Raw genomic sequence first — 390,453 nt, 5'->3', positions numbered from 1 at the left:
CTGGGATTGAACCAGTGACCCCTACCGTGTCAAGGTAGTGCTCTCCCGCTGAGCTAATCGCGCCTGGTGTGGCGGTCCTGCAGCAGACCCCGAAGGGCCCGACGTGCGCGATACTGGGATTGAACCAGTGACCCCTACCGTGTCAAGGTAGTGCTCTCCCGCTGAGCTAATCGCGCCTGGTGTGGCGGTCCTGCAGCAGACCCCGAAGGATCCGACGTGCGCGATACTGGGATTGAACCAGTGACCCCTACCGTGTCAAGGTAGTGCTCTCCCGCTGAGCTAATCGCGCGGGGAGGTCCCCCGGTCGAACCGGGTGATCCTCTTGGAGGTGGAGACGGGATTTGAACCCGTGTACACGGCTTTGCAGGCCGTTGCCTCGCCTCTCGGCCACTCCACCAGGCAACACTCGAAGAACGATCTTACACTGTTCTCCATCGAGCGGACGACGAGATTCGAACTCGCGACCCTCACCTTGGCAAGGTGATGCTCTACCAACTGAGCCACGTCCGCCTGTCTCCCGGGATCTTCACCGCTTTTCTTCGGCTGCGCTCCCTGGCGACGTGTTGAACTCTAGCGGATTCCCGGGCCAGCTAAAAATCCGTTCCCGCAGCGTGCCGAGGGGGTGGCCCCGGAGTGCCGTCCCGTCAGCGGTTCCGCGGGCCCACCGGGCCCCCACCAGCGGCGTCTTCGGATGATCATCCGCGGGCCGTCCCGCGCACACCCGCCCGACGCCCGGATACCGCCCGGCCACCGCTCTGGGACCGGTGCCCGCGCGCCCCCGCACGCCACCGCCGACCCCCCTTCGCGCCCCCGACCTACACTTCAGGCACCGCAGCCCAGCCCCACCCCGTGCAGGAGAACCGTGTCCGGCCACCCCGACCCCCTCAGCCCGCTCGCCCGCTTCGGCGGCCGCGTCGCCACCGGGCTGCGCGACGTCACCTCGGACCCGGCCGCACTCGACTCCGCCGGCTTCTGGGCCGTCGCCCACGACTTCGAGGGCCGGCTCACCTGCGCCCGCTTCGACGACGTCCGCCCCGCCCCGGCCGCCCCCTCCGGCGCCGGCTGGCTCGGACCGTCCCCCGACAGCTGGCGCAGCTCCCTGGACCACGCCGCCTACACCGCCGGGGTCCGGCGGATCCGCGAACACATCGCGGCCGGCGAGGTCTACCAGGCCAACCTCTGCCGCGTCCTCAGCGCACCGCTGCCCGATCCGGCCCGCGCCGACGTCGACGCCCTCACCGGTCTGCTCGCCCACGGCAACCCCGCGCCCTACGCCGGCACCATCCGCCTGCCCGAGCACGGCGTCGAGATCGCCACCGCCTCGCCCGAGCTCTACCTGCGCCGCGACGGCCGCACCGTCTCCTCCGGCCCGATCAAGGGCACCGGCCGCACCGAGGCCGACCTGCTGGAGAAGGACTACGCGGAGAACGTGATGATCGTCGACCTGGTCCGCAACGACCTCGGCCGGGTCTGCGAGACCGGGACGGTCACCGTGCCCGACCTCTGCGCCGTCGAGAAGCACCCCGGCCTGGTCCACCTCGTCTCCACTGTCCAGGGCACCCTGCGCGCCGGGGCCGGCTGGCCCGAGCTGCTGGACGCGACCTTCCCGCCCGGTTCGGTCACCGGCGCCCCCAAGTCCAGCGCCCTGCGGATCATCGACGCCCTGGAGACGGCCCCGCGCGGCCCCTACTGCGGCGCCATCGGCTGGGTCGACGCCGACCGCGGCGAGGGCGAACTCGCCGTCGGCATCCGCAGCTTCTGGATCGACCGGACGGCGCCCGGCGCACCCGTGCTGCGCTTCGGCACCGGTGCCGGCATCACCTGGGGCTCGGACCCCGAAGGCGAATGGGCGGAAACCGAACTGAAGGCCGCCCGCCTGGTCGCGATAGCGTCGGGCACCGAGACCGACTGACGGCCGGTACCGGCGCGCGGACGGCCCGGCCGGCCACCCGCACCACCGCCTCGCGGCCGGCCACCCGACGGCCCGGCCCCGGGCCGGGCCCCCGGCCACCCGCACCCTCCCACCGTCCGACCGCCCCGCCCCAACGCCCAGAGGAGCAGCCCTCGATGCAGCACCCGACCAAGAGCTGGGTCAACGGCACACTCGTCGACTCCGCCGACGCCGCGCTCTCCGTCCTCGACCACGGACTCACCACCGGCGACGGCGTCTTCGAGACCCTGAAGGCCGTCGACGGCCGGGCCTTCGCCGTCACCCGCCACCTCGACCGGCTCACCCGCTCCGCCCGCGGCCTCGGCCTGCCCGACCCCGACCACGACCTGGTCCGCGAGGCCTGCGCACAGGTCCTCGCCGCCAACCCCATGGCGCTCGGCCGACTGCGCCTCACCTACACCGGCGGCACCGCCCCGCTCGGCTCCGAGCGTGGCGACGGTGCCCCCACCCTGGTCGCCTCCATCGGCTCCGTGGCCCGCCGGCCCGACACCACCGCCGTCGCCACCGTCCCGTGGCGCCGCAACGAGCACAGCGCCGTCGCCGGCCTCAAGACCACCTCGTACGCCGAGAACGTGGTCGCTCTCGCCGCCGCGCACCGCGTCGGCGCCTCCGAGGCCCTGCTCGCCAACACCGCCGGACAGCTCTGCGAGGGCACCGGCTCCAACGTCTTCGTCGTCCTCGGCGGCCGCCTGCTCACCCCCACCCTCGCCTCCGGCTGCCTGGCCGGCATCACCCGCCGACTGGTCGTCGACTGGTGCGACGCGGAGGAGACCGACCTGCCACTGGACATGCTCCGGGAGGCCGACGAGATCTTCCTGACCTCCACCCTGCGCGACGTCCAGGCCGTCACCCGCGTCGACGACCGCGAACTGCCCGGCCCCGGCCCGGTCACCGCCAAGGCGATGGCCGTCTTCGCCGAGCGCAGCGGCGACGACCTGGACCCGTGACCCCTCCGGCCGGGAGCGCCGGTGGCCGAACCCCACCGGCGCACCGGCCGCACCGGTGCACCGGCGCGGTAGAACGCCCGCACGGAGGGGAAGGGACCTCGACATGACCACCACGCTGCGGCCCGAGGGCCCGGAGACACCCACCACCGCCGGCGGCCGCACCAGACGCTGGCAGATTCGCGCCAACGGCCGGCCGGTCGGCGCCCTGCGTACCACCAGCGTCCCGCGTGGCAGTCAACTCTGGGGAGAGATCGCCGAGTTGGAGGTCCACGAGGGGCGCGGCCGGGGCCGCGGGACGATCGGCGCGCTCGCCGCCGAGGAGGTGCTGCGCGGCTGGGGCTGCTCCCGCGTGGACGTGGACATCTCCGAATCGGCGCAGGCCGCCCGCGGTCTCGCCGCCACCCTCGGCTACACCGAGCGGATGCGGAACATGGCCAAGCGCCTCACCGCCCCGCCCGAGCTGCCCACCGGCGTGGCCGCGCGCCGGATCGGCCCGGAGGACTTCCCCGGCTGGCTCGCCGAGGCGAAGCAGGGCTACCTGCGGGACCTCTGCGCCTCGGGCCTGAGCGAGCAGCAGGCCCGCGCCAAGTCCGACGCCGACCACGTGCACCTGCTGCCGCAGGGCGCGGACACCCCCGGCGTCGCCCTGCGCCGGCTCTTCGGGGACGGGCCGGACCCGCTGGGCGCCCTCTGGCTGGCCCTGCGGGTCCGGGACCTGCCCGACGGCTCCCCGCTCGCCTGGGTGATGGTCGTCGAGGTGGCCGAGGCCCACCGCGGCCACGGCCACGGCCGCACCCTGATGCTGCTCGCCGAGCGCGAGTGCCTGGCCGCCGGGGTGCGCGACCTCGGCCTGAACGTCTTCACCGGCAACGAGGTCGCGATCCGGCTCTACGACTCGCTCGGCTACCGCATCACCAACCGGGTCTACGGCAAGCCGCTGATCTGAAACGCCTGCCGGCGCCGCGTCAGGACGCCTTCGCGGCCTCGATCAGCGCGGTGATCCGCTCCCGCAGCCCCTCCTGGCTCTGCCCGCCGTCCAGCCGCTGCCCGGCGATCACGTACGTCGGGGTGCCCGTGACCCCGATCGCCTTGCCCTCCGCCTGGTCGGCGTCCACGATCAGTGTGTGCCGGCCGTCGACCAGCGCGGTGTCGACCTCCTCGGCGTCCACGCCGACCTCGCGGGCCACCTCCAGCAGCACCGCCTCACCACGCGCCTCCAGGTCCTCGACCCGGGCAAGCAGCGCCTCGACGTACGGCCACCCGAGGCCCTGCGCGAACGCCTCCTCGGCGGCCTGCGCCGCGGCGTACGCGTGCTTGTGCTTCTCCAGCGGGAAGTGCCGCAGCTCGACCGGGAGCGCGTCGCCGTACTGGGCGCGCAGCGCCCGGACGTCGTCGAGTGCCGTGCGGCAGTCCGGGCACTGGAGCTCGCACCAGAACTCGACGCGGGGGAGGGAACCTTCGATCATGCCCCCAGTGTTCCACTAGTGGGCGCCGCCCCGTCCCGGTGGTGCGCCCGGCCGACGGCCGCAGCCACGGGAGGTCCGATGACCAGAGTGAGCACGAGCACCGGGCGCGGTACGCCGCGGCCCGCCGGGCCGTCCGGGGACCGGCCGTGCTGACGGCGGCGGTCGCCTTCGCGCTCACCGCGGCCGGAGTGGCCGTGGCCGGTCTGCGCGCGTACCGACGGCGGTACCGCTCCGCGGTCCTGTGGTTCGCCGCCGCGCTGCTCCCGGCGGGGCTCTACCTGTCCGGCCTGTTCCCGGTCGCGCGGACGATCGGCGACGAGCTGGCCGACTGGGCGACCGACCTGGTCTTCAGCCCCCGGATCTGGACGGGCCTCGCCCTGCTCGCGGTCTCGGCCGGGCTGCTGGTCACCACCCGCCTGGTGGGCCGGCGCCGGGCCGTGGGCGCGGCCGAGTCCGGCCCGGCCGCGGCGGGGGCGGCCCCGGTCAGGCCCGCCGTGGCCGGCTCGCGGACGGCAACGGCCGGCCCGACGAACGCCGGAGCCACCCCACCCGGGGCGACGGTCCCGAAGGCGGCGGCCCCGAAGAGGGGCAAGGGGGGCAAGCGGGACGACGGCCTCGGCGACGAGTTCGACGACATCGAGGAGATCCTCCGCCGCCGCGGTATCTGACCCGGGGCGGCCCGGAGGCGGACCCGCGGCGGACCGAGGACGGGGCGAAGGCGGGGCCGAGCGGAGAAGCGCCGGCCGCCTTTCAGGCGGAGGGCACGGCCTCCGCCGAACGCTGCCGCGCCCGGTAGGCGGCCACGTGCAGCCGGTTGCCGCAGGTCCGGCTGTCGCAGTAGCGCCGGGAGCGGTTGCGGGAGAGGTCCACGAAGACCCGCGCGCAGTCGGGCGCCTCGCACCGGCGCAGCCGGTCCCGCTCCCCGGCGGTCAGGATGAAGGCCAGCGCCATGCCCAGCTCCGCCGCGAGGTGGTCGTGCAGAGCGGCGTGCGGGGCGAAGTAGTGGATGTGCCACCCGTGGTGGTCGTGGTTGGTCAGGCGCGGCGTGGTGCCGGCGTCCGCGACCAGGGCGTTGATCAGCTCCGAGGCCTCCTCGGTGCCCTCGGTGACGAACACCTCCCGGAGCCGGGTGCGCAGCCGGTGCACGTTGCGCAGGTCGTCCTCGGTCAGCGAGTCGACCTCGCTGATCTCCTGGCGGACCACGAAGGCGTCGAGTGCGGCCACGTCGGGCAGCAGCTCGGTGCCGCACACCTCGGGTGCGGTGTTGAGCAGCTCGACGAGGATGCTCAGCGCGCACTCGGTGTCGTGGGTGATCAGCACGTGGGGGCTCCTCGCCCGGAGGGGGCCGTCGGCACCCCGCGTCTACGGTCAACCTCAGACCTTACCGGGCCCCGTCGCGCACGGCGGTCGCTTCGCTCGAAGGGTTGTACGGGTGTCCGGCGCCGGAAGGCCGCGACGCCCGGCGCCGGAAGGCCGCGACGCCCGGGAAGACGACGGCGCCCGGCAGCGAGGCCGGCCACCCGTGCGGGTGGCCGGCTCCGATGCCGGGCGCCTGCGGTGCTGGGGCCCGCTCCGGTGGGAGCGGGCCGTTCACCGGCCCCGAGACCGCGTCGTGCGCGGCTGAGTCTTGCTGCCGTGCCCCCGAGTAGGACGGCTGCGGTGACGGCAGGGGGTACGGCCCCGCCGACTGCGGGGTGCGACCACCTCCCGGACGGGGTCAGCTTTCGGCGAGGATGTGGGACAGCTCCCGGTCGAGGTCGAAGTGACGGTGTTCGGTGCCGGGCGGCACGGCGGCGTCCGTCCGCTTGAGGAAAGACTCAAGCGCGCGGGCCGGGGCCTCCAGCAGGGCTTCTCCTTCCGGAGAGCTCAGCGCGATGCAGACCACCCCTTGCCCGTGGCTGCGCGAGGGCCACACCCGGACGTCGCCGGTACCCGTGGGTCGGTGCAGCCCCTCCGCAAGGAGATCTCGGGCGAACACCCACTCCACGGTCTCGTCGGCGCCGGTGTGGAACGTCGCGTGCACGGCATAGGGGTCGGCGGTGTCGTAGCGCAGGCCCGCGGGGACGGGCAGTGAGGACTCGCTGGACACGATGAGGCGCAGGTGCAGCTCGCAGCTGACCGTGGTGTTCATAAGCGCCATGGCCTTTCGCTCAGTGTGCGCTCGGGGAATCGCACGTCGGCGAACGGACCATCCCACCTCCACGACCGATGTAAACCCCTCTGTCCGGATTCGGGGCCGAGTCGTACCCCTTACGGCGCATTGCGGATTCGGCACGGAGTGCCCGGCGCCGCATTACCGGGCCACTTCTCGGTTAGTTTCCTGGCATGACTGTGCGAAGCGACAAGGCGCGCGGGAACGCGGGCGGGAACACGAGAACGGGTGATGCGGTCGTGCCGGACGAGTCGGGGGCCAGGCCGGGCAGCGGGAACGGCGGCGAGGCCGCCGGTGAGGAACGGGCCGACGAGGGGACGGCGGACGGCGGGCGGGGGCTCGGCTCGCGGGCACCGCACTTCATCCGCCGCTCCCGGCCCCTGCACCTGAGCTGGCAGGTGGCGGTCTTCCTGGTCGGCCTGGCGGTGGTCGGGGCCGGCGTGGTCATGCTGCCGCTGCCGGGGCCCGGCTGGGTGGTCATCTTCCTGGGCATGGGCATCTGGGCCACCGAGTTCGTCTGGGCCCAGCTGGCCCTGCGCTGGACCCGCCGCAAGGTGGCCGAGGCGGCCCAGAAGGCGCTGGACCCGAAGGTGCGGCGCCGCAACATCATCCTCACCGTGATCGGCCTGGCGGTGATCGCCGGGATCGGTGCCTGGTACCTGTCGAGGTACGGGCTGGTCATGCCGTGGAAGATCGGCAACTGACCCGTCCGGCCGCAACCGGTGGCGGGCCGTCCGCGGGAGGGCGGCGGAGGGCGGGCCGGCGGGGGGCTGGTGCCCGGAGCGGGGGGCCGGATCGGGGGGTGTTCGGACCACCCCACCGGATGCGGTAATGTTTTCCCTGCACCCGGGCGATTAGCTCAGCGGGAGAGCACTTCGTTCACACCGAAGGGGTCACTGGTTCGATCCCAGTATCGCCCACCGGAATGCATTGTGATATGTGAGGCCCAGCCGATTGTCGGCTGGGCCTCACATGTATTTCCGCAATGTGCTGAACGGCCGTCCGGAAGTTCCCGGGAATCGACTGAGGAACAGTCACCTTCCGCGCGGGGTGCGAGTTCTGCGGGTGCGCCAGGCGGCGCCGACCGGTCCGAGTTGTACGACACCCCCCGAACGGTGCTACTGTTCTTCTCGTTGCCCGGGCGATTAGCTCAGCGGGAGAGCACTTCGTTCACACCGAAGGGGTCACTGGTTCGATCCCAGTATCGCCCACCGGACAGCACGCAGGCCCTGATCGGAAGACCGGTCAGGGCCTGTGGCGTTCCCGGGCCGACGGCTACGCCGCGACCTCGCAGCTGTGCTCCGGCGAGAGCCGCCGCCCGCAGCCGCACCGGGCCGGCCGCAGCGGCCAGGAGACGTCCACCCGCTCCGGAGTCCCCGAGCGGTCGAACCAGTTCTGCAGCCCCCGCGCCTGCGCCGCGTGCCAGATCGCCTGCCGCAGGTGCAGCTCCGCCACCGACAGCCCGCCCAGCGCCGCCGGGTAGCGCGAACCGATCGCCCGCACCAGCTCCAGCGAGGCCGTGGCGTCCGCCGCGGCGTCGTGCGCCCCGGCCAGCTCCACCCCGTAGTGCGCGCAGAGGTCCGTCAGGGTACGCCGGCCCTTCCGGTAGCGGTCCACGTGCTTGTCCAGCACCCGCGGGTCGAGTATCAGCAGCTCCTGCGGGCCCAGCGCCTCCGCCAACGACACCGCCCGGTGCCGGCGCAGCTCCCGGTCAAGCAGCGTCAGGTCGTACGGCGCGTTCATCACCACCACCGGCCGCCCGGCCCGGGCCTGCTCGGCCAGCGCACGGGCCAGCTCCGAAACCACCGTCCGGGCCGGGCGGCCGTCCGTGCGCACCCGCTCGTCGGAGATGCCGTGGATCGCGCGGGCGCCGTCCGGTATCGGCACGCCCGGATCGGCCAGCCAGGTCGCGGTCCGCGCGGGTGCGCCCGGGGTGAGCTGGACCACCAGGGCGGCGGAGACGATCCGGTCGGTCTCGACGTCCACGCCGGTGGTCTCGGTGTCGAAGGAGGCAAGTGGGCCGGTGTACCAGTGCTGCTGCATGACTGCCCCTCAGGTCCTGCTTTCCCCGAGGGTGATACCGCTCCTGACGTCCGCTCAACCGTTTGGGTCGGGACCGGCCGGGAACCCTGCGGTCAGGTGTCCTGTTCGAATCCGGGCGGGCCCGGGGGCCGGGGGAGGCAACGGGGCGATGGTGCTGACACAGCCGCAGCCCGAGGAGGCGGCGGAGGTCCTGCGGGGCAACCTGGCGGTGACGGCCTGCATGGAGACCCTGCAGGTCGGCTACCTGCACGCGGTCGCGGCCGCGGCCGGCTGCTCGCTCTCCCAGCCGTTCCCGGACAACGGCATCGACTGGCAGGTCAGCCACGGCTCCCGGGCGCACGAGGTGGACGACGAGGTCACCGTCAAGATCCAGCTCAAGGCCACCCAGCAGATCGCCCCCCGGCCGCGCGGCGCCCGCTTCAGCTTCACCCTGGACAACGACCACCTGCGCAAGCTGGCCAGGGAGCGGGTCGCGGTGCCGCGGATCCTGGTCGTGATGCTGCTGCCCAGCCGGGTCGACCACTGGCTGGAGGCCCGGCCCGACGCACTGGAGCTGCGGCACTGCTGCTACTGGGTCAACCTGGCCGGCCACCCGGTCACCGGGCAGCGCCGGACCAACGTCCGGGTGCCCACCGCGCAGGTCTTCGACGACCGCGCACTGTGCGACATCATGGCGCGGGTCGGCGCGGGCGGCAGCCCGTGACGGCGCCGCCCCCGGCGGGAGGAACAGGACCATGACGCTGCCATCAGGACCTCACGACGGCACCCGGCCCCTGCCCGACCCGGCCGCCGTCGACCCGGCGGTGCTCGCCACCCTCCTCGCCCGGCACGGCTGGATCCGCCGCGGCGGCCCGACCGCCCGCTACGGGCGGTGGACGCCCCCGGACGACGCCGGATCCGGCACCAGCCTGCTCGTCCCGGCCGACGACGGCTTCGACGACGCGGTCGAACTGCTCGCCGACGCCGTCACCGCCCTGTCGCACTCGCGCAGCCCCTCCGCCCGCGCCATCCTGCTCGCCCTCACCGTCCCCGGCGACGAGCTGCAGTGGCGGCGCGAGCTTCCCGGCCCGGCCGGCACCGCGCCCTGGGAGGACGCCGAGCGGCTCCGCCGCTCCGCCCGGGGGATGCTCGCGGCCGGCGCCAAGGCCGGCCGGACCAGGGCCGCCTACTTCGGCGCCCGGCTGGACGCCTGGGCCGGCGACTTCCTGGAGCGCGTCCTGGTGGTCGAGCGCGGCCCGGCCGCCCAGAGCGGCGCCGGGCTCACCGCCCACACCCCGGCCCCCGAGGGCCGGGCGGCGGTCACCACCCTGGTCCGCGCCCTGGAGGCGCTGCGCGACGCGGTGGACTACCGGCGGGTCAGCGGCGGACCGGAGGCCTTCGAGAACGCCGTCCAGGCCGGGGTCAGCCGCGAGCTGGTGGAGTCCGTCGCCGAGCTGGTGCGCGGTGCGACGGCGGCGCAGCTCTCGGTCGCCTGGTCCGCCGCCGTCGGCACCCCCGGCGGCTTCGGCGACCGGCGGATCGTGCTGGAGTTCTCCCCGGGGGACCTCCCGGCGCTGGCGGAGGCCGCGGCGCTGCTGGAGCGGATCGAGCCGGCCGTCGCCGTCACCGTGGTCGGTGTGGTGGTCCGGCTCAAGCGCGCCGATCCCGCCGGGCCCGGCACCGTGCGGCTGCGGGTGCTCGGCGGCGCCGAGGTCAGCGAGGTGAAGGTGCGGCTCGCCGACCCGGCCTACCGGCTGGCCGCCGAGGCCCACCTGGCCGGCACGCCGGTGCGGGTCAGCGGCAGGCTGGAGCGGCGCGGGGGCTTTCGCCGGCTCACGCACCCCCGCGGCCTGGAGCCGTGCGGCGTGGAGGACGGGGAGCACGAGCGGCTGCTGAAGAGCCTTGGCGAGGGGCCCGAGCCGATCTAGGCCCTGTCCGGGGCGTGAGGCCGAAGGACCTGGGCGTGAGGCCGAACGGATCTAGGTGACGGCGGGGCCACCGGTCTCGGTACCATCGGTCAGACGCAGCGCTGTGCTGCGTCCTCTGAATCCAGCACGTCAGGAGAGACCGGTGACGGACGTCCGGGTAATCATCAACCGCGAACCCGATCGGGAAGAGCGCGTGGTGACCACGGGCACGACGGCCGCCGAGCTCTTCGCCGACGACCGCTCGATCATCGCCGCCCGCGTCGGTGGCCAGCTCAAGGACCTCGCGTACGTCGTTCAGGACGGCGAAGAGGTCGAGCCGGTCGCGATCGGCAGCAAGGACGGCCTGGACATCCTGCGCCACTCCACCGCGCACGTCATGGCGCAGGCCGTGCAGCAGCTCTTCCCGGAGGCCAAGCTCGGCATCGGCCCGCCGGTCAAGGACGGCTTCTACTACGACTTCGACGTCGAGAAGCCGTTCCACCCCGATGACCTCAAGGCCATCGAGAAGAAGATGCAGGAGATCATCAAGCGCGGGCAGAAGTTCTCCCGCCGCGTGGTCACCGACGAGTCCGCCCGCGAGGAGCTGGCCGCCGAGCCGTTCAAGCTGGAGCTGATCGGCCTCAAGGGCTCCGCCGCCACCGCCGGCGAGGGCGCGGACGTCGAGGTCGGCGCCGGCGAGCTGACCATCTACGACAACCTGGACGCCAAGAGCGGCGAGCAGTGCTGGGGCGACCTCTGCCGTGGCCCGCACCTGCCCTCCACCCGGCACATCCCGGCGTTCAAGCTGATGCGCAACGCGGCCGCCTACTGGCGCGGCAGCGAGAAGAACCCCATGCTGCAGCGCATCTACGGCACCGCCTGGCCGAGCAAGGACGAGCTCAAGGCGCACCTCGACTTCCTCGTCGAGGCCGAGAAGCGCGACCACCGCAAGCTCGGCAACGAGCTCGACCTCTTCTCCATCCCGGAGGAGATCGGCTCCGGCCTCGCCGTCTTCCACCCCAAGGGCGGCATCATCCGCCGCGCCATGGAGGACTACTCGCGCCGCCGGCACGAGGAGGAGGGCTACGAGTTCGTCTACACCCCGCACGCCACCAAGGGGAAGCTCTTCGAGAAGAGCGGCCACCTGGACTGGTACGCGGACGGTATGTACCCGCCCATGCAGCTCGACGAGGGCGTGGACTACTACCTGAAGCCCATGAACTGCCCGATGCACAACCTGATCTTCGACGCGCGGGGCCGCTCGTACCGTGAACTGCCGCTGCGCTTCTTCGAGTTCGGGACGGTGTACCGCTACGAGAAGTCCGGCGTGGTGCACGGCCTGACCCGGGCCCGCGGCTTCACCCAGGACGACGCGCACATCTACTGCACCCGCGAGCAGATGGCGGACGAGCTCGACTCGACGCTGACCTTCGTGCTCAACCTGCTGCGCGACTACGGTCTGACCGACTTCTACCTGGAGCTCTCCACCAAGGATCCGGTCAAGTACGTCGGCAGCGACGACACCTGGGAGGAGGCCACCGCGGTCCTCGCCGCCGTGGCCGAGAAGCAGGGCCTGCCGCTGGTCCCGGACCCGGGCGGCGCGGCCTTCTACGGTCCCAAGATCTCGGTGCAGGCGAAGGACGCCATCGGCCGTACCTGGCAGATGAGCACCATCCAGCTCGACTTCAACCTGCCCGAGCGGTTCGACCTGGAGTACACCGCGGCGGACGGCTCGCGCCAGCGGCCGGTCATGATCCACCGCGCGCTGTTCGGCTCGATCGAGCGGTTCTTCGCGGTGCTGCTGGAGCACTACGCCGGCGCCATGCCGCCGTGGCTGGCCCCGGTCACCGTGACCGGCATCCCGATCACCGACGAGCACGTGCCGTACCTGCTGGAGGTCGCGGCCGAGCTGAAGAAGCGCGGGATCCGGGTCGAGGTGGACACCTCGGACGACCGGATGCAGAAGAAGATCCGCAACGCCCAGAAGTCGAAGACCCCGTTCATGCTGATCGCGGGCAACGACGACGTCGAGGCGGGCGCGGTCTCCTTCCGCTACCGCAACGGCGAGCAGAAGAACGGCGTGCCGGTGGCCGACGCGATCGCCGAGATCGTCGACGCCGTGGAGCGCCGCATCCAGGTGTGACGCGTTAGCACGGTGTGTGGTGTGGGGCAGGCTCCGCAGGGAGTCTGCCCCACTCTGCTTTGCAAGCACCGTCGGGCGAATATGCTGATCAGCATGACGACTGAGCCGGAACTGCAGCGGGGCGTCGGCGAGCCGGACGGCTTCCGCCGCCTCTGGACCCCCCATCGGATGGCGTACATCCAGGGCGAGAACAAGCCCACCGGCCCGGCTCCGGACGACGGTTGCCCGTTCTGCTCGATCCCGTCGCTGAGCGACGAGGACGGGCTGGTCGTCGCGCGGGGGAGCGCCGTGTTCGCGGTGCTCAACCTGTACCCGTACAACGGCGGGCACCTGATGGTCGTCCCGTACCGGCACGTCGCCGACTACACCGAGCTGGACGAGGCGGAGACCGCCGAGCTGGCCGATTTCACCAAGAAGGCGATGACGGCGCTGCGGGCGGCCTCGGGGGCGCACGGGTTCAACATCGGGATGAACCAGGGCGCGGCGGCCGGTGCCGGGATCGCGGCGCACCTGCACCAGCACGTGGTGCCGCGCTGGGGCGGGGACACCAACTTCATGCCGGTGGTCGGGCACACCAAGGTGCTGCCGCAGCTGCTGGCGGACACCCGCAAGATGCTGGCCGAGGCCTGGCCGCAGGACTGAGTGCCGGGCGAGCCGAAGGGCCCGCCACCGAGAGCGATCTCGGTGGCGGGCCCTTCGGCTTACCCGGGGCCGGGCTCAGCCGGCGTCGTACTGGTCGACCCGGTACGGCCGGGTGCCCTGCGTCTCGGACTTGATGATCGAGGCGCGGCCCTTGAAGAAGCGCTCCGCGTCGACGTCGTGCTCCGCCAGGAACTCCAGCGTGGCCGCGAGGACGGCCTGGGTCACCGGGTGGGAGACGTTCAGCGCGTTGTCCGCCATGGAGCGGGTGTTCCAGGGCGGCGCGGCCCAGGCGTGGCGCAGGCCGAACGGCTCGGGCAGGCCGAGGCCGCCGCCGAGCCAGCCGAGCAGGCCGGGTGCGCGGTAGAAGGGCGCGCGGACGGCCTGGCGCACCACCTCGTCGTTGTCGATGAGGGGGAGCTTGACGGTCTGCTCCTCCCAGAACTTCACCGTCTTCGCGACCGTCTTCTCCTTGTCCTTGGGCTTGTCGAAGAAGAGGCCGTTGACCGGTCCGAGGGCGAAGGCGGCCACGGCGACGTTCAGCGTGTTGGCCAGCAGGGTCACGGTGACGGTGAAGGTCAGGACCAGCTTGCCGTCGTGCGTGATGAACTGGGTGGCGAGGTAGTGCCGGGGGCCGCCGGGGAAGGTCTGCTTGTCGGCGATGGCCTGGACGGCGAAGTCGCGCATCCGGTCGCCGTCCATGTTGGCGTCGCCTGCGGGCGGGCGGCTGATCTCGTCGGCGCCCTCGCCGACCTCGAAGACGACCCACTGCTTGACGGCCACGTTCGGGATGCCGCTGTTGGCGACCTCGCTGATGCCGAGCGACTTGAGCCGGCCCGCGATCCGGCGGACGAGGTCCCAGGGGTGGAAGGCGCGGAAGTCGCCGTGGCCCTCGGCGGGGAGCAGCACGTCCGCCATCTTCCACTCGCCCCAGCGCTTTCCGGCGCCGAGGATGCCCTTGGTGCCGGCGTAGTGCTGGACGTTGGTCTCCTGCTCGGACTCCAGCCGGCCGAGTTTGGCCCGCAGGTCGGCGGCCTTCTTGTCCAGGTCGTCGCGGGGGACGGCCTTGGGGACGGTGGCGGCGACGGCGTTGCCCTCGACGAGGTCCTGCCAGCGGGCGCGCAGGTCGAGGGCGGAGCTGAGGACGATCCGCTTGGCCAGGTACCAGCCGACGACCGGGGCGAGCATCACCAGGCGGAGGTAGATGCCGAGCGGGCCGCCGGAGGGGGGCTTGATCGCGAGGAGCAGGGCGACGGCGATCGCGGCGGCCAGGACGAGGCCGCCGTAGAACGCGGCGTTCTTGGGGTTGTCGCGCTTGAGCCAGGCGCGGAGCTGGAAGGCGCCGAGCCAGAGCAGGGTGCCGGGGAGGAAGAGCACGCCGGTGACGACCGTGACGGTGGTGAGCCGGCGGTCGCGGGCGGCGCGGAGGTCCTCGGCGGCGAGGCAGTGTTCGACGATCTGGCGGGTGTCGATGCCGAAGGAGGGCACCAGCGGTTTGCGGTCGCCGCCGAGCGCGCGGGAGATCACGGCGCGGCTGAACGCCTCGCCGAGGTTGGGGCGGAAGAGGGCGAAGCGGCCCTTCTTGGCGGTGGCGGCGGTGACGGCGGCGGCGAAGTCGTGGACTTCGCTGTCGCGGTAGGCGGTCGAGGAGAGCGCCTGGGTGACGGCGGTCTGCGGGCCGGCGTCGGTCCGGGGTATCTGCGCACCCGGGGTCATGTCGAGTGTGGTCACGGTGGCGTCCCCTCCTCCCCTTGTCAGCGGCAGGTTACCGTGCCCCGGCACCGCTGCGCGGATGATCGTCTGAAGTACCGTCACGATCGGGCCACCCGGGGCCTGTGGGGCATGATGCCCAGCTTCGGGGGCCGTGACGCACCTGGTGGCGGGTGTGGGGGCGCAATGGTGCACGATGGGCGCAATGGGGTCGTGCCGAGGAGTCGGAGCGAGGGAGTCGCAGTGAAGGATCCGGTGCTGGTCTTCGACGGGGACTGTGCGTTCTGCTCGACCTGCGTGGTGTGGGCGGAGCGGTATCCGCGGCAGACGCTGGCCTCGGCGGGCTGGGAGGCGGTGCCGTTCCAGTTCGCGGACCTGGCGGGGCTGGACGCGCTGGCGGGGGGCCGCGGCGAGGTGTCGTGGGAGCGGGCCGAGCAGGAGGTGCTCTGGGTGACGCCGGCCGGCCGGGTGTACGGCGGGGCGCAGGCGGTGGCGCGGCTGCTGATGCGCTCGGGCGGTGCCTGGGCGTACCTGGGCGGGGTGCTGGCGCTGCCGCCGGTGCGTCCGGTGGCGGGCGTCGTGTACCGGTGGGTGGCCAGGAACCGGCACCGGATGCCGGGCGGGACGCCGGCCTGCGCGCTGCGGCCGCCGACGGGCCCGGCTCAGTTCTAGGCCCGTCCCAGGTCCGTCCTAGGACCGGTCCTTGCCCTCGGTGTGGCGGGTGGCGAGGGCGGCCGGCATGGGTTCGTGGCGCAGGTAGGCGCGGGAGAACTCGGCGGTGCCGTGGGTGAGTGAGCGCAGGTCGACGGGGTAGCGGACGAGTTCGAGTTCGGGGACTTCGGCGCGCAGCAGGGTGAGGTTCGGACCGCCGGTCTCGGTGCCGAGGACGCGGCCGCGGCGGGCGGAGAGGTCGGTCAGGACGGCGCCGAGGTAGTCGTCGGGCAGCAGCACGCTGACCGCGGCGACGGGTTCGAGGAGCCGGATGACGGCGTGCTCGGCGGCGTCGCGCAGGGCGAGGGCGGCGGCGGTCTGGAACGAGGAGTCGGAGGAGTCGACCGAGTGCGCCTTGCCGTCGGTGAGGGTGACGCGGACGTCGACGAGCGGGTAGCCGGTGGAGACGCCCTTGGCGAGCTGGGCGCGCACGCCCTTCTCGACGGAGGGGATGAAGTGCTTGGGGACGGCGCCGCCGACGACGTGCTCGTCGAATTCGAAGCCGGCGCCGGCGGGGAGGGGTTCGACCTCCAGGTCGCAGATGGCGTACTGGCCGTGCCCGCCGGACTGTTTGACCAGGCGGCCGTGGCCGGCGGCGGCGGTGCCGAAGGTCTCGCGGAGGGCGACCCGGGGTTCGACGGTGTCGACGTGGACGCCGTGGCGGCTGCGGAGCCGGTCGAGGACGACGTCGGCGTGGGCCTCGCCGGTGCACCAGAGGACGAGCTGGTGGGTGTCGGGGTTCTGTTCGAGGCGCAGCGCCGGGTCCTCGGCGGCGAGCCGGGCGAGGGCCTGGGAGAGCTTGTCGTCGTCGGCCTTGCTGTGGGCCTCGATGGCGATCGGCAGGAGGGGCTCGGGCAGGGTCCAGGTGTCGAGTTTGACCGGGTGGCCGGGTTCGTGGGCGGTGTCGCCGGCGCGGGCGCTGGTGAGTTTGGCGGCGCAGACGAGGTCGCCGGCGACGGCGTGCGGGACGCTGCGCTGGAGCTTGCCGAAGGGGCTGGTGAGGCCGGTGACGCGTTCGTCGCCGTCCTGGTCCCCGGGGTGGTCGGGGCCGGTGAGGTGGATGCGGGTGTCGGGGCGCAGCGTGCCGGCGTAGATCCGCAGCAGGCTGATCCGGCCGACGTAGGCGTCGCCGGTGACGCGGACGACCTGGGCGGCGAGGGGTGCGTCGGGGTCGCACTCGGGGGCGGGGCGGGTGCGCTGGGTGGGGTTCGGGAAGGCGGTGGTGATGAGGTCGAGGAGTTCGGCGGCGCCCAGGCCGGCGTCGGTGGTGGGGACGGCGGGGTGGAGGGTGCAGGCGAGGACCTCGCGGCGCATGCCGTCTTCCAGCGAGTCGGTGTCGAGGGTGTCGCCGGCGAGGTAGCGCTCCATGAGGGTGTCGTCCTGGCCGGAGATGGCCTCGACGAGGCTGTCGCGGGCGGGGGCGGTGTCGGGGAGCGGTTCGGTCTGCCCGTAGGTGTGGCCGGTGAGCAGGTCGATGCTGCCGTCGGGGTGGCCGTCGTGCTGCACGGGGAGGAAGAGCGGGCGCAGGGTGTCGGGGCCGAGGCCGAAGGCGTCGTGGCAGGTGGTGAGGATGTCGTCGAAGCTGCTGCGGGCGATGTCGAGCTTGGCGACGGCGATGGCGCGGGGGATGCCTTCGGCGGCGCACTCGCGCCAGAGCGCGCGGGTGGGGGCGGTGACCGGGTCGGTGGCGGAGACCACGAAGACGGCGGCGTCGGCGGCGTGCAGGGCGGCGCGCAGGTCGGCGGAGAAGTCGGGGTGGCCGGGTGGGTCGAGCAGGTTGACCTTGATGCCGTTCCATTCGAGCGGGAGCAGCGAGAGCTGGACGGAGCGCTGCTGCTGGTGCTCGATCTCCTCGTGGTCGGAGACGGTGGTGCCGTCGGAGACGCGGCCGGTGCGGCCGATGGCGCCGGCGGCGAGGGCGAGGGACTCGGCGAGGGTGGTCTTTCCCGCGCCGCTGCAGCCGATGAGGACGACGTTGCGCAGGTGGGCAGGGTCGGTGACGGTGGGCGCCGCCTGGCCGGCTCGTGCGGTGCTGCGGTCGGGCATCGGGGTCTCCTCCCGTCGCGCCGAGGCTGTCGTGAAAAGTCTAGGGGCCGGGGTGTCCCGTACGCGCGGGCGGTGACGCTGGGTGCGCGGGCGCGTGCCGGGCGTGCGGGCGGCGGGGGTGCGGGGGCGGTGGGGCGGTGCGGTGCGCAGGAGCGTGTCGTCGGCGTGGCTACGATGGGTGCGCCGGATGGGCTGATCCGTTCGGCCGTCTGCCGCGTACGCTGCCGCAGGCGGGTACCAGGGAGATCGGAGCGGTCGGGAAGGCCATGCTCAACAAATACGCGCGTGCCTTCTTCACACGTGTCCTGACCCCGTTCGCCGCGTTCCTGATCCGGCTGGGTGTGAGCCCGGACGCCGTGACGCTGATCGGTACGGCCGGTTCGGTGGCCGGCGCGCTGGTGTTCTTCCCGCGCGGGGAGTTCTTCTGGGGCACCATCACGATCACGCTGTTCATCTTCTCGGACCTGGTGGACGGGAACATGGCGCGGCAGTTGGGCCGGTCCACGAAGTGGGGCGCGTTCCTGGACTCCACCCTCGACCGGGTGGCGGACGCGGCGATCTTCGGCGGTCTGGCCATGTGGTACGCGGGCAAGGGTGACAACAACCTGCTCTGCGCGGTGGCGATCTTCTGCCTGGCGAGCGGCCTGGTGGTGTCGTACACCAAGGCGCGGGCGGAGAGCCAGGGCCTGCCGTGCGACGTGTCGGGGCTGGTGGAGCGGGCCGAACGGCTGGTGATCAGCCTGGTGGCGGCCGGTGTGGCGGGTCTGCACCAGTTCGGGGTGCCGTACGTGGAGTGGCTGCTGCCGGTGGCGCTGTGGCTGGTGGCCGCGGGCAGCCTGGTGACGGTGTTCCAGCGGATGCTGACGGTGCGCCGGGAGGCGTTCGAGGCCGATCGCGTGGCGGCCGGGAGCTGAAGGGGCGGGCCTGCGGTGAAGGACCGATTGGTGTACTCGGCGTACGCGCTGGGCTGGGCGGTGCTGAGGCACCTGCCGGAGGCGGCCGCGCGGGGCCTGTTCGACGCGATCGCCGACTTCGCGTGGCGCAAGCGCGGCAAGCGGGTGCTGCAGCTGGAGTCCAATCTGCGGCGGGTGCGCCCGGCGGCGGACGAGGCCGCGCTGCGGGAGCTGTCGCGGGCCGGGATGCGCTCGTACATGCGGTACTGGATGGAGTCCTTCCGGCTGCCGGTGTGGAGCCGGCAGCGGGTGGCCCGGGACGTCCGGGTGGAGGGCTTCGAGGAGCTGCGGGCGGCCATGGAGTCGGGGCGGGGCGCGGTGATAACGCTTCCGCACATGGGGAACTGGGACCTCGCGGGCGCCTGGGTGGCGCTGGAGGGGTACCCGTTCACGACGGTCGCGGAGCGGCTGAAGCCGGAGGAGCTGTTCGACCGGTTCGTGGCGTTCCGGGAGAGCCTGGGCATGGAGGTGCTGGCGCTCACGGGCGGCGGCGTCAGCGTGGTCGGCACCCTGGCGCGGCGGCTGCGGGAGGGCCGGCTGGTCTGCCTGGTCGGTGACCGGGACCTCTCCGAGGCCGGGGTCGAGGTGTCGTTCTTCGGTGAGGCGACCAGGATGCCGGCCGGTCCGGCGGCGCTCTGCCAGCGGACCGGGGCGGCGCTGCTGCCGGTGACGCTCTGGTACGACGGCCCGGTGATGAGGGCGCGGATCCACCCCGAGGTGCCGGTGCCGGCGGAGGGGGACCGCACCGAGAAGACGCGGACGATGGTGCAGGCGATGGCGGAGGTCTGGGAGGCCGGGATCCGCGAGCACCCCGAGGACTGGCACATGCTGCAGCGGTTCTGGCTCGCCGACCTGCCGGCCCGTGCGACGGTGGAGGCACCGGCCGTGCCCCCGGCCGTCCGTCCGGCCGCGGAGGCGGCGGGCGGGCCCGCCGTGGAGCCCGCCGCCGAGGCGTCCGGCTCCTGACCCCCGCCTGAAACCCGCCCCCGACCTGTCCGAGAGGAACACGAGGAACCCGTGAAGATCGGCATCGTCTGCCCGTACGACTGGGACGTCCCCGGCGGGGTGCAGTTCCACATCCGGGACCTCGCCGAGCACCTGATCGGCCTGGGCCACGAGGTGTCGGTGCTGGCGCCCGCCGAGGACGACGAGGCGCTGCCGCCGTACGTGGTCTCGGCCGGGCGGGCGGTGGCGGTGCCGTACAACGGCTCGGTGGCGCGGCTGAGCTTCGGCATCCTGTCGGCGGCGCGGGTGCGGCGATGGCTGAACGACGGGCGGTTCGACATCCTGCACGTGCACGAGCCGGCCTCGCCGAGCCTGTCGATGCTGGCGGCGTGGTCGGCGTCGGGGCCGATGGTCGGCACCTTCCACACGTCCAACCCGCGGTCGCGGGCGATGATCGCGGCCTCGCCGATCCTGCAGCCCGGCCTGGAGAAGATGCGCGCGCGGATCGCGGTGAGCGAGTACGCGCGGCGGACCCTGGTGGAGCACCTGGGCGGGGACGCGGTGGTGATCCCCAACGGCGTGGACGTGGGCTTCTTCGCGGAGGCGGAGCCGGACGCGCGCTGGACCGGCGGCGCGGCCGCCGGCGAGCCCGGCACGATCGGCTTCATCGGGCGGATCAACGAGCCGCGCAAGGGCCTGCCGACGCTGCTGGCGGCGCTGCCGAGGATCCTGGCGGAGCGCCCGGGCGTGCGCCTGCTGGTGGCCGGCAAGGGCGACGAGGAGGAGGCGGTCGCCGGGCTGGCGCCGGAGGTGCGCCGGCAGGTGGAGTTCCTCGGCATGGTCAGCGACCGGGACAAGGCGCGGCTGCTGCGCAGCGTCGATCTCTACGTGGCGCCGAACACCGGCGGGGAGAGCTTCGGGATCATCCTGGTCGAGGCGATGTCGGCGGGCGCGCCGGTGCTGGCGAGCGACCTCGACGCGTTCAAGCAGGTGCTGGACGGCGGGGACGCCGGGGAGCTGTTCCCGGTGGAGGACGCGGACGCCCTGGCCCGGTCGGCGCTGCGGCTGCTGGGGGATCCGGGGCGGCTGGAGGAGCTGCGCAAGGCGGCGTCCCGGCACGTGCGGCGGTTCGACTGGTCGACGGTCGGCGCGGACATCCTGGCGGTCTACGAGACGGTGACGGCGGGTGCGGCGGCGGTGGTCGAGGAGGACCAGCGGGGCAGCCGGCGCGGCCGGTTCGGGCTGGCCCGGGATTGATCGCGGGCCCGCGGCGGTTAGGGTCTCCCGGACCGATTCCCGAGTGCTGGAGGCTTCGATGCCGCAGATCTCCGTCGACTACTCGCCCGAGCTGGCCGGCTCGTTCGACCGCCGTGAGCTGGGCCTGGCGATCAACCGGCTCGCGGTGAAGACGATCAACGCGAGCCCCGAGGCCTGCAAGACCGTCTTCCGCGAGGTGCAGGACTTCGTGGTGGGCGAGAGCGCCGGCCCGGACTCCCAGGTGTACGTGGAGTTCCAGATCTTCCCCGGCCGCACCGCGGAGGCGAAGGCGGCGCTCACCGAGGCGGTCATGGCGCTGCTGGCGGAGCGGGTCGTTCCCGCGCCCGGCACCCGGCTGTTCACCGCGGTGAACGTCCAGGACATCGACCGGGACAGCTACCGCAGCGCGACCCTCGGCGGCTGACCGGCGGGCACCCGGTAGCGTAGCGCCCCGTGACTACCTGGATCTGGGCCGGCGTGGCCGTGGTGCTGTTCGGCATGTACCTGAGTTGGACGGCCGGCCGGCTGGACCGGTTGCACGCCCGGATCGACGCTGCCCGTGCGGCGCTGGACGCGCAGCTGGTCCGCCGGGCGTCGGTGGCGATGGAGCTGGCGACGTCCTCGCTGCTCGACCCGGCGGCCTCGCTGCTGCTGCTGGACGCGGCGCACGCGGCCCGTCAGGCCGAGGACGACCAGCGCGAGGTGGCGGAGAGCCAGCTGAGCATGGCGCTGCGGGCGGTCTTCGCCGAGCCGGAGCAGGTGGCCGTGCTGACGGCCGAGCCGGGCGGCGAGGAGGCGGTGCGGGACCTCACGGCCGCGGTGCGGCGGGTGCCGATGGCGCGCCGGTTCCACAACGACGCGGTGCGCGCGGCCCGGGCGGTGCGCGAGCACCGGCTGGTGCGGTACTTCCGGCTGGCGGGGCGGGCGCCGTTCCCGCTGGCGTTCGAGATGGACGACGCCCCGCCGCCGGCGCTCACGCCCGAGGGCGCCCCGGCCTGAGGTGGGCTTCCGGACACGCCGGGGACGTGTTTCGGCGAGAGTCGGGAACGTGTTGCGGCGGGAGTCGGGAAAGTGCGTCCGGATCCGGCCTGTTTGTCGTATCCCGTCGGTCAGGCTGGACTCGGTGGCGCATGGATCGGCCGTTTCTTCCGCCTACCATAGGGCGATAGCACTGGTTCATCTTCGAGTGAGGTCTCACGTGTCCACCACCCCCACCACCGCAGACCAGCCGCAGATCGGCACCGCCCGGGTGAAGCGCGGCATGGCCGAGCAGCTCAAGGGCGGTGTGATCATGGACGTGGTCAACGCCGAGCAGGCGAAGATCGCCGAGGACGCCGGCGCTGTGGCCGTCATGGCCCTGGAGCGGGTTCCGGCCGACATCCGCAAGGATGGCGGCGTCGCGCGCATGTCGGACCCGAACATGATCGAGGAGATCATCGCCGCGGTCTCGATCCCGGTCATGGCCAAGTCCCGGATCGGCCACTTCGTCGAGGCCCAGGTCCTGCAGTCGCTGGGTGTCGACTACATCGACGAGTCCGAGGTGCTGACCCCGGCCGACGAGGTCAACCACTCCGACAAGTGGGCGTTCACCACCCCCTTCGTCTGCGGCGCCACCAACCTGGGCGAGGCCCTGCGCCGCATCGCCGAGGGCGCGGCCATGATCCGCTCCAAGGGTGAGGCCGGCACCGGCAACGTCGTCGAGGCCGTCCGCCACCTGCGCCAGATCAAGAACGAGATCGGCCACCTGCGCGCGCTGGACCACAACGAGCTGTACGCCGCCGCCAAGGAGCTGCGCGCCCCGTACGAGCTGGTCAAGGAGGTCGCCGAGCTCGGCAAGCTGCCGGTCGTGCTGTTCTCCGCCGGTGGCGTGGCCACCCCGGCCGACGCCGCGCTGATGCGCCAGCTGGGTGCCGAGGGCGTCTTCGTCGGCTCCGGCATCTTCAAGTCGGGCGACCCGGCCAAGCGTGCCGCCGCGATCGTGAAGGCCACCACCTTCTTCGACGACCCGAAGATCATCGCGGACGCCTCCCGCAACCTGGGCGAGGCCATGGTCGGCATCAACTGCGACACCCTGCCGGAGACCGAGCGCTACGCCAACCGCGGCTGGTAGTCCCGGCCCGCGTCCGGCGTCGGCCCGCCGCAGCGCCTCGGCGCTCGGCGGGCCGCGCCGCGTACGCCCCCGGGCGGCGGTGCGCCGCCCGCGGCAACGATCACACGACGTACCGATCGAAGAAGGTTTGAGACCGTGAGCACTCCAGTCATCGGCGTTCTGGCCCTGCAGGGCGACGTCCGCGAGCACCTGGTCGCGCTGGCCGAGGCCGACGCGCTCGCCCGCCCGGTGCGCCGCGCCGAGGAGCTGGCCGAGGTCGACGCGCTGGTGATCCCCGGCGGGGAGTCCACCACCATGTCCAAGCTGGCGCTGCTGTTCGGCGTGATGGACCCGCTGCGCGAGCGGGTCGCCGCCGGCATGCCGGTCTACGGCACCTGCGCGGGCATGATCATGCTGGCCGACAAGATCCTGGACGGCCGTGACGACCAGGAGACCGTCGGCGGCATCGACATGACCGTGCGCCGCAACGCGTTCGGCCGCCAGAACGAGTCCTTCGAGTCCGGGATCGCCTTCAAGGGCATGGACGAGGTGCCGGTGCACGGCGTGTTCATCCGTGCGCCGTGGGTCGAGGCCGTCGGCGCCGGCGTCGAGGTGCTGGCCGAGCTGCCGGCCGCCGACGGCCCGGAGAGCCGGATCGTCGCGGTCCGCCAGGGCAACCTGCTGGCCACCTCGTTCCACCCCGAGCTGACCGGCGACCACCGGGTGCACGCCTACTTCGTGCGGATGGTCGAGGAGCACCTCGCGGCCGCCGCACGGTAGCGCCTCGCCGCCGCACGCTGACCGTGTGCGCTCACCGGTGGCGACACCGGTAAGATCTCATCTGTTCATTTCCCTTTGGCGACGTAAAGGAGCTGGCGATGTCCGGCCACTCTAAGTGGGCTACCACCAAGCACAAGAAGGCCGTGATCGACGCCAAGCGCGGCAAGCTCTTCGCCAAGATGATCAAGAACATCGAGGTGGCGGCGCGGACCGGCGGACCCGACCCGGCCGGCAACCCGACCCTCTACGACGCCATCCAGAAGGCCAAGAAGAGCTCGGTCCCGATCGACAACATCAACCGCGCCGTCAAGCGCGGTGGCGGTCTGGAGGCCGGCGGCGCCGACTACCAGACCATCATGTACGAGGGCTACGGCCCGAACGGCGTCGCGGTGCTCATCGAGTGCCTCACCGACAACCGCAACCGCGCCGCCTCCGACGTGCGCGTCGCGATGACCCGCAACGGCGGCTCGATGGCCGACCCGGGCTCGGTGTCGTACCTGTTCACCCGCAAGGGTGTCGTCATCGTCCCCAAGGCCGACGGCGTGGACGAGGACAAGCTCTTCGAGGTCGTCCTCGACCAGGAGCCCGAGGAGATCAACGACCTCGGCGAGTCCTTCGAGATCGTCTCCGAGGCCTCCAAGATGGTCGCCGTCCGCACCGCCCTGGTGGACGCCGGCGTCGACTACGACTCGGCCGAGGCCAACTTCCTCCCGAGCATGCAGGTCGAGCTGGACGTCGACGGCGCCCGCAAGATCCTGAAGCTGATCGACGCCCTTGAGGACAGCGACGACGTGCAGAACGTCTTCGCCAACTTCGACATCAGCGACGAGGTCGGTGCCCAGCTCGACGCCGAGTGATCGTCCGCACTTCCCGGCCCGGTGGTCCCCTGGACCGCCGGGCCGGTGTCGTCGGCGGCGATGTCGTACCCGGGGAGTAGCCTTCGCAGGTCATCGGGCGAACGGCAACCCGCCGTGCCCCCGTTGAAGGCGAGTGACAGAGAGGCGGGGTGTGAGGTGCGGGTACTGGGTGTGGACCCGGGGCTGACCAGGTGCGGGGTCGGCGTGGTCGACGGTGCGCCGGGCCGCCCGCTGCGGATGGTCGGCGTCGGCGTGGTGCGCACCCCCGCCGAGGCGGAGATCGGGCAGCGGCTGCTCCTGGTCGAGCAGGGTATAGAGAGCTGGCTCGACGAGCACCGGCCGGACCTCGTCGCCGTCGAGCGGGTGTTCGCCCAGCACAACGTCCGCACCGTGATGGGCACCGCGCAGGCCAGCGCGGTCGCGATGCTCTGCGCCACCCGGCGCGGCATCCCGGTCACCCTGCACACCCCCAGCGAGGTCAAGGCCGCCGTCACCGGCTCGGGCCGGGCCGACAAGGCCCAGGTCACCGCCATGGTGCAGCGGCTGCTGCGGCTGGACGCGCCGCCCAAGCCGGCCGACGCCGCCGACGCGCTGGCGCTGGCCATCTGCCACATCTGGCGCGGCGGTGCGAGCGACCGGATCGCCGCCGCGGTCGCGAAGGCCGCCCCCGCCGCCGCACCCGGCCGGGCCCCGGCCCGCGCCCCGTACTCCGCCCGAGCCCCCCGAGGAGCCGCCCGATGATCGCCTTCGTCCAGGGCCCGGTGGCCGCCATCGCCGCCGGCACCGTCGTCGTCGAGGTCGGCGGCGTCGGCATGGCCGTCCAGTGCACCCCGAACACCGCGGCCGGCCTGCGGCTGGGCGAGCCCGCCCGGCTGGCGACCTCGCTGGTCGTCCGGGAGGACTCGCTCACCCTGTACGGCTTCGCGGACGACGACGAGCGGGCCGTCTTCGAGATCCTCCAGGCCGCGCCCGGGGTCGGCCCCCGGCTCGCCCAGGCCATGCTCGGCGTGCACAGCCCGGACGAGCTGCGGGCGGCCGTCGCCGCGGGGAACGAGAAGGCCCTGATCGCCGTCCCCGGCATCGGCAAGGCGAAGGCCGCCAAGCTGCTGCTGGAGTACAAGGACAAGCTGGGGGCGCCGCACGGCAGCGTCCCCGCGCAGAAGCCGATCGCCGCCGGGCCCGCGCCGTGGAGCGAGCAGCTGCACTCCGCGCTGGTCGGCCTCGGCTACGCGCCGCGCGAGGCGGACGACGCGGTCGCGGCGGTCACGCCGGAGGCCGAGGCACAGACCACGACGGACGTCGGCGCGCTGCTCCGGCTCGCCCTGCGCAGCCTCAACCGTTCCCGCTGAAGCCATCTGGCGACCTGTCACTTTGTCGATATTGGAGCCCGAACCGATGAGCCCGTACGACTCCGACCCGGCCGACCGGCTGGTGACGGCCGCCGCCGACGGTGAGGACCAGGCGGTCGAGGCCGCGCTGCGCCCCAAGCTGCTGGACGAGTTCATCGGCCAGGAGCGGGTCCGCGAGCAGCTGTCCCTGGTGCTCCAGGCAGCCCGCAAGCGCGGCACCGCCCCCGACCACGTGCTGCTGAGCGGCCCGCCCGGGCTCGGCAAGACCACCCTCTCGATGATCATCGCAGCCGAGCTGAACGCGCCGATCCGGATCACCTCCGGCCCGGCGATCCAGCACGCGGGGGACCTCGCGGCGATCCTCTCCTCGCTCACCGAGGGCGAGGTGCTCTTCCTCGACGAGATCCACCGGATGTCCCGGCCCGCCGAGGAGATGCTCTACATGGCGATGGAGGACTTCCGGGTCGACGTGATCGTCGGCAAGGGGCCGGGTGCCACCGCCATCCCGCTGGAGCTGCCGCCGTTCACCTTGGTCGGCGCCACCACCCGGGCCGGCCTGCTGCCGCCGCCGCTGCGCGACCGCTTCGGCTTCACCGGCCACATGGAGTTCTACGCCCCCGCCGAGCTGCAGCAGGTGGTCCGCCGCTCGGCCGCGCTGCTCGACGTCGAGATCGACCCGGCCGGGGCCGCGGAGATCGCCGGCCGCTCCCGGGGCACGCCGCGCATCGCCAACCGGCTGCTGCGCCGGGTGCGCGACTTCGCGCAGGTCCGGCACGACGGCGTGGTCACTCCGGAGATCGCCGCCCAGGCGCTGGACGTCTACGAGGTGGACGCGCGCGGGCTGGACCGGCTGGACCGCGCGGTGCTGGACGCGCTGTTGCGGCTGTTCGGCGGCGGCCCGGTCGGTTTGTCGACACTGGCGGTCGCGGTGGGGGAGGAGGCCGAGACCGTGGAGGAGGTCGCCGAGCCGTTCCTGGTCCGCGAGGGCCTGCTCGCCCGCACCCCGCGCGGCCGGGTCGCCACCGCGGCGGCCTGGCAGCACCTCGGGCTCACGCCGCCGCTGCAGACCGCTCCGGTCCAGACCACCCGCGGCGCGGTGCCCGCCCAGCCGGATCTTTTCCAGGGCGGTGAGGGCTGAACGGGTGAGCCGGGGGTGAAGCGGGCACCCGCCCGCCCCCGCGGAGCCCTCGCGGAGAAGGCAGGGGAGAAGTCCGGGGAAACTGTGCAGGCGGAGGGTCGCCACTTTCGGCGGCAGGATGCGATGCTTGGCGTTGTCCGATCAGTTCGGGGTCGCCTAGACTCCGCCGGACCGCCCCTCTCACCTGACGGGCCGACCAATACCACACAGGCCGCCGGCCCGGCGGCCCGTAAAGGACCCTGGCTGCAGTGAACCTCATCATCCTTCTCCTCCCGATCATCGCGATCGTGCTCATGTTCCGGTCGCAGAAGAAGCGCCAGCAGCAGATGCAGCAGATGCAGACGGCGCTGGAGCCCGGGGCGGGGGTGCGCACCATCGGCGGCCTGTACGCCCAGGTGAAGGCGGTCAACGAGGAGACCGTCGAGCTGGAGATCGCGCCGGGCGTGGTCTCCTACTTCACCAAGAGCGCGATCGCGGCGGTCCTGGACCCGCAGGAGTACGACGCGATCATCAACGGCCGCCCGGCCGACGACGAGCTCCCCGAGCCGGAGGCCGACGTCGAGGCCGAGCCGGCCGACGAGAAGCCGCTCTCGCTCGCCAAGGAAGGCGCCGAGAAGGGCGAGGCCGAGGGCGGCGCTCCCGCGAGCAAGTAGTACCGGCCGGGCACTCGCCCGGTCGCGCGGCGCAGTGCCGCGAGCCCACAGGATCTCATGGGCCCCAGATCCGCCATGCCCCCGTCCAGCCACGAGCCGGACGGGGGTCCGGTAGGGGAGGTGGCATGGACAGGGAGAAACGAGCAAGGTGGCAACACCCAAGTCGCGCCCGCGCGACGGTTACCCAGGGCGGGCGCTGGCCCTCATCCTGGTGATCACCGTCGGACTGGTCGCCCTCATGTTCGGGACGGGCAACACCAAGCCCCGCCTCGGGATCGACCTCGCAGGCGGCACCAGTATCACGCTGAGCGCGAAGTCGACCGACCCCAAGGCGATCAACAAGTCCAACATGGACATCGCCACCGGGATCATCGAGCAGCGCGTCAACGGGATGGGTGTCTCCGAGGCGGAGGTCCAGACCCAGGGCGACCGGAACATCATCGTCAACATCCCCAAGGGCGGTGACAAGCAGAGCGCGGTCGACCAGGTCGGCACCACCGCGAAGCTGTACTTCCGCCCGGTCCTCGCCCTCGCCCCGAGCGGCATCCAGGCGCAGGCCCCGACCTCGGCCCCCTCGGCGAGCGGCAGCGCCACCCCGGGCGCGAGCCCCTCCGCGGGCGCCACCGGCTCGGCCTCCGCGAGCGCCCCGGCCGGTACGCCGAGCGCGAGCGCCACCAAGCAGGGCCGCGCGGTCGGCGAGGCCCTCGCCGACGCCACCCCGTCCGCGACCGCCACCGCCTCCGGTTCGGCCGCCGCCACGCCGAGCGCCACCGCCTCCGGTTCGGCCGCCGCCGCCCCGAGTGCGGCCGCCACCCCGAGCGCCGGCGCCACCGCGCCGACCACGCCGGACCTGAGCGCCGCGATGACCTCCGGCACCGTGCCGCCGGAGCTGGCCGCCGCCTTCGCCGGCCTGGACTGCTCCAAGCCCGAGCAGCGCAACCAGAACTACCAGAAGGCCGAGGAGCAGCCGACCGTCGCCTGCACCCAGAAGGACGAGCGCGGCGTCTACTACAAGCTCGCCCTCGGCCCGGTCGCGGTGAAGGGCAAGGACGTCTCCAAGGCGCAGGCCAGCATCGACACCCAGCAGGGTGCCGGCTGGCAGGTCCAGCTCCAGTTCAACGGCACCGGCACCGACGACTTCACCAAGATCACCGGCCAGCTGGCCACCCAGGCGGACCCGACCAACCAGTTCGCCATCGTGCTGGACGGCAAGGTCGTCTCGCACCCGTACGTGCGCAACGCCATCCCCGGCGGCTCGGCCGTGATCTCCGGCAGCTTCACCCAGGCCGAGGCGCAGGACCTCGCCAACGTGCTGAGCTTCGGCGCCCTGCCGCTGGAGTTCACCACCGACGACGTCACCACGGTCTCCCCGCAGCTCGGCGGTGACCAGCTGGACGCCGGTCTGATCGCCGGCGCCATCGGCATGCTGCTGGTGGTCCTCTACTCGCTGGTCTACTACCGCGGCCTCGGCCTGGTCTCGATCGCCGGTCTGATCGTCTCGGCGATCCTGACCTACTCGATCATGAGCCTGCTCGGCGCCGGTATCGGCTTCGCGCTGAACCTGCCGGCCGTCTGCGGCGCCATCGTCGCGATCGGTATCACCGCGGACTCCTTCATCGTGTACTTCGAGCGCATCCGCGACGAGGTCCGCGAGGGCGCCCCGCTGCGCCCTGCGGTCCAGCGGGCCTGGCCGCGCGCCCGGCGCACCATCCTGGTGTCGGACTTCGTGTCCTTCCTCTGTGCCGCGGTGCTCTACCTGGTCTCGGTCGGCAAGGTGCAGGGCTTCGCGTTCACGCTGGGTCTGACCACCGCGCTCGACGTCGTCGTGATCTTCCTGTTCACCAAGCCGCTGATCACGCTGCTGGCCCGGCGGAAGTTCTTCTCCGACGGCCACCCGTGGTCCGGTCTGGACCCGAAGCGCCTGGGCGCCCGCCCGCCGCTGCGCAGCAGCCGCCGCCGTCCCACCTCGTCCGCCGCCGCGAAGGGGGCCTGACACCGTGTCGCGCTTCTCCAATCTGGGCCACCGGCTCTACCAGGGCGAGGTCAGCTTCGACTTCGTCGGGCGCCGCAAGCTCTGGTACAGCATCTCCGGCGTGATCGTGCTGGTCGCGGCGATCGGCCTGGCCATGGGCCTGCACCTGGGCATCGAGTTCAAGGGCGGGCAGGTCTACACCGTCTCCAAGCCTGGGCTGTCCGTCTCGCAGGCGCAGGACGCGGCCGACAAGATCGTCTCCTCGCACCCGCTGGTGCAGTCGGTGGACGACGGCAAGAAGATCCGCATCCAGGTCAGCTCCGAGGAGAAGGTCTCCTCCTCGACCTTCACCGACAAGCTGTCCAAGGAGATCGGCGTCCCGGTCGCCGAGATCGACACCCAGGTGATCGGTCCCAGCTGGGGTGAGCAGATCTCCAAGAAGGCGCTCACCGGCCTGATCATCTTCATGGTCCTGGTGACGGCCTACCTGGCGATCGCCTTCGAGTGGCGGATGGCGGTGGCCGCCCTGGTCGCCCTCATCCACGACCTCCTGATCACCATCGGGGTCTACGCCCTGGTGGGCTTCGAGGTCACCCCCGGTACGGTGATCGGCTTCCTGACCATCCTCGGGTACTCGCTCTACGACACGGTCGTCGTCTTCGACACCGTGAAGGAGAACACCAAGGGCCTCACCAAGCAGAGCAAGCTCACCTACAGCGAGGCGGCCAACGCGGGCCTCAACCAGACCCTGGTGCGCTCGCTCAACACCACGGTGGTCGCCCTGCTCCCGGTGGCAGCGCTGCTGTTCATCGGTGGCGGCATCCTCGGTGCCGGCACCCTGAACGACATCTCGCTGGCGCTGTTCATCGGTCTCGCGGCCGGTGCCTACTCCTCGATCTGCGTCGCCACCCCGCTGCTGGCGCAGCTCAAGGAGGAGCAGCCGGACATGAAGGCGCTCGCCAAGCGGGTCGCCCAGCGTCGCGCCGCGGACGCCAAGGCGGCCGCCGAGGGCGGCTCCGGGGCTCCGGCGGACGAGGAGATCGCCGACGAGGACCTGCCGGCGGGTATGGTCGGTCAGCGCGGCCGGGCGTCCGGCGCCCGCGCCAAGGGCCGTCCGTCCACCAAGCGCTGAAGCGCGACCGACCCTAAGGACTCCTCGTGACCACCGCCGACACCGCACTGGCCGAGCTGCTGAACAGCCGCATCCGGGACGTCCCGGACTACCCGAAGCCGGGTGTGCTGTTCAAGGACATCGCGCCGCTGCTCGCCGACGCCGAGGCCTTCGCGGCTCTCACCCGGGCGCTCGCCGAGCGGGCGACGGCCCTCGGGGCGACCAAGGTGGTGGGTCTGGAGGCGCGCGGCTTCGTGCTGGCGGCCCCGGCGGCCTTCGCGGCCGGGCTCGGCTTCGTGCCGATCCGCAAGCAGGGCAAGCTGCCCGGCGAGGTGTTCCGCCGCTCGTACGAGCTGGAGTACGGCGAGGCCGTGCTGGAGGTGCAGTGCGACGCCTTCGCGCCCGGTGAGCGGGTGCTGGTGGTGGACGACGTGCTGGCCACCGGCGGGACCATCGGGGCCTCGCTGGACCTGGTGAAGGAGGCCGGCGCCGAGCTGGCGGGCGTCGTGGTGCTGATGGAGCTGGGCTTCCTGGACGGGCGCGCGCGGCTGTCCGAGCACCTGGGCGGCGCTCCGCTGGAGACGCTGGTCACGGTCTGAGGTCCGCACAGGACCAGGGTCGAGGGCGGCGGTCGGATCATCCGACCGCCGCCCTCAGCGTGTCCGGGGCCGGGCGGCTGAACACCGGAGCGCCGGGCTCGGTACCATGAAGATTCATCCCCTCCCGGTTGTGCGAGGCAGAGCCGGCCGTGCGAGGGGCCCGGCCCAGGTGCCCCGAGGAGTGTCCTTGCCCGACGAGGTTGTGCCCACGGCCGCAGCGGCCGCCCCCGACAACCGTTCCACGCCCTCGGGGGCCACCCCGGCACGCCCGGCGCCGACCTCCTCGCGTCCGGCGGCTCCCGCGAGCCGGCCGTCCTCCTCCGGCGGCATGCGCGCCCGGCTGGCCCGCCTCGGCGGCCAGCGCTCCAGCGTGCTCAACCCGGTGCTGGAGCCGCTGTTCCGCTCCATCCGGGCCAACGACCCCAAGGCCGACCCGGCCCTGCTGCGGGACATCGAGCGGGCGTACGCGGTGGCCGAGAAGTGGCACCGCGGACAGAAGCGCAAGAGCGGCGACCCGTACATCACCCACCCGCTGGCGGTCGCGACCATCCTGGCCGAGCTGGGCATGGACGCCCCGACCCTGATGGCCGGGCTGCTGCACGACACCGTCGAGGACACCGACTACGGCCTGGAGACCCTGCGCCGGGACTTCGGCGACTCGGTGGCCCTGCTGGTGGACGGCGTCACCAAGCTGGACCGGGTCAAGTTCGGCGAGGCCGCGCAGGCCGAGACCGTCCGCAAGATGGTCGTCGCGATGGCCAAGGACCCGCGCGTCCTGGTGATCAAGCTGGCCGACCGCCTGCACAACATGCGCACCATGCGCTACCTGAAGCGGGAGAAGCAGGAGAAGAAGGCCCGCGAGACGCTGGAGATCTACGCCCCGCTGGCGCACCGGCTGGGCATGAACACCATCAAGTGGGAGCTGGAGGACCTCGCCTTCGCGATCCTCTACCCCAAGATGTACGACGAGATCGTCCGGCTGGTCGCCGAGCGCGCCCCGAAGCGGGACGAGTACCTGGCGACCGTCATCGACCAGGTCCAGGGCGACCTGCGCGGCGCCCGGATCACCGCCTCCGTCACCGGCCGGCCGAAGCACTACTACTCGGTCTACCAGAAGATGATCGTCCGGGGCCGGGACTTCGCCGAGATCTACGACCTGGTGGGCATCCGGGTCCTGGTCGACACCGTCCGCGACTGCTACGCGGCGCTGGGCACCATCCACGCGCGGTGGAACCCGGTGCCGGGGCGGTTCAAGGACTACATCGCGATGCCCAAGTTCAACATGTACCAGTCGCTGCACACCACGGTGATCGGTCCCGGTGGCAAGCCCGTCGAGCTGCAGATCCGCACCTTCGACATGCACCGCCGCGCCGAGTACGGCATCGCCGCGCACTGGAAGTACAAGCAGCGCGCCGTCGCCGGCGCCTCCAAGGTCCGCACCGACACCCCGACCCAGACCCGCAAGGACGACAAGGCCGGCGCCGTCAACGAGATGGCCTGGCTGCGGCAGCTGCTGGACTGGCAGAAGGAGACCGAGGACCCGAGCGAGTTCCTGGAGTCGCTGCGCTTCGACCTCTCCAACAACGAGGTCTTCGTCTTCACCCCCAAGGGCGACGTCATAGCGCTGCCGGCCGGCGCCACCCCGGTGGACTTCGCCTTCGCCGTCCACACCGAGGTCGGCTACCGCTGCATAGGGGCCCGGGTCAACGGGCGGCTGGTGCCGCTGGAGTCGACCCTGGAGAACGGCGACAGCGTCGAGGTCTTCACCTCCAAGGCGGAGAACGCCGGCCCGTCCCGGGACTGGCTGGGCTTCGTCAAGTCGCCGCGCGCCCGCAACAAGATCCGCGCCTGGTTCTCCAAGGAGCGCCGCGAGGAGGCCATCGAGCACGGCAAGGAGGCCATCGCCCGGGCGATGCGCAAGCAGGGCCTGCCGATCCAGCGGATCCTCACCGGCGACTCGCTGGTCACCCTGGCCCACGAGATGCGCTACCCGGACATCTCCTCGCTGTACGCCGCGATCGGCGAGGGCCACGTCGCCGCGCAGAACATCGTGCAGAAGCTGGTCCAGGCGCTCGGCGGCGAGGAGGGCGCCACCGAGGACCTCGCCGAGACCGCGACCCCGACCCACGACACCCGCCGTGCGGTGCGCCGCCGGGCCAAGGGCGACCCCGGCGTCATCGTCAAGGGCGTCGAGGACGTCTGGGTCAAGCTGTCCCGCTGCTGCACCCCGGTGCCGGGCGACCCGATCGTCGGCTTCATCACCCGCGGCAACGGCGTCTCGGTGCACCGCGCCGACTGCGTCAACGTCGAGGCGCTGAGCCAGCAGCCCGAGCGGATGATCGACGTCGAGTGGGCGGCCACCCAGTCCTCGGTCTTCCTGGTGGCCATCCAGGTCGAGGCACTGGACCGCTCCCGGCTGCTCTCGGACGTCACCCGGGTCCTCTCCGACCAGCACGTCAACATCCTGTCGGCGGCGGTGCAGACCTCCCGCGACCGGGTGGCGATGAGCCGGTTCACCTTCGAGATGGGCGACCCGAAGCACCTCGGCCACGTGCTCAAGGCGGTCCGCGGCGTCGAGGGCGTCTACGACGTCTACCGCGTCACCTCGGCCCGCAAGTAACGGCGACGGCGAAGGGCCCCGGGGTGCTCCCCGGGGCCCTTCGCCGTTCTGCTGCGGTTCCTGCTCGGGCTCGGCGGCGGATCAGCCGCTGAACTCCTCCTGGCTCTTGTGCGCCTGCTCCAGCAGGGTCTGCACACCGGCCAGCTCGGACTCCAGCTTGGCCACCTTGCCGGCGTTGCCGGCCGCACGGGCCTTGTCCAGGTCGGCCTGGATCTTGTCCGCCTTGGCCTGGAAGAGGCCGACCATGCCGGCGGCGCGGGCCTTCGCCTCCGGGTTGGAGCGCTTCCACTCGGCGTCCTCGGCCTCGCGGATCGCCCGCTCCACCGCGTTCAGCCGGCCGTCCAGCTTCGGACGGGCGTCGCGCGGCACGTGCCCGATCGCCTCCCAGCGCTCGTTCACCTCGCGCAGGGCCGCCTTGGCCGCCTTCAGGTCGGTGATCGGCAGGATCGCCTCGGCCTCGGCCGCCAGCGCCTCCTTCAGCTTCTGGTTCTCCACCTGCTCGGCGTCCCGCTCGCTGAACACCGCGGACCGGGCCTGGAAGAAGACGTCCTGGGCGCCGCGGAACCGCGCCCACAGCTCGTCCTCGACGTCCCGCTGCGCGCGGCCGGCGGCCTTCCAGCGGGCCATGAGGTCGCGGTAGCGGGCCGCGGTGTCGCCCCACTCCGTGGAGGAGGAGAGCGCCTCCGCCTCGGTGACCAGGCGCTCCTTGGTCTGACGGGCCTGCTCGCGCTCGGCGTCCAGGGTCGCGAAGTGCGCCTTGCGGTGCTTGGAGAAGACCGAGCGGGCGTGCGAGAAGCGGTGCCACAGCTCGTCGTCGCTCTTGCGGTCCAGCCGCGGCAGGCCCTTCCAGGTGTCCACCAGGGCGCGCAGCCGGTCGCCGGCCTCCCGCCACTGGGTCGACTCGGCGAGCTGCTCGGCCTCGGTGACCAGCGCCTCCTTGGCGGCCCGGGTCTCGTTCTGGGCCTTGGCGCGAGCCGCCTTGCGCTCCTCGCGACGGCTCTCGATCTCACCGGCGAGCGTGTCCAGCCGCTTGGCCAGTGCGTCCAGGTCGCCGACCGCGTGCCCCTCGGTGACCTGCGCGCGCAGGTGCTCCAGCGCGGTCAGGGCGTCCTTGGCGGCCAGGTCGGTGGTGCGCACCCGCTTCTCCAGCAGGCCGATCTCCACCTCGATGCCCTGGTACTTGCGCTCGAAGTAGGCGAGGGCCTCCTCGGGCGAGCCGGCCTGCCAGGAACCCACGACGCGTTCGCCGTCGGCCGTCCTGACGTAGACCGTGCCCTGCTCGTCGACACGGCCCCACGGGTCGCTGCTCATAGCGCGTCCTCCACATGACGTCGCGCCCGCGCCGGGGCGGCACGCGTCCGTCGTCCACAGTTGATGTGCGGCGGACCGATGAGTCCGCCGTCCCCGTCCGCCGTACTGGTGCTTGCCGAGGGTGACGGCTTGGCGGGTGCGGGCACCCTATACAACGCCAACATAGGCGACCAGGCCCGGTGCTGTCCGCATCCGGGCCGGGCGATTTCGCTCCGGGGCCGGGCCGGGCCCGCTCGCGCGGCGGCCCGGCCCGGCCCCGGCACGTCTCAACTCTTCGCGGTGATCACCGAGTTGAAGGTGACGTCGGCCATCGGGTGGCCGTCCGTACCGCCCTCCAGGGTGCCCGCGGCGGCGATCTTCTGAACCACGTCCAGACCGCCGGTGATCTTCCCGAACGGGGTGTAGTTCGGGGGGAGCTGGGTGTCCTTGTAGACCAGGAAGAACTGGCTCCCGTTGGTGCCCGGACCGGCGTTGGCCATCGCCACGGTGCCGGCCGGGTAGGTGGCGCCGGTGAGGTTCTCGTCGGCGAACTTGTAGCCCGGGCCGCCGGTGCCGCCGGGGGCGGTCGCACTGGCGGTCGGGTCACCGCACTGCAGCACGTAGATGCCGCCCGTGGTCAGACGGTGGCACTTGGTGTGGTCGAAGTACTTCTCGCCGGCGAGGAAGGCGAAGGAGTTCACCGTGTGCGGCGCCTTGGCGGCGTCCAGCGACAGCGTCACCTTGCCGCAGTTGGTCTCCAGGGTCGCCGTGTAGGCGGCCGAGGTGTCGACGCTCATGGCCGGCTCGGCCTGCCACTGCTTGCCGTTGGGCGAGCCCGGCGCCGGGTCGCCGCAGCCCTCGACGGGCTTGCGGGTCGGGGCGGTCGGCTCGGCGGCCGACTGGGTGGGCGCGGCCTGCGCGCTCGACGAGGAGTCCTTCTTGTCGTCCGAGTCGAAGGCGCCGGTGCCGACCAGGACGCCGCCGCCGGCCAGCACGACGACGGCGAGCGACGCGCCGAGGATCGTGTTGCGCCGCTTGCGGGCGACCGCGGCCTCGGCCCGGCGCTGCGCCTGGCGCTCGTACTTCTCGCGGGCGAGCTGCCGCCGCCGCTGTTCGCTGGTGACCACCGGCCGTGTCTCCTGAGGATGTACTGGAAATGTGTGCGGATGCTGGAGCGGATCATCGCATCCATCGGCGGTCAAGTGTAGGTACCGCCGCCGTAAGAACGCGGTGAACCTGTCAGGACGAAGTCGGGCCGCGCCCCCTATCTGGTTCGCAACCGGACCCGGACCGCCGGTAGGCTGCCTTTACATCACGTCTCGTAGCCGCATCTCGTAGCCGTCAGTGCCGACCGAACCACGAAGGACGCGCGTGTTCATCGCCGGATTCCCCGCTGGAGCCTGGGGCACCAACTGCTACCTGGTCGCGCCGGGTCCGGGCGAGGAGTGCGTCATCGTCGACCCCGGTCACCAGGCCACCCGAGGCGTCGAGGAGCTGGTCCGCGAGCACCGGCTGAAGCCCGTCGCCGTCGTGCTCACCCACGGCCACATCGACCACGTCGCCTCGGTCGTGCCGGTCTGCGGCGCCAAGGGGATCCCGGCCTGGATCCACCCCGAGGACCGCTACATGATGGCGGACCCGGAGAAGGCGCTCGGCCGCTCGCTCGGCACCCAGCTGATGGGCGAACTCACCGTCGGCGAACCCGACGACGTGCGCGAGCTCACCGACGGCAGCGTGCTGGAGCTGGCCGGCCTGCGGCTCACCGTCGACCACGCGCCCGGCCATACCAAGGGGTCGGTGACGTTCCGGACGCCCGGCGCCGAGGACCTCCCCCCGGTGCTCTTCTCGGGCGACCTGCTCTTCGCCGGCTCCATCGGGCGCACGGACCTCCCGGGCGGCGACAGCGAGGCGATCATGAACTCGCTGGCCCGGGTGTGCCTGCCCCTCGACGACGCGACCGTGGTCCTCTCCGGCCACGGCGGACAGACCACCATCGGCCGTGAGCGCGCCACCAACCCCTACCTCAGGCAGGCGGCGGGAGCGCTCGGCGCTCCGGCCGTCCCGCGACGAGGAATGTGACGGAAGAGAAGTTGAGCACCTTCACCGCCCCCAAGGGCACCTACGACCTGCTGCCCCCCAGCTCCGCGACGTTCCTGGCGATCCGCGAGCGCATCGCCGCGCCCGCCCGCCGGGCCGGCTACGGCTACATCGAGACCCCGGTCTTCGAGGACGTGAAGCTGTTCTCCCGCGGTGTCGGCGAGTCCACCGACATCGTCACCAAGGAGATGTTCTCGCTCACCCAGCGCGGCAAGGAGGAGCTCGCGCTGCGCCCCGAGGGCACCGCCTCGGTGCTGCGCGCCGCCCTCCAGGCCAACCTCCACAAGCTGGGCAACCTGCCGGTCAAGCTCTGGTACTCGGGCTCCTACTACCGCTACGAGCGCCCGCAGGCCGGCCGCTACCGCCAGTTCTCCCAGGTCGGCGCCGAGGCGATCGGCGCCGAGGACCCGGCGCTGGACGCCGAGCTGATCATCCTGGCCGACGACGCCTTCCGCTCGCTGGGCCTGAGCGACTACACGCTGCTCCTCAACAGCCTCGGCGACAAGCAGTGCCGCCCGGTCTACCGCGCCGCGCTGATCGACTTCCTCGCCGGCCTGGACCTGGACGAGGACACCCGCCGCCGCGCCGAGATCAACCCGCTGCGCGTCCTCGACGACAAGCGCGAGTCGGTGCAGGCCCAGCTCACCGGCGCCCCGATGCTGCGCGACTTCCTGTGCGAGGCGTGCAAGGAGTACGACGAGAAGGTCCGCGAGCTGCTCACCGCCAACGGCGTGGCCTTCACCGACGACCCGAAGCTCGTCCGTGGCCTGGACTACTACACCCGCACCACCTTCGAGTTCGTGCACAACGGCCTCGGCGCGCAGTCCGCGATCGGCGGCGGCGGCCGCTACGACGGCCTCTCCGAGATGATCGGCGGCCCGGCGCTGCCGTCCGTCGGCTGGGCCCTCGGCGTGGACCGCACCTACCTGGCGCTGGAGGCCGAGGGCGTCGTCCTCGACCTGCCGGCCGCCACCTCCGTGTACGCCGTCGCGCTCGGCGAGGAGGCCAAGAACGTCCTGTTCGCCAAGGTCGTCGAGCTGCGCCGGGCCGGCGTCGCCACCGACCTCGCGTTCGGCGTCAAGAGCATCAAGAACGCCATGAAGTCCGCGGACCGGTCCGGCGCCCGCTTCGCCCTGATCGCCGGGGACCGGGACCTCGCCGACGGCGTCGTCCAGCTCAAGGACATGACCACCGGCGAGCAGAACCCCGTCGCCCTCGACGCACTCGTCACCACCCTGAAGGAGAAGCAGCTGTGATCCGCACGCACGACGCGGGCACGCTCCGCCCGGAGCACGCAGGCACCACCGTCACCCTGGCCGGCTGGGTCGCCCGCCGCCGCGACCACGGCGGCGTGGCCTTCATCGACCTGCGCGACGCCTCCGGCACCGTGCAGATCGTGGTCCGCGACCTGGACTCGGTGCACGGCCTGCGCGCCGAGTACTGCGTCAAGGTCGTCGGTGACGTCCGCGTGCGCCCGGAGGGCAACGAGAACCCGGACATCCCGACCGGCGCCGTCGAGGTCGTGGTCAGCGAGATCGAGGTGCTCTCCGAGGCCGCCCCGCTGCCGTTCCCGGTCGCCGAGTACGAGCCCGGCACGGTCAACGAGGAGGTCCGCCTCCGCTACCGCTACCTGGACCTGCGCCGCGAGGGCCCGGCCAAGGGCCTGCGCCTGCGCTCCAAGGTCAACAACATCATCCGCCGGGTGATGGAGGAGAACGACTACCTCGACATCGAGACGCCGTACCTCACCCGGTCCACCCCCGAGGGCGCCCGCGACTTCCTCGTCCCGGTCCGCCTGCAGCCCGGCCACTGGTACGCGCTGCCGCAGTCGCCCCAGCTGTTCAAGCAGCTGCTGATGGTGGCCGGCATGGAGCGCTACTACCAGATCGCCCGCTGCTTCCGCGACGAGGACTTCCGCGCCGACCGCCAGCCGGAGTTCACCCAGCTGGACATCGAGGCCTCCTTCGTCGACCAGGAGGACATCCTGGCCCTCGGCGAGAAGATCATCGGTGCCGTCTGGCGCGAGGTGCACGGCTACGAGATCCCCAACCCGCTGCCGCGGATGAGCTACGCGGACGCCATGGGCCGCTACGGCTCGGACAAGCCGGACGTCCGCTTCGGTCAGGAACTCACCGACCTCACCGAGTACTTCAAGGGCACCTCGTTCCGCGTCTTCCAGGCCCCGTACGTCGGCGCCGTCGTGATGCCGGGCGGTGCCTCGCAGCCGCGCAAGCAGCTCGACGCCTGGCAGGACTGGGCCAAGGCGCGCGGCGCCAAGGGCCTCGCCTACGTCCTCATCGACGCCGAGACCGGCGAGCTGCGCGGCCCGGTCGCCAAGAACCTCTCCGAGGAGCACCTGGCCGGCCTCGCCGCCGCCGCGGGCGCCAAGAACGGCGACGCGATCTTCTTCGCGGCCGGCAAGGAGCGCCCCTCGCAGGAGCTGCTCGGCGCCGCCCGCCTGGAGATCGGCCGCCGCTGCGAGCTGATCGACGAGTCCCAGTGGGCCTTCCTCTGGGTCGTCGACTTCCCGATGTTCGAGCCGATCGAGGACGACAAGGGCGAGTTCCAGGGCTGGCACGCGGTGCACCACCCCTTCACCGCCCCGACCGCCGAGTCGCTCGCCACCTTCGACACCGACCCGGGCAGCGCGCTCTCCAACGCGTACGACCTGGTGCTCAACGGCTCGGAGCTGGGCGGCGGTTCGATCCGTATCCACCAGCGGGACGTGCAGAAGCGGGCGTTCGACGCGATCGGCCTCTCCGAGGAGGAGGCCGCCTCGCAGTTCGGCTTCCTGCTGGACGCCTTCAACTACGGCCCGCCGCCGCACGGTGGTGTCGCCTTCGGCCTGGACCGGATCGTCACCCTGCTCGGCGGGTACGACACCATCCGGGACGTCATCGCGTTCCCGAAGACGTCCACCGGCGGCGACCCGCTGACCGGCGCCCCCACCCCGATCACCCCGGCGCAGCGACGTGAGGCCGGCGTCGACGCCCAGCCGAAGGTCCGCGAGGACGCGAAGCCCGAGGGCCAGCCCAAGGGCTGATCTCCCCATCGGCTAACCTTTCACGGCCCCGGACGGCCCACCGCCGTCCGGGGCCCGTCCACAACGGTGTGTGACAGAGGAGAGGGTTCCCCATGAAGGTGACCACCAGAGTCGAGTCTCCGCAGGACGCCCCCGCGACCAGACGGGTCCACATGGCGGCGTTCCCGGGCCCCGACGAGGCCGACCTGGTGGACGCGCTGCGCCGTGACCCGGCATGGCTGCCCGGCCTGTCGATGGTCGCCGTGGACGGCTCCGGCCTGGTGGTCGGCCACGCGCTGCTCACCCGGCTGCGGATCGGCGACGGCGAGGGCCTCGCGCTCGCGCCGGTGGCGGTCGCCCCCGAGTGGCAGCGCAAGGGCGTCGGCGAGCTCGTCGTGCGGGCCGCGCTGTCCGCCGCCGAGGAGGCGGGGGAGAAGCTCGTCGTGGTCCTCGGCGATCCGGGGTACTACGGCCGGTTCGGCTTCCTCCCGGCCCAGCGGCACGAGATCACCGGCCCGTTCGAGGTGCCGGACGCGTACTTCCAGACCCTCGCCCTGCCGGGCTACGACGGCGCCCCGCGCGGGCTCTGCCGCTACCCGGACCCCTTCGAGGCCGCCTGATCCCTCGCGCGGGAGCGGCCGACGCCTCCCGAACCGCGCTGGGGCCCGATCCACGAGACGGGCCCTATACCGCCCGGACCGGTGGGACGGCCCGGGCCGCGGGGGCGCTCTCCAGGGCCGGGACCTCCGGCCCGGCCTGGCCGGCGATCGTCGCCCGGCAGCTGTGCACGAACGCGGCCATGGCCGGCGTCAACTCCCGCCCCTTCAGCCAGTAGAGCCCGACCTGGCTCGGGCTCAGCCCCCGCACCGGCCGGTACGCGACGTCCTCCCGCGGCGCCAGCCGGCTCATCGTCTCCGGGGCGAAGCCGATGCCCTGGCCGCACACCACCGCGGTCAGCCACTCGTCGGCGTTGTGTGCCACCGCGCCGATCCGTACCGGCCGCCCGCCCCGCTCGTGGACCGCCAGCCAGTAGTCCCGCCAGTGCCCGGCCTCGTGCGGTATCGCCACGAACGGCTCGTCGAGGACGTCCGCGAGGTCGATCACCGACCGCCGGGCCAGCCGGTGCCCCGCGGGCAGCGCCGCGCAGCGCGGCTCCTCGCCCAGCACCGCGACGTTGTACTGCTCCGACAGCGACGGCGGGGCGTGCCAGAGCGTCAGGTCGATCTCGCCGGTGGCCAGGCCCGAGGTCGGGTCGAACCAGTTGTTCTGCCGCAGCTCCACCTGCCAGCCGGGCATCCGCCGGGTGAAGTCCGCCACGGTGCGGCGGCTCATCACGTTGATGATGCCGCCCTCGAATCCCACCCGCAGCGTCGAGACCTGCTCGGCCGCCGCCGCCCTGGTGGCCCGCAGCGCGTCCTCCCAGCCGGCCAGCACCGGCCCGGCGTGCTCGGCCAGCGCCCGCCCGGCCGGGGTGGGCGACATGCCCTTGCGGGAGCGTTCGAACAGCTCCACCCCGAGCAGTGCCTCCAGCTGGCGGATCTGCTTGGTCAGGGTCGGCTGGGAGACGAACAGCCGCGCGGCGGCGGCCGTCAGCTGCCCCTCCTCGCAGACCGCGGCGAAGCTGCGCAGCAGCCGGGTGTCGACATCCATGCCCCAAGGTTATGGAACGGGATATTGGACCGGCCCGGCAGGTCTGGGCCAAGGTTGATCACTCGGCCTCCGGGCCGGTCCACGGGGGAGCGCGGCAGCGGCGGTTCAGGGGGCCGCCGCTGCCGCGCCGGACGTGCGCTGCCTGCGCGAGCCAGGCGCAGCGCCTACGGTGAGGGATCGTCAGGTCCCCGTCGAACGGAGGCGCCCGGGTGGCAGCCAAGGAGAGCCGCGAGCACGGCCGCGAGCACGGGCGCGAGCACGATCGCGCGCCGGAGCGGCTGGCGCGGAAGCCGTACGAGCACGAGCTGCTGCGGCTCCAGCACGAGCTGGTGCAGCTCCAGGAGTGGGTGCGCGCCGAGGGCGCCCGGCTGGTGGTCGTCTTCGAGGGGCGCGACGCGGCCGGCAAGGGCGGGGCGATCAAGCGGGTGACGGAGTTTCTGAACCCGCGCATCGCCCGGGTCGTGGCGCTCCCCAAGCCCACCGAGCGCCAGCGCACCCAGTGGTACTTCCAGCGGTACGTGGAGCAGTTGCCGGCCGCCGGGGAGATCGTGCTGTTCGACCGCAGCTGGTACAACCGGGCCGGGGTCGAGAAGGTGATGGGCTTCTGCACCGCCGAGGAGCACCGGCAATTCCTGGACCAGTGCCCGACGTTCGAGCGGATGCTGATCGAGTCGGGCATCCTGCTGCGCAAGTACTGGTTCTCGGTCAGCGACACCGAGCAGCAACGGCGGTTCCGGGGCCGGCTGGAGGACCCGATGCGCCGGTGGAAGCTCTCGCCGATGGACCTGGAGTCGATCACCCGCTGGGAGGACTACTCGCGGGCCAAGGACGAGATGTTCGCCCGCACCGACACGCCGGAGTCGCCCTGGTACGTGGTGGAGAGCGACGACAAGCGGCGGGCCCGGATCAACATGATCGCCCACCTGCTGTCCGGCCTGCCGTACCGCGAGGTGGCCCCGCCGCGGATCGAGCTGCCGGAACGCCCGCCCTCCCGGGGCTACCGGCGGCCGCCGCGGGAGGCGCAGACGTACGTGCCGGACCACGCGGCGCGGCTCGGCTGACGGCGGGCCGGAGGCCGGGCACCTCCCGGCGCCGGCGGCCGCGGGGCCGCTCCTCCGAACGGCTCCGTGGCGTTGCCGCGGCCGGTGCCAGGCCGTCGGATGGACGTGGCCCCGAAGGCAGCGGCGCCGCCGTGGCGCCCGGACGACGTCAGGAGACCCGCCCATGTACGTGCGCACCGGCTACTTCACCGGCGACCCGAGCACCATCGACCAGGCGCTGGACGGACTGCGTGCCGAGGCCGTCGGGCTGCTCTCCGCCCAGCCCGGCTACCGGGGGTACGGGCTCTTCGCCGACCGCGAGCGCGGTGTGATCCTGATGGGCTCCTGGTGGGACACCGCGCAGCACGAGCGGGACAGCGCCGAGCGGCTGCGGCAGCGCCGTGACGAGCTGCTGGCGCCGTTCGCCACCACGACGGCCGTCGAGGTGCTGGAGGCCACGGTCGTCACGCCGCCGGTGGCGGTCGGCCCGGGCGCCGGGTTCCGGCTGGTCCGGTTCGACTTCGAGCCGGACCGGGGCGACGAGCTGGCCGAGGGCTTCCGCGCCAACGCGCTGCCCGCCCTGCAGGGCATGGACGGCTTCGTCAGCGCCGCGATGCTGCTCAACCGCGCGGTGGGCCGCGGCTCGGTGGGCGTGGTCTTCGCGGACCGGGCGGCGCTGGCGGCCTCCCGGGGGCCGCAGGCCGCGGCCCGGGCGAAGGCCGCCGCCTCCGGCGCGGTCGTCCGCTCGTTGGAGGAGCTCGACGTGGTCCTGCTGGAGCGCTCGTAGGGCGGGGGCTCGAAAGACGGGGGAAGGGACCCGGGCCCGTTCGGCCGCGCGGGGCTGTCGGCGCCCTCGCATAGGCTTCCGGTGTGGACGAACCGGACCTCTTCACCGCCGCCGCCGAGGAACGCCAGGCCAGGGAGCCCGGCCGGGCACCGCTCGCCGTGCGGATGCGCCCGCGGACCCTCGACGAGGTGGCCGGGCAGCGGCAGCTGCTGAAGCCCGGCTCCCCGCTGCGCCGCCTGGTCGCCGGCTCGAGAGGCCCGGCGGCGACCAGCTCGGTGATCCTCTGGGGCCCGCCCGGCACCGGCAAGACCACGCTGGCCCACGTGATCAGCCAGGCCGTCGAGGGCCGCTTCGTCGAGCTGTCGGCCATCACCGCGGGCGTCAAGGAGGTCCGCGCGGTGATCGACGGCGCCCGCCGCGCCGTCGGCATGAGCGGCAAGGAGACGGTGCTCTTCCTGGACGAGATCCACCGCTTCTCCAAGGCCCAGCAGGACTCGCTGCTGCCCGCCGTGGAGAACCGCTGGGTCACCCTGATCGCCGCGACCACCGAGAACCCGTACTTCTCGGTGATCTCCCCGCTGCTGTCGCGCTCCCTGCTGCTCACCCTGGAGTCGCTGACCGACGAGGACATCCGCGCGCTGCTGCGCCGCGCGGTGGCCGACGAGCGCGGCCTGGAGGGTGCGCTGGAGCTCTCCGCGGAGGCCGAGGACCACCTGGTCCGGCTGGCCGGCGGGGACGCCCGGCGGGCGCTCACCACGCTGGAGGCGGCGGCCGGCGCGGCGCTGGAGAAGGGCGAGGCGAGCATCACGCTGGCCACCACCGAGACGGCGGTGAACCACGCGGCGGTGCGCTACGACAAGGACGGCGACCAGCACTACGACGTCGCCAGCGCGCTGATCAAGTCGATCCGGGGCAGCGACGTGGACGCCACGCTGCACTACCTGGCCCGGATGATCGAGGCGGGGGAGGACCCGCGCTTCATCGCCCGCCGGCTGATGATCTCGGCCAGCGAGGACGTCGGCCTGGCGGATCCGACCGCGCTGCCCACGGCGGTGGCGGCGGCCCAGGCGGTGGCGCTGATCGGCTTCCCGGAGGCGCGGATCATCCTCTCCCAGGCGGCGATCGCGCTGGCCCTCGCGCCCAAGTCGAACGCGGCCTACCTGGCGATCGACGCGGCGCTGGCGGACGTCCGGCAGGGCCTGGCGGGCGCCGTCCCGCCGCACCTGCGGGACGCGCACTACGGCGGCGCGGGCAAGCTGGGGCACGGGCAGGGCTACCAGTACCCGCACGACCTGCCGGAGGGCATCGCGGCGCAGCAGTACGCGCCGGACGCGGTGCACGGCAAGGAGTACTACCGGCCGACCCGGCACGGCGGGGAGGCCCGCTACGCGGACATCGTCGAGTGGACCAGGGGCCGGCTGAAGGGGGACTGACCGCCCCGGGCCGCCCTGGCGGCGAGTGGGCGGGTCTGCGGCAGGTACACTGACGAGAAGTGCCGTGTCCCGGGACGGCGGCAGGGGTGACCCTGACCGACCGGCCGCACCAGCGGGGCACCGGCGTAGGCCCCCTCGGGGGCCCAGGAGCGTCGCGCACCGATTCGGTGTCGCGTGCAGCCCACCAGCCCAGGCTCGGTGGGCCACTCGTGTGCAAGCACTCATGTGCCCGGCTCCGGAGAGCGGCTGACCGCATCGCGCAGGCGACGTGGTTGTCTCCGGGTCGCGACGAGCGACCTCCGTCAACACCTGGTGAAGCCGTATTCGTAAGCAAGGAAGGTTTGGTTCATGGCGAACCAGAAGCGTCCCAAGGTCAAGATCGCGCGTGCGCTCGGCGTGCCGCTGACCCCGAAGTCCGTCAAGTACTTCGAGGCCCGCCCGTACCCGCCCGGCCAGCACGGCCGTGGCCGCAAGCAGAACTCGGACTACAAGGTCCGTCTGCTGGAGAAGCAGCGCCTTCGCGCCCAGTACGACCTGAGCGAGAAGCAGCTGTCGCGTGCGTTCGACCGCGCGAAGAAGGCCGAGGGCAAGACCGGTGAGGCGCTCGTCGCCGAGCTGGAGACCCGTCTGGACTCGCTGGTGCTGCGTTCGGGCATCGCCCGCACCATCTACCAGGCCCGCCAGATGGTCGTCCACGGCCACATCGAGGTCAACGGTGGCAAGGTCAACAAGCCGTCGTTCCAGATGAAGCCGGGCTACGTCGTGACCGTTCGCGACCGTAGCAAGGAGAAGGTCCCGTTCCAGGTCGCCCGTGAGGGTGGCTACGCGGGCGAGGGCCAGACCCCGAAGTACCTCGAGGTCAACCTGAAGGCCCTGGCCTTCCGCCTGGACCGTGCGCCGCAGCGCAAGGAGATCCCGGTGATCTGCGACGAGCAGCTCGTCGTCGAGTACTACTCGCGCTGACCCGCGAGCGGTACGCCTGCCGTACCCAGTGAGCCCCGTCGCCTCTTCGGCGACGGGGCTCGCGCCTTTTCCGCGCGGGTGGAGGACCGGCCCCGGTCAGAGCTCCCCGCCGGTCATCGCGGCGGCGAGCCGCAGGTGCGGGCGGGCCTCGTCGGCCCGGCCCTGGCGCTCCAGCGTCCGCCCCAGCAACAGGCGGGCGTAGTCCTCCGCCGGGTCGGCCTCCAGGATCCGGCGCAGCTCGGCCTCGGCGCGGGTGAGCTGGGCCGAGTGGTAGTAGCTGCGCGCCAGGAGCATCCGGACCGAGAGGTTGGCCGGCTCCTCGGCGAGGACGCCCTCCAGCATGCGGGCCGCGTCGGCGAAGGCCTTGGACTCGAAGTGGAACTTCGCGAGGCGGTACTCGTCGGCGGCGGTGTGGATGGCCACGGCTGCTCCTTCCGGATCGGCCCGGCGCCGGGGGTGGAACGGTGGCGCCGGGTGGTGCTGCCCGATCCAGCAATGGACAAGATTCAACTATTCCCGACCGGGGCCGGCTGCGGCGCCGGCGGGGCGGCCCGGGGCCCGGGCAGCGGCCCCGGACCGTCCGGACGGCCGTCGCCGCCCAGCGCACGGTGCACGGCCGCATCCAGGTCGAGCCGGGTGCCGAGGGCGAAGCAGTCCGCGAACTCCTGCTCGGTCAGTCCGATCCGGGCCCGCTCCTCGCAGTGCCGGTGCGGCCCGTTGAAGGTGCGCGAGCCGAAGAACGGCTTGCCCACCGCCTGCCAGATCCGGTGCGCCGCGCCCTGCAGCACCCGGGCCTCGCGCAGGTCGCCCGGCGTGCCCGGCCCGGTCGGCTCGGTCTCCAGCAGCGCCAGCAGGTCGATCGCCAGCACGATGCCGAGCAGGTCGTGGAAGAGGTGGTTGAGCCGCACGCTCTCCCGGGCCTGCGCCCGCGCCAGCCGCACCTCGCCGTTCATCCAGTGCGAGTACGCCAGCGCGTAGAGCCCGTACGCGTACGCCCACTGCTCGCCGTGCTCCTCGCAGAGCTCGCGGACCTGGGCCAGCCAGAGCTCGCCGCTCTCCTGGTCGCCCTGGAACAGGTAGGCGATGCCCAGCTCGAACATGGCCATCAGGACGTTGCTGTTGAGCTCGCCGATGGTCCGGTAGTGCCAGAGCGCCTCCTCGAACAGCTCGGCGGCCCGGACCGGTTCGTCGCCGATCAGCGCCGCGCAGCCCTGCCGGTGGACGGCGTAGGCGAGGGCCCGGTCGTCCCCGGTGTCCAGCGCCTGGCGGCGGCACTCCTCCAGCGCCGGGCGGGCGGCCACCAGGTCGCCCTGGAGGGTGGCCATGTACCCGGTGACCCAGAGCGCCTTGGCCCGCGCCTCGGTCGGCTCGGGGGCGAGCGCCAGCGCGCGGTCCAGCCAGTGCCGGCCCTCCCCGAGGTGGCCGCAGCCGACCCAGTAGAACCAGAGCGTGCCGGCCAGCAGCAGGGCCAGCTGCTCCTCGCCCGGTTCGGCGAGACAGAACTCCAGCGCCGCCCGGAGGTTGGCGTGGGCCAGGCCGGTGCGCTCGGCGGTCTCCGCCTGCCGGGGCCCGAACCACTCGACCTCGCCCCAGGTGGCCACCCCGAGGTACCAGTCCCGGTGGCGGCGCAGCAGCCGCCGCTCCTCGCCGGCCGCGCGCAGCCAGTGCAGGCCGTACTCGCGCAGCGTGTCGAGCAGCCGGAAGCGGACGCCGAAGGCGCTCTCCTCGCGCAGCACGACGGACTTGCCGACGAGCTCGGACACCAGGTCGAGCAGGTCGTCCGGCTCCAGGCCCCCGCCGGCGCAGACGTACTCGGCGGCCTCCAGGTCGAAGGCGCCAGCGAAGGCCGAGAGGCGCGCCCAGAGTAAACGTTCCTGCACTGTGCAGAGCTCGTGACTCCAACCGATCGTCGTTCGAAGCGTCTGGTGGCGCGGCAGGGCCGTCCTGCTGCCGCCGGTGAGCAGCCGGAACCGGTCGTCCAGCCGGGCGGTGATCTGCTCCACCGAGAGCGCGCGCAGCCGCCCGGCCGCCAGCTCCACCGCCAGCGGAATGCCGTCGAGCCGCCGGCAGAGCTGGGCGATCGCCTCGGCGTTCGCCGGGGTGACCTCGAAGCCCGGCACCGCCGCGCGCGCCCGGTCGGCGAACAGCCGCACCGCGTCCGGCAACGGACCCGGGCGCACCGGGCCCACCGGCAGCGGCGCCAGCGTGTACAGGTGCTCGCCCGCCGCCCGCAGCTCCGCCCGGCTGGTGGCCAGCACCCGCAGGCCCGGCAGCGCCCGCAGCAGCGCCTCGGCCAGCTCCGCGCAGGCCGGCACCAGGTGCTCGCAGCCGTCCAGCACGATCAGCAGCCGCTGCCCGGCCAGCTGCTCGGTGAGCACGTCCAGCGGCGCCCGCGCGGTGCCGTCGGTCAGCCGCAGCGCCTCCAGCACGGCGTGGCCGAGCAGCAGCGGGTCCTGCACCGGGGAGACCTCGACCAGCCGGGTGCCGTCCGGGAAGGCGCCCGCCGCGCGGGCCGCGGCGCGCAGCGCCAGCCGGCTCTTGCCGACCCCGCCCGGGCCGGTCACCGTCACCAGCCGGGCGGCGGCGAGCAGCCCGGCCAGCTCGGTCAGCTCCCGGTGCCGCCCGACGAAGCTGGTCACCTCCGCCGGGAGACCGCCGGGCGCCGGCCCCTGCGCCGAGGCCCCTCTCGGATCCGCTGTCGAGTCGCCGGCCAAGCGCTGCTCCCCGGGTCAGGGCCCGGACCCCGCTGGTCCGGGCGTGCGGCGGACCGCATCGGCGGCGGTCCGCCCGGTGGAACGAGGTGACCGAGCGGTGGGTTACGCGCGCCGATCGCACATCCGACCGGATCGGCCGGGCGGACCGGGGAAGGAGCGGGGAAGGAACGGGGCGGACCCGGGCGGCGCGGGCGGCACAACCCGGTCCGGAAACCGGTCATGGTCGCGATAGGGTTCCTTCCGGAGAACAGCAAGGCGAGGGAGCGCACAAGGTGTCCGTGGGAGAGCTGGCCGGCTTGCTCGTAGCCGTCTTCTGGGCGGTCCTGGTCACCCTGCTCGCCGTGGTGCTGGTCCGGCTCTCGCGGGTGCTCAAGGAGGCCACCGTCCTGGTCTCCGCCGTCACCGAGCAGGCCGTGCCGCTGCTGACCGAGGCGGGCGCCGCGGTGCGCAGCGCGAACCAGCAGCTGGAGCGGGTGGACGAGATCACCGCCAACGTCCAGGACGCGGCCGCCAACGCCAACGCGCTCTCCTCCACCGTCGCGGCCACCCTGGGCGGGCCGCTGGTCAAGGTCGCGGCCTTCAGCTACGGCGTCCGCAAGGCGGTGGCCAAGCAGAACGGCACCCTGACGCTGCCCTCCCAGCCGGGCGAGCGCGAGGAGCTGGCCCGGCTGATCCGGGCCGAGGTGCGTGCGGCGACCGCGCCCAAGAGCGGTCTGCTCGCCCGGGTCCGGCGCGCGGTGAGGGGCTGACGGCATGGTTCGACGCATCTTCTGGATGGCGGTCGGCGCCGGCGCCACCGTCTGGGCCATGAACAAGGCCAACGAGGCCGTCCACCGGCTCACCCCGGACAGCCTCTCCGGCACCGCCGCGCGCGGTGCGCTGCACCTGGGCGACCTCGCCAAGCAGTTCGCCCAGGACGTGAAGGCCGGCATGGCCGAGCGCGAGGACCAGCTGCGCGAGGACCTCGGACTGGACGGCACCGCCGTCGTCGAGCCGCGCCGCCGCCGCGTGCTGCGCGGCGAGCCGCAGTACCGAGCTATCTCGGCGGCGCCCGGTAGCCCGGCCGCCGCCCTGCCTCCGTCCAGCAGTGCCCGCGCATCGTCGAACGGTGCCCGCCCCACCCCAGCCATCGAAAAGACGCCCCGCCGCGCGCTGCCGCAGCAGGGCGGTACCCCGAACCGGAAGGACCACTAATGGAGTCGGCAGAGATCCGCCGCCGCTGGCTGCGCTTCTTCGAGGAGCGCGGCCACACCGTCGTTCCGTCGGCGTCCCTGGTCGCCGACGACCCCACCCTGCTGCTCGTCAACGCCGGCATGGTGCCCTTCAAGCCGTACTTCCTGGGCGAGGTCAAGCCGCAGTTCTCGCGTGCCACCAGCGTCCAGAAGTGCGTGCGCACCCTGGACATCGAGGAGGTCGGGAAGACCACCCGGCACGGCTCCTTCTTCCAGATGTGCGGCAACTTCTCCTTCGGCGACTACTTCAAGGAAGGCGCCATCAAGTTCGCCTGGGAGCTGCTCACCACTCCCGTCGCGGACGGCGGCTACGGCCTGGAGCCGGAGAAGCTCTGGATCACCGTCTACAAGGACGACGACGAGGCCGAGCAGATCTGGCGGGACGTCATCGGCGTGCCCGCCGAGCGCATCCAGCGCCTCGGCATGAAGGACAACTTCTGGTCGATGGGCGTCCCCGGCCCGTGCGGCCCGTGCTCGGAGATCAACTACGACCGCGGCCCCGCGTACGGCGAGGAGGGCGGCCCGGCCGTCAACGGCGAGCGCTACCTGGAGATCTGGAACCTGGTCTTCATGCAGTACGAGCGCGGCCACGGCGACGGCAAGGACGGCTTCGAGATCCTCGGCGACCTGCCGAGCAAGAACATCGACACCGGCCTCGGCCTGGAGCGCCTCGCCGCCATCCTCCAGGGCGTCGACAACCTCTTCGAGATCGACACCAGCCGGATGATCCTCGACCGCGCCGCCGAGCTGACCGGCCACACCTACGGCGCCGACCACAAGTCGGATGTCTCGCTGCGCGTGGTCACCGACCACATCCGCACCGCCCTGATGCTGGTCGGCGACGGCGTCACCCCCGGCAACGAGGGCCGCGGCTACGTGCTGCGCCGCATCCTGCGCCGCGCGATCCGCAACATGCGCCTGCTGGGCGCCACCGAGCCGGTGGCCAAGGAGCTCATCGACATCGCGATCAAGGCGATGGCCCCGCAGTACGCCGAGCTGGAGACCGACCGCAAGCGCATCGAGACGGTCGTCGTCGGCGAGGAGAACACCTTCCTGCAGACGCTGAAGGCCGGCACCAACCTGCTGGACACCGCGGTCACCGAGACCAAGCAGACCGGCGGCGTGGTGCTCTCGGGCGAGCAGGCGTTCAAGCTGCACGACACCTACGGCTTCCCGATCGACCTCACCCTGGAGATGGCCGAGGAGCAGGGCCTCCAGGTGGACGAGGCCGGCTTCCGCCGCCTGATGCAGGAGCAGCGCGACCGCGCCAAGGCGGACGCCAAGGCCAAGAAGATGGGCCACGCCGACGTCGCCGCGTACCGCGAGGTCGCCGACAAGTCCGGCGCGAGCGTCTTCACCGGCTACGCCCTCACCGAGGGCGAGGCCACCGTGGTCGGCCTGCTGGTGGACGGCGTTCCGGCGCCGGCCGCCTCCGAGGGCGACGAGGTCGAGATCATCCTCGACCGCACCCCGTTCTACGCCGAGGGCGGCGGCCAGCTCGCCGACCACGGCCGGATCCGGCTGGAGTCCGGCGCGGTCGTCGAGATCCGCGACGTGCAGCAGCCCGTCCCGGGTGTCGTCGTGCACTCCGGCGGTGTGCTCTTCGGCGAGGTCGTGCTCGGCGCCTCGGCGTACGCCACGATCGACACCGACCGCCGCCGGGCGATCGCCCGCGCCCACTCGGCCACCCACCTGACCCACCAGGCGCTGCGCGACGCGCTCGGCCCGACGGCCGCCCAGGCCGGCTCCGAGAACGCCCCCGGCCGCTTCCGCTTCGACTTCGGCTCGCCGGCCGCGGTGCCGGGCTCCGTGCTGGTCGACGTCGAGCAGAAGATCAACGACGTGCTGGGCCGCGAACTCGACGTCACCGCCGAGGTCATGACGATGGACCAGGCCCGCAAGGCCGGCGCCATCGCGATGTTCGGCGAGAAGTACGGCGACGAGGTCCGGGTCGTCACCATCGGCGACTTCTCCAAGGAGCTCTGCGGTGGCACCCACGTCGGCAACACCGCCCAGCTGGGCCTGGTGAAGCTGCTCGGCGAGTCCTCGATCGGCTCCGGTGTGCGCCGCGTCGAGGCGCTGGTCGGCGTCGACGCGTACAAGTTCCTGGCCCGCGAGCACACCGTGGTCTCCCAGCTCACCGAGCTGGTCAAGGGCCGCCCGGAGGAGCTGCCGGAGAAGATCTCGGGCATGCTCGCCAAGCTCAAGGACGCCGAGAAGGAGATCGAGCGCTTCCGCGCCGAGAAGGTGCTGGCCGCCGCGGCGGGCCTGGCCGACTCGGCCGAGGACGTCCACGGCATCGCCGTGGTCGCCGCCCAGGTCGCCGACGGCACCGGCGCGGACGAGCTGCGCAAGCTGGTCCTGGACGTGCGCGGCCGCCTCGGCTCGCGCCCGGCCGTGGTCGCCGCCTTCACCGTGGCCAACGACCGCCCGCTGACCGTGATCGCCACCAACGAGGACGCCCGCGGCCGCGGCATCAAGGCCGGCGAGCTGGTCCGGGTCGCCGCCAAGACCCTCGGCGGCGGCGGTGGCGGCAAGGACGACGTCGCCCAGGGCGGCGGCTCCAACCCGGCTGCGGTCGGCGAGGCCATCGCCGCGGTGCGCGGCCTGGTCGCGGAGCGCGCCTCCTGATGGACGAGCCCCAGGTCGAGGAGCGGCCCTTCCGGCGCGGGCGCCGGATCGCCGTCGACGTCGGTGACGCCCGGATCGGGGTCGCGTCCTGCGACCCCGACGGGGTGCTCGCCACGCCGGTGGAGACCGTCCCCGCCGGGGTGAAGTCCCAGGCCAGGATCGGCGCGATCGTCGACGAGTACGGCGCGATCGAGGTGATCGTCGGCCTGCCGCGCTCGCTCAGCGGCAAGGAGGGCCCGGCGGCGGAGAAGGTCCGCGCCTACGCGGCCCGGCTCGCCAACCGGCTCTACCCGGTGCCGGTGCGGCTGGTGGACGAGCGGATGTCCACCGTCACCGCGACCCACGGCCTGCGGGCCTCCGGGGTCAAGGCGAAGAAGGGCCGCTCGGTGGTCGACCAGGCCGCCGCGGTGGTGATCCTGCAGTCGGCGCTTGAGTCCGAACGGGTGAGCGGACGGCCCCCCGGTGAGAGCGTCGAGGCGATCGGCTGACCGGCCTGTTCTAACGTCCCGGTGAGGGGCCCGTGCGGACGCGTCCGCACGGGCCCCTCGCTTTCCGCTTCCGGGACCGCCGAGGGGGCGCAGTGACCGACCAGGACTTCACGCCCGGGCTGACCCCCGGCCACCTCGGTGCTCCGGTGCTGGAACCGGAGGGCAGGCCACCGGGCACGCCCCGTCCGCGCCACGACCCGCCGGATCCGCACCGGCGGCGCAACAGCCTGGCCTGCGGGCTGACCGCGCTGGCCCTGATCGCCGTCTTCGGCGGGATCGGCCTGGCCGGGTACAGCTGGCTGGACGGCCAGCGCAAGCCCCCGGCGGCCGCCGACTACGCGGGGCCCGGCAACGGGGAGGTGCAGGTCTCGGTGCCCGAGGGCGCCGGCCTCACCCAGATCGCCTCGGCGCTGGTGCGCAACGGCGTGGTGGCCAGCTCGCTGGCGTTCACCCGGGCCGCCAAGGGCAGCGCGGCCGCCGCCGGGCGGATCCAGCCCGGCACCTACACGCTCAAGCAGCGGATGTCGGCGGCCGCGGCGCTGGCGATCCTGGTCGACCCGGCCAACGCCAACGGCCTGACCATCCCCGAGGGGTGGCGTGGCAGCCAGATCTTCGCCGCGATCGACAAGAAGCTGAACCTGCCCGAGGGCACCGCCCAGCGCACCGCGCAGGAGCAGGCCGCCGAGCTGGGCCTGCCGGAGCTCGCCAAGGGCAGCCCGGAGGGATACCTCTTCCCCGCCACGTACAGCGTCACCGACGGCACCACGGCGGTGGACCTGCTGAAGCAGATGGTGGAGCGGGCGGGCAAGGAGTTCGCCCGGGACGACGCGGACGTGGTCGCGCAGAACCTCGGCCAGAACCTCTACGGGCTGGTGACCATCGCGAGCATGGTCCAGGGCGAGGCCGACAACACCGAGGACATGGCCAAGGTGGCCCGGGTCATCTACAACCGGCTGGCGAAGAACATGCCGCTCCAGCTGGACTCCACCATCAACTACGCGCTCGGGCGCTCGACCCTGAACACCACGGTGACCGACACCAGGCTGGACTCCCCGTACAACACCTACCTGCACGCCGGGCTGCCGCCCACGCCGATCTCCAACCCGGGGCGCCAGGCGATCATGGCGGCCGTGGACCCGGCGCAGGGGGACTGGCTCTACTTCGTCACCGTGAAACCGGGGGACACCCGCTTCACCGACAGCTTCGAGGTGCAGCAGCGCAACGTGGCGGAGTTCAACGCCAATCGGTCGGCATCGGCGCAGCCGAGCGCTTCGGCCGGTGCGTCGGCCGGGACGCCGTCGGGGTCGGGCGGGCACTGACGGCCGTCGACTCGGCCCGGCGGCGGGTCTGCGGTACGGTAACGTCTCCCTCCAGGCGTGGCAGTAGCACGCCGGTTCGAGAAACAACCGGGACGCCGTCCCGGGACGGCCGGTCCGATCCTCCGGCCGTCTCCGTCGGTGTAAGGGGATCAATGACCGATCTGGGTCGGGGCTACGGCCCCCAGGGCTCCGAGCCGTGGCACCCCGGTGATCCCGGGTACGACGGCCAGCAGCCGGTCCCCGGACAGCAGGACGGCCAGTGGCAGCAGCAGTCCCAGCAGCCGCAGCAGCAGTACGGCGGCGGTCAGCAGGGGTACGCGCAGCAGGGCTACCAGCAGCAGCCGCAGGGTTATCCGCAGCAGGGCTACTCGCAGCAGGGGTACCCGGGCGGCCAGCCCCAGCAGCAACAGCAGTACGGCGGGCAGCAGTTCCCGCAGGGCCAGCAGCAGTACGGCGCCGGCCAGCAGGGCTACCCGCAGCCGAACCAGGGCTTCCCCGACCAGCAGGGGTACCAGGGCCAGCAGCAGGGCTACGGCCAGCAGGGGTTCCAGCAGCAGGGCTACCAGCAGCCGGGCCAGCAGGGCTTCCAGCAGCAGGGCCAGCCCCAGGGCCAGCAGGGGCAGATCCAGCAGGGGCAGGCCCAGCAGGCCCAGCAGGCCCAGCAGGGACAGCAGGGCTTCCAGCAGCAGGCGCCGCAGCAGGTGCCGCCGGCCGGCGCCCCGCAGCCGGGCGCGCCGCGCGGGCGGCGGCGGGCCGCGGCCGAACCGGCCGCCGGACCCGGCCCGGACGGGATCGACTGGGAGGCCGAGGCCGCGGCGCTGGAGGCCGGGGCGGGCCCGGCCGAGGCGGCCCCCGAGGCCGAGGACGACTGGGACGGCCACGAGGACGACTACGCCGAGAACGGCGAGGACGAGCGGGGCGGTTTCCTCGGCGACGAGGACGAGTCCCGCGAGGGCAAGAAGAAGCGCAAGGAGAAGGGCAAGAAGGCCGGCCGCCGCAACGGCGGCGCCTGCCTGCTGGTCGCGCTGGTCCTGATGGGCGGCGTGGTCGGCGCCGGCTGGTGGGGCTACGGCTTCTACCAGGACCACTTCGGCCCGCCGCCGGACTTCGTCGGCCAGGGCAGCGGCACGGTCAAGGTCGAGATCAAGCAGGGCGCCGTGGGCAGCCAGATGGGCGCGACGCTCAAGCAGGCCGGCGTGGTCAAGAGCGTCGAGGCCTTCACCAAGGCGTGCGACAAGAACCCGAAGTGCATCACCATCCAGTGGGGCACGTACACCATGCCCCGGGAGATGTCGGGCGAGGCCGCCGTGCAGAACCTGGTGGAGGCCAACGGCGGTGAGAAGCTGATCCTCCAGGAGGGTCTGACCGCCGCGGCGACCTACGCCAAGATCGACGACAAGCTGAAGCTGGCGAAGGGCACCACGGCGGGCGTCGCCAAGGCCCAGGTCGGCAACCTCGGTCTGCCCGCGTACGCCAACGGCAACCTGGAGGGCTTCCTCTGGCCGACCCGCTACTCCATCGCGGAGGGCATGAAGCCCGAGGAACTGCTCAAGGACATGGTCAAGAACGCCGTCGACCGCTACGCGAGCCTGGACGGCGAGGCCTCGAAGATCGGTCTGAAGAACGGCTACGAGGTGGTCATCGAGGCCAGCATCCTGCAGGCCGAGGGCAACAACTCGGCGGACTTCGCCAAGATGGCCCGGACCATCCAGAACCGTCTGACGGACGACACCGAGACGCACCACAAGCTGGGCATGGACACCACGCTGCAGTACTCGCTCGGCCGCAAGCAGCTCGACAAGAAGGACATGGACGACGCGTCCAACAAGTACAACACCTACCTGAACGCCGGCCTGCCGCCCACGCCGATCTCCAACCCCGGCGAGGACGCGCTCAAGGCGGTGCTCAACCCGGCGGACGGCAAGTGGCTGTTCTTCATCGCGATGTCCCCGACCGAGACGCGTTTCGCCGACACCTACAAGGACCACCTGGTCAACGTCGACGAGTACTGCAAGGCGGCCGGCCAGAAGCTCGACAAGGACCGCGGCCACTGCACCAAGGCCTGACCGGCCCGGGAGAACCAACGTGACCAGCAAGCACCGGGCGGCCGTCCTCGGCTCGCCGATCGCCCACTCGCTCTCGCCGGACCTGCACCGGGCCGCCTTCGCGGCGCTCGGGCTGGACGGCTGGCGCTACGACCGCTTCGAGGTGGACGAGGCCGGGCTGCCCGGCTTCGTCGCCGGGCTGGACGAGGCGCAGTGGGCCGGGCTCTCGCTCACCATGCCGCTCAAGCGGGCGGTGATCCCGCTGCTCGACGAGGTGAGCGCCACCGCGCGCTCGGTCGAGGCGGTGAACACGGTGGTGTTCACCGCCGACGGGCGGCGGGTCGGCGACAACACCGACGTCCCCGGGCTGGTGAACGCGCTGCGAGAGCGCGGGATCACCGAGGTCGGCGGCGCGGCGGTGCTCGGGGCCGGGGCCACCGCCTCCTCGGCGCTGGCGGCGCTCGCCCAGGTCTGCACCGGCGAGGTGACCGTCTACGTCCGCAGCCCCGAGCGGGCCCGCGAGATGGCCGAGCTGGGCGAACGGCTGGGCGTGGCCGTCCGCACCGCCGACTGGGACCGCGGCGCCGAGGCGCTGGCGCAGCCGCTCACCGTCTCCACCACGCCGGTCGGCGCGACCGACGCCTTCGCCGGGCGGCTGCCGGCCGCCCCCGGGGCGCTGTTCGACGTGCTGTACCACCCGTGGCCGACGGCGCTGGCCGCCGCGTGCGCGGAACGCGGCGCCACCGTGCTGGGCGGGCTCGACCTGCTGGTGCACCAGGCCGTGCTGCAGAACGAGCTCTTCACCGGCCGGACGCCGGGCCCGCTGGCGGCGGTCCGGGCGGCCGGCGAGGCCGCACTGGCCGCGCGCTGACCCGCTCCCGGGGCGGCCTCCGGGCCGCTCCGGCTCGCCGCGGCGGCTTGTCGCGACTGTCCCGATTCGCGCCCGGGCGGCCCCCGGGGCGGGTCCGGCGACCGGCGGCGGTGTCCGCGGGTCGGCAGGTTGCTGTCCGTCACCCGGACTGGGCGGCCGGGGGCGCCCGGGGCATGAAAGGATTCGGGGGACGACAAGGCACGCCCGGGCGGGTCGCGGCTCCGGCCGCGCCGGTCCGCTGATGAAGGAGCTCCGTTGGGTACGTTGCGCTGGCTGACGGCGGGGGAGTCGCACGGCCCCGCACTCGTCGCGACGCTGGAGGGCCTGCCGGCCGGTGTCCCGGTCACCACCGCCGTGGTGGCGGACGCCCTGGCGCGCCGTCGGCTCGGCTACGGTCGCGGCGCGCGGATGAAGTTCGAGCAGGACGAGGTCACCTTCCTCGGCGGGGTCCGGCACGGTGAGACCATGGGCAGCCCGGTGGCGATCATGGTCGGCAACACCGAGTGGCCGAAGTGGGACCAGGTCATGTCGGCCGACCCGGTCGATCCCGAGGTGCTGGCCGGCCTGGCCCGCAACGAGGCGCTGACCCGTCCGCGCCCCGGCCACGCCGACCTGGCCGGCATGCAGAAGTACTCGATCGACGAGGCCCGCCCGATCCTGGAGCGCGCCAGCGCCCGCGAGACGGCCGCCCGGGTGGCGCTCGGCGCCGTCGCCCGCGCGTACCTCAAGGAGACCTGCGGCATCGAGATCGTCAGCCACGTGGTCGAGCTGGCCGCGGCCAAGGCCCCGGCCGGCGTGCTCCCGCTGCCCTCCGACGAGGCCCGGCTGGACGAGGACCCGGTGCGCTGCCTGGACGCCGACGCCTCGAAGGCGATGGTCGCCGAGATCGACCAGGCCCACAAGGACGGCGACACCCTCGGCGGCGTCGTCGAGGTGCTCGCCTACAACGTGCCGGTGGGCCTCGGCTCGCACGTCCACTGGGACCGCCGGCTGGACGCCCGCCTCGCCGCGGCGCTGATGGGCATCCAGGCGATCAAGGGCGTCGAGGTCGGCGACGGCTTCGAGCTGGCCCGCGTCCCCGGCTCCAAGGCCCACGACGAGATCGTCCCGACCCCCGAGGGCGTCAAGCGCACCTCCGGCCGCTCCGGCGGCACCGAGGGCGGCCTGTCCACCGGCGAGCTGCTGCGCGTGCGCGCCGCGATGAAGCCGATCGCGACCGTCCCCCGCGCCCTGCAGACCCTGGACGTGCGCACCGGCGAGCCCGCCAAGGCCCACCACCAGCGCTCCGACGTCTGCGCCGTGCCGGCCGCCGGCATCGTCGCCGAGGCGATGGTGGCCCTGGTGCTGGCCGACGCGGTGAGCGAGAAGTTCGGCGGCGACCACGTCTCCGAGACCCGCCGCAACGTCCAGGGCTACCTGGACAACCTGATCGTCCGATGACCGCACCCCTGGTCGTCCTGGTCGGCCCGCCCGGCAGTGGCAAGTCCACCGTCGGGCGGGCGCTCGCCGAGCGCCTGGGCGTCGGCTTCCGGGACACCGACGCGGACATCGAGGAGACGGCCGGCAAGCCCATCCCCGACATCTTCGTGGACGAGGGCGAGCCGCACTTCCGCGAGCTGGAGGTGCGGGCCGTCCGCACCGCCGCCGCGGGCCATGCCGGGGTGCTCGCGCTCGGCGGCGGCGCGGTGATGGCCGAGGCCACCCGGGAGCTGCTGCGCGAGCTGCCGGTGGTGTTCCTGGAGGTCCCGCTCGCCGACGCCGTCAAGCGGGTCGGCCTGGACGCGCCGCGCCCGCTGCTGGCCGTCAACCCCCGGGCCCGCTGGCGCGAGCTGATGGAGGCCCGCCGCCCCCTCTACCTGGAGGTGGCGACCGCCGTCGTCGACACCGCCGGCCGCACCCCCGAGCAGGTGGCGGACGCCGTACTGGAAGCACTGGAGCTGAAGACCCCCCATGACTGACATCGTCAGGATTCACGTCGGCGGCAGCGCCGGCCACGACCCGTACGACGTGCTGATCGGGCACCAGCTGCTCGGCGAGCTGGCGCCGATGATCGGCACCCGGGCCAAGCGGGTCGCCCTGATCCACCCGGAGGCGCTGGCCGCCACCGCCGACGCCGTCCGCGAGGACCTGCTCGGCGAGGGCTACGAGGCGATCGCGCTCCAGGTGCCCAACGCCGAGGACGCGAAGAGCGCCGAGGTCGCCGCGTACTGCTGGTCGGTGCTCGGCCAGACCGGCTTCACCCGCAGCGACGTGATCGTCGGCATCGGCGGCGGCGCCACCACCGACCTGGCCGGCTTCGTCGCCGCGACCTGGCTGCGCGGGGTCCGCTGGATCTCGATGCCCACCACGCTGCTCGGCATGGTCGACGCGGCCGTCGGCGGCAAGACCGGCATCAACATCGCCGAGGGCAAGAACATGGTCGGCGCCTTCCACCCGCCGGTGGGCGTGCTGGCCGACCTCGGCACCCTGGAGACCGTGCCGAAGCACGACTACGTCTCCGGCCTCGCCGAGGTGATCAAGTGCGGCTTCATCGCCGACCCGGTCATCCTCGACCTGATCGAGGCCGACCCGGAGGGCGCCAAGACCCCGGCCGGCCCGCACACCGTGGAGCTGATCCGGCGGGCCGTCCAGGTCAAGGCCGACGTGGTCTCCGGGGACCTCAAGGAGTCCGGACAGCGCGAGATCCTCAACTACGGCCACACCCTCGGCCACGCCATCGAGCGCAACGAGCGGTACAAGTGGCGGCACGGCGCCGCGATCTCGATCGGCATGGTCTTCGCCGCCGAGCTGGGCCGGCTGGCCGGCCGGCTGGACGACGAGACGGCCGACCGGCACCGCACCGTGCTGGCCTCGGTCGGCCTGCCGCTGACCTACCGCGCGGACGCCTGGCCGAAGCTGATGGACGCGATGAAGATCGACAAGAAGTCGCGCGGCGACCTGATCCGCTTCATCGTGCTGGACGGCCTCGGCAAGACCTCCGTGCTGGAGGGCCCGGACCCGTCGCTGCTGGTCGCCGCCTACGCGGAGGTCTCCGCGTGACCCGGGTGATGGTGCTCAACGGCCCCAACCTCGGCCGGCTCGGCAGCCGCGAGCCGGACGTCTACGGTGCGACCTCGTACGCCGGGCTGGTCGAGCGCTGCACGGCGCTGGGCAAGGAGTTCGGCTTCGAGGTCGAGGTGCACGAGACCAACTCCGAGCAGCAGATGGTGGAGTGGCTGCACGAGGCGGCCGACGGCCGGGTGCCCGTGGTGATCAACCCGGGCGCCTTCACCCACTACTCGTACGCGATGCGGGACGCCGCCGCCCAGCGGACCGCCCCGCTGATCGAGGTGCACATCTCCAACCCGTACGCCCGGGAGACCTTCCGGCACACCTCGGTGATCGCCGCGGTGGCCTCCGGCACGATCGCCGGATTCGGGCTCGGTTCGTACGAACTGGCCCTGCGCGCCCTCGCCGAGCAGCTCACCACGCGCTGACACCTGCACGGACGGCCCGGCGGCGGACTGTGCCCGCCGCCGGGCCGCCGTGTAGTGTCCCCGCTGAAAGAAGTCGGGAGGTGACCGTGGCGCAGTACACCGGGGGTGGACAGGTCCCCCCTCGTCCCGTCGCTCCGCCGGCCCCGCCGTATCCGGGCAGCGCGACCGCCGCGCCCCCGCCCGCGCCGGCGGGCCCGTCGCCGGCCCCGCCGGCGGCCGGGGTGCCGCAGACCGGACCGGTCGTGCTCCAGCCGCCCCAGCCGGTTCAGGCCCAGCCGGTTCAGGCGCAGCCCGTTCAGCCCCAGCCGGTGCAGGCGCAGCCCGTTCAGGCCCAGCCCGGGCAGCCTCCGTACGGCGGCCACCCGGCCGGGCCCCGGCCGGTGCCCGCACCCGCGCCCGCACCGGCCTCCGCCCCCGGACCCTCGCACGCTGCCGCGGCGCCCGCCCCGGCACCCGTGCCGGCCGGCGGCACCGGGCACTTCCTGCTGCCCTCCGGCGCGCCCGTGCAGCTCCCCGCCCACCCGCCGCAGCCGCACGCGCCGACCGGCCCCCTGGCCGTGCTGCTGATCGGCCCGGCCGGCGCGGGCAAGACCACGGTCGCCCGGCACTGGGCCGAGCGGCGCCAGACGCCCACCGCCCACATCAGCCTGGACGACGTCCGGGAGTGGGTGCAGTCGGGCTTCGCCAACCCGCAGTCCGGCTGGAACAGCGCCTCCGAGGCCCAGTACCGGCTGGCCCGCCGCACCTGCGGCTTCGCCTGCCGCAACTACCTCGCCAACGGCATCTCCTGCATCATCGACGACGCCGTCTTCCCCGACCGCCCGGCCATCGGCCTCGGCGGCTGGAAGCGCCACATCGGGCCCGGCATGATCCCGGTCGTGCTGCTGCCCAGCCTGGACTCGGTGCTCAGCCGCAACGCCCGGCGCAGCGGCAACCGCCGGCTCGGCGACGAGGAGGTGGCCCGGATCCACGGCCGGATGGCCGGCTGGTACAACTCCGGGCTGCCGATCATCGACAACTCCCACCTTGACGTCGCCGCCACCGCGGCCGAGCTGGACCGGGCGATCCTGGCCCGGCTGATGGGCATCCCGGTCCGCTGAGGCCGCCCGCCCGGGGCCGTCCCGGCGCCGCGGCGGTGTCGGTGCCGGCTGCGATGATGGACGCGTCCTGATCGACCACCCGGGGGAGCTGACGCCCGTGCCGGAAGGCCACATCATCCACCGTCTCGCCGCCGAGAGCAGCACGGCCTTCGTCGGCCGCCCGGTCCGCGCCTCCAGCCCCCAGGGCCGGTTCGCCGACGGCGCCGCGCTGGTCGACGGCCAGGTGCTGACCGGGGCCGAGGCCACCGGCAAGCACCTCTTCCTCGGCTTCGAGGGGGGTGCCTGGGTGCACATCCACCTCGGCCTCTACGGCGGCCTCACCTTCGGCGAGGGCGCCGCGCCCGAGCCGGTCGGCCTGGTCCGGCTGCGGCTGGCGAACGACGACTCCTACGCCGACCTGCGCGGCCCCAACACCTGCGCGCTGATCACCGGCGCCGAGAAGGCCGCCGTCGCCGCCCGCCTCGGGCCGGACCCGCTGCGCACCGACGCCGACCCGGACGCTGCCTGGCGGCGGATATCGGGCAGCCGGACGACGGTCGCGGCGCTGCTGATGGACCAGAAGGTGCTGGCCGGCGTCGGCAACGTCTACCGGGCCGAGGTGCTGTTCCGCCACGGCATCAACCCGCACCGCGCCGGCCGCGACCTCACCCGCGCCGAGTGGGACGCGATCTGGGCCGACCTGGTCGCCCTGATGCACGAGGGCGTCGGCGCGGGCCGGATCGACACCGTCCGCCCCGAGCACACCCCCGAGGCGATGGGCCGCCCCCCACGGGTGGACGACCACGGCGGCGAGGTCTACGTCTACCGCCGCGCCGCCATGCCCTGCCTGATCTGCGGCACCGACGTCCGCACCGAGGAACACGCCTCCCGCAACCTCTTCTGGTGCCCCCGCTGCCAGCAGACGTAGAAGTGCGTTGCCCGTTCGGCCGGACAGGCCCTAGCGAGTGGACGCGGACTCCGGGCGGGGGCAGAAGGTGACGCGGGTGCGGTGTCCGCCGGTGCGGAGGGTGAGGCCGTGCTCGCCGAGGCCGGCCGGCTCGCCGCCCTCGGCGAGCCGGAGTGCGACGGCGGCGCCGAGCAGGAGCGGGTCGAGGCGCGGTGCGGGGGCGCCCCAGGCGGCTTCCGCCCGGGCCTCCAGCAGCAGGCCGGTGCGCAGCCGGAGCAAGTGCCGGGCCTCGCCGAGCGCGGCCACGGCGACGCTGAGGCCGGGCAGGTCGGCGGCGGTCGCGGCGAGCCAGTGCTCGGCGGGCTGTCCGGCCCGGACGGTGGTCCGGGCCAGGACCTCGGCGCTCCGCCGCAGCGCCGGCCGCGGTTCCTCGGCACTGACCGAGAGGAATCCGCGGGCCGGGTCGGGGTCCGGGCCGACGGGGTATCGGCGCAGCCGCACCTCGGTTCCGGTGACGTGGCCGGTGACGCGGTAGGCGGTGGGTGCCGGCGCGGGCGATGGGACGGGGGCGGGATAGGGCGTCAGGCAGGGTTCGCCCTCTGGTTCGTCGATTCCCGGCAGGTAGGAGTGGAGGACGCCGCGCAGCACCGCCGCGGACCGGCCGCGCCGGCCCAGCGAAAGGTCGGTGACGGCGCGCAGCGCGGCCGGGTCGTGGTCGGCGATCGCGGCTTCGATCTGGGCGAGCAGGTCGCCGGCCGGGTCGAGCGCGGGCGCCGCCCGGCCGAAGGCGTGGGTGGGGGAGTGCGGGTCGAGTTCGGCGGCTCCGGTGGCGGCCAGCAGGGTGGGGCGCTCCAGGGCGGCGCCGTAGAAGGAGACCGAGCCGTGGTCGCCGATCAGGCAGTCCGCGGCGACCAGCGCGGCCTGCCAGCCCTGGTGGGGCGGTAGCAGCCGCAGGCCGGACCGGGCGGCGGCGTCGAACAGGTTCTGAGGGTCGTGCCGGGCCCAGATGTTGGGGTGCAGGACCGCGGCCACGGTGTACTCGTCCGCGGGGAGCCGGCCCACGAGCCGCAGCGGGAGATCGAGGTCCCGGCCGGCCAGGGAGTGTGCGCTCCAGGTGGAGCTGACGACGACGAGGCGTCGGCCGTCGACCGCGCCGAGGGCGGCGCGGTAGGCGTCCCGGGAACCGGCGCTCACCAGCATCCGGTCGTAGGAGAGGTCGCCGACCTCGCGGGCGCGCGGCAGCGCCTCGGGGCAGGAGCGCTCCAGACGGTGGAACTGCTCCCGGTGGGAGAGCCCGACCACGGCGGGGAACACCCGCCCCCGGTGCGTGAGTTCGTTGCGGGACAGGCCCGCGGCGCTGATGGTGTCCCCGGTGGACTCCGGGACCAGCCGGTTGTACCCGGCGCCGTGCGGCAGGACGACGAGCGGGGCGTGCAGTCGGTGCATGGAGGAGTGGACGGCGCAGGCGACCGCCAGGTCGAACCGGTACCGGGTGGCTTCCTGCCAGGTCAGGATGGTGAAGCCGGGGAGACCGCGGAGGTGGTCGTCGAGACCGGCGGCGAAGGCCGAGCCGGGGTTGACGGTGAGGTAGAACCTGATGCCGTGCCGACCGCGCAGCAGGCTCAGTACTTCCAGGACCCGGGTGGCGGAGGTGAGGGTGCGGGAGACCGCCAGGACGCGTGCCCTGACCGGCCAGGTGTCCCAGCGGTCGTCGGCGGGCCACGGACGGGGACGGCGCCCGGCGCGGATCAGCACGCGAAGATCGTACGCATCCGGGCCCGGGTCGGCAGGGTGTTCGAGGAACTCTCAGCCCGCTGCGGTGGCGGTGGGGGATGGGTGGGCGGCGGCGCAGGTGTTGAGGAGGGGGCGCAGGGCGTCGTCCACGAGCCGGTAGCGCACGACACGTCCGTCCTTGTCGCCGGTGACGACGCCGGCCGTCCTCAGGAGCCGCAGCGCCTGGGAGACGGCGGGGTCGCGCATGCCGGTGGCAACCGCGAGGTCGGTGACGGCGAGCGGGCCGGCGCGGTGGAGGGCGAGCAGCAGGGCGAGCCGTCCGGGGTCGGCGAGCAGCGAGAACCGCTCGGCCAAGGACCGGACGTGCCCGGTGTCGCCGATCGCGGCGATCGCCTCGCAGACCCGGTGTCCGTCGATGGTGCGGTGGCCCGCGCGGTCGGCCGGTACGAGATGCATTCGGACATTCTTGCAGCCCGGGCCCTGTGATCCTTGACACCTGCGCAGGTGCGCAGCCTTGCAAGGGTGTGCACGGGCCGCCTACGGTGTTGCCCGCCGTGGTGTTCGGGAAGACCGGTGACGGACCCTCAGGGTCCGGAGTCCGGAGCGGCCCTCGCCACTGTGATCGGGGGGAATCGTCCGTACCCATGACGCCACTGGGCGCCTCGCGCGCCTGGGAAGGCGGGTACGGAAGCCCCGTCAGCCAGGAGACCGGCCACGGCATCTCACGAACGTCATTCCACGAGGTGCTGGAGCGTGATCCCAGGATGACCCTGCCCGAAACCGCCGCTGCCCCGGCGGCACCGTCCGCCCTGCCGACCTTCCGGTGGCGCCGCGAGGACACCGTCCGTACGGCCGGGCTGATGGGGGTGATCCTGGCCATGCACGTGGTGGCGTTCGGAACGCTCATCTTCCTGGTCGCCCCCGAGAAGTACGAGGTCGGCACCCAGGTCTTCGGGGTGGGCCTCGGCATCACCGCCTACACCCTCGGCATGCGGCACGCCTTCGACGCCGACCACATCGCGGTCATCGACAACACCACCCGCAAGCTGATGGCGGACGGCAAGCGGCCGGTCTCGGTCGGCTTCTGGTTCGCCCTCGGCCACTCCTCGATGGTGGTCCTGATGGCCGCCATGGTGGCGGGCGGCGCGCAGCTGGCCGACACGCTGATGGACGACGAGTCCACCACCCACCAGTGGCTGGGGATGGTCGGCACCTCCGCCTCCGGCGTCTTCCTCTACCTCATCGGCGCGCTCAACCTGGCGGCGCTGTTCGGCATCCTCAAGGTGTTCCGCTCGATGCGGGCCGGGCGGTTCGACGAGGCGGAGCTGGAGGAGCACCTCAACTCGCGCGGCTTCCTGGCCCGCATCCTGAACCGGGCGACCCGCTCGATCACCCGGCCGGGCCAGATGTTCCCGGTCGGCATGGTGCTCGGGCTCGGCTTCGACACCGCGACCGAGGTGACCCTGATGGTGATGGCCGGCTCGGGTGCGGCCTCCGGGCTGCCCTGGTACGCGATCGTCTGCCTGCCGCTGCTCTTCGCGGCGGGGATGAGCCTGTTCGACACCCTGGACGGGACGTTCATGAACTTCGCGTACCAGTGGGCGTTCTCCAACCCGGTGCGCAAGGTGTACTACAACCTGACCATCACGGGCCTGTCGATCGCGGTCGCCTTCATCATCGGCACCATCGAGCTGGTCGGGGTGCTGCACGAGAAGCTGGACCTGACCGACCCGGTGAGCGGCTGGATCGCGGACATCTCGCTGGACAACGTCGGCTACGCGATCGTCGGGCTGTTCGTGGTGGTCTGGGCGGCGGCGATCGGGTACTGGCGGATCGCCGGGGTCGAGCAGAAGTGGAGCCCGCAGCCGGTGAGGCCGGGCGCCGGGCCGGCCGAGGGTGAGGACGCGCCCACCGCGCCGGAGGCGGCGCGGTAGGCGGCGGGCGCCGATCAAGCCGCTGAACGAGCCGAACGAGCCGGACGAGCCGAACACCACGACGGAGCCATCCCGGGGGCCGGGGTGGCTCCGTCGCGTTCAGGGGTCAGCGCTCCTCGCGGAAGTCGACGTGCTGCCGCACGACCGGGTCGTACTTGCGCAGCACCAGCCGGTCCGGGTCGTTGCGGCGGCTCTTGCGGGCCACGTAGGTGTAGCCGGTCCCGGCCGTGGACCTGAGCTTGATGATCGGGCGCAGTTCGCTGCGGGCCATGGGTGGTCCTCCTGGGGTCGGCCGGCTCGGCGGGTCGCCGCTCCGGGGTGGCGGTCCCGGTGGCAGCCGGAGGCCGCACACCGAAATGGAAGTCGTTTTCGCGCATCGCATCACAACGCGCGTCCCACCCCGCCCATTCCCGGGGGAGCCGGGTGGGGACGAGGTGGGGTCGCGGAGGGAGCGCCGTGGGCGCACGTGCCCGGCGCGCGCCGGTGGGGGAGCGCCGCGCGCCGGGCCCCGGGTGGGGGCGCTCGGCGGGCGGATCGGGGTGGGTCTCCGTAGGCTCGACCCATGTCTGATGCGTACGCGGGCCGGCGGGAGCGGCTGAGGGAGCACTGCAGTGCGACCGGGGCCGACGCGGCGCTGATCACCCGCGCGGCGAACGTGCGGTACCTGACCGGGTGCCCCCCGTGCGGTGCGACGCTGCTGCTCACCCGGGAGCGGGCGCTGCTGGCGCTGCCGGACGACCTGCCGCCGGACGACACCGGCGAGCACCTGATCGTGGAGGACGTGACCCGGGTGCCGGTGGCGGCCGGGGCGGACACCGCGCTGGCGGCCGCCGCCGCGGCGGCGAAGCTGCGGGTGACGGACCTCGCGGTGGAGGAGCACGACCTGACCGTCAGCCGGCACCGCGCGGTGGCCGGCCTGGCCGAGGGGGTGCGGCTGGCCGACCTCGCCCAGGCGGTCGAGCGGCTGCGGGTGGTCAAGGACGAGCACGAGATCGCCGACCTGCGGATCGCGGCCGAGATCGCCGACCAGGCGCTCGGTGAACTGCTGGAGTCGATCCTGGTCGGCCGCACCGAGCGGCACCTGGCGATGGAGCTGGAGCGCCGGATGATCGACCACGGCGCGGACCGGGCGGCCTTCCCGGTGTCGGTCGGCACCGGCAGCCACTCCGGGCAGCAGGCCCACCAGCCCACCGACCGGCGGGTGGAGGAGGGCGACTTCCTGACCGTGGTGCTGGGCGCGCAGTACCGCGGGTACGGCGTCTCCACCGCCCGGACCTTCGTGATCGGCGCCGCCCCCGCGCCCTGGCAGGTGGAGCTGCACCGGCTGGTGTTCCGCGCCCAGCGGGCCGGCCGGGAGGCGCTCGGGCCGGGCGTCGAGCAGTACGTACCCGACCAGGCCGCACGGGAGATCCTGCAGGCCGCCGGGCACACCGAGAGCTCGCCGCACCCCGTCGGCCACGGCATCGGGCTGGAGATCCGGGAGGCGCCGCGCCTCGGCCCCTCGGACATGGGTAAACTGGACAGCCGCGTACCGGTCACCGTCGGCCCGGGGGTCCATCTCCCAGGCAGGGGCGGCGTCCGGATCGAGGACACGCTCGTCGTCCGCCCCCTCGAAGAGGGCGGGCCCGAGCTGCTCACCATCACCACCAAGGAGCTCCTCGCCCTGTGACCCGCGGCCGCCCGGGAGGCTGCCGCAGGCGGCAGGACGCACCCCTTGGTTCCTTGACAGCTATATCCAGGAGTAAGTGCGCCCGTGGCTTCCACGAACGATCTCAAGAACGGCATGGTCCTCAAGCTGGAGGGCGGCAAGCTCTGGTCCGTCGTCGAGTTCCAGCACGTGAAGCCCGGCAAGGGCCCGGCCTTCGTGCGTACCAAGCTCAAGGAGGTCCTGACCGGCAAGGTCGTCGACAAGACCTTCAACGCGGGCACCAAGGTCGAGACCGCCAACGTCGACAAGCGCGGCATGCAGTTCTCGTACAAGGACGGCGAGAACTTCGTGTTCATGGACATGGACACCTACGACCAGCTGACCATCGAGCCGGCCGTCGTCGGCGACGCGGCCAAGTACCTCCTGGAGGGCTTCGAGGCCCTGGTCGCCACCAACGAGGGCGCGGTCCTCTACATCGAGCTCCCGGCCGCGGTCGAGCTGGTCATCGCCGAGACCGAGCCGGGCGTCCAGGGCGACCGCTCTACCGGTGGCACCAAGCCGGCCACCCTGGAGACCGGTGCCGAGATCCAGGTGCCGCTCTTCATCACCACCGGTGAGAAGGTCAAGGTCGACACCCGCGACGGCAGCTACCTCGGCCGGGTGAAGTAAGTCAGTGTCGGCCGCACGCAGCAAGGCCCGTACCCGGGCCTTCCAGATCCTCTTCGAGGCCGACCACCGCAACGTGGACCCGCTGACGGTGCTCGCCGACTGGGTGGCCCGCGCGCGGGAGCCCAAGCCGGACGAGGGCACGCCGCAGGTGGGTGAGTACACGATGGAGCTCGTCGAGGGCTACGTCGAGCACGCCCGCCGGATCGACGACCTGATCTCGCAGTACGCGGTGGGCTGGACGCTCGACCGGATGCCGATCGTGGACCGCAACGTCCTGCGGCTCGGTGCGTACGAGCTGATCTGGGAGGACGGCGTCCCGGACGCGGTCGTCCTGGACGAGGCCGTCGAGATCGCCAAGGAGTTCTCCACGGACGACTCGCCGGCCTTCGTGAACGGCCTGCTCGCCCGCTTCCTGGAGCTGAAGCCGAGCATCCGCCGGTAGCCGCTCCGCCGACCACGGCCGCCGGATCCCGTCAGGGGTCCGGCGGCCGTCGCGCGTTCACCCGGGTGGATTATGGTGGCCCCTACTCGCCAGTAACCCGGCGCGCCGGCGGCCCCGCCCGCCGGCGACCCCGCAGCGAAGGGCAGGCCACCCCCATGACCACGGCGATCCGCAGCGAGTTCGACCAGGGCATCGCCCTGACCCGCCACCCCGACGAGCCCGGCCGCTACGACGGCGAGCTCGGCGCCGGCTGGCAGATCGGCGGAGGTGTCAACGGCGGACTGCTGCTCGCGATGGCCGGCCACGCGCTCTCGCTGGAACACGGCGCGGCCGACGGCGGCCACGCCGACCCGGTCTCGATCAGCGGCTACTACCTCTCGGCCTCCACGCCCGGCCCGGCCACCGTCCGCACCGAGGTGCTCAGGGCCGGCCGCTCGCTCTCCACCGGTACCGCCTCGCTCAGCCAGGACGGCGTCGAGCGGCTGCGCGTGGTGGCGAGCCACGGCGACCTCGCCGCCGCCGACGGGGAGGTCCGCACCACCGCGCAGCCCCCGCAGCTGCCCCCGCCGGACCAGTGCATCGGCGTCGAGCACGCCCCCAAGGAGCTGATCGCGCAGGCCGCCCTGCTGGAGCGGTTCGACCTGCGGCTCGACCCGGCCACCATCGGCTGGGCGCTCGGACAGCCCTCCGGCAACGGCCGGATCCAGGGCTGGTTCCGGCTGGCCGACGGCCGCGAGCCCGACCCGCTGCTGCTCCTGCTGGTCGCCGACGCCCTGCCGCCGGTCACCTTCGACCTCGGCATGCCCGGCTGGGCGCCCACCATCGAGCTGACCGTCCACCTGCGGGCCCGGCCGGTGCCCGGCTGGCTGCGCGTCACCCACGCCACCCGCAACGTGGCGGGCGGCTACTTCGAGGAGGACGCCGAGGTCTGGGACGAGGCCGGCCGCCTGGTCGCGCAGTCCCGCCAGCTGGCCCGGGTGCCGCGCCCGGCGTGACGGCGCCCGCCGGCGACGCGACCGCACGACCGCACGCCTCACGGTCGGTTACATTCCTGTGACACGCCGTACGTGTGCGCCGCGCGGGGCTGGGGAGGAGAACGGTCAGCGGCACCCCCGCCGCTGACCGCGACCCGCCCCAGGAGCCCCCGATGACCCGCAACGGCCGCGCCCGCCGCACCCCCGACTGCACCGCCGCCGGCTCCCGCCCCCGGGTGCGCACGCGGCACGAGCGGCGCCGGCCCGACGGCGAGCAGGCCTTCGTCATCGGGGTGCTGACCAGCGAGGCCGACTTCGAGCGGGCCCGCGCCTGGCGCCTGTCCGACGCCCCCGACCACGCGACCTACCTGCGGGAGACCGCCGAGCTGCTCGCCGAGGCCCGGCGCAGCTTCGACACCGTCCGGGCCAGGATGTTCCACCCGCAGGACTTCGAGGAGTTCTGCCTGCTGCACGGCCTCGACCCGGCCGAGCCCGCCGCCCGGGACCGCTACCTGGTCAACCCGCCGCTGCAGACCCAGCTGCTCGCCTACCAGGGCGAGGAGCTGGCCGGCGACTTCGCGCCCCGGCTGGTCCGGGCCCGGGACAACGGTCTGACGCTGCGCCACGCGGACCTGCTGCTGGACGGGGGGCTCACCGAGGAGGGCGGCCGGGAGGTCCGGGCGGTCTACCAGCGCGGGGCCGAGGTGTTCCGCCGGATGCTGGTCGGGGCCGGTGCGGGGGTGTACGAGCTGCGGCTCGCGGTGGACGCACCCGGCGGGCGGCTGACGGCGGCGGCCCGGGTGCTGCAGTGGGAGGACGGCGTCGTCCGGATCAACGACGAGGACCTCGAACTGGTCTGCGCGGTGCTCTGCGCCGGGCTCGCCCGGGAGCTGCCGGGGCTGGCCGTGCTGCACGGGGCCCGGGGGGCCGCCGAGGCCCGCGGGGCCCGCAGCGGGGGCGCCGACGACGGCTTCCGGCAGACGGCGTGGGCCTGGGCCAGCGCCGGGCGGGAGTGGGCGCCGGCCGCGGGGCCGGTGCGGCTGGACGGCGTGGAGGCGGAGCCGGGCTACCCGCTGGGCACGGTCGGCTGAGCCCGTGGCCCGCCGGGCCCCGGGCGCCGCCGTAGGGCCGGCCCGGTCCGGCCGGGTCGCCGGCCTGCCCGGCCGTCGGCCCGGGGCCCGGGAAAGCGCCACGGCGCGGCCCCCGGGTCGGGGTGCCGCGCCGTGACGTTTCTGCTCGAACCTGCCGTTGTCGCAGGTGGAAGCCGCTGGGGCGAGCGGTCAGCTCGCCTCCTCCTCGCGCACCGCACGGCGCGCGTCGGGGTTCAGCACACCCCAGGAGATCAGCTGCTCGGTGAGGATCGACGGCGACTGGTCGTAGATCACGGCCAGCGTGCGCAGGTCGTCCTGGCGGATCGAGAGCACCTTGCCGTTGTAGTCGCCGCGCTGGCTCTGGATGGTGGCCGCGTAGCGCTGCAGCGGGCCGGCCTTCTCCGAAGGGACCTGGGTCAGTCTCTCCAGGTCCAGCACCAGGCGCGGCGGCGGCTCGGCCGCACCACCGGGCGTACCGCCGGGCAGCAGCTCCTGCACCGGGACGCCGTAGAACTCCGCCAGCTCGGCCAGCCGCTGCACGGTGACCGCACGGTCGCCGCGCTCGTACGAGCCGACGACGACTGCCTTCCAGCGCCCCTGGGACTTCTCCTCGACACCGTGCAGGGAGAGCCCCTGCTGAGTGCGGATCGCTCGGAGCTTGCCTCCGAGTTGCTTCGCGTAGTCGCTGGACATTGATCTCCCCGGACGAGATTGCTTCGCGTTCAGTGGTGGGTCACGGGCGATTGCCGACGCCGTTACCGGTGGGTTCGACGTCCGTCTCGTAACTCACTGTGAGGTTACGTAGAGTGAGGTAGTTGCGTCAAGCCGAATGGGGCACTCGTGCGAATGGTCCGCATCGGCGACGCGTCGCGGGCATGAACCCGGCGAAGCGGAACGGTGTTGGTCCATTTGCGTGAACCCGCGCTGGTACGATGACCGGAAGCTCGCGCCCCGTCGGCGGGGGCCGTCAATTCAGACATCCTTTAAGGCCCGTCCAGTGAGGCGGGGAAGGAGGTCCGCTTCGGCATGACCGCACACCACGAAACCGCGCCGCGGCCGCCGCACCAGGTGCTGGACGGCGCGGACATCGCCCGGGTCGTCACCCGGATAGCGCACGAGATCGTCGAGCGCGCCAAGGGCGCCGAGGACGTCGTGCTGCTCGGCATCCACACCAGGGGCGTCCACCTCGCCCGCCGGCTGCAGGCCCGGCTGGGCCAGATCACCGGCCGCGAGATCCCGCTCGGCACCCTGGACATCACCATGTACCGGGACGACCTGCGGCTGAAGCCCGCCCGCGCCCTGGAGCACACCGAGATCCCGTCCGACGGCATCGACGGCCGCCTGGTGATCCTCGTCGACGACGTGCTGTTCTCCGGCCGCACCATCCGGGCCGCGCTGGACGCCCTCAGCGACATCGGCCGCCCGCGCGCGGTCCAGCTGGCCGTCCTGGTCGACCGCGGCCACCGCGAGCTGCCGATCCGCGCAGATTACGTGGGCAAGAACCTCCCCACCTCCCTGCGCGAGGCCGTGCAGGTGCGCCTCTCCGACACCGACGGCGTGGACGCCGTCCTGGTCGGCGACCGCGACTACACCGCGCGCTCGTCGCAGGCCCTGGCCACGAAGCCTTCCGAACCGCACCTCCCGGAGTAACCCGCGTGAAGCGCCACCTCGTCTCCGCCGCCGACCTCACCCGCGACGATGCGCTGCTGATCCTGGACACCGCCGAGGAGCTGGCCCAGCTCTCCGGACGGGCCGTCAAGAAGCTGCCCACGCTCCGTGGTCGAACGGTCGTCAACCTCTTCTTCGAGGACTCCACCCGCACCAAGACCTCCTTCGAGGTCGCCGAGAAGCGGCTCTCCGCCGACGTCATCAACTTCTCCGCCAAGGGCTCCTCGGTCTCCAAGGGCGAGAGCCTCAAGGACACCGCCCTCACCCTGCAGGCCATGGGTGCCGACGCGGTCGTCATCCGGCACCACGCCTCCGGTGCGCCGGCCCGGCTGGCCCAGTCCGACTGGCTGCACGGCAGCGTCATCAACGCCGGTGACGGCACCCACGAGCACCCCACCCAGGCCCTGCTCGACGCCTTCACCATGCGCCGCCACCTCAACCCCGGCGCGGGGCACGACCTGGCCGGCCGCCGGGTGACCATCGTCGGCGACATCCTGCACAGCCGGGTCGCCCGCTCCAACGTGCACCTGCTCACCACCCTCGGCGCCCAGGTCACCTTCGTCGCCCCGCCGACGCTGCTGCCCATCGGCATCGAGAACTGGCCCTGCGAGGTCAGCTACGACCTGGAGAGCGTGCTCCCCAAGACCGACGCGCTGATGATGCTCCGGGTGCAGCGCGAGCGGATGAACGCCGCCTTCTTCCCGACCGAGCGCGAGTACAGCCGCCGCTACGGCCTGGACGGCACCCGGATGGCGCAGCTGCCCGAGCACGCCATCGTGATGCACCCCGGCCCGATGGTCCGCGGCATGGAGATCACCGCCGAGGTCGCCGACTCGCCGCGCTGCACCGTGGTCGAGCAGGTCGCCAACGGCGTCTCCATCCGGATGGCCGTCCTCTACCTCCTGCTCGGCGGAGCCACCCTCGCCGACGCCCGCACCGAATCCGTGGAGACCGCCCAGTGACCACCTACCTGATCCGCAACGCCCAGATCCTCGGCGGCGACCCGCAGGACCTCCACATCGCCGACGGCGTCATCAAGGAGATCGGCACCGGCCTGCAGGCCGAGGCGGACATCGACATCGACGCCACCGGCCTGGTGGTGCTGCCCGGCCTGGTCGACCTGCACACCCATCTGCGCGAGCCCGGCCGCGAGGACGCCGAGACCGTGCTGACCGGCACCCAGGCCGCCGCCAAGGGCGGCTTCACCGCCGTCCACGCGATGGCCAACACCTTCCCGGTGGCCGACACCGCCGGTGTGGTCGAGCAGGTCTGGCGGCTCGGCCAGGAGTCCGGCTACTGCGACGTGCAGCCGGTCGGCGCCGTCACGGTCGGCCTGGAGGGCAAGAAGCTCGCCGAGCTGGGCGCCATGCACGAGTCCGCGGCCGGTGTCCGGGTCTTCTCCGACGACGGCAAGTGCGTCGACGACGCCGTCATCATGCGCCGCGCGCTGGAGTACGTGAAGGCCTTCGACGGCGTCGTCGCCCAGCACGCCCAGGAGCCGCGGCTCACCGAGGCCGCCCAGATGAACGAGGGCCAGGTCTCCGGCGAGCTCGGCCTCGGCGGCTGGCCGGCCGTCGCGGAGGAGGCGATCATCGCCCGTGACGTGCTGCTCGCCGCGCACGTCGGCTCCCGCCTGCACGTCTGCCACGTCTCCACGGCCGGCTCGGTGGAGATCATCCGCTGGGCGAAGGCCAAGGGCTGGGACGTCACCGCCGAGGTGACCCCGCACCACCTGCTGCTCACCGACGAGCTGGTCCGCACCTACGACCCGGTGTACAAGGTGAACCCGCCGCTGCGCACCGCCGAGGACGTCCAGGCGCTGCGCAAGGCGCTGGCCGACGGCACGATCGACGCCGTCGCCACCGACCACGCGCCGCACCCGGCCGAGGACAAGGACTGCGAGTGGGCCGTGGCCGCGATGGGCATGGTCGGCCTGGAGACCGCGCTCTCGGTGGTCCAGCAGACCATGGTCGAGACCGGCCTGCTGAACTGGGAGGGCGTCGCCGACCGGATGTCGCGCCGCCCGGCGCGGATCGGCCGCCTCACCGGCCACGGACGGCCGATCTCGGTTGGTGAGCCGGCGAACCTGGTGCTCTTCGATCCCGCGTACCGTGGTGCCGTGAACCCCGAGAGCTTCGCCACCCGCAGCCGCAACACCCCCTACAAGGGCCTCGACCTGCCCGGACGGGTGCACGCCACCTTCCTCCGCGGCACCGCCACCGTGCTCGCCGGCGAGCTGGTCGAGCAGGGCGGGCTGGCGTGACCGGGCTCGCCCGGCTCGCCCAGGACCAGGCCAAGGTCACCAACTGGCCCGGGTACATCGGCTGGGCCGTCGGCCTGCTGATCGTGATCGGCCTCGTCTACTGGCTGATGCGGCAGGGCTGGAACTGGCGGCGCACGCTGCAGTCCGGCATTCCGCCGCTGCCCGCGGTGCCGGAGCGCGCCGGCCGGACCATCCTGGAGACCAGCGGCCGGTACCACGGCAGCACCACGGCCGGGAACTGGCTGGACCGGGTCGTCGCGCACGGCCTGGGCACCCGCAGCCGCGCCGATCTGACCCTCGGCGAGGACGGCCTGCTGGTGCGGCGCCCCGGTGACGTCGACTTCTGGATCCCCGCGGAGCACCTGACCGGTGCCCGGACGGACTCCGGGATCGCCGGCAAGGTCGTCCCGGCCGGGCTGCTCGTCGTCACCTGGACGCACGAGGGCACCGAGCTGGACTCCGGTTTCCGGGCCGACCACCCCGATGAGCACGCCGCCTGGGTCGAGGCGGTCGCTCAGCTCGCAACACGTACGAAGACGAAGACGGAAGAGGCCACTCGATGACCGCACCTGCCCCCACCACGCAGCGCTTGAGGCGGGAGCGCGTGCCTGCTGTGCTTGTCCTGGAGGACGGCCGGACCTTCCGCGGCCAGGCCTACGGCGCGACCGGCGAGACCTTCGGCGAGGCGGTCTTCAACACCGGCATGTCCGGCTACCAGGAGACCCTCACCGACCCGTCGTACCACCGCCAGGTGGTCGTGATGACCGCCCCGCAGATCGGGAACACCGGCTGGAACGACGAGGACGACGAGTCCAAGCAGATCTGGGTCGCCGGCTACGTCGTCCGTGACCCCGCCCGCGTCCCGTCCAACTGGCGCTCGCGCCGCTCGCTGGACGAGGAGCTGGCGAACCAGGGCATCGTCGGCATCAGCGGCATCGACACCCGCGCGCTCACCCGGCACCTGCGGGAGCGCGGCGCCATGCGCTGCGGCATCTTCTCGGGCGGGGCGGTGGCGGACGACGCCGCGCTGCTGGCCCGGGTGCAGCAGTCGCCGGAGATGAAGGGCGCGGACCTCTGCGCCGAGGTCGCCACCACCGAGCCGTACGTCGTGCCCGCGATCGGTGAGAAGAGGTTCACCGTCGCCGCCCTCGACCTCGGCATCAAGGCGATGACCCCGCAGCGGATGGCCGAGCGCGGCATCGAGGTGCACGTGCTGCCGGCCAACGCCACCGTCGAGGACGTCTACGCCGTCAACCCCGACGGCGTCTTCTTCTCGAACGGCCCGGGCGACCCGGCCACCGCCGACCACCAGGTCGAGGTGGCGAAGGGCGTCCTGGAGCGCAGGACCCCGTTCTTCGGCATCTGCTTCGGCAACCAGATCCTCGGCCGCGCGCTGGGCTTCGGCACCTACAAGCTCAAGTACGGCCACCGCGGGATCAACCAGCCGGTGCAGGACCGCACCACCGGCAAGGTCGAGGTCACCGCGCACAACCACGGCTTCGCCGTGAACGCACCGCTGGACAAGGTGAGCGACACCCCGTTCGGGCGCGTCGAGGTCTCCCACGTCTGCCTCAACGACGACGTGGTCGAGGGCCTGCAGGCGCTCGACGTCCCCGCGTTCAGCGTGCAGTACCACCCCGAAGCGGCCGCCGGCCCGCACGACGCCGCGTACCTGTTCGACCGCTTCGTGAAGCTCATGGAGGGCCAGCGTGCCTAAGCGCACTGACATCAAGTCCGTCCTGGTGATCGGCTCCGGCCCGATCGTCATCGGCCAGGCCGCCGAGTTCGACTACTCGGGCACGCAGGCCTGCCGGGTGCTCAAGGCCGAGGGCCTGCGGGTCGTCCTGGTCAACTCCAACCCGGCCACGATCATGACCGACCCGGAGATCGCCGACGCCACCTACGTCGAGCCGATCACCCCGGAGTTCGTCGAGAGGATCATCGCCAAGGAGCGCCCGGACGCCCTGCTGCCGACCCTCGGCGGGCAGACCGCGCTCAACACCGCGATCTCCCTGCACAAGGCCGGGACGCTGGAGAAGTACAACGTCGAGCTGATCGGCGCCGACGTCGTGGCGATCAACAAGGGCGAGGACCGCGACCTCTTCAAGGGCGTCGTCGAGGCCGTCAACGACAAGATCGGCCACGGCGAGTCCGCCCGCTCGGTCATCTGCCACACCATGGACGAGGTGCTGGCCGGCGTCGACACCCTCGGCGGCTACCCGGTCGTGGTCCGCCCCTCCTTCACCATGGGCGGCGCCGGCTCCGGCTTCGCCCACAACGAGGAGGACCTGCGCCGGATCGCCGGCCAGGGCCTGACCCTCTCGCCGACCACCGAGGTGCTCCTGGAGGAGTCCATCCTCGGCTGGAAGGAGTACGAGCTGGAGCTGATGCGCGACAAGAACGACAACGTCGTGGTCGTCTGCTCCATCGAGAACTTCGACCCGATGGGCGTGCACACCGGTGACTCGATCACCGTCGCCCCGGCGATGACGCTCACCGACCGCGAGTACCAGATCCTGCGCGACATCGGCATCGCCGTCATCCGCGAGGTCGGCGTCGACACCGGCGGCTGCAACATCCAGTTCGCCGTCAACCCGACCGACGGCCGGGTCATCGTCATCGAGATGAACCCGCGCGTCTCCCGCTCCTCGGCGCTCGCGTCCAAGGCCACCGGCTTCCCGATCGCCAAGATCGCCGCGAAGCTCGCCGTCGGCTACACCCTGGACGAGATCCCCAACGACATCACCGAGGAGACCCCGGCCTCCTTCGAGCCGACCCTCGACTACGTCGTGGTGAAGGTGCCGCGGTTCGCGTTCGAGAAGTTCCCGAGCGCCGACGCGACGCTGACCACCACCATGAAGTCGGTCGGCGAGGCCATGGCGCTCGGCCGCAACTTCCCCGAGGCGCTCAACAAGGCGCTGCGCTCGCTGGAGAAGAAGGGCTCCCAGTTCACCTGGACCGGCCCGGTCGGCGACAAGGCCGCACTGCTGGAGAAGGCCGTCGTCCCGACGGACGGCCGGATCAACACCGTCATGGAGGCCATCCGGGCCGGCGCCACCCCGGAGGAGGTGTTCGAGGCCACCAAGATCGACCCGTGGTTCGTCGACCAGCTCTTCCTGCTGGACGAGATCGCCGGCGAGCTGGCCGAGGCCTCCGAGCTCACCCCCGAGCTGCTGCGCCACGCCAAGCGGCACGGCTTCTCCGACCAGCAGATCGGCGAGATCCGCGGCCTGCGGCCCGACGTGGTCCGCGAGGTCCGGCACGCCCTGGGCATCCGCCCGGTCTTCAAGACCGTCGACACCTGCGCCGCCGAGTTCGCCGCCAAGACCCCGTACTTCTACTCGTCCTACGACGAGGAGAACGAGGTCGCCCCGCGCACCAAGCCCGCCGTGATCATCCTCGGCTCCGGCCCGAACCGCATCGGCCAGGGCATCGAGTTCGACTACTCCTGCGTGCACGCCTCCTTCGCGCTGGCCGACGCCGGGTACGAGACCGTGATGGTCAACTGCAACCCGGAGACCGTCTCCACCGACTACGACACCTCCGACCGGCTCTACTTCGAGCCGCTCACCCTGGAGGACGTGCTGGAGATCGTCCACGCCGAGCAGCAGGCCGGACCGCTGGCCGGCGTCATCGTCCAGCTCGGCGGCCAGACCCCGCTCGGCCTGGCCCAGGCGCTCAAGGACAACGGCGTGCCGATCGTCGGCACCCAGCCCGAGGCGATCGACCTCGCCGAGGAGCGCGGTGCGTTCGGCCGGGTGCTGCGCGAGGCCGGCCTGCCCGCCCCCAAGCACGGCACCGCCTTCTCCTTCGAGGAGGCCAAGTCGATCGCCGACGAGATCGGCTACCCCGTCCTGGCCCGCCCGTCGTACGTCCTGGGCGGCCGCGGCATGGAGATCGTCTACGACGAGGCCTCGCTCGCCTCCTACCTGGAGCGGCACGCCGGTCTGATCTCCGAGCACCCGGTGCTGATCGACCGCTTCCTCGACGACGCGGTGGAGATCGACGTCGACGCGCTCTACGACGGCACCGAGCTCTACCTCGGCGGCGTCATGGAGCACATCGAGGAGGCCGGCATCCACTCCGGGGACTCCGCCTGCGCCCTGCCCCCGATCACCCTCGGCGGCTACGACATCAAGCGGCTGCGCGCCTCCACCGAGGCGATCGCCCGCGGCGTCGGCGTCCGCGGTCTGATCAACATCCAGTTCGCGCTCTCCGGCGACATCCTCTACGTGCTGGAGGCCAACCCGCGCGCCTCCCGCACCGTGCCGTTCACCTCCAAGGCCACCGCGGTGCCGCTGGCCAAGGCGGCGGCCCGGGTCTCGCTCGGCGCCACCATCGCCGAGCTGCGCGCCGAGGGCCTGCTCCCGGCCGAGGGCGACGGCGGAACGCTGCCCGCGGACTGCCCGATCTCCGTCAAGGAGGCCGTGATGCCGTGGAGCCGCTTCCGCGACGTCCACGGCCGCGGCGTGGACACCGTGCTCGGCCCGGAGATGCGCTCCACCGGCGAGGTCATGGGCATCGACAAGGTCTTCGGCACGGCGTACGCCAAGTCGCAGGCCGGTGCCTACGGCGCGCTGCCGACCAAGGGCAAGGTCTTCGTCTCGGTCGCCAACCGCGACAAGCGCAACCTGGTCTTCCCGGCCCGCGCGCTGGTCGGCCTCGGCTTCGAGCTGCTCGCCACCGCCGGCACCGCCGAGGTGCTGCAGCGCGGCGGCATCCCCGCCACCGTGGTGCGCAAGCACAGCGAGGGCGAGGGCCCGAACGGCGAGCGGACCATCGTCCAGCTGATCCACGACGGCGAGGTCGACCTGATCATCAACACGCCGTACGGCACCGGTGGCCGCCTCGACGGCTACGAGATCCGCACCGCCGCCGTCGCGCGCGCCGTGCCCTGCCTGACCACCGTCCAGGCCATGGGCGCCGCCGTCCAGGGCATCGACGCGCTGCTGCGCGACGAGGTCGGGGTGATGTCGCTCCAGGAGCACGCCGAGCTGATCAACGCCGGCCGCAAGTAGTACCGCCGTAGTGGGGGGCACCGAACCGCCGGGTGCCCCCCACTTCCATGCCCAGGGAGCAAAGCCTTGTACAAGCTGCTGTTCGACCTCGTCTTCAAGAAGATGGACCCGGAGAAGGCCCACCACCTGGCCTTCTTCTGGATCCGGCTGGCCTCCTCGGTGCCCGGCCTGCGCACCGTGGTCCGGCTCGTGCTGGCCCCGCGCGACCGCGCGCTGCGCACCAGCGCGCTCGGCCTCGACCTGCCCGGCCCGTTCGGTCTGGCCGCCGGCTTCGACAAGAACGGCGTCGGCATCGACGGCCTGGCGATGATCGGCTTCGACTACGTCGAGATCGGCACCATCACCGGTGAGCCCCAGCCAGGCAACCCCGCCCCGCGCCTGTTCCGGCTGATCGAGGACCGCGCCCTGGTCAACCGGATGGGCTTCAACAACCAGGGCTCGGCCCGGGTCGCCGCCCGCCTCGCCGAGCGCCCGCACACCAGCTCCACCCCGGTGGTCGGCATCAACATCGGCAAGACCAAGGTGGTCGAGGAGGCCGACGCGATCGGCGACTACGTGAAGTCCACCGAGCGGCTGGCCAAGTACGCCGACTACCTGGTGGTCAACGTCAGCTCGCCGAACACCCCCGGCCTGCGCAACCTCCAGGCCGTCTCGCACCTGGGCCCGCTGCTGAGCGCCGTCCGCGAGGCCGCCGACCGCTCCACCGCGCACCACGTGCCGCTGCTGGTCAAGATCGCCCCCGACCTGGCCGACGAGGACGTCGACGCGGTCGCCGACCTCGCCCTGGAGCTGGGCCTGGACGGCATCATCGCCACCAACACCACGATCGGCCGCGAGGGCCTGCGCACCCCCGCCGCCCGGATCGAGGAGATCGGCATGGGCGGCCTCTCCGGCGCCCCGCTCAAGGCCCGCGCCCTGGAGGTGCTGCAGCGCCTGCGCGCCCGCACCGAGGGCCGGCTGGTGCTGGTCTCGGTCGGCGGCATCGAGACCGCCGAGGACGCCTGGCAGCGGATCATCCACGGCGCCGACCTGGTCCAGGGCTACAGCGCCTTCATCTACCAGGGCCCGTTCTGGTGCCGCCGCATCCACAAGGGCCTCTCCGCGAAGGTCCGGGCCGGCGGCTTCCGCAACCTGGCGGCCGCCGTCGGCAGCGCCAAGGCCACCTCCTGAACCCCCGCACGACCCCCGGAAAGGACGTCATGACCCTCGCCCCCTTCGGCGCCCGGCTGCGCCAGGCCCTCGACACCCGCGGCCAGCTCTGCGTCGGCATCGACCCGCACGCCTCCCTGCTCGCCGCCTGGGGTCTGGAGGACTCCGTGGCGGGCCTGGAGACCTTCAGCCGAACCGTGGTCGAGGCGCTGGCCGACCGGGTGGCCGTGCTCAAGCCGCAGGCCGCCTTCTTCGAGCGCTTCGGCTCCAAGGGCGTCGCGGTGCTGGAGAAGTCCGTCGAGGAGGCCCGTGCGGCCGGCGCGCTCGTCCTGATGGACGCCAAGCGCGGCGACATCGGCTCGACCATGGCCGCCTACGCCGAGGCCTTCCTCGCCCAGGGCAGCCCGCTGTTCTCCGACGCCGTCACCGTCAGCCCCTACCTCGGCTTCGGCTCGCTGCGCCCGGCGCTCGACCTGGCCGCGGCCAACGGCGCGGGCGTCTTCGCGCTGGCGCTCACCTCCAACCCGGAGGGCGCCGAGGTGCAGCGCGCCGTCGGCGCGGACGGCGAGCCGGTGGCGGCCTCGGTGCTGCGCCAGCTGGCGGCCGAGAACGCCGGCGCCGAGCCGCTCGGCTCCTTCGGCGCGGTGGTCGGCGCGACCCTGGCGGACGCCGGCGTGGACCTGGCGATCAACGGCCCGCTGCTCGCCCCCGGGATCGGCGCCCAGGGCGCCACGATGGCCGACCTGCCGCGGGTCTTCGGCGCCTCGGTGCGCAACGTGGTGCCGAGCGTCAGCCGGGACGTGCTCAAGCACGGCCCCTCGGCGCCGGCGCTGCGGGCGGCGGCCGACCGATTCGTCCAGGAGTTCGCGGACGCGGTGAAGTGAGCCGATGACCCTCCGGAGTGGCGTGACGGGGCGGTGCAGGTCGGGAAGCCCGACGTGAGCGCCGTCACACCACCCCTGCGAAAGGGCCCGAAACAGGGTCGTTTTGCCCGGTAAAGTCCTGGTCGGCCTTGGCTGACCAGGACTTTTCGTGTTCTTTTCCTGACGTGGCGCCGCAATCCGGGTAGTGTCCGGCGATAGGTCATCGAAGAGCGGCGATTCCCGCTGCTCTCGCAGGTCAGAGCCATCGGCATCCCCTGCGACCGGTGTCCGAGGAACCAAACCAGTCATAGCTCAATCCCTTCCTTCCACACCCTGAGGTGAACGGCGTGGCTCTTCCGCCCCTTACCCCTGAACAGCGCACCGCCGCGCTCGCCAAGGCCGCCGAGGCTCGCCGGGAGCGCGCCGAGGTCAAGAACCGGCTCAAGCACTCCGGCGCCTCCCTGCACGAGGTGATCAAGGCCGGCAAGGCCGACAACGACGTCATCGGCAAGATGAAGGTCTCGGCCCTGCTGGAGTCCCTGCCCGGCGTCGGCAAGGTCCGGGCCAAGCAGATCATGGAGCGCCTCGGCATCAGCGAGAGCCGTCGTGTCCGTGGCCTCGGCACGAACCAGATCGCCTCCCTGGAGCGGGAGTTCGGCGGCGGTGCCGCCTGACCGTGCCCCCGTGGTCTCGGGATCGTCCGCGATCCGGGATAATCGGTGCATGAGTGAGCGTCCGCGGCTGACCGTGCTCTCCGGCCCCTCGGGGGTCGGCAAGAGCACGGTCGTCGCTCATATGAGGAAGAAGCACCCCGAGGTCTGGCTCTCGGTGTCGGCGACGACCCGCCACCCGAGGCCCGGCGAGCAGAACGGGGTCCAGTACCACTTCGTCGACAATGATGAGTTCGACAAGCTGATCGCCAACGGCGAGCTGCTGGAGTGGGCCGTCTTCGCCGGCAACCGCTACGGCACCCCCCGCTCGGCCGTGCTGGAGAAGCTGGAGCGCGGCGAGCCGGTCCTGCTGGAGATCGACCTGCAGGGCGCCCGCCAGGTGCGCGAGTCGATGTCCGACGCCCAGCTGGTCTTCCTGGCCCCGCCGAGCTGGGACGAGCTGGTCCGCCGGCTGACCGGCCGCGGCACCGAGTCGCAGGACGTGATCGAGAAGCGCCTGGAGGCCGCCAAGATCGAGCTGGCCGCCGAGCCCGAGTTCGACACGACCCTGGTCAACACCTCCGTCGAGCAGGTGGCGGCCGAACTGCTAGCCTTGCTCGGTGTAGGCTGACCTGTCTGTGTTTTCCACCCTTTCGGAAGGTTTTCGCGTGTCCTCTTCCATGACCGCGCCCGAGGGCATCATCAACCCGCCGATCGACGAGCTGCTTGAGGCCACCGACTCCAAGTACAGCCTCGTGATCTACGCCGCCAAGCGCGCGCGCCAGATCAACGCCTACTACTCGCAGCTCGGTGAGGGTCTGCTGGAGTACGTCGGCCCGCTGGTCGACACCCACGTGCACGAGAAGCCGCTGTCGATCGCGCTGCGCGAGATCAACGCGGGCATGCTGACCGCCGAGGCGGTCGAGGCGGCCTGAGCCGGTGCCTTCTGCGAAGGGCCCGTCGGACTCGTTCCGACGGGCCCTTCGGCATTCCCGGACGCGTGCGCGCGGTGGCTCCGGCACGTGTGCGGGGCACCACCGTGCAGGCGCTCGCCGGGGGGCCGTAGGGTGAGCACGTCCCGAGCGAGGAGAGATGGGGAGCATGAGCGCGAGCACGGACGCGAGCACTGACCGGGCGGACGCCCCGCGCGTCGTCCTCGGCGTCAGCGGCGGCATCGCCGCGTACAAGGCGTGCGAGGTGCTGCGGCGCTTCACCGAGTCCGGCCACCAGGTCACCGTGGTGCCCACCGAGGCGGCGCTGCACTTCGTCGGCGAGGCCACCTGGGCCGCGCTCTCCGGCCGCCCGGCCGCGACCGAGACCTGGGACCGCGTCCACGAGGTGCCGCACGTGCGGATCGGGCAGAACGCCGACCTGGTCGTGGTCGCCCCCGCCACCGCCGACCTGATGGCCAAGGCCGCCCACGGGCTCGCCGACGACCTGCTCACCAACACCCTGCTCACCGCGCGCTGCCCGGTCGTCCTGGCGCCCGCGATGCACACCGAGATGTGGGAGCACCCCGCCACCCGGGAGAACGTCGCCACCCTGCGCCGCCGGGGCGTGATCGTGCTGGAGCCCGCCGTCGGCCGGCTGACCGGCAAGGACACCGGCAAGGGCCGGCTGCCCGAGCCGTCCGCGATCTTCGACGCCTGCCGGGCGGTGCTGCGCCGCGGCGGGCCGGTGCCCACCGACCTGGCCGGCCGGCACGTCGTCGTCTCGGCCGGCGGCACCCGGGAGCCGCTGGACCCGGTGCGCTTCCTCGGCAACCGCTCCTCCGGCAAGCAGGGCTACGCGCTCGCCACGACCGCCGCCGCGCGCGGCGCCCGCGTGACATTGATCTCGGCCAACGCCGAGCTGCCCGACCCGGCCGGGGTCGACGTGGTGCACGTCTCGACCGCGCTGGAGCTGCGCGAGGCGGCGCTGAAGGCCGCCGCGGACGCGGACGCCGTGGTCATGGCCGCGGCGGTCGCCGACTTCCGGCCCGCCGAGTACGCCACCGGCAAGATCAAGAAGGTCGAGGGGGTCGAGCCGGCGCCGGTCGCGCTGGTGCGCAACCCCGACGTGCTGGCCGAGATCTCCGCCCACCGCCCCCGTTCGGCGCAACTCGTCGTCGGTTTCGCGGCGGAGACCGACGACGTGCTCGCCAACGGCCGCGCCAAGCTCGCCCGCAAGGGCTGCGACCTGCTGGTCGTCAACGAGGTCGGCAACGGCAAGGCGTTCGGCCAGGACGTCAACGAGGCCGTCGTACTGGGCGCGGACGGCAGTGAGACCGCCGTTCCGGTGGGGCCGAAGGAGGCCCTCGCGGACGTCGTCTGGGACCTGGTCGCCGAACGGCTGAATCCGGTCGCGGACTGATCTCGTAGGGTGGATGTTCGGTCTCCAATTCCGGAATCGCGTGCCGATTGTCGGTAGCTGACCGTTACACTCCAGGAATCAAGTCTTTCCGGATGTCCCCGGTTCGCCGGGGGCCTTCAGTCAGCAGCCGCTGCAACCCCAGGGAGCGCTGTGTCTCGCCGCCTGTTCACCTCGGAGTCCGTGACCGAGGGACACCCCGACAAGATCGCTGACCAGATCAGCGACACCATCCTTGACGCGCTTCTGCGTGAGGACCCGACCTCCCGGGTCGCCGTGGAGACGCTCATCACCACCGGCCAGGTGCACGTGGCCGGCGAGGTGACCACCAAGGCGTACGCGCCGATCGCCCAGCTCGTCCGGGACAAGATCCTGGAGATCGGCTACGACAGCTCCAAGAAGGGCTTCGACGGCGCCTCCTGCGGCGTCTCGGTGTCCATCGGTGCGCAGTCGCCCGACATCGCCCAGGGCGTCGACACCGCGTACGAGGCTCGGGTCGAGGGCGATGAGGACGACCTGGACAAGCAGGGTGCCGGCGACCAGGGCCTGATGTTCGGCTACGCGTCGGACGAGACCCCCGAGCTGATGCCGCTGCCGATCACCTTGGCGCACCGGCTCTCGCAGCGCCTCTCCGAGGTCCGCAAGAACGGGACCATCCCGTACCTGCGCCCCGACGGCAAGACCCAGGTCACCATCGAGTACGACGGCGACAAGGCCGTCCGTCTCGACACCGTGGTCGTCTCCTCGCAGCACGCCAGCGACATCGACCTGGACTCGCTGCTCACCCCGGACATCCGCGAGTTCGTCGTGGAGCCGGAGCTGAAGGCGCTCGCCGACCAGGGCATCAAGCTGGTGACCGAGGGCTACCGCCTGCTGGTCAACCCGACCGGCCGCTTCGAGATCGGCGGCCCGATGGGCGACGCCGGCCTCACCGGCCGCAAGATCATCATCGACACCTACGGCGGCATGGCCCGCCACGGCGGCGGCGCCTTCTCCGGCAAGGACCCGTCCAAGGTGGACCGCTCGGCCGCGTACGCGATGCGCTGGGTGGCGAAGAACATCGTCGCCGCCGGCCTCGCCCGCCGCGCCGAGGTCCAGGTCGCGTACGCGATCGGCAAGGCCGAGCCGGTCGGCCTCTTCGTGGAGACCTTCGGCACCGAGACCGTGCCGGTCCTCACGATCCAGAAGGCCGTCTCCGAGGTGTTCGACCTCCGCCCGGCCGCGATCATCCGCGACCTCGACCTGCTGCGCCCGATCTACGCCCAGACCGCCGCGTACGGCCACTTCGGCCGTGAGCTGCCGGACTTCACCTGGGAGCGGACCGACCGCGTCGAGCAGCTGAAGAAGGCCGTGCAGGACTGATCACCCGGTCCGCCCGTCCGCAGGCGGCGGCCACCGCACCCGGTGGCCGCCGCCTGCGGCGTTTGCGCACGGTGTCGGTCCGACCTGGTAGTACTTGGGAACGATGAGCAGCACAGGGGAGAACGGGGCGGCCGAGCCGGAGCAGCTCGCGTTCATCCGGGAGACGGTCAAGCGGGCCAAGCCGCGGACGTGGCGCGGGGCCAAGCGGGCCGAGCACCTGCCGGTCGCCCGGGTCGTGGTCGACAAGGGCGTGCTGACCATCGACAAGTTCTTCGACTACGAGGTGCCCGCCGCGATGGCGGAGGAGGCGCAGCCCGGCGCCCGGGTACGGGTCCGCTTCGGCGCCCGGGTGGTGAAGGGCCAGCGCGAGGGCGGCGAGCTGCACGACGGCTTCATCGTGGCGCGGCTGGAGAAGAGCGACTTTCCCGGCCCGCTGGCGCCGCTCGCCCAGGTGCTCTCGCCCGAGCCGGTGCTCACCCCGCCGCTGCTGCGGCTCTGCCGTACCGTCGCCGACCGGTACGCCGGCACCCTCGCGGACGTGCTGCAGCTCGCCGTCCCGCCCCGGCACGCCAAGGCCGAGGCCGAACCCTCCCCGCCGCCCGGGCCCCGGCCGGCGGAGCCGGCGCCCGGCGGCTGGTCACGCTACCCGGCCGGCCCGGAGTTCCTCGCCGCGCTGGCCGGCGGCGGCTCGCCGCGCGCGGTCTGGACGGCGCTGCCCGGGCCCGGCTGGCCGTACGAGATCGCCCGCGCCGTCGCGGCCACCCTGGCGGGCGGGCGCGGCGCGCTGGTCGTCCTGCCGGACGGCCGGTCGGTGGCCCGGGTGGACCGGGCGCTGACCGAGCTGCTGGGGGAGGGCATGCACGCCACCCTGGCGGCCGACCTCGGCCCGCGGGAGCGCTACCGGCGCTGGCTGGCGGTCAGCCGCGGCTCGGTGCACGCCGCCATCGGCACCCGGGCGGCGATGTTCGCGCCGGTGCGCGACCTCGGACTGGTGGTCGTCTGGTCCGACGGTGACGGCAGCCACAGCGACCCGCGCGCCCCGCACCCGCACGTGCGCGAGGTGGCGCTGCTGCGCGCCGCCGAGGAGGGCGCGGGCGTCCTGCTCGGCGGGCACGTGGTGACGGTCGAGGGCGCGCAGCTGGTCCGCACCGGGTGGGCCCGGCCGCTGGCCGCCGACCGGGAGACCGTGCGGCAGGTGGCGCCGCGGGTCCGCACCGTCACCGACCAGGACCAGCACCGGGACGCCGCGGCGCAGGCCGCCCGGCTGCCCTCGGTGGCCTGGGAGGCGGCCCGGGAGGCCCTGGCGAGCGGCGGCCCGGTGCTGATCCAGGTGCCGCGGCGCGGCTACGTACCCCGGCTGGCCTGTGGCCGTTGCCGGACGCCGGCCCGCTGCCGGCGGTGCGAGGGCCCGCTGGAGGCGGCCGCGGCGGACGCGCCGCTGCACTGCGGGTGGTGCGGCACGGCGGAGCCGGACTGGCACTGCCCGGAGTGCGGCTCGTTCCGGCTGCGGGCCCAGGTGATCGGCGCCCGGCGGACGGCGGAGGAGCTGGGCAAGGCGTTCCCGCGGGTGCCGGTCCGCACCTCCGGGCGGGACGCGGTGCTGGCGACCGTGCCCGCCGAACCGGCGCTGGTGATCTCCACGCCGGGAGCGGAACCGGTGGTCGAGGCCGGCGGCGGGTACGCGGCCGCGCTGCTGCTGGACGGCTGGGCGCTGCTGAGCCGCCCCGACCTGCGGGCCGGGGAGGAGACGCTGCGGCTCTGGTTGGCCGCCGCCGCGCTGGTGAAGCCGGCCGCCGAGGGCGGCACCGTGGTGGTGGTCGCGGAGCCGACCGCGCGCCCGGTGCAGGCGCTGGTGCGGTGGGATCCGCTCGGCCACGCCGGGCTGGAGCTGGACGAACGGGCGCAGCTGCACTTCCCGCCGGTGTCCCGGATGGCCTCGGTCACCGGCAGTCCGGCGGCGGTGGCGGACCTGCTCGGGCTGATCCGGCTGCCCCCGGACGCGGATGTGCTGGGGCCGGTGCCGGCGCCGGCGCTGCGCGGGGAGGAGCAGGAGCGGGCGCTGCTGCGGGTGCCGCCCGGGCAGGGCGCCGCGCTGGCGGCGGCGCTCAAGGCGGCGCAGATTGCGCGGATCGCGCTGCGGACGCCGCAGACGGTGCGGGTGCGGATCGATCCCACGGACATCGGGTGAGCCGGCTTCGGACGTCGGGCGGGTCGACCTCCGGTGGGTCGGCTTCGGACGTCGGGCGGGTCGGGCTTCGGACGTCGGGTGGGTCGGCTTGGGGCCCCGGGTGGGTCGGTGAGGTGGGCCGGAGCGGGGTGACGGACGGCGGGTGAGGAGCGGTCGGCTGCCCCGCTCCCCACCCGGCACCCGCCTCGGGTGGGAGCCCGCCCTCACCCGCGCAGCGGGACGCCGGTGCGGTCGAGGGGGGCCCGCTCGTGGGCAGCGCGGTCCAGCGTGGCACGGTCCAGGCCGCCCTGGCGGGCCGCCGGGACGGTCGCGGCCAGACCCGTCGGGGCCAGACCGGTCGGGGCCAGTCCGGTCGGGGCGGGCGACGCGGCGGGCAGCTCCTCCGAGCGGTCCGGCCGGCTCGGCCCCGGCACCCCCGGGACGGCCGTGCCGGCCGGAGCCGGCACGCCGCCCGCCGCCAGCAGCTCGCTGGTCGGCCGGCGCATTCCGTACCGCCGGTGCACCGCCTGCTTGGTGACGCCGAGCGCCGAGCCCACCGAGTCCCAGGAGAAGCCCAGCGCCCGGTCGAACTCGACCGCCGCCGCCACCAGCGTCTCCACGCTCTCGCGCAGCTCCTGCGCCAGGCGCACGGTCGGCGCCGGCGCCCGTCCGTACACCACGAACCCGGCCGAGGTACTCGGCCGGCGCGGTCGGTAGACGTTGCCCAGTTGGGCGGTGAGCGTCCGCAGCGCGTCGACCTGCCGCCTCACCCGCTCGATGTCCCGCACCAGCAGGTGCAGGCTCGCCCGCGCCCGGGCGTCGTGGTTGATCTGCTCGGCCATGGCCTACGTGCCACCTTCCGTACGGTCAGCTCGGCCGGAACGCGGTGTCCCGCGCGCCCCGGCCCCGGTCAATCCCACTTGACCAACGCGGGACCGGGGGCCGGGGTCACGCAGCCGGGGCAGTCGGGATATGCCAGATGCCCGGGCACGGCCGGAGCGGGCCGGGCACGATTGCATAGACTTGCCGGTGGCCGGCCCGACGACCGGCGCAGCCACCCGGCAGACCGAACCCCCGACGACCCCCGACGGACAGGAGCCCGACCCCCGTGGCGATCCAGCCGATCCGCATCTTCGGAGACCCGGTCCTGCGGGCCACCGCCCGACCGGTGACGACCTTCGACAAGGAGCTGCGCAACCTCGTCCGGGACCTCACCGACACCATGCTCGACGCCCCCGGCGCCGGCCTGGCCGCGCCCCAACTCGGCGTCTCCCTGAGGGTGTTCACCTACCACGTGGACGGCGTCACCGGGCACCTGATCAACCCCGACCTGTCCCTCACCGAGGAGGAGCAGGACGGCCCCGAGGGCTGCCTCTCGCTGCCCGGGCTGCGCTACGACACCAAGCGCGCCTACGGCGTGGTCGCCAAGGGCTTCAACATGTACGGCGACCCGGTCACCGTCGAGGGCACCCGACTGCTCGCCCGCTGCATCCAGCACGAGACCGACCACCTCGACGGCATCATCTTCATCGACCGCCTCGACCGCGAGCAGCGCAAGGCCGCACTGAAGGCGATCCGGGAGACCGACTGGGGCGGCGGGCCCGCGCCCGTGGTGAAGGTCTCGCCGCACAGCACCTTCGGCTCCGCCCGCTGATCCCACGCCAGTTCGCTGGCCGTTCTCCGAAGTCCCGTAACCTGAAAGGCACTTGATGCGCCTCGTGTTCGCCGGCACCCCCGAGGTCGCCGTTCCCGCCCTGGATGCCCTGCTCGCCTCCGACCGGCACGAGGTCGTCGCGGTGGTCACCCGCCCCGACGCCCCCGCCGGCCGCGGCCGCAAGCTGGTCGCCAGCCCCGTCGCCCAGCGCGCCGAGGAGGCCGGGATCGAGGTCCTCAAGCCGGCGAAGCCCAGCGACCCGGACTTCGTCGCCCGCCTCACCGAACTCGCCCCCGACTGCTGCCCCGTGGTCGCCTACGGCGCGCTGCTGCGCCCCGGCACCCTGGAGATCCCCGAGCACGGCTGGGTCAACCTGCACTTCTCGCTGCTCCCCGCCTGGCGCGGCGCCGCCCCGGTGCAGCACGCGGTGCTGGCCGGCGACGAGGTCACCGGCGCGTCCACCTTCCTGATCGAGCAGGGGCTGGACTCCGGCCCGGTCTACGGCGTCATCACCGAGGAGGTCCGCCCCACCGACACCAGCGGCGAGCTCCTGGACCGGCTCGCGCACTCCGGGGCCCGCCTGCTCGCCGCCACCATGGACGGCATCGCCGACGGCTCCCTGCACGCCGTGCCGCAGCCCGCCGAGGGCGTCACCCTCGCGCCGAAGATCGCCGTCGAGGACGCCCGGATCGACTGGACCCACCCGGCCCTCCGGGTCGACCGCGTGGTGCGCGGCTGCGCCCCGGCCCCCGGTGCGTGGACGGTGTTCCGCGGTGAGCGGCTGAAGATCACCGGCCCGGTGAAGCTGCTGCCGGACGCGGCCGAGCTCGCCCCCGGGGAGCTGGCCGTCGGCAAGAACAGTGTCCGCGTCGGCACCGGCAGCCACGAGGTCGAGCTGGGGGAGGTGCGGCCGCAGGGCAAGAAGGCGATGCGCGCCGCGGACTGGGCGCGCGGGGCGCGGATCGAGTCCGGCGAGCGGTTCGGCGAGGTCTGACGGCCACGGGCCGCGGCCCGGTCATCGGCGGCCCCGGGGCAGCGGTCCGGTCGGCCACCCGGCCGACCGGGCCGTGCTGCCCGGTCGGCCGGTTACCGTGGCGGCGACGCGGTCAGAAGGGCAGGGCGGCGTAGCACTGGCCGTACCGGGCGTCGCGGATGCCCGATCGCCACGCCAGGTCCAGCATGGCTCCGCCGGTGGCCTTGCCGACGATGCCGTCCACGGACAGGTTGTACTGGCCGGTGCGGAGCATGCGCGACTGGAACTGCTTGATGGCCCAGTTGGTGTCCGGCCCGTACTTGCCGTCCTCGGCGATCGGGGGCCAGTAGCCGCCGAAGATGTTGGAGAACTGCTGGGCACACTTCACGCCCGGCGCGAAGTTCGGGTAGCCGTAGCCGATGTACGGCATGTCCGACGTCGCCTGTGCGGTGCCCGTGAAGGCGAAGAGCGAGAGGGCGGCCACGCCGAGGCCGACGGCGGCGCGGCTGGTTCTGCGGAGCTTCATCCGGTGAGATCCCCCGTGAGTGAAGAGTGTGTCGGGATGGGCCTTCTGATTCGGCGTCCCCTGTATGGCTGTCAGATCCTAGCGGTGGGCGAGCGTCGGCTCGCATGGGGCGTCCGTGCGGTTCGGCGGGGGCGGCCCGGCGGGCCGGGGTGCGAGCGGGTCGGGAGTGCTCGGGAGTACCCGGAGGCGTTGCCGGTCGGCAGGGGCACCGCTGTGGGCGGGGCTGCTGCGCCGGCCCTCCCGGACCGGGGAGCTCGGGGCGACCGGCCGGAGAAGGCCGGGGGCCGGGTTTCGCGTTACTGTTCCCTTGATAACCACCGCAGCACTTTGAGGCACACAGTCATGAGCACGTCCGGCACCACCCCAGGCAGCACCACCGGCGACAAGCGCGCGCCCCGGCCGCACCGCCGTCCGAAGAAGGACCCGGCCCGGATCGTCGCGTTCCGCGCCCTGCGCGCCGTCGACGAGCGCGACGCCTACGCCAACCTGATCCTCCCCTCGCTGCTGCGCGAGGCCGAGCAGAAGGGCATGGACCGGCGCGACGCCGCCCTTGCCACCGAGCTGGTCTACGGCACCCTGCGCCTGCAGGGCACCTACGACGCGGTCATCGCGGCCTGCATCGACCGCCCGCTCGGCCAGGTCGACCCGCCGGTGCTCGACGTGCTCTCGCTCGGCGCCCACCAGCTGCTCACCACCCGCATCCCCAGCCACGCCGCCGTCTCGGCCACCGTCGAGCTGGCCCGGGTGGTGCTCGGCGACGGCAAGGCCAAGTTCGTCAACGCCGTGCTGCGCCGGATCAGCGCCCACGACCTGGACGAGTGGATCGAGCGGGTCGCCCCGCCGTACGACCGGGACGCCGAGGACCACCTCGCCGTCGTCCACTCCCACCCCCGCTGGGTCGTCTCCGCGCTCTGGGACTCGCTCGGCCGCTGGCAGCCCGACGCCTCCGGCCGCACCGCGATGGAGGAGCTGCTGCACGCCGACAACGAGCGGCCCGAGGTCACCCTCGTCGCCCGCCCCGGCCGGGCCACCGTCGGCGAGCTCGCCGAAGCCCTGCCCGAGGCCGCGCCCGGCCGCTGGTCCCCGTACGCGCTCCGGCTCGCCGAGGGCGGCGACCCGGCCGGGGTGGAGGCCGTGCGGGAGAACCGTGCCGGCGTCCAGGACGAGGGCAGCCAGCTGGTCGCGCTCGCCCTCGCCGCGGCGCCGCTGGACGGTCCGGACCGGCTCTGGCTGGACGGCTGCGCCGGACCGGGCGGCAAGGCCGCCCTGCTCGGCGCCCTCGCCGCAGAGCGCGGCGCCGCGCTGGTCGCCAGCGAGAAGCAGCCGCACCGGGCCCGGCTGGTCGCCCGCGCACTGCAGGGCAACCCCGGCCCCTACACCGTGATCGCCGCCGACGGCACCCACCCGGCCTGGCGCTCCGGCGGCTTCGACCGGGTGCTGGTGGACGTCCCCTGCTCCGGCCTCGGCGCGCTGCGCCGCCGCCCGGAAGCGCGGTGGCGGCGCCGGCCCGCGGACATCGCGGCGTTCGGCCCGCTCCAGCGGGACCTGCTGCGCTCGGCCGTCGAGGCCACCCGGATCGGCGGCGTCGTCGGCTACGCGACCTGCTCCCCGCACCTGGCCGAGACGCGCGCCGTCGTGGACGACGTGCTGCGCGCCGAGGGCGGCCGGCTGGAGTGGATCGACGCCCGCCCGCTGCTGCCGGGCGTCCCGGCCCTGGGTGACGGCCCGGACGTGCAGCTCTGGCCGCACCTGCACGGCACGGACGCGATGTACCTGGCGCTGCTCCGCCGGACGGCGTAGCAGCGGTTCGCGGGGGCGGGGCCGGGCGGGGCCGGCACCGCCGCCTTGCGTGCACGCACCCGGACACCGCGGCCTGATCGACCCGATCCGCAGGACGGGCCCCGGGCGCGGCCGCGGGGGCGGTCGCGGGGGCGGTCGCCGGTCCCCGGGCGGCGTCAGGTGGTGCCGGCGGCGGCTGCGCGCCGCCGGCGCTTGCCGAGGGCGGCTTGGGAGAGGTCCTCGGCCTGGGACCGGAGGTTGCGGTAGCCGTAGCCCCGCTCGGTCAGCCAGGCGGCGGCGGCCGTCTCGGCGCGTTCGGTCGCCTCCAGGATGTCCTCCTCCGCCTCGCCCGAGTCGAGGTAGCGGAAGGTGAAGGCGGTGCGCGCCGTGAGGTCGTAGCTGAGGTGGCCCTCGGGGGTGAACGCGGCGCTCAGGATGTCGTGCTCGCCGGCGCGGGCGAGGAGCTCGGCGCGCTGCTCGTCGGTGAGGCCGTCGAAGACGCCGCGGACCATGATGCGGAAGGTACGGGTGGACATCCTTCGACCCTAGCCAGGGGTTCGGGGCGGTTCCACCGGGTTTCGGGGCCACCTGCGCGGGCCCTCCGGGCCCCCACCGCCGGTCGTGCGGTGGGGGCCCGGAGGGCCCGCCCGGCCGTGCTCAGGCCTCGGTGGGAACGGCTTCGGTGGGAACTGTTTCGGTCGCCGGGGCCGGGGCCGCGGGCGAGGCCGAGGTCGGGGTCGGGGGCGCGTCCGTCAGGGCCGGCCAGCGGATCTGCGTCGCGCAGAGCGAGACGATCGCCGCCGAGGCCGCCACCGCACCCATGCCCCAGGTCAGGCCGCTGCCGTTGGCGATGAACCCGATCACCGCCGGACCGGCCAGCAGACCCGTGGTGCCCATCGCCGCGACCAGCGAGAGCGCGTCGGCCCCCTGCCGGGCCGCCGCCACGTAGACGCACGGGGTCACGGCCGCGACGCCCACGCCGACGCAGGCGAACCCGAGCAGCGTCGGCACCAGGCCGCCGGCCAGCAGGGCCAGGGCGAGCCCCGCCCCGGCCAGCAGGCTGCCGACCCGGACGATCCGGCCGTCGCCGAAGCGGGTGCGCCAGCCGTCGGCGAAGAGCCGGGCCAGCACCATCATGACCGCGACGACCGCGATGCCCAGCGGCGCGAGCGACGGCGCCGCGTGGACGACGTCCTTGAGGTAGAGCGCCGACCAGTCGTTCATCGCGCCCTCGGTCACGGTGCCGAACACCATGGCGAGGCCCATCCAGACGGTCACCCGGGACGGCAGGGTGAGCCCCCGCCGCTTCTGCCCGGTCGGGGCGTCCGCCGGGGTGTCCGCGGGCGCCGGCTGCCGGTCGTCCGTCAGCAGCCCCGGCCGGGCGAGGCCGAGGACCAGCAGGAGCAGCGCGGCCGCCACCCCGAAGTGGACCGGCAGGGACGGGGTGAAGGCGTTGACGGCCGAGGCGAGCAGTGCGGCCAGCAGCGAGCCGCCGCTGAAGGTGGCGTGCAGCCTGGACATCGCGGTCCGCCCGTGGGCGACCTCCAGCGCGGCGCCCTGCGCGTTCATCGCGACGTTCAGGCAGCCGACCGCCACGCCGTCGCAGAAGACCACCAGCAGGGTGACGGGGTAGGAGGACGCCACCGAGAGCGCCACCAGTACCGCGGCCAGGGCGAGCGCGGAGAGCACCGACAGCAGCCGCGAGCCCAGCCGCTTCATCAGCACCGCGACCAGCGGGAAGGAGACCGCCGCCCCGATGCCGCAGACCATCAGCAGCACGCCGATCCGGGCCTCGCCCAGGTCGAGCCGGGTCCGCAGCGCGGGCAGGCGCGAGACCCAGGTCGCGTACTGGAAGCCGAGGAAGAGGAAGAGTGCCGCGATGGCCAGGTGGGCCCGGCGGTAGTCGTCGCGAACGCGGAACATCTGCATCAGCTCACTTCGACTCGGGGTGCCGACCCGGCCGGCAGGTCGTAGGTGTGCGGGTAGGCGGCCGGGACCGCCGGGCCGGCCGCCAGGGACATCGACATGTAGACGGCGCGGTCGCCGTAGCTCGCCGGCAGTGCCACCGCGGGGGCGGCCCGGTAGCCCAGCGGCGCCCAGAGGACGTCGCTGCCCCGGACCGCCACCAGGGAGATCGTCGCGAAGCCGCGCGCCCGCGCCGTCGCGGCGAGGTGGCCGAGCATCAGGGGCGCCAGACCGCGGCCGCGCAGCTCCTCGGCGATGACCAGGTCGTGCGCGTGCATGTTGCCGGGCGGGGCCGCGGGGCGGCCGGCGACGGAGCCGGCGGCCTCGGCCCGGCTCAGGTCCGGGCACCGGTACAGCGGGTAGGGCAGCGCCAGCAGGTAGCCGCCGAACCGGCCCCGGTACTCCAACGCGAAACAGGTGTCGGGCGAGGCCCGGCCGCGGGACTCCAGCGCGGCCCGGCCCTCGGAGAGGCCGCTCGCGGCGTAGGCGCGCTCCTCCAGCGCCACCACGCCGTCCCAGTCGCCGGGGGCCAGCGGGCGGATGCGGATGCCGTCGGGTGTTTCGGCCATCTAGGAGGAACCTCCGGGGGAATCGGCGCCGGCGCGGACGCAGGTGTACGGGAGCGGCTGGAAGCCGTTGAAGCCCTGGGTCATGTACGCCGTGGCGTACGCGCCGCAGGAGAAGACCCAGACCGGGTCGCCCGAGGCGGCGGCGGCCGGCACCCGGACCGGTCCGTCCTCGTGGGCGTAGGCGTCGTCGCTGTCGCAGGTGGGGCCGGCGACCACGGCCGGGACGGTCGCGGCGTGCGTGCCGGACGGTCGGGCGGCGGTGTGGGTGGGGAACTCCAGCCGGTACTGCAGTTCGTCCATCTCGTACAGGCCGTTGAACTTCCCGCAGCTCAGGTAGAGCCAGTGCCGGTGCTCCCCGGACGGCTCCCGGCGCGCCGTCAGCCGGGACACGTGGGCGCGGATGGCCCCGTGGTCGGCGACGAGGTGGCGCCCCGGCTCCAGCAGGAAGTCCAGCGGCGACGCCGACACCTCCCGGAGCCGCTGCACGCCCTCCCGGATCACCGCGAACATCTTGTCCACCGGCGGGTCGAGCGGCCGGCCCCGCTTGTCGAGGACCCCGAGGGCCGGCAGGCCGCCGCCGAGGTTGACGTGGTCCAGCAGGATGCCGCGCCCGTTCAGTGTTTCGACCACGCGGGCCAGCAGCTCCAGCGCGCTCTGCCAGGCCTCGGAGGTCATCTGCTGCGAGCCGACGTGGACCGAGAGCCCGGCCGGGGTCAGCCCGGCCGTCCGCGCCGCCTCCAGGACCAGGACGGCGTCCTCGGGCGAGCAGCCGAACTTCCGGCTGAGCCCCCAGAGCGCGCCCTCGCCGCTGGTGGCGAGCCGGCAGAACACCCGGGAGCCCGGGGCGTGGACGGCGATCGCCGCCACGTCCGCCAGGCTGTCCGTGGCGAAGTCCCGCACGCCGAGCCGGTACGCCTCGGCGATGTTCCGGTCGGACTTGACGGTGTTGCCGTAGTGGATCCGCCCGACCGGAACGCCGGCCCGCAGGGCCTGCTCGATCTCGTGCGGGCTGGCCGCGTCGCAGCCGGCGCCGAGCTGCGCCAGGCAGGCGAGCACCTCGTCCACCGGGCACGCCTTCAGGGCGAACCGGACGCCGATCTCGGGCAGTTCGCGGAGCAGAGCCGCGTACTGGGCCTCGATGCCGTCCAGGTCGTAGATGATCCGGTCGTCGGTGGCGGCCGCCAGGGCGGCGCGCAGGGTGCTGTCCTGAGGGAACGCCGGTGGCCGTGGTGTGGGCGCCGATGGCTGCTGGGGTGTCCGGTCGGACGCCTGGTCGGACGCCTGGTCGGACGCCTGGTCGGACGCCTGCTGGGATGCCTGCTCGGGCGCCTGGTCGGGTGCTTGGTCGGGTGCCTGTCGGGGCGGCCGGTCGGCTGTCTGCCGGCAGGTGCGGAGTGCCGTCCCCGCGCGGCCCGTGCCCGGGCGGCCCCCTCTCGTCCCGCTCATCGGGCCGTCCGGTCGAGTCCGGTGGCCCGGGCGGCCGCGACGAGGGAGGCCCAGGCGTCGATCAGCCGCGCGAAGTCCTCGGTGTCCGCCTGCGCCTCGTCCAGCAGACGCTGCCGCCGCGGCGCCAGGTGGTCGGCGAACTCGGCGTACTTGCCGCCCAGTCGGCGGTAGCGCCGGTCGAGGACGTCCAGCCGGCGGACGTTCTCGGCACGGTCGGCGCCGGTGCTGCGCCGTACCGCGGCCGCGACGGCGTCCGCGCGGACGTGGTGTTCCTCGTCGAGCAGAGCCTCCGCCGCGTCCTCCATGAAGGAGTAGACGGGGTGGAGGTAGAGCATCGACAGCAGGAACTTGGTGAACCGCAGCTGATAGGCGGTGAATCCGGGCCCGGTACGGCGCTCGGGCGTGTAGTAGTTCACGATGTTGCGGTTGTGGACCACGCCCGGCAGCGTCGCGTCGCGGACCACGTGGAGCAGGAAGTAGTCGCTGCCGATGGTGTCGGTCGCCGGTGGCAGCGGGACGCGCTCGTACACCCGGTGGTCGAGGGCGATGTTGCACATGTCCACCCGCCAGATGTCCGGCAGGTCCAGGACGGACCGGTCTTCGGTGAAGGGCTCGGTGCCGGCGCCGACGAAGGAGTCGTCCACCAGCTCCCGCCGTTCGTCGTCCGTCGCGCCCGCCGGGGCCCAGAGGCCCACCACCTCGTAGTGGGCGGCCTCGTCCAGTTCGCGGATCTCGCCGACGTCGACGGAGAGTTCACCCACGAAGGAGCTGCCGACCATGGCGACCGGCTTGTCGGCGTGCACGCGGGCCAGGGTGGTCTCGGTGACCGCGCCGGCGGCGTCGGCAGCGCGCCGGCCGATCGAGGGCAGCTCGTGGTGGATCGGGAACACCGTTCGGTCGCCGAGGAGTTGGTAGGCGCTGTCGGAGTCGCGGCGGTGCACGGAGGTGCAGCCGAGGGCGGCGGCGAACAGGAACGCCCGGTTGGTGCAGGCTCCGTAGGAGACGGAGTCCGGGAGCATGAGGTCCAGCAGCGCGTCCGCTTCGGCGGCGGCCGCGCGGTGGATCACCTCCCGCAGGAAGACGCGCTGGCGAGCCTCGTCGAGGTGGTGCACGACCACGCCCGGTACGTCGGGCAGCGTGGCAGCGGCCTTGGCGTGCACGGCGAACGTCGGCTCGTCGGAGGAGTCGAGGATCAGCAGGTGCACCTCGGCGCCGAAGTGCTCGGCGGCGTGGGCGGCCTCCTCGCCGATCGCCGCGACGGTGTCGGCGCAGGGCCGGTTGGTGGGGAGGGTCAGGCAGATCCGTGGTCCGGCGGTGGGGCTGGTGGTCACTGGTCGGCGTCCTGCGGTGCGGTGGCGGGCTCGGTCGGGGTCTCGGCGGCGGTCGGGGCGTCGGTGGCGCTGGTGGCGCCGGTGGTGTCGGGGGTGTCGGTGGCGTTGGCGTTCGGGGTGTCGGTGGCGCTGTCGGCGGGGGCCGGTTCGGTGGCGTTCTTCGGGTCCGGGCCGTGCCAGGAACGCAGGCCGAGCAGCTTCTCGCCCAGCCCGTCCAGCTCCGCGCGGCCGTACCGCAGCGACTCGTGGCGGCGCGCATCGCCGACCAGCGTCCGGTTCCAGGTCGGCGTGGAGAGGTCGCGCCAGGACGCGATCCGCGAGCGCCGGAGCTCCTCGTGCTCCTCCAGCGCCGGCATCATCGAGAGGTACTGCACGGCCCGGACGCCGTCGGCCGAGGTGTTGCGGGCGACCCCGTGGGCCAGCATGCCGTTCCAGATCAGCAGGTCGCCGGCCTGCAACTCGGGCCGGACGACCGGGAATTCGGACCGGTCGACGGCCGGCCGGATCGGGTCGCGGTCGGCCGGCTGGGTGGCCTGCCACTCGTTGAAGCGCCGGAACAGCTCGGGGTTGCACTGGAAGCCGCCCTGGTCCGGGCAGGTGTCGTCGAGCGCGATGATGCCCTGGACGCGCTGCGGCAGCATGCCCTGGGTGGTGTCGACGTCCCAGTGCAGCTCGATGTCGAAGCCCGTGTCGGTCGGTTCGATCAGCGCGCGGTCGCGGGTGCGGACGTTCGGCGGGTTGAGGTTGAGCCGGTCCAGCGTCACCCACAGCTCCTCGCAGTCCCAGACGTCGACGAACGCGTCGTAGACGCGCTGCGACTGCCGGCTGTCCCAGAGCAGTTGGTGCTGGTAGGCCTCGACGAAGCCGTACACGTGCAGGTGGAGGTCCAGTTCGTCGCGGAACTCCTGCTCCTGGTACCAGGTTTCCGGATCGTGCCGGTCGAGTCCCTGGAACTCCCAGGCGAAGTCCAGCAGTTTGCGCGCCGCCTCGGCCGGGATCGCCTCCTTCACCACGACGTAGCCGTAGGTCTGCCAGAACGCGTAGTCCTCCGCGGAGAGGACGCGCAGCGGGCGCGCCTTCTCGATGTCCTTCAGCGGGGTGCGGGCGAGGTAGGACTCGCCGTCGTTGCTGAAGTACGGGCGGTCCGACGCGGCGCGGTAGAGGTATCCGTCAGGGGCGGGCATGTGATCACTCCAAGGGCGTGCGGGATCCGCCCGCGTGCGGGAGCTCGGGCGTGGCGGCATCGGGGCGGCGGAGGCGTGCGGCCGGCGGCGGGCATGGCGGTGCCGCGGTACGCGCCGGGGACCGGCGGAAGGGGTGGGCGGGTGGGCGGTGCGTGTAGGGGTGCGTGAAGGGGTGGGTCCGCCGCGGCGGACGGCTCGGGGCGTGGGCCGGTGCCGTCGGTCGAGGGCGCGGCGGGTGCGGTCGGCGCGGCCGCCCGTGCGGACGGGGCCGGTCCGGGGTTCCTTCCTCCTTCTGCGCTGCTCCGGTCTGCGCTGATCGGCGTGCTCGCCGCGGGGTGTTGACGCCTTGGCGGACATGCGGCGGGATCGGCCAACTCGCATGTCCGGCAGGGTGTCCCGCCGGGACTCTCCGCCGTGCCGAACGTTCTTGCCCCTACGGTGGACTAGACCAACTTCCGGTGTCAACCCTTGTCCGGGGGTGGCCGGATGACGGCGGCTCCGCTGCCCGTACCGGCGGTGACCTGCGGCGGTCCTGCGGCCCGGAATCGGCCAGGGCGGGCGGCGGTCGGCTTGCCCGAAGGGGCAGTGTGCGGTGCCCGTCCGTACCCGGTGAGGAGTGCGGGGCGTGGTCCCGGCGGTCGGTCGGGGGCGCAAACGCGTGGGCGCCCCGGGTCGGCCGTGGATTCGGCCGGCCCGGGGCGCCCGGTGTGCGGTCTTCGGTGCCCCTGGTGGATCCGGTGGATCGGGTGGATCCGTGGGGGCGGTGGCTCAGTAGCCCTGGATGGTGACCCAGTCGCCGGACTGGGACTTGGGCACGTTCACGGTGGTGTACCAGAGGCGCGTGTTGGACGAGCAGTCGGTCGAGGAGTAGGACTGCAGGTTGACGTTGTACTTCCACCACCAGCCGGCAGCCGCCTTGCTGGTCTCGTTGAAGTAGTAGAGGCGGAAGCAGCCCTCGTTCCACTCGTTGTCGTTGTTGTATCCGGAGATCTTGAACGACTGGGCGAGGCCCGAGTTGTTGTGCCAGGCGATCTGCTGACCGTTGGTGCCGGCCGAGGCCGGGGTCGCGGTCGCGACCAGCGTGGCGGTGGCCATGGCGGCGACGGCCAGGGCGCCGACGCGCGCCGAGATGGACTTGCGCATGCTGAAGATTCCCCCGTTGAGATTGATGTGTCCGCCACAAGATCGTGACGGCCGCGGACGATGCTAGCCCGCGACGGGGGCGTCCGGCTGAGGTTTTCGGAACATCTGATCGAATTGGCGGCTTCCCCCCAGGTCAGGCCGGTCCGGGGCGGCCGGGCGTGTCCTGGCCGGGCGGGTGGCCGGGCCCGGCAGGGGCCGTTCGTCTGCCCATCGGCGCGTCTCCGGCCCCGGCCCGCCGATCCGACCGGCACCGACCGGGTGTGTCAGGCTGGTGGGGGGTGGGCTGGAGCACGACCGAGGTCGGGAGGCTCGCGATGGCCGAGATCAGGGTGAACGGGGTGTCGCTGTACTACGAGGCCCGGGGCTCCGGGCCGGGCGTGGTGCTGGTCCACGGGTCCTGGAGCGACGCCGACAGCTGGGCGCGGGTGGTGCCCGGGCTGGCCGAGCAGGCCGGCGTCGTCGCCTACGACCGGCGCGGGCACAGCCGCAGCGAGGACCTGCTCACCCAGGGATCGGTGCACGAGGACGCCGCCGACCTGGCCGGGCTGATCGAGGGGCTCGGCCTGGCGCCCGCCTTCGTCTGCGGGGACTCCTACGGCTCGCTGATCACCCTGCGGCTGGCCGCCGCCCGGCCCGACCTGCTGCGGGGGATCGCCGTGCACGAGCCACCCGGGACGTCCATGCTGCTCGCCGACCCGGACCTGCGCCCGATCGGCACGGCCTTCGCCGGCCGGATCGCTGCCGTGCGGGAGCTGCTGGAACAGGCCGAGTCGGCCGCAGCGGCCGAGCTGTTCGTCGAGACGCTGGCCTTCGGCCCGGGCGCGTGGGCCCAGCTGCCCGCCCCGATCCGGCACACGTACGTCCGCAATGCGCCGACCTACCTGGACGAGCTGCGCGACCCGGACGCGCTGGACCTCGACCTCGCCGCGCTCTCCCGCTACCCCGAGCCCGCCCTGCTCACGCAGAGCGACGACAGTGCGCCGATGTACGGGGAGGTGCTGGACCTGATCGACCTCGCGCTGCCGAAGCCCGAGCGGCACCTGTACGAGGCCGCCGGCCACGCTCCGCACCTGTCCCAGCCGGAGGAGTGGGTGCGGGTCACCCTGCCGCGGATCCTGGGGTGAGGCGGGAGCGAGGGCGCGCGCCAGGGGTGCGCGCGCCCTGCTCGGTGCAGGCCCGTTGAGCGCCTGCCCGTGTCCGCCGGTACCGCGGCTGCCGTGCTCAGACGGTGCCCGGGGTCTTGCGGGTGGTCACGTTCATCCGGTTCCAGGCGTTGGCCGTGAACACGAGCGCGATCAGCTGGGCCAGCTGCTGCTCGTCGAAGTGCTGCGCCGCCTCCGCGTACACCGCGTCCGAGACGCCCTGCGGCAGCAGCGTCACCGACTCGGCCAGCGCGAGCGCCGCGCGCTCCTCGGCGGTGTAGAGGGAGGACTCCTCCCACGCGCTCAGCTGGTGGACGCGCTCCTCGCTCTCGCCGGCCTTGCGGGCGTCGGTGACGTGGTAGTCGATGCAGTAGGCGCAGCGGTTGATCTGCGAGACGCGGATCTGCACCAACTCGACGAGCACGGGGTCGAGACCCTGCCGGGCGGCCGCGTCCAGGGCCAGGACGGCGCGGAAGACCTTGGGAGCGGCGGTGGCGAAGTTCATGCGCTGGGGGATCTGAACCGTTGTCATGTGAATGAGCCTAGGTGGGGAAGTGGCCTGCCCCATGGTGCACTTCCGGCAGGGTTTCGTGGGTCAATTCGACGGCGTCGCAGCAGTGGCCGTCAGGCGCCCAGTGCCTTGCGCACCGCGTCGACCAGGCGGTCGGCGCGGGCGTCGCCGTGGCCGATCATGCGGTTCGCGACGTAGGCGAAGCCGACGCCGAACTCGTCGTCCCCGAAGGCGAACTGGCCGCCCGCGCCGTCGTTGCCGAAGCTGCGCGCGCCGAGCATGGGCCGGAAGGCCGGGGAGCCGAGCAGCACGCCGGAGCCCCAGCGGGCGCCCATGTCGAAGCCCAGGAAGCCCGCGCCGGAGGAGAGTTCGCGCAGCGCGTCGGTCACCGTCGCGGGGGAGAGCAGTCGCTCCGCGCCGCCGACACCGGTGACGGCGGCCGCGTACGCGCCGGCCAGACCGGTGGCGGAGGCGACGGCGCCCGCGCCCGGCAGCTCGATCGCGTGCAGCGCCGGGTCGTTCCAGCCGCGCGGCTGGTCCAGGCCGGGGAAGACCAGTGCGCCGTTCATCGTCACGATCCGGGTGAGCAGGTGCTCGGGGCCGGGCATCGGGCGGCGGCCGTCGGCCTCCACCAGTCGTGCCAGGCGGCCGAGTTCGGCCTCCGGCAGGCCGATCCAGGCGTCCAGGCCGAGCGGCTCGCCGATCGCGGTGCGGAAGTACGCGCCCGGGGTCTGCCCGGTGATCCGGCGGACCACCTCGCCGATCAGGAAGCCGAGCACGTGGCCGTGGTACTCGTAGGTGGTGCCGGGCTCCCAGAGCGGCCGCTGCTCCTCGATGGCGCGGACGACGGGCGTCCAGGCGGCGATCTCGTCGAAGGTGGGGGAGGCGTCCAGTGCGGGCAGGCCGGCCCGGTGGCCGAGGACCGTCCGGCAGGTGATCGCCTCCTTGCCGTGCTGCGCGAACTCGGGCCAGTAGCGGGCCACCGGGGCGTCCAGGTCGAGGCGGCCCTGCTGGGCGAGCAGGTGGGCGGTGACGGCGACCAGGCCCTTGGCACAGGAGAACACGGGGACGAGCGTGTCCGCCGTCCACTGGCGCCCGGTCTGCTCGTCGGCGGTGCCGGCCCAGAGCTCGACCACCTTGCGGCCGCCGGCGAACACCGTGACCGCGGAGCCGAGTTCGGGGAAGTCGGCCCAGTTGCGGGCGAACGCGTCGGCCACCCCGCCGAAGCCCTCGTCGGCCCAACCGTGCTGCTGCCGTTCCATTGCTGCCGTCCTGTTCCTGTGGGTCCGGTCGCTGCCGATCGGCCGCCTGTCCGGTGGTGTCCGGTGCTGTCCGACGTGGTCGCGGTGGGACTCGGAAGTGCCGGTCCGACGGTGCGACCACGATCGAAGACCGGGACACGCTACGGGAGCGGGCCGGGTGGACGGAAGCGATTTCCGGTGGGGCGGCGGCGTGCCCGGGGCGCGGCATCCGGCCCGCGTCCGGCCCGTCGGTGGACGGACGCCGACTCCACCGTGTGGGAACCGCACGGGAGGTGACGCTAAGGTGCCAGGCGTGACAGCAGTGAGCGGGGCACTGATCGGGGGCCGGTACCAGCTTCTGGAGCTGATCGGCCAAGGCGGCATGGGCCGTGTGTGGCGGGGGCAGGACACGACGCTCGGACGGGACGTCGCGGTCAAGGAGGTGCTGCTCCCGCCCGGCGTCGGCGAGCGCGAGCGGGACGAGCTCGTCCAGCGCGTGCTGCGCGAGGCCCGGGCGGCGGCACGGCTCAACCACCCCGGCATCGTCACCGTGCACGACGTCGTCGAGCACGAGGGCGCCCCGGTGATCGTGATGGAGTACGTCACCGGCATGTCGCTCGCCGCCGCGCTCGCCCGCGGCGGTGCACTGCCCGTGGAGCGGGTCGCCGAGCTCGGCGTGGCGATGGTGAAGGCTCTGCAGCGCGCCCACGCGGCCGGGATCGTCCACCGCGACCTCAAGCCGGACAACGTCCTGCTGACGGACGATCGGGTCGTCCTCACGGACTTCGGCATCGCGCACATGGCCGACGCGACGACGGCGCTCACCCGTACCGGCGCGGTCATCGGCACCCCCGCCTTCATGGCCCCCGAGCAGTTGGAGGGGCGGCCGCCCACCCCGGCCAACGACCTGTGGTCGCTGGGCGCGACGCTGTACGCGGCGGTCGAGGGGGAGGCGCCGTTCAGCGGCACGACCTTCGGTGCCCTCTGCGTGGCCGTGGTGACCAAGGAGCCGCGGCCGGCCGTCCGGGCGGGCGTCCTGGCGCCGGTGCTGGCCGCGCTGCTCGCCAAGGACCCGGCCCGCCGGGCCACGGCGGAGCAGGTGCTTGCTGCGCTGGAGACGGTGGCGCGGACGGGAGTGCTGCCCGGCGGGCTGCCGCCCGGGGCGGTGCCGACGCCGACGACGCTGGAGGCCGGTCCGGTGCCGGGCGGGGCCGGTGCGGCCGAACCGTTCCGGACGGGGCGGGTGCAGGTCGGGCCGGTGGCGCCTGGCGTGCATCCCGATCCGGTCGGGCAGGTCGGGCAGGTCGGGCAGGTCGGGCAGGTCGGGCAGGTCGGGCAGGTCGGGGCGCCCTGGCAGTCGGGTGGGCTCGGGCAATCGGGAGGGGCGGGGCAGTTCGGGCCGGTGGCAGCGCCGGCCCAGGCCGGGCCGACGGCCGGGAGCCCGGGCTTCGCCGGACCGACCGCCCCTCTGGCGGGCGCTGTGAACGCCACGCCTGCCGTGTCGCCGTACTCGGGGACGTCGTCTCCCGCAACGTCGTACCCCGTGGCGCCGTCTCCCACGACGTCGTCTCCCACGACGTCGTACCCCATGACGTCGCCCATCGCGCCCGTGCCCGGGGCTCCCGTGCTCGGTACGCCCGTCCCCGGTGTGCCCGACCCGGCCGTCCGTGCCGCGCCGACCGCGGTCGGGGCTGCGGTGGTGCGGTTCCTCGGCTGCGTGGGCCTGCTCTGGGCCATCGGCTCCGTGCTGCCCTGGAACAACCTGGGGGACGTGCCGGACGGCTACTTCTTCATCGCCCTCATGGTCACCTCCGTGCTCGCCCTCCTGCACGCCCTGCCCCGGCCCCGGTGGCACCCCGCCGCGGTGTGGGCGGCCACGGTGGCGGCCGACGTGGGCCTGTTCTTCCTCACCAAGGCCGTGCTCCTCGCCTGGCTCGGTGCGCGGAAGATCGGCTTCGGCGAGCTGCCCTGGCAGATCGTGGTGAACATGCTGATCCTGGGCACCGGCGCCTGGCTGCTCTGGTTGGTGGTCCCGGGCAGTCGCCAACGCTCCTGAACTGCCGGGAAGTTCGTCGTCGAACAGGACGTATCGGCCCACCTGGTGGGCGACTTGGTCCGCCTGGTGGACTGCCGGCGGAATGTGCTGGACAGCGGAGCCGGTGCGTCCGATGGTGGGCGGCATGGAGTTCACCCATCTCGGCCGCACCGGCCTGACCGTCTCCCGGCTCTGCCTGGGCACCATGAACTTCGGCCCGCACACCGAGGAGTCCGACGCCCACCTGATCATGGACACCGCCCACGAGCGGGGCATCAACTTCTTCGACACCGCCAACGCGTACGGGCGGGACGGCGAAGGCAACCTCAAGGGCCGCACCGAGGAGATCATCGGCAGATGGTTCGCCCGGGGCGGCGGCCGCCGCGAGCGGACCGTGCTGGCCACCAAGGCGTACGCCGCGATGGGCGAGTGGCCCAACCAGGGCCGCCTCTCCGCCCTCGCGATCCGCCGCGCCGTCGAGGACAGCCTGCGTCGGCTGAACACCGACCACATCGACCTCTACCAGATGCACCACATCGACCGGGACACGCCCTGGGAGGAGATTTGGCAGGCGATGGAGGTCCTGGTCGCCCAGGGCAAGATCATCTACGTGGGCTCCAGCAACTTCGCCGGCTGGCACCTCGCCCAGGCGCAGGAGTCCGCCCGGACCCGGCACTTCCTCGGCCTGGTCAGTGAGCAGTCCCTCTACAACCTGCTCGACCGCGCCATCGAGCTGGAGGTGATCCCCGCGCTCCAGCACTACGGGCTCGGGCTGCTGCCGTGGTCCCCGCTCCGCAGCGGCCTGCTCGGCGGCGTCCTGCGCAAGGAGCGGGAGGGCACCGCCGTCCGCGGCGCCACGGGCCACGCCGCCGAGATCCTCGCCGCCAACCGCGACCGCATTCAGACCTACGAGGACTTCGCCGCCGAGCTCGGCACCGACCCCGCCCACCTCGCGCTCGCCTGGCTCCTCGCCCGCCCCGCCGTCACCGCCCCGATCATCGGCCCGCGCACCCCGGCCCACCTCGACGCCGCGATCGCCGCCCTCGACCTGAAGCTCGACCAGAAGACCCTCGACCGTCTCGACGAGATCTTCCCCGGCCACCGGCCCGCCCCGGAGGACTATGCCTGGTAGGCGGTGCCGGGGTCGCTTCCCGTGCTCTTCCCGGCCCCGCCCGGTTCTCGGCCCCGCCCGGTTCTCGGGCGGGGTCGAGGCATGTCGGTGCGGGGAGGGGGAGTTGGGCCGAAGGTGGACCGCCCCGCGGCGGGGTCGGCGGCCCGGCCGCGACGTACCCGTCGGTTACCGGGGCCCGCTGTGGTAGCACTGCTGCCATGACGGAAAGGCCTGCCCGGCGGGGCAGTTATCACCATGGGGACCTGGCCGAGGCGCTGGTGACGGCGGCGTTCGAGCTGTTGGACGAGGAGGGCCAGGCCGGGGTCAGCGTCCGGGAGGTGGCGCGGCGGGCCGGGGTGTCGGCGGGGGCGCCGTTCCGCCACTTCGCCGACCGGCAGGCGCTGTTGACGGCACTGGCGGACCGGGTGCTGGCCGACTTCGAGGCGTGGCAGCGGGACGCGGCCGCGGGCAACGAGGGGTCCGCGCTGCGCGCGATCGGGCTGGGCTTCGTCCGGTACGCGATCCGGCACCCGCACCGGTTCGAGCTGGTGCGGTCGCGGGTGTTCGCGCCGTCGCGGCAGCCGGAGCTGGAGCGCCGGCTGGAGGGGATCGACGAGGCCTACACCGAACTCATCGTCGCGGACCAGGAGTCGGGACGGCTCCGGCCGGGTGACCCGGCACTGGTGGGGCTGGCCGCCCAGGCGCTGGTCTGCGGGCTGGCGCAGCTGATCATCGACGGGTACCTGCCGATCGAGAAGGCGGAGGAGCTGGCCGCGCAGGTGCTGGACACCTTCGGTCAGGGGATCGCCAATCCCCGCTGAGGGGTGGGGAATTGGGCTTGTGTGAAGCCTTGACCGGCTGGTCGGCCGCTGATGTAATCACCGCTTACATGGGTGGATGGAGACAGCTGGAGGTCGATGTGTCCGCCAAACCGAATCCCGGCTACACCACCGCAGATGCCACCGGGGACACGGTCGTGCTGCTGATCGGCATGCGTATCAATCGCTTCTGGGCCGTCCACCACTGGGTGCCGGTGATGACGGCGATGTTCCGGATGCTGTACGAGCTGGCCAGGGCCCCCGAGCGCGGGCTGCGCGGACGGATCCTGCTGACGGCCTCGCCGCGGACGTACTACGTCGTCCAGTACTGGGAGTCGAAGGAGAAGCTCTACCAGTACTCCGCCGCGCCGGACGCCTTCCACCGGAAGGCCTGGGGCATCGCCAACCGCAAGGTCAAGGCGGGGAAGACGCGGCAGCACGTCGGGCTCTGGCACGAGACCTACGTCGTGCCGGAGGGGTCGTACGAGGCGATCTACTTCGACATGCCGCCGTTCGGCCTGGCGGCGGCCCACGGCGCGCTGCCGGTGGAGCGGCGCGGGCGCCGGGCGGCCGACCGCCTCGCGTACCGGTCCAAGGCCGCGGCGGGGTCGGCGGCCGCGGCGGGGTCGGAGGGGGCGGAGGGCGTGGAGGGGACGCCCCCCGGCGACGGCGGGGCCGTCGCCGGGGGTGCCGGCGAGGCGCGCGAGGGTGCTGCGGCTCAGTAGAGCAGACCGCCCATGTGGTCGTCGTCGGCGAGGAGTTGCCACGAGTGGTCCGGGGTCGCGAAGGCCTCGGGGTCGACGGCGGCCACCGCGTGCTCGGCCACGTGGCCCAGCAGCGCCTGCGGGTCGAAGACCGCCCAGGCCGCGCGCGCCCGCCCGTCCTCCCAGCGCCGCCACTCGGCGCGCAGCCGCTCGCGCGTCCAGAGCGCGAACAGCAGCGCCGAGAGGTCCCGGTTGAGGTAGGCCGCGGGCACGCCGGCGTCGTGCCAGGCGGGCAGTTCCAGGTGGCCGGTCGCGCCGTCGAGGGCGATCACGAGGTCGTGCGGCCAGTGCGCGAGGGCGAGGTGGTCGCGCTGGTACTCGCGTTCCGCGGCCGATTCCGCCTCGTCGGCGGAGGCGAACTCCTCCGGGTGCGCCTCGGCCATCGTGCGCAGCGGCCCGGTGGCGGCGACGTCGAGCACGGTGCCGCCGACCGGCAGGCCGAGCTCGGTGAGCAGCCGGCGGGTGGGGCCGTGGGTGAGCCCGTCCGGCAGCTCGTCGGGGCGGAAGCGGCGGATGTCCGTAACGGTGGTGGCGGTGCGGGCGCTGAGCTCGGCGAGGTCCGCGACGAGCTCGGGGGTTATCTCGTACGCCGGGGAGCCGGGCCCGTCCGGCACGCCGGGCAGGGCGCCCCAGGCCAGGGAGCGGACCAACAGGGCCGTGTCCCAGTGCGCGGGCGGGGTGTCGTCGTCCCGGAACAGCGCCGGGTCGATCGCCTGCATCCGCTGCCGGACGACGTCGACCACCCCGGCGACGACCGCCGGTCCGCGCTGGCCGTCTATCGCCTCGGGCTCCTCGGCGGCGAGCGCCGCCGCGTCGACCTCGCGCAGCAGCTCGACCAGCTGGGGCAGACCGGTCGCGAGCAGGTCGCGGCGGAGCACACCGCCGCGCCGGCCGGCCAGGAACACCTCGCCGGTCACTCCGTCGAGGAGGACGGCCTCGCCCTCGTGGGCGGTGTGGGCGGTGTAGGTGGTCTCGCCGAGGACGAAGAGGTGTTCCTTGCCGCCCCCGTCCTCCGCGTCGCCGAAGGCCTCCAGCGGTGGCGCGCCGAGGGTGTAGAAGTCCAGGAAGGCGGCCGTCTCCGGCAGGCCCTCCGTGGTCAGGAAGTCCCGGCTGGGCTGGTGCGCGAGCCCGTCCGGCAGCTCCGCGGACTCCAGCCGCAGGCGCCCGCCCCAATCCTGTTCGATGCCCACGCCTGGCCACCCCCGGGTTGATGATCGTTGATCTCTGCCGACCCTAGCGGGCCTCACCGACAGGGCCGCGGCCAGGGCGGCCCGTGGCGGGTGGGCGGCGGTGGTGGGTGGGCGGCGCGTGGTGGTGGGCGCGGCGGGTGGCGCGGTCGCGGGTGTCGTACGGCGGCGGAGCCCGTCCGCCGTGAGAGCGTCGGTGCATGGTGGTGGCGGAGGAAGGCGGACGCGGGGCGGCCGTGGTGCACGAGGTGCCGTACTACGCGCAGTGGGAGTCGCCCGACCTGGTGCGGGAGATCATCGCCGGCTCGGTGAGCGCGGCGGACGACCCGCGCTGGGGCTCGTCGGGAGCCGCCACGCCGGAGGAGTACGAGTACTGGTCCTGGCGGCTCTGCGGTGTCGCCTGCCTGCGGATGGCGCTGGACCACTGGTGGGGCGTCGCGCCGTCGGCGATGACGCTGGCCGGTGAGTGCCTGACGGCCGGCGCCTACGAGCGCGACGGCGACCGGCTGCGCGGGCTGATCCACACGCCGTTCGCCGCCTACGTCCAGGAGCGCTGGGGACTGAGCGCGCAGGCGCGGGAGTTGACGCCCGAGGAGGTGTCGGCGGAGGTGGCCGCCGGGCGGCTGGTCATGCTGTCGGTGCACCCGGCGGTCCGCCACCCGGACGGGCCCGAGCCGCAACGGCGCGGCGGGCACCTGGTGCTCGCGGTGGGCACGACGGGGACGGCGCTGGTGATCCACAACCCGTCCGGGTTCGCGGGCGAGTCGCAGGCGTACGCGCACGTCCCGTGGCGGCACTTCGAGCGGTTCTACTCCGGCCGGGGGATCGTCCTCGGCCCGCCGGAGACCGTCGACGGCTGAGGCGGGTTGGCGGGCGGGCGGGTGCGGTCCCGGCTGCCGGGGAGGTGCGTGGGTCGGCGGCGCGCAGGTGGGTGGCCGGTGGACGTCCGGGCGCGCTGGGCGTGACCCGTTCGGGTGAGCCGCGCCGCGGTTCTGCCGAGCCGCGTCGCGGCTCGGGCGGCCCGTGCCGTGCGTCACCCGCCTCGGCGGCGGGGCACGCACGGCTCGGGGTGTCGACCGGACAGGCCCGAAGGCGCGGGTCAGGCCGTCGTCTCCGGCAGGCCGATCGGATTGACCGGGGGCAGGGCGGCGCGGCAGAGCGCCGCGATCGGCTTGAGCGCGTCGGCGAGCCGGTCCAGCTCGGCGCGTGGCTGGTCCTGCCAGACCCGGGCGGCTGCCAGGTCGGTGGCCGCCTCCAGCGCCTGGTGGCGGAGCCGCCCGGACTCGGTGATCGCCCCGCGCTCGGTGAGCCAGCCGCGTTCCGCCAGCCGGGCCGTGGCCGCCTCCCATTCCTCGTCGGTCCAGCCGCGCATCGGCTGTATCGCCTCGCGCCGGGCGTCCAGGGCGCAGCGCACCACCAGCGCCTCGCAGCCGTCCAGCCCGGCCGCGACCAGGGCGCCGACGTGCCCGTCGCCCCGGTGCTCGCGCATCACCGTGGCCGCCTGCCAGAGCCGCCCGTGCAGGCCGGCCGGGCGGGGGAGCGCGGCGTTCGCGGCGGCCAGCACCCGGCCCGCGCAGTCCAGCCGGGAGACGGCCTGCTCCAGCCGGTCGGTGACCAGCTCGATCCGCTCCCGCTCGACGTGCTCCAGCAGCCGTTCGAGCGTCGCCGAGGCGCCCTCGACCCGGGCCGACAGCGTGGTCTGCGGGTCGGCTCGCTTCCAGACGTCCGGGAGGGCACGCTCCACCATCCCCGGCGCGAAGCCGAAGAACGCGGCCACCACCGGCGGGGCGTCCACCGGGCCGAGCGGAGCCGCGCGGCCGGCGAAGTAGCCGCGCCAGCCGCCCCGCAGTCCGGCGGCCTCGAAGGCGGTGCGCGCCTCGGGCGCGAAGTAGGTGATCGCGTGCACCGGCTCGAAGAGCCACCAGAGAGCGCGGGCGGGGTGGACGGGACCGGTCAACGGAGGGCCTTCCTCGCAGGGGAGCGCCGGGGCGCGCGGACGGAGGAGACGCCGCACAGGGCTGGTGTCCGGCCGCACAGGGCTGATGACCGCGGCGGCGGCCGCGGTAACCCCGCGCGCGGTGTGACGAGGGTCACGGCGAGGTCTCACGCCTCGGAACCCGCCCCGTTCGGTCCCTCCGGCCCACCGAGAGATGATGGGCCGAGGTGCCCACTCCCGGCACCGGAACCCTCGCACGAAGGCATTCGGTAATGGCGCAGATCAACCCCAGCATCCTGTCCGCGGACTTCGCGCGGCTCGCCGAGGAGGCCGAGGCCGTCAGGGGCTCGGACTGGCTGCACGTCGACGTGATGGACAACCACTTCGTGCCCAACCTGACGCTGGGCGTCCCGATCGTGGAGTCGCTGGCCCGGGCCACCGACACCCCGCTCGACTGCCACCTGATGATCGAGGACCCGGACCGCTGGGCCCCGCAGTACGTCGAGGCCGGCGCCGGCTCGGTCACCTTCCACGTCGAGGCCGCGGCCGCGCCCGTCCGGCTCGCCCGCGAGATCCGGGCCAAGGGCGCCCGGGCGTCCATGGCGCTCAAGCCCGGAACGCCGATCGAGCCGTTCGAGGACCTGCTGCCCGAGCTGGACATGCTGCTGATCATGACCGTCGAGCCGGGCTTCGGCGGCCAGGCGTTCCTCGACATCATGCTGCCGAAGATCCGCCGCACCCGGGAGCTGATCGACAAGCACGGCCTGGAGCTGTGGCTGCAGGTCGACGGCGGGGTCTCGGCCGGCACCATCGAGCGCTGCGCCGAGGCGGGCGCGGACGTCTTCGTGGCCGGCTCCGCGGTCTACGGTGCGGAGGACCCGGCCGAGGCGGTCGCCAAGCTGCGCGAGCTCGCGGACGCGGCGACGGCCGACGCGTGGTGGGCCTGCGGGCACTGAGGCCGACGCGCGGGCGCTCGTCGTGCGGCGTCCGGTCGCCGTCAGCTCAACGTCCGCTAGCCGACCGGTTGCGACCGGTCGGCGAGCGGACGGTGCCCGCCTCTCCGGGTGGAGGAACCCGCCGGGGTGCTGGATGATCGTGCTCGACGCCCCCGGCCCCGGCCGGTCCCGACCCGTACGGTGGAGGACCCGCGATCATGAGCAACCTCGACCTCAAGCCAGCGCCGACCCGCTGCGGCGGCGAGGCCGGCACCGGTCCGGTGAAGGAGCTGCTGACCGGCCGCCAGGTCCCGCTCGGCGAGAGCACGGTGGTGCGCCGCCTGCTGCCGAACCTCGGCCGCCGGATGGTCGGCGCCTGGTGCTTCGTCGACCACTACGGCCCGGACGACATCGCCGACGAGCCCGGTATGCAGGTCCCGCCGCACCCGCACATGGGCCTGCAGACCGTGAGCTGGCTCCACCAGGGCGAGGTCCTGCACCGCGACAGCCTCGGCAGCCTGCAGACCGTCCGCCCCTACGAGCTGGGCCTGATGACCTCCGGCCGGGCGATCTCGCACTCCGAGGAGTCCCCGCGCCCGCACGCCCGCTACCTGCACGGCGCCCAGCTCTGGGTGGCTCTCCCGGACGCCCACCGGCACACCGACCCGGCCTTCGAGCACCACGCCGACCTGCCCGTCGTCACCGCCCCCGGCCTGCGCGCCACCGTCATCCTCGGCACCCTCGACTCGGCCGCCTCACCCGGGACCACCTACACCCCGCTGGTCGGCGCCGACCTCGCCCTCACCGCGGGCGCCGACCTCAGGCTCCCCGTCGAACCCGGCTTCGAGTACGCCGTCCTCTCGATGACCGGCAGCATCGACGTCGACGGCGTCCGGGTCGAGCCGGGCTCCATGCTCTACCTCGGCACCGACCGCCGCGAACTCCCCCTCCTCGCCCGCACCGACGCCGCCGTCCTCCTCCTCGGCGGCCGGCCGTTCGAGGAACACCTCGTCATGTGGTGGAACTTCATCGGCCGCACGGGCGAGGAGATCTCCCAGGCCCGCACCGCCTGGGAGCAGGGCACCCGCTTCGGTGAAGTGCACGGCTACGACGGCGCCCGACTGCGCGCGCCGGAGATGCCGGCGACGCCGTTGAAGGCACGCGGCCGGGTGCGCTGAGCTGGCCTTTTGCGGCTTTGCAGCCTTCGGGACATGAGGCTTCCCGCTGGCGCGGAGGGCGGCTCGGTCCTGGCTGTCGAGTCGGCCGCCGGCGAGGAGCGGTAGCCGCCGCTCGGGCGTGCGCGTCACACGCGGCGCAGAACGGTGAATCCGGCCCGCGCGAGGGCCTCCCGCAGGGCGCCGTCGTCCATGGCCGAATCGCAGGTGAGGGTGATCCGTCCGGTGGGTGCGTGAGCGGAGACCTTGGCGACGCCGGGCACCGCCTTGAGCCCCGCGACGGCGGCCCGCTCGCACCGACCGCAGTCCATGCCGCTGACGCTGAGGCGGTGGGGACCCGTCATCCTGGTGGGCGTTCCGGCCTTCGTTTCGGAGGTGCGGTGGGGGGGGGGGGGGGGGGGGGGGGGGGGGGGGGGGGGCGCCCCCCGGGGGGGGGGGGCCGCCCCGGGGGGGGGGGGGGGGGGGGGGGGGGGGGGGCCGGCGGCCCGCCCCCGCCCCCGCGGGGGCCGGGGCGGGGGGGGGGGGGGGGCGGGGGGGGGGGCGGGGGGGGGGGCCCGGCCCCCCGCCCCCCGCGGGGGGCCCCCGCCCCCCCCCCCCCCCCCCCGGGGGGGGGGGGGGGGCGCCCGCCCCCCCCCCCCCCCCCCGCCGCGCCCGCGTCAGGCGCGGACCATGTACCAGGCGCCGATCCCCTGGCAGAAGCTGGAGATGAACCAGCCGGTGGTGCGGAAGCCGGGCGGGATGGGCGAGCCGGAGCAGGTCCACTGCTTGTCCTTCGCCAGCTCGTGGTACCAGCCGCCGATGCCGCGGCAGCCGGTCTTGATGTAGTCGGTGATGACGTACCCGGACACCACCGGCGAGCCCGAGCAGGTCAGGATCCCGTTCTTCACCGGCTCCTGGTACCAGGAGCCGAAGCCGCCGCAGCCGCGGGGGTCGTAGTCGGTCAGGACGTACCCTGCGGGAATGGCGGCTCCGGAGCAGCTCCAGCCGCCGACCGTGGCCCGTGCGGCGCCGGTCCCGGTGGCCGAGGCCGTCCCGGCCGCGGTTCCGGCGAGCAGGACGGTCGCGAACAGCGTGGCGAGGCCCGCCAGGATCGCGCGGAGCCGCGGCCGGCGGCCTGCGTACTTGAACATGTCGAAAGGTCCCCTCGGTGGTGCGCGGGCGACGGCTCCTGCTGAGCCGTGGACGTCCCACGGTGGAGCACTTGCGACACTAAGGGGGGAGTTCGTGAATGATCCGTGCGCAATCCATTCACTTAATCGGCTTGTCCGGAAGGCCTCATGATGGCCTGTTGGCCCTCCGCCGAACGACCGACGCCGGCCCCCGCCGAAGGTCGGGGTCCGGTGCGTCGCCCCCGTCCGGCGTGGCCTACCGTGGGCGGCGGAAAGGGGGCCGTTTTGACCGACGATCAGATCACGGACCTCGCCCCGGAGGGCGGGAACTCCCTGCTCCTCGACCCCGCGCTCCCGTTTCCCGAGCGGGTCGGCGCGGCGGTCCGGAGTTGGGAGGCGGGCGGCCGCGGCCCGGCCGGGCTGGTGGACGGGAAGGCCTACTTCGCCCTCCACTGCTGGGAGCTGGCCGCCGCACGCCGGGGCGAGGAGTTGGACGGGCCGACCGCCGACTACGTCCGGCGGTCCTACGAGGCCATCGGCGGCCGGACCGGCTGGGACGCCCTCCTCCGGCTGCGGACCACCTGTGCCTGCCACGGCGACACCTGGCGGCTGGAGAACGTCGAGCTCTGCCTCGGCTGCCTCCGCTACCTCTGCTATCAACTCGACGGCCCCTGCTGCGAGGGCGCCGAGATCGTCGGCTGAGCGGTCCGACAGCCGGGCCGACCGAGGCCCCCGTACCGCTCAGCCGCCCAGCAGCCGGGCCAGCAGCGCCGCCGGCCCTTCCGGCAGGCTGCCGTGCACCAGCTCGGTGCGGTGCACCAGCCGCGGCTCCCGCACCGGCGCGGCCGCGACGCCCGGAGCGCCGTCCAGCGCCGCCGCCGGCAGCACGGCCAGCCCGTGCCCGGCCGCGACCAGCGCGAGCAGACCCCGGACGTCCCCGCCCAGGTAGCGGGCGGCCGGCCGGAAGCCGTCCACCGCGGTGGCGGCGCGCAGCCGGGCGGCCGTCGGCGCGATCTCGGGGGCGTCGAGCCAGCGGGCCGCCGAGAGGTCGGCGAGGGCCACGCCGCGGTGGCCGGCCAGCGGGTGCCCGGCGGGCAGGGCGACGGCGAGTGGCCGCTCGTCCACCGCGACGGTGCTGAGCGGGCCGACGTCCGGGAGCGGCAGCGGGTCGCTGGGCGCGGCCAGGCCGTCGACCAGGGCGAGGTCCACCTCGCCGGTGGCCACCAGGGTGGGCAGGGCGTCCCGGGCCGTCACCCGGACGGTGAGGTCCACCCGCGGGTACGCCCGGCGCACCTCGGCGAGCGCACTCCCCAGTGCCGCGCCGACCGCCAGCGGCGTGGTGCCGAGCACCAGCCGGGCGCTCGGTGCTCCCACCAGGCGGGCGACGTCGGCGCGCGCCGCGTCGAGCCTCAGCAGCAGTGGCCCGGCGTGCTCCAGCAGCCGCGCGCCGGCCTCGGTCGGGCCGACCGGGCGCCGGGTGAGCAGGCTCGCGCCGACGTCCGACTCCAGCGTGGCGATCTGCTGGGAGACGGCGGACTGGGTGTAGCCGAGCTCCCGGGCCGCCTCGGAGAAGGAGCCGAGCCGGACCACTGTGACGAAGGTGCGCAACTGGTGCGGGTCCACCACTATCAGCTCCCCTGATCGATGGGTCAGAAATCATCGTTGGCGCTGATCCGCAACGCGGGGTCAGGATAGCCGCATGACCTACCTGACCCCGCGCATCGCCCTGGTCGCCGACCGCTCCCCCGCCGTCCGCTCGCACGCCCGCGTCCCCGGGCTGCTCGACGCGCTCGCCACCCGTGACCAGCTCGTCCTGGACGCGTACTGGATCCCGAGCGAGGACGCCGCCGCGCCGGGCGCGCTCGACGGCTTCGACGCCGTCTGGCTGCTGCCGGGCGGCCCGTACCGCAGCGAGGCGGGTGCACTGGCTGCCGTCCGCACGGCGCGCGAGCGCGGCATCCCCTTCCTCGGCACCTGCGCCGGTTTCCAGCACGCCGTGCTGGAGTACGCGCGCAACGTCTGCGGCATCGGCGGGGCCGCGCACGGCGAGTCCCACCCGGACGGGGAGGACCTGGTGATCGTTCCGCTCGCCTGTTCGCTGGTCGGACACGAGGGCGCCGTGCGGATCGCCCCGGGCACGCTCGCCGAGCGCGTCCTCGGCACCACCCGCACGCTGGAGCGCTACCACTGCGCGTACGGGCTGAACGACGCCTATCTGGACCGGCTGCGCGAGCGCGGGCTCCGGTTCAGCGGCACGGACGACGACGGGGACCTGCGGATCCTCGAACTGCCCGACCACCCCTTCTTCCTGGCCTCCCTCTTCCAGCCCGAGCTGGCCGGGGACGGCACCCGCGCCCACCCGATCGTCCGCGCTCTCGCCGCGGCCGCCGTCGAGCACGCGGCGGCGGCGGGCGGGCTCGCGACGGCCGACGGGCCCACGGGCACCACCACCTCAGGAGCAGCCGCATGACCACCGAGATCGCCGGGGTGAAGATCCCCGACAGCCGCCTCGCCACCGAGGCCACCGAGCTGGTCCGGGACGCCTCGACCGACCTGCTCTACCACCACTCGCGCCGGGTCTACCTCTTCGGCGCCCTCCAGGGACGGCGCCGCGGGCTGGCCTTCGACGCCGAACTGCTCTACCTCGCCGCGATGTTCCACGACCTCGGGCTCGCGCCCGAGCACCGCGCCTCCGGGCGGCGGTTCGAGGTCGACGGCGCCGAGGCGGCCGCCGCGTTCCTCCGCACCCACCAGGTCGACGAGCAGCGGGTCCGTCTGGTCTGGGAGGCGATCGCCCTGCACACCACTCCGGGCATCCCGGAGTTCCTGGAGCCCGAGATCGCGCTCACCACGGCCGGCGTCGAGCTGGACGTGCTCGGCATCGGCTACCACGACCTGGCCGCCGGGGACCGGGACGCCGTCACCGCCGCGCACCCCCGGCCGGACTTCAAGCGGGGGATCCTGCGCGCCTTCCACGAGGGCATCGCGCCCAGGCCGGAGACCGCCTTCGGCAACGTCAAGGCGGACGTGCTGGCGAGGTTCAGCCCCGGCTTCGAACGGACCGACTTCACCGCGGTGATCGAGGACTCCGCCTGGCCGGAGTGACCGGCCCACGGCCCGAGGCCGTCCACCCCTGCCCGGGCGCCGCGGGGTTGCGCCCGGGCCGGGGGTGGGCTCCACCACCGCCCGGGCCCGGCCCCGGCTCACATCGGCAGCGAGCGCAGCCGCACCGGGCCCTCGGGCCAGCGCGCGCCCTCGTGCAACGGCAGCCACATCGTCCGCAGCGGCATCACGACCACCCGTCCGCCGGGCTGCTCCACGTGGACGTCCTCCAGCAACTCGCGCCAGCCGAGCCGCCGGTAGAGCCCGACCAGCGGCGGCCGGCAGAACAGCAGGGCGTACCGCGGGCCGAGCGTGCGGGCGTGCGCCACCGCCGCACCGAGCACCGTCCGGGCCAGGCCGCGCCCCCGGATGTCGGGGGCGACGGCCACGCCGCCGACGCCGACGGCCGCGAGGTCCACCCCGCCGACCGTCAGCGGCAGCGGCAGCAGGCCGGCATGCGCCGCCAGGCGGCCGTCCGGCCGGCGGACGCCGAAGTGGATCTCCTTGGGCAGCCAGGTCAGACCGGTGTGCGCGACGCCGAACGGGTCGTCGCCGGAGCCCAGGATCTCCTGCAGGCCGGCCCCGTCGTACTCGGCCAGGCGGACCGCCTCGGGCGGCTCGGGGGCAGCGTGTTCGCTCATCCCCCCATGATCCACACCCGGGCGGCCGGGCACCAGATCAGTTCTGACGGGACTTCAGCCCGTTCCAGACCTCGGCGACCCGCGGCGCCAGCGCCGCCAGCGGGCCGCTGTTGTCGATCACCACGTCCGCGATCGCCAGCCGCTCGGCGCGGGTGGCCTGCGCGGCCATCCGGGCCCGGGCCTCCTCCTCGGCCATCCCGCGCAGCCGCACCAGCCGGTCGATCCGGACGTCGTCCTCGGCGTCGACCACCACGACCAGGTCGTACAGCGGCGCCAGGCCGTTCTCGGCGAGCAGCGGCACGTCGTGCACCACCACCGCGTCCGCGGACGCGGCGGCCTCCAGCTCGGCCGAGCGGGCCCGGACGAGCGGGTGGACGATCGCGTTGAGCGCCCGGAGCCGCTCGGGGTCGGCGAAGACGACAGCGCCGAGCGCGGGGCGGTCCAGCGAGCCGTCCGCCGCCAGCACGCCGGGGCCGAACTCCTCGGCCACGGCCTTGAGGCCCTCCGTCCCGGGGGCGACCACCTCGCGGGCGATCACGTCCGAGTCCACGAGCACCGCGCCGTGGGCGGCGAGCAGCCGCGACACCTCGCTCTTGCCCGCACCGATCCCGCCCGTCAGTCCGATCTTCAGCATGGCGCCAGGCTACCGGCGGACCCGGGGGCCGGTCAGCCCGCCCGGGGAGCCGTGTCGGGCCACCCGCCGGTCGGCCCACCCGGGCCCGATCGGCCGGTCCGGAGCCGGTCAGCCCAGGTCGAGGCTCTCGCCCTCGGCCAGCGTCCGCAGCTCGGCGCCGGTCCCCGGGCCGCCGGGGCCGACCAGCCTGGTGTGCACGGCGAGCCCGACCGGGCTCAGCACCGCGTCGTGGACCGGCACCGCCTGCCGCGGAGCGGCTTCCCGGACGTAGTCGATCAGCTCGGCGACCTTGGTCCACGGCCCGGCGATCGGCAGCAGCAGGGTCTCCACGGGGTGCGGCGGCACGGTGAGCGCGTCGCCGGGGTGGAAGAGCCGGCCGTCGACGAGGAAGCCGATGTTGCGCACCTGCGGGATCTCGGGGTGGATCACCGCGTGCCACTCGCCGTGCACCGAGACGTCGATCCCGCCCACCTCGAAGGCGTCGCCCTCGCCGACCGCGGTCACCCGCTGCCCCAGGCCGTCCAGCTTCGCGGCCACCGTGCTGTTGGTCCACACCCGCAGGGCGGGGTCCGCCGCCAGCGCCTCGCGCAGCCGGGCCTCCTCGAAGTGGTCGACGTGCTCGTGGGTGATCAGCACCGCGTCCGCCCCGGCGAGGGCGGCGGGGTCGGTGAACGCCCCCGGGTCGAGGACGACGGTGGTGCCGCCGTGTTCCAGGCGGACGCAGGCATGGCCGAACTTGGTGATGAGCATGGAGCCGAATCTACAGCAAGACTGTGCAGTCTCGCTGCACATCCACGCGATAGGCTTCTCCCGTGACCGACGATGCACCGCTCCCGGAGACCCTCGAACTCGCCGCAGACCTGCGGGCCGCCGTCGGCGAGCTCGTCCGGGCCCTGCGCCCCGGCGACGCCCTGCCGCAGAACCAGGCCGCCGTGCTCGGCCTGCTGGTCCGGGACGGCCGCGCCTGCACCGTGGCGGAGCTGGCCGCCCACCAGCGCGTCCGGCACCAGTCGATGGCCCGCACGGTCGCCCTGCTGGTCGAGGCCGGGCTGGTCGTCCAGCAGCCGCACGCCACCGACGGCCGCAAGCTGCTGGTCACCCCGACCGAGGCCGGCCGCAGCGCCCTGTTCGAGCAGCGCGCCCGGCGCGAGGCTCGGATCGCCGCCGCCATCGAGGCCCGCCTCGACCCCGGCGAGCGGGAGACCCTGCGCGCCGCCGTCGCACTGCTCCGCCGCCTGCCCTGACCAGGCGCGGCGGCCCGGCACCCGGCGCAGGAACGCAGAAGCCGCCCGCCCCCGGCAGGGGGCGGGCGGCTCGCGCACTCACTACGGCGTGGTGGGGACCAGCGTCTCCGCGGCCGGGCGCGGGATGGGCAGCACCGCGGGCGCGATGTCCGGCAGCTCGACGTGCTCGCTCAGGCCGATGCGGTTGTGCAGCCGGCGCAGCGGCGCCGGGGCCCACCAGTTGAAGTCGCCGAAGAGGCTCATCGCGGCCGGCACCAGCAGGCAGCGGACCAGCGTCGCGTCCACCGCCACGGCGACGGCGAGGGCGATGCCCATCTGCTTGACCATCAGCATGTCGCCGAGCGCGAACCCGGCGAAGACGATCACCATCAGCAGGGCCGCGGAGGTGATGATCCGGCCGCTGCGCTGCACGCCCAGCTCCACCGATTCGGCGTTGCTGTGGCCGCGGTCGCGCAGTTCCTTGATCCGGGCAAGCAGGAAGACCTCGTAGTCCATCGACAACCCGAAGGCGAACGCGAAGACCAGCACCGGGATGAAGGTCTCCAGCCCACCGGTGGAGCTGACGCCGAGCAGGCCGCTGAACCAGCCGTCCTGGAAGACCAGGGTGAGCGCGCCGAGCGAGGCTCCCAGTGAGAGCACGTTCATCAGCAGGGCCTTGACCGGCATCACCACCGATCCGGTCATCAGGAAGAGCAGGACCAGCGTGCCGAGTGCCACCAGGCCGAACGCGATCGGGCCGCGGGTGAGCAGTTCGTGCTGGAAGTCGACCACCGAGGCCGCTCCGCCGGTGACCTGGGTGGTGAGCCCGCCGCGGTCGGCGCGCAGCTCCTTGACGACCTGCTTGGCCTCCCCGCCCTGGGGGTCGCCGTGCACCAGCACGTCGATGGTGGAGACCGTGTCGCTCACCGGGGTGACCGCACGGACACCGCTGACGCCGGGCAGCTTGCTGACCACGTCGTCGGCGTAGGCCTGGGCGACGGTCGCGCTGCTCTCGACCACGACGGTGATCGGGGCCGCCGAAGCGCCCGGGAAGCGCTGGTCGATCGTCTCGGCGACCTGCCGGCCGGCCGAGGAGGAGGGCAGGACGGCGGCGCCGGTGTTGCGCATGTCGGCGTGGAGGAAGGGCGCGCCGGCGGCCATCAGCAGGGCGACGCAGGCGAGGGCGACGGGCACCGCGCGCTTGCGCACCCGGCGGACGGTGCGGCTGAAGAAGCCCTCGTCGGGCACCGGGGCGGTGGGCGTCTTGATCCGGCTGCCGGCGAAGCCGAGCAGGGCGGGGACGAGGGTGATCGCCGCGGCGACCGCGATCACCACCACGCTGACGCCGGCGGCGGCGACCGCGCCGAGGACGGGGCTGGTGAAGACGAAGAGGCCGGCGAGGGCGACGGCGACGGTGAGCCCGGAGAAGGCGACGGTGCGGCCGGCGGTGGCGGCGGTCCGCTCGACGGCGGCGGCGATGCCCGCGCCGTGGCCGCGTTCCTCGCGGAAACGATTCACCATGAGCAGCGCGTAGTCGATCGAGAGGCCCAGCCCCAGCACGGTGGCGATCGGCAGCACGCTGGTGTCGATGTCCATGATCTTGCTGAACCCGAACATGGCCAGCAGCGCACCGCCCACCGAGGCGACGGCACCGATCACCGGCAGGCTGGCGGCGGAGAGGCCGCCGAAGACCAGCACCATGACGATCAGGGTGAGCGGCAGGGTGACGATCTCGCCGAAGCGGGTGTCCTTCTCGGTCTGCTTCTTGACCTCGTCCTGGAGCACGATGTCCCCGCCGACCGTGACCTTGGCGCCGTCGGCCGTGATGTCGGCCAGGCGGTGGGTGACGGCGTCGGTCTGCGCGGTGGTGCTGTCGTCGGCCATCCGGACCGAGACCAGGCTCGCGTTGCCGTCGGCGGAGCGCAGCGCGGCCGCGGACGGGTCGGAGCCGTAGGCGTCGGTGGCCGAGGAGACGCCGGGCATCGCGGTGATCTCGGCGGTGGCCCGGGTGACGGCGTCCCGGACGGCCTGGTCGTCGACGGGGCGGCCGTCCACCACGGCGGTGAGGGTGCCCTTGGCCGGGTCGGCCGCGGTGACGACCGCGCTGCCGCGGTCGGCCTCGGAGGCGGTGGAGGAGGCGCCGGCCACCGAGCCCTCGAAGACCCGCCCGCCGATCAGCACGCCTATGACCAGGATGACCGCCCAGAAGCCGAGCACCCAGCGGCGGTGCCGGAAGCAGAACCGGCCGATGGCGGCGAGGCGCCCGCTGACCTTGGGGTCGGCGGACGTGAGGGCGGAGGGGGTCACAGCGGTGCTACGGCGCATGTGCAGAAGGTGCCTAGCGTTTGGGGCCGGGTGAGCGACCCATCGGGCAACTCCTCCCAAGGTAGGCGCTCGGGGTGGAATCGCCCATAGAAATCCAATGAGCCCCTAATCACATAAATCCTTCACATAAAGGACAAATATGCAAGGGGAAACAACAACGGACCCCACCCGGAAACCGGGTGGGGTCCATCGGTGACGCTAAGCGCCTAACGCCAGGTGCTGGGCACCAGCGGGATCAGAGCCTCAGCTCTGGCCGCCGGCCAGCTTCTCGCGCAGGGCAGCCAGGGCCTCGTCCGAAGCGAGAGCGCCGGAGCCCTCGTCGCTGCTGGAGGAGTACGAACCGCCGGCGGCGGCGGCAACAGCGTCGCCACCCTCGGCAGCGGCCTCGGCGTCGGCCTCGCGGCTCTTGATGACCTGGGCCTGGTGCTGCTCGAAGCGGGCCTGGGCCTCGGCGTACTGCCGCTCCCACTCCTCGCGCTGCTTCTCGAAGCCGGGCAGCCAGTCGTTCGCCTCGGGGTCGAAGCCCTCCGGGTAGATGTAGTTGCCCTGGTCGTCGTACGAGGCGGCCATGCCGTACAGGGTCGGGTCGAACTCGACCTCGGCCGGGTTGGCACCCAGGGCCTCGTTGGCCTGCTTCAGCGAGAGGCTGATGCGACGACGCTCGAGGTCGATGTCGATGACCTTGACGAAGATCTCGTCGCCGACCTGGACGACCTGCTCCGGGATCTCGACGTGGCGCTCGGCCAGCTCGGAGATGTGGACCAGACCCTCGATGCCCTCGTCCACGCGGACGAACGCACCGAACGGAACCAGCTTGGTGACCTTACCCGGAACGACCTGGCCGATCTGGTGGGTACGGGCGAACTGCTGCCACGGGTCCTCCTGGGTCGCCTTCAGCGACAGGGAGACACGCTCGCGGTCCATGTCAACGTCGAGAACCTCGACGGTGACCTCCTGGCCGACCTCGACAACCTCGGACGGGTGGTCGATGTGCTTCCAGGACAGCTCGGAGACGTGAACCAGACCGTCGACGCCGCCGAGGTCCACGAACGCACCGAAGTTGACGATCGAGGAGACGACGCCGGAGCGCACCTGACCCTTCTGCAGGGTGGTGAGGAAGGTCTGGCGGACCTCGCTCTGGGTCTGCTCCAGCCAGGCACGGCGGGACAGGACCACGTTGTTGCGGTTCTTGTCCAGCTCGATGATCTTGGCCTCGAGCTCCTTGCCCACGTAGGGCTGGAGGTCGCGGACGCGGCGCATCTCGACGAGCGAGGCCGGCAGGAAGCCACGGAGGCCGATGTCGAGGATGAGACCACCCTTGACGACCTCGATGACGGTACCGGTGACGATGCCGTCCTCTTCCTTGATCTTCTCGATCGTGCCCCAGGCACGCTCGTACTGAGCGCGCTTCTTGGACAGGATGAGACGACCCTCCTTGTCCTCCTTCTGGAGAACCAGGGCCTCGATGTTGTCACCGACGGCGACGACCTCGTGCGGGTCAACGTCGTGCTTGATCGAGAGCTCGCGGGAGGGGATGACGCCCTCGGTCTTGTAACCGATGTCGAGGAGCACCTCGTCACGGTCGACCTTCACGATGACGCCCTCGACGATGTCGCCATCGTTGAAGTACTTGATGGTCTCGTCGATCGCGGCGAGGAACGCGTCCGCGTCGCCGATGTCGTTGACCGCGACCTGCGGGGTGGTGCTGAGGGAGGAGTCGGTGGGGCTCGTCATTAGGAAAAGGGCTCCGGTACGGACATGAAGTCGTAGGTAATGCCACGCGGAGGGCCCGTATCGCTCCCACCGAAAGCCGGACAGCCAAGAACACGGCGCACCGAATCTTCCCGAGTATCGGGAATCGGCGTCCGTCTTGCGACCGTGGGGTCTTCGACAGATGCGAGCGCGACCTGCTCCGTCCGAGGCGCGCAGGCCCGCAGCGCAACTTGTAGCATACGGGGACGGCCAGGCACGGTCAACGCCAAGGGCGGCAAGACGGTGGAGGCCGGTATGGATCAGGCCATATCCTCCGATTGCGCACCTCACGGGTGGCGGCCGCAGGGAGCCCTTCCCCGGATGCCACCGCCAGGATCCGGACCCTTGGTGGGGCCGGTTCGCAGCAGCGGCGCTTCCGCAGACGACACCCTACGCGATGGGCATTATCACCGTGGCCACCACCCCCCCACCGGATCTGCACGATCTTGACGACGACGGCGACGACGCGCTAAGGCGGCACGCCGAGGCCGACGAGAGCAGCCGCGCCAGCCGGCACTGGTGGGACCGGAACGCGGACGAGTACCAGGACGAGCACGGCGAGTTCCTCGGCGACGACCGGTTCACCTGGTGCCCCGAGGGCCTGGACGAGGCGGACGCCCGCCTGCTCGGCGAGGTCGCGGGCCGGACCGTGCTGGAGATCGGCGCCGGGGCCGCCCAGTGCTCCCGCTGGCTGCTCCACCGGGGCGCCCGCCCGGTGGCGATGGACATCTCGTACCGCCAGCTCCAGCACTCCCGGCGGATCGACCTCGCCCGCGGCACCCCGCCCGTGCCGGTGGTCCAGGCCGACGCGGCGGTGCTGCCCTTCGCCGACGGCTCCTTCGACCTGGCCTGCTCCGCGTACGGCGCGGTGCCGTTCAGCGCCGACACCGCCGGGCTGATGCGCGAGGTGCACCGGGTGCTGCGGCCGGGCGGGCGCTGGGTGTTCTCGGTGACCCACCCGATCCGCTGGGCCTTCCCGGACGAGCCGGGCGTCGAGGGCCTGACGGCGGTGGCGTCGTACTTCGACCGCACCCCTTACGTCGAGCAGGACGAGCAGGGGCGGGCCACCTACGTCGAGCACCACCGCACCCTCGGGGACCGGGTGCGCGAGCTGGTCGGCGCCGGTTTCCGGCTGGTGGACCTGGTGGAGCCGGAGTGGCCGGAGGGGCACGAGCAGGAGTGGGGCGGCTGGTCGCCGCTGCGCGGCCGGCTGATCCCCGGGACGGCGATCTTCGTGGCCGAGCGGGACTGAGACGGGGCCGGCCGGGGCGGGGCGCGGCTGAAGCGGCCGGCCCCGGCGGGCCGGCGGCGTCGGGGAGACTGTCGGGGTGAACCCCGCCTGGCGCGATCTGCCCGTCCGCACCGCCCTGCCCGAGCTGCACCACGCACTCGACGAGCACGGCACCGCCGTCCTGGCCGCCCCGCCCGGCACCGGCAAGACCACCCTGGTGCCGCTCGCCCTCGCCGGCCTGCTCGGCGACGGCCGCCCGTCGCGCCGGGTGCTGGTCGCCGAGCCGCGCCGGCTCGCCGTCCGCGCGGCCGCCCGGCGGATGGCCTGGCTGCTCGGGTCCGCCGTCGGGGCCGAAGTCGGCTTCACGGTGCGCGGCGAGCGGCGCGCCGGGCCGGACACCGTGGTCGAGGTGGTCACCACCGGCGTGCTGCTCCAGCGGCTCCAGCGCGACCAGGAGCTGTCCGGCGTCGACGTCGTCGTCCTGGACGAGTGCCACGAGCGGCACCTCGACGCCGACACCGCCCTCGCCTTCCTGCTCGACGTCCGGGCCGCGCTGCGGCCGGATCTCGGCATCGTCTGCGCGTCCGCCACCTCCGACACCGAGGCCTGGGCCGACCTGCTCGGCGGCGCGCCCGTCGTGGAGGCGCACGGGGTCGCCCACCCGGTGGAGACGGTCTGGGCGCCGCCGCCGCGCGCCGTCCGGCCCGCTCACGGGACCCGGGTCGACCCGGCCCTGCTGGAGCACGTCGCCGCCACCGTGCGGCGGGCGCTCGCCGAGCGGACGGGCGACGTGCTCTGTTTCCTCCCCGGCGTCGGCGAGATCACCCGGGTCGCCGGGCTGCTCGCGGACGCCCCCGCCGAGGTGCTGCAGCTGCACGGGCGGGCCCCGCAGACCGTCCAGGACGCGGCGCTCACCGCGGGCGAGCGGCGGCGGATCGTGCTGGCCACCTCCGTCGCCGAGTCCTCGCTGACCGTGCCGGGCGTGCGGGTCGTGGTGGACGCCGGGCTGGCCCGGGAGCCGCGCACCGACCACGCCCGCGGCCTGGCCGGCCTGGTCACCGTCCGGGCCTCGCTGGCCGCCGCCCGGCAGCGCGCCGGACGGGCCGGGCGCGAGGCCCCCGGCACCGTCTACCGCTGCTGGGCGGAGGCCGAGGACGCCCTCGCCGCCCGCTACCCCACTCCCGAGATCGCGCTCGCCGACCTCACCCCGTTCGCCCTCCAGGCCGCCTGCTGGGGCGATCCGGACGCGACCGGCCTCGCCCTGCCGGACCGGCCCCCGGCCGGCGCGATGGCCGCCGCCCGGCAGACCCTGCGGGCCCTCGGGGCGGTCGACGCCGACGGGCGGGCGACCGAGCGCGGTGTGCGACTCGCCCGCACCGGGCTGCACCCCCGGCTGGGGCGCGCGCTCGTCGACGGCGCGGCGGCGGTCGGTGAACGCCGGGCCGCCGAGGTGGTCGCGCTGCTCTCGGAGGAGCCGCCGCGGGCCCTCGGCGACGACCTGGGCGCCGTCCTGCGCACCGTCCGGGACGGTCGCGACCCCTACGCCGGCCGCTGGCGCGAGGAGGTCCGCCGCCTCCGGCGCGGCGCGGGCTCCGAGCCCGCCACCGGCCTGCCCGACGCCGCGGCCGTCGGCCTCGTCGTCGCGCTGGCCTTCCCCGAGCGGATCGCCCGGGCCCGCGTCGAGCGGCCCGCCCCCGGCGAGCGCAGCCCGTACCTGATGGCCTCCGGGACGGCCGCCGAACTCGCCCCCGGTACCGCTCTCGGCGCCCTTCCCTGGCTGGCCGTCGCCGTCGCGGACCGCCCCGCCGGCTCGCCCTCGGCCCGGGTGCTGCACGCGGCCGCACTGGACGAGGAGACCGCCCGGCTGGCCGGCGCGCCGCTGCTGGCCGCCCGCGAGGAGGTCCACTGGGACACCCGGCGGGGTGAGGTGGTCTCCCGGCAGGTGGAATCGCTCGGCGCCATCGAACTCTCGGAGAAGCCGCTGGCCCGCCCCGACGTGTCACTCGTCCGGGCCGCCCTCCTCGAAGGGCTCGCCCGCGAGGGCGTGAGCGAGCTGCTGACCTGGCCCTCCCCCGGCCTGCGCGAACGCCTCGCGTTCCTCCACGCGGCAATCGGGGACCCGTGGCCGGATGTCTCGGACGAGGCACTGCTCGAACGCGCCGACGAGTGGCTGGAGCCCGAGCTCTCCCGTGCCCGCCGCCGCAGCGACCTCGCCCGGATCGACACCACCGCGGCCCTGCAGCGCCTCCTGCCGTGGGCGAGCGGCGAAGCCGGCCGCCTGGACGAACTCGCCCCCGAGCGCATCACCGTGCCGTCCGGCTCGAAGATACGAGTCGACTACAGCACCGAACGCCCGGTGCTGGCCGTCAAGTTGCAGGAGCTCTTCGGCTGGACCAGGACTCCCACCCTGGCCGCCGGCCGCATCCCGCTGACCGTCCACCTGCTGTCGCCCGCAGGCCGCCCCGCTGCCGTCACGGGCGATTTGGAGAGCTTCTGGCAGAACGGCTACCACGCCGTCCGCGCCGACCTCAGAGGCCGCTACCCCCGCCACCCCTGGCCCGAGGACCCGACCACGGCCGAGCCCACGAAGCGCACCAACGCCCGGAAGTAGCAGCAGGACAGCAGGAGAAGACAACGCCCGAAGCGAACTGCCGGTGCGGGCGAAGGCGGCTACCGCACCACGGGGATCCCCCCGGAGCGCCAGTCGGCCAGCCGCTTGCGGATGTTCGACACCATCGGCAGCCCGTCCGTTTCGGCCGGGGTGAACCACGCCACCTCGTGGGACTCGTCGGACACCCGCAACTCCCCGCCGAGCGGGCGCCCGAGGAGGCAGATGGAGAACTCCTGGCGGACCTCGCCGTCGTCATAGGCGAAGACGTGGCGAGGGTCGGTGTAGGTGCCGACGATCCCGGTGATCTCGATATCGATGCCGGTCTCCTCGCGCGTCTCCCGAATACCGCACCCGGCGAGCGACTCACCGATGTCCATCCGGCCGCCGGGCAGGGCCCACATCCCGTTGTCGGTACGGCGTTGGAGGAGGACGCGGCCCGCGTCATCGACCACGACGACGGACGCGGCCGGGACGAGGGAGTTGGCCGCAGGAGCGTCCGGGTCGTCCTCGTAGTCACGCCTGGGCATGATCCGCCACCTCCACTGTCGGGATCGTCCGCACGTCACGCCCCTTCGCCCACAAGTCCTCGGCTGGGACCTGCCGATCTGACCAGGGATGCGACACCTCCGCGCGAACCGGCGCGCAGGAAGTCGGCCCCGCCGACTTCCTGCGCAGGGCCGGCGCCGAGCGGCCCGCTTGTCACGAGGGGGCGGGCCGACCGGCTTCGGCGCGACGCGGTTGCTCAGGAGGAGGCCCACCAGGTCGCGGGCGTCGCGACCGTGTAGCCCAGCGACTCGTACAGCGGCCTGCCGAGCTTCGAGGCGGTGAGCGTGGCCGGCAGGTCCGCCAGGTGGGCGAGGGCGCCGAGCATGACGGCCCGGCCCACGCCGCGTGACCGGAACGCCGACGACGTACTGATCCAGTAGTGGCTGCCGACGCCGTCGGCCAGGACGCTGACGCCCGCTCCCGCGGCCACGCCGCCGACGGTGGCGATGAACACGTCCACGCCCGGCTGTTCGATCAGCGCCGCCGGGAAGAGTTCGCCGGGGCGGTAGGGCTCGAAGCCGTCCAGTTCGAAGCCCTCGATCACGATCCGCTCGGCCGTCCGGAGGTCCTCGGACCGCCGTACCCGGATCACGTCCAGGGCGGGTTCGCCGACGGGCCCGGGCAGCCTCAGCATGACCGGCATCTGCCAGTTGCGCATGCCCAGGTGGCTCAGGTCGGCCGAGCTGAACGGGTCCTCGACGAGGGCCGCCCCCGCGGCCCCGCGGACCAGCTCGCTCACCTCGGCCAGTTCACCCGGGTCGAGGTCGGGCTCCTGGACCAGGATCCGCAGACCCGCGCGCTCGTCGCCGTCGACGGCGACGAATCCGCGGCGCCGGATCACCTCGTGCCCCCGGCTCCGGCCGGTCGCGGTCCAGAAGGCGGCGGAGTTCCGGGCCTGGCGCATCGGCGCCTCGGCCAAGGACATGGGCTGGTCGGTCGAAGGGGATCCCGTTGTCATTGTGCCAACGCTAGTACGGAATTGACCGACCGGAGGGGCCAATTCCGCAGGAAGCCGACCGGTGTTGACCGGCGCCCGCGGGCCGGCCGAGCGTAGCGGCGGGCCCGGACGCCGAAGCGCCCGGGCCCGCCGGAGGACACCACGCGTCAGTGCGCGGCGGCCTCCCAGTCGGGGCCGACGCCGACGGAGACGTCGAGCGGGGCGCGCAGCGGGTAGGCGCCCGCCATCTGCTCGCGGACGATCGCCTCGACCCGTTCGCGCTCGCCCGGGGCCAGCTCCAGCACGATTTCGTCGTGGACCTGGAGCAGCATCCGGGACGCCAGCCCGGCCTCGCGCAGCGCGTCGTCCACCCGGAGCATGGCGATCTTGACGATGTCGGCGGCCGAGCCCTGGATCGGGGCGTTGAGGGCCATCCGCTCGGCCATCTCGCGGCGCTGACGGTTGTCGCTGTTGAGGTCCGGCAGGTAGCGGCGGCGGCCGAGCAGGGTCTCGGTGTAGCCGGTGGCACGGGCCTCGTCGACAACCCGGCGCAGGTAGTCGCGGACGCCGCCGAAGCGCTCGAAGTAGGTGTCCATCAGGCCCTGCGCCTCGGCCGGCTTGATGCCGAGCTGCTGGGAGAGCCCGTACGCGGAGAGCCCGTACGCCAGGCCGTAGGACATCGCCTTGATCTTTCGGCGCATCTCGGCGTCGACCGCGTCGCGGGGGACCTCGAAGACCTGGGAGGCGACGGTGGTGTGCAGGTCCTCGCCGGAGGCGAAGGCCTCGATCAGGGCCTCGTCCTCGGAGAGGTGGGCCATGATCCGCAGCTCGATCTGCGAGTAGTCGGCGGTGAGCAGCGCCTCGTAGCCCTCGCCGACGACGAAGGCGCGGCGGATCATCCGGCCCTCCTCGGTGCGGACCGGGATGTTCTGCAGGTTCGGGTCCTGCGAGGAGAGCCGGCCGGTGGCGGCGACCATCTGGTTGAAGGTGGTGTGGATGCGCCCGGCCGGGGAGACCGTCTTGAGCAGGCCCTCGACGGTGGTGCGCAGCTTGGCCTGGTCGCGGTGGCGCAGCAGGATGACCGGCAGCTCGTTGTCGGTCTGGGTGGCCAGCCAGGTGAGCGCGTCGGCGTCGGTGGTGTAGCCGGTCTTGATCTTCTTGGTCTTGGGCAGGGCCAGCTCGCCGAAGAGGATCTCCTGAAGCTGCTTGGGCGAGCCGAGGTTGAACTCGTGGCCGGCGGCGGCGTGCGCCTCCTCGACCACGCGCTGGATCTCGGCGGCGAACTGCGCCTCCAGGCCGGTGAGCCAGGCGCGGTCGGCAGCGATGCCGGTGCGCTCCATCCGGGCCAGCAGGGCGGCGATCGGCAGCTCCATGTCGCGCATCAGGCCGGTGGCGCCGACCTCGGCGAGGCGGGTGTCGAAGTGCGCGGCGAGGTCGAGCACGGCGCGGGCCTGGAGCATCAGCGCCTGGGCGCCGGCGGTCGGGTCCTCCTCCGGGGCGTCGAAGGCGAGCTGGCCGCTCTCGGCGGCGGGCGCCGGGGCGAGCGAGCGGGCCAGGTACTCCTCGGCGAGCACCTCCAGGGTGAAGGTGCGGCGGCCGGGCTTGTCCAGGTAGGCGGCGAGGGCGGTGTCGGCGACGACGCCCGCGATGGTCCAGCCGCGCTCGGCGAAGGCCCGCATGACCTGCTTGGCGATGTGGAGCGCCTTGGGGGCGGCCGGGTCGGCCAGCCAGGCGGCGAGGGCGCGCTCGTCCTCCTCGGCGAGCAGTGCCGGGTCGAACCAGGCGGCCGTCTCCCCCGTCGCGAGCGCGATCTCGGTGACCTCACCGCTGCCGAGGGCCCACTGGTAGACGGCGGCGAGGGCGACCGGGGCCTTGCCGGCGGCGTGCTCGGCGAGCCAGGCGGCGAGCGTGCCGGGGTCGGTGAGCAGTTCGCCGTCGACCTCGATGCCGGGGGCGGGCTCGGCCGCGGCCTCGGGCTCGGCGGCGGCCGGGTCGATGCCGAAGACGCGGTCGCGGAAGTTGGCGTTGCGGAACTCCAGCGACTCCATCAGGGTGCCGACGGCCGCCCGGTCGAACGCGGTGCGGCCCAGGTCGTCGATGCCGAGCGGGAGTTCGACGTCGCGGACCAGCTCGGTGAGGACGCGGTTGCGCTTGACCGAGTCGAGGTGCTCGCGCAGCTTCTCGCCGATCTTGCCCTTCACCTCGTCGGCGCGGGAGACGAGTTCGTCGAAGGAGCCGAACTGGTTGACCCACTTGGCGGCGGTCTTCTCGCCGACGCCGGGGATGCCGGGCAGGTTGTCGGACGGGTCGCCGCGCAGCGCGGCGAGGTCGGGGTACTGGCGCGGGGTGACGCCGTACTTCTCGGCGACCTTCTCCGGGGTGTAGCGGGTGAGTTCGGAGACACCCTTGGTCGGGTAGAGGACGGTGACGTGCTCGGTGACCAGCTGGAGCGAGTCGCGGTCGCCGGTGACGATGTCGACGTCGAAGCCGGCCGCCTCGGCGGCGGTGGCCAGGGTGGCGATGATGTCGTCGGCCTCGAAGCCCTCGACGCTGAGCCGCTGGACGTTCATCGCGTCCAGCAGGTCGTGGATCAGGCCGACCTGGCTGCGGAACTCGTCCGGCGTCTTGGCCCGGTTGGCCTTGTAGTCGGGGAACTCGGCGGAGCGGAAGGTCTGGCGGGAGAGGTCGAAGGCCACCGCGAGGTGGGTGGGCCGCTCGTCGCGGACGGTGTTGGCGAGCATCGAGGCGAAGCCGTACACCGCGTTGGTCGGCTGGCCGGTGGAGGTGTTGAAGTTCTCCACGGGCAGCGCGTAGAACGCCCGGTAGGCCATCGAGTGCCCGTCGAGCAGCATCAGCCGGGGCCGGGCCGCCCCGCCGCCACCCGCCGCGCCCTTGTCCGTACTCTGCGTAGCCACGTCAACGTCCGTTCCTGCCGATTCCACTACCGGCCACCGATCCTATGGCCCGGCACCGACAAAAGGGGCGCGTCCGCCGGACGGCCCGCCCCGCACCGGCCGGCGCCCCGCACGCCGCCCCCGCACGCCGCACCGGCGCGCCGGGCCCGCCGCGCCGGCCTGCGCCCGGTGCCCGCTACCGCCGAGTAGGACGGTCGTACGATCACTGGCAGCACGACGACGTGACCCCGAGCGGCAGGAGCTCCCCCATGACCGACGCGTCCGACGCGGCCCCCGTCCTCAAGGTCCCGCAGGAGGTGCTGGACCACTTCGCCAAGCTCGGCGTGGACCCGGCCACCTTCTCCGGCGGCCACCTCGGCGAGAAGCTCGGCATCCGGATCGTCGAGGCCTCGGGCGACCGGGTGGTCGGCACCATGCCGGTCGAGGGCAACCAGCAGCCGTACGGGCTGCTGCACGGCGGCGCCTCGGCGGCGCTGGCGGAGACCCTGGGCTCGGTCGGCGCGATGCTGCACGCCGGGCCCGGCCGCTACGCGGTGGGCGTGGACCTGAACGCCACCCACCACCGCTCGGCCACCTCCGGCCTGGTCACCGGGGTGGCGACCGCCGTGTTCAAGGGGCGCACCGCCGCCACCTACGAGATCGCGATCACCGACGACACCGGCCGGCGGATCACCAGCTGCCGGCTGACCTGCATGCTGCGCGACCTCTGACGCGACCCCGGCGCGACCCCCGGGCCGGCCGGCGCACCCCCGGGGGTGCGTCTGACGCCCCGTCGGCCCGGCGACCCTCCCGACGGCGGATCAGTCGGGCTCACTGATCATCAGATCCCTTACGGGCCCCCTTGTTTGACCTTCGACCGCCCTGGGCAGGCGTTGGTCTATACAAGGGGGCCCTTGCGTGTTCACAGAATTTCAACTGTGTAACGCTGAGTAACATCGAGCGAATTCACTCGACAGGGGACCCCGACGCCCCGAGTGACACGGAAGCCCGTTCGTCAACCCCACGAACGTCCGATATTCGGACGAGCATGCCCGACACCAGCAAAGCGGACAGTCGCGTCCGATTATCGGAGCGGCCAGGAGTAACCCCCATTTCTGGGCCTTACACCTTTCTACCGGCCAGTAGAACCCCAGTAGTACCGGATCGATCGAGCCAAAACGACCACATAGTGAGACAGTCGCTCCGTGTGCTCATAACAAGAGAATCACAGCCTCGCCACACCACTGCCGGAGCCCGCCCACCGGCATCTAGAGTCACGGCCAGTCACCGCGCCACCGGATTGGGCCAGGCAGCCCATCGCGCATCCCGGCTCCCGCCATTCAGGCGCGGCGCCCTCCTGAACCGAAGGGGACCCCTGTGCGTCATCGTTCAGCAGTTGTCGTGAGCATTGCCGTGATCGGCGCCCTCAGCCTGAGCGCCTGCGGCTCCCGCGGCGAGAAGAAGTCCGGGGACGGCAACAACGCCGGGTCCAGCACCACCGTCACCATCGGTGTCGACGCCCCCCTCACCGGCGACCTCTCCGCCCTCGGCCTCGGCATCCGCAACTCCGTCGAGCTCGCGGCCAAGCAGGCCAACGAGAAGAACGAGGTCCCCGGGATCAAGTTCCAGATCAAGGCCCTCGACGACACCGCCAAGCCCGCCCCGGGCCAGCAGAACGCCACCCAGCTGGTCGCCGACAAGGACGTCCTCGGCGTCGTCGGCCCGCTCAACTCCAGCGTCGCCCAGTCGATGCAGCAGATCTTCAACGACGCCAACCTCGTCCAGATCTCCCCCGCCAACACCGGCGTCGCCCTCAGCCAGGGCGAGAAGTGGGCCAGCGGCACCAAGGCCCGCCCCTTCAAGTCCTACTTCCGCACCTCCACCACCGACGCCGTCCAGGGCCCCTTCGCCGCCCAGTTCCTGGCCAAGGACGCGAAGAAGACCAAGGTCTTCCTCATCGACGACCAGAAGACCTACGGCGCCGGCCTCGCCGCCACCTTCAAGGGCGAGTTCACCAAGCAGGGCGGCCAGATCGTCGGCGAGGAGCACGTCAACCCCGACGACCGCGACTTCGCCGCCGTCGTCACCAAGGTCAAGTCCTCCGGCGCCGAGGCCGTCTACTACGGCGGCGAGTACCCCGCCGCCGGCCCGCTCTCCCTCCAGCTCAAGGAGGCCGGCGTCAGCATCCCGCTGATGGGCGGCGACGGCATCCAGAGCGGCGACTTCATCAAGCTCAACCCCAAGAGCCAGGGCGACTACGCCACCGCCGTCGGCCTGCCCGTCGAGCAGCTCCCGACCGCCGCCAAGTTCATCGCCGACTACAAGAGCGCCGGCTACAAGGACGCCTACGAGACCTACGGCGGCTACTCCTACGACAGCGCCTGGGCCATCATCCAGGGCGTCAAGGCCGTCGTCACCGCCAACGGCGGCAAGCTCCCCAGCGACGCCCGCGCCAAGATCGTCGAGGCCGTCCAGAAGGTCTCCTTCGAGGGCGTCACCGGCAAGGTCTCCTTCGACGAGTTCGGCGACACCACCAACAAGCAGCTCACCGTCTACGCCGTCAAGGACGGCAAGTGGGCCGTGGAGAAGTCCGGCACCTTCAACGGCTGACCCGACCCGCACGTCGAACAGCCACAGCACACCGGAACACACGCGCGGGGGGCGCCACGAGTGCCCCCCGCGCGCCCCACATCCACCACCCACGCGGACCCACCCCACGCACAACGGAGGCCCAGCGGTGCACGACCTACCGCAGCAGCTGGCCAACGGCCTGATCCTCGGCGCCCTCTACGGGCTCGTCGCGATCGGCTACACGATGGTCTACGGCATCGTCCAGCTCATCAACTTCGCCCACGGCGAGATCGTCATGGTCGGCGGCTTCGGCGCCCTGACCGCCTACCTCGCCCTCCCCGGCGGCACCACACTCTGGCTGGCCCTACCGCTGATGCTGATCGCCGGCATCCTGGTCTCCACCCTCACCGCCGTCGCCGCCGAGCGCTTCGCCTACCGGCCGCTGCGCACCGCACCCCGGCTCGCACCGCTGATCACCGCGATCGGCCTGTCGATCCTGCTCCAGCAGCTCGTCTTCTCCTTCTACCCGGACGCCAAGAAGGCCCGCGTCTTCCCCAAGATCCCGGGTGACCCCTTCGAGCTCGGCTCCATCACCATCCAGCGCAGCGACCTCTTCCTCCTGATCGCCGCCCCGATCTGCATGATCGCCCTCGGCTGGTTCGTCACCCGCACCCGCTCCGGCCGCGCCATGCAGGCCACCAGCCAGGACCCCGACACCGCCAAGCTGATGGGCATCGACACCGACCGCATCATCGTCATGGCCTTCGCCATCGGTGCCGCGTTCGCCGCCGTCGCCGCCGTCGCCTACGGCCTGCGCAGCGGCCAGGTCGACTTCCGGATGGGCTTCATCCTCGGCCTGAAGGCCTTCACCGCAGCCGTCCTCGGCGGCATCGGCAACATCTACGGCGCCATGCTCGGCGGCGTCGCGCTCGGCCTCGCCGAAGCCCTCGCCACCGGCTACATCCAGCACCTCCCCGGCATGCACCTCTTCGGAGGCGGCGCCTGGAAGGACGTCTGGGCCTTCGTACTCCTCATCGTCGTCCTGCTCGTCCGACCTCAGGGCCTGCTCGGCGAACGCGTCGCGGACAGGGCGTGAGCACCATGACGACCACCTCCACCACCGCCGGCACCGAGACCACCCCGGTCCTCCCCCTGCCGACCCGCGCCGCCGTCCTGCTCACCGGCCTCGGCGCCGCCGCCACCGTCGCCTCCGCCCTGATGTCCTGGACCTGGACCGACGAGTTCCCCGGCGACCTCACCTACTACGGCTCCCCCGCCGGCCTCCAGTGGCTCGCCCTCACCGGCGGCCTCCTCACCCTCGTCCTGCTGCTCGCCGCCCAGGGCGTCCCCGGCCTGCGCTGGGCCGCCCCCACCCGCAGCAACAACGCCGTCCTCCTCGCCGCCACCGGCGCCTTCGCCGTCGCCTGGTTCTCGATCGCGGCCATCGCCGTCGACCTCGGCGGCCTCGCCAACCTCGAACCCGGCGGCTGGGTCCTCGGCGCCGGCGCCCTGCTCGCCCTGGCCGGCACGCTCGGCCTCCCGCTCGACCGCCGCACCGGCGTCACCCTGCGCATCCTCGACCGGCGACTCTTCGTGCTCGTCCCGGTCGCCGCCGTCGTCTGGTTCGCCACCCACGCCGTCCCCGAGGACAAGCCCGTCGCCCCGGTGCTCACCGCCCTCGCCGGCGGCATCGCCATCGCCGCCGCGGCCGTCCTCGTCATCCAGCTCGGCCACCTCGCCAACCACTGGCTGCGGCTCTCCAACACCACCCGCCCGCTCCCCGCGGCCCGCGAGCTCCCCTCCTTCCTGGAGGTCCTGCTCATCGTCGTCGCCTTCGGCATCGGCCTGTTCGCCATCACCTTCGGCATCGACACCGAGTACGGCGAGCTCTTCATCGCCTACCTGCTGCTGGCCGCCTCCGTCGGCGCCTCCCTCGGCAAGTCCGGCCTGCTGCCCCGGCTGCGCACGCTGACCGTCAAGTACCGCTCGGTCACCACCGGCGCGGCGTTCGCCGCCGCCGCCAGCTTCCCGTTCACCCAGACCAGCGACCAGTACACCTCGGTCGCCACCAACATCCTGATCTTCGCCACCGTCGCCCTCGGCCTCAACATCGTCGTCGGCCTCGCCGGCCTGCTCGACCTCGGCTACGTCGCCTTCCTCGGCGTCGGCGCCTACGCCGCCGCCCTGGTCTCCGGCTCCCCCGCCTCCCCCATCCACGTCCAGTTCCCCTTCTGGGCCGCGATGCTCACCGGCGCCGCCGTCTCGATGGTCTTCGGCGTCCTGATCGGCGCCCCCACCCTGCGGCTGCGCGGCGACTACCTCGCCATCGTCACCCTCGGGTTCGGCGAGATCTTCCGCATCACCATGCTCAACCTCAACGGGACCACCGGCCCCAAGATCACCAACGGCTCCAACGGCATCCCCCGGATCCCCGACCTCAACATCCTCGGCTGGGACCTCGGCAAGCCCACCAACCTGTTCGGCATCGAGCTCGGCCGGTTCTCCAACTACTACCTGCTGATGCTCGTGGTCACCGCCCTCGTGGTACTGGTCTTCGCCCGCGTCGGCAACTCCCGCATCGGCCGCGCCTGGGTCGCCATCCGCGAGGACGAGACCGCCGCCGAGGCCATGGGCATCAACGGCTTCCGCCTCAAGCTCCTCGCCTTCGCCCTCGGCGCCTGCCTCGCCGGCCTCGCCGGCACCGTCCAGGCCCACGTCAGCTACACCGTCACCCCCGACCAGTACACCTTCGCCGAGGCCCTCCCGCCCAACTCCGCCTTCCTCCTCGCCGCCGTCATCCTCGGCGGCATGGGGACCATCAGCGGCCCGCTCGCCGGCGCCACCCTGCTGTTCCTCGTCCCCAAGAAGCTCGAATTCCTCTCCGACTACCAGCTGCTCGCCTTCGGCATCGCCCTCATCGTGCTGATGCGGGTCCGCCCCGAGGGCCTCATCCCCAACCGGCGCAGCCAGCTGGAGTTCCACGAGGCCTCGATCCCGGCCCAGTCGACCGGCGACACCGCCACCCTCACCAAGGCAGGGGCGTGACCACCCAGATGACCACCAGCAACACGCCCACGGCCGTCACCGACCGGCCCGCCCCGGCCCGCCCGCTGCTCGAAGTCGCCGGCGTCACCATGCGGTTCGGCGGCCTCACCGCCGTCAACAACGTCTCCCTCACCGTCGGCGAGGGCGAGATCATCGGTCTCATCGGCCCCAACGGCGCCGGCAAGACGACCTTCTTCAACTGCCTCACCGGCCTCTACGTCCCCACCGAGGGCAAGGTCACCTACAAGGGCACCGTCCTGCCGCCCAAGCCCCACCTCGTCACCCAGGCCGGCATCGCCCGCACCTTCCAGAACATCCGGCTCTTCGCCAACATGACCGTCCTGGAGAACGTCCTCGTCGGCCGGCACAGCCGCACCCGCGAAGGCCTCTTCGCCGCCATCCTGCGCGGCCCCTCCTACCACCGCGCCGAGGCCGAGAGCCGCGAACGCGCCATGGAGCTCCTGGCCTTCACCGGCCTCGCCGAGAAGGCCGACCACCTCGCCCGCAACCTCCCCTACGGCGAACAGCGGAAGCTGGAGATCGCCCGCGCCCTCGCCTCCGACCCCGGCCTGCTGCTCCTCGACGAGCCCACCGCCGGCATGAACCCGCAGGAGACCCGCGCCGCCGAGGAGCTCGTGTTCGCCATCCGCGACCGCGGCGTCTCCATCCTCGTCATCGAGCACGACATGCGGTTCATCTTCAACCTCTGCGACCGCACCGCCGTGCTCGTCCAGGGCCAGAAGATCGTCGAAGGCGACCGCGAGACCGTCCAGAACGACGAACGCGTCATCACCGCCTACCTCGGCGCCCCGCTCGAAGGAGCCACCGCCGCCGAGGGCACCACCGCAGCACCGGAGGACACCCAGTGACCGCACTCCTTGAGGTCGAGGACCTCCGCGTCGCCTACGGCAAGATCGAAGCCGTCAAGGGCATCAGCTTCACCGTCAACCAGGGCGAGGTCACCACCCTGATCGGCACCAACGGCGCCGGCAAGACCACCACCCTGCGCACCCTCTCCGGGCTGCTCAAGCCGACCAACGGGAAGATCACCTTCGACGGCCAGCCGCTCAACGCGGTCCCCGCCCACAAGATCGTCTCGCTCGGCCTGGCCCACTCCCCCGAGGGCCGGCACATCTTCCCGCGCATGACCATCGAGGAGAACCTCCTCCTCGGCGCCTTCCTGCGCAGCGACACCGCCGGCATCGCCGCGGACGTGGAGCGGGCCTACGGCCTCTTCCCGATCCTCGGCGAACGCCGCAAGCAGGCCGCCGGCACCCTCTCCGGCGGCGAGCAGCAGATGCTCGCCATGGGACGCGCCCTGATGTCCCAGCCCAAGCTGCTCATGCTCGACGAGCCCTCGATGGGCCTCTCGCCGCTCATGATGCAGAAGATCATGGCGACCATCGTCGAGCTCAAGGCGAGCGGGACGACCATCCTGCTGGTCGAGCAGAACGCCCAGGCGGCGCTCTCGCTCTCCGACCAGGGCTACGTCATGGAGACCGGCCGCATCGTCCTCCAGGGCACCGGCGCGGACCTGCTGCACGACGAGTCCGTGCGGAAGGCCTACCTCGGCGAGGACTGACCCGTCCGCACCCAGGCAGCACGAAGGGCCCGGCTTCCCGCCGGGCCCTTCGCCGTGTCCTGATCCCCCCGCAGCCGTCCGCCCCTCGGCCGCCACCCGCCCTCGGGCCGCTACTCGCCCTTGGCCTCCTCGGCCTTCTTGCGGTCCTGGGCCTCGCCCTCCTCGATGACCGCCTCGGCCACCGCGGCCATCGTCATCCGGCGGTCCATCGAGGTCTTCTGGATCCACCGGAACGCGGCCGGCTCGTTCAGCCCGAACTTGGTCTGCAGCACGCTCTTCGCCCGGTCCACCAGCTTCCGGGTCTCCAGCCGCTGCGACAGGTCGGCGATCTCCTGCTCCAGCGTCCGCATCTCGGTGTACCGGGAGACGGCCATCTCGATCGCGGGCACGAGGTCGCTCTTGCTGAACGGCTTCACGATGTACGCCATCGCGCCCGCGTCCCGGGCCCGGTCCACCAGCTCGCGCTGCGAGAACGCGGTCAGCATCAGGACCGGCGCGAGGTGCTTCTCGTGGATCTGCTCGGCGGCGGAGAGCCCGTCCAGGACGGGCATCTTCACGTCCAGGATGGCGAGGTCCGGCCGGAGCTCCTCGACCAGCTTCACCGCCGTCGCCCCGTCCCCGGCCTCGCCGACGACGGTGTACCCCTCCTCCTCCAGCATCTCCTTCAGGTCAAGGCGGATCAGCGCCTCGTCCTCGGCGATCACGATCCGGGTGATCTGGGGCGAATCGGTCTCAAGCGGCTGTGCCTGCTCGTCGGCGGTGCTCACGGGGCTCCTCGTTCCGGCGGGGTACTGCATGCATGAGGGTACCTAGACACGGTATGTTTGTTGTCGCAGGGTCGGGGTTAACCTTCGAATCTGCGGATGCCCCGGTAGCCCAGAGGTTAGAGGCAATGGTCTCAAACACCATCCAGCGTGGGTTCGAATCCCACCCGGGGTACTTTCCTTCAATTTGAAGGCCGGACAAGAATTCATGGATCTTCACCAATTCGAGTGAAGATTCGAGCGACCACCGGACCGCGCGAAGAACTTCGCACACGCTCGGCCACATGTACGACATGGCGACGCGTCGGCGCGCTCTGGAACTCCACGCAACCGGACTGACCTTCAGCCAAGTCGGCCGAGCGACCGGAATATCCCGATCTGCGATCCGCGGTTGGGCATCGGGAGACGTACCGAGCCCGCGCATGACCGCCGAGTGCCCAGTCCGTCACGGCCGTCTCGATCCCGATCGCCCCCGCGCCGACTACTCCTACCTGCTCGGCCTCTACCTCGGCGACGGCTGCATCAGTGAGGGCCGCCGCAGCGTCCACGCCCTCCGCATCGCGTGTGGTGACGCCTGGCCCGGCCTCATCGACGAGTGCGCGCGGGCCGTCAATGCCGTCATGCCGCACAACAAAGTCCAGCGCGTCCGTGCGCCGGGCTGCACGAGCGTCGTCAGCACCAGCAAACACTGGCCGTGCCTCTTCCCCCAGCACGGCCGTGGTCCCAAGCACCTACGAGCGATTGCCCTCATGCCGTGGCAGCAGGCGATCGTCGACGCCCATCCCTGGGAGTTCCTGCGCGGGCTGATCCATTCCGACGGCTGCCGGATCACCAACTGGACCGTCCGCACCGTCGGCGGCGTCCGGAAGCGCTACGAGTACCCGCGGTACTTCTTCACCAACACCTCGACCGACATCATCCGGCTCTTCACCGACACCCTCGACGCCGTGGGCGTGCGGTGGAAGGCCTCGAAGCCCCGCGCCACCGGCCAGGTCAACATCTCCGTCGCCCGCAAGGAGTCCGTCGCCCTCATGGACGCGCACATCGGGGCGAAGTACTGACTCAGCTCGCCCTGTCCAGCGGCTCCATGTCGACAGTGAGGCGCATTCCCAGTGCCGAGGCGAGCCGCTCCAGGACGACCAGGGTGGGCATCGTGCCGCCGGCCTCGAAGCGGGCGATGGCCGGCTGCTGCATTCCGGCCGCGGCGGCCAGCTGGGACTGGGTCATGCCGAGAGACTCTCGGCGGAGGCGCACAGTCTCACCGAGTTCGAACCTGATCCGTGCGGCCTCGTACGCCGCGCCGGCGCCCGGGCGGTTCAGAATCTCCTCGCGCATCGCACGCCAGGAAGCCCGCTCGCTCATCTCGTCCACTCCTCGTCCTCGTCGGCGGTGTGCCGCTCGGCCACGCAGCGGCGCAGCGCCCGCCCGGCCCGTTCGACCTCGGCGGTCTCCCGCATGCGTGTTTTACGGAACACGGTGAGCAGGATGATCCGGCGGCCGGGTGCGATCCAGTAGGTGAGCCTCATGTCGAGTTCGTTCATATGGAAGCGGAGCTCGCGGAGCTTGCCGTCCAGTTGCCTGGTGTGCGGCTCGCCGAGTAGCGGGCCACGGTCGGCGAGGAGGTCGATGTAGAAGGCGACCGTTTCCTGTCCGTGTTGCCCGAGACCGAGGATCCAGTCCCGGACTTCCGGTTCGAGCTCTACTTCTCCCCAAGTCATAACACGGATGGTATGGACGCGCCAGGGGTGTCAGGGCCTTCCGGTCGGCGGTGAGGGCGGCATTCCCCCGGATGGGGAATGCCGCCCTCGAACAGGTGGGTGCTGCCGGGTCAGTTGTCCAACGTGCCCACGTGGTGGACGCGGACGAGGTTGGTGGAGCCGGCGAGGCCGGGCGGGGAGCCCGCGGTGATGACGACGATGTCGCCCTTCTGGCAGCGGCCGAGGGAGAGCAGGGCGGCGTCGACCTGCTCGACCATCTCGTCGGTGGTGGGGGCGAAGGGGCCGAGGAAGGTCTCGACGCCCCAGGTGAGGGCGAGTTGGCTGCGGACGGCCGGCTCGTAGGTGAAGGCGAGGACGGGGATCGGCGAGCGGTAGCGGGTCAGGCGGCGGGCCGTGTCGCCGGACTGGGTGAAGGCGACGAGGTACTTGGCGCCGAGGAAGTCCCCGATCTCGGCGGCCGCGCGGGCGACGGCGCCGCCCTGGGTACGCGGCTTGTTGGAGGGGGTGAGCGGCGGCAGGCCGGCGGCCAGGATGTCGGACTCGGCGGCCTCGATGATGCGGCCCATGGTGCGGACCGTCTCGACCGGGTACTTGCCGACCGAGGTCTCGCCGGAGAGCATCACCGCGTCGGTGCCGTCGAGGACGGCGTTGGCGACGTCGGAGGCCTCGGCGCGGGTGGGCCGCGAGGTGTTGATCATCGAGTCGAGCATCTGGGTCGCGACGATGACCGGCTTGGCGTTGCGCTTGGCGAGCTTGACGGCGCGCTTCTGGACCATCGGGACCTGTTCGAGGGGCATCTCCACGCCCAGGTCACCGCGGGCCACCATGATACCGTCGAAGGCGTCGACGATGGCGTCCAGGTTCTCGACCGCCTGCGGCTTCTCCACCTTGGCGATGACGGGGACGAAGCGTCCCTCCTCCGCCATGATCCGGTGGACGTCCTCGATGTCGCGCCCGCTGCGGACGAAGGAGAGCGCGACGAGGTCGGCGCCGGTCCGCAGGGCCCAGCGCAGGTCGGCGACGTCCTTGTCGCTGAGCGCGGGCACCGAGACGGCGACGCCGGGGAGGTTGAGGCCCTTGTGGTCGGAGACCAGGCCGCCCTCGACGACCAGGCAGCGGACCCGGGGGCCGGCCACCTCGACGACCTCCAGGGAGACCCGGCCGTCGTCGACGAGGATCCGCTCGCCGGGGGTGACGTCGGCCGCGAGGCCGGCGTAGGTGGTGCCGCAGCCGTTCTGGTCCCCCACGACGCCCTTGTCGGTGGAGATGGTGAACTCGTCGCCGCGTTCGAGAAGTACCGGACCTTCGGCGAAGGTCTCCAGTCGGATCTTCGGGCCTTGAAGGTCGACGAGGACGCCGACGCTCCGGCCGGTCTCGTCGGCGGCCTTGCGGACCCGGCGGTAGCGCTCCTCGTGCTCGATGTGGGAGCCGTGGCTGAGATTGAGGCGGGCGATGTCCATCCCGGCGTCGACCAGGGCCTTGATCTGGTCGTACGAGTCGGTGGCGGGCCCGAGGGTACAGACGATTTTTGCTCGGCGCATACCCTGAGCGTAGGCATTACCGGCGCGTAACATCGCCGTAGGTCCGGACAGCAGGATGACCTTTGCAGGAAGGCGAGTTGAACAATCTGACGCATCGCCATCCGTACGCTCACGATCGGGCGACGGCCCCGCTCGGCGGGTTGACGCGGCGGCCGACCCGACGACGCCGGGCCGCTCCCCGCCCATGTCGGCGCCGGGAAGCCGCACACCTCCGCGGGAAGACCGGACGGGCGGTCGACGATGCGATTCCGTGAAGGGGTGTTCACCTCTCGTTCACCATGGCTTCCGCCGTAGCTCGCGGGCCGGGAGGACGCTCGTCACCCGGGTGGGAGCCCGGAGACGGATCGGACGAGGGGGAACGTTCGGCATGAAGCGCGCGGTCGGAGTGCTCGCGGCACTGGTACTGCTGGGTGGGGTGGCGTTCGCACTGCTGCGGCCGACCGGGCCCGGCGGCGAGGAGGAGCCGAAGGTCGTCACCGTCACCGGGGTGATCGGCTCGGAGAAGCGCGAATTCTTCGAAGACCCGGACGTCAAGGCCGAGTTGGCCAAGCAGGGAATCAAGGTCGACGCCCAGACCACCGGTTCGTGGCTGATGGGCGACAGCAAGCTCGACCAGCTCGACTTCGCCTTCCCGGCGAGCCTCTCCCCGGCCGAGGAGATCCGCAGGCGGCTGCAGCTCAAGGACGCGCCGATCCGCCCGTTCTACTCGCCGCTCGTGGTGCTGGCCCACCGCCCGACCGCCGAGGTGCTGGAGCAGAACAAGGTGGCGAGCCAGGACAAGGCCACCGGGGTGTGGACGCTCAAGATGGACGAGTACCTCAACCTGGTGAAGGCCGGCAGGAAGTGGGAGGACCTGGCCGGGTCCGCGGGCAACTCGGACCTCAGGGGCGCCGTCTTCATCACCACCACCGACCCCGCCGAGTCCTCCTCCGGGGCGCTGTACATCGGCATCACCTCCTACGTCCTCAACGGCCACCAGGTGGTGTCGAGCGGTCCCGAGGTGGACCGGATCAAGCCCGCGCTGTACTCGCTGAGCTCCAAGCAGGGCAGCCAGGGCAGCAGCAGCGACCAGCCGTTCAAGGACTTCCTCAGCAACGTCGGCAACCCGCTGGTGCTCGCCTACGAGTCGCAGGCCGCCCAGCTGGCCGTGGAGGGCAAGTCCACCGGTGACATGACGGTGCTCTACCCGGACACCACCGTCTCCTCGGACCACACCGTGGTCGGGCGCACCGAGGCCGGCCGGAAGCTGGCCGGCCTGCTGCGCGACGACGAGGTGCTGCGCCGGCTGGAGGCGAAGTACGGGTTCAGGCCGCAGGCGGACCCGTCCGCCTTCGCCAAGCAGGTGGGCGACCGCAAGGGGCCGCCGGCCTTCGCGCCCGACCTGTCGGCGGCGCAGGTGAAGCAGGCTCCGGTGCCGGCGCCCGACCTGCTGGCCAAGCTGATCGACGCCGCGAAGGGGAAGTGACGGGGGAATGGCGACCAGGACGGGTGGGGCGATGAGGACGATGGCGGGGGCGGCGGCCGCGGCGCGGCGCGGCGGCCGGATGCTGGCGGCGGGGCTGGCCGTACTGGTGGCGGTGACGGCGTGCACGTCCTCGCCCTCGCCGGCGCCGGGCCCGCGGCAGAGTGACGCGCCGGCGCCGACCGCCCAGGCGGGCGTGCTGCGGGTGCTGGCCGGCAGTGAACTGCAGGACATGGCACCGGTGTTGGAGGAGGCCCAGAAGGCCACCGGGGTGACCGTCCAGTTCGCCTGGACCGGTTCGCTGGACGGCGCGGAAGCGGTCTCCTCGGGCCGGGCGGACGGCAAGTACGACGCGATCTGGTTCCCGTCCAACCACTACCTGCGGCTGGACGACGGCGCCAAGGCCAAGCTGCTCTCGGAGACGCCGGTGATGGTGTCCCCGGTGGCGGTGGGTGTGCGGACGTCCACGCTCGGGGAGCTGGGCTGGGGCGACGGCTCGAAGGTGACCTGGGCGCAGCTGGCGGAGGCGGCCTCGAACGGGCGGCTGGCGTACGGGATGTCCGACCCGTCCCGGTCCAACTCCGGCTTCTCGGCGCTGGTCGCGGTGGCGTCGGCGCTCTCGGGCGCGGACGCGGCGCTGACCGAGGCGGACGTGCAGAAGGCCACGCCGGCGCTGAAGCAGTTCTTCACCGGGCAGAAGCTGACCTCGGGCTCGTCCGGGTGGCTGGCGCAGGCGTACACCCGGGCGGAGCGGGGCCGGGTCGGAGCGCTGGTGAACTACGAGTCGGTGCTGCTGTCGCTGAACAAGACCCTGCCGGCGGACCAGCAGCTGACCGTGGTGCGTCCGGTGGACGGCGTGGTGTCGGCGAACTACCCGCTGACGCTGCTCGGTTCGTCGGCGCAGCGGGAGCGGGACGCGTTCCAGAAGCTGACCGCGTACCTGCTCAAGGACGACGTGCAGAAGCGGATCTCTGAGCTGACGCTGCGCCGCCCGGTGGCGGTGGGTGCGGCGGCGGCGCCGTCGCTGCCCGGCGACCGGCGGCGCGAGCTGCCGTTCCCAGGGAGCCGGGCGGTGGCGGACGGGCTGCTGGCCTCGTACCAGAACGAGCTGCGCCGGCCGTCCCGGACGGTGTACGTGCTGGACACCTCGGGGTCGATGGCGGGTGACCGGCTGGCCTCGCTGAAGCGGGCGCTGGGCGGGCTGACCGGGTCGGACGACACCCGGGGGGTGCGGCGGTTCCGGGACCGCGAGGAGGTCACACTGATCTCGTTCGCCTCCAAGGTGAAGTCGACCAGGACGCACACCGTGCCGCCGAGCGGCAGCCGGCCGGGGCCGCAGCAGGAGCTGTCGGCGATCAACGCGGACGTGCAGCAGCTGTCGGCGGACGGCGGCACGGCGGTGTACAGCTCGCTGGAGGAGGCGTACCGGGTGATCGAGCGGCAGCAGGCCGCGGCGGGGGACGACCGCTTCACCTCGATCGTGCTGATGACGGACGGCGAGAGCAACGAGGGCGCGACGGACAAGGACTTCCGGGCGTTCTACGACGGGCTGCCGTCGGGGCAGAAGGCGGTGCCGGTGTTCCCGATCCTGTTCGGTGACGCGGCCAAGGGCCAGTTGCAGGGGATCGCGGAGCTGACCGGCGGGAAGCTGTTCGACGGGACGGGCTCGCTGGACGGGGCGTTCGAGGAGATCCGTGGCTACCAGTAGCAGCGGCGCCCCCGACGGGGACGGGGCCTCGCTCGGCCGGCGGGCCTGGACCTACCTGGAGTCGACCCGCAACCTGGTCGGCTGCGCGGCGGGCGCGGGTGGGCTGGGGCTGCACTTCGCCGGGTTCGGCGGTGCGCTGTGGCCGGGGATCGTGGCCGCCCTGTACGGCGCGGCGGTGCTGCTCTGGCCGTCCGGGAAGAAGGCCGACCGGTCCGGTGGCGGCCTCCCCGCCGGCGGCGGGGCCGGCGCTGGGGGCGGGACAGGCGCTGCGGGCGGCTCCGGGTCCGCGGGCGGGTCCGGGTCCACCGGCGCGAGCGGGTCCACGGGCGGCACCGGGCCGGCCGGCGGCACCAAGCCGACCGGCGGCCCCGGCTCACCGGCCGCGTCCGGCGGCGGGGCGACTCCGGCAGGCCGGCGCACGCCCGTGACGCCGGCCCGCCGCCCGGCCCGCCCGGCCTGGCCGGAGCTGGAGGAGCTGGCCGCCCACCTGGACGGCGTCCCGTTCCCCTCGTCCGCCCGGGTGGACGGGCTGCTGGCCGGGCTGCTGACGCGGCTGCGCGAGGTGGGCCGGGAGCCGGCCTCCGAGCTGATCGTCGCCCGGCGGCTGCCGGTGGCGGTGGACGGCTACCTGCGGGCCCGTACCTGGGACCGCTGGACGACCGCCGGCGCCGACCCGGGGGCCGAACTGGCCCTGGAGGTCGAGCTGATGGCGGCGTCGCTGGGCGCCTGACCGCCGCGCCGGCCGGGCGTCGGCGCGGCCGGGCGCACGCGCGGCCCCGGCGGCCCGGCCGGCGTTCAACCCTCCAGCACCCCGGCCAGCTCCACCCGCCGCCGCACGCCGAGCTTGCGGAAGCTGTTGGTCAGGTGCGTCTCCACCGTCCGCAGCGCCAGGTGGAGCATCGCGGCGATCTCGGCATTGGAGTGACCGGCCACCGCCAGCCGGCAGATCCGCCGCTCACTGTCGGTCAGCGCCTCGGCGCCCGCGTGCTCGCCGCGGCCGAGCCGGGCGCCCGAGGCGCGCAGCGCGTCCACCGCGACCCCGCGCAGCCGTACCGCGCCGAGCCGCTCGGCGCGGCTCGCGGCCTCGCGCAGCGCCCGGCGGGCGGCGCCGCGCCGGCCGCCCTCGGCAAGCAGCCGGCCGTAGGTGATCAGGGCGGGGATCAGCTCGACCTCCACCTCGGCGCCGCGCAGCAGGTCGACGGACTCGGCGGCGAGGTCCAGCCCGTGCCGGCCGCCGGTGGCGGCGGCCAGGGCGCGCAGGGCGCGGGCGACGGTGCGCGGGGTGCCCCAGGTGCGGGCGAGCGCCAGCTCCTCCTCGGCGAGGGCGACGGCCGGGCCGGGTTCGCCGAGCAGCGTGTGGCAGTCGGCGGCGGTCGAGCGCCAGGGGGTGACGATCGGGCTGAGGACCTGCCGTTCGGTCTGCCGGCGCCCGCACTCCAGCAGGTCGGCGAGCGCCGCGGCCGGCTCGCCGGTGGCCAGCCGGAGCAGGCCGCGGGCGTACAGGTACTCGTTCCACTCCCAGGAGTCCTGGGAGTGGTCGGCGGCGATGGCCCGGGCGAGGCCGTGGGCCTGCCAGTACCGGCCGGTCTCGGTGAGGGCGATCACGGCCTGGGCGACCAGGTGGGCGTTCTGCTGGCCGAGCAGCCCGGCGTAGCGGGCGCGGGCGGCCTCGGGGCTGTCCCCCCGGCCGTCGCGGCCGTCGCGGCCGGTACCGGTGCCGGTACCGATGCCGGTGCCGTCCTCGGCCGGGTCTCCGCCGCACCACCAGGAGAGCGGCGGCCGTTCCGCGCGCTCGCACCGCCCGCTCCGCTCCCCCGGCGCCCGCGCACCCGCACCCGCCGCCCCGCCCGTACCCGCGCCTGCCGCTCCGCCCCCCGTACCCGCGCGGCGGCGCGCGGCCGGGGCGGGCCCGGTGAGCGCGAAGTCCTCCAGCAGGGCCTGGTACTCGCCGCGCATCACCCGGGCCTCGGCCCGGACGCTCAGCAGGCACTGGTAGCCGGGGTCCAGCGAGGGCCCCCGGTAGGCCGCCAGGCCGCGGTCCACCAGCCGGTCCGCCTCGCCCAGCCGGTCGGCCCACTGGGCCAGGGTGGCGGCGGACACCAGGACGTAGGGACGGCAGACCGGGTCCACCGGGGCCGCGAGCAGCTCCTGGACGCGGCCGGCGACCTCCGCCGCGGAGAGCAGGCCGCTGGTCGAGTCGAACTCGGTGAGCAGCGCGTACGCGGGCGGTGCGAGCCGCTGGGCGCCGCGGGCGGCGAACCGCCGGACGCCCTCGACCACCTGGAGCCAGCTGTGCCCGTCATGGGCGGCGATCAGCGCGGCGGCGGCCTGGACGGCGTGCACCAGGTCGTCGCGGTCGCCGAAGCGCTCGGCCAGCTCCTCCATCAGTTCCAGGGCGGCGGGGGCGTCGCCGCGCGCGGCGAGGACGGCGCCGAGGGTGTTGGCGGTCTGGAAGACGCCTTCGTCGGAGCGCTGGAGGTCGACGGCCTCGGCGAGGTGGCGGACGCCGGCGACGCGCTCGTCCGGGCCGAGGGTGGCTTCCAGGCTGCCGAGTTCGGTGAGGACGAGGCCGCGCCGGCGGTCGCCGAGCGGCTCGTCCAGGACGCGGCGCAGCAGGGCGACGGCGTCGGCCGGGCGGTCGGCGCGGGCGGCCCTGCGAGCGGCGGCGCGCAGGGTGTCGGCGGCCCAGCGGGGGCCGGGGGCGGGGGTGAGGAGCAGGTGCCCGGCGATGCGTTCGTCGGGGGCGCCGCTGCGGTGCAGGTACTCGGCGGCGGCGCGGTGGACCCGGGCGCGGTGGCCGGGTTCGTGGCCGGCGAGGACGGCGTCGGCCAGCAGGGGGTGGGTGAAGCGGGGCCACTGGCCGGGGCCGGGGTCGTCGAGCAGGCCCTGGGCGGTGAGTTCGGCGAGCCAGGCGGCGGTGCGGTCGGGGTCGGTGCCGGCGAGTTCGGCGAGCATGGCCGCCGGGTCGCAGGGGTCGGCACCGGGCAGCGGGGCGGTGCCGGGCAGCGGGGCGGTGCCGGGCAACGGGTCGGCACCAGGCAGCGGGGCACCGGGCAGCGGGGCGGTGCCGGCGGCGGGGTGTTCCTGCATCCGGGCGAGGGCACGGGCGGCGGTGAGGGCGCGGTCGCCGCCGCCCCGCAGCCACTCCTCGACGGCTTCGGGGAAGGCGCCGTCTGCCGGGCGGGGGCAGCTGTCGGGGAGTGCACTCGGGGCGGTCGCCTCGGGCCGGGCGCCGGGGCCGGGCCCCGCGCCAGGGCCTGGGCCGCACCGGTCGTCGGCGACGTCCGCGAGGTCGGCGACGTCCGCGAGGAGGGCGGTGAGCAGTAACGGGTTGCCGCCGGTGGCGCGGACGCAGTCGGCGGCGAGCGCGGCCGGGGTACGGGGGCCGAGCCGGCGGGCGGCCAGCAGGGCGGCGGTGCGGGCATCGAAGGGGTCGAGCCGGAGGCTGTCGGCCAGGCCCGTGGGCAGGCCGCGGGCGAAGCGTTCGGGCGGGGTGCCGAGGGTGGCCTGCCGGCGCTCGGTGGCGAGGAGGAGGACGGGCAGCCGGTCGATCCGGCGGGCGAGGCCGCGCAGCCAGTCCCGGGAGGGCGGGTCGGCGAGGTGGACGTCGTCGACGGCGAGCAGGACGGGGTGATGGGCGGCGTGGATCCGCAGGAGCGACCAGAGCGCGTCCTCGGCGGCCGGCCCGGCGGCGCCCCGGCCGCCGGCCCCGGGCCCGACGACGTCCGGCCCCGAGGCACCGGGTCCGAAGCTGCCCGACCCGCCCGCGGGGGTGCCACGGCCGGGGTCCGGGGAGAGGCCGGGGCCGGGTCCGGCCTCGAAGAGCTGGCGGGCGGCGGCGTAGGGGGTGTCGGACTCCTCGGCGGAACAACGGGCCCACAGGACGGTGGTGCCCCCGGCGGCGGCGCGGCGGGCGGCCTCGGCGAGCAGGGCGCTGCGGCCGGTGCCGGCCGCACCTGTGAGCAGCAGGGCGCCGCCGGCGCCGGCCCGGGCGCGGTCGGCGAGTTCGGTGATCCGCTCCAGGTGGGGGGTGCGGGCGGCGAGCGGTGGCGGCGCGGGCGCGGCCTGGTCCGGCCGCGGTCCGCGGGTGCTGACGGTGCTCATCCTGCTTCCCTCCCCGGGTCTCCCGCCGGTGGCCGGTCGGGAGCTCTTCGCCGTCGTCGGGGGATTCGGCCCGACAGCCGGTCGACGTCCGGCGCCGACGGCACCCGCCGGCCTGACCGCCGCCGCCCTGTCCCGCCGCACCCCGACCCCGTGGTGCCCCCCGGCCTCCCCGCCTCGACCTCCCGAAGCGACCGAAGCGACCGAAGCCACCGAGAGCGGACCGGAGCGACCGGACCGACCGGGTCCGTTCGGGCAGGTCGGCCGACTGCGGTGACGCCGTCCGGCCTCTCCCGGCGAGGCACGACCGGGCACGGCCGGGCCGCCGGGCGAACCCCGCGCTGCGCGGTGCCGGGCCGACCGGCTGCCCGCTCGTGCACGCACCGCTCCGGCCCCGTCCCCCGGACGGCACCCTACCCCCGTCCGCGCGGCGGCCGGGAGCGGCACTGCTGCGCTGCGGCGATGCCAGGCGGGCGGCGCCGATCTCGTGGTGGACCACGATGGCCGCGGCCGGTCCCGGAGGGAAGCATGGAGGTCCTCGGGGGCACCGTCGCTCCCGGGCCGCACGACCGCACGGCACCCGCCCCGCCCGTTCACCGGGCGGCGCCCCCCTCGGCGCAGCGGGCCGGCCGTCCGGCGGGCGGGCCGCGATTCTCCTGGAGGGGGCCAGATTGACTGTCCTGCACAGCGAGCACGACCGCCGCGGCGTGGCCCGGCGTGTCCCCGGGGCGGCGGCGCTGCCGCGGACCTCGGCGGCCCCACGGCCGCTGCCCGCCCACCATGTCGGCCGGCCCGGCACCGCCCCGGCCGCCGTCGGCCGGACCGCCGTCGTGGTGCGGGCCGCGGACCCGATCTCACGGGCCGGCGCGGAGGCGCAGCTGCGCCGCGACCCGGGCCTGGAGCTGGTCGATGAGGCGGCGGCCGGTCCCGGCGCGGTCTCCGTCCTTCTCGCCGAACAGGCGGACGCCGCGGTGGTGGCGACGCTCCGCAAGCTGGTGCGCGGCGCCGAGCAGCGGGTGGTGCTGGTGGTCGAGCGGATGCGCGAGAGCGAGCTGCTGGAGGCCGTGGAGTGCGGAGTGGCCGCGATCCTCTGGCGCCGGGAGGCGACCGCCGAACGGCTGGGCCGGGCGGTGCAGGCGGCGGCGCGCGGTGACGGCGACCTGCCGGCCGATCTGCTGGGCCGGCTGATCACCCAGGTGGGCCGGTTGCAGCGGAGCGTCCAGGGGATGCCGGGCGGTGCCCCGGCCGGGCTGACCGAGCGCGAGGCCGATGTGCTGCGGCTGGTGGCCGAGGGCTGGGACACCGGGGAGATCGCGGCCCGGCTGTCCTACTCCGAGCGCACCGTCAAGAACGTGTTGCACGGCCTGACGACGCGGCTGCAGCTGCGCAACCGGGCGCACGCCGTCGCCCACGCCGTCCGCGAGGGTTACATCTAAGCCCTGTCCGACCGAGGGCCGGTCACGGCTGCCCCGCCCCGCCAACGCCCGCCCGTCCGCAACCCCGAGCGCGGACGGGCGGGCGTCCCGCACTTCCGGGAGCGTCCCCACCGGGCGTCCCGGGGATTGACGAGTGCTCAGCACCGACCCGTCCACGTCACGAAGGAGTCGCCAAGATCTCACCCCTTGGAAAGGTCCGGGGACTATCAATCCGCCTGGTCGCACGGCACACTTCTACGCGCGTACCTCTACGCGCGTCACCACACCATCGTTGACGGTCCGTCGCAGCCGCCCACCCGGGAGAGTCGTCCATGCCCCTGAACCGCCGTGACTTCGTCACCCGGTCCGCCGCCACCGCCGCCGGCGCCGCCCTCGTCGGGGGCGCCGGCCTCGCCGCCGCCTCCCCCGCCGCGGCGGCCGGCCCGGACGACGCCGTGGCCAAGGGCAAGCCGAACAAGAAGCAGGCCTTCACCGTGATGGGCACCACCGACCTGCACGGCCGGGTGCTCAACTGGGACTACTTCACCGACGCGGTCTACGCCGACAAGGCGCACAACGAGGTCGGCCTCGCCAAGATCTCCACGCTGGCCAAGCAGGTCCGCGAGGAGAAGGGCTGGGACCGCTGCCTGCTGATCGACGCCGGCGACACCATCCAGGGCACCCAGCTGACGTACTACTACGCCCGTGTGGAGCCGATCGCCACCGAGGCCGACACGGCGCCCGAGCACCCGATGGCGCTCGCCATGAACACCATGGAGTACACCGCCGCCGCGCTCGGCAACCACGAGTTCAACTACGGCATCGACACCCTGCGCGCCTACGAGGAGCAGCTGGACTTCCCGCTGCTGGGCGCCAACGCGCTGAACGCCCGCAACGACAAGCCGGCGTTCCCGCCCTACGTCATCCGCAAGCTGAAGCTCGGCTCCGGCCCGGCCCTCAAGGTCGGCATCCTCGGCCTGACGAACCCGGGCATCGCGATCTGGGACAAGGCCAACGTGGCCGGCAAGATGACCTTCCCGGGCATCGTCGAGACGGCGAAGGTCTGGGTGCCGAAGGTCCGGGCCGCCGGTGCCGACGTCGTCGTGGTCGCCTGCCACTCCGGCATGGACGAGGCCACCTCCTACGGCGACCAGCTGCCCTGGGCCGAGAACGCCTCGGTCGCGCTGGCCGAGCAGGTGCCCGGGATCGACGCCGTCCTGGTGGGCCACGCGCACAAGGAGATCCCGCAGCGGCTGGTCGTCAACAAGGAGACCGGCAGGACGGTCGTGCTCTCCGAGCCGCTCTGCTGGGGCCAGCGGCTGACCTGCTTCGACTTCGAGGTGGAGTTCGACCGCGGCGCCTGGAAGGTCGTCTCGCTCTCCTCCCGGGTGCTGAACTCCAACACCGTCCCGGAGGACCCGGAGATCGTCAACCTGATGTCCGACCAGCACAAGAAGGTGGTCGCGTACGTCAACCAGGTCATCGGCACCGCCAAGATCGAGCTGTCGATCGCCGAGGCGCCGTACAAGGACACCCCGATCATCGACCTGATCGGCCGCGTCCAGGCCGACGTGGTGAAGGAGGCGCTGGCCGGCGGCCAGTACGCCAAGCTGCCGGTGCTCGCCCAGGCCGCGCCGTTCAACCGCACCGCACGCATCCCGGCCGGCCAGGTCAAGCTGCGTGACGCGGCGGGCCTGTACATCTACGAGAACACCCTGGAGGCCCGCATCCTCACGGGCGCCCAGCTGAAGGACTACCTGGAGTTCTCCGCCCGGTACTTCAACCAGCTCGCCCCGGGCGCGCCGGTGGACAAGGCCACGCTGACCAACGCGCAGAACACCCCGGACTACAACTACGACTCGGTGTACGGCCTGAGCTACGACATCGACATCGCCCAGCCGGTCGGCTCGCGCATCGTGAACCTCACCTTCGAGGGCAAGCCGCTCGACCCGTCGGCCCAGTTCGTCCTGGCCGTCAACAACTACCGTGCCAACGGCGGCGGCAACTTCCCGCACGTCGCGGCCGCCCAGAAGGTGTGGGCCAACTCGGACGAGATCCGCAACGCGATGATCGCGTGGGTGAAGGCCAAGGGCGTCATCGACCCGGCCGACTTCGCCGCCGAGTCCTGGCGCCTGGTCCGGGCCGGCCAGCCGGTCTTCTGATCCTCCCGGACCGCCTGCCGTCCACGCCCCGCCACCCACTTCCCCGGGTGGCGGGGCGTCCGCCTTCCCGGTTCGGCCTTCCCGGTTCGGTGTCCGCCTTCCCGGTTCGGCATCGGCCGGCCGGAGGCGGGGAACGGCGGAGCCCCGCCGGCCCCGGGGAGGGGCGGCGGGGCTCCCGGCCGTCTCGAAGCCACCCGCGGTGGCGCCGGTCAGAACGGGAAGCGGCTGCGCCCGTGCTGGATGGAGATCCACTTCACGGTGGTGAAGGCGTCCACGGTGGACTCGCCGTTCAGGCGCCCCACGCCGGAGTTCTTCTCGCCGCCGAACGGGACCACCGGCTCGTCCGCGATGGTGCCGTCGTTGACGTGGATCATGCCGGTCTCGATCCGCTGTGCCACCCGCACCCCGCGCTCGACGTCGGCGGTGTGGACGGCGCCGCTGAGGCCGAACGGGGTGTCGTTGGCCAGCCGGACGGCCTCGTCCTCGCCGTCGAAGGGCACCACCAGCACCACCGGGCCGAAGAGCTCGCGCTGCAGGATGGGCGCGTCGGCGGGCAGGTCGCCGAGGACCACCGGGTCCATCAGGCAGCCGTTGGTCTCGCCGCGCAGCAGCACGGTGGCGCCGGCCGCGACCGCCTGGTCGACCTGGGCGGTGATGGCGTCGGCCTGGACGGGGTTGATCAGCGGGCCGATCTGGGTGGCCGGGTCCCGCGGGTCGCCGACCGTGAGCGAGGCGACCTTGGCGACGAACTTCTCGGTGAACTCGGCCTGGACGCTGCGGTCCACCAGCACCCGGTTGGCCGCCATGCAGACCTGGCCCTGGTGGGCGAAGCGGCTGAACACCGCCGCGTCCACGGCGTAGTCGAGGTCGGCGTCGTCCAGCACGATCAGGGCGCTGTTGCCGCCGAGTTCGAGCACCGTCCGCTTGAAGTGCGAGGCCGCGACGGTGGCGACGTGCCGGCCGACCCGGTCGGAGCCGGTGAAGGCGATCACCTTGGGCACCGGGTGCTCGATGAACGCGTCGCCGATCTCGGCGATGTCGGTGACCACGACGTTGAGCAGGCCGGACGGCAGGCCCGCCTCCTCGAAGATCCTGGCGAGCAGGGTGCCGCCGACCACCGGGGTCTCCTGGTGCGGCTTGAGCACCACGCCGTTGCCGAGCGCGAGTGCCGGCGCGACCACCTTCATCGACAGGAACAGCGGGAAGTTGAACGGGCTGACCACGCCGACCACTCCGACCGGCAGGCGGTAGAGGCGGTTCTCCTTGCCCTCCACCGGCGAGGGCAGCAGCCGGCCCTCGGCGCGCAGCGAGAGCTGCATCGACTCGCGGAGCATGTCCTTGGTGAGGGCGAGCTCGAATCCGGCCTTGAGCGCGGTGCCGCCCAGCTCGGCCATGATCGCCTCGGTGATCTCCTGCTCGCGCTCCTCGATGATCCGCAGCGCGCGCTCGAAGACCAGCCGCCGGGTGTACGGGTTGGTGGCGGCCCACTCCTTCTGCGCCCGCTCGGCGGCCCGGTAGGCCTGGTCCACCTCCTCGACGGTGGCGACGGTCATGGTGGCGAGCTTGTCACCGGTGAAGGGGTCGACGTCGACGATGTCCCAGGAGCCGCTGCCGTCGCGCCACTGGCCGTCGATGTACTGCAGCGCCAACTCGGAGAAGTACGACATCTGATCCCTCTCGTGCCGATTCGGGAAGGCGTCAGGGGCCCTCTCGATCAGATCTGACCGAGACTCATCGTACTTACGGACTACAGCTCTTGGCGGACGGAGCGCAGAAGTTCCCGGCTCCGCTCGGCGGAGAGCCCGTCCGCCACCAGGCCGTCCATCGCGGCCACGTACTCCGCCACCTCGGCCGGCTTGTCGAGGTACAGCGCGGTGGTGAACTGCTCCAGGTAGACGACGTCGGCGAGGTCCGGTTCGGCGAAGCCCAGCACGGTGAACGCGCCGCCCTCGGCGCGCAGCCCGCCGAAGCCCAGCGGCATCACCTGGATCGACACGTGGGGCAGGTCGGTGAGCTCCAGCAGCCGGTCGATCTGCGCCCGCATCAGCTCCGACCCGCCCCAGGGACGGCGCAGCGCCGCCTCGTCCAGGACGGCCACCACGCGGGGCGGCTGCTCGGCGGTGAGCACCCGCTGGCGCCGCAGCCGGACCTCCACCCGGCGCTCGACCTCCGCGGGCTCGGTGACGTGCCCGCCGGCGGTGATCACGGCGCGGGCGTAGTCGGCGGTCTGCAGCAGCCCGTGGACGAACTGGACCTCGTAGCTGCGGATCTCGGCGGCGGCCTCCTCCAGGCCGAGGAAGGTCTGGAACCAGCCCGGCAGGACGTCGCCGTAGGTGTGCCACCAGGAGGTGGCGTTGGCGGCGCGGACCAGGCCGAGCACGGAGGCCCGCTCCTGCTCGGCCTCGACGCCGTACAGGGTGAGCAGGTCGGCGACGTCGCGCTCCTTGAAACCGACCCGGCCGAGCTCCATCCGGCTGATCTTGGACTCGGACGCGCGGATCGAATAGCCGGCCTCCTCGCGACTGACGCCCCGGGCCTCCCTGAGCCTGCGCAGCTGGGAACCCAGCAGCAGGCGCCGTACCGTGGCACCCCCGCCAGCCTGAGTCGTGCTCATCGCGTCACCCTCCGCACCTCGCGCAGCCCCCCGGCCGTCGGCCGCAGTCTGCCACTTGGCACCGACAAACAACAGTCCGTCAGCGCCCCCGCTCCAGGGGCGGTTCCGGGACGGACGCTCGCCGGGCGTACGCCGGACGCACGAAGGCGCCCGCCCTCCACTGGTCGGGGAGAGGGCAGGCGCCATGGCACCGTGCAGGCCCGGCAACGCTGGCGGGGGCAGCGGCTCGAACTCCCGGTGATGCGGCACCGGGCGACAGGGGGTCCGGACCCGCCGGCGGTGGGGCCGCCGGCGGGCTCGGGCGTGCGTCAGACCACCAGCGGGCGGTCCGTCGGGCGGATCGGGGCGGGCAGCGGGGTCTTGCCGCCCAGGTACTTGTCCACCGCGGCGGCGGCCGAACGGCCCTCCGCGATGGCCCAGACGATCAGCGACTGGCCGCGGCCGGCGTCGCCGCAGACGTAGACGCCGTCGACGTTGGTGGCGAACCTGCCGTCCCGCGCCACGTTGCCGCGGGCGTCCAGGTCGACGCCGAGCTGCTCGACCAGGCCGTTCTTGACGTCCGTGCCGGTGAAGCCCATGGCCAGGGTGACCAGCTGCGCCGGGATGGACCGCTCGGTGCCGGGCACCGGCTCGAACTTCCCGTCCTTGAACTCCACCTCGACCAGGTGCAGCTCCTGGACGTTGCCGTCCTCGTCGCCGCTGAAGTGGGTGGTGTTGACGGCGTAGATACGTCCCTCCTTGCCCGCCTCCGGCGAGGAGGGTCCCTCTGCCTGGTTAGCCACCGTCTTCGTCTCCCGGACGTAGACGGCCTCCTCGTGGGCGGAGGTCACCTTGTAGGTCATCGGCATGGTCGGCCAGGGCTGGTGGCCCGGGCGGGCGTCGCTCGGGCGCGGCATGATCTCCAGCTGGGTGACCGAGGCCGCCCCCTGGCGCAGCGCGGTGCCGAGGCAGTCCGCACCGGTGTCGCCGCCGCCGATGACGATGACGTGCTTGCCCTTGGCGCTGATCGGGGACTCGACGAAGTCGCCCTCCTGCACCTTGTTGGCCAGCGGCAGGTACTCCATGGCCTGGTGGATGCCCTTGAGCTCGCGCCCGGGCACCGGCAGGTCGCGCGCGGTGGTGGCACCGGCGGCGACGACGACCGCGTCGAAGCGCTCGCGCAGCTGCTGGCCGGTGATGTCCTCGCCGACGTGGACGCCGGTGCGGAACCGGGTGCCCTCCGCGCGCATCTGCTCGATGCGGCGGTTGATGTGGCGCTTCTCCATCTTGAACTCGGGGATGCCGTAGCGCAGCAGGCCGCCGATGCGGTCGGCGCGCTCGTACACCACCACGGTGTGCCCGGCCCGGGTGAGCTGCTGGGCGACGGCCAGGCCGGCCGGGCCGGAGCCGACCACGGCCACGGTCTTGCCGGACAGCCGCTCGGGGACCTGCGGCGTGACGCCGCCCCGGTCCCAGGCCTTGTCGATGATGGTGACCTCGACGTTCTTGATGGTCACCGCGTCCTGGTTGATCCCGAGCACGCAGGCCGACTCGCAGGGAGCCGGGCAGAGGCGGCCGGTGAACTCCGGGAAGTTGTTGGTCGCGTGCAGCCGCTCGATGGCGCCGGTCCAGTCGTCCCGGTAGGCCAGGTCGTTCCACTCGGGGATGAGGTTCCCGAGCGGGCAGCCGTTGTGGCAGAACGGGATGCCGCAGTCCATGCAGCGGCCGGCCTGCTTGGTGATGATCGGCAGGAGGCTGCGCTCGACGTAGACCTCGTTCCAGTCCCGCAGACGGACGTCCACGGGCCGGCGCTCGGCCAGCTGCTTGTCGGTGGTCAGGAAGCCCTTGGGGTCAGCCACGTGCCGCCTCCATCATCTTGCGAGTGGTCTCGGCCTCGGAGAGGCCATCGCGCTCAGCGGCGTCCTTGGCGGCGAGCACAGCCTTGTAGTCGGTCGGCATGATCTTGGAGAAGCGGGAGACCCCGCTGCCCCAGTCGGCCAGGAGCTCGGCGGCGACGGTGGAGCCGGTCTCCTCGTAGTGCTGCTGCACGGTCTCGCGCAGCCAGTCGCGGTCGTCGGCGGTCGGGGCCTCGATGCCCACCATGCCGTCGTTGACGTTCGCGGGGCGCAGGTCCAGCACGTAGGCGATGCCGCCGGACATGCCCGCCGCGAGGTTGCGGCCGGTCTCGCCGAGGACGACCACCCGGCCGCCGGTCATGTACTCCAGGCCGTGGTCGCCCACGCCCTCGACCACCAGGGTGGCACCGGAGTTGCGGACGGCGAAGCGCTCGCCGGCCTTGCCGCGCAGGTGCACGCGGCCGCTGGTGGCGCCGTAGCCGATGGTGTTGCCGGCGATGACGTGGTTCTGCGCGTCGGCGCCGATCGCGGCGGCGTCGCGCGCCGGGCGGACGACCACCACGCCGCCGGAGAGGCCCTTGGCGACGTAGTCGTTGGCGTCGCCCTCCAGGCGCAGGGTGACGCCCTTCGGCACGAACGCGCCGAACGACTGGCCCGCCGAGCCGGTGAAGGTGACGTCGATCGTGCCCTCGGGCAGGCCCTCGCCGCGGTACCGCTTGGTCACCTCGTGGCCGAGCATGGTGCCGACCGTGCGGTTGACGTTGCGGATCGGCAGCTGGATGCGGACGGCCTCGCCGCGCTCCAGCGCGTCCTCGGCCAGCTCGATCAGCTGGTTGTCGAGGGCCTTGTCCAGCGCGTGGTCCTGCGTGGTGGTGCAGTGCAGGGCCGAGCCCTCGGGCAGCTCGGGGACGTGGAAGAGCGGGGCCAGGTCGAGGCCGGCGGCCTTCCAGTGCGAGATCGCGGCCTGGGCGTTGATGTGCTCGGCGTGGCCGACGGCCTCCTCGATCGAGCGGAAGCCCAGCGAGGCCAGGATCTCCCGGACCTCCTCGGCGATGAACTCGAAGAAGTTGACCACGAACTCGGGCTTGCCGGAGAAGCGCTCGCGCAGCACCGGGTTCTGGGTGGCGACGCCGACCGGGCAGGTGTCCAGGTGGCAGACGCGCATCATGATGCAGCCGGAGACCACCAGCGGGGCGGTCGCGAAGCCGAACTCCTCGGCGCCGAGCAGGGCGGCGATCACGACGTCGCGGCCGGTCTTCAGCTGGCCGTCGGTCTGCACCACGATGCGGTCGCGCAGGCCGTTGAGCAGCAGGGTCTGCTGGGTCTCGGCGAGACCGAGCTCCCAGGGGCCGCCCGCGTGCTTGAGCGAGGTCAGCGGCGAGGCGCCGGTGCCGCCGTCGTGGCCGGAGACCAGCACCACGTCCGCGTGCGCCTTGGAGACGCCGGCCGCGACCGTGCCGACGCCGACCTCGGAGACCAGCTTCACGTGGATGCGGGCCGCCGGGTTGGCGTTCTTGAGGTCGTGGATCAGCTGAGCCAGGTCCTCGATGGAGTAGATGTCGTGGTGCGGCGGCGGGGAGATCAGGCCGACGCCCGGGGTCGAGTGCCGGGTCTTGGCCACCCACGGGTAGACCTTGTGGCCGGGCAGCTGGCCGCCCTCGCCGGGCTTGGCGCCCTGGGCCATCTTGATCTGGATGTCGTCCGCGTTGACCAGGTACTCGGAGGTGACGCCGAAGCGGCCGGAGGCGACCTGCTTGATCGCGGAGCGGCGCTCCGGGTCGTACAGGCGGTCCGGGTCCTCGCCGCCCTCACCGGTGTTGGACTTGCCGCCGAGGCGGTTCATCGCGATGGCGAGGGTCTCGTGCGCCTCGCGGGAGATCGAGCCGTACGACATGGCGCCGGTGGAGAAGCGCTTGACGATCTCGGAGACCGGCTCGACCTCCTCGACCGGCACCGGGGTGCGGCCGAGCGCGTCCAGCCGGAACAGGCCGCGCAGCGTCATCAGCCGCTCGGACTGCTCGTTCACCCGGTCCGTGTACTGCTTGAAGATGTCGTACCGGCGGTTGCGGGTGGAGTGCTGCAGCCGGAAGACGGTGTCCGGGTCGAACAGGTGCGGCTCGCCCTCGCGGCGCCACTGGTACTCGCCGCCGATCTCCAGCGCGCGGTGCGCGGCCGGGATGCCGGAGGCCGGGTAGGCCTTGGCGTGGCGGGCGGCCACCTCCTTGGCGATCTCGTCGAGGCCGATGCCGCCGAGCTTGGTGGTGGTGCCGGCGAAGTAGGCGCCGACCAGCTCCTCGGAGAGGCCGATCGCCTCGAAGACCTGCGCGCCGCGGTAGGAGGCGACGGTGGAGATGCCCATCTTGGACATGACCTTGAGCACGCCCTTGCCGAGCGCCTTGATCAGGTTCTTGATGGCCTTCTCGGGCTCGATGCCGGTCAGGAAGGTGCCCTGGGCGACGAGGTCCTCGACGGACTCCATCGCCAGGTAGGGGTTGACCGCGCCGGCGCCGTAGCCGATCAGCAGCGCGACGTGGTGCACCTCGCGGACGTCGCCGGCCTCGACCAGCAGCGACACCTGGGTGCGCTGCTTGGTGCGGATGAGGTGGTGGTGGATCGCGGAGGTGAGCAGCAGCGAGGGGATCGGGGCGTGCTCGGCGTCCGAGTGCCGGTCGGAGAGCACGATGATCCGGGCGCCGTCGGCGATCGCGGCGTCGGCCTCGGCGGCGATCGCGGACAGGCGGGCGGCCAGGCCCTCGCCGCCGGCGCCGACCTTGTAGAGGCCGGAGAGCGTGACGGCCTTGAGGCCGGGCTGGTCGCCGTCGTGGTTGATGTGGACCAGCTTGGCCAGCTCGTCGTTGTCGATCACCGGGAAGGTGATGCCGACGGAGCGGCAGGAGGCGGCCTCGGCGCCCAGCAGGTTGCCCTCGGGGCCGAGGTTGGACAGCAGCGAGGTGACGAGCTCCTCGCGGATGGCGTCCAGCGGCGGGTTGGTGACCTGCGCGAAGAGCTGCACGAAGTAGTCGAACAGCAGGCGCGGCTTCTCGGAGAGCGCGGCGATCGGGCTGTCGGTGCCCATCGAGCCGAGTGCCTCGCCGGCGGTCTTGGCCATCGGCGCGAGGATGACCCGCAGCTCCTCCTCGGTGTAGCCGAAGGTCTGCTGGCGGCGGGTGACCGAGGCGTGGGTGTGCGCGATGTGCTCGCGCTCGGGGAGCTTGGCGAGCTGGATCTGGCCGGCCGCGACCCACTCCTCGTAGGGGTGCTCGGCGGCCAGCGCGGACTTGATCTCCTCGTCCTCGACGATGCGGTGCTCCGCGGTGTCGATGAGGAACATCCGGCCCGGCTGCAGGCGGCCCTTCTTGGCCACCTTGTCCTGCTCGATGTCGAGCACGCCGACCTCGGAGGAGAGGACGACCAGGCCGTCCTCGGTGATCCAGTAGCGGGCCGGGCGCAGGCCGTTGCGGTCGAGCACGGCGCCGATCTGGGTGCCGTCGGTGAAGGTGACGCAGGCCGGGCCGTCCCAGGGCTCCATCAGGTTGGAGTGGTACTGGTAGAACGCGCGGCGGGCCGGGTCCATGGTGGCGTGGTTCTCCCACGCCTCCGGGATCATCATCAGCACCGAGTGCGGCAGCGATCGGCCGCCGAGGTGGAGCAGCTCCAGGACCTCGTCGAAGGAGGCCGAGTCGGAGTGGTCCGGGGTGCAGATCGGGAAGATCCGCTCCAGGCCCTGCCCGTTCTCGTTGGCCGGAATCAGGTCGGTGGCGAGCTGGGACTCCCGGGCGGTCATCCAGTTCCGGTTGCCCTTGACCGTGTTGATCTCGCCGTTGTGGGCGACGAAGCGGTACGGGTGGGCGAGCGGCCAGCTCGGGAAGGTGTTGGTCGAGAAGCGCGAGTGCACCAGGCCGAGCGCGGAGGCGTAGAGCCGGTCCGACAGGTCGGGGAAGAAGGGCTCCAGCTGCCCGGTGGTCAGCATGCCCTTGTAGACGATGGTGCGGGCGGAGAGCGAGGGGAAGTACACCCCGGCCTCGCGCTCGGAGCGCTTGCGGACGACGAAGGCGATCCGGTCGAGGGCGAGGCCCTCGACGCCGTCCTTGCCCAGGAAGAGCTGCCGGAAGCGCGGCATCACGCCGCGGGCGGTGGCGCCCAGCAGGTCGGGGGTGACCGGGACGTCGCGCCAGCCGAGGACGGTCAGGCCCTCCTCGGCCGCGACGGCCTCGATCTTCGCGACGGCGGCGGCGTCGGCCGCGTCCTCGTCGGGCAGGAAGGCGATGCCGACCGCGTAGGCGCCGGCGGCGGGGAGCTCGAACCCGACCTTGGTGCGCAGGAACGCGTCCGGGATCTGGGTCAGGATGCCGGCGCCGTCGCCGGAGTCCGGCTCGGCACCGGTGGCGCCCCGGTGCTCCAGGTTCCGCAGGACGGTCAGCGCCTGCTCGACGATCTTGTGGTCGGCGATGCCGGTCAGCGTGGCGACGAAGCCGACGCCGCAGGCGTCGTGCTCGTTCCGCGGGTCGTACAGGCCCTGAGCAGCAGGTCGCGCATCCGGAACGAGCGCGTACGGCGGGCGGGCTGCGCCGGCCTGGAGCTCGTTGGCGGAGTGCATGGATGCAGACAGCATCGGCTCTCCCGTCGTCGTCTTCTTCAAGTGCAGGTGCAGTAGGGACGACGTTGGCCCTGATGCGATTTCGTGCAAGTTACATGATGCCCAAGAACCCGGAAAGCGGAATATCCGGTCCACATCGCGGACGGACCCGCAGGTCAAGGGTGGAGGGAGGACATGCCACGGTGCACGTCCCGACGATTGTGCCCGGCGGTCGGCGGCCCGAAACAGGGGCGAAATCCCCCGGCTACGGAAGCCGATCAAGGCCGCCTGCGAATCCACTCCCGGAATCGGTCCCCGGGATGCGAATCAGCGGCCCCCGAGCCCGGATAGTGAGACTAGGCCAGGTGACGCGCGCACTCCATGTGCGGAACGTCACGCGCTGCGCAGCATAACCATGCAGACGTCTGTACCATCCCACGAGCCCGGGGGCCGCCGGTTCGTGCAGGCCGCCGACCGCAGCCCGCCGCGCAGGTCAGCCCACGTGTCCGCCGATCAGCCACCCGAGCAGGTACGTCACCCCGGCCGCCGTCCCGCCCAGCACCAGCTGCCGCAGCCCGCTGAACCACCAGCTGCGGGCCGTCACCCGGGCCACCACCGCGCCGCAGGCGAACAGGCCGGCCACCGAGAGCAGCAGGGCCGGCAGCAGCGTGGTCGCCCCCAGCAGGTACGGCAGCAGCGGCAGCAGCGCGCCCACCGCGAAGCAGACGAACGACGAGCCGGCCGCCACCCACGGCGACGGCAGGTCGTTGGGGTCGATTCCCAGCTCCTCCCGGGCGTGGATCTCCAGCGTCTGGTCCGGGTCGGCGGACAGCTGCCGGGCCACCTCGTGGGCGAGCTCCGGCTCCACGCCGCGGGCGATGTACAGCTGGGCCAGCTCGGCCAGCTCGCCGTGCGGGTTGCGGCTCAGCTCCAGCCGCTCGGCCTCGATCTCGGCCTGCACCAGCTCGCGCTGCGAGGCCACCGAGGTGTACTCCCCCGCCGCCATCGAGCAGGCCCCGGCCGCCAGGCCGGCCAGGCCGGTCAGCACCACGGTGCCACTGGACACCGCGCCTCCCACCACGCCGGTCATCAGCGCGAAGTTGGAGACCAGCCCGTCCATCGCCCCGAACACGGCCGGCCGCAGCCAGCCGCCGTTCACGTCGCGGTGATGCCCCGCGGCGGGGATGCGGGGGTGGTTCCCGGCCTCGGGCTCCAGGGTGGTCACGCTCACGGTCTTTCCCCTCCCGTTCGATTCTTCTGCGTCGAACGTAGACCGTCTGACCTGGGCATTTCCAGCAAAGTAAGGCTGTCCGAACAGCGCTCCGGCCGCCCTCCGCGAGGTTCGCGGGGGCGGCCGGAAGGCGGGATCGTCCCAGGTCAGGTGAGGTTCTTGGCGTCCTTGTCGGCGCGGTCGGCCGCCGCGTCGGTCGGCTCGGAGGTGCGCTCGGAGCCGGGTTCGGAGCCGGACTCGGCGGCGGGCTTCCCGGCCGCCGGGGCGGACGGCTTCGCCGGCTCCTCGTCGGCCGGGCCGTCGGCGGGCGCCGTTCCGGCCCCCTCCGGACCGTGCGCCGAGGGGTCGAGGGTGGCCGGGTCCTCCCGGCCGGGGCGCTTCCGGCCGACGATCACGAAGTAGGCGACGGCGCCGAGGAAGACCGCGATCGCCACCCAGTCGTTGAGCCGCAGGCCCAGGATGTGGTGCGCCTCGTCGATCCGCAGCCACTCGGTCCAGAACCGGCCGACCGTGTAGGCGGCCACGTACAGCGCGAAGGCCCGGCCGTGGCCGAGGGTGAAGCGGCGGTCCGCCCAGATCACCAGCAGCGCCACGCCGACGCACCAGAGCGACTCGTAGAGGAACGTCGGGTGGTAGGTCCCGGTGACGACCTCGCCGTTCGGCAGCGTCTTGTTGATCTCCAGGCCCCACGGCAGGGTGGTCGCCCGGCCGTACAGCTCCTGGTTGAACCAGTTGCCCCAGCGGCCGAGCGCCTGGGCCAGCGCGATGCCCGGGGCGATCGCGTCGGCGTAGGCGGGCAGCGCCACGCCGTGGCGGCGGCAGCCGATCCAGGCGCCGACCGCGCCGAACGCGATCGCGCCCCAGATGCCGAGGCCGCCCTCCCAGATCTTGAAGGCGTTCCAGGGGTTCTTGCCCTCGGCGAAGTAGAGCTGGTGGTCGGTGATCACGTGGTAAAGCCGGCCGCCGACCAGGCCGAACGGCACGGCCCAGACGGCGATGTCACCGACCGTGTGCTTGCCACCGCCCCGGGCGACCCAGCGCTTGCTGCCGAGCCAGACGGCCACGACGACACCGAGGATGATGCAGAAGGCATAGGCGCGCAGCGGGATCGGTCCGAGGTACAGGACGCCCCGAGACGGGCTGGGAATGTAGGCGATATCCATGGCAGCTCCGACGCTACAGGGTCGGCGGCCCGGCCTGGACACCCCGCGGGTCACAGATCGGCTCACAGATCCCGAACAACATGGTGACGGCACGCCGCCGCCCCCTCCGGACGGGGAGGGGGCGGCGGCCGGCCGGTGCGCCGGGCCCGGGCTCAGCCGGCCTTCGGCGAGGGGTTGTTGGGCTCCGAGGCGGTGCTGGTCGGCGCCGGGGACTGGCCGTGCGAGCCGGTGCTGCCCAGCGTCTTGCCCTGGTTGGCGGCGTCCACCGCCTCCACCAGGTTCTGCGGGGTGACCTCCTGGTTGCCGTTCTTCGGGTAGACCGGCTGCCCGTTGAGCAGCACCGTCGGGGTGGACTTGAAGCTGGACTTGTCGAAGTCCTGCTGCACCGCGGAGACCCAGCCGCCGTACTTGTTCTCGTTGACGCAGGCCTCGAAGGCGGGCGTGACCAGCCCGTCGACCTGCTTGGCGAGGCTGATCAGGACGGCCTTGTCACCGAAGGCGTCGTTGGTCTCGTCCGGCTGGTTGCGGTAGAGCACGTCGTGGTAGTCGCGGAAGTGCCCGGCGTCCTGGGCGCAGGCCAGCGCGTTGGCGGCGGTCTTCGAGCCCTTGCCCGGCACGGCCCGGTCGATGAACGAGACGATGTGGTACTGGGTGCTGATCTTGCCCGCGTCCTCCAGCTGGTCGACCGTCGGGGAGAACTCGCGCTCGAAGCTGCCGCAGGCGGGGCAGCGCGGGTCCTCGTAGACGGTGAGCACGGAGGGCGCGTCGGCCGCGCCGACCGGGATGACCAGGTTCTTGTCGCCGATCGTGCCGGCGGGCGCGGCGGTGGGGGTCTCGGGCTTGGAGCGCTCGTTCTGCACCACGACGCCGGTGATCACGGCGGCGGCGATCACGGCCAGCACCACCCCGCCGACCACCAGCTTCTTCTTGCGCTTGGCGCGGGCCTCATCGGCCGCCCGTTCCGCCAGCATCCGCTCGCGGGCGGTGCGCTTGCCTTCTCGGTTCTTCTCGCTCATTGCCTTGACATTCACAATCGGGGCCTGGTCCGGGTCGGGGTCGGGTGTGGGGTGCGGTGGTGCGCCGGCCGGTCAGCTCGCCAGCCATTCGTCCGCCGAGAACCTGGTGCGGGGGTACCGGATCAGCCACCCGGCGAGCAGCAGGAACCCGGTGTCGCGCAGGATCTCCTGCAGGTACTCGGTCTTCGACGCGTCCACCGTCCCGCCGCCGCCGAAGCAGCCGCAGTCGATCGAGATGCCGCGCGCCCAGGCGGAGGCGATCCCGGCGATGAAGGCGAGCAGCAGCACCGCCGAGACGATCGCGACCAGGCGGACGCCGAGGCCGATCAGCAGCAGCAGCGCGAGTGCCAGCTCCAGGAACGGCAGGGCGTAGCCGACCGGCTTGACCAGGGACTCGGGCAGGATCTCGTACGCGCGGACGGCCTGCGCGGCTTCGGCCGGGTCGGCGGTCTTGGCCAGCCCGGCCCACCCCCACACCACCGCCAGGCCGAGCCGGGCGGCCGTGCTGACCCACGCCGTTCCGCTCCACTGCGCCAGCCGGCCGGCCGCCATCGGGAAACCCCCCTCGGGAAACACGTTCACTTCCTGATGAACCGTAAGAGATGAAGGGCGGTTCCTCCATATTCAGGAATTAAGCCGGACGGGTGACGTCTGATGACGTTCTGTCCGAATCCGTTCTAGCGGGCGTTCGGGTCGCAGCCCGCCGGCCACCCCGGGCCGAGGAGGTCCCGCCGCCCGTCGTGCGCCGCGCGCGCGGCCCGGGCCACCGCGTCCTCCCGGGCCGCCTCGGCGCAGACGTAGGCGTCCCGCTCGGCCCGCTCCGCACCCCGCCTGGCCAGCGCCTGGCCGACCACGGCGTCCGCCCCCACGGCGGCGCTCAGGGCCAGGACGGCCGCGGCCGCCCGCAGCAGCACGGCTCGCTGGAGACCCGGCACCGGCCGACCCCTTCCGTTCGTTCCCGCCCTCGCACACGTCGTTCGTGCACTCGTCCCTCCACTCAACGCCGGTCAACCACCGCTGATGCGTCTACCCGTCGCTGTTCACTCGTTCGGGTTCCGTTCGGCCCGGAACGCCCCCGCAACGCCGACGGCCCGCCGCCCCGCGAGGGGGCGACGGGCCGTCGGGCAGGTCCGGTCAGCGGCGGCGGACGCCCTCCGCCAGCTCGCCGGCCAGCGTCCGCACCGCGGCGAGCGCGGACTGCTCGTCGCCGTCGGCGTCCAGGATCCGCTGGACGAAGGCCGAGCCGACGATCACACCGTCGGCGAAGCCGGCCACCTGGGCCGCCTGGTCCGCCGTCGAGACGCCGAGACCGACGCAGACCGGCAGGTCGGTGGTGGCCCGGGTGCGGGCGACCAGGTCCTCGGCGAGGTCGCCGACCTGGGCCCGGGAGCCGGTCACGCCCATCACCGCGGCCGCGTAGACGAAGCCGGAGCCGGCCGCGGTGACCTCGGCGAGCCGCCCGTCCTTGCTGCTGGGGGCGACCACGAACACGGTGTCCAGCCCGTGCTCGTCCGCCGCCTTGCGCCACTCCTCGGACTCCTCCACCGGCAGGTCCGGCAGGATGCAGCCCGCGCCGCCGGCCGCGGCCAGGTCGGCGGCGAAGCGCGCGGTGCCGTAGCGCTCGACCGGGTTCCAGTAGGTCATCACCAGCACGGCGGCCGCGGGGTGGGCCGCGGCGACCTCCTGGACGGTGCGCAGCACGTCCTTGATCCGGACGCCGCCGCGCAGCGCGATGTCGTCGGCGGTCTGGATGGTCGGACCGTCCAGGACCGGGTCGGAGTGCGGCAGGCCGACCTCGACGACGTCGCAGCCGCCCTCGATCAGCGCGTTGACCGCCCGCACGCCGCCGTCCACGCTCGGGAAGCCGGCCGGCAGGTAGCCGATCAGCGCGGCGCGGCCCTCCGCCTTGGCGCCGGCGAGGATGTCACTGAGCTTCGATGCCATGGTCACTTACCCCCGCGGGCCGCGTCGCCGGCCGGCTCGTCGTACAGGCCGAAGTACTCGGCCGCGGTGTGCATGTCCTTGTCGCCGCGCCCGGAGAGCGAGACCAGGATGGTGGCCTCCGGACCGAGCTCGCGGCCCAGCTCCAGGGCGCCGGCCAGCGCGTGGGCGCTCTCGATGGCCGGGATGATGCCCTCGGTGCGGGACAGCAGCCGCAGCGCCTGCATCGCGGCGTCGTCGGTGACCGGGCGGTACTCGGCCCGCCCGGTGTCCTTCAGCCAGGCGTGCTCCGGGCCGACGCCCGGGTAGTCGAGGCCGGCCGAGATGGAGTGCGACTCGATGGTCTGGCCGTCCTCGTCCTGCAGGACGTAGGTGCGCGAGCCGTGCAGCACGCCCGGGTCGCCCTTGGTGAGGGTGGCGGCGTGCCTGGGGGTCTCGGCGCCCTCGCCGGCCGCCTCGCAGCCGATCAGGCGCACGCCGGCGTCCGGGATGAACTCGTGGAAGATGCCCATCGCGTTGGAGCCGCCGCCGACGCAGGCGACGACGGCGTCGGGCAGCCGGCCGGTGCGGTCCAGCACCTGCTGCCGGGCCTCCACGCCGATCACCCGGTGGAAGTCGCGCACCATCATCGGGAACGGGTGCGGGCCGGCCACGGTGCCGAACAGGTAGTGGGTGGAGTCCACGTTGGCGACCCAGTCGCGGAACGCCTCGTTGATGGCGTCCTTGAGGGTGCGGCTGCCGGACTTGACCGACACCACCTCGGCACCGAGCATCCGCATCCGGGCGACGTTCAGCGCCTGGCGCTGGGTGTCGACCTCGCCCATGTAGATGGTGCAGTCGAAGCCGAACAGCGCGCAGGCGGTGGCGGTGGCCACCCCGTGCTGGCCGGCGCCGGTCTCGGCGATGATCCGGGTCTTGCCCATCCGCCGGGTCAGCAGCGCCTGGCCCAGCACGTTGTTGATCTTGTGCGAGCCGGTGTGGTTGAGGTCCTCGCGCTTGAGTAGGACGCGGGCTCCGCCCGCCTCGGCGGAGAACCGGTGCACGTCGGTCAGCGGGCTGGGGCGGCCGGTGTAGTCGCGCAGCAGCCCGTCCAGCTCGGCGGCGAAGGCCGGGTCGGCCTTGGCCTTCTCGTACTCCTCGGCGACCTGCTCCACGGCGGCGACCAGCGCCTCCGGGATGAAGCGGCCCCCGTAGGCGCCGAAGTAGCCGCGGGCGTCCGGCACGTCGGCGCCGGACAGGTGGTCCTTCTCGGACATGGTGGGTCCTTCTCGAAGATGACGACAGTGGACGTCGGAACGGCTGGATCAGCCGTACGTCCTGCGCCATCGACGGCCCGGCACCTGCCCGGGCTCGCAGCCGATCACGTAGCGCACCCGCCTGCCCAGCACACGGCGTGCGGGCGCGCGGCAGCCGCGCGGGCGGCAGCCGGGGGCGAGACGGGAGGCGAGTTTCACGGCGGCGGGATCAGTCCTTGTGCCGGATGGCGGGGTGGGCGCCGGCCGCGACCAGGTCGGCCACCGCGGCGCGCGGGTCGCTGCCGGTCACCAGGGACTCGCCGACCAGGACCGCGTCGGCCCCCAGGTTGGCGTAGGAGATCACGTCCAGCGGGCCGCGCACGCCGGACTCGGCGACCTTGACGATGCCGTCCGGGATCGCGTGGACGACGTTGCCGAAGGTGTTCCGGTCGACCTCCAGGGTCTTGAGGTTGCGGGCGTTGACGCCGATGATCTTCGCGCCGGCGTCCACCGCGCGCTTGATCTCCTCCTCGTCGTGCACCTCGACCAGCGGGGTGAGGCCGATCGACTCGGCGCGCTCGATCAGCGACACCAGGGCCGGCTGGTCGAGGGCCGCGACGATCAGCAGCGCGAGGTCGGCGCCGTGGGCGCGGGCCTCCCAGAGCTGGTACGCGGTGACGATGAAGTCCTTGCGCAGCAGCGGGGTGTCCACCGCGGCGCGGACGGCGTCCAGGTCGGCCAGCGACCCGCCGAAGCGGCGCTGCTCGGTCAGGACGCTGATCGCGGCGGCACCGCCGGCCGCGTAGTCGGCCGCCAGGGCGGCCGGATCGGCGATCGCGGCCAGCGCGCCCTTGGACGGGCTGGAACGCTTGACCTCGCAGATCACCCGGACCCCGTCGCCCTTCAGGGCCGCGACGCCGTCCTTGGCGTCCGGGGCCTTGGCGGCGAGCTCCTTGAGCTCGTCCAGGGAGACCCGGGCCTGCCGCTCGGCGAGGTCCTCACGGACTCCCTCGATGATCGTGTCGAGGACACTCATGCACCCACCTCGCTCCGCTCGGCGGGCGCTGGACGCGACGCGCCGCTGTGATCGGTTCTCCCCCGGCCTCCGGCCGAGGGGATCCCCAGGCTCCGCTTGCACACGAGAGCGCCCCCATCGTTGGTCTGCCAGTCGTTCTGGCGGAAAGCCGGACAGCCAGTCGGGCCTCCGGCCCTTCGATGGTATCGGCACCGGGGGGCGCGGGGCGCATCCGCCCGGCGCGCGTCTCGCGGTTCGGACGCTCCCCCGGACGGCCACAGGGCGCCTCCCAGCTGGGGATTCGCCGTCCCCGCCGCCCGTGGTTTCAGACCAGCGGGGGTGCCAGACCGGCCCCGATCGGCAGATTCCGGACCACCGTGAAGACCAGCAGCAGGAGGGCGACCAGCACCCAGCGCCGGACGCCGAGCGCGAGCCGGGGCGCCGGTCCGCCGGTCGCCGCGGCCCAGACCCAGCGCACCCAGAGCACGGACAGCACCGCGAACAGCAGCACCGCGGGCGCGTTGTCGTGCAGCGCGCCGCTGAGGTCCCCGTGGACCAGCGCGTGGACGCAGCGCAGTCCGCCGCAGCCCGGGCACCACCAGCCGGTGGCGGCCAGGAACGGACAGATCGGGTAGTGGCCGGGGGCGTTCGGGTCCACCAGGGCGATGTAGGTGGTGGGGACGGCCACCGCGGCGAGGGCGGCCAGCGGCACGCCCAGCCGGCGCAGGACCGGCGGCCGGGCGGAGGCGGTGGGGGCGGCGTTCACGCCCCTGATTCTGCCCGCCCGGCGCGGCGCCGGACACCGTGACACAGCGGGCGGGGCGCAGCGGGCCGCCGGGAAAAGCGAAACGGCGGGCGTGGCGCCCGCCGTCGTGCCTCGGGCCCGAAGGCCCGTTCGGATCAGGCGGCGGCGAGCGCGGCCTGGTGCTCCTCGACGGTCATGAGGTGCTGGCTCGGCTGCTTGCCCATGCCCGCCATCGCCATGGCCTTGCCGACCACGCCGCCGAGCAGGACGACCGCCAGGCCGGCCCAGACCAGCAGCACCGACGGGAGGATCATGGCGACGCCCGCGATCGCGAAACCGATGAAGGTGATGGTCACGCCGGTCCAGGCGGCGGGGGTGTGGCCGTGTGCTGCTGCTGCCATCTGAATGGTGCTCCTAGGCTCTCGGGGCCCGGCCGGGCCTGCGGGCCCCTGGCGGGTTGACGTGTTCCATTGTGCCGGGCCACACACCGGCACCCCAAAGGGGGTGCTCGTCTATCAGGTCACATCCGGCCCGGTCACCGGCGGTCAGACCGCGGTGGGGTCCTCGCCGCGGTCCAGGGCCTTCCACAGGTCGGCCGGCGACTCGGCCGCCTTCGCCGGGGCCTTGCGGGTCGGCGCGTCGTACCGGCTGCCCATGGCCGGCCAGCCCCGCCCGTACCGCGCGGTGAGCAGCCCGGCCAGCGCCAGCAGCAGCCCGCCGACCAGCGCCACCCACGGCCAGGCGGTGTGGGCGACGTCGGTGGCGGCGGTGCCCGACAGGGCCAGCTTGCGGGCCGCCTCGGAGTCCAGCGAGGCGGTGTCGCCCGCCCCGGCCGCGGCCGCCGCGGCGGCGCCGAGGCCGGCCAGCAGCGTCAGCGCGCCGACCGCGATCCGGCCTGCGCCGCGGACCGCGAAGACCGCGACCGCCGCCGCCAGCGCCACCAGCGCCAGCCCGCCCGGCAGCTCGGAGATCCGGCTGCCGGTGACGGAGACCTCCAGCGTCCCGGCGGCCGCCCCGGCCACCCGGCCCTCGGCCCAGACCCGGCCGACGGCCGTCAGCACCAGCACCACGCCCAGCAGGGTCAGCAGCAGCATCAGGCCGAGCGTGCGCCGCCCGGCCTTCGCGGGGGCGGCGGGGGCGGCTTCGGTACGGGACTGCTCAGGAACGCTCACCCGTCCACTATCCCCGACCGCACGCCCCGCCCCCACCCCGGGTCGGGGACCTACCGCGGGTCGGGCGCGAAGCCGTCGGTCGACAGCACGAGGGTGCGTTCCGCCAGCGGCAGGAAGACGTCGTTGCCGAAGGGCACCCGCTCGGCCTCCCGGTAGGCGCCGGGGGGCTCCGGGTGGCTGTGCACGGTGCAGGCCGCCTCCTCCGGGTCCACCACCACGTACAGCGGCACGCCGCACTCGGCGAGGTAGCGCTGCTTGCGGACGAAGTCGCCGTCCTGCTGGGTCCGGGGGACGACCTCCAGCACCGCCCGGAGGTCGTCCGAGCGGTACCGCCCGCCGGCCGTGGGCCGCGCCCCCGGCGCGATCACCGCGAGGTCGGGCGCGTACCCGTACCGCGGGGACGGGAAGTCCACGACCTCACCGGTGAGCACGGTGCCGTGCCCCGCGAGCTGCTGCTCGACCTGGGCCGCCGCCCCGAGGGCGACCTCCCAGTGCCCCTGGCCGCGCGGGGTCATGGTGATCTTCCCCGCGGTGATCTCCACCCGGTACCCGCGCGGGAGGCGCACACCCGCGAGGGCGTCCCAGGCCGATCCGGCGTCCTGCTGGTCCGACATGCCCGCCTCCTCGCCGCCGCACCGCACCGGCGCGGCTCACACCTCCGGCGTGCGCAGCGTATTCGCGGTGGCCACCGCCCGCAGGACGGCCGCCGCCTTGTTGCGGCACTCGGTGTCCTCGCCGTGCGGGTCGGAGTCGGCGACCACGCCCGCGCCCGCCTGGACGTAGGCGGTGCCGTCGCGCAGCACGGCGGTGCGGATGGCGATCGCGGTGTCGGAGTCCCCGGCGAAGTCCAGGTAGCCGACGCAGCCGCCGTACAGGCCCCGGCGGGTGGGCTCCAGCTCCTCGATGATGCGCATCGCCCGCGGCTTCGGCGCGCCGGAGAGGGTGCCGGCCGGGAAGCATGCGGTCAGCACGTCGAAAGCGGTCCGGCCGGGCGCCACCCGGCCGGTGACGGTCGAGACGATGTGCATGACGTGGCTGTAGCGCTCGATCTGCATGAAGTCGACCACCTCGACGCTGCCCGGCGCGCAGACCCGGCCGAGGTCGTTGCGGCCGAGGTCGACCAGCATCAGGTGCTCGGCCCGCTCCTTCGGGTCGGCGAGCAGCTCGGCGGCCAGCTCCGCGTCCTCGTGCGGGGTGGCGCCGCGGTGCCGGGTGCCGGCGATCGGGTGCAGCATCGCCTCGCCCTCGGTGACCTTGACCAGCGCCTCCGGGCTGGAGCCGACCACGTCGAAGCCGCCCTCGGCTCCGCCGTCCGCGCCGGGGAAGCGGAAGAGGTACATGTACGGGCTCGGGTTGGTGGTGCGCAGCACCCGGTAGACGTCCAGCGCCGAGGCCGGGCAGGGCGCCTCGAACCGCTGCGAGGGCACCACCTGGAAGGCCTCCCCGGCCCGGATCCGTTCCTTGACCTCCTCCACGGCCGCCCGGTAGGGCGCCCCGCCGAACGGCGAGCGGACCTCGCCGGGGCCGGAGGGGGTGAAGGTGGCCAGGCCCGGGTCGACCGGCTTGAGCAGGTCGGTCTCCATCGCGTCGAGCCGGGCCACGGCGTCCGCGTAGGCCTCGTCCACGCCGCTCGACAGGTCGTTGTGGTTGACGGCGTTGGCGATCAGCAGCACCGTGCCGTCGGCGTGGTCCAGCACGGCGAGGTCGGTGGCCAGCAGCATGGTCAGCTCGGGGAGCTTGAGGTCGTCCGGGTTGAGGTCGGGCAGCTTCTCCAGCCGGCGGACGACGTCGTAGCCGAGGTAGCCGACCAGGCCGCCGGTGAGCGGGGGCAGGCCGTCGTCGGTGTGGCGCGGGGTGTGCAGCGCCTCCAGCGCGGCGCGCAGCACCTGGAGCGGGTCGCCCGTGGTGGGGATGCCCACCGGCGGGGTGCCGAGCCACCGGGCGTTCCCCTCCGGGTCGGCGGTGAGCACCGCGGCGCTGCGCACGCCGACGAAGGAGTACCGGGACCAGCTGCGGCCCTGCTCGGCGGACTCCAGCAGGAAGGTGCCGGGGCGCTCGGCGGCGAGGCTGCGGTAGAGGCCGATCGGGGTGAGCCCGTCCGCGAGGAGCCTGCGGGTGACCGGGATGACCCGGGTGTCGGCGGCGAGCTTGCGGAAGGCTTCGAGATCCATGGCGGGCGGCACCTTCTGGTCGTGGTCGGCTTCTGGCGGCGTTCGGCGGTGGAGCGGGCGGCGCTGCGGCGCTGCAGCGCGGCGGCCGGCGGGATCAGCCGAGCGGGAGCACGTCGGCGTCGAAGCAGGTGCGGTCGCCGGTGTGGCAGGCGGCCCCGGTCTGGTCCACCTTGACCAGCAGGGTGTCGCCGTCGCAGTCCAGCGCGACCGAGACGACCCGCTGGGCGTGGCCCGAGGTGTCGCCCTTGACCCAGTACTCCCGGCGGCTGCGGCTCCAGTAGGTGCAGCGGCCGGTGGTGAGGGTGCGGTGCAGCGCCTCGTCGTCCATCCAGCCGAGCATCAGCACCTCGCCGGTGTCGTGCTGCTGCGCGATGGCCGGGAGCAGTCCGTCCGGGGTGCGCTTGAGCCGGGCGGCGATCTCGGGGGCCAGCGCGGTGGAGCCGGGAGCGGCGGGCGTGGTGGGGGTGGTGGACATGCGCCCATTGTGTCAGCCCGGCCCTGCGCACACGTGCGCCGTCCGCCACCCGATCCCGAGAGCCCTCTCAATGCGGGCGTTCGCAGCCTTCGGGCCAGATGCGGTGGACGAACAACCCAGCCTGCTGCGCCAGTTCGGCGACCCGGGCGGGCTCGCTGCCGGGCTCGCCGTCCCAGACCGCGATCAGCTCGTCGATCATGCCGACCAGGGCCCGGCCGGTGTCGTGGCCGAGGCCCCCGTGCTCGACCGGGGCCAGCCGGTGGACGGCGTTGGCCTCGTTCATCAGCTGCAGCCGGGTGGCGCGGTGCCGGTCGCCGGCGCGGCCGACGACGGACGCCCCCGCGGGGACGATGACCTCCACCTTGCCGCCGTGCTCCAGCACCGACCGGGCGAACCAGCTCTCCGGGCCCTCGTCGGCGCAGGTGACGCCGACCAGCTCGTACGGGCCGAAGGTGGTGACGAGCCGCCAGAGGTCCCCGCGGACCAGCATCTCGGTGATGCCTCCCGACAGGCCCCGGTGACCGGTGATTCCGACGCGCATCCGCATACTCCTGGGATCGTGTCGTGCCGGGGCGAGCCTATCCGACCGCACCGGCCCCGCCCGGCGCCGCACGGCCTCCTCCGCTCCGCCCCGGCCCGCTGCGGTCTGCTCGTACGAGTTGTGCCAACCGCCTGCCGGGAGGGGCCGCGGTGGGCCATCCTCGTGGCCATGACCTCCGAGCAGCCGACCCCCGCGCAGCCGCCCGAGCCCGCCGCACGCCCGCCGCGGGGCCTGGTCCTCGCCGTCGCCGCGGTGCTGGCCGCGCTGCTCGCGGTGGTGGCCACGGTCATGCTCTGGCCGGAGAAGGAGTCGGCCCCGCTCCCGCCGCCGCCCTCCCCCGCCACGGCCACGCCGTCCCCGACGCCCACCCCGACCCCCACGCCCACGCCGACGCCGAGCAGGGTGGTGCCGTACACCTTCTTCCCGGTCGGGACGTGCTTCGACCACCCTCAGCAGACCAAGACCGTCACCAAGCCGGAGGCCCGCCCCTGCGAGGGGGAGCACGACGGCGAGGTCGTCGCCGACCTCCTGCTGCCGGACGGGCTGACCGAGACCCAGCTGAACAAGGCCGTCCGGGACGGCTGCAAGGAGTCGCTGGCCGCGGCCGAGGCCCGCCAGGGCGGCGGGACATTCTACACCCTGCCGATCGGGCCGCCGATGGCGCAGTACCAGCAGGGCTGGCGGGACTACACCTGCTCGCTCACCTCCGGCACCCGCCCGGGCACCCCCAAACTCACCGGGCACCTCAAGTGACGCGGTGAGGACGCCCTACGCTGACACCATGTCGAACCACGCCCTCGCCGAGCGCCACCGGTTGGCCGAGCTGCTGGCCGCCGCCGGGCCGGACGCGCCCACCCTCTGTGCCGGGTGGTCCACCCGGGACCTCGCCGCCCATCTCGTCGTCCGGGAGCGGCGGCCGGACGCTGCGGCGGGGATCCGGGTCGGCGCCCTCGCCGGCCACACGCACCGGGTGCAGTCCGGGTACGCCGAACGCCCGTACGAGGAGCTGCTGCGGCTGTTCCGCTCCGGCCCGCCGGTGCTCTCGCCGTTCGCCCTGCCCGGCGCCGACGAGGCCGCCAACACCGTCGAGTACTTCGTGCACGCGGAGGACGTCCGCCGGGCCGGCGAGAAGTGGACGCCGCAGCCGGTGCCGCCCGGGCGGGCCGACGCGCTCTGGCGCCGGCTGCCGCTGCTGGCCCGGATGGAGGCGGGCCGCCGCTCCCCGGTCCGGCTGGAGCTGAGCCGCCCGGAGGGGCAGAGCCTGACGGTCGGCCCGGCCGGGGCGCCGATGGTGCGGATCACCGGCGAGCCGGGCGAGCTGGTGCTGTTCGTCTACGGCCGCGGCGAGCGCACCGAGCTGGCCGTGGACGGCCCGCCGGACGCGGTCACCGCACTGCGGCACGTCCTGCCGCTGCCGCAGTAGCGGGTGGGCCCGGCCGGCGCGTGTCCGGCTGCGGATGTCAGTGGCGGAGTGCAGACTCGCTAGGGGCCGCCTCGCCGACCCGTCCGGGGTCGGCCGGCCGTCGTTTCCGTCGAAGGAGCACCACCCCATGCTCACCACCGACTTTCCCGCCGGCTCGCCCTGTTGGATCGACCTCGGCAGCCCGGACCCGGCCGCGGCCGCGACCTTCTACGGCGCGGTCTTCGGCTGGACGTTCCAGGACCTCGGCCCGGACGCGGGCGGCTACGGCTTCCTCCAGGCCGCCGGCAAGACCGTGGCCGCCGTCGGTCCGCTGACCGAGGAGGGCGCGCAGTCCGCCTGGACGACGTACTTCCGCACGCCCGACGCGGACGCCACCGCCGCCGCCGTCGAGAAGGCCGGTGGCACCGTGCGGGTCGCGCCGTTCGACGTCATGGAAGCCGGCCGGATGGCCCAGCTGACCGACCCGCAGGGCGCGCAGTTCGCGATCTGGCAGGCCGGCACCACCACCGGTCTGGACGCGGTGTCCACCGACAACGCGCTGGTCTGGGCCGAGCTGCACACCTCGAACCAGGAGGCCGGCTTCGCCTTCTACCAGCAGGTGTTCGGGTGGCGCTCGGAGAAGTTCCCCGCGCCGGGGATGACCTACCTGGTGGTCTCCCCCGCCGAGGGCGACCAGCGGGCCACCACCTTCGGCGGCATCGCCCCGATCATGGCCGAGGGCCAGCCGCCGTCCTGGACGCCGTACTTCGCCACCGAGGTGGTGGACGAGCTGGTCGGCCGGGCGCAGGCGGCCGGCGGCCAGGTGCTGATGGCCGCCGACGACATCCCGAACGTCGGCCGGATCGCCTGGCTGGCGGACCCGTTCGGCGCGCCGTTCGCGCTGATCAAGGGCGAACCGCAGGACTCCTGAACCCGCAGGGGCCCTGAACCCGGGGGCCCTGAACGGCGGCAGGGCCCGCCCACCGTGCGGTGGGCGGGCCCTGGTGTGTCTGGTGTGCCCTGCCGGGCACAGCTCAGCGGACCGGGTGACCGGCCTCGCGCAGCGCGTTCTTGACCTCGCGGATCCGCAGGTCGCCGAAGTGGAAGACGCTGGCGGCCAGCACCGCGTCCGCGCCGGCGTCCACCGCCGGGGCGAAGTCGGCCGTCCGGCCGGCGCCGCCGGAGGCGATCACCGGGACGGACACGGTCTTGCGGACCGCCCGGATCAGCTCCAGGTCGTAGCCGTCCTTGGTGCCGTCCGCGTCCATCGAGTTGAGCAGGATCTCGCCCGCGCCCAGCTCGGCGGCCCGGCCGGCCCACTCGACGGCGTCCAGGCCGGTGCCCCGGCGCCCGCCGTGCGTGGTGACCTCGAAGCCGGACGGCGTCTCGGTGCCCTCCGGGCAGCGCCGGGCGTCCACCGAGAGGACCAGCACCTGGCGGCCGAACCGCCGGGCGATCTCGCGGATCAGCTCCGGGCGGGCGATCGCCGCGGTGTTGACGCCGATTTTGTCGGCGCCGGCGCGCAGCAGCTTGTCGACGTCGTCGGGGGTGCGGATGCCGCCGCCGACGGTCAGCGGGATGAAGACCTGCTCGGCGGTGCGGCGGACCACGTCGTAGGTGGTCTCGCGGTCGCCGGAGGAGGCGGTGATGTCGAGGAAGGTCAGCTCGTCGGCGCCCTCGGCGTCGTAGAGCTTGGCCATCTCGACCGGGTCACCGGCGTCGCGCAGGTTCTGGAAGTTGACGCCCTTGACCACCCGGCCGGCGTCGACGTCCAGGCAGGGGATGACTCGTACGGCGAGGGTCACGGCTGTCCGCCTTCCACAGTGCTTGCCAGCCCGGGCCGGTGGGCGTCGAGTTCCACCTCGACCAGCATCCGGGGGTCGATCAGGCCCTGGACCACCACCATGGCGGCCACCGGGCGTACGTTCTCGAAGAGTTCGCGGTGGGCGCGGGCCACCGCGTCCACGTCACGGGCGTGGGTCAGGTACATCCGGGTGCGGACCACGTCGTCCGCGGTCAGGCCGTACGCGGCCAGGGCGTCCAGGCCGACCCGGAAGGAGGCGATCGCCTGCTCGTACGGGTCGCCCTCGCCGATGAGGGCCCGCCCCTGGAAGGGCCGGGCGCCGGCCACGTGCACGTGGTCGCCCACAGCGACCGCCTGCACCGAACCGAACACCTCCTCCCAGGGGGAGACTCCGCCGACCCGACCGCGCACGACCTGACGTTCCGTCATCCTGAAACCGCCTCCAGGGCCTCTTCGAGCGTGAACTTCTGCTCGTAGAGTGCCTTGCCGACGATGGCGCCCTCGACTCCCTCGCCGGTCAGCGTGGCGATGGCGCGCAGGTCGTCCAGCGAGGAGACGCCGCCGGAGGCGACCACCGGCTTGTCGGTGGCGGCGCAGACGTCGCGCAGCAGCTGCAGGTTGGGGCCGGTCAGGGTGCCGTCCCGGTTGACGTCGGTGACGACGTAGCGGGCGCAGCCCTCGGCGTCGAGGCGGGCCAGCACGTCGAAGAGCTGGCCGCCGTCGCGGGTCCAGCCGCGGCCGCGCAGGGTGGTGCCGACCACGTCCAGGCCGACGGCGATCTTGTCGCCGTGCTCGGCGATGACCTTGGCGACCCACTCGGGGCTCTCCAGGGCGGCGGTGCCGAGGTTGACCCGGGTGCAGCCGGTGGCGAGGGCGGCGGCCAGCGAGGCGTCGTCGCGGATGCCGCCGGAGAGCTCGACCTTGATGTCCAGCGCGCCGGTGACCTCGCGGAGCAGGTCGCGGTTGCTGCCGGTGCCGAAGGCGGCGTCCAGGTCGACCAGGTGGAGCCACTCGGCGCCGGCGTTCTGCCAGGCCAGGGCGGCGGCGAGCGGCTCGCCGAAGGAGGTCTCGGTGCCGGAGGCGCCCTTGACCAGGCGGACGGCCTGGCCGTCCCGGACGTCGACGGCGGGGAGCAGTTCGAGGCGGGTCATGGTGTCAGCTCTCAGATCGTCAGAGGGTGTTGACCCAGTTGGTCAGCAGGGCGGCGCCGGCGTCGCCGGACTTCTCGGGGTGGAACTGGGTGGCCCAGAGCGGGCCGTTCTCCACGGCCGCGACGAACGGCTGCCCGTGGGTGGCCCAGGTGACCAGCGGGGGGTCGATCCGCGCGCTGTGGATCTCCATGTCCCAGTGCCGCACCCCGTAGGAGTGCACGAAGTAGAAGCGGGTGTCGGCGTCGAGGCCGGCGAACATCCGGCTGCCCTCGGGGGCGTCGACGGTGTTCCACCCCATGTGCGGGACGACCGGCGCGTCCAGCGGCTCGACCGTGCCGGGCCACTCGTCGCAGCCGGGGGTCTCCACCCCGTGCTCGACGCCCTTCTCGAAGAGGATCTGCATGCCGACGCAGATGCCCAGCACGGGGCGGCCCCCGGAGAGCCGGCGGTCGATGATCCAGTCGCCCCGGACGCCCTTGAGCCCGCGCATGCAGGCCTCGAAGGCGCCGACGCCGGGGACGAGCAGGCCGTCCGCGTCCATCGCCGCCCGGTAGTCGGAGGTGACGGTGACGTTGGCGCCCGTGCGCTCGACGGCGCGCTGGGCCGAGCGGAGGTTGCCCGAGCCGTAGTCGAGCACGACGACGTTCTTGCCCATGTTCAGGTTTCCCGGTCTTTCGTTCGCTCGACGGTTACAGGCGCATCAGGCCGGAGACCAGGCACATCGCCGAGCCCAGCGCGAGGACGAGGATGACGCCCTTCGACTGCTTCTGCTTCCAGAACGAGATCACGCCGCCGGCCAGGAAGAGGCCGGCGAAGAGGAGGACGACGGCGGACTTGCTCACAGTGCACCCTTGGTCGACGGGAGGATGCCGGCCGCGCGCGGGTCGCGCTCGGCGGCGTAGCGCAGCGCCCGGGCCAGCGCCTTGAACTGGCACTCCACGATGTGGTGCGCGTTGCGCCCGTACGGCACGTGGACGTGCAGGGCTATCTGGGCCTGCGCCACGAAGGACTCCAGGATGTGCCGTGTCATCGTGGTGTCGTAGCTGCCGATCATCGGCGCCATGTTCTCCGGCTCGGTGTGCACCAGGTAGGGGCGGCCGGAGAGGTCCACGGTGACCTGGGCGAGCGACTCGTCCAGGGGCACCGTGCAGTTGCCGAAGCGGTAGATGCCGACCTTGTCGCCGAGCGCCTGCTTGAAGGCGGCGCCGAGCGCGAGGGCGGTGTCCTCGATCGTGTGGTGGGTGTCGATGTGCAGGTCGCCGTCGGTCTTCACGGTGAGGTCGAAGAGGCCGTGGCGGCCGAGCTGGTCGAGCATGTGGTCGTAGAACCCGACGCCCGTGGAGATGTCGGTCCTGCCGGTGCCGTCGAGGTCGATCTCGACCAGGACCGAGGTCTCCTTGGTGGTGCGCTCGATGCGTCCGATGCGGGTCATACGGGGTACAGCTCCTTGATCACTGTTGCGACGGCGTCCAGGAAGGCGTCGTTCTCGGCGGGGGTGCCGGCGGTGACGCGCAGCCAACCGGGAACGCCGTTGTCCCGGACCAGGACGCCGCGGTCGAGGATGGCCTGCCAGACGGCGTGGGTGTCCTCGAAGCGGCCGAACTGGACGAAGTTGGCGTCCGAGTCGGTCACCTCCAGGCCGAGCCCGCGCAGCGCGTCGACCAGCCGGTCGCGCTCCGCCTTGAGCCGGCCGACGTAGCCGAGCAGGGTGTCGGTGTGCTCCAGGCAGGCCAGCGCGGTGGCCTGGGTGACGGCCGACAGGTGGTACGGCAGCCGGACCAGCTGCACCGCGTCCACCACCGCCGGGTCGGCGGCGAGGTAGCCCAGCCGCAGGCCGGCCGCGCCGAAGGCCTTGGACATGGTGCGGGTGACCACCAGGTTGGGGCGGCCCGCCAGCAGCGGCAGCAGCGAGTCGCGGTGCGAGAACTCGACGTACGCCTCGTCCACGATCACCAGGCTGGGCCGGGCGGCCTGCGCGGCCTCGTACAGGCGCAGCACGGTCTCGGCGGCCACCGCGGTGCCGGTCGGGTTGTTCGGCGAGCAGATGAAGACGGCGTTCGGCCGGTGCTCGGCGATGGCCGCCTCGGCGGCGGCCACGTCGATGGTGAAGTCCTCGTTGCGCGGGCCGGAGATCCAGCCGGTGCCGGTGCCCCGGGAGATCAGGGCGTGCATCGAGTACGAGGGCTCGAAGCCGATCGCCGTGCGGCCGGGGCCGCCGAAGGTCTGCAGCAGCTGCTGGAGGATCTCGTTGGAGCCGTTGGCGGCCCAGACCTGCTCCCGGGCCACCGGGTGCCCGGTGGTGCGGGTCAGGTACGCGGCCAGGCCCTCGCGCAGCTCGACCGCGTCCCGGTCGGGGTAGCGGTTGAGGTTGCGGGCGGCCTCGGTGACGCGCTCGGCGATCCGGGCCACCAGCTCCTCGGGCAGCTGATACGGGTTCTCGTTGGTGTTCAGCTGGACGGGCACGTCGAGCTGGGGTGCACCGTACGGGGTCTGTCCGCGCAGTTCGTCGCGGATCGGAAGGTCGTCGATCTTCGTCACGAGCCGGGGACACTCCAGTCAAATCGGGCCTTGATCGCGTCGCCGTGCCCGGGGAGGTCCTCGGCGTCCGCCAGGTTGACGACGTGCGCGGCGATGCCGGCCAGGGCCTCGCGGTCGTACTCGACGACCTGGACCCCGCGCAGGAAGGTCTGGACGGAGAGCCCGGAGGAGTGGCAGGCGCAGCCGCCGGTGGGCAGCACGTGGTTGGAGCCGGCCGCGTAGTCGCCGAGCGACACGGGGGTGTACCGGCCGATGAAGATCGCGCCGGCGTTGCGCACCCCGGCGGCGACGGCGTGGGCGTCCCGGGTCTGGATCTCCAGGTGCTCGGCCGCGTACGCGTTGGCCACCTTCAGGCCCTGCTCCAGGTCGTCGACCAGGATGAGGCCGGACTGCGGACCACCGAGCGCCTCGGCCACCCGCTCGCTGTGCCTGGTCCGGGCGACCTGCTCCTTGAGCTCGGCCTCCACCGCGTCGGCCAGCGCCGGCGAGTCGGTGACCAGCACCGAGCCGGAGGTCGGGCCGTGCTCGGCCTGGCTGATCAGGTCGGCGGCCACCTCGGTGGCGTCCGCGCTGTCGTCGGCGAGCACCATGATCTCGGTCGGGCCGGCCTCGGAGTCGATGCCGATCCGGCCCGAGAAGTACCGCTTGGCGGCGGCCACGTAGATGTTGCCCGGGCCGGTGACCATGTTCACCGGCTCGCACTCCTCGGTGCCGAGGGCGAACATGGCGACCGCCTGGGCGCCGCCGACCGCGTACACCTCGGTGACGCCGAGCAGCGCGCAGGCCGCCAGGATGGTCGGGTGCACCCGGCCGCCGAAGGCCTTCTGCGGCGGCGAGGTGACGGCGATGCCGGTGACGCCGGCCTCCTGCGCGGGCACCACGTTCATCACCACGGAGGACGGGTAGACGGCCAGGCCGCCCGGCACGTAGAGGCCGACCCGGTCGACCGGCACCCAGCGCTGGGTGACCGTGCCTCCGGGCACCACCTGGGTGGTGTGCCCGGTGCGGCGCTGGTCGGCGTGGACGGTGCGGGCGCGGCGGATCGACTCCTCCAGGGCGGCCCGCACCTTCGGGTCCAGCCCCTCCAGGGCCTCGGCGATCTGCTCGGCGGGCACCCGGGTGGACTCCAGCCGGACGCCGTCGAACCGCTCGGTGATCTCGATCAGCGCCGTGACCCCGCGATGGCGTACGTCCTCGGCGATCGGCCGCACCTTCTCCAGGGCGGCCGCGACGTCGAAGTCAGCACGGGGCAGCAGGTCACGCGGGTCGTCGAGCGAGCCGCGCAGATCGATTCGAGAGATCACGCCAACCAGTGTAAGGAGTGGCCGGAATCGACGGCCCCGCATTTCAGTCCGTGATACGAAGGGCGAGACGACCGGGGGAACGGGGGAACGATGGCGGAACGGGCGCCGGACGACTGGACGCGGGTGGAGCAGGGGCTCTGGGAGGCGTTCCGGCACGGCCGGATCCACGACCTGCGGGCCGGCGACGCGGAGCAGGACGACCCCTTCGGCGAGGCCGAATGGGGCCCGGAGCGGACCGTCCGCGCCGAGGTACTGTCCCGGCTGCTGCTGGACGGCCCGGCCGCCGTCCCCGGGCGGGTCGCCTCGCTCAAGCTGACCGGGGCCCGGATCACCGGCCCGCTGCGGCTGGCCGGCGGCACCATCGGGCACTACGTCGAGCTGCACGACTGCCGGTTCGAGCAGAAGGTCCTGATGTCCGAGGCCGAGGCCGGCACGCTGCGCTTCGTCGGCTGCCTGGTCCCACGGCTGGAGGCCTCCCGCCTCGTCACCTCCGGCGACCTCCACCTCGCCCGCTGCCGAATACCCGACGGCCTGCGGCTCACCGACGCCCGGATCGGCACCGACCTGCTGCTCAACCAGAGCGTGCTCGGCGCCGACCGGTACGGCCGGGCGGTCTCCGCCGACGGGCTCGGCGTCAACCAGGACGTCGAGGCCGAACGGATCGAGGTCCGCGGCGAGCTGTCGCTGCGCACCTGCCGGATCGGCGGCCGGCTGTCGCTGCGCGGCGCCCAGCTGCACGCCGTCCCCGGCAACCGGACCTGCCTCAACGCCGTCCGGATGACGGTCGGCCACACGCTCTACCTGACCAGCTCCGCCGACTTCGGCTGGGTCGGCTCCCAGGCCTACTACGGCTCCGGCTACGGCGAGAGCCCGGCGCCGGACGCGCCCAGCACGCCGTTCCGCGCATTCGGCAGGGTCCGGCTCTCGGACAGCCGGTTCGAGAGCGCCTGCCTGATCTCCGGCGAGTTCCACCTGGAGGGGGACGACGAGCTCTCGCTGCGCCGCATCCAGACGCCCGAGCTCCGCTTCAGCTGCAAGGTCCCGCCCACCGGCCGCGTCTCGCTCTCCCGGGCCCGGATCGGCAACCTGGTCGACGACCCCGACGCCTGGCCGCGGGGCAGGCGGCTCGGGCTGACCGGCTTCACCTACGAGTGCCTGCGCCCGGTCGCCCCGTTCACCGTCCAGCAGCGGATCGCCTGGCTGGAGGGCTCCTCGGTGGAGTTCCAGCCCGAGTCCTACGAGCAGCTGGCCGCCGCGCTGCGCCGGGACGGCGCCGACGACGACGCCCGCGAGGTGCTCTACGCCAAGCAGCGCCGGCGCCGGCAGACCCTGCCGCTGCCGGCCCGGATCTGGGGCCGGATGCAGGACGTCACCGTCGGCTACGGCTTCCGCCCCGGCCGGGCCGCGCTCTGGCTGCTGCTCGCCTGGGCGCTCGGCAGCCTCTACTTCTCCACCCACGAGCTGCAGCCGCTCAAGGCCGACGAGCGGCCGCACTGGAACCCGATGCTGTACGCGCTGGGCCAGCTGCTCCCGGTCGTGGACCTCGGCCAGCAGGGCTGGAACCCGGGCGGCGCCGACCAGTGGGTCGTCTCCGGCCTGGTGATCGTCGGCTGGGTGCTGGCCACCACCGTCGCCGCCGGCGCCACCCGGATGCTCCAGCGCGGATAACCCTCGGGCGGACCGGGGCCCGGGGGAACTACGCTGTGCGCCGTGACAGAACGGCTGCCGCTCTTCCCGCTGAACACCGTGCTCTACCCGGGCCTGGTGCTGCCCCTGAACGTCTTCGAGGAGCGCTACCGCCGTCTCGTCGCCGACCTGCTCGCGCTGCCCGAGGACCAGCCCCGCCGGTTCGGCGTCCTCGCCATCCGGGACGGCCGCGAGGTCGCGCCGGTCCGGGCGGACGACGGCCCGGCCGGTCCGCTCGACGGCCTCGGCACCGTCACCGGCGACCCGCTCGAAGCGATGTACCACATCGGCTGCGTGGCCGACATCGCCTCCACCCAGGAGCAGCCCGACGGCCGGTACGAACTGCTGGTCACCGGCACCACCCGGTTCCGGCTGCGCTCGGTCGACACCGGCGGCCCGTACCTGGTCGGCGAGATCGAGCCGATCGAGGAGCAGCCCGGCGAGGGTGCGGGGGCGCTGGCCGCCGGCGTGGAGCGGGCCTTCCGGACGTACCAGAAGCGGCTGGCCGGGGCCCGCGAGGCCAGCACCGTCGGCCACCAGCAGCTGCCGGACGATCCGCAGGTGCTCTCCTACCTGGTGGCCGCCGCCTCGGTGCTCGGCACACCGGTCAAGCAGGAGCTGCTCGCCTGCCCGGACACCGCCCAGCGGCTGCGCACCGAGCTGGAACTGCTGCGCCGGGAGACGTCCGTGCTGAGCTGGCTGCCCTCGCTCCCGGCCGTCGACCTGACCCGCCAGTCGTTCAGCCCCAACTGACAGCCCCGACCGACAGCCGCACCGCAGCCCGTCCGGGAGCCCGGACCGGCCGCCCCGCCCGACTCCCGCCCCGGAGGTCCCGCAGATGGCCAGGAAGCCGAAGAAGGGCGGCCAGGGCACACCGGCCACGGTCGCCCTGGAGAACGCCGCCGTCGCGTTCACCGTGCACGCCTACGAGCACGACCCGGCGGCCGCCTCCTACGGCGGCGAGGCCGCCGAGGCGCTCGGGGTCGCCGCCGACCGGGTGTTCAAGACGCTCGTCGCCGACGTGGACGGCGTCCTCACCGTGGGCGTCGTCCCGGTGGCCGGGCAGCTCGACCTGAAGGCGCTCGCCGCGGCCGTCGGCGGCAAGCGCGCCGCGATGGCCGACCCGGCCGCCGCCGAGCGCAGCAGCGGCTACGTCCGCGGCGGCATCTCCCCGCTCGGGCAGCGCCGGCCGCTGCGCACCGTGGTGGACGACAGCGCCCTCGCCCACCCCACGGTCTACGTCTCGGCCGGCCGCCGCGGGCTGGAGGTCGAGCTGGCCCCCGCCGACCTGGTCACGCTCACCCGCGCCAGCACCGCGCCGATCGGGCGCTGACCGGCCGCACCGGTCCGTTCCGCCGGCGGGCTCAGCCCCGCCGGTCCTCCGGCGGCCGCGGCCCGTCCTGCGGCCGCCCCGCCGGGCCGGGCGCCCCGCCGGCCACGCCGGGAGCGGTGCCGGCCGGGCCCGGAGCGACGTCCGCGGGACCGGCCGGCAGGCCGTCCAGCGGCTGCTGCCCGGCGTACGGGCCGGCCCAGTACGGCGGCGGGTCCTCCTCGCGCTTGCCGAACGCCGCGGAGAGCGCCAGCAGCACCACCATGGCGGCCATCGGCCAGGCCAGCAGCGCGCCGTACGCCCCGAGGTCGATGTCGGCGTTGAAGTGGCCGCCGTTGCCGACCCGCCTGGCCTCGGCGACCAGGTCGCTGCCCGGGCCGAGCCGGCGGCCCAGGCCCCAGGCGCCGACCGAGGCCAGCAGCCCACCGACCGCGAGGCCGACGGCCACCGCGATCCCGCCGCCGCGCCGCCGGGTGGCCAGGAAGGCCCCGAGCGCGGTCAGGACGCCCATGCCCAGGCCGATCAGGACGAACATGCTGTCCGCCCCGGCCCGCTGCTCGCCCTCCGGGTCGCCGTAGAGGATCTTGTTGCCGTCGACCACCAGCGGCACCTTCGGCGCCAGCCACGCCCAGAGGGCCGCCATCGCCACCCCCAGCACCAGGCAGACCAGTACGGTGACCGCCCCGACCTTCAGCTCGGGCAGCAGCCGCTGGAGCGCGGGTCCGTCCGCCTTCCGTTCGAAGGCCCGGGCCGGCGCCGCCGGCGGCGCGAACGGGTTCGGGGCGGAGGTGTCCGCATCGGCGCCCGCAGCCGCGTGCAGGGGATCCGGAGGTGTGTTCGGTACGGTCACCCGCCCATCGTTTCACGAGCGCCGCCGGAACGGACCGGCCACCCGCACCGTGGACGCCCGGACCGCGGCCCGGGCCTACCGGGTGGTGGCCCGCCGGTAGGCCCAGGTGGCGACGGCCAGCGACACCACGCCCACCCCGGCGCAGACGGCGAGGTTGCCCACCACCTCCGCCCAGTCCGGATCGGGGGCGAAGGTCCGGGCGAAGGCCTCGACCCCGTACGTGGACGGCAGCAGGTCGCGCAGCCAGAGCACCGGCTGCGGCAGGTGGTCCACCGGGAGCACCCCGAGCAGCAGCGCCGCCGACATGCCGAGCTGCCCCAGCATGGTGGCGATCTCCTGCCGGGGCGCGAGCAGCCCGCAGGCCGCGCCGAGCCCGGAGAGCGCCGCGCCGGCCAGCGGCACCACGGCGAGCAGCACCCAGAGCTGCCCCAGCGGCAGCCCGAACATCACGGCCCCGGCCGCGGCCGTCACCACCGCGCCGGGCAGCGTGAACGAGGCGTACGCGGCGGCCGCGCCGAGCACCACCGAGGCGGCGGGGACGGGCAGCGTCGCGTAGTGGTCGAGGCCGCCGGTCGCCCGCAGCCGTCCGAAGTACTGGGCCAGCAGGTTGAGCGCCACGAACGCCACCACCAGCACGCTGGACCCGGCCACCACCGAGCGCGCAGCCGCCGTCTCCCCCGGGTCGACCACGCCGCGCATCATCACCAGGATGCCGAGCGACTGGAAGGTGGCGACGAACAGCAGCGGGATCCGGGCCACCTTGGCGCGGGCCAGCTGCGCCCGGTACACGGCGGCCAGCGCGGGCAGCAGCCGGGCGGCCGGGGCCAGCGGGGCGGGCCCGGCGTCCGTCGTCCCGCTGGTCTGCGGCGGCGCGGAGAGCAGCGTCACTTGACCAGTCCTCCATGGCGGCCGCCCAGCTTGAGGTACGCGTCCTCAAGGCTCGGGGTGGCCAGGGTGAAGTCGTCCAGGGCGGCGAAGGCCGGGCCGGTGGTGACGGCGGCGACCAGCTCGCGGGCCTCCTCGGGGGTGGTGCGCACGGTCCAGCGGCGGCCGGTGCGCTCGGCGCGCCCGGCCAGCTCCGCGACGGCGGGCACGGCGAGCGGGGCGTCGTCCCGCCAGACCAGGTCCAGCCGGACGTCGCCGTCGACGAGGGCCTTGAGTCCGCCGGGCGTGTCGCAGGCGATCACCCGGCCGTCGTCCAGCACGGCCACCCGGTCCAGCACGGTCTCCGCCTCGATCACGTTGTGGGTGACCAGCAGGACGGTGGTCCGCAGCTCGGTCCGGCGCCGCTCGACGGCGCTCCAGACCGCGCGGCGGGCGACCGGGTCCATGCCGGTGGTCGGCTCGTCGAGGACGAGCAGCGGCCGCTCGCCGACCAGCGCGGCGGCGAAGCAGGCGAGCCGGCGCTGACCGCCGGAGAGCTTGGCGAGCGGGCGGTGGGCGAGCGGTTCGAGGGCCAGCTCGGTCAGCACGTCGGCGGCCTCCGCGCGGGCCTTCGCCCGGCTGAGGCCGCGCAGCCGGCCGGTGGTCTCGGCGGCGAGCGCCACGGTCAGCTCGTCCAGCGCGGTGGACTCCTGGCCGAGGTAGCCGAGCAGCCTGGCGGCCCGCTCGGGGTGGCGGACCACGTCGTGGCCGAGGATCTCGACGGAGCCGGAGTCGGGCCGCAGCAGCCCGGTGAGCTGGCGGACCAGGGTCGACTTGCCGGCGCCGTTGGGCCCGAGCAGGCCGAAGATCTCACCCTGCCGGACGGTCAGGGTGACGCCGTCGTTGGCCCGGACGTCGGCGGCCGCGGCACCGCGCCCGGAGCGGTACGTCTTGACCAGGTCGCGTACGGCACAGCACGGCGAGGTCACCTCTGGACGGTTCACGCGCTGCCCTCACTCACGAGCGAAGACTCTACGCCGTGCGGCCCGCGAACCGGACAAGGGGGCCTGATCCACCGGAAGCGACGACCGCTGCGGTGAGGGCCTGCCCTGTGGATCAGTCGTCCACGACGATGTCCCCGCCGGGCACCCGGCCGGACAGCTCCTTCCAGAAGCCGGCCCGGATCGCGTACCGGTCGTGCTCGTCGATCTGGTCGTCCTTGTGCGCGAGCAGCCCGAACCGGGCGGCGTAGCGCAGCAGCTCGCCGTCGACCCGGTGCGGGATGCGCGGGTAGTCGGGCCAGAGCACGGTGAGCCGCTCGGCGTTGCCGATCCGCTCGCACCAGCGGCGGGCGAACACCTGGCCGACCTCGTGGGCGTCGCCGCCGATCGAGGTGATGTCCTCCTCGCGGTCGGCCCAGCGCTGCTCGGCGGTGGTCAGCTGGGCCAGGGTGGGCAGGCAGTCGCCGGCGGTGGCGGCCTGCTCGGCGGCGGGCCGCTCCACCCAGCCGCGGTCGGAGGACCAGCGCAGCACCGGACCGGCCGGGTGGCCCGCGGCGGCGGGCGGCGCGGCGGCGGTGCGGCCCGCTATGTCCTTGGGCGTCGGGACGACCTTGAGCGCGGTGGCGGCCGCCGGGGCGGGGCGCCCGTTGGCCGCCGGCACCGTGGCCGGGGCCGGCCCGGGGCGGACCGCGGGCACCGGCACCACCCCGGGCGGGCCGGCCGGCGGCGCGGCCAGGATCTTGGCGATCTCGTGCCGCGGCCCCGGCGCGGGGAAGACGGCCGCGTTGTCGCGCAGGCTGAACGATCCTTCGATCCACTCCCGGTCGAGCACCCGCCGCTCGTCGGCCTCGCCGACCAGGTCCTCGGACTGGTTGAAGTCGCCGTCGGCGGCCTGCAGCGCCCAGAGGTGGACGACCACGCCGTGCTCCTTGGCGGACATCATGCCGGGCAGCAGGTCGCCGTCGCCGGTGATCAGCACGACGTCGGCGCAGGCCCGGTTGCGGGCGAGTTCGGAGAGCTCGGCGTGCATCGCGGCGTCCACGCCCTTCTGCACCCAGCGGCCCTCGGCCCGGGTCAGCGCGCCCAGCCGGACGGTCACCCGGGGCAGCACCCGCAGCCGGCGGTGCTCGGGCATCGGGCGGCGGTCGGGGGCGGCGTCGAACCAGTAGATCCGCAGCAGCGGCAGGCCGGTCTCGGCCTCGGCCCGCTCGCGCAGGGCGGTGATCAGCGCGGTGTGGTCGACGGTGACCCGGGAGCGCGAAGGGTCCCCCGCGAGCAGGCTGGCGGCGGCGCCCAGCAGGTATCCCGCGTCCACCAGGACGACACAGCGGTCCATCGCGCACCTCTTTCCGCTCGCCCTCGGGGTCAGGCGCCGCCGGTCGCGGTGCCGGGTGGGCGCGGTCCGCCCGGCGGCCGGGCCCGGATGGGGTGAGGGAGGCCCGCAGCCGCCCGATCGTTGGGTCACCTTTACCCCTGGTTCGCGCGCCGAACCTCGGCGGATGTCGCGGTCCGGCAACGGCCGGGAACGCGGCGGAAGCGCGACGGGAACGCGACGGAAGCGGGACGGGGACGCGACGGGCCCCCGTCCCGGAGGACGGGGGCCCGCCCGGCGCCCGGCTGCGGCCGGGCGCGCGGCGCGTGCGGCCGGGTGCTCAGCCCCGGAGCTCGGCGGCGACCAGCTCGGCCAGCTGGACGGCGTTGAGCGCGGCGCCCTTGCGCAGGTTGTCGTTGGAGAGGAACAGCGACAGACCGTGCTCCACCGTCTCGTCGGCCCGGATCCGGCCGACGTAGCTCGGGTCGCGGCCGGCCGCCTGCAGCGGGGTGGGGATCTCGCTCAGCTCGACGCCGGGGGCGCCGGCGAGCAGCTCGACCGCGCGCTCGGGGCTGATCGGACGCTCGAAGCGGGCGTTGATCTGCAGCGAGTGGCCGGAGAAGACCGGCACGCGCACGCAGGTGCCGGCCACCTTCAGCTCGGGGATGCCGAGGATCTTGCGGCTCTCGTGGCGGAGCTTCTGCTCCTCGTCGGTCTCGTTGGAGCCGTCCTCGACGATCGAGCCGGCCAGCGGCACCACGTTGAAGGCGATCGGCCGCCGGTAGACCTTGGGCTCGGGGAACTCGACCGCACCGCCGTCGTGGGCGAGCGCCGAGGCGCCGTCGACGACCTTGGCGGCCTGGTCCTGCAGCTCGGCCACGCCGGCCACGCCACTGCCGGAGACCGCCTGGTAGGTGGAGACGACGAGCGCGGCGAGGCCGGCCTCCTCGTGCAGCGGGCGCAGCACCGGCATGGCGGCCATGGTGGTGCAGTTCGGGTTGGCGATGATGCCCTTGGGGCGGTCGGCGATCGCCTCCGGGTTGACCTCGGAGACGACCAGCGGGACCTCGGGGTCACGGCGCCAGGCCGAGGAGTTGTCGATCACGACAGCGCCGGCCGCGGCGACCTTGGGGGCGAGCGCCTTGGACGTGGCACCGCCGGCCGAGAAGATCACGATGTCCAGGCCGGTGTAGTCGGCCGTGGCCGCGTCCTCGACGGTGATCTCGGTGCCCTGCCACGGCAGGGTGCGCCCGGCCGAGCGGGCGGAGGCGAACAGCCGCAGCTGCTCCACCGGGCCCAGGCCGCCCTCGCGACCCGCGCGCTCCGCCAGGATCTCGCGGACCACGCCGCCGACCTGGCCGGTGGCCCCGACAATGCCGATCTTCATTCCGACAACTCCTCTTGATGTTGCTGTTCACAGCCGCACTCTGCCCATCATGCCTTGCCACGGGCGGGGCGCGACCTGGCATTCCACGGTGTGAGAGGCCCGGACCCGCTCAGTGGTCCAGACCGGTGGCGAGCTCCAGCGCCCGCGCGGTCTCCGCCGGGCCGGCCGGCAGCAGCGGGAGCCGCACCGCCGGGGTGGGAATCAGGCCCTGGGCGTGCAGCACGCCCTTGACCACGCTGGGGTTGGGCGCGGCGAACGCGGCGGCCGACAGCGCGGCCAGCCGGTGGCCCAGCGCACGGGCTTGCGGGACGTCCCCGCGCTCCCAGGCGGCGGCCAGCTCGACGAACCGGGCGGTGGCCAGGTGGGCGGAGGCCAGGATGCCGCCGGCCGCACCCAGCGCCAGCATCGGCGCGAGGAAGGCGTCTTCCCCGGCCAGCACCGCGAAGCCGGCCGGTCCGGCGGCGAGCAGCTCCACCGCGTCCTGGTCCACCGCGCCGGTCGCGTACTTGACGCCCACCACGCCCGGCAGGGCCGCGAGTTCGCCCAGTGCGGCGGCCGAGAGTGCCTGCCCGGTGCGGTACGGGATGTGGTAGACGATCAGCGGCACCGAGCTCGCCCCGGCCAGCGCCCGGAAGTGCGCCAGCGTCCCGGCCTCGCCCGGCCGGACGAAGGACGGCGCGGTGACCAGCGCGGCCGCCGCGCCCGGCACCCGCTCGCGCAGGCCCGCCAGCTCCTCGGCGGCCGCCCGGGTGTCCGGACCGCCGGCGCCGACCACCAGCTGCCCGCCCAGCTCGGCGCAGACGGCGGCACAGACCTCGACCACCGCCGCCTTCTCCGCCGCGTCCAGCGTGGCCGGCTCGCCGGTGGTGCCGAGCGCGACCAGCCCGGCCGCACCGCCGGCGAGCACCGAGCGGGCCAGCTTGTCCAGCGCGTCCAGGGCGACCGAGCCGTCGGCGGCGAAGGGGGTGACCAGGGGGACGTAGATGCCCTTGAGTTCCATGGTCACGATCCTGCGACCGGGCGGTCCCGCAGGTCCAGTTCACATTTCCGACGCTTCTCGTAAGCTGAGCCGATGCTCGACGTCCGACGCCTGCGCCTGCTGCGCGAACTCGCCCACCTCGGCACCATCGCCGCCGTCGCCGAGGCGCTGTCGTTCAGCCCTTCGGCCGTCTCCCAGCAGCTGTCCGTGCTGGAGAAGGAGGCCGGTGTCCCGCTGCTGGAGCGCACCGGGCGGCGGGTGGCGCTCACGCCGGCCGGGCGGAACCTGGTGCGGCACGCCGAAGCGGTGCTGGAGCGGCTGGAGCAGGCGGACGCCGAACTCGCCCACGCCCGCGAGGGGCTGGCCGGTCCGCTGCGGATCGGCACCTACCCGTCGGCGGCCAAGGCGATCATCCCGGCGGTCCTCGCCGAGCTGGCCGGCTGGCACCCGGGGCTGGAGCCGATGGTGAACGAGGTGGACCCGGCGGCCGTCGCGGCCGCGCTGCGCGCGGGCGAGCTGGACGTGGCGCTGGTGCACGAGTACGACCTCGTCCCGGCCGAGCCGGAGCCCGGCCTCGCGGTGACCCGCCCGGTGTTCACCGAGCCGATGTACCTGGCGGCCCGCTCCCCCGGCACGATCGCCGAGCACCGCGCCGCACCGTGGATCATGGCGCCGCCGGGGACGCTCTGCCACACGATGGCCGTCCGGGCCTGCGAGAGCGCCGGCTTCGCACCCCGGATCCGGCACCAGATCGACGACTTCGCCACGGTGCTGGCCCTGGTGGCGGCCGGTCAGGGGGTGGCGCTCGTCCCCCACCTGGGCATCGCGCAGCCCCCGCCGGGGGTGGTGCTCACCCGGCTGCCGATGTACCGGCGCACCCGCGCCGCGTTCCGCGCGGGCGCCGGCTCCCACCCGGCGATCTCGGCCTTCGTCTCGGCCCTGCACACCGCCGTCCCCGCAGGCCTCGGCGGCGGGTCCTAGCGGAAGCTCCGCCGACCCGCCGCCGGCGGCGGGATCACCCGGCCAGGCAGCTCGGCCCGAGCAGTTGCTTGAGGTCGCCGAACAGCGCCGGGTCCGACTTCACCCGGTGCCGGTCCAGCCGCAGCACGGTGGTCTTGTTCCGCGCCTCCAGCCGGACCCGCACCTCCGTCGTCCCCCGGTGGCTGCTCAGCACCTCGCCGAGCCGGGCCACCAGCGGGGGCGTCACCTTGCCGCTCGGGATGTTGATGACGATCGGCGCCTCGGCGTGCGCGTTCGACAGGTCGGGGACGGACAGCTCCATGCCCATCAGCCGGGGCACGTCCTCCCGCTTGTCCAGCTTGCCGCGGACGAACACCACGGCGTCCTCGACCAGCTGCGAGGAGACCAGCTGGTAGCTGGCCGGGAAGAACATGCAGTCGATCGAGCCGGCGAGGTCCTCGACGGTGGCGATCGCCCAGGCGTTGCCCTGCTTCGTCATCTTCCGCTGCAGGCCCGAGATGATGCCGCCGATGGTGACGATGGTGCCGTCCGGCCGCTCCGCGAGGTCCGCCACCGCGCAGTCCGCCTTGTCGGCGAGCACGTGCTCGATGCCGTGCAGCGGGTGCGAGGAGACGTACAGGCCGAGCATCTCCCGCTCCTGGGTGAGCAGGAAGGACTTCTCCCACTCCTCCTCGGAGAAGACCACGTCCAGCCCGAAGCTCGGCTCGTCGCTGGCCGCGTCGCCGCCGAAGAGGTCGAACTGGCCCTCGGCCTCCTTGCGCTTGACCCCGACGACGTTGTCGATCATCGGCTCGAACTGCGCGGTCAGGCCCTTGCGGGTGTGCCCGAGCGAGTCGAAGGAGCCGGCCTTGATCAGCGATTCGACGGTCCGCTTGTTGCAGACCACCGACTCCACCTTGTCCAGGAAGTCCGGGAAGGAGGCGAACTTCCCCTTCGCCTTCCTGGTCCGGATCATCGACTCGACGACCGGCCCGCCGACGTTGCGGATGGCGGTGAGGCCGAACCGGACGGTGTCGTTCCCGTGCGGGGTGAAGTCCGCGTCCGACTCGTTGACGTCCGGCGGGAGCACGTTGATGCCCATCTTCCGGGCCTCGTTGAGGTAGATCGCCGACTTGTCCTTGTCGTCCTTGACCGAGGTGAGCAGGCCGGACATGTACTCGGCCGGGTAGTTGGCCTTGAGGTACGCGGTCCAGTAGGAGACCAGCCCGTACCCGGCGGTGTGCGCTTTGTTGAACGCGTAACCGGAGAAGGGGACCAGGACGTCCCAGACCGCCTGGATCGCCGCGTCCGAGTAGCCGTGCTCGCGGCAGCCCTTCTGGAACGGGACGAACTCCGCCTCCAGGATCTCCTTCTTCTTCTTGCCCATCGCACGGCGCAGCAGGTCGGCCTGGCCGAGCGAGTAGCCGGCCAGGATCTGCGCGGCCTTCTGGACCTGCTCCTGGTAGACGATCAGGCCGTAGGTCGGCTTGAGGATCTCCTCCAGGGGCTTCTCCAGCTCCGGGTGGATCGGGGTGATCTCCTGCTGGCCGTTCTTGCGCAGCGCGTAGTTGGTGTGCGAGTTGACGCCCATCGGGCCGGGCCGGTACAGCGCGAGGACGGCGGAGATGTCCTCGAAGTTGTCGGGCTTCATCAGGCGCAGCAGCGAGCGCATCGGGCCGCCGTCGAGCTGGAAGACGCCGAGCGTGTCGCCGCGGGCCAGCAGCTCGTAGGTGGGCTTGTCGTCCAGGGGCAGATCAAGCAGGTTGATCTTGATGCCCTTGTTCTTCTCGATCGCCTTGACGGCGTCGTCCATGATCGTCAGGTTGCGCAGGCCGAGGAAGTCCATCTTGAGAAGGCCGAGGCCCTCACAGGTGGGGTAGTCGAACTGCGTGATGGTGACGCCGTCGGTGTGCCGGGTCCAGACCGGGATGTGGTCGGTCAGCGGCTCGGCGGACATGATGACGCCGGCCGCGTGGACGCCGGGCTGGCGGATCAGGCCCTCGATGCCGCGCGCGGTGTCGATCACCTTGCGGACGTCCGGGTCGGTCTCGTACAGCCCGCGGATCTCGCCGGCCTCGCTGTAGCGCGGGTGCGAGGAGTCGGTGATGCCGGAGAGCGGGATGCCCTTGCCCATGACGTCCGGCGGCATCGCCTTGGTGATCCGGTCGCCCATCGCGTAGGGGTAGCCGAGGACGCGCGAGGAGTCCTTGATGGCGGCCTTCGCCTTGATGGTGCCGTACGTGACGATCATGGCGACCTTGTCGGAGCCCCACTTCTCCGTCACGTACCGGATCACGTCACCGCGCCGGCGCTCGTCGAAGTCGATGTCGACATCGGGCATGGAGATGCGCTCGGGGTTGAGGAAGCGCTCGAAGATCAGGCCGTGCGGGATCGGGTCGAGGTCGGTGATGCCCATGGCGTAGGCGACCAGCGAGCCGGCCGCCGAACCACGGCCGGGGCCCACCGCGATGCCCTGGCCCTTCGCCCACATGATGAAGTCGGCGACCACGAGGAAGTACGCCGGGAACCCCATCTGGATGATGGTGTCCATCTCGTACTCGGCGAGCTTCTTGTGCTCCTCGTCGTACCCGTTCGGGAAGCGCCAGTCCATGCCCTCCCAGACCTTGGACTTGAAGAAGTCCGACTCGGACTCGAAGCCCTCCGGGATCGGGAAGCGCGGCATGAGGTTGCGGAACTCGAACATGCCGGTGGTGTCGACCCGCTCGGCCACCAGCAGCTGGCTGTTGCGGCAGCCCTCCTGCCAGGCGTCCGAGGAGTCCAGCGCGTACATCTCGGCGGCCGACTTGATGTAGTAACCGGTCCCGTCGAAGCGGAAGCGGTCCGGGTCCGAGAGGTTCTTGCCGGTCTGCACGCAGAGCAGCAGGTCGTGGGCGCCGGCGTCGGCCTCGGTGGTGTAGTGCGAGTCGTTGGTGACCACCGGCGGGATGCCGAGCTTCTTGCCGATCTCGATCAGCCCGTCGCGGACCCGCTTCTCGATGTCGAGACCGTGGTCCATCAGCTCCAGGAAGTAGTTCTCCTTGCCGAAGATCTCCTGGTACTCGCCGGCCGACCTGAGCGCCTCGTCGAACTGGCCGAGGCGCAGCCGGGTCTGCAGCTCGCCCGAGGGGCAGCCGGTGGTGGCCATCAGGCCGCCGGACAGCTCGGCGATCAGCTCCTTGTCCATCCGGGGCCACTTCACCAGCCAGCCCTCGGAGTACGAGCGCGAGGTCAGCTTGAAGAGGTTGTGCAGGCCCTCCTTGTTCCGGGCCCAGATGGTCTTGTGGGTGTAGGCACCGGACGCCGAGACGTCGTCCTTCTTCTGGTGCGGCTGGCCCCAGAGGACGCGCTTGGTGTTCGAGCGGGACTCCGGCGCGACGTACGCCTCGATGCCGATCACCGGGGTGAGGCCCGCGCCGGTGGCCTGCTTGTGGAACTCGGCCGCGCCGTACATGTTGCCGTGGTCGGTCATCGCGACGTGGGTCTGGCCCAGCCGCTCGACCTCCTTGAACATCTGCTTCAGCCGGGCGGCGCCGTCCAGCATCGAGTACTCGGTGTGGACGTGCAGGTGCGCGAACGGCTGATCGCTCAAGGCGGGGCCTCCGGAGGCTCGTGCTTGTCTGGTTGGCCGGCGAACGTGCAGGTCACAGAGGGTGCCTGGAAACAGATACGGCCCGAGCCACTCCCGGGGCCCGGACCAGCACTCACACGTTCACGCCCCTACTCTAGCCCCCAGACGCACCCGTCTCCGGCCACGCGCCGCGCCCCGAAGGATGGCCCATGTCTCACTCGCTGCCCGCCGACACCGACCGCGCCGAGGCGATACTCGGCGTCTTCGACTCGGCCTTCGGAGAACTGCTCGCCAAGGATCCTGCGGCCTTCCGGGTGAAGTTCCGGAAGATGGCCGCCTCCGCCTTCGCCTTCTACCGGGGCACCGCGGCGCTCTACTACGCCGACCTCACCTCCGACCCCTTCCGGGCCCACGGCGCCGGCTTCCTGGACGAGCGGACCAGCCGGGTCTGGATCCACGGCGACCTGCACGCGGAGAACTTCGGCACCTACCTGAACGCCGAGGGCCGGCTGGTCTTCAACGTCAACGACTTCGACGAGGCCTACGTCGGCGCCTTCACCTGGGACGTCCAGCGCCTGGCCGCCTCGCTGGCGCTGATCGGCTACGCCAAGGCGCTCTCCGACGAGACGATCACCGAGCTGGTCACCGCCTTCGCCACCTCCTACCGGGAGCGGATCGCCGCCCACGTCTCGGCCCGCGACGCGGAGCCGTTCACCCTGGACACCGCCGCCGGCCCGGTCCTGGAGACGCTGCGCCAGGCCCGCCTGCAGACCCGGGTGGCCCTGCTCGACGGCGAGACCGTGATCGAGGGCTACGACCGCCGCTTCCGCCTCGGCGGCGGCGCGATCGAGCTGGACGAGCCCACCAAGGCCGAGGTGCTGGCCGCCTTCGAGGCCTACCTGGCCACCCTGCCGCCCGCCTCGCGGACCCGGCCGGAGTCGCTGCGGGTCAAGGACGTCGTCGGCCGCCGCGGCATCGGCATCGGCTCGGCCGGCCTGCCGTCCTACAACCTGCTGCTGGAGGGGCACACCGACGCCCTGGAGAACGACGTCATCATCTACATGAAGCAGGGCCAGACGCCGGCCGTCTCCCGGCACGTCACCGACCCGGCGATCGCCGGGTACTTCGAGCACGAGGGCCACCGCACGGTGATCTCCCAGCGCGCCCTCCAGGCCCACAGCGACCCGTGGCTCGGCCACACCACGCTGCACGGACGCGGCCAGCTGGTCGCCGAGGTGTCGCCGTACGCGACCGACCTCGACTGGACCGACCTCAACGAGCTGCCCGACCTGCTCGCCGTCACCGAGTACCTGGGCCGGGCGACCGCCACCATGCACGCCGCGGCCGACGAGTCCTCCAGCGGCCACAGCCTGGTGCCGTTCTCCACCGAGCACGCCATCGACGCGGCGATCGCCCGCGACGAGGCCGGCTTCACCCGGATGCTGGTCGACTTCGCCCACGCCTACGGCGCCCGGGCGCGCGCCGACCACCAGCTGTTCGTGGACCTCTACCGCAACGGCCGGATCCCCGGCCTGTAGGCCGCCCAGGGGTCAGGGCCGGGTCAGGGCCGCCAGCCGTTCCCCGGCGGCGGCCCTGACCCCGGGCTCCTCGATCGGGTCGTCCCGCAGGTACGCCAGCCGCTCCCGCACCTCCGGCCGGTCCGGCGCCTGCGCCACCGCCAGCAGCCTCTCCTGCTCCTCACAACCCCACAGGCACTCGACGTAGATCTCCTCCAGCCCCGCCGGATCGATCGCCGCCAGCGCCTCCAGGTAGCTCGCGCGCTCGTACGAGTGCGGCGTCCAGAGCCAGAACCGCCGCAGCAGCGACACCGCGTCGCGGGCCCCGGCCCCGAACCGCGCCAGCCCCCGCGCCAAGCCGTCCGGACCACACCACTCCCGCTCCACCCAGGCCCGCTCCAGCTCCGTCACCAGCGCCGGAACGTCCTGCAGCTCCTCGGTCCCGGCCGGCCCCCGGTGCGCAGCGCCGTCCGCCCCCTCCGGCGTGCGGCCGCCCAGCGCCCGCCGCGCCTGCGCCGACCCGCTCGCCGCGAGCAACCCCAGCACGCGGGCGGCCTGTTCGCGCGCCGCCTCCCCCCGGCCGAGCCCGTCCGCCACCGGCTCCAGCGGCAGCTCCAGGTCCCTCACCAGCCGTGCCAGGTACACCGCGCGCCGGTCACTCTCCCCCCACCGCCAGTCCCACCGGATGCACCCGTACACCAGCTCGGCGGCGGCCGCCGGATCCTCGGCGGCCATCCGCGCGCCCAGCCCCCGCCCCCGCTGCACCAGCCCGATCAGCGTCCCCGCCGGGGCGTACCGGTCGTCGCCCATCCTCATGCCCTCGTCCTCCCCGCCCGAGCGGACGGCCCGTCGAGCCGTCGGCCCGTCAGTCCGCCTGCTCGTCAGTCCGCCTGCTCGTCCAGCTCCGACAGGAAGTCCAGCGCCACCGCCCAGGTCTGCTCCGCGGCCTCGGCGTCGTAGTCCGGCAGGTCCGGGTCGGTGAAGACGTGTCCGGCGCCGCGGTAGCGGTGCACCTCGACGTCGGCGCCGGCCTTGCGCATGTTCAGGTACCAGGCGTTCAGCCAGTCCTCCGACTCGAACGGGTCCGGGTCGGCCACGTGCAGCTGGACCGGGATGGACGTGGCCGCGTCCTCGCGGATGTCCGAGGTGCCGTGCAGGAGCAGCAGCCCGCGCGCGTTCTCGTCGGCGAGCGCGAGGTTCTGGGCGAGCGAGCCGCCGAGCGAGAAGCCGGCGTAGACCAGCGCGGTGTCCGCGCCCAGCAGCGGGGCGGCGGCGCCCACCGCCCGGCGCAGCAGCTCGTCGTTGCCGACCTCCTCCTTGTACGCCATGGCCTCCTCGACGTCCTCGAAGGTCCGCCCCTCGAAGAGGTCGGGGGTGTGGACGGTGTGCCCGGCGGTGCGCAGCCGGTCGGCGGCGGCGTGGACGGCGGGGCGCAGGCCGTAGGCGGAGTGCAGGAGCAGGATCTGGGCCACGGGCGGGACTTCCTCGGAGCAGCGGGGGCGGGCAGGGGACAAACCGCCCCCATCATCGCTCATGGCCGCCGGGTGGCGGTGCCCCCGACCATCGGTGGCGGAACGTCACGTAGCAGTGAATCGACGACAAACAGTCAGTTCAACGTATGGAAGGCGCCATTACCGCCGGGTAGCCTGTGCGCCGTGACTGACCTTGTCGATGACATGACCGCCGCCCGCCCGCACCGCCGCCAGGTGCTGAAGGCCACCGCCATCGCGGCCGGCGCCGCCGCCCTGCCGCTCACCCTCGGCACCGCGGCCCACGCCGCGACCGCCCCGCAGTTCCTGCACGGCGTCGCCTCCGGCGACCCGCTGCCCGACGGCATCCTGCTCTGGACCCGGGTGACCCCGACCCCCGAGGCCGTCCCCGGCTCCGCCGTCGGCCCCGACACCGAGGTCCGCTGGGAGCTCGCCACCGACAAGGCCTTCGCCCGGATCGCCGCGAGCGGCACGGTGACCGCCACCTCCGCCGCCGACCACACCGTCAAGGTCGACGTCCGCGGCCTGACCCCGGGCACCGCCTACTGGTACCGCTTCACCGCCGGCGGCACCGTCTCCCCCGTCGGCCGCACCCACACCACCCCGGCCGCCGACGCCGCGCTCGACCGCCTCCGCTTCGGCGTCGCGTCCTGCGCCAACTGGGAGGCCGGCTACTTCTCCGCCTACCGCCACCTCGCGGCCCGCGGCGACATCGACGCCTTCCTCTTCCTCGGCGACTACATCTACGAGTACAAGACCGGCGAGTTCTGCGCCCGCGGCACCGTGGTCCGCCCGCACGCGCCGACCCACGAGATCCTCAACCTCGCCGACTACCGCACCCGGCACGGCCGTTACAAGACCGACGAGGACCTCCAGGCGCTGCACGCGCAGGTCCCGACGATCGCGATCTGGGACGACCACGAGTTCGCGAACGACGCCTGGTCCGGCGGCGCCGAGAACCACACCCCCGGCACCGAGGGCAACTGGGCGGACCGGGTCGCCGCCGCCAAGCAGGCCTACTTCGAGTGGATGCCGGTCCGCCCGTCCATCGCCGGCACCACCTACCGCCGCCTGCGCTACGGCAAGCTCGCCGACCTGCACCTGATGGACCAGCGGTCGTTCCGCTCCCAGCAGGTCAAGGTCGGCAACGGCGAGATCGACTCGCCGGACCGCACCATCACCGGCCGCGCCCAGATGGACTGGCTGAAGTCCGGCCTCAGCGCCTCCGACACCACCTGGCGCCTGATCGGCAACGAGGTGATGATCTCCCCGGTCGCCTTCTTCTCGCTGCCGGACTACATCCTGCGCCCGCTGGCCAAGCTGCTCGGCCTGCCCGGCGAGGGCCTGGCGGTCAACACCGACCAGTGGGACGGCTACACCCACGACCGCCGCGAGCTGCTCGGCCACCTCAAGTCGAACGGCATCGCCAACACCGTCTTCCTCACCGGCGACATCCACTCCGCCTGGGCGTCGGACGTACCGTACGAGGCGGCCACCTACCCGCTCTCCGGCAGCGCCGCGACCGAGTTCGTGGTCACCTCCGTGACCTCGGACAACATCGACGACGCCCTCAAGGTCCTGCCGCAGACCGTCTCGCTGGCCGCCGTCGCCGCGATCAAGGCCGCCAACCGCCACATCAAGTGGGTGGACCTCGACTCGCACGGCTACGGCGTCCTGGAGGTCACGCCGCAGCAGACGCAGATGGACTACTACATCCTCTCCGACCGCACCCGCAAGGACGCCACCACCAAGTGGACGCGCTCCTACCGCACCCTCTCCGGCACCCAGCAGGTCGAGCGGGTCTACTCGCCGGTCAAGTGACCCGGCCCTGAGGGGTGTCCGGCGGCGGACCGGCACCCCTCAGGACACCACGTCCTTGCGGGCGAAGCCGCGGAAGGCCAGCGCGAGCAGCACCACCGCGTAGGAGAGCGAGAGCGAGACGCCCTGCAGCATGCCGCCCCATTCCAGCTGCGGCTGCAGGGCGTCCGCCCAGGCGTACTGCCAGTGCGCCGGCAGCCACTCCCGCAGGTCGCCGAGGGCGGTGACGGCGTCCAGCACCCCGGTGACGATCGAGGCGAAGACCGCCCCGCCCACCGCGCCCAGCGGCGCGTCGGTGGCGGTGGAGAGCCAGAACGCCAGGGCCGCGATCACCACCTCGCTCAGGAAGACGAACGCCACGGCGATCGCCAGCCGCGGCAGCGCCTCGCCCGCCGGCAGGCTCACCCCGGCCGGCAGCCGCAGGTCCCCCCAGCCGTACGCGGCCGTGCCGACGGCCAGCCCGATCACCGGCAGCAGCACCACGGCCGCCGCCGAGAAGGCCAGCCCCACCACCAGCTTGCGGGCCAGCAGCCGGGCCCGGGGCACCGGCGCGGCCAGCAGGTAGCGCAGTGAGGACCAGCTCGCCTCCGAGGCCACGGTGTCCCCGCAGAACAGCGCGACCGGGATCACCAGCAGGAAGCCGGTGCCCATGAAGAGCATCGTGGTCGCGAAGTTGAGCCCCGAGGCGGTGGCCAGCTCGATGAAGGTGGTCCGGTCGGCCCGGCCCGGCGTGCCGCCGATCTGGAACGCCGCCAGGATGACGAACGGCATCGCCGCCAGCACCCCGCCGATCACCAGCGTGCGCCGGCGGCGCAGCTGGCGCACCGCCTCGACCCGCAGCGGCAGGGTCCGGCCCGCCCGGTAGCCGGCGGCGTGGTCCGGCGAGACGGCCTCCGGCGGAACAACGGCCGTCATGCGGCACCTCCGATCAGCGACAGGAACGCGTCCTCCAGCCGGCGGTGCGGTCCGGCCCGCTCCACCGGCACTCCCAGCCGGACCAGCTCGGCCACCAGCTGACTGGCTGCCATGCCGTCCAGCCGGACCAGCAGTCCGCCCTCGACCGCCTCCGCCGAGCCGACCCCGGCCAGCGCGGCCGTCTTGTCGGCGGCCGCCGCCAGCTCCTCCGGCCCGAACGAGGCGGGCGTGCCGACCAGCAGCAGTTCGCCGGCGCCGACGATCTCGGCGACGTCGCCGGTGGTCACCAGCCGGCCGCGGTCCATCACCACCAGGGCGGTGCAGGACTGCTCGACCTCGGAGAGCAGGTGGCTGGAGACGATCACCGTCCGGCCGGCGGCCGCGTACCGGATCATCACCTCGCGCATCTCGCGGATCTGCGGCGGGTCCAGCCCGTTGGTCGGCTCGTCCAGGATCAGCAGGTCCGGCAGGCCGAGCATGGCCTGGGCGATGGCCAGGCGCTGGCGCATGCCCTGGGAGTAGGTGCGCACCGCGCGGTCCAGCGCCTCGCCGAGCCCGGCGATGGCCAGCGCCTCCTCCAGGTGCGCGTCGGCCTCGGGGCGCCCGGTGGCCTCCCAGTAGAGCCGCAGGTTGGCCCGCCCGCTGAGGTGCGGCAGGAAGCCGGCGCCCTCGACGAAGGCGCCGACCCGGGAGAGCACCGGTGCGCCCGGGCGCACCAGATGCCCGAAGATCCGGATCTCGCCCGCGTCGGGCCGGATCAGGCCCATCAGCATCCGCAGCGTGGTGGTCTTGCCCGCGCCGTTGGGCCCGAGCAGTCCGAGCACCTGGCCCTGCTCCACCCGGAAGCCGAGGTCCCGCACCGCGTACCGGTCCGCGGAGCCCTTGTAGCGCTTGCTCAGACCGGTGATCTGCAGTGGCACGCCGGCCAGCGCCGGGTCGAACGCCGGGCCCCGGACGCCCCGCCGCCGGCGCAGCCAGGGCACCAGCAGCAGGACGGCCGCCACGGCCGCGGCGGCCAGCGGCAGCAGCCAGGTCCGCGCGGGCAGCGGCGCGGCCTCGGTCACCAGGCCGTCGACGGTCGGCACGGTGAGCGCCCCGGCCGCGGCGACCCGGTAGGTGGCCGGGTCGACGGGCGAGGCGTACGCCAGGTCGGTGGCGGCCAGCACCAGCCGCAGCCGGTGCCCGGCGGCGAAGGTATGGTCGACGGCGGGCAGCGCCACGGTCACGGTCCGGCCGTCGGCCGCGTCCGCGCCGGTGACCCGCAGCGGCGCGGAGAGCTGCTGCGGCAGGGTCTGCTTGCCGTCCGGCCCGACGTCGTAGAGCTTGGCGAAGAGCACCGCGTCCGGCCGGTCGGCCCGCACCCGCAGCGCGACGGTCGGCTGCCCGGTCAGGTGCAGCGGCCCGTCCAGCGGCGCGGTGTCGAAGCGGGCCGACTGGCCGGGGAAGTCCAGGGAGAGCCCGGCGCCCAGCGAGGCGGCCTGGCTGAGCGCGCCGATACCGGGCAGCGCGGAGATGTTGGGCGGCGCGCCGCCGGGCGGGTTGGCGAAGGCCTGTTCGGCGCCGGTCAGCTCCAGCTGCCGCGCGCCGGTGCCGCCGAGGCCCGGGTAGGCGTCGGCGGTGGCACCGCGCAGCACGGCCTGGAAGCCGGTGGAGTCGACGCCCCCGGTGCGGGTGACCCGGAACACCGGGCCGGTGTCGTCCCCCGCGCCCGTCGGGCCGGGATGCTTCAGGAAGTGGTCGAACCAGCCGCTCACCCGGGCGTCCACCCGGGCGCTGGTGTCGGTGCCGCCGTCGTGCCCGCCGGCGAACCAGTCCACCGCCACCGGCGCGCCGTTGGACGCGACCGCCCGGGCGATCGCGTCGCCCTGGTCGAGCGGGAACAGCGAGTCCTGCTGGCCCTGGACGACCAGGGTGGGCGCCTTGAGCCGGTCGGCGACGGAGGACGGGCTGGAGCGTTCCAGCAGTGCGACGGCCTCCGGATCGGCGTGACCGCCGGCGGCCACCCGGTCGTACATCCGGCAGAGCTCGTCCAGGAAGCGCCCGCAGCCGACCTCGGCGTCCTTGGCACCCCGGGCGCCCCCGGCGCCCTTGCCGTCCCCGGCGTCCGTGCCCGGCGCCGACCCGCTGCCGCCGCGCGGCGCACCGCCGGACGGGCCGAGGTCGCCCGCCGAGCCGGTGGTGAAGAAGATCCCCGCCCAGAGCTTCTTGAACACGCCGTCCACCGCGCCCGAGCCGCGGACGCCCTGCGGGAACAGCGCGTCGGCCAGGTTCCACCAGGTGATCTGGCTCGCCACCGCATCGATCCTGCGGTCGTACGCGGAGCCGAGCAGCGCCACCGCGCCGCCGTAGGAGGCGCCGGTGATGCCGACCCGCGGGTCGCCGGGCCCGTCCAGCTGCACCTCCGGCCGCTGCGCCAGCCAGTCGACCAGGTGCCGGACGTCCTCGACCTCGCGGTCCGGCGCATTGAGGCCGATCTTCCCGCCGGACTCCCCGAAGCCGCGGGCCGACCAGGTCAGCACGGCGTAGCCCTGCCGGGCCAGCTCCCGGGCGCGGTCGCGCTCGCCCTCCTTGGAACCGCCGAAGCCGTGGGCGAGCAGGACCGCCGGGCGCTGGCTCGTCCCGGTGGTGAAGAAGGAGGTGTCGAGGTCGATCCGCTGCTCGCTGCCGGGGGTCTCGGGCATCGGGAGGAAGCGGCTCTCCTCCCGGACCGGCTGCTCGGTGCCTGCGGCAGCCACCGTCCAGGTGCCGGCTGCGGCGAGCACCACCAGTGCGAGGACGGCCGCCGGCAGTCTTCGGGTCGTCAGCCTCTCGCGCCAGCGGCGCCCTGCTCCTGCGAGCCTCATGGAGAGCGATCGTATCCGTCCCTCGGGTAGGGGCCTGATAAGGGCACCACCTCGCGCGACGGGCACTCCGGCGGCCTCCCGTGCCTGCGTCCCGGCGGGGACCGGGCAGGCCCCGCCGGGACGCCGGGCGGTCGGAGCCCGGCCGCGCGCGGGGAGGGGGCGCGCACGACCGGGCGGTCAGAGAGGGCCGGGCGTCACTCGGCCCCGGGCTCCAGGCGGACCAGCCGCAGATCCTTCAGCGGCCTCGGCTGATCCGGCACCGGGGATTCCAGGCCCGGCCGGTCGGCCAAGGCGAGGCCGGGTACGTTCAGCAGCTGCGACAGGCCCGGCGCCGGGCGCACGGAGTGAACCGGCGACACGGGATCCACCCCGGCCGGCGCGTCGTGCGGGTGGACGTGGGCCCTCCCCGCCACCAGGACGTACTTCCCTTCCCGGCCGGTGTCCCCCGCGATGAAGTCGGCGGCGAGCGTGTTGAACCGCGCGGCCCGTTCGTAAAGCGCCCAGGGGCCGTTGCCGCGGGCGGCGGGAAGCCCGTCCACGAACTGAACCCTGACCCCCTCGGCCTTGGCAGCAGCCAGCGCCTCCTCCAACCCGTTCTGCACCGGCGACTTGTGCACCTTGTCGTAGCGCTTGACCATCGCGTCGAGTTCCGGTGGCATGCCGGCATCCGCCGGGGCACGCAGGTAGGCGTCCGTGTGCTTCTGGAAGCTGTCCCCGCGGAGCGCCTCCAGGTACACGGTGTCGACGCCGTGCTCCTTGAGGGACTTCAGGTGGTCCTTGAGGAAGGCCCAGCTCGGTGAGTTGACGTGGTTCTCGCCCAACACGAAGCCGTCGTGCTCGGCGAGGACACGGCCGGCTCCCGTGTTGACGGCCGGGTTGTCGTGCAACACCCTGTCCACGCTGTGCAGCGCGTCCCCGTGCAACCCGGCCGGCGCCCGCTCCGCGTTGGTCGCCGCCAGGGCGTCGAGCTCACTGCGACGGGCGTCCTGCGCCTTCCAGTAGTCAGCGGTGCGGTAGTCCTGACGCGCCAGGAACTCGATCCGCTCGTGTCCCGAGAACTCGTACTTGTACGAGGGCAGCCGCTGGAGTTCGTTGTCGGTCCCCCTGAGGAGCGTGCCCCGAAGGTTCCCCGAAAGGTCGTTGAGGGTCGCCGGGTCGAGGTCGGTCTTGAACGTCTTGGTGCGCGTGTTAAGCCGCGCACCCTCGATGGGGGAGTCGTTGACGACTGCCTTCACGTACCTGCCGTCCGCGCTCTTGTGCGGCAGATGATCCATCAGGTCGTTGACGACGGGGTTGTCGGCCGGCTTCCCGAACAGTCTTCCCGCCTTGTCGAAGGCCTTGTGCAGCGCGGACTTCTGGAACGGATAGACCAGCGCGGGCCCGGCGGGGTTCTCGTGCAGGGGGCGGACCGGACGCCCGGTGCCCGCAGCGCCCTCGTGGGGCGGCCGGCCCTCCACGCGCGGGGGCGACGACTCGACGCGACCGGTGTGCGGCCCCGCCACCACAGCCGGATGGACCGGTCCCGTCACGAAGCCCGCCGGCGGCGGGACATGAGCACCCGGACGGCCCGGCTGGGCGGTGGGATGCGCGGCCCCCGGGGCCGGCGTACCGGCGACGGGCGCGGTGGCGCTGCCGTGCAGGAGCGGCGTCCCGGAGAGGTCGGGCGTGCCGGTCACCGGCCGGCCGGCGCCGGACGGCGCTCCTTCGGCCTGGGCCGCCACGGGCCGGAGCTCGTCGGCCCCGGACCCGAGCGGACGGACCGGTGACTCCGGCGAGGCATGGGCCGTGGCCTCCGTGTGCGACAGGTTCAGCTCGGGCACCTCCGGCGCCTGCCGCAGGGGCGGAATGGCCTCCGCCGCGGGATGCACGGGCGCGGCCTCAGCGTGCGGCAGATGCAACTCGGGCACCTCCGGCACCTGCCGCAGCGACGGAATGGCCTCCGCCGCCGAATGCACGGGCGCAGCCTCCGCCTGCGGCAGATGCAACTCGGGCACCTCCGGCACCTGCCGCAGCGACGGAATGGCCTCCGCCGCCGAATGCACCGGCCCGGCCTCCGCCTGCGGCAGATGCACCTGCGGCAGATCCGCCCCGTGATGGCCACCGCCGACCGGCAGTGGGGTCTCGTGCGCCGCCGTCGTCGGTGCACCGGCCGCGCCGCCCTCGTGCAGCGGCGGCAGGGAGGAAGCGTGGCTCGCCGGGGGCGTCGCCGCGCCCCCCTCGTGCGGGCCCGCGGCCGCCGCGGGAGCCGGCTCGTGCGTCGGACCGGGGCCGACGTGCTGGGCCGGCACCCCTTCGGACACCGGTGGGTGCGAGCCGGCAGCCGAAGGCGCCGCCTCCGTGAGGGGCGTGTGCGTGCCACCGCCATGGCCGGGCGGAGCCTCGACGCGGCCCGCGCCCCCACCCTCGGCCGGAGCCGCCGGACCGTGCGCGGGTGTGCCGCCCTCACCACCGTGGCCCACACCGCCGTGGCTCTCACCGCCGTGGCCCGCGGCCTGCAACGGCGAGCCACCACCCGCGGTGCCGTGCTCCGACGGAGCCGTCGGGTGCGTCTGGGCCGGCCCGCTCCCCCCGCCGTCCGCCGCCGGGTGCTGCGCCGGGTGCGCCACTGCGCCGGCCGTCTCCGCCGCCGGGTGGGCTCCGCCCGCCGGTGCACCGTGGCCGGCCGACGCGGGGGCCTCCGCCCCGGCGACGTGCCCGGCCGCTTGCCCGGCCTCCGCCCCGGCAGCGTGCTCGGACGCGGCGGGCAGGCTGCGGCTGCCGTCGGTGCCCGCCGGTCGCTCCGCCCCGGCCGACTCACCCGGAGCCGCCGTCGACGCGTGCTCCGGAACGTGCGCCCCGGCGGGGATCTCCGCCCCTCCGGCACCCGGGACCGCACCGTGCGGCACCTCCGCCGCCGGTGCCTTGAAGTGCTCGTTGACCGCGGCGCCCGCGGCATGCAGACCGGCGGCGCTCGCCCCGCTCAGGCCGGAGCCGAGCAGGCTGTGGCTGTCCACCGTCCCGGTGGTCACGACCTGGGTGACGACGTCCGCTCCGACGCCCGCCGCACCGGCCGTCACCATCTTGCCGGGGACGGTCCCCATGGCCCGGCCGAGGCCCAGCTTCGAGCCGGCCGCGCCGATGCCCTTGCCCAGCAGGTTGCCGGAGGCGCCCGCCACCGCGCCGCCCACGGCGTTGTCGCCCAGCTCCTTCAGGTCGAGGCCCTTGCGGTGCCCCTCCAGGACCTGGATGGTCTGGGCCAGCAGGTTGATGGCCGCCATCTGGACGGCCTGCTTGGCGGCGAACTTCATCGCCTCCATGGCCAGCTTCTTCAGGATCTGCTGGACGGCCGTCCGGCTGATGCCGACCATGACCGGGATCTGGGCCAGCGACAGGCCCGCGGTGAACGGTGCCTCCACCTCGGCCGTGGCGATCTCGACCGCGAGGATCCCCAGCTGGGCGATGATCTGGATCTTCGCCGTCTCGGCGGAGTTGGCCATCGCCTCCAGCATGTCGCCCATGCCCTCGCAGGCCTCGGCCAGGCCGGGGAGAGCGCCGGGCTGACCCTCGCCCTGGCCGACGGTGAACTTGTCCCAGTACTGGGAGAGTGCGGTGGCCGCCACGCCGACCTGACCGACGAGCGCACGCTTGACGGCGGCGTCGGCGGACTCCTCGACGTCCTTGAGGGTCTCGGCCATGGTGCGCCAGTGCTCGGCCATGCTCCGCAGGTTGTCCTCGTCGGCCTCGGGCCAACGCGTACCGGACAGCAGCAGCAGGACCCACTGGAGGGGTTCGGGAAGCTCGGTCGCCATGGTCAGCGCCTCCCGCCGGTGTGCGCCATCGGGCCGACGTGGGGGGCGGGCAGGGTCGGCGCGACGGGGCCCGGCGCCTGGGGCAGCGCGGCCGCCGCGGGGAGCGGGTCCGCGGGGTATGCGGCCGCGCCGGGCGTCTCGCCGCGGCCCTTGAGGGCGTTCACGAGCTTCTGCTCGGTGCCCTCGTAGTTGTCCGCCATCCGCTGCATGCCCTCCGCGACCCGGCGCAGCGCGGCGGGGAGGCCCTTGAGGCCCTTGAGCGTTCCGGCGCTGTACGCGAGGTAGCCCTTCTCGCCCTCGGCGAACTGGTGCCCCGCGTGGTCGTTGCCCCAGGGGTGGGTGGCGTTCATGCTGGTCAGGAAGGAGTCCAGGGCGAGGTACGCGGCGGAGACCCGGTCCGAGGCGACGAGCATCGGGGAGACCGCCGCCCGGTACTGCGCGGGGTGGGCCTCGAAGCCCGTCCCCGCGTCCTTCGCGGGAGCCGCCGGTGCGGCGGCGGCTTCGGCCGCCGGACCCGAGCCCGGCGATGCGGCCGCCCTCGTCACCGTCACGAGCCCCATCGCCGGGGCAGGCTCCCCCGCCTCGCCGGATCCGTGCACCTTCGTACCGAACTGATCTTCCATGACGCTCTCTCCCCGATGTGCCACTGCCGGCCTGGCGGCCTGTCAGCGGTATTGCTGCGGGCGGCGGCCGACGGCCGGCCGCACGCGTGACTACTCGTCGTTCCCGGGCCGGCCACCGCCGGGGCTCTCCCCCCGGGCCGCCGGCCGCCGTGCCGCTCCGGCGGGAGCGGGCTTGTCGAACTCCCCGGCGGCCGCCAGCTTCGCCAGGACGGCCCGGAGCTGAGGGCTCGGCACCTGATAGCCGCCCTCCTCCCGGAGCGGTGCGGGCCTCCCGCCTGCGTCCGGCCCGGTAGGCGCGGCTCCCACGGTGCCCGCGGGGCCCGGTCCGACCCCGCCCCGCGGGTGGGCGGCCGGGGCCGCCGGCCGTCCCTCCGTCCGCCCCGCGCCGGCCTCGGCACCGCCCGTGCCCGCGGCATCGCCGGCCGTACCGCTTGCCGTCCCCTCCCCCGGCCGGCCCCCGCTCCCCGCTTCGGGTCCCAGCACGACGCTGGTCAGCTGGGTGAGGAGATCGGCTGCGGGCGCCGGCGGTGGCTCCGCTCCGGCGGCTGCGGCCTGCGGAGCCCCTGTCCGGCGCTGTTCGGCGGCCTCGGTACGGGCGTCGTCCAGCCACCGGCGGTGCGCCCGCTGCTCCTGCCCGTCGCCGATCCGGGCCTCGGCGGCCGGGCCGTGGACGGCGGAGTCGGCGGTCGCCTCGTCCTCCTCCGGCGCCTGCCCGAGGGCCAGGTCCGGCCTGCGCCTGCCGCGAGTCCCCTTCTTGCCCCCGCCACGGCCCAGGCCGTGCACACCTCCCGGGCCGGGACCCCGCCCTGCGGCCCCCACTCCGGCGGCGGAGGCGCCCGCGCCCGCCCGCGCGCCGGTCCCGGCCGCGCCCGGGCCCAAGGTCTGCCGCGTCGTACCGCTCGCGCCGCGTCCGACCGCTCCGGCCCGGCTGCCCGCCCCGGCGGCAGCCGCTGTACCGGAGGGCATCCCGAGGCCCGCGCCCGTGAAGGAGGGCATGGCACCCGCCCGTGCCCGGCCCGCCGACCCGCCGCCGACGGCCCTGCGCCCGTCGACGGCACCGGCACCGCCGGCAGCACCGCCCGGGCCGAGCACGCCGCCCGTGCCGAGCGCGCCCGAGGACGCGCCGGCAGCACCCGCCGGATCGCCGGCACCGCCGGAGGACAGCCCGCCCTGCGCACCGCTGCCCGTGGTGACGCCGGTGAACCCGGCCAGGTTCAGCCCCGGCACGGCCGCACCGCCCGGCCGGCAGACCGGTCCGCTCTCCCGGCCCGGCACCTCGGCCCGGGCGGACTCGGTCCGCGGTGCCTCCGGTGCACCGAGACCGGCGAGCACCGGCCGCGCGTCACCGCCCGCTCCCCCTCCGGTGCCCGCCCCGGGATCGCCCGCATCGGTGCCCCCGGCGCCGGCGCCCGGACCTCCGGCGCCTCCGAGTGCGCAGACCTGTCCGGCGCTGACCATGCGGTCGACCGAGCCGGCGTTCTGCCGGAGCATCGAGTCGACGTCCGCGCTCGCCTGCCCGACGTAGTGCTTGCACGAGTCCGCCGCCAGCCTGACGCCCTCGGACTGCGCGGCGGCCGCGGGCGCGGCGCCGGGCATGCTGCCGTCGAGGTACTCCTTGGTCGACCTGAGCTGCTGCACCATGGCCGTCTTGGTGCGGCCGACGGTGCCGGAGGCCTCGTGGAGACAGCGCGCCATCGCGAGCCCGCTCTCCAGCACGGTGACGGCATGGGTGTCGTCGCGGCCGGCGTACTTCTCCAGGTACTGCCGGAAGCCGTCCGCGGCCGGCCCCGACATGTGCGCCGCGGCCTGCTGCGCGCTCGCCACGATGGCGCGCACCCGGGGCTCGGCCACGGTGTTCCAGGCATCCCACGCCCGGGCGAGCTCCGCCAGCCGGTCCTCGTCGGCGTCGGGGAAGGCGATCCCCGCCCCGTTCTCGTGGCTCGTGACGGCCGTGAGCACCGCGGCCAGGTCGGCGGGCAACTCGATCATGAAACTGGTCACTTTCTCGGGCGAACCGGCAGGGCCGGGCGGACCGGCAAGGCCGGAGAACCGGGCCGAACCGGCCGACGCGGGCGCGCGCGCCCGGCGGACACCCGGCGGACGAACCGGGCGGTCGGGTGGAGGAACCGGCGCGTGGAGCCGGGGACGATCAGACGGCGGCGGTGCCGGCGGGCCGGACCGGCGTGGACGGACCACTGCCGCCGGGCACGGCGCCCGCCTCCGCGGGGAGGACCGGCACCCCGGGGCTCCCGAGCAGCTCCTTCAGTGCGGCCACGTGACCGCCGTCGGCCTCGCGGTACTGCCGGCACATCAGCAGCAGGTTCTCGGCCATCCGGCCGGAGTTCCCCAGGAAGCGGTGCACGCCCTGGAGCGCCCGCGCCTGCTGCCCGATCAGCCCGCCGGCCCCCGGCGCGCCGCCCAGGAGCGCCGTTCCCACCGGACCGGTGCCGTACGAGGCCGGGCCGACCTGCCGGACAGCGGCCTCGACCTTGGCGGCGAGCGGTTCCAGCTCCCGGACGAGGGACTGGATCCTCTTGGCGGCCGCCTCGACCTCCTCAAGGTCGATCTTGAACGACCCGCTGCTCATCCGACTCACGCTCACCATCTCGGCTGGACCACTGACGCTGGTGACCGACCCTTCCCCCTGCGCGTAACCGGTCGATAAGCGGTTTGTGGGCGGATCACACCGGGGCGGCTGCACGACGGCCGGGGGCGACGTCGGGGCGGCCCACCGTATCCGTGCGGAGGGCCGGGACTCCCGGGCCTGCGAACACGCGAACGGCGGCGCGCCTCGGACCGAGGCGCGCCGCCGTCAACACTCTTCTGCTTCCTAGAGAACCCGCGTCATCGTCCGGTGCGGGATCCCTCCGTCCAGGTACTCCGGGCCCTCGGCCGTGTAGCCGAGCCGCTCGTAGAAGCCCAGCGCCCGGACCTGCGCGTGCAGCTCGACCTCACGCGCCCCGCGCCGGAGCCCGGCCGCCTCGACGGCCCGCACCAGCTCGGCGCCGAGGCCGGTGCCGCGGGCGGCCCGCACCACCGCGAGCCGGCCGAGCAGCACCCGCCCCTCGATCCCGCCGGTCAGCTTGAGCGCCGGCTCGCCGTGGATCAGCCGGGCCGTCCCCAGCGCCGCACCGTCCGGGCCGATCGCCAGCACGTGCTCCGAGGGGCCGTCGAGGTCGTCCCACTCCTCGTCCTCGGGGATCTCCTGCTCGACGATGAACACCTCGCGCCGCACCCCGTGCACCAGCGCGAGGTCCGCCTCCCCCTCGGCCACCCTGATGGTCGTGCTCATCCCAGCCTCCCCCCGTCCCGGTTCCGTCGGCCCGCGGCCGCGGTCAGCTCTCCGCCGCGATGGTGTCCAGCGCCTTGCGCAGGTCCGCCGGGTACTCGCTGGAGAACTGCACCCACTCGCCGTCGGCGGGGTGCTCGAAGGCCAGCGAGACCGCGTGCAGCCACTGCCGGGTCAGCCCGAGCCGCTTGGCCAGCGTCGGGTCGGCGCCGTAGGTGAGGTCGCCCACGCAGGGGTGGCGCAGCGCCGACATGTGCACCCGGATCTGGTGGGTGCGGCCGGTCTCCAGCTTGACGTCCAGCAGCGAGGCGGCCCGGTAGGCCTCGATCAGGTCGTAGTGGGTGACGGACGGCTTGCCGTCGCGGGTGACCGCCCACTTCCAGTCCGAGCTGGGGTGGCGGCCGATCGGCGCGTCCACGGTGCCGCTGAGCGGGTCCGGGTGGCCCTGGACCAGCGTGTGGTACTTCTTCTCCGTCACCCGGTCGTGGAACTGCCGCTTGAGGTCGGTGTAGGCGCGCTCGGACTTGGCGACCACCATCAGACCCGAGGTGCCGACGTCGAGCCGGTGCACGATGCCCTGGCGCTCGGCGGCGCCCGAGGTGGAGATCCGGTAGCCCGCCGCGGCGAGCCCGCCGATCACGGTCGGGCCGGTCCAGCCAGGGCTGGGGTGCGCGGCGACCCCGATCGGCTTGTCGACGAGCACGATGTCCTCGTCGTCGTGGACGATGCGCATGCCCTCGACGTGCTCGGCGACGATCCGCACGGGCGCGGCGGGGGCGGGGATCTCGACCTCCAGCCAGGAGCCGGCGGTCACCCGGTCCGACTTGCCGGCCACGGTGCCGTCGAGCGTCACCTTGCCGTCGGCGGCCAGCTCGGCGGCCTTCGTCCGGGAGAAGCCGAACATCCGGGCGAGGGCGGCGTCGAGACGCTCGCCCTCCAGGCCGTCGGGAACGGGGAGGCTGCGGATCTGCGCTGCGGTACTCACCCGTACGAGTATGCCGGACGCGCGGCCCCGCTCCTTGCGCGCCCGGTGCCGGCTACTCGCCCTTGGCGTCCGGGCCGCCCCGGCCGGCCTCGTCCTTCGCGGCCGGCTGGTGGACGGTGCCGTCCGGGTTGCTGCCGCGGAAGGAGAGCAGGACGACCAGGATGCCGCCGCAGACGATCGCCGAGTCGGCGAGGTTGAAGACGGCGAAGTGCTGGACGGAGATGAAGTCGACCACGTGCCCGCGGAAGACGCCCGGCGAGCGGAACAGCCGGTCGGTGAGGTTGCCCAGCGCACCGCCGAGCAGCAGACCGAGCGCGATCGCCCACGGCAGGCTGTACAGCTTGCGGGCGATCCGCCAGATCACCACGATGACGGCCGCGGCGATCATCGTGAAGACCACGGTCAGCGCCTGGCCCATGCCGAAGGCGGCGCCGGAGTTGCGGATGACCTGGAAGGTGACGACGTCGCCGACCACCTTGATGGCCGCGTGGTTCTCCAGCCGGGCCACCACGAGCAGCTTGCTGCCCAGGTCGATCAGGAAGGCGAGCAGCGCGACGACGAGCAGGACGCCGATCCGCCGGCGGCCCTTCGGTGCTTCCTGCTCCGCCGGGGCGGCGGTCACCTCGCCGGGCTCGGCCACGGCCTCCTCCACAGCTTCGGCGGGGGTGGGGACGGCTTCGTCCCTCGTCTGGGGGGAACCTTGCGTACTGATGATCCGCTCCGCTGCCGATGGGGGTCCCCCCGCTCGTCGTCGGGGGGCGGGGGCCTCCGGTCGCCTGCCCAAGCCGGTCGGGCGACGTTACGGGGTCGAGCGTACGGCAAGCCCGACCCCCTGCGTCGCCCCGGTCAGCGGCGTTCCTGCTTGGCCTTGCACTGGACGCAGAGCGTCGCCCGGGGGAAGGCCTGCATCCGGGCCTTGCCGATGGCCTGGCCGCAGGACTCGCAGATGCCGAACCCGACGCCCTCCAGCCGGGCCAGCGCGTGCTCGGTCTGGGCGAGGCTGTCCCGGGCGTTGTTGGCGAGGGCCAGCTCGCTCTCCCGCGAGATGTTCTTCGTACCGGCGTCCACCTGGTCGTCGCCGGCTCCGTCGTTGGAGTCGCGCATCAGGCCCGTGATCGCGGCCTCGGCGGCGTCGATCTCCCCCCGCAGCCGGTCGAGCTCGCTGATCAGCTCGGCGTGCAGCTCGTGCACCTCCTCCGAGGTCCACGGGTCCTCGCCCGGGCGGACCGGGAGCTCGGCCGGGTCCACCGACTCGGCGCCGCGGGCCGCCGTGGCGGCCGCGGTACGGGCGCGGCCGGGGGCCACGAGCGTGGCATCGTTGCTGGTCTTGTGCCGTGCGGTAGTAGTCACGGTCCCCTCCCCTGGTTCTCCTGCCACGGCCTTGCGTGCCCGCTTGGTGGCGGTACCCGCGCCGGTTGCCTTGTCAGCCATGGCTTCGACCCCATCTACGAACGAATCGAGCCGCCGGTTCCCGGCGGCCTCCAGTGCCGGAACGATAATCCCCATCAAAACCGGTCACAACATGACATACCGACGCCTCACCATGATCCCACCCGGGCAGCCGCCACAGCCGCCCCACCTGCGCGCTGACCAGAGTTGTGCCCAGATCACCCCCGCCTAACCACCCCCGCGCAGCGCACCGGAAACGGGCCGCGCGCCGCCGCGGCGGCCCCGGCAAACCGACTTGCGGCGGCCGATACACTGGGCCTGCAAGGCGCAGATGGGACGAGTACCGACGTACGCAGCCACCAGCGACCCGGGGACGGTGCGAGCCCGGGGGTGTGCACGGCGGGAAGATCACCCCGGAGCCGCCGGAAGAACGGCCACCGGCCTACTAGACCCGGCAGCAAGCCCAAACAAGAGGGCCGCACGCAGCACCGCGGCCAAGGAGGGTGGTACCGCGGGGCGGCATGCCGTCTCGTCCCTCCGTCGGATCCAGCCCACATCCGCCGGAGGTAGACGCCCGCGATGAGCTCCTACAACCCCGTCCCCGCACAGGTCGACCTGCCCGCCCTGGAACACCAGATCCTCTCCTTCTGGCAGGACAACAAGGTGTTCCAGCGAAGCCTGGAGCAGTCCGAGGGCCGCCCGGAGTGGGTCTTCTACGAAGGCCCGCCCACCGCCAACGGCATGCCCGGCGCCCACCACATCGAGGCCCGCGTCTTCAAGGACGTCTTCCCCCGCTACCGGACGATGAAGGGCTACCACGTCGCCCGCAAGGCCGGCTGGGACTGCCACGGCCTCCCGGTGGAGCTCGCCGTCGAGAAGGAGCTCGGCTTCTCCGGCAAGCAGGACATCGAGGCCTACGGCATCGCCGAGTTCAACGCCAAGTGCCGTGACTCGGTGACCCGGCACACCGACGCCTTCGCCGAGCTGACCACCCGCATGGGGTACTGGGTCGACCTCGACGAGGCCTACCGGACGATGGACCCGTCGTACGTCCAGTCCGTCTGGTGGTCGCTCAAGCAGATCTTCGACAAGGGCCTGCTGGTCCAGGACCACCGCGTCGCGCCCTGGTGCCCGCGCTGCGGCACCGGCCTGTCCGACCACGAGCTCGCGCAGGGCTACGAGACCGTCGTCGACCCCTCGGTGTTCGTCCGCTTCCCGCTCACCGGCGGCCCGCTGGCCGGCGAGGCGGCCCTGCTGGTCTGGACGACCACCCCCTGGACCCTGGTCTCCAACACCGCCGCCGCCGTCCACCCCGAGGTGGTCTACGTGGTGGCCACCGACGGCAACGAGAAGCTGGTCGTCGCCGAGCCGCTGCTGGCCAAGGCCCTCGGCGAGGGCTGGGAGGCCACCGGTCAGCGCTTCACCGGCGCCGAGATGGAGCGCTGGGCGTACCGCCGCCCCTTCGACCTGGTCGAGATCGAGGACGCGCACTACGTCCTCAACGCCGACTACGTCACCACCGAGGACGGCACCGGCATCGTCCACCAGTCCCCCGCCTTCGGCGCGGACGACCTCGCGACCTGCCGCAAGTACGGCCTGCCGGTGGTCAACCCGGTGCTCGCCGACGGCACCTTCGCCCCCGAGGTCCCGCTGGTCGGCGGCCAGTTCTTCAAGAAGGCCGACGAGGCCCTGGTCGCGGACCTCAAGGAGCGCGGCCTGCTCTTCCGGCACCTGCCGTACGAGCACAGCTACCCGCACTGCTGGCGCTGCCACACCGCGCTGCTCTACTACGCGCAGCCGTCCTGGTACATCCGGACCACCGCCGTCAAGGACGCGCTGATCCGCGAGAACGAGGCCACCAACTGGTTCCCGGAGACGGTCAAGCACGGCCGCTTCGGCGACTGGCTGAACAACAACATCGACTGGGCGCTGAGCCGGAACCGGTACTGGGGCACCCCGCTGCCGATCTGGCGCTGCGAGGAGGGCCACCTCACCTGCGTCGGCTCGCTGGCCGAGCTCACCGAGCTGACCGGCACCGACCAGAGCGGCCTCGACCCGCACCGCCCGTTCATCGACGACGTCACCTTCGCCTGCCGCGAGTGCGGCGGCACCTCGACCCGGGTGCCCGAGGTCATCGACGCCTGGTACGACTCGGGCTCGATGCCGTTCGCCCAGTACGGCTACCCGTACCAGAACAAGGAGCTGTTCGAGAAGCGCTACCCGGCGCAGTTCATCTCCGAGGCGATCGACCAGACCCGCGGCTGGTTCTACACGCTGATGGCCGTCGGCACCCTGGTGTTCGACAAGAACAGCTACGAGAACGTCGTCTGCCTGGGCCACATCCTGGCCGAGGACGGCCGGAAGATGTCCAAGCACCTGGGCAACATCCTCCAGCCGATCCCGCTGATGGACCAGCACGGCGCCGACGCCGTCCGCTGGTTCATGGCGGCCGGCGGCTCGCCCTGGTCGGCCCGCCGGGTCGGCCACGGGACGATCCAGGAGGTGGTCCGCAAGACCCTCCTCACCTACTGGAACACCGTCGCCTTCCAGGCGCTGTACGCCCGCACCACCGGCTGGGCCCCCTCGGCCGCCGACCCGGCCCCGGCCGACCGCCCGCAGCTGGACCGCTGGGTGCTCTCCGAGCTGAACACCCTGGTCCGCGAGGTCGACGCGGCCTTCGAGGCGTACGACACCCAGCGCGCCGGCAAGCTGCTCTCCGGCTTCGTCGACGACCTCTCCAACTGGTACGTCCGCCGCGGCCGCCGCCGCTTCTGGCAGGGCGACGCCGCCGCGCTCGCCACCCTGCACGAGGCGCTGGAGACGGTCACCCGGCTGATGGCCCCGCTCACCCCGTTCATCACCGAGCGGGTCTGGCAGGACCTGGTCGTCCCGGTGGTCCCGGACGCCCCGGCCTCGGTCCACCTGGCCGGCTGGCCGCAGGCGGACGAGTCGCTGATCGACGCCGACCTCTCCCGGCACATGGCGCTGGTGCGCCGCCTGGTCGAGCTCGGCCGGGCCACCCGCGCCGAGTCCGGCGTGAAGACCCGTCAGCCGCTCTCCCGGGCACTGGTCGCCGCCCAGGGCTGGGAGGAGCTGCCGGCCGACCTGCGCGCGCAGATCGCCGAGGAGCTCAACGTCTCCACCCTGGAGTCGCTGGCCGCCAACTCCGCCGATCAGGGCAGTGGCGGTTCGCTGGTCGACACCACGGCCAAGGCCAACTTCCGCGCGCTGGGCAAGCGCTTCGGCAAGGGCGTCCAGGACGTCGCCAAGGCGGTCGCCGCCGCCGACGCCGCCCGCCTGGCCGCCGAACTGCGCGCCGACGGCCGGACCTCGGTCGAGCTGAACGGCGAGACGGTCGCCCTGGCACCGGACGAGGTGATCATCACCGAGACGCCGCGCGAGGGCTGGGCCGTCGCCAACGAGTCCGGCGCCACCGTCGCCCTCGACCTGGCGATCACCCCGGAGCTCAAGCGCCTCGGCATCGCCCGCGACGCGATCCGCCAGATCCAGGAGGCCCGCAAGAACTCCGGCCTGGACGTCGCCGACCGGATCGTCCTGCGCTGGCGGGCGACGAGCGAGGAGACCGCCGAGGCCGTCGCCGAGCACGGCCCGCTGGTCGCCGAGGAGGTGCTGGCCACCGACTTCGCGGCCGGCGCCGCCGACTGGGAGTCCGAGACCTTCAGCGACGAGGGCCTGGGCCTCGCCTTCCAGCTCCGCAAGGCCTGACCCCACCCGGAGCGGCCGGCACCTCCCCGAGGTGCCGGCCGCTCCGGCGTTCCCGCCCTGCCCCGGACCGGACCGGGCTGCCCACGCATGTCCGGGAACGGCGAAGCGCCCCCGCCCCGACCCGAAGGTCGGAGCGGGGGCGCTCCGGAGTGCCGACTGCGACTAGTTGTCGCCGTCCTCGTCGATCAGGAAACCGCGCATCGGCGCCGGCGCCTGCTGCATCGGCTGCGGCGGCTGGGGCCGGACGGCCGCCATCGGCTGGGTCATCCCGGCCGGCTGCATCTGCGGGGCGCCGGTGTTGCCACCGGAGGCCGGCCCGCCGAAGCTCGGGGCACCCGAGCTCCCGCCGAACGAGCTCTGCCCGCCGAACGAGGGCTGGTTCCCGCCGAAGGACGGCTGGTTGCCACCGAAGCTCGGGGCACCGCCGCTCATCGCGGACGCACCGGCCGGAGCCATCGACGACGCGGCCGGCGGCAGCGAGGCGGTGGCCGGGATGCGCGGCGGGGCGAGCGAGTCGTCCGCCTGCGACTCCAGCTGGCGCAGCTGGGTCTCCAGGTACGACTTCAGACGCGTGCGGTACTCACGCTCGAACGCCCGCAGGTCCTCGACCTTGCGCTCCAGCGTGGCCCGCGCGGACTCCAGCGAGCCCATCGCGACGCGGTGCTTCTCCTGCGCGTCCCGCTCCAGCGCGTCAGCCTTGGCGCGGGCGTCCCGCTCCAGGCCCTCGGCGCGGCTGCGGGCCTCGCCGACGATCTTGTTGGCCTCGGAACGGGCCTCCGAGATCGCCTGGTCGGCGGTCTGCTGGGCGAGCGCGAGCACGCGGGCCGCGCTGTCGCCGCCGGGACCCTGCTGCTGCATCGGACCGCCCATGGGGCCGCCCATCTGCTGCGGGCCGCCCATGGGGCCGCCCATCTGCTGCATCTGCTGCTGGCCCATGCCCTGGCCCATCGGGTTGCCCATGCCCTGCGGGCCGCCGGGGCCGCCCATCGGCTGGAGCATCTGACCGCCCATCGGCTGGACCAGCTGCTGCTGGCCGCCCATGGTCTGGTTCATCTGCTGCTGCGGGCCGCCCATCTGCTGCGGACCACCCGGACCGGCCGGGAGCTGCGGGGCGCCGGACGGCAGGCCGAGGGGCTGGTTGCCCATCTGCTGCTGCGGGCCGCCCATCTGCTGCGGACCACCCGGGCCACCCATCGGCTGCGGGCCGCCGGGGCCGCCCTGCTGGCCGGGGACCGGCGGGCCGGATATGGCGGCCGGCACGGGAGCGCCGGGACGCGCCTCCTGCGGCGGCTCCTTGCGCATGTTGGCCTGGTTCTGCGCGGCGGCACGGGTCGCAGCGGCCAGCTTGGCACGCAGGTCCTCGTTCTCGCGGAGAAGGCGGGTCAGCTCCGCCTCGACCTCGTCGAGGAAGGCATCGACCTCGTCCTCGTCATAGCCTTCGCGCAGGCGGACGGTCGTGAACTGCTTGTTCCGAACGTCCTCGGGGGTCAATGGCATCTCTTCACCTCAACGTGATCGTCGGCACACCGGCATCCTGTCGCATCGCTCACCTACGACTAGGGCCGCACAAGCGAGATCAGGACATACACAATGATCATCAGTACGAAGAAGGACAGGTCGAGCGCCACGCCCCCGAGACGCAACGGCGGGATGAACCGCCGAAGAAGCTTGAGCGGCGGATCCGTGACAGTGTACGTGGCCTCCAGGACCAGGACCATGGCCTTGCCGGGCCGCCACGAACGTGCGAACTGGAACACCCAGTCCATCACCAGCCGCGCAAGCAGGAACACCAGGAAGACGGTCAGCGCGTAATAGAGCACCGCCCACACGATCCCCATCGCGCTTCCCTCTCCCCTGTTCTCGGCCCTCGGGCCGTGCCGCCTGTCGCTAACTCGCTGTCGATCAGATCCACACGTAAAGTCGTGGCCGGGTCAGCTCTGGTTGAAGAACCCACCCTCGGCGATCCGAGCCTTGTCCTCCGCCGTGACATCGACGTTAGCAGGCGACAGCAGGAACACCTTCTGTGTCACGCGCTCGATACTGCCGTGCAGACCGAAGACGAGTCCAGCGGCGAAGTCTACGAGGCGCTTGGCATCGGTGTCGTCCATCTCGGTCAGATTCATGATCACCGGAGTCCCGCCGCGGAACTGTTCCCCGATGGTACGGGCCTCGTTGTAGGTCCGGGGGTGCAGCGTGGTGATGCGGTAGGGCTCTCGTTCGTTCACTACCTTGGGCATGATCACCGGGGCGCTCTTCTCCAGGTTGTGGCGGCGTTCGGGTGTGATGGACGACACTGGGGCCATCCTCGGGGCCTCCTGCCGGATCGGGACCGCGGCCGGCACCGGCTGCGGCGTGATCGAGGAGACCGGAGCGGGTGCCGGAGCGGCCGGCCGGGGGATGTCCTCGGTCCGCCCGGCGCGGATCGGCTCGGGGTCCGCGTCGTAGTCGTCGTCGGGGTCGTACCCCTGGCCGTCGTACGTCTCGTCCTCCACGAGGCCGAGGTAGACCGCCATCTTGCGCATTGCGCCGGCCATGCTCCTGTCTCCTCCGCTTGTGGTGGACCGTCCCGGCGGCCGGGCCCACGGCCCCGCTGCGGATTCCGCGGTTCCGCCCGTGACGACCCGCCTGGCCGACGGCCGGTCAGAAGTCGTGGGGAGGGGGCCGCGGAGCTGCGATCCACGGTTGGCTAGCGCTCTGGAAAGCTGCTAGTTTCTGTCCTATTTTGTCCTGCAGTCTGATCTACTACCCGGTGACGTTACCTGAGGGGTGACCGCACTCCGAGTACCGCCGTTCCGACGCGCACGTGTGTCGCCCCGGCGGCAACGGCCTGCTCCAGGTCCCCGCTCATTCCCGCGGAAACCATGGTGGCAGCCGGATGGGCCGTCCGTACGGCGGTTGCGATTTCCGCCAGCACCGCGAAGGCGCGGGCCGGGTCACCGGCGAGCGGGCCGGCGAGCGGAGCGACCGTCATCACCCCGTCCAGCCGCAGCCCGGGTGCCTCGGCGATCGCGTCCGCCAGCGCCGCGACGTCGGCGGGGGCGACCCCGGCACGGTGCTCGACCCCACCCTGCGCGCCGCCGCCGGCGGCCGGCACGTCCTTGTCCAGCGCGACCTGCACCAGGCAGCCCAGCTCCGGGCGGTCCGACTTGAGCACCGCCGCGGAGAGCGACTCCACCAGCCGCAGCCGGTCGACCGAGTGCACGTGGTTCGCGTACCGGACCACCGAGCGGACCTTGTTGGTCTGCAGCTGGCCGACGAAGTGCCAGTCCAGCGGAAGGTTTCTGCACTGCTCCGCCTTGGGCGCGGCGTCCTGGTCGCGGTTCTCCGCGACGTCGGTGACGCCCAGCGCGGCCAGCAGCGCGGTGTCCTCGGCCGGATAGGTCTTGGTGACCACGACGAGCTTCACCTCGTCGCGCGCCCGCCCCGCGGCGGCGCAGGCGTCGGCGATCCGCTGCTCGACGACCTCCAGATTGGTGCCGAGTTCCTCGTACCGGGCCCGCTGCCCCTCCGTCAGGCCGGCGAGGAATTCCCGGCTGCCCGGGAACGGTCCGTAGATGTCGTTCGTCATCAGAGTTCAGAGCCCAACCAGACGTAACTCGCGAGCCGGCCCGTGCGCTGCTCACGGCGGTAGGAGTAGTGATCGGCGGATTCGAGGGTGCAGACCGATGATCGCACCGGATCGGTGACCCCCGCAGCGGCGAGCTGGGCCGCCGCTCCCGCCGGCACGTCCAGCGCCGGGGTGCCCCAGGACGTCTCCGAGTACGCCGCCGGGACCACCGCGGCCACCTCGGCTCGCAGCGCGTCCGGGACCTCGTAGCAGCGGCCGCAGACCGCGGGGCCGACCGCGGCGGTGATCCGCCCGGGCTCGGCACCCAGCTCCAGCATCGCCCGGACCACCGCCGGGACCACGCCGGCCGCCAGCCCGGGCCGGCCCGCGTGGGCCGCGCCCACCACGCCCGCCACCGGGTCGGCCAGCAGCACCGGGGTGCAGTCGGCGGTCAGCACCGCCAGCGCCAGCGGCCGGTCGGTGACCACCGCGTCCACCACCGGGGCCTCCCCCGCCGGCTGGCGCTCCGTCACCACGGCGACGTCCGCGCCGTGCACCTGGTTCATCCAGACCACGTCCGCCGGGTCCAGCCCCAGCGAGCGGGCCGCGATCGCCCGGTTCTCCCGGACGGCGGCCGGATCGTCCCCCACCGCACCGCCGAGGTTCAGCTCCCCGTACGGCGAAGTGCTCACCCCGCCCCACCGGGTGGTGAAGGCGAAGTGAGCACCGTTGCGGTCCGTGCGATCGATCACTTAAGGAAGTCCGGGACGTCGAGCTCCTCGGCCGGGCTCTCCACGAACGGCTGGCGGGCCGGCTGTACCTGCGGCGGCACCGGGGCGGCGGTCGCGGTGGCCGGGGACTCCGCCGGGCGCGTCGGCGCCGGGGACTCCGCCTCCTGGCGGGTGGTCACCGAGCCGATGCCCCCGTACGAGGGGCGGCTCGCCGGGCGCTCCGGCGCGGCGGCCGGGGTGGTGGCGGCCGGGGCCTGCTGGCCGGCCTTGACCACCGGGTCGCGGACGATGGCGGGCGGCTGGCCGCCGTCGAACCCGGCCGCGATCACGGTGACCCGGACCTCGTCGCCGAGCGCGTCGTCGATGACCGCACCGAAGATGATGTTGGCCTCGGGGTGCGCGGCCTCGCTGACCAGCTGGGCGGACTCGTTGATCTCGAACAGGCCGAGGTCGGAGCCGCCGGAGATGGAGAGCAGCACGCCGCGGGCGCCGTCGATCGAGGCCTCCAGCAGCGGCGAGGAGATCGCCATCACGGCGGCCGCCTTGGCGCGGTCCTCGCCGCGGGCCGAGCCGATGCCCATGAGCGCCGAACCGGCGTCCGACATGACGGACTTGACGTCGGCGAAGTCGAGGTTGATCAGACCCGGGGTGGTGATCAGGTCGGTGATGCCCTGGACGCCGGAGAGCAGCACCTGGTCGGCGGAGCGGAACGCGTCCAGCACGCTGACCTGGCGGTCCGAGATGGACAGCAGCCGGTCGTTGGGGATCACGATGAGGGTGTCGACCTCTTCGCGCAGGCTGGCGATGCCGTCCTCGGCCTGGTTCGCGCGACGCCGGCCCTCGAAGGTGAAGGGGCGGGTGACCACACCGATGGTCAGCGCGCCGAGCGAGCGGGCGATGTTGGCCACCACCGGCGCGCCGCCCGTGCCGGTGCCGCCGCCCTCGCCGGCGGTGACGAAGACCATGTCGGCCCCCTTGAGGACCTCCTCGATCTCCTCGCGGTGGTCCTCGGCGGCCTTCCGGCCGACCTCGGGGTTGGCGCCGGCGCCGAGGCCCCGGGTGAGTTCACGGCCCACATCGAGCTTGACGTCGGCGTCGCTCATCAGGAGGGCCTGCGCATCGGTGTTGATCGCGATGAACTCGACGCCCTTGAGACCGACCTCGATCATCCGGTTGATGGCGTTGACACCACCGCCGCCGATACCGACGACCTTGATGACTGCGAGGTAGTTCTGCGGTGCTGCCACGTCGAAGGCCTCTCGCCTCGAATTTCCGGGTCGGCCCGACGCCCGGTGGGGTGCCGTTCCGACGGATGTCGATGGGTAGGGAGCCTGGTTTCTGACTGAATGTCCGAAATGCCGACCACCGACCCCAACCCTAAACTTGACGTTTAGGGTTAGTCCTGTGCCCCCGTCACATCACCAGAGGACACAGTCTGGTGACACAGGACACTAGGTGGACGCTGGCACGTGTTTCAACGAACACGCCGAGCTTCCCTTTTTCTTTTGAGCCTATGTGATCATCAGCCGGCCGATGAAACCGGGGTGACCACCAAGGTTCGGGCCGACGCCGAAAGCCGTCAACCCCTCCCTCAATCACAGAACCTACCGGATCATCCGGACACCGCCGGCGCCTCGGGCGCACTCACATCGAAGTTCGTACCCTTCTGATGCATCAGTGCCACCAGGACCCGGGCTTTTCGATCGATTTGCTCCGCACTCCCCCAGCGAACCGTGGTACCGCCGCTGAGCTGCAGTTGGATGTCGTCGAACGAGTGCACCAGCACCGCCCCGGCCCGCTGCCGGATCTCGGCCGGAAGTCCGGCGGCGACCGCCACCGCGGCCTGGACCAGTTGGGGCCGGCCGAGCACCGGCTCCGCGTCGGCGGCCTGCTGGCTCAAGCGGAGCTCGACCACCGGAACGCCCGCGGGGGCCGCCGCCTCGGTGGCGAAGCTCACCCCGGCGGCGTCGACCTGGGTGAAGCGGCCGTCCTCGCCCTTCACGGCGGCGACCGCGGTCCGCTGGGTGAGCTTCACCCGCAGGGTGTGCGGCCACCCCCGCCAGACCTCGGCGGCGGCCACCCGCGGGATCGCCTCCACCCGCTTCTTCACGTCGTCGAGGTCCACCCGGGCCAGCGGGCCGCCCCCCGGCCCGCCGATGGCCGCGCGGACCTGGTCGGCCGTCAGCCGGTCGTCCACCACGCCCTGGACCGCGACGCTGCGCACGTCCAGGGCCGGGGAGAAGAACACCAGCCAGGCCAGCACGCCGACCACCGCAGCGCCGAGCGCGCCCAGCACCGCGACGCCCCGCCGGGAGAGCCGGAGCCGGGGAGCGTACTCCTCGTCCCCGAACTCCACCTCGTCCCGCGGGTACCCCCGGCCGGCGGCCGGGGGCGGGTCGGCGAGCCGGCCGTCAGCCACGGCGGCGGCCGCCCCGGGCGGCGTCGATCGCCTCGTAGACCATGCCGACCAGCAGCTCGTCGGCGTCCCGGCGGCCGAACTCGGCCGCGGCCCGGCTCATGTCCCAGAGCCGCTGCGGGTCGGTCAGGACCGGCAGCACGTTCTGCAGCACCCAGTCCGGGGTGAGCTCGGCGTCGTCGACCAGCAGGCCGCCGCCGGCCTTGACCATCGGCTGGGCGTTCAGCCGCTGCTCGCCGTTGCCGATCGGCAGCGGGACGAACGCGGCGGGCAGGCCGACCGCCGCGAGCTCGGCCACCGTCATGGCGCCGGCCCGGCAGAGCATCAGGTCGGCCGCGGCGTAGGCGAGGTCCATCCGGTCCACGTACGGCACCGGGCGGTACGGCGGCATCCCGGGGATGTCGTCCACCTGCGGCAGCTCGTTCTTCGGGCCGACCGCGTGCAGGATCTGCACGCCGTACTGCTGCAGCCGCGGCGCGATCGCGGTGACCGTCTCGTTGAGCCGGCGGGCGCCCTGCGAGCCGCCGGAGACCAGCAGGGTGGGCAGCCGCTGGTCGAGGCCGAAGTAGTGCCGGGCCTCCGGACGGGCCGCGTTGCGGTCCAGCGTGGCGATGGTGCGGCGCAGCGGGATGCCGATGTACCGGGAGTCGCGCAGCTTGCTGTCCGGCGTGGAGACGGCGACGAAGTCGCTGTACCGGGCGCCGATCTTGTTGGCCAGGCCGGGCCGGGCGTTGGCCTCGTGCACCACGATCGGCACACCGGCCCGCTTGGCGGCCAGGTAGGCCGGCATCGCGACGTAGCCGCCGAAGCCGACCACGACGTCCGCGTTGACCCGCTCGATGATCTCCTGGGCGGCCCGGACGGTGCCGCGCAGCCGGCCCGGGACGGTGATCAGCTCGGGGGTGGGCTTGCGGGGCAGCGGGACCGCCGGGATGAGCTCCAGCTGGTAGCCGCGCTCGGGCACCAGCCGGGTCTCCAGGCCGCGCTCGGTACCGAGGGCGGTGATCCCGACGGACGGGTCGTGCCTGCGGAGTGCGTCCGCGAGGGCCATGGCCGGCTCGATGTGACCGGCGGTCCCCCCGCCGGCGAGTACGACATGCACCGAAATTCACCGCTCCCTGCGTGCCGGCCCGGGGGCCGGGCGCGCTGTGGTTCGTCGTCGTGGCAGCACCCGGGCCAGTCGTCTCCTGATCCGGGAGTTCTTGCTCCGGGCGGCCAGGGCCGCCTTCGCGCCCGAGCTGCTGCGTGCCAGGCAGAGCAGCACCCCGATCGCGGACATGGCCGACAGCATGGCGGAACCGCCGTAGGAGAACAGCGGGAGCGGGACGCCCGCGATGGGCAGCAGTCCCAGCGCCGACCCCAGGTTGATCACGGCCTGCGCCATGATCCACGTGGTGGCGGCTCCCGCGGCGTACCTGACGAAGGGGTCCTTCGTGCCGATGGCCACACGGATACCCGCGTAGCCTAGTGCCGCGAAGAGACCGATCACCGACAGCGTCCCCACCAGGCCGAGTTCCTCGCCGGTCGCGGCGAAGATGAAGTCGGTGTGCGCCTCCGGGAGCTGGCCCCACTTCTCGACCCCGGCGCCGAGGCCGGAGCCGAACAGGCCGCCGAGGCCGAACGAGTAGACGCCGTGCAGCGCCTGGAAGCAGGCGCCGGCCGGGTCGAGCTTGGTGACGCCGATGCAGGAGAGCCGCTCCGCCCGGTGCGGGACGGTGACCACCAGGGCGGTGCAGACCACGACGGCCACGCCGAGGGTGGCGACGAACAGCCGCAGCGGCGCACCGACCATCCAGAGCAGGCCGAAGAGCATGGCCACCAGGATCATCGAGGTGCCCATGTCACCGCCGAGCATGATCATCGCCAGCAGCAGCAGCGCGCCGGGCACCAGCGGGACCAGCAGGTGCTTCCACTGGTCGAGGGTGCCGTTGCGCTGTTTGCGGGCGAGCAGGTCGGCGCCCCAGAGCACGAGGGCGAGTTTGGCGAACTCGGACGGCTGGAACTGCATCAGGCCGAGATCCAGCCAGTTCCGGTTCCCGTTGACCTCGACCCCGACGCCGGGGATCGCGACCAGCGCGAGCGCGAAGATCACCCCGAACATCACCGGGTAGACGATCACCCGCAGCACCGCCACCGGCACGGCCGCGAAGCCGATCAGCAGCACCAGGCCGAGCACCACCGCGACCAGCTGTTTCAGGAAGTAGTACTGCGCCGAGCGGTGCTGGCCCAGGGCCAGGATCTGCGAGGCCGAGAAGACCATCATCAGGCCGAGCACGACCAGCAGCAGGGTCGAGCCGATGATCAGCAGGTAGGGCGTGAGCGGCCGGTCCAGGGTGTACCGCAGACGGGCCCGGAAGGCCTGCAGGCGGGCCAGCGGGCCGGCCGACTTGTAGGCGGTCGTGGTGGCCGAGATCACCCGCCAGGGATCGGCAGCGCCCTTTTCCGGCGCACCGGAACCGCCCACCCCGCCCTGCCCCGCCACCACTCCTGCGCTCCCTCGTCTCCGCGGCCTGCTCGCCGTTCCCGCTATGGCGTGTCCGCCAGCTCCCGGACCGCCGCCGCGAAGAGGTCGCCGCGCTCGCCGTAGTTGGTGAACATGTCCATCGAGGCGCAGGCCGGGGCCAGCAGCACGGTGTCACCCGACCGGGCGAGCGATGCGGCCGTCCGGACCACCTCGGCCATCGCCACCGCGCCAGTCTGGCCCTCGGCCGCCTCGATGACCGGGACATCCGGCGCGTGTCGCGCCAGGGCCTCGCGGATCAGCGCGCGGTCCTCGCCGATCAGCACGGCGGCGCGCAGCCGCTCGGCCGCGCCCTGGACCAGGTCGTCGAAGGCGGCGCCCTTGGCCAGGCCGCCGGCGACCCAGACGATCGGCCGGTAGGCGGCCAGCGAGGCGGCCGCCGCGTGGGTGTTGGTGGCCTTGGAGTCGTCGACGTAGGTCACGCCGCCGACCACGCCGACCTCGGCGATCCGGTGCGCGTCCGGGCGGAAGGCCCGCAGGCCCTCGCGGACGGCCTTGACGTCGACGCCGTAGGAGCGGGCCAGCGCCGCGGCGGCGAGCGCGTTGGCGATGTTGTGCGGGGCCGGCGGGTTGACGTCCGACACCGAGCCCAGCTCGGCGGCGCTCTTGGTCCGGTCCGGCACGAAGGCCCGGTCCACCAGCAGGCCGTCCACCACGCCGAAGTTCGACGGGGCGGGCGCGCCGAGGCCGAAACCGATCGCCCGGCAGCCCTCCTCGACGTCGGCCTCGCGGACCAGCGCCTCGGTGGCCGGGTCGGCCAGGTTGTACACGCAGGCGACGACGTTGCCCTCGTAGATCCGGCCCTTGTCGGCGGCGTACGCCTCCATCGAACCGTGCCAGTCCAGGTGGTCGGGCGCCAGGTTGAGCACGGCCGCCGAGTACGGGCGCAGCGAGGGCGCCCAGTGCAGCTGGTAGCTGGAGAGCTCGACCGCGAGCACGTCGTACGGCTCCTCGGCGAGCACGGCGTCCAGCACCGAGACCCCGACGTTGCCGACGGCGGCGGTGCGTTTGCCGGCGGCGGTGAGGATCGAGGCGAGCATCTGGACGGTGGTGGTCTTGCCGTTGGTGCCGGTGACGGCCAGCCAGGGGGCCGGCTCGCCGGTGGACGGCAGCGGCCTGCGCAGCCGCCAGGCGAGCTCGACGTCGCCCCAGACCTCGACGCCGGCCCGGTCGGCCGCGGTGAACAGCGGGCTGCTCGGCGGCCACCCGGGCGAGGTGACGACCAGTCGGGTGCCCTCGGGCAGGGTCGCCCCGTCGCCCAGGCGGACGGTGACGCCCTGGGCCTCCAGCTCGGCCGCGCGGGCCTTCAGGCCCTCGCCGGAGCCGCCGTCCACGACGGTGACCCGGGCGCCCAGGCCGTGCAGCACGCGGGCCGCACTGATGCCCGAGACGCCGAGGCCGGCGACGGTGACCGGCAGGCCGGTCCACTCCGGCCCGGCCGGCTGGAGGTTGGTCATCCGGTCACCCATCCCGCGTAGAAGAGGCCGAGGCCGACGGCGACGCAGAGGCCCTGGATGATCCAGAACCGGACCACGATCAGGACCTCGGTCCAGCCCTTGAGTTCGAAGTGGTGCTGCAGCGGCGCCATCTTGAAGACGCGCTTCCCGGTCATCCGGAAGGAGCCGACCTGGATGATCACCGAGAGGGTGATGATCACGAAGAGGCCGCCGAGCACGGCGACCAGCAGCTCGGTGCGGGAGCAGATCGCCAGACCGGCCAGGGCGCCGCCGAGGGCGAGCGAGCCGGTGTCACCCATGAAGATCTTGGCGGGCGAGGTGTTCCACCACAGGAAGCCGAAGCAGGAGCCCATCAGGGCCGAGGCGACGACCGCGAGGTCCAGCGGGTCGCGGACGTCGTAGCAGTTGGCGGTGGCGGTGATCGCGTACGCGCAGCTCTGGGTGTACTCCCAGAGGCCGATGAAGGTGTATGCGCCGAAGACCATCACCGAGGCACCGGTGGCGAGGCCGTCCAGACCGTCCGTCAGGTTCACGCCGTTCGACATCGCGGCGATCATGAAGTACGCGAAGATGACGAACAGCACCGGGCCGATCGACCAGCCGAAGTCCCGGACGAAGGACAGGTGCTGGGAGGCCGGGGCGAGCCCCCGGTCGTCGCTGAACTGCAGCGCCAGGACGGCGAAGGCGAGGCCGACGAAGGACTGGCCGAGCAGCTTCGCCTTGGCCCGCAGGCCCAGCGAGCGGCGCTTGACCACCTTGATGTAGTCGTCCAGGAAGCCGACCAGGCCCAGACCGGCCGTCAGGAAGAGCACCAGCAGCCCCGAGACGGTCGGGGACTCGCCCGTTATCGCCTTGGTGGCGAAGTAGGCGATCAGCGTCGCCAGGATGAAGGCGATGCCGCCCATGGTGGGCGTGCCCTTCTTGCTGTGGTGCGCCTTCGGGCCGTCGTCACGGATGTACTGGCCGTAGCCGTGCTTGGCGAGCAGCTTGATCAGGGCCGGGGTACCCAGCAGTGAAAGGACCAGGCCGATCATGCCGGAGAACAGGATCTGCTTCATTTAGGCAGCACCGTCCGCGAGCAGCGCCTCGGCCACCTTCTCCAGCCCCACCGAACGGGACGCCTTCACCAGGACCACATCCCCCGGCCGCAGCTGACTGCGCAGCAGCTCGACCGCCGCGTCCGCGTCGGACACCAGCACCGACTCCTCACCCCACGAACCTTCGTTCCTCGCGCCCAGTTCCATGCAGGCCGCCTCGCGCCCGCCGACCGCCACCAACTTGGTGACGTCCAGCCGTACCGCGAGCCGCCCGATGGCGTCGTGCTCGGCCAGGCTCTCCTCGCCGAGCTCCCGCATCTCGCCGAGCACCGCCCAGGTGCGGCGGCGCTCCGGGCCGCGTCCCCCCATCGAGACCAGCGCCCGCAGCGCGGCCCGCATCGAGTCGGGGTTCGCGTTGTAGGCGTCGTTGACGACGGTGACACCATCGGCCCGGTCGACGACCTCCATGCGCCAGCGGGACAGCGCACCCGCCTCGCTCAGTGCTTCGGCGGTGTCGTCGACGGACATCCCGAGCTCCACCGCCACCGCGGCGGCGGCGAGGGCGTTCGAGACGTGGTGCTCACCGTACAGGCGCAGCTGCACGGCTGCGGAACCGGTGGGGGTGGTCAACGTGAACGATGGCCGTCCGGTGGAGTCCAGGCGAACATCCTGTGCCCGGACGTCCGCCTCCTTGGACTCGCCGAAGTACACCACCTTGGCCTTGGTCCGGGCCGCCATCGCCCGCACCAGCGGGTCGTCCGCGTTGAGGATCGCCGTGCCCTCGACGGGCAGCGCCTCCACCAGCTCGCCCTTGGCCTCGGCGATCGCCTCCTGGGAGCCGAACTCGCCGACGTGCGCGGTGCCGACGTTCAGCACCAGGCCGATCCGGGGCGGGGTGATCGAGGTGAGGTACTCGATGTCGCCCTTGTGCCGGGCGCCCATCTCCATCACCAGGTGCCGGGTGCCCTCCTCGACCCGCAGCGCGGTCATCGGGTGGCCGATCTCGTTGTTGAGCGAGCCCGGCGGGTAGACGGTCTCGCCGTGGCGCTGGAGCAGCTGGGCGATCAGGTCCTTGGTGCTGGTCTTGCCGGCCGAACCGGTCAGCGCGACCACTGCGGTGCTCTCGGCGCGGGCGACCACGGCGCGGGCCAGCTTGCCGAGCGCGTCCACGACGCTGTCCACCAGGACGGCGGGCACGCCGACGGGGCGGGAGGCCAGGACCGCGACGGCGCCGGCCGCGACGGCCCGCTCGGCGTAGTCGTGGCCGTCGACGTGCTCGCCGACGAAGGCCGCGAAGAGGCCCCCGGGGCGCACCTTGCGGGAGTCGACCTCGACCGGGCCGGTGACCGGGGTGGCGGGGTCGGCGCCGTCCAGGGTGCCCCCGACTGCTGCGGCCACCTCGGCCAGGGTCAGTGCGATCACGGCTGCTCCACTACTCCGGTGCCCCGGGCGGCCGTGGTCCGCGCGACGGCCTCGCGCAGCACCTCCCGGTCGTCGAAGGGGCGGATCTCGTCTCGGACGTACTGGCCAAGTTCATGGCCCTTGCCGGCCACCAGCACGGTGTCCCCGGCCCGGGCGCGGGCCACCGCGAGGTGGATCGCCTCGGCGCGGTCGGGGACGACCAGGACGGCGCCGCGTTCGGCCTCGGGCACCGAGGCGGCGCCGGTCAGCATGGTGGCGAGGATCGCCAGCGGGTCCTCGCTGCGCGGGTTGTCGCTGGTCAGCAGGGCCGTGTCGGCGAGCCGGGCGGCGATGGCGCCCATCGGGGCGCGCTTGTGCGGGTCGCGGTCGCCGCCGCAGCCGACCACCACGTGCAGCCGGCCCTTGGTCACCTCGCGCAGGGAGCCGAGGACGGCCTGCAGGGCGTCCGGCTTGTGGGCGTAGTCGACCACCGCGACGTAGGGCTGTCCGGCGTCCACCCGCTCCAGGCGGCCGGGCACCCCGGGCACCGCGGCGACCCCGGCCACGGCCCGCTCCAGCGGCAGCCCGGCGGTGACCAGGACGGTGATCGCGGCCAGCGCGTTGGCGACGTTGAACGGGCCGGGCAGCGGGACCGCGGCGTCGGCCTCGGCGCCGTCCGGGCCGAGCACCCGGAAGGTGGAGCCGACCGGACCGAGCTGGACGTCCACCGCCCGCCAGTCGGCCTCGGGCGCGCCGGTGGCGGAGAAGGAGGTGACCGGGATCTTCGCCTCGGCGACCAGCCGGCGCCCGTAGGCGTCGTCCAGGTTGGCCACCCCCAGGCGGGACTTGCCGGGCTGGAAGAGCCGGGCCTTCGCCTGGAAGTAGTCCTCCATGTCCGGGTGGAAGTCGAGGTGCTCGGGGGTGAGGTTGTTGAACAGCGCGACGTCGTAGACCACGCCGTCGGTGCGGCCGAAGACCAGCGCGTGGCTGGAGACCTCCATGGTCACCGCGTCCGCGCCGCGCTCGCCCATCACGGCGAGGATCGCGTGCAGGTCGGTGGCCTCGGGGGTGGTCCGCTCGCTCTTGATCCGCTCCTCGCCGACCCGCATCTCGACGGTGCCGATCACCCCGGGGCTGCGGCCGGCGCCGCGCAGACCGCCCTCGACCAGGTAGGAGGTGGTGGTCTTGCCGTTGGTGCCGGTCAGCCCGATCATCAGCAGCCGCTCGGAGGGCCGGCCGTAGACGGCGGCGGCCAGCTCGCCCATCCGGGCCCGTGGCCGGTCGACGACCAGCATCGGCAGGCCGGTGCCGGCCGCCAGCTCGGCGCCGGCCGGGTCGGTGAGCAGCGCGACCGCGCCGGCCGCCGCGGCCTGGGCCGCGAAGGCCGCGCCGTGGTGGTTGGCGCCCGGGAAGGCCACGTACACGTCGCCCGGGCGGACCGCGCGGGAATCGTGGGTGACGCCGGTGACCGGGCCCCCCTCGACCGGCGCGAGGCCGAGCAGTCGGGCCAGCTCGGCGAGCGGCTGGGCCGCGGCCCCGGTGGGGCGGGGCGGGCTCACGGTGATTTGATCGGGTTTCGGCACGGCGGGAAGGCTATCCGCCGAAGGGCGTCCCTTGCCAAACCGGGCCGCCGCCGTGGCGTCGTCCCGCCCGGCCCGCTCGTTGTCCATGGTCGATCACGGCTTCCACTCGACGGGCAGGTTGGGCGCCTCGCTCCCGCTCGGCGGCACCTGCAGGGTCTTCAGGGTGAACTCCATCACCTGCTTGAACACCGGCCCGCAGAGCTGGCCGCCGAAGTGGCCGTTGACCGGGTCCTGGATCACGCAGGAGACGGTGACCCGGGGCTGGTCGGCCGGGGCGAAGCCGATGAACGAGGCGGTGTACCCGCGGTAGCCGCCGGTCTTCGGGTCCACCCGGTTGGCAGTACCGGTCTTGCCCGCCACCCGGTAGCCGGGGATGGCCGCCCGGCCGCCGGTGCCCTGCTCGTCGGTGACGACGGACTCCAGCATCTCGGTGAGCGTCCTGGCGGTCTGCTCGGAGACCACCCGGGACTCCGCGCCCGGCGGGGCCGGCGTGTACCGGCCGTCCGGCGCGGTGGTGCCCTGGACGACGCTGGGCGCGACCCGCACCCCGCCGTTGGCGATGGCGGAGTACACCGAGGTCGCCTGGAGGGCGTTGACCGACAGGCCCTGGCCGAACGGGATGGTGTACTGCTTCGACGCCTTCCAGTCCTCCGGCTTGTCCAGGATGCCGGCCGTCTCCCCGGGGAAGCCCAGGCCGGTCTGCTGACCGATGCCGAACTTCCGCAGGTAGTCGTAGAGCACCTTGTTGGCCTCGGGCTGGGTGGCGCCCAGGGTCTGGGCGGCCTCGATGGTACCGATGTTGGACGACTTGGCGAGCACCCCGGCCAGGGTCAGGTACCAGGTGTCGTGCTTCTCGTCGTCCTTGAACGCCGTGTCGCCGCGGACCAGCGGGTACGGCACGGTGACCTTGGTGTCCCAGGACGCCTTGCCGGTGTCCAGCACGGCGGCCATGGTCATCAGCTTGGCGGTGGAGCCCGGCTCGTAGACGTCCTGGAGCGCCGCATTGCCCAGCTGCGCGGACTTGGCGGCGCTCAGGTCGTTCGGGTTGAACCCGGGCGAGGTGGCCATCGCCAGGACCTGACCGTTCTTCACGTCCTGGACGATGACGTAGCCCTTCTCCGCCCCGGCGTTGGCGACCTGGTCGGTGATGGCGCGCTGGGCGGCCCACTGGACGTCCCGGTTGATGGTCAGCCGCAGGTCGGTGCCGGGCACGGAGGGGTCGAGCGAGCCCCCGGCGGTGGGCACCAGCCGGCCGCCGGCCTGGGCGTAGCTGCTGTGGCCCTCCTTGCCGGCCAGCTGCTTCTGGTACTGCTGCTCCAGGCCGCCGGCGCCCTCGCCCTCGGCGTTGACGAAGCCGACCAGGTTGGCGGCCAGGCCGTCCGAGGGGTAGACGCGCTTCTGGGTGTCGCGGTTGAAGACCCCGGCCAGCGGGTTGACGCACTCGTTGTCGAGCCTGGTCCGCCCGCCGTCCTCGGTGGGCTTGTTCAGCAGCCGCTTCTGGGCCGCGCAGGACCGCGAGCCGGCCTGCTTCTCCAGGGTCGACTTGAGATCGCTGATCTGGTTCTTGACGTCCGGGGTCTGCTGGGCGGCCAGGCGCTTGTAGCGGGTCTTGGGGGTGTGCAGGTCGGCGGCGATCTTCTCCTTGGGCAGGCCGAGGATCGGCGCCAGCAGCGTGGCCGCCTGCTCGGGGGCGTCCGGGATGCCGGCGGCCTCCGGGGTGAACATGGCCGGGTCCGCCGTGATGTCGTACGCGTCGACGGTGGTGGCCAGCGCCACGCCGTCGGCGGACGTTATCGAGCCGCGCTCGGCGGTGATCGGGATGTCCAGGTAGCGGTTGGTGTTGGCGTCGGCGGCCAGCGCGTCGGAGTCCACCAGCTGGAGCTGGACCAGGCGGCCGGCGAAGACCGAGAACACCAGGGAGAGCGCCACCGTGACCACCCGGAGCCGGCGGCGCGGGTCGGCCAGCCTGATCGACCGGGGCTGCGGCGGGCGGGACTTCGGGCGCGGCCGGCCCGGTCCCTGGCCGCGGGCGGCCGGGCGGGCGTCGGGACGGCGCTGCTGCGGGGTCCGCGGGGCCCCGGCCTTCGGGTCCCGGGCGCGGGGCGCCGCGGCCTTGGCGGGCGCGGACTTGGGCGACTGCGACCGCGCGGGCGGGGGCGGCTGCTGCGACCTCGCCGGCTGCGGCTTGGGCTTCGCGGGCTGGGCCTTCGCGGGCTGCGGCTTCGCCGGCTGGGCCTTCGCGGGCTGGGCCTTCGGCGGCTGCTTCGGCCGGGCGGCGGGCTGCGGCTTGGCCGGCTGGGCCTTGGCGGGCTGGGGGCGGCCGCCCTGGGCCCGCGGCACCTGGCCGCGCGGGGTCTGGCCAGGGGTCTGCCGCGGCGCGGCGCCCTTGGCCGTCGGCCGGGGCCGGCCGGTGCCGCCCGCTCCGCCGGAGGGCTTCCAGTCGCTCATCGGCCCGCACCCCCGCCCGCGGCGGGTGCGGCCGGCGGCGCCGGGTTGACCCGCACCGTGGTGTCGCCGCCGGACGCCGGCGCGCTCGGCGCCGCGCCGCTCGGCCGGTCGCTCGGCGAGGGCTGCGGCTTGCCCGGCCACGGCTCGGCGGTGGAACGCTTCACCGGCTGGTTGTCCTGCGCCGGGCCGGGCGAGCCCAGCACCTTGCCGCCGTTCGGGACGTCCAGGAAGGCCATCCCGCCGGCCGGGACCATGCCCAGCTCGGCGGCCCGGCGGGCGAGCGCGTCCGGCGCGGAGTTCTGGTCGATCTGGTGCTGCAGGCCCTGCTGCTCGTCGGTGAGCACGGTGGTCTGCCGCTGCAGCCGGGAGAGCTCGAAGGAGCCCTCGTTGAGCGCGGTGTTCAGCGCGAGCAGGCCGAGCAGCCCCGCCGCCAGCAGGACCACCACCAGCACCGCGAACGGCGTCCGCCCCCGTACCGGCCGCCGCCCGGGGCGGACCGTGATCCGCGCCCTGCCGCCCTGCCCGGGGAGTACCGCACTCCCCGCCCCGCCTCCGGCCACCACGCTCTCTCCTCCGCCCTTCCGACCGCCCCGGCCTGGTCAGCCCCGGGTGCTCCGGTTCCTGATCCTCTCCGCCACCCGCAGCCGCACGGGCGCGGCACGCCGGTTCTCCTCGATCTCCGCCTCGGTGGCCTGCTCGGCACCGCGGGTGATCAGCTTCAGCCAGGGCTGGTGCTCCTCCGGGACGAACGGCAGCCCGGGCGGGGCGGTGCTGGTCGCACCGGCCGCGAAGTACTGCTTGACCAGGCGGTCCTCCAGCGACTGGTAGGACATCACGACGATCCGCCCGCCCAGCGCCAGCACGTCCAGTGCGCCCGGGATCGCCCGGTCCAGCACCTCCAGCTCACCGTTGACCTCGATCCGCAGCGCCTGGAACGTGCGCTTGGCCGGGTTGCCGCCGGTGCGGCGGGTGGCGGCCGGGATGGCGTTGCGGACCAACTCGACCAGACGCGCGCTGTTGGTGAACGGTTCCTTCTCCCGCTCGCGCACGATCACCGAGGCGATCTTCCCGGCGAACCGCTCCTCGCCGTAGAACTTGAGGATCCGGGCCAGCTCGCCGTGGCTGTAGGTGTTCAGCACCTCGGCCGCGCTGATGCCGCGGGTCTGGTCCATCCGCATGTCCAGCGGCGCGTCCTGGGCGTACGCGAAGCCGCGCTCGGCCTCGTCCAGTTGCATCGAGGAGACGCCGAGGTCGAACAGGACGCCGTCGATCCGGTCGACGCCCAGGCGTTCCAGCACCTCGGGGATCTCGTCGTAGACGGCGTGCACCAGGGTGGCGCGGTCACCGAAACGGGCCAGCCGCTCGCCGGAGAGCTTCAGCGCCGCCGGGTCGCGGTCCACCGCGATCAGCCGGACGTCCGGGAACTGGGTCAGCAGGGCCTCGCTGTGCCCGCCGAGACCGAGGGTGGCGTCCACCACCACGGCGCCGGGCCGGGAGATCGCCGGGGCCAGCGCGTCCATGCACCGCTGCAGCATCACCGGGACGTGCTTGGGGGCCGGATCGTTGGTGGTCATGCGCGGTGGCGCCCTTCCTCGGTGCGGAGCAGCCCGACGTCCGGGAGCTCCGACCATTTTGGCCCACCGCGGGCCGCAACCGGCGCACGGGGGGAGCCCGCGGGGCCGGGACGCGGCCCGTGGTCCCCGCCCGCTCAGGGGGAAGGTCGTGACCGCCCGGCACCGGGGAAGGTGCGCCAGGTGGCACGGAGCGGGTGGAGGCCACGGGCCGCGTCGGCCGCCGCACCGGCCGGAAAGACCCGGTTGACGGGCCCCGGCGGGTGTGCTCCACTGCGCCGCAACTCTATCGCGCGGCCCCCGCCAGTCAATGGCCCGCTCCGGCGCACCACCCGGGCGGCGGTACGGATCACCGCAGGTCGCAGGGGCCCCGGCGGGCGGCCTCCGGCCGGCCCGGCGGCCGGGCGCGGGGGTGCGCGCCCCCGGCCGCCCCGGCTGCCCGCACCCGGCTGGGCGGATCGGGGCGGAACGCCCGTGACGGTGCCGTTTTGTGGATATGCACTCGGTCACAGCCGCCCGGTCTGTAGCCCCCGGCCCCACCACGCGGCGGCGAATCGCACTAACGTCTCCACCATGACAGTGACCCCCGACCGGCCCACGCCGTCCGCCGCTGCCGACACCGCACCCGCCATCATCGACCGCTTCGTGGCGGCCAACCGCGAGTACGCGGTGACCTTCCGCGACGGCGGCATGGACGCCCGCCCCGTCCAGCAGATCGCCGTGGTCGCCTGCATGGACGCCCGACTCGACCTGTTCGCCGCCCTCGGCCTGGAGCTGGGTGACGCGCACGTCATCCGCAACGCCGGCGGCGTCGTCACCGACGACACCATCCGCTCCCTGACCATCAGCCAGCGCGCCCTCGGCACCCGCTCGATCGCGCTGATCCACCACACCGGCTGCGGCCTGCTCGGCCTCACCGAGGACTTCCGGCGCGAGCTGGAGCTGGAGGTCGGCCAGCGCCCGCAGTGGGCGGTCGAGTCCTTCGTCGACCTCGACGGCGACGTCCGCCAGTCCATGCAGCGGGTGCGCACCTCGCCGTTCCTGCTGCACACCGACGACGTGCGCGGCTTCGTCTTCGACGTCCACACCGGGCTGCTGCGCGAGATCTCCTGATCCACCCGGCTCCACCCCTCCCGGCCCGGCCAGCGCCGTCCGGGCCCCGCCGGGGCTCCCCCGCCCGGACGCGGGCGACCGCCGTTCCCCCACCGCCCTTCCCCCATGCCGCGGAGCCACCGCGCACCGCCTCCCGCCCGCCCGGACCGCATCCCCGGTGCTTCCGGGCAAGAGGGTGACTTCTGGCCACCGCGCGGGGGAGAATGCGCCTGCCGGTCTGACCCCGAACCACCTGGGGCGGCCAGGCCGCAGGCCCTCCCCGGCGCCGGTGTCCCCCGCGGAACCGCTCCTCGAAGGGCCGCGTCAAGCATGGGGTGGGGGCCCGGCCTCGGGGTGAGGCGGGCGAAGGTGCCAGGGAGCGTACGGGTGACGAGCTACAACGATCAGGCCGGTCTCGAAGGTCGTGCGGGGGCCGACCAGCGGGCACCCGGGTACCACCCGGTCGGCCTGCCCGAGCTCGCCGCCGTCGTGGACCGGGTGCGGCAGAACATCGAGAGCGTGATCGAGGGCAAGCCGGAGGCCGTCCGGATCGCGCTCACCGTCCTGCTCGCCGAGGGCCACCTGCTGCTGGAGGACGTGCCCGGCGTCGGCAAGACCATGCTGGCCAAGGCGCTCGCCCGGTCCGTCGACTGCACCGTGCGCCGTATCCAGTTCACCCCGGACCTGCTGCCCTCGGACGTCACCGGCACCAACATCTACGACCAGCACCAGCGCGACTTCGAGTTCCGCCCGGGCGCGATCTTCGCCCAGATCGTGGTCGGCGACGAGATCAACCGCGCCTCCCCCAAGACCCAGTCCGCGCTGCTGGAGTCGATGGAGGAGCGCCAGGTCACCATCGACGGCACCAGCTACGAGCTGCCCTCGCCGTTCATGGTCGTGGCCACCCAGAACCCGGTCGAGATGGAGGGCACCTACGCGCTCCCCGAGGCCCAGCGGGACCGCTTCATGGCCCGGATCTCGATGGGCTACCCGAGCCCCGAGGCCGAGCTGGCCATGCTCGACGTGCACGGCGGCGCCAGCCCGCTGGACGACCTGCAGCCGGTCGCGCACGCCGCGGACATCCTCAAGCTGATCGACCTGGTGCGCACCGTGCACATCGCCGACCCGGTCCGCCGCTACGCCGTCGACCTGGTCGGCGCCACCCGCACCAGCCACGAGCTGCGCCTGGGCGCCTCGCCGCGCGCCACCCTGCACCTGGTCCGCGCCGCCCGCGCCGCCGCCGCCCTGGACGGCCGCGACTACGTCACCCCGGACGACATCCAGCGCCTGGCCGTCCCGGTGCTCGCCCACCGCCTGATGCCGACCGCGGAGAGCCACCTCAGCCGCCGCACCGCCGAGCAGATCGTGTCCGAGCTGGTCGCCCGGCTGCCGCTGCCGCGCCCGCAGGGCGGCCCGGCCGTCCGGAGGGGCTGAGGTGTCACCGTCCGACGAATCGTCGGGCCTGCGCGCCGGACTGCGCGGCCTCACCACCCGGGGCCGGTCCTTCCTCGCCGCCGGGCTCACCGCGGTGGCCTGCTCCTACCTGCTCGACCAGAGCGCGCTGCTGCACGTCGGCGTCCTGCTCGCCGCCCTCCCGCTGGCCGCCGCCCTGCTGCTGGCCGGCACCCGGTACCGGGTGGCCAGCGGCCGCCGGCTCAGCCCGCACCGGGCCGTCGCCGGCCAGGAGGCCCGGGTCCACCTGCGGATCGACAACGTCTCCCGGGTGCCCACCGGCCTGCTGCTGCTGGAGGACAAGGTCCCGTACGTGCTCGGGCCTCGCCCGCGCTTCGTGCTGGACAAGGTCGAGCCGCGCGGGCACCACGAGGTCTCCTACCGCGTCCGCTCCGACCTGCGCGGCCGCTACCCGCTCGGCCCGCTGCAGCTGCGCCTCGCCGACCCGTTCGGAATGTGCGAGCTCAGCCGCTCCTTCTCCGCCTCCGACGTGCTCACCGTGGTGCCGCAGGTGCAGCAGCTGCCGCACGTCCGGCTCAGCGGCGAGTGGATCGGCCAGGGCGAGAGCCGGGCCCGCACCCTGGCGCTGGCCGGCGACGACGACGTCATCCTGCGCGAGTACCGGCCCGGTGACGACCTGCGCCGGGTGCACTGGAAGTCCACCGCGCGCTACGGCGAGCTGATGGTCCGCCGCGAGGAGCAGCCGCAGAAGGCGCGGGCCGCCGTCCTGCTGGACACCCGCGAGATCGGCCACCGGGGCAGCGGCCCCGCCTCCTCCTTCGAGTGGGCGGTCAGCTGCGCCGCCTCGGTCGCCGTCCACCTGCTGCAGCGCGGCTACCAGACCCGGCTGCTCACCGACCTCGGCCACTGCGTCCCCGGCCCCGAGGCCGGCGGCGGCAACACCGCGGCCGACGCCTCCGGCCTGATCCTGGACGCGCTCGCCGTGGTCGACCTCTCCGACGGCGCCGGGCTCTCCCGGGCCGAGGACCCGCTGCGGGCCTCCGGCGAGGGCCTGCTGGTCGCCGTCCTCGGCGACCTCGACGAGGAGCAGACCGCCCGCCTGGCCCGGCTGCGCACCCGCACCGGCGGCGCGGTGGCCTTCCTGCTCGACACCGGCACCTGGGCCGGCCTGCGGATGATCGCCCCCGACACCGGCGGGGAGGAGTTCCAGGCCCGGGTCCGGCAGCTGCGCGAGGCCGGCTGGACCGTCCTGCCGGTCCGCGCCGGGGACTCCGTCCCCGAGCTGTGGCAGGCCGTCGACCGGGCCGAGTCGCCCTCCCCCTACCGAGAAGAGGCCGGCGCGTGACCACCCGGGCCAAACTGACCGTGTACTCGGCGCTGGCCACCGCCCTGGCCGCGCTCTGCCTGACCCCGCTGCTCACCACCAAGGGCTGGATCACCCACGCCTACCTGGTGATCGCCGTGGTCGCGGCGGCCGGCGCGGGCCTGCGCCGGACCCCGCTCTACCGCTGGACGGTGCCGCTCGGGCAGCTGGTCGCCCTGTTCCTGATGCTGCTGATCGGCTTCGCCGGCTCCGCCGCCAAGTGGGGCGGCCTGGTGCCCGGCCCCGACTCGGTGTCCGCGCTCGGCCGGGTCTTCTCCCACGGCCTGGACGACATCCAGCAGTACGCCATCCCGGCCCCGCCCAGCGCGGGCCTGCGGCTCATCCTGGTCGCCTCCATCGGGCTGATCGCCGTCCTGGTGGACACCGTCGCGGTGACCTACCGGCGTTCGGCCCTGGCCGGGCTGCCGCTGCTGGCGCTCTACTCGGTCGGCAACGGGCTGGCCGGCGACCGCGGCAGCTGGGTCTGGTTCGGCCTCGCGGCCGCCGGCTACCTGGTGCTGCTCTTCGCCGAGGGCCAGGACCGGGTCTCCCGCTGGGGCCGGGTCTTCCGCGGGACGCCGCGCGGCACCGAGGGCTCCGGGTCGCTCAGCCTGAGCGGCCAGCGGGTCGGCGTGCTCGCCCTCGCCCTGGCCCTGCTGGTGCCGCCCTTCCTCCCGCACTGGGACGGCGGGCTGATCCACGCCGGCGGTTCGGGCGGCTCCGGCCCGGGCACCGGCTCCGGCGGCGTCAGCAGCCTGGACCCGTTGGTCAGCATGGCCTCGCACCTGACCAACCCGAGCAACGAAGAGCTGTTCACCTACGCGATGGACAGCGTCTTCGCCGACACCGCCTACCTGCGCACCGGCTCGCTCGACAAGTTCGACGGCACCGCGTGGACGCTCAGCAAGCCGGCGGTCTCCGAACTCCGGGACACCTTCCCGCAGCCGGAGGGCCTGCGGGACCGTAAGGCCCCCACGGTGACCGGCGAGTTCAGGATCAGCGACCGGCTGGAGGAGGGCTGGCTGCCGATGCCCTACCCGGCGGCGTCGGTCAGCGTCCCCAACCGCTCCGACTGGCGGGTCGACGGCCTCACCGGCACCGTCGTGCCGAACCGGGACAAGGCGCTCAAGGGCCTGCGCTACAAGGTCACCGCGCTGGACGTGAAGCCCACGGCGGACGAACTGCGCGCCGCGGTGGCCCCACCGCCCGCGATCATGGACCAGTACACCTCGGTGCCCGCGAACCTGCCGACGAGCGTCAAACTGCAGGCGCTGGCCCTGACCAAGAACGCGAAGACGCCGTACGACAAGGCGGTCGCCCTGCAGAACTGGTTCACCGGCCCGGACTTCGAGTACACCACCGCCATCAAGGACAGCGGCACCGGCAGCACCGCCATCGAGGCCTTCCTGCGCGACAAGCGCGGGTTCTGCGTCCACTTCGCCTCCTCCATGGCGGCGATGGCCCGCACCCTGCAGATCCCGGCCCGGGTCGCGGTCGGCTTCATGCCCGGGAACTCGAAGCCCGGCAACTCGTACTCGGTGACCGGCCGGATGTACCACGCCTGGCCGGAGCTGTACTTCGAGGGCTACGGCTGGATGCGCTTCGAGCCGACCAAGGGCCTCGGCGTGCAGCCGCGCTACACCTCGCCGGTCGTCGAGCCCACCACCGCCCCGGCCCCGCAGCCGACCCTCACCGCGCAGGCCACCGGGCCGGTCACGCTGCCCTCCACGAGCAGCAGCTGCGACCCCAAGCTGCGCCGGATGGGCGAGTGCGGGGACGAGCAGAAGACCGCCGGCTCGGCGCGGCAGGAGTCCTGGGTGCCGTCCTGGCAGGTGCTGGTCGGCGTCGCCGTGGCGCTGCTGGTCGTCGCGCTGCTGCTCACGCCGATGATCTGGCGGACGCAGCTGCGCCGCCGCCGGCTCGGCGCGGGCGGGCGGCGCCGGCCCGGCGGGGACGGCCCCGCGGAGCTCACCGACGCCCAGGTGCTGGCCGCCTGGGACGAGCTGATCGACTCCGCCTGGGACGCCGGCATCCCGCCGGACGAGTCGCGCACCCCGCGCGCCGCCGCCCGCCGGATCTCGGAGACCGCCGAGCTCGGCACCGAGGCGGCGGCCGCCGCCGGGCGGCTGGCGCTGGCCACCGAGCGGGTGCTCTACGCCCGCTCCGCCCAGCTGTCGGACCAGGTGGCGGCGGACGTCCGGACCGCCCGGGAGGGCCTGAAGGCCGGCGCCGGCCGGGCCGTCCGGACCAGGGCCGTGCTGCTGCCGCCGTCCTCGGCCCAGCTCTGGTGGCGGATCTCCGACGCGGTGCTGGGCGCCCGGCTCGCCGTGCGCCGCCGGGTCGCCCGTGCGACCGGGGCGGTCACCGGTCCGGTGCGCCGGGCCCTGGGCCGGCTGCGGCGCCGGGGCGGAGAGGACGACGGCAGGTCCTGAGACCGTGCCGCCGGGACCGGAGCCGCCACGGCTCCGGTCCCGGTTCACCGGTCACACACTCCGCCGGACGGAAACGCCGAGGGCGGGCAGTCGAATCGACTGCCCGCCCTCTCGGCGTTCGTACGGCCGGGTTCGTACGGCCCGGCCCGGCGGGGCCGCTCAGAACCCGCCGGTCTGCTCGTCCCTGCGTCGCTGCCAGCGCTGCTCCACCCGGTCCATCATCCCCGCCTTGCGGCGCGGAGCGGCGGCCGGCCGGGGGCCGGAGGCCTGACCCGCGGAACCGCGGCGCCAACCCGTCACGGCGAAGACCGCGCACCCCAGCATCACCAGGAACCCGACGACGCTGACCCAGATCTGGTCGGGGACGACCATGCCGCCCATCAGCAGGCCGACACCCACCACGAAGCCTCCGACGGCCAGATAGACCCGCCGACGGGTGTAGGTGCGCAGCCCGGTTCCCTCAAGCGCCGACGCGAATTTGGGATCTTCGGCATACAGCGCTCGCTCCATCTGGTCGAGCAGTCGCTGCTCGTGCTCCGAGAGCGGCACGGAGTCCTCCTACTCGTCGGTCGCGGGTGCGACCGGTCCGCCGCCCCGGTCGGGGAGGCAAGTCCAATCAGCCATGAAAACGCGCGGTCGGACGCCTGTGCGGGGGCCCGGGCCCGTGTCGTCCATATGCCCCGAGCGTCCGGCTGTCATGCTTTCCGGCTTTACCCAGATCATACGGTCCACGCGCCCGTTCCGGGGTGGTCGACCACGCGCGGGACGGGCCGCATCGGACGGTCCGCGCCGCACTGGACTCAACGCCGTCCGGTCCGGACAAGTGCCCGATCCCCTGGAATGGGTCCGGAGCTGGGCAGCTCCTGCGGGGGGCGGTGTGGATCCGGCGTGGAGCAGGGGTGAAGCGGAGGTGGAGCGGGGGCGCTCCCCGCAGCCGACCGGACGGGGCGGCGCAGGGCCGCTCCCCTGGTCATCGCCCGGTCACGCCAGGGTGGCCAGCAGGTGGAGCTGGGTCGCCACGGCGTGGAACGCGGGCTGTCCGGCCGCGGCCTCCTCCAGCTTGAGCAGCGCCTCCAGCGCACCCGGCTCGGTGTCCACCAGGACGCCGGGCACCAGGTCGGCGAAGACCCGGACGCCGTGCACCGAGTCCACCCGCAGACCGGCGCCGACGGCCAGCCGGTCGAGCTCGTCGCCGGTGAAGCGGCGCGGCATCGGGTCGTTCCCGCCCCAGCGGCCGTCGGGGGCGTCGAGCACCGTCCGGGCGTCGTTGAAGTGGCCCCCGAGCGCGCGGGCGAGCACCGCACCGTTGCGGTTGGCGGCCAGCAGGCTGACGAAGCCGCCGCGGCGCAGGGTGCCGGCCAGGCTGCCGAGCGCCTCGGCCGGGTCGTCCACGACCTCCAGCACGCCGTGGCAGAGCACCGCGTCCACGCTGCCGGGGGCGACCAGCTCGGGCAGCGTCTGGGTGTCGCCCTGGACGGCGCGCACCAGGTCGGTCACGCCGGCCTCGGCGGCCCGGCGCTCCAGCGCGAACAGCGCGTCGGGGCTCGGGTCGACCACGGTCACGCGGTGGCCCAGCCGGGCGACCGGGACGGCGAAGTTCCCGGTGCCGCCGCCGGTGTCGACCACGTCGAGCACCGGCTGGTCGAGCTCGGCCGCCCGCTTCTCCAGGGCTGCGCGCACCACCTCCCAGACCACGGCGGTACGCAGGGCGCTGCGGGGACGCGTCGGGTACAAGGCGGGGCTCCTCGGCAGATCGGTCGGCTGGCCTCCACCTTAGACCGGCCGGGGTGCACGCCGGTGCCGCCGGTCACCCCCGGGGATCCGGGTCGCCGACGGCCTCGTCGTCCAGCGGAAGCCGCGGGGCGGGCGGCACCGGGTGCAGCCCGAGCAGCCGCTCGACCAGGCGGAGGAAGAGCGCGGAGTTGCGGATCAGGTCGTCGGCGTCGCGGGCCGAGGCCGCCCCCTTGATCCCGGCCTCCGCGGCGGCCCGGCGGCGGGCACCGGCGGCGAAGTACGGCGCCCATTCGGCGAGCTCGGGCGCGACCTCGGGCAGGACCTCCCAGGCGCTGCGGATGGCCTGGCGCCGCCGGGCGCTCTTCTCCGGCCGGCCGCGGACGGCGAGCACGGCCGCGACCGTGCGCAGGGCGGCCAGGTGGGCGGCGGCGTACCGCTCCAGCGGGTCCTCCAGGGCGCGGGCCCGGGCGAGGGTGCGGTGCGCGTCGGCGAGCAGGTCGAGTGCGGCGGGCGGGGCGGCGACCCGGCGCAGCACCGGGTGGACGTCGGCGCTGGCCGGGGCGTGGTCGGGCGCGCGGTGGGCGCCCGGTCGGTGGGCGGCGGAGTGGAGGCGGGCGGTGACGTTCTCAGGGTGGCTGATGGTCATGGTCTCCCCCGTTCCGAGGCAGCGCGCGGGCCGGACGGCCCGTGCTCCTCCATCGTGAACGCCACCACTGACAATGCGTCCGGTGCGGCGGGGCGGTTCTGCGGCCGTGCCCGGGCATGCGTGCGGGCGGCAGTCGCCGACCGTCTCCCTCCGCCGGTCCGCGTCCCGCCGCCCCGCACCCGCCGAACCGCCGTCCCCCCACGGGCGACGCTTCGGACTCTCCGGGTCGCCGGTCCCCCCTGACCCGCTCCGCCGCCCCGTGTCGGCGGTGCGGGCCTGCGGCCGGCTCCGGTGCGGACCCGCCGGTGGCGGGCGCCGTCCCATGAACCGGCGCCGCCACGTGTCCGCAGCCCCGGGGCGCGGCGCCCGACGCGCCGCCCTCCCGGTGCCCACCACTCTTCCGTCTCCGCAGGTCGGGGACCATCCGCTCGGGTACTCAAGTGCGGTTCTGAGTATCCGTACTCACTCGGCCGGGCCCGGGAACCGATGAGCGCGGCTCCGGCGTCCCGGTACGGTACGGCGGGCCGGGCGGATCCGGCACCCGCCCCGTCGAGGAGGACCGGATGACGATCGTGCCGCTGATCTTCACCAGCGGACTGGCCAGTGGGATCAACGCCTACGCGGTGGTCCTGCTGCTCGGCCTGCTGGGCCGGTTCGGCGGGGCCGACTCGGTGCCGCCCGCGCTGGAGCGCACCGACGTGCTGGCCGCCGCGGCCGTCCTGTTCCTGCTGGAGGCGGTGGCCGACAAGATCCCGTACGTGGACAGCCTCTGGGACGCCGTCCACACCGTGATCCGCCCGATCGCGGGCGCGACGGTCGGGGCGCTGATCGCGAGCGCCGACCCGGGCTCGCTGGGCGAGGTCGCGGCGGGCGCGATGGGCGGCACCACCGCACTGGTCAGCCATCTGGTGAAGGCCTCGCTGCGGATGGCTGTGAACACCTCGCCCGAACCCGCGAGCAACATCGCGGTCAGCCTGGCCGAGGACCTCGCGGTGGCCGGCCTGGTCACCCTGGCGATCTTCCACCCGTGGCTGGCCGCCTCGCTCGCCGCCGCCCTGCTGGCCGCGGGCCTGCTGCTGGTCTGGTTCGCGGTCAACCGGATCCGCGCCTTCCGGGCCCGCCGGCGAGAGCGTAAGGCCGCCCGCGCGGCCGGCCGCGCGGCACCGGCGGCGGGGCTGCCCGCGGCCCGGCCATAGGATTCGGGCCATGGCACGGATCGTCATCATCGGCGCAGGAATGAGCGGGCTCGCGGCGGCCTCCCGGCTGGCGACCCTCGGACACCGGGTGACGGTCTGCGAGGCGGGCGCCACGTACGGCGGCATGGTCGGCCGCTACGAGCAGGACGGCTTCGCCTTCGACACCGGGCCCGGCCTGCTCACCCTGCCGGCGGTCTACCGCGACCTCGCCCTGAAGACCGGCAGGGAGCCGCTGGAGCAGCTGGTCGAGCTGGCCCCGGTCGATCCGGAGAGCCGCCACCTGCTGCCCGACGGCACCGACCTGCTGCTGCCCAACGCCTCCCGGGGCGGCGTCGTCCAGGCCCTGGACGACGCGTTCGGCCCCGGCGCGGGCGCCCGCTGGGCCGAGGTGATGAACCACGGCCGCACCGTCTGGGAGGCCACCCGCCGCCCGCTGCTGGAGGAGCCGCTCCCGGCCGACCGTGCGCCGCTGCACGCCGACCCCTACCCCGTCCCGCCGCAGCGCGGCCTGCTCGCCCGGCTGCGCGGCCCGCGCACCTGGACCCTGGGCGAGGTGGCCGAGCACGAGCTGGGCGGCCACCCGGGGCTGACCGCCCTGCTGCACGAGCACGCCCTGCGCTTCGGCTTCGACCCGTACACCGCGCCCGCCGGGGCCACCGTCCTGCCGTACATGGAGCTGTCCTTCGGCGTCTGGTACGTCAAGGGCGGCATCCGCGCGCTGGCCGACGCCGTCCACCGGCGGTGCGAGCAGCGCGGGGTGGAGTTCCGCTTCGGCGCCCGGGTGGTGAAGGTGCTGGAGAAGGACGGCCACGCGTGCGGCGTGGAGACCGCCGACGGCCGGATCGAGGCGGACACGGTGATCTCCTCGATGGACGCCCGGACGCTGTTCCACGACCGGATCGCCGAGTGGCCCGGCGGCGGGCCGCAGGGGTCGGGGCACCCGGACGCGCCCACCGGCCGGTTCGTCGTCCTGCTCGCCCTGCGCGGGGCCCGGCCCGCGGGCACCGCGCACCGCACCGTGGTCCACGCGGCCGACCCGGCCCGGGAGATCGACGCGCTGACCCGCTCGGCCGGCCTCTGCGAACGCCCCACGGTGCAGGTGCTGCGCCCGGACGACCCGGCGCTGCGCCCCGACGACGACCACGAGACCGCCGTGCTCACCGCCACCGTCCCGGTGCAGGGCGACGTCGACTGGACGGCGCCGGGCGTCGCCGAGGGCTACGCGGACCGGCTGCTGGAGCACGTCGACGCGGCCGGCCTCGGCCTGCGCGAGCGGGTGCTGTGGCGGGTCGTCCGGACGCCCGAGGACACCCGCCGGGAGACCGCGGCGTTCGGCGGCGCCGTGCCCCGGCCGGCCCTCGCCGGGCGCGGCGGGGACTGGCTGCAGCTCGCGACCGAGTCGCCGGTGCCCGGCCTCCACCTGATCGGCGGCGCCGCCCACCCCGGCGGCGGGCTGGCCCGGGTCGGGATGTCGGCCTGCATCGTGGCCGGCCTCGTCGGCCCGGCCTGAGTCCGGACCCGGGTCCGGCCCGGGTCGGCCGGCCCCGAGCGGGGCGCGCGCCGGCCCCGCGCCCGCGGGGTCAGCCCTGCTGCTGCCAGGTGTTCGGCTGCTGGTAGTTGTAGTCGTACTGCGGCTGGTGCGGGATGCCCTGCTGCGGGTGCTGCAGATCGGGCTGCTGGGGCTGCCACTGCTGCTGGTCGTAGCCGTACTGCTGGGCGGGCTGCTGCTGGTAGCCACCGTAGGGGTCGGCCTGCTGCTGGTAACCGCCGTACGGGTCCGGCTGGACGGGCTGCTGCTGGTAGCCGCCGTAGCCCTGGTCGTAGGCGAAGGCCGGCTGCTGCTGGGCCTGCCACTGCTGCTGGCCCTGCTGGTCCCAGACCTGCTGCTGCTGGACCTGCTGGGCCGCCGGGTCGTAGCCGGACCGGTAGGCGTCCGCGTACGGGTCCGGCTGATGCTGGACCTGGGCCTGGAGCTGGGTCTCGGCCTGCGCCTGCTGCTCGTAATAGGAGGAGGCGTAGACGCCGTCCGCCGCGAGCTCCTGCATCTCGAAGGCGGCGGTCTGCTCGACGGCCGGGAGGTCCTCGTCGAACGGCTCCGGCTCCGGGGTCGGCTCCACCTCGCTGACGGTTCCGATCCGCTCCACCGCCACCGCGGTGGCCGCGACCGCCGCGCCGCCGCCGGTCAGCGCGCCGAGCAGCGGCACCTTGGCGAGCGGGCCGGGCAGGCTGCCGTCCGCCGCGCGCAGCGACCAGCCGGTCGCGTAGCCGCGCTTCACGGAGAGGGTGACGAAGGTCTGGCCGACCGCGAACAGTGCGGCGCCGGCGCCGATCACTACGACGGAGCCCAGCGTCATGCCGCCGACCACGCCGAGGAAGCCGGCCAGGGCGAGCCCGCGCCAGTGCAGCGGAGCCCGGTTCTGCAGCAGCAGCTCGGCCACCAGCCAGAGCGCCACCACCGCCAACGCGGCGTACAGCAGCAGGTACCCGATGCCCATCCGCCCGCTACCTCCAGTCGCGTGCCCGCGCGCGCCGCGCGTGTGCGGCGACTGTACCCGTTCAACGGCCGGGGTACCGCATCGCGTTCCCGGCCGCCCGGGGCGGCCACGGGGCCGGGGCGGCGGGGAACGCGAGGCAGGTCAACGCCGGTGCAGGCCCAGGTTCTGGTAGATCTCCAGCGTCGCGGTCGAGTGGTTCAGCGTGATGAAGTGCAGGCCCGGGGCACCCTCCGCGAGCAACCGCTCGGACATCGCGGTGGCGTGCTCCATGCCGATCTCGCGCAGCGCCGCCGGGTCGTCGATCGCGGCCCGCAGCCGGGCCTCCAGCTCGGCCGGGAAGGCGGAACCGCTGAGCTGCGGGAAGCGCTCCAGCTGCTTGGCGTTGGTGACCGGCATGATCTCCGGGATGATCGGCGCGTGGCAGCCCGCCGCGGTGACCTTGTCCCGCAGCCGCAGGTAGTCGTCGACCTCGAAGAACATCTGGGTGATCGCGTAGTCGGCGCCGGACCGGATCTTGGCCACGAAGTGCCGGATGTCGTCGTCCCAGTTCGTCGAACGCGGGTGCATGTTCGGCGAGGCCGCGACGCCCACGCAGAAGTCGCCGATCCCCTTGATCAGCTCCACCAGCTCGTACGCGTAGGTGACGCCCTCCGGGTGCCTGACCCACTCGCCCATCGGGTCGCCGGGCGGGTCGCCCCGCACCGCGAGGACGTTGCGCACGCCCTGGTCGGCGTACTGGCCGATGATGTTGCGCAGCTCGGCGACCGAGTGGTCGACCGCGGTCAGGTGCGCGACGGGCGTCAGCGTGGTCTCGGTGGCGATCCGGCCGACCATGTTGACGGTGCGCTCGCGCGAGGAGCCGCCGGCCCCGTACGTCATGCAGACGAAGTTGGGGTCGAGCGGTTCGAGCCTGCGGATGGCGTCCCAGAGGCGCTGTTCGCCGACCTCGGTGCGCGGGGGCATGAACTCGAAGGAGAAGGACCGCTTGCCGGCCGCCAGAAGCTCGCGGACCGTCAACGCGCGGTCGGTTCTGGTGGAAGCGATGCCGAGTGCCATGCTGGCAGGTTAACCACCGGTCGCAGGGCCCGGACAACTCGATCCCAGCAATTGAGACAAGCGGTGGACACCGTTCCGCATACACCCGGAGGCCGTCCGAACCGGCTTCGGGACAGGGCGGCCCGGCCCCGCGGACCGGCCCGGGCCCGGGCCGGTCCACCCGGCGGCCCCTGGTCCGTACGGGTGTTCCCGGCCGCCCGGCTAGGCTTGCTGCACCCCAGCGAAACCTCCGGAGCCTCATCGTGACCTCGTCCACCAACCGGCCGGCCAACCCCATTGACGTGGAGGACGTGCGCGAGCGCGTCAACGCCGCCCTGGCCGGCTTCATGGACGGCCAGTCGGCCCTGCTCGGCAAGATCTCGCCCCAGCTGGCCCCCGCGACCGAGGCACTGCGCGACTTCCTGCTCGACGGCGGCAAGCGGCTGCGTCCGGCGTTCTGCTACTGGGGCTGGCGCGGGGCGGGCGGCCCGGCGGCCGGCGAGGGCATCGCCAACGCGGCCGCGGCCCTGGAGCTGCTGCAGGCCAGCGCGCTCGTCCACGACGACCTGATGGACCGCAGCGACACCCGGCGCGGCCTGCCCTCGGTGCACCGCCGCTTCGAGGCGCTGCACCGCGAGCACGGCTGGCGCGGCGACCGCGAGCAGTACGGCGCCTCGGCCGCGGTGCTGCTCGGCGACCTGCTGCTGATCTGGTGCGACGAGCTGTTCCTGCGCTCCGGCCTGGACCCGGCCGCGGTGCTGGCCGCCAAGCCGATGTTCGACCTGATGCGCACCGAGGTCATGGTCGGCCAGTACCTGGACGTGCTGGAACCGGTCGCCGGCGACTCCACCGACGGGGGCGCGCTGGAGCGGGCGCAGACCGTGCTGCACTACAAGTCGGCCAAGTACACGATCGAGCGGCCGCTGCAGGTCGGCGCGCTGCTCGCGGGCGCCCCGACCGGGCTGGTCGAGGCGTACGGGGCGTTCGGCCTGCCGCTGGGCGAGGCGTTCCAGCTCCGGGACGACCTGCTGGGCGTCTTCGGCGACCCGGCGGTCACCGGCAAGCCGGCCGGGGACGACCTGCGCGAGGGCAAGCGGACCCTGCTGGTCGCCCACGCGATGCGCGACCTGCCGGCGGCCGACGCCCGCCACCTGGACGAGCGGCTCGGCGCGCCGGACCTCGCGCCCGAGGAGGTGGCCCGGCTGCGCGGCCTGATCGAGCGCAGCGGCGCGCCCGAGCGGGTGGAGCAGCGGATCACCGAGCTGATGCGCCAGTCGCTCGCCGCACTGGAGGCGGCGCCGCTGGCCGACGAGCGGGCCCGCGAGGTGCTGCTGGCGCTGGCGGAGGCCGCCACCGTCCGCAAGTACTGAGACGTACCGGCCGGGACGGCAGCGGCCCCGCGGCGGGTCAGGCGCGCAGGCGCCGGGCGAGCTCGGCGGCGGCCGCCTGCGGGTCGTCCGCGGCGGTGATCGCGCGGACCACCACGATCCGGCGGGCGCCGGCGGCCAGCACCTCGTCCAGGTTGTCCAGGTCGATGCCGCCGATGGCGAACCACGGCCGGTCGGTGGGCTGCTTCGCGGCGTACCCGACCAGGCCGAGGCCCGGCGCGTGGCGGCCCGGCTTGGTCGGGGTGGGCCAGACCGGGCCGGTGCAGAAGTAGTCCACACCGGGCTCGGCGATCGCCGCGTCCACCTCGGACTCGGCGTGGCACGAGCGGCCGATGATCACGTCCTCGCCGAGGATGGCGCGGGCGGCCGGCACCGGCAGGTCGTCCTGGCCCAGGTGCAGCACGTCCGGGCGGGCGGCGTGCGCGACGTCGGCCCGGTCGTTGACGGCGAGCAGTTTGCCGTGCCGGCGGCAGGCGTCCGCGAACACCTCCAGCGCGGCCAGCTCCTGCTTGGCCTCCAGGCCTTTGTCGCGGAGCTGGACGATGTCCACCCCGCCGGCCAGCGCGGCGTCCAGGAACTCCGCGAGGTCGCCCTGCTCGCGGCGGGCGTCGGTGCAGAGGTAGAGCCGGGCGTCGGCGAGCCGCTCGCGGGCCGCCGCGCCGGGCGTCGCGGTGGTCACAGCGCCATCGCCTGGGCGCGGCGCTTCACCTCGGTCGCGCGGTTCTCCCAGAGCGCCTGGACCGGGGTGCCGGGCAGCGACGGGTCCTCGGTGAACATCCACTCCAGGATCTCCTCGTCGCTGAACCCGCTGTCGCGCAGCACGGTGACCGTGCCGATCAGGTGCTTGACCGGGCCGGCGTCGTCGATGAAGGCGGCCGGGACCTGCAGCGACCGGTTGGGGCCGCGGCGGACCGCGATCAGGTCACCCTTCTTGACCATGTTGCGGACCTCGGTGACCACGACGCCCCACCGCTCGGAGATGTCGGGCAGGTACAGCCACTCGGGGACCAGGGACTCAATCTTGGCTTCGATCTCACTCACGGCACCAGACTGCCACCTCCACGGCCCGCGGCGCACCAACCGGCCGCTCGCGCTACCCCGCGACGGCCGTCTTCAGCTGCACCGACGGGTCCGCGGCCCGGGCCGGATCCAGCACCGCGCCGCGCTCGACCAGCCGGCGGGCCTGGGTGAGGTCGCGCGGGCGGTCCACCGTGAGCGCGGCGCGCAGCACGCCCTCGCGCAGCCAGAGCACCGCCCAGGTCGGGTCCTGCGGCGAGCCGCGCCGGACCTGCTCGTCCCCCGCGCCGTGGCGGCCGACGTACTGCACCATCCGGCCGAACTGCTCCGACCAGAAGTACGGCACCGGGTCGTACGGCGCGTCGGCGCCGAGCACCGAGGCGGCCGCGGCCTGGCCGGACTGCAGCGCGTGGTCCCAGTGCTGGACGGTCAGCCGGGCGCCGGTGCGGGCGGACGGATAGTTCGCGCAGTCGCCGGCCGCGAAGACGCCGGGCAGGCCGGTGCGCAGCCGGTCGTCCACCACGACGGCGCCGGCGGCGTCCAGCTCGACGCCGGAGCCGGCCAGCCAGTCGGTCGCCGGGCGGACGCCGATGCCGACCACCACCTCGTCGGCCGGCAGGTGCGAGCCGTCCGCCAGCAGCACCGCGCCGGGCTCGACGGCCGCCACAGCGGCGTCGCAGCGCAGCTCCACCCCGGCCTCGGCGTACCAGGCGGCCATCTCCCGGCCGATCTCGGTCGGCAGCGCGCCGGGCACCGGCGCCGGGCCGGCCTCCACCACGGTGACCAGGCAGCCGGCCGCGCGGGCCGCGGTGGCCACCTCGGCGCCGATCCAGCCGGCACCGACCAGTACCAGCCGCAGGCCCGGGCGGAGCAGGGCCCGCAGCGCCAGCGCGTCGTCCAGGGTGTGCAGCAGGTGCGCCCGCTCGGCGCCCGGAAGCACCCGCGGGGCGGCACCGGTGGCGATCACCAGCGCGCCGTACGGCAGGTCGCCGCCGTCGGTGTGCAGCACGCCCGGGGTCAGCCCGGTGGCGCGGCGGCCGGCGAGCACCTCGATGCCCAGGTGCGCGAAGTCGATGTCCAGCGGGGTGGCGTCGGCCTTGCCCAGCAGGACCTCCTTCGAGAGCGGCGGCCGGTCGTACGGCGCGTGCGGCTCCTCGCCCACCAGGACGATCCGCCCCTGCCAGCCGCCCCGGCGCAGCCCGGAGGCGCAATGCGCCCCGGCCAGCCCGGTCCCGACCACGACCACCTGATCCGTTCCGCTCAGATCTGCCACGCCCGTCACTGTACTGGCGTTCGGCGCGGGGGCCGGGCCCGTCCCACCCCTCGTACGCGCCTTCAGCCGTGACCAGGCCCGGAGTTATGGTGGGGGCACCATCACGGGAGCCCGGCGTACCGGGCTGAGAGGCGGGCTGGCACGGCCCGCGACCGTCCGAACCTGATCCGGGTCATACCGGCGAAGGGAGAGCGACTTTGACACGCTCGGCAGCGGGTACCCATGCCGACGTCCTGGTGATCGGCGGCGGCGTCATCGGCCTCGCCGTCGCCTGGCGCGCGGCGCAGCGCGGGGTCGGGCGCGTTATCGTGGTCGACCCGGACCCCGGGGGCGGCGCCGCCCGGGTCGCGGCCGGCATGCTCGCCCCGGTCACCGAACTCCAGTACGGCGAGGAGCCGTTGCTGCGGCTCGGGATGGCCTCGAACGAGCGGTACGCCGACTTCGCGGCCGAGCTCGCCGAGGCGAGCGGCGGGGCGGACACCGGCTACCGGCGCTGCGGCACGCTGGCCGTCGCGCTCGACTCCGACGACCGCGCGGAACTGCGCGAGCTGCACGCCTTCCACCAGCGGCTCGGCCTGGACTCGCAGTGGCTGACCGGCCGGGAGGCCCGCAAGCTGGAGCCGATGCTGGCGCCCGGCGTCCGCGGCGGCCTGCACGTCGCCGACGACCACCAGGTGGACGGCCGCCGGCTGCTGAGCGCGCTGCTGCAGGCCTGCGAGGCCGCGGGCGTCGTCGTGCACCGCGCCGAGGCGTCCGAGCTGCTGGTCGAGCACGACCGGGCGGCCGGCGCCCGGCTGGCCACCGGGGAGGTGGTGACGGCCGGGCGGACCGTGCTCGCCGCCGGCCCGCACAGCCACCGGCTGCCCGGCCTGCCCCCGGGCGTGCTGCCCGCGATCCGCCCGGTCAAGGGCCAGATCCTGCGACTGCACATCCCTGCGCCGTACCGGCCGTTCCTGTCCCGCAACGTCCGCGCGGTGGTGCGCGGGCAGCACCTCTACCTGGTCCCGCGCGAGAACGGCGAGCTGGTGATCGGTGCGACCAGCGAGGAACAGGGCTACGACACCACCGTCACCGCCGGCGGCGTCTACGAGCTGCTGCGCGACGCCCACGAGCTGGTCCCCGGGATCACCGAGCTGCCGCTGGTGGAGACCTCCGCCGGACTCCGCCCGGGCTCGCCGGACAACGCGCCGCTGCTCGGGCCGACCGCCCTGCCCGGCCTGGTCGCCGCGACCGGCCACTACCGCAACGGCGTGCTGCTCACCCCGGTGACCGCCGACCTGCTCGCCGAGTACCTGGCCACCGGCACCGTCCCGGCCCTCGCCGAACCCTTCTCCCCCACTCGCTTCACCACGAAGGTCCCCGCATGAGCGACATCCCACTCACCGTCAACGGCCGGCCCCGCGAGGTGCCCGCAGCGACCACGCTCGCCGAGGTGGTGGCCACCCTGAGCACGGCCCACTCCGGCGTCGCCGCCGCGCTCAACGAGGCCGTGGTGCCGCGCAGTTCGTGGCCGGAGACCCGGCTCTCGGCGGGCGACCGGATCGAAATCCTCACCGCCGTCCAGGGGGGCTGACCGATGGCCGACACCACCCCCGACGACAAGGACGTCCTCACCATCGCCGGGACGGCCTTCGGCTCCCGCCTGATCATGGGCACCGGCGGCGCCCCCAGCCTGGAGGTGCTGGAGCAGGCACTGCGCATCTCCGGCACCGAGCTGACCACCGTCGCGATGCGCCGGGTCGACCCCGGCACCCAGGGCTCCGTCCTGGACGTGCTGACCCGCAACGGCATCCGGGTGCTGCCCAACACGGCGGGCTGCTTCACCGCCGGCGAGGCCGTGCTGACGGCCCGGCTGGCCCGCGAGGCGCTCGGCACCGACTGGGTGAAGCTGGAGGTCATCGCCGACGAGCGGACCCTGCTGCCGGACCCGATCGAGCTGCTCGACGCCGCCGAGACGCTGGTCGACGACGGCTTCACCGTGCTGCCCTACACCAACGACGACCCGGTGCTGGCCCGGAAGCTGGAGGACGTCGGCTGCGCGGCGATCATGCCGCTGGGCTCGCCGATCGGCTCCGGCCTGGGCATCCGCAACCCGCACAACTTCCAGCTGATCGTGGAGAGCGCCGGCGTCCCGGTCATCCTGGACGCCGGCGCCGGCACCGCCTCGGACGTCGCGCTGGCGATGGAGCTGGGCTGCTCCGCCGTCATGCTCGCCTCGGCGGTGACCCGCGCCCAGGACCCGGTGCTGATGGCCGAGGCGATGCGGCACGCCACCGAGGCCGGCCGGCTCGCCCACCGGGCCGGCCGCATCCCGCGCCGCTTCCACGCCGAGGCCTCCTCGGCGATGGCCGGCCGGGCCGACCTGGACACCCGCGAACGCCCGGCGTTCTGACGGAGCCGGGGTCCGCAGTGGGGGGCGCCCCTCCCACCGCGGGCCCCGCCCGCCTCGGCCGGCCGCCCTGGACCGGCGCGCGCGGCACCGGCGCACTGTCACAGCCCGGCCACGAAGCCCGGCGTGTGCCCCCGGGGGCGGCGCCGTGCCCCGGCCCCGCCACTAGACTCGCCGGGTGGACAAGGCGGACATGGCACTGCACGACCCCCTGATCGGATCCCTCCTCGACGGCCGCTACCGGGTCGAGCAGCGCATCGCATCCGGCGGGATGTCCACCGTCTACAAGGGCACCGACACCCGGCTCGACCGGGTCGTCGCACTCAAGGTGATGCACCCCTCGCTGGCCGGCGACGAGGGCTTCACCGGCCGGTTCATCCGCGAGGCCAAGGCGGTCGCCCGGCTCGCCCACCCCAACGTGGTCAACGTCTTCGACCAGGGCGCCGACGGCGGCACCGTCTTCCTCGCCATGGAGTACGTGCCCGGCCGCACCCTGCGCGACCTGCTGCGCGACCGCGGCGCGCTGTCCATCCGGGCCGCGCTGGACGTCCTGGAGCCGGTGCTGGCCGCGCTCGGCGCCGCCCACCGGGCCGGGCTGGTCCACCGCGACGTCAAGCCGGAGAACGTGCTGATCACCGACGGCGGCCTGGTGAAGGTCGCCGACTTCGGCCTGGTCCGGGTGCTCAACGCGGGCGACGGCGCGGCGACGTCCGGCACCGCCACCACCGGCACCGTGCTCGGCACCGTCTCCTACCTGGCGCCCGAGCAGATCCGCCCCGGCGCCGAGACCGACCAGCGGGTCGACGTCTACGCGGCCGGCATCCTGCTCTACGAGATGCTGACCGGCCACCGCCCGCACACCGGCGAGAACCCGGTCCAGGTCATGTACCGCCACCTGCACGAGGACGTCCCCGCGCCGTCGCTCGCCGTGCCGAGCGTCGTTCCCGAGCTGGACGCCATAGTGGCCGCCGCCTGTTCGCGCGACCCGCAGGCCCGCCCGTACGACGCGGTCGAGCTGCTGGCCGCCCTCCAGCGGGTGCGCCGCACGCTCACCCCGGCCCAGCTGGACGCCGAGCCGCCGGCCTCCACCCGGCCCAGCCCGCAGTACCCGACCAGCGAGCCGACCTCGGTGATCCAGCCCGCCGTACCCGCGCCGCCGGTCGAGCGGACCAGCGTGCTGGACGTCCCGCCGGAGGTGATGGAGCAGCTGCTCACCGAGCCGCGCCCCTACGACGAGCCGCCCCCGCCGGCCCGCACCCCGCGGCCGGGCCGGCTGCGCCGGCTCCCCCGCAGGCCGCTGATCTGGACCTCCGTGCTGACCGCCCTGGTGCTGCTGGTCGGCGGCGCCACGTACGCGCTCTCCTCGGCGCTGTACACGACGGTGCCGAGCGTGCTCGGCAAGGACCGGGCCGAGGCGCAGCGGATCCTGGACGGCGCGGGCATGCACGGGCGGTTCACCGAGGTCTACAGCGAGACCGTGCCGGCCGGGCAGGTGATCTCCACCGACCCGGGGGTCGGCGCCCGGACCCGCAAGAGCGACGCGGTCGGCGTCACCGTCTCCCGCGGCCCGAAGCGGATCGCGGTGCCCGAGCTGGCCGGCAAGCCGGCCGACCAGGCCGCCGCCGCGCTGGCCGGCGCCCAGCTGGCGCGCGGCGGGGTGACCGAGACGTACAACGACGCGGTGGCCGAGGGCGCGGTGATCAGCAGCTCGCCGGCGGCGGGGCAGCAGGTGCCGGAGAACACGCCGGTCTCGCTGGTGGTCAGCAAGGGCATGATGCCGGTGCCGGACGTGACCGGGATGTCCAAGGACGACGCCGCGCGGACGCTGCAGGCCGCCGGGTTCGTGATGCAGAGCAGCGGGGTCAACCTGTTCGGCACCGGCAAGGTGTCCAGCCAGTCCCCCGCGGCCGGCGAGCGCCGCGCGCAGCGCACCGTGGTGACGGTCACCTTCCCGTTCCTGTAGCCGGCCCGGGCCGGACGGTCGCTAGCGCAGCGGGCCGTCCCCGGGCTCCTCCTGGTAGGAGTAGCGCTGCTCGCGCCACGGGTCGGCGAGGTTGTGGTACCCGCGCTCCTCCCAGAAGCCGCGCCGGTCGGCCCGCATGTACTCGACCGCCCGGACCCACTTGGGGCCCTTCCAGGCGTACAGGTGCGGCACGACCAGGCGGACCGGGAAGCCGTGCTCGGCGCTCAGCGGCTCGCCGTTGCGGTGGGTGGCGAAGACGGCCGACGGGTCGGCGAAGTCGGCCAGCCGCAGGTTGGCGCTGTAGCCGTACTCGGCCCAGACCATCACATGGGTGACGCCCGGCGCCGGCGGCACCCGCTCCAGCACCTCGGACGCCGGCACACCCGTCCACTCGTTGCCGAGCAGCGAGAACTTGGTGACGCAGTGCAGGTCGCCGCGGACGGTGGTGCGCGGCAGGGCGGTGAAGCCGGCGAAGTCCCAGCTCTGCTTCTCCGCCGAGGCGGTCGCGCCGAACACCTGGAAGTCCCAGGTCAGCGGCTTGAAACGGGGCACCGGGCCGTAGTGCAGGGCCGGCCAGCCGCGCTGTCGGCGCTGGCCGGGCGGGAGCCTGGGGTCAGACGACGGCAGCGGTTCTCGTTCGGACTGACCCATGGCTCCATGGTGACAGACGGCGGGCGACGCCCGGCGCGCGCCCCTTTCCGGGGCCGTACGCCCGCCCGTACGGGCCAAGGAACGGCCTAAATCGGATATTCCGACACATGTCCTAGTGAGTGTGAACTTACTGGAATTTCTTCCCATCACGGTGCCAGGATGCGTGCAGCCGGGAGGTACGGCCGAGGATCCGGACACACAGCAGGAAGGCAGCCGCCATGAAGGGCGACGCAGAGGTCATCGAATTCCTCAACGAGCAGCTCACCGCCGAGCTGACCGCCATCAACCAGTACTTCCTGCACGCGAAGATGCAGGAGAACTTCGGCTGGACGAAGCTCGCCAAGTACACCCGGCACGAGTCGTTCGACGAGATGAAGCACGCCGAGACGCTCACCGACCGGATCCTCTTCCTGGACGGGCTGCCCAACTACCAGCGGCTCTTCCACGTCCGGATCGGCCAGACCGTCAAGGAGATGTTCGAGGCGGACCGCCAGGTCGAGGTCGAGGCGATCGACCGGCTGAAGCGCGGGATCGTGGTGATGCGGGCCAAGAACGACGTCACCTCGGCCAACATCTTCGAGGACATCCTGGCGGACGAGGAGCACCACATCGACTACCTCGACACCCAGCTGGAGCTGCTGGAGAAGCTCGGGGAGGCGCTCTACCTGGCCCAGCTGATCGAGCAGCCGGAGTCCTGAGCCGCTCCGCTCAGGCCGCGCGCAGCGGGGTGGGCGGGACGGGCGCGGCCGACGCGGCCGACGGGGCTGCTTCCGACGGCGCGGCCTCCGGATCGGCGAGCCCCAGCCTGGCGGCGAGCCGGGCGGTCGGGCACGGCCGCGCGCCGTGCTCGCCCAGCAGGGCCTGTATCCGGCGGACGCAGGAGCCGCAGTCGGTGCCGGCCCGGCAGCCCTTGGCTATCTGGCGCGGGGTGTCGGCCCCCGCGTCGATCGCCTTCTTCACCTGGTCCTCGGTGACCGCATGACACATGCACACGTACATCGCGGTCTCTCCCGGGGTGGTGCGGGCCTCTTCGGCCTGAAACGATCTTGACTAAGGCTTGCCTTAGCTCACTAAGCCTCACCTTACCCAATGGAGCGGGCGCGAAAAAGCCTCTCCGGCCTCGGATGTCCCGAGACCGGAGAGGCTTCGCTCACATCCGCTCGTCCGAGCGGGCGCCGTCGCTCAGTGGCCGCCGCGGTACATCTCGGCCACCAGGAACGCCAGGTCCAGCGACTGGCTGCGGTTGAGCCGCGGGTCGCAGGCCGTCTCGTAGCGCTGGTGCAGGTCGTCGACCAGCACCTCGTCGCCACCGCCGACACACTCGGTGACGTCGTCGCCGGTCAGCTCCACGTGGATGCCGCCCGGGTGGGTGCCGAGGGCGCGGTGCACCTCGAAGAAGCCCTTGACCTCGTCGAGCACGTCGTCGAAGCGGCGGGTCTTGTGGCCGCTGGAGGCCTCGAAGGTGTTGCCGTGCATCGGGTCGCAGATCCAGACCGGCTGCGCGCCCGAGGCGGTGACCTTCTCCACCAGGGTGGGCAGGTGGTCGCGGATCTTGCCCGCACCCATCCGGGTGATGAAGGTGAGCCGGCCGGGCTCGCGCTCCGGGTCCAGCTTCTCGATCAGGGTCAGCGCCTCGTCGACCGTGGTGGTCGGGCCGAGCTTCACACCGATCGGGTTGCGGATCCGGGAGGCGAACTCGATGTGCGCGTGGTCCAGCTGCCGGGTGCGCTCACCGATCCAGACCATGTGGCCGGAGACGTCGTACAGCTCGCCGGTGCGCGAGTCCACGCGGGTCAGCGCGGTCTCGTAGTCCAGGACCAGCGCCTCGTGCGAGGAGTAGAACTCGACGGTCTTGAACTCCTCCGGCGCGACACCGCAGGCGTTCATGAACGCGAGCGCGTTGTCGATCTCGCGGGCCAGCTGCTCGTAGCGCTGGCCGGCCGGCGAGTTGCGCACGAAGTCCTGGTTCCAGGCGTGCACCTGGCGCAGGTCCGCGTAGCCACCGGTGGTGAAGGCGCGCACCAGGTTGAGCGTCGCGGCGGACGCGTTGTACATCCGCTTCAGGCGCTCCGGGTCCGGGATGCGCGACTCCGGGGTGAACTCGAAGCCGTTCACCGAGTCGCCCCGGTAGACCGGCAGGGTCACGCCGTCGCGGGTCTCGGTCGACTTGGAGCGGGGCTTGGAGTACTGCCCGGCGATCCGGCCGACCTTCACCACGGGCACGGAGGCGGCGTACGTCAGCACGGCCGCCATCTGCAGCAGGGTCTTCAGCTTGTTCCGGATGTGCTCGGCCGAGACGCCGTCGAAGGCCTCGGCGCAGTCGCCGCCCTGCAGCAGGAACGCCTCACCACGCGCCACGGCACCGAGCCGGGCGCGCAGCTGGTCACACTCGCCGGCGAAGACGAGCGGCGGATACGAGGCGAGCTCGGCAAGGGTCTTGCGCAGAGCCTCTTGGTCCGGCCATTCAGGCTGCTGCGCCGCGGGCAGGGACTGCCAGGGGTGGGGATTCGTCACGGTCACACGGCAAGGCTACGGGGTGCGACAACCGATTTGTGACCGTTGCCCGAGGGATGAGACACGTCGCGGACATTCGCGTGACCGGCCTCACCCGGTCCGCCGCATCCGCTAGTCTCGACGCATGAACGCGCCGCACACCTGCTTCTCCTGGTGGGCCGACCCCTTGGGCGGCCCCCTCCTCGCGCGTTCCTAGACGAACACGACGGCCGCCCCCCGGGGCGGCCGTCGGCGTTTCACCAGGCGGCCCTCCCGGGAGCGGAACCCAGCACCGCACCCCGCCCTCCACCCGGAAGGAAGCCGCACGTGACCACCGCCGCCGACCTGCTCGCCCGCCTCACCGGCCCGGACGCACCCGCCTTCGCCCTGCTGCACCGCCGCACGCCCCGGCTCGCGCCGGACACCGTCGAGGTGCTGTTGGGCACCGTCGGCGACTACGAGCACCTGGCCGACCTGCCGGTCCGCGAGGGCGTCCCCGCCGACGGCCCGGTGCACGACCTGCTCGCCCTCGTCCCCTTCCGCCAGCTCCGCGAGCGCGGCTTCGAGGTGCACGACGACGCCACCCCGCTGCGGGCCCTCTCGGTGGCCGAGCAGTACGCCGTGCCGCTGGCCGAGCTCGCCCCGCTGCTCCCGCGGGTGCCGGTCCCGCTCTCCGGCGGTTCGTTCGACATCGACGACCAGGAGTACGCCGCGATCGTCCGGCGGGTGATCGAGGACGAGATCGGCCGCGGCGAGGGCGCCAACTTCGTCATCCGGCGCGACTTCACCGCGACCCTGGGCGCGGGTGACGGAGCCGCCGGCGGACACTGCTCGCCGGAGCTCGCGCTCTCGCTCTTCCGCCGGCTGCTGGAGCAGGAGCGCGGCGCCTACTGGACCTTCCTGGTGCACACCGGCGACCGCGTCCTGGTCGGCGCGTCCCCCGAGGTGCACGTGCGCCAGAGCGGCGGGACGGTCGTGATGAACCCGATCTCCGGCACCTACCGCTATCCGGCGGGCGGCGCCGACCTCGACTCGCTGCTCGCCTTCCTGCACGACCCCAAGGAGCTGGAGGAGCTCACCATGGTGGTCGACGAGGAGCTCAAGATGATGTGCACCGTCGGCGACCTCGGCGGCCAGGTGCTCGGCCCGCGCCTGAAGGAGATGTCCCACCTCGCGCACACCGAGTACGAGCTGCGCGGCCGCACCTCGCTGGACGTCCGCGAGGTGCTGAAGGAGACCATGTTCGCCGCCACCGTCACCGGCAGCCCGGTACAGAACGCGGCCCGGGTGATCAGCCGCTACGAGCGCGGCGGGCGCGGCTACTACGCCGGTGCGCTGGCCCTGATCGGCCGCTCCGCCAGCGGCGGCCAGCTGCTCGACTCGCCGATCTGCATCCGGGCCGCCGACATCGACCCGGCGACCGGCCGGCTGGTGGTCCGGGTCGGCGCGACCCTGGTGCGGCACTCGGACCCGGCCTCCGAAGTGGCCGAGACCCACGCCAAGGCCGCCGGTGTGCTCACCGCGATCGGCGCCCGCCCGGCGCCCGCCCGGGTGCCGGGCCCGGTCGGCCCGCGGCTCGCCGACCACCACCGCGTCCAGGCGGCGCTGGACGCGCGGCGCGCCGGCCTGGCCCCGTTCTGGCTGCGGATGCAGGAGCCGGCCGTGCCCACCCTGGCCGAGCCGACCCTGGTGGTGGACGGCGAGGACACCTTCACCGCGATGCTCTCCCACCTGCTGAGCTCGCTCGGCCACCGGGTCGGTGTGGTCCGCTACGACGAGCCCGGCCTGCGCGCGAAGGTCGCCGCCCACCGCGGCCCGCTGGTGCTCGGCCCCGGTCCGGGCGACCCGGCGGCCGCCGACGACGCCAAGATGGCCGTGCTCCGTCCGGTCGTCGCCGACGCGCTGGCGGCCGCCCGGGCCGGCACCCGGACCGCGCCGTTGCTCGCCGTCTGCCTGAGTCACCAGCTGCTCGCGGACGCGCTCGGGCTGCCGCTGGCCCGCAAGGCCGTCCCTTTCCAGGGCGCGCAGGAGGTGATCGACCTCTTCGGCACCCGGCGCACGGTCGGCTTCTACAACACGTTCACCGCCCGCGCCTCGGACGAGGACGCCGCCCGGCTCGCCGCCGAGGGGGTCGAGCTCTCCCGCGACCCGCTGACCGGCGACGTCCACGCGCTGCGCGGCCCCGGCTTCGCCGGGCTGCAGTTCCACCCGGAGTCCGTGCTCACCCGCAACGGCGTGGACATCGTCGCCGGCCTCCTGCAGCAGGCCGCCGCCGTCCACGGCTGAGGAGGGAAGCGGGGCGCGCCGGCCGGCGCGCCCCGCTCGGACCCCGTCGTCCAGGCCCTGCTCAGATCCCGTCGTCCAGGCCCTGCTCGATCGCGTACCGGACCAGCTCGACCCGGTTGTGCAGCTGGAGCTTGCCCAGGGTGTTCTGGACGTGGTTCTGCACCGTGCGGTGGGACAGCACCAGCCGGTCGGCGATCTGACGGTAGGACAGGCCCTTGGCCACCAGCCGCAGCACCTCGGTCTCCCGGGCGGTCAGCTTCGGCACCGCGGGCGCGGTCGGCGCGGCGGGCTCGGCGGCCAGCCGGCGGAACTCGCCGAGCACCAGCCCGGCCAGGCCGGGGGTGAACACCGCGTCGCCCACGGCGGTCCGGCGCACCGCGTCCAGCAGCTCCTCCCGGCCGGCCGACTTCACCAGGTAGCCGGTCGCGCCGGACTTCACCGCCTCCAGCACGTCCGCGTGCTCACCGCTCGCCGAGAGCACCAGGACGCGCACCGACGGGTCCTGGGCGACCACCTGACGGCAGGCCTCGGCACCGGACAGCCCTGGGAGGTTGAGGTCCAGCACCACCACCTGCGGCGAGCAGGCCCGCGCCCGGCGGACCGCCTCCTCGCCGTCGCCGGCGGTGGCCACCACGTCCAGCCCGGCCTCGGCGAGGTCGCGCGAGACGGCGTCGCGCCACATCGGGTGGTCGTCCACGACCATCACCCGCACCGGCCGGCCGGCCCCCGGCTGCTCGGCCGTCGGCCCGTCGGTCGTCGGCCCGTCAGTGGTCGGCTGGTCGGTCATCGGAGCCCTTCCTGGGGACGCGGAGTTCGACCTCGACGCCCTCCCCGGGCGCCGAGTACAGCTCGGCCGTGCCGCCGAGGTCCAGCAGGCGGCCGCGGATCGACTGGGAGACGCCCAGCCGGCCGGCCCGCTCCGCCTCGCCCAGCCGGCCGGGCGCGAAGCCCGGGCCGTCGTCGCGGATGCTGACCGTGACGGCGTCCGGCTCGTCCTCGACCAGGATCCAGGCGCGGGCCCCGGACCCGGCGTGCCGGCGGACGTTGTCCACCGCGGCGCCGACGGCGGCCGCGAGCTCGCCCGCCGCCGGGGCGGGCAGCAGCACCGGGGTGCCCGGCGCGGAGAGCGTGATCCGCTCGTCTGCGTACGGGCCGAGCAGGGTGCGCAGGTCCTGCGGCTCCAGCGGGGTGCGCTGGGCCGGCAGCGGGCCGCCGCTCATCAGCGCCCGCAGCGCGCGCTCCTGTTCGCCGGCCAGCCGGCCGAGTTCGGCAAAGTCCGCGCCCGGCTCGCCGCCGCGCCGCTGGACCAGCGCGAGCACCTGGAGCACGCCGTCGTGGATGTCCCGGGAGAGCCGCTCGCGCTCGCGGGTGGCGGCCTCCACCTGGAGCGCCCGGGTGAGCGTCGCCTCGCTGGCCCGGGCCAGTTCGATCACGTAGCCGATCGCGCAGCCGGCCACCATCAGCAGCACGATGTTGTGGATGTTGTCGCCGGTCGGGCCGCCGTGGCCGAGGATGTTGGCCACCCCGATCACCGAGCCGGCCGCGGCCGCCCAGCGCCAGCCGCCCTTGCCGGCGAAGCCGAGCACGGTGCCGGCCGCCCAGATGGTGGGCAGGGTGGGCGCGCCGTGGCTGATCCGGTCGGGATCGTCGGTCAGCCCGCTCATCACGATCCCGGTGACGGCGAAGGTGAGGTCGGTGCCGAGCACGTACCAGGTGCAGCGCTGCGGCCCGGCGAAGGCGCGGGTGCTGGCCAGCGTCCAGAGCGTCAGGGCACCGAGGTAGATCCAGCCGGCGACGGGGTGGTGGAAGGACAGATAGGAGTCGAGGTAGCGCAGCACCGCGTAGGTGAGCGCCAGGACCCGGAAGAACGAGATGGCCCGCCAGAGCGGCAGCTCGACGGACATGCCGCCCGCTGCGACCGCCCCGCCGACCGCCCCGGTTCTGCTGCCGTCCGTCATCGCCCGTCCCTCCCCCGCCCAGGGCCTAGGCCGACCCGTTCTCCTTCTGGTCCTGCTCGGCCGCCTTCTGCTCCTGCTCGGCGGCCTTCTGGGCCTTCTCCGCCTCGGCCTTCTCCGCCTTGGCGGCGGCCTGCTCGGCCTTCTGGACGGCCTTGCGCTCGGCGTCCGCGCGCTTCTTGTCGTCGGCGATCTGCCGCTTGGCGGCGGTCGCGTAGATGTCCACGTACTCCTGGCCGGAGAGCCGCATGATCTCGTACATCACCTCGTCCGTCACCGAACGGAGGATGAAGCGGTCGTTCTCCATGCCGTGGTAGCGGGAGAAGTCCAGCGGGCGGCCGATCCGGATGCCGGGACGGATGCCGAAGTTGGGAACCACCTGGCCGGGCGGCTGCACCTTCTCGGTGTCGATCATCGCGACCGGGATCACCGGCGCGCCGGTGGCCAGCGCGACGCGGGCCAGCCCGCCGACCTTGCCGCGGTAGAGCTTGCCGTCGGGCGACCGGGTGCCCTCCGGGTAGACGCCGAACAGCTCGCCGCGCTCCAGCACCGCGATCGCGCTGCGGATCGCCGCCTCGCCGGCGCCGCGCACACCCGAGCGGTCGACCGGGAGCTGGCCGACGCCCTTGAAGAAGGCGGCCGTCAGCTTGCCCTTCACACCGGGGGTGTTGAAGTACTCGGCCTTCGCGATGAAGGTCACCCGGCGCTTGATCAGCGCGGGGAAGAAGAAGGAGTCCGAGAATGAGAGGTGGTTGCTCGCGATGATCGCGGCACCCTCGGCGGGGATGTTCTCCTCGCCCTCGATCCACGGCCGGAAGAAGATCCGAAGCAGTGGCGCGACGATCATCTTCATCAGTCGGTAGAACAACCCGGGCCTCCTGTTATGCGGACCGGTCGATCCTAATGCCCCGCGACCGCCGCCCGCGCCCCGCCCCGCCCCGGCGGGCCGCTCGGCGGACTCCGCCACCGGGCGTCCGGCCCCCGTCCCGCGGGGTGTACGGCGCGGGCGCACCCGTGGGACGATGCGGTTCCCGCAGCTCCCGCTCCCGCGCGCCCCTCCCGGCGCCGCCCCCGCGTCCTCGCTCTCCAGCGTTCCCGACCGACCTCCAGCGTCCCCGCCCGCGAAGGAGTCCGCCATGCCGCTGCTGCCCGGTGCCGAACCGTACCGCCACCGGGGCGGGCCGGTGGGCGTCCTGTTCTGCCACGGGTTCACCGGCTCGCCGCAGTCGCTGCGCCCGTGGGCCGAGGAGCTGGCGGCGGCCGGCTTCACCGTCTCGGTGCCGCTGCTGCCCGGGCACGGCACCCGCTGGCAGGACATGCAGGTCACCCGCTGGGAGGACTGGTACGCCGAGGTCGAGCGCGAACTGCTGGCGCTGTCGGCCGAGTGCGAGCAGGTCTTCGTCTGCGCGCTGTCGATGGGCTCCGCGCTGGCGCTGCGGCTGGCCGCGCTGCACGGCCCGGCCGTCTCCGGGCTGGTGCTGGTCAACCCGTCGGTGCGCTCGGACAACCCCGCGAGTGTGCTGCTGCCGGTGCTGCGGCACCTGGTGCCGAGCCTGGCCGGGGTGGCCAACGACATCGCCCGGCCGGACGCGGTCGAGGTCGGCTACGACCGGACGCCCCTGCACGCCGCGTGGTCGCTGGCCCGGCTCTGGAAGGAGGTCCAGGGCCGGCTGCCGCAGGTGACCCAGCCGGTGCTGCTCTTCCACAGCCCGCAGGACCACGTCGTCTCCGCGGCCAACTCCGAACTGGTGCTGGCCCGGATATCCTCGACCGACGTGACGGAGCGGCTGTGCCAGCGCAGCTACCACGTCGCGACGCTGGACCACGACGCGCCGGAAATATTCGCGGCCAGTGGGGACTTCATCCGACGGCTGGCTTCCGCGCACACGGCGGGCGCCACCCGGGTCGAATCCGACGATCACCAGGGCTGAAGGGCCGGAAGTGCACGAGAGCAGCACGGCGGGCGGCGAGGACGAGGCGCCCCGCGAGGACGCGCAGGACACGAAGGCGGAGGACACCAGGGCGGCCGCCGCCGGGGCCACGGGAGCCGGGCCGGCCGGAGCCGACGCCGGCCGGGCGGACACAGGCCGGGCCGACGCGGGCCGCACCGACCTCGACAAGGCGGACCGGAGCAGCGCGGACCCGGACAAGGCGGAGCCGGGCGGCTCCGGCGCCGAGGGCGCGGCCCGGGGGGCCGCCGAGCCGCCGCGGGTGCGGCGTGCGCCCGAGCGCAGCCAGGCCGAGCAGGACGAGATCTTCGCCGCGCTGGTCGCCCAGTTCGACGACCCCGTCGACCTCAACAACCCGGACTGGCCGGAGATCGAGGACCTGCGCGCCCGCGGCGAGCTGAAGGGCGGCTTCAAGGACGGCGCCGGGCCGCGCACCGATCCGGACGACCTCTCCGACCTCGCCCCGCAGCCCCGCCCCCGGTCGAGCCGGCCGGTGATGCCCGCCGCCGGCTCGGGCCCGCGCGACTTCGAGCTGGCCGCGGAGAGCGACGAGGAGCATTTCGTCCCGCCGGAGCCGCCGCCGCTGCCCCCGGCCGACACCACCGCCAAGTTCGCCTGGCTGGCCGTGCTCGGCGGTCCGGCGCTGCTGCTCTTCGACGCGGTGGTCTGGCGCGAGGTCTCCGGCTGGCCGGCCTGGGTCGGTGTGACGGCCTTCCTCGGCGGCTTCGTCACCCTGGTGGTCCGGATGAAGGAGCGCGACGAGGACGAGCCCGAGGACCCGCACGGCGGCGCCGTCGTCTGACGGGCGCCCCTCGTCCGGGGCGGCAGACGTCCGCTCCTGCACCGCCGCGGCGGCTCAGCCGGTCGGCAGCTCCAGGACGGCGAGCACCGGCAGGTGGTCGGTGGCGGCCCGCAGGTCGGCCCCGGTGACCCCGGGCAGCCCGTGCGGGACGCCGCAGGCGAGGACCCGGACGTCGGGGGTGGCGAAGACGGCGTCGATCCGCTGGTAGGGGTTCTCCGGGACGGACGTGAACTCCCCGCCCCAGGGCGCGGCGAGGTGGCCGTCCTGCAACCGCTCGGCCAGCAGGCTCCAACCGGGCCCGTCCGGGTGCTCGTTGAAGTCGCCCGCCACCACCCCGGGGCCGGCGGATCGCAGCTGGTCGAGGAGCATCCCGAACTGGCCGTACCGCTCGTCCGGGTCCAGACTCAGGTGACAGCTGGTCACGGAGAACGGCACCGAGCCGGCCACCCGGACCAGGGCGCCGGCGAAGCCGCGAGCGTGCAGGCCGCGGGTCTTGGGCAGCAGCCGGTCGTGCACGCCGAGCACGTCCACCGCGATCCGGCCGAGCAGCAGCGGGCCGGCCGCGATCCGGCCGCCACCGGCCAGCACCACGGTGCCGGTCTCCCGGGCGAGCCAGGCCGCCCGGCCCTGCGGGCGCCAGTAGCGCGGCGACTCCTGGATGCAGACGATGTCCGGCTCGCACGCCCGGATCACCCGGACCAGGGCGTGCCGGTCGTCGCGCAGCGAGCGGATGTTGTAGCTGAGCAACCGCAGCCGTCCCGGTCCGGGCGGCGGCAGCTCGGTCGGTCCGGTGGTCATGCGCGGTCCTCCCCGTGCGTCCGGTGGCGCTCCGGTGACGACCGTACGGCAGCGGGCCCGCCGGGCGGGGCGGAAACACGGCGCCGGCGCGACCGGAGCTCCGGGGGCTCCGGCCGCGCCGCCGTCGGGGGTGCGGCCCGCGGTCAGACGGTGCGGGCCAGGTCGGCCGCACCGGCGATGCCGGCGGCCGAGCCCATCGAGGCGAGCACCACCTCGGCGCGCGGGCGGTGCACCCCCCCGGTCAGGTAGTGCTCGAAGGCCTTGGCGACCGGGTCGAGCAGCAGTCGGCCGGAGTCGGAGACGCCGCCGCCGAGCACGAACACCCCGGGGTCGAACAGCGCGGCCAGGTCGGCCATGCCGCGGCCCAGCCAGTCGGCCAGCTCGGCGTAGCACTCCAGGGCGAGCGGGTCGCCCTCCTCGGCGGCCTGGGTGATGTGGATGCCGCGGATGGTCTCGGCCACGCCGTCGTTGAGCTCCAGCATCCGCGCGCCGCGGACCGGGTCGGCGGCGGCGCTCTCGCGGCCGTAGCGGCGCAGCGCCCGGCCGGAGCCGTACTGCTCCCAGCAGCCCCGGCCGCCGCAGCCGCAGGGCAGGCCGTCCGGGACCATGTTGAGGTGGCCGATCTCGCCGGCCACGCCGAACCGGCCGCGGTGCATCCGGCCGTCCAGCACGATCCCGCCGCCGATGCCGGTGCCGACGGTGATCAGCACCATGTCCTCGTGCTCGGCGGCGGCGCCGAAGCGGAACTCCGCCCAGGCGGCACAGTTGGCGTCGTTCTCGACCACGGTGTCGAGGCCGGTGAGCTCCTCGATCCGGGTGCGCAGCGGCTCGTCCTCCCAGTCGATGTTGGGGGCGAAGATCACCGTGGAGCGGCTGCGGTCGACGAAGCCGGGGGCGCCGATGCCGGCGGCGACCACGTCGGGGTACTGCTCCTTGAGCTCGCGTACGGCCTGCGCGATGGCGTCGACGGCCCACTGGGGGTCGGCCGGGGTGGGCACCCTGGTCCTGGCCAGGATCTCGCCCGCCTCGTCGACCACGCCTGCCGCGATCTTGGTCCCGCCGACGTCGACGCCGATGGTCAGAGCCATGTGTCCCTCAGCTATTCACTCGTTCCCGCTGGACGGAACGCTACCGCCCAACCCAGCCCCCGTACACACCGTCGCATACATTAACCGAAGACAATTTGGCGGCAACCGCGCCGGACTCCTTCAAAAGTCGTACATTCCCACCCGGTTTGTCACGGTCGGGATCCGGCCGATCACCAGTCGGATGTCAGGGCTTCACTGCTTGTCGGACGGCCCGTCAGGGGTGTCCAGGTCGATGCGCTCGCTGCGGGCGGGATCGCCGGCGGTCCAGCGGTGCTCGTGGCCGGCCACGGCGGCCCGGTAGGCGGCCACCAGCTCGGCGCCGGCCGAGGCCAGGCCGCTCCCCGCGGCGGCCAGGTGCCCGTAGACGTCGGGCTGCTGCTCGCGCAGGCGGTCGGCGAAGCCGGCCAGCGAGATCAGGGTGTCGGCGCTCGCCTCCTGCGCCTTCTGGCCGACGGCGGCGGCCAGCCGGCGCACCTCGTCCACCAGCGGGCCCAGCTCCGGGCCGAAGGGGTGCTCGGCGGCCTGCTCGGTGCGGTCGTCGGCGGTGGTCATCGCGCGTCTCCTCGGCTCCGGCCGCGCCCGCGGCCTCTGGCTCCGACGCTACCGGACAGCCCGACGGGTTCCGTCCGGTCGATCTCGTCGCGCACCCGGCAGCACCGGCCGGGCAGGGCCGGGCCGTCCAGGCCGGGCGGGACCGGAAGCACCCGGCAGCACCGGCCGGGCAGGCCTCAGCCGGGCAGGCCTCAGTCGGGCCCGGCCGGGGTCAGCCGCGGGGCCAGAGCGCCGGGTCCGGCGCGAAACGGACGGCGAGCGCCCCGTCCTGGAGCCCCGCGCCGGCGACGGTGCAGCGGCGCAGCGCCGAGGGCAGCGGGAGGATCCGGCGGTGGGCGCCGAGGCCGACCACCAGCTCGTCACCGCGGCGGACCAGGTCGAGGTCGGCGCGCTCGGCGCCGGGCAGCGCGAGGTGCCAGACCAGCAGGCCCTCCTCGGCCAGCCGGTCCTCGACGGTCCACGGCCCGGGGGCCAGCGGGGCCGGGCCGGGCCCGGTGCCGTAGAGGCGGTCGGCGACGGCCTCCAGGGTGGCCTCGGCGGGGCCGGTGGCCAGCACCGGGACGTCGCTCGCCGCGGCCAGCTCGGCCAGCTCCTCGCGGCGGCGGCGGGCCAGCCCGGCCAGCCACGGGTCCGGTGAGTCGGCGGCGGCGTCCGGGAGCACGCCGTCGAGGACGACGGCGTCCGGCCGGTGGCCGTGCAGGGCCAGCCCGGCGCGGATCCGGCCCAGCTCCTCGAACGGGTGGCCGTCGGCGCCGGCGACCAGCCGCACGCTGGTGCCGGGGTCGGTGATCGCGGCCCGGGCGGCGCCGAGCGCGTCGGCCGCCCTGGTCCGGATCTCGTACAGCCAGTCGGCGGGCATCGGCACCCCGGCGAGGCCGGCCAGCAGGGGGCGCAGCGCCCGGGCCGCCTGGCGCTGCTCGGGGACCAGCCGGGCGAGGTAGCGCTCCAGCTGCTCGGGCAGGGCGAGGGTGGCGATCAGCTCGGCGGGCGGCGGGGCGAGCACCACCAGGACGTCGGCCTCGGCGGCGGGCAGGGCGCGCAGCAGGGCGAGCCGGGCGGTGCCGGGGAGGGCGGTGAGCTCCTCCGGGTCGAGCGGGTCGGCGCCGAGCAGGTCGAGGGCGGGCTTGAGCCGGCCGCCGATCTCGCCGAGGGTGTGCCGGAAGGCGGCCTGCTCGTCGATCCGGAGGGCGTGCAGCCCGGGGGCCCAGGCGGTGGGTTCCGCCTCCAGCCGGACACCGAGGGCGGTGTCCAGGGTGCGGTGCGGGTCGTCGGCGGCCAGCAGCAGGGTGCGGTGCCCCTGCCGGGCGGCGTGCAGCGCGGTGGCCGCCGCCACCGTGGGTGCCGCCGCGTCGCCGCTGACCAGGATGGTGCGTGTCGCCGTCATGCCCTGCCCCCGTTCCTCGGTGTCAGCCCTCGGCGCGCTTCTCGGCGCCGGTGTCCTCGACGCGCTTCTTCAGGCCGGCCAGGGCACGGTCGATGATGACCTTCTCCGCCTTGCGCTTGATCATGCCGAGCATCGGGATCTTGACGTCGACGGCGAGCTGGTAGGTCACCTCGGTGCGGTCGCCGCCGAGCGGGGCGAGCGCGTAGGAGCCGTCCAGCGAGCGGAGCATCTGGCTGCGCACCAGGGTCCAGCCGACCTCGCGGTCGTCGTCCCAGGTGTAGGCGAGGACGTGCTCGTCGCGGATCGCGCCGGCGTCGAGCACCAGGCGCACCTGGGCGGCGCGGCCGTTCTCGTCGCGCTCCAGCACCTCGACCTCGGTGACCTCGCCGGTCCACGCCGGGTAGGCGGCGAAGTCGGCGATCACGGCCATCACCGCCGCCGGGGTCGCGTCGATGGTGATGCTCGACCTGGTGTGCTCCGCCATGGAATGGCCCTCCGCGTCGTCCCTTGCTGCCGGCCCGGCCGAGCCTGCTCGGTCGGGTGCGCCCGGAGCAGGCTATCGCGCCCGGGGCCGCCGTCCGGCCCGGGGCTCGGCCCGCCCGGGACGCTCCGGGCGGGCCGGTCGCGGCGGGGGCGGCGGGCTACCGGCCGGTCACCGGGGCGCTGTCGTAGGGTGCCAGTCGAACGACCCGGTCACGGCCTGGTCGGACGGGTAAAGGTGTGACACTTCGAACACCGGAGCCGACCCCCCTGGTCGAAGCTGCCTACCGGGCAGTAACGTCCTGCCGTCCCGCAGCGTCGCGAACGAGGAGCAGTCTTGCTCGACTTCAGCCTTCCGGCCCTCTACCAGGTACCGAGCGGCGGTAACCTCTCCGACCTCGTGCACCAGAACGCCGAGCGGCACCCCGACGTCGCGGTGCTCAGCCGCAAGGTGGACGGCCAGTGGCAGGAGTTGACGGCCGCCCAGTTCCTGGTCGAGGTGCGCGCCGCCGCGAAGGGCCTGATCGCCGCGGGCATCGGGCCCGGTGACCGGGTGGGGCTGATGTCCCGCACCCGCTACGAGTGGACGCTGCTGGACTTCGCGATCTGGACCGCCGGCGCGATCACCGTGCCGGTGTACGAGACCTCCTCGGCCGAACAGGTCGAGTGGATCCTCGGCGACTCCGGGGCGGTGGCCGTCCTCACCGAGACCGACCAGCACGCCGCGGTGGTCGCGGAGGTCCGCGAGCGCCTGCCGGAGCTGAAGCACACCTGGCAGATCGAGAACGGCGCGCTGGGCGCGCTGGCCGCGGCCGGGCAGGACGTCGCCGAGGCCACCGTCGACGAGCGCCGCTCGGTGGCGAACGCCGACGCGATCGCCACCATCGTCTACACCTCGGGCACCACGGGCCGGCCGAAGGGCTGTCAGCTCACCCACGCCAACTTCATGGCCGAGTGCGGCAACGTCGTCGAGCGCCTGGCGCCGCTGTTCCGCACCGGCGAGAGCTCGGTGCTGCTCTTCCTGCCGCTGGCCCACGTGCTGGCCCGGATCGCCGAGATCGCCCCGGCGATGGCGCCGATCAAGCTCGGCCACGTCTCGGACATCAAGGACGTCACCGCCGAGCTCGCGGCCTTCCGGCCGACCCTGATCCTGGGCGTGCCCAGAGTCTTCGAGAAGGTCTTCAACACCGCCCGCGCCAAGGCCCAGGCCGACGGCAAGGGCAAGATCTTCGACAAGGCCGCCGACACCGCGATCGCGTACAGCCGCGCGCTGGACGCCGGCGGCGCCGGCCTGGTCCTGCGGATCAAGCACGCGGTCTTCGACAAGCTGGTCTACAGCAAGCTGCGCGCCGCGCTCGGCGGCCGCGCCACCCACGCGATCTCCGGCGGCGCCCCGCTCGGCGAGCGGCTCGGCCACTTCTACCGGGGCATCGGCTTCACCGTCCTGGAGGGCTACGGCCTCACCGAGACCTGCGCGGCCACCGCCTTCAACCCGTGGGACAAGCCGAAGATCGGTACGGTCGGCCAGCCGCTGCCCGGCTCGGCCGTCCGGGTCGCCGAGGACGGCGAGGTCCTGTTCAAGGGCCCGCAGGTGTTCACCGGCTACTGGAACAACCCGGAGGCCACCGCCGCCACGCTCCAGGACGGCTGGATCGCCACCGGCGACATCGGCTCGCTGGACTCCGAGGGCTACCTCACCATCACCGGCCGGAAGAAGGAGATCATCGTCACTGCGGGCGGCAAGAACGTCGCCCCGGCGGTGATCGAGGACCGGATCCGGGCGCACGCCCTGATCGGCGAGGTGATGGTGGTCGGCGACCGCAGGCCGTTCATCGGCTGCCTGGTCACCGTGGACGAGGACTTCTTCCCGAAGTGGAAGGAGCTGAACGGCAAGCCGGCCACGGCCACGCTCGCCGAGCTCCGCGAGGACCCGGACCTGCTGGCCGCCATCCAGTCCGCGGTCGACGACGGCAACGCGGCCGTCTCGCACGCCGAGGCGGTCAAGAAGTTCCGCCTGCTGGACACCGTCTTCTCGGAGGAGAGCGGGCACCTCACGCCCTCGCTCAAGCTCAAGCGCAACGTCGTGCTGAAGGACTTCGCCGCCGACGTCGAGGCGATCTACCAGCGCTGACCCCCCGAACCCCGGTGCGGCCCGCCCCCTGAACGGTGGGGCGGGCCGCACCGGCCGTACGCGGGCCCAGGACAGGGCCCTACGGCCGGTCGGAGCCGGCGAGCAGCGAGGTGAGCCGCCCGGCCAGCAGGTCCCAGCGCCAGGAGCGCTCCACCCAGCGGCGGCCGGCCTCGCCCATCCGGCGCCGCAGCTCCTCGTCCTTCAGCAGCCGGACGATCCGCTCAGCCGACGCGGCCGGCGAGCCGCCCGGGACGACGTAGCCGGTCTCGCCCTCCAGCACGGCGTCCGGCGCACCGCCGGAGTCCCCGGCCACGACCGGCAGTCCGGTCGCCGAGGCCTCCAGGTAGACGATGCCCAGGCCCTCGACGTCCAGCCCGCCCCGCCGGGTGCGGCAGGGCATCGCGAAGACGTCCCCGGCGCCGTAGTGGGCCGGCAGCTCCTCCCACGGCACCGAGCCGGTGAACATCACCGAGCCGCGCACGCCCCGGGCGTCGACGAGCTTCTCCACGTCCGCCCGGTACGGGCCGCCGCCGACGATCAGCAGCACGGCGTCCGGCACGTCGGCGAGGATCTGCGGCATCGCCTCGATCAGGGTGTCCTGGCCCTTGCGCGGCACCAGGCGGGAGACGCAGACCACCACCGGCCGGTCCGCCAGGCCGAGCCGGCGGCGCACCTCGGCCCCGCCGGACTCCGGGTGGAAGGTCGTCTCGTCCACGCCGGGCGGCAGCTGCACCATCCGCGCGGCCGCCTCCGGGCCGACGGCGCCGGCGATCCGGGAGCGGGTGTACTCGCCGAGGTAGGTCAGGGTGTCGGTGCCCGCGCCGATCCGGCGCAGCAGCTGCCGCGCGGCCGGGAGCTGGGCCCAGGCCGCCTCGTGCCCGTGCGTCATGCCGAGCAGCCGGCCGGCCCCGGCACGGCGCAGCGCGGGCGCCATCAGCCCGAGCGGGGCGGCCGCGCCGAACCAGACGCCGTCGCAGCCCTCGGCGCGGAGGATCTCGGCGGCCCGGCGGGTGACCCGCGGTGTGGGAACCATCACCTTCGTGCGGTCCCGGATCACCGGGAAGGGCTGCTCGGCGTCGAAGCGCGCCACCTCGCTGCCGTCGCGCCAGGTCGAGGCGTACACCACGATGCTCCCGGCGGGCTGACGGACAGCCATGTTGTGGACGAAGGCCTGGATACCGCCGGGCCTGGGCGGGAAGTCGTTGGTGACGATCAAGGTCTTGTGCATCGGGCCACGGCTCGCTCGGTCGGGGGGTGCTCGGTGTACCGCTGGGTGATCCGTACGATAGGTCAACACCACGACCCGCCGGGAACGCATCCGCGCACGGCAACCGTTCCACCCCCGGGTCTGTCCTAGTAACTGGGCAGCCGGTGGGGCCCGCCCGGACGACGGCGCAGCGCCCTCCACCGACCGCCCGGGCGCCCGTCGCGCGGCGCCTCCGGTGGGACGTCCGAGACGAACGAGGGAGCGCAGTGGAGTTGGCCCCGGCCACCGAGTCCGGCACATCCAGCGGCGCGGACGGCCCCGGCACGGCCCTGGCCGTCCGCCGGGAGCCCGCACCCGCCCCAGGTGCCCCCGGCGGCCCCGTCGGGCGCACCGGGGCGCTCCTCGCCCTGGGAGGGACCTGGCTGGCCACCCGGGCGCTGCTCGTGCTGCTGGTGACCGGTGTGCTGCGGATGCCCGGCGGGGACATCACCGCCGACGTCTGGCTGATCTACCACGGCTGGTACGGCGTGCTGCAGACCGGCACCTTCCCGCTGGACGACGTCACCTGGCAGTACCCGCCCGGCGCCGCCCTGGTGATCATGCTGCCCGGGCTGCTCCCCTGGTCCTACCTGGTCTCGTTCTGGGTGATCTGCGGTGTCGCGGACGCGGTGGCGATGGCCCTGCTGGTCCGGGCCGGCGTGCGCAAGGGCCGGGCGCTGACCGGCGCCTGGGTCTGGGTGGCCGGCGTGCCGCTGCTCGGCCCGATGATCTACAACCGGTACGACGTGATCGTCACCGCGGTGGCGGTGGCCGGCCTGCTGGCGCTGATCCGCCGCCCGGCGCTCGGCGGCCTGCTGCTGGGCCTGGGCGGGATCGTCAAGATCTGGCCGCTGCTCGGCCTGATCGGCACCCCGTCCGGCCGGCGCACCCGCCGCGCCTGGACGTCCGCGGTGGCCGCCGCGGTCTCGGTGGGCTTCCTGCTCGCGGCCGGGATGAACGGCGCGTTCGAGTTCCTGACGTTCCAGAAGGACCGCGGCGTCGAGGTGGAGTCGGTCGGCGCGCTGCCGCTGCACTTCGCCCGGATCGCCGGGGCCTGGGACGGCAAGGTGATGATGAACTACGGCTCGGTGGAGATGCTCGGGCCGTGGGTGGACGTGGTCGGCAAGGTGATGATGGCCGGCACCCTGCTGGGCTTCGGCTGGCTGCTGCTCTGGCGCTTCACCGCCCGCCGCCGCAACGCGGCGACCATGTACGACGCGGCGCTGGCCGCGCTGCTGGTCTTCACCGTGACCAGCCGGGTGATCAGCCCGCAGTACCTGGTCTGGCTGGTCGGCGTGGCGGCGGTCTGCCTGACCGTGCGCGGCAGCAGCCAGCGACCGGTGGCGGTGCTGATCCTGGCCTCGACGCCGCTGACCCTGGTGGAGTTCCCCCTGATGTTCAGCAAGGTGGTCGGCAGCGAGCCGGGCGCTGTCACCGTGCTGGCCCTGCGCAACCTGCTGCTGCTGGCCGCCGCCGTGCTCTCCTGCATCCGGCTCTGGCGCTCCACCCGCGGTCCGGGCCAGCTGCCGGCCACCGTGGTGCTGGAGCGGCCGGAGCCGGTGGGCACCTACCCGGTGCGCCCCGGCATCGCCTACGAGCAGGACCTGCTGGACGGCATCGACCGCCCGGCCACCACCGGCGAGCGGCGCTAGCCACCGGACCGTCACCGCCTTAGGGCGACCTGGCTCTCAGCCCGCGAGCCGCCGGACCTCGGCCAGCCAAAGGGCGGTGAACTCGGCCAGCCCGAGCCCCAGTTCCGACCGGAGCAGGCGGTCCAGCCACGGCTCCCGGTCCTCGCCCCCCGGGCCGGACGCCCCGACCGCCCGGTAGAGCGCGACCAGCCGCTCCGGGCCGTACCGGCGCGCGACCACCTCACAGGCCAGCCAGGACTGCTCGTACGCCTGGGCGATGCCGGCGGCTCCGGCGGTGAAGTCCTCGTCGGCGGGCAGCGCCGCGGGCAGCCGCCCGGCCGCGACGTCACGGGCGAGCTCGGGGGCGATCTGCTTCGGCGTACGGCCGGAGCCGCGGTAGCCGGTCCAGTCGGCGACGCCCTCGGAGAGCCAGAGCGGCGTCCAGGCCCGGGTGTCGGCCCTGGTCGCGACGTGAACCGCCTCGTGGGTGACGACCACCTGGCGGCCGAAGCCGCTCAGCCCGCCGTACGCCTCCGGGTTGACCAGCACCCGGTCGGCCGGGGTGTGCCAGGGCGCGCCGGACGCCGCGGTGGTGACGGCCGCCATGCCGGTCCAGCCGTCCGGGTCGGCCTCCAGCAGCCGGGCGAACTGCTCCTCGGTGGCGGGCAGGTGCAGCAGCAGCCGGCCGGGCCAGTCGCTCCCCCAGACCTCGCTCACCGCCGGGACGGCCCGGTCGGCCACCGCGGCGAGCTCGGCCGGGTCCGGCCCGCCGGCCAGGCCGAGCACCAGGCAGTGCCCGCCGTTCGCGGCCACGACCGCGCCGAGGTCCCAGAGCGGGGGCGGGCCGCCCGCGCCCTCCTCCCGTTCCACCTGCCAGCCGGCCGCGGTGCGCAGCAGCGCCAGCCGGCGCTGGTGCACCACCGGGTACGCGTCGTGGCCGGCCACCCGGACGGCCAGCTCGGCGGTGGCCACCGCCCGGTCCGGCGCACCGGCCGGGCCCAGCACGAGGTTGCGGTAGACCGCCTCGGCCAGCGGCACCCCGGCCGCCCCGGCGGCGAGAGCCCGGGCGCGCCCGGCCAGCACCGCCGCGACCTCGGAGCGCCGGTCCGCCGCCACCGCGCCCGCCGGTGCGGCGGGGGCGGCCCAGGGCAGCGACAGCTGGGCCAGCCCGCCGGCCGCGAGCAGCAGGGCGCCGCGCCGGGACAGCGCGCAGCGGCGGGCCGCGGGGTCGGCGGGGGCTTCGGCGGGGGCGGGCGGGCGCCCGGACCGGCTCAGAGCCGGATCACCCCCGCGAGGGGCATGGCGTTGACGCTCTCGTACCGCACCTTGGCACCCGGGTAGGGGGCGTGCACGATCACCCCGCCGCCGGCGTACATGCCGACGTGGTGCATGTCCCGGTAGAAGATCACCAGGTCTCCCGGTCGCGCGTCGGAGAGGCTGACCCGCTGGCCGGCCGACGCCTGGGCCTGCGAAGTGCGCGGCAGGGTCACTCCGGCCTGCCGCCAGCTCCAGTACATCAGACCGGAGCAGTCGAACGCGCGGGGCCCGGTGGATCCGTACACGTAGGGCGAGCCGATCATCCTCACGGCGGCGGCCAGCGCTGCCGCACCGCGCTCGGAGGCCGGTGGGGCGGTCCCGAGGTCGAGCCGGTCGGTGCCGCGGGTGGCGCGCTGCTCGGCCTCGCGCGCGTCCTGGGCGGCCATCCTGGCCCGCTCCGCCTCGCCCAGGCTGTTGAGCAGCCTCTGCGCCTTGGCCAGCCGCTGCTGGATCTGCTGCTTGCTCTCGGCCAGGGCGCGGCGGGTCTGCTCCAGCTCGGCGAGCTTGGCGGAGGTCTCGGTGCGGCGCTGGTCGAGCCGCCGCTGACGGGCCACCACCTCGCGCAGCGTCTCGCTCTGCCGCTCGGCGGCCTGGTCGAGGGTGCGGGCCGTGGCCAGGTACCCCTCGGGGTCGGTGGCGAGCATCAGCTGGACGGTCTGCGCCATGCCGCCGCCGCGGTACTCGGCGCCGGCCACGGTGGCGAGGTCGCCGCGCAGCTGGTTGAGCTCGTCCTGGGCCACGGCGACCTGCTGCTGGAGGGTGCCGGTCTCGTGCTGCAGCTGCTGCTGCGCCTCCTGCGCCGCATTGACCCGCTCGGAGGCCTGCTCGGCCTCGTCGTACAGCTGCTCCACCTGGGCCTTGACGTCCTTGCGGCTGGCCGGCCCGTCCGGCCCCGGGGCGGCCTGGGCGGTGCCGCCCGTCGCCATCCCGAGCACGGTGGTGGCCGCGGCGGTCAGCACCAGCGCACGGGCGAGGGCGTGCGCCCCCGACAGCGGGGAACGGCGGTGCACGGACATGCGACAGCGGCTCCGATCCTGCGGCCCGGCCCCGCGGCCGCACCGGGGTGGGCGGCTCTCGACGGGAGTCCGGTGGCAGACGTTAGCGAGTCCGGGCAAGCGAGTCCAAACCCCTCCCAACCCGAATATTTGACCCGGAATCGGACACCAGGGCGAGCCGCCGGGAAAGCCGCAGGCCCGGCCTCCCCACCTGGGGAGACCGGGCCTGTCGGAACCGACTGCGGATCAGACGCGCACGATGGACGCCAGCGGCATGTTGGAGACCGCCTCGTAGCGCACCGAGGCACCCGGCTTGGGCGCGTGGAGCACCTGGCCGTTGCCCGCGTAGATCCCCACGTGGTGGGCGTCGCTGTAGAAGATCAGCAGGTCGCCGGGCTGGGCCTGGGAGAGGTCCGAGCCGATCCGGGTGCCGGCGTGGGCCTGCTCCTGCGAGGTGCGCGGCAGCGACACGCCGGCCTGGTTGAACGCCCAGACCATCAGACCCGAGCAGTCGAAGGAGTTCGGGCCCGCGGCGCCGTAGACGTACGGGCTGCCGACCTTGCCGGCGGCGATGGAGAGCGCGGCGGCACCGCGCGAGCTGCCCGCGGCGACCGGCTTGGGGGCCGGAGCGGGGTCCGCGGTCGCAGATCCGGAGCCGGAGCCGGAGCCGGACCCGGAGAGGTCGGTGCGGCTGGTGTCGCGGGAGGCGCGGTCGGCGTCCGCCTTCGCCTTGGCCGCGGCCTTCGCAGCGGCGTCGGCCTTGGCCTGCGCCTCGGCGGCGGCCTTCTCCTCGGCCTCGCGGATCGCGCGGCGCTCCTGCTCGGTCAGCGTGTTGAGCAGGTCCTGGGCCTTCGCCAGCTTGGCCTGGACCTCCTCCTTGGAGGCCTTCAGCTGCTGGGTGGTGGTCTCCAGCTCGCCGAGCTTGGCCTGGGCCTCGTTGCGGTCCTGGTCGAGCCTGCGCTGCTGCTCCTGGAGCTCCTTCAGCGCGCCGGACTGGGTGCTGCTCGCCTGGGTCAGCGCCCCGGCCTGGTTGAGGAAGTTGTCGGGGCTGGACGAGAGCATCAGCTGGACGGTCGACGATATGCCGCCGGTCCGGTACTGCTCGCCGGCGATCTCGGCGAGGCCGCCCTGGGCCTCGGTGACCGCGGCCTGCTGACGGGCCACCTTGTCCTGCAGCTCGCCGACCTGCTTCTGCAGCTCCTGCTGCTTGGCCTGGGCGCCGTTGTACTTCTCGGTCGCGACCTCGGCCTGCTCGTTGAGCTGGTCGACCTGCTCCTTGACCTGGTCCTTGGTCGGCGTCGGGTCGGCGTGGGCACCGGACTGCGCGGAGAGGGCGACGGCTGCGGCGGCGACACCGGTCAGGATCGAGACACGGGCGCGGCCGGCGGGCTTGGGACGACGATGGGACGCCACGAAGGCGGACTCCTTCTTCCTACGTCCGCCTACCGGGTGAGCTGACGGGTTCGGGCCGGAAGAAGGCCCTACGACGCCTCACCGGCCGTTCCACCGGCCGACCTGGCGCCGATTCACCCCGGAGGAACATGGTTCCCCGGCTCCGCTCCACAGCGCCCCCGACTACTGGGCTCCCACTCGGACGGGCCTGCGGCCCGACCCGCTGCTTCGCGAACTCGGCGGTAAACCTCCGCCGCCACCCAGGCTGGGTGATCGACTGTGCGGTGGTTCAAGGCCCGACCCTAGTAACAGAACCGTGATCCGTTCAAATCCTTGTCAGAAAAAAGCCGGAACATCATCCATGTTCATTTGTGAATATGACCGGACGTGATCGGCGCCGTACGCGGAGCTGATCGCTTGTCATCGGAACGGACAGAAACCGCGCCACCCCCGGGATCGGGGGTGGCGCGGATCACAGGTCCGTTCGGGGCCCGCGGGGGGGCCTGCCGGTCCGTCAGACGCGGCGGATGGTGTTGATCGGCATCGCGTCGGCCTTCATCACCTTCACCACGTCACCGGTGTGCGGCGCGTGCACCACCATGCCGTTGCCGATGTACATCCCGACGTGGCTGCGGTCGCTGCGGTAGATGATCAGGTCGCCGGGCTGGGCCTCGGCGAGCGAGGGCACCCGGGTGCCGACGTTGCCCTGCGCCTGCGAGGTGCGCGGCAGCGAGACGCCGGCCTTGCTGTACGCGAAGACCATCAGGCCCGAGCAGTCGAAGGTGCTGGGCCCGGTGGCGCCCCAGACGTACGGGGAGCCCTGCTTGCTCATCGCGATGGAGACGGCCGTGCCGGCGTAGCCGCTCGCCTGCGGCAGGCTGCCGAGGTCCGCGCGCTCGGAGCCGCGCGAGGCACGGTCCTCCGCCTGCTGCGCGGCGCGCAGGGCGGCCCGGTCGGCGGCGCTGAGCGAGTTCAGGAGGTCCTGGGCCTCCTTCAGCTTCTTGTTGACGTCCGTCTTGGACTGGTTGAGGTCCTTGGTGGTGCTGTCCAGCGAGGCGAGGACGGCGGCCGCCTCGGCCTTCTGCTGGTCCAGCCGGCGCTGCTGGTCCTGCAGTCCCTTGAGCGCCTCGGTCTGGCTGGAGGAGGCCTGCTGCACGCTGGAGGCCTTGTCCAGGTAGCCGGACGGGTCGGAGGAGAGCATCAGCTGGACCGACGGGTCGATGCCGCCCGTGCGGTACTGCTCGCCGGCCACCGCGGCCAGCCCGCCCTGAAGCTGGGTCATCTCGTCCTGGCCGCGAGCCACCTGGTCCTGCAGTTGGTCGGCCTGCTTGCGGAGCTGGTCGGCCCGCTCCTTGGCGCCGTTGTACTTCTCGGTGGCCTGCTCGGCCTCCTCCTGCAGCTGGTCGATCTGCGCCTTCACGTCGTCCTTCTTGGGCGACGGGGTGGGCGCGGCGTGGGCGGCGACCTGGGCGGAGAGAGCGACCGCGGTCGCAGCGGCAGCGGTGAGCACGGAGACCCGCGCGCGGCTCGGCTGCTTGGGACGGCGGTGGGAGGCCAAGGGACCGGCTCCTTCTTCCAATGGACTCACCCGATCGAGTGAGAATCCGGAAAATAGGTTTGACGCCAGACCCTAGTGAAGATCCAGGCTTTCCGCCACTCCCCCGATGGCGTGAACTCCGGCCGCCCGCCATGACTTCACGAAATCGTCACACGACCGCAAACCGGGCGCTGAGCAGGCGTCACGCGGGTCTGCCCGGCCACTGCGGAAGCCTACGGCCGGGCCAGCCGGTTCAGCAGCAGCACCGACGCGACGGGGCGCGCGCCCGCCTTCCGCACGCCCTCCGCGACCTCCCGGTCGGTGGAGACCACCACGACCGGACGGCCCTGCGGCTCGGCCCGCACCAGGCGGCGGATCAGCTCGTCGGCAGTCTCCCCGGTCCGGCTGAAGCGCACCCGGACTCCGCGCGGCGGCGCCATGATCACCGGCACGTCCAGGTCCTGCCCGTCGAACACGCAGGTGACCTCCGCCTGCGTGCGCTGCGCCAGCATCGCCAGGCCGCCCAGCAGGCGGATCCGCTGCTGCTCCAGCGGCAGCGTCGGATAGCCGGTCTTGGTCACGTTGTAGCCGTCCACCACCAGGTGCACCTGCGGGATCGCCAGCAGCTGGTCCAGCAGCGCCGGATCGTCCTCGGCCAGGGCACGCCGGGCCACGTCGTGCGGCGAGGCCGAGCCCGGCACCACCGCCTCCACCAGGTCGGCCGGGCGGATCTGGGAGACCGGCAGCGCCAGCTCCCGCTGCAGCCCCTGCGCCGACTGCAGCACGGTGTCCAGCAGCAGCCGCAGCCGCATGTCCTCGACGCTGCGCCCCTCGCGGGCCGAACGGCGGCCCTGCTCCACGGTGGTCTCCAGCTCGGAGATCCGGTGCCGCAGCCGCCGCGCCTCGCTCTCGGCCGCACTGCGCTCGGCGGCGGCCTGCGCCTTCAGCGCATCCAGTTCGGCGGAGACCCGGCGGGTCTCGGCCTGCGCCCGCCGGGTGTCGCTCTCCAGCGACCGCACCTTCCGGCGCAGCGAGTCGCCCTCCTTGCGGACGTCCTCCGACTCGGCCCGGTGCCGGTCCAGGTCGGCGCGGGCGGCGGCCCGCAGCTCGGCCAGCTCCGCCTGCAGCTTCTCCACCAGCTGGGCGGCCTCCGCCACCGCGCCCTCGGCACCGGCCCGTTCGGCCTCCTCGCCGGCCTCGGCCACCAGCCGGCTCCAGCCCGCCGACCGGACCAGGTAGGCGGCGGCGGCGACGTCCATCGGGTCGGCGGCCGCGGGAACGGTGCCCGACTCCAGCGCCCGGACGAGGTCGGGCTGGCCCAGCCGCAGCCGCTCCGCTATCCGCACCCGGAAGGCCGGCTCGGACTCCAGCGCCGCGGCCAGCGCGGTGGCCGCGTACTTGGCCCGCCGGGCCGGGGTGAACTTGGCGTACTGGCGCAGCGACTGCGGCAGCTCACCGGGGGGCAGCCCGCCGAGCGCGTCGGCGGCCAGCCCGACCACCCGGCGGCGCACGCCCTCGGGCAGCGGCCGGTCGAGCTGCTCGGCGGCGCGGCCTGCCGCCGGCTCCTCGCCGGGCTCCTCACCGGCGGCCGGGTCGGCCGGGGCCGCGGTTGCGGACGGGGCGGCCTCGGTCTCGGCCGCGTCCGGGGCCTGCGCGTCCACAGCGGGCTGCCGCCGCTGCGGCCCCGCGGGCTCGTTCGCTGCGTCCACCACGTCCTCGGCTCCGATCCTGGTCCAGCGGGTACGGCCGACCGCGGCCGTCCCTGTCGTCACGCTCCGTGCGCTCCGCCTGTCATTGTCCCGTGCGGTGGGCGGCCCTGCCGCCCACCGCCCACCGCACGGCCCGGCATCAGCCCTGCTCGGCGCCCTCGGCCGGCGCCGCGTCCTCGGCGCCGGGGCGGGCCACCAGCTCGACCTGGTCCACCGCGTTGCACCAGCGGCAGCGCACCGACTCGACGGTCTCGCTGTGCACCTCGGTCTCCTCCACCTTGGACTCGCCGGCCAGGTCGAAGTGGAGGAACTCGGTGACCCGCAGGGACCGGGTCACGTCGAAGCGGGTGAGGTTGCCGCAGAGCGTGCAGCGCCAACGGGTCTCGGGCGTCAGAGCGGGGACGGTCATCGGGGATCCTCTCGGTGGTCCCTGGGTGGGCTCAGGCGCTCCCCCCGGAGCCCCGGCATCGGCGGCGGGAGGCGGGAATGCCCGCCCCAAGCCTATTGCCTGGGGCAACCACCGCGGCCACCGGTCAGGGCGTTCCGCAGTTAGCCCACCTGCCGCACGCCCGGTGTCACCGGTGCCCCGCGGAGGGATGCTTGGCCGCATGGCGATCCCGGTCCTCGACCACACCGGTGCGCGGGGCGGTCGCCCGGCCGCGGCCGTCCCGGCCGTCAGTTACGCCCTGATCGCGCTCAACACCCTGGTCTTCCTGCTCGGCCCGGCTGCCGGCATCAACCCCCTCTACGGCCGCGGGCAGGCGCGGGTCTGCGCCGAGCAGCGGTACGAGCAGCGCTGGGGGGCCGTCCCCGCCGAGCTGCTGGCCGGCCGGCCGCTGACCGCCGAACAGCTGGCGCAGGCCCCCGACCCGGTGCCCGGTTGCCCGGCCGCCCCGACGCCGGGCAAGCACCCGGCGCTCTCGGTGCTCAGCGCGCTCTTCCTGCACGCCGGCTGGCTGCACCTGCTGGGCAACCTGCTCTTCCTCCACGTCTTCGGCCCCAGCGTCGAGGAGCGGTTCGGCCGGGCCCGGTTCGCCCTCTTCTACCTGGCGGCCGGCTCGCTGGCGACGTACGGGTTCGCGCTGGCCGAGGCGCACGCCCCGGACTCCACCCGGGTGCTGATCGGCGCCTCGGGGGCGATCTCGGCCGTACTCGGCGCCTACCTGCGGCTGCACCCGCGGGCCCGGGTCACCACGCTCGTCCCGCTGCTGCTCTTCCTTCCGCTGCGATTCCCGGCCTGGCTGGTGCTCGGGCTCTGGTTCGCCCTCCAGTGGTGGTCGGTGCACTCGGCCGGGCCCGGGGTCGCCTACCTGGTGCACGTGATCGGCTTCGCGGCCGGCTTCCTCTACGCCTGCACGCTCGCCACCCGTCCCCCGCGACGCCCCGGCTGACGCCCGATACCCTGGCGGCACCTCACAAAGGAGCCGGAACAGTGATCACCGCCATCGTCCTGATCAAGACCAGCGTCGACCGCATCCCGGAGATCGCCGAGGCGATCGCGGCCATCGAGGGCGTCAGTGAGGTCTACTCGGTCACCGGCGGCTACGACCTGGTGGCGATGGTGCGGGTGCGCCACCACGACGACCTGGCGGAGGTCATCCCCGGCCGGCTGAACAAGGTCCCGGGCGTGGCCCACACCGAGACCCAGATCGCCTTCCGCACCTACTCCCAGCACGACCTGGAAGCCGCCTTCGCGCTCGGCCTGGACGAGTAGCAGCCCGCCCGGAGCCCCGCAGCGGCCGGCTCAGCCCGCGCGCCGGCCCCGGTCGACCTGCACCGCCGCGACGCAGCGGCCGCCCTCGTTGCGGTAGGTCCACGCCGCGCCGTCCGTGACCAGCTCGCGGACGGCGGTGAGGAACCGCTCGACGTGCTCGTCCGGGGTTCCGGCGCCGAAGCTGACCCGGATCGCGTTCAGGCTCCGCTCGCCCGGCAGCGACGGCTCGGGGGCACCGCACTCCGACGGTGCCACGTCCTCGTCACCGAGCAGCGTGCGCACCAGCGGGTGCGCACAGAAGAGGCCGTCGCGCACCCCGATGCCGTACTCGGCGGAGAGCGCGGCCGAGAAGTGCGAGCTGTTCCAGCCCTCCACCACGAAGGAGAGGACGCCCACCCGCGCGGAGCCGGCGCCGAACAGGTTCAGCACCTTCACCTGCGGGATCTCGGCCAGGCCGGCCGTGAGCCGGGCGACCAGCTGCTGCTCGCGGGCCTCCAGCGCGTCCCAGCCGGCCTCGGTGAGCGCCCGGCAGGCCGAGGCGATCGCGTAGGCGCCGATCACGTTCGGCGAGCCGGCCTCGTGCCGGGCCGGGCCGGTGTGCCACTGCACGGCGACCGAACCGTCCGCCTCCCGGGCGACCGTCCGGGTCGCGCCGCCGCCGGCCAGGTAGGGGTCGGCCGCGTCCAGCCAGTCGGCGCGGCCGGCCAGCACCCCGGCGCCGAACGGCGCGTAGATCTTGTGGCCGGAGAAGGCGATCCAGTCCACGTCCAGCTCCCGGACCGAGACCCGGTGGTGCGGGGCGAGCTGGGCGGCGTCCAGCACCACCCGGGCGCCGTGCCGATGGGCGGTCCGGGTCAGTTCGGCGACCGGCCAGAGCTCGCCGGTGACGTTGGAGGCCCCGGTGACGCAGAGCAGCTTGGGCCCCTCGGGCGCCGCGGCCAGCGCGGCGTCCAGGGCGGCGACCGCCTCGGCCCGCGAGCGCGGGGCGCGCAGGTAGGTGACGGCCAGCCCGGCGTGGGCCCAGGGCAGCAGTGAGGCGTGGTGCTCGGTCTCGAAGGCGAAGACCCGGGTGCCCGCCGGGACGGCGCCGGCCAGCAGGTTGAGCGAGTCGGTGGTGGCCCGGGTGAAGACCACCTGGTCGCCCTCGCGCAGGTCCAGGAACCCGGCGACGGTGCGGCGGCTCTGCTCGAACAGGTCGGTGGAGAGCTGGGAGAGGTAGCCGGCGCCGCGGTGCACGCTGCCGTAGTACGGGGCGTAGGCGGCGACGTCGTCCCAGACCCGCTGCAGCGCCGGGGAGCTGGCGGCGTAGTCGAGCGCGGCGTACTCGACCTTCGCACCGTCGGCGAGCGGGACCTGCACGTCGCGGCCGAGGACGGCGAGCGGGGCACGGACTTCGGTGGGGAGCAGGGACACGGGTGCACTCCTTCACGGGGTGAGGACCCCGGGGTGCATGTCGTCCGGCGTCCGCGCTTGCCCCGCGGGCGGATCGCCACGGGGCCCGGTCCTCACCCAGGGCACCCCGCCACGGACGGAGGGTTGCCGGACAGCAAGCTGGGGCTTCGCGCTGTCACTCATGACCTGGCCAAGACTCTAGGTCGCGCCCGCCGGGGTGGTCAAACAGCGTTCCGCCATCCGGACAGCACGAGGGGCCCGCGGGAACGCCTCCCCGCGGGCCCCAACTGCCTTCTCACGCCTTGCTGGTGGCCTCCGCCCAGCGCTTCAGCAGATCCTGTGCGGCGCCGGAGTCGATCGCCCGGGCGGCCCGCGCCATGCCCGCCGCGAGCTGGTCGGCGAGCGGCGCGTCGGTGAGGTCCAGCGCCACCAGGGCCGAGGCCGTGTTCAGCAGGACGGCGTCCCGCACCGGCCCCTGCTCACCCGCCAGCAGCCGGCGGGCCACGTCCGCGTTGTACGCCGGGTCGCCGCCGCGCAGCGCCTCGATGCCGACCGGCTCGATGCCGACCGTGCGCGGGTCGAAGGTGGTCTCGGTGACCTCGCCGTCGCGGACGACCCAGACCCGCGAGGTGGTGGTAATGGTCAGCTCGTCCAGGCCGTCGTCGCCGCGGAAGACCAGCGCGCGGGCGCCGCGCCCGGCCAGCACGCCGGCGATCAGCCCGGCCAGCCGGGTGTCGAAGCAGCCGACCGCGTGCGCGGTCACCCGCGCCGGGTTGGTCAGCGGGCCGAGGATGTTGAACGCGGTCGGGACGCCGAGGTCGCGCCGGGCGGTCGCGGCGTGCCGCATCGACGGGTGGAAGCGCGCCGCGGAGCAGAAGGTGAGGCCGACCTCCTCGGCCACCTCGGCCACCCGCCGGGCGGACAGGTCGAGGCTGATGCCGAGCTTCTCCAGGACGTCCGAGGAGCCGCTGGCGGAGCTCGCCGCCCGGTTGCCGTGCTTGACCACCTTCGCGCCGGCCGCGGCGGCCACGATCGCGGACATGGTGGAGATGTTCACCGTCTTGGCCCGGTCGCCGCCGGTGCCCACGATGTCCACGGCCGGGCCGGGGATGGAGAGGGGCTCGGCGTGCGCGTACATCGCGTCCACCAGGCCGGTGACCTCTTCCACCGTCTCGCCCTTGGAGCGGAGCGCCACCATGAAGCCGGCCACCTGGGCCGGGGAGGCCTCGCCGCTCATGATCCGGTCCATCGCCCAGGAGGAGGCGGAGCGGTCGAGGTCCTCGCCCCTCAGCAGTGCCGACAGGACGTCGGGCCAGGTGCGGACCACCTGCACGGGGTCGTTGCCGCCGTTCGCAGGGTTCACGTTCACCATGGCTGACTCCAGCTGTTGTCGGTTCCCGGAAGGGATGTCCGTACGGATGGAGCCAGCCTATCGAGCGGCGGGACGCCGAGGTCCCGCCGCCGGACTTCTTCTCTCGTACTGAGACGGCGCCCGCGGGGCGCGCGCCGGACCGGACCTAGGCGGGCGTCCGCTTCGCCACCCGGGCCCGGAGCAGCGTGGCGGCGGCCTCCGCGAGCGCCACCGGGTCCACCGGCCGGGAGATCGCGGCGTCGGCCCGGCTCCAGGCGGCCAGCCAGGTGTCCTGCGGCCGGCCGATCAGCACCAGCACCGGCGGGCAGCCGTAGATCTCGTCCTTCAGCTGCCGCGCGAGCCCCAGCCCGCCGACCGGCACCGCCTCGCCGTCCAGCACGCAGAGGTCGACGCCCCCCTTCTCCAGTGCCTTCAGAACCGCGGGGTGCGTCGCGCACTCCAGGTACTCCAGCTCCGGAAGGTCCTCGGCGGGCCGGCGGCCGAGGGCCGTCAGCACCTGCTCGCGGGTGTTGCGGTCGTGGCTGTAGACGAGGACGGTCAGCGTCTCGTCGGACTTGTACGCCATGGGCCCTGCTCCCTCACGTGTGATCCGGACCACGTTCACCTCACTCCGGATGCTACTCCCGATCACCCTCCGCCGAGGCCGTCCCGCACGATCCCCTCAAGCCGCCGCGCCCCCGGCTCACCCTCCCGGAGGACGGCCCGTCACCCCCGCGCACGCAGTCCACCCGTACGGCCGACCGCGGGTCCGCTCCCCTTACTTCCCGGGCCCACCGCAGCGGTGCAGCGACACGCCGGGCAAGGGGGTCGAAGGGGCCTGCGAAGAACCGTCAGAAAAGGGACACGCCGCTGCTCAGTCCCTGTCCGGACGCCCCGTCCGGCGCCACCGGGGCATACCGCACGCACCGGACACTCCGAGGGAGACCCCCCGGCGTGAAGACGGAATAAGGGACCGACATAATGTCCGTCGTGGCGACAGCAACAGCAGTAGAAACCGGGCACGCGCACGGATCGGTCAACCGGCCGAACATGGTCAGCGTCGGAACGATCGTCTGGCTCAGTTCCGAGTTGATGTTCTTCGCGGCCCTCTTCGCGATGTACTTCACGCTCCGCTCCGTCAAGGGAGCCGAGTTCTGGACCGAGAAGGCGCACGCCCTCAACGTGCCCTTCTCCTCGGTCAACACCACGATCCTGGTGCTCTCCTCGCTGACCTGCCAGCTCGGCGTCTTCGCTGCCGAGCGCGGGGACGTGAAGAAGCTCCGCTCGTGGTTCGTCATCACCTTCGTGATGGGCGCGATCTTCATCGGCGGCCAGGTCTTCGAGTACACCGAGCTGGTCAAGAAGGACGGTCTCTCGCTGTCCTCCGACCCGTACGGCACGGTGTTCTACCTGACCACCGGCTTCCACGGTCTGCACGTGACGGGTGGTCTGATCGCCTTCCTGCTGGTCCTGGGACGGACGTACGCAGCCAAGCGGTTCACGCACGAGCAGGCCACCGCCGCCATCGTGGTGTCGTACTACTGGCACTTCGTCGACGTCGTGTGGATCGGCCTGTTCGCGACCATCTACCTGATCAAGTAACCAGCTGATCAGGTCGCTGGCCACCGGCGCACGGCCCCGCCCTCACCGGCGACGGGCCGCTTCGTCCGGTGCCGACGCTCCCACCGACCGACCGCGCGCGCAGCCCTAGAGAGGCAGCCTCGTGCCGGCCAGACCGGCCGCCGGGTGCACCCACCAGTCGACCAGATCCTGACACCGGGGTTATTCCGTGAAAAAGCTCTCCGCACGACGGCGCCACCCATTGGCGGCGCTGGTCGTCCTACTTCTCGCCCTGGCGGCAACCGGGGGGCTGTACGCCGCGTTCGCGCCCGCCGACAAGGCGCAGGCCGACGTCGCCGCGCAGTCGCTCGCGATCGATGAGGGCAAGAAGCTCTTCGCCGTGGGCTGCTCCTCCTGCCACGGCCTGAACGGCCAGGGCAGCAGCGACGGTCCCAGCCTGGTCGGCGTCGGCTCCGCCGCGGTCGACTTCCAGGTCGGCACCGGTCGCATGCCGGCCCAGCAGCCCGGCGCCCAGGTGCCGCGCAAGAAGACCATCTACTCGCAGGCGGAGATCGACCAGCTCGCCGCCTTCGTGTCCTCGCTCGGCCCCGGCCCGGTGACGCCGACCGAGGAGCAGTTCACCTCGACCAACCCCGAGGACATCTCCAAGGGTGGCGAGCTGTTCCGCACCAACTGCGCCCAGTGCCACAACTTCGCCGGCCAGGGCGGTGCCCTGACCAAGGGCAAGTACGCCCCGTCGCTGGAGGGCGTGGACGCCAAGCACATCTACGAGGCCATGCAGACCGGCCCGCAGAACATGCCGTCGTTCCCGGACACCACCATGCCCGAGGAGCAGAAGAAGCAGATCGTGGCCTTCGTCCGCCACACCACCAACGATGAGCCGAACCCCGGTGGTCTCACGCTCGGCAGCCTCGGTCCGGTGACCGAGGGCCTGTTCGGCTGGATCTTCGGTCTCGGAACGCTCATCGCGGTCGCGATCTGGGTCGCCGCCCACACCACCAAGGCCAAGAAGTCATGAGCCACGACATGTCAGAAGAGAAGCTCCCGGAGTCGCACGGCTCCGCCGGGCACCACGAGGTGGCCGCCCACGGCGACCCGTTCGCCGACCCGGGCCTGCCGGCCCACGAACCGCGTCGCACCGACATCGACGAGCGGGCCGCCAAGCGGGCCGAGCGCCAGGTCTCGCTGATGTTCGTGGTCTCGATGCTCGCCACCATCGGCTTCATCGCGTCGTTCGTCGCCATCGACCCGGACAAGATCATCTACGTCTGGCCGCTGGGCCACATCAGCGAGATGAACTTCGCCCTGGGCATGACCCTCGGCCTGGCCCTGTTCATGATCGGCGCGGGCGCGGTCCACTGGGCCCGCACCCTGATGTCGGACCACGAGCTGCCGGCCGAGCGTCACCCGATCGAGGCCGACGACGAGCTCCGTGCCGACGTCATCGAGCAGTTCAGGACCGGTGCCGCGGAGTCCGGCTTCGGCCGCCGCAAGATGATCCGCAACACCCTCATCGGTTCGATGGCGCTGGTGCCGCTGTCCGGTGTGGTGCTCCTGCGCGACCTGGGCCCGCTGCCCGAGGACAAGCTGGAGCACACCGGCTGGCGCGAGGCCACCGAGGCCAAGCCGCTGCAGCTCATCAACATGAACACCAACCTGCCGATGAAGGCCGAGGACATCATCGTCGGGTCGCTGACCTTCGCGATGCCCGAGGGCCTGCACGTCCACGACGAGGACTTCCAGCAGCAGATCGCCAAGGACGCCCTGATGCTGGTGCGCATCGCGCCGGACGACATCAAGGACGACAAGTCCCGGGACCTGGGCTTCGAGGGCATCCTCGCCTACTCGAAGATCTGCACCCACGTCGGCTGCCCGATCAGCCTCTACGAGCAGCAGACCCACCACGCGCTCTGCCCCTGCCACCAGTCGACCTTCGACCTGGCGGACGGCGCGCGCGTCATCTTCGGCCCGGCCGGCCACCCGCTGCCGCAGCTGAAGATCACCACTGACGAGAAGGGCTTCCTGGTCGCCACCGGCGACTTCGACGAGCCCGTCGGCCCGAGCTACTGGGAGCGTGCTCGATGAGTAGCGCGAGCAGCACCACCTCCGGTGCCGCCAAGCCCGCCAGCACGCGTGCCAATCCCGCCAACAAGTGGGAAGCCGCTGCTGACTGGACGGACGGCCGGCTGGGGATCTACTCCCTCGCCAAGGCCAACCTGCGCAAGATCTTCCCGGACCACTGGTCCTTCATGCTGGGCGAGATCTGCCTCTACACCTTCGTCATCATCATCATGACCGGCGTCTACCTGACGCTGTTCTTCAAGCCCTCCATGGGCGAGGTGATCTACGACGGGTCGTACGTCCCGCTCAAGGGCATCCAGATGTCCGAGGCGTACGCGTCGACCGTCGACATCAGCTTCGAGGTCCGCGGCGGTCTGCTGATCCGCCAGATCCACCACTGGGCCGCCCTGGTCTTCGTGGCCGCGATGCTCGTGCACATGATGCGCGTGTTCTTCACCGGCGCGTTCCGCAAGCCGCGTGAGATCAACTGGGTCTTCGGCTTCCTGCTGCTGGTCCTGGGCATGTTCGACGGCTTCTTCGGCTACTCGCTGCCCGACGACCTGCTCTCCGGCACCGGTATCCGGTTCATGGAGGGCGCCGTCCTGGCGACCCCGCTGGTCGGCACCTACATCCAGATGTTCCTGTTCGGGGGCGAGTTCCCCGGCCACGACATCGTGCCGCGGTTCTTCACCATCCACGTGCTGCTGATCCCCGGCATCATGCTGGGCCTGCTGGTGGCCCACCTGATCCTGGTCTTCTACCACAAGCACACCCAGTGGGCGGGCCCGGGCAAGACCGAGAAGAACGTCGTCGGCATGCCGCTGATGCCGGTCTACATGGCCAAGGCCGGTGGCTTCTTCTTCCTGGTGTTCGGTCTGATCGCGGCCGTCTCGGCGATCGCCTCGATCAACCCGATCTGGGCGTACGGCCCGTACCGTCCGGACCAGGTGTCCACCGACGCCCAGCCCGACTGGTACATGGGCTTCTCCGAGGGCCTGATCCGCGTCATGCCGGGCTGGGAGATCGGCCTGTGGGGCCACACCCTCAACCTGGGTGTCTTCATCCCGCTGATGGTCGTCTTCCCGCTGGTGCTGGTCTCGATCGCGGTCTACCCGTTCATCGAGGGCTGGATCACCGGTGACAAGCGCGAGCACCACATCCTGGACCGCCCGCGCAACGCCCCGGTCCGCACCGCGCTCGGCGCCGCCTGGATCAGCCTGTACCTGGTCCTGCTGGTCGCCGGTGGCAACGACCTCTTCGCCACCCACCTGCACCTGTCGCTCAACGACGTGACGTACTTCGTCCGTGTGGGCTTCTTCGTGGTGCCGGTCCTCACCTTCATCATCACCAAGCGCTGGTGCCTCGGCCTCCAGCGCCGGGACAAGGAGAAGGTGCTGCACGGCCGCGAGACCGGCGTCATCAAGCGCCTGCCGCACGGCGAGTTCGTCGAGGTCCACGCGCAGCTGCCGCAGACCGACCTGTACAAGCTCACCGCGCACGAGCAGATCCAGCCGGTCGAGCTGCCGGCCCAGACGGACGAGAACGGCGTGGCCCGCCGCGCCGGCGTCATCACCCGTACCCGGGCCAAGCTCTCCCGCGGCTTCTACGGCGAGGGCAGCCAGATCCCCAAGCCCACCTCCGAGGAGCACCACGAGATCACCAGCGGCCACGGCCACCACTGATCCCGTCGCACCCCGCGCCACACCCGAGGGCCGCCGACCAGAACTCTTCTGGTCGGCGGCCCTCGGGCTTTTCCGTCCCGCCACCCTTCGTCAGGAGCCATCGTGGAGCTGTCCGTCGACCCCGCCGCCGCCACTCCCCCGTTCGAGCAGATCCGGTCGCAGATCGCCGACCGGGCCCGCAGCGGCGAGCTGCCGACCGGGCTGCGGCTGCCCACCGTGCGGGCGCTGGCCGAGCAGCTCGGGGTGGCGGCCGGGACGGTGGCACGGGCCTACCGCGAGCTGGAGGCGGACGGCGTGGTGGAGACGCACGGGCGGCGCGGGACGCTGATCGCGGCGACCGGGGACACCGGACACCGGCTGGCCGCCGCGGCCGCCGCCGAGTACGCCGAGCGGGCCCGGCGCCTCGGGGTGCCACTGACCGACGCTCTGGCGGCCGTGCAGACCGCGCTGCAGCTGGCCTACGGGGAGCCGGGCCGGGAGGGCTGACGGACGACGGGGGCCGACGGGCCGGGCACACGGGCCGGGCGGGCTCACGGCCCGGGAGGGCCGGGCCCGCCCGGGCCGGGGCGCTCAGACCTCCGGGCGGATCATCCCGGCGGCGGGGGCCCGGGAGGCCGGCGGGGTGGTGTTGACGCTCTGCCCGAGGGCGCTGTGCTTGACCCAGTCGGTCCAGGACACGTTCCAGTCGCCGAAGCCGTTGCCGAACGGCTCCATGCCCGGGCCTTGGCTGTTGACCACCGTGACCAGGTCGCCGATCCGGGTGTTGTCGTAGAACCACTTGGCGTTCTCGGTGCTCATGCCGGTACAGCCGTGGCTGACGTTCGCCACGCCCTGCGAGCTCACCGACCAGGGCGCCGCGTGCACGTACTCGCCGCTCCAGGTCACCCGGGTGGCCCACTCCACGTTCAGGTCGTAGGACTCCGAACTGCCGGCGGCTATGCCGATCGTCTCGCCGCTCATCCGCACCTGGCGCTCCTGGCCGAGCACCACCTTGACGCCGTTGCGGGTGTCGAAGCCGGGCTTGCCGGTGGTCACCGGGATCGTCCGGACCACCTCGCCGTTGCGCTTCAGGGTGAGCTCGTGGGTGGCGGCGTCCACCACCGACTCCACCCGCTCCCCGATCCGCAGCGCCAGGGCCGCGCGGTCGCCGCCGTAGAGGCCGTCCGCGATCCGGCTGCCGGTGCCCTCGTAGACCAGGCTGACGGTGGTGCCGACGGGCCAGTACTCCTGCGGGCGGAAGTGCAGGTTCTTGTCGTCCACCCAGTACCAGCCGCCGGTGACGGCCGGCTGCGAGGTGACCGTCAGGGCGTGCTCGACCTCCTGACGGGCCTGCGGGTCCTTGACCGCCTCGGAGAGCTGGACGGTGAGCGGCTGGCCGACGCCGTAGAGGCCGGTGCCGGAGGAGTCCGGGCCGAGCTTGGCCGTCAGCAGGCGCTGCGCCGCCTGGGTGGAGAAGGCCGAGGTGGTCTCACCGCGGCCGCCCTTGCCGTCGTCCGCGGCGATCCGGACGGTGTAGTCCGTGGCCGCCTTCAGCCGCCCGGTGGTCTGCCAGCTGCGCTGGTCCTCCGAGAGCGTCCCGGCCACCACCCGGCCGTCCGGGCCGACCACGGTGACGTCGGTGAGCCGGCTGCCGGGCACGGCGGTCACCGTGACGGGCTGGGACGGGTCCACCTTGCCCTCGGCCGAGACGTGGACGAGCGGGGCCGCGTCGACCTTGTGGACGGCGCCGGCGGAGTCGTCCCCGTCGCCGGACGTGCAGGCGGCCAGCGGGACCAGCACTGCGAGGGCCAGCGAGATGCTGCCTATACCTGCGATTCCGCGCCTGTCGGCCATGACCGCCTCCGAGGGTTCGCACGATTGATCAGATCGTAGGAACGGTGGGCGGCGGAGCGACATCCGGGGGAAGCGCCGTTGGGCCGGCGGAGTGAGGGCCTCACTCCGGGGACGCAACAGGGCCGGGCACCCCGTGCGGGATGCCCGGCCCTGTGCGAGGGACGGAACCTACTGGTTCTGGTTCTCGCCCCGGTAGAACTCGAAGACCCAGCCGAACAGGCCGACCAGGATGATCGGGATCGACCAGTACAGCAGCCACCAACCGAAGATCACGCCCATGAAGGCGAGCGCGCCACCGATCGCGAGCGAGAGCGGCTGCCAGCTGTGCGGGGCGAAGAAGCCCAGCTCGCCGGAGTCGTCCGCGACCTCCGCCTCGGGGTTGTCACCCGCGCCGCTGTCCACCCGGCGGGCGGTGAAGGCGAGGTAGTACCCGATGAAGGCACAGAGGGCGAACGCCAGGAAGAGCGCCGTGGTACCGGCAGCCTCGACACCGAGGTCCGAGTTGTTGGTCCACAGGCCGTAGGTGATCGCCATCGCGAGGACGAAGACCGCCAGGCCGAGGAAGATCTTTCCCTGTTCCTTCATCAGGCGTCGCCCTCCTTCTTGCCCTTGCCCAGCTGCGGGTTGTCGTACTTCGCCGGGGTCACACCGGCGAGGTGCTTGGCCGGCTCACCGTGGTTCTCCAGGTAGTCCAGCGCGGCGATCTCCGGGTGGTGGAGGTCGAAGGCCGGGGATTCGGAGCGGATCCGCGGGAGGGTGAGGAAGTTGTGCCGCGGCGGCGGGCAGGAGGTCGCCCACTCCAGCGAGCGGCCGTAGCCCCACGGGTCGTCGACCTCGATCTTCTCGCCGTACTTGGCGGTCTTCCAGACGTTGTAGAGGAACGGCAGGATCGACAGACCGAGCAGGAACGAGCCGATGGTCGAGACGGTGTTCAGGGTGGTGAAACCGTCCGAGGCGAGGTAGTCGGCGTAGCGGCGGGGCATGCCCTCCGCGCCGAGCCAGTGCTGCACCAGGAAGGTCGCGTGGAAGCCGATGAACAGCGTCCAGAAGGTGATCCGGCCGAGGCGCTCGTCGAGCATCTTGCCGGTCATCTTCGGCCACCAGAAGTGGAAGCCGGCGAACATCGCGAAGACGACGGTGCCGAAGACCACGTAGTGGAAGTGGGCGACGACGAAGTACGAGTCCGAGACGTGGAAGTCGATCGGCGGGGAGGCGAGCAGAACACCCGTCAGACCACCGAAGAGGAAGGTCACCAGGAAGCCGACCGTCCAGAGCATCGGGGTCTCGAAGCTCAGCGAGCCCTTCCACATGGTGCCGACCCAGTTGAAGAACTTCACACCGGTCGGGACCGCGATCAGGAAGGTCATGAAGGAGAAGAACGGGAGCAGCACCTGGCCGGTGACGTACATGTGGTGCGCCCACACCGTCACGGACAGACCGGCGATCGCGATGGTGGCCGCGATCAGGCCGGAGTAGCCGAACATCGGCTTGCGGCTGAAGACCGGGATGATCTCCGACACGATGCCGAAGAACGGCAGCGCGATGATGTACACCTCGGGGTGGCCGAAGAACCAGAAGAGGTGCTGCCAGAGCAGCGCTCCACCGTTGGCCGGATCGAAGACGTGTGCCCCGAATTTGCGGTCCGCCTCCAGGGCGAACAGCGCGGCGGCCAGCACCGGGAAGGCCAGCAGGACCAGCACGGCGGTCAGCAGGACGTTCCAGACGAAGATCGACATCCGGAACATCGTCATGCCGGGCGCGCGCATGCAGATGATCGTGGTGATGAAGTTGACCGCACCGAGGATCGTGCCGAAGCCGGAGAAGGCCAGACCCATGATCCACATGTCGGCGCCGACACCCGGCGAGCGGACGGCGTCCGACAGCGGGGAGTAGGCGAACCAGCCGAAGTCGGCCGCACCCTGCGGGGTGACGAAGCCGGCCACCGCGATGGTCGAGCCGAACAGGTACAGCCAGAACGCGAACATGTTCAGACGCGGGAACGCCACGTCCGGGGCGCCGATCTGGAGCGGCATGATCCAGTTCGCGAAGCCGGCGAAGAGCGGCGTCGCGAACATCAGCAGCATGATCGTGCCGTGCATCGTGAACGCCTGGTTGAACTGCTCGTTCGACAGGATCTGGGTCCCGGGACGAGCGAGCTCGGCGCGCATGACCAGCGCGAGGATGCCACCGATCAGGAAGAAGGCGAACGACGTGCCCAGGTACAGGGTGCCGATCGTCTTGTGGTCGGTGGTGGTCAGCCACTTGATGATGGTGGAACCCGGCTTGCGGGTCCGCTGCGCCCCGACCGTGACGGCCCCGGCGCCCCCGCCGGCCGCGGCGGGCTCGTTGAGGATGGTCACTTCTCTTCACTTCCCATGGTCGTGATGCCGGAGGGCACCGCGCCGGTCTGGCCCTTGGCCCGCAGCTCCGCCAGGTGCTTGTCGTAGTCGGCGCGGTCGACGACCTTGACGTTGAACAGCATGCGCGAGTGGTCGGTGCCGCAGAGCTCGGCGCACTTGCCCATGTACTCGCCCTTGACGTTCGGGGTGACCTCGAACTGGTTCACCACGCCCGGGACGACGTCCATCTTCATCAGGAAGTTGACGGGCCAGAAGTCGTGGATGACGTCCCGGGAGGTCAGGACGAACTTCACCGACTCGTTGACCGGCAGGTACAGGGTCGGCACCTCGGCCGGCGTGCCCACGTCGTAGGCGGCGTCCTTGTTGGCCGGGTCGGGCGTCTCGGTGTTCTCGTAGTTGAACGCCCAGCTCCACTGGAAGCCGACCACGTTGACCGTGTGCTGCGGCTTGGCGGAGATCGCGGTCAGCCTCGTCTCGTCGCGGGCGACGAAGTAGAAGAGGACCGAGACGATGATGATGGGGACCGCGGTGTAAAGCGCCTCGATGGGCACGTTGTACCGGGTCTGCGGGGGGATCTCCACGCCGGAGCGGCTGCGCCGGTGGAAGATCACGCTCCAGAGGATCAGACCCCACATCAGTGCGCCGACCACCAGTGCCGCGATCCAGGACCCCTGCCACATGTGGAGGACCAGCGGCCCTTCCTCGGTGACGGGGCTTGGCATGCCAAGCCTGGGGAGGTCGTTGGCCGAGCAGCCGGTGGCGGTCGCGATGACGAGGCCCAGTGCCAGCGCCTGAGGCAGCTTCCGCCGCATCGTGCGCCGCGGCGAGCGGTCGGAGCCGTTGGGACTCACGTAGCGCCTTCCCGAAGTCTCGCCCGCCTTCGCGTCGCCCCGGAGAGGAGTGGACCTCCCCGGCGACCCGTCCACGGGCACGGTTTGAATGCTTATGCGGGCCAAACCCTACTCCAGCCTTATGCGCTGCTGACGGGCAGGTCCCGGTAACGCGCCGCCCGGTCGCCCGATCAGGCCCGGCAAGGGCTGCGCCGCAGGTCATCGCAGGCATTCGAGGCCCGTACGCCCGATCGGGGGATGACCTCGGACAACGTGGGTGACGGTCCGTCGGGTGCGGACGAATCGGACATTCGGGTTGATCGACTGACGGCCGGTGAGCGGAGCGGCCGGACCGGAATGCCCCCGGGAGTGTCGTTAAATGTGACCGTGTACTTCGATGTGGCCTCCACCGCACCGCTCCACCCCGTCGCGCGGCAGGCGCTGACCGCCGCCCTGGACGAGGGCTGGGCCGACCCGGCCCGGCTCTACCGCTCCGGCCGGCAGGCCCGGATGCTGCTGGACGCCGCCCGGGAGACCGTCGCCGAGGTGCTCGGCGCCCGGGCCGACGAGATCTCCTTCACCGCCAGCGGGACCCAGGCCGTGCAGCTCGGGATGCTCGGCGCGCTGGCCGGCAACCGGCGCCGCGGCTCCCACCTGGTGCACTCCGCGGTCGAGCACTCCGGCGTGCTGCACACCGCCGAGCGGTGGGCGTCCCCCCGGCCGGAGGCCGGCGGAGAAGCGGCCGCCGGCTCGGTGACGGTCGTCCCGGTGGACCGGTACGGGCGGGTCTCCCCCGAGGACTTCGCGGCCGCACTGCGGCCGGACACCGCGCTCGCCGTGCTGCAGTCCGCCAACCACGAGGTGGGCACGGTCCAGCCGGTGGCCGAGGTCGCCGAGCGCTGCGGCGACGTTCCGCTGCTGGTGGACGCGGCGCAGAGCGCCGGTCGCGTGGACGTCCCGGCCGGCTGGTCGCTGCTGGCGGCGAGCGCGCACAAGTGGGGCGGGCCGGCCGGGGTCGGCGTCCTGGCGGTGCGCAAGGGCGTCCGCTACGCCTCGCCGCTGCCGGCCGACGAGCGCGAGCGCGGCCGGGTGCCGGGGTACGTCAACGTCCCCGCGATCGTGGCCGCGGCCGCCTCGCTGCGGGCCGTGCGGGCCGAGGCCGAGCGGGAGAACGCCCGGCTGCACGCCCTGGTCGAGCGGATCCGGGCGGCGGTGCCGCGGCTGGTGCCCGAGGTGGAGGTGGTCGGCGACCCGGTGCGGCGGCTGCCGCACCTCGTCACCTTCTCCTGCCTGTACGTGGACGGCGAGGTGCTGCTGACCGAGCTGGACCGGGCCGGCTTCGCCGTCTCCTCGGGCTCCTCCTGCACCTCGTCCACCCTGACGCCGAGCCACGTCCTGGCGGCGATGGGCGTGCTCACCGAGGGGAACGTCCGGGTGTCGCTGCCGTTCGGGGCGGCGGAGGAGGACGTCGAGCGGTTCCTGGCCGTACTTCCCGGCCTGGTGGCCGGGGTCCGCGCCCCGCTCGGGCTGGACCTGCCCGCGCCGGCGGGCGCCGGGGCTGCCGGGGCGGCGGCTTCGGAGGCCGCGCAGACGCCCGGACCGGCCGCCGGTCTGGTGATCGACGCGCTCGGCAAGCGGTGCCCGCTGCCGGTGATCGAGCTGGCCAAGCGGATCGGCGACGTCCCCCCGGGCGGCACCGTCGCGGTGCTGGCCGACGACGAGGCGGCCCGGCTGGACATCCCGGCCTGGTGCGGGATGCGCGGCCAGGAGTACGTGGGCGAGGCCCCGGCCGCCGACTACGGCGCCGACCGGGGCGCGGCCTATCTGGTCCGGCGGACCGTTTGACCGGCCCGCCCGGGCGGATCACCCGGGCGGGCCGGACCGGCCGGACCACCTGACCAGGCGGGCCTACTTGACCAGGTGGGCCCGGATCTCGGCGGCGGCGTCGGCGCCGTAGGCGGCCTCGAAGCGCTTCAGGAAGGCCGACGGGCGCAGCTCGTACTCCTGGGTGCCGACGGTCTCGATCACCAGGGTGGCGAGCATGCAGCCGAGCTGGGCCGCCCGCTCCAGCTCCAACTCCCAGGAGAGGCCCGCCAGGAAGCCGGCCCGGAAGGCGTCGCCGACGCCGGTCGGGTCGGTCTTGCTCTCCTCGGGGGCGCAGCCGACCAGCACCGGCGGCTCGCCCTTGCGGTCGATCCGGACGCCCTTGCTGCCGAGGGTGGTGATCCGGGTGCCGACCCGGGTGAGGATCTCCTCGGCGTCCCAGCCGGTCTTGGTCTCGATCAGCGCGGCCTCGTACTCGTTGGTGAACAGGTACGCGGCGCCGTCGACGATCTCCCGGATGTCGTCGCCGTCCAGGCGGGCCAGCTGCTGGGACGGGTCGGCGGCGAAGGCGTAGCCGCGGGTACGGCACTCCTGGGTGTGGCGGACCATGGCCTGCGGGTCGTCCGCGCCGATCAGCACGAGGTCCAGGCCGCCGACGCGGTCGGTGATCGGCTTGAGCTCGATGTTGCGGGCCTCCGCCATGGCGCCGGTGTAGAACGACGCGATCTGGTTGTGGTCCTCGTCCGTGGTGCACATGAAGCGGGCGGTGTGCCGGGTCTCGGAGATGTGGACGGACTGGCAGTCCACGTTGTTGCGCTCCAGCCAGCTGCGGTACTCCGAGAAGTCCGCGCCGGCCGCACCGACCAGGATCGGGCGCAGTCCGAGGACGCCCATGCCGAACGCGATGTTCGGCGCGACACCGCCGCGGCGGATGTCCAGGGTGTCGACCAGGAAGGACAGCGACACGGTGTGCAGCTGCTCTGCGACGAGCTGGTCGGCGAACCGGCCGGGGAACGTCATCAGGTGGTCGGTGGCGATCGAGCCGGCGACGGCGATACGCACGGGAGGTCTCCTCAGGATGGCGGCATGGCCACGGAAAGCAGGGGGCGAACCCACCCACGGTACCCGGGACGGGGCACACGACGGCAATACCGCCGCAGCTGGCACCCGCCGCCCTCGAACGTGTACTACCCCCGGGTAGCTCTGGTGGGGGCCGGGAGGTCGGCCTAGGGTCGCTGGCAGGGGCCGGTCCGGTCCCGACCGAGCCGCGGCAGCGCCGCCGCGGCACCGTGGATCGGAGCTATGGCCGATGATGCCCAGTCACCACCCGATGCGTGTTCCGGCCGCCCTGCGGGGCGACGCCGACGGCGAGACCCTGGACGCGCTGGTGGACTCCTCCCGGCAGCTGCGGCGCTTCTGGCCGCTGCTGGCGACCGGCCCCGAGCCCAGCGCCCCCGCGCCGGCCGGCTTCCGCGTCCCCTCCGGGGCGCAGCGCCTGGTCGCGGGCATGGCCGAGTACGGGATGTAGGCCGGTCCCCCGGGCCGGTCCCCCGGGGCGCCGGGGGGTTCGGCGGGTCGCAGGGGGTTCGGCGGGGGCCTCGGTGGCCTCGGCGAAGGCTCGGCGATGGTCGGGCGGGACGCATTGGGAACCGGATCCGTCCGGGCCACGTCACATCCGCGCGGTGCGGCCGCCGAGGCGGCGCCGCTGAGCCCTCGGGAGGATGGACAGATGGACCTGACGGATCTGGAGCCGATGCCCCGGCGCGCGAGCGGCGCCCGCCGCCTCCGCCCGCGCGGGCGGCGGACCGCGGCGGTGGCCGCCCTGGTGCTGGCGGCGGCCGTCGCGGTGGCCGGGTGCGACGGCGACGGCGGCAAGTCCGCCGCGGAGTCGGCCACCCGCTCGTCGACGGCGTCCGCGAGCAGCGCGGCCTCCCCCACCGCCTCGGCGGCCCCGGCCTCCCCGGCGGCACCGTCCGCCTCCGCCCCGGTCGCGACCCCGTCGGCCGATCCCTCGGTGACCGCCCCCGACCCGCGGCCGGCGAACCCCTCGCCGGGCTCCGTCCCGCCGGCCCCGGCGCTGACCCCGACGCCGGCGCCCACCCCGCCGCGCGAGGGCATCGCGGTCGGCGAGCCGGACCCGAACGGCAAGCCCGCGGTGCGCCCCGCGATCACCTACCGGGTGGACGGCAACCGGTTGACGGTCTGGTTCTACGGCGGGGTCTGCGAGCGCTACGCGCTGAAGGCGGACGAGGCGAAGCCGGGCCGGGTGGACGTGCGGGTCACGCTGGCGGCGCCGATCCCGGCCGGCCAGAGCTGCGCCGAGCTGGCCAAGCGGCAGACCGTGGCGGCCGATCTGAAGCAGCCGCTGGCCGGGCGGACGGTGTTCGACGCCTCGAACGGCCAGGCCGTGCCGCTGGAGACCGACGTGGCCGCCGGGCCGAACCCGGACGGGGCCGGCCCGGACGTCGCCGGGCGGTAGACGCGGCGCGGCCCGCAGGAACGCCGAAGGCGGCCCCGGAGGATCCGGAGCCGCCTTCGCCGTCTGCCGACTAGCTGAACGAGTCGCCGCAGGCGCAGGAGCCGGTGGCGTTCGGGTTGTCGATCGTGAAGCCCTGCTTCTCGATGGTGTCCACGAAGTCGACGGTCGCACCACCCAGGTACGGGGCGCTCATGCGGTCGGTGACGACCTTGACACCGTTGAAGTCCTTGACCACATCGCCGTCGAGCGAACGCTCGTCGAAGAAGAGCTGGTAACGCAGGCCGGAGCAGCCGCCGGGCTGGACGGCAACGCGCAGCGCAAGGTCGTCGCGGCCCTCCTGCTCCAGCAGGCCCTTGACCTTGGCCGCGGCGGCATCGGTAAGGAGGATGCCACTCTCGACGGTGGTCTCGTCCTGGACGGTCATCTGCTTTCTCCCGGTCTTGACGACGGTCTGCCGCCAGTACCAACCGATCGCCGTCCGGATTCATTTCCCGGGCGGCGCTGCTCTTCGGTGGTCTGCTGCGGCGGAATTTCCGTGGGCCGGGTGTGCACCGGCTCCCCTACTACGCTCCCCATGCTCGCACACCGGCGGGGCTCGGTCACCGCCCCGTGCGCCGATCCGGACGAACCGGCCCCGTCCGGGCGCCGCCGCGGCCAGGATGGTGGGCATGATCCTGCGACTGGTCCAGGACACCGCCGCCGACGCGGAGGCCGTCCAGCACCTCGCCCGTGTCTCGTTCGCCGCGCTCCCCGACGCCGTGCCAGGCGCTCCCGGTGCCGGCGCGCGGGACGAGCCGCCGTCGGTCTACCAACCGGCCCGCACCAGGCACCTGGTCCGCACCGACCCGCAGGGCTGCTGGCTGGCCGAGCGGGACGGCGAGCCGGTCGGCACGGTGCTGTCGCTGCGCCGGGAGGGCCTGTGGGTCCTCGCGCTGCTCGCGGTGCGGCCGGAGGCCCAGGGCAAGGGCGTCGGGCGGCTGCTGCTGGAGCGGGCCGCCGCGTACGGCCGGGGCTGCCTGCGCGGGATGCTCTGCGCCTCGCCGTCGCCGGCGGCGGCCCGGCGCTACCGCCGGGCCGGCTTCACGCTGCACCCGGCGATGCGGCTGACCGGGCGGGTGGACCGGTCGGGGCTGGTCGACCCCGGCGACATCCCGGTGCATCCGGGCAACGCCACCCACCGGCACCTGCTGGACTCGGTGGACCGGCGGCTGCGCGGGGCCGCGCACGGGCCGGACCACGAGCTGATGCTGGCCCACTTCGAGGAGCTGCTGGTCGCCGACGCGCTGGCCGGCAGCGGCTACTGCTACCGCGACGGCGGCGAGGTGAAGCTGCTGGCCGCCACCTCGAAGCGGATCGCCGTCCGGCTGCTGCGCGAGGCGCTGGCCCGGGTGCCGGACGGCGTCCCGGCCCGGGTGGAGTACCTGACCGCCGAGCAGGAGTGGGCGCTGGACGTCGGTCTGGAGGTGGGCCTGAGCGTGGAGACCCGGGGCTACCTGGGCCTGCACGGGATGCGCCCGCCGGCCCCCTACCTGCCCAACGGCGGGCTGCTCTGAACGCGCGGAACCCCCGCCCGGCCGGGCGGGGGTTCCGGGAGCGCGTCGGCTCAGGCCATGGTGTCCAGGATCTCCCGGACCATCTCCATCGTGGTGCCCGGGTGCAGGAAGGCGAAGCGGGCGACCGTCTCGCCGTCCCAGCCGGTCGGGGTGACGAAGCCGATCTGGTCCGCGAGCAGCTGCTGCGACCAGCGGTAGTAGTCGTCGTTGGTCCAGCCCTTGCGCTTGAAGCAGACCGCGGAGAGCTGCGGGTCGAACAGCAGCTCCAGGTGCTCGGTGTCGCGGATCAGCTGGGCGGTGTCCCGGGCCAGCTGGAGGCCGGTCTCGATGGCGTCGGTGTACGCCTGGGTGCCGTGCACGGCCAGCGAGAACCAGAGCGGCAGGCCGCGGGCGCGCCGGGTCAGGTGGTAGGCGTAGTCGGTGGGGTTCCACTCGTCGCCCTCGGTGTGCAGGACGTCCAGGTAGGAGGCGTCCTGGGTGTGCACGGCGCGGGCCAGCTGCGGGTTGCGGTAGATCAGCGCGGCGCAGTCGAACGGGGCGAACAGCCACTTGTGCGGGTCGACCACGAAGGAGTCGGCGTGCTCGATGCCGTTGTAGCGGGCCCGGACGGACGGGGCGAAGAGGCCCGCGCCGCCGTAGGCGCCGTCCACGTGGAACCACATGCCGCGCTCGCGGGCGACCTCGGACAGGCCCTGGAGGTCGTCGACGATGCCCTCGTTGGTGGTGCCGGCGGTGCCGACGACGGCGATCACCGTCTCCGGGTTCGGGTCGGCGGCCAGCGCGGCGCGCAGCGCCTCGCCGGTGAACCGCCGGTTCACGGTCGGGACCTTGAAGGCCTCGACGCCGATGATGTTGAAGGTGTTCTTGACCGAGGAGTGCACCTGGTCGGCCACGGCGATCCGCAGCCGGGCCTCCGGGCCGACGCCCAGGCGGCGGCGGGCGGTGTCGCGGGCGACCACCAGGGCGGAGAGGTTGCCGGCCGAGCCGCCGGAGACGAAGGTGCCGCCGGCCGAGGCGGGCATCCCGGCGCGGTCCGCTATCAGGCGCAGCACCTGGTTCTCGGCGGCGATCGCACCGGCCGCCTCCAGCCAGGAGATGCCCTGCAGCGAGGCGCAGGAGACCACCATGTCGAAGAGCAGCGCGGCCTTGGTCGGGGCGCACGGGATGAAGGACAGGTAGCGCGGGCTGTCCGCGGAGATCACCGCGCGGGACAGCTCGTGGTCGTAGAGCTTGAGCACGTCGGCCGGGTTGTTGCCGTCCGGGTTGAGCAGGCCGGAGAGCTGGGCGCGCAGGTGCTCGCCGTCACCGGGGTGGTCGAGCGGGACGGGGTCGTACTGCAGCCGCTCCCGCATGTAGTCGAAAACCAGGTCGACCAGCTCGCTGTCGGGCCGGTGCATGCGGTCGGGGGCTGCGGACACGGGTGTCCCTCTCGGCTGTGGGGGTCGGGGGGCCGCCGGCCGCGCGGGACGTCGCCACCGCGTTTGCCGGACGTGATCAGCCTAGGCAGCACCGGGCCGGTACCGCGCGTCCGAACGCGGCTGGTCAGGCAGGTTTCGAGCGTCTTCGGCAGGGTCCGCGCAGGATTCCTGCGCGGGGGCCGGTTGGGCCGTCCGGGGTCCGGGGCCGCCGGCCGGGAGGGTCAGCCGATCAGCTGGGAGAGCACCACGGACGAGCGGCTGCGCTGGACGCCGGGCTCGCGGCGGATCCGTTCGATGACCGCCTCCAGATGGCGCATGTCGACGGCGCGCAGGTGGACCAGGGCGTCCGGGTCGCCGGTGACCGTCCAGGCGGCGACCACCTCGGGGAACTGCCGGAGGCTGGCCAGGATCTCCTCGGGGGCGGTCCGCTCGCGGCAGTAGACCTCGACGAAGGCCTCGGTCTGCCAGCCGAGCACCGAGGGGTCGAGGACGACTGTGAAGCCGCGGACCACCCCGCGCGCCCGCAGCCGGTCGATCCGGCGGCGGACGGCGGTGGCGGAGAGGTTCACCTGCAGGCCGATCTCGGCGTAGGAGGCGCGGCCGTCGCTGCCCAGCCGGGCCAGCAGGAGACGATCGGTCTCGTCGAGGTCGGCCCCGACCGTCTCGTGCGCTCGGCTGCTGCTCATCGGTGCGGGGCTCCACAGGTCGTACGGGATCGGCGGGTGGGGTCGGCGGCCGCCGAAACGGTTCGGCACCCATTCTGGCGGATGCCATGACCGAGTTCACGGCTTGCCGGTGACGACTGGACGGCGGTCCGCGGCCGGTGGGCGGTCCACGGCCATTGGCGGTGGGCGGTCCGTTCCGCACCGTTCACCGTCCGTGCCCGCCTGCACCCCGCCCGGTCAGCCGGTCAGCAGGACGATCTTCCCGCGGGTACGGCCCTCGGCGCTCAGCGCCTGCGCCGAGGCGGCCTGGGCGAGCGGGAAGGTCGAGGCGACGGTGACGGTGAGCCGGCCCGCGTCGGCGAGCTCCGCCAGCTCGGCCAGCCCGGCAGCGTCCGGGCGGGCCCAGACGTAGTGCCCGCCGAGCGCCCGCACCCCGTAGTCGGCCACCGAGGCGATCCGGGCCGGATCGGCCACCAGGGCGGCCGAGAGCCCGGCGGCGCCGCCGCCGACCAGGTCCACGGCCGCGTCCACCCCGTCCGGGGCCAGCGCGCGGACCCGCTCGGCCAGGCCCTCGCCGTGGGCCACCGGCTCGGCGCCCAGCCCCCGCAGGTAGTCGTGGTTGCGCTCACCCGCGGTGCCGATCACCCGGGCCCCGAAGGCCCGGGCCAGCTGGACGGCCAGGTGGCCGACCCCGCCGGCGGCGGCGTGCACCAGCACGGTGTCGCCGGCGCCGACCCGCACGGCGCGCAGCGCCTGCAGGGCGGTGAGCCCGGCCAGCGGCAGGCCGCCGCACTGCGCCCAGTCCAGGGCGGCGGGCCGGCGGGCCAGGGTGCGGACGGGCGCGGCGACCAGCTCGGCGTAGGTGCCGTGCTCGACGGCGTCCTTGCGGACGTAGCCGTAGACTTCGTCGCCGGGCTCGAACTCGGTCACCCCGCCGCCCACCGCACGGACCACCCCGGCCGCGTCCCAGCCCATCACCAGCGGGAAGTGCGCGTCGATCAGGCCGTCCAGCCGGCCCTCCCGGACCTTCCAGTCCACCGGGTTCACCCCGGCCGCCCTGACCTGCACCAGGACCGAGTCCGGCCCGACCTTCGGGTCCGGCAGCTCGGTGTACTCGACCACCTCGGGGCCGCCGTAGCGGTGGATCGCGATTGCCTTCATGGGGCACAGCCATACCCGGCCGCCCGCGCATATCGCTCCGGCCACGCCGGGCCCGGCGCATCTTTCCTCCGGCCACCGGAGGGCACCGATCTGGCGAGCGGTTCTCGTCACATCGACAGGATGGCCATCGTCAGTCTGACGCTAACCGGTTATCATAGATAGCGTCAGATAGACGAGAAGGCTGCACCGACTGATCGGCCGCACAGAAGGGCACCCGCCCGTGACCACCACCACCGAGACCTACGGCGTCGACCCCACCCCGACGCCGCTCGCTCTGCTGCTGCTCGGCCGCGAGGCCGACCCGAACAGCGAGCGCGGCGTCGAGTGTCCGGGAGACCTCCCCCCCGCCTCCGACCCGAACCTCGTCGAGCGCGCCCGGGCGGCCAAGGCCGCGCTCGGCGACCGCGTCTTCATCCTCGGCCACCACTACCAGCGCGACGAGGTCATCGAGTTCGCCGACGTCACCGGCGACTCGTTCAAGCTGGCCCGCGACGCGGCCGCCCGGCCCGAGGCCGAGTACATCGTCTTCTGCGGTGTGCACTTCATGGCCGAGTCCGCGGACATCCTCACCACCGACGCCCAGCAGGTCGTCCTCCCGGACCTCGCGGCCGGCTGCTCGATGGCCGACATGGCCACCGCCGAGCAGGTCGCCGAGTGCTGGGACGTACTGACCGACGCCGGCATAGCCGACGTGACCGTCCCGGTCTCGTACATGAACTCCTCCGCCGACATCAAGGCCTTCACCGGCAAGCACGGCGGCACCATCTGCACCTCCTCCAACGCCAAGCGCGCCCTGGAGTGGGCGTTCGAGCAGGGACAGAAGGTTCTCTTCCTGCCCGACCAGCACCTCGGCCGCAACACCGCGGTCCGCGAGATGGGCTTCTCGCTGGACGACTGCGTGCTGTACAACCCGCACAAGCCGAACGGCGGCCTGACCGCCGAGCAGCTGCGGGACGCCAAGATGATCCTCTGGCGCGGCCACTGCTCGGTGCACGGCCGGTTCTCGCTGGACTCGGTGAACGACGTGCGCGAGCGCATCCCGGGCGTCACCGTGCTGGTGCACCCCGAGTGCAAGCACGAGGTCGTCGCGGCCGCCGACATGGTGGGCTCCACCGAGTACATCATCAAGGCGCTGGACGCCGCCGAGCCCGGCTCCAAGTGGGCCATCGGTACCGAGCTGAACCTGGTCCGCCGCCTGGCCAAGGCGCACCCGGACAAGGAGATCGTCTTCCTCGACCGCGCGGTCTGCTTCTGCTCGACCATGAACCGGATCGACCTGCCGCACCTGGTCTGGGCGCTGGAGTCGCTGGTCGAGGGCCGGGTGCCGAACGTGATCACCGTCGACCCGGAGACCGAGAAGTACGCCAAGGCGGCGCTGGACCGGATGCTCGCCCTGCCGTAGCCGGCCCCGCCCCGTCGCACCTGCGGCAAAGGGCGGGCCCCCTCCGTGTGGAGGGGGCCCGCCCTTTCGTCGTCTGGCGTCCGGAGCGAGATTTCGGCTACTCGGGGATGCCGGGGATCAGGCCGTCACCCTCGGCCCGCAGCAGCCGCCGTACCTCGTCGATCGTCGCATCGGCATTCGGGAGGATCAGGTCGGACGGCTCCAGGGAGTCGTCCGGAAGCGGACTGCCGTGCTCCTTCACGGCGCCCAGCAGCTGGCCGAGCGCCCGCCGGAAGTGGTCCTCGTCCCCCGACTCCAGCGCGGCGAGGAGTTCCTCGTCGAGCTCGTTGAGCCGGTTCAGATGGGCGTCGCCCACCTCGAACTGGCCCTCCCCCATGACCCTCATGATCATGCCGTGCGTCTCCCTGGTCGGTCGGGTGAAGCTCAGATCACTTGTTGTAGTTGATGCGCGGGGTGTCCTGCTGCGGGGTGGTGTCCTGCGGCCGGCCCTGCTCGATGGCCTGCGGACCGGAGGCCGGGGAGCCGCCCGTCAGCTCGGCCTTCATCCGGGCCAGCTCCAGCTCGACGTCCGAGCCGCCGGCCACGCGCTCCAGCTCCGCCTCGATGTCGTCCTTGCGGCCGAGCCCGCTGGCGTCGTCGAGGGCGCCGGAGGCCAGCAGCTCGTCGATCGCGCCCGCGCGGGCCTGCATCTGCGCGGTCTTGTCCTCGGCCCGCTGGATCGCCAGGCCGACGTCGCCCATCTCCTCCGAGATTCCGGAGAAGGACTCGGCGATCCGGGTCTGGGCCTGGGCCGCGGTGTAGGTGGCCTTGATGGTCTCCTTCTTGGTGCGGAAGGCGTCGACCTTGGCCTGCAGCCGCTGGGAGGCGAGCGTGAGCTTCTCCTCCTCGGCCTGGAGCTGCTGGTACTGCGTCTCCAGGTCGGTGATCTGGGACTGCATGTTGGCCTTGCGGGTGAGCGCCTCGCGGGCGAGGTCCTCCCGGCCGAGCGAGAGCGCCTTGCGGCCCTGGTCCTCGTACTTGGCGGACTGCTGCTGCAGCTGGGTCAGCTGGAGCTCCAGGCGCTTGCGCGAGGTGGCCACGTCCGCGACACCGCGACGTACCTTCTGCAGCAGTTCGAGCTGCTTCTGGTACGAATAGTCCAGCGTCTCACGCGGATCCTCCGCCCGGTCCAAGGCCTTGTTCGCCTTGGAGCGGAAGATCAGCCCCATACGCTTCATGATTCCGTCGCTCATGGGCCTCGGGTGCCCCCTTCTCCGGCCTGCGGTCTCTATCTCGTTACCAGACACGACGAGTGTATGTGCAGCGAGCCCGTCGCCGCAGTGCACCTGCCTGCAACAAGACTGCTACAGCGCACCCGGTGGGGGCCTCATCCCCGGGGTGGATCCGCCCCTCATCCCCGGTCTCCTCCACCGGAGTGATCCCCTACGGGAACACCCCCGGGAACCCGCCGGCGGCGGCGCCCTGCCCCGATCGATATGCGTTTGGGTCCAAGGGCACCCCGAGAAGCGTCGCCGCACCCCGTACGCTGGTGGTGTGTTCCGACGCCGTTCAGATGATGCCGCTGCCTCCGCCGCCGTGCTGGAGCAGGACCAGACGACCCAGCCGCGCGACCCGCAGGCGAAGAAGGGCCGCCCCACGCCCAAGCGCAGTGAGGCCGAGGCCAGCCGGCGTACCCGCGTGACCGTGCCCAAGGACCGCAAGGAGGCCGCCCGCCAGTCCCGCGAGAAGATGCGGGTCGAGCGCGAGAAGCAGCGCACCGCGCTGCTGGAGGGCGACGAGCGCCACCTGCCGGCCCGCGACAAGGGCCCGGTGCGCAAGTTCGTCCGCGACTACGTGGACGCCCGCTGGTCGCTCGCGGAGTTCTTCCTGCCCGCCGCGGTGGTCATCCTGGTGCTCAGCATCGTCAAGGTGCCGGCCCTCCAGCTGCTCTCCACCGTGCTGTTCCTGCTCTTCTTCGTCCTGGTGATCCTCGACTTCTTCCGGCTCGGTCTCGGGCTGCGCAAGCAGCTCGGCGAGCGCTTCGCCGGCCAGAACACCCGCGGCGCGGTCGCCTACGGCCTGATGCGCATCCTGCAGATGCGCCGGCTGCGGCTGCCCAAGCCGCAGGTGCGGCGCGGGGAGAAGCCCTGACCGCCGAACCGGTGGACTCCGGCTGGGCCCCTCCTGCCTGGGAGGGGCCCGGCCTGTACGCGCTTCCGGGCCAGGGGGACGGCGGCCACGACCGGCTCGCCCAGGAGCGCCGGCTGCCCTCGCGCAGCGGCTCCTTCGCCGGCGGCAACGCCCCGCGGCCGGACCGCCACGGCGACCTGCGCAACCTCGTCCGGCAGGAGCTGGTCGCCCGGCAGCTGGCCGAACAGCTCACCGGCCGCACCGCCCAGCGCGTCCTCGACATCGGCTGCGACCAGGGCACCCAGGCCCTGCGCCTGGCCCGGGCCGGCCACTACGTCACCGGCATAGATTCCGACGCGATCGCGCTCGGCGCCGCCCAGGCCGCGCTGGCCGAGGAGCCACCCGAGGTCCGCGACCGCGTCCAGCTGCTCAGCGGCGACGGCCACCAGTGCGGGCGCTGGTTCGGTCCGCGCAGCTTCGACGTGGTGCTCTGCCACGGCGTCCTGATGTACCTGCCGGACCCGGACCCGATGATCGCCTCGCTGGCCCGGCTGCTGGCCCCCGGCGGGCTGCTCTCCCTGCTCGTGCGCAACCGCGACGCCCTGGCGCTGCGGCCCGCCGCCGCCGGGGACTGGCGGGCCGCCCTGCACGCCTTCGAGACCGACCGGTACTACAACCGGCTCGGGCTGGCGGCCCGCGCCGACCGGCTCTCCGACCTCGCCGTCACCCTCTCCGAGGTGTCCGTGCCGCTGCGGCACTGGTACGGCGTCCGGGTGTTCACCGACAACACCCCCGAGAACATGGCACCGCCGGTGGACGGGCGACAGCTCGCCCAGCTGCTGGAGGCCGAGGAGCGGGCCGGCCGCACCGACCCGTACCGGCAGGTCGCCGCACTGCTGCACGTGTTCGGCGCCAAGTAGGGGCGGCGCGGCCGAAGGCCTCTCCTGGGGAGAAGCCCCGGGACCGCTCAGGCCTCGTGCAGGCTCATCGAGTAGATCTCCCGGCCGTCGTCGAGCAGGACCGCGGTGTCCACGCCGTCCTCGGCCAGTTGCTTCCAGGTCTCGCCGATCCAGGTCTCGGCGTCCCCCTGCCCCGCGAACTCCTCCTGGCCGTTCGGGGCGGCCACCACGGTGCCGTCCGCCTTCTCGTACCGCCACGTCCAGACCATGCCCGGCTCCTCCCGCCGACGACCGCTGTACTGAGCTCTGTGCTGCGCACCTTAGCCTGCCCGGCCCGATCTTCCGTATGCCTCGTCCGGCAGGATGGCCGCATGGCACCCGTCCCCGCACTCCCCCGCACGCTGGTCCTCGGCGGCGCGCGCTCCGGCAAGTCCACCAAGGCCGAGCAGCTGCTCGCCGCGTACCCGGACGTGCTCTACGTCGCCACCAGCGGCACCCGGGACGGCGACGCCGAGTGGGCGCAGCGGATCGAGCTGCACCGGGAGCGGCGCCCGGCGAGCTGGCGCACCGCCGAGACCTGCGACCTGGAGGCGGTGCTGGCCGACACCGCCGACCCGGCTCCGGTGCTGATCGACTGCCTGGCGCTCTGGCTGACCGCGGTGATGGACGAGTGCGGCGCCTGGGACGACGCGGTCTGGGCGGACGGCGGCGAGGCCGCCGTGCAGCGGCGGTGCGCGGCCCTGGCGGCGGCCTGGGCGGGGACGGCCCGCCGGGTGGTCGCGGTCAGCAACGAGGTCGGGATGGGCGTCGTCCCGGCCACCGCGGCGGGCCGCCGCTTCCGCGACACCCTGGGCCGGCTCAACATGGCGGTGGCGGACGCCTCGGAGCGGGTGCTGCTGGTGGTGGCCGGGCAGGTGCTGACCGTCAAGCCCGCCGCGGGCTGAACTCCGGCGGCGTGTAGCCTTCGACGCGATGGACACGACCGTGGATCTCGATACGTTCTCCTCGCTCGTCGAGCGCCCCGACGAGAGTGCCCGACGGGCCGCCGAGGAGCGCTGGCAGACGCTGGACCGGCCGCGCGGCGGCCTCGGCCGGCTGGAGGAGCTGGGCAGCTGGCTCTCCTCCGTGCAGGGCCGCTCCCCGGTCCGCCCGCTCGCCGCGCCCAAGGTGCTGCTGTTCGCCGCCGACCACGGGGTGGCGGCCCTCGGTGTGTCCCGGCTGCCCGCGCAGGGCGGCACCGCGGCCCGGGTGCGGGCGGTGCTCGACGGCACGGCGCCAGTGGCCCTGCTGGCCCGGCGCTTCGGCGCCGAGGTGCGGGTCGTCGACGTCGCGGTGGACGCCGACCCCTCGGAGTTCCCCGACGAGGTCGTGGCGCACCGGGTGCGGCGCGGCTCCGGCCGGATCGACACCGAGAACGCGCTGACCGCGGAGGAGACGGCCGCGGCGTTCCGGGCCGGGATGGCCGTCGCCGACGAGGAGGCCGACGCCGGGACCGACCTGATCGTCCTCGGCGACCTCGGCGTCGGCTCCACGACGGTCGCCTCGGTGCTGGTCGGCGCGCTCTGCGGGACGGACGCGGCCGCGGTGACCGGGCGCGGCTCGGGCATCGACGACAAGGTGTGGATGGTCAAGTGCGCGACCGTCCGGGACTCGCTGCGGCGGGCCCGGCCGGTGCTCGGCGACCAGTTGGCGCTGCTCGGCGCCACCGGCGGCGCCGACTTCGCCGCGATCACCGGCTTCCTGCTGCAGGCCGCGGTGCGCAAGCTCCCGGTCGTCCTGGACGGCGTGGTCTCGGCGGCGTGCGCACTGGTCGCACAGCGGATCGCGTTCCGGGCTCCGGAGTGGTGGCGGGCCGGGCAGTCCAGCGGCGAGCCGGCCCAGGCGAAGGCGTACGACCGCCTGACGCTGACGCCGATGCAGGAGCAGGGCATCACCATGGGCGAGGGCCTCGGCGCGCTGATGGCGCTGCCGCTGCTGCAGGCCGCGGCGGACACGCTCGCCGAGCACGCGCCGGCGGCGTTCGTCCCGGCGGCCCCGAAGGAGCCGGCGAAGCTGCCGACGGCGGCGGAGCTGCTGGGCCGCCCGTAGCGGAGGGGCGGAGAAGGGCCTCCGGCGAAGGGCCGCCGAGGCCGGGCCGCCGGAGGCCTCCGGGCATGACCCCGGCCGGGCCGGGGCGGGCGGCGATCGGGACGAAGGAGCGGTGGGGCATGCGGGACGAGCCGCCGGCCGCGCCGGCGTCGTGGGCGGACGGGCTGCGGTTCGGGTTCGGCACGCTGTCGGTGCTGCGGGTCCGGGTCGAGCGGTGGGACCGCCCGGCGGCCGGGCGCGCGATGGTCTCCGCCCCGGTGGTCGGGCTGGTGCTCGGCGCGATCGCGGCCGGCGCGGGCGCGCTGTTCGGCTGGCGCGCGGGCGCCCCGCTCGGCGCGGTGGCCGCCGTCGCCGCCCTGGCGGCGCTGACCCGGGGGCTGCACCTGGACGGGCTGGCCGACGTGGCCGACGGCCTGGGCAGCGGCAAACCCGCCGAGGACGCGCTGCGCATCATGAAGCAGTCCGACATCGGCCCGTTCGGCGTACTGACGCTGGTCCTGGTGCTGCTGGCCCAGGTCGCCGCGCTGACCGGGCAGTTCGACGTCTCCCCGGCCCGCGGCGCGCTCGCCGTCCTGACCGCGGCCGCGGCCGCCCGCTGTGCCCTGGGCTGGGGCTGCCTGCGTTCGGTGCCGGCCGCCCGGCCGGGCGGTCTGGGGGCGATGGTGGCGGGCACCGTCACCCCGGCCGCGGCCACCGCCTCGACGGCGGGCACGGCACTGCTCCTGGCCGCCCTCGGCGCGGCCGACGGGTGGTCAGCCCTGCGGCTGCCACTGGCCGTCGGGGTCGGGGTCGGCTGCTCCTGGCTGCTGCTGCGGCGCTGCGTCCGGCGGTTCGACGGGATCACCGGGGACGTGCTCGGGGCGATGGCGGAGACCGCCGCGACCGGCTCGCTCGTGACGCTCGCCCTGCTGGGCTGAACCCCCGTCGGCCACAAGGCCGGGAAGCCCGCGGCACCAGCTCGGAGACCGGCGGCGCGTGATCCCACCATGCGGACTACCATGCGGTGAGCACCGCAGCCCTGCAGCGTCGCAGGCCCTGCCCGCCCGGCCCCGTCGAGGAGCCGGGGTCTCCGGTGTGTGCGGCCGCCGCGACCGGCGGGCGCCCGCGCCAGGGGCCCCGGGCCCGGCACGTGCCGGCGGGAGGCCCGCCGCGGCAACCGGCTGCGCCGGTGCGGCAGCCACGCCGCGACCGGTCGTGGACCGCGAAAGAACAGGACGCATTACGTGACTGCATTGTCTGTGAGCACCTCCGCCGCCGCCTCGCTGCGCGCGGACGCCCTGGTGATCGGTGTCGCGAAGGGCCCCAAGGGCATTGTGCTGGCTCCCGGCGCCGAGGCCGTGAACGAGGCGTTCGAGGGCAAGCTGGCCGAGGTCCTCACCACCCTGGGCGCCACCGGCGCCGAGGGCGAGACCGTCAAGGTTCCCTCCGCCGCCGGCCTCAAGGCCGCGCTCGTGCTCGCGGTCGGCCTCGGCGAGGCCGCCGAGGACGGCTACGGGCTGGAGGCGCTGCGCCGCGCCGCCGGTGTCGCCGCCCGCACCCTGGCCGGCAGCAAGAAGGCCGCGCTGGTCCTGCCGGCCGAGTCGGCCGAGGAGATCGAGGCGGTCGCGCTGGGCGGCCTGCTCGGCTCGTACGCCTTCGGCGCCTACAAGGGCAACGGCAACGGCAAGGAGCCGGTGGGCGAGCTCGTCCTGCTCGCCGCCCGCAAGGGCAGCAAGGACGCCAAGGCCGCCGTCGAGCGCGCCGCGGCCGTCGGCGAGGAGATGAACCGCGCCCGTGACCTGGTCAACACCGCCCCGAACGACCTGAACCCCAAGGGCTTCGCCGCGATCGCCCAGGCGGCCGGTAAGGAGCACGGCCTCAAGGTCGAGGTGCTGGACGAGAAGGCCCTGGTCAAGGGCGGCTTCGGCGGCCTGCTGGGCGTCGGCAACGGCTCGGTGAACCCGCCGCGGCTGGTGAAGGTGGCCTACACCCACCCGAAGGCCAAGGCCACCCTGGCCTTCATCGGCAAGGGCATCACCTACGACTCGGGCGGTATCTCGCTGAAGCCGGCCGGCCACAACGAGACCATGAAGTGCGACATGGCCGGCGCCGCCGCCGTCTTCGCCGCCGTGGTCGCCGCCAAGCGGCTCGGCCTGGCCGTCAACGTCACCGGCTGGCTCGCCCTGGCGGAGAACATGCCGTCCGGCTCGGCCACCCGTCCGGGCGACGTGCTGAAGATGTACGGCGGCAAGACCGTCGAGGTGCTGAACACCGACGCCGAGGGCCGCCTGGTGCTGGCCGACGCCATCGTGCGGGCCGGCGAGGAGAACCCGGACGTCATCGTCGACGTGGCGACCCTGACCGGCGCGATGGTGCTGGCGCTCGGCAACCGCACCTTCGGTGTGATGGCCAACAACGACGAGCTGCGCGAGACCCTGCACACCCTCGCGGGCGAGGTCGGCGAGCAGTCCTGGCCGATGCCGCTGCCGGCCGAGCTGCGCAAGGGCATGACCGAGTCGACCATCGCCGACCTGGCCAACATGGGCGACCGGATGGGCGGTGGCCTGGTGGCCGGCCTGTTCCTGAAGGAGTTCGTGGCCGAGGGCATCGACTGGGCCCACCTGGACATCGCCGGCCCGGCCTTCCACGAGAGCGCGCCGTTCGGCTACACCCCCAAGGGCGGCACCGCGAGCGCGGTGCGCACCCTGGTCCGCTTCGCGGAGCGGACCGCGGCGGGCGACAAGGCCTGATCCGCAGTCTGCACCCGACGGGGTCCGGCGCTCGCGCGCCGGACCCCGTCCGGCTTTCCGCACCGCCTACCCGCCGGTAGCTCTGTTACCTGCGAGTAGGCAACGAACGCGCAGCCCGCACCCCTGTTCGCTGCGGGCGAAACTTTGTTCCACACTGCGGAACCGGGCGGGCGCCGGGGCCTCCGGAGCCCGGCCTCCGCCGCTGTCAACCCTGCCTTGAGCTGCGACGATGCCCTTCCACCGGGGCCCCGGCCACCCCGGTGACCACCCTGTGGGACACCCCTGGGGTGGACCCGGACATCAGCCGCCGCGAACAAGTGCGAAGATGTATTTCCGGCACGACTGGGCGCCCCACAAAGGCTTCCGACCCACCGGACCGCGACCGGCCCGGCGACCCACCCCATTGCATGGAGGACGTGACGTGGCGAACGACGCCAGCACCGTTTTCGACGTAGTCATTCTCGGAGGCGGAAGCGGCGGTTACGCCGCGGCGCTCCGCGCCGCTCAGCTGGGTCTGAGCGTTGCCCTGGTCGAGAAGGGTGAGCTGGGCGGCACCTGCCTGCACCGCGGCTGCATCCCGACCAAGGCGCTGCTGCACGCGGCCGAGATCGCCGACGAGACGAAGGAGGCCGCCGAGTTCGGCGTGCTGGCCACCTTCCAGGGCATCGACATCAACGGCGTCCACAAGTACAAGGACGACGTCATCGCCGGCCTGTACAAGGGCCTGCAGGGCCTGGTGGCCTCCCGCAAGGTGACCTTCATCCAGGGCGAGGGCAAGCTCTCCTCGCAGACCTCGGTGGACGTCAACGGCCAGCGCATCGAGGGCCGCCACATCGTCCTCGCCACCGGCTCCGTCCCGAAGTCGCTGCCCGGCCTGACCATCGACGGCGACCGCGTGATCTCCTCCGACCACGCCCTCAAGCTCGACCGCATCCCGAAGTCGGCCGTCATCCTCGGCGGCGGCGTGATCGGCGTCGAGTTCGCCTCCGTCTGGAAGTCCTTCGGCGTCGAGGTCACCATCGTCGAGGCGCTGCCGCACCTGGTCCCGCTGGAGGACGAGAACTCCTCCAAGCTGCTGGAGCGCGCCTTCCGCAAGCGCGGCATCAAGTTCGAGCTGAAGGCCCGCTTCTCCGGCGTCGAGTACACCGAGACCGGTGTCCGCGTCTCCACCGAGAACGGCAAGCAGATCGACGCCGACCTGCTGCTCGTCGCCATCGGCCGCGGCCCGGTCTCGGCCGGCCTCGGCTACGAGGAGAACGGCGTCGCGATGGACCGCGGCTACGTCCTCGTCGACGAGTACATGCGCACCAACGTGCCCACCATCTCCGCGGTCGGCGACCTCGCCCCGACCCTGCAGCTCGCCCACGTCGGCTTCGCCGAGGGCATCCTGGTCGCCGAGCGCCTGGCCGGCCTGAAGCCCGTGCCGATCGACTACGACGGCGTCCCGCGCGTGACCTACTCCAACCCCGAGGTCGCCTCGGTCGGCATCTCGGAGGCCAAGGCCGTCGAGCTGTACGGCAAGGAGAAGGTCGTCACCCTCAAGTACAACCTGGCCGGCAACGGCAAGAGCAAGATCCTGAAGACCGCCGGCGAGATCAAGCTCGTCCAGGTCAAGGACGGCGCCGTGGTCGGCGTCCACATGGTCGGCGCCCGCATGGGCGAGCAGGTCGGCGAGGCTCAGCTGATCTACAACTGGGAGGCCCTGCCGGCCGAGGTCGCGCAGCTGATCCACGCCCACCCGACCCAGTCCGAGGCCCTGGGCGAGGCGCACCTGGCGCTGGCCGGCAAGCCGCTGCACGCGCACGACTGATCACGCCCCCAATTTCCCCATTCCAGTACGCAAGACTTGATAGGAGTCGCTGAAACCATGGCGGTCTCAGTAACACTGCCCGCGCTGGGCGAGAGCGTTTCCGAGGGCACGGTCACCCGCTGGCTGAAGGCCGAGGGTGAGCGGGTGGAGGTCGACGAGCCGCTGCTCGAGGTCTCCACCGACAAGGTCGACACCGAGATCCCGGCCCCGGCCTCGGGCATCCTGGCCTCGATCAAGGTCGGCGAGGACGAGACCGTCGAGGTCGGCGCCGAGCTGGCGATCATCGACGACGGCTCCGGCGCCCCGGTGGCCGCCCCGGCCCCGGCCGCCGAGGCCGCGCCCGCCGCCGCCCCGGCCCCGGCCGCCGCTCCGGTCGCCGAGGCTCCGGCCGCTCCGGCCCCGGTCGCCGAGGCTCCGGCCGCGCCCGCCGCTGCCGCCGCTCCGGCCGCCGACGCCACCCCGGTGCTGCTGCCGGCGCTGGGCGAGTCGGTCACCGAGGGCACCGTCACCCGCTGGCTGAAGGCCGAGGGCGACACCGTCGAGGTCGACGAGCCGCTGCTGGAGGTCTCCACCGACAAGGTCGACACCGAGATCCCGTCGCCGGTCGCCGGCACCCTGGTGAAGATCCTGGTCGGCGAGGACGAGACCGCCGAGGTCGGCGCCCAGCTGGCGCTGATCGGTGCCGCGGGTGCCGTCGCCGCCGCTCCGGCCCCGGCTGCCGCTCCGGCTCCGGCCGCCCCGGCCCCGGCTCCGGTTGCCGCTCCGGCCCCCGTCGCCGCCCCGGCTCCCGTCGCCCCGGCCGCCCCGGTGGCCGCTCCGGCCCCGGCCGCCCCGGCCGCCCCGGCCCCGGTCGCCGCTCCGGCTCCGGCTCCGGTTGCCGCTCCGGCCCCCGTCGCCGCCCCGGCCGCCGTCGCCCCGGCCGCCCCGGTGGCCGACGCCGGTGACGCCTACGTCACGCCGCTGGTGCGCAAGCTCGCCGCCGAGCAGGGCGTCGCCCTCGCCTCCGTCACCGGCACCGGTGTCGGCGGCCGCATCCGCAAGCAGGACGTCCTGGCCGCCGCCGAGGCCGCCAAGGCCGCCCCGGCCCCGGCTCCGGTCGCCGCCGCCCCGGCCGCCGCGCCGAAGGCTGCCGCCGCGCCGTCCGCCCTGCGCGGCCAGACGGTCAAGATGACCCGCATGCGCAAGGTCATCGGCGACAACATGATGAAGGCCCTGCACGAGCAGGCGCAGCTCACCAGCGTGGTCGAGGTCGACGTCACCAAGATCATGTCGCTGCGCGCCAAGGCCAAGGACTCCTTCCACGCCCGCGAGGGCGTGAAGCTGTCCCCGATGCCGTTCTTCGTCAAGGCCGCCGCCCAGGCGCTGAAGAGCCACGCGGGCATCAACGCCCGGATCAACGAGTCCGAGGGCACCATCACCTACTTCGACACCGAGAACATCGGTATCGCGGTGGACTCCGAGAAGGGTCTGATGACCCCGGTCATCAAGGGTGCGGGCGACCTCAACATCGCCGGCATCTCCAAGAAGACCGCCGAGCTGGCCTCCAAGGTCCGCGAGAGCAAGATCAGCCCGGACGAGCTGTCCGGTGCGACCTTCACCATCAGCAACACCGGCTCGCGCGGCGCGCTGTTCGACACGGTCATCGTGCCGCCGAACCAGGCCGCCATCCTGGGCATCGGCGCGACCGTCAAGCGCCCGGTCGTCATCGAGGCCGAGGGCGGCACCGCCATCGGCATCCGCGACATGACCTACCTGTCGCTCTCCTACGACCACCGCCTGGTGGACGGCGCCGACGCCGCCCGCTACCTGGTGGCCGTCAAGGAGATCCTGGAGGCCGGCGAGTTCGAGGTCGAGCTCGGCCTGTAAGGCTCCCCGGAGGTACCGGAACCCCGCGTCGTCCCCGGACGGCGCGGGGTTCCGCGCGTCCGGGGCCGGGTCGGTGGCCGGGCGGGCCCGGGTGATCGGTAGAACGGGCGGTTCGCGGCCCCATCGCATGCGCGGGCGCGGGTGAACGGGGATGCTGGAGCGGTGATGGACGAGACCGACTTCTGGCAGATCATCGACGACACCCGGGAGGACGCCGAGGGCGACCCGGACGAACAGGCCGACCGCCTGGTGGAGCGGCTCGTCCAACTGACCCCGGACGACGTCATCGACTTCGCCCGGCTCTTCGAGGCCCGGTTCCAGCGCGCCTACCGGACCGACCTGTGGGGCGCGGCCTACCTGCTGCTGGACGGCGCCTCCGACGACAGCTTCGACTACTTCCGCTGCTGGCTGATCGGCCAGGGCCGGGACGTGTTCGAGGGCGGGCTGCACGAGCCGGACGACCTGGCCGACCTGCTCCCCGAGTTCGACGAGGAGGAGGACGGCGAGGCCGAGGACCTCGGCTACGCCGCCGACGAGGCGTACGAGCAGCTGACCGGGCTGCCGCTGCCCGAGGTGGGTGGGCGGCAGTCCGCTCGGCCGGCCGGCCCGGCGCTGGACTTCGACGACCCGGACGCCATGGCGAAACGGTTCCCCAAGCTCTGGGAGCGCTACGGGGACTGACTGCGGGCGGAAGCAGGCCGGCGGCCCGGCCGACAGGCCTGCTTCCGCGCCGGCAGGGAGGGCCGACCGGGAGGGCGGACCGGCTCAGGCGCCGGAGCCGGAGGCGCTGCCGTCCTGCTTGATGCCCTTGAGGATCTGGTCGAGCACGGAGGGGTCGGGCGCGCTCGGGTCGTCGTCCACGCCGCCCTCGAAGGCCACGTAGCCGCCGCCCTTCGCCGGGACGGCCACCAGCAGGATGTACCCCTTGGTGCCGTCCGAGGTGGTGATGTGCCAGCGGACCGCGTACCCCGAGACACCCGCCACCGTGGTGTTGGAGGAGCCGGCGTCGGTGTGCGAGGTGACGTTGTTGAAGATCGCCGACGCGTAGACGGGCATCGCCGCCTCGGCGGCCGCCCGGGCGGAGGTGCCCGAGATGGTGTCCTTCTCGATCGAGAACTGGCCGCGGATGCAGGAGCCGCCGCCCGGGCAGCTGTAGCGCCCGCTGCCCAGGAAGACCGTCGAGTGCGTGGTGTCGGTCGAGGCGTCCCAGCCCTGGTAGACCGGCACCGTGATGGAGTGCTGGCTGTCGGTCGCGGTCTCCTTGAGTACCGGGACCGGCGGCAGGCTGGGCGTGGGCGTGGGGGTGGGGGTGGGCTTCCGGGTCGGGCTCGGGCTCGCGGTCGCGGTCGGGCTCGGGTTGGTCGTCACGGTGACCGTCGGATTCGGCGCCGGGTCGGCCTTGGGGTCGCCGCCGCTGTTCAGGGCGATCGCGGCCACCACGCCGACCACGGCCAGCACGCCGAGCACGATTCCGACCACCGCGCCGGCCTTCATCCGGCCGGGCTGCGGGGGCGGCGGGTAGGAGCCCTGCGGGTAGCCGTAGGAGGGCTGGGTCTGCGCGGGGTACCCATAGCCGGGCGTGCCCTGCTGCGGGGCGCCGTAGCCGTAGGAGGGCGGCGCGGCCGGCGGCTTCGCGGACTGCCAGGAGACCTGCGTCGGGGCGTCGGCAATCTGGCCGCCGCCCGCCTGGACGGGGCGGACGTCGCTGGTCCAGGCGCTGCCGTCCCACCAGCGCTCATGGCCGGCCGTGCCGTCCGTTCCCGGTACCGGGTACCACCCGGGAGGCGTCGAGTTGCTCACGGCCGTACGGTACCCGGCGCGGCGCTACTCCAGACAGGTTGGGTTTGTCACGACTCTGCACCACCCGCACACGGAATCTGACGGATTGTCAGTGCCGTGTCAGGACGGTGCGCGCAGGGTGCGCGGGCAGTGCGCGAGCGGGGTTCGGGTCGTGCACGAGCCGGGCTGCGGGGTGCGCGGGCCGGGTGGGGTGCGCGGGCCGGGGTGCGCGGGCCGGGGTGCGCTCGGGCCGGGATGTGCTCGGGACGGGTCGGAGCTCGGCTCAGGCCGTCAGCGAGCGGGCCATCCAGATGTCGTCCACGTACACGCCGTCGATCAGGAACTCCTCGGCGAGCGAACCCTCGACGACGAAGCCGCAGGACTCGTAGAGGCGGCGGGCCGGGGCGTTGTGGCCCAGCACCCGCAGGGTGATCCGGCGGGCGCCGTCCGCCTCGGCCGCCGCGCAGCCGGCCTCGATCAGCGCCCGGCCGATCCCCCGGCCGCGGGCCTCGGCACCGACCGCGAGGCCCTGGATCTGCCGCACGTGCTGGTTGCTGGCCAGCGGCGTGGGCCGGACCACGCGGATGTAGCCGACCAGCCGACCGTCGAGCCGGGCGATCAGGAACTGGTCCGGGGTGTGGCGCTCGTCGAACACGCTGTCGTCCTCGGCGGGCTGTGGCGAGACGTCGCTCAGCCAGGACCAGGCGGCACGGTTGAGCTCGGAGAGCTCCTTCTCGTCCTCGGCCTGCGCGGGGCGGATGATCAGATCTTCGGCGTGCATGCGCGCCATGCTAATCAGCACCGCGCCGGCCGGACACGGAATTTCGGCCACCGCCCGGGCCGGCCCGTCGGTCGGGGCGCGACCCCGGGCTCACCGGCAGGACGGCTCCCGGCTGCGAGGATGGCCCCATGCGAATCGCGGTCACAGGCTCCACGGGATTGATCGGCTCGGCACTCGTCGGCTCACTGCTGGCGGACGGCCACGAGGTGGTCCGGCTGGTCCGGCACCGGTCCAGGACCGGCCCGCAGCCGGACGGGACCACGGCGATCGGCTGGAACCCCCTGCTCGGCCAGGTCGACCGGGACGGCCTGGCCGGCGTCGACGCGGCGGTGCACCTGGCCGGGGCCGGGGTCGGCGACCACCGGTGGTCGGACTCCTACAAGCGCGAGATCCGGGAGAGCCGGGTGCTCGGCACCGAGACGCTGGCCGTCGCCCTGGCCGAGCTGAAGGAGCCGCCGAAGGTCCTGGTCAGCGCCTCGGCGGTGGGCCGCTACGGACAGACCGGGGACGCGGTGATCGACGAGGACTCCCCCGCCGGGGACGACTTCCTGGCCGAGGTCTGCGTCGAGTGGGAGGCCGCCGCCCGGCCCGCCGAGCGGGCCGGGATCCGGGTGGTCCACCCGCGCACCGGGCTGGTGCTCTCCGCCGCGGGCGGGGCCGGCGGGCGGCTCTTCCCGCTGTTCAAGCTCGGCCTCGGCGGGCGGCTCGGCGACGGCCGGCAGTACTGGAGCTTCATCTCGCTGGCCGACGAGGTCGCGGCGCTGCGGTTCCTGATCGACCGGGAGGACCTCAGCGGCGCCTTCAACCTCTCCGCGCCGGAGCCGGTGACCAACGCCGAGCTGACGACGGCCCTCGGGCGGGCGCTGAACCGGCCGACGCCGTTCCCGGTGCCGACTCCGGTGCTCAAGGCGGTGCTCGGCGAGCTGGCCGTCGAGGTGATCGGCAGCCACCGGGTGGTGCCGCGGCGACTGCTGGAGGCCGGCTTCCGGTTCCAGCACCCGGACGTCGACTCGGCGGTGCGGGCAGCGCTGTAGGGCGTGTCTGACAATTCCCGCCGGGCGTGCGACGCGAATTGTCAGACACGCCCTACGGCCGGCGGAGCGGGCGGCGGCGGGTCCCGGTGCGCGTGCCGACGCGCCGGGCCGGCACGCGCGCAGCCGGTACGCGCACCGCCGGTACGCGCACCGCCGGTACGCGCAGCGGCGTACGTCAAGACGGCCACGGGGTGTACGCCCCGGCCGTCGCGCGTCCACGCGGGTGTCCGCGCCGGCCGGTACGGGCCCGCGTACGCCCGCTACGGCATCTGCGCTGGCCAGGGGCATATGCCGAGCGGGGTCGGGCGGGTCCCTGGGAGGGGGCGCACGGGAGCACACGGTGGGCGCGTCGCACGCCCCCGGTGACCGTGCGCGCCCGCCGACCCCCGAACGCGGCCGATTGGGCGCACAGTCCGTGACCGCGCCCCCGCACCGTGCCGCTCAACCCTTCCCGGAGCCCGGATCCGGCCCGATGCGCTTGTCTGACGCTCGTACTGACTGGGCATCACATGGTCGGACCGTGCCCGGCACCCCGCTGCCCGCGTCGGCCGGAGCCCCGGGAACCCAGGGAGGGAGCACGCCAGTGCCCACGTACGACTTCATTCGCCGCGCCCGCCGACAGTCCGACCCGGACGTCGTCGTGGTGGGCGCCGGACTCGCGGGCCTGGCCGCCGCCCGCGTCCTCACCGGCCACGGCCTGAGCGTCCAGGTCCTGGAGGCCACGGACCGGGTCGGCGGCCGGATGGCCACCCGTGAGCTGGACGGCTTCCGGCTCGACCACGGCAGCCAGCTGCTCAACACCGCGTACCCCGAGCTGCGGCGGGTCCTCGACCTCGACCGCCTCGAACTGCGCCCGCTCGCGCCCGGCGTACTCGTGCACAGCGGCGGCCGCCGGTACCGCGCCGGCGACCCCCAGCTGACCGCAGCCCGCCAGGCCACCACCCGGGCGCCGCTGGGCAGTCCGCTGGACCGGGCCCGGCTGGGCGGCTGGCTCGGCAGGCTGGCCACCACCCCGGCGGGGCGGCTGCAGAGCCGGCCGGAGACCACCACCGCCCGCGCCCTGGCCGAACGCGGCCCGGCACCGCGCGCGGTCGACGGCTTCCTGCGCCCGCTGCTCGCCACCCTGCTCAGCGACCCGGCTCTCGGCACCAGCAGCCGGATCGCCGACCTGGTGCTGCGCAGCTACGCGCGCGGCCGGCTCTGTCTGCCCGCCGGCGGGATCGCGGCCGTGCCGGCCCAGCTGGCCGCCGCGCTCCCCGCCGCCACCGTGCGGACCGGGGTGGAGGTCACCGCGATCGCCGCCGACGGCGTGGAGACCGCCGGGCACGGGCGGATCGGCGCCCAGGCCGTCGTGGTGGCGACCGGTGCACGCTCCGCCGCCGAGCTGCTGCCGGGCCTGCGGGTGCCGGACTTCCACCCCGTCACGACCTACTACCACACGGCCGACCGGACGCCGATCGGCGAGCCCGTCCTGCTGCTGGACGGCGACCGGCCGGGCGGGCAACCGCCGCTGGTCTCGCACTCGGTGGTGCTCACCGAGCTGCACCCCTCGTACGCCCCCGCCGGACAGGCGCTGATCGCCACCACGGTGCTCGGCCGGCGCTCCTTCGACGCCGGCGGGCCCGCCGCACTCGAACCGGCGGTGCGCGGGCGGCTGGCGGAGCTGTACGGCACGCCGACCACGGGCTGGCAGTTCCTGAGCGTGCGGCACGTCCCGGACGCGGTACCGGCGATGCCGCCGCCGCACAACAACCGGCGTCCGGTGCGGCTGCTGGCCGGGCTCTACGTCTGCGGGGACCACCGGGACACCAGCAGCGCGCAGGGGGCGCTGGTGTCGGGCCGCCGGGCGGCGGAGGCCGTGGTCCGCGACCTCGGACTGCCGGTCGGGGCCCGGGAGGCCGCGGCGGCCTGACGCCCCTCGGGGCGGCGGGCCGGCACGGCGTGACCCGGGTCGGCCCGAGCGGCCCGGGGTCGGCCCGGGGTGCCCGGGGTGCCTCAAGGCGTGCCGGGCGGCGGTCGGGAACACGCCGCCCGGCTGCCGGGGTGGCAGCCGGGCACGTGCCAGTATGCCGATATGGCCGCTATTCGGACGGTTGCTCCGGACCCCGGACCGGTCGCCCGGTGAGCGCCGGCTTCCGGCCCGATCCGCTCACGCTGGTCCTGATCCCGGCCGCCGCCGTCGCCGCCCCGCTGCTCGCCGACCGGCTGCTGCGCTGGGTCGCCGTCCCCACGGTGGTCTTCGAGATCGTGCTCGGCACCCTGATCGGCCCGGACGTCCTGGACTGGGTGCGCATCGACCCCGCGGTCACCGCGCTCTCCCAGTTCGGCCTGGCCATGCTGATGTTCCTGGCCGGGTACGAGATCGACTTCGCCAAGCTGCGCGGCGGCCCGCTCAAACGGGCGGGCTCCGCGTGGCTGGTGACCCTGGTGGTCGCGCTCGTCGCGGGCGCGCTGGTCAACCCCGACCCGCTGAACGGCGCCTTCGCCGGACTGGTGCTCACCACCACCGCGCTCGGGACGATCATGCCGATCCTGCGCGACGCCGGGGAGCTGCCCACCCCGTTCGGCTCGCTGGTGATGGCGACCGGCGCGGTCGGCGAGTTCGCGCCGATCGTCGCGATCGCGGTACTGCTCAGCGGCAACACCCCGGGCCGGTCCGCGGTCATCCTGGGGATCTTCGCCGTCTTCACCACGGTCGCGGTGTTCTACGCCCGGCGGCCCCGCCCGGGCTGGGTGACCCGGCTGATCCGCCGCACCCTGCGCACCTCCGGCCAGTTCGCCGTCCGTTCGGTGATCCTGGTGCTCGCGACGATGGTGGCCGCCGCGATCTGGCTGGACCTGGACATGCTGCTCGGCGCGTTCACCGCCGGCATCGTCTCGCACCTGCTGCTGGCCGACGTGCCGGAGGCCACCGAGGAGGTGATCGAGGCCAAGCTGGAGGCGATCGGCTTCGGCTTCCTCGTCCCGGTGTTCTTCGTGGTCAGCGGTATGAACTTCGACCTGGAGGCGCTGCTGGACGACCCGGGCACGCTGTTGCTGGTCCCGCTCTTCCTGGTGCTCTTCGTGGTGATCCGCGGGGTGCCGGCCGCGCTGTCCTCCCCGGTCGGGCTCGGCCGGCGGGACCGGGCCGCGCTCGGTCTGTACGCCTCGACCGCACTGCCGCTGGTCGTGGTGATCACCACCATCGAGGTGGACGCCGGGCACCTGTCCTCCTCCTCCGCGGCCGCGCTGGTCGGCGCGGGCATGCTCTCGGTGCTCGCCTTCCCGCTGCTGGCGCAGCGGTTGCGCGGGGACGTCCGCCCGCCGGCCGCCGGTGGCGACCGGCCGCGGGTGAACGCCGAGAGCTGGTAGGGCAGGCGGGCGCGGGCCGGTGCGGAGCGCCGACGCCGCACCCCGCACCCGCACCCGCACCCGCACCCGGCCGCCGACGCCGACGCCGACGCCGACGATGCCGTCAGATCACCCCCGACTGGCGAGCCGTCTCCTCGAAGGCACGGGCCACCGGGCTGCCGCGGTAGGGGGTGAGGCGGCGGTGGAAGTCCCGTACGTACTCCAGCGAGCGGGCCGAGCGCATCTCCCCCGCCGCCCGCAGCGCGTCGGTGGCCATCGAGCAGGCCTCGTCGAGGTCGCCCATGCCGAGCCGGGCGGTGGCCAGCACCAGCCGGCAGAAGATCCGGCTGCGGGCGTAGGCGGGCGAGCGCAGCCGCAGCGACTTCTCGGCGTGCTGGGCCGAGGTGCGCCACTGCTGGAGGTCCCGGTAGCAGTGGGCGAACTCGTCGGAGAGCTGGGCCTCGTCGAAGTACCGGGCCCAGGAGGGGAGTTCGTCCCCGGATCGGGCCGCGGCCAGCGACCGCTCGGCCCGCACCAGCGCGGTGGTGCAGGCCCGGACGTCGCCGAGCAGGCCGTGGCCGCGCGCCTCGGCGGCGTGCAGCAGCGCCTGGACGGTGGGCGGCACGGCGGTGCCCACCCCCTGCTGGGCGACCCGGGCCAGCTGGACGGCCTCCCGGCCGTGGCCGAGGTGCACCGCCTGCTGGCTCATCGTCACCAGGACGTACCCGCCGAGCGCGCGGTCCCCCGCCGCCTGGGAGAGTCGCAGCGCCTGGACGAAGTAGCGCTGGGCCAGGCCGTGGGCGGCGATGTCGAAGGACGTCCAGCCGGCGAGTCTGGTGAGGTCGGCGACCGCGCCGAACAGCGCCCGGCCGATCTGCTCGCCGTAGCGGCCGCGCAGCATCGGCTCGGCCTCGCTCTCCAGGTAGCGGACCAGTGCCTGGCGGGCGTGGCCGCCGCCGTAGGCGTGGTCCAGCGCGCGGAAGAGGTCCCCGACCGCGCGGATCGCGGCGATGTCGCCCCGGCCGACCCGCAGCGCCGGGCGCGGCTCCCGGGCCGGGTCGGTGTACGGCGGCTCGACGGCGACCGGCGGACGCCGGCTCTGGGTCGGGACCCGGCCGAGCGCCGTCCCCGCACCGGCAGCGGCGGCACCGACTGCCGACCCGGTGGCGGCTCCGGCGGCGGCCCGCGCGGCGGCTGCACCGGCCGGGCCGGCTGCCGGGGTGCGGGCCGGGGGCGCGGCGGAGGCGCCCGGCGCACCGGCCGCGGGTGATCCGGCCGCGGCCGTGCCCGTGGGCGGTGGACCGGCCGCGTCGGGCCGGGGCAGGGTGGAGCCGTCGCGGGCGACCCGCTCGTCGGTCCGCCCGATCAGCCAGTCCCGGCTGGGGACGACCAGCCCGGCCGGGGTGAAGGCGATCCGGCGCAGCTCGGACTGCGGGCCGTTGTCCTTGCGCCACATGCTCGCCACGATGTCCACCGCCTCCTGCGGCGTCTCGGCGAACTCCAGGCCGGCGTAGACCGGGGCACAGGCGTCCAGGCCGAGGTCCTGGGCGGTGAGGCGGCGGCCGAGCCGGCGGGTGAAGACCTCTGCGATCAGCGCCGGGGTGGCCCCGCGCGGCTGCTGGCCGCGGAGCCAGCGCGTCACCGAGGTCTTGTCGTAGCGCAGGTCCAGCCCGTGTTCCAGGCCGAGCTGGTCGACCCGGCGGGCCAGGCCGGCGTGCGAGAAGCCGGCCTCCTCGATGAGCGCGGCGAGCTGGCCGTTCTGCGGCGACGGGCCGCTGTGGCCGGACGCCGGCACGGGCGGGGCGGCCACGGCCGTACCGGGCCCGTCCGGGGCGGCCACCGCGCCCTGGTGCCGGTCGGACGTGACGGACGTGGCCCGGGCGGGCACTCGCAACTCGTCGGCGGTCGGGGCGTCGGGGGCGTCCGGAAGGGCCCGGTCGACCGGACCTCGGTGCTGGTCGAGCGGGTCGAGCGGTCCGTACGCCGGGCTGTCGGTTGCAGGCAGTTGGGGCATAGTCAGTCAACACCTCTCGGACGACGCACCGGCTCCACCAGCACTTCGGCTGCCTGTGGCGACGCCCCCTGTCGGGAATCGGCGTGAATGTAGCGAGCATTCGGGCGCTATGGGTGGTTCTGACCGAGCAATCCTCCGAACGGGTGAAGCATCGGCGCCCATTGTGGGGAAGCCAGGACAGGATGGGTTTGGCTCAGGACGGGGGAACCGACGTTCGGCCGTCATAGCGATGACCACCACAGTCCACCCGGGTGCTGTAGCGGACCACTCCATAGGAGCCGGGCCTTCGGATTCCTACCGTTCTCGGCCATGGACACCACTTCAGCCCGCCCGCTGGACGGCCGCACGGCCCTGGTCACCGGCGCCGCCTCGGGCATCGGCCGGGCCTGCGCCGAGGCCTTCGCCGAGGCCGGCGCCCGGGTCTACGTCGTCGACCTCGCGGAAGGCCCGGCCCGCGAGCTCGCCGAGCGGATCGGCGGCACCGCGCTCGTCGCGGACCTCTCCGACCCGGAGGCGGTGGAGGCCCTGCCGGACGACGCCGACATCGTGGTCAACAACGCCGGCCTCCAGCACGTCGCGCCCGTGCACGAGTTCCCGATCGACCGGTTCACCCTGCTCCAGCGGGTGATGGTCGAGGCCCCGTTCCGGATCCTGCGCCGGACCCTCCCGCACATGTACGGGCAGGGCTGGGGACGGGTCGTCAACATCTCCTCCGTCCACGGCCTGCGCGCCAGCGCGTTCAAGTCGGCCTACGTGACCGCCAAGCACGCCCTGGAGGGGCTGAGCAAGACGGTCGCCCTGGAGGGCGCGCCCCACGGCGTCACCAGCAACTGCATCAACCCGGGGTACGTCCGCACCCCGCTGGTGGAGAAGCAGATCGCCGGCCAGGCCCTGGCCCACGGCATCCGCGAGGACGAGGTGGTGGAGCAGATCATGCTCGACCGCACCGCCGTGAAGCGCCTGATCGAGCCGGCCGAGGTGGCCGGGCTCGCCGTCTGGCTCTGCTCGACCCACGCCTCCTACATCACCGGCGCCAGCCTCGCCATCGACGGCGGCTGGACCGCGCACTGAGCGACGCGACAGAAGGAACGAGGAAGAGGAACCATGACCGCCTCCGCACCCGCATCCGCCCCGGCAGCGGGCCGCTCACTCCCGAGAGTGGTGGCCGCCAGCCTGATCGGGACCACCATCGAGTGGTACGACTACTTTCTCTACGGAACAGCAGCCGCGCTCGTCTTCAACAAGCTGTTCTTCCCCACCAGCGATCCGCTGACCGGGACGCTGCTCTCCTTCCTCACCTATGCGATCGGGTTCGCCGCCCGCCCGCTGGGCGCGCTGGTCTTCGGCCACTTCGGGGACCGGATCGGGCGGAAGAAGCTGCTGGTGGTGAGCCTGCTGCTGATGGGCGGCTCGACCACGCTGATCGGCTGCCTGCCCACGTACGACTCGATCGGGGCGGCCGCGCCGGTCCTGCTGACGGCCCTGCGGCTGGTGCAGGGCTTCGCGCTCGGCGGCGAGTGGGGCGGCGCGGTGCTGCTGGTGTCGGAGCACGGGGACCAGCGGCGGCGCGGGTTCTGGGCCTCCTGGCCGCAGGGCGGCGCGCCGGCGGGGAACCTGCTGGCGGCCGGGGTGCTGTCGCTGCTGACCACGGTCCAGTCGGACGCGACCTTCCTCGCCTGGGGCTGGCGGGTGCCGTTCCTGCTCTCCGCGGTGCTGGTCGGCGTCGGGATGTGGATCCGGCTGGCGGTGGACGAGTCGCCGCTGTTCAAGGAGGCGCTGGCGCGGGCCGAGGCGCGCAAGGGCGCGCAGGCGGAGGCCGAGCAGCCGCCGCTGGTCGCGGTGCTCCGGCACCACTGGCGCGAGGTGCTGGTGGCGATGGGCGCCCGGATGGCGGAGAACATCTCGTACTACGTGATGACCACGTTCGTCCTGGCCTACGCGGTGACGCACGTTCACCTGCCCAAGCAGACCGCACTGAACGCGGTGCTGATCGCCTCGGCGGTCCAGTTCGCGCTGATCCCGGTCTTCGGGGCGCTCTCCGACCGGGTCGGGCGCAAGCCGGTGTACCTGGTCGGTGCGGTGGGCGTCGGAATCTGGGCCTTCGTCTTCTTCGGGCTGGTGGACACCAAGTCGTTCGGCGGGCTGGTGCTGGCGGTGACGATCGGGCTGGTCTTCCACAGCGCGATGTACGCACCGCAGGCGGCGTTCTTCTCCGAGCTGTTCGCCACCCGGATGCGCTACTCGGGCGCCTCGATGGGTGCCCAGTTCGCCTCGGTCGCCGCCGGCGCGCCCGCGCCGCTGATCGCCACCGCGCTGCTGAAGGACTACGGCAGCTCGACGCCGATAGCGGTGTACGTGGCGATCGCCGCCCTGGTCACCGTGGGGGCCGTGCTCTGCGCCCGGGAGACCCGCGGCCGGGACCTCGCGGACGTCGGGACCGGGCCGGAGCCCACCGAGCAGGCGGCCGCGGTCGCGAAGCCCGCCACGGCCTGACGACCCCTCGTCGGCCCCTGCCCGACGCTCACCCGGCGCCGGCGCTCGCCTCCCTCGCGAGCGCCGGCCCGTCGTACCCCTGGCGTACCATCGCGCTTCCCGCTCACTGCGATTGGCGGCCCGCCCCATGACCGATCCCCACGCCGGCCCGGCACCGGCGCTGCGCCGACTGCTCGACCTGCTCGCCTCCGGCGCCGCCACCGAGGACTTCGCCGACGTGCTGGCCGACGCCCGGCGCCGGGGGGCCCCGGCCGCGGTGCTGAGCGAGATCGACGACGCCACCTGGCAGGCCCTTCGGGTGCACCGGACGCTGCGTCAGCACCGGCGCCGCGAGGCCGAGCTGACCGCCCTCTTCGACACCGCCGGGGACCTCGCCGCCTCCCGGGAGCTCGACACCGTGCTGCAGGCGATCGTCCGCCGGGCCCGGATGCTGCTCGGCACCGACACCGCCTACCTGACCCTCCCGGACGAGGCCGCCGGCGACACCTACATGCGGGTGACGGACGGTTCGGTCTCCGTGCTCTTCCAGAACCTGCGGCTCAGCCTCGGCGACGGCCTCGGCGGCCTGGTCGCGCAGACCGCCCGCCCGTACGCGACCCCGGACTACCGGACCGACGAGCGGTTCCACCACACCGGCACCATCGACGCGGGCGTCCTGGACGAGGGCCTGGTGGCGATCATCGGGGTCCCGCTTCTGCTCGGCGGGCAGGTGATCGGGGTCCTGTTCGCCGCCGACCGCTCACCGCGGGCCTTCTCCCCCGACGAGGTCGCGCTGCTCTGCACGCTGGCCGCGCACGCCGCGATCGCCCTGGACACCGCCAAGTCGCTGGCCGACACCCGGGCCGCGCTGGCCGAGCTGAACTCCGCCAACGAGCTGATCCGGGCCCACTCGGCGGCCGTCCAGCGCGCCGAGCAGGGCCACGACCGGCTCACCGACCTGGTGCTGCGCGGGGCCGAGGTGCCGGACGTGGCCGCCGCGGTGGCCGCCCTGCTGGGCGGCGAGATAGCCGTACTGGACACCGGGGGCGAGCCGCTGGCCGGCCGGGCGGCGACCGCCGAGGGGCTGGCCGAGGCGGTCGCCGCGTCCCGGACCGAGGGCCGCTCGGTCCGGCACGGCGAGGCCTGGGTCTGCGCGGTGCTGGCCGGCCAGGAGCCGCTCGGCACCCTGGTGCTACGCGGCCGCCCGGACCTCGACGACGCCGACCGGCGGCTGTTCGAGCGGGCGAGCGTGGTGACCGCGCTGCTCCTGCTGCTGCGCCGCTCGGTGGCCGAGGCCGAGAACAGGGTCCGCGGCGAGCTGCTCGCCGACCTGCTCACCGCCCCCGACCGCGACCCGGCCGGGCTGACGGCGCGCGGCCGCCGGCTCGGCGTCGACCTCGGCCGCCCGCACGTGGTGCTGGTCGCCGAGCCGGCCGGCGCGCCCGGCACCGCCGCCACCGACCGCAGCCGGCTGGCCGGCGCCGCCGAGCGGTACCTGTTCGGCTCGCGCGGGATCGGCGCCGAGCACGGCGAGACCGTCGTCCTGCTCGTCCCGGCCGACGGCGCCCCGCCCGGTGCCCGCGGGCCCGATGGACCGGACGCCGCGGACACCGCCCGGCTGGCGGCCGAGCGGGCCGCCGAGCGGCTCGCCCGGCTCGCCGGGTTCCCGGTCACCGTGGGCGCCGGCCGCCCGGCCGCCGGCCCGGTGGCACTGGCCGCCGCCCACGCCGAGGGCCTGCGCTGCGTCCGGGCGCTGCGGGTGCTGGGCCGGTCCGGCGAGGGCGCCTCGGCCCGGGCGCTCGGGTTCCTCGGCGTGCTGCTCGGCGACGGCCACGACGTGGACGGCTTCGTCGGCGCGACGCTCGGCCCGCTGCTGGACTACGACGCCCGGCGCGGCACCGAGCTGGTCCGCACCCTGCGCGCCTACTTCGACTGCGGCGGCAGCCTGACCCGGGCCAAGGACGAGCTGCACGTCCACGTGAACACCGTGGTGCAGCGGCTGGACCGGGTCGAGGTGCTGCTCGGACGGGACTGGAACCACCCCGAGCGCTCGCTGGAACTCCAGCTCGCGCTCCGGCTGCAGCTGCTCTCGGGCGCCTGAACGGCGCCACCGGCCGGGGCGTACAGTGGCGAGGTTGGTCTCGAACGCCTGGCAAGGAGCAGCAGTGACCACGGAGCGCAACGAGGTGGGCGCATGAGCAAGGACATACGGTTCGTGCGCATGGGCATGGGCGAGAGCGCGGTCCCGTACCAGGAGGCCTGGGAGGAGCAGCAGCGGCTGCACGCCCTCCGGGTCGCCGACGAGATCCCCGACACAGTGCTTCTGCTGGAGCACCCGCCCGTCTACACCATGGGCCGGCGCACCAACCCGGCCGACCTCCCGCTGGACGGCACGCCGGTGGTCGAGGTCAACCGGGGCGGCGAGATCACCTGGCACGGCCCCGGCCAGCTGGTCGGCTACCCGATCGTGAAGTTGCCCGAGCCGATGGACGTCGTGGCGTACGTGCGGCGGCTGGAGGAGGCGCTGATCCGGGCCTGCGGCGAGTTCGGCGTGGAGACCACCCGGGTCGAGGGCCGCAGCGGCGTCTGGGTGCTGGGCGAGACCATCCCGGACGCGGTGGTGGACCCGTCGCAGGTCGTCGACATCGGCAAGCTCACCCTGCGGATGGGCCTGCCGCTGGGCATCGACCCGCGGCTGGCCGGCCCCGAGTACGCTCCCTCCAACGCCGGGCAGCGCGGCGACGACCGCAAGCTCGCCGCGATCGGCGTGCGGGTCTCGCGCGGGGTGACCATGCACGGCTTCGCGCTCAACTGCGACCCCGACATGACCTGGTTCGACCGGATCGTGCCCTGCGGCATCCGGGACGCCGGCGTGGCCTCGCTCGCCGGCGAACTGGGCCGGGACTTCCCGGTCGGCGAGGCGCTGACCGCGGTCGAGAAGCACCTGGCGGACGTCTTCGCCGAGCTGCCGGAGCCGGCGTCCGGCCGCTGAGCCCCCGGGGCTCCGGGCCCGGTCCCCGACCGGGCCCGGGGAATCTACCCGCCGGTAGCACTGTTGCCCTGCGATTGCGGGCCGCAGGCCCGGCGAAGGCCGTACAAGCACAGGCGTACCCTGGGGGTACCCCGTCTAGTTCTAGGAGTCGCACGTGTCCGCTGTCGCGCCCGACGGCAGGAAGCTTCTCCGCCTGGAGGTCCGCAACAGCGAGACCCCCATCGAGCGGAAGCCCGAGTGGATCAAGACCCGCGCGAAGATGGGCCCGGAGTACAACGCCCTCCAGTCGCTGGTGAAGAAGGAAGGGCTGCACACGGTCTGCCAGGAGGCCGGCTGCCCGAACATCTTCGAGTGCTGGGAGGACCGCGAGGCCACCTTCCTCATCGGCGGTGACCAGTGCACCCGCCGCTGCGACTTCTGCCAGATCGACACCGGCAAGCCCGCCGAGTTCGACCGGGACGAGCCCCGCCGCGTCGCCGAGTCCATCGTGACCATGGACCTCAACTACGCCACCATCACCGGTGTCGCCCGCGACGACCTGGAGGACGGCGGCGCCTGGCTGTACGCCGAGACGGTGCGCCAGGTCCACGCGATGACGGCCGAGCGCGCCGCCGGCCGCACCGGCGTCGAGCTGCTCATCCCCGACTTCAACGCGGTGCCGGAGCAGCTGGCCGAGGTCTTCTCCTCCCGCCCCGAGGTGCTGGCGCACAACGTCGAGACCGTCCCGCGGATCTTCAAGCGGATCCGGCCCGCGTTCCGCTACGAGCGCTCGCTGGACGTCATCACCCAGGCCCGCGCGGCCGGGCTGGTCACCAAGTCCAACCTGATCCTGGGCATGGGCGAGACCCGCGAGGAGGTCAGCCAGGCGCTGGCCGACCTGGTCGGGGCCGGCTGCGAGCTGATCACCATCACCCAGTACCTGCGCCCGTCGCTGCGCCACCACCCCGTGGAGCGCTGGGTGAAGCCGCAGGAGTTCGTCGAGCTGCAGCAGGAGGCCGAGGAGCTCGGCTTCGCCGGGGTCATGTCCGGCCCGCTGGTGCGCTCCTCGTACCGCGCCGGGCGGCTGTACCGGCAGGCGCTGGACCACCGGGCGCAGACCGCGGTCTGACGGCCGCAGGGGCCGGCCGGGCCCGTTCGCACCGGCCGGATTGCGCCATCCGAAGGGGCGGAGCCACGGCTCCGCCCCTTCCGGTTCATCGGGCTTTGACTGGAAGGTCACGGCCTGGTAACACGGGGTGGTGACGATGGGGGCGTTCGAACCATTTCCACCACGAGGGGAGCTGTTCGACATGCAGGTCGGCATCCGGTCGGTGGGCACCGCGTTGCGGCTGGCCGAGAGCGTTCTGCTGGCGGGCGGCCAGCGCCAGGCGCGGCGCAACGCCTGGGCCGCGGTCTGCGAGAACCGCCGGTACGCGGCGGCCCGGGAGCGCGACGCGCTGCCCGTCGGACCGGCCGCGGAGGCCGCGCGGCGCTGAGACCGGTACCGCTGCGCGACCGCACGGGTTCACCAGGGTCACGTTCTGGGCGAACGGGTACCCGGGCTTGGATATCCCGTACCCACGGCACGTACCATGAGCGTTATGGCGAGGGAAACATCCGAGAACCCCGGGCGACTGAAGCAGATCCGCCTGGCGTACACCATGACCAAGAAGGTCGACACCAAGATCGGCCTGATCATCGCCGGCGTCGGCCTGCTGACCTTCGGCGTGTTCCTCGCCATCGGCTTCGCAATCGACCACCCTGTCTACCTGGGCATCCTGGGCTTCATCGTGGCCTTCCTGGCCATGGCGATCGTCTTCGGGCGCCGGGCCGAGCGCGCCGCGTTCGGGCAGATGGAGGGCCAGCCGGGGGCCGTAGCGGCGGTGCTGAACAACATCCGCCGCGGCTGGAGCGCCAGCTCCACCCCGGTCGCGGTGACCCGCAACCAGGACGCGGTCTACCGCGCCGTGGGCCGGGCCGGCATCGCGCTGATCGGTGAGGGCAACCCGAACCGGGTGCGCCAGCTGCTGGCCTCCGAGAAGAAGAAGATGTCCCGGGTCGTCGGCGACGTCCCGGTCTACGACATCGTCGTGGGCAACGGCGAGGACGAGGTCCCGCTGAAGAAGCTGCAGATCCACCTGATGCGGCTGCCGCGCGCGATCACCCCGGCCCAGGTCACCGAGACCAACGACCGGCTGCGTGCGCTGGGCGACCTGCTCTCCAAGGCGCCGATCCCCAAGGGCCCGATGCCCAAGGGCGCCCGGATGCCCAAGGGCGGCCAGACCCGCTGATCCACCCTCCCCATCGAGACGAGACGGCCCCGCCGCGGAACCTCCGCGGCGGGGCCGTTCGGTGTTTCGGGGGCCGGCGGGCGGCCGGGGCTTCCGGGGGTCCGGGCGCCAGAGCGCCGGGGGCCGGAGCGCCGGGGGCCGGAGCGCCGGGGGCCGGCCGGACCGGGCCTAGATGCGGACCTCGACGGTGCCGACGGCCTTGTCGTGCAGGCCGCGGGTGTCCCGGTCCCAGACCAGGGCCGGCACCAGCAGGCAGAGCAGCAGGGTGCGCAGCATCACCTGCGGGATGGTGGCGCGGCTGCCGTCCAGGCGCACCACCCGGAGGCCGAACAGCCGCTTGCCGACCGTCGTCCCGGTCGTGGCGAGCAGCACCGCGGTGACGGCGAAGAAGAGCGGGGTGGTCCACAGGTTGGCCGAGCCCGGGGAGCCCTTGGCGATCAGCCCGAAGGCGACCAGGGAGACCAGCCAGCCGTCGACGAACAGCGCGCCCAGCCGGCGGCCCGGTCCGGCGACCGAGCCGGTGCCCTCCTTGGGCAGCCCGAGGCGCTCGCCGCGGTAGCCGAAGTCGGCGCCCATCTTCTCGGCGGCCGCCTTCGGGCCGTCGATCCACGATCCCAACGCTTCTCTGGTGTCCACGAATCCACACTAACCGGGCGTACACCGGGAGCCGCCACCGACTCCCCCGGAGGGTGAATCGGGCCTCCCCGGGCTTTCCGCCGGAGCCGCCAAGTGGTCCAGACCACTTCGGCAGCGCCGCCTGGGCGGGCGAAGCGATTTGCCCCGGAGCGTACGGCTTTGCCGCCTGTTCAACGGCGGCGGTTAACATTCAGGAAACGACCGGGTCACCGGTTGGAAACGGGCCATTCCTAGGGTGAGCCCCATTCGCACGCCGAGGAGGATGGATGTTCAACAACGCCGCCGAAGTGAAGCAGTTCATCCAGGACAACGATGTGAAGTTCATCGACGTCCGGTTCTGCGATCTCCCGGGCGTCATGCAGCACTTCTCCGTGCCCGCCGCGACCTTCGACCCGGCCGACACGCTGATGTTCGACGGCTCGTCGATCCGCGGCTTCCAGGCCATTCACGAGTCCGACATGGCGCTCGTCGCCGACCTGGCCACGGCCCGGCTCGACCCGTTCCGCAAGGACAAGCACCTCAACATCAACTTCTTCATCCAGGACCCGGTCACCGGCGAGGCCTACAGCCGCGACCCGCGCAACGTCGCCAAGAAGGCCGAGGCCTACCTCGCCTCCTCCGGCATCGCCGACACCGCGTTCTTCGGCCCCGAGGCGGAGTTCTACGTCTTCGACTCGGTCCGCTTCGAGACCAGCGCCAACGCGTCCTTCTACCACATCGACTCCGAGGCCGGCGCGTGGAACACCGGCGCCGCCGAGGGCGACGTGCGCGGCTACAAGGTCAAGTACAAGGGCGGGTACTTCCCGATCCCGCCGGTCGACCACTTCGCCGACCTGCGCTCCGAGATGTCCCTGGAGCTGGCCGCGGCCGGTCTGGAGGTCGAGCGCCAGCACCACGAGGTCGGCACGGCCGGCCAGGCGGAGATCAACTACAAGTTCAACACCCTGCTGCACGCCGCCGACGACCTGATGCTGTTCAAGTACATCATCAAGAACGTCGCGTGGCGCAACGGCAAGACCGCCACCTTCATGCCGAAGCCGATCTTCGGCGACAACGGCTCGGGCATGCACGTCCACCAGTCGCTCTGGACCGAGGGATCCCCGCTCTTCTACGACGAGCAGGGCTACGCGGGGCTCTCCGACACGGCCCGCTACTACATCGGCGGCCTGCTCCGGCACGCCCCGTCGCTGCTGGCCTTCACCAACCCGTCGGTGAACTCCTACCACCGGCTGGTGCCCGGCTTCGAGGCGCCGGTCAACCTGGTCTACTCCCAGCGCAACCGCTCGGCCGCGATCCGCATCCCGATCACCGGCTCCAACGCCAAGGCCAAGCGCATCGAGTTCCGCGCGCCGGACCCGTCGTCCAACCCGTACCTGGCCTTCTCGGCGATGCTGATGGCCGGCCTCGACGGCATCAAGAACAAGATCGAGCCGCTGGAGCCCGTCGACAAGGACCTCTACGAGCTCGCGCCGGAGGAGCACGCCAACGTCCCGCAGGTGCCGTCCTCGCTGCCGGCCGTGCTGGAGGCGCTGGAGGCCGACCACGAGTACCTGCTCGCGGGCAACGTCTTCACCCCGGACCTGATCGAGACCTGGATCGACTTCAAGCGCACCAACGAGATCGCCCCGATCGCCCTGCGCCCGCACCCGCACGAGTTCGAGCTCTACTACGACCTGTAGGGGCACCGCCGACCTGCGGAAGCGCAGGTCGGCCTCTCACCGTTTCCGCAGGTCAGCACCTCGCTGACCTGCGGAAACTTCGTGCGCCCGACTCACATCGAAGGCGGTGTAGCGGAGATGCGCCCGCCGCCTGAACAGCGTCACCGGCCTCCCAGCCCTCTTGGGCGGTCTCGGCGCGGGCTGAGCGCCATCGTTGGCGGGGCCGTGGCACCCCAACGGCGCCGCACGTCCGGCAACCCGGCTCACGCCTGCACCTGACCGCCCTTCAGGACACCACCGCAGGCCAAGCTCTCCGAGGGGGCGACTTTGTCGATCCGACCAGCGACCAACCGCTCTGTGAGTCCGCTGTCCGGCAGGGTCGCCAATGCCTCGCGCAGCGAACAAACCAGGAAATCGGGATCGATCCGGTTCACATAGGTTGGGAGTCCGTGCAAACCGTTCTCCAGGTAGTGGACGTCCCCGTGTGCCGCATTGACTCTGCGCGGCCACCAGCGCGGCCCTCACCGGCCAGCACCTCATCCACTACCCGGACCAGCTGCTCCATCCACTGCGCCAGTGCTCCCTCACCTGGCCCACCTGGACACGCCGAATCCGGCAACTATCCCACGTCGGTCACCCCCCGTGTGTACTTGTTACGTCAGTCACCGGACATCACCACAGCGCCCCGACGAGAGCCATATCGCCCCTGGGCGCTCTGACGAACGAGCTGTTCGAAATCCACAGCTCCACGAAGCAGGCCTCTGCAATGATCGGACTACTTCTGGGCGGGACCGAGCTGGGGGAAGACACCGATGACCGATTCCGCGCTGGCCAACGGCGAGGAAGAGCCTCTGGGGCGAGCCTCCTACCTGATCGAGGGACGGCGGGTGCTGCTCGCCGACCTTGTCAACGCGGGCCTGCTGGCCCCCGGAACACAGCTCACGTTCTGGCGTAAGCGATCCGGAGATGCACACCACGCCCGGGTGACCGAGGACGGCAGGATCGAGCTGGTCGACGGCCAGCGTTTCAAATCCCCCTCCACGGCAGCTGCTGCGGCCACGGGGCGAGGGCCCTACGACGGGTGGACCGCCTGGGCACTGGACGACGGCACCCTGCTGGACGTTCTGAGACAGACCCTCCTGGACACAGCGGCGGAGCTGCCGCCTTCCGGCGACGTCGCGGCGGACGGATCCGCCGCCCGTCACGCCCGGTTGAAGGAGGCCCGAAAGCAGGCGGACGCCGACACACCGATCACCCTCACCGTCCGAGATCTGCTGGGCTGGTGGGGGGCCTCCCGGCGCGGTTACTTGGTCACCGAGCAGGTGGCCACCGAATTGGCCAACCACGGCCTGTCCACCGTGCCGGACTTCACAGCCGTGGGGATCGACGATCGGGTCGCCTTGACCGGACCCTCCGGGGACACCGAGGACGCGGAGGAGAAAGCGGCTGAGCAGGAGCCGGCGACGGGGCAAGAAGAGCCGAGGACGTCCGGCGCACCAGGACCCGGCACCACATCCGGCGACGAAGGGGAAGGGAGCGAGCCGATCCAGGGGCAGACGGTCGGCAACCTGCCCTCAGCACTCAAGGGAGTGGTATCGGTGGCCTCCTCGGCGAGCTTCGAGGAGGTGTTCACCAAGATGCGGCTCAACGGGTACTCGCAACTGCCGGTGCTCAACGGACCCCGGAATCTGCGGGGAGCCGTCACCTGGGAATCCATCGCACGAGCGCGCTACGCGGACGCCGCGGCGCCTTTTGCGGATGCCATCGTCGATGCTCACGCGGTCAGCTACGCCGACCACCTGATCGACGTCCTGCCCGACCTGGAACGGTTCGGCTTCCTCTTGGTCAAGGACCAGACGAATCAGATCGCCGGAATCATCACCGTCGCCGACGTGGCCGCCGAATACGGTGCCACGGCCCGGCCGTTCCTGCTGATCGGTGACCTTGACCGACAACTACGCCGGGTCATCTCGGAAGGTCTGGACCTTGCAGAGGTGATCACGCTCTGCGATCCGGACGGACTCCGGAAGCTCAGCTCCTTCGACCAGTTGTCTTACGGGGACTACCAGCAGGTCCTGAGCAACCAGAAGCAGTGGGACAGGCTGAAGTGGCCGTTGGACCGCAGGTCCTTCACGGCCCGCCTCGACGAACTCCGGGAGATCCGCAACGAGCTGATGCACTTCAACGACAAGGACAAGGCCGGCGATTCGGCGATACCGATGCTCCGCAACATGATCGAACTACTGCGTGAGCACGGCGGCTGATGCGCAGCGCTTGCCCGACCGCGGTCGGGCAAGCGCTGCGACAGAACCGCCTCCCGCGAGCAGGAACGAAGTATCGAAGGCCCTCGCTCTGTAATAGAGGCTGTCTTACACTAAGACCATGAAGCCGACCCGAGCCGGGACGACCGAGAACATCTCCGTATCCATGCCCACCGAGCTGGTCAGTGAGCTCCGCTCTCGAACCGGCCGTCGTGGGCTGTCCAGCTACATCACCGAGGCTGTCAGGCACCAACTCGCCATGGACGGACTCGCCGAGATCGTCGCGTCGCACGAAGCGGAACATGGCGCGCTCACGGAGCAGGAGATCGAAGCCGCTCGTCGTGAGCTGTTCGGAGAGCAGAACGCCGGTGAAGTCGAACGGGGCGCTGCGTGAAGGAGCAGCCGGCCCGGTCGCTGGTACTCGACTCCGAGGCGCTCTCCCTGCTCCTGCGCAACGACCGCAGGATGGCGGCTCGCATCGAGGCGTCCCGGCAGGTCGGAGTGCCTGTCCTTGTGTCGGCACTGACCATCGTCGAGGCAGCACAGGGAAAGACCGACCTATCGCGCCTGAAATGGGTGCTCTCCCGGCTGCGGGTGGAACCGGTCAGCCAGGAGGACTCCCTGGCCGCGGTGGCGCTGCTCCGGGACGCCGGCGGGCTGCACGGGCACAAGTACGCCATCGACGCTCTCGTAGCTGCACTCGCTCTACGAGCCCCAGCCCCCGCTGTCGTCCTGACCTCCGACCGCGACGACTGGTCGAAGCTCTGCGGAAGCCGCGTGATCATCAGAGAGGTGTGAGCACCGCCGACTACCGAGTCTGCAACTTCACTGGCGTCAGTGGCAGGCCGCGCACCTCGCCACATCAACTGCGCGCTGGGTTTCACGAGCGATTCGGACGCCGCGTACGAGTCGGTTCGAACACCGGTCACGCTTTGTGGCTAACGAGCGGGGCAACATCCCCAGCACCGCTCGGCACTACTCACCGCATCCCATCGTCATCGCCGCCGCGTGTGCACTGACTGCGAAATGATCTTCCATGCGACTGACGTTTCCGCAGGTCAGAGGCATGTTCAATCAGAACTACGACCTGTAGGCCGTACCGCCCCCGGGCCCCGCGCCGACTCCGCACATCGAAGCCCCCGTCCCGAAATCACTTGCCGGGGCGGGGGCTTCGGCGTGCAGAATCGGCGCCATGGCGAGCAGGACGAAGACCACCCCGACCGTGTACATCTCGGTGGACGTCGAGGCGGACGGGCCGATCCCCGGGCCGTACTCGATGGTCAGCCTCGGCGCGGCGGTGGCCGGGTGGCACACCGCGGAGGGGTTCCGGCGGCCGGCCGGCGGGGCGGCCGGGTTCTACCGGGAGCTGCGGCCGATCAGCGAGGAGTACGACCCCGAGGCACTGGCGGTGTCCGGGCTGGAGCGGGCGGCCCTGCTGGCCGGCGGGACGGACCCCGGGGCCGCGCTGCACCAGTTCGCCCAGTGGGTGGAGCAGGTCCGGGAGGGGCCCGACGGGCGGCGGTACCGGCCCGTGATGGTGGCCTACCCGGCCGTCTACGACTGGCAGTTCGTGTACTGGTACCTGATCCGGTTCACCGGCTCCAGCCCGTTCGGGCACTCGGGGTGCCTGGACGTGAAGACGCTGTACGCGGCGCGCGCGGGCGTGCCGTTCGCGGGCATCGGCAAGCGCTCGATGCCGCCCGCCCTGCTGCCGGACCTCCCCCACACGCACAACGCCCTGGACGACGCCCGTGAGCAGGCGGTGCTGTTCGCCAACCTGATGGAGTGGGGCGGGCCCACGCCGGGGTGAGGGGCGCCGGTGGCGTCGCGGGCCTCGCTCACGCCGGCGGTGAGGCCTCCCGCCCCGGTCCCGGCTCGGGCCGGGGTCGTGTCGACCCGGCCGGCGACCGGCGTCCAGGTCAGCGGACGGTGACAGGCAGGGTCTCGTAACCGCGCAGGACCAGGCGGTCCCGCCGGGTCGGCACGCCGCCGGGAGCGAGCCGGGGGAAGCGGTCGAGCAGCGCCGGGAAGGCGACCTCGGCCTCCGTCCTGGCCAGCTGCGAGCCGAGGCAGAAGTGCGCGCCGCCGCCGAAGCTGAGCGGCTGGATGTCGGTGCGGGCGGGATCGAACAGCTCCGGCCGGTGGTGGCGGGCCGGGTCGTGGTTGGCCGCGCCCAGCAGGACCAGCACCATGGTGCCTGCCGGGGCCGGGACGCCGGCCACGTCCAGCCCGTCGGCGGCGGCGATCCGGGTGGTGAGCTGGACCGGCGAGTCGAAGCGCAGCACCTCGTCGGTGAAGATCGCGGGGTCCACGGCACCGGTGCGCAGCCCGGCCGCCGCCTCCGGGTGCCGGAAGGCCAGTGCGAGGCCGTTGCCCAGCAGGTTGGTGGTGGTCTCGAACCCGGCCACCAGCAGCAGCACCAGGTTGGCCAGCAGCTCGGCGCCGGAGATCCGCCCGGGCGCGTCGGCGGCGATCCGGGCGAGGTCGCTCACCAGGTCGTCCTGGGGCCGGGCCAGGCGCTCGGCGACGAGCTCGGTGAAGTAGCCGGCCAGCTCGTCGGCGGCCAGGTCGGAAGCGCCGAGTTCGTCGAGGTCCTGGACCAGCTCCAGGGCGACGGCGAGGTCCTCCGCGAGGGTGCGGAAGCGGTGGTGGTCCCGCGCGGGAACGCCGAGCAGCTCGCAGATCACCTCGACCGGCAGCCGGAATGCGAAGGCGTCCATGAAGTCGACCGGCGAGCCGTCCGCGCCCTGCTCGGCCAGGCGGTCCAGCAGCCGGCCGACCGCCGCCTCCACGGCCGGCCTGAGCGCGGCCACCCGGCGGGCGTTGAACGCGGAGGCGACCAGCGAGCGGACGCGGGTGTGGTCGGGCCCGTTGCGCTGCAGCATCGAGCGGCCGAACAGGGTGACCGAGGTGTGCCGAGCCAGCTGGGGATCGGCCCGCAGCCGGGCCTCGACGTCCTCCGGGGCGAAGGCCGGGTTGCGCAGCACCTGGTTGGTGGCGGCGTGGCCGATCGCGAGGACGACGCCGGGCCCGGCCGGGGCGGCGGCGCCGAGTTCGTGCGCCCGGGCGTACAGCGGGTACGGGTCGGCCCGGCCCTCCGTGGTCATCAGCTGCCCGATGATCGCTTCGCCGTCCATCCGGTTCTCCCCTCCCGAGACCCCGCGTCCTGCATCGTGAACCGCCGCCCCCCGTCCGGAGTTCCCGCCGGACCTCCCGGGGCGCGTTCACGGATGCCGGTCCGCCCGCAGGCAGAGCCGGTCGGGCACGCCGGTCGGAAGGGGGCGGCCGGGACGGGCGGTCGGTAGGCTGGCCGCATGGAGATCTGGATCAACCCGCGCTGCGGGAAGTGCCGTGCGGCGCTGGGGACGCTGGAGTCCGTCGGCGCCGAGTACACCGTGCGGCGCTACCTGGAGGACCCGCCGACCGCCGCCGAGCTGGAGCAGGTCCTGGAGCGGCTGGCACTGGAGCCGTGGGACATCACCAGGCTCGACGAGCAGGCCGCCAAGGACCTGGGCATGAAGCAGTGGACCCGCGAGCCGGGCGACCGGGCGCGCTGGATCGCAGCGATGGCCGAGCACCCGATCCTGATCCAGCGCCCGATCATCACCGCCGACGACGGCCACGCCGTGGTGGCCCGCACCCCGGAGGCCGTCAAGTCCGTACTGCCGTAGGGCAGTCACCCCCCAGGGCCTGGGCGCGGCCGGGGACCGCGCGTCGCCGTCACTCCCGCCGGACGCGCTGCACCGGCTGCCCCGGCCGCCAGGACGTGATCCAGACGTGCTCGTCCTCCACGGTGGTGTGCACCACCTGCTCCAGCTCCAGCCGGAAGGCCTGGAACGGGCCCGGCGGCGGCTCCGGCAGCTCGGCCACCCAGGCGGCGATCTCGACCTCGTCGGTGATCTCCACGGCCCGGCCGGAGAGCTTGGAATCGCCGCCCGTCAGGGTCTCGTCCCCCGGGTGGGCGTGCAGCGCGAAGCGGGCGTCCCGCTGGAGGTCGCGCGCCTTCATCGCGCCGTACATGGACCCGAAGGTGAGGTCGGCGCCGGTGAAGTCCACCTCGATGCCGCTCACCCGGGGCGAGCCGTCCTTGCGCAGCGTCGCCAGGACGTGGTGCTTGTTGGCCTCGAAGCGCGCCCGTACGGCGGGGGCCAGATCCGGAGCCTCGTCCTCGAAGTCCTGCCAGGTAGCCATGGCGCCAGTCTGGCACCCGGCACCGACGGCCGCGGTCCGGCGCGCGGCGCCGTGTCGGTGGCGGGTGCCAGACTGGCCCGGTGACCACCACGACCACGTACATCGCCTTCCTCCGGGCCGTCAACGTCGCCGGCCGGACGGTGAAGATGGAACGGCTGCGGGCCCTGTTCGGCGAGCTCGGACTCGACGGCGTCCGCTCGTACATCCAGAGCGGCAACGTCTTCTTCAGCACCGACGAGCCGGACCGCGCCGCGCTCACCCGGCGGATCGAGGAGCACCTGGAGGAGGCCCTCGGCTTCCCGGTGCCGGTACTGCTGCGCACCGTCGAGGAGGTCGAGGCGGTGCTCGCGGCCGAGCCCTTCGCGGGCATCGAGGTGACCCCGGACGTCCGACTGGTCGTCAACTTCCTCACGGAGCCGCTGCCGGCGGACTTCCCCGTCCCGTACACCTCGCCCAAGGGCGACTACGAGGTGATCGGCGCCGACGCCGGCACCGCGTACGTGGTGGTCCACCTCCGGGACGGCCGCTGGAACGCCCCGGCCAACCTGTTCGGCAAGTCCTACCGCGGCTCGGCCACGGCCCGCTTCCTGCACACCACCGCCAAGATCCTGGCCGCCGCCAGGAAGCCGTCCTGATCCGGGGTCTCCTCGGGGGCCGTGGGGGGATTCTGGACAGCCGGGGCCGGCTGCGCCGACAATCGGGCCATGAGCTCTCCTGAAATCCGGACCCACGTGGTCCGGCCGTCCGAGGCCGAGCGGGACCACGCGCTCGACGTGCTGCGGGAAGGCGCCGGCAGCGGCCGGCTGTCGCACGACACCTTCCTCGGACGGATGGAGCTGGTGCTGCACGCCAACAGCCGGTCCGAGCTGGACTCGGCACTGGCGGACCTGCCGGCCCGGAACCCGGTCGGCCGGTTCGTGCTGCGGACGGTCGGTCAGGTCTCGGCGTTCGGCGTGCGGTTGCGCGGCGCGTGGCGGCTCGAACGGCTGCCGGGGCTGAGCCTGCCGCAGGGCGGCGAGCGGCAGCTGACGATCGGCCGGGTCCCCGGTTCGGGGTTGCGGCTGCACGACATATCGGTCTCGCGACACCACGCCGAGCTGCGGCGGGAGGGCGACGACTGGGTGCTGTACGACCTCGGCTCGACCAACGGGACGCATGTGAACGGCCTGCGGATCGCGGGCGGGGTACGGGTCCGGCCCGGCGACCAGGTGCGGTTCGGCAACCTGGAGTTCCGGCTCGCCTCGGGCTGAGGCCGCCGGCCGCGCACGGCGCGGGCCCCGGGGGCGGGACTGTCGGTGGCCGGTGCGAGGATGCGGCCATGGACCAGGAGACCGTGACCCCCGCGCCCGAACCCGCCTCCGACCTGCGGCGCGAGGCCGAGGAGCGCGCCCGCGAGCTGATCCGCTGCGGCTTCCAGGAATCGGACGAGATAGCCGAGTCCCTGGCCGACGAGTTCGAGGAGGAGGGACTCTCGGCGGAGGACGCCGCGGCCGTGGTCGGCCCGCTCTGGCGGGAGCGGCTGGCCGAGCAGGCGTCCTGGCCGGAGACCACCGACGTGGACCGGCTGGCGGCGGCCTTCGACGCGCTGGAGGAGCGCGACGTCGTGGCTGCCATGGACTTCACCTGCTGTGCGAGCTGTGGCTACGCGGAGATCGGCGGCGAGGCCGAGGAGGGCTCGCGCGGCTTCGTCTTCTTCCACCAGCAGGACACCGAGAGCGCGGCCGCCGGCGGCGGGCTGATGCTCCGGTACGGCGGCTTCCGGGCCACGGACGAGCCGAAGGAGTCGGCGGAGCGGCGGACGGTGGAGATCGGCCGCGAGGTGGTCGCGGCGCTGGAGGCGGTCGGCCTGCCGGTGGAGTGGAACGGTTCGCCGGGCAAGGCGATCCACGTCACCCCGCTGACCTGGCTCAACCGCCTGCCCGACTAGCGGGTGTGCCGCCCGGCGGGTACCGGGCGGAACCGACGGGTGGCGGCGCCCGGATCGCCGGGCGAGGTGCGGCTCGGCGCAGTGGCCACGCGCGGCGGCCCGGCGGACGGACGCGCCCGGGGCCTTGCGGACGGGCGCGCCTGACAGCCTTGCGGACGGCGACCTTCGCCGCCCCCGGAGCGCCCCGCCGCCCGCAGCCCCGAGCCGTGTCAGGTCAATTCCCTAGTTCCTAGGGCCGGTTGAAGACAGGAGCACCGCCTCGACGCCGGCCAGCAGGATGGCGAGGCCGCGCTCGAAGCGCTGGTCGAAGCCCCCGAAGAGCTCCTGTCCGGCCGCGGCGGCCAGCTCGTACGCCGGGTCGATGGCGACGGCCCGCTCCCCCGGGTCGTAGCCCGGGGTCCGCTCCCCGGGCATCGGCCGGATGGCCTGCTCCTCGATCACGAAGCCGATGGTGTACGCGTAGCCGGTGGTGAACGCCTGGACGGCGTCACCGAGTTCGAACCCGGCCCGGGTGAACGCGTCGAGCATCGCATGCTGCCCCTCGGCGTGGTCCTGGTCGGTGAGCCGGGTGCCGCTGAAGACCTTGGCGCCGTCGCGGTAGCCGAGCAGGGCCGTGCGCAGGACACGGCAGGTGCCGGCCAGCGCCTCCTGCCAGCTGTCCGGCACGACGACCGGCCGGGGGGTCATCCGGCGGAGCATCTCGGTGGCCATCTCGTCCAGCAGCGCCTGCTTGTTGGCGAAGTGCCAGTACAGCGCGGGCGCCTTGACGTCCAGCTCGGTGGCGATCCGGCGCAGGGTGAGGCCCTCCAGGCCGGTCTCGCCGAGCAGCCGCAGGGCGATGTCGACGACCTGGGCACGGTCCAGCTTCGACGGCATGTCCGGCTCCTCTCCGATCCGTCGGGTCCTCGGGCGACCCCTCACTTGACAATTTAACACCGTTAAGTCCATCCTCGGGACATCGGGTAACTTAACGTCGTTAAGGAGAGCGCTCATGCGGCACACCCAGCCCTCGGACCGGATCCCGGAGCACACCGACGTCCTGATCGTCGGGGCCGGGCCGACCGGCCTCACCCTGGCCGTCGACCTCGCCCGCCGCGGCGTGGACGCCCTGCTGGTCGAGGGCGCCGGGGAGCTCTTCCCCGGCTCGCGCGGCAAGGGCCTGCAACCCCGCACCCTGGAGGTCTTCGAGGACCTCGGCGTGCTGCCGGCGGTCCTGGCGGCCGGCAGCGGCTACCCCCGGATGCTCAACTGGCAGGACGGCGAACAGCAGGGCGAGTGGGACCTCATCCAACCGAACGGGCCCGACCCGACCGTCCCGCACCCGAACATCTGGATGCTCCCGCAGTGGCGCACCCAGCAGCTCCTCGCCGACCGGCTGGCGGAGCTCGGCGGCCGGATCCGCTTCGGCACCGCCCTCGCCGGGCTGGAGCAGCACCCCGACCGGGTCGACGCCCGGCTGACCGGGCCGGACGGCACCGGGCGGACCGTCTCCGCCCGGTACCTGGTGGCCGCCGACGGCGGGCGCAGCACCGTCCGCCGCGCGGCGGGCGTGCCGATGGCCGGCGAGCGGGTCGACCCGAAGCCGGCGCTGGTCGCCGACGTCGAGGTCGAGGGCCTCGACCGGGGCAACTGGCACGTCTGGCAGCACGCGCCCGGCGGGGCCCTGCTGCTCTGCCCGCTGCCGGGCACCACCGCGTTCCAGCTCTTCGCCCAGTTCGGCGAGGACGTGGAGCCGGACACCTCGCCGGAGGCGGTGCGCGGGGTGATCGCGGCCCGTAGCCACCTGCCCGCCGAGGCGGTCGGCGCGGTGCACTGGGCCTCGGCGTTCCGGCCGCGGGCGGCGCTGGCCGAGCGGTTCCGGGAGGACCGCGTCTTCCTGGCCGGCGATGCCGCGCACGTCCACTCCCCGGCGGGCGGACAGGGCCTCAACACCAGCGTCCAGGACGCCTACAACCTCGGCTGGAAGCTCGGCCAGGTGCTGCGGCACGGCGCCCCGGAGGAGTTGCTGGACAGCTACGAGGCGGAGCGGCTGCCGATCGCCGCGGACGTGCTGGAGATCTCCACCCGGCTGCACCGCGCGGGCGGGGTGCGGGACGGCCGACTGCGGCGCGGCCCGTCGACCGAGCAGCTCGGACTCGGCTACGAGGACGGCCCGCTGACCGTCGAGGCCCGTAAGGACCTGCCGGAGGACGCGCTGCGGGCGGGCGGGCGCGCGCCCGACGCGCCGCTGGACGGCGCCGGCACCCGGCTCTTCGAGCTGTTCCGCGGGCCGCACGTCACGGTGCTGGCGGTCGGCCGCGAGCTGCCCGCGGTGCCGGCCGGGGTGCGGGCGCACCGGGTGGACGGCGGGGTGGCGGCCGCGGCGTACGGCCGGGGGCTGTTCGTCGTCCGACCCGACGGCTACCTGGGGCTCGCCACCGACGACCCGGCCGACCTGCCCGGCTACCTGGCCCGGCTGGGGATCAGCTAGGGCCGGCCGCCCCGGCGCCGGCCCGCTGCGGCATAGTCGCGAACGGCATATGCCACGCGCGTAGACCGGCGGCCCGCAAAAGGACCGGCGGTCAGTCGGCGAGGTGCTCCCGGACGTCGGCGGGGCCCCAGAGCGGGGCGGTGCAGCGCTGGTAGGTGGCCTGCCAGTGCGGCCAGTTCCGGGCCACGTCGTCGTCGCACTCCGCGATCAGCTGCTCGACCACCGCCGGCTCGACGCCGTCCAGCAGCCAGGCGAGCGCGTCGGCCGTCCCGGGCCCGTCGGCGGCGCGCAGCAGGTCCAGCAGCTCGGGCAGGCTGCCGAGCCGGGAGGAGTCGGCGAAGACCATCTCCATCCGGGGCAGCAGCTGACGCTCCTCGATCCGCAGATGGGTCTCCAGCCGGGCGGCGAGGTCCTCCATGGCGTAGGCGACCGGCCAGGCGCTGCCGGCGTCCCGGCTGGCGATCCGGACCAGGGTGGTGACCCGGGTGAACGAGTGGTCGAGGTTGTGGTGGTCCGCCTCCAGCCAGTTGAGCAGCAGCCGCAGCTCCGGGGCGAACCGGCGGACGAGCGGCCAGAGCCGGGTGTCCTGCTGCTCGTGGTGGCAGGTCAGCATGGCGGTGACGAAGTGCCAGTGCCGCAGCAGCGCCGCACCCTTCTCGTCCTCGCCCGGCTGGATCAGCCGCAGCGAGTTGGGCAGTCGCGCCAGGTCGCGGCGGAGCGCGGCGTGCACCAGGCGCAGTCCGGCGAACCGGAGGGCTTGCGGCTCCGCGTCGGCGGCCCGGTCGCGCGAGGGCTCGCCCTGGGCGGGAACGGACGGGGACGCTACGGGCAGCAGGTGGCTCGGCATGGCACTCTCTTCACGACTTGGCACGGCTGGCGGCATCGCCACGGACGACTGCGCGGCGGCGGATTGCAGTCCCACCACAGTGACCACAGTCGATCAGGCATGAATCAATGTCCGATTGACGTGCAGGTCAGCGCGTTGCGGAGCCCCGCGCCCGCCCCTTCGGCACCGCAACCCGCTGCACGCCGCCGGACGCCGCCGCACCCCACCGGACGACCCTCGAACGCCTCGGGGAAACGCCCCGGCGACGCGTCGCGGAACACCCCGGGGAACGCGTCGCGGAACGCCCCAGGGAACGCCGACGCCCCGGTGGCCGGCCCGCGCAGGGCCCGGCCACCGGGGCGTCGCACGCGGCGCCGGGGCGCCGCACAGCAGTGGGGGGGTCAGTCGCTCTGCGGACCCGCCAGGTTCTTGGAAAGCCACTGCAGCGTGTCCGGGATCATCTTCTTGAAGTCGCTGGTGAGGTGCTTGCCGCCGGGCTGCTCGTAGTACTCCAGCGCGAGCGGCGGCGCGGCCTTGGCGACCCAGGCCTTGACCAGCTTGGTCTCGAACGGGTTGGCGCCGCCGGCGGTGACCAGCATCTTCACGTCGGCCTTGCCCTGGGCGACCAGCACGTCCGGGCTGTTGGCCTGGCGCTCGGTCTCGTGGCCCTTCCAGAGCCCCGAGTCCGGGTTGAAGTAGCCGTCGATCGGGACGGCGGCCTTGAACTTGTCCGGGTGCTGGAGGGCCAGCTTCGCGCTGCAGAACGCCCCGGTGGAGGCGCCCATCAGGCCCCAGCCGTCGCGGCCCTTGATCGTGCGGAAGTTGGCGCGGACGAAGTCCGGGATGTCCTCGGCCATCCAGGTGCCCATCTTGGGCTGGCCCGGGATGTCGGCGCAGTCGAGGGCGTTCTTCTCGTCGGCGGTGAAGTTCTGCACCGGCATGATCATGATGAACGGGTGCGCCTTGCCCGCCTTGACCAGCGCGGCGTTCTCCTCCTGGATCGGCAGCTGGTTGTCGGTCCAGGTGTTGTAGCCGTTGCTCTGGCCGCCCGCGTAGAGGGTGAGGACGGGGAAGCCGGTCTTGGCGTACTTCGGGTCGTTGTACTCGGGCGGCAGCCAGATCCAGACCTTGCCGGACACGCCGGACTTGAGCCCGTTCAGCGTGGTCACCATGATCGCACCGGCAGCGGTGTCCCGGGCCTTGGTCATCGGCGCGGCCGGACCGGTCGGCATCAGCACCTTGCTCGGGGCGGTCGGGGTCGGCGTCGCAGTGGCGGTCGGTGCCGCGGCGGAGCTGCTGCCGCCCGCCGCCGGAGCGCCGGAGGCCGCCGCGCCGGTCGCGCCCGCACCGCCGCCCTTGGCGGAGTCCCCCTTCCCGCTGCCGTCCGTGCTGCCACAGGCCGCCAGCGAGGCGGCCAGGGTGAAGGCGGCGGCGCCGGTCAGCACGGCGCGGATTCGGGTGGACTGCGGCTGCACGGTGAGGACTCTCCGACCGGTGTCACGCCCGCTCCCCTCGGGAGCCGGACGGCGGCCCCCGGGTGGGGCCGGACATGACCGGGGCGCGACGTCGTCCGCGGCCCCGGGGACCGGCGCGCCGTCCCTCGCGGGGGCGCGCCGCCCTGCGATCTTATGACGTGAGTCGCGTCAAGCCGGTTGCGCTACCGCCAGCGGCATTCCAATGTTTGTTCCCGATCCGGTAAAGGGTGCGGCCAGGCCCGCCGGTCGACGGGGTTCTCGCCCCCGCCGGACGGCGGGGAGCACAGCCGGACCGGTGTCGGGGCCGCCACGGTTTGGGCCCTCGCACCAGTGACGCGCCGCTCCGGATCGGGCACGATCGGCTCGCCCGCCGCACCACGTCCGAGGAGACCGCCATGCCCCAGCAGATCGCCGTCGTCACCGGAGCCGGCAGCGGGGTGGGCCGCGCCGTGGCCGTGGAGCTGGCCGCCGCCGGCTGGCGACTGGTGCTCGCCGGGCGGCGCGAGGAGCCGCTGAACGAGACCGCCGGCCGCTGCCGGGCGGCCGCTCCGGGCGCGGACGCGGACGCGGTCGCGGTGCCGACCGACGTCACCGACCCGGAGGCGGTGGACGCGCTCTTCGCCGCGGCCGCCGGGCGGTTCGGCCGGGTCGACCTGCTGTTCAACAACGCCGGGACCTTCGGCGCGCCGACCCCGGTGGACGAGCTGGACGTCGCCGAGTGGCGCGCGGTGGTCGACCTCAACCTGACCGGGGCGTTCCTCTGCGCCCGGGCCGCGTTCCGGCAGATGAAGGCCCAGGCCCCGCAGGGCGGCCGGATCATCAACAACGGCTCGATCTCGGCGCACGTGCCGCGCCCGCAGTCGATCGCCTACACCGCGACCAAGCACGCCGTCACCGGGCTCACCAAGTCGCTGTCGCTGGACGGCCGCCCGTACCGGATCGCCTGCGGGCAGATCGACATCGGCAACGCCGCGACCGACATGACGGCGGCGATGAGCGTCGGCGTGCGGCAGGCGGACGGGCGGGTCGCGGTGGAGCCCACCATGGACGTCGCCGACGTGGCCCGCACCGTCCGGCACATGGCCGGGCTTCCGCTGGAGGCCAATGTGCAGTTCGCCACCGTGATGGCCACCGCGATGCCGTACATCGGCCGGGGCTGAGGCGCGGGGCCGCGGACAGGACCTAGTCGTCGTGCGAGTGGCGGTAGCGCCGCCGGCCGCCCTCCACGTCGAGCAGGTAGACGCTGGTGGTCGGCCAGTACTCGCCCGCCTCGGTGACGGGCAGCTCGGCCCGCAGCACCATCCGCAGGGAGGGCGGCGGGGCGGCGGCGTTCACGCGCTTGCGGTGGCCGTCCCAGCGGCCGCCGCAGAGTTCGATGTCGAGGACGACGGGGGTGGTGCTCATGCCGCGATGCTGGCAGCGTTTCACCCGACCCGGGGGTTTGAACCCCGCGAAGCCACTCGCCCGAGCGAACCTCCGGCACAACAGGCTGACGGCCGCCCCCGTCGTGTGCAGGGGGCGGCCGTCGGCCGGGCCGGGTCCGCGAACCCGGGGCGCGACCCCGGGGCGGGGTCAGTTCCGCCAGGTGTCGTTCAGCGCCACCGCGCCGGAGGCCGGCACCGTCGCGGTCCGGTTGGCCCCGGACTCCCAGGTCACCGCGCCCGAGGCGTCCTTGCGGATGTACTTGTACTCGAAGGCGGTGCCGGCGGCCATCGAGACGTTCAGCTTCCAGACCGGGTACGAGGCCGAAGAGAGCAGCAGGGCCTTGCCGGTGTCCCAGCCGCCGAGCGCGGCGGTGTTGCCCACCACGTAGATGTTCTGCCCGAACGCGGTGGTCGCGTTGACCGCGAACGAGGCGCCGCCGGTCACCGGGGTGCCGGAGCCGCCGGGAGCGCCGACGTAGAGGGCCACCGCGTCGCCCGCACCGACGGTGGCGGTGAACCGCCCGTCCGAACCGACCGTGTAGGACGCGCCGGTGCAGCCGCCCGCGGCCGGGTCGCCGTGCTGGACGTCGCAGTACGAGCCGGCCGGCAGCGAGGTCTGGAAGGTCTGGGTGACCGGTCCGGACTCCCGGTTGATCGCCACGAAGCCCTTGCCGCCGCGGCCGAAGGCGATCGCGTTGTTGCCGTTGGACCACCAGTTGGTGATGCCGGTGCCCGCCACCGCGTTGCGGAAGCCGACCATGTTGGCCACCTGCCGCCAGGCGTGGGTGCAGTTCCAGCCGTCGCTGTAGCAGGCGTTGACGGTGCCGCCGTTCGGCGGGCCGTCGTCGTGGCCGGTGAAGGCGTAGCCGGAGTAGACGTTGGGCGCGCCGTACGGGTGGGCCAGCATGAAGACGTTGGCCAGCGTGTAGGCGGAGCCGTCCTTGTAGGTCAGGGTCGAGCCGTTGCGCTCGGTGTCCCAGTTGTCGACGAAGGTGCGGGCCTTGTCGGTGGGCAGCAGCCCCGAGCCCCAGGACGCGAGGTCGGCGATCCGGCCGCCCTGGAAGGCGCTCTTCAGCCAGGTGCCGGAGCGGAACTCGTCCACGTCGCCGGTGCCGGTGTACTCGGAGGGCTGGACCGGCTCGCCGGCACCGTAGATGACCTCCTGCACCCAGAAGGCGTTCGGGTTGGCCGTCTTCGCCTTGATGCCGGCGAGGTCGGCGGCGGCGATGTGCTTGGCCGCGTCGATCCGGTAGCCGTCGACGCCGAGCGAGGCCAGGTCGTCCAGGTACTTCGCGATGGTCTGCTGGACGTAGGCGCTGCCGGTGTCCAGGTCGGAGAGGTTGACCAGCTCGCAGTTCTGCACGTTGGCGCGGTCGCCGTAGTTGCTGATCGCGGTGCGGCAGGAGTGGAAGTCCCAGTCCTGGTAGTACCCGGGGTAGTTGTACTTGCTGTAGACGGTGCCGCCGGTCCCGGTGCCGGAGCCGGCCGACATGTGGTTGACCACCGAGTCGGCGATCACCTTGACGCCGGCCGCGTGGCAGGTGTCGATCATGTTCTTGAAGGAGGTCCGGTCGCCGAGGCGCCCGGCTATCTTGTAGCTCACCGGCTGGTACGAGGTCCACCACTGGCTGCCCTGGATGTGCTCCTGGGGCGGCGAGACCTCGACGAAGCCGTAGCCCTTGGGGCCGAGGGTGTCGGTGCAGGCCTTGGCGACGGAGTCGAAACGCCACTCGAACAGGGTCGCCGTGACGTCCTTTCCGTTCGCCGGTGGGCTGGCCTGGGCGGCGGGGGCGGCGCCGAGGGCCGCGGTGAGCGAGAGCGCGAGCGCCGCGGAGGCGGTCAGCGCGCCGGCCACTCTGGCAGGCCGGCGGGTGGGGGCGGTGGTGACCACGTTGTCTCCTGGGGGCTGGGGTGGGGGCAGCCTGGGGTACCGCGCGTGAAAGCTTGCTGAAACTTGCGGGAAACTTGCAGCGCTGAACCTAGGGTCGGCACCGGGACCCGTCAAGGCCTTGGAAGCAACGTTTCTGCAGCTCCGGAAGCTCGTGTGCGACCTTTTCGGTCCGGCCGGAGCGTGGATCCGGGCGTCAACCAGCGACCGGCGTCAACCGGCGACGGCCGGGGACGACCGCGGGGGCATGGACAGGCCGGAGAACTACACGGCGTCCGGGCCGCGCTCCCCGGTGCGGACGCGGACGATGGTCTCCACCGGCACCGACCAGACCTTGCCGTCGCCGATCTTCCCGGTGCGGGCGGCGCGGACGATCTCCTCGATCACCCGCTCGGCGTCCTCGTCCTCCACCACCACCTCGATCCGGGCCTTGGGCACCAGGTCGATCCGGTACTCGGCCCCCCGGTAGACCTCGGTGTGCCCGTGCTGCCGCCCGTACCCGCTGGCCTCGGTGACGGTCAGTCCGTGCACGCCGACGGCCTGCAGCGCGTTCTTGACCTCGTCCAGCTTGAACGGCTTGACGATCGCGGTGATCAGCTTCATGCGGAGGCCCTGTCGGACGGGTGCGGGTGCACGGTGGCGGTGGCGTGGGCGGGTCGTGCCGTGTCCGAGGACGCCGCGATCGTACGCCGTCCCGGCGGGCCGGGCGAGGAGGACGCCACGCAGCCGCCGAAAGGAGCCGGCCGGAGGGCGGGGACCGCACGACACAGGGCCCGGCAGCCGTGCTGCCGGGCCCTGCTCCCTGTCTCACCTGGTTTCAGCCGGTCCTGCCGGCCGGGTTCAGCTCGTGGCGATCGAGGTGTCGTCGATCACGAAGCTCGTCTGCAGCGAGGAGTCCTCGGTGCCGTTGAACTTCAGGGTGACGGTCTGGCCCGCGTAGGCCGACAGGTCGAAGGTGCGCAGCTGGTAGCCGGCGGCGGCGTCCACGTTGGAGTAGGTCTTCAGCGCGGTGCCGTTGACGGTCACGGTCAGCTTGTCGTACACGGTCGAGCCGGACTCACCGGTGTCGATGTGCAGGTAGAAGCTGAGGGTGGCCTTGCAGCCGGACGGGATGGTGACCGTCTGGGAGAGGCTGTCCGTGTGGGTCGAGCCGTAGCCGTTCAGCCAGGCCTTCCACGAACCGCCGTGCGCGGCCTGCGAGGAGCTGTTGTCGACGACGCCGCTGGTGGCCGTCCACGGCGTGGCCGCGCCCGACTCGAAGCCCGCGTTGCCGAGCAGCTGCGCCGGGGTGCAGTTGCTGGTGGTGTCGGTGACCGTCCAGGTGAAGCTGGTGGTCCCGGTCTTGTTCGCCGCGTCCTTGGCGGTCACGGTGACGTTGGAGGTGCCGAGGGCGGTCGGCGTGCCGGTGATCACGCCGGTGGAGGCGTTGATCGACAGGCCGGCCGGCAGGCCGGTGGCCGAGTAGCTGAGCGGGGCGGTGCCGCCGCCGGCCTTGATGGCCAGGTTGACCGCGGTGCCGACCTTGGTGCTCTGGTTGCCCGGGTTGGTGACGGTGACGCCGCCCGGGTTCGGCGCGGTGCCGACGTTGACGCCCGCCCAGGCGGTGCCGACCGCGGTGAGCTCGGCGCTGCCCGCGCCGTACAGGTCGGTGGCCGCCTTCTCCGTCGCGGTGCGGGCCGCGGCGTAGTTGGTGGTGGAGGTCATGTAGGTGGTCAGCGCGCGGTACCAGATCGCGGCGGCCTTGTCCCGGCCGATGCCGGTGACGGCGATGTTGTTCTGGGTCGGCGAGTTGTAGCTGACACCGTTGATGACCTTCGCGCCGCTGCCCTCGGACAGCAGGTAGAAGAAGTGGTTGGCGACGCCCGAGGAGTAGTGGACGTCCTTGTTGCCGACGGTGGAGGACCAGTAGTCGGCGGACGCGCCGTCCTTGGACGGCTTGTCCATGTAGCGCAGCGGGGTGCCGTTCCCGTTGATGTCGATCAACTCACCGATGAGGTAGTCGGGGTTGTCGGTCGGGATGTTGGCGTAGAACTCCACCATGGTGCCGAAGATGTCCGAGGTGGCCTCGTTCAGGCCGCCGGACTCGCCCGAGTAGTTGAGGTTGGCCGTGGCGGCGGTGACGCCGTGGCTCATCTCGTGGCCGGCGACGTCGAGCTCGGTGAGCGGGTGGGTGTTGCCGTCGCCGTCACCGTAGGTCATGCAGAAGCAGTCGTCGTCCCAGAACGCGTTCACGTAGTTCTGGCCGTAGTGGACGCGGCTGTAGGCGCCGACGCCGTCGTTGCGGATGCCGCTGCGGCCGAAGGTGTTCTTGTAGTAGTCCCAGGTGGCCGCGACGCCGAAGTGGGCGTCGACCGCGGCGGACTCGCTGTTGGCGGCGGTGCCGTCGCCCCAGCTGTCGGTGGACTTGCTGTAGAGGGTGCCGGTGCCGGAGGTCCCGTGGTTCAGGTTGGTGGTGTACATCCCACCGCGGGCGCCGTCCTTCATCTGGTACGTCGAACCCGACTGGGTGGTACCGATGGTGACGTTGCCGACGAAGACGCCCTTGCCGGTGCCGGTCTTGACGCCCTCGAACTTCTGGATGACCTGGCCGGAGGTCGCGTCGGTGACCACGTGCAGCTTGCTCGGGGTGCCGTCGGACTCGGTCGAGGAGACGACCGTCTCCCAGGCGAGGCGCGGGTTGTTGTCCGCGGCCCAGACCACCAGGCGCGGCGCGCTCTCCAGCGCGGAGCCCGATTCGGCGGCCAGCGCGGCGGACTGCGCGGCCGGCGCGGCCAGCTTCGGAGTGGTGCTGACACCGGTGAGTGCCGCGCTGCTGGCGCGGTCCACGCCCGTGGTCGTGCCGCCCGGGGCCTGGTGCACCACCAGGTCGCCGCCGAGCACCGGCAGGCCGTTGAGGGTGCGCTCGTAGCGCAGGTGGCGGGCGCCGCTGGCGTCCTGGACGACGTCCTTGGTGACCAGCTTCTCCTCGCTGCCCAGGCCCAGGGTCTGGGCGAGGGAGGCGGACTGCTGGGTCGCCGAGGAGAGCAGCTCGGCACGGCTGGCCTGCTGGGCGGCGACGGCCGCCGGCGCGTCCGGGGTGGCCGCCTGCGCGATGACCGGGAAGCCGGTCACCAGCAGCGCGGTGGTGGCGGCCATGACAACCGCTGCCTTCCGGGCCTGGGTGTAGCGGGACATGCGGACTCCTTTTCCGACCGGCGCGGGTTCGCGTGCGGTGGAGAGAACCTGGCCGCAGGGTTGCGGCGCAGTGGGGGCCCCCGCCGCCGGTGTGCGGCGCGGGTGCGGTTGCGGAGCAGGGTGGAACGATTTCCGAAGGGGCGCGCTGTTCCTGACCTGTGACAGCCGCACCGGGGGGTGGGGCCCCCTCGTCTGCAGCCGGAGGAATCGTGGCAGCAAACGCGTCATGAATGACAGATGCATGCCACTGATTGGCCGATTAGCGATCGAAACCGTATACCGGTGGGCCCCTTGACTGTGTTACAGGCACGAGACCTCGTGACGACCGTTTTCATTTTCGCCGGAACGTTCGGCCACCCCCGGCGGTCACTGACCAGTGCTCGGATCGGCCGCCCGCGCCGAAACCCGGCCGGAAGCGCCGGACGGCGGCGGCACGTCACCGTTCCGGCCGTGCCAGCAATGACTTTCGGCCACTTGGTGTACCGCCCGGTCCGGAAAACGGCGCGGGCCCCGCACCGCCCCGAAGGCGGTGCGGGGCCCGGGTCCGGGCGCCGCGTCAGCGCTGGACGAACACCGCCACGGTGCGGCCGGGCACCGTGAACGTGCCGCTGGACGGGTCGAATCCGGCCTGCTTGACCACCGGGTCGGCCCCGCCGGCCTGGACCGGGTGCAGCGCCTGCGCGGTGCCCTTCAGCCCGGCCACGGTCTGGCTCTGCGCGCCCGGAGTGGCGTTGAACACCACGGTGACGCCCTTCTCCGCGCCCGCCAGCCCGGCGCCGTCCAGGTGGAGCGTGATCACCCCGGGCGCCTCGCCGGCCGTGCCGGAGAGCGGGTAGGAGAGCCGCTGCTGCACCTCGGCCAGGGTGGGCAGCGAGAACAGCGGCGAGGACCGCTTGATCCGCAGGAAGTCCTGGTACTGCAGGCTCGTCGCCCGGATGTCGGCGGCGCCGACCGTCAGCTTCGGGTTGGCCAGCAGGGACTTGGCCGCCGGCCACATCTCCCGGTTGTCGGCCGCCATCGGCACGCCGCGGCCCCAGCCGTTGCCGTCGGCCGGATCCCAGTGGATGGCGTTGAACCAGTCACCGGAGTCGTAGGCGTTGGCGTCCAGCGACTTGGAGCGCAGCAGGTCGCTGCCGGCCTGGGCGAAGCCGGTCCCCTGGCCGAGCGCGGTCAGCGAGAGCGCCAGGGCCTGCATCCGGGCCCGGTCGGCGGGCGCGGTGCCGGCCGGCAGCTTGTAGGCCAGCGCGTCGAACAGGTCGGTGTTGTCGTGCGCGTCCACGTACTCGACCGCCTCGCCGGGCTTGGCCGCGTAGCCGGTGGGAGCGCCGTTGTAGTCGACGCCGGCGCCGGTGACGGTCCGTCCGGAGCTGTCGGTGAAGCTGAAGCCGGCCAGGTTGCCGGTGAGCCCCACCTTGATCTGGTCCATCTGCTTGAGCAGCCGGGCCCGCTGCTCCTCGGGGCTGCCGTTGGCGGGCGAGCCGTTGGGGTCGGTGAACAGGCCCGAGGCGAAGCCCTGCTGCGGGGCGGAGGAGAGCATGAAGTTGCCGCCGCGTGCCGCGTCCCGGATCCGGTCGTCGAAGGTGGCGATGCCGGTTCCGGCCATGTTGAGCTGGGTGGCCTGCTCGAACCGGGCGTTGTTCGCGACGACGCCGAAGTTCCAGCCCTCGCCGTAGAGGAGGACGTTCTTCCCGTCGACGCCGTCCGAGTCCGGCGTCATCCGCCGCAGCGCGGCCTGCACGTCCAGCATGGTGGACTTCGGGTCCAGCCCCATCAGGTCGAAGCGGAAGCCGTCCACCTTGTACTCGCGCGCCCAGGTGGTCACCGAGTCCACCACCAGGCGGTTCATCATGGCGTGCTCGGGCGCGGTGTCGGAGCAGCAGCTGTCCGTCGTCACCTTGCCGTTGGCGTCGAGCCGCTGGTAGTAGCCGGGGACGACCTTGTCCAGCACCGAGTGCTCGGCCTGGCCGCTCGCGGCGGTGTGGTTGTAGACCACGTCCAGCACCACCCGCAGCCCGGCCGCGTGGATCGCCTGCACCATCTGCCGGAACTGCACCGTCCGGGCCGTGCCCGTCGGATCGGTGGCGTACGAGCCCTCCGGCACGTTGTAGTGCAGCGGGTCGTAGCCCCAGTTGTAGGCGTCCTGGGCGGCGACGGCCGCCACGCACTCCTGCTGCTTCTCGCTGTCCGCCGCCAGCGCCTTGAGGTCGCAGGCGGGCAGCTTCTGCTCGGCCCGGTTCTCCCGGATGGTGGCGATGTCGAAGGTCGGCAGCAGGTGGACGGTGGTCACGCCGGCCCCGGCCAGCTCGCGCAGGTGCTTCATGCCGGCCGACTGCGACTCGGTGAAGGCCAGGTAGGTGCCCCGCTCGGCGGCCGGCACGGTGGCGTCCTCGACCGAGAAGTCGCGGACGTGCAGCTCCTGGATCTGCTCGCGGGCGGGCGGGACGGCCTTCGGGACGGCGTGGTCGTCCCAGCCCTGCGGCTTCAGCGCCGCGGAGGCGAGGTCGGTGACCAGGCTCCGCCGCGAGTCGGCGGAGAGCGCCACCGAGTACGGGTCGGTCACCGTGTTGACCACCGTGCGCTGCACCGACGGGGCCCAGACCTTCACCTGGTACAGGTAGTACTTGCCGTCCAGCTCGGCCTTGTCCCGGACGAGTTCCCAGACACCGGTCTCGTCGTCCAGCTTCATCGGCACGGTCTTCGGGGTGCCGCCGTCCGGCCCGTCGAAGAGCTGGACGGAGACCTCCTGCGCGGTGGGCGCCCAGACCGAGAGCGCCACCTTGCCGTTGTAGTACGCCGGCCCGAAGTCCACCCGGCCCGTGCGGCGCGCGTACAGGTCGTCCAGGACGCCGGGGATCTGCACCCCGGTGGCGGCCAGCGCGGCACCGCTCGGCAGGTGCTCGGTGAAGAGCAGCTGGCCGCGGAGCGCCTGCGCGACGCGCCCGGCGTCCCGCTGGTCCACGGTGAAGGCCCGGTAGCCCGCCAGGTGCGGGAACTTCGCCTTCTGCGCGTCGGTCAGCCCGCCCTGGACGGGGGTGAGCCGGATCCACTGCCCGGCCTTGCTCAGCACGCCCTTGTCGGCCGTGATGCCGCCCTCGGGGTCGTAGACCAGCTGGGCGCTGGTGCCGCCGGCCAGGGCGGCGTCGCCGGCGCCGTAGCCGGCCGGGACGACCACCGTGCGGGCGTCGATCCACTGCGCCTTGGCCGAGCCGAGGTCCACCTGGGAGGAGGCGGCCGCGGTCTGCGGCAGCAGGTAGCCCTCCCGGCCGCCGAGGATCCAGACCTCGCGGCCGGTGGCGGCGAGGTCCAGCGACTGGTCGTTCGGCAGGTCCTTGTCGTTGCCCCGGTGCAGGATGTAGCTGAGGCTGGTCGCGCCGGGCGCGAGCGGCACCTCGAAGACCGCGCCGAAGGCGTCGCGGCGCACCGGCATCAGCGGGCTGCCCCAGTCGGTGGGGTGGGCGGCACCGGTCCAGTCGTGCAGGCCCCAGCCGTCGTAGTCGCCGTCGGGGCGGTTGTAGTGGATGACGGCGGTGCCGGCGGGCGGGGTGTCGACCGGTCCGGGGTTGGCGGTCCGGACGGTCGGGTCGCCCTCCTTGAGCCAGATCTCGCCGGTCGCGCCGACGTCGATGTGGCGGTCGGCGTCCACGTCCTTGGCGCCGTCCTTCTCCACGATGAAGCCGACGTCCGAGGCGCCGGGCTTGAGCTTGACGTAGGCGAAGGCGCCGTAGGCGTCGCGGCCGGTGAAGCCGTGCCCGGCCGGCCACTGGGTCCCCTCGCCGTCGGCGATGTCGCCCCAGGCGTAGAGGTTCCAGCCGTCGTAGTCGCCGCTCCGGCGCTGGTAGTGCACGACGGCGTAGGGGCGGGCGGCCGCGCTGGGCACCGGCTTGGGTGCGGGGGCGCCGGTGGTGAAGCTCGCGGTGGCCGAGCGCAGGTGGCCGCTGGAGTCCTGGACCACGGCCTTGTAGCGGACGACGGTGCCGGGCGCCACGGCGCCGAGGTCCTGGGTGACCCGGTAGACGCCGTTGTCGGCGGTGCCGAGGGTCTGCCACGGCCCGGTGCCGACCTGGGCGGCGAAGCTGACCCGGTTGAAGCCGCCCCCGTCGACGTCGGCGCCGACGGTGACGGTGCCGCTGCTGCCGTCGGCCGGCGGCCGGAGCGCCAGCCCCGGCGCGGCCGCGACCGGGGCCAGCCGGCCGGTGGCCTTGAAGACCACCGAGGAGAGCGCGGGCACGGTCACGGTCACCTTGCGGTCCGCGCCGCTGGTCAGCTTCTCGCCCGCGGCCGGGTAGATCCGGTCGAAGCCCTGCCCGGCGGCGAAGGTGTCCAGGGTGACGGTCTTCGCCCCGGTCGCGTTGTTCACCGCGACCAGGTACTCGACCTGCTGGCCGGCGTCGATCCGGGAGAAGGCGTACACGCCCGCGCCGTCGGCGGCGTACCGCTCGATCTGGGCGCCGTCGGCGAGCGCCGGGTGGTCGCGGCGGAGTTGGGCCAGCCCGGCGATGCCCTGGTAGAGCGCGCCGCCCTGCCCGTAGCGGTCGGCGGAGCCGGCGGTTCCGCCGAGCACCCGGTCGGTGTTGTACGAGGGGGTCTGCGAGGCGAAGAGGTCCTGCCGGGCGTCCTTGTCGCCGCCCGCGCCGGTGAAGCCCTGCTCGTCGCCGTAGTAGACGACGGGCTGGCCACGGGTGAGGAACTGCAGCTCGGTGCCGAGCCGGTCCTTCTTCAGCAGGGTGGCGTCGTCGGCGCCGGGGTTGTCGCTCAGCAGGAAGGAGCCGAAGCGGCCCATGTCGTGGTTGCCGAGGAAGGTCGGCAGCTCGTACGCGTCGGTGTCGGCGGTGGTGTAGCGGTAGTCCTGGCCGTACACGTCGGCGAGGGCCTTCGCCGAGCCGCCCTGCGAGACGTAGGAGCGGGCGGCGTTCTGGAACGGGAAGTCCAGCGTGGCCTGCAGCCTGCCCTTGGTGACGTACGGCGAGGTGATCGCCGGGTCGCCGGAGTAGACCTCGCCGAACATGAAGAACCGCTTGTTGCCCTGCTTGGCGGCGAAGTCCTTCAGCGCCGGCGCCCACTGCTGCCAGAAGGCCATGTTGACGTGCTTGACGGTGTCGATCCGGAAGCCGTCCACGCCGGCGTCCTTGACCCACTGCTGGTAGACCTTCTCGAAGCCCTGCACCACCCGCGGGTTCTGGGTGTCGAGGTCGTCCAGGCCGGAGAAGTCGCCCTCGGTGGCGGACTCGCCGGCGAAGGTCGAGTCGCCGCGGTTGTGGTAGAGGGCGGGGTCGTTGAGCCAGGCCGGGGTCTTGGCGGTGGCGTCGGCCGGGTTGCGGAAGACCGGGCTGTACGGGAACGAGTCCTTGGTCAGCTTCGGCCAGGCGGCCCGTGCGTCGGCGAGCGCGGTCTCGTCCACCGGCCGGCCGTCGGCGTCCAGCACCGGGTAGGCGCCGGTGCTCCGGTAGCCGTACTGCTTCTGCTGGTAGTCGATGACGTCGGCGGTGTGGTTGGTGATGACGTCGAAGAAGACCTTGATCCCGCGCGCGTGCGCCTCGGCTATCAGCTCCTTGAGCTGCTCGTTGGTGCCGAAGTGCGGGTCGACCTGGGTGAAGTCGGTGATCCAGTAGCCGTGGTACCCGGCGGAGGCGTCCGGGCCCGCGCCCTGGACCGGCTTGTTCTTGAAGATCGGGGCCATCCAGATCGCGGTGGTGCCGAGGTTCTGGATGTAGTCGAGCCGCTGGATCAGGCCGGCGAGGTCGCCGCCGTGGTAGAAGCCCTTGTCCGCGGGGTCGAGGCCGTGCTCCAGCCGGCTGCCGGTGATGCCGCCGGTGTCGTTGCCCCGGTCGCCGTTGGCGAAGCGGTCCGGCAGCACGAAGTAGAACTGCTCGCGGGTGAGGTCGTGCCGCCCGCCGGTGGCGGCCAGCGCGGCGTCCGAGGGGGGTGCGGGCGGGGCGGCGGCGAACGCGGCCGGGGCGGTGCCGAGGGTGGCGGCCATCAGCGAGGCGGCGAGCAGCACCGCCGTCCGGCCGGGTCTGCGGGTGGTGCTCCGCCGGCGGCGGGGCGTGACATCGGCCACGGAGGGCTCCCTTGCGGGGGAAAGGGGTGATCGAGTTGCGAGGACGCTAGCGGGCTGCAATCTGTTTCAGCAAGATGCAGAAACGGTTTCGCGCAGGGAAAATACGCTCCTCGTACCGGTTCCCGACCCCCGATTGCGCCCGCCGATCCGCCCGGCGTGACAATGGGAGCTATGCCCGTCCCACCGGTTCGCACCAGACCCATCCGCACCCCCTACCCCGGTGGGAGAGACCCCCTAGCCCTCAAGGGGGACAGCCGGTGAAGAATCCACTTCCGCAGGATGAGCAGACGGCTACGGGACGTCTGGCAGACTTCTCGTCCATGGGGGAACCGACCGACATCCAGCAGCCCGGCGCCGAACACACCGACGCGGCACCCGGCACTCCCGCGCCGGCCCCGGCCGGACCCGGCCGGATGCCCGACGGAGCCACCCGGGTCGCCCAGTCCCGCTCGGCCGCCCTGCGCAGCCGTGTCCGCGACCAGCGCCGCTCGCCGGCCCGGCCACGGATCTGGTTCGAGCTGGCGCTGATCGGCATCAGCTACTGGCTCTACTCCCTCGTCCGCAACGCGGTGCCCGAGCAGGAGGCGATAGCCCAGAAGCACGCCTCCTGGATCTGGGACTTCGAGCACAGCCTGGGCGTCGCGTTCGAGCACTCGGTCAACCACGCGATGGACGGCATCGGCTGGCTCATCACCGGGATGAACTACTACTACGCGACGCTGCACTTCGTCGTCACCATCGGCGTCCTGGTCTGGCTCTACCGACGCCACCCGGGCCGCTACGTCGGGGTCCGCACCGTGCTGTTCGTCACCACCGGCATCGCCCTGGTCGGCTTCTACTTCTTCCCGCTGGCCCCGCCCCGGCTGATGACGGACGGCGGCTTCATCGACACCGTGAAGACGCACGGCACCTGGGGCTCGATGGCCTCCGGCCCGGCCACGCACGTCTCCAACCAGTTCGCGGCGATGCCCTCGATGCACATCGGCTGGTCGATGTGGTGCGGCCTGACCCTCTTCTTCCTGGCCCGCCGCACGTGGGTCCGGGTGCTCGGCCTGCTCTACCCGGCCGCCACCCTGGTGGTCATCGTCTCAACCGCGAACCACTTCTGGATGGACGCGGTCGGCGGCCTGGTCTGCCTCCTGGTCGGCTTCCTCACCGCCCGCTGGCTCTACCACTCCTCGGTCTACAAACTGCCCAGGGTGCCCGCCCGGGAGACGCCGGAGGAGCCGATCACCGTGCCGGAGCAGTGGAGCGAGCCGGCCGTGAGCACCGCCCGACGCTGACCGCCGTACGGCACCACCCGAATACGCCCGAAGAGGGCCCGGTGACCACTCATCGGGCCCTCTTCGCGTCCTCCCCCGCTCAGCGCCCCGGGCGCGCACCGGCAGGCCCTCAGCCGTAGAACAGCCGCTCCACCACCGCCCGGGCCCGCCGGGTGGCCCGCCGGTAGTCGTCCACCAGCTCGCCGCTGTGCCCGGCGCCGTAGCCGAGGTAGCGCGCCACCCCGGCCAGCTCGCGGGCGTCCGCGGGGAAGCTGTCCCCCGGCCGGCCGCGCACCAGCATCACCGCGGACCGCACCCGTGAGGCCAGCACCCAGGCGGTGTCCAGCACCGCCGCGTCCTCCTCGTCCACCAGCCCGGCCTCGGCGGCGGCCGCCAGCGCGGCCCTGGTCCGGGTGGTGCGCAGGGCCGGCAGCTCGTGCCCGTGCTGGAGCTGGATCAGCTGGACGGTCCACTCGACGTCCGCCAGTCCGCCCCGGCCGATCTTGGTGTGGGTGGTCGGGTCGGCCCCCCGCGGCAGCCGCTCGGCCTCGATCCGGGCCTTGATCCGGCGGATCTCCATCAGGTCCCGCTCCGGCACCCCGACACCGGGGTACCGCAGCGGGTCGATCAGCTGCCGGAACCGCGCCCCCAGGTCCTCGTCCCCGGCCACCGGCTCGGCCCGCAGCAGCGCCTGGCTCTCCCAGGCGTGCGACCAGCGCCGGTAGTACGCCGTGTACGAGGCGAGGGTGCGCACCAGCGGACCGTTGCGGCCCTCCGGCCGCAGGTCGGCGTCGACCAGCAGCGGCGGCTCGGTGGACGGCGCGGCCAGCAGCGTGCGCAGCTCGTGGCAGACGGCCTGGGCGGCCCGGGCGGCGTCCTGCTCCAGCGAGCCGAGCAGCGGCTCGTGGACGAAGAGCACGTCCGCGTCCGAGCCGTAGCCGAGCTCGCGGCCGCCGAACCTGCCCATCGCGATCACCGCGATCCTGGTCGGCAGGCCACCGTGCTCGGCCTCCCAGCCGGCGATGCAGGCCCGCAGCGACCCCTGCAGGGTGGCGGCGTTCAGCGCGGTGAGCGCCTCCCCCGCGGCGTCCAGGGCCTCGGCGGGGTCGTCGCCCAGCCGGCCGAGCACGTCCGCGGCCGCGGTCCGGAACAGCTCGCGCCGGCGCACCGAGCGGGCCGCGGCGACCCCCGCGCCGGTGGAGTCGGCCCGGCCGACGGCGGCCAGTATCTCCTGCTCCAGCGCGGCCCGGCCGCGCGGCACCAGCCCCTGCGGGTCACCCAGCATGGCCACCGCCTCGGGCGCCCGCAGCAACAGGTCGGGGGCGAGCCGGCCGGCCGAGAGCACCCGGGCCAGCTGCTCGGCGGCGGCGCTCTCGTCCCGCAGCAGCCGCAGGTACCAGGGGGTGCGGCCGAGCGCGTCGGACACCTGGCGGAAGTTGAGCAGCCCGGCGTCCGGGTCTGCCGAGTCGGCGAACCAGCCGAGCAGCACCGGCAGCAGCGTCCGCTGGATGGCGGCCTTGCGGCTGACGCCGGAGGCGAGCGCGGTGAGGTGGCGCAGCGCGGCGGCCGGGTCGGCGTAGCCGAGCGCCTCCAGCCGGGCGCGCGCGGCGTCCGGGGTGAGGCCGGCCGCGCCGGCCGGCAGCTCGGCGACGGCGTCCAGCAGCGGCCGGTAGAACAGCTTCTCGTGCAGCCGGCGGACCTCGACGGCGTGCCGCTTCCACTCCCGCTGCAACGCGGCCACCGGGTCGGCCCGGGTGTCGTCGTTGATCAGCGGGGCGAGCGAGCGGGCCAGCCGGCGCTGGTCCTCCTCGCCGGTGGGCATCAGGTGGGTGCGGCGCAGCCGGTGCAGCTGGATCCGGTGCTCCATCGAGCGCAGGAAGCGGTAGGCGGCTTCCAGCGACGCGGCGTCGGCCCGGCCGACGTACCCGCCCCGGGAGAGTGCGGCCAGCGCCTCCAGGGTGTTGCCGCTGCGCAGCGCCGGATCGGTGCGCCCGTGCACCAGCTGGAGCAGCTGGACGGAGAACTCGACGTCCCGCAGCCCGCCCGGGCCGAGCTTGAGCTGGCGGTCCAGCTCGGTGACCGGGATGGAGTCGATCACCCGGCGGCGCATCTGCTGCACGTCGGCGACGAAGTTCTCCCGGGCCGCGGCCTGCCAGACCATCGGCTCCAGCGCGGCGAGGTAGGCGGCGCCCAGCTCGGCGTCGCCGGCCACCGGGCGGGCCTTGAGCAGGGCCTGGAACTCCCAGGTCTTGGCCCAGCGCTGGTAGTACGCGGTGTGGCTGGCGAGGGTGCGCACCAGCGGGCCGTTGCGCCCCTCGGGCCGCAGGTTGGCGTCGACCGGCCAGATGGTGCCCTCGCCGGTGGTGTCGGCGCAGAGCCGGGTGAGCGCGGCGGCGAGCCGGGTGGCGGCCTTGAGCGCCTCGTGCTCGTCGGCGCCCTCCTGCGGCTCGGCGACGAAGATGACGTCCACGTCGGAGACGTAGTTGAGCTCGCGGCCGCCGCACTTGCCCATGCCGATGACGGCCAGCCGGCAGGCCCGGGCGGCCTCCGGGTCCTGCTCGGCCGCGAGGTCCAGGGCGGTCTGCAGGGTGGCGCCGGCCAGGTCGGCGAGCTCGGCGGCGGTCTGCGCCAGGTCGGTGGTGCCGGTGAGGTCGCGGGCGGCGATCGCCAGCAGGCAGCGGCGGTAGGCGACCCGCAGGGCGTCCGCCGGGCCGGCCGTGCCGTCCGCCCGGACGGCCTGTTGCAGCGCGCGCAGGAAGTCGTCCGGGCCGGGGTGCATGTCGCGCAGCTCGAAGGTGACCAGGGCGTGCCAGTCGTGCGGGTGCCGGGCCAGGTGGTCGGCGAGCGCGGTGGACGCGCCGAGCACGCCGAGCAGCCGGTCGCGCAGCGGCTTGGAGGTGGTCAGGGTGTCGCGCAGGGTGTGCCGGTCCGCCTCGTCCGCGGCCTCCAGCAGGCGGGCCAGGCCGAGCAGGGCGAGGTCCGGGTCGGCGGTGGCGCCGAGCGCGTCGAGCAGCACCGGGTCGTCGGCCAGGCCCTCCAGGCCGGGCCCGGCGAGCAGCCGGACGGCCTGCGCCGGGTCGGTGAACCCGCGCCGGACCAGCCTGATCTCGGGCCGGCTCACCCGGCTCCCGGCCCGCTGCTCCTCCACCGCCATGGCCCCTCCATCCCTCCGTTCAGCAGATTACGCGCCCCCACCGCGCCGCGCCGGGCATGACCGCGGACCGGACCCCGCCCGGCCACCGGTGTGGCGTGTCGGCTTGCCCGCCCGTCCGGGGACGCGGTGAAGTACGCCCATGACCGGCCCGGACGTCTCGGGCGGGGTGTGCCCGCCGCTGCGCCGCGCGGACCGCGCCCGCCCCCGGCCGACGCCCTCTCCCCCGTCCCCCAGCGAAGGACAGCCCATGGCGACCGCGCACCCGTCCGCGGCGCGAGCCCCGCGCCGGCGCCTGCTCCGGGCCGCGGTCGGCGCGCTCGGCGACCTGCTGTTCACCGTGGGCGTGCTGCTCGCCCTGCTGGTCGTCCACTCGCTGTGGTGGACGAACCTCACGGCCGCCCGGCACGCCGATCTCGCCGCCGAGCACCTGCGCCAGCGCTGGTCGGCGGCGGCCCCGACGGCACCGGCTGCACCACCGGCACCACCGGCGGCGGCACCGACCGGAAGCACGGACACCGCCGCCCCGGCCCCGTTCGGGGAGGACGACGGCATCGGGTTCCTGCACGTGCCTGCGATGGGCGCCGGCTACCAGGTGCTGATCAAGACCGGCACCGACGAGAAGACCCTCGCGGAGGGCGTCGCCGGCGCCTACACGGAGCCGTACGCCGCCGCGATGCCCTGGGAGCCCCGGGGGAACTTCGCCCTGGCCGCCCACCGGGACGGCCACGGCGCGAAGTTCCACGACCTGGACGTGCTGAAGCCGGGCGACCCACTGGTCGTGGAGACCCGCGACCGCTGGTACGTGTACCGCGTCGACGCCACGCTGCCGAAGACCTCCAAGGACGACACCGGCGTCATCGCCCCGGTGCCCACCGGCTCCCCCTACACCGGGCCGGGCCGCTACATCACCCTGACGACCTGTACGCCGGTCTACACCTCGCTCCACCGGATGGCCGTCTGGGGCAGCCTGGTCCGGGAGCAGCCGGTGGACGCCGCCCGTACGCCGCCGCCCGAGCTGCGCTAGCGAGGCCCCTCGCCGGGGCGGGCGGTGGAAGCCGGCCGACGGGCGGGCGCGCGGTGCGCCCCGTCCCCGTCCTGCCGTCCCGGCCGTTGAACGGCCGGGACGGCACCCCGCCGGACGACCGCGCAGTGCGGCCCGTGCGCCGCTACCCGGCGTCCCGGGGAACGGGTGCGGTCATGCACGCCGCCGGCCGAGCCGCATCGCCGCCGCGCCCGCCGCGAGCAGCGCGGCCGAGAGGCCGAGCATGATCGGCATCCCCTGGGAGCCCGTCTCGGCGAGCTCGCCGTGGTGGTGCCCCGGCTTGTGCTCCGTGTCCTTGCCGTGCGGCTTGGACTGGTGGTCCTTGCCGCCGCCGTGGTACCCGGTCTGGTGCTCCTGGCCGGAGGCGTGGTGCGCGGGCTTGCCGCCGTGCTCGCCGCCGCCGTGGTGAACCGCCTTGGACGGCTTGCCCGCCTGCCCGACGAGGCTGGTCTTGTTCACGTTGTGCGAGGCCTGCTGGTTCTTCTGGCTCTGCGCGTTGGAGAGCTTGTTGTCCTGCGAGGCCGACTGGTGCGCCGCGTTCTTCGCGCTGTTGTGCGCGGAGTTGTTCGAGCTGCTGGCGGCGATGTTGTTCGCGCTGTTGTCGAGGTTGTTGGTGACGCTGTTCTGCACGACGACGGTCACGTGGACGTGCTGGTCCTGGCCCTGGTTCTGCTTGCCGCTCTGGCTCTGGCCCTGTTCCTGGCCCTGACCCTGCAGCTGGCCCTGGCCCTGGTTCTGGCCGTTGCTCTGGCCCTGGTTCTGGTTCTGGCCCTGCCCCTGGTCGCCGTGGCCCTCGTGACCGCCGTGACCCTCGTGACCACCGTGGTCCCCGTGCTCCTCGTGACCGCCATGGCCCTCGTGACCACCGTGGTCCCCGTGCTCCTCGTGACCGCCGTGGCCACCGGGCTGGCAGCCGCAGTCGGACGGCCCGTGACCGCCGTTGTGGCCCTGCCCCTCCTCGGCGCACTGATCACCGTGCTGACCGTGCTCGCCGTGCTCGCCGTGCTCGCCGTGCTCGCCGCCACCGGTCGGCCGGCCCTCGGGGGTCACGAGCGCCGGCGCCGAGGAAACCGCCGGCCGGGTGCGCACGACGCCGTCCTCGCCCAGCCGGGCCAGGTCGTCCTGCGCGACGGCGTCGCCCTCGACCGACTCCGCGGACTCCCCCGCCAGGCCGTCGGCCCAGGCGTCGTCGGCCTCGGTGTCGGTGCTCGTGTCGGCCCGATGGGCCGGGCGGACCACCGGCGAGGAGTGGATGGTGCCGCGACCGTTGAAGGTCCAGGTACCGACGGAGGATCCGGTGTCCTCATCGGCCAGGCGCAGGAGGCTGTCGACCCACTCGCCCTGGGCCTCCACGGATTCCGAGGCTGCGCCGTGGTCGACGAGGGGTGAGGCGAAGGCCGTACCGTCCGCGCCCCACACGAGGGCGGCCGAGGCCAGTCCGGACAGGACCAGGGTGGTGATTCGAGTACGCATGACGCTCCAGGATGATCCGCAAAACGGATCTTCTGAATACGCCCCTCCGTCACCCGTTCACGGTGCGCACCGCTGGGGTGTAACCGCATCGGCCTAACGAATTAGCGTGCGCGGGGGACGCCGCCCCCGGCACGCCCACCCCGCCCTCCACGGCCGCCGGGCCCCACGACAGCACAGTGGGCCCACTCCGAACGGAGCAGGCCCACTTGACAGTTGACGGCCGGTCAGAGCACCTGGAGGTTCTTCCGCAGCTCGAACGGCGTCACCTCGGAGCGGTACTCCTCCCACTCCTGGCGCTTGTTGCGCAGGAAGAAGTCGAACACGTGCTCGCCGAGCGTCTCGGCGACCAGCTCGCTGCGCTGCATCAGGTCGATCGCCTCGCCGAGGTTCTGCGGCATCGGCTGGATGCCGAGGGCGCGGCGCTCGGAGTCGGTCAGCGCCCAGACGTCGTCGTCGGCGCCGGGCGGGAGCTCGTAGCCCTCCTCGATGCCCTTGAGGCCGGCCGCCAGGGTGACGGCGTAGGCCAGGTAGGGGTTGCAGCCGGTGTCGAGCGAGCGGACCTCGATCCGGGTGGAGCCCTGCTTGCCGGGCTTGTACATCGGGACGCGGATCAGCGCGGAGCGGTTGTTGTGGCCCCAGCAGATGTACGACGGGGCCTCGCCGCCGGCGCCGGCGGTGCGCTGGGAGCCGCCCCAGATCCGCTTGTACGAGTTGACCCACTGGTTGGTGACGGCGGCGGTCTCGGCGGCGTGCCGCAGCAGGCCGGCGATGAAGGAGCGACCGACCTTGGAGAGCTGGTACTCGGCACCGGACTCGTGGAAGGCGTTGCGGTCGCCCTCGAAGAGCGAGAGGTGGGTGTGCATGCCGGAGCCGGGGTGGTCCGAGAACGGCTTCGGCATGAAGCTGGCGTGCACGCCCTGCTCCAGCGCGACCTCCTTCATGACCAGGCGGAAGGTCATGATGTTGTCGGCGGTGGAGAGCGCGTCGGCGTAGCGCAGGTCGATCTCCTGCTGCCCGGGGGCGCCCTCGTGGTGGGAGAACTCCACCGAGATGCCCATCGACTCCAGCATGGTGATCGCCTGGCGGCGGAAGTCGTGGCCCACGCCGCGCGGGGTGTGGTCGAAGTAGCCGGACTGGTCGGCGGGGATCGGCGGGGTGCCGTCGCCGGGCAGGTTCTTCAGCAGGAAGAACTCGATCTCCGGGTGGGTGTAGAAGGTGAAGCCCTGCTCGGAGGCCTTCTCCAGGGTGCGCTTGAGCACGAAGCGCGGGTCGGCGAAGGACGGCGAGCCGTCCGGCATCAGGATGTCGCAGAACATCCGGGCCGTGCCCGGCGTCTCCGATCGCCAGGGCAGGATCTGGAAGGTGGTCGGATCCGGCTTGGCGATCATGTCGGACTCGTAGACCCGGGCGAAGCCCTCGATCGCCGAGCCGTCGAAGCCGATGCCCTCCTCGAAGGCCTGCTCCAGCTCTGCCGGCGCCACCGCCACGGACTTCAGGAACCCGAGCACGTCGGTGAACCACAGCCGGACGAAACGGATGTCACGCTCTTCGAGCGTCCGGAGCACGAACTCCTGCTGCTTGCCCATGGGGACAGTCTCACCTCTGCTCTTTACGTTCGTGTTACGCCCGGAAACCACCTGGGAGCGACTGCTCCCCATCATGGCGGATCGCGGCCCCGCGGGGCAGTGGTGACCCCCCGCCCGGGACATTGCGTCAGATAGACGATTACACTCGGGGCCATGCCCAATCTCCGTCTCGCCCTGAGCCAGACCGACCCCTGGGTCGGCGACATCGCACGCAACAGCGATGAGGTGGTGCGCTGGACCAAGCGGGCCGCCGAGGCCGGCGCCCAGCTGGTCGCCTTCCCCGAGATGGCCCTCACCGGGTACCCGGTCGAGGACCTCGCCCTGCGCCGTTCGTTCGTCGAGGCGTCCCGGTCCGCGCTGGTCGAGCTCGCCGCCCGGCTGGCCGCGGAGGGGCTGGGCGAGCTGCCGGTGGTGGTCGGCTACCTCGGCCGCTCCGACCAGGCCTCGCCGCGGTTCGGCCGCCCGGCCGGCTCGCCGCAGAACTGCGCCGCCGTGCTGCACCGGGGCGAGGTGGTCACCCGGTTCGCCAAGCACCACCTGCCCAACTACGGCGTCTTCGACGAGTACCGCTGGTTCGTCCCCGGCGACCAGCTGCCGGTGCTGCGGCTGCACGGCGTGGACGTCGCGCTCGCGATCTGCGAGGACATCTGGCAGGACGGCGGCCGGGTCACCGCCGCCCGCGAGGCCGAGGCCGGCCTGCTGCTGGTGATCAACGGCTCCCCGTACGAGCGGAACAAGGACGACGTCCGGCTGGAGCTGGTCCGCCGCCGCGCCGCCGAGGCGGGCTGCCCGCTGGCGTACGTCAACATGGTCGGCGCCCAGGACGAGCTGGTCTTCGACGGCGACTCGATCGTCGTCGCCCCGGACGGCGAGGTGCTGGGCCGCTCCCCCCAGTTCGAGGAGCACCTGCTCGTCCTCGACCTGGACCTGCCGGCCGCCAGCAGCGACCACACCGACGGGCTGCTGCTCAGCGACGGCCTGCACCTGGTCCGCAAGGAACTGGACGGCGAGGTGCGGCCGGCCCCGGCCGAGCCGCTGCGCGCCGAGGTGGCGCCGCGGGTCTCCGACGAGGCCGAGATCTGGGCCGCGCTGGTCTCCGGCACCCAGGCGTACGTGCGCAAGAACGGCTTCCGCTCGGTGCTGATCGGCCTCTCCGGCGGCATCGACTCGGCCCTCGTGGCGGCCATCGCGGTGGACGCGATCGGCGCGGAGAACGTCCACTGCGTCTCGATGCCGAGCCGCTACTCCTCGCAGCACTCCCGGGACGACGCCGCCGAGCTGGCCCGCCGCACCGGGCTGCACTTCCGGACGGTGCCGATCGCCCCGATGTTCGACGCCTACATGGCGGCCACCGAGCTGACCGGCCTGGCGGAGGAGAACCTGCAGTCCCGGCTGCGCGGCACGCTGCTGATGGCGATCTCCAACCAGGAGGGGCACATCGTGCTCGCGCCCGGCAACAAGAGCGAGCTCGCGGTCGGCTACTCCACGCTCTACGGCGACTCGGTCGGCGCGTTCGGCCCGATCAAGGACGTCTACAAGTCGCTGATCTTCCGGCTGGCCAACTGGCGCAACGAGGAGGCCGAACGGCGCGGCGAGGTGCCTCCGATCCCGGAGAACACCATCACCAAGCCGCCGTCCGCCGAGCTGCGGCCGGACCAGAAGGACACCGACTCGCTGCCCGACTACGACCTGCTGGACACCGTCCTCGACCTCTACGTCGAGGGCGACCAGGGCCGGGACGCGATCGTGGCCGCCGGCTTCGACCCGGCCGTGGTGGACCGCGTCGTCCGGCTGGTCGACACCGCCGAGTACAAGCGGCGGCAGTACCCGCCGGGCCCGAAGATCTCGGTGAAGGGCTTCGGCCGGGACCGCCGCCTCCCGATCACCAACCGGTGGCGCCGGGGCTGAGCCGCGGCCGGGTCAGTAGCGGTAGGTGGCGGCCACCGCAAGGTGGTCGCTGCCGTCCCGGCCCAGGGTGCGGGAGTCGGTGGGCTTCAGGCCGCCCTTGCTCATGATCTGGTCGATCCGGGCCATCGGGAAGGACGCGGGCCAGCTGAAGCCGATGCCGTCGCCGGCCGCGCCCTGGGCCGAGCGCATCTGCGAGGTGATCGGCGCCAGGCTGCGGTCGTTCATGGTGCCGTTGAGGTCGCCGAGCAGCAGGATCTTCTTCAGCTGCTCGGCCTCGATCGCGTCGCCGAGCGCCTGGGCGCTGGCGTCCCGCTGGCTGACGGTGAAGCCGCCCTCGGCCTTCAGCCGGACCGACGGCAGGTGCGCCACGTACACCGCGACCGGGCCCTGCGGGGTGGCGACCTGGGCCCGGAACGCCCTGGTCCAGCCCATCTTGATGTCCACCACCGAGACCCCGCTGATGGGGTACTTGGACCAGAGGCCGACGGTGCCCTCGACCGCGTGGTACGGGTAGGCGTCGGCCAGCCCGGTCTCGTAGCCGCGCAGCGGCCTGCCGGCCAGCTCCTGAAGCGCGACGATCTGCGCGCCGGAGTCCTTGAGCAGCTTGACCGTGCCCTGGGTGTCGGTGTTGGCCGCGGCCACGTTGTGGCTGACCACCGTGAAGTCGCCGGTGCCGCCGCTCTTGTCGCTGAGCAGGCCGCCGAACATGTTGAACCAGATCAGGGTCGGCAGCAGCAGGGCGATCAGCGCGGTCGCCGAGCGGCGCAGCAGCGCGGGCACCAGCAGCACCGGGACGGCCAGGCCGAGCCAGGGCAGGAAGGTCTCCAGCAGGCTGCCGAGGTTGCCGACGGTGTTGGGCACGTCGGCGTGCAGGCCCAGCAGGGCGGCGGTGAGCAGGGCGAGGGCGGCGACCGCGAGGCCGCGCCGCCAGGTGGTGCTGCCCCGGCCGTCCCGGCCCCAGTGCCGCAGGCCCAGGAACCCGCCGCCACCGGCGCCCGGGCCGTCGGGGCGGGGGCCGGGGCCGTCGGGGCGGAGGTCGTCGGGAAGGGGACCGGGACCGTCGGGGCGGGGCCCGTCGGCAAGGGGGCCGTCGGCAAGGGAGCCGGGGCTGCCGGGAAGCGGACCGGGGCCGCCGTCGGCGCCCGGGCCGTCAGGACGGTAGCCGGAGCCGCCGTCGGCCGGGCCGCTGCCCCCCGCCTCCGGTGCCGCCGTCCGGTCCGCCCTGTCCGCCTGCGCCATGCCGTGGCTCCCGTCGTTCGTGCCGTCTGCCGTTCCGGGCCCGCGACGCCGCCGGCGGGGCGGGCGAGGCGCCGGACCGGTGCCGGTTCGATCGGATTCCCGGCTCAGCCTATGCCGGGACAGACGCCGGTCCGGTGGAGCGGGTTCCGGCGTGGCCCGCTTTGGTGAGCCACACCACGGCGGGTGCGCCGGGGGCGCGCGGCGGGAGCGGCGCCGGGTCAGCCCCGTTCGCCCCGGGCGGCCGGGCCGCCGAGGCCCTGGAGCAGGGCGTCGACCATCTTGACGGCCAGCGCCGGGTCCTCCAGGTCGGAGTCGTCCCAGAGGACGCTGCGGGCGAGGATCGGGCCGACCAGCAGGTCGCCGACGAGGTCCTCGTCGAGGTCGGAGCGGAGCTCCCCCTCCTCGATGCCGCGGCGGACGAGCTCGCGGGCGGCCTGCCGGCGTGGCTTGATCACCCGCTCGCGGTAGGCGGCGTGCAGCTCGGGCGAGCTGTGCATCTGGCCGAGCGCGGCCTTGAGCACCCAGCGGGAGCGCTTGGCCAGGCCGCGCAGCCGCATGTACTCGATCATGGCGACCAGGTCGCCGCGGACCGATCCGGTGGTGGAGGGGAGCGGCTCCTCCAGCCGGCTGACCATGTCCACCAGCAGCGCCTCCTTGTTGGGCCAGCGCCGGTAGATGGTGGCCTTGCCGACGCCGGCCGCGGCGGCGATGCCCTCGATGGTCAGCTCGGGCAGGCTGGTGCCGCCGGCCATCAGCTCCTCGACCGCGGCGAAGATGGCCTGCTCGGCGGCCTCACTGCGGGGGCGGCCCCGGCGCGGGGCGGCGCAGTCCGACGCGGTCGTGCTGTCGGTGGTCATCGCCGCTCCTGTCTGCCCGGCCGCTCGCGTGCACGCGGCGCCGTCTCCCACTCCCGAACCTCCCGATTGTCGTCCGCGGCCCCGGATCCGGGAAGTCCCGGTACGGCCGCGGCCCTGCCCGCACGGACGGATCCGGACGGGCAGGGCCCATTGTCGCTCAGCGCAGCCGCTGGTCAGGCGCGCGCCGGGGCCGCCGGGCGGGACTTCCCGGCCAGGTCGGCCGCCTGCTCGGGGCCGGCCTGCCCGGCCTGCGCCGTGCCGGGCGCACCGCCCTGGCCGCCCGCACCGCCCGGTCCGGCACCCGGTCCGGCGGCCGGCACCCGGCCGGGGAGCAGGAACCAGGCCAGCAGCGCGCCGACCACCGTGATGCCGGCGGAGAGCCCGGCCACCACGTGCATCGCGCTGATGAAGGAGTCGTTGGCCGGGCCGACCAGCCCGGCGCCCTGCGGGCCGAGCCGCCCGGCGACGGTCAGGGTGGCCTCCAGGGACTCGCCCGCCTTCTCCCGCAGCGCCTCGGTCGGCAGCGCGTCCAGCTTGTCGGCGATGCCGTCGCGGTAGACGGTGGAGAGCACCGCGCCGAGCACGGCGACCCCGAGCGAGCCGCCGACCTGGCGGAAGGTGTTGTTGATGGCCGAGCCGGCGCCGGCCTTCTCGCGCGGCAGCGAGCCCATGATGGCGACCGTGACCGGCGGCATGACGTGCGCCATGCCGGAGCCCATCAGCAGGCCGAGCACCACCAGCACCCAGATCGGGGTGTCGGTGTCCAGCAGCAGGTAGCCGAGGAAGCCGACCGCGATCAGCGCCATGCCGCCGGCGCAGGTGGCCCGGACGCCGAAGCGGTCGACCACCAGCCGGGCCCGCGGGGCGAACAGCAGCTGGGCGACGGCCAGCGGCAGCATCAGCACACCGGCCTGGAGGGCGCTGTAGCCGCGCACGCTCTGGGTGTAGAAGACGCCGAAGAACGAGACGCCCATCAGGGCGAAGAAGACCACGCCGACGACGGCCACCGAGGCGCTGAAGACCCGGTTGCGGAACCAGGTGACGTCCAGCGCCGGGTGCGCGGTACGGCGCTCGAACCAGACGAAGGCGGCCAGCGCCGCGGCGCCGACGAGCATCGGCACCCAGGCCTCGGGGGAGGTGAAGTCGGCGAGCTCGCCGCCCTTGATGATGCCGAAGATCAGGGCGACCAGGCCGATGATCGAGAGCAGCACGCCGACCGGGTCGAGCCGGCCCGGGTTCGGGTCCTTCGACTCGGGCACCAGCAGCACCATCGCGATCAGGGCGACGATCACGATCGGGACGTTGATCAGGAAGACCGAGCCCCACCAGAAGTGCTCGATCAGCACGCCGCCGGTGATCGGGCCGATGGCGATGGCCAGGCCGACCGCGCCGGCCCAGATGCCGATCGCCTTGGGCTGCTCGGCGCGCTCGAAGACGTTCATGATGATGGCCAGCGTGGCCGGCATCGCCAGCGCGCCGCCGACGCCCATCAGCGCCCGGTAGCCGATGAGTTCACCGGGCGAGGCGGCCAGCGAGGAGAGCAGCGAGGCGACCCCGAAGACCGCCATGCCGGCCAGCAGGGCGCGCTTGCGGCCGAACCGGTCGCCGAGCAGGCCGGCCGTGAACAGCAGGCCGGCGAAGACCAGTGTGTAGGAGTTGATCGCCCATTCCAGGTCGCTCTGGCTGGCGCCGATGCCGGTGGGCGCCGGGGACGCGATGGTCTTCATCGCGACGTTGAGGATCGAGTTGTCCAGGACGACGACGAGCAGGGCGAGCACCAGCGTGCCCAGGATCGCCCAGCGGCGGCGGTGGATGGCTTCCGGTACCCGTGGTGGCGCGGCTGCGGTGGTCATGGCGGTCTCCCCGTCCGTGGTGGCGTGACACTGGCGGGCATTTCCGAGCCGATGGCGTCTCGTAACCCCCGTAGGGAGCGTAGCGCCATTTTCGATACGAGACGAATCCGTTTCGTAAAACATGGGCAAAGAACAGGCCGCCCCTGGCCACCCCTGGCCGCCCCGGACGGGCGTGCGACCGGGTGCGCGGCCGGGTGCGCGGCCCGGCCCACAACCCGGCCCGACGCCCGGTGTGCCGCAGATCGCACCGCCACGACGGCACCCCTCTTTGCGCCCGTGCCGGGGCGTGCAAGCATGGAGGTGATCCGGGGACGCCACACGGCGCCACGAGACGACAACCCTTCAGGAGCCTGTTCGATGAACGCTTCTTCGCCCTCGCCTGCCCAGAACCAGGCGTCGACCGCCTCGCTCTACGGCGGGGTCACCAACCGCCGCGTCACCGTCCGCGACCTCGCCGCCGCCAAGCAGCGCGGCGAGAAGTGGTCGATGCTCACCGCCTACGACGCCCTCACCGCGGGCGTCTTCGACGAGGCCGGCACGCCCGTGCTGCTGGTCGGCGACTCGGCGGGCAACTGCCACCTGGGCTACGAGACCACCGTCCCGGTGACCATGGATCAGATGGTGATGCTCTCCGCCGCCGTCGTCCGCGGCACCCAGCGGGCCATGATCGTGGCCGACCTGCCGTTCGGCTCCTACCAGGAGTCCCCCGCGCAGGCCATGCACAACGCCGCCCGGCTGATGAAGGAGGCCGGGGTCGGCGCGGTCAAGCTGGAGGGCGGCGAGCGCAGCGCCCGCTCGATCGAGCTGCTGGTCGAGGCGGGCGTCCCGGTGATGGCGCACATCGGGCTCACCCCGCAGTCCGTGCACGCCCTCGGCGGCTACCCGGTCCAGGGCCGCGGCGACGAGGCGGCGCACCAGCTGCTGCGCGACGCCAAGGCGGTCCAGCAGGCCGGCGCCTTCGCCGTCGTCCTGGAGGCCGTGCCGGCCGAGCTGGCCGCACAGGTCACCGAGCAGCTGGCCATCCCCACCGTCGGCATCGGCGCGGGCGTGGGCACCGACGCCCAGGTGCTGGTCTGGACGGACTTCGCCGGCATGACCGCGGGCCGGGTACCGAAGTTCGTCAAGCAGTACGCCAACCTGCGGGCCGTGCTCGGCGAGGCCGCCCGCGAGTTCGCCGAGGACGTCCGCTCCGGCGCCTTCCCGGCACCCGAGCACACCTTCCACTGACGGTCCCCGGACCGCCGGACCGGGCCCCGCTCCCCTCTCCCGGGGGGCGGGGCCCCGTCGTGTCCGGGCGCCGTCGTGTCCGGGCCCCGTCGTGTCCGGGCCCCTCCGTGCACGAGGGCGGCCGCGTCCGGGCTCCGACAGCGGGATGACAGCAAGGTGACAGCGCGCCGCCGGTGCCCCGCCCGCCCCCGCCGGGCGGTGACAGCCCGCTGACAGCCGGGCCGGACAACCTGAGGGCATGACACCAATCGCCACCGCCCCGAACGACCGGGGGCGCACCGCCGGCAACGCCGTCGAGGTCCGCGGCATCGTCAAGCACTACGGCAGCACCAAGGCCCTCGACGGGGTCGACCTCACCGTCCGCGAGGGCACCGTGCTCGGCGTGCTCGGCCCCAACGGCGCCGGCAAGACCACCCTGGTCCGCGTCCTCTCCACCCTGATCAAGCCGGACGCCGGCACCGCCTACGTCGGCGGCTACGACGTGGTGCGCCAGCCCAAGCAGCTGCGCCGGACCATCGGCCTCACCGGCCAGTACGCGTCCGTCGACGAGATGCTCTCCGGCTACGAGAACCTCTACCTGATCGGCCGGCTGCTCGACCTCTCCCGCAAGGACGCCAAGGAGCGCGCCGCCGAGCTGCTGGAGCGGTTCTCGCTCACCGACGCCGCCAAGCGGGTCGCCAAGACCTACTCCGGCGGCATGCGCCGCCGTCTCGACCTGGCCGCCAGCATGATCGGCCGCCCGCGGGTCCTCTACCTGGACGAGCCCACCACCGGCCTGGACCCGCGCACCCGCAACGAGGTCTGGGACGAGGTGCAGCGGATGGTCGCCGAAGGCTCCACCGTGCTGCTCACCACCCAGTACATGGAGGAGGCCGAGCAGCTCGCCGACGAGCTGACCGTGATCGACAAGGGCCGGGTGATCGCCTCCGGCGGCATCGCCGAGCTCAAGGCGCAGGTCGGCGGCCAGACCCTGCAGATCCGCCCGGTCCACCGGGCCGAGCTGCCCGAGATGGCCCGCTGCCTGCACGAGACGGGCATCGCCGAGGCCACCTTCTCCGCGGACACCGGGCTGCTCTCGGTACCCATCACCGGCGAGGAGCAGCTCACCGCGGTGATCCGGGTGCTCGGCACCCGCGGCTTCGCCGTCGCCGGGATCGACACCAAGGTGCCCAGCCTGGACGAGGTCTTCCTCACCATCACCGGAAAGCCCGCGGCCGCCGCGGTGCCCGCCCCGAGCCTCGCCAAGGAGCCCGTCGCATGACCACCGCCACCGCCGCCACCGCCCGGGTGGAGGACTCCCGGATCGACCTGGCCGGCCACCTGCGCCACGTCGGCGCGCTGACCCGCCGCAACCTGATGCGGATCAAGGCGGACCCGGAGTCGATGTTCGACGCCGTGCTGATGCCGATCATCTTCACCGTGCTGTTCGTCTACGTCTTCGGCGGCGCGATCTCCGGCGGCCAGGACGCCTACAAGCAGTACATGATCCCCGGTCTGCTCGGTCAGACCGGCATCACCTTGGCGATGGCCGTCGGCACCGGTCTGAACAGCGACTTCCAGACCGGGGTGATGGACCGCTTCCGCACCCTGCCGATCGGCCGCTCCGCCGTCCTGCTGTCCAAGATCGCCGCGGAGACCTGCCGGGCGCTGCTCTCCTTCGCCATCCTGATCGGCTTCGCGCTGATCCTCGGCTTCGAGGTGAAGACCGGACCGCTGGAGGTGCTGGCCGCGATCGGCCTCTCGCTGGTGTTCGGCATGTCGATCGTCTGGATCTCGATGCTGCTCGGCATGGCGCTGCGGAGCGCCCAGGCCGTCCAGGGGGTCTCCATGCTCGTCCTGATGCCGCTGCAGTTCGGCAGCTCGATCTTCGCGCCGACCGACACCATGCCGGGCTGGCTGCAGTCCTTCACCAAGGTGAACCCGCTCTCCGCGCTCGCCGACGCCTGCCGCTCGCTGCTCAACGGCGAGGGGGCGCTGGCCCACCCGGTGCTCATCGTGCTGGGCTGGTCGGTCGGCGTCACCCTGGTCTTCGCCCCGCTCGCGGTGGCCCGGTTCCGCAAGCGGACCTGAGCCGGCCGTCGCAGCCACCGGAACCGCCGGTCGGCCGGCCCCTGGGGACGGGGGGTCGGCCGGCCGGCCTCGCTGCCTGCCCACAGGCCGCCGGGCCGTCAGCCGCCCGGCCGTCAGCCACCGGCCCAACCGCCCACCGGGGCGTCGAGCCGGCAGGCCGTCAGGCCATCAGGCCGTCCAGCAGGGAGCTGGTCTGCGGCGGCGACAGACGGGCGCCCTCCAGGTGGGCCTCCTCGAACACCTCGTCACCGAGCAGAGCGCGCAGGCTCGCTTCGGCGGCCGTCCGTTCGACCCGGTCCAGGTAGCCGCCCTTCGGCCCGTTCAGCTCGGTGTGCGCACCGAGCAGCACGGCCGCCTTGCGGGCCGCGGCGAGGTCGTGGTCGCGCTCGGCGAACACCCGCAGCACCCCGGCCGCCGGGGGGACCAGCATGACCGACAGCTGCTCCGCGAAGCCGCTGCCCTCGGGCGGCACCGCGCGCAGCAGCCGCCGCCCCTCGTCCACGATTTCGAGCCCCCGCTCCGGATCGCCGGCCCGCGCGGTGATCCAGCCCCTGGTGACCGTCAGCATCCCGCCGACCAGGTCGGGGGCGAAGGTCCCGATCCGGCTGGTGGTCCAGTTCACCCGGTCCAGCTCGGCCAGCGCGTCGTCGTACGCACCGCGCTGGGCGCTGATCCCGCAGAGCATCAGGCGCCCGAAGAGCAGGGCGCCGTTGGCCGCCTGGATCTCGCCGGGATCGATCATGTCCAGGGCCTCGCGGATGTACCGTTCGCCGTCTTCGAGGTCCTGTTCGAGCATCGCGCTGCCGAGGTGCACCCGCAGCATCGGCACCTCCTGCGGCGCGTCCAGCTCCTCGGCCAGCTCGATCGCCCGCTGGTAGGCGGCGACCGCCTCCGCGGACCGGCCCTGGCCGGCCAGCGCCTCGCCGTGCGCCGCGTACGCCTGGGACATCCCCCACCGGTCGCCGATCCCCCGGTACAGCGCCAGCGACTCCTCGCCGTCCCGGAGCGCCTGCTCCAGCCCGCCGGGCCAGTCGTTCATCGTCTTGGCCCGGATCTGCAGGACGAACGCCAGGTCGGCGGCGCGGCCGTGGCGGCGGCAGCCCGCCACCGTCTCCTCCATCAGGTCGCGCATCACCTCCAGCCGGCCGGCCAGGAAGGCGCCGAACACCCGCATCACCCCCGGGAACCGGTAGCTCTGCGGGAGGTCCGGGGTGTAGGCCTCCAGCAGCTTCCGGGACACGCGAATCGCATCCCGGTCGGCCAGCACGTCGAGGTTCCCCTCGAAGAGTCCGACCAGCCGGAAGATCTCCAGCTGCCGGCGTGCCTCGGCCGCCACCCCGGGCGGCATCGGCACCCCGTACTCCAGGACCTGCCGCTCCAGCGGCTCCGGCGGCGGGCCGGCCGGGTCGAACGGGTCCGGGCCGAGCGCGCGCACCGCGTCGTACCAGCCGCGCGCCTCCAGGCTGAAGCCGCGCAGCGACCAGTACCAGCTCATCCCGAGCGCGAGGGCCAGCCCCTCCTGCTCCTCGGCGCGGTCCACCGCCCGGCGCAGCGCGGCCCGGATGTTGTCGTGCTCCCGCTCCAGCACCGCCAGCCAGCGCAGTTGCTCCGGGCCGTGGACGTGCTGGTCGGCGGTACGGACCAGTTCGCGGAAGTGCACCAGGTGGCGTCGCTCGACCTCGGCCCGCTCGGCCGCCGCGGCCAGCCGCTCCTCGGCGTACTCGTGAATGGTCTCCAGCATCCGGTAGCGGGACGAGCCGTCCCCGCTCAGGTCGGCCACCACCAGCGACTTGTCGGCCAGCGAGAGCAGCTGGTCGGCGACCTCCTCGCGGGGCACCTCGACGTCGTCGGCGCAGATCGCCTCGGCGTCCTCCAGCGTCCAGCCGCCGGCGAACACCGAGAGCCGCCGCAGCACCGCCCGCTCCCGCTTGCCGAGCAGCTCCCAGCTCCAGTCGACCACCGCGCGCAGGGTCTGCTGGCGGGGCAGCAGGGTGCGGCTGCCTCCGGTGAGCAGCGCGAACCGGCCGTCCAGGCGGTCGGCGATCTGCCGGGCCGTCATCACCCGCAGCCGGGCGGCGGCCAGCTCGATGGCGAGCGGCAGGCCGTCCAGCCGGCGGCAGATCTCGGCGCAGGCCTCGGGCTCGCGCTGCGGGTCGAAGCCGGGGCGCGCGGCGGCGGCGCGCTCGGCGAGCAGGCGCAGCGCGACCGGGTCGGGCAGCGGCTCCACCGGCAGCACCGTCTCGCCGGGGACGCCGAGCGGTTCCCGGCTGGTGGCGAGGACGGTCAGGCCGGGGCACTCGGCGAGCAGCCGGTCGGCGAGGTCGGCGGCGGCCTGGATCAGGTGCTCGCAGTTGTCCAGGACGAGCAGCATCCGGCGGTGGCCGCAGTACTCGACGAGCCGGCGCAGCGGGTCCTCCGTGCGGGGCTCGATGACCTCGGCGACCATGCCGCCGGTGTGCAGCACGGTCTCGCGCAGGCCGAGCGCGGAGACCACGGCGGCGGGCACCGCGGCCGGGCTCTCCAGCGGGGCGAGTTCGGCCAGCCAGACACCGTCCGGCCAGTGGCCGGCCGCCTGCTCGGCGCGGCCGGCCTCGACGGAGAGCCTGGTCTTGCCGGAGCCGCCGGGGCCGGTCAGGGTGACCAGCCGACTGCCCGTCAGGGCGCCGCGCAGGGCGGCGAGGTCGTCCTCGCGGCCGACGAAGCTGGTCAGGCGGGTGCGCAGGTTGCCCGCGCTGCGGGGCGGCTGCGGAGCGGTGGCGGCCGGGGCGAGGACCGGGGTGGTGGCGGGCCCGGGGACGGCCGGCTCCGGCGCGGCCGGGGCCGGGCGGTCCGCCGGTGGCGGGTCCGCAGGGGCCAGCAGCTCCGCGTAGAGGGTCTGGAGCTGCCGGCCCGGGTCGACGCCGAGCTCCTCCGCGAGGGTGCGCCTGGTCCGCTCGTAGTGGCGCAGCGCCTCGGCGGTGCGCCCGCTCTCGTGCAGCGCC

Annotated in this window: 340 protein-coding genes, 7 tRNA genes, 2 pseudogenes and 4 riboswitches (1 of these 353 running past the window's edge); of the genes and pseudogenes, 174 read left to right on the top strand and 175 right to left on the bottom strand. The window is 73.4% G+C overall.

From position 1 onward, the window contains the following. Positions 1–104: 104 nt before the first annotated feature. From ACIPSC_RS02275 to ACIPSC_RS02260, 4 genes are all read right to left on the bottom strand, one after another. A tRNA-Val gene (locus ACIPSC_RS02275) sits at positions 105–176 on the bottom strand. A gap of 41 nt (positions 177–217) precedes the next feature. After that, a tRNA-Val gene (locus tag ACIPSC_RS02270) sits at positions 218–289 on the bottom strand. A 34-nt stretch (positions 290–323) separates the two neighbouring features. Next, positions 324–397 (bottom strand) — tRNA-Cys (locus tag ACIPSC_RS02265). A 40-nt stretch (positions 398–437) separates the two neighbouring features. Beyond that, a tRNA-Gly gene (locus tag ACIPSC_RS02260) sits at positions 438–510 on the bottom strand. A 352-nt stretch (positions 511–862) separates the two neighbouring features. Between ACIPSC_RS02260 and ACIPSC_RS02255 the strand changes: the two genes are divergently transcribed. From ACIPSC_RS02255 to ACIPSC_RS02245, 3 genes are all read left to right on the top strand, one after another. Beyond that, positions 863–1,912, top strand: a complete 1,050-nt coding sequence (locus ACIPSC_RS02255) for a chorismate-binding protein (protein WP_400822315.1) — start codon at positions 863–865, stop codon at positions 1,910–1,912. Positions 1,913–2,067: 155 nt separating this feature from the next. Continuing rightward, complete coding sequence (locus tag ACIPSC_RS02250; protein WP_400822314.1) at positions 2,068–2,898, top strand: aminotransferase class IV; 831 nt, start codon at positions 2,068–2,070, stop codon at positions 2,896–2,898. A gap of 103 nt (positions 2,899–3,001) precedes the next feature. Beyond that, positions 3,002–3,844 carry a GNAT family N-acetyltransferase gene (locus tag ACIPSC_RS02245; RefSeq protein ID WP_400822312.1) on the top strand — a complete coding sequence of 281 codons (843 nt, stop codon included), beginning with the start codon at positions 3,002–3,004 and terminating at the stop codon, positions 3,842–3,844. A 19-nt stretch (positions 3,845–3,863) separates the two neighbouring features. Here the strand turns inward: ACIPSC_RS02245 and ACIPSC_RS02240 are convergent, their stop codons facing one another. After that, positions 3,864–4,364 carry a DsbA family protein gene (locus tag ACIPSC_RS02240; protein ID WP_400822310.1) on the bottom strand — a complete coding sequence of 167 codons (501 nt, stop codon included), beginning with the start codon at positions 4,362–4,364 and terminating at the stop codon, positions 3,864–3,866. Positions 4,365–4,510: 146 nt separating this feature from the next. Here ACIPSC_RS02240 and ACIPSC_RS02235 point away from each other — a divergent pair, with 146 nt between their 5' ends. Continuing rightward, positions 4,511–5,032, top strand: coding sequence for a hypothetical protein (locus ACIPSC_RS02235; RefSeq protein WP_400822308.1), 522 nt, complete (start codon positions 4,511–4,513; stop codon positions 5,030–5,032). An 82-nt stretch (positions 5,033–5,114) separates the two neighbouring features. Here the strand turns inward: ACIPSC_RS02235 and ACIPSC_RS02230 are convergent, their stop codons facing one another. Then, entirely contained in the window at positions 5,115–5,684 is a 570-nt protein-coding gene (locus tag ACIPSC_RS02230) for a CGNR zinc finger domain-containing protein (RefSeq protein WP_400822307.1), read from the bottom strand. A gap of 397 nt (positions 5,685–6,081) precedes the next feature. Further along, positions 6,082–6,495, bottom strand: coding sequence for an SsgA family sporulation/cell division regulator (locus ACIPSC_RS02225; protein WP_030056266.1), 414 nt, complete (start codon positions 6,493–6,495; stop codon positions 6,082–6,084). A 194-nt stretch (positions 6,496–6,689) separates the two neighbouring features. Here ACIPSC_RS02225 and ACIPSC_RS02220 point away from each other — a divergent pair, with 194 nt between their 5' ends. From ACIPSC_RS02220 to ACIPSC_RS02210, 3 genes are all read left to right on the top strand, one after another. After that, positions 6,690–7,220, top strand: a complete 531-nt coding sequence (locus ACIPSC_RS02220) for a TIGR02611 family protein (RefSeq protein WP_400822305.1) — start codon at positions 6,690–6,692, stop codon at positions 7,218–7,220. Between the two features lie 144 nt (positions 7,221–7,364). Continuing rightward, positions 7,365–7,436: transfer RNA gene (locus ACIPSC_RS02215), tRNA-Val, on the top strand. Positions 7,437–7,655: 219 nt separating this feature from the next. Beyond that, a tRNA-Val gene (locus ACIPSC_RS02210) sits at positions 7,656–7,727 on the top strand. A gap of 64 nt (positions 7,728–7,791) precedes the next feature. On the opposite strand, the gene ACIPSC_RS02205 is transcribed toward ACIPSC_RS02210, so the two are convergent. After that, a complete protein-coding gene (locus ACIPSC_RS02205; protein WP_400822303.1) occupies positions 7,792–8,559 on the bottom strand; it encodes an exonuclease domain-containing protein in 768 nt (255 codons plus the stop codon). 148 nt (positions 8,560–8,707) lie between these two features. On the opposite strand from ACIPSC_RS02205, the gene ACIPSC_RS02200 reads away from it, so the two are divergent. From ACIPSC_RS02200 to ACIPSC_RS02185, 4 genes are all read left to right on the top strand, one after another. Beyond that, positions 8,708–9,262, top strand: coding sequence for a DUF4365 domain-containing protein (locus tag ACIPSC_RS02200; RefSeq protein ID WP_400822302.1), 555 nt, complete (start codon positions 8,708–8,710; stop codon positions 9,260–9,262). A gap of 31 nt (positions 9,263–9,293) precedes the next feature. Beyond that, positions 9,294–10,466 carry a hypothetical protein gene (locus ACIPSC_RS02195; RefSeq protein ID WP_400822300.1) on the top strand — a complete coding sequence of 391 codons (1,173 nt, stop codon included), beginning with the start codon at positions 9,294–9,296 and terminating at the stop codon, positions 10,464–10,466. 142 nt (positions 10,467–10,608) lie between these two features. Beyond that, complete coding sequence (gene thrS / locus ACIPSC_RS02190; protein WP_400822299.1) at positions 10,609–12,588, top strand: threonine--tRNA ligase; 1,980 nt, start codon at positions 10,609–10,611, stop codon at positions 12,586–12,588. A gap of 81 nt (positions 12,589–12,669) precedes the next feature. Beyond that, a complete protein-coding gene (locus tag ACIPSC_RS02185) occupies positions 12,670–13,230 on the top strand; it encodes an HIT family protein (RefSeq protein WP_395296930.1) in 561 nt (186 codons plus the stop codon). Between the two features lie 75 nt (positions 13,231–13,305). Here ACIPSC_RS02185 and ACIPSC_RS02180 read toward each other — a convergent pair whose 3' ends face one another. Beyond that, positions 13,306–14,958 (bottom strand): hypothetical protein, encoded by a 1,653-nt coding sequence (locus tag ACIPSC_RS02180; RefSeq protein WP_400822297.1) that lies wholly within the window; start codon positions 14,956–14,958, stop codon positions 13,306–13,308. A 222-nt stretch (positions 14,959–15,180) separates the two neighbouring features. Between ACIPSC_RS02180 and ACIPSC_RS02175 the strand changes: the two genes are divergently transcribed. Further along, positions 15,181–15,609: a thiol-disulfide oxidoreductase DCC family protein gene (locus tag ACIPSC_RS02175; protein ID WP_400822295.1), complete on the top strand. Its 429-nt coding sequence runs from the start codon at positions 15,181–15,183 to the stop codon at positions 15,607–15,609. 18 nt (positions 15,610–15,627) lie between these two features. Here ACIPSC_RS02175 and ACIPSC_RS02170 read toward each other — a convergent pair whose 3' ends face one another. Continuing rightward, positions 15,628–17,694 carry an elongation factor G-like protein EF-G2 gene (locus tag ACIPSC_RS02170; protein WP_400822293.1) on the bottom strand — a complete coding sequence of 689 codons (2,067 nt, stop codon included), beginning with the start codon at positions 17,692–17,694 and terminating at the stop codon, positions 15,628–15,630. Positions 17,695–17,960: 266 nt separating this feature from the next. Here ACIPSC_RS02170 and pgsA point away from each other — a divergent pair, with 266 nt between their 5' ends. From pgsA to ACIPSC_RS02090, 16 genes are all read left to right on the top strand, one after another. Beyond that, complete coding sequence (pgsA, locus tag ACIPSC_RS02165; RefSeq protein ID WP_238861564.1) at positions 17,961–18,608, top strand: phosphatidylinositol phosphate synthase; 648 nt, start codon at positions 17,961–17,963, stop codon at positions 18,606–18,608. Between the two features lie 15 nt (positions 18,609–18,623). Next, positions 18,624–19,613, top strand: coding sequence for a phosphatidylinositol mannoside acyltransferase (locus tag ACIPSC_RS02160; RefSeq protein ID WP_400822292.1), 990 nt, complete (start codon positions 18,624–18,626; stop codon positions 19,611–19,613). Between the two features lie 51 nt (positions 19,614–19,664). Further along, positions 19,665–20,849, top strand: coding sequence for a glycosyltransferase family 4 protein (locus tag ACIPSC_RS02155; protein WP_400822291.1), 1,185 nt, complete (start codon positions 19,665–19,667; stop codon positions 20,847–20,849). A 58-nt stretch (positions 20,850–20,907) separates the two neighbouring features. Beyond that, positions 20,908–21,273: a 5-carboxymethyl-2-hydroxymuconate Delta-isomerase gene (locus ACIPSC_RS02150; RefSeq protein WP_395296937.1), complete on the top strand. Its 366-nt coding sequence runs from the start codon at positions 20,908–20,910 to the stop codon at positions 21,271–21,273. A gap of 29 nt (positions 21,274–21,302) precedes the next feature. Continuing rightward, complete coding sequence (locus tag ACIPSC_RS02145) at positions 21,303–21,848, top strand: hypothetical protein (RefSeq protein ID WP_380234149.1); 546 nt, start codon at positions 21,303–21,305, stop codon at positions 21,846–21,848. Positions 21,849–22,047: 199 nt separating this feature from the next. Then, positions 22,048–22,959 carry a pyridoxal 5'-phosphate synthase lyase subunit PdxS gene (gene pdxS / locus ACIPSC_RS02140; protein ID WP_031072591.1) on the top strand — a complete coding sequence of 304 codons (912 nt, stop codon included), beginning with the start codon at positions 22,048–22,050 and terminating at the stop codon, positions 22,957–22,959. Positions 22,960–23,094: 135 nt separating this feature from the next. Further along, the gene (gene pdxT / locus ACIPSC_RS02135) at positions 23,095–23,718 is read left to right on the top strand and encodes a pyridoxal 5'-phosphate synthase glutaminase subunit PdxT (protein WP_400822290.1); all 624 of its coding nucleotides are present in this window, start codon (positions 23,095–23,097) and stop codon (positions 23,716–23,718) included. Positions 23,719–23,816: 98 nt separating this feature from the next. Then, on the top strand, positions 23,817–24,575 hold the full coding sequence (locus tag ACIPSC_RS02130; RefSeq protein ID WP_313762932.1) for a YebC/PmpR family DNA-binding transcriptional regulator: 759 nt from the start codon (positions 23,817–23,819) through the stop codon (positions 24,573–24,575). A 156-nt stretch (positions 24,576–24,731) separates the two neighbouring features. Then, a complete protein-coding gene (ruvC, locus tag ACIPSC_RS02125; protein WP_400822289.1) occupies positions 24,732–25,316 on the top strand; it encodes a crossover junction endodeoxyribonuclease RuvC in 585 nt (194 codons plus the stop codon). Then, entirely contained in the window at positions 25,313–25,924 is a 612-nt protein-coding gene (ruvA, locus tag ACIPSC_RS02120; protein ID WP_400822288.1) for a Holliday junction branch migration protein RuvA, read from the top strand. The genes ruvC and ruvA overlap by 4 nt, the downstream gene beginning before the upstream one ends. Positions 25,925–25,970: 46 nt before the next feature. Next, positions 25,971–27,062 carry a Holliday junction branch migration DNA helicase RuvB gene (gene ruvB / locus ACIPSC_RS02115; protein ID WP_400822287.1) on the top strand — a complete coding sequence of 364 codons (1,092 nt, stop codon included), beginning with the start codon at positions 25,971–25,973 and terminating at the stop codon, positions 27,060–27,062. A gap of 248 nt (positions 27,063–27,310) precedes the next feature. Continuing rightward, positions 27,311–27,715, top strand: a complete 405-nt coding sequence (gene yajC, locus ACIPSC_RS02110; protein ID WP_400822286.1) for a preprotein translocase subunit YajC — start codon at positions 27,311–27,313, stop codon at positions 27,713–27,715. 148 nt (positions 27,716–27,863) lie between these two features. Beyond that, the gene (secD, locus tag ACIPSC_RS02105) at positions 27,864–29,708 is read left to right on the top strand and encodes a protein translocase subunit SecD (RefSeq protein ID WP_400822285.1); all 1,845 of its coding nucleotides are present in this window, start codon (positions 27,864–27,866) and stop codon (positions 29,706–29,708) included. A gap of 4 nt (positions 29,709–29,712) precedes the next feature. Then, positions 29,713–30,819 carry a protein translocase subunit SecF gene (gene secF, locus ACIPSC_RS02100; protein WP_400822284.1) on the top strand — a complete coding sequence of 369 codons (1,107 nt, stop codon included), beginning with the start codon at positions 29,713–29,715 and terminating at the stop codon, positions 30,817–30,819. Positions 30,820–30,845: 26 nt separating this feature from the next. Next, a complete protein-coding gene (locus ACIPSC_RS02095; RefSeq protein WP_313762926.1) occupies positions 30,846–31,397 on the top strand; it encodes an adenine phosphoribosyltransferase in 552 nt (183 codons plus the stop codon). A 106-nt stretch (positions 31,398–31,503) separates the two neighbouring features. Then, positions 31,504–34,017: a RelA/SpoT family protein gene (locus ACIPSC_RS02090; protein WP_380234135.1), complete on the top strand. Its 2,514-nt coding sequence runs from the start codon at positions 31,504–31,506 to the stop codon at positions 34,015–34,017. An 81-nt stretch (positions 34,018–34,098) separates the two neighbouring features. On the opposite strand, the gene ACIPSC_RS02085 is transcribed toward ACIPSC_RS02090, so the two are convergent. Both ACIPSC_RS02085 and ACIPSC_RS02080 read right to left on the bottom strand, forming a co-directional pair. Beyond that, a complete protein-coding gene (locus tag ACIPSC_RS02085; RefSeq protein WP_400822282.1) occupies positions 34,099–35,328 on the bottom strand; it encodes a DUF349 domain-containing protein in 1,230 nt (409 codons plus the stop codon). Positions 35,329–35,594: 266 nt separating this feature from the next. After that, positions 35,595–36,434 carry a peptidylprolyl isomerase gene (locus ACIPSC_RS02080; RefSeq protein ID WP_400822281.1) on the bottom strand — a complete coding sequence of 280 codons (840 nt, stop codon included), beginning with the start codon at positions 36,432–36,434 and terminating at the stop codon, positions 35,595–35,597. Positions 36,435–36,678: 244 nt separating this feature from the next. On the opposite strand from ACIPSC_RS02080, the gene ACIPSC_RS02075 reads away from it, so the two are divergent. From ACIPSC_RS02075 to ACIPSC_RS02060, 4 genes are all read left to right on the top strand, one after another. Continuing rightward, entirely contained in the window at positions 36,679–37,386 is a 708-nt protein-coding gene (locus ACIPSC_RS02075; RefSeq protein WP_400822280.1) for an MBL fold metallo-hydrolase, read from the top strand. An 11-nt stretch (positions 37,387–37,397) separates the two neighbouring features. Then, on the top strand, positions 37,398–38,660 hold the full coding sequence (gene hisS, locus ACIPSC_RS02070) for a histidine--tRNA ligase (protein ID WP_400822278.1): 1,263 nt from the start codon (positions 37,398–37,400) through the stop codon (positions 38,658–38,660). Next, a complete protein-coding gene (aspS, locus tag ACIPSC_RS02065) occupies positions 38,657–40,447 on the top strand; it encodes an aspartate--tRNA ligase (RefSeq protein ID WP_400822277.1) in 1,791 nt (596 codons plus the stop codon). Before hisS ends, aspS begins: the two co-directional genes overlap by 4 nt. A 92-nt stretch (positions 40,448–40,539) precedes the next feature. Continuing rightward, a complete protein-coding gene (locus ACIPSC_RS02060; RefSeq protein ID WP_400822276.1) occupies positions 40,540–41,046 on the top strand; it encodes a GNAT family N-acetyltransferase in 507 nt (168 codons plus the stop codon). Between the two features lie 64 nt (positions 41,047–41,110). On the opposite strand, the gene ACIPSC_RS02055 is transcribed toward ACIPSC_RS02060, so the two are convergent. After that, entirely contained in the window at positions 41,111–42,076 is a 966-nt protein-coding gene (locus ACIPSC_RS02055; protein ID WP_400822274.1) for a LysR family transcriptional regulator, read from the bottom strand. Positions 42,077–42,354: 278 nt separating this feature from the next. Between ACIPSC_RS02055 and ppk2 the strand changes: the two genes are divergently transcribed. The 4 genes from ppk2 to rpsD all read left to right on the top strand — a co-directional run bounded on the left by ppk2 (position 42,355) and on the right by rpsD (position 46,299). Then, a complete protein-coding gene (gene ppk2, locus ACIPSC_RS02050) occupies positions 42,355–43,137 on the top strand; it encodes a polyphosphate kinase 2 (protein ID WP_400822491.1) in 783 nt (260 codons plus the stop codon). Positions 43,138–43,300: 163 nt separating this feature from the next. After that, entirely contained in the window at positions 43,301–43,903 is a 603-nt protein-coding gene (locus tag ACIPSC_RS02045; protein ID WP_400822272.1) for a hypothetical protein, read from the top strand. A gap of 83 nt (positions 43,904–43,986) precedes the next feature. Beyond that, a complete protein-coding gene (locus ACIPSC_RS02040) occupies positions 43,987–45,336 on the top strand; it encodes a replication-associated recombination protein A (protein ID WP_400822271.1) in 1,350 nt (449 codons plus the stop codon). Between the two features lie 348 nt (positions 45,337–45,684). Continuing rightward, positions 45,685–46,299: a 30S ribosomal protein S4 gene (gene rpsD / locus ACIPSC_RS02035; RefSeq protein WP_238861607.1), complete on the top strand. Its 615-nt coding sequence runs from the start codon at positions 45,685–45,687 to the stop codon at positions 46,297–46,299. A 96-nt stretch (positions 46,300–46,395) separates the two neighbouring features. On the opposite strand, the gene ACIPSC_RS02030 is transcribed toward rpsD, so the two are convergent. Both ACIPSC_RS02030 and ACIPSC_RS02025 read right to left on the bottom strand, forming a co-directional pair. After that, entirely contained in the window at positions 46,396–46,716 is a 321-nt protein-coding gene (locus ACIPSC_RS02030) for a tetratricopeptide repeat protein (RefSeq protein ID WP_400822490.1), read from the bottom strand. Between the two features lie 89 nt (positions 46,717–46,805). Next, positions 46,806–48,938, bottom strand: a complete 2,133-nt coding sequence (locus tag ACIPSC_RS02025; RefSeq protein ID WP_400822269.1) for an ATP-binding protein — start codon at positions 48,936–48,938, stop codon at positions 46,806–46,808. 347 nt (positions 48,939–49,285) lie between these two features. Between ACIPSC_RS02025 and ACIPSC_RS02020 the strand changes: the two genes are divergently transcribed. From ACIPSC_RS02020 to ACIPSC_RS01960, 13 genes are all read left to right on the top strand, one after another. Then, the gene (locus ACIPSC_RS02020) at positions 49,286–49,762 is read left to right on the top strand and encodes a DUF948 domain-containing protein (protein WP_313762914.1); all 477 of its coding nucleotides are present in this window, start codon (positions 49,286–49,288) and stop codon (positions 49,760–49,762) included. Positions 49,763–49,766: 4 nt separating this feature from the next. After that, a complete protein-coding gene (locus ACIPSC_RS02015; protein ID WP_238861621.1) occupies positions 49,767–50,207 on the top strand; it encodes a DUF6167 family protein in 441 nt (146 codons plus the stop codon). Continuing rightward, positions 50,207–52,876, top strand: coding sequence for an alanine--tRNA ligase (alaS, locus tag ACIPSC_RS02010; protein ID WP_400822268.1), 2,670 nt, complete (start codon positions 50,207–50,209; stop codon positions 52,874–52,876). Before ACIPSC_RS02015 ends, alaS begins: the two co-directional genes overlap by 1 nt. After that, on the top strand, positions 52,876–53,364 hold the full coding sequence (gene ruvX / locus ACIPSC_RS02005; RefSeq protein ID WP_400822267.1) for a Holliday junction resolvase RuvX: 489 nt from the start codon (positions 52,876–52,878) through the stop codon (positions 53,362–53,364). The genes alaS and ruvX overlap by 1 nt, the downstream gene beginning before the upstream one ends. Positions 53,365–53,456: 92 nt before the next feature. Beyond that, a complete protein-coding gene (gene mltG, locus ACIPSC_RS02000) occupies positions 53,457–54,683 on the top strand; it encodes an endolytic transglycosylase MltG (RefSeq protein ID WP_400822265.1) in 1,227 nt (408 codons plus the stop codon). Between the two features lie 152 nt (positions 54,684–54,835). Continuing rightward, positions 54,836–56,749, top strand: a complete 1,914-nt coding sequence (gene mltG / locus ACIPSC_RS01995; protein WP_400822264.1) for an endolytic transglycosylase MltG — start codon at positions 54,836–54,838, stop codon at positions 56,747–56,749. Between the two features lie 19 nt (positions 56,750–56,768). Continuing rightward, a complete protein-coding gene (locus ACIPSC_RS01990) occupies positions 56,769–57,599 on the top strand; it encodes a shikimate dehydrogenase (protein WP_400822262.1) in 831 nt (276 codons plus the stop codon). A gap of 255 nt (positions 57,600–57,854) precedes the next feature. Next, the gene (gene aroC / locus ACIPSC_RS01985; RefSeq protein WP_400822261.1) at positions 57,855–59,039 is read left to right on the top strand and encodes a chorismate synthase; all 1,185 of its coding nucleotides are present in this window, start codon (positions 57,855–57,857) and stop codon (positions 59,037–59,039) included. Next, a complete protein-coding gene (locus ACIPSC_RS01980; protein ID WP_400822260.1) occupies positions 59,036–59,557 on the top strand; it encodes a shikimate kinase in 522 nt (173 codons plus the stop codon). The genes aroC and ACIPSC_RS01980 overlap by 4 nt, the downstream gene beginning before the upstream one ends. Beyond that, a complete protein-coding gene (gene aroB, locus ACIPSC_RS01975; RefSeq protein ID WP_400822258.1) occupies positions 59,550–60,638 on the top strand; it encodes a 3-dehydroquinate synthase in 1,089 nt (362 codons plus the stop codon). Before ACIPSC_RS01980 ends, aroB begins: the two co-directional genes overlap by 8 nt. An 8-nt stretch (positions 60,639–60,646) precedes the next feature. Then, on the top strand, positions 60,647–61,075 hold the full coding sequence (gene aroQ / locus ACIPSC_RS01970) for a type II 3-dehydroquinate dehydratase (RefSeq protein WP_224284021.1): 429 nt from the start codon (positions 60,647–60,649) through the stop codon (positions 61,073–61,075). 86 nt (positions 61,076–61,161) lie between these two features. Then, a complete protein-coding gene (locus ACIPSC_RS01965; protein ID WP_400822489.1) occupies positions 61,162–62,175 on the top strand; it encodes an AAA family ATPase in 1,014 nt (337 codons plus the stop codon). A gap of 97 nt (positions 62,176–62,272) precedes the next feature. Next, positions 62,273–63,082, top strand: coding sequence for an Fpg/Nei family DNA glycosylase (locus tag ACIPSC_RS01960; RefSeq protein WP_400822257.1), 810 nt, complete (start codon positions 62,273–62,275; stop codon positions 63,080–63,082). 30 nt (positions 63,083–63,112) lie between these two features. On the opposite strand, the gene ACIPSC_RS01955 is transcribed toward ACIPSC_RS01960, so the two are convergent. Together ACIPSC_RS01955 and ACIPSC_RS01950 are read right to left on the bottom strand one after the other, a co-directional pair. Then, positions 63,113–64,816: a hypothetical protein gene (locus tag ACIPSC_RS01955; protein WP_400822255.1), complete on the bottom strand. Its 1,704-nt coding sequence runs from the start codon at positions 64,814–64,816 to the stop codon at positions 63,113–63,115. 51 nt (positions 64,817–64,867) lie between these two features. Continuing rightward, the gene (locus ACIPSC_RS01950; protein ID WP_400822253.1) at positions 64,868–65,251 is read right to left on the bottom strand and encodes an ArsR/SmtB family transcription factor; all 384 of its coding nucleotides are present in this window, start codon (positions 65,249–65,251) and stop codon (positions 64,868–64,870) included. An 82-nt stretch (positions 65,252–65,333) separates the two neighbouring features. Continuing rightward, a riboswitch (cobalamin riboswitch) is annotated at positions 65,334–65,527 on the top strand. A gap of 32 nt (positions 65,528–65,559) precedes the next feature. Here ACIPSC_RS01950 and ACIPSC_RS01945 point away from each other — a divergent pair. Beyond that, the gene (locus tag ACIPSC_RS01945; RefSeq protein WP_400822251.1) at positions 65,560–66,729 is read left to right on the top strand and encodes a HoxN/HupN/NixA family nickel/cobalt transporter; all 1,170 of its coding nucleotides are present in this window, start codon (positions 65,560–65,562) and stop codon (positions 66,727–66,729) included. Positions 66,730–66,835: 106 nt separating this feature from the next. On the opposite strand, the gene rpmG is transcribed toward ACIPSC_RS01945, so the two are convergent. After that, complete coding sequence (gene rpmG / locus ACIPSC_RS01940; protein ID WP_313762900.1) at positions 66,836–67,000, bottom strand: 50S ribosomal protein L33; 165 nt, start codon at positions 66,998–67,000, stop codon at positions 66,836–66,838. Between the two features lie 291 nt (positions 67,001–67,291). Between rpmG and ACIPSC_RS01935 the strand changes: the two genes are divergently transcribed. The 5 genes from ACIPSC_RS01935 (at position 67,292) to ACIPSC_RS01915 (ending at position 71,553) form a co-directional block, all read left to right on the top strand. Next, on the top strand, positions 67,292–68,398 hold the full coding sequence (locus tag ACIPSC_RS01935; protein WP_313762899.1) for an aminopeptidase P family protein: 1,107 nt from the start codon (positions 67,292–67,294) through the stop codon (positions 68,396–68,398). Between the two features lie 84 nt (positions 68,399–68,482). After that, a complete protein-coding gene (efp, locus tag ACIPSC_RS01930; protein WP_313762898.1) occupies positions 68,483–69,046 on the top strand; it encodes an elongation factor P in 564 nt (187 codons plus the stop codon). A 4-nt stretch (positions 69,047–69,050) separates the two neighbouring features. Next, complete coding sequence (gene nusB / locus ACIPSC_RS01925) at positions 69,051–69,488, top strand: transcription antitermination factor NusB (protein WP_395296975.1); 438 nt, start codon at positions 69,051–69,053, stop codon at positions 69,486–69,488. 155 nt (positions 69,489–69,643) lie between these two features. Beyond that, positions 69,644–70,483, top strand: a complete 840-nt coding sequence (locus tag ACIPSC_RS01920; RefSeq protein WP_400822248.1) for a thioesterase family protein — start codon at positions 69,644–69,646, stop codon at positions 70,481–70,483. 152 nt (positions 70,484–70,635) lie between these two features. Continuing rightward, positions 70,636–71,553 (top strand): hypothetical protein, encoded by a 918-nt coding sequence (locus ACIPSC_RS01915; protein WP_400822247.1) that lies wholly within the window; start codon positions 70,636–70,638, stop codon positions 71,551–71,553. 189 nt (positions 71,554–71,742) lie between these two features. Here the strand turns inward: ACIPSC_RS01915 and ACIPSC_RS01910 are convergent, their stop codons facing one another. Beyond that, positions 71,743–72,246 (bottom strand): transcriptional regulator, encoded by a 504-nt coding sequence (locus ACIPSC_RS01910; RefSeq protein WP_031072501.1) that lies wholly within the window; start codon positions 72,244–72,246, stop codon positions 71,743–71,745. Between the two features lie 333 nt (positions 72,247–72,579). On the opposite strand from ACIPSC_RS01910, the gene pyrR reads away from it, so the two are divergent. The 14 genes from pyrR to ACIPSC_RS01840 all read left to right on the top strand — a co-directional run bounded on the left by pyrR (position 72,580) and on the right by ACIPSC_RS01840 (position 89,063). Next, positions 72,580–73,203 (top strand): bifunctional pyr operon transcriptional regulator/uracil phosphoribosyltransferase PyrR, encoded by a 624-nt coding sequence (pyrR, locus tag ACIPSC_RS01905; protein ID WP_400822246.1) that lies wholly within the window; start codon positions 72,580–72,582, stop codon positions 73,201–73,203. A 5-nt stretch (positions 73,204–73,208) separates the two neighbouring features. Further along, the gene (locus ACIPSC_RS01900) at positions 73,209–74,183 is read left to right on the top strand and encodes an aspartate carbamoyltransferase catalytic subunit (protein ID WP_400822244.1); all 975 of its coding nucleotides are present in this window, start codon (positions 73,209–73,211) and stop codon (positions 74,181–74,183) included. Next, on the top strand, positions 74,180–75,484 hold the full coding sequence (locus ACIPSC_RS01895) for a dihydroorotase (RefSeq protein ID WP_400822243.1): 1,305 nt from the start codon (positions 74,180–74,182) through the stop codon (positions 75,482–75,484). Before ACIPSC_RS01900 ends, ACIPSC_RS01895 begins: the two co-directional genes overlap by 4 nt. Further along, complete coding sequence (locus tag ACIPSC_RS01890; RefSeq protein WP_400822241.1) at positions 75,481–76,047, top strand: hypothetical protein; 567 nt, start codon at positions 75,481–75,483, stop codon at positions 76,045–76,047. Before ACIPSC_RS01895 ends, ACIPSC_RS01890 begins: the two co-directional genes overlap by 4 nt. Next, positions 76,044–77,201, top strand: coding sequence for a glutamine-hydrolyzing carbamoyl-phosphate synthase small subunit (gene carA, locus ACIPSC_RS01885; protein WP_400822240.1), 1,158 nt, complete (start codon positions 76,044–76,046; stop codon positions 77,199–77,201). Before ACIPSC_RS01890 ends, carA begins: the two co-directional genes overlap by 4 nt. Then, positions 77,194–80,502, top strand: a complete 3,309-nt coding sequence (gene carB / locus ACIPSC_RS01880; protein ID WP_400822238.1) for a carbamoyl-phosphate synthase large subunit — start codon at positions 77,194–77,196, stop codon at positions 80,500–80,502. The genes carA and carB overlap by 8 nt, the downstream gene beginning before the upstream one ends. A gap of 66 nt (positions 80,503–80,568) precedes the next feature. Then, a complete protein-coding gene (locus ACIPSC_RS01875) occupies positions 80,569–81,672 on the top strand; it encodes a quinone-dependent dihydroorotate dehydrogenase (protein ID WP_400822236.1) in 1,104 nt (367 codons plus the stop codon). A gap of 29 nt (positions 81,673–81,701) precedes the next feature. After that, a complete protein-coding gene (pyrF, locus tag ACIPSC_RS01870) occupies positions 81,702–82,535 on the top strand; it encodes an orotidine-5'-phosphate decarboxylase (protein WP_400822235.1) in 834 nt (277 codons plus the stop codon). Between the two features lie 326 nt (positions 82,536–82,861). Next, positions 82,862–83,188 carry an integration host factor, actinobacterial type gene (gene mihF / locus ACIPSC_RS01865; protein WP_030056187.1) on the top strand — a complete coding sequence of 109 codons (327 nt, stop codon included), beginning with the start codon at positions 82,862–82,864 and terminating at the stop codon, positions 83,186–83,188. Between the two features lie 49 nt (positions 83,189–83,237). Continuing rightward, positions 83,238–83,795 (top strand): guanylate kinase, encoded by a 558-nt coding sequence (gene gmk, locus ACIPSC_RS01860; protein WP_400822234.1) that lies wholly within the window; start codon positions 83,238–83,240, stop codon positions 83,793–83,795. Between the two features lie 37 nt (positions 83,796–83,832). Next, on the top strand, positions 83,833–84,099 hold the full coding sequence (gene rpoZ, locus ACIPSC_RS01855; protein WP_030056185.1) for a DNA-directed RNA polymerase subunit omega: 267 nt from the start codon (positions 83,833–83,835) through the stop codon (positions 84,097–84,099). Between the two features lie 166 nt (positions 84,100–84,265). Further along, the gene (gene coaBC / locus ACIPSC_RS01850; protein WP_400822233.1) at positions 84,266–85,516 is read left to right on the top strand and encodes a bifunctional phosphopantothenoylcysteine decarboxylase/phosphopantothenate--cysteine ligase CoaBC; all 1,251 of its coding nucleotides are present in this window, start codon (positions 84,266–84,268) and stop codon (positions 85,514–85,516) included. Positions 85,517–85,666: 150 nt separating this feature from the next. Further along, positions 85,667–86,875: a methionine adenosyltransferase gene (metK, locus tag ACIPSC_RS01845; protein ID WP_400822232.1), complete on the top strand. Its 1,209-nt coding sequence runs from the start codon at positions 85,667–85,669 to the stop codon at positions 86,873–86,875. A 103-nt stretch (positions 86,876–86,978) separates the two neighbouring features. Next, complete coding sequence (locus ACIPSC_RS01840; protein ID WP_400822231.1) at positions 86,979–89,063, top strand: primosomal protein N'; 2,085 nt, start codon at positions 86,979–86,981, stop codon at positions 89,061–89,063. A gap of 203 nt (positions 89,064–89,266) precedes the next feature. Here the strand turns inward: ACIPSC_RS01840 and ACIPSC_RS01835 are convergent, their stop codons facing one another. Next, the gene (locus ACIPSC_RS01835; protein WP_400822230.1) at positions 89,267–89,884 is read right to left on the bottom strand and encodes a hypothetical protein; all 618 of its coding nucleotides are present in this window, start codon (positions 89,882–89,884) and stop codon (positions 89,267–89,269) included. 266 nt (positions 89,885–90,150) lie between these two features. On the opposite strand from ACIPSC_RS01835, the gene def reads away from it, so the two are divergent. Next, complete coding sequence (gene def, locus ACIPSC_RS01830; RefSeq protein WP_400822229.1) at positions 90,151–90,696, top strand: peptide deformylase; 546 nt, start codon at positions 90,151–90,153, stop codon at positions 90,694–90,696. 55 nt (positions 90,697–90,751) lie between these two features. Further along, positions 90,752–91,690: a methionyl-tRNA formyltransferase gene (fmt, locus tag ACIPSC_RS01825; protein WP_400822228.1), complete on the top strand. Its 939-nt coding sequence runs from the start codon at positions 90,752–90,754 to the stop codon at positions 91,688–91,690. Between the two features lie 112 nt (positions 91,691–91,802). Here the strand turns inward: fmt and ACIPSC_RS01820 are convergent, their stop codons facing one another. Then, positions 91,803–92,195 carry a peptidoglycan-binding domain-containing protein gene (locus tag ACIPSC_RS01820; protein ID WP_400822227.1) on the bottom strand — a complete coding sequence of 131 codons (393 nt, stop codon included), beginning with the start codon at positions 92,193–92,195 and terminating at the stop codon, positions 91,803–91,805. A 342-nt stretch (positions 92,196–92,537) separates the two neighbouring features. Between ACIPSC_RS01820 and ACIPSC_RS01815 the strand changes: the two genes are divergently transcribed. Next, positions 92,538–93,995, top strand: a complete 1,458-nt coding sequence (locus tag ACIPSC_RS01815; protein ID WP_400822226.1) for an RsmB/NOP family class I SAM-dependent RNA methyltransferase — start codon at positions 92,538–92,540, stop codon at positions 93,993–93,995. Between the two features lie 155 nt (positions 93,996–94,150). On the opposite strand, the gene ACIPSC_RS01810 is transcribed toward ACIPSC_RS01815, so the two are convergent. The 8 genes and pseudogenes from ACIPSC_RS01810 to ACIPSC_RS01775 all read right to left on the bottom strand — a co-directional run bounded on the left by ACIPSC_RS01810 (position 94,151) and on the right by ACIPSC_RS01775 (position 101,612). Continuing rightward, positions 94,151–94,510 (bottom strand): DUF6204 family protein, encoded by a 360-nt coding sequence (locus ACIPSC_RS01810; RefSeq protein ID WP_400822225.1) that lies wholly within the window; start codon positions 94,508–94,510, stop codon positions 94,151–94,153. A 121-nt stretch (positions 94,511–94,631) separates the two neighbouring features. Then, positions 94,632–95,897, bottom strand: coding sequence for an MFS transporter (locus ACIPSC_RS01805; protein ID WP_400822224.1), 1,266 nt, complete (start codon positions 95,895–95,897; stop codon positions 94,632–94,634). Positions 95,898–95,902: 5 nt separating this feature from the next. After that, positions 95,903–96,508, bottom strand: coding sequence for a GNAT family N-acetyltransferase (locus tag ACIPSC_RS01800; protein WP_400822223.1), 606 nt, complete (start codon positions 96,506–96,508; stop codon positions 95,903–95,905). Beyond that, the gene (locus ACIPSC_RS01795; protein WP_400822488.1) at positions 96,509–97,648 is read right to left on the bottom strand and encodes a type III PLP-dependent enzyme; all 1,140 of its coding nucleotides are present in this window, start codon (positions 97,646–97,648) and stop codon (positions 96,509–96,511) included. Beyond that, positions 97,585–97,836: pseudogene (locus ACIPSC_RS01790) on the bottom strand (hypothetical protein); the annotation flags it as partial. The gene ACIPSC_RS01795 and the pseudogene ACIPSC_RS01790, both read right to left, overlap by 64 nt. Positions 97,837–97,950: 114 nt before the next feature. Then, positions 97,951–99,285, bottom strand: a complete 1,335-nt coding sequence (locus ACIPSC_RS01785) for a DUF6271 family protein (RefSeq protein WP_400822222.1) — start codon at positions 99,283–99,285, stop codon at positions 97,951–97,953. Continuing rightward, positions 99,282–100,469, bottom strand: coding sequence for a phytanoyl-CoA dioxygenase family protein (locus tag ACIPSC_RS01780; RefSeq protein ID WP_400822221.1), 1,188 nt, complete (start codon positions 100,467–100,469; stop codon positions 99,282–99,284). The genes ACIPSC_RS01785 and ACIPSC_RS01780 overlap by 4 nt, the downstream gene beginning before the upstream one ends. A 768-nt stretch (positions 100,470–101,237) precedes the next feature. After that, positions 101,238–101,612 carry a hypothetical protein gene (locus ACIPSC_RS01775; protein WP_400822220.1) on the bottom strand — a complete coding sequence of 125 codons (375 nt, stop codon included), beginning with the start codon at positions 101,610–101,612 and terminating at the stop codon, positions 101,238–101,240. A 314-nt stretch (positions 101,613–101,926) separates the two neighbouring features. Between ACIPSC_RS01775 and ACIPSC_RS01770 the strand changes: the two genes are divergently transcribed. Beyond that, complete coding sequence (locus ACIPSC_RS01770) at positions 101,927–102,736, top strand: alpha/beta fold hydrolase (protein WP_400822219.1); 810 nt, start codon at positions 101,927–101,929, stop codon at positions 102,734–102,736. 97 nt (positions 102,737–102,833) lie between these two features. On the opposite strand, the gene ACIPSC_RS01765 is transcribed toward ACIPSC_RS01770, so the two are convergent. Then, a complete protein-coding gene (locus tag ACIPSC_RS01765; protein ID WP_400822218.1) occupies positions 102,834–103,286 on the bottom strand; it encodes a carboxymuconolactone decarboxylase family protein in 453 nt (150 codons plus the stop codon). Positions 103,287–103,378: 92 nt separating this feature from the next. Then, positions 103,379–104,527, bottom strand: a complete 1,149-nt coding sequence (locus tag ACIPSC_RS01760; protein ID WP_400822217.1) for a serine hydrolase domain-containing protein — start codon at positions 104,525–104,527, stop codon at positions 103,379–103,381. 292 nt (positions 104,528–104,819) lie between these two features. On the opposite strand from ACIPSC_RS01760, the gene ACIPSC_RS01755 reads away from it, so the two are divergent. The 4 genes from ACIPSC_RS01755 to ACIPSC_RS01740 all read left to right on the top strand — a co-directional run bounded on the left by ACIPSC_RS01755 (position 104,820) and on the right by ACIPSC_RS01740 (position 109,195). After that, positions 104,820–106,562: a protein kinase gene (locus tag ACIPSC_RS01755; RefSeq protein WP_400822216.1), complete on the top strand. Its 1,743-nt coding sequence runs from the start codon at positions 104,820–104,822 to the stop codon at positions 106,560–106,562. Between the two features lie 124 nt (positions 106,563–106,686). Beyond that, complete coding sequence (locus ACIPSC_RS01750; protein ID WP_400822215.1) at positions 106,687–107,673, top strand: aldo/keto reductase; 987 nt, start codon at positions 106,687–106,689, stop codon at positions 107,671–107,673. Between the two features lie 197 nt (positions 107,674–107,870). Beyond that, a complete protein-coding gene (locus ACIPSC_RS01745; protein ID WP_400822214.1) occupies positions 107,871–108,473 on the top strand; it encodes a TetR/AcrR family transcriptional regulator in 603 nt (200 codons plus the stop codon). Between the two features lie 68 nt (positions 108,474–108,541). Then, positions 108,542–109,195, top strand: coding sequence for a DUF4188 domain-containing protein (locus ACIPSC_RS01740; protein WP_400822213.1), 654 nt, complete (start codon positions 108,542–108,544; stop codon positions 109,193–109,195). Here the strand turns inward: ACIPSC_RS01740 and ACIPSC_RS01735 are convergent. Then, on the bottom strand, positions 109,189–110,424 hold the full coding sequence (locus tag ACIPSC_RS01735) for an SUKH-4 family immunity protein (RefSeq protein WP_400822212.1): 1,236 nt from the start codon (positions 110,422–110,424) through the stop codon (positions 109,189–109,191). The genes ACIPSC_RS01740 and ACIPSC_RS01735 overlap by 7 nt on opposite strands. Before the next feature lie 197 nt (positions 110,425–110,621). On the opposite strand from ACIPSC_RS01735, the gene ACIPSC_RS01730 reads away from it, so the two are divergent. Next, positions 110,622–111,281, top strand: a complete 660-nt coding sequence (locus ACIPSC_RS01730; protein ID WP_400822211.1) for a C39 family peptidase — start codon at positions 110,622–110,624, stop codon at positions 111,279–111,281. A gap of 239 nt (positions 111,282–111,520) precedes the next feature. Here the strand turns inward: ACIPSC_RS01730 and ACIPSC_RS01725 are convergent, their stop codons facing one another. Continuing rightward, complete coding sequence (locus ACIPSC_RS01725) at positions 111,521–112,378, bottom strand: hypothetical protein (protein ID WP_400822210.1); 858 nt, start codon at positions 112,376–112,378, stop codon at positions 111,521–111,523. Positions 112,379–112,629: 251 nt separating this feature from the next. Here ACIPSC_RS01725 and rpe point away from each other — a divergent pair, with 251 nt between their 5' ends. Then, complete coding sequence (gene rpe / locus ACIPSC_RS01720; protein ID WP_400822209.1) at positions 112,630–113,313, top strand: ribulose-phosphate 3-epimerase; 684 nt, start codon at positions 112,630–112,632, stop codon at positions 113,311–113,313. A gap of 197 nt (positions 113,314–113,510) precedes the next feature. After that, positions 113,511–114,470, top strand: coding sequence for a pirin family protein (locus ACIPSC_RS01715; RefSeq protein WP_400822208.1), 960 nt, complete (start codon positions 113,511–113,513; stop codon positions 114,468–114,470). 125 nt (positions 114,471–114,595) lie between these two features. Here the strand turns inward: ACIPSC_RS01715 and ACIPSC_RS01710 are convergent, their stop codons facing one another. Both ACIPSC_RS01710 and ACIPSC_RS01705 read right to left on the bottom strand, forming a co-directional pair. After that, positions 114,596–114,811, bottom strand: coding sequence for a heavy-metal-associated domain-containing protein (locus ACIPSC_RS01710; protein WP_400822207.1), 216 nt, complete (start codon positions 114,809–114,811; stop codon positions 114,596–114,598). A gap of 312 nt (positions 114,812–115,123) precedes the next feature. After that, on the bottom strand, positions 115,124–115,597 hold the full coding sequence (locus tag ACIPSC_RS01705) for a hypothetical protein (RefSeq protein WP_400822205.1): 474 nt from the start codon (positions 115,595–115,597) through the stop codon (positions 115,124–115,126). A 264-nt stretch (positions 115,598–115,861) separates the two neighbouring features. Here ACIPSC_RS01705 and ACIPSC_RS01700 point away from each other — a divergent pair, with 264 nt between their 5' ends. Beyond that, positions 115,862–116,278, top strand: a complete 417-nt coding sequence (locus ACIPSC_RS01700) for a hypothetical protein (RefSeq protein WP_400822204.1) — start codon at positions 115,862–115,864, stop codon at positions 116,276–116,278. Positions 116,279–116,317: 39 nt separating this feature from the next. On the opposite strand, the gene ACIPSC_RS01695 is transcribed toward ACIPSC_RS01700, so the two are convergent. Next, a complete protein-coding gene (locus ACIPSC_RS01695; RefSeq protein WP_400822203.1) occupies positions 116,318–117,202 on the bottom strand; it encodes a LysR family transcriptional regulator in 885 nt (294 codons plus the stop codon). Positions 117,203–117,275: 73 nt separating this feature from the next. Between ACIPSC_RS01695 and ACIPSC_RS01690 the strand changes: the two genes are divergently transcribed. Beyond that, entirely contained in the window at positions 117,276–118,046 is a 771-nt protein-coding gene (locus ACIPSC_RS01690; protein WP_400822202.1) for a hypothetical protein, read from the top strand. Then, a complete protein-coding gene (locus ACIPSC_RS01685) occupies positions 118,043–118,681 on the top strand; it encodes an HD domain-containing protein (protein ID WP_400822201.1) in 639 nt (212 codons plus the stop codon). Before ACIPSC_RS01690 ends, ACIPSC_RS01685 begins: the two co-directional genes overlap by 4 nt. 98 nt (positions 118,682–118,779) lie before the next feature. On the opposite strand, the gene ACIPSC_RS01680 is transcribed toward ACIPSC_RS01685, so the two are convergent. From ACIPSC_RS01680 to ACIPSC_RS01670, 3 genes are all read right to left on the bottom strand, one after another. Next, positions 118,780–119,319 (bottom strand): GNAT family N-acetyltransferase, encoded by a 540-nt coding sequence (locus tag ACIPSC_RS01680; protein WP_400822199.1) that lies wholly within the window; start codon positions 119,317–119,319, stop codon positions 118,780–118,782. A gap of 37 nt (positions 119,320–119,356) precedes the next feature. Continuing rightward, the gene (gene coaE, locus ACIPSC_RS01675; RefSeq protein WP_400822198.1) at positions 119,357–119,953 is read right to left on the bottom strand and encodes a dephospho-CoA kinase; all 597 of its coding nucleotides are present in this window, start codon (positions 119,951–119,953) and stop codon (positions 119,357–119,359) included. A gap of 108 nt (positions 119,954–120,061) precedes the next feature. After that, positions 120,062–120,703 carry an MBL fold metallo-hydrolase gene (locus tag ACIPSC_RS01670; RefSeq protein WP_400822196.1) on the bottom strand — a complete coding sequence of 214 codons (642 nt, stop codon included), beginning with the start codon at positions 120,701–120,703 and terminating at the stop codon, positions 120,062–120,064. A 62-nt stretch (positions 120,704–120,765) separates the two neighbouring features. Here ACIPSC_RS01670 and ACIPSC_RS01665 point away from each other — a divergent pair, with 62 nt between their 5' ends. Beyond that, positions 120,766–121,197 carry a MarR family winged helix-turn-helix transcriptional regulator gene (locus tag ACIPSC_RS01665; protein ID WP_400822195.1) on the top strand — a complete coding sequence of 144 codons (432 nt, stop codon included), beginning with the start codon at positions 120,766–120,768 and terminating at the stop codon, positions 121,195–121,197. A gap of 81 nt (positions 121,198–121,278) precedes the next feature. On the opposite strand, the gene ACIPSC_RS01660 is transcribed toward ACIPSC_RS01665, so the two are convergent. Together ACIPSC_RS01660 and rpsA are read right to left on the bottom strand one after the other, a co-directional pair. After that, positions 121,279–123,501: an MMPL family transporter gene (locus tag ACIPSC_RS01660; protein WP_400822194.1), complete on the bottom strand. Its 2,223-nt coding sequence runs from the start codon at positions 123,499–123,501 to the stop codon at positions 121,279–121,281. Between the two features lie 243 nt (positions 123,502–123,744). Then, on the bottom strand, positions 123,745–125,235 hold the full coding sequence (gene rpsA, locus ACIPSC_RS01655) for a 30S ribosomal protein S1 (RefSeq protein ID WP_238740199.1): 1,491 nt from the start codon (positions 125,233–125,235) through the stop codon (positions 123,745–123,747). 415 nt (positions 125,236–125,650) lie between these two features. Here rpsA and ACIPSC_RS01650 point away from each other — a divergent pair, with 415 nt between their 5' ends. Together ACIPSC_RS01650 and hrpB are read left to right on the top strand one after the other, a co-directional pair. Then, on the top strand, positions 125,651–126,505 hold the full coding sequence (locus ACIPSC_RS01650) for a class I SAM-dependent methyltransferase (protein ID WP_400822193.1): 855 nt from the start codon (positions 125,651–125,653) through the stop codon (positions 126,503–126,505). A gap of 76 nt (positions 126,506–126,581) precedes the next feature. Next, the gene (gene hrpB, locus ACIPSC_RS01645; protein WP_400822192.1) at positions 126,582–129,095 is read left to right on the top strand and encodes an ATP-dependent helicase HrpB; all 2,514 of its coding nucleotides are present in this window, start codon (positions 126,582–126,584) and stop codon (positions 129,093–129,095) included. Positions 129,096–129,154: 59 nt separating this feature from the next. Here the strand turns inward: hrpB and ACIPSC_RS01640 are convergent, their stop codons facing one another. The 3 genes from ACIPSC_RS01640 to polA form a co-directional block, all read right to left on the bottom strand. Continuing rightward, positions 129,155–129,622, bottom strand: coding sequence for an NUDIX hydrolase (locus ACIPSC_RS01640; RefSeq protein ID WP_400822190.1), 468 nt, complete (start codon positions 129,620–129,622; stop codon positions 129,155–129,157). Between the two features lie 215 nt (positions 129,623–129,837). Next, positions 129,838–130,599: a GNAT family N-acetyltransferase gene (locus ACIPSC_RS01635; protein ID WP_400822189.1), complete on the bottom strand. Its 762-nt coding sequence runs from the start codon at positions 130,597–130,599 to the stop codon at positions 129,838–129,840. A 146-nt stretch (positions 130,600–130,745) separates the two neighbouring features. Then, positions 130,746–133,430 carry a DNA polymerase I gene (gene polA / locus ACIPSC_RS01630; protein ID WP_400822486.1) on the bottom strand — a complete coding sequence of 895 codons (2,685 nt, stop codon included), beginning with the start codon at positions 133,428–133,430 and terminating at the stop codon, positions 130,746–130,748. A 311-nt stretch (positions 133,431–133,741) separates the two neighbouring features. Between polA and ACIPSC_RS01625 the strand changes: the two genes are divergently transcribed. The 6 genes from ACIPSC_RS01625 to ACIPSC_RS01600 all read left to right on the top strand — a co-directional run bounded on the left by ACIPSC_RS01625 (position 133,742) and on the right by ACIPSC_RS01600 (position 140,670). Beyond that, a complete protein-coding gene (locus ACIPSC_RS01625) occupies positions 133,742–134,203 on the top strand; it encodes a PaaI family thioesterase (protein ID WP_400822187.1) in 462 nt (153 codons plus the stop codon). 646 nt (positions 134,204–134,849) lie between these two features. Beyond that, a complete protein-coding gene (locus tag ACIPSC_RS01620) occupies positions 134,850–136,082 on the top strand; it encodes a branched-chain amino acid ABC transporter substrate-binding protein (RefSeq protein WP_400822186.1) in 1,233 nt (410 codons plus the stop codon). 127 nt (positions 136,083–136,209) lie between these two features. After that, positions 136,210–137,139: a branched-chain amino acid ABC transporter permease gene (locus tag ACIPSC_RS01615; RefSeq protein WP_395296614.1), complete on the top strand. Its 930-nt coding sequence runs from the start codon at positions 136,210–136,212 to the stop codon at positions 137,137–137,139. Between the two features lie 5 nt (positions 137,140–137,144). Next, positions 137,145–139,088, top strand: coding sequence for a branched-chain amino acid ABC transporter permease (locus ACIPSC_RS01610; RefSeq protein ID WP_400822485.1), 1,944 nt, complete (start codon positions 137,145–137,147; stop codon positions 139,086–139,088). Beyond that, on the top strand, positions 139,085–139,957 hold the full coding sequence (locus ACIPSC_RS01605; RefSeq protein ID WP_400822185.1) for an ABC transporter ATP-binding protein: 873 nt from the start codon (positions 139,085–139,087) through the stop codon (positions 139,955–139,957). Before ACIPSC_RS01610 ends, ACIPSC_RS01605 begins: the two co-directional genes overlap by 4 nt. Beyond that, on the top strand, positions 139,954–140,670 hold the full coding sequence (locus tag ACIPSC_RS01600) for an ABC transporter ATP-binding protein (protein WP_238740209.1): 717 nt from the start codon (positions 139,954–139,956) through the stop codon (positions 140,668–140,670). The genes ACIPSC_RS01605 and ACIPSC_RS01600 overlap by 4 nt, the downstream gene beginning before the upstream one ends. A 110-nt stretch (positions 140,671–140,780) precedes the next feature. Here ACIPSC_RS01600 and ACIPSC_RS01595 read toward each other — a convergent pair whose 3' ends face one another. Continuing rightward, positions 140,781–141,467 (bottom strand): ANTAR domain-containing response regulator, encoded by a 687-nt coding sequence (locus ACIPSC_RS01595; RefSeq protein ID WP_400822184.1) that lies wholly within the window; start codon positions 141,465–141,467, stop codon positions 140,781–140,783. Positions 141,468–141,535: 68 nt separating this feature from the next. On the opposite strand from ACIPSC_RS01595, the gene ACIPSC_RS01590 reads away from it, so the two are divergent. Beyond that, positions 141,536–141,609, top strand: a tRNA-Leu gene (locus ACIPSC_RS01590). 109 nt (positions 141,610–141,718) lie between these two features. Next, a complete protein-coding gene (locus tag ACIPSC_RS01585) occupies positions 141,719–142,495 on the top strand; it encodes a transcriptional regulator (RefSeq protein WP_400822183.1) in 777 nt (258 codons plus the stop codon). Position 142,496: 1 nt separating this feature from the next. Here ACIPSC_RS01585 and ACIPSC_RS01580 read toward each other — a convergent pair whose 3' ends face one another. From ACIPSC_RS01580 to pyk, 3 genes are all read right to left on the bottom strand, one after another. Continuing rightward, positions 142,497–142,769 carry a helix-turn-helix domain-containing protein gene (locus ACIPSC_RS01580; protein ID WP_400822483.1) on the bottom strand — a complete coding sequence of 91 codons (273 nt, stop codon included), beginning with the start codon at positions 142,767–142,769 and terminating at the stop codon, positions 142,497–142,499. A 23-nt stretch (positions 142,770–142,792) separates the two neighbouring features. Next, positions 142,793–143,152, bottom strand: a complete 360-nt coding sequence (locus ACIPSC_RS01575; RefSeq protein WP_400822182.1) for a type II toxin-antitoxin system RelE/ParE family toxin — start codon at positions 143,150–143,152, stop codon at positions 142,793–142,795. A 110-nt stretch (positions 143,153–143,262) separates the two neighbouring features. Beyond that, positions 143,263–144,693 carry a pyruvate kinase gene (gene pyk / locus ACIPSC_RS01570; RefSeq protein WP_400822181.1) on the bottom strand — a complete coding sequence of 477 codons (1,431 nt, stop codon included), beginning with the start codon at positions 144,691–144,693 and terminating at the stop codon, positions 143,263–143,265. Positions 144,694–145,060: 367 nt separating this feature from the next. Between pyk and ACIPSC_RS01565 the strand changes: the two genes are divergently transcribed. The 3 genes from ACIPSC_RS01565 to ACIPSC_RS01555 are packed head-to-tail and all read left to right on the top strand — an operon-like array spanning position 145,061 to position 148,593. Continuing rightward, positions 145,061–146,158 (top strand): hypothetical protein, encoded by a 1,098-nt coding sequence (locus ACIPSC_RS01565; protein ID WP_400822180.1) that lies wholly within the window; start codon positions 145,061–145,063, stop codon positions 146,156–146,158. 31 nt (positions 146,159–146,189) lie between these two features. Then, a complete protein-coding gene (locus tag ACIPSC_RS01560) occupies positions 146,190–147,863 on the top strand; it encodes a VWA domain-containing protein (RefSeq protein WP_400822179.1) in 1,674 nt (557 codons plus the stop codon). Then, the gene (locus ACIPSC_RS01555) at positions 147,850–148,593 is read left to right on the top strand and encodes a hypothetical protein (RefSeq protein WP_400822177.1); all 744 of its coding nucleotides are present in this window, start codon (positions 147,850–147,852) and stop codon (positions 148,591–148,593) included. Before ACIPSC_RS01560 ends, ACIPSC_RS01555 begins: the two co-directional genes overlap by 14 nt. A gap of 65 nt (positions 148,594–148,658) precedes the next feature. Here ACIPSC_RS01555 and ACIPSC_RS01550 read toward each other — a convergent pair whose 3' ends face one another. Continuing rightward, entirely contained in the window at positions 148,659–151,967 is a 3,309-nt protein-coding gene (locus ACIPSC_RS01550; RefSeq protein WP_400822176.1) for an AAA family ATPase, read from the bottom strand. Between the two features lie 764 nt (positions 151,968–152,731). Here ACIPSC_RS01550 and ACIPSC_RS01545 point away from each other — a divergent pair. Together ACIPSC_RS01545 and ACIPSC_RS01540 are read left to right on the top strand one after the other, a co-directional pair. Then, positions 152,732–153,400, top strand: coding sequence for a LuxR C-terminal-related transcriptional regulator (locus ACIPSC_RS01545; RefSeq protein ID WP_400822482.1), 669 nt, complete (start codon positions 152,732–152,734; stop codon positions 153,398–153,400). Positions 153,401–153,711: 311 nt separating this feature from the next. Further along, positions 153,712–155,541: a 5'-nucleotidase C-terminal domain-containing protein gene (locus ACIPSC_RS01540; protein WP_400822175.1), complete on the top strand. Its 1,830-nt coding sequence runs from the start codon at positions 153,712–153,714 to the stop codon at positions 155,539–155,541. 209 nt (positions 155,542–155,750) lie between these two features. Here ACIPSC_RS01540 and ACIPSC_RS01535 read toward each other — a convergent pair whose 3' ends face one another. From ACIPSC_RS01535 to ACIPSC_RS01440, 20 genes are all read right to left on the bottom strand, one after another. After that, on the bottom strand, positions 155,751–157,208 hold the full coding sequence (locus ACIPSC_RS01535; protein WP_400822174.1) for an aldehyde dehydrogenase family protein: 1,458 nt from the start codon (positions 157,206–157,208) through the stop codon (positions 155,751–155,753). 80 nt (positions 157,209–157,288) lie between these two features. After that, positions 157,289–158,155: a helix-turn-helix domain-containing protein gene (locus ACIPSC_RS01530; protein WP_400822173.1), complete on the bottom strand. Its 867-nt coding sequence runs from the start codon at positions 158,153–158,155 to the stop codon at positions 157,289–157,291. A 308-nt stretch (positions 158,156–158,463) separates the two neighbouring features. Continuing rightward, positions 158,464–159,993 carry a glutamate synthase subunit beta gene (locus ACIPSC_RS01525; protein ID WP_400822171.1) on the bottom strand — a complete coding sequence of 510 codons (1,530 nt, stop codon included), beginning with the start codon at positions 159,991–159,993 and terminating at the stop codon, positions 158,464–158,466. After that, positions 159,986–164,587 (bottom strand): glutamate synthase large subunit, encoded by a 4,602-nt coding sequence (gltB, locus tag ACIPSC_RS01520; protein ID WP_400822480.1) that lies wholly within the window; start codon positions 164,585–164,587, stop codon positions 159,986–159,988. The genes ACIPSC_RS01525 and gltB overlap by 8 nt, the downstream gene beginning before the upstream one ends. Positions 164,588–165,059: 472 nt before the next feature. Then, entirely contained in the window at positions 165,060–165,791 is a 732-nt protein-coding gene (locus ACIPSC_RS01515; RefSeq protein WP_238741465.1) for a VIT1/CCC1 transporter family protein, read from the bottom strand. Between the two features lie 152 nt (positions 165,792–165,943). Further along, positions 165,944–166,960: a prolipoprotein diacylglyceryl transferase gene (gene lgt / locus ACIPSC_RS01510; protein WP_400822170.1), complete on the bottom strand. Its 1,017-nt coding sequence runs from the start codon at positions 166,958–166,960 to the stop codon at positions 165,944–165,946. Positions 166,961–167,112: 152 nt separating this feature from the next. Continuing rightward, entirely contained in the window at positions 167,113–167,976 is an 864-nt protein-coding gene (locus tag ACIPSC_RS01505) for a DsbA family protein (RefSeq protein WP_400822168.1), read from the bottom strand. 72 nt (positions 167,977–168,048) lie between these two features. Further along, positions 168,049–168,552: a MauE/DoxX family redox-associated membrane protein gene (locus ACIPSC_RS01500; protein ID WP_400822167.1), complete on the bottom strand. Its 504-nt coding sequence runs from the start codon at positions 168,550–168,552 to the stop codon at positions 168,049–168,051. Positions 168,553–168,653: 101 nt separating this feature from the next. Then, entirely contained in the window at positions 168,654–168,911 is a 258-nt protein-coding gene (locus ACIPSC_RS01495; RefSeq protein WP_400822166.1) for a hypothetical protein, read from the bottom strand. A gap of 199 nt (positions 168,912–169,110) precedes the next feature. Next, positions 169,111–169,920: a tryptophan synthase subunit alpha gene (gene trpA, locus ACIPSC_RS01490; protein WP_400822164.1), complete on the bottom strand. Its 810-nt coding sequence runs from the start codon at positions 169,918–169,920 to the stop codon at positions 169,111–169,113. Positions 169,921–169,922: 2 nt separating this feature from the next. Beyond that, positions 169,923–171,173, bottom strand: a complete 1,251-nt coding sequence (gene trpB / locus ACIPSC_RS01485; protein ID WP_400822162.1) for a tryptophan synthase subunit beta — start codon at positions 171,171–171,173, stop codon at positions 169,923–169,925. Positions 171,174–171,221: 48 nt separating this feature from the next. Then, positions 171,222–171,371 carry a tryptophan biosynthesis modulator TrpM gene (trpM, locus tag ACIPSC_RS01480; protein WP_374209046.1) on the bottom strand — a complete coding sequence of 50 codons (150 nt, stop codon included), beginning with the start codon at positions 171,369–171,371 and terminating at the stop codon, positions 171,222–171,224. 10 nt (positions 171,372–171,381) lie between these two features. Beyond that, positions 171,382–172,188, bottom strand: a complete 807-nt coding sequence (gene trpC / locus ACIPSC_RS01475; RefSeq protein WP_400822161.1) for an indole-3-glycerol phosphate synthase TrpC — start codon at positions 172,186–172,188, stop codon at positions 171,382–171,384. Positions 172,189–172,492: 304 nt separating this feature from the next. Next, positions 172,493–172,942, bottom strand: a complete 450-nt coding sequence (locus ACIPSC_RS01470; RefSeq protein ID WP_400822478.1) for a DUF2752 domain-containing protein — start codon at positions 172,940–172,942, stop codon at positions 172,493–172,495. A 125-nt stretch (positions 172,943–173,067) separates the two neighbouring features. Continuing rightward, positions 173,068–173,313 (bottom strand): HGxxPAAW family protein, encoded by a 246-nt coding sequence (locus ACIPSC_RS01465; protein WP_400822160.1) that lies wholly within the window; start codon positions 173,311–173,313, stop codon positions 173,068–173,070. A gap of 144 nt (positions 173,314–173,457) precedes the next feature. After that, positions 173,458–174,084, bottom strand: coding sequence for a TIGR02234 family membrane protein (locus tag ACIPSC_RS01460; protein ID WP_400822158.1), 627 nt, complete (start codon positions 174,082–174,084; stop codon positions 173,458–173,460). Positions 174,085–174,134: 50 nt separating this feature from the next. Next, a complete protein-coding gene (locus ACIPSC_RS01455; RefSeq protein ID WP_400822157.1) occupies positions 174,135–174,698 on the bottom strand; it encodes a Uma2 family endonuclease in 564 nt (187 codons plus the stop codon). Between the two features lie 36 nt (positions 174,699–174,734). Beyond that, the gene (locus ACIPSC_RS01450; protein WP_400822156.1) at positions 174,735–176,255 is read right to left on the bottom strand and encodes an anthranilate synthase component I; all 1,521 of its coding nucleotides are present in this window, start codon (positions 176,253–176,255) and stop codon (positions 174,735–174,737) included. Positions 176,256–176,349: 94 nt separating this feature from the next. Then, positions 176,350–176,730 carry a phosphoribosyl-AMP cyclohydrolase gene (gene hisI, locus ACIPSC_RS01445; RefSeq protein WP_313763292.1) on the bottom strand — a complete coding sequence of 127 codons (381 nt, stop codon included), beginning with the start codon at positions 176,728–176,730 and terminating at the stop codon, positions 176,350–176,352. A 67-nt stretch (positions 176,731–176,797) separates the two neighbouring features. Beyond that, positions 176,798–177,271 (bottom strand): hypothetical protein, encoded by a 474-nt coding sequence (locus tag ACIPSC_RS01440; RefSeq protein WP_400822154.1) that lies wholly within the window; start codon positions 177,269–177,271, stop codon positions 176,798–176,800. Between the two features lie 168 nt (positions 177,272–177,439). Between ACIPSC_RS01440 and ACIPSC_RS01435 the strand changes: the two genes are divergently transcribed. From ACIPSC_RS01435 to ACIPSC_RS01425, 3 genes are all read left to right on the top strand, one after another. Continuing rightward, positions 177,440–178,024, top strand: coding sequence for a hypothetical protein (locus ACIPSC_RS01435; RefSeq protein ID WP_400822152.1), 585 nt, complete (start codon positions 177,440–177,442; stop codon positions 178,022–178,024). Between the two features lie 28 nt (positions 178,025–178,052). Beyond that, positions 178,053–178,694, top strand: a complete 642-nt coding sequence (locus ACIPSC_RS01430; protein WP_400822150.1) for a TIGR03085 family metal-binding protein — start codon at positions 178,053–178,055, stop codon at positions 178,692–178,694. A 127-nt stretch (positions 178,695–178,821) separates the two neighbouring features. Then, on the top strand, positions 178,822–179,604 hold the full coding sequence (locus ACIPSC_RS01425) for a VOC family protein (RefSeq protein ID WP_400822148.1): 783 nt from the start codon (positions 178,822–178,824) through the stop codon (positions 179,602–179,604). 103 nt (positions 179,605–179,707) lie between these two features. On the opposite strand, the gene hisF is transcribed toward ACIPSC_RS01425, so the two are convergent. The 8 genes from hisF to hisD are packed head-to-tail and all read right to left on the bottom strand — an operon-like array spanning position 179,708 to position 185,470. Beyond that, positions 179,708–180,478, bottom strand: coding sequence for an imidazole glycerol phosphate synthase subunit HisF (gene hisF / locus ACIPSC_RS01420; protein WP_400822147.1), 771 nt, complete (start codon positions 180,476–180,478; stop codon positions 179,708–179,710). After that, complete coding sequence (locus ACIPSC_RS01415) at positions 180,475–180,906, bottom strand: Rid family hydrolase (RefSeq protein ID WP_400822146.1); 432 nt, start codon at positions 180,904–180,906, stop codon at positions 180,475–180,477. Before ACIPSC_RS01415 ends, hisF begins: the two co-directional genes overlap by 4 nt. Further along, positions 180,903–181,628 carry a bifunctional 1-(5-phosphoribosyl)-5-((5-phosphoribosylamino)methylideneamino)imidazole-4-carboxamide isomerase/phosphoribosylanthranilate isomerase PriA gene (gene priA, locus ACIPSC_RS01410; protein ID WP_400822145.1) on the bottom strand — a complete coding sequence of 242 codons (726 nt, stop codon included), beginning with the start codon at positions 181,626–181,628 and terminating at the stop codon, positions 180,903–180,905. The genes ACIPSC_RS01415 and priA overlap by 4 nt, the downstream gene beginning before the upstream one ends. A gap of 19 nt (positions 181,629–181,647) precedes the next feature. Further along, positions 181,648–182,283 (bottom strand): imidazole glycerol phosphate synthase subunit HisH, encoded by a 636-nt coding sequence (gene hisH / locus ACIPSC_RS01405; protein WP_400822144.1) that lies wholly within the window; start codon positions 182,281–182,283, stop codon positions 181,648–181,650. A gap of 34 nt (positions 182,284–182,317) precedes the next feature. Next, a complete protein-coding gene (locus tag ACIPSC_RS01400; protein ID WP_313763301.1) occupies positions 182,318–182,470 on the bottom strand; it encodes a hypothetical protein in 153 nt (50 codons plus the stop codon). Further along, positions 182,467–183,060: an imidazoleglycerol-phosphate dehydratase HisB gene (gene hisB, locus ACIPSC_RS01395; RefSeq protein WP_395296576.1), complete on the bottom strand. Its 594-nt coding sequence runs from the start codon at positions 183,058–183,060 to the stop codon at positions 182,467–182,469. The genes ACIPSC_RS01400 and hisB overlap by 4 nt, the downstream gene beginning before the upstream one ends. Then, on the bottom strand, positions 183,057–184,166 hold the full coding sequence (locus ACIPSC_RS01390) for a histidinol-phosphate transaminase (protein WP_400822143.1): 1,110 nt from the start codon (positions 184,164–184,166) through the stop codon (positions 183,057–183,059). The genes hisB and ACIPSC_RS01390 overlap by 4 nt, the downstream gene beginning before the upstream one ends. Then, the gene (hisD, locus tag ACIPSC_RS01385; protein WP_400822141.1) at positions 184,163–185,470 is read right to left on the bottom strand and encodes a histidinol dehydrogenase; all 1,308 of its coding nucleotides are present in this window, start codon (positions 185,468–185,470) and stop codon (positions 184,163–184,165) included. Before hisD ends, ACIPSC_RS01390 begins: the two co-directional genes overlap by 4 nt. Before the next feature lie 90 nt (positions 185,471–185,560). On the opposite strand from hisD, the gene ACIPSC_RS01380 reads away from it, so the two are divergent. The 3 genes from ACIPSC_RS01380 (at position 185,561) to ybaK (ending at position 188,489) form a co-directional block, all read left to right on the top strand. Further along, entirely contained in the window at positions 185,561–187,138 is a 1,578-nt protein-coding gene (locus ACIPSC_RS01380; protein WP_400822140.1) for an oxidoreductase, read from the top strand. Positions 187,139–187,180: 42 nt separating this feature from the next. Continuing rightward, complete coding sequence (locus ACIPSC_RS01375) at positions 187,181–187,909, top strand: LON peptidase substrate-binding domain-containing protein (protein ID WP_400822139.1); 729 nt, start codon at positions 187,181–187,183, stop codon at positions 187,907–187,909. Between the two features lie 85 nt (positions 187,910–187,994). Continuing rightward, complete coding sequence (gene ybaK / locus ACIPSC_RS01370; protein WP_400822138.1) at positions 187,995–188,489, top strand: Cys-tRNA(Pro) deacylase; 495 nt, start codon at positions 187,995–187,997, stop codon at positions 188,487–188,489. A 31-nt stretch (positions 188,490–188,520) separates the two neighbouring features. Here ybaK and ACIPSC_RS01365 read toward each other — a convergent pair whose 3' ends face one another. The 6 genes from ACIPSC_RS01365 to ACIPSC_RS01340 form a co-directional block, all read right to left on the bottom strand. Beyond that, positions 188,521–189,336: a hypothetical protein gene (locus tag ACIPSC_RS01365; protein ID WP_400822137.1), complete on the bottom strand. Its 816-nt coding sequence runs from the start codon at positions 189,334–189,336 to the stop codon at positions 188,521–188,523. A 75-nt stretch (positions 189,337–189,411) separates the two neighbouring features. After that, positions 189,412–190,224: an ABC transporter permease gene (locus tag ACIPSC_RS01360; protein WP_400822136.1), complete on the bottom strand. Its 813-nt coding sequence runs from the start codon at positions 190,222–190,224 to the stop codon at positions 189,412–189,414. Continuing rightward, on the bottom strand, positions 190,221–191,204 hold the full coding sequence (locus ACIPSC_RS01355; RefSeq protein ID WP_400822135.1) for an ABC transporter ATP-binding protein: 984 nt from the start codon (positions 191,202–191,204) through the stop codon (positions 190,221–190,223). The genes ACIPSC_RS01360 and ACIPSC_RS01355 overlap by 4 nt, the downstream gene beginning before the upstream one ends. A gap of 112 nt (positions 191,205–191,316) precedes the next feature. Next, a complete protein-coding gene (locus tag ACIPSC_RS01350; RefSeq protein WP_400822134.1) occupies positions 191,317–192,537 on the bottom strand; it encodes an NYN domain-containing protein in 1,221 nt (406 codons plus the stop codon). 316 nt (positions 192,538–192,853) lie between these two features. Beyond that, complete coding sequence (locus tag ACIPSC_RS01345) at positions 192,854–193,900, bottom strand: aspartate-semialdehyde dehydrogenase (RefSeq protein WP_400822132.1); 1,047 nt, start codon at positions 193,898–193,900, stop codon at positions 192,854–192,856. A 109-nt stretch (positions 193,901–194,009) separates the two neighbouring features. Continuing rightward, entirely contained in the window at positions 194,010–194,900 is an 891-nt protein-coding gene (locus ACIPSC_RS01340) for a dihydrodipicolinate synthase family protein (protein ID WP_400822130.1), read from the bottom strand. A gap of 72 nt (positions 194,901–194,972) precedes the next feature. Between ACIPSC_RS01340 and ACIPSC_RS01335 the strand changes: the two genes are divergently transcribed. Next, positions 194,973–195,860, top strand: coding sequence for a LysR substrate-binding domain-containing protein (locus tag ACIPSC_RS01335; RefSeq protein ID WP_400822128.1), 888 nt, complete (start codon positions 194,973–194,975; stop codon positions 195,858–195,860). A 34-nt stretch (positions 195,861–195,894) separates the two neighbouring features. Here the strand turns inward: ACIPSC_RS01335 and dnaE are convergent, their stop codons facing one another. After that, positions 195,895–199,428: a DNA polymerase III subunit alpha gene (dnaE, locus tag ACIPSC_RS01330; protein WP_400822126.1), complete on the bottom strand. Its 3,534-nt coding sequence runs from the start codon at positions 199,426–199,428 to the stop codon at positions 195,895–195,897. Positions 199,429–199,616: 188 nt separating this feature from the next. Here dnaE and ACIPSC_RS01325 point away from each other — a divergent pair, with 188 nt between their 5' ends. Continuing rightward, the gene (locus tag ACIPSC_RS01325; RefSeq protein WP_400822125.1) at positions 199,617–200,945 is read left to right on the top strand and encodes a DUF2252 domain-containing protein; all 1,329 of its coding nucleotides are present in this window, start codon (positions 199,617–199,619) and stop codon (positions 200,943–200,945) included. A gap of 12 nt (positions 200,946–200,957) precedes the next feature. Here the strand turns inward: ACIPSC_RS01325 and ACIPSC_RS01320 are convergent, their stop codons facing one another. Together ACIPSC_RS01320 and ACIPSC_RS01315 are read right to left on the bottom strand one after the other, a co-directional pair. Then, a complete protein-coding gene (locus ACIPSC_RS01320; RefSeq protein ID WP_400822123.1) occupies positions 200,958–201,740 on the bottom strand; it encodes a hypothetical protein in 783 nt (260 codons plus the stop codon). A gap of 65 nt (positions 201,741–201,805) precedes the next feature. Beyond that, positions 201,806–202,396 carry a dienelactone hydrolase family protein gene (locus tag ACIPSC_RS01315; RefSeq protein ID WP_400822122.1) on the bottom strand — a complete coding sequence of 197 codons (591 nt, stop codon included), beginning with the start codon at positions 202,394–202,396 and terminating at the stop codon, positions 201,806–201,808. A gap of 204 nt (positions 202,397–202,600) precedes the next feature. Between ACIPSC_RS01315 and ACIPSC_RS01310 the strand changes: the two genes are divergently transcribed. Further along, positions 202,601–204,235 carry an alkaline phosphatase D family protein gene (locus tag ACIPSC_RS01310; protein WP_400822477.1) on the top strand — a complete coding sequence of 545 codons (1,635 nt, stop codon included), beginning with the start codon at positions 202,601–202,603 and terminating at the stop codon, positions 204,233–204,235. Positions 204,236–204,274: 39 nt separating this feature from the next. On the opposite strand, the gene ACIPSC_RS01305 is transcribed toward ACIPSC_RS01310, so the two are convergent. The 10 genes from ACIPSC_RS01305 to ACIPSC_RS01260 all read right to left on the bottom strand — a co-directional run bounded on the left by ACIPSC_RS01305 (position 204,275) and on the right by ACIPSC_RS01260 (position 218,025). Continuing rightward, a complete protein-coding gene (locus ACIPSC_RS01305) occupies positions 204,275–205,147 on the bottom strand; it encodes an ABC transporter permease (protein ID WP_400822120.1) in 873 nt (290 codons plus the stop codon). Then, positions 205,144–207,990: an alpha/beta fold hydrolase gene (locus ACIPSC_RS01300; RefSeq protein WP_400822119.1), complete on the bottom strand. Its 2,847-nt coding sequence runs from the start codon at positions 207,988–207,990 to the stop codon at positions 205,144–205,146. The genes ACIPSC_RS01305 and ACIPSC_RS01300 overlap by 4 nt, the downstream gene beginning before the upstream one ends. A gap of 194 nt (positions 207,991–208,184) precedes the next feature. Continuing rightward, positions 208,185–211,778 carry a hypothetical protein gene (locus ACIPSC_RS01295; protein WP_400822117.1) on the bottom strand — a complete coding sequence of 1,198 codons (3,594 nt, stop codon included), beginning with the start codon at positions 211,776–211,778 and terminating at the stop codon, positions 208,185–208,187. Between the two features lie 2 nt (positions 211,779–211,780). Beyond that, positions 211,781–212,401, bottom strand: coding sequence for a hypothetical protein (locus tag ACIPSC_RS01290; protein WP_400822115.1), 621 nt, complete (start codon positions 212,399–212,401; stop codon positions 211,781–211,783). Positions 212,402–212,491: 90 nt separating this feature from the next. Next, the gene (locus ACIPSC_RS01285) at positions 212,492–214,390 is read right to left on the bottom strand and encodes a hypothetical protein (RefSeq protein WP_400822113.1); all 1,899 of its coding nucleotides are present in this window, start codon (positions 214,388–214,390) and stop codon (positions 212,492–212,494) included. Between the two features lie 160 nt (positions 214,391–214,550). Next, entirely contained in the window at positions 214,551–214,988 is a 438-nt protein-coding gene (locus tag ACIPSC_RS01280) for a hypothetical protein (protein ID WP_400822111.1), read from the bottom strand. A 243-nt stretch (positions 214,989–215,231) separates the two neighbouring features. Further along, on the bottom strand, positions 215,232–215,693 hold the full coding sequence (locus tag ACIPSC_RS01275) for a GNAT family N-acetyltransferase (RefSeq protein WP_400822109.1): 462 nt from the start codon (positions 215,691–215,693) through the stop codon (positions 215,232–215,234). 43 nt (positions 215,694–215,736) lie between these two features. Further along, on the bottom strand, positions 215,737–216,675 hold the full coding sequence (locus tag ACIPSC_RS01270) for an RluA family pseudouridine synthase (protein WP_400822107.1): 939 nt from the start codon (positions 216,673–216,675) through the stop codon (positions 215,737–215,739). Between the two features lie 52 nt (positions 216,676–216,727). Then, positions 216,728–217,459: a signal peptidase II gene (gene lspA, locus ACIPSC_RS01265; RefSeq protein WP_400822105.1), complete on the bottom strand. Its 732-nt coding sequence runs from the start codon at positions 217,457–217,459 to the stop codon at positions 216,728–216,730. 62 nt (positions 217,460–217,521) lie between these two features. Beyond that, positions 217,522–218,025 carry a TraR/DksA family transcriptional regulator gene (locus ACIPSC_RS01260; protein ID WP_395296550.1) on the bottom strand — a complete coding sequence of 168 codons (504 nt, stop codon included), beginning with the start codon at positions 218,023–218,025 and terminating at the stop codon, positions 217,522–217,524. Between the two features lie 618 nt (positions 218,026–218,643). Here ACIPSC_RS01260 and ileS point away from each other — a divergent pair. Continuing rightward, positions 218,644–221,790 (top strand): isoleucine--tRNA ligase, encoded by a 3,147-nt coding sequence (gene ileS, locus ACIPSC_RS01255; protein ID WP_400822103.1) that lies wholly within the window; start codon positions 218,644–218,646, stop codon positions 221,788–221,790. Positions 221,791–221,952: 162 nt separating this feature from the next. On the opposite strand, the gene ACIPSC_RS01250 is transcribed toward ileS, so the two are convergent. From ACIPSC_RS01250 to rsmH, 16 genes are all read right to left on the bottom strand, one after another. Then, positions 221,953–223,287 carry a DivIVA domain-containing protein gene (locus tag ACIPSC_RS01250; RefSeq protein ID WP_400822102.1) on the bottom strand — a complete coding sequence of 445 codons (1,335 nt, stop codon included), beginning with the start codon at positions 223,285–223,287 and terminating at the stop codon, positions 221,953–221,955. A 59-nt stretch (positions 223,288–223,346) separates the two neighbouring features. Next, on the bottom strand, positions 223,347–223,628 hold the full coding sequence (locus tag ACIPSC_RS01245) for a YggT family protein (protein WP_238740330.1): 282 nt from the start codon (positions 223,626–223,628) through the stop codon (positions 223,347–223,349). Between the two features lie 93 nt (positions 223,629–223,721). Further along, on the bottom strand, positions 223,722–224,324 hold the full coding sequence (locus tag ACIPSC_RS01240; RefSeq protein WP_238740332.1) for a cell division protein SepF: 603 nt from the start codon (positions 224,322–224,324) through the stop codon (positions 223,722–223,724). Between the two features lie 221 nt (positions 224,325–224,545). Beyond that, positions 224,546–225,358 (bottom strand): YggS family pyridoxal phosphate-dependent enzyme, encoded by an 813-nt coding sequence (locus ACIPSC_RS01235; protein WP_400822099.1) that lies wholly within the window; start codon positions 225,356–225,358, stop codon positions 224,546–224,548. Continuing rightward, positions 225,358–226,089, bottom strand: a complete 732-nt coding sequence (gene pgeF / locus ACIPSC_RS01230) for a peptidoglycan editing factor PgeF (protein ID WP_400822098.1) — start codon at positions 226,087–226,089, stop codon at positions 225,358–225,360. The genes ACIPSC_RS01235 and pgeF overlap by 1 nt, the downstream gene beginning before the upstream one ends. Next, positions 226,086–227,315: a cell division protein FtsZ gene (gene ftsZ / locus ACIPSC_RS01225; protein ID WP_400822097.1), complete on the bottom strand. Its 1,230-nt coding sequence runs from the start codon at positions 227,313–227,315 to the stop codon at positions 226,086–226,088. Before ftsZ ends, pgeF begins: the two co-directional genes overlap by 4 nt. A 365-nt stretch (positions 227,316–227,680) precedes the next feature. Beyond that, the gene (locus tag ACIPSC_RS01220; RefSeq protein ID WP_400822096.1) at positions 227,681–228,487 is read right to left on the bottom strand and encodes a cell division protein FtsQ/DivIB; all 807 of its coding nucleotides are present in this window, start codon (positions 228,485–228,487) and stop codon (positions 227,681–227,683) included. Then, positions 228,480–229,586: an undecaprenyldiphospho-muramoylpentapeptide beta-N-acetylglucosaminyltransferase gene (gene murG, locus ACIPSC_RS01215; RefSeq protein WP_313763339.1), complete on the bottom strand. Its 1,107-nt coding sequence runs from the start codon at positions 229,584–229,586 to the stop codon at positions 228,480–228,482. The genes ACIPSC_RS01220 and murG overlap by 8 nt, the downstream gene beginning before the upstream one ends. A 6-nt stretch (positions 229,587–229,592) precedes the next feature. Next, a complete protein-coding gene (gene ftsW, locus ACIPSC_RS01210) occupies positions 229,593–230,900 on the bottom strand; it encodes a putative lipid II flippase FtsW (protein WP_400822476.1) in 1,308 nt (435 codons plus the stop codon). 110 nt (positions 230,901–231,010) lie between these two features. After that, the gene (gene murD, locus ACIPSC_RS01205; protein ID WP_400822095.1) at positions 231,011–232,462 is read right to left on the bottom strand and encodes a UDP-N-acetylmuramoyl-L-alanine--D-glutamate ligase; all 1,452 of its coding nucleotides are present in this window, start codon (positions 232,460–232,462) and stop codon (positions 231,011–231,013) included. Further along, the gene (gene mraY / locus ACIPSC_RS01200; RefSeq protein WP_400822094.1) at positions 232,459–233,520 is read right to left on the bottom strand and encodes a phospho-N-acetylmuramoyl-pentapeptide-transferase; all 1,062 of its coding nucleotides are present in this window, start codon (positions 233,518–233,520) and stop codon (positions 232,459–232,461) included. Before mraY ends, murD begins: the two co-directional genes overlap by 4 nt. Further along, positions 233,521–234,921, bottom strand: coding sequence for a UDP-N-acetylmuramoyl-tripeptide--D-alanyl-D-alanine ligase (murF, locus tag ACIPSC_RS01195; RefSeq protein ID WP_400822092.1), 1,401 nt, complete (start codon positions 234,919–234,921; stop codon positions 233,521–233,523). Continuing rightward, a complete protein-coding gene (locus ACIPSC_RS01190) occupies positions 234,918–236,483 on the bottom strand; it encodes a UDP-N-acetylmuramoyl-L-alanyl-D-glutamate--2,6-diaminopimelate ligase (protein WP_400822091.1) in 1,566 nt (521 codons plus the stop codon). The genes murF and ACIPSC_RS01190 overlap by 4 nt, the downstream gene beginning before the upstream one ends. A gap of 93 nt (positions 236,484–236,576) precedes the next feature. Further along, positions 236,577–238,931, bottom strand: a complete 2,355-nt coding sequence (locus ACIPSC_RS01185; protein WP_400822090.1) for a penicillin-binding transpeptidase domain-containing protein — start codon at positions 238,929–238,931, stop codon at positions 236,577–236,579. Continuing rightward, entirely contained in the window at positions 238,928–239,494 is a 567-nt protein-coding gene (locus tag ACIPSC_RS01180; protein WP_400822089.1) for a cell division protein FtsL, read from the bottom strand. The genes ACIPSC_RS01185 and ACIPSC_RS01180 overlap by 4 nt, the downstream gene beginning before the upstream one ends. 36 nt (positions 239,495–239,530) lie before the next feature. Further along, a complete protein-coding gene (gene rsmH, locus ACIPSC_RS01175) occupies positions 239,531–240,505 on the bottom strand; it encodes a 16S rRNA (cytosine(1402)-N(4))-methyltransferase RsmH (protein ID WP_400822087.1) in 975 nt (324 codons plus the stop codon). 570 nt (positions 240,506–241,075) lie between these two features. Between rsmH and ACIPSC_RS01170 the strand changes: the two genes are divergently transcribed. The 4 genes from ACIPSC_RS01170 (at position 241,076) to ACIPSC_RS01155 (ending at position 246,802) form a co-directional block, all read left to right on the top strand. Continuing rightward, positions 241,076–241,615 carry a beta-class carbonic anhydrase gene (locus tag ACIPSC_RS01170; RefSeq protein WP_400822086.1) on the top strand — a complete coding sequence of 180 codons (540 nt, stop codon included), beginning with the start codon at positions 241,076–241,078 and terminating at the stop codon, positions 241,613–241,615. 366 nt (positions 241,616–241,981) lie between these two features. Next, the gene (locus tag ACIPSC_RS01165) at positions 241,982–243,028 is read left to right on the top strand and encodes an AAA family ATPase (RefSeq protein WP_400822085.1); all 1,047 of its coding nucleotides are present in this window, start codon (positions 241,982–241,984) and stop codon (positions 243,026–243,028) included. A 1-nt stretch (position 243,029) separates the two neighbouring features. Then, positions 243,030–244,352: a DUF58 domain-containing protein gene (locus tag ACIPSC_RS01160; protein ID WP_400822084.1), complete on the top strand. Its 1,323-nt coding sequence runs from the start codon at positions 243,030–243,032 to the stop codon at positions 244,350–244,352. Continuing rightward, the gene (locus tag ACIPSC_RS01155; protein WP_400822083.1) at positions 244,349–246,802 is read left to right on the top strand and encodes a transglutaminaseTgpA domain-containing protein; all 2,454 of its coding nucleotides are present in this window, start codon (positions 244,349–244,351) and stop codon (positions 246,800–246,802) included. The genes ACIPSC_RS01160 and ACIPSC_RS01155 overlap by 4 nt, the downstream gene beginning before the upstream one ends. A gap of 159 nt (positions 246,803–246,961) precedes the next feature. Here ACIPSC_RS01155 and ACIPSC_RS01150 read toward each other — a convergent pair whose 3' ends face one another. The 3 genes from ACIPSC_RS01150 to ACIPSC_RS01140 form a co-directional block, all read right to left on the bottom strand. Next, positions 246,962–247,351: a DUF3040 domain-containing protein gene (locus ACIPSC_RS01150; protein WP_395296532.1), complete on the bottom strand. Its 390-nt coding sequence runs from the start codon at positions 247,349–247,351 to the stop codon at positions 246,962–246,964. Positions 247,352–247,783: 432 nt separating this feature from the next. Then, positions 247,784–248,536, bottom strand: a complete 753-nt coding sequence (locus tag ACIPSC_RS01145) for a methyltransferase domain-containing protein (protein WP_400822082.1) — start codon at positions 248,534–248,536, stop codon at positions 247,784–247,786. A gap of 73 nt (positions 248,537–248,609) precedes the next feature. After that, the gene (locus ACIPSC_RS01140; protein ID WP_400822081.1) at positions 248,610–249,182 is read right to left on the bottom strand and encodes an SAV_6107 family HEPN domain-containing protein; all 573 of its coding nucleotides are present in this window, start codon (positions 249,180–249,182) and stop codon (positions 248,610–248,612) included. Between the two features lie 563 nt (positions 249,183–249,745). Here ACIPSC_RS01140 and ACIPSC_RS01135 point away from each other — a divergent pair. Both ACIPSC_RS01135 and ACIPSC_RS01130 read left to right on the top strand, forming a co-directional pair. Next, complete coding sequence (locus ACIPSC_RS01135) at positions 249,746–250,378, top strand: DUF4126 domain-containing protein (protein ID WP_400822080.1); 633 nt, start codon at positions 249,746–249,748, stop codon at positions 250,376–250,378. A gap of 10 nt (positions 250,379–250,388) precedes the next feature. Beyond that, positions 250,389–251,888: a phytoene desaturase family protein gene (locus tag ACIPSC_RS01130; protein WP_400822078.1), complete on the top strand. Its 1,500-nt coding sequence runs from the start codon at positions 250,389–250,391 to the stop codon at positions 251,886–251,888. A 70-nt stretch (positions 251,889–251,958) separates the two neighbouring features. Here the strand turns inward: ACIPSC_RS01130 and ACIPSC_RS01125 are convergent, their stop codons facing one another. Together ACIPSC_RS01125 and metF are read right to left on the bottom strand one after the other, a co-directional pair. Continuing rightward, a complete protein-coding gene (locus ACIPSC_RS01125; RefSeq protein WP_400822077.1) occupies positions 251,959–252,873 on the bottom strand; it encodes a hypothetical protein in 915 nt (304 codons plus the stop codon). A gap of 141 nt (positions 252,874–253,014) precedes the next feature. After that, a complete protein-coding gene (gene metF / locus ACIPSC_RS01120) occupies positions 253,015–253,929 on the bottom strand; it encodes a methylenetetrahydrofolate reductase [NAD(P)H] (protein ID WP_400822075.1) in 915 nt (304 codons plus the stop codon). A gap of 242 nt (positions 253,930–254,171) precedes the next feature. Between metF and ACIPSC_RS01115 the strand changes: the two genes are divergently transcribed. Next, positions 254,172–255,278 carry a polyprenyl synthetase family protein gene (locus ACIPSC_RS01115; RefSeq protein ID WP_400822073.1) on the top strand — a complete coding sequence of 369 codons (1,107 nt, stop codon included), beginning with the start codon at positions 254,172–254,174 and terminating at the stop codon, positions 255,276–255,278. A 37-nt stretch (positions 255,279–255,315) separates the two neighbouring features. Here ACIPSC_RS01115 and thiE read toward each other — a convergent pair whose 3' ends face one another. Genes thiE through ACIPSC_RS01100 form a run of 3 tightly spaced genes read right to left on the bottom strand, consistent with a single transcriptional unit; the run spans position 255,316 to position 257,595 of the window. Continuing rightward, positions 255,316–255,975 (bottom strand): thiamine phosphate synthase, encoded by a 660-nt coding sequence (thiE, locus tag ACIPSC_RS01110; RefSeq protein WP_400822071.1) that lies wholly within the window; start codon positions 255,973–255,975, stop codon positions 255,316–255,318. Then, entirely contained in the window at positions 255,972–256,337 is a 366-nt protein-coding gene (locus ACIPSC_RS01105) for an Rv2175c family DNA-binding protein (RefSeq protein WP_313763359.1), read from the bottom strand. The genes thiE and ACIPSC_RS01105 overlap by 4 nt, the downstream gene beginning before the upstream one ends. A gap of 52 nt (positions 256,338–256,389) precedes the next feature. Further along, on the bottom strand, positions 256,390–257,595 hold the full coding sequence (locus tag ACIPSC_RS01100; RefSeq protein WP_400822068.1) for an NAD(P)/FAD-dependent oxidoreductase: 1,206 nt from the start codon (positions 257,593–257,595) through the stop codon (positions 256,390–256,392). Between the two features lie 84 nt (positions 257,596–257,679). Then, a riboswitch (TPP riboswitch) is annotated at positions 257,680–257,792 on the top strand. Between ACIPSC_RS01100 and thiO the strand changes: the two genes are divergently transcribed. From thiO to pknB, 4 genes are all read left to right on the top strand, one after another. Then, positions 257,784–258,953 carry a glycine oxidase ThiO gene (thiO, locus tag ACIPSC_RS01095; protein ID WP_400822066.1) on the top strand — a complete coding sequence of 390 codons (1,170 nt, stop codon included), beginning with the start codon at positions 257,784–257,786 and terminating at the stop codon, positions 258,951–258,953. Its footprint overlaps the riboswitch before it by 9 nt. Beyond that, a complete protein-coding gene (thiS, locus tag ACIPSC_RS01090) occupies positions 258,950–259,159 on the top strand; it encodes a sulfur carrier protein ThiS (RefSeq protein WP_400822064.1) in 210 nt (69 codons plus the stop codon). Before thiO ends, thiS begins: the two co-directional genes overlap by 4 nt. A gap of 3 nt (positions 259,160–259,162) precedes the next feature. After that, positions 259,163–259,978: a thiazole synthase gene (locus ACIPSC_RS01085; RefSeq protein WP_400822062.1), complete on the top strand. Its 816-nt coding sequence runs from the start codon at positions 259,163–259,165 to the stop codon at positions 259,976–259,978. 175 nt (positions 259,979–260,153) lie between these two features. Then, entirely contained in the window at positions 260,154–261,938 is a 1,785-nt protein-coding gene (gene pknB, locus ACIPSC_RS01080) for a Stk1 family PASTA domain-containing Ser/Thr kinase (RefSeq protein ID WP_400822060.1), read from the top strand. Between the two features lie 21 nt (positions 261,939–261,959). Here the strand turns inward: pknB and ACIPSC_RS01075 are convergent, their stop codons facing one another. Further along, complete coding sequence (locus ACIPSC_RS01075) at positions 261,960–262,589, bottom strand: sulfite oxidase-like oxidoreductase (protein ID WP_400822058.1); 630 nt, start codon at positions 262,587–262,589, stop codon at positions 261,960–261,962. Positions 262,590–262,807: 218 nt separating this feature from the next. On the opposite strand from ACIPSC_RS01075, the gene bfr reads away from it, so the two are divergent. Further along, entirely contained in the window at positions 262,808–263,287 is a 480-nt protein-coding gene (bfr, locus tag ACIPSC_RS01070; protein WP_360184482.1) for a bacterioferritin, read from the top strand. Between the two features lie 10 nt (positions 263,288–263,297). On the opposite strand, the gene ACIPSC_RS01065 is transcribed toward bfr, so the two are convergent. Both ACIPSC_RS01065 and ACIPSC_RS01060 read right to left on the bottom strand, forming a co-directional pair. Continuing rightward, complete coding sequence (locus ACIPSC_RS01065) at positions 263,298–263,576, bottom strand: bacterioferritin-associated ferredoxin (RefSeq protein WP_400822056.1); 279 nt, start codon at positions 263,574–263,576, stop codon at positions 263,298–263,300. 195 nt (positions 263,577–263,771) lie between these two features. After that, positions 263,772–265,109, bottom strand: a complete 1,338-nt coding sequence (locus ACIPSC_RS01060) for a class II 3-deoxy-7-phosphoheptulonate synthase (RefSeq protein WP_238740397.1) — start codon at positions 265,107–265,109, stop codon at positions 263,772–263,774. 300 nt (positions 265,110–265,409) lie between these two features. Here ACIPSC_RS01060 and ACIPSC_RS01055 point away from each other — a divergent pair, with 300 nt between their 5' ends. Further along, positions 265,410–267,368, top strand: a complete 1,959-nt coding sequence (locus tag ACIPSC_RS01055; protein WP_400822054.1) for an anthranilate synthase family protein — start codon at positions 265,410–265,412, stop codon at positions 267,366–267,368. A gap of 61 nt (positions 267,369–267,429) precedes the next feature. On the opposite strand, the gene ACIPSC_RS01050 is transcribed toward ACIPSC_RS01055, so the two are convergent. The 3 genes from ACIPSC_RS01050 to ACIPSC_RS01040 form a co-directional block, all read right to left on the bottom strand. Further along, positions 267,430–268,071: a response regulator gene (locus ACIPSC_RS01050; RefSeq protein WP_395298683.1), complete on the bottom strand. Its 642-nt coding sequence runs from the start codon at positions 268,069–268,071 to the stop codon at positions 267,430–267,432. Between the two features lie 61 nt (positions 268,072–268,132). Beyond that, positions 268,133–269,326 (bottom strand): MacS family sensor histidine kinase, encoded by a 1,194-nt coding sequence (gene macS / locus ACIPSC_RS01045; RefSeq protein WP_400822052.1) that lies wholly within the window; start codon positions 269,324–269,326, stop codon positions 268,133–268,135. Between the two features lie 25 nt (positions 269,327–269,351). After that, positions 269,352–270,176, bottom strand: a complete 825-nt coding sequence (locus ACIPSC_RS01040) for a lysophospholipid acyltransferase family protein (RefSeq protein ID WP_400822474.1) — start codon at positions 270,174–270,176, stop codon at positions 269,352–269,354. A 283-nt stretch (positions 270,177–270,459) separates the two neighbouring features. Here ACIPSC_RS01040 and ACIPSC_RS01035 point away from each other — a divergent pair, with 283 nt between their 5' ends. Beyond that, positions 270,460–271,254 carry an alpha/beta hydrolase gene (locus ACIPSC_RS01035; RefSeq protein WP_400822051.1) on the top strand — a complete coding sequence of 265 codons (795 nt, stop codon included), beginning with the start codon at positions 270,460–270,462 and terminating at the stop codon, positions 271,252–271,254. Positions 271,255–271,264: 10 nt separating this feature from the next. Further along, on the top strand, positions 271,265–272,074 hold the full coding sequence (locus tag ACIPSC_RS01030; protein ID WP_400822050.1) for a hypothetical protein: 810 nt from the start codon (positions 271,265–271,267) through the stop codon (positions 272,072–272,074). A gap of 54 nt (positions 272,075–272,128) precedes the next feature. On the opposite strand, the gene ACIPSC_RS01025 is transcribed toward ACIPSC_RS01030, so the two are convergent. The 5 genes from ACIPSC_RS01025 to ACIPSC_RS01005 form a co-directional block, all read right to left on the bottom strand. Beyond that, complete coding sequence (locus ACIPSC_RS01025; protein ID WP_400822049.1) at positions 272,129–272,872, bottom strand: endonuclease/exonuclease/phosphatase family protein; 744 nt, start codon at positions 272,870–272,872, stop codon at positions 272,129–272,131. Between the two features lie 143 nt (positions 272,873–273,015). Next, on the bottom strand, positions 273,016–273,960 hold the full coding sequence (locus ACIPSC_RS01020; protein WP_400822048.1) for an ROK family glucokinase: 945 nt from the start codon (positions 273,958–273,960) through the stop codon (positions 273,016–273,018). 192 nt (positions 273,961–274,152) lie between these two features. Next, a complete protein-coding gene (locus ACIPSC_RS01015) occupies positions 274,153–274,512 on the bottom strand; it encodes a DUF5304 family protein (protein WP_400822047.1) in 360 nt (119 codons plus the stop codon). Positions 274,513–274,723: 211 nt separating this feature from the next. Next, on the bottom strand, positions 274,724–275,896 hold the full coding sequence (locus tag ACIPSC_RS01010) for an ArsA family ATPase (RefSeq protein ID WP_400822046.1): 1,173 nt from the start codon (positions 275,894–275,896) through the stop codon (positions 274,724–274,726). Between the two features lie 22 nt (positions 275,897–275,918). Next, positions 275,919–276,380, bottom strand: coding sequence for an SRPBCC family protein (locus ACIPSC_RS01005; protein ID WP_400822044.1), 462 nt, complete (start codon positions 276,378–276,380; stop codon positions 275,919–275,921). 333 nt (positions 276,381–276,713) lie between these two features. Between ACIPSC_RS01005 and ACIPSC_RS01000 the strand changes: the two genes are divergently transcribed. After that, on the top strand, positions 276,714–278,507 hold the full coding sequence (locus ACIPSC_RS01000) for an AMP-dependent synthetase/ligase (RefSeq protein ID WP_400822042.1): 1,794 nt from the start codon (positions 276,714–276,716) through the stop codon (positions 278,505–278,507). A 79-nt stretch (positions 278,508–278,586) separates the two neighbouring features. On the opposite strand, the gene ACIPSC_RS00995 is transcribed toward ACIPSC_RS01000, so the two are convergent. Beyond that, the gene (locus ACIPSC_RS00995; protein ID WP_400822041.1) at positions 278,587–279,735 is read right to left on the bottom strand and encodes a glycosyltransferase family 4 protein; all 1,149 of its coding nucleotides are present in this window, start codon (positions 279,733–279,735) and stop codon (positions 278,587–278,589) included. Positions 279,736–279,980: 245 nt separating this feature from the next. Between ACIPSC_RS00995 and ACIPSC_RS00990 the strand changes: the two genes are divergently transcribed. After that, the gene (locus ACIPSC_RS00990; protein ID WP_400822039.1) at positions 279,981–281,405 is read left to right on the top strand and encodes a glycosyltransferase 87 family protein; all 1,425 of its coding nucleotides are present in this window, start codon (positions 279,981–279,983) and stop codon (positions 281,403–281,405) included. A gap of 36 nt (positions 281,406–281,441) precedes the next feature. Here ACIPSC_RS00990 and ACIPSC_RS00985 read toward each other — a convergent pair whose 3' ends face one another. The 6 genes from ACIPSC_RS00985 to ACIPSC_RS00960 form a co-directional block, all read right to left on the bottom strand. Then, the gene (locus tag ACIPSC_RS00985) at positions 281,442–282,500 is read right to left on the bottom strand and encodes a hypothetical protein (RefSeq protein WP_400822038.1); all 1,059 of its coding nucleotides are present in this window, start codon (positions 282,498–282,500) and stop codon (positions 281,442–281,444) included. 155 nt (positions 282,501–282,655) lie between these two features. Then, positions 282,656–283,717, bottom strand: a complete 1,062-nt coding sequence (locus ACIPSC_RS00980) for an NlpC/P60 family protein (RefSeq protein WP_400822036.1) — start codon at positions 283,715–283,717, stop codon at positions 282,656–282,658. A gap of 225 nt (positions 283,718–283,942) precedes the next feature. Further along, a complete protein-coding gene (locus tag ACIPSC_RS00975; RefSeq protein ID WP_400822035.1) occupies positions 283,943–285,109 on the bottom strand; it encodes an NlpC/P60 family protein in 1,167 nt (388 codons plus the stop codon). Positions 285,110–285,119: 10 nt separating this feature from the next. Continuing rightward, positions 285,120–285,274, bottom strand: a riboswitch (cyclic di-AMP (ydaO/yuaA leader). Between the two features lie 328 nt (positions 285,275–285,602). Continuing rightward, positions 285,603–286,646, bottom strand: a complete 1,044-nt coding sequence (locus ACIPSC_RS00970) for an NlpC/P60 family protein (RefSeq protein WP_400822034.1) — start codon at positions 286,644–286,646, stop codon at positions 285,603–285,605. 212 nt (positions 286,647–286,858) lie between these two features. Next, positions 286,859–288,337 (bottom strand): NYN domain-containing protein, encoded by a 1,479-nt coding sequence (locus tag ACIPSC_RS00965; RefSeq protein ID WP_400822472.1) that lies wholly within the window; start codon positions 288,335–288,337, stop codon positions 286,859–286,861. A 136-nt stretch (positions 288,338–288,473) separates the two neighbouring features. Next, entirely contained in the window at positions 288,474–288,743 is a 270-nt protein-coding gene (locus ACIPSC_RS00960; RefSeq protein WP_400822033.1) for a hypothetical protein, read from the bottom strand. A gap of 199 nt (positions 288,744–288,942) precedes the next feature. Between ACIPSC_RS00960 and ACIPSC_RS00955 the strand changes: the two genes are divergently transcribed. Next, positions 288,943–289,725, top strand: a complete 783-nt coding sequence (locus ACIPSC_RS00955; protein ID WP_400822031.1) for a rhomboid family intramembrane serine protease — start codon at positions 288,943–288,945, stop codon at positions 289,723–289,725. A 41-nt stretch (positions 289,726–289,766) separates the two neighbouring features. Continuing rightward, complete coding sequence (locus tag ACIPSC_RS00950; protein WP_400822030.1) at positions 289,767–290,048, top strand: Lrp/AsnC family transcriptional regulator; 282 nt, start codon at positions 289,767–289,769, stop codon at positions 290,046–290,048. Positions 290,049–290,078: 30 nt separating this feature from the next. Here ACIPSC_RS00950 and ACIPSC_RS00945 read toward each other — a convergent pair whose 3' ends face one another. The 3 genes from ACIPSC_RS00945 to ACIPSC_RS00935 form a co-directional block, all read right to left on the bottom strand. After that, positions 290,079–291,461 (bottom strand): aminotransferase class V-fold PLP-dependent enzyme, encoded by a 1,383-nt coding sequence (locus tag ACIPSC_RS00945; RefSeq protein WP_400822029.1) that lies wholly within the window; start codon positions 291,459–291,461, stop codon positions 290,079–290,081. Positions 291,462–291,509: 48 nt separating this feature from the next. Continuing rightward, a riboswitch (SAM riboswitch) is annotated at positions 291,510–291,627 on the bottom strand. A 108-nt stretch (positions 291,628–291,735) separates the two neighbouring features. Continuing rightward, on the bottom strand, positions 291,736–292,812 hold the full coding sequence (gene trpD, locus ACIPSC_RS00940) for an anthranilate phosphoribosyltransferase (RefSeq protein ID WP_400822027.1): 1,077 nt from the start codon (positions 292,810–292,812) through the stop codon (positions 291,736–291,738). Positions 292,813–292,957: 145 nt separating this feature from the next. Next, positions 292,958–293,377 carry a hypothetical protein gene (locus ACIPSC_RS00935; protein ID WP_400822025.1) on the bottom strand — a complete coding sequence of 140 codons (420 nt, stop codon included), beginning with the start codon at positions 293,375–293,377 and terminating at the stop codon, positions 292,958–292,960. Positions 293,378–293,772: 395 nt separating this feature from the next. On the opposite strand from ACIPSC_RS00935, the gene ACIPSC_RS00930 reads away from it, so the two are divergent. The 5 genes from ACIPSC_RS00930 to ACIPSC_RS00910 all read left to right on the top strand — a co-directional run bounded on the left by ACIPSC_RS00930 (position 293,773) and on the right by ACIPSC_RS00910 (position 298,601). After that, a complete protein-coding gene (locus ACIPSC_RS00930) occupies positions 293,773–294,393 on the top strand; it encodes a heme-copper oxidase subunit III (protein WP_238740439.1) in 621 nt (206 codons plus the stop codon). A gap of 187 nt (positions 294,394–294,580) precedes the next feature. After that, positions 294,581–295,390: a c-type cytochrome gene (locus tag ACIPSC_RS00925; RefSeq protein ID WP_395296494.1), complete on the top strand. Its 810-nt coding sequence runs from the start codon at positions 294,581–294,583 to the stop codon at positions 295,388–295,390. Between the two features lie 8 nt (positions 295,391–295,398). Continuing rightward, positions 295,399–296,457, top strand: a complete 1,059-nt coding sequence (locus ACIPSC_RS00920; protein ID WP_400822024.1) for a Rieske 2Fe-2S domain-containing protein — start codon at positions 295,399–295,401, stop codon at positions 296,455–296,457. Further along, a complete protein-coding gene (locus ACIPSC_RS00915) occupies positions 296,454–298,115 on the top strand; it encodes a cytochrome bc complex cytochrome b subunit (RefSeq protein WP_400822023.1) in 1,662 nt (553 codons plus the stop codon). The genes ACIPSC_RS00920 and ACIPSC_RS00915 overlap by 4 nt, the downstream gene beginning before the upstream one ends. Positions 298,116–298,217: 102 nt before the next feature. Beyond that, a complete protein-coding gene (locus tag ACIPSC_RS00910) occupies positions 298,218–298,601 on the top strand; it encodes a GntR family transcriptional regulator (protein WP_400822021.1) in 384 nt (127 codons plus the stop codon). Between the two features lie 84 nt (positions 298,602–298,685). On the opposite strand, the gene ACIPSC_RS00905 is transcribed toward ACIPSC_RS00910, so the two are convergent. From ACIPSC_RS00905 to coxB, 4 genes are all read right to left on the bottom strand, one after another. Further along, positions 298,686–299,948, bottom strand: a complete 1,263-nt coding sequence (locus ACIPSC_RS00905; protein WP_400822020.1) for an Ig-like domain-containing protein — start codon at positions 299,946–299,948, stop codon at positions 298,686–298,688. 168 nt (positions 299,949–300,116) lie between these two features. Next, complete coding sequence (locus tag ACIPSC_RS00900; RefSeq protein ID WP_400822018.1) at positions 300,117–300,533, bottom strand: cytochrome c oxidase subunit 4; 417 nt, start codon at positions 300,531–300,533, stop codon at positions 300,117–300,119. Next, on the bottom strand, positions 300,533–302,308 hold the full coding sequence (gene ctaD, locus ACIPSC_RS00895) for a cytochrome c oxidase subunit I (protein ID WP_400822017.1): 1,776 nt from the start codon (positions 302,306–302,308) through the stop codon (positions 300,533–300,535). Before ctaD ends, ACIPSC_RS00900 begins: the two co-directional genes overlap by 1 nt. Beyond that, positions 302,305–303,159, bottom strand: a complete 855-nt coding sequence (gene coxB, locus ACIPSC_RS00890) for a cytochrome c oxidase subunit II (protein WP_400822016.1) — start codon at positions 303,157–303,159, stop codon at positions 302,305–302,307. The genes ctaD and coxB overlap by 4 nt, the downstream gene beginning before the upstream one ends. 336 nt (positions 303,160–303,495) lie before the next feature. Between coxB and ACIPSC_RS00885 the strand changes: the two genes are divergently transcribed. Next, positions 303,496–304,983: a cysteine desulfurase/sulfurtransferase TusA family protein gene (locus tag ACIPSC_RS00885; RefSeq protein ID WP_400822471.1), complete on the top strand. Its 1,488-nt coding sequence runs from the start codon at positions 303,496–303,498 to the stop codon at positions 304,981–304,983. Between the two features lie 63 nt (positions 304,984–305,046). Here ACIPSC_RS00885 and ACIPSC_RS00880 read toward each other — a convergent pair whose 3' ends face one another. Beyond that, on the bottom strand, positions 305,047–306,024 hold the full coding sequence (locus ACIPSC_RS00880; RefSeq protein WP_400822015.1) for a carbohydrate kinase family protein: 978 nt from the start codon (positions 306,022–306,024) through the stop codon (positions 305,047–305,049). A gap of 247 nt (positions 306,025–306,271) precedes the next feature. On the opposite strand from ACIPSC_RS00880, the gene ACIPSC_RS00875 reads away from it, so the two are divergent. Then, on the top strand, positions 306,272–306,490 hold the full coding sequence (locus ACIPSC_RS00875; protein WP_395296485.1) for a hypothetical protein: 219 nt from the start codon (positions 306,272–306,274) through the stop codon (positions 306,488–306,490). Between the two features lie 201 nt (positions 306,491–306,691). After that, positions 306,692–307,441: a hypothetical protein gene (locus ACIPSC_RS00870; RefSeq protein WP_400822014.1), complete on the top strand. Its 750-nt coding sequence runs from the start codon at positions 306,692–306,694 to the stop codon at positions 307,439–307,441. Positions 307,442–307,511: 70 nt separating this feature from the next. Here ACIPSC_RS00870 and erpA read toward each other — a convergent pair whose 3' ends face one another. After that, entirely contained in the window at positions 307,512–307,865 is a 354-nt protein-coding gene (gene erpA / locus ACIPSC_RS00865; RefSeq protein ID WP_238740463.1) for an iron-sulfur cluster insertion protein ErpA, read from the bottom strand. Between the two features lie 244 nt (positions 307,866–308,109). Between erpA and ACIPSC_RS00860 the strand changes: the two genes are divergently transcribed. Next, a complete protein-coding gene (locus ACIPSC_RS00860; RefSeq protein ID WP_400822012.1) occupies positions 308,110–308,994 on the top strand; it encodes a GNAT family N-acetyltransferase in 885 nt (294 codons plus the stop codon). A gap of 50 nt (positions 308,995–309,044) precedes the next feature. Here the strand turns inward: ACIPSC_RS00860 and ACIPSC_RS00855 are convergent, their stop codons facing one another. The 3 genes from ACIPSC_RS00855 to ACIPSC_RS00845 form a co-directional block, all read right to left on the bottom strand. Next, positions 309,045–310,412, bottom strand: a complete 1,368-nt coding sequence (locus tag ACIPSC_RS00855) for a pyridoxal phosphate-dependent decarboxylase family protein (protein WP_400822011.1) — start codon at positions 310,410–310,412, stop codon at positions 309,045–309,047. A gap of 221 nt (positions 310,413–310,633) precedes the next feature. Beyond that, positions 310,634–311,098: an Lrp/AsnC family transcriptional regulator gene (locus ACIPSC_RS00850; RefSeq protein WP_238740469.1), complete on the bottom strand. Its 465-nt coding sequence runs from the start codon at positions 311,096–311,098 to the stop codon at positions 310,634–310,636. A gap of 216 nt (positions 311,099–311,314) precedes the next feature. Further along, entirely contained in the window at positions 311,315–312,238 is a 924-nt protein-coding gene (locus ACIPSC_RS00845) for an NADP-dependent oxidoreductase (protein ID WP_400822010.1), read from the bottom strand. Between the two features lie 220 nt (positions 312,239–312,458). Between ACIPSC_RS00845 and nadA the strand changes: the two genes are divergently transcribed. After that, entirely contained in the window at positions 312,459–313,640 is a 1,182-nt protein-coding gene (nadA, locus tag ACIPSC_RS00840; RefSeq protein ID WP_313763404.1) for a quinolinate synthase NadA, read from the top strand. Between the two features lie 97 nt (positions 313,641–313,737). Here the strand turns inward: nadA and ACIPSC_RS00835 are convergent, their stop codons facing one another. After that, on the bottom strand, positions 313,738–314,031 hold the full coding sequence (locus ACIPSC_RS00835; RefSeq protein WP_400822009.1) for a hypothetical protein: 294 nt from the start codon (positions 314,029–314,031) through the stop codon (positions 313,738–313,740). A 37-nt stretch (positions 314,032–314,068) separates the two neighbouring features. Beyond that, a complete protein-coding gene (locus tag ACIPSC_RS00830) occupies positions 314,069–314,872 on the bottom strand; it encodes a PspA/IM30 family protein (RefSeq protein WP_400822008.1) in 804 nt (267 codons plus the stop codon). A gap of 301 nt (positions 314,873–315,173) precedes the next feature. Here ACIPSC_RS00830 and ACIPSC_RS00825 point away from each other — a divergent pair, with 301 nt between their 5' ends. Together ACIPSC_RS00825 and ACIPSC_RS00820 are read left to right on the top strand one after the other, a co-directional pair. Continuing rightward, positions 315,174–315,770, top strand: a complete 597-nt coding sequence (locus ACIPSC_RS00825; protein ID WP_400822007.1) for a DUF3043 domain-containing protein — start codon at positions 315,174–315,176, stop codon at positions 315,768–315,770. A 176-nt stretch (positions 315,771–315,946) separates the two neighbouring features. Next, the gene (locus ACIPSC_RS00820) at positions 315,947–316,669 is read left to right on the top strand and encodes a class I SAM-dependent methyltransferase (RefSeq protein WP_400822469.1); all 723 of its coding nucleotides are present in this window, start codon (positions 315,947–315,949) and stop codon (positions 316,667–316,669) included. Positions 316,670–316,716: 47 nt separating this feature from the next. On the opposite strand, the gene ACIPSC_RS00815 is transcribed toward ACIPSC_RS00820, so the two are convergent. Beyond that, on the bottom strand, positions 316,717–316,917 hold the full coding sequence (locus tag ACIPSC_RS00815; protein WP_238740483.1) for a hypothetical protein: 201 nt from the start codon (positions 316,915–316,917) through the stop codon (positions 316,717–316,719). A gap of 96 nt (positions 316,918–317,013) precedes the next feature. Here ACIPSC_RS00815 and cobU point away from each other — a divergent pair. From cobU to ACIPSC_RS00780, 7 genes and pseudogenes are all read left to right on the top strand, one after another. Continuing rightward, positions 317,014–317,592: pseudogene (gene cobU, locus ACIPSC_RS00810) on the top strand (bifunctional adenosylcobinamide kinase/adenosylcobinamide-phosphate guanylyltransferase); the annotation flags it as partial. Between the two features lie 28 nt (positions 317,593–317,620). Next, complete coding sequence (locus ACIPSC_RS00805) at positions 317,621–318,736, top strand: nicotinate-nucleotide--dimethylbenzimidazole phosphoribosyltransferase (protein ID WP_400822006.1); 1,116 nt, start codon at positions 317,621–317,623, stop codon at positions 318,734–318,736. A 119-nt stretch (positions 318,737–318,855) separates the two neighbouring features. Then, the gene (locus ACIPSC_RS00800; RefSeq protein ID WP_400822005.1) at positions 318,856–319,653 is read left to right on the top strand and encodes an adenosylcobinamide-GDP ribazoletransferase; all 798 of its coding nucleotides are present in this window, start codon (positions 318,856–318,858) and stop codon (positions 319,651–319,653) included. A 306-nt stretch (positions 319,654–319,959) separates the two neighbouring features. Continuing rightward, positions 319,960–321,465 carry a leucyl aminopeptidase gene (locus ACIPSC_RS00795; RefSeq protein WP_400822004.1) on the top strand — a complete coding sequence of 502 codons (1,506 nt, stop codon included), beginning with the start codon at positions 319,960–319,962 and terminating at the stop codon, positions 321,463–321,465. A 421-nt stretch (positions 321,466–321,886) separates the two neighbouring features. Further along, the gene (gene lpdA, locus ACIPSC_RS00790; protein ID WP_238740491.1) at positions 321,887–323,275 is read left to right on the top strand and encodes a dihydrolipoyl dehydrogenase; all 1,389 of its coding nucleotides are present in this window, start codon (positions 321,887–321,889) and stop codon (positions 323,273–323,275) included. A 57-nt stretch (positions 323,276–323,332) separates the two neighbouring features. Further along, positions 323,333–325,141 carry a 2-oxoglutarate dehydrogenase, E2 component, dihydrolipoamide succinyltransferase gene (sucB, locus tag ACIPSC_RS00785; protein ID WP_400822003.1) on the top strand — a complete coding sequence of 603 codons (1,809 nt, stop codon included), beginning with the start codon at positions 323,333–323,335 and terminating at the stop codon, positions 325,139–325,141. A 165-nt stretch (positions 325,142–325,306) separates the two neighbouring features. Next, positions 325,307–325,822: a DUF4240 domain-containing protein gene (locus ACIPSC_RS00780; protein ID WP_400822001.1), complete on the top strand. Its 516-nt coding sequence runs from the start codon at positions 325,307–325,309 to the stop codon at positions 325,820–325,822. An 84-nt stretch (positions 325,823–325,906) separates the two neighbouring features. Here the strand turns inward: ACIPSC_RS00780 and ACIPSC_RS00775 are convergent, their stop codons facing one another. Together ACIPSC_RS00775 and ACIPSC_RS00770 are read right to left on the bottom strand one after the other, a co-directional pair. Next, the gene (locus tag ACIPSC_RS00775) at positions 325,907–326,941 is read right to left on the bottom strand and encodes a DUF2510 domain-containing protein (protein ID WP_400821999.1); all 1,035 of its coding nucleotides are present in this window, start codon (positions 326,939–326,941) and stop codon (positions 325,907–325,909) included. 262 nt (positions 326,942–327,203) lie between these two features. Then, the gene (locus ACIPSC_RS00770; protein ID WP_400821998.1) at positions 327,204–327,710 is read right to left on the bottom strand and encodes a GNAT family N-acetyltransferase; all 507 of its coding nucleotides are present in this window, start codon (positions 327,708–327,710) and stop codon (positions 327,204–327,206) included. Positions 327,711–327,829: 119 nt separating this feature from the next. On the opposite strand from ACIPSC_RS00770, the gene ACIPSC_RS00765 reads away from it, so the two are divergent. The 3 genes from ACIPSC_RS00765 (at position 327,830) to ACIPSC_RS00755 (ending at position 332,086) form a co-directional block, all read left to right on the top strand. Further along, the gene (locus ACIPSC_RS00765; RefSeq protein ID WP_400821997.1) at positions 327,830–328,735 is read left to right on the top strand and encodes a TIGR01777 family oxidoreductase; all 906 of its coding nucleotides are present in this window, start codon (positions 327,830–327,832) and stop codon (positions 328,733–328,735) included. A 583-nt stretch (positions 328,736–329,318) separates the two neighbouring features. Beyond that, on the top strand, positions 329,319–330,647 hold the full coding sequence (locus ACIPSC_RS00760; RefSeq protein ID WP_400821995.1) for an FAD-dependent oxidoreductase: 1,329 nt from the start codon (positions 329,319–329,321) through the stop codon (positions 330,645–330,647). A gap of 209 nt (positions 330,648–330,856) precedes the next feature. Continuing rightward, positions 330,857–332,086, top strand: a complete 1,230-nt coding sequence (locus ACIPSC_RS00755; RefSeq protein ID WP_400821994.1) for a cation:proton antiporter — start codon at positions 330,857–330,859, stop codon at positions 332,084–332,086. Between the two features lie 103 nt (positions 332,087–332,189). On the opposite strand, the gene ACIPSC_RS00750 is transcribed toward ACIPSC_RS00755, so the two are convergent. Next, positions 332,190–334,079 carry a regulator gene (locus ACIPSC_RS00750; RefSeq protein ID WP_400821992.1) on the bottom strand — a complete coding sequence of 630 codons (1,890 nt, stop codon included), beginning with the start codon at positions 334,077–334,079 and terminating at the stop codon, positions 332,190–332,192. A 309-nt stretch (positions 334,080–334,388) separates the two neighbouring features. Between ACIPSC_RS00750 and ACIPSC_RS00745 the strand changes: the two genes are divergently transcribed. The 7 genes from ACIPSC_RS00745 (at position 334,389) to ACIPSC_RS00715 (ending at position 341,813) form a co-directional block, all read left to right on the top strand. Beyond that, the gene (locus ACIPSC_RS00745) at positions 334,389–335,150 is read left to right on the top strand and encodes a 3-hydroxybutyrate dehydrogenase (protein WP_400821990.1); all 762 of its coding nucleotides are present in this window, start codon (positions 334,389–334,391) and stop codon (positions 335,148–335,150) included. A 33-nt stretch (positions 335,151–335,183) separates the two neighbouring features. Continuing rightward, positions 335,184–336,572, top strand: coding sequence for an MFS transporter (locus ACIPSC_RS00740; protein ID WP_400821988.1), 1,389 nt, complete (start codon positions 335,184–335,186; stop codon positions 336,570–336,572). 127 nt (positions 336,573–336,699) lie between these two features. Then, positions 336,700–338,652, top strand: coding sequence for a helix-turn-helix domain-containing protein (locus tag ACIPSC_RS00735; RefSeq protein WP_400821987.1), 1,953 nt, complete (start codon positions 336,700–336,702; stop codon positions 338,650–338,652). Between the two features lie 93 nt (positions 338,653–338,745). Further along, a complete protein-coding gene (gene lipB / locus ACIPSC_RS00730) occupies positions 338,746–339,543 on the top strand; it encodes a lipoyl(octanoyl) transferase LipB (RefSeq protein ID WP_400821986.1) in 798 nt (265 codons plus the stop codon). Between the two features lie 154 nt (positions 339,544–339,697). Further along, positions 339,698–340,651 carry a lipoyl synthase gene (gene lipA / locus ACIPSC_RS00725; protein ID WP_400821985.1) on the top strand — a complete coding sequence of 318 codons (954 nt, stop codon included), beginning with the start codon at positions 339,698–339,700 and terminating at the stop codon, positions 340,649–340,651. A gap of 181 nt (positions 340,652–340,832) precedes the next feature. Beyond that, positions 340,833–341,018 carry a hypothetical protein gene (locus tag ACIPSC_RS00720; RefSeq protein WP_238740517.1) on the top strand — a complete coding sequence of 62 codons (186 nt, stop codon included), beginning with the start codon at positions 340,833–340,835 and terminating at the stop codon, positions 341,016–341,018. 96 nt (positions 341,019–341,114) lie between these two features. Then, on the top strand, positions 341,115–341,813 hold the full coding sequence (locus ACIPSC_RS00715; RefSeq protein ID WP_400821983.1) for a DUF4191 domain-containing protein: 699 nt from the start codon (positions 341,115–341,117) through the stop codon (positions 341,811–341,813). Between the two features lie 168 nt (positions 341,814–341,981). Here the strand turns inward: ACIPSC_RS00715 and ACIPSC_RS00710 are convergent, their stop codons facing one another. Continuing rightward, entirely contained in the window at positions 341,982–342,449 is a 468-nt protein-coding gene (locus tag ACIPSC_RS00710; RefSeq protein WP_400821982.1) for an RDD family protein, read from the bottom strand. 266 nt (positions 342,450–342,715) lie between these two features. On the opposite strand from ACIPSC_RS00710, the gene glnA reads away from it, so the two are divergent. Then, entirely contained in the window at positions 342,716–344,128 is a 1,413-nt protein-coding gene (gene glnA, locus ACIPSC_RS00705) for a type I glutamate--ammonia ligase (protein WP_400821980.1), read from the top strand. A gap of 242 nt (positions 344,129–344,370) precedes the next feature. Here glnA and ACIPSC_RS00700 read toward each other — a convergent pair whose 3' ends face one another. After that, complete coding sequence (locus ACIPSC_RS00700) at positions 344,371–344,541, bottom strand: hypothetical protein (protein WP_400821979.1); 171 nt, start codon at positions 344,539–344,541, stop codon at positions 344,371–344,373. 378 nt (positions 344,542–344,919) lie between these two features. Between ACIPSC_RS00700 and ACIPSC_RS00695 the strand changes: the two genes are divergently transcribed. The 4 genes from ACIPSC_RS00695 (at position 344,920) to ACIPSC_RS00680 (ending at position 348,178) form a co-directional block, all read left to right on the top strand. Then, positions 344,920–346,371, top strand: a complete 1,452-nt coding sequence (locus tag ACIPSC_RS00695; protein ID WP_400821978.1) for a CBS domain-containing protein — start codon at positions 344,920–344,922, stop codon at positions 346,369–346,371. 118 nt (positions 346,372–346,489) lie between these two features. Beyond that, entirely contained in the window at positions 346,490–346,762 is a 273-nt protein-coding gene (locus ACIPSC_RS00690) for a hypothetical protein (protein ID WP_400821977.1), read from the top strand. Continuing rightward, on the top strand, positions 346,759–347,166 hold the full coding sequence (locus ACIPSC_RS00685) for a PIN domain-containing protein (RefSeq protein ID WP_400821976.1): 408 nt from the start codon (positions 346,759–346,761) through the stop codon (positions 347,164–347,166). The genes ACIPSC_RS00690 and ACIPSC_RS00685 overlap by 4 nt, the downstream gene beginning before the upstream one ends. A 394-nt stretch (positions 347,167–347,560) precedes the next feature. Next, positions 347,561–348,178: an exonuclease gene (locus ACIPSC_RS00680; protein ID WP_400821975.1), complete on the top strand. Its 618-nt coding sequence runs from the start codon at positions 347,561–347,563 to the stop codon at positions 348,176–348,178. Positions 348,179–348,287: 109 nt separating this feature from the next. Here the strand turns inward: ACIPSC_RS00680 and ACIPSC_RS00675 are convergent, their stop codons facing one another. Next, on the bottom strand, positions 348,288–349,505 hold the full coding sequence (locus tag ACIPSC_RS00675; protein ID WP_400821974.1) for a cytochrome P450: 1,218 nt from the start codon (positions 349,503–349,505) through the stop codon (positions 348,288–348,290). A gap of 177 nt (positions 349,506–349,682) precedes the next feature. Here ACIPSC_RS00675 and ACIPSC_RS00670 point away from each other — a divergent pair, with 177 nt between their 5' ends. After that, positions 349,683–350,039: an arsenate reductase family protein gene (locus ACIPSC_RS00670; RefSeq protein ID WP_400821973.1), complete on the top strand. Its 357-nt coding sequence runs from the start codon at positions 349,683–349,685 to the stop codon at positions 350,037–350,039. A gap of 49 nt (positions 350,040–350,088) precedes the next feature. On the opposite strand, the gene ACIPSC_RS00665 is transcribed toward ACIPSC_RS00670, so the two are convergent. Continuing rightward, complete coding sequence (locus ACIPSC_RS00665) at positions 350,089–350,559, bottom strand: pyridoxamine 5'-phosphate oxidase family protein (protein WP_400821971.1); 471 nt, start codon at positions 350,557–350,559, stop codon at positions 350,089–350,091. An 80-nt stretch (positions 350,560–350,639) separates the two neighbouring features. On the opposite strand from ACIPSC_RS00665, the gene ACIPSC_RS00660 reads away from it, so the two are divergent. The 3 genes from ACIPSC_RS00660 to ACIPSC_RS00650 all read left to right on the top strand — a co-directional run bounded on the left by ACIPSC_RS00660 (position 350,640) and on the right by ACIPSC_RS00650 (position 352,486). Beyond that, positions 350,640–351,194, top strand: coding sequence for a DUF1697 domain-containing protein (locus ACIPSC_RS00660; protein ID WP_400821970.1), 555 nt, complete (start codon positions 350,640–350,642; stop codon positions 351,192–351,194). Between the two features lie 69 nt (positions 351,195–351,263). Continuing rightward, positions 351,264–351,809 (top strand): FHA domain-containing protein, encoded by a 546-nt coding sequence (locus tag ACIPSC_RS00655; protein WP_400821969.1) that lies wholly within the window; start codon positions 351,264–351,266, stop codon positions 351,807–351,809. 68 nt (positions 351,810–351,877) lie between these two features. After that, positions 351,878–352,486 (top strand): DUF6891 domain-containing protein, encoded by a 609-nt coding sequence (locus ACIPSC_RS00650; protein WP_400821968.1) that lies wholly within the window; start codon positions 351,878–351,880, stop codon positions 352,484–352,486. A gap of 222 nt (positions 352,487–352,708) precedes the next feature. Here ACIPSC_RS00650 and ACIPSC_RS00645 read toward each other — a convergent pair whose 3' ends face one another. After that, positions 352,709–353,362: a TetR/AcrR family transcriptional regulator C-terminal domain-containing protein gene (locus tag ACIPSC_RS00645; protein WP_400821967.1), complete on the bottom strand. Its 654-nt coding sequence runs from the start codon at positions 353,360–353,362 to the stop codon at positions 352,709–352,711. 115 nt (positions 353,363–353,477) lie between these two features. Here ACIPSC_RS00645 and ACIPSC_RS00640 point away from each other — a divergent pair, with 115 nt between their 5' ends. Beyond that, positions 353,478–354,956 (top strand): FAD-dependent monooxygenase, encoded by a 1,479-nt coding sequence (locus ACIPSC_RS00640; RefSeq protein WP_400821966.1) that lies wholly within the window; start codon positions 353,478–353,480, stop codon positions 354,954–354,956. Between the two features lie 91 nt (positions 354,957–355,047). On the opposite strand, the gene ACIPSC_RS00635 is transcribed toward ACIPSC_RS00640, so the two are convergent. Both ACIPSC_RS00635 and ACIPSC_RS00630 read right to left on the bottom strand, forming a co-directional pair. Beyond that, on the bottom strand, positions 355,048–355,803 hold the full coding sequence (locus ACIPSC_RS00635; RefSeq protein ID WP_400821965.1) for a hemerythrin domain-containing protein: 756 nt from the start codon (positions 355,801–355,803) through the stop codon (positions 355,048–355,050). Between the two features lie 380 nt (positions 355,804–356,183). Next, positions 356,184–357,257, bottom strand: a complete 1,074-nt coding sequence (locus ACIPSC_RS00630) for an alpha/beta hydrolase (RefSeq protein WP_400821964.1) — start codon at positions 357,255–357,257, stop codon at positions 356,184–356,186. Positions 357,258–357,652: 395 nt separating this feature from the next. Here ACIPSC_RS00630 and ACIPSC_RS00625 point away from each other — a divergent pair, with 395 nt between their 5' ends. Further along, the gene (locus tag ACIPSC_RS00625) at positions 357,653–358,417 is read left to right on the top strand and encodes an SDR family oxidoreductase (RefSeq protein WP_400821963.1); all 765 of its coding nucleotides are present in this window, start codon (positions 357,653–357,655) and stop codon (positions 358,415–358,417) included. 22 nt (positions 358,418–358,439) lie between these two features. Here ACIPSC_RS00625 and ACIPSC_RS00620 read toward each other — a convergent pair whose 3' ends face one another. The 5 genes from ACIPSC_RS00620 to pulA all read right to left on the bottom strand — a co-directional run bounded on the left by ACIPSC_RS00620 (position 358,440) and on the right by pulA (position 369,801). Continuing rightward, entirely contained in the window at positions 358,440–358,661 is a 222-nt protein-coding gene (locus ACIPSC_RS00620; RefSeq protein ID WP_238740547.1) for a hypothetical protein, read from the bottom strand. Positions 358,662–358,829: 168 nt separating this feature from the next. Beyond that, positions 358,830–360,572, bottom strand: coding sequence for a carbohydrate-binding module family 20 domain-containing protein (locus ACIPSC_RS00615; RefSeq protein WP_400821962.1), 1,743 nt, complete (start codon positions 360,570–360,572; stop codon positions 358,830–358,832). 261 nt (positions 360,573–360,833) lie between these two features. Then, positions 360,834–361,172 (bottom strand): P-II family nitrogen regulator, encoded by a 339-nt coding sequence (locus ACIPSC_RS00610; RefSeq protein WP_238740554.1) that lies wholly within the window; start codon positions 361,170–361,172, stop codon positions 360,834–360,836. 237 nt (positions 361,173–361,409) lie between these two features. Continuing rightward, positions 361,410–363,743 (bottom strand): M4 family metallopeptidase, encoded by a 2,334-nt coding sequence (locus ACIPSC_RS00605; RefSeq protein ID WP_400821961.1) that lies wholly within the window; start codon positions 363,741–363,743, stop codon positions 361,410–361,412. Positions 363,744–364,299: 556 nt separating this feature from the next. Then, a complete protein-coding gene (gene pulA, locus ACIPSC_RS00600) occupies positions 364,300–369,801 on the bottom strand; it encodes a pullulanase-type alpha-1,6-glucosidase (RefSeq protein WP_400821959.1) in 5,502 nt (1,833 codons plus the stop codon). A gap of 320 nt (positions 369,802–370,121) precedes the next feature. Between pulA and ACIPSC_RS00595 the strand changes: the two genes are divergently transcribed. Beyond that, entirely contained in the window at positions 370,122–371,084 is a 963-nt protein-coding gene (locus ACIPSC_RS00595) for a phosphatase PAP2 family protein (RefSeq protein WP_400821958.1), read from the top strand. Positions 371,085–371,193: 109 nt separating this feature from the next. Here ACIPSC_RS00595 and ACIPSC_RS00590 read toward each other — a convergent pair whose 3' ends face one another. Further along, positions 371,194–374,217, bottom strand: coding sequence for a bifunctional [glutamine synthetase] adenylyltransferase/[glutamine synthetase]-adenylyl-L-tyrosine phosphorylase (locus ACIPSC_RS00590; protein ID WP_400821956.1), 3,024 nt, complete (start codon positions 374,215–374,217; stop codon positions 371,194–371,196). Positions 374,218–374,464: 247 nt separating this feature from the next. Between ACIPSC_RS00590 and ACIPSC_RS00585 the strand changes: the two genes are divergently transcribed. Then, a complete protein-coding gene (locus ACIPSC_RS00585; protein WP_400821955.1) occupies positions 374,465–375,241 on the top strand; it encodes a class E sortase in 777 nt (258 codons plus the stop codon). 171 nt (positions 375,242–375,412) lie between these two features. On the opposite strand, the gene ACIPSC_RS00580 is transcribed toward ACIPSC_RS00585, so the two are convergent. Both ACIPSC_RS00580 and ACIPSC_RS00575 read right to left on the bottom strand, forming a co-directional pair. Then, positions 375,413–376,732 carry a hypothetical protein gene (locus ACIPSC_RS00580; protein ID WP_400821953.1) on the bottom strand — a complete coding sequence of 440 codons (1,320 nt, stop codon included), beginning with the start codon at positions 376,730–376,732 and terminating at the stop codon, positions 375,413–375,415. Positions 376,733–376,956: 224 nt separating this feature from the next. Then, positions 376,957–378,318: a glutamine synthetase family protein gene (locus ACIPSC_RS00575; protein WP_395296430.1), complete on the bottom strand. Its 1,362-nt coding sequence runs from the start codon at positions 378,316–378,318 to the stop codon at positions 376,957–376,959. Positions 378,319–378,471: 153 nt separating this feature from the next. On the opposite strand from ACIPSC_RS00575, the gene ACIPSC_RS00570 reads away from it, so the two are divergent. After that, the gene (locus ACIPSC_RS00570; protein ID WP_400821950.1) at positions 378,472–380,226 is read left to right on the top strand and encodes an NAD+ synthase; all 1,755 of its coding nucleotides are present in this window, start codon (positions 378,472–378,474) and stop codon (positions 380,224–380,226) included. Positions 380,227–380,238: 12 nt separating this feature from the next. Here ACIPSC_RS00570 and ACIPSC_RS00565 read toward each other — a convergent pair whose 3' ends face one another. The 3 genes from ACIPSC_RS00565 to ACIPSC_RS00555 all read right to left on the bottom strand — a co-directional run bounded on the left by ACIPSC_RS00565 (position 380,239) and on the right by ACIPSC_RS00555 (position 384,175). Next, positions 380,239–381,195, bottom strand: a complete 957-nt coding sequence (locus tag ACIPSC_RS00565; protein ID WP_400822468.1) for an endonuclease/exonuclease/phosphatase family protein — start codon at positions 381,193–381,195, stop codon at positions 380,239–380,241. A gap of 488 nt (positions 381,196–381,683) precedes the next feature. Beyond that, positions 381,684–382,322, bottom strand: a complete 639-nt coding sequence (locus ACIPSC_RS00560) for a TetR/AcrR family transcriptional regulator (protein WP_400821948.1) — start codon at positions 382,320–382,322, stop codon at positions 381,684–381,686. A 173-nt stretch (positions 382,323–382,495) separates the two neighbouring features. Next, the gene (locus tag ACIPSC_RS00555) at positions 382,496–384,175 is read right to left on the bottom strand and encodes a DHA2 family efflux MFS transporter permease subunit (protein WP_400821946.1); all 1,680 of its coding nucleotides are present in this window, start codon (positions 384,173–384,175) and stop codon (positions 382,496–382,498) included. Positions 384,176–384,532: 357 nt separating this feature from the next. Between ACIPSC_RS00555 and panB the strand changes: the two genes are divergently transcribed. The 3 genes from panB (at position 384,533) to ACIPSC_RS00540 (ending at position 387,472) form a co-directional block, all read left to right on the top strand. After that, positions 384,533–385,402 (top strand): 3-methyl-2-oxobutanoate hydroxymethyltransferase, encoded by an 870-nt coding sequence (panB, locus tag ACIPSC_RS00550; protein ID WP_400821944.1) that lies wholly within the window; start codon positions 384,533–384,535, stop codon positions 385,400–385,402. Positions 385,403–385,640: 238 nt separating this feature from the next. After that, a complete protein-coding gene (locus ACIPSC_RS00545) occupies positions 385,641–386,663 on the top strand; it encodes an ATP-binding cassette domain-containing protein (RefSeq protein ID WP_400821942.1) in 1,023 nt (340 codons plus the stop codon). Beyond that, positions 386,660–387,472: an ABC transporter permease gene (locus tag ACIPSC_RS00540; RefSeq protein ID WP_400821940.1), complete on the top strand. Its 813-nt coding sequence runs from the start codon at positions 386,660–386,662 to the stop codon at positions 387,470–387,472. The genes ACIPSC_RS00545 and ACIPSC_RS00540 overlap by 4 nt, the downstream gene beginning before the upstream one ends. 160 nt (positions 387,473–387,632) lie before the next feature. Here the strand turns inward: ACIPSC_RS00540 and ACIPSC_RS00535 are convergent, their stop codons facing one another. Next, on the bottom strand, positions 387,633–390,453 hold the 3' portion of the coding sequence (locus tag ACIPSC_RS00535; protein WP_400821938.1) for an ATP-binding protein. The gene runs 578 nt beyond the window's last position; only the last 2,821 of its 3,399 coding nucleotides appear in the window; the start codon falls outside the window, past its right edge; it ends in the stop codon at positions 387,633–387,635.

The organism is Kitasatospora sp. NPDC090091 (assembly GCF_044747365.1).
Classification (GTDB): domain Bacteria; phylum Actinomycetota; class Actinomycetes; order Streptomycetales; family Streptomycetaceae; genus Kitasatospora.
This window is presented reverse-complemented; position numbering and strand designations above follow the sequence as displayed.

Coding starts and splice junctions, on each gene's coding strand:
- ACIPSC_RS02250 (WP_400822314.1), top strand. CDS start 2,068: ATGCAGCACCCGACCAAGAGCTGGGTCAACGGCACACTCGTCGACTCC.
- ACIPSC_RS02245 (WP_400822312.1), top strand. CDS start 3,002: ATGACCACCACGCTGCGGCCCGAGGGCCCGGAGACACCCACCACCGCC.
- ACIPSC_RS02240 (WP_400822310.1), bottom strand. CDS start 4,364: ATGATCGAAGGTTCCCTCCCCCGCGTCGAGTTCTGGTGCGAGCTCCAG.
- ACIPSC_RS02225 (WP_030056266.1), bottom strand. CDS start 6,495: ATGAACACCACGGTCAGCTGCGAGCTGCACCTGCGCCTCATCGTGTCC.
- ACIPSC_RS02220 (WP_400822305.1), top strand. CDS start 6,690: ATGACTGTGCGAAGCGACAAGGCGCGCGGGAACGCGGGCGGGAACACG.
- ACIPSC_RS02205 (WP_400822303.1), bottom strand. CDS start 8,559: ATGCAGCAGCACTGGTACACCGGCCCACTTGCCTCCTTCGACACCGAG.
- ACIPSC_RS02200 (WP_400822302.1), top strand. CDS start 8,708: ATGGTGCTGACACAGCCGCAGCCCGAGGAGGCGGCGGAGGTCCTGCGG.
- ACIPSC_RS02195 (WP_400822300.1), top strand. CDS start 9,294: ATGACGCTGCCATCAGGACCTCACGACGGCACCCGGCCCCTGCCCGAC.
- ACIPSC_RS02185 (WP_395296930.1), top strand. CDS start 12,670: ATGCTGATCAGCATGACGACTGAGCCGGAACTGCAGCGGGGCGTCGGC.
- ACIPSC_RS02170 (WP_400822293.1), bottom strand. CDS start 17,694: ATGCCCGACCGCAGCACCGCACGAGCCGGCCAGGCGGCGCCCACCGTC.
- pgsA (WP_238861564.1), top strand. CDS start 17,961: ATGCTCAACAAATACGCGCGTGCCTTCTTCACACGTGTCCTGACCCCG.
- ACIPSC_RS02150 (WP_395296937.1), top strand. CDS start 20,908: ATGCCGCAGATCTCCGTCGACTACTCGCCCGAGCTGGCCGGCTCGTTC.
- ACIPSC_RS02130 (WP_313762932.1), top strand. CDS start 23,817: ATGTCCGGCCACTCTAAGTGGGCTACCACCAAGCACAAGAAGGCCGTG.
- ruvA (WP_400822288.1), top strand. CDS start 25,313: ATGATCGCCTTCGTCCAGGGCCCGGTGGCCGCCATCGCCGCCGGCACC.
- ruvB (WP_400822287.1), top strand. CDS start 25,971: ATGAGCCCGTACGACTCCGACCCGGCCGACCGGCTGGTGACGGCCGCC.
- ACIPSC_RS02090 (WP_380234135.1), top strand. CDS start 31,504: ATGAAGATTCATCCCCTCCCGGTTGTGCGAGGCAGAGCCGGCCGTGCG.
- ACIPSC_RS02085 (WP_400822282.1), bottom strand. CDS start 35,328: ATGAGCAGCGACCCGTGGGGCCGTGTCGACGAGCAGGGCACGGTCTAC.
- ACIPSC_RS02060 (WP_400822276.1), top strand. CDS start 40,540: ATGAAGGTGACCACCAGAGTCGAGTCTCCGCAGGACGCCCCCGCGACC.
- ACIPSC_RS02055 (WP_400822274.1), bottom strand. CDS start 42,076: ATGGATGTCGACACCCGGCTGCTGCGCAGCTTCGCCGCGGTCTGCGAG.
- ACIPSC_RS02045 (WP_400822272.1), top strand. CDS start 43,301: ATGTACGTGCGCACCGGCTACTTCACCGGCGACCCGAGCACCATCGAC.
- rpsD (WP_238861607.1), top strand. CDS start 45,685: ATGGCGAACCAGAAGCGTCCCAAGGTCAAGATCGCGCGTGCGCTCGGC.
- ACIPSC_RS02015 (WP_238861621.1), top strand. CDS start 49,767: ATGGTTCGACGCATCTTCTGGATGGCGGTCGGCGCCGGCGCCACCGTC.
- alaS (WP_400822268.1), top strand. CDS start 50,207: ATGGAGTCGGCAGAGATCCGCCGCCGCTGGCTGCGCTTCTTCGAGGAG.
- ruvX (WP_400822267.1), top strand. CDS start 52,876: ATGGACGAGCCCCAGGTCGAGGAGCGGCCCTTCCGGCGCGGGCGCCGG.
- mltG (WP_400822264.1), top strand. CDS start 54,836: ATGACCGATCTGGGTCGGGGCTACGGCCCCCAGGGCTCCGAGCCGTGG.
- ACIPSC_RS01980 (WP_400822260.1), top strand. CDS start 59,036: ATGACCGCACCCCTGGTCGTCCTGGTCGGCCCGCCCGGCAGTGGCAAG.
- aroB (WP_400822258.1), top strand. CDS start 59,550: ATGACTGACATCGTCAGGATTCACGTCGGCGGCAGCGCCGGCCACGAC.
- aroQ (WP_224284021.1), top strand. CDS start 60,647: ATGGTGCTCAACGGCCCCAACCTCGGCCGGCTCGGCAGCCGCGAGCCG.
- ACIPSC_RS01950 (WP_400822253.1), bottom strand. CDS start 65,251: ATGCATCTCGTACCGGCCGACCGCGCGGGCCACCGCACCATCGACGGA.
- ACIPSC_RS01945 (WP_400822251.1), top strand. CDS start 65,560: ATGACCCTGCCCGAAACCGCCGCTGCCCCGGCGGCACCGTCCGCCCTG.
- rpmG (WP_313762900.1), bottom strand. CDS start 67,000: ATGGCCCGCAGCGAACTGCGCCCGATCATCAAGCTCAGGTCCACGGCC.
- ACIPSC_RS01935 (WP_313762899.1), top strand. CDS start 67,292: ATGTCTGATGCGTACGCGGGCCGGCGGGAGCGGCTGAGGGAGCACTGC.
- ACIPSC_RS01920 (WP_400822248.1), top strand. CDS start 69,644: ATGACCACGGCGATCCGCAGCGAGTTCGACCAGGGCATCGCCCTGACC.
- ACIPSC_RS01915 (WP_400822247.1), top strand. CDS start 70,636: ATGACCCGCAACGGCCGCGCCCGCCGCACCCCCGACTGCACCGCCGCC.
- ACIPSC_RS01910 (WP_031072501.1), bottom strand. CDS start 72,246: ATGTCCAGCGACTACGCGAAGCAACTCGGAGGCAAGCTCCGAGCGATC.
- pyrR (WP_400822246.1), top strand. CDS start 72,580: ATGACCGCACACCACGAAACCGCGCCGCGGCCGCCGCACCAGGTGCTG.
- carA (WP_400822240.1), top strand. CDS start 76,044: ATGACCGCACCTGCCCCCACCACGCAGCGCTTGAGGCGGGAGCGCGTG.
- pyrF (WP_400822235.1), top strand. CDS start 81,702: ATGACCCTCGCCCCCTTCGGCGCCCGGCTGCGCCAGGCCCTCGACACC.
- gmk (WP_400822234.1), top strand. CDS start 83,238: ATGAGTGAGCGTCCGCGGCTGACCGTGCTCTCCGGCCCCTCGGGGGTC.
- coaBC (WP_400822233.1), top strand. CDS start 84,266: ATGAGCGCGAGCACGGACGCGAGCACTGACCGGGCGGACGCCCCGCGC.
- ACIPSC_RS01840 (WP_400822231.1), top strand. CDS start 86,979: ATGAGCAGCACAGGGGAGAACGGGGCGGCCGAGCCGGAGCAGCTCGCG.
- ACIPSC_RS01835 (WP_400822230.1), bottom strand. CDS start 89,884: ATGGCCGAGCAGATCAACCACGACGCCCGGGCGCGGGCGAGCCTGCAC.
- fmt (WP_400822228.1), top strand. CDS start 90,752: ATGCGCCTCGTGTTCGCCGGCACCCCCGAGGTCGCCGTTCCCGCCCTG.
- ACIPSC_RS01820 (WP_400822227.1), bottom strand. CDS start 92,195: ATGAAGCTCCGCAGAACCAGCCGCGCCGCCGTCGGCCTCGGCGTGGCC.
- ACIPSC_RS01815 (WP_400822226.1), top strand. CDS start 92,538: ATGAGCACGTCCGGCACCACCCCAGGCAGCACCACCGGCGACAAGCGC.
- ACIPSC_RS01810 (WP_400822225.1), bottom strand. CDS start 94,510: ATGTCCACCCGTACCTTCCGCATCATGGTCCGCGGCGTCTTCGACGGC.
- ACIPSC_RS01805 (WP_400822224.1), bottom strand. CDS start 95,897: ATGTTCCGCGTTCGCGACGACTACCGCCGGGCCCACCTGGCCATCGCG.
- ACIPSC_RS01800 (WP_400822223.1), bottom strand. CDS start 96,508: ATGGCCGAAACACCCGACGGCATCCGCATCCGCCCGCTGGCCCCCGGC.
- ACIPSC_RS01780 (WP_400822221.1), bottom strand. CDS start 100,469: ATGCCCGCCCCTGACGGATACCTCTACCGCGCCGCGTCGGACCGCCCG.
- ACIPSC_RS01775 (WP_400822220.1), bottom strand. CDS start 101,612: ATGCGCAAGTCCATCTCGGCGCGCGTCGGCGCCCTGGCCGTCGCCGCC.
- ACIPSC_RS01770 (WP_400822219.1), top strand. CDS start 101,927: ATGGCCGAGATCAGGGTGAACGGGGTGTCGCTGTACTACGAGGCCCGG.
- ACIPSC_RS01765 (WP_400822218.1), bottom strand. CDS start 103,286: ATGACAACGGTTCAGATCCCCCAGCGCATGAACTTCGCCACCGCCGCT.
- ACIPSC_RS01760 (WP_400822217.1), bottom strand. CDS start 104,527: ATGGAACGGCAGCAGCACGGTTGGGCCGACGAGGGCTTCGGCGGGGTG.
- ACIPSC_RS01750 (WP_400822215.1), top strand. CDS start 106,687: ATGGAGTTCACCCATCTCGGCCGCACCGGCCTGACCGTCTCCCGGCTC.
- ACIPSC_RS01745 (WP_400822214.1), top strand. CDS start 107,871: ATGACGGAAAGGCCTGCCCGGCGGGGCAGTTATCACCATGGGGACCTG.
- ACIPSC_RS01740 (WP_400822213.1), top strand. CDS start 108,542: ATGGGTGGATGGAGACAGCTGGAGGTCGATGTGTCCGCCAAACCGAAT.
- ACIPSC_RS01730 (WP_400822211.1), top strand. CDS start 110,622: ATGGTGGTGGCGGAGGAAGGCGGACGCGGGGCGGCCGTGGTGCACGAG.
- rpe (WP_400822209.1), top strand. CDS start 112,630: ATGGCGCAGATCAACCCCAGCATCCTGTCCGCGGACTTCGCGCGGCTC.
- ACIPSC_RS01715 (WP_400822208.1), top strand. CDS start 113,511: ATGAGCAACCTCGACCTCAAGCCAGCGCCGACCCGCTGCGGCGGCGAG.
- ACIPSC_RS01710 (WP_400822207.1), bottom strand. CDS start 114,811: ATGACGGGTCCCCACCGCCTCAGCGTCAGCGGCATGGACTGCGGTCGG.
- ACIPSC_RS01705 (WP_400822205.1), bottom strand. CDS start 115,597: ATGTTCAAGTACGCAGGCCGCCGGCCGCGGCTCCGCGCGATCCTGGCG.
- ACIPSC_RS01690 (WP_400822202.1), top strand. CDS start 117,276: ATGACCTACCTGACCCCGCGCATCGCCCTGGTCGCCGACCGCTCCCCC.
- ACIPSC_RS01685 (WP_400822201.1), top strand. CDS start 118,043: ATGACCACCGAGATCGCCGGGGTGAAGATCCCCGACAGCCGCCTCGCC.
- ACIPSC_RS01680 (WP_400822199.1), bottom strand. CDS start 119,319: ATGAGCGAACACGCTGCCCCCGAGCCGCCCGAGGCGGTCCGCCTGGCC.
- coaE (WP_400822198.1), bottom strand. CDS start 119,953: ATGCTGAAGATCGGACTGACGGGCGGGATCGGTGCGGGCAAGAGCGAG.
- ACIPSC_RS01670 (WP_400822196.1), bottom strand. CDS start 120,703: ATGCTCATCACCAAGTTCGGCCATGCCTGCGTCCGCCTGGAACACGGC.
- ACIPSC_RS01660 (WP_400822194.1), bottom strand. CDS start 123,501: ATGCGCCGTAGCACCGCTGTGACCCCCTCCGCCCTCACGTCCGCCGAC.
- rpsA (WP_238740199.1), bottom strand. CDS start 125,235: ATGACGAGCCCCACCGACTCCTCCCTCAGCACCACCCCGCAGGTCGCG.
- ACIPSC_RS01650 (WP_400822193.1), top strand. CDS start 125,651: ATGGGCATTATCACCGTGGCCACCACCCCCCCACCGGATCTGCACGAT.
- ACIPSC_RS01640 (WP_400822190.1), bottom strand. CDS start 129,622: ATGCCCAGGCGTGACTACGAGGACGACCCGGACGCTCCTGCGGCCAAC.
- ACIPSC_RS01635 (WP_400822189.1), bottom strand. CDS start 130,599: ATGACAACGGGATCCCCTTCGACCGACCAGCCCATGTCCTTGGCCGAG.
- polA (WP_400822486.1), bottom strand. CDS start 133,430: ATGCTGCTCGACGGGCACTCGATGGCCTACCGGGCGTTCTACGCGCTG.
- ACIPSC_RS01625 (WP_400822187.1), top strand. CDS start 133,742: ATGACCGACGCGTCCGACGCGGCCCCCGTCCTCAAGGTCCCGCAGGAG.
- ACIPSC_RS01610 (WP_400822485.1), top strand. CDS start 137,145: ATGACGACCACCTCCACCACCGCCGGCACCGAGACCACCCCGGTCCTC.
- ACIPSC_RS01595 (WP_400822184.1), bottom strand. CDS start 141,467: ATGCAGTACCCCGCCGGAACGAGGAGCCCCGTGAGCACCGCCGACGAG.
- ACIPSC_RS01585 (WP_400822183.1), top strand. CDS start 141,719: ATGTACGACATGGCGACGCGTCGGCGCGCTCTGGAACTCCACGCAACC.
- ACIPSC_RS01580 (WP_400822483.1), bottom strand. CDS start 142,769: ATGCGCGAGGAGATTCTGAACCGCCCGGGCGCCGGCGCGGCGTACGAG.
- ACIPSC_RS01575 (WP_400822182.1), bottom strand. CDS start 143,152: ATGACTTGGGGAGAAGTAGAGCTCGAACCGGAAGTCCGGGACTGGATC.
- pyk (WP_400822181.1), bottom strand. CDS start 144,693: ATGCGCCGAGCAAAAATCGTCTGTACCCTCGGGCCCGCCACCGACTCG.
- ACIPSC_RS01565 (WP_400822180.1), top strand. CDS start 145,061: ATGAAGCGCGCGGTCGGAGTGCTCGCGGCACTGGTACTGCTGGGTGGG.
- ACIPSC_RS01560 (WP_400822179.1), top strand. CDS start 146,190: ATGAGGACGATGGCGGGGGCGGCGGCCGCGGCGCGGCGCGGCGGCCGG.
- ACIPSC_RS01550 (WP_400822176.1), bottom strand. CDS start 151,967: ATGAGCACCGTCAGCACCCGCGGACCGCGGCCGGACCAGGCCGCGCCC.
- ACIPSC_RS01540 (WP_400822175.1), top strand. CDS start 153,712: ATGCCCCTGAACCGCCGTGACTTCGTCACCCGGTCCGCCGCCACCGCC.
- ACIPSC_RS01535 (WP_400822174.1), bottom strand. CDS start 157,208: ATGTCGTACTTCTCCGAGTTGGCGCTGCAGTACATCGACGGCCAGTGG.
- ACIPSC_RS01530 (WP_400822173.1), bottom strand. CDS start 158,155: ATGAGCACGACTCAGGCTGGCGGGGGTGCCACGGTACGGCGCCTGCTG.
- gltB (WP_400822480.1), bottom strand. CDS start 164,587: ATGCACTCCGCCAACGAGCTCCAGGCCGGCGCAGCCCGCCCGCCGTAC.
- lgt (WP_400822170.1), bottom strand. CDS start 166,960: ATGGATATCGCCTACATTCCCAGCCCGTCTCGGGGCGTCCTGTACCTC.
- ACIPSC_RS01505 (WP_400822168.1), bottom strand. CDS start 167,976: ATGAGCGAGAAGAACCGAGAAGGCAAGCGCACCGCCCGCGAGCGGATG.
- trpA (WP_400822164.1), bottom strand. CDS start 169,920: ATGGCATCGAAGCTCAGTGACATCCTCGCCGGCGCCAAGGCGGAGGGC.
- trpB (WP_400822162.1), bottom strand. CDS start 171,173: ATGTCCGAGAAGGACCACCTGTCCGGCGCCGACGTGCCGGACGCCCGC.
- trpC (WP_400822161.1), bottom strand. CDS start 172,188: ATGAGTGTCCTCGACACGATCATCGAGGGAGTCCGTGAGGACCTCGCC.
- ACIPSC_RS01465 (WP_400822160.1), bottom strand. CDS start 173,313: ATGGCAGCAGCAGCACACGGCCACACCCCCGCCGCCTGGACCGGCGTG.
- ACIPSC_RS01455 (WP_400822157.1), bottom strand. CDS start 174,698: ATGTCGGACCAGCAGGACGCCGGATCGGCCTGGGACGCCCTCGCGGGT.
- ACIPSC_RS01450 (WP_400822156.1), bottom strand. CDS start 176,255: ATGGATCTCGAAGCCTTCCGCAAGCTCGCCGCCGACACCCGGGTCATC.
- hisI (WP_313763292.1), bottom strand. CDS start 176,730: ATGTCCACCACCCCCACCACGCCCGCCGCTCCCGGCTCCACCGCGCTG.
- ACIPSC_RS01440 (WP_400822154.1), bottom strand. CDS start 177,271: ATGCGCGTCGGAATCACCGGTCACCGGGGCCTGTCGGGAGGCATCACC.
- ACIPSC_RS01435 (WP_400822152.1), top strand. CDS start 177,440: ATGACCTCCGAGCAGCCGACCCCCGCGCAGCCGCCCGAGCCCGCCGCA.
- ACIPSC_RS01430 (WP_400822150.1), top strand. CDS start 178,053: ATGTCGAACCACGCCCTCGCCGAGCGCCACCGGTTGGCCGAGCTGCTG.
- ACIPSC_RS01425 (WP_400822148.1), top strand. CDS start 178,822: ATGCTCACCACCGACTTTCCCGCCGGCTCGCCCTGTTGGATCGACCTC.
- ACIPSC_RS01415 (WP_400822146.1), bottom strand. CDS start 180,906: ATGACGGAACGTCAGGTCGTGCGCGGTCGGGTCGGCGGAGTCTCCCCC.
- priA (WP_400822145.1), bottom strand. CDS start 181,628: ATGACCCGCCTCGAACTGCTCCCCGCCGTCGACGTCCGGGACGGCCAG.
- hisH (WP_400822144.1), bottom strand. CDS start 182,283: ATGGGCAAGAACGTCGTCGTGCTCGACTACGGCTCGGGCAACCTCCGC.
- hisB (WP_395296576.1), bottom strand. CDS start 183,060: ATGACCCGCATCGGACGCATCGAGCGCACCACCAAGGAGACCTCGGTC.
- ACIPSC_RS01380 (WP_400822140.1), top strand. CDS start 185,561: ATGGCGGAACGGGCGCCGGACGACTGGACGCGGGTGGAGCAGGGGCTC.
- ybaK (WP_400822138.1), top strand. CDS start 187,995: ATGGCCAGGAAGCCGAAGAAGGGCGGCCAGGGCACACCGGCCACGGTC.
- ACIPSC_RS01350 (WP_400822134.1), bottom strand. CDS start 192,537: ATGGACCGCTGTGTCGTCCTGGTGGACGCGGGATACCTGCTGGGCGCC.
- ACIPSC_RS01345 (WP_400822132.1), bottom strand. CDS start 193,900: ATGAAGATCGGCATTGTCGGGGCCACCGGCCAGGTCGGCGGCGTGGTC.
- ACIPSC_RS01340 (WP_400822130.1), bottom strand. CDS start 194,900: ATGGAACTCAAGGGCATCTACGTCCCCCTGGTCACCCCCTTCGCCGCC.
- ACIPSC_RS01335 (WP_400822128.1), top strand. CDS start 194,973: ATGCTCGACGTCCGACGCCTGCGCCTGCTGCGCGAACTCGCCCACCTC.
- ACIPSC_RS01325 (WP_400822125.1), top strand. CDS start 199,617: ATGTCTCACTCGCTGCCCGCCGACACCGACCGCGCCGAGGCGATACTC.
- ACIPSC_RS01320 (WP_400822123.1), bottom strand. CDS start 201,740: ATGAGGATGGGCGACGACCGGTACGCCCCGGCGGGGACGCTGATCGGG.
- ACIPSC_RS01310 (WP_400822477.1), top strand. CDS start 202,601: ATGACCGCCGCCCGCCCGCACCGCCGCCAGGTGCTGAAGGCCACCGCC.
- ACIPSC_RS01305 (WP_400822120.1), bottom strand. CDS start 205,147: ATGACGGCCGTTGTTCCGCCGGAGGCCGTCTCGCCGGACCACGCCGCC.
- ACIPSC_RS01300 (WP_400822119.1), bottom strand. CDS start 207,990: ATGAGGCTCGCAGGAGCAGGGCGCCGCTGGCGCGAGAGGCTGACGACC.
- ACIPSC_RS01295 (WP_400822117.1), bottom strand. CDS start 211,778: ATGGCGACCGAGCTTCCCGAACCCCTCCAGTGGGTCCTGCTGCTGCTG.
- ACIPSC_RS01290 (WP_400822115.1), bottom strand. CDS start 212,401: ATGGAAGATCAGTTCGGTACGAAGGTGCACGGATCCGGCGAGGCGGGG.
- ACIPSC_RS01285 (WP_400822113.1), bottom strand. CDS start 214,390: ATGATCGAGTTGCCCGCCGACCTGGCCGCGGTGCTCACGGCCGTCACG.
- ACIPSC_RS01280 (WP_400822111.1), bottom strand. CDS start 214,988: ATGAGCAGCGGGTCGTTCAAGATCGACCTTGAGGAGGTCGAGGCGGCC.
- ACIPSC_RS01275 (WP_400822109.1), bottom strand. CDS start 215,693: ATGAGCACGACCATCAGGGTGGCCGAGGGGGAGGCGGACCTCGCGCTG.
- ileS (WP_400822103.1), top strand. CDS start 218,644: ATGAGCTCCTACAACCCCGTCCCCGCACAGGTCGACCTGCCCGCCCTG.
- ACIPSC_RS01250 (WP_400822102.1), bottom strand. CDS start 223,287: ATGCCATTGACCCCCGAGGACGTTCGGAACAAGCAGTTCACGACCGTC.
- ACIPSC_RS01245 (WP_238740330.1), bottom strand. CDS start 223,628: ATGGGGATCGTGTGGGCGGTGCTCTATTACGCGCTGACCGTCTTCCTG.
- ACIPSC_RS01240 (WP_238740332.1), bottom strand. CDS start 224,324: ATGGCCGGCGCAATGCGCAAGATGGCGGTCTACCTCGGCCTCGTGGAG.
- ACIPSC_RS01235 (WP_400822099.1), bottom strand. CDS start 225,358: ATGACGAACGACATCTACGGACCGTTCCCGGGCAGCCGGGAATTCCTC.
- murD (WP_400822095.1), bottom strand. CDS start 232,462: ATGACCAACCTCCAGCCGGCCGGGCCGGAGTGGACCGGCCTGCCGGTC.
- mraY (WP_400822094.1), bottom strand. CDS start 233,520: ATGAAGCAGATCCTGTTCTCCGGCATGATCGGCCTGGTCCTTTCACTG.
- ACIPSC_RS01185 (WP_400822090.1), bottom strand. CDS start 238,931: ATGAGCGACTGGAAGCCCTCCGGCGGAGCGGGCGGCACCGGCCGGCCC.
- rsmH (WP_400822087.1), bottom strand. CDS start 240,505: ATGACCACCAACGATCCGGCCCCCAAGCACGTCCCGGTGATGCTGCAG.
- ACIPSC_RS01170 (WP_400822086.1), top strand. CDS start 241,076: ATGACAGTGACCCCCGACCGGCCCACGCCGTCCGCCGCTGCCGACACC.
- ACIPSC_RS01140 (WP_400822081.1), bottom strand. CDS start 249,182: ATGACCATCAGCCACCCTGAGAACGTCACCGCCCGCCTCCACTCCGCC.
- ACIPSC_RS01135 (WP_400822080.1), top strand. CDS start 249,746: ATGACGATCGTGCCGCTGATCTTCACCAGCGGACTGGCCAGTGGGATC.
- ACIPSC_RS01130 (WP_400822078.1), top strand. CDS start 250,389: ATGGCACGGATCGTCATCATCGGCGCAGGAATGAGCGGGCTCGCGGCG.
- ACIPSC_RS01125 (WP_400822077.1), bottom strand. CDS start 252,873: ATGGGCATCGGGTACCTGCTGCTGTACGCCGCGTTGGCGGTGGTGGCG.
- metF (WP_400822075.1), bottom strand. CDS start 253,929: ATGGCACTCGGCATCGCTTCCACCAGAACCGACCGCGCGTTGACGGTC.
- thiS (WP_400822064.1), top strand. CDS start 258,950: ATGAGCGACATCCCACTCACCGTCAACGGCCGGCCCCGCGAGGTGCCC.
- ACIPSC_RS01085 (WP_400822062.1), top strand. CDS start 259,163: ATGGCCGACACCACCCCCGACGACAAGGACGTCCTCACCATCGCCGGG.
- ACIPSC_RS01075 (WP_400822058.1), bottom strand. CDS start 262,589: ATGGGTCAGTCCGAACGAGAACCGCTGCCGTCGTCTGACCCCAGGCTC.
- bfr (WP_360184482.1), top strand. CDS start 262,808: ATGAAGGGCGACGCAGAGGTCATCGAATTCCTCAACGAGCAGCTCACC.
- ACIPSC_RS01065 (WP_400822056.1), bottom strand. CDS start 263,576: ATGTGTCATGCGGTCACCGAGGACCAGGTGAAGAAGGCGATCGACGCG.
- ACIPSC_RS01050 (WP_395298683.1), bottom strand. CDS start 268,071: ATGGTCGTGGACGACCACCCGATGTGGCGCGACGCCGTCTCGCGCGAC.
- macS (WP_400822052.1), bottom strand. CDS start 269,326: ATGACGGACGGCAGCAGAACCGGGGCGGTCGGCGGGGCGGTCGCAGCG.
- ACIPSC_RS01040 (WP_400822474.1), bottom strand. CDS start 270,176: ATGAAGATGATCGTCGCGCCACTGCTTCGGATCTTCTTCCGGCCGTGG.
- ACIPSC_RS01035 (WP_400822051.1), top strand. CDS start 270,460: ATGCCGCTGCTGCCCGGTGCCGAACCGTACCGCCACCGGGGCGGGCCG.
- ACIPSC_RS01025 (WP_400822049.1), bottom strand. CDS start 272,872: ATGACCACCGGACCGACCGAGCTGCCGCCGCCCGGACCGGGACGGCTG.
- ACIPSC_RS01020 (WP_400822048.1), bottom strand. CDS start 273,960: ATGGCTCTGACCATCGGCGTCGACGTCGGCGGGACCAAGATCGCGGCA.
- ACIPSC_RS01015 (WP_400822047.1), bottom strand. CDS start 274,512: ATGACCACCGCCGACGACCGCACCGAGCAGGCCGCCGAGCACCCCTTC.
- ACIPSC_RS01010 (WP_400822046.1), bottom strand. CDS start 275,896: ATGACGGCGACACGCACCATCCTGGTCAGCGGCGACGCGGCGGCACCC.
- ACIPSC_RS01005 (WP_400822044.1), bottom strand. CDS start 276,380: ATGGCGGAGCACACCAGGTCGAGCATCACCATCGACGCGACCCCGGCG.
- ACIPSC_RS00995 (WP_400822041.1), bottom strand. CDS start 279,735: ATGCACAAGACCTTGATCGTCACCAACGACTTCCCGCCCAGGCCCGGC.
- ACIPSC_RS00980 (WP_400822036.1), bottom strand. CDS start 283,717: ATGTCCGTGCACCGCCGTTCCCCGCTGTCGGGGGCGCACGCCCTCGCC.
- ACIPSC_RS00960 (WP_400822033.1), bottom strand. CDS start 288,743: ATGACCGTCCCCGCTCTGACGCCCGAGACCCGTTGGCGCTGCACGCTC.
- ACIPSC_RS00955 (WP_400822031.1), top strand. CDS start 288,943: ATGGCGATCCCGGTCCTCGACCACACCGGTGCGCGGGGCGGTCGCCCG.
- trpD (WP_400822027.1), bottom strand. CDS start 292,812: ATGGTGAACGTGAACCCTGCGAACGGCGGCAACGACCCCGTGCAGGTG.
- ACIPSC_RS00935 (WP_400822025.1), bottom strand. CDS start 293,377: ATGGCGTACAAGTCCGACGAGACGCTGACCGTCCTCGTCTACAGCCAC.
- ACIPSC_RS00930 (WP_238740439.1), top strand. CDS start 293,773: ATGTCCGTCGTGGCGACAGCAACAGCAGTAGAAACCGGGCACGCGCAC.
- ACIPSC_RS00920 (WP_400822024.1), top strand. CDS start 295,399: ATGTCAGAAGAGAAGCTCCCGGAGTCGCACGGCTCCGCCGGGCACCAC.
- ACIPSC_RS00915 (WP_400822023.1), top strand. CDS start 296,454: ATGAGTAGCGCGAGCAGCACCACCTCCGGTGCCGCCAAGCCCGCCAGC.
- ACIPSC_RS00905 (WP_400822020.1), bottom strand. CDS start 299,948: ATGGCCGACAGGCGCGGAATCGCAGGTATAGGCAGCATCTCGCTGGCC.
- ACIPSC_RS00900 (WP_400822018.1), bottom strand. CDS start 300,533: ATGAAGGAACAGGGAAAGATCTTCCTCGGCCTGGCGGTCTTCGTCCTC.
- ACIPSC_RS00885 (WP_400822471.1), top strand. CDS start 303,496: ATGCCCCCGGGAGTGTCGTTAAATGTGACCGTGTACTTCGATGTGGCC.
- ACIPSC_RS00875 (WP_395296485.1), top strand. CDS start 306,272: ATGATGCCCAGTCACCACCCGATGCGTGTTCCGGCCGCCCTGCGGGGC.
- ACIPSC_RS00870 (WP_400822014.1), top strand. CDS start 306,692: ATGGACCTGACGGATCTGGAGCCGATGCCCCGGCGCGCGAGCGGCGCC.
- erpA (WP_238740463.1), bottom strand. CDS start 307,865: ATGACCGTCCAGGACGAGACCACCGTCGAGAGTGGCATCCTCCTTACC.
- ACIPSC_RS00860 (WP_400822012.1), top strand. CDS start 308,110: ATGATCCTGCGACTGGTCCAGGACACCGCCGCCGACGCGGAGGCCGTC.
- ACIPSC_RS00850 (WP_238740469.1), bottom strand. CDS start 311,098: ATGAGCAGCAGCCGAGCGCACGAGACGGTCGGGGCCGACCTCGACGAG.
- ACIPSC_RS00845 (WP_400822010.1), bottom strand. CDS start 312,238: ATGAAGGCAATCGCGATCCACCGCTACGGCGGCCCCGAGGTGGTCGAG.
- ACIPSC_RS00835 (WP_400822009.1), bottom strand. CDS start 314,031: ATGATCATGAGGGTCATGGGGGAGGGCCAGTTCGAGGTGGGCGACGCC.
- ACIPSC_RS00830 (WP_400822008.1), bottom strand. CDS start 314,872: ATGAGCGACGGAATCATGAAGCGTATGGGGCTGATCTTCCGCTCCAAG.
- ACIPSC_RS00815 (WP_238740483.1), bottom strand. CDS start 316,917: ATGGTCTGGACGTGGCGGTACGAGAAGGCGGACGGCACCGTGGTGGCC.
- ACIPSC_RS00805 (WP_400822006.1), top strand. CDS start 317,621: ATGGACACGACCGTGGATCTCGATACGTTCTCCTCGCTCGTCGAGCGC.
- ACIPSC_RS00800 (WP_400822005.1), top strand. CDS start 318,856: ATGCGGGACGAGCCGCCGGCCGCGCCGGCGTCGTGGGCGGACGGGCTG.
- sucB (WP_400822003.1), top strand. CDS start 323,333: ATGGCGGTCTCAGTAACACTGCCCGCGCTGGGCGAGAGCGTTTCCGAG.
- ACIPSC_RS00780 (WP_400822001.1), top strand. CDS start 325,307: ATGGACGAGACCGACTTCTGGCAGATCATCGACGACACCCGGGAGGAC.
- ACIPSC_RS00770 (WP_400821998.1), bottom strand. CDS start 327,710: ATGGCGCGCATGCACGCCGAAGATCTGATCATCCGCCCCGCGCAGGCC.
- ACIPSC_RS00765 (WP_400821997.1), top strand. CDS start 327,830: ATGCGAATCGCGGTCACAGGCTCCACGGGATTGATCGGCTCGGCACTC.
- ACIPSC_RS00750 (WP_400821992.1), bottom strand. CDS start 334,079: ATGCCCCAACTGCCTGCAACCGACAGCCCGGCGTACGGACCGCTCGAC.
- ACIPSC_RS00745 (WP_400821990.1), top strand. CDS start 334,389: ATGGACACCACTTCAGCCCGCCCGCTGGACGGCCGCACGGCCCTGGTC.
- ACIPSC_RS00740 (WP_400821988.1), top strand. CDS start 335,184: ATGACCGCCTCCGCACCCGCATCCGCCCCGGCAGCGGGCCGCTCACTC.
- ACIPSC_RS00735 (WP_400821987.1), top strand. CDS start 336,700: ATGACCGATCCCCACGCCGGCCCGGCACCGGCGCTGCGCCGACTGCTC.
- lipB (WP_400821986.1), top strand. CDS start 338,746: ATGAGCAAGGACATACGGTTCGTGCGCATGGGCATGGGCGAGAGCGCG.
- ACIPSC_RS00720 (WP_238740517.1), top strand. CDS start 340,833: ATGCAGGTCGGCATCCGGTCGGTGGGCACCGCGTTGCGGCTGGCCGAG.
- ACIPSC_RS00715 (WP_400821983.1), top strand. CDS start 341,115: ATGAGCGTTATGGCGAGGGAAACATCCGAGAACCCCGGGCGACTGAAG.
- glnA (WP_400821980.1), top strand. CDS start 342,716: ATGTTCAACAACGCCGCCGAAGTGAAGCAGTTCATCCAGGACAACGAT.
- ACIPSC_RS00695 (WP_400821978.1), top strand. CDS start 344,920: ATGACCGATTCCGCGCTGGCCAACGGCGAGGAAGAGCCTCTGGGGCGA.
- ACIPSC_RS00690 (WP_400821977.1), top strand. CDS start 346,490: ATGAAGCCGACCCGAGCCGGGACGACCGAGAACATCTCCGTATCCATG.
- ACIPSC_RS00680 (WP_400821975.1), top strand. CDS start 347,561: ATGGCGAGCAGGACGAAGACCACCCCGACCGTGTACATCTCGGTGGAC.
- ACIPSC_RS00675 (WP_400821974.1), bottom strand. CDS start 349,505: ATGGACGGCGAAGCGATCATCGGGCAGCTGATGACCACGGAGGGCCGG.
- ACIPSC_RS00670 (WP_400821973.1), top strand. CDS start 349,683: ATGGAGATCTGGATCAACCCGCGCTGCGGGAAGTGCCGTGCGGCGCTG.
- ACIPSC_RS00665 (WP_400821971.1), bottom strand. CDS start 350,559: ATGGCTACCTGGCAGGACTTCGAGGACGAGGCTCCGGATCTGGCCCCC.
- ACIPSC_RS00655 (WP_400821969.1), top strand. CDS start 351,264: ATGAGCTCTCCTGAAATCCGGACCCACGTGGTCCGGCCGTCCGAGGCC.
- ACIPSC_RS00650 (WP_400821968.1), top strand. CDS start 351,878: ATGGACCAGGAGACCGTGACCCCCGCGCCCGAACCCGCCTCCGACCTG.
- ACIPSC_RS00645 (WP_400821967.1), bottom strand. CDS start 353,362: ATGCCGTCGAAGCTGGACCGTGCCCAGGTCGTCGACATCGCCCTGCGG.
- ACIPSC_RS00640 (WP_400821966.1), top strand. CDS start 353,478: ATGCGGCACACCCAGCCCTCGGACCGGATCCCGGAGCACACCGACGTC.
- ACIPSC_RS00635 (WP_400821965.1), bottom strand. CDS start 355,803: ATGCCGAGCCACCTGCTGCCCGTAGCGTCCCCGTCCGTTCCCGCCCAG.
- ACIPSC_RS00625 (WP_400821963.1), top strand. CDS start 357,653: ATGCCCCAGCAGATCGCCGTCGTCACCGGAGCCGGCAGCGGGGTGGGC.
- ACIPSC_RS00620 (WP_238740547.1), bottom strand. CDS start 358,661: ATGAGCACCACCCCCGTCGTCCTCGACATCGAACTCTGCGGCGGCCGC.
- ACIPSC_RS00610 (WP_238740554.1), bottom strand. CDS start 361,172: ATGAAGCTGATCACCGCGATCGTCAAGCCGTTCAAGCTGGACGAGGTC.
- ACIPSC_RS00605 (WP_400821961.1), bottom strand. CDS start 363,743: ATGTCCCGCTACACCCAGGCCCGGAAGGCAGCGGTTGTCATGGCCGCC.
- ACIPSC_RS00595 (WP_400821958.1), top strand. CDS start 370,122: ATGGGGGAACCGACCGACATCCAGCAGCCCGGCGCCGAACACACCGAC.
- ACIPSC_RS00590 (WP_400821956.1), bottom strand. CDS start 374,217: ATGGCGGTGGAGGAGCAGCGGGCCGGGAGCCGGGTGAGCCGGCCCGAG.
- ACIPSC_RS00585 (WP_400821955.1), top strand. CDS start 374,465: ATGGCGACCGCGCACCCGTCCGCGGCGCGAGCCCCGCGCCGGCGCCTG.
- ACIPSC_RS00580 (WP_400821953.1), bottom strand. CDS start 376,732: ATGCGTACTCGAATCACCACCCTGGTCCTGTCCGGACTGGCCTCGGCC.
- ACIPSC_RS00575 (WP_395296430.1), bottom strand. CDS start 378,318: ATGGGCAAGCAGCAGGAGTTCGTGCTCCGGACGCTCGAAGAGCGTGAC.
- ACIPSC_RS00570 (WP_400821950.1), top strand. CDS start 378,472: ATGCCCAATCTCCGTCTCGCCCTGAGCCAGACCGACCCCTGGGTCGGC.
- ACIPSC_RS00560 (WP_400821948.1), bottom strand. CDS start 382,322: ATGACCACCGACAGCACGACCGCGTCGGACTGCGCCGCCCCGCGCCGG.
- ACIPSC_RS00555 (WP_400821946.1), bottom strand. CDS start 384,175: ATGACCACCGCAGCCGCGCCACCACGGGTACCGGAAGCCATCCACCGC.
- panB (WP_400821944.1), top strand. CDS start 384,533: ATGAACGCTTCTTCGCCCTCGCCTGCCCAGAACCAGGCGTCGACCGCC.
- ACIPSC_RS00545 (WP_400821942.1), top strand. CDS start 385,641: ATGACACCAATCGCCACCGCCCCGAACGACCGGGGGCGCACCGCCGGC.
- ACIPSC_RS00540 (WP_400821940.1), top strand. CDS start 386,660: ATGACCACCGCCACCGCCGCCACCGCCCGGGTGGAGGACTCCCGGATC.